At 67.1% G+C, this 461373-nt stretch carries 430 protein-coding genes, 3 tRNA genes, 3 rRNA genes, 22 pseudogenes and 1 riboswitch (2 of these 459 running past the window's edge); of the genes and pseudogenes, 195 read left to right on the top strand and 263 right to left on the bottom strand.

The annotated features are described in order from the left end of the window. Positions 1-266: the 3' end of a cytochrome P450 gene (locus BTO20_RS16280; protein WP_087077408.1), read on the top strand. 1015 nt of this gene lie to the left of the window's left edge; only the last 266 of its 1281 coding nucleotides appear in the window; the start codon falls outside the window, past its left edge; it ends in the stop codon at positions 264-266. Here BTO20_RS16280 and BTO20_RS16275 read toward each other — a convergent pair. After that, positions 187-543: a hypothetical protein gene (locus BTO20_RS16275; protein ID WP_198344409.1), complete on the bottom strand. Its 357-nt coding sequence runs from the start codon at positions 541-543 to the stop codon at positions 187-189. The genes BTO20_RS16280 and BTO20_RS16275 overlap by 80 nt on opposite strands. A gap of 156 nt (positions 544-699) precedes the next feature. Here BTO20_RS16275 and BTO20_RS16270 point away from each other — a divergent pair, with 156 nt between their 5' ends. Beyond that, positions 700-1431, top strand: coding sequence for a helix-turn-helix transcriptional regulator (locus BTO20_RS16270; protein ID WP_232491236.1), 732 nt, complete (start codon positions 700-702; stop codon positions 1429-1431). Between the two features lie 8 nt (positions 1432-1439). On the opposite strand, the gene BTO20_RS16265 is transcribed toward BTO20_RS16270, so the two are convergent. The 3 genes from BTO20_RS16265 to BTO20_RS16255 form a co-directional block, all read right to left on the bottom strand. After that, a complete protein-coding gene (locus BTO20_RS16265) occupies positions 1440-2225 on the bottom strand; it encodes a L,D-transpeptidase (protein ID WP_087077406.1) in 786 nt (261 codons plus the stop codon). A gap of 240 nt (positions 2226-2465) precedes the next feature. Then, complete coding sequence (locus BTO20_RS16260; protein WP_087077405.1) at positions 2466-3767, bottom strand: DUF7159 family protein; 1302 nt, start codon at positions 3765-3767, stop codon at positions 2466-2468. Between the two features lie 282 nt (positions 3768-4049). After that, positions 4050-5000 (bottom strand): threonine ammonia-lyase, encoded by a 951-nt coding sequence (locus tag BTO20_RS16255; protein ID WP_087077404.1) that lies wholly within the window; start codon positions 4998-5000, stop codon positions 4050-4052. A 65-nt stretch (positions 5001-5065) separates the two neighbouring features. Between BTO20_RS16255 and BTO20_RS16250 the strand changes: the two genes are divergently transcribed. The 4 genes from BTO20_RS16250 (at position 5066) to BTO20_RS16235 (ending at position 7193) form a co-directional block, all read left to right on the top strand. Then, on the top strand, positions 5066-5488 hold the full coding sequence (locus BTO20_RS16250; protein WP_087082171.1) for an acyl-CoA thioesterase: 423 nt from the start codon (positions 5066-5068) through the stop codon (positions 5486-5488). An 88-nt stretch (positions 5489-5576) separates the two neighbouring features. Beyond that, the gene (gene speB, locus BTO20_RS16245) at positions 5577-6566 is read left to right on the top strand and encodes an agmatinase (RefSeq protein ID WP_408632203.1); all 990 of its coding nucleotides are present in this window, start codon (positions 5577-5579) and stop codon (positions 6564-6566) included. 76 nt (positions 6567-6642) lie between these two features. After that, positions 6643-6849 carry a hypothetical protein gene (locus BTO20_RS16240; protein WP_064947090.1) on the top strand — a complete coding sequence of 69 codons (207 nt, stop codon included), beginning with the start codon at positions 6643-6645 and terminating at the stop codon, positions 6847-6849. A 17-nt stretch (positions 6850-6866) separates the two neighbouring features. Further along, entirely contained in the window at positions 6867-7193 is a 327-nt protein-coding gene (locus BTO20_RS16235; RefSeq protein ID WP_087077402.1) for a hypothetical protein, read from the top strand. Here the strand turns inward: BTO20_RS16235 and BTO20_RS16230 are convergent. The 3 genes from BTO20_RS16230 to BTO20_RS16220 all read right to left on the bottom strand — a co-directional run bounded on the left by BTO20_RS16230 (position 7135) and on the right by BTO20_RS16220 (position 9180). Next, positions 7135-8034 carry a cytochrome c biogenesis CcdA family protein gene (locus BTO20_RS16230; RefSeq protein ID WP_087077401.1) on the bottom strand — a complete coding sequence of 300 codons (900 nt, stop codon included), beginning with the start codon at positions 8032-8034 and terminating at the stop codon, positions 7135-7137. The two genes, BTO20_RS16235 and BTO20_RS16230, sit on opposite strands and share 59 nt — an antisense overlap. A gap of 5 nt (positions 8035-8039) precedes the next feature. Then, the gene (locus BTO20_RS16225) at positions 8040-8498 is read right to left on the bottom strand and encodes a protein disulfide oxidoreductase (protein ID WP_232491235.1); all 459 of its coding nucleotides are present in this window, start codon (positions 8496-8498) and stop codon (positions 8040-8042) included. Positions 8499-8703: 205 nt separating this feature from the next. Further along, positions 8704-9180 carry a hypothetical protein gene (locus tag BTO20_RS16220; RefSeq protein ID WP_087077399.1) on the bottom strand — a complete coding sequence of 159 codons (477 nt, stop codon included), beginning with the start codon at positions 9178-9180 and terminating at the stop codon, positions 8704-8706. A 182-nt stretch (positions 9181-9362) separates the two neighbouring features. Here BTO20_RS16220 and BTO20_RS16215 point away from each other — a divergent pair, with 182 nt between their 5' ends. Together BTO20_RS16215 and BTO20_RS16210 are read left to right on the top strand one after the other, a co-directional pair. Then, positions 9363-10817, top strand: a complete 1455-nt coding sequence (locus tag BTO20_RS16215) for a glycosyltransferase family 39 protein (RefSeq protein WP_087077398.1) — start codon at positions 9363-9365, stop codon at positions 10815-10817. A 55-nt stretch (positions 10818-10872) separates the two neighbouring features. Next, the gene (locus tag BTO20_RS16210; protein WP_087077397.1) at positions 10873-12156 is read left to right on the top strand and encodes a cytochrome P450; all 1284 of its coding nucleotides are present in this window, start codon (positions 10873-10875) and stop codon (positions 12154-12156) included. 15 nt (positions 12157-12171) lie between these two features. On the opposite strand, the gene BTO20_RS16205 is transcribed toward BTO20_RS16210, so the two are convergent. The 6 genes and pseudogenes from BTO20_RS16205 to BTO20_RS16180 all read right to left on the bottom strand — a co-directional run bounded on the left by BTO20_RS16205 (position 12172) and on the right by BTO20_RS16180 (position 18302). Further along, positions 12172-12558, bottom strand: coding sequence for a cupredoxin domain-containing protein (locus BTO20_RS16205; RefSeq protein WP_087077396.1), 387 nt, complete (start codon positions 12556-12558; stop codon positions 12172-12174). 35 nt (positions 12559-12593) lie between these two features. Then, positions 12594-13604 (bottom strand): annotated as a pseudogene (locus tag BTO20_RS16200) (glutamine synthetase family protein). A 326-nt stretch (positions 13605-13930) separates the two neighbouring features. Next, positions 13931-15367: an APC family permease gene (locus tag BTO20_RS16195; protein ID WP_087077395.1), complete on the bottom strand. Its 1437-nt coding sequence runs from the start codon at positions 15365-15367 to the stop codon at positions 13931-13933. Between the two features lie 66 nt (positions 15368-15433). Continuing rightward, positions 15434-16114, bottom strand: coding sequence for a YoaK family protein (locus tag BTO20_RS16190; protein ID WP_087077394.1), 681 nt, complete (start codon positions 16112-16114; stop codon positions 15434-15436). Positions 16115-16184: 70 nt separating this feature from the next. Beyond that, complete coding sequence (locus tag BTO20_RS16185) at positions 16185-17288, bottom strand: glycosyltransferase (RefSeq protein WP_087077393.1); 1104 nt, start codon at positions 17286-17288, stop codon at positions 16185-16187. A gap of 84 nt (positions 17289-17372) precedes the next feature. Beyond that, positions 17373-18302, bottom strand: a complete 930-nt coding sequence (locus BTO20_RS16180) for a dienelactone hydrolase family protein (protein WP_087077392.1) — start codon at positions 18300-18302, stop codon at positions 17373-17375. An 83-nt stretch (positions 18303-18385) separates the two neighbouring features. Here BTO20_RS16180 and BTO20_RS16175 point away from each other — a divergent pair, with 83 nt between their 5' ends. The 3 genes from BTO20_RS16175 (at position 18386) to BTO20_RS16165 (ending at position 21659) form a co-directional block, all read left to right on the top strand. Beyond that, entirely contained in the window at positions 18386-19312 is a 927-nt protein-coding gene (locus tag BTO20_RS16175) for an SDR family oxidoreductase (protein ID WP_087077391.1), read from the top strand. Between the two features lie 99 nt (positions 19313-19411). Then, entirely contained in the window at positions 19412-21226 is a 1815-nt protein-coding gene (locus BTO20_RS16170) for an N-acyl-D-amino-acid deacylase family protein (protein ID WP_087077390.1), read from the top strand. After that, positions 21216-21659, top strand: coding sequence for a nuclear transport factor 2 family protein (locus BTO20_RS16165; protein WP_087077389.1), 444 nt, complete (start codon positions 21216-21218; stop codon positions 21657-21659). The genes BTO20_RS16170 and BTO20_RS16165 overlap by 11 nt, the downstream gene beginning before the upstream one ends. Before the next feature lie 24 nt (positions 21660-21683). Here BTO20_RS16165 and BTO20_RS16160 read toward each other — a convergent pair whose 3' ends face one another. The 5 genes from BTO20_RS16160 to bfr form a co-directional block, all read right to left on the bottom strand. After that, positions 21684-22049, bottom strand: a complete 366-nt coding sequence (locus tag BTO20_RS16160; protein WP_087077388.1) for a VOC family protein — start codon at positions 22047-22049, stop codon at positions 21684-21686. 133 nt (positions 22050-22182) lie between these two features. Further along, positions 22183-23553, bottom strand: a complete 1371-nt coding sequence (locus BTO20_RS16155) for a type I glutamate--ammonia ligase (RefSeq protein WP_408632174.1) — start codon at positions 23551-23553, stop codon at positions 22183-22185. A 21-nt stretch (positions 23554-23574) separates the two neighbouring features. Next, positions 23575-24057, bottom strand: coding sequence for a carboxymuconolactone decarboxylase family protein (locus BTO20_RS16150; RefSeq protein ID WP_087077386.1), 483 nt, complete (start codon positions 24055-24057; stop codon positions 23575-23577). A gap of 42 nt (positions 24058-24099) precedes the next feature. Next, on the bottom strand, positions 24100-26151 hold the full coding sequence (locus BTO20_RS16145; RefSeq protein ID WP_087077385.1) for an MDR family MFS transporter: 2052 nt from the start codon (positions 26149-26151) through the stop codon (positions 24100-24102). A gap of 157 nt (positions 26152-26308) precedes the next feature. Further along, a complete protein-coding gene (gene bfr / locus BTO20_RS16140) occupies positions 26309-26788 on the bottom strand; it encodes a bacterioferritin (RefSeq protein ID WP_029370591.1) in 480 nt (159 codons plus the stop codon). Positions 26789-27027: 239 nt separating this feature from the next. On the opposite strand from bfr, the gene BTO20_RS16135 reads away from it, so the two are divergent. Beyond that, positions 27028-27660, top strand: coding sequence for a fatty-acid--CoA ligase (locus tag BTO20_RS16135; protein ID WP_087077384.1), 633 nt, complete (start codon positions 27028-27030; stop codon positions 27658-27660). Between the two features lie 12 nt (positions 27661-27672). After that, entirely contained in the window at positions 27673-27945 is a 273-nt protein-coding gene (locus BTO20_RS41360) for a (2Fe-2S)-binding protein (RefSeq protein ID WP_087077383.1), read from the top strand. A gap of 8 nt (positions 27946-27953) precedes the next feature. On the opposite strand, the gene BTO20_RS16125 is transcribed toward BTO20_RS41360, so the two are convergent. Both BTO20_RS16125 and BTO20_RS16120 read right to left on the bottom strand, forming a co-directional pair. Continuing rightward, positions 27954-28712 (bottom strand): enoyl-CoA hydratase/isomerase family protein, encoded by a 759-nt coding sequence (locus BTO20_RS16125; RefSeq protein WP_087077382.1) that lies wholly within the window; start codon positions 28710-28712, stop codon positions 27954-27956. Positions 28713-28741: 29 nt separating this feature from the next. After that, positions 28742-29455 carry an EthD domain-containing protein gene (locus tag BTO20_RS16120; protein ID WP_087077381.1) on the bottom strand — a complete coding sequence of 238 codons (714 nt, stop codon included), beginning with the start codon at positions 29453-29455 and terminating at the stop codon, positions 28742-28744. A gap of 77 nt (positions 29456-29532) precedes the next feature. Here BTO20_RS16120 and BTO20_RS16115 point away from each other — a divergent pair, with 77 nt between their 5' ends. Beyond that, the gene (locus BTO20_RS16115) at positions 29533-31530 is read left to right on the top strand and encodes an FUSC family protein (protein WP_087077380.1); all 1998 of its coding nucleotides are present in this window, start codon (positions 29533-29535) and stop codon (positions 31528-31530) included. Between the two features lie 6 nt (positions 31531-31536). On the opposite strand, the gene BTO20_RS16110 is transcribed toward BTO20_RS16115, so the two are convergent. Then, positions 31537-32166: a PaaI family thioesterase gene (locus BTO20_RS16110; RefSeq protein ID WP_087077379.1), complete on the bottom strand. Its 630-nt coding sequence runs from the start codon at positions 32164-32166 to the stop codon at positions 31537-31539. A gap of 138 nt (positions 32167-32304) precedes the next feature. Between BTO20_RS16110 and BTO20_RS16105 the strand changes: the two genes are divergently transcribed. The 3 genes from BTO20_RS16105 to BTO20_RS16095 are packed head-to-tail and all read left to right on the top strand — an operon-like array spanning position 32305 to position 35809. Further along, positions 32305-33981, top strand: coding sequence for a tetratricopeptide repeat protein (locus BTO20_RS16105; RefSeq protein ID WP_408632173.1), 1677 nt, complete (start codon positions 32305-32307; stop codon positions 33979-33981). A 48-nt stretch (positions 33982-34029) separates the two neighbouring features. Beyond that, positions 34030-34509 (top strand): nucleoside deaminase, encoded by a 480-nt coding sequence (locus BTO20_RS16100; RefSeq protein WP_087077377.1) that lies wholly within the window; start codon positions 34030-34032, stop codon positions 34507-34509. Beyond that, positions 34502-35809 carry an alpha-amylase family protein gene (locus tag BTO20_RS16095; protein ID WP_087077376.1) on the top strand — a complete coding sequence of 436 codons (1308 nt, stop codon included), beginning with the start codon at positions 34502-34504 and terminating at the stop codon, positions 35807-35809. The genes BTO20_RS16100 and BTO20_RS16095 overlap by 8 nt, the downstream gene beginning before the upstream one ends. Here BTO20_RS16095 and BTO20_RS16090 read toward each other — a convergent pair. Then, positions 35793-36233 (bottom strand): DUF1810 domain-containing protein, encoded by a 441-nt coding sequence (locus BTO20_RS16090; protein WP_087077375.1) that lies wholly within the window; start codon positions 36231-36233, stop codon positions 35793-35795. The two genes, BTO20_RS16095 and BTO20_RS16090, sit on opposite strands and share 17 nt — an antisense overlap. A gap of 91 nt (positions 36234-36324) precedes the next feature. Here BTO20_RS16090 and BTO20_RS16085 point away from each other — a divergent pair, with 91 nt between their 5' ends. The 3 genes from BTO20_RS16085 (at position 36325) to BTO20_RS16075 (ending at position 41055) form a co-directional block, all read left to right on the top strand. Beyond that, positions 36325-38493 carry an adenylate/guanylate cyclase domain-containing protein gene (locus BTO20_RS16085; protein ID WP_198344408.1) on the top strand — a complete coding sequence of 723 codons (2169 nt, stop codon included), beginning with the start codon at positions 36325-36327 and terminating at the stop codon, positions 38491-38493. Then, positions 38490-39923 (top strand): mechanosensitive ion channel domain-containing protein, encoded by a 1434-nt coding sequence (locus BTO20_RS16080; RefSeq protein ID WP_087077374.1) that lies wholly within the window; start codon positions 38490-38492, stop codon positions 39921-39923. The genes BTO20_RS16085 and BTO20_RS16080 overlap by 4 nt, the downstream gene beginning before the upstream one ends. A 124-nt stretch (positions 39924-40047) precedes the next feature. Beyond that, a complete protein-coding gene (locus BTO20_RS16075; protein ID WP_198344407.1) occupies positions 40048-41055 on the top strand; it encodes an esterase family protein in 1008 nt (335 codons plus the stop codon). 267 nt (positions 41056-41322) lie between these two features. On the opposite strand, the gene BTO20_RS16070 is transcribed toward BTO20_RS16075, so the two are convergent. After that, a complete protein-coding gene (locus BTO20_RS16070; RefSeq protein ID WP_087077373.1) occupies positions 41323-42621 on the bottom strand; it encodes an HNH endonuclease signature motif containing protein in 1299 nt (432 codons plus the stop codon). 58 nt (positions 42622-42679) lie between these two features. Continuing rightward, positions 42680-42756, bottom strand: a tRNA-Val gene (locus BTO20_RS16065). 84 nt (positions 42757-42840) lie between these two features. Between BTO20_RS16065 and BTO20_RS16060 the strand changes: the two genes are divergently transcribed. Next, entirely contained in the window at positions 42841-43350 is a 510-nt protein-coding gene (locus BTO20_RS16060) for a hypothetical protein (RefSeq protein WP_087077372.1), read from the top strand. Between the two features lie 15 nt (positions 43351-43365). On the opposite strand, the gene BTO20_RS16055 is transcribed toward BTO20_RS16060, so the two are convergent. The 7 genes and pseudogenes from BTO20_RS16055 to BTO20_RS16025 form a co-directional block, all read right to left on the bottom strand. Continuing rightward, positions 43366-43566 (bottom strand): hypothetical protein, encoded by a 201-nt coding sequence (locus tag BTO20_RS16055; RefSeq protein WP_087077371.1) that lies wholly within the window; start codon positions 43564-43566, stop codon positions 43366-43368. Between the two features lie 40 nt (positions 43567-43606). Then, a pseudogene (locus tag BTO20_RS16050) lies at positions 43607-44428 on the bottom strand (NADP-dependent oxidoreductase); the annotation flags it as partial. Then, on the bottom strand, positions 44395-44628 hold the full coding sequence (locus BTO20_RS40540) for an SDR family NAD(P)-dependent oxidoreductase (RefSeq protein WP_408632202.1): 234 nt from the start codon (positions 44626-44628) through the stop codon (positions 44395-44397). The gene BTO20_RS40540 and the pseudogene BTO20_RS16050, both read right to left, overlap by 34 nt. 54 nt (positions 44629-44682) lie before the next feature. Further along, on the bottom strand, positions 44683-45141 hold the full coding sequence (locus BTO20_RS16040; protein WP_170064384.1) for a hypothetical protein: 459 nt from the start codon (positions 45139-45141) through the stop codon (positions 44683-44685). Between the two features lie 34 nt (positions 45142-45175). Then, positions 45176-45427, bottom strand: a pseudogene (locus BTO20_RS39350) (IS3 family transposase); the annotation flags it as partial. Between the two features lie 204 nt (positions 45428-45631). Continuing rightward, on the bottom strand, positions 45632-46198 hold the full coding sequence (locus BTO20_RS16030) for a dihydrofolate reductase family protein (RefSeq protein WP_083171311.1): 567 nt from the start codon (positions 46196-46198) through the stop codon (positions 45632-45634). Between the two features lie 102 nt (positions 46199-46300). Further along, complete coding sequence (locus tag BTO20_RS16025; protein WP_087077368.1) at positions 46301-47344, bottom strand: IS110 family RNA-guided transposase; 1044 nt, start codon at positions 47342-47344, stop codon at positions 46301-46303. A gap of 310 nt (positions 47345-47654) precedes the next feature. Here BTO20_RS16025 and BTO20_RS16020 point away from each other — a divergent pair. The 5 genes and pseudogenes from BTO20_RS16020 to BTO20_RS16010 form a co-directional block, all read left to right on the top strand. Beyond that, positions 47655-48453: pseudogene (locus BTO20_RS16020) on the top strand (IS256 family transposase); the annotation flags it as partial. Positions 48454-48731: 278 nt separating this feature from the next. After that, positions 48732-49070: an IS110 family transposase gene (locus tag BTO20_RS41120; RefSeq protein WP_269770364.1), complete on the top strand. Its 339-nt coding sequence runs from the start codon at positions 48732-48734 to the stop codon at positions 49068-49070. Beyond that, entirely contained in the window at positions 48986-49438 is a 453-nt protein-coding gene (locus BTO20_RS40535) for an IS110 family transposase (protein WP_269770357.1), read from the top strand. Before BTO20_RS41120 ends, BTO20_RS40535 begins: the two co-directional genes overlap by 85 nt. Beyond that, a complete protein-coding gene (locus BTO20_RS40530) occupies positions 49344-49910 on the top strand; it encodes a transposase (RefSeq protein ID WP_232491156.1) in 567 nt (188 codons plus the stop codon). The genes BTO20_RS40535 and BTO20_RS40530 overlap by 95 nt, the downstream gene beginning before the upstream one ends. Positions 49911-49996: 86 nt before the next feature. Next, positions 49997-50256: pseudogene (locus tag BTO20_RS16010) on the top strand (transposase); the annotation flags it as partial. Here BTO20_RS16010 and BTO20_RS16005 read toward each other — a convergent pair. The 8 genes from BTO20_RS16005 to BTO20_RS15970 form a co-directional block, all read right to left on the bottom strand. Continuing rightward, on the bottom strand, positions 50257-50445 hold the full coding sequence (locus BTO20_RS16005; protein WP_198344620.1) for a hypothetical protein: 189 nt from the start codon (positions 50443-50445) through the stop codon (positions 50257-50259). Positions 50446-50964: 519 nt separating this feature from the next. Beyond that, positions 50965-51540 (bottom strand): NADH-quinone oxidoreductase subunit NuoI, encoded by a 576-nt coding sequence (gene nuoI, locus BTO20_RS16000; protein ID WP_157680226.1) that lies wholly within the window; start codon positions 51538-51540, stop codon positions 50965-50967. 458 nt (positions 51541-51998) lie between these two features. Continuing rightward, the gene (locus BTO20_RS15995) at positions 51999-52739 is read right to left on the bottom strand and encodes a GAF and ANTAR domain-containing protein (protein ID WP_087077367.1); all 741 of its coding nucleotides are present in this window, start codon (positions 52737-52739) and stop codon (positions 51999-52001) included. Between the two features lie 563 nt (positions 52740-53302). Beyond that, complete coding sequence (locus tag BTO20_RS15990; RefSeq protein ID WP_087077366.1) at positions 53303-53854, bottom strand: DUF5994 family protein; 552 nt, start codon at positions 53852-53854, stop codon at positions 53303-53305. Positions 53855-53999: 145 nt separating this feature from the next. After that, on the bottom strand, positions 54000-54473 hold the full coding sequence (locus tag BTO20_RS15985) for a hypothetical protein (RefSeq protein WP_142282843.1): 474 nt from the start codon (positions 54471-54473) through the stop codon (positions 54000-54002). A 211-nt stretch (positions 54474-54684) separates the two neighbouring features. Continuing rightward, the gene (locus BTO20_RS15980) at positions 54685-54864 is read right to left on the bottom strand and encodes a DUF6131 family protein (protein ID WP_083167294.1); all 180 of its coding nucleotides are present in this window, start codon (positions 54862-54864) and stop codon (positions 54685-54687) included. Positions 54865-54915: 51 nt separating this feature from the next. Beyond that, positions 54916-55089 carry a CsbD family protein gene (locus BTO20_RS15975; RefSeq protein ID WP_083167296.1) on the bottom strand — a complete coding sequence of 58 codons (174 nt, stop codon included), beginning with the start codon at positions 55087-55089 and terminating at the stop codon, positions 54916-54918. After that, entirely contained in the window at positions 55076-55609 is a 534-nt protein-coding gene (locus BTO20_RS15970; RefSeq protein ID WP_083167439.1) for a hypothetical protein, read from the bottom strand. Before BTO20_RS15970 ends, BTO20_RS15975 begins: the two co-directional genes overlap by 14 nt. A gap of 234 nt (positions 55610-55843) precedes the next feature. Between BTO20_RS15970 and BTO20_RS15965 the strand changes: the two genes are divergently transcribed. The 4 genes and pseudogenes from BTO20_RS15965 to BTO20_RS41355 all read left to right on the top strand — a co-directional run. Continuing rightward, entirely contained in the window at positions 55844-56602 is a 759-nt protein-coding gene (locus tag BTO20_RS15965; RefSeq protein ID WP_083167299.1) for a TetR/AcrR family transcriptional regulator, read from the top strand. 95 nt (positions 56603-56697) lie between these two features. Continuing rightward, positions 56698-57855 carry a fatty acid desaturase family protein gene (locus tag BTO20_RS15960; RefSeq protein ID WP_087077365.1) on the top strand — a complete coding sequence of 386 codons (1158 nt, stop codon included), beginning with the start codon at positions 56698-56700 and terminating at the stop codon, positions 57853-57855. A 301-nt stretch (positions 57856-58156) separates the two neighbouring features. Beyond that, the gene (locus BTO20_RS15955) at positions 58157-58426 is read left to right on the top strand and encodes a hypothetical protein (RefSeq protein ID WP_087077364.1); all 270 of its coding nucleotides are present in this window, start codon (positions 58157-58159) and stop codon (positions 58424-58426) included. A 220-nt stretch (positions 58427-58646) separates the two neighbouring features. Continuing rightward, a pseudogene (locus BTO20_RS41355) lies at positions 58647-58872 on the top strand (DUF5994 family protein); the annotation flags it as partial. Between the two features lie 52 nt (positions 58873-58924). On the opposite strand, the gene BTO20_RS15945 reads toward BTO20_RS41355, so the two are convergent. Further along, positions 58925-59128, bottom strand: coding sequence for a hypothetical protein (locus tag BTO20_RS15945; RefSeq protein WP_083167306.1), 204 nt, complete (start codon positions 59126-59128; stop codon positions 58925-58927). Between the two features lie 71 nt (positions 59129-59199). Then, positions 59200-59415: pseudogene (locus BTO20_RS40520) on the bottom strand (DUF5994 family protein); the annotation flags it as partial. A gap of 235 nt (positions 59416-59650) precedes the next feature. Between BTO20_RS40520 and BTO20_RS39345 the strand changes: the two are divergent. Continuing rightward, positions 59651-59806: a hypothetical protein gene (locus BTO20_RS39345; protein ID WP_157680225.1), complete on the top strand. Its 156-nt coding sequence runs from the start codon at positions 59651-59653 to the stop codon at positions 59804-59806. A gap of 122 nt (positions 59807-59928) precedes the next feature. Here the strand turns inward: BTO20_RS39345 and BTO20_RS15935 are convergent, their stop codons facing one another. The 9 genes and pseudogenes from BTO20_RS15935 to BTO20_RS15905 form a co-directional block, all read right to left on the bottom strand. Further along, the gene (locus BTO20_RS15935; protein ID WP_232491155.1) at positions 59929-60153 is read right to left on the bottom strand and encodes a hypothetical protein; all 225 of its coding nucleotides are present in this window, start codon (positions 60151-60153) and stop codon (positions 59929-59931) included. Positions 60154-61062: 909 nt separating this feature from the next. Further along, positions 61063-61221 (bottom strand): DUF6307 family protein, encoded by a 159-nt coding sequence (locus tag BTO20_RS39905; RefSeq protein ID WP_170064341.1) that lies wholly within the window; start codon positions 61219-61221, stop codon positions 61063-61065. A 245-nt stretch (positions 61222-61466) separates the two neighbouring features. Then, a pseudogene (locus tag BTO20_RS41240) lies at positions 61467-62037 on the bottom strand (hypothetical protein); the annotation flags it as partial. A gap of 771 nt (positions 62038-62808) precedes the next feature. Further along, positions 62809-63276, bottom strand: coding sequence for a hypothetical protein (locus tag BTO20_RS15925; RefSeq protein ID WP_083167311.1), 468 nt, complete (start codon positions 63274-63276; stop codon positions 62809-62811). Further along, positions 63269-65407 (bottom strand): hypothetical protein, encoded by a 2139-nt coding sequence (locus BTO20_RS39900; protein WP_198344406.1) that lies wholly within the window; start codon positions 65405-65407, stop codon positions 63269-63271. Before BTO20_RS39900 ends, BTO20_RS15925 begins: the two co-directional genes overlap by 8 nt. Then, positions 65404-67218 carry a hypothetical protein gene (locus BTO20_RS15915; RefSeq protein WP_087077363.1) on the bottom strand — a complete coding sequence of 605 codons (1815 nt, stop codon included), beginning with the start codon at positions 67216-67218 and terminating at the stop codon, positions 65404-65406. Before BTO20_RS15915 ends, BTO20_RS39900 begins: the two co-directional genes overlap by 4 nt. Next, positions 67215-68717 carry a site-specific integrase gene (locus BTO20_RS40510; protein WP_232491153.1) on the bottom strand — a complete coding sequence of 501 codons (1503 nt, stop codon included), beginning with the start codon at positions 68715-68717 and terminating at the stop codon, positions 67215-67217. Before BTO20_RS40510 ends, BTO20_RS15915 begins: the two co-directional genes overlap by 4 nt. A gap of 78 nt (positions 68718-68795) precedes the next feature. Then, a pseudogene (locus BTO20_RS39340) lies at positions 68796-68915 on the bottom strand (NADP-dependent oxidoreductase); the annotation flags it as partial. 5 nt (positions 68916-68920) lie between these two features. Then, positions 68921-69550 (bottom strand): TetR/AcrR family transcriptional regulator, encoded by a 630-nt coding sequence (locus tag BTO20_RS15905; protein WP_087077362.1) that lies wholly within the window; start codon positions 69548-69550, stop codon positions 68921-68923. Between the two features lie 49 nt (positions 69551-69599). Here BTO20_RS15905 and BTO20_RS15900 point away from each other — a divergent pair, with 49 nt between their 5' ends. Continuing rightward, a complete protein-coding gene (locus BTO20_RS15900; protein WP_087077361.1) occupies positions 69600-70784 on the top strand; it encodes an FAD-binding domain in 1185 nt (394 codons plus the stop codon). Between the two features lie 157 nt (positions 70785-70941). Beyond that, complete coding sequence (locus BTO20_RS15895; RefSeq protein ID WP_087077360.1) at positions 70942-72003, top strand: hypothetical protein; 1062 nt, start codon at positions 70942-70944, stop codon at positions 72001-72003. Positions 72004-72017: 14 nt separating this feature from the next. On the opposite strand, the gene BTO20_RS15890 is transcribed toward BTO20_RS15895, so the two are convergent. Further along, positions 72018-73463: a DHA2 family efflux MFS transporter permease subunit gene (locus BTO20_RS15890; protein ID WP_087077358.1), complete on the bottom strand. Its 1446-nt coding sequence runs from the start codon at positions 73461-73463 to the stop codon at positions 72018-72020. Between the two features lie 214 nt (positions 73464-73677). Between BTO20_RS15890 and BTO20_RS15885 the strand changes: the two genes are divergently transcribed. Then, the gene (locus tag BTO20_RS15885) at positions 73678-74388 is read left to right on the top strand and encodes a response regulator transcription factor (protein ID WP_087077356.1); all 711 of its coding nucleotides are present in this window, start codon (positions 73678-73680) and stop codon (positions 74386-74388) included. Positions 74389-74415: 27 nt separating this feature from the next. On the opposite strand, the gene BTO20_RS15880 is transcribed toward BTO20_RS15885, so the two are convergent. Next, positions 74416-74694 (bottom strand): hypothetical protein, encoded by a 279-nt coding sequence (locus BTO20_RS15880; protein WP_087077353.1) that lies wholly within the window; start codon positions 74692-74694, stop codon positions 74416-74418. A 201-nt stretch (positions 74695-74895) separates the two neighbouring features. Between BTO20_RS15880 and BTO20_RS15875 the strand changes: the two genes are divergently transcribed. Next, positions 74896-75675, top strand: a complete 780-nt coding sequence (locus tag BTO20_RS15875; protein WP_087077351.1) for a bestrophin-like domain — start codon at positions 74896-74898, stop codon at positions 75673-75675. Between the two features lie 190 nt (positions 75676-75865). Here the strand turns inward: BTO20_RS15875 and BTO20_RS15870 are convergent, their stop codons facing one another. After that, a complete protein-coding gene (locus BTO20_RS15870) occupies positions 75866-76900 on the bottom strand; it encodes an AraC family transcriptional regulator (RefSeq protein ID WP_087077349.1) in 1035 nt (344 codons plus the stop codon). 155 nt (positions 76901-77055) lie between these two features. On the opposite strand from BTO20_RS15870, the gene BTO20_RS15865 reads away from it, so the two are divergent. From BTO20_RS15865 to BTO20_RS15790, 16 genes are all read left to right on the top strand, one after another. Continuing rightward, complete coding sequence (locus BTO20_RS15865; protein WP_198344405.1) at positions 77056-79395, top strand: arylsulfatase; 2340 nt, start codon at positions 77056-77058, stop codon at positions 79393-79395. 257 nt (positions 79396-79652) lie between these two features. Further along, entirely contained in the window at positions 79653-81053 is a 1401-nt protein-coding gene (locus BTO20_RS15860; protein ID WP_087082157.1) for a DUF1254 domain-containing protein, read from the top strand. A gap of 51 nt (positions 81054-81104) precedes the next feature. Then, positions 81105-81380, top strand: a complete 276-nt coding sequence (locus BTO20_RS15855; protein WP_087077347.1) for a hypothetical protein — start codon at positions 81105-81107, stop codon at positions 81378-81380. Between the two features lie 111 nt (positions 81381-81491). Beyond that, on the top strand, positions 81492-82121 hold the full coding sequence (locus BTO20_RS15850; RefSeq protein ID WP_232491152.1) for a VC0807 family protein: 630 nt from the start codon (positions 81492-81494) through the stop codon (positions 82119-82121). 37 nt (positions 82122-82158) lie between these two features. Then, the gene (gene lon / locus BTO20_RS15845; RefSeq protein ID WP_087077345.1) at positions 82159-84483 is read left to right on the top strand and encodes an endopeptidase La; all 2325 of its coding nucleotides are present in this window, start codon (positions 82159-82161) and stop codon (positions 84481-84483) included. Positions 84484-84568: 85 nt separating this feature from the next. Further along, positions 84569-86005 (top strand): D-serine/D-alanine/glycine transporter, encoded by a 1437-nt coding sequence (gene cycA, locus BTO20_RS15840; RefSeq protein ID WP_087077343.1) that lies wholly within the window; start codon positions 84569-84571, stop codon positions 86003-86005. 9 nt (positions 86006-86014) lie between these two features. Beyond that, a complete protein-coding gene (locus BTO20_RS15835) occupies positions 86015-86347 on the top strand; it encodes a TfoX/Sxy family protein (protein ID WP_087077341.1) in 333 nt (110 codons plus the stop codon). A gap of 40 nt (positions 86348-86387) precedes the next feature. Continuing rightward, on the top strand, positions 86388-87038 hold the full coding sequence (locus tag BTO20_RS15830) for an endonuclease (protein WP_087077339.1): 651 nt from the start codon (positions 86388-86390) through the stop codon (positions 87036-87038). A gap of 81 nt (positions 87039-87119) precedes the next feature. After that, on the top strand, positions 87120-87344 hold the full coding sequence (locus BTO20_RS40505; protein ID WP_087077337.1) for a hypothetical protein: 225 nt from the start codon (positions 87120-87122) through the stop codon (positions 87342-87344). 14 nt (positions 87345-87358) lie between these two features. Continuing rightward, the gene (locus BTO20_RS15820; protein WP_087077335.1) at positions 87359-88234 is read left to right on the top strand and encodes an oxygenase MpaB family protein; all 876 of its coding nucleotides are present in this window, start codon (positions 87359-87361) and stop codon (positions 88232-88234) included. A 41-nt stretch (positions 88235-88275) separates the two neighbouring features. Continuing rightward, on the top strand, positions 88276-88479 hold the full coding sequence (locus BTO20_RS15815) for a hypothetical protein (protein WP_332460312.1): 204 nt from the start codon (positions 88276-88278) through the stop codon (positions 88477-88479). A 35-nt stretch (positions 88480-88514) separates the two neighbouring features. Next, a complete protein-coding gene (locus BTO20_RS15810; protein WP_087082153.1) occupies positions 88515-89084 on the top strand; it encodes a hypothetical protein in 570 nt (189 codons plus the stop codon). Positions 89085-89123: 39 nt separating this feature from the next. Continuing rightward, a complete protein-coding gene (locus BTO20_RS15805) occupies positions 89124-89858 on the top strand; it encodes a DUF72 domain-containing protein (RefSeq protein WP_087082151.1) in 735 nt (244 codons plus the stop codon). A 6-nt stretch (positions 89859-89864) separates the two neighbouring features. After that, on the top strand, positions 89865-91103 hold the full coding sequence (locus BTO20_RS15800) for an NAD(P)/FAD-dependent oxidoreductase (protein WP_087077331.1): 1239 nt from the start codon (positions 89865-89867) through the stop codon (positions 91101-91103). Between the two features lie 113 nt (positions 91104-91216). Continuing rightward, the gene (locus tag BTO20_RS15795; RefSeq protein WP_087077329.1) at positions 91217-91858 is read left to right on the top strand and encodes a hypothetical protein; all 642 of its coding nucleotides are present in this window, start codon (positions 91217-91219) and stop codon (positions 91856-91858) included. Then, positions 91858-95040 (top strand): helicase HerA domain-containing protein, encoded by a 3183-nt coding sequence (locus tag BTO20_RS15790; protein WP_087077327.1) that lies wholly within the window; start codon positions 91858-91860, stop codon positions 95038-95040. The genes BTO20_RS15795 and BTO20_RS15790 overlap by 1 nt, the downstream gene beginning before the upstream one ends. A gap of 42 nt (positions 95041-95082) precedes the next feature. Here BTO20_RS15790 and BTO20_RS15785 read toward each other — a convergent pair whose 3' ends face one another. Genes BTO20_RS15785 through BTO20_RS15755 form a run of 7 tightly spaced genes read right to left on the bottom strand, consistent with a single transcriptional unit; the run spans position 95083 to position 103106 of the window. After that, positions 95083-96132: a substrate-binding domain-containing protein gene (locus BTO20_RS15785; protein WP_087077324.1), complete on the bottom strand. Its 1050-nt coding sequence runs from the start codon at positions 96130-96132 to the stop codon at positions 95083-95085. 55 nt (positions 96133-96187) lie between these two features. Continuing rightward, positions 96188-97204 carry an ABC transporter permease gene (locus BTO20_RS15780; protein ID WP_029366003.1) on the bottom strand — a complete coding sequence of 339 codons (1017 nt, stop codon included), beginning with the start codon at positions 97202-97204 and terminating at the stop codon, positions 96188-96190. After that, complete coding sequence (locus BTO20_RS15775; protein ID WP_087077320.1) at positions 97201-98733, bottom strand: sugar ABC transporter ATP-binding protein; 1533 nt, start codon at positions 98731-98733, stop codon at positions 97201-97203. Before BTO20_RS15775 ends, BTO20_RS15780 begins: the two co-directional genes overlap by 4 nt. Beyond that, on the bottom strand, positions 98730-99788 hold the full coding sequence (locus BTO20_RS15770; protein ID WP_087077318.1) for a zinc-dependent alcohol dehydrogenase: 1059 nt from the start codon (positions 99786-99788) through the stop codon (positions 98730-98732). Before BTO20_RS15770 ends, BTO20_RS15775 begins: the two co-directional genes overlap by 4 nt. Further along, a complete protein-coding gene (locus BTO20_RS15765; protein ID WP_087082149.1) occupies positions 99782-100549 on the bottom strand; it encodes an SDR family NAD(P)-dependent oxidoreductase in 768 nt (255 codons plus the stop codon). Before BTO20_RS15765 ends, BTO20_RS15770 begins: the two co-directional genes overlap by 7 nt. Positions 100550-100563: 14 nt before the next feature. Further along, positions 100564-101580, bottom strand: a complete 1017-nt coding sequence (locus BTO20_RS15760) for an NAD(P)-dependent alcohol dehydrogenase (protein ID WP_087077317.1) — start codon at positions 101578-101580, stop codon at positions 100564-100566. Continuing rightward, positions 101577-103106, bottom strand: a complete 1530-nt coding sequence (locus BTO20_RS15755) for an FGGY family carbohydrate kinase (RefSeq protein WP_087077315.1) — start codon at positions 103104-103106, stop codon at positions 101577-101579. Before BTO20_RS15755 ends, BTO20_RS15760 begins: the two co-directional genes overlap by 4 nt. A 228-nt stretch (positions 103107-103334) precedes the next feature. Between BTO20_RS15755 and BTO20_RS15750 the strand changes: the two genes are divergently transcribed. Further along, positions 103335-104249 carry a sugar-binding transcriptional regulator gene (locus BTO20_RS15750; protein ID WP_087077313.1) on the top strand — a complete coding sequence of 305 codons (915 nt, stop codon included), beginning with the start codon at positions 103335-103337 and terminating at the stop codon, positions 104247-104249. A 7-nt stretch (positions 104250-104256) separates the two neighbouring features. Here the strand turns inward: BTO20_RS15750 and BTO20_RS15745 are convergent, their stop codons facing one another. Next, positions 104257-105732 carry an acetyl-CoA acetyltransferase gene (locus tag BTO20_RS15745; RefSeq protein WP_087077311.1) on the bottom strand — a complete coding sequence of 492 codons (1476 nt, stop codon included), beginning with the start codon at positions 105730-105732 and terminating at the stop codon, positions 104257-104259. A 105-nt stretch (positions 105733-105837) separates the two neighbouring features. On the opposite strand from BTO20_RS15745, the gene BTO20_RS15740 reads away from it, so the two are divergent. Both BTO20_RS15740 and BTO20_RS15735 read left to right on the top strand, forming a co-directional pair. Then, the gene (locus tag BTO20_RS15740; RefSeq protein ID WP_087077309.1) at positions 105838-108207 is read left to right on the top strand and encodes a phosphoketolase family protein; all 2370 of its coding nucleotides are present in this window, start codon (positions 105838-105840) and stop codon (positions 108205-108207) included. 38 nt (positions 108208-108245) lie between these two features. Then, complete coding sequence (locus BTO20_RS15735) at positions 108246-109004, top strand: CPBP family intramembrane glutamic endopeptidase (RefSeq protein WP_087077307.1); 759 nt, start codon at positions 108246-108248, stop codon at positions 109002-109004. A 41-nt stretch (positions 109005-109045) separates the two neighbouring features. Here the strand turns inward: BTO20_RS15735 and BTO20_RS15730 are convergent, their stop codons facing one another. Then, positions 109046-109609 carry a CGNR zinc finger domain-containing protein gene (locus BTO20_RS15730; protein ID WP_087077305.1) on the bottom strand — a complete coding sequence of 188 codons (564 nt, stop codon included), beginning with the start codon at positions 109607-109609 and terminating at the stop codon, positions 109046-109048. Positions 109610-109730: 121 nt separating this feature from the next. Between BTO20_RS15730 and BTO20_RS15725 the strand changes: the two genes are divergently transcribed. Further along, positions 109731-110213: a hypothetical protein gene (locus BTO20_RS15725; RefSeq protein ID WP_087077303.1), complete on the top strand. Its 483-nt coding sequence runs from the start codon at positions 109731-109733 to the stop codon at positions 110211-110213. Between the two features lie 5 nt (positions 110214-110218). Here BTO20_RS15725 and BTO20_RS15720 read toward each other — a convergent pair whose 3' ends face one another. Continuing rightward, positions 110219-111220 (bottom strand): zinc-binding alcohol dehydrogenase family protein, encoded by a 1002-nt coding sequence (locus BTO20_RS15720; RefSeq protein ID WP_198344402.1) that lies wholly within the window; start codon positions 111218-111220, stop codon positions 110219-110221. 27 nt (positions 111221-111247) lie between these two features. Further along, a complete protein-coding gene (locus tag BTO20_RS15715) occupies positions 111248-111556 on the bottom strand; it encodes a GlsB/YeaQ/YmgE family stress response membrane protein (RefSeq protein ID WP_087077299.1) in 309 nt (102 codons plus the stop codon). Positions 111557-112014: 458 nt separating this feature from the next. On the opposite strand from BTO20_RS15715, the gene BTO20_RS15710 reads away from it, so the two are divergent. After that, entirely contained in the window at positions 112015-112272 is a 258-nt protein-coding gene (locus tag BTO20_RS15710; protein ID WP_087077296.1) for a CDGP domain-containing protein, read from the top strand. 54 nt (positions 112273-112326) lie between these two features. On the opposite strand, the pseudogene BTO20_RS15705 reads toward BTO20_RS15710, so the two are convergent. The 3 genes and pseudogenes from BTO20_RS15705 to BTO20_RS15690 form a co-directional block, all read right to left on the bottom strand. After that, positions 112327-113323: pseudogene (locus BTO20_RS15705) on the bottom strand (APA family fibronectin-binding glycoprotein). A 210-nt stretch (positions 113324-113533) separates the two neighbouring features. Next, positions 113534-114616 carry a sulfate/molybdate ABC transporter ATP-binding protein gene (locus BTO20_RS15695; RefSeq protein WP_087082147.1) on the bottom strand — a complete coding sequence of 361 codons (1083 nt, stop codon included), beginning with the start codon at positions 114614-114616 and terminating at the stop codon, positions 113534-113536. Next, entirely contained in the window at positions 114613-115407 is a 795-nt protein-coding gene (locus BTO20_RS15690) for an ABC transporter permease (RefSeq protein ID WP_087082144.1), read from the bottom strand. The genes BTO20_RS15695 and BTO20_RS15690 overlap by 4 nt, the downstream gene beginning before the upstream one ends. Positions 115408-115570: 163 nt before the next feature. On the opposite strand from BTO20_RS15690, the gene BTO20_RS15685 reads away from it, so the two are divergent. The 3 genes from BTO20_RS15685 to BTO20_RS15675 all read left to right on the top strand — a co-directional run bounded on the left by BTO20_RS15685 (position 115571) and on the right by BTO20_RS15675 (position 118712). Then, positions 115571-116245 (top strand): SDR family oxidoreductase, encoded by a 675-nt coding sequence (locus tag BTO20_RS15685; RefSeq protein ID WP_087077290.1) that lies wholly within the window; start codon positions 115571-115573, stop codon positions 116243-116245. Positions 116246-116313: 68 nt separating this feature from the next. After that, a complete protein-coding gene (locus BTO20_RS15680; protein ID WP_087077288.1) occupies positions 116314-117240 on the top strand; it encodes an LLM class F420-dependent oxidoreductase in 927 nt (308 codons plus the stop codon). Positions 117241-117338: 98 nt separating this feature from the next. After that, a complete protein-coding gene (locus BTO20_RS15675) occupies positions 117339-118712 on the top strand; it encodes an NAD(P)/FAD-dependent oxidoreductase (RefSeq protein WP_087077286.1) in 1374 nt (457 codons plus the stop codon). 3 nt (positions 118713-118715) lie between these two features. Here BTO20_RS15675 and BTO20_RS15670 read toward each other — a convergent pair whose 3' ends face one another. The 8 genes from BTO20_RS15670 to BTO20_RS15635 all read right to left on the bottom strand — a co-directional run bounded on the left by BTO20_RS15670 (position 118716) and on the right by BTO20_RS15635 (position 124431). Beyond that, the gene (locus tag BTO20_RS15670) at positions 118716-119351 is read right to left on the bottom strand and encodes an urease accessory protein UreD (RefSeq protein ID WP_087077284.1); all 636 of its coding nucleotides are present in this window, start codon (positions 119349-119351) and stop codon (positions 118716-118718) included. Next, positions 119351-120037 carry an urease accessory protein UreG gene (ureG, locus tag BTO20_RS15665; RefSeq protein WP_087077282.1) on the bottom strand — a complete coding sequence of 229 codons (687 nt, stop codon included), beginning with the start codon at positions 120035-120037 and terminating at the stop codon, positions 119351-119353. The genes BTO20_RS15670 and ureG overlap by 1 nt, the downstream gene beginning before the upstream one ends. 19 nt (positions 120038-120056) lie before the next feature. Continuing rightward, positions 120057-120692 (bottom strand): urease accessory protein UreF, encoded by a 636-nt coding sequence (locus tag BTO20_RS15660; protein ID WP_087077279.1) that lies wholly within the window; start codon positions 120690-120692, stop codon positions 120057-120059. A 12-nt stretch (positions 120693-120704) separates the two neighbouring features. After that, the gene (locus BTO20_RS15655) at positions 120705-122426 is read right to left on the bottom strand and encodes an urease subunit alpha (protein WP_087077277.1); all 1722 of its coding nucleotides are present in this window, start codon (positions 122424-122426) and stop codon (positions 120705-120707) included. Further along, positions 122423-122740 (bottom strand): urease subunit beta, encoded by a 318-nt coding sequence (locus tag BTO20_RS15650; protein WP_087077275.1) that lies wholly within the window; start codon positions 122738-122740, stop codon positions 122423-122425. Before BTO20_RS15650 ends, BTO20_RS15655 begins: the two co-directional genes overlap by 4 nt. 2 nt (positions 122741-122742) lie before the next feature. After that, the gene (locus tag BTO20_RS15645; protein WP_087077273.1) at positions 122743-123045 is read right to left on the bottom strand and encodes an urease subunit gamma; all 303 of its coding nucleotides are present in this window, start codon (positions 123043-123045) and stop codon (positions 122743-122745) included. 53 nt (positions 123046-123098) lie between these two features. Continuing rightward, the gene (locus BTO20_RS15640; protein WP_064946401.1) at positions 123099-123503 is read right to left on the bottom strand and encodes a PaaI family thioesterase; all 405 of its coding nucleotides are present in this window, start codon (positions 123501-123503) and stop codon (positions 123099-123101) included. Between the two features lie 157 nt (positions 123504-123660). Then, a complete protein-coding gene (locus BTO20_RS15635) occupies positions 123661-124431 on the bottom strand; it encodes an iron reductase (protein ID WP_087077269.1) in 771 nt (256 codons plus the stop codon). A gap of 222 nt (positions 124432-124653) precedes the next feature. On the opposite strand from BTO20_RS15635, the gene BTO20_RS15630 reads away from it, so the two are divergent. The 11 genes and pseudogenes from BTO20_RS15630 (at position 124654) to BTO20_RS15580 (ending at position 138675) form a co-directional block, all read left to right on the top strand. Then, a complete protein-coding gene (locus tag BTO20_RS15630) occupies positions 124654-125070 on the top strand; it encodes a BlaI/MecI/CopY family transcriptional regulator (RefSeq protein WP_087077265.1) in 417 nt (138 codons plus the stop codon). A gap of 14 nt (positions 125071-125084) precedes the next feature. Continuing rightward, positions 125085-126068 carry a M56 family metallopeptidase gene (locus BTO20_RS15625; protein ID WP_087077263.1) on the top strand — a complete coding sequence of 328 codons (984 nt, stop codon included), beginning with the start codon at positions 125085-125087 and terminating at the stop codon, positions 126066-126068. A gap of 60 nt (positions 126069-126128) precedes the next feature. Then, a pseudogene (gene gndA / locus BTO20_RS15620) lies at positions 126129-127582 on the top strand (NADP-dependent phosphogluconate dehydrogenase). 14 nt (positions 127583-127596) lie between these two features. After that, positions 127597-129033 (top strand): GuaB1 family IMP dehydrogenase-related protein, encoded by a 1437-nt coding sequence (locus BTO20_RS15615; RefSeq protein WP_087077261.1) that lies wholly within the window; start codon positions 127597-127599, stop codon positions 129031-129033. A 233-nt stretch (positions 129034-129266) separates the two neighbouring features. After that, positions 129267-130640, top strand: coding sequence for a hemolysin family protein (locus BTO20_RS15610; RefSeq protein WP_087077259.1), 1374 nt, complete (start codon positions 129267-129269; stop codon positions 130638-130640). Next, positions 130633-131691 carry a hemolysin family protein gene (locus tag BTO20_RS15605; protein WP_087077257.1) on the top strand — a complete coding sequence of 353 codons (1059 nt, stop codon included), beginning with the start codon at positions 130633-130635 and terminating at the stop codon, positions 131689-131691. The genes BTO20_RS15610 and BTO20_RS15605 overlap by 8 nt, the downstream gene beginning before the upstream one ends. Continuing rightward, the gene (locus BTO20_RS15600; protein ID WP_198344400.1) at positions 131684-132580 is read left to right on the top strand and encodes a 3-methyladenine DNA glycosylase; all 897 of its coding nucleotides are present in this window, start codon (positions 131684-131686) and stop codon (positions 132578-132580) included. Before BTO20_RS15605 ends, BTO20_RS15600 begins: the two co-directional genes overlap by 8 nt. Before the next feature lie 46 nt (positions 132581-132626). Further along, positions 132627-133094, top strand: a complete 468-nt coding sequence (locus BTO20_RS15595; protein WP_087077255.1) for a hypothetical protein — start codon at positions 132627-132629, stop codon at positions 133092-133094. A gap of 125 nt (positions 133095-133219) precedes the next feature. After that, complete coding sequence (locus tag BTO20_RS15590; protein ID WP_087077253.1) at positions 133220-135418, top strand: malate synthase G; 2199 nt, start codon at positions 133220-133222, stop codon at positions 135416-135418. 58 nt (positions 135419-135476) lie between these two features. Next, a complete protein-coding gene (locus tag BTO20_RS15585; protein ID WP_087077251.1) occupies positions 135477-137603 on the top strand; it encodes a substrate-binding domain-containing protein in 2127 nt (708 codons plus the stop codon). Positions 137604-137676: 73 nt separating this feature from the next. Then, positions 137677-138675: a WXG100 family type VII secretion target gene (locus BTO20_RS15580; protein ID WP_087077249.1), complete on the top strand. Its 999-nt coding sequence runs from the start codon at positions 137677-137679 to the stop codon at positions 138673-138675. 20 nt (positions 138676-138695) lie between these two features. On the opposite strand, the gene BTO20_RS15575 is transcribed toward BTO20_RS15580, so the two are convergent. Next, on the bottom strand, positions 138696-139010 hold the full coding sequence (locus tag BTO20_RS15575; RefSeq protein ID WP_157680224.1) for a hypothetical protein: 315 nt from the start codon (positions 139008-139010) through the stop codon (positions 138696-138698). A gap of 149 nt (positions 139011-139159) precedes the next feature. On the opposite strand from BTO20_RS15575, the gene BTO20_RS39895 reads away from it, so the two are divergent. Continuing rightward, complete coding sequence (locus BTO20_RS39895; protein ID WP_087077245.1) at positions 139160-140038, top strand: glycoside hydrolase family 19 protein; 879 nt, start codon at positions 139160-139162, stop codon at positions 140036-140038. After that, on the top strand, positions 140035-140589 hold the full coding sequence (locus BTO20_RS15565) for a hypothetical protein (RefSeq protein ID WP_087077244.1): 555 nt from the start codon (positions 140035-140037) through the stop codon (positions 140587-140589). The genes BTO20_RS39895 and BTO20_RS15565 overlap by 4 nt, the downstream gene beginning before the upstream one ends. 15 nt (positions 140590-140604) lie before the next feature. Here BTO20_RS15565 and gcvP read toward each other — a convergent pair whose 3' ends face one another. The 11 genes from gcvP to secA2 form a co-directional block, all read right to left on the bottom strand. Beyond that, the gene (gene gcvP, locus BTO20_RS15560; RefSeq protein ID WP_087077242.1) at positions 140605-143487 is read right to left on the bottom strand and encodes an aminomethyl-transferring glycine dehydrogenase; all 2883 of its coding nucleotides are present in this window, start codon (positions 143485-143487) and stop codon (positions 140605-140607) included. A 183-nt stretch (positions 143488-143670) separates the two neighbouring features. Further along, a riboswitch (glycine riboswitch) is annotated at positions 143671-143769 on the bottom strand. Positions 143770-143855: 86 nt separating this feature from the next. Continuing rightward, complete coding sequence (locus BTO20_RS15555; RefSeq protein ID WP_029366161.1) at positions 143856-144476, bottom strand: MerR family transcriptional regulator; 621 nt, start codon at positions 144474-144476, stop codon at positions 143856-143858. Positions 144477-144703: 227 nt separating this feature from the next. Then, positions 144704-145198, bottom strand: coding sequence for a bifunctional nuclease family protein (locus tag BTO20_RS15550; protein WP_019972830.1), 495 nt, complete (start codon positions 145196-145198; stop codon positions 144704-144706). 114 nt (positions 145199-145312) lie between these two features. Next, a complete protein-coding gene (ftsR, locus tag BTO20_RS15545) occupies positions 145313-146056 on the bottom strand; it encodes a transcriptional regulator FtsR (RefSeq protein ID WP_087077239.1) in 744 nt (247 codons plus the stop codon). 122 nt (positions 146057-146178) lie between these two features. Next, positions 146179-146661 (bottom strand): glycogen accumulation regulator GarA, encoded by a 483-nt coding sequence (gene garA, locus BTO20_RS15540; protein WP_029366163.1) that lies wholly within the window; start codon positions 146659-146661, stop codon positions 146179-146181. 177 nt (positions 146662-146838) lie between these two features. Beyond that, on the bottom strand, positions 146839-147234 hold the full coding sequence (gene gcvH / locus BTO20_RS15535) for a glycine cleavage system protein GcvH (RefSeq protein WP_087077237.1): 396 nt from the start codon (positions 147232-147234) through the stop codon (positions 146839-146841). A 36-nt stretch (positions 147235-147270) separates the two neighbouring features. After that, the gene (locus BTO20_RS15530) at positions 147271-148029 is read right to left on the bottom strand and encodes a DUF881 domain-containing protein (protein ID WP_087082139.1); all 759 of its coding nucleotides are present in this window, start codon (positions 148027-148029) and stop codon (positions 147271-147273) included. A 208-nt stretch (positions 148030-148237) separates the two neighbouring features. Further along, a complete protein-coding gene (locus BTO20_RS15525) occupies positions 148238-148570 on the bottom strand; it encodes a small basic family protein (protein WP_087077235.1) in 333 nt (110 codons plus the stop codon). 23 nt (positions 148571-148593) lie between these two features. Then, a complete protein-coding gene (locus BTO20_RS15520) occupies positions 148594-149511 on the bottom strand; it encodes a DUF881 domain-containing protein (RefSeq protein ID WP_087077233.1) in 918 nt (305 codons plus the stop codon). A gap of 13 nt (positions 149512-149524) precedes the next feature. Beyond that, a complete protein-coding gene (locus BTO20_RS15515) occupies positions 149525-150154 on the bottom strand; it encodes a CDP-alcohol phosphatidyltransferase family protein (protein WP_087077231.1) in 630 nt (209 codons plus the stop codon). A 9-nt stretch (positions 150155-150163) separates the two neighbouring features. Continuing rightward, complete coding sequence (gene secA2, locus BTO20_RS15510; protein ID WP_087077229.1) at positions 150164-152521, bottom strand: accessory Sec system translocase SecA2; 2358 nt, start codon at positions 152519-152521, stop codon at positions 150164-150166. A gap of 71 nt (positions 152522-152592) precedes the next feature. On the opposite strand from secA2, the gene BTO20_RS15505 reads away from it, so the two are divergent. Then, positions 152593-154524: an ABC transporter ATP-binding protein/permease gene (locus BTO20_RS15505; RefSeq protein WP_087077227.1), complete on the top strand. Its 1932-nt coding sequence runs from the start codon at positions 152593-152595 to the stop codon at positions 154522-154524. 29 nt (positions 154525-154553) lie between these two features. Further along, a complete protein-coding gene (locus tag BTO20_RS15500; RefSeq protein ID WP_087077225.1) occupies positions 154554-156464 on the top strand; it encodes an ABC transporter ATP-binding protein/permease in 1911 nt (636 codons plus the stop codon). Here BTO20_RS15500 and BTO20_RS15495 read toward each other — a convergent pair whose 3' ends face one another. Genes BTO20_RS15495 through BTO20_RS15475 form a run of 5 tightly spaced genes read right to left on the bottom strand, consistent with a single transcriptional unit; the run spans position 156465 to position 160184 of the window. Beyond that, a complete protein-coding gene (locus tag BTO20_RS15495; protein ID WP_087077222.1) occupies positions 156465-157940 on the bottom strand; it encodes an FAD-binding protein in 1476 nt (491 codons plus the stop codon). Next, positions 157937-158425: a VOC family protein gene (locus tag BTO20_RS15490; RefSeq protein ID WP_087082137.1), complete on the bottom strand. Its 489-nt coding sequence runs from the start codon at positions 158423-158425 to the stop codon at positions 157937-157939. Before BTO20_RS15490 ends, BTO20_RS15495 begins: the two co-directional genes overlap by 4 nt. 47 nt (positions 158426-158472) lie before the next feature. Then, positions 158473-159111 (bottom strand): SRPBCC family protein, encoded by a 639-nt coding sequence (locus tag BTO20_RS15485; protein WP_087077221.1) that lies wholly within the window; start codon positions 159109-159111, stop codon positions 158473-158475. Next, positions 159104-159451, bottom strand: coding sequence for an ArsR/SmtB family transcription factor (locus tag BTO20_RS15480; protein ID WP_087077219.1), 348 nt, complete (start codon positions 159449-159451; stop codon positions 159104-159106). The genes BTO20_RS15485 and BTO20_RS15480 overlap by 8 nt, the downstream gene beginning before the upstream one ends. Before the next feature lie 46 nt (positions 159452-159497). Continuing rightward, entirely contained in the window at positions 159498-160184 is a 687-nt protein-coding gene (locus BTO20_RS15475) for a TetR/AcrR family transcriptional regulator (RefSeq protein ID WP_087077217.1), read from the bottom strand. Between the two features lie 109 nt (positions 160185-160293). Here BTO20_RS15475 and BTO20_RS15470 point away from each other — a divergent pair, with 109 nt between their 5' ends. Further along, a complete protein-coding gene (locus tag BTO20_RS15470; RefSeq protein ID WP_087077215.1) occupies positions 160294-160734 on the top strand; it encodes a nitroreductase/quinone reductase family protein in 441 nt (146 codons plus the stop codon). Between the two features lie 15 nt (positions 160735-160749). Here BTO20_RS15470 and BTO20_RS15465 read toward each other — a convergent pair whose 3' ends face one another. The 4 genes from BTO20_RS15465 to BTO20_RS15450 all read right to left on the bottom strand — a co-directional run bounded on the left by BTO20_RS15465 (position 160750) and on the right by BTO20_RS15450 (position 164745). After that, complete coding sequence (locus tag BTO20_RS15465; protein ID WP_087082135.1) at positions 160750-161388, bottom strand: Rv1815 family serine proteinase; 639 nt, start codon at positions 161386-161388, stop codon at positions 160750-160752. Positions 161389-161535: 147 nt separating this feature from the next. Beyond that, positions 161536-162150 carry a LysM peptidoglycan-binding domain-containing protein gene (locus BTO20_RS15460; RefSeq protein WP_087077213.1) on the bottom strand — a complete coding sequence of 205 codons (615 nt, stop codon included), beginning with the start codon at positions 162148-162150 and terminating at the stop codon, positions 161536-161538. Then, entirely contained in the window at positions 162151-163170 is a 1020-nt protein-coding gene (locus BTO20_RS15455; RefSeq protein ID WP_087077212.1) for a sterol desaturase family protein, read from the bottom strand. It lies immediately after the preceding gene. Positions 163171-163182: 12 nt separating this feature from the next. Then, positions 163183-164745, bottom strand: coding sequence for a carboxylesterase/lipase family protein (locus BTO20_RS15450; protein WP_087077209.1), 1563 nt, complete (start codon positions 164743-164745; stop codon positions 163183-163185). 148 nt (positions 164746-164893) lie between these two features. On the opposite strand from BTO20_RS15450, the gene BTO20_RS15445 reads away from it, so the two are divergent. The 3 genes from BTO20_RS15445 to BTO20_RS15435 are packed head-to-tail and all read left to right on the top strand — an operon-like array spanning position 164894 to position 166828. Beyond that, a complete protein-coding gene (locus tag BTO20_RS15445; protein WP_157680223.1) occupies positions 164894-166141 on the top strand; it encodes an acyl-CoA dehydrogenase family protein in 1248 nt (415 codons plus the stop codon). Positions 166142-166169: 28 nt separating this feature from the next. Next, positions 166170-166505, top strand: a complete 336-nt coding sequence (locus BTO20_RS15440) for a DMT family transporter (RefSeq protein ID WP_087077207.1) — start codon at positions 166170-166172, stop codon at positions 166503-166505. After that, complete coding sequence (locus BTO20_RS15435; RefSeq protein WP_198344522.1) at positions 166505-166828, top strand: DMT family transporter; 324 nt, start codon at positions 166505-166507, stop codon at positions 166826-166828. The genes BTO20_RS15440 and BTO20_RS15435 overlap by 1 nt, the downstream gene beginning before the upstream one ends. Here BTO20_RS15435 and BTO20_RS15430 read toward each other — a convergent pair. From BTO20_RS15430 to BTO20_RS15420, 3 genes are read right to left on the bottom strand one after another with little or no spacing between them, the layout of a single operon-like run. Continuing rightward, positions 166797-168020, bottom strand: a complete 1224-nt coding sequence (locus tag BTO20_RS15430) for an MFS transporter (RefSeq protein ID WP_087077203.1) — start codon at positions 168018-168020, stop codon at positions 166797-166799. The genes BTO20_RS15435 and BTO20_RS15430 overlap by 32 nt on opposite strands. 19 nt (positions 168021-168039) lie before the next feature. Continuing rightward, a complete protein-coding gene (locus BTO20_RS15425) occupies positions 168040-168951 on the bottom strand; it encodes an SDR family NAD(P)-dependent oxidoreductase (RefSeq protein WP_232491151.1) in 912 nt (303 codons plus the stop codon). Next, entirely contained in the window at positions 168948-169556 is a 609-nt protein-coding gene (locus tag BTO20_RS15420) for a TetR/AcrR family transcriptional regulator (RefSeq protein WP_087077201.1), read from the bottom strand. The genes BTO20_RS15425 and BTO20_RS15420 overlap by 4 nt, the downstream gene beginning before the upstream one ends. A gap of 125 nt (positions 169557-169681) precedes the next feature. Between BTO20_RS15420 and lysA the strand changes: the two genes are divergently transcribed. The 7 genes and pseudogenes from lysA to BTO20_RS15385 form a co-directional block, all read left to right on the top strand. Continuing rightward, on the top strand, positions 169682-170965 hold the full coding sequence (gene lysA, locus BTO20_RS15415) for a diaminopimelate decarboxylase (protein WP_232491150.1): 1284 nt from the start codon (positions 169682-169684) through the stop codon (positions 170963-170965). Positions 170966-170998: 33 nt separating this feature from the next. Beyond that, the gene (gene malQ, locus BTO20_RS15410; protein WP_087082129.1) at positions 170999-173128 is read left to right on the top strand and encodes a 4-alpha-glucanotransferase; all 2130 of its coding nucleotides are present in this window, start codon (positions 170999-171001) and stop codon (positions 173126-173128) included. An 81-nt stretch (positions 173129-173209) separates the two neighbouring features. Continuing rightward, positions 173210-173635: a hypothetical protein gene (locus tag BTO20_RS15405; RefSeq protein WP_232491149.1), complete on the top strand. Its 426-nt coding sequence runs from the start codon at positions 173210-173212 to the stop codon at positions 173633-173635. Between the two features lie 106 nt (positions 173636-173741). Further along, positions 173742-174641: a metal-dependent hydrolase gene (locus BTO20_RS15400; RefSeq protein WP_087077197.1), complete on the top strand. Its 900-nt coding sequence runs from the start codon at positions 173742-173744 to the stop codon at positions 174639-174641. Between the two features lie 21 nt (positions 174642-174662). Then, a complete protein-coding gene (locus BTO20_RS15395) occupies positions 174663-175769 on the top strand; it encodes a PDR/VanB family oxidoreductase (protein WP_198344521.1) in 1107 nt (368 codons plus the stop codon). Positions 175770-175793: 24 nt separating this feature from the next. Then, positions 175794-177167 (top strand): serine/threonine-protein kinase, encoded by a 1374-nt coding sequence (locus tag BTO20_RS15390; protein WP_087077195.1) that lies wholly within the window; start codon positions 175794-175796, stop codon positions 177165-177167. After that, positions 177164-177508: pseudogene (locus BTO20_RS15385) on the top strand (nuclear transport factor 2 family protein); the annotation flags it as partial. The gene BTO20_RS15390 and the pseudogene BTO20_RS15385, both read left to right, overlap by 4 nt. 70 nt (positions 177509-177578) lie before the next feature. Here BTO20_RS15385 and BTO20_RS15380 read toward each other — a convergent pair. Next, the gene (locus tag BTO20_RS15380; protein WP_198344399.1) at positions 177579-178088 is read right to left on the bottom strand and encodes an NUDIX domain-containing protein; all 510 of its coding nucleotides are present in this window, start codon (positions 178086-178088) and stop codon (positions 177579-177581) included. 59 nt (positions 178089-178147) lie between these two features. On the opposite strand from BTO20_RS15380, the gene BTO20_RS15375 reads away from it, so the two are divergent. The 3 genes from BTO20_RS15375 (at position 178148) to BTO20_RS15365 (ending at position 180412) form a co-directional block, all read left to right on the top strand. Further along, on the top strand, positions 178148-178954 hold the full coding sequence (locus tag BTO20_RS15375; RefSeq protein ID WP_087077193.1) for a hypothetical protein: 807 nt from the start codon (positions 178148-178150) through the stop codon (positions 178952-178954). A gap of 274 nt (positions 178955-179228) precedes the next feature. Further along, on the top strand, positions 179229-179528 hold the full coding sequence (locus BTO20_RS15370) for a hypothetical protein (protein ID WP_087077191.1): 300 nt from the start codon (positions 179229-179231) through the stop codon (positions 179526-179528). Positions 179529-179641: 113 nt separating this feature from the next. Then, entirely contained in the window at positions 179642-180412 is a 771-nt protein-coding gene (locus BTO20_RS15365) for an SGNH/GDSL hydrolase family protein (protein ID WP_087077189.1), read from the top strand. 8 nt (positions 180413-180420) lie between these two features. Here BTO20_RS15365 and BTO20_RS15360 read toward each other — a convergent pair whose 3' ends face one another. Both BTO20_RS15360 and BTO20_RS15355 read right to left on the bottom strand, forming a co-directional pair. After that, positions 180421-180984, bottom strand: coding sequence for a hypothetical protein (locus BTO20_RS15360; protein WP_087077187.1), 564 nt, complete (start codon positions 180982-180984; stop codon positions 180421-180423). Positions 180985-181055: 71 nt separating this feature from the next. Continuing rightward, the gene (locus BTO20_RS15355) at positions 181056-181838 is read right to left on the bottom strand and encodes a nuclear transport factor 2 family protein (RefSeq protein WP_087077185.1); all 783 of its coding nucleotides are present in this window, start codon (positions 181836-181838) and stop codon (positions 181056-181058) included. A 78-nt stretch (positions 181839-181916) separates the two neighbouring features. Between BTO20_RS15355 and BTO20_RS15350 the strand changes: the two genes are divergently transcribed. The 3 genes from BTO20_RS15350 (at position 181917) to BTO20_RS15340 (ending at position 184584) form a co-directional block, all read left to right on the top strand. Continuing rightward, on the top strand, positions 181917-182288 hold the full coding sequence (locus BTO20_RS15350; protein WP_087077183.1) for a hypothetical protein: 372 nt from the start codon (positions 181917-181919) through the stop codon (positions 182286-182288). A gap of 99 nt (positions 182289-182387) precedes the next feature. Beyond that, positions 182388-182810: a hypothetical protein gene (locus tag BTO20_RS15345; RefSeq protein WP_087077181.1), complete on the top strand. Its 423-nt coding sequence runs from the start codon at positions 182388-182390 to the stop codon at positions 182808-182810. A 109-nt stretch (positions 182811-182919) separates the two neighbouring features. After that, positions 182920-184584, top strand: a complete 1665-nt coding sequence (locus BTO20_RS15340; protein WP_087077179.1) for an acyl-CoA synthetase — start codon at positions 182920-182922, stop codon at positions 184582-184584. Here the strand turns inward: BTO20_RS15340 and BTO20_RS15335 are convergent. Beyond that, entirely contained in the window at positions 184581-185039 is a 459-nt protein-coding gene (locus BTO20_RS15335) for an SRPBCC family protein (protein WP_087077177.1), read from the bottom strand. The genes BTO20_RS15340 and BTO20_RS15335 overlap by 4 nt on opposite strands. A gap of 204 nt (positions 185040-185243) precedes the next feature. On the opposite strand from BTO20_RS15335, the gene BTO20_RS15330 reads away from it, so the two are divergent. Further along, positions 185244-186773: an AMP-binding protein gene (locus BTO20_RS15330; RefSeq protein WP_232491148.1), complete on the top strand. Its 1530-nt coding sequence runs from the start codon at positions 185244-185246 to the stop codon at positions 186771-186773. Here BTO20_RS15330 and BTO20_RS15325 read toward each other — a convergent pair. Next, a complete protein-coding gene (locus BTO20_RS15325; protein ID WP_087082122.1) occupies positions 186742-187725 on the bottom strand; it encodes an esterase family protein in 984 nt (327 codons plus the stop codon). The genes BTO20_RS15330 and BTO20_RS15325 overlap by 32 nt on opposite strands. A gap of 214 nt (positions 187726-187939) precedes the next feature. On the opposite strand from BTO20_RS15325, the gene BTO20_RS15320 reads away from it, so the two are divergent. The 4 genes from BTO20_RS15320 to BTO20_RS15305 are packed head-to-tail and all read left to right on the top strand — an operon-like array spanning position 187940 to position 191239. After that, the gene (locus BTO20_RS15320; RefSeq protein ID WP_198344398.1) at positions 187940-188500 is read left to right on the top strand and encodes a hypothetical protein; all 561 of its coding nucleotides are present in this window, start codon (positions 187940-187942) and stop codon (positions 188498-188500) included. After that, entirely contained in the window at positions 188497-188901 is a 405-nt protein-coding gene (locus tag BTO20_RS15315) for a nuclear transport factor 2 family protein (RefSeq protein WP_087077175.1), read from the top strand. Before BTO20_RS15320 ends, BTO20_RS15315 begins: the two co-directional genes overlap by 4 nt. Beyond that, on the top strand, positions 188898-190238 hold the full coding sequence (locus tag BTO20_RS15310; RefSeq protein WP_198344397.1) for a Dyp-type peroxidase: 1341 nt from the start codon (positions 188898-188900) through the stop codon (positions 190236-190238). Before BTO20_RS15315 ends, BTO20_RS15310 begins: the two co-directional genes overlap by 4 nt. Further along, entirely contained in the window at positions 190235-191239 is a 1005-nt protein-coding gene (locus tag BTO20_RS15305; protein WP_087077173.1) for a hypothetical protein, read from the top strand. Before BTO20_RS15310 ends, BTO20_RS15305 begins: the two co-directional genes overlap by 4 nt. Before the next feature lie 6 nt (positions 191240-191245). Here BTO20_RS15305 and BTO20_RS15300 read toward each other — a convergent pair whose 3' ends face one another. Further along, positions 191246-192334: a hypothetical protein gene (locus BTO20_RS15300; RefSeq protein ID WP_232491234.1), complete on the bottom strand. Its 1089-nt coding sequence runs from the start codon at positions 192332-192334 to the stop codon at positions 191246-191248. A 321-nt stretch (positions 192335-192655) separates the two neighbouring features. Between BTO20_RS15300 and BTO20_RS15295 the strand changes: the two are divergent. Both BTO20_RS15295 and BTO20_RS15290 read left to right on the top strand, forming a co-directional pair. Further along, positions 192656-192965: pseudogene (locus tag BTO20_RS15295) on the top strand (SDR family oxidoreductase); the annotation flags it as partial. 237 nt (positions 192966-193202) lie between these two features. Continuing rightward, positions 193203-193823 carry an antibiotic biosynthesis monooxygenase gene (locus tag BTO20_RS15290; protein WP_087077169.1) on the top strand — a complete coding sequence of 207 codons (621 nt, stop codon included), beginning with the start codon at positions 193203-193205 and terminating at the stop codon, positions 193821-193823. Positions 193824-193846: 23 nt separating this feature from the next. On the opposite strand, the gene BTO20_RS15285 is transcribed toward BTO20_RS15290, so the two are convergent. Beyond that, a complete protein-coding gene (locus BTO20_RS15285) occupies positions 193847-194236 on the bottom strand; it encodes a heme-binding protein (protein ID WP_087077167.1) in 390 nt (129 codons plus the stop codon). A gap of 548 nt (positions 194237-194784) precedes the next feature. Between BTO20_RS15285 and BTO20_RS39325 the strand changes: the two genes are divergently transcribed. Both BTO20_RS39325 and aceA read left to right on the top strand, forming a co-directional pair. Continuing rightward, a complete protein-coding gene (locus BTO20_RS39325; protein ID WP_157680222.1) occupies positions 194785-195090 on the top strand; it encodes a hypothetical protein in 306 nt (101 codons plus the stop codon). 169 nt (positions 195091-195259) lie between these two features. Further along, a complete protein-coding gene (gene aceA / locus BTO20_RS15275; RefSeq protein ID WP_087077163.1) occupies positions 195260-197548 on the top strand; it encodes an isocitrate lyase ICL2 in 2289 nt (762 codons plus the stop codon). A gap of 7 nt (positions 197549-197555) precedes the next feature. Here the strand turns inward: aceA and BTO20_RS15270 are convergent, their stop codons facing one another. The 3 genes from BTO20_RS15270 to rnhA all read right to left on the bottom strand — a co-directional run bounded on the left by BTO20_RS15270 (position 197556) and on the right by rnhA (position 200188). Further along, positions 197556-198293, bottom strand: a complete 738-nt coding sequence (locus BTO20_RS15270) for a potassium channel family protein (RefSeq protein WP_087077161.1) — start codon at positions 198291-198293, stop codon at positions 197556-197558. Next, on the bottom strand, positions 198290-199621 hold the full coding sequence (locus BTO20_RS15265) for an acyltransferase family protein (RefSeq protein WP_087082117.1): 1332 nt from the start codon (positions 199619-199621) through the stop codon (positions 198290-198292). The genes BTO20_RS15270 and BTO20_RS15265 overlap by 4 nt, the downstream gene beginning before the upstream one ends. Before the next feature lie 78 nt (positions 199622-199699). After that, positions 199700-200188, bottom strand: coding sequence for a ribonuclease HI (gene rnhA / locus BTO20_RS15260; RefSeq protein ID WP_087077159.1), 489 nt, complete (start codon positions 200186-200188; stop codon positions 199700-199702). A gap of 117 nt (positions 200189-200305) precedes the next feature. On the opposite strand from rnhA, the gene BTO20_RS15255 reads away from it, so the two are divergent. Then, the gene (locus BTO20_RS15255; RefSeq protein ID WP_087077157.1) at positions 200306-200962 is read left to right on the top strand and encodes a glycoside hydrolase; all 657 of its coding nucleotides are present in this window, start codon (positions 200306-200308) and stop codon (positions 200960-200962) included. Positions 200963-200987: 25 nt separating this feature from the next. On the opposite strand, the gene BTO20_RS15250 is transcribed toward BTO20_RS15255, so the two are convergent. After that, entirely contained in the window at positions 200988-202208 is a 1221-nt protein-coding gene (locus tag BTO20_RS15250; RefSeq protein WP_087077154.1) for an oxygenase MpaB family protein, read from the bottom strand. A gap of 69 nt (positions 202209-202277) precedes the next feature. Here BTO20_RS15250 and BTO20_RS15245 point away from each other — a divergent pair, with 69 nt between their 5' ends. Next, complete coding sequence (locus tag BTO20_RS15245) at positions 202278-202916, top strand: TetR/AcrR family transcriptional regulator (protein ID WP_087077152.1); 639 nt, start codon at positions 202278-202280, stop codon at positions 202914-202916. 8 nt (positions 202917-202924) lie between these two features. Here BTO20_RS15245 and BTO20_RS15240 read toward each other — a convergent pair whose 3' ends face one another. Continuing rightward, complete coding sequence (locus tag BTO20_RS15240; protein ID WP_087077150.1) at positions 202925-203563, bottom strand: FMN reductase; 639 nt, start codon at positions 203561-203563, stop codon at positions 202925-202927. Then, positions 203560-204654: an LLM class flavin-dependent oxidoreductase gene (locus tag BTO20_RS15235; protein ID WP_087082115.1), complete on the bottom strand. Its 1095-nt coding sequence runs from the start codon at positions 204652-204654 to the stop codon at positions 203560-203562. The genes BTO20_RS15240 and BTO20_RS15235 overlap by 4 nt, the downstream gene beginning before the upstream one ends. Before the next feature lie 102 nt (positions 204655-204756). Between BTO20_RS15235 and BTO20_RS15230 the strand changes: the two genes are divergently transcribed. Beyond that, positions 204757-206271: an MFS transporter gene (locus BTO20_RS15230; protein ID WP_087077148.1), complete on the top strand. Its 1515-nt coding sequence runs from the start codon at positions 204757-204759 to the stop codon at positions 206269-206271. Here BTO20_RS15230 and BTO20_RS15225 read toward each other — a convergent pair. From BTO20_RS15225 to BTO20_RS15195, 7 genes are all read right to left on the bottom strand, one after another. Then, the gene (locus BTO20_RS15225; RefSeq protein WP_232491147.1) at positions 206255-206575 is read right to left on the bottom strand and encodes a DUF732 domain-containing protein; all 321 of its coding nucleotides are present in this window, start codon (positions 206573-206575) and stop codon (positions 206255-206257) included. The two genes, BTO20_RS15230 and BTO20_RS15225, sit on opposite strands and share 17 nt — an antisense overlap. 58 nt (positions 206576-206633) lie before the next feature. Continuing rightward, positions 206634-207998 (bottom strand): flavin monoamine oxidase family protein, encoded by a 1365-nt coding sequence (locus tag BTO20_RS15220; protein ID WP_087077144.1) that lies wholly within the window; start codon positions 207996-207998, stop codon positions 206634-206636. A gap of 119 nt (positions 207999-208117) precedes the next feature. Continuing rightward, on the bottom strand, positions 208118-210139 hold the full coding sequence (locus tag BTO20_RS15215; RefSeq protein WP_087077142.1) for a serine/threonine-protein kinase: 2022 nt from the start codon (positions 210137-210139) through the stop codon (positions 208118-208120). A gap of 2 nt (positions 210140-210141) precedes the next feature. Beyond that, entirely contained in the window at positions 210142-211083 is a 942-nt protein-coding gene (locus tag BTO20_RS15210) for a glutamate ABC transporter substrate-binding protein (protein ID WP_087077140.1), read from the bottom strand. 19 nt (positions 211084-211102) lie between these two features. Further along, the gene (locus BTO20_RS15205; protein WP_087077137.1) at positions 211103-212041 is read right to left on the bottom strand and encodes a glutamate ABC transporter substrate-binding protein; all 939 of its coding nucleotides are present in this window, start codon (positions 212039-212041) and stop codon (positions 211103-211105) included. Then, the gene (locus BTO20_RS15200; protein WP_232491146.1) at positions 212041-213345 is read right to left on the bottom strand and encodes a hypothetical protein; all 1305 of its coding nucleotides are present in this window, start codon (positions 213343-213345) and stop codon (positions 212041-212043) included. The genes BTO20_RS15205 and BTO20_RS15200 overlap by 1 nt, the downstream gene beginning before the upstream one ends. Positions 213346-213474: 129 nt before the next feature. Then, positions 213475-214947, bottom strand: a complete 1473-nt coding sequence (locus BTO20_RS15195; RefSeq protein ID WP_269770355.1) for an APC family permease — start codon at positions 214945-214947, stop codon at positions 213475-213477. Positions 214948-215173: 226 nt separating this feature from the next. Here BTO20_RS15195 and BTO20_RS15190 point away from each other — a divergent pair, with 226 nt between their 5' ends. The 6 genes and pseudogenes from BTO20_RS15190 to BTO20_RS15165 form a co-directional block, all read left to right on the top strand. After that, a complete protein-coding gene (locus BTO20_RS15190; RefSeq protein ID WP_087082111.1) occupies positions 215174-216790 on the top strand; it encodes a LuxR C-terminal-related transcriptional regulator in 1617 nt (538 codons plus the stop codon). A 271-nt stretch (positions 216791-217061) separates the two neighbouring features. Further along, positions 217062-218579 carry an MFS transporter gene (locus BTO20_RS15185; protein WP_087077133.1) on the top strand — a complete coding sequence of 506 codons (1518 nt, stop codon included), beginning with the start codon at positions 217062-217064 and terminating at the stop codon, positions 218577-218579. Between the two features lie 112 nt (positions 218580-218691). Further along, positions 218692-220152 carry an APC family permease gene (locus tag BTO20_RS15180; protein WP_087077131.1) on the top strand — a complete coding sequence of 487 codons (1461 nt, stop codon included), beginning with the start codon at positions 218692-218694 and terminating at the stop codon, positions 220150-220152. Continuing rightward, on the top strand, positions 220142-221320 hold the full coding sequence (locus tag BTO20_RS15175; protein ID WP_232491145.1) for a hypothetical protein: 1179 nt from the start codon (positions 220142-220144) through the stop codon (positions 221318-221320). Before BTO20_RS15180 ends, BTO20_RS15175 begins: the two co-directional genes overlap by 11 nt. A gap of 5 nt (positions 221321-221325) precedes the next feature. After that, positions 221326-222825, top strand: coding sequence for an APC family permease (locus BTO20_RS15170; protein WP_087077126.1), 1500 nt, complete (start codon positions 221326-221328; stop codon positions 222823-222825). 15 nt (positions 222826-222840) lie between these two features. Further along, positions 222841-224085 (top strand): annotated as a pseudogene (locus BTO20_RS15165) (FAD-binding oxidoreductase); the annotation flags it as partial. Between the two features lie 79 nt (positions 224086-224164). Here BTO20_RS15165 and BTO20_RS15160 read toward each other — a convergent pair. Next, a complete protein-coding gene (locus tag BTO20_RS15160) occupies positions 224165-225085 on the bottom strand; it encodes a lytic transglycosylase domain-containing protein (protein WP_087077123.1) in 921 nt (306 codons plus the stop codon). Positions 225086-225238: 153 nt separating this feature from the next. On the opposite strand from BTO20_RS15160, the gene BTO20_RS15155 reads away from it, so the two are divergent. Next, positions 225239-225550: a hypothetical protein gene (locus BTO20_RS15155; RefSeq protein ID WP_087077121.1), complete on the top strand. Its 312-nt coding sequence runs from the start codon at positions 225239-225241 to the stop codon at positions 225548-225550. A gap of 28 nt (positions 225551-225578) precedes the next feature. Here BTO20_RS15155 and BTO20_RS39320 read toward each other — a convergent pair whose 3' ends face one another. Then, a complete protein-coding gene (locus BTO20_RS39320) occupies positions 225579-225824 on the bottom strand; it encodes a hypothetical protein (RefSeq protein ID WP_157680221.1) in 246 nt (81 codons plus the stop codon). Positions 225825-226107: 283 nt separating this feature from the next. On the opposite strand from BTO20_RS39320, the gene BTO20_RS15150 reads away from it, so the two are divergent. The 3 genes from BTO20_RS15150 (at position 226108) to BTO20_RS15140 (ending at position 237326) form a co-directional block, all read left to right on the top strand. Continuing rightward, positions 226108-233817 (top strand): amino acid adenylation domain-containing protein, encoded by a 7710-nt coding sequence (locus tag BTO20_RS15150; RefSeq protein WP_087077119.1) that lies wholly within the window; start codon positions 226108-226110, stop codon positions 233815-233817. A gap of 165 nt (positions 233818-233982) precedes the next feature. Then, positions 233983-234429 carry an MmpS family transport accessory protein gene (locus BTO20_RS15145; RefSeq protein ID WP_198344396.1) on the top strand — a complete coding sequence of 149 codons (447 nt, stop codon included), beginning with the start codon at positions 233983-233985 and terminating at the stop codon, positions 234427-234429. Beyond that, positions 234426-237326, top strand: coding sequence for an MMPL/RND family transporter (locus tag BTO20_RS15140; protein WP_087077115.1), 2901 nt, complete (start codon positions 234426-234428; stop codon positions 237324-237326). Before BTO20_RS15145 ends, BTO20_RS15140 begins: the two co-directional genes overlap by 4 nt. 34 nt (positions 237327-237360) lie before the next feature. On the opposite strand, the gene BTO20_RS15135 is transcribed toward BTO20_RS15140, so the two are convergent. The 3 genes from BTO20_RS15135 to BTO20_RS15125 all read right to left on the bottom strand — a co-directional run bounded on the left by BTO20_RS15135 (position 237361) and on the right by BTO20_RS15125 (position 239113). Then, entirely contained in the window at positions 237361-237801 is a 441-nt protein-coding gene (locus BTO20_RS15135) for a hypothetical protein (protein ID WP_232491144.1), read from the bottom strand. A gap of 39 nt (positions 237802-237840) precedes the next feature. After that, positions 237841-238128: a hypothetical protein gene (locus tag BTO20_RS15130; protein WP_087077112.1), complete on the bottom strand. Its 288-nt coding sequence runs from the start codon at positions 238126-238128 to the stop codon at positions 237841-237843. 64 nt (positions 238129-238192) lie between these two features. Continuing rightward, positions 238193-239113 carry an acetoacetate decarboxylase gene (locus BTO20_RS15125; protein WP_087077110.1) on the bottom strand — a complete coding sequence of 307 codons (921 nt, stop codon included), beginning with the start codon at positions 239111-239113 and terminating at the stop codon, positions 238193-238195. Between the two features lie 285 nt (positions 239114-239398). Here BTO20_RS15125 and BTO20_RS15120 point away from each other — a divergent pair, with 285 nt between their 5' ends. Then, a complete protein-coding gene (locus tag BTO20_RS15120; RefSeq protein ID WP_087077108.1) occupies positions 239399-239797 on the top strand; it encodes a PPOX class F420-dependent oxidoreductase in 399 nt (132 codons plus the stop codon). Positions 239798-239814: 17 nt separating this feature from the next. Here the strand turns inward: BTO20_RS15120 and BTO20_RS15115 are convergent, their stop codons facing one another. After that, positions 239815-240504: a type 1 glutamine amidotransferase domain-containing protein gene (locus tag BTO20_RS15115; RefSeq protein WP_087077106.1), complete on the bottom strand. Its 690-nt coding sequence runs from the start codon at positions 240502-240504 to the stop codon at positions 239815-239817. A gap of 157 nt (positions 240505-240661) precedes the next feature. Between BTO20_RS15115 and BTO20_RS15110 the strand changes: the two genes are divergently transcribed. The 4 genes from BTO20_RS15110 to BTO20_RS15095 all read left to right on the top strand — a co-directional run bounded on the left by BTO20_RS15110 (position 240662) and on the right by BTO20_RS15095 (position 244281). Beyond that, positions 240662-241693 (top strand): AraC family transcriptional regulator, encoded by a 1032-nt coding sequence (locus BTO20_RS15110; RefSeq protein ID WP_232491143.1) that lies wholly within the window; start codon positions 240662-240664, stop codon positions 241691-241693. After that, entirely contained in the window at positions 241690-242739 is a 1050-nt protein-coding gene (locus tag BTO20_RS15105; RefSeq protein ID WP_087077104.1) for an AraC family transcriptional regulator, read from the top strand. Before BTO20_RS15110 ends, BTO20_RS15105 begins: the two co-directional genes overlap by 4 nt. Positions 242740-242752: 13 nt before the next feature. Then, positions 242753-243745: an NAD(P)H-quinone oxidoreductase gene (locus BTO20_RS15100; RefSeq protein WP_087077102.1), complete on the top strand. Its 993-nt coding sequence runs from the start codon at positions 242753-242755 to the stop codon at positions 243743-243745. A 101-nt stretch (positions 243746-243846) separates the two neighbouring features. Then, positions 243847-244281 carry a DUF6319 family protein gene (locus BTO20_RS15095; protein WP_087077100.1) on the top strand — a complete coding sequence of 145 codons (435 nt, stop codon included), beginning with the start codon at positions 243847-243849 and terminating at the stop codon, positions 244279-244281. A gap of 11 nt (positions 244282-244292) precedes the next feature. Here BTO20_RS15095 and BTO20_RS41350 read toward each other — a convergent pair. Both BTO20_RS41350 and BTO20_RS41345 read right to left on the bottom strand, forming a co-directional pair. Continuing rightward, positions 244293-244607: pseudogene (locus BTO20_RS41350) on the bottom strand (DUF4436 family protein); the annotation flags it as partial. Between the two features lie 22 nt (positions 244608-244629). Beyond that, positions 244630-244770 carry a hypothetical protein gene (locus tag BTO20_RS41345; RefSeq protein ID WP_232491141.1) on the bottom strand — a complete coding sequence of 47 codons (141 nt, stop codon included), beginning with the start codon at positions 244768-244770 and terminating at the stop codon, positions 244630-244632. 332 nt (positions 244771-245102) lie between these two features. On the opposite strand from BTO20_RS41345, the gene BTO20_RS15080 reads away from it, so the two are divergent. From BTO20_RS15080 to BTO20_RS15060, 4 genes and pseudogenes are all read left to right on the top strand, one after another. Beyond that, positions 245103-245648, top strand: a complete 546-nt coding sequence (locus tag BTO20_RS15080) for a sigma-70 family RNA polymerase sigma factor (RefSeq protein ID WP_087077098.1) — start codon at positions 245103-245105, stop codon at positions 245646-245648. Positions 245649-245854: 206 nt separating this feature from the next. After that, entirely contained in the window at positions 245855-246769 is a 915-nt protein-coding gene (locus tag BTO20_RS15070) for a CHRD domain-containing protein (RefSeq protein WP_157680220.1), read from the top strand. A gap of 399 nt (positions 246770-247168) precedes the next feature. After that, positions 247169-247873, top strand: a complete 705-nt coding sequence (locus tag BTO20_RS15065; protein WP_198344395.1) for an MspA family porin — start codon at positions 247169-247171, stop codon at positions 247871-247873. A 79-nt stretch (positions 247874-247952) separates the two neighbouring features. Next, positions 247953-248634 (top strand): annotated as a pseudogene (locus BTO20_RS15060) (MspA family porin). A gap of 219 nt (positions 248635-248853) precedes the next feature. Here the strand turns inward: BTO20_RS15060 and BTO20_RS15050 are convergent. Then, positions 248854-249333: a TetR/AcrR family transcriptional regulator gene (locus BTO20_RS15050; protein ID WP_157680219.1), complete on the bottom strand. Its 480-nt coding sequence runs from the start codon at positions 249331-249333 to the stop codon at positions 248854-248856. A gap of 8 nt (positions 249334-249341) precedes the next feature. After that, positions 249342-250400 (bottom strand): YeiH family protein, encoded by a 1059-nt coding sequence (locus BTO20_RS15045; RefSeq protein WP_087077088.1) that lies wholly within the window; start codon positions 250398-250400, stop codon positions 249342-249344. 72 nt (positions 250401-250472) lie between these two features. Between BTO20_RS15045 and BTO20_RS15040 the strand changes: the two genes are divergently transcribed. Further along, positions 250473-251387, top strand: a complete 915-nt coding sequence (locus BTO20_RS15040) for a LysR family transcriptional regulator (RefSeq protein WP_087077086.1) — start codon at positions 250473-250475, stop codon at positions 251385-251387. Positions 251388-251448: 61 nt separating this feature from the next. On the opposite strand, the gene BTO20_RS15035 is transcribed toward BTO20_RS15040, so the two are convergent. The 3 genes and pseudogenes from BTO20_RS15035 to BTO20_RS15025 all read right to left on the bottom strand — a co-directional run bounded on the left by BTO20_RS15035 (position 251449) and on the right by BTO20_RS15025 (position 252774). Further along, positions 251449-251703, bottom strand: coding sequence for a hypothetical protein (locus BTO20_RS15035; protein ID WP_087077084.1), 255 nt, complete (start codon positions 251701-251703; stop codon positions 251449-251451). Positions 251704-251910: 207 nt separating this feature from the next. Further along, a pseudogene (locus BTO20_RS41230) lies at positions 251911-252144 on the bottom strand (hypothetical protein); the annotation flags it as partial. A 114-nt stretch (positions 252145-252258) separates the two neighbouring features. Beyond that, the gene (locus tag BTO20_RS15025; protein WP_087077080.1) at positions 252259-252774 is read right to left on the bottom strand and encodes a helix-turn-helix domain-containing protein; all 516 of its coding nucleotides are present in this window, start codon (positions 252772-252774) and stop codon (positions 252259-252261) included. Between the two features lie 37 nt (positions 252775-252811). Between BTO20_RS15025 and BTO20_RS15020 the strand changes: the two genes are divergently transcribed. Together BTO20_RS15020 and BTO20_RS15015 are read left to right on the top strand one after the other, a co-directional pair. Continuing rightward, complete coding sequence (locus BTO20_RS15020; protein ID WP_269770363.1) at positions 252812-254032, top strand: benzoate/H(+) symporter BenE family transporter; 1221 nt, start codon at positions 252812-252814, stop codon at positions 254030-254032. A 162-nt stretch (positions 254033-254194) separates the two neighbouring features. Further along, positions 254195-254860 carry a hypothetical protein gene (locus tag BTO20_RS15015; protein WP_087077076.1) on the top strand — a complete coding sequence of 222 codons (666 nt, stop codon included), beginning with the start codon at positions 254195-254197 and terminating at the stop codon, positions 254858-254860. Positions 254861-254910: 50 nt separating this feature from the next. Here the strand turns inward: BTO20_RS15015 and BTO20_RS15010 are convergent, their stop codons facing one another. From BTO20_RS15010 to BTO20_RS14975, 8 genes are all read right to left on the bottom strand, one after another. Beyond that, positions 254911-255765, bottom strand: coding sequence for an SDR family NAD(P)-dependent oxidoreductase (locus BTO20_RS15010; RefSeq protein ID WP_087077074.1), 855 nt, complete (start codon positions 255763-255765; stop codon positions 254911-254913). 93 nt (positions 255766-255858) lie between these two features. Then, the gene (locus BTO20_RS15005; protein WP_087077072.1) at positions 255859-256716 is read right to left on the bottom strand and encodes an aldo/keto reductase; all 858 of its coding nucleotides are present in this window, start codon (positions 256714-256716) and stop codon (positions 255859-255861) included. Continuing rightward, positions 256713-257147: a cupin domain-containing protein gene (locus tag BTO20_RS15000; protein WP_087077068.1), complete on the bottom strand. Its 435-nt coding sequence runs from the start codon at positions 257145-257147 to the stop codon at positions 256713-256715. The genes BTO20_RS15005 and BTO20_RS15000 overlap by 4 nt, the downstream gene beginning before the upstream one ends. Before the next feature lie 22 nt (positions 257148-257169). Continuing rightward, positions 257170-258156, bottom strand: coding sequence for an aldo/keto reductase (locus BTO20_RS14995; RefSeq protein ID WP_087077066.1), 987 nt, complete (start codon positions 258154-258156; stop codon positions 257170-257172). Between the two features lie 2 nt (positions 258157-258158). Beyond that, the gene (locus BTO20_RS14990) at positions 258159-258491 is read right to left on the bottom strand and encodes a carboxymuconolactone decarboxylase family protein (protein ID WP_087077065.1); all 333 of its coding nucleotides are present in this window, start codon (positions 258489-258491) and stop codon (positions 258159-258161) included. A gap of 103 nt (positions 258492-258594) precedes the next feature. Next, entirely contained in the window at positions 258595-259863 is a 1269-nt protein-coding gene (locus tag BTO20_RS14985) for a hypothetical protein (protein WP_087077063.1), read from the bottom strand. A gap of 123 nt (positions 259864-259986) precedes the next feature. Continuing rightward, on the bottom strand, positions 259987-261141 hold the full coding sequence (locus BTO20_RS14980; RefSeq protein ID WP_087077061.1) for an alpha/beta hydrolase: 1155 nt from the start codon (positions 261139-261141) through the stop codon (positions 259987-259989). A gap of 27 nt (positions 261142-261168) precedes the next feature. Beyond that, positions 261169-262440 carry a multidrug effflux MFS transporter gene (locus tag BTO20_RS14975; RefSeq protein WP_087077059.1) on the bottom strand — a complete coding sequence of 424 codons (1272 nt, stop codon included), beginning with the start codon at positions 262438-262440 and terminating at the stop codon, positions 261169-261171. Positions 262441-262533: 93 nt separating this feature from the next. Here BTO20_RS14975 and BTO20_RS14970 point away from each other — a divergent pair, with 93 nt between their 5' ends. From BTO20_RS14970 to BTO20_RS14945, 6 genes are all read left to right on the top strand, one after another. After that, positions 262534-263391: a helix-turn-helix transcriptional regulator gene (locus BTO20_RS14970; protein WP_087077057.1), complete on the top strand. Its 858-nt coding sequence runs from the start codon at positions 262534-262536 to the stop codon at positions 263389-263391. A 62-nt stretch (positions 263392-263453) separates the two neighbouring features. Further along, positions 263454-263951: a hypothetical protein gene (locus BTO20_RS39315; RefSeq protein ID WP_157680218.1), complete on the top strand. Its 498-nt coding sequence runs from the start codon at positions 263454-263456 to the stop codon at positions 263949-263951. 447 nt (positions 263952-264398) lie between these two features. Further along, entirely contained in the window at positions 264399-264653 is a 255-nt protein-coding gene (locus tag BTO20_RS14960; protein ID WP_087077052.1) for a helix-turn-helix domain-containing protein, read from the top strand. A 296-nt stretch (positions 264654-264949) separates the two neighbouring features. Next, on the top strand, positions 264950-265189 hold the full coding sequence (locus BTO20_RS14955) for a hypothetical protein (RefSeq protein WP_198344394.1): 240 nt from the start codon (positions 264950-264952) through the stop codon (positions 265187-265189). 178 nt (positions 265190-265367) lie between these two features. After that, a complete protein-coding gene (locus BTO20_RS14950; protein WP_087077048.1) occupies positions 265368-266000 on the top strand; it encodes a type 2 periplasmic-binding domain-containing protein in 633 nt (210 codons plus the stop codon). Positions 266001-266442: 442 nt separating this feature from the next. Beyond that, positions 266443-267324, top strand: a complete 882-nt coding sequence (locus tag BTO20_RS14945; protein ID WP_087077046.1) for a DUF2971 domain-containing protein — start codon at positions 266443-266445, stop codon at positions 267322-267324. Here BTO20_RS14945 and BTO20_RS14940 read toward each other — a convergent pair. Next, positions 267293-268454: pseudogene (locus tag BTO20_RS14940) on the bottom strand (IS3 family transposase). The gene BTO20_RS14945 and the pseudogene BTO20_RS14940 sit on opposite strands and share 32 nt — an antisense overlap. 502 nt (positions 268455-268956) lie before the next feature. On the opposite strand from BTO20_RS14940, the gene BTO20_RS14935 reads away from it, so the two are divergent. Then, on the top strand, positions 268957-269250 hold the full coding sequence (locus BTO20_RS14935; protein WP_087077044.1) for a hypothetical protein: 294 nt from the start codon (positions 268957-268959) through the stop codon (positions 269248-269250). 181 nt (positions 269251-269431) lie between these two features. On the opposite strand, the gene BTO20_RS14930 is transcribed toward BTO20_RS14935, so the two are convergent. Next, positions 269432-269716 (bottom strand): hypothetical protein, encoded by a 285-nt coding sequence (locus tag BTO20_RS14930; RefSeq protein WP_087077042.1) that lies wholly within the window; start codon positions 269714-269716, stop codon positions 269432-269434. A gap of 187 nt (positions 269717-269903) precedes the next feature. Here BTO20_RS14930 and BTO20_RS40485 point away from each other — a divergent pair. The 4 genes and pseudogenes from BTO20_RS40485 to BTO20_RS39310 form a co-directional block, all read left to right on the top strand. Next, a pseudogene (locus tag BTO20_RS40485) lies at positions 269904-269966 on the top strand (hypothetical protein); the annotation flags it as partial. A 512-nt stretch (positions 269967-270478) separates the two neighbouring features. Further along, a complete protein-coding gene (locus BTO20_RS40480; RefSeq protein ID WP_232491325.1) occupies positions 270479-270889 on the top strand; it encodes a hypothetical protein in 411 nt (136 codons plus the stop codon). A gap of 376 nt (positions 270890-271265) precedes the next feature. Beyond that, positions 271266-272053: pseudogene (gene istB / locus BTO20_RS14920) on the top strand (IS21-like element helper ATPase IstB). After that, complete coding sequence (locus BTO20_RS39310) at positions 272043-272267, top strand: hypothetical protein (protein ID WP_157680216.1); 225 nt, start codon at positions 272043-272045, stop codon at positions 272265-272267. Before istB ends, BTO20_RS39310 begins: the two are co-directional and overlap by 11 nt. An 84-nt stretch (positions 272268-272351) precedes the next feature. Here the strand turns inward: BTO20_RS39310 and BTO20_RS39305 are convergent, their stop codons facing one another. Continuing rightward, complete coding sequence (locus BTO20_RS39305; protein ID WP_157680215.1) at positions 272352-272612, bottom strand: hypothetical protein; 261 nt, start codon at positions 272610-272612, stop codon at positions 272352-272354. Between the two features lie 360 nt (positions 272613-272972). Then, positions 272973-274787, bottom strand: a complete 1815-nt coding sequence (locus tag BTO20_RS14915) for a phage tail tape measure protein (protein WP_269770353.1) — start codon at positions 274785-274787, stop codon at positions 272973-272975. Between BTO20_RS14915 and BTO20_RS14910 the strand changes: the two genes are divergently transcribed. Continuing rightward, complete coding sequence (locus tag BTO20_RS14910) at positions 274709-275353, top strand: site-specific integrase (RefSeq protein WP_232491140.1); 645 nt, start codon at positions 274709-274711, stop codon at positions 275351-275353. The genes BTO20_RS14915 and BTO20_RS14910 overlap by 79 nt on opposite strands. Before the next feature lie 73 nt (positions 275354-275426). Further along, entirely contained in the window at positions 275427-275792 is a 366-nt protein-coding gene (locus BTO20_RS41340; protein WP_087077038.1) for a DUF732 domain-containing protein, read from the top strand. Positions 275793-275930: 138 nt separating this feature from the next. On the opposite strand, the gene BTO20_RS14900 is transcribed toward BTO20_RS41340, so the two are convergent. The 4 genes from BTO20_RS14900 to BTO20_RS14885 form a co-directional block, all read right to left on the bottom strand. Further along, positions 275931-276004 (bottom strand) — tRNA-Pro (locus tag BTO20_RS14900). A 77-nt stretch (positions 276005-276081) separates the two neighbouring features. Next, a complete protein-coding gene (locus BTO20_RS14895) occupies positions 276082-276864 on the bottom strand; it encodes a nitrilase-related carbon-nitrogen hydrolase (RefSeq protein ID WP_157680214.1) in 783 nt (260 codons plus the stop codon). A 4-nt stretch (positions 276865-276868) separates the two neighbouring features. After that, positions 276869-278245 (bottom strand): APC family permease, encoded by a 1377-nt coding sequence (locus BTO20_RS14890; protein ID WP_087082105.1) that lies wholly within the window; start codon positions 278243-278245, stop codon positions 276869-276871. A gap of 11 nt (positions 278246-278256) precedes the next feature. Beyond that, positions 278257-279147 carry a carbon-nitrogen hydrolase family protein gene (locus BTO20_RS14885; RefSeq protein WP_087077034.1) on the bottom strand — a complete coding sequence of 297 codons (891 nt, stop codon included), beginning with the start codon at positions 279145-279147 and terminating at the stop codon, positions 278257-278259. A gap of 100 nt (positions 279148-279247) precedes the next feature. Here BTO20_RS14885 and BTO20_RS14880 point away from each other — a divergent pair, with 100 nt between their 5' ends. Continuing rightward, the gene (locus BTO20_RS14880; protein WP_087077032.1) at positions 279248-279997 is read left to right on the top strand and encodes a FadR/GntR family transcriptional regulator; all 750 of its coding nucleotides are present in this window, start codon (positions 279248-279250) and stop codon (positions 279995-279997) included. A 1-nt stretch (position 279998) separates the two neighbouring features. Here BTO20_RS14880 and BTO20_RS14875 read toward each other — a convergent pair whose 3' ends face one another. The 15 genes from BTO20_RS14875 to BTO20_RS14805 form a co-directional block, all read right to left on the bottom strand. Further along, positions 279999-280766 carry a sulfite exporter TauE/SafE family protein gene (locus BTO20_RS14875; RefSeq protein ID WP_408632201.1) on the bottom strand — a complete coding sequence of 256 codons (768 nt, stop codon included), beginning with the start codon at positions 280764-280766 and terminating at the stop codon, positions 279999-280001. 87 nt (positions 280767-280853) lie between these two features. Continuing rightward, the gene (der, locus tag BTO20_RS14870) at positions 280854-282272 is read right to left on the bottom strand and encodes a ribosome biogenesis GTPase Der (protein WP_087077028.1); all 1419 of its coding nucleotides are present in this window, start codon (positions 282270-282272) and stop codon (positions 280854-280856) included. Next, on the bottom strand, positions 282269-282955 hold the full coding sequence (gene cmk, locus BTO20_RS14865; protein ID WP_087077026.1) for a (d)CMP kinase: 687 nt from the start codon (positions 282953-282955) through the stop codon (positions 282269-282271). Before cmk ends, der begins: the two co-directional genes overlap by 4 nt. Continuing rightward, positions 282952-283692, bottom strand: a complete 741-nt coding sequence (locus BTO20_RS14860) for a pseudouridine synthase (protein WP_087077024.1) — start codon at positions 283690-283692, stop codon at positions 282952-282954. The genes cmk and BTO20_RS14860 overlap by 4 nt, the downstream gene beginning before the upstream one ends. Position 283693: 1 nt before the next feature. Then, positions 283694-284407: an SMC-Scp complex subunit ScpB gene (gene scpB / locus BTO20_RS14855; RefSeq protein WP_087077022.1), complete on the bottom strand. Its 714-nt coding sequence runs from the start codon at positions 284405-284407 to the stop codon at positions 283694-283696. A 6-nt stretch (positions 284408-284413) separates the two neighbouring features. Further along, complete coding sequence (locus BTO20_RS14850; RefSeq protein ID WP_198344519.1) at positions 284414-285232, bottom strand: segregation/condensation protein A; 819 nt, start codon at positions 285230-285232, stop codon at positions 284414-284416. Positions 285233-285273: 41 nt separating this feature from the next. Next, on the bottom strand, positions 285274-286143 hold the full coding sequence (locus tag BTO20_RS14845) for a ParA family protein (protein WP_198344391.1): 870 nt from the start codon (positions 286141-286143) through the stop codon (positions 285274-285276). A 128-nt stretch (positions 286144-286271) separates the two neighbouring features. Beyond that, positions 286272-288578, bottom strand: a complete 2307-nt coding sequence (locus BTO20_RS14840; protein ID WP_087077018.1) for an MMPL family transporter — start codon at positions 288576-288578, stop codon at positions 286272-286274. Beyond that, positions 288575-289723 carry a flavin-containing monooxygenase gene (locus BTO20_RS14835; RefSeq protein ID WP_087077016.1) on the bottom strand — a complete coding sequence of 383 codons (1149 nt, stop codon included), beginning with the start codon at positions 289721-289723 and terminating at the stop codon, positions 288575-288577. The genes BTO20_RS14840 and BTO20_RS14835 overlap by 4 nt, the downstream gene beginning before the upstream one ends. 9 nt (positions 289724-289732) lie before the next feature. Beyond that, a complete protein-coding gene (locus BTO20_RS14830; protein ID WP_087077014.1) occupies positions 289733-290794 on the bottom strand; it encodes a pyridoxal phosphate-dependent aminotransferase in 1062 nt (353 codons plus the stop codon). Further along, positions 290791-292593: a fatty acyl-AMP ligase gene (locus BTO20_RS14825; protein WP_087077012.1), complete on the bottom strand. Its 1803-nt coding sequence runs from the start codon at positions 292591-292593 to the stop codon at positions 290791-290793. The genes BTO20_RS14830 and BTO20_RS14825 overlap by 4 nt, the downstream gene beginning before the upstream one ends. Then, the gene (locus BTO20_RS14820; protein WP_087077010.1) at positions 292590-292859 is read right to left on the bottom strand and encodes an acyl carrier protein; all 270 of its coding nucleotides are present in this window, start codon (positions 292857-292859) and stop codon (positions 292590-292592) included. The genes BTO20_RS14825 and BTO20_RS14820 overlap by 4 nt, the downstream gene beginning before the upstream one ends. Then, positions 292856-293890 carry a 3-oxoacyl-ACP synthase III family protein gene (locus BTO20_RS14815; protein WP_087077008.1) on the bottom strand — a complete coding sequence of 345 codons (1035 nt, stop codon included), beginning with the start codon at positions 293888-293890 and terminating at the stop codon, positions 292856-292858. Before BTO20_RS14815 ends, BTO20_RS14820 begins: the two co-directional genes overlap by 4 nt. After that, entirely contained in the window at positions 293890-294612 is a 723-nt protein-coding gene (locus BTO20_RS14810; protein ID WP_087077006.1) for an SRPBCC family protein, read from the bottom strand. The genes BTO20_RS14815 and BTO20_RS14810 overlap by 1 nt, the downstream gene beginning before the upstream one ends. Then, a complete protein-coding gene (locus BTO20_RS14805) occupies positions 294593-296353 on the bottom strand; it encodes a thiamine pyrophosphate-binding protein (protein ID WP_087077005.1) in 1761 nt (586 codons plus the stop codon). Before BTO20_RS14805 ends, BTO20_RS14810 begins: the two co-directional genes overlap by 20 nt. Before the next feature lie 466 nt (positions 296354-296819). Here BTO20_RS14805 and BTO20_RS14795 point away from each other — a divergent pair. The 4 genes from BTO20_RS14795 (at position 296820) to BTO20_RS14780 (ending at position 302344) form a co-directional block, all read left to right on the top strand. Further along, positions 296820-297958, top strand: a protein-coding gene (locus BTO20_RS14795) for an IS3 family transposase (RefSeq protein ID WP_087077001.1) whose coding sequence is annotated in 2 segments (ribosomal slippage) — positions 296820-297090 and positions 297090-297958 — 1140 coding nt in all. Because the reading frame shifts where the segments join, the coding sequence is not laid out codon by codon here. Positions 297959-298889: 931 nt separating this feature from the next. Then, positions 298890-300209 (top strand): cytochrome P450, encoded by a 1320-nt coding sequence (locus BTO20_RS14790; RefSeq protein ID WP_087076999.1) that lies wholly within the window; start codon positions 298890-298892, stop codon positions 300207-300209. A 33-nt stretch (positions 300210-300242) separates the two neighbouring features. Further along, a complete protein-coding gene (locus BTO20_RS14785) occupies positions 300243-301568 on the top strand; it encodes an FAD-binding oxidoreductase (RefSeq protein ID WP_087076997.1) in 1326 nt (441 codons plus the stop codon). A gap of 44 nt (positions 301569-301612) precedes the next feature. After that, positions 301613-302344 carry an O-methyltransferase gene (locus BTO20_RS14780; protein WP_087076995.1) on the top strand — a complete coding sequence of 244 codons (732 nt, stop codon included), beginning with the start codon at positions 301613-301615 and terminating at the stop codon, positions 302342-302344. Here the strand turns inward: BTO20_RS14780 and xerD are convergent. The 6 genes from xerD to BTO20_RS14750 all read right to left on the bottom strand — a co-directional run bounded on the left by xerD (position 302341) and on the right by BTO20_RS14750 (position 308715). Then, on the bottom strand, positions 302341-303267 hold the full coding sequence (gene xerD, locus BTO20_RS14775) for a site-specific tyrosine recombinase XerD (RefSeq protein WP_087082101.1): 927 nt from the start codon (positions 303265-303267) through the stop codon (positions 302341-302343). The genes BTO20_RS14780 and xerD overlap by 4 nt on opposite strands. A 119-nt stretch (positions 303268-303386) precedes the next feature. Then, the gene (locus BTO20_RS14770; protein ID WP_087076993.1) at positions 303387-304007 is read right to left on the bottom strand and encodes an NUDIX domain-containing protein; all 621 of its coding nucleotides are present in this window, start codon (positions 304005-304007) and stop codon (positions 303387-303389) included. Continuing rightward, complete coding sequence (locus BTO20_RS14765) at positions 304000-305766, bottom strand: CTP synthase (RefSeq protein WP_087076991.1); 1767 nt, start codon at positions 305764-305766, stop codon at positions 304000-304002. The genes BTO20_RS14770 and BTO20_RS14765 overlap by 8 nt, the downstream gene beginning before the upstream one ends. 192 nt (positions 305767-305958) lie before the next feature. Continuing rightward, entirely contained in the window at positions 305959-306897 is a 939-nt protein-coding gene (locus tag BTO20_RS14760) for a copper transporter (RefSeq protein ID WP_087076989.1), read from the bottom strand. A gap of 14 nt (positions 306898-306911) precedes the next feature. Then, entirely contained in the window at positions 306912-308096 is a 1185-nt protein-coding gene (gene steA, locus BTO20_RS14755) for a putative cytokinetic ring protein SteA (protein ID WP_087076986.1), read from the bottom strand. A 100-nt stretch (positions 308097-308196) separates the two neighbouring features. After that, a complete protein-coding gene (locus tag BTO20_RS14750; RefSeq protein WP_087076983.1) occupies positions 308197-308715 on the bottom strand; it encodes a CGNR zinc finger domain-containing protein in 519 nt (172 codons plus the stop codon). 145 nt (positions 308716-308860) lie between these two features. Here BTO20_RS14750 and BTO20_RS14745 point away from each other — a divergent pair, with 145 nt between their 5' ends. The 4 genes from BTO20_RS14745 (at position 308861) to BTO20_RS39300 (ending at position 311508) form a co-directional block, all read left to right on the top strand. Next, positions 308861-309322, top strand: coding sequence for a VOC family protein (locus BTO20_RS14745; protein ID WP_087076981.1), 462 nt, complete (start codon positions 308861-308863; stop codon positions 309320-309322). A 10-nt stretch (positions 309323-309332) separates the two neighbouring features. Beyond that, positions 309333-310172: a PNPOx family protein gene (locus BTO20_RS14740; RefSeq protein WP_232491139.1), complete on the top strand. Its 840-nt coding sequence runs from the start codon at positions 309333-309335 to the stop codon at positions 310170-310172. Between the two features lie 4 nt (positions 310173-310176). After that, positions 310177-311321, top strand: a protein-coding gene (locus tag BTO20_RS14735) for an IS3 family transposase (protein WP_087072522.1) whose coding sequence is annotated in 2 segments (ribosomal slippage) — positions 310177-310444 and positions 310444-311321 — 1146 coding nt in all. Because the reading frame shifts where the segments join, the coding sequence is not laid out codon by codon here. Between the two features lie 34 nt (positions 311322-311355). After that, the gene (locus tag BTO20_RS39300; RefSeq protein WP_198344389.1) at positions 311356-311508 is read left to right on the top strand and encodes a hypothetical protein; all 153 of its coding nucleotides are present in this window, start codon (positions 311356-311358) and stop codon (positions 311506-311508) included. 14 nt (positions 311509-311522) lie between these two features. On the opposite strand, the gene recN is transcribed toward BTO20_RS39300, so the two are convergent. The 10 genes from recN to BTO20_RS14685 form a co-directional block, all read right to left on the bottom strand. Beyond that, on the bottom strand, positions 311523-313286 hold the full coding sequence (gene recN, locus BTO20_RS14730) for a DNA repair protein RecN (protein ID WP_087076977.1): 1764 nt from the start codon (positions 313284-313286) through the stop codon (positions 311523-311525). Positions 313287-313290: 4 nt separating this feature from the next. Next, entirely contained in the window at positions 313291-314214 is a 924-nt protein-coding gene (locus BTO20_RS14725) for an NAD kinase (protein ID WP_087076975.1), read from the bottom strand. Then, a complete protein-coding gene (locus BTO20_RS14720) occupies positions 314211-315020 on the bottom strand; it encodes a TlyA family RNA methyltransferase (RefSeq protein ID WP_087082099.1) in 810 nt (269 codons plus the stop codon). The genes BTO20_RS14725 and BTO20_RS14720 overlap by 4 nt, the downstream gene beginning before the upstream one ends. A 6-nt stretch (positions 315021-315026) precedes the next feature. Beyond that, positions 315027-315236 (bottom strand): hypothetical protein, encoded by a 210-nt coding sequence (locus BTO20_RS14715; protein WP_064946747.1) that lies wholly within the window; start codon positions 315234-315236, stop codon positions 315027-315029. Positions 315237-315313: 77 nt separating this feature from the next. Then, entirely contained in the window at positions 315314-316120 is an 807-nt protein-coding gene (locus BTO20_RS14710; RefSeq protein WP_087076972.1) for a tetratricopeptide repeat protein, read from the bottom strand. Positions 316121-316272: 152 nt separating this feature from the next. Beyond that, positions 316273-316386, bottom strand: a 5S ribosomal RNA gene (rrf, locus tag BTO20_RS14705). Positions 316387-316545: 159 nt separating this feature from the next. After that, positions 316546-319658: ribosomal RNA gene (locus BTO20_RS14700) — 23S ribosomal RNA — on the bottom strand. A gap of 352 nt (positions 319659-320010) precedes the next feature. Next, positions 320011-321525, bottom strand: a 16S ribosomal RNA gene (locus BTO20_RS14695). Together the 16S, 23S and 5S rRNA genes form the textbook arrangement of a ribosomal RNA operon. 400 nt (positions 321526-321925) lie before the next feature. Next, positions 321926-323212, bottom strand: coding sequence for a tyrosine--tRNA ligase (gene tyrS, locus BTO20_RS14690; RefSeq protein WP_198344388.1), 1287 nt, complete (start codon positions 323210-323212; stop codon positions 321926-321928). Between the two features lie 44 nt (positions 323213-323256). Further along, positions 323257-323868 (bottom strand): DNA-3-methyladenine glycosylase, encoded by a 612-nt coding sequence (locus tag BTO20_RS14685; RefSeq protein WP_087076968.1) that lies wholly within the window; start codon positions 323866-323868, stop codon positions 323257-323259. 69 nt (positions 323869-323937) lie between these two features. Between BTO20_RS14685 and BTO20_RS14680 the strand changes: the two genes are divergently transcribed. The 3 genes from BTO20_RS14680 to BTO20_RS14670 are packed head-to-tail and all read left to right on the top strand — an operon-like array spanning position 323938 to position 326056. Then, the gene (locus tag BTO20_RS14680) at positions 323938-324684 is read left to right on the top strand and encodes an ABC transporter ATP-binding protein (protein WP_087076966.1); all 747 of its coding nucleotides are present in this window, start codon (positions 323938-323940) and stop codon (positions 324682-324684) included. Then, a complete protein-coding gene (locus tag BTO20_RS14675) occupies positions 324627-325454 on the top strand; it encodes an ABC transporter permease (RefSeq protein WP_198344387.1) in 828 nt (275 codons plus the stop codon). Before BTO20_RS14680 ends, BTO20_RS14675 begins: the two co-directional genes overlap by 58 nt. Then, positions 325451-326056, top strand: coding sequence for a TetR/AcrR family transcriptional regulator (locus BTO20_RS14670; RefSeq protein WP_087076964.1), 606 nt, complete (start codon positions 325451-325453; stop codon positions 326054-326056). Before BTO20_RS14675 ends, BTO20_RS14670 begins: the two co-directional genes overlap by 4 nt. Here the strand turns inward: BTO20_RS14670 and BTO20_RS14665 are convergent. From BTO20_RS14665 to BTO20_RS14655, 3 genes are read right to left on the bottom strand one after another with little or no spacing between them, the layout of a single operon-like run. Then, entirely contained in the window at positions 326039-326254 is a 216-nt protein-coding gene (locus BTO20_RS14665; RefSeq protein WP_087076962.1) for a Trm112 family protein, read from the bottom strand. The two genes, BTO20_RS14670 and BTO20_RS14665, sit on opposite strands and share 18 nt — an antisense overlap. Positions 326255-326257: 3 nt before the next feature. Continuing rightward, positions 326258-326815: a hypothetical protein gene (locus tag BTO20_RS14660; protein WP_087076960.1), complete on the bottom strand. Its 558-nt coding sequence runs from the start codon at positions 326813-326815 to the stop codon at positions 326258-326260. 59 nt (positions 326816-326874) lie between these two features. Then, positions 326875-329871, bottom strand: a complete 2997-nt coding sequence (locus BTO20_RS14655; RefSeq protein WP_087076958.1) for an acyl-CoA synthetase — start codon at positions 329869-329871, stop codon at positions 326875-326877. Between the two features lie 144 nt (positions 329872-330015). On the opposite strand from BTO20_RS14655, the gene BTO20_RS14650 reads away from it, so the two are divergent. Further along, complete coding sequence (locus BTO20_RS14650; RefSeq protein ID WP_087076956.1) at positions 330016-331797, top strand: ABC-F family ATP-binding cassette domain-containing protein; 1782 nt, start codon at positions 330016-330018, stop codon at positions 331795-331797. 24 nt (positions 331798-331821) lie between these two features. On the opposite strand, the gene argH is transcribed toward BTO20_RS14650, so the two are convergent. The 11 genes from argH to BTO20_RS14595 form a co-directional block, all read right to left on the bottom strand. Further along, positions 331822-333231 (bottom strand): argininosuccinate lyase, encoded by a 1410-nt coding sequence (argH, locus tag BTO20_RS14645; RefSeq protein WP_087076954.1) that lies wholly within the window; start codon positions 333229-333231, stop codon positions 331822-331824. Positions 333232-333281: 50 nt separating this feature from the next. Then, on the bottom strand, positions 333282-334481 hold the full coding sequence (locus BTO20_RS14640; protein WP_087076952.1) for an argininosuccinate synthase: 1200 nt from the start codon (positions 334479-334481) through the stop codon (positions 333282-333284). A 23-nt stretch (positions 334482-334504) separates the two neighbouring features. Continuing rightward, the gene (locus tag BTO20_RS14635; protein WP_087076950.1) at positions 334505-334981 is read right to left on the bottom strand and encodes an arginine repressor; all 477 of its coding nucleotides are present in this window, start codon (positions 334979-334981) and stop codon (positions 334505-334507) included. 7 nt (positions 334982-334988) lie between these two features. Then, positions 334989-335912: an ornithine carbamoyltransferase gene (gene argF / locus BTO20_RS14630; protein WP_087076948.1), complete on the bottom strand. Its 924-nt coding sequence runs from the start codon at positions 335910-335912 to the stop codon at positions 334989-334991. Beyond that, positions 335909-337045 carry an acetylornithine transaminase gene (locus BTO20_RS14625; protein ID WP_232491230.1) on the bottom strand — a complete coding sequence of 379 codons (1137 nt, stop codon included), beginning with the start codon at positions 337043-337045 and terminating at the stop codon, positions 335909-335911. The genes argF and BTO20_RS14625 overlap by 4 nt, the downstream gene beginning before the upstream one ends. 26 nt (positions 337046-337071) lie before the next feature. Beyond that, on the bottom strand, positions 337072-337944 hold the full coding sequence (gene argB, locus BTO20_RS14620; protein WP_087076944.1) for an acetylglutamate kinase: 873 nt from the start codon (positions 337942-337944) through the stop codon (positions 337072-337074). After that, positions 337941-339158, bottom strand: coding sequence for a bifunctional glutamate N-acetyltransferase/amino-acid acetyltransferase ArgJ (argJ, locus tag BTO20_RS14615; protein WP_087082095.1), 1218 nt, complete (start codon positions 339156-339158; stop codon positions 337941-337943). Before argJ ends, argB begins: the two co-directional genes overlap by 4 nt. A gap of 23 nt (positions 339159-339181) precedes the next feature. Further along, the gene (gene argC / locus BTO20_RS14610) at positions 339182-340231 is read right to left on the bottom strand and encodes an N-acetyl-gamma-glutamyl-phosphate reductase (protein ID WP_198344386.1); all 1050 of its coding nucleotides are present in this window, start codon (positions 340229-340231) and stop codon (positions 339182-339184) included. A gap of 99 nt (positions 340232-340330) precedes the next feature. Next, positions 340331-342811: a phenylalanine--tRNA ligase subunit beta gene (gene pheT / locus BTO20_RS14605; protein WP_087076941.1), complete on the bottom strand. Its 2481-nt coding sequence runs from the start codon at positions 342809-342811 to the stop codon at positions 340331-340333. Then, positions 342811-343884: a phenylalanine--tRNA ligase subunit alpha gene (gene pheS / locus BTO20_RS14600; RefSeq protein WP_157680213.1), complete on the bottom strand. Its 1074-nt coding sequence runs from the start codon at positions 343882-343884 to the stop codon at positions 342811-342813. The genes pheT and pheS overlap by 1 nt, the downstream gene beginning before the upstream one ends. A gap of 101 nt (positions 343885-343985) precedes the next feature. Next, positions 343986-344900 (bottom strand): adenylate/guanylate cyclase domain-containing protein, encoded by a 915-nt coding sequence (locus BTO20_RS14595; protein WP_269770352.1) that lies wholly within the window; start codon positions 344898-344900, stop codon positions 343986-343988. A gap of 232 nt (positions 344901-345132) precedes the next feature. Between BTO20_RS14595 and BTO20_RS14590 the strand changes: the two genes are divergently transcribed. After that, the gene (locus BTO20_RS14590; protein ID WP_087076939.1) at positions 345133-346167 is read left to right on the top strand and encodes an oxygenase MpaB family protein; all 1035 of its coding nucleotides are present in this window, start codon (positions 345133-345135) and stop codon (positions 346165-346167) included. Here BTO20_RS14590 and BTO20_RS14585 read toward each other — a convergent pair. Genes BTO20_RS14585 through BTO20_RS14575 form a run of 3 tightly spaced genes read right to left on the bottom strand, consistent with a single transcriptional unit; the run spans position 346164 to position 348417 of the window. Further along, on the bottom strand, positions 346164-346568 hold the full coding sequence (locus BTO20_RS14585) for a RidA family protein (RefSeq protein ID WP_064947223.1): 405 nt from the start codon (positions 346566-346568) through the stop codon (positions 346164-346166). The genes BTO20_RS14590 and BTO20_RS14585 overlap by 4 nt on opposite strands. 39 nt (positions 346569-346607) lie before the next feature. Beyond that, positions 346608-347357, bottom strand: coding sequence for an IclR family transcriptional regulator (locus BTO20_RS14580; RefSeq protein ID WP_087076937.1), 750 nt, complete (start codon positions 347355-347357; stop codon positions 346608-346610). A 4-nt stretch (positions 347358-347361) separates the two neighbouring features. After that, positions 347362-348417 (bottom strand): sugar kinase, encoded by a 1056-nt coding sequence (locus tag BTO20_RS14575; protein WP_269770351.1) that lies wholly within the window; start codon positions 348415-348417, stop codon positions 347362-347364. A 123-nt stretch (positions 348418-348540) separates the two neighbouring features. Here BTO20_RS14575 and BTO20_RS14570 point away from each other — a divergent pair, with 123 nt between their 5' ends. Genes BTO20_RS14570 through BTO20_RS14555 form a run of 4 tightly spaced genes read left to right on the top strand, consistent with a single transcriptional unit; the run spans position 348541 to position 353488 of the window. After that, positions 348541-349851 carry an amino acid deaminase gene (locus BTO20_RS14570; protein WP_198344384.1) on the top strand — a complete coding sequence of 437 codons (1311 nt, stop codon included), beginning with the start codon at positions 348541-348543 and terminating at the stop codon, positions 349849-349851. A 5-nt stretch (positions 349852-349856) separates the two neighbouring features. Beyond that, entirely contained in the window at positions 349857-351464 is a 1608-nt protein-coding gene (locus BTO20_RS14565; RefSeq protein ID WP_087076933.1) for an N-acyl-D-amino-acid deacylase family protein, read from the top strand. After that, entirely contained in the window at positions 351461-352090 is a 630-nt protein-coding gene (locus BTO20_RS14560; RefSeq protein WP_087076931.1) for a bifunctional 4-hydroxy-2-oxoglutarate aldolase/2-dehydro-3-deoxy-phosphogluconate aldolase, read from the top strand. The genes BTO20_RS14565 and BTO20_RS14560 overlap by 4 nt, the downstream gene beginning before the upstream one ends. Before the next feature lie 6 nt (positions 352091-352096). Then, the gene (locus tag BTO20_RS14555; protein ID WP_087076929.1) at positions 352097-353488 is read left to right on the top strand and encodes a GntP family permease; all 1392 of its coding nucleotides are present in this window, start codon (positions 352097-352099) and stop codon (positions 353486-353488) included. 77 nt (positions 353489-353565) lie between these two features. On the opposite strand, the gene BTO20_RS14550 is transcribed toward BTO20_RS14555, so the two are convergent. From BTO20_RS14550 to infC, 4 genes are read right to left on the bottom strand one after another with little or no spacing between them, the layout of a single operon-like run. After that, entirely contained in the window at positions 353566-354342 is a 777-nt protein-coding gene (locus BTO20_RS14550) for a TrmH family RNA methyltransferase (RefSeq protein WP_087076927.1), read from the bottom strand. A 2-nt stretch (positions 354343-354344) separates the two neighbouring features. Beyond that, positions 354345-354734: a 50S ribosomal protein L20 gene (gene rplT / locus BTO20_RS14545; protein WP_087076925.1), complete on the bottom strand. Its 390-nt coding sequence runs from the start codon at positions 354732-354734 to the stop codon at positions 354345-354347. 40 nt (positions 354735-354774) lie between these two features. Further along, positions 354775-354969 carry a 50S ribosomal protein L35 gene (rpmI, locus tag BTO20_RS14540; RefSeq protein WP_062830509.1) on the bottom strand — a complete coding sequence of 65 codons (195 nt, stop codon included), beginning with the start codon at positions 354967-354969 and terminating at the stop codon, positions 354775-354777. A 23-nt stretch (positions 354970-354992) separates the two neighbouring features. Next, positions 354993-355592 carry a translation initiation factor IF-3 gene (gene infC, locus BTO20_RS14535; RefSeq protein ID WP_198344518.1) on the bottom strand — a complete coding sequence of 200 codons (600 nt, stop codon included), beginning with the start codon at positions 355590-355592 and terminating at the stop codon, positions 354993-354995. 253 nt (positions 355593-355845) lie between these two features. Between infC and BTO20_RS14530 the strand changes: the two genes are divergently transcribed. The 3 genes from BTO20_RS14530 to BTO20_RS14520 all read left to right on the top strand — a co-directional run bounded on the left by BTO20_RS14530 (position 355846) and on the right by BTO20_RS14520 (position 361035). Then, complete coding sequence (locus BTO20_RS14530; RefSeq protein WP_087076921.1) at positions 355846-356232, top strand: DUF1844 domain-containing protein; 387 nt, start codon at positions 355846-355848, stop codon at positions 356230-356232. A gap of 70 nt (positions 356233-356302) precedes the next feature. Beyond that, complete coding sequence (lysX, locus tag BTO20_RS14525) at positions 356303-359623, top strand: bifunctional lysylphosphatidylglycerol synthetase/lysine--tRNA ligase LysX (RefSeq protein ID WP_198344383.1); 3321 nt, start codon at positions 356303-356305, stop codon at positions 359621-359623. Positions 359624-359697: 74 nt separating this feature from the next. After that, a complete protein-coding gene (locus BTO20_RS14520; RefSeq protein WP_232491228.1) occupies positions 359698-361035 on the top strand; it encodes an alpha/beta hydrolase in 1338 nt (445 codons plus the stop codon). A 10-nt stretch (positions 361036-361045) separates the two neighbouring features. Here BTO20_RS14520 and BTO20_RS14515 read toward each other — a convergent pair whose 3' ends face one another. Both BTO20_RS14515 and BTO20_RS14510 read right to left on the bottom strand, forming a co-directional pair. Continuing rightward, the gene (locus BTO20_RS14515; protein ID WP_087076917.1) at positions 361046-362137 is read right to left on the bottom strand and encodes a hypothetical protein; all 1092 of its coding nucleotides are present in this window, start codon (positions 362135-362137) and stop codon (positions 361046-361048) included. After that, positions 362134-363462: a hypothetical protein gene (locus tag BTO20_RS14510; protein WP_408632172.1), complete on the bottom strand. Its 1329-nt coding sequence runs from the start codon at positions 363460-363462 to the stop codon at positions 362134-362136. Before BTO20_RS14510 ends, BTO20_RS14515 begins: the two co-directional genes overlap by 4 nt. Before the next feature lie 69 nt (positions 363463-363531). Between BTO20_RS14510 and BTO20_RS14505 the strand changes: the two genes are divergently transcribed. Then, on the top strand, positions 363532-363984 hold the full coding sequence (locus tag BTO20_RS14505; RefSeq protein WP_087076916.1) for a hypothetical protein: 453 nt from the start codon (positions 363532-363534) through the stop codon (positions 363982-363984). Positions 363985-363989: 5 nt separating this feature from the next. Here BTO20_RS14505 and BTO20_RS14500 read toward each other — a convergent pair whose 3' ends face one another. The 3 genes from BTO20_RS14500 to BTO20_RS14490 form a co-directional block, all read right to left on the bottom strand. Further along, complete coding sequence (locus BTO20_RS14500; protein ID WP_087076914.1) at positions 363990-365210, bottom strand: CHAT domain-containing protein; 1221 nt, start codon at positions 365208-365210, stop codon at positions 363990-363992. Further along, positions 365192-366925 carry a tetratricopeptide repeat protein gene (locus BTO20_RS14495; RefSeq protein WP_087076912.1) on the bottom strand — a complete coding sequence of 578 codons (1734 nt, stop codon included), beginning with the start codon at positions 366923-366925 and terminating at the stop codon, positions 365192-365194. The genes BTO20_RS14500 and BTO20_RS14495 overlap by 19 nt, the downstream gene beginning before the upstream one ends. 80 nt (positions 366926-367005) lie before the next feature. Next, positions 367006-367470, bottom strand: coding sequence for a lipoprotein LpqH (locus tag BTO20_RS14490; RefSeq protein ID WP_198344516.1), 465 nt, complete (start codon positions 367468-367470; stop codon positions 367006-367008). A 103-nt stretch (positions 367471-367573) separates the two neighbouring features. On the opposite strand from BTO20_RS14490, the gene BTO20_RS14485 reads away from it, so the two are divergent. Genes BTO20_RS14485 through BTO20_RS14475 form a run of 3 tightly spaced genes read left to right on the top strand, consistent with a single transcriptional unit; the run spans position 367574 to position 369585 of the window. Further along, positions 367574-367852, top strand: coding sequence for a hypothetical protein (locus tag BTO20_RS14485; RefSeq protein WP_087076910.1), 279 nt, complete (start codon positions 367574-367576; stop codon positions 367850-367852). Positions 367853-367855: 3 nt separating this feature from the next. Continuing rightward, a complete protein-coding gene (locus BTO20_RS14480) occupies positions 367856-369019 on the top strand; it encodes a winged helix DNA-binding domain-containing protein (RefSeq protein ID WP_087076908.1) in 1164 nt (387 codons plus the stop codon). Further along, positions 369019-369585 carry a hypothetical protein gene (locus BTO20_RS14475; protein ID WP_087076906.1) on the top strand — a complete coding sequence of 189 codons (567 nt, stop codon included), beginning with the start codon at positions 369019-369021 and terminating at the stop codon, positions 369583-369585. Before BTO20_RS14480 ends, BTO20_RS14475 begins: the two co-directional genes overlap by 1 nt. Before the next feature lie 3 nt (positions 369586-369588). On the opposite strand, the gene uvrA is transcribed toward BTO20_RS14475, so the two are convergent. Further along, positions 369589-372486, bottom strand: coding sequence for an excinuclease ABC subunit UvrA (gene uvrA, locus BTO20_RS14470; RefSeq protein WP_087076904.1), 2898 nt, complete (start codon positions 372484-372486; stop codon positions 369589-369591). 73 nt (positions 372487-372559) lie between these two features. Here uvrA and BTO20_RS14465 point away from each other — a divergent pair, with 73 nt between their 5' ends. Next, on the top strand, positions 372560-373243 hold the full coding sequence (locus BTO20_RS14465; protein ID WP_408632171.1) for an MBL fold metallo-hydrolase: 684 nt from the start codon (positions 372560-372562) through the stop codon (positions 373241-373243). A 4-nt stretch (positions 373244-373247) separates the two neighbouring features. Here the strand turns inward: BTO20_RS14465 and BTO20_RS14460 are convergent, their stop codons facing one another. The 5 genes from BTO20_RS14460 to BTO20_RS14440 all read right to left on the bottom strand — a co-directional run bounded on the left by BTO20_RS14460 (position 373248) and on the right by BTO20_RS14440 (position 378455). Then, on the bottom strand, positions 373248-373691 hold the full coding sequence (locus tag BTO20_RS14460) for a universal stress protein (RefSeq protein WP_029368284.1): 444 nt from the start codon (positions 373689-373691) through the stop codon (positions 373248-373250). Between the two features lie 291 nt (positions 373692-373982). Continuing rightward, positions 373983-374837: an acyl-CoA thioesterase gene (locus tag BTO20_RS14455; protein ID WP_087076900.1), complete on the bottom strand. Its 855-nt coding sequence runs from the start codon at positions 374835-374837 to the stop codon at positions 373983-373985. Beyond that, positions 374837-377410, bottom strand: a complete 2574-nt coding sequence (locus BTO20_RS14450) for an excinuclease ABC subunit UvrA (RefSeq protein WP_232491138.1) — start codon at positions 377408-377410, stop codon at positions 374837-374839. The genes BTO20_RS14455 and BTO20_RS14450 overlap by 1 nt, the downstream gene beginning before the upstream one ends. Before the next feature lie 146 nt (positions 377411-377556). Next, positions 377557-377627: transfer RNA gene (locus BTO20_RS14445), tRNA-Cys, on the bottom strand. Positions 377628-377687: 60 nt separating this feature from the next. Further along, on the bottom strand, positions 377688-378455 hold the full coding sequence (locus BTO20_RS14440; RefSeq protein WP_087076896.1) for a DUF899 domain-containing protein: 768 nt from the start codon (positions 378453-378455) through the stop codon (positions 377688-377690). Between the two features lie 88 nt (positions 378456-378543). On the opposite strand from BTO20_RS14440, the gene BTO20_RS14435 reads away from it, so the two are divergent. After that, a complete protein-coding gene (locus tag BTO20_RS14435) occupies positions 378544-379275 on the top strand; it encodes an MgtC/SapB family protein (protein ID WP_087076894.1) in 732 nt (243 codons plus the stop codon). Positions 379276-379278: 3 nt separating this feature from the next. On the opposite strand, the gene BTO20_RS14430 is transcribed toward BTO20_RS14435, so the two are convergent. Genes BTO20_RS14430 through uvrB form a run of 3 tightly spaced genes read right to left on the bottom strand, consistent with a single transcriptional unit; the run spans position 379279 to position 383795 of the window. Continuing rightward, a complete protein-coding gene (locus tag BTO20_RS14430) occupies positions 379279-380673 on the bottom strand; it encodes an MFS transporter (protein ID WP_087076892.1) in 1395 nt (464 codons plus the stop codon). 45 nt (positions 380674-380718) lie between these two features. After that, a complete protein-coding gene (locus tag BTO20_RS14425) occupies positions 380719-381630 on the bottom strand; it encodes an alpha/beta hydrolase (protein WP_087076890.1) in 912 nt (303 codons plus the stop codon). A 5-nt stretch (positions 381631-381635) separates the two neighbouring features. Then, positions 381636-383795: an excinuclease ABC subunit UvrB gene (gene uvrB, locus BTO20_RS14420; protein WP_087082081.1), complete on the bottom strand. Its 2160-nt coding sequence runs from the start codon at positions 383793-383795 to the stop codon at positions 381636-381638. Positions 383796-383862: 67 nt separating this feature from the next. Between uvrB and BTO20_RS14415 the strand changes: the two genes are divergently transcribed. Both BTO20_RS14415 and BTO20_RS14410 read left to right on the top strand, forming a co-directional pair. Next, positions 383863-384369, top strand: coding sequence for a DUF402 domain-containing protein (locus BTO20_RS14415; protein ID WP_198344515.1), 507 nt, complete (start codon positions 383863-383865; stop codon positions 384367-384369). An 11-nt stretch (positions 384370-384380) separates the two neighbouring features. Further along, positions 384381-384914, top strand: a complete 534-nt coding sequence (locus BTO20_RS14410) for a hypothetical protein (protein ID WP_087076886.1) — start codon at positions 384381-384383, stop codon at positions 384912-384914. On the opposite strand, the gene coaE is transcribed toward BTO20_RS14410, so the two are convergent. After that, positions 384911-386086, bottom strand: coding sequence for a dephospho-CoA kinase (gene coaE / locus BTO20_RS14405; protein WP_087076884.1), 1176 nt, complete (start codon positions 386084-386086; stop codon positions 384911-384913). The two genes, BTO20_RS14410 and coaE, sit on opposite strands and share 4 nt — an antisense overlap. A gap of 134 nt (positions 386087-386220) precedes the next feature. Beyond that, complete coding sequence (rpsA, locus tag BTO20_RS14400) at positions 386221-387660, bottom strand: 30S ribosomal protein S1 (protein WP_029373057.1); 1440 nt, start codon at positions 387658-387660, stop codon at positions 386221-386223. 111 nt (positions 387661-387771) lie between these two features. Here rpsA and BTO20_RS14395 point away from each other — a divergent pair, with 111 nt between their 5' ends. Then, positions 387772-389025, top strand: coding sequence for a PrsW family intramembrane metalloprotease (locus BTO20_RS14395; protein WP_408632200.1), 1254 nt, complete (start codon positions 387772-387774; stop codon positions 389023-389025). Here BTO20_RS14395 and BTO20_RS14390 read toward each other — a convergent pair whose 3' ends face one another. After that, complete coding sequence (locus tag BTO20_RS14390; protein ID WP_087076880.1) at positions 389026-390360, bottom strand: SMI1/KNR4 family protein; 1335 nt, start codon at positions 390358-390360, stop codon at positions 389026-389028. A gap of 72 nt (positions 390361-390432) precedes the next feature. Between BTO20_RS14390 and BTO20_RS14385 the strand changes: the two genes are divergently transcribed. Beyond that, positions 390433-391068 carry a LysE family translocator gene (locus tag BTO20_RS14385; RefSeq protein WP_087076878.1) on the top strand — a complete coding sequence of 212 codons (636 nt, stop codon included), beginning with the start codon at positions 390433-390435 and terminating at the stop codon, positions 391066-391068. Positions 391069-391071: 3 nt separating this feature from the next. Here the strand turns inward: BTO20_RS14385 and polA are convergent, their stop codons facing one another. Together polA and BTO20_RS14375 are read right to left on the bottom strand one after the other, a co-directional pair. Further along, the gene (gene polA / locus BTO20_RS14380) at positions 391072-393804 is read right to left on the bottom strand and encodes a DNA polymerase I (RefSeq protein ID WP_198344382.1); all 2733 of its coding nucleotides are present in this window, start codon (positions 393802-393804) and stop codon (positions 391072-391074) included. Continuing rightward, positions 393797-394681, bottom strand: a complete 885-nt coding sequence (locus BTO20_RS14375) for a LysR substrate-binding domain-containing protein (RefSeq protein WP_087076875.1) — start codon at positions 394679-394681, stop codon at positions 393797-393799. Before BTO20_RS14375 ends, polA begins: the two co-directional genes overlap by 8 nt. A 71-nt stretch (positions 394682-394752) precedes the next feature. On the opposite strand from BTO20_RS14375, the gene BTO20_RS14370 reads away from it, so the two are divergent. Further along, positions 394753-395874, top strand: a complete 1122-nt coding sequence (locus tag BTO20_RS14370) for an FAD-dependent monooxygenase (RefSeq protein ID WP_087076872.1) — start codon at positions 394753-394755, stop codon at positions 395872-395874. Further along, on the top strand, positions 395871-396542 hold the full coding sequence (locus BTO20_RS14365; RefSeq protein WP_087076870.1) for an alpha/beta fold hydrolase: 672 nt from the start codon (positions 395871-395873) through the stop codon (positions 396540-396542). Before BTO20_RS14370 ends, BTO20_RS14365 begins: the two co-directional genes overlap by 4 nt. Here BTO20_RS14365 and BTO20_RS14360 read toward each other — a convergent pair. Together BTO20_RS14360 and BTO20_RS14355 are read right to left on the bottom strand one after the other, a co-directional pair. Beyond that, positions 396481-397926, bottom strand: a complete 1446-nt coding sequence (locus BTO20_RS14360; RefSeq protein WP_087076868.1) for an FAD-dependent monooxygenase — start codon at positions 397924-397926, stop codon at positions 396481-396483. The two genes, BTO20_RS14365 and BTO20_RS14360, sit on opposite strands and share 62 nt — an antisense overlap. Continuing rightward, positions 397923-398492 (bottom strand): TetR/AcrR family transcriptional regulator, encoded by a 570-nt coding sequence (locus BTO20_RS14355; RefSeq protein ID WP_087076866.1) that lies wholly within the window; start codon positions 398490-398492, stop codon positions 397923-397925. The genes BTO20_RS14360 and BTO20_RS14355 overlap by 4 nt, the downstream gene beginning before the upstream one ends. Positions 398493-398598: 106 nt before the next feature. On the opposite strand from BTO20_RS14355, the gene BTO20_RS14350 reads away from it, so the two are divergent. The 3 genes from BTO20_RS14350 to BTO20_RS14340 all read left to right on the top strand — a co-directional run bounded on the left by BTO20_RS14350 (position 398599) and on the right by BTO20_RS14340 (position 400585). After that, complete coding sequence (locus BTO20_RS14350; RefSeq protein ID WP_198344381.1) at positions 398599-399066, top strand: Zn-ribbon domain-containing OB-fold protein; 468 nt, start codon at positions 398599-398601, stop codon at positions 399064-399066. After that, complete coding sequence (locus BTO20_RS14345) at positions 399063-400265, top strand: lipid-transfer protein (protein WP_087076864.1); 1203 nt, start codon at positions 399063-399065, stop codon at positions 400263-400265. The genes BTO20_RS14350 and BTO20_RS14345 overlap by 4 nt, the downstream gene beginning before the upstream one ends. A 92-nt stretch (positions 400266-400357) precedes the next feature. Next, a complete protein-coding gene (locus BTO20_RS14340) occupies positions 400358-400585 on the top strand; it encodes a DUF167 domain-containing protein (RefSeq protein WP_087076861.1) in 228 nt (75 codons plus the stop codon). Positions 400586-400679: 94 nt separating this feature from the next. Here BTO20_RS14340 and BTO20_RS14335 read toward each other — a convergent pair whose 3' ends face one another. Continuing rightward, positions 400680-402635 (bottom strand): primary-amine oxidase, encoded by a 1956-nt coding sequence (locus BTO20_RS14335; protein ID WP_087076859.1) that lies wholly within the window; start codon positions 402633-402635, stop codon positions 400680-400682. A 32-nt stretch (positions 402636-402667) separates the two neighbouring features. Next, positions 402668-404161: a carboxylesterase/lipase family protein gene (locus tag BTO20_RS14330; protein WP_087082077.1), complete on the bottom strand. Its 1494-nt coding sequence runs from the start codon at positions 404159-404161 to the stop codon at positions 402668-402670. 78 nt (positions 404162-404239) lie between these two features. Between BTO20_RS14330 and BTO20_RS14320 the strand changes: the two genes are divergently transcribed. After that, positions 404240-404938, top strand: a complete 699-nt coding sequence (locus BTO20_RS14320; RefSeq protein ID WP_198344380.1) for a hypothetical protein — start codon at positions 404240-404242, stop codon at positions 404936-404938. Here the strand turns inward: BTO20_RS14320 and BTO20_RS14315 are convergent. After that, on the bottom strand, positions 404935-405264 hold the full coding sequence (locus BTO20_RS14315) for a hypothetical protein (RefSeq protein ID WP_029373041.1): 330 nt from the start codon (positions 405262-405264) through the stop codon (positions 404935-404937). The two genes, BTO20_RS14320 and BTO20_RS14315, sit on opposite strands and share 4 nt — an antisense overlap. Before the next feature lie 137 nt (positions 405265-405401). Here BTO20_RS14315 and rbpA point away from each other — a divergent pair, with 137 nt between their 5' ends. Then, positions 405402-405740, top strand: coding sequence for an RNA polymerase-binding protein RbpA (gene rbpA / locus BTO20_RS14310; RefSeq protein ID WP_026356597.1), 339 nt, complete (start codon positions 405402-405404; stop codon positions 405738-405740). 74 nt (positions 405741-405814) lie between these two features. On the opposite strand, the pseudogene BTO20_RS14305 reads toward rbpA, so the two are convergent. The 12 genes and pseudogenes from BTO20_RS14305 to BTO20_RS14245 form a co-directional block, all read right to left on the bottom strand. After that, positions 405815-406537: pseudogene (locus tag BTO20_RS14305) on the bottom strand (polyprenol monophosphomannose synthase); the annotation flags it as partial. Positions 406538-406593: 56 nt separating this feature from the next. Continuing rightward, positions 406594-408477, bottom strand: coding sequence for an apolipoprotein N-acyltransferase (lnt, locus tag BTO20_RS14300; protein ID WP_087076849.1), 1884 nt, complete (start codon positions 408475-408477; stop codon positions 406594-406596). After that, entirely contained in the window at positions 408470-410062 is a 1593-nt protein-coding gene (locus tag BTO20_RS14295; RefSeq protein WP_087076847.1) for an amidohydrolase, read from the bottom strand. Before BTO20_RS14295 ends, lnt begins: the two co-directional genes overlap by 8 nt. Positions 410063-410083: 21 nt before the next feature. Beyond that, positions 410084-410578 carry an FxsA family protein gene (locus BTO20_RS14290; protein WP_087076845.1) on the bottom strand — a complete coding sequence of 165 codons (495 nt, stop codon included), beginning with the start codon at positions 410576-410578 and terminating at the stop codon, positions 410084-410086. A gap of 92 nt (positions 410579-410670) precedes the next feature. Then, a pseudogene (locus BTO20_RS14285) lies at positions 410671-410784 on the bottom strand (PPOX class F420-dependent oxidoreductase); the annotation flags it as partial. After that, positions 410768-411163 (bottom strand): PPOX class F420-dependent oxidoreductase, encoded by a 396-nt coding sequence (locus BTO20_RS14280; protein WP_087076843.1) that lies wholly within the window; start codon positions 411161-411163, stop codon positions 410768-410770. The pseudogene BTO20_RS14285 and the gene BTO20_RS14280, both read right to left, overlap by 17 nt. A gap of 20 nt (positions 411164-411183) precedes the next feature. Continuing rightward, the gene (gene cobN, locus BTO20_RS14275) at positions 411184-414822 is read right to left on the bottom strand and encodes a cobaltochelatase subunit CobN (protein ID WP_087076841.1); all 3639 of its coding nucleotides are present in this window, start codon (positions 414820-414822) and stop codon (positions 411184-411186) included. 273 nt (positions 414823-415095) lie between these two features. Further along, positions 415096-415566: a hypothetical protein gene (locus BTO20_RS14265; RefSeq protein ID WP_087076837.1), complete on the bottom strand. Its 471-nt coding sequence runs from the start codon at positions 415564-415566 to the stop codon at positions 415096-415098. A gap of 1 nt (position 415567) precedes the next feature. Next, positions 415568-416815, bottom strand: coding sequence for a DUF58 domain-containing protein (locus BTO20_RS14260; protein WP_087076835.1), 1248 nt, complete (start codon positions 416813-416815; stop codon positions 415568-415570). Between the two features lie 2 nt (positions 416816-416817). Then, entirely contained in the window at positions 416818-417792 is a 975-nt protein-coding gene (locus BTO20_RS14255) for an AAA family ATPase (protein WP_087076832.1), read from the bottom strand. Next, positions 417789-418280, bottom strand: coding sequence for a hypothetical protein (locus BTO20_RS14250; protein WP_087076830.1), 492 nt, complete (start codon positions 418278-418280; stop codon positions 417789-417791). Before BTO20_RS14250 ends, BTO20_RS14255 begins: the two co-directional genes overlap by 4 nt. Continuing rightward, positions 418277-419209 (bottom strand): DUF4129 domain-containing protein, encoded by a 933-nt coding sequence (locus tag BTO20_RS14245; RefSeq protein WP_087076828.1) that lies wholly within the window; start codon positions 419207-419209, stop codon positions 418277-418279. Before BTO20_RS14245 ends, BTO20_RS14250 begins: the two co-directional genes overlap by 4 nt. 63 nt (positions 419210-419272) lie before the next feature. On the opposite strand from BTO20_RS14245, the gene cobG reads away from it, so the two are divergent. The 6 genes from cobG to BTO20_RS14215 all read left to right on the top strand — a co-directional run bounded on the left by cobG (position 419273) and on the right by BTO20_RS14215 (position 426212). Continuing rightward, a complete protein-coding gene (gene cobG, locus BTO20_RS14240; protein WP_087082074.1) occupies positions 419273-420391 on the top strand; it encodes a precorrin-3B synthase in 1119 nt (372 codons plus the stop codon). A gap of 9 nt (positions 420392-420400) precedes the next feature. Further along, complete coding sequence (locus tag BTO20_RS14235) at positions 420401-421027, top strand: precorrin-8X methylmutase (protein ID WP_087076826.1); 627 nt, start codon at positions 420401-420403, stop codon at positions 421025-421027. After that, on the top strand, positions 421024-422511 hold the full coding sequence (locus BTO20_RS14230; protein WP_087076825.1) for a precorrin-2 C(20)-methyltransferase: 1488 nt from the start codon (positions 421024-421026) through the stop codon (positions 422509-422511). Before BTO20_RS14235 ends, BTO20_RS14230 begins: the two co-directional genes overlap by 4 nt. A gap of 26 nt (positions 422512-422537) precedes the next feature. Next, on the top strand, positions 422538-424409 hold the full coding sequence (locus BTO20_RS14225; protein WP_087076823.1) for a hypothetical protein: 1872 nt from the start codon (positions 422538-422540) through the stop codon (positions 424407-424409). Between the two features lie 106 nt (positions 424410-424515). Further along, positions 424516-425148, top strand: a complete 633-nt coding sequence (locus BTO20_RS14220) for a TetR/AcrR family transcriptional regulator (protein WP_087076821.1) — start codon at positions 424516-424518, stop codon at positions 425146-425148. Beyond that, positions 425145-426212 carry a phosphotransferase family protein gene (locus tag BTO20_RS14215; RefSeq protein ID WP_087076819.1) on the top strand — a complete coding sequence of 356 codons (1068 nt, stop codon included), beginning with the start codon at positions 425145-425147 and terminating at the stop codon, positions 426210-426212. The genes BTO20_RS14220 and BTO20_RS14215 overlap by 4 nt, the downstream gene beginning before the upstream one ends. On the opposite strand, the gene BTO20_RS14210 is transcribed toward BTO20_RS14215, so the two are convergent. The 4 genes from BTO20_RS14210 to BTO20_RS14195 are packed head-to-tail and all read right to left on the bottom strand — an operon-like array spanning position 426199 to position 429630. Beyond that, on the bottom strand, positions 426199-426933 hold the full coding sequence (locus tag BTO20_RS14210) for a cobalt-precorrin-6A reductase (protein WP_087076817.1): 735 nt from the start codon (positions 426931-426933) through the stop codon (positions 426199-426201). The genes BTO20_RS14215 and BTO20_RS14210 overlap by 14 nt on opposite strands. Next, positions 426933-427688 carry a precorrin-4 C(11)-methyltransferase gene (gene cobM / locus BTO20_RS14205; protein WP_087082070.1) on the bottom strand — a complete coding sequence of 252 codons (756 nt, stop codon included), beginning with the start codon at positions 427686-427688 and terminating at the stop codon, positions 426933-426935. Before cobM ends, BTO20_RS14210 begins: the two co-directional genes overlap by 1 nt. Continuing rightward, a complete protein-coding gene (gene cbiE, locus BTO20_RS14200; RefSeq protein WP_087082072.1) occupies positions 427685-428866 on the bottom strand; it encodes a precorrin-6y C5,15-methyltransferase (decarboxylating) subunit CbiE in 1182 nt (393 codons plus the stop codon). The genes cobM and cbiE overlap by 4 nt, the downstream gene beginning before the upstream one ends. Next, positions 428863-429630 (bottom strand): SDR family NAD(P)-dependent oxidoreductase, encoded by a 768-nt coding sequence (locus tag BTO20_RS14195; RefSeq protein WP_087076815.1) that lies wholly within the window; start codon positions 429628-429630, stop codon positions 428863-428865. The genes cbiE and BTO20_RS14195 overlap by 4 nt, the downstream gene beginning before the upstream one ends. A gap of 35 nt (positions 429631-429665) precedes the next feature. Here BTO20_RS14195 and BTO20_RS14190 point away from each other — a divergent pair, with 35 nt between their 5' ends. Continuing rightward, complete coding sequence (locus BTO20_RS14190; protein WP_087076813.1) at positions 429666-430091, top strand: F420-dependent biliverdin reductase; 426 nt, start codon at positions 429666-429668, stop codon at positions 430089-430091. An 11-nt stretch (positions 430092-430102) separates the two neighbouring features. Here BTO20_RS14190 and BTO20_RS14185 read toward each other — a convergent pair whose 3' ends face one another. Then, positions 430103-431224, bottom strand: coding sequence for a M24 family metallopeptidase (locus BTO20_RS14185; protein ID WP_087076811.1), 1122 nt, complete (start codon positions 431222-431224; stop codon positions 430103-430105). Between the two features lie 79 nt (positions 431225-431303). On the opposite strand from BTO20_RS14185, the gene BTO20_RS14180 reads away from it, so the two are divergent. Further along, positions 431304-432263 carry a 5'-3' exonuclease gene (locus BTO20_RS14180; protein ID WP_087076809.1) on the top strand — a complete coding sequence of 320 codons (960 nt, stop codon included), beginning with the start codon at positions 431304-431306 and terminating at the stop codon, positions 432261-432263. Between the two features lie 12 nt (positions 432264-432275). On the opposite strand, the gene BTO20_RS14175 is transcribed toward BTO20_RS14180, so the two are convergent. The 8 genes from BTO20_RS14175 to BTO20_RS14140 form a co-directional block, all read right to left on the bottom strand. Next, positions 432276-433079, bottom strand: a complete 804-nt coding sequence (locus tag BTO20_RS14175; protein ID WP_087076807.1) for a DUF4333 domain-containing protein — start codon at positions 433077-433079, stop codon at positions 432276-432278. A gap of 39 nt (positions 433080-433118) precedes the next feature. Continuing rightward, positions 433119-435869, bottom strand: a complete 2751-nt coding sequence (locus tag BTO20_RS14170) for a DEAD/DEAH box helicase (RefSeq protein WP_087076805.1) — start codon at positions 435867-435869, stop codon at positions 433119-433121. Next, positions 435853-436839, bottom strand: a complete 987-nt coding sequence (tatC, locus tag BTO20_RS14165; RefSeq protein WP_087076803.1) for a twin-arginine translocase subunit TatC — start codon at positions 436837-436839, stop codon at positions 435853-435855. Before tatC ends, BTO20_RS14170 begins: the two co-directional genes overlap by 17 nt. A gap of 71 nt (positions 436840-436910) precedes the next feature. Beyond that, positions 436911-437180 carry a Sec-independent protein translocase subunit TatA gene (gene tatA, locus BTO20_RS14160; RefSeq protein WP_087076801.1) on the bottom strand — a complete coding sequence of 90 codons (270 nt, stop codon included), beginning with the start codon at positions 437178-437180 and terminating at the stop codon, positions 436911-436913. A 30-nt stretch (positions 437181-437210) separates the two neighbouring features. After that, the gene (locus BTO20_RS14155) at positions 437211-438167 is read right to left on the bottom strand and encodes a helix-turn-helix transcriptional regulator (protein WP_087076799.1); all 957 of its coding nucleotides are present in this window, start codon (positions 438165-438167) and stop codon (positions 437211-437213) included. Further along, the gene (locus BTO20_RS14150; protein WP_087076797.1) at positions 438164-439153 is read right to left on the bottom strand and encodes a helix-turn-helix transcriptional regulator; all 990 of its coding nucleotides are present in this window, start codon (positions 439151-439153) and stop codon (positions 438164-438166) included. Before BTO20_RS14150 ends, BTO20_RS14155 begins: the two co-directional genes overlap by 4 nt. Positions 439154-439231: 78 nt before the next feature. Then, positions 439232-440590: a Pup--protein ligase gene (gene pafA / locus BTO20_RS14145; RefSeq protein ID WP_087076795.1), complete on the bottom strand. Its 1359-nt coding sequence runs from the start codon at positions 440588-440590 to the stop codon at positions 439232-439234. 92 nt (positions 440591-440682) lie between these two features. Continuing rightward, entirely contained in the window at positions 440683-441345 is a 663-nt protein-coding gene (locus BTO20_RS14140; RefSeq protein WP_087076793.1) for a TetR/AcrR family transcriptional regulator, read from the bottom strand. An 80-nt stretch (positions 441346-441425) separates the two neighbouring features. On the opposite strand from BTO20_RS14140, the gene BTO20_RS14135 reads away from it, so the two are divergent. Together BTO20_RS14135 and BTO20_RS14130 are read left to right on the top strand one after the other, a co-directional pair. Further along, positions 441426-441860: a hypothetical protein gene (locus tag BTO20_RS14135; protein WP_087076791.1), complete on the top strand. Its 435-nt coding sequence runs from the start codon at positions 441426-441428 to the stop codon at positions 441858-441860. 59 nt (positions 441861-441919) lie between these two features. Then, positions 441920-442789, top strand: coding sequence for an alpha/beta fold hydrolase (locus BTO20_RS14130; protein ID WP_087076789.1), 870 nt, complete (start codon positions 441920-441922; stop codon positions 442787-442789). On the opposite strand, the gene BTO20_RS14125 is transcribed toward BTO20_RS14130, so the two are convergent. The 11 genes from BTO20_RS14125 to BTO20_RS14075 all read right to left on the bottom strand — a co-directional run bounded on the left by BTO20_RS14125 (position 442779) and on the right by BTO20_RS14075 (position 452955). After that, entirely contained in the window at positions 442779-444035 is a 1257-nt protein-coding gene (locus BTO20_RS14125; protein WP_087076787.1) for a methyltransferase family protein, read from the bottom strand. The two genes, BTO20_RS14130 and BTO20_RS14125, sit on opposite strands and share 11 nt — an antisense overlap. Next, positions 444032-444997 carry a hypothetical protein gene (locus tag BTO20_RS14120; RefSeq protein WP_232491137.1) on the bottom strand — a complete coding sequence of 322 codons (966 nt, stop codon included), beginning with the start codon at positions 444995-444997 and terminating at the stop codon, positions 444032-444034. The genes BTO20_RS14125 and BTO20_RS14120 overlap by 4 nt, the downstream gene beginning before the upstream one ends. 5 nt (positions 444998-445002) lie before the next feature. Then, on the bottom strand, positions 445003-445731 hold the full coding sequence (gene prcA / locus BTO20_RS14115) for a proteasome subunit alpha (protein WP_083164613.1): 729 nt from the start codon (positions 445729-445731) through the stop codon (positions 445003-445005). Then, positions 445731-446618 (bottom strand): proteasome subunit beta, encoded by an 888-nt coding sequence (prcB, locus tag BTO20_RS14110; protein WP_198344379.1) that lies wholly within the window; start codon positions 446616-446618, stop codon positions 445731-445733. The genes prcA and prcB overlap by 1 nt, the downstream gene beginning before the upstream one ends. Then, positions 446615-446809 (bottom strand): ubiquitin-like protein Pup, encoded by a 195-nt coding sequence (locus tag BTO20_RS14105; protein WP_083164614.1) that lies wholly within the window; start codon positions 446807-446809, stop codon positions 446615-446617. The genes prcB and BTO20_RS14105 overlap by 4 nt, the downstream gene beginning before the upstream one ends. A 93-nt stretch (positions 446810-446902) precedes the next feature. Then, positions 446903-448399 carry a depupylase/deamidase Dop gene (dop, locus tag BTO20_RS14100; RefSeq protein ID WP_087076785.1) on the bottom strand — a complete coding sequence of 499 codons (1497 nt, stop codon included), beginning with the start codon at positions 448397-448399 and terminating at the stop codon, positions 446903-446905. 9 nt (positions 448400-448408) lie between these two features. Next, entirely contained in the window at positions 448409-449281 is an 873-nt protein-coding gene (gene thpD / locus BTO20_RS14095; RefSeq protein WP_087076782.1) for an ectoine hydroxylase, read from the bottom strand. Continuing rightward, positions 449278-449670 (bottom strand): ectoine synthase, encoded by a 393-nt coding sequence (locus BTO20_RS14090; protein WP_087076780.1) that lies wholly within the window; start codon positions 449668-449670, stop codon positions 449278-449280. Before BTO20_RS14090 ends, thpD begins: the two co-directional genes overlap by 4 nt. Before the next feature lie 15 nt (positions 449671-449685). Beyond that, entirely contained in the window at positions 449686-450972 is a 1287-nt protein-coding gene (gene ectB / locus BTO20_RS14085; RefSeq protein ID WP_087076778.1) for a diaminobutyrate--2-oxoglutarate transaminase, read from the bottom strand. 92 nt (positions 450973-451064) lie between these two features. After that, positions 451065-451646, bottom strand: a complete 582-nt coding sequence (gene ectA / locus BTO20_RS14080; RefSeq protein WP_087076776.1) for a diaminobutyrate acetyltransferase — start codon at positions 451644-451646, stop codon at positions 451065-451067. A 400-nt stretch (positions 451647-452046) separates the two neighbouring features. Further along, on the bottom strand, positions 452047-452955 hold the full coding sequence (locus tag BTO20_RS14075) for a DMT family transporter (protein WP_087076774.1): 909 nt from the start codon (positions 452953-452955) through the stop codon (positions 452047-452049). A gap of 71 nt (positions 452956-453026) precedes the next feature. On the opposite strand from BTO20_RS14075, the gene BTO20_RS14070 reads away from it, so the two are divergent. Beyond that, positions 453027-453929 carry a LysR family transcriptional regulator gene (locus BTO20_RS14070; protein WP_087076772.1) on the top strand — a complete coding sequence of 301 codons (903 nt, stop codon included), beginning with the start codon at positions 453027-453029 and terminating at the stop codon, positions 453927-453929. 100 nt (positions 453930-454029) lie between these two features. Here the strand turns inward: BTO20_RS14070 and arc are convergent, their stop codons facing one another. Beyond that, positions 454030-455871 carry a proteasome ATPase gene (arc, locus tag BTO20_RS14065; protein WP_087076770.1) on the bottom strand — a complete coding sequence of 614 codons (1842 nt, stop codon included), beginning with the start codon at positions 455869-455871 and terminating at the stop codon, positions 454030-454032. 145 nt (positions 455872-456016) lie between these two features. On the opposite strand from arc, the gene BTO20_RS14060 reads away from it, so the two are divergent. Genes BTO20_RS14060 through BTO20_RS14050 form a run of 3 tightly spaced genes read left to right on the top strand, consistent with a single transcriptional unit; the run spans position 456017 to position 457384 of the window. Next, complete coding sequence (locus tag BTO20_RS14060; RefSeq protein WP_087076768.1) at positions 456017-456520, top strand: hypothetical protein; 504 nt, start codon at positions 456017-456019, stop codon at positions 456518-456520. Positions 456521-456563: 43 nt separating this feature from the next. Then, positions 456564-457082, top strand: a complete 519-nt coding sequence (locus BTO20_RS14055; protein ID WP_232491136.1) for a hypothetical protein — start codon at positions 456564-456566, stop codon at positions 457080-457082. Between the two features lie 8 nt (positions 457083-457090). Continuing rightward, the gene (locus tag BTO20_RS14050; RefSeq protein ID WP_087076765.1) at positions 457091-457384 is read left to right on the top strand and encodes a DUF503 domain-containing protein; all 294 of its coding nucleotides are present in this window, start codon (positions 457091-457093) and stop codon (positions 457382-457384) included. A gap of 11 nt (positions 457385-457395) precedes the next feature. On the opposite strand, the gene BTO20_RS14045 is transcribed toward BTO20_RS14050, so the two are convergent. Then, on the bottom strand, positions 457396-458235 hold the full coding sequence (locus BTO20_RS14045) for a tRNA (adenine-N1)-methyltransferase (RefSeq protein ID WP_198344377.1): 840 nt from the start codon (positions 458233-458235) through the stop codon (positions 457396-457398). 84 nt (positions 458236-458319) lie between these two features. Between BTO20_RS14045 and BTO20_RS14040 the strand changes: the two genes are divergently transcribed. Both BTO20_RS14040 and BTO20_RS14035 read left to right on the top strand, forming a co-directional pair. Then, positions 458320-459186, top strand: a complete 867-nt coding sequence (locus BTO20_RS14040; protein ID WP_087076762.1) for a RecB family exonuclease — start codon at positions 458320-458322, stop codon at positions 459184-459186. Continuing rightward, on the top strand, positions 459183-459977 hold the full coding sequence (locus BTO20_RS14035) for a thioesterase family protein (protein ID WP_087076760.1): 795 nt from the start codon (positions 459183-459185) through the stop codon (positions 459975-459977). Before BTO20_RS14040 ends, BTO20_RS14035 begins: the two co-directional genes overlap by 4 nt. Before the next feature lie 2 nt (positions 459978-459979). Here BTO20_RS14035 and BTO20_RS14030 read toward each other — a convergent pair whose 3' ends face one another. Continuing rightward, on the bottom strand, positions 459980-460372 hold the full coding sequence (locus BTO20_RS14030; protein ID WP_087076758.1) for a DUF6264 family protein: 393 nt from the start codon (positions 460370-460372) through the stop codon (positions 459980-459982). A gap of 98 nt (positions 460373-460470) precedes the next feature. Here BTO20_RS14030 and BTO20_RS14025 point away from each other — a divergent pair, with 98 nt between their 5' ends. The 3 genes in view from BTO20_RS14025 to BTO20_RS14015 are tightly spaced (at most 2 nt apart) and all read left to right on the top strand, a layout consistent with a single transcriptional unit that may run on beyond the window. Further along, the gene (locus BTO20_RS14025; RefSeq protein ID WP_087076756.1) at positions 460471-460788 is read left to right on the top strand and encodes an ArsR/SmtB family transcription factor; all 318 of its coding nucleotides are present in this window, start codon (positions 460471-460473) and stop codon (positions 460786-460788) included. Continuing rightward, complete coding sequence (locus tag BTO20_RS14020; protein ID WP_087076754.1) at positions 460785-461303, top strand: SRPBCC family protein; 519 nt, start codon at positions 460785-460787, stop codon at positions 461301-461303. Before BTO20_RS14025 ends, BTO20_RS14020 begins: the two co-directional genes overlap by 4 nt. A gap of 2 nt (positions 461304-461305) precedes the next feature. After that, a protein-coding gene (locus tag BTO20_RS14015) for a flavodoxin family protein (protein WP_087076752.1) crosses the window boundary here: on the top strand, positions 461306-461373 show its 5' portion. Its footprint extends 580 nt past the window's final position; the window shows 68 of its 648 coding nt (coding positions 1-68); its start codon is at positions 461306-461308; the stop codon falls past the right edge of the window.

The following is a 461373-nucleotide window of genomic DNA, read 5'->3' as shown; positions in this document are numbered from 1 at the left end:
CCTTCGACATCTCGCGAAACCCCAACCCGCACGTGGGATTCGGCGGTACCGGTGCCCACTATTGCATCGGCGCGAACCTGGCCAGGATGACGATCGACCTGATGTTCAACGCCATCGCCGACGAGATGCCCGACCTCTCGCCGCTGGCCCAACCGGAACGGCTACGGTCGGGTTGGCTCAACGGCATCAAACACTGGCAGGTCGATTACCGCGGTGCCGTGAATGGGAAATGCCCTGTGGTGCACCAGGATCAGGGTAATCAATGATCGAACGCCAGTAGTTCTCCGGGATTTCGGCGCCTGCCCGCAGCACGATGGCCAGCCCGGTTGCCATGGCGATGCCCAAAAGACCCAGCCACAGCCCGAACACGGCGATCACGATCCACAGCACCACGGTCACCGCAGGCCACGGTGACACCATCGCCAGCACGGGCGCGAAGAAGAATCCGGTACCCACATAGGCGGCCGAGCCGGCGCGGTCGGCCGTCATCACGAGCCGCAACCAGCGTGGCATCGGTGCAGCGGGGCCGGTTGGTTCAGCCATGTCGCCTCCTGGAGTCCCGAGTTGTTGTCGACACCACCACGGTCGCGGGTATGCGTAATGGGTGCAATTACCTGGGAGGTAGTGGCCGGGCGGCGTGCCATCGCCGAGACTGGTCGGGTGACCACGGCGACCAGGCAGTCATCCATCGGCACCTTGATGCGCGAGTGGCGGCAGCGCCGCCGGATCAGTCAGCTCGAACTGGCGATCGAGGCTGACGTGTCGGCACGGCACGTCAGCTTCATCGAAACGGGCCGCTCGACACCCAGCCGAGCCATGGTGCTGCGGCTCGCGTCGGTGCTGGACGTCCCACTGCGGGAACAGAATCGGTTGCTCATGGCCGCGGGTCTGGCCCCGGTGTACGGCGAACGGCCCCTTGACGATCCCGACATGGCCGCGTTGCGGGACGGCGTGACACGTGTACTGGAGGCGTACCACCCCTACCCGTGCGTGGTCATCGACCGGGCCTGGAACCTGGTGCAGGCCAACGCCGGAACCGCGCTGCTGTTGCAGGGCGTCGCCGAGCACCTGCTCGCCCAACCCAATGCGTTGCGGATCACGTTGCACCCCGAAGGCATGGCGCCGCGGATCCGCAACCTGGCCGAGTGGCGTCATCACCTGATCAGCAGGCTGCAACGTGAGGTGTCGGTCAGCGGATCCGACGAGCTGGCCACCCTGCTGACCGAGGTTGAGGCGTATCCCGGTGGGTCGGCGCCGATCCGGGACCTCGGCGGCGTGGTGGTGCCACTGGAGTTGGATACCGAACGCGGCCCGCTGACGTTCCTGAGCACGGTCACGACGTTCGGCACGGCCCTGGACCTCACCGCGGCCGAGCTCAGCATCGAGGCATTCCTGCCCGCCGACGCGACTACGGCGGCGGCGCTGCGCTGACCGCGGCCTCAGGCGTTGATGATGATCGGGTCACCGATGTTGACGGTGTTGAAATACCACGCCGCGTTGTCAGGGCTGAGGTTGATGCAGCCGTGGCTGACGTTCGAGTTGCCCTGCTGAGCCACCGACCACGGCGCCGAGTGCACGTACACCCCACCCCAGGTGACCCGGACCGCGTCGCTCACGGTCAGCTTGTAGCCCTCAGGGTCGCTCAGCGGGATCCCGATGGTCCGCGAATCCATCACCACCGTCTTCTCTTTCGAGAGTGCGGTGAAGGAGCCGACCGGGGTCGGATGCTTGGGCTTGCCCATCGAAGCAGGCATGGTGCGGGCCACCTGACCGTCGATGCTGACGGTGAACGTGTGGGCGCTGATATCGGCCACCCCGAGCACCGTGGCGCCGGTCTCGAAACTGGTCTTGAAGCCTTCGGCGACCACAGAGATGGTGGAGTGAGCCGGATAGAACTGATCCGGGGTCCACCGCATCACGTCGTTGCTCAACCAGGTGACCTTGCCGGTCGGTGCGGTCCCCGCGGAGGTGGTCACGCGCAGGCTGTGCTCGGCGGCGCCGCGGTCGATCACCGGAGCGCTGAACGTCACGGTCACCGGGTACGCCACCCCGACGACAGCGCCCGCCGACGGCTCGACTGTGGCCACCGGATTCGGGGTGCTGACGGCTGCCGCCGCGACGTTAACCGAGCCGGCGAAGGCCAGCGTGGCGATCCCGATCACCGCAAACACTTTTCGGACCGATCCCAGCACGGTTCGAGGACCGGGCGACGAGGTGTTCAGCATTCCTGCAGTGTAGTTCGTCTGTTCCTCCCGCCGCGGTAATCGCAGGCCGAGGCCGGTAGGCGTCGCATCGGATTCACGAAGGAGGCGAGTCACGCTTACTGCATCGGCAGCCGTCGCAGGAACGTTTCATCCACCCCTGGACCGGCCCGGTGCGCCACTGGCCACCAGCAACACCGCGTCAGAACAGATCGCTCGATACCGAAAACGACTCGGTAATTGCCACCGACCGTGCGGAGGTGTTTACGGCGCCGGGGGCGGTGGCGCGTCCTGCGTCGGGACCGGCTGGTCGGGGCCGGGGGCAGGCGGCTGGCCGGGCGCAGGCGCGCCGGCCTGCTCGGGAACCGGCTCGGTCGCGACATCCGGCGCCGGGTGCAGGCGCCCCAACCGCCCGAGGATCCGCATGCGCAGGGCAGCTTGGTGGCGGATCGTCCTGCGCGGTGGGAGCGGCGGGGATCTCTGCCTGCGGCGGCGCGTCCGGCGGCGCCGCGGGCACGTCGGGACCTGCCCGGCGGGAGCCTCCTGCGGGGCAGGCAGGCCGGCGGGGGCCTGATCGACGCTGGGCTCGACGACGAGTTCCGGTGTCTGCGGTTGTGGCGCGGCCGGCTCGACGGGAGCCGACTCGACGAGCTGAGCCGGCGGCTGCGGCGCAACGGCCGCGGGAGGCGGTACCGGTACGGCCACTGAGGCGCCCGAGACGTTGACGGCCGGGCGCGTGCTCGGCGGGACGGGTTCCTGACCCGTCACGAGTTGCATGCTGACGGCCACCGAGGTCGACACGACGAACGTCACCACACCCCCGGCCAGCATCGCCACCGGCGCGAATGTGGCTGCAGTCCAACGCTTCCGGCTTGTGGCGTGGCCTCCGTCGAACATGAAACGACCGCGCCGCGCCGAGGACAGGGCGGCACCGCGGGCCAGCGCCAACTCGGCTTCGGCCGGCGTGAACACCGGAACTCCGAGGGTCCGTTCCAGCCGGGGCATGACGCCGATCAGGTCACCGGCCGACCCGACCACCACCACCGCATCCGGGCGCGAGGCGCCGGCGACGAAAACCTCGCTCAGCCAATCGGAGAGCGCCTCGTCACCGTCGACGAGATGATTGACCGCGCTGCGCACCGGCCCGCCTCCGGGCCGAACGGTCAGTGCGATGACCATTTCGGGTTCGATGACGCAGACCACCGTCGAGTCGAAACCGACGACGTCGGCGATCCCGCGGGCCAGCGCCTCGGTGGCTTGCGGCAACCGGACCGGCACCACACTCGAAAAGCCGGACTCGGGCAACGTCTTCAGCACCTGGGACGCCTCGCGTTCGGCGTAGTCACTCCAGGTGACGCCGACCGTGCGCAACTCGTGGCCGCTGCCTGCCGCCATCTCGTCCAGTTGCGCCACCGCGGACACGACCTCGTCGCAGACGTCGCGCTCGTCGTAGGCCCGCAGATCGATCGTGTCGTGGGCCAGCGTGGTGCCGTCGCCGTCGCGTCCCTCGACCAGGACCAGACCGACGCTGGATCCCGTCATCGAGACGCCGAGCACCGCGTCCACACGTACTCCCCTCGGAGCTGTGGCCACGAAACGGTGGCCCGCAAAAACGCGCGACAACGCAACATACCGCGGGCCTGGATGTGTGGCCGCCGTCCACCTGTTCGGGCTGACCATACCCGGGCCGCGCCGGGCAAGTACACCTGGTGACCGGCGGCTTCGGTGACAGTTCCGCTCGTCAATATGTGCTGTGTCATGAGAACCCGGTGGACAGGCTCGGGCTTCGGTTTGCGGTGGACCGGTAAATTCCCGTACCGCATCCGGACGCCCAGTCAGCGGCGCGGCTTACCCGCAGGCCAGGATGTCGCCCAACAGCGCCGGTTCGATGTTGCCCCCGGAGACGATGACCACCGCGGGACCGTCGGGCAGCGTCCCGCGCCGATAGCCGGCGAGCGCGACGGCACCGCTGGGCTCGGCGACCAGATGCGCACGGTGCGCCAGTTCCCGTACGGCCGTACGGATCTCGCCCTCGCTGACCGTGATGACACCGTCGAGGACATGTTGCAGGTGGGCGAAGGTCAGCGCGGACGGCGTGGAGCGCAAGCCGTCGGCGATGGTCCGGTTACGTTGCGCCACCGGCCAATCCACCAGATGGCCGCGGGCCAGCGCTTCGGCGGTGTCGGCCGCGAGCTCAGGTTCGACGCCGAATACCTTGGCTTGCGGGCACAGTGCGCGGATCGCGGTGCCGATGCCCGAGGCCAGCCCGCCGCCACTGATCGGAACCAGCACCGACGCGACGCTCGGGAGATCTTCGGCGATCTCCAGTCCAGCGGTGCCCTGACCGGCGATGATCGCCGGGTGGTCGAACGGCGGTATCAGAACACCGCCGGTACGTTCGACGAGTTCCGCGGCCACCCGTTCGCGCTCCCCCGCGGCACACAGCACCACCTGCGCGCCGTGAGCCCGGGTCGCGGCGACCTTGACCGCGGGAGTTTCCTCGGGCATCACGATGTGCGCCGCAACACCGTACCGCGCCGCGGCGAAGGCGACCGCCTGGGCGTGGTTGCCACTGGAGTAGGCCACCACTCCCCTGGCCCGCACCTGCGGATCGAGCAGGCCGAGCGCGTTGAACGCGCCGCGGGTCTTGAACGCGCCGATCGATTGCAGGTTCTCGGGCTTGAGCCACAGCGGACGGTCCGGGTCGCCCCACGTGGCAGGCAGCAGTGGGGTGCGAACCACGTCGGCGGCGATACGCCCTGCGGCGCCGCGGATGTCCTCGATCGTCACCAGTCTCACGCCGCCAAGTGAACACCGCGGCGCTACAGTGGCTCGCGCCCGGGTGTCGGCGAAAGGGTGTCCAGGTGACGGGGTTCAGTTTTTCGATCGTGCCGCGCTACGCGGAGATCGATCAGCAGGGCGTGGTGTTCAACGGCCATTACCTGACGTGGTTCGACGAGACGTTCGGGGCACTGCTGGATCACCTCGGCGAGAGTTACCCCGACCTCATCGCCTCCGGATTCGACGTGCAGGTGGTCCATAGCGAAATCGACTATCTGGCGCCGGTGCGCTGGCGCGACGCCGTACGGGTCACCGCACAGTGCGAACGGCTTGGGACGACCAGCTTCACCCTGGGCTTTGCGGTGCTGAGCTCCGACGCCACCACCGCCGAACGGCCCGTCGTCACCGGCCGCAACGTCTACGTCGTCGTCTCCACCGCCGACTGGGCCAAACGACCGGTCCCCGAACCCCTTCGGTCGGCACTCAATTCCATTGCAGCGCAATGACTCTCACCGGTCAGCCGTAACGCGTCAGCGGCGGCGGTAATGTCGCCGCATGGGAGACCACGGAGCACACCGAGAACTGCCGCCCGGCATGGCCGAACAGCTCGACCTGCCGTACTCCGGGATGGTGTCGTTCGGCCACCGCCCCTTCCTGACCGAGGTCGACCAACTCGACTCATGGCAGCCCGACGTCGCGATCGTCGGGGCTCCGTTCGACATCGGGACCACCAACCGGCCCGGCGCGCGCTTCGGCCCGCGCGCCATCCGCGCCACCGCTTACGAACCGGGCACCTACCACCTCGACCTGGGCCTGGAGATCTTCGACTGGCTGGAGGTGGTGGACTTCGGCGACGCGTACTGTCCGCACGGGCAGACCGAGGTGTCGCACTCCAACATCCGTGAGCGGGTGCATGCGGTGGCGTCCCGCGGCATCGTCCCGGTTGTGCTGGGCGGCGACCATTCCATCACCTGGCCCTCGGCCACGGCGGTGGCCGACGTGCACGGCTACGGCAACGTCGGCATCGTGCATTTCGACGCACACGCCGACACCGCCGACATGATCGAGGGCAACCTGGCCAGCCACGGCACGCCCATGCGCCGGCTCATCGAGTCCGGCGCGGTGCCCGGCACCCACTTCGTGCAGGTCGGGCTGCGCGGATACTGGCCGCCGCAGGAAACCTTCGAGTGGATGCTCGAGCAGGGCATGACGTGGCACACCATGCAGGAGATCTGGGACCGCGGCTTCAAGGAAGTGATGAACGACGCCGTCGGCGAAGCCCTGGCCAAAGCCGAAAAGCTCTATCTCTCAGTCGATATCGATGTTCTCGATCCGGCACACGCGCCGGGCACCGGCACCCCGGAACCCGGTGGCATCACGAGCGCCGACCTGCTGCGGATGGTGCGTCAGCTCTGCTACAGCCACGACGTCGCCGGCGTGGACGTGGTGGAGGTCTCACCCGCCTACGACCACGCCGAGCTGACCGTCAACGCCGCGCACCGCGTGGTCTTCGAGGCGCTGGCGGGTATGGCCGCCCGGCGCCGCGATGCCGCGCAGGCCAAGCCGGGCCCGCCGGCCCGCTGACCGGTCCCGTTGAAACACCCTGGCGCCGGTAGGACAATCGGGGTGGCCATCGCGGTCCGATCGGGGAGGAACGATCATGACGTATGCCGGCAACAGAACCTTCGACGACGACGCACCCGAGGCTGATGCGGTCGAACAGCTCACTCCCGTCACCGTCGACGACGATGACATGTCCGAACTCGGCCGGGTTCGGATCTCGCCCGACACCGACGCCGACGAGGCGGACCTGATCGAACAAGCCACTGCCGTCCCGTTCGACGACGACCTGGATTTCGACCGCTGACCAGAAAGGACGCCGGCATGCGGATGCCCGAGGCGCTGGAAGCCCTGTCCACCGAGAACGATCCCGACCGCGTGTTCGGTGAGCCGTATCAGACGCCCGACGGGGCCACCGTCATCCCGGTGTCCAAGGTGCGGCACCGCCGTGACGGCAGCCGGGTCACCCGAGCGCTCGGTGTGTTCGTGATCAAGGACGGCAGGCCCACATGGGTTCCGGCCGTAGACGCCACCCGGCTGGCCCTGATGGGCGAGCTGATCGGCCTGGTGGCGGCAACGCTGGCCACCGTGGCTATGATCCGTCGCCCGCCGTGGCCGGACCTGCGGGGCGACCTTTCGCGCTGCGTCTGACCGTCAGTCGCCACACCGCGGCGGCCGCCGCCAGTATGGCCAGCGCCGCCGCCCACGGCCACGCCCCGTGCTGATGGACCCAGCCCGCCACGGCGCCCTGCACTCGACCGGCCGCCGCGATGACCGGGTCGTCGGGTGAGCCGCCCGCACCGAACAGCCGGATCTCGTAGAGCCCGTAGTAGCCGACGTAGGCCCCCACCACGATCAGCAGCGCACCGCTGATTCTGTTGACATACGGGACGATTCGCCGCATCCGCTCGACCACCACGGTGCTCGCCGATGCGGCGGCCACCGCAAGGGCTCCCACGATCACCATGAAGCCCGCCGCGTAGGCGCCGAACACGGCGATGCCACGCAGCGGCGTACCCGATCGGAAACCTGCGCCCGTAGCGGCGAGAAACGGCCCGACCGTGCAGGACAACGACGCGACCGCGTAGCCCACGCCGTAGCCGAACATGGACCCCAGACGTGCCGTCGGAGCCCAATTGACGTGACGTGTCAAGGTGTCTCCTACGAGCAGGCCGAGATGCCGGCCCGCGAGCAGCCAGCCGCCGAGCCCCAGCAGTACCACGCCGATCAGCACCGTGACGTAGGGCAGGTAACGCTGCACGGTGCTGGCCACCGCGACCGTCAATGCGGCGAAAAGCCCGAAGACCGCGACGAACCCGGCGGTCATCGCGACCGTCGCAAGCAGTGCCCGGCGCACCGCCCTGGGCCATGCGCTGTCGTCCGGTCCGCGCACGACCAGCGCCAGATAGCCTGGCAGCAAAGCGAATCCGCACGGATTCAGCGCCGCGACGAGGCCGGCGCCGAACGCCAGCCCCATCAGTTCGTCACCCACGCCGATCAGCGCAGCGCGGCCACCCGACTGGCCAACTCGTCCTGCGGCATGGCCGACGTCGGGTTGTTCACGAATGTCGACGATCCGTCGGCTCGGTAGAAGACGTAGGCCGGTTGCCACGGCACGTTGTAGCGCGCCCAGATCGAACCGTCGGCGTCATTGAGATTGGTGAAGTTCAAGTGGTACTTGTCCACGAAGCCCTGCATCGCACCGACGTCCGAGTGCGCGGCCACGCCCACGAACGTCACGCCCGGGTTCGCGGCTGACACGGCGCTGACCCCAGGGGCCTCGGCGTTACAGAACGGGCACCACGGCGTCCAGAACCACAGCACCGCAGGGTGCCCGGCGAGGGTGGAGCCATTGAACGGTGCGCCCGAGAGGGTCGTCCCGGTGAACTGCATACGGTCATCGGCAAGCGCTGCGGGCGGGGCCACCAGCGCCAACCCGAGCACGATCACACTCATGACGGCGGCCAGGCCGAAGGTCAACATTCTCGGTCGCCGCCAGAATCGCGTACTCATGGCACCATCTCCTCGGCTCAAGGTGCAGCGTGCACGCGGGTGCGCACACACACCCTTGACACGACCGTATGCACGCCCGGGTTCAAGAGGAAGGGCCAAAAACTGATGCCGCAGCGTCATACGCTGCGGCATCAGCCTGACCGGCGGGTTATCCGACGCCGAAGATCGGGATGAACAGGCCGAACAGCCACACACCCCACTGTCGAGGACCGTCATTCCACACGGGGGTCAGGTTGTACCCGTAGTAGTTGATGGTCGGCGGCAACGGTCCGCCCCGCCACTGGTACGGCGGCGGTGGGCCCCAGCCCCACGGCGGCGGGCCCTGGCGGTCGTCCCACCAGTCGTGCCGGTTGTTGGCCCACCACGGGCCCTTGTTGTCCCAGTCCCCATGGTCATTGCCCCAACGGCCGTGGTCGTTGTTCCAGTCCGCGCGGTCGTTGTTCCACGGGCCGCGGTCCGGTCCGCGGCCAGGCCCATTGCAGAACGGGAAGCAGTCGTCCTGACCGTGTCCGGGCTGTAGCGGTGCGGGTACGACTGGGGCCGCCGATGCGGCCGGCGCTCCGGCGATTCCGATTCCGAGTGCGCCGACGGTCATCGCCGCTGCGACGAAATTCGTCAGTTTCATTCATGAACCTCCTACGTTGGTGACCCGGGCGCCTGCCATCCCCCAATGGCCGGGCGCCGTAACGCCTTGCGACAACACCGCGGCGAGACGTTCACCCCGTGTGAGTTATCGACGCAGATGCCCCGGGCGTTACCCCGCGTCGGTCCCCGGCGCGACGTGGTGACGTGGCTAACCTGAAGGCAATGCCGTACGTCGCCACAGCCGACCCACCCCGATCGGTGCCGAAGTTCGCTGCGACGGCAGTGCTTCCGGTCGCCGCGGTGACGGCGTTGGCACATTGCGTCGCAACCTTATTGGGTCGCGGGTACTGGTTCGACGAGGTGTACATGCTGGCCATCGGCCGGTATCACCTGGACTGGGGTTCGGCCGATCAGCCCCCGGCCGCCACGGCGCTGGCCGCCCTCATGGACGCCGTGGCTCCGGGATCTGTGTTTGCGTTGCGGCTGCCGGCCATGCTGGCGACCGTGGGCGCCGTGGTGCTGGCGGCGATGATCGCCCGCGAGTTCGGCGGACACCGCCGAGCGCAGGGCCTCACGGCTGTGGCGCAGGCCACAGCGTTGTGGCCGACGCTGACCGGGCATTGGTTGACGCCTTACACGCTCGAACCGGTGCAGTGGCTGGCCATCCTGTGGCTGCTGGTCCGCTGGGTCAGGCTGCGTGACGACCGTCTGCTGGTGGCGCTGGGTGCGGTGGTCGGCATCGCCGTGATGACGAAGTTCCAGGTGTTGCTGCTGTGTGCGGTGTTGCTGGTGTGCATCGCGATCACCGGCCCACGCGATCTGCTGCAGCGACCGGCCCTGTGGCTGGGCGCGGCGATCGCCATCGCCGTCGCGGCACCGACGCTGTGGTGGCAACAGTCACACGGATGGCCGCAATGGCAGATGACCAGGGTGGTCGCCGGCGAAGCCGACGCCTTGTACGGCGGGCGCCCGGGTATCGCGGTGCAGCTGATCGTCTACGCAGGAGTGCTCGGGGTATTCCTCGGTCTCTACGGCGCCTGGCAGCTGCTGCGCGCACCACATTGGCGGCAGTACCGGTTCGTCGCGGTCACCGCCATGACGCTGTACGTGGTGTTCGTCGCGACGCTGGGCCGTCCGTACTACCTGGCGGGGTTGTACGGCGTGCTCGCCGCGGCCGGAGCGGTGAGCCTGCAACGGCGACGTGCCGGCAAGCCCGCCGGGCGGCGCTGGCCGGCCCGCGTCGGCGTACTGACCAGCGTCGCAACGGCAGTACTCATCCTGGTGTTCTCCGTCGGGGCCACCCGCTCCGACATCGGGGAGGACATCGCGCGCACCACCGCGCAGGCCTACCAGAACCTGCCGGGGCCTCGGCGCGAACACACCGCGCTGCTGGGCGAGTCCTACATCGTGGCGGCATATCTCGACGGATATGCCCCGCAGTACGGACTGCCGCCGGCCCACAGCACCAATCGCAGCTACGGCTACTTCGCTCCGCCGGCTGAGTCGGTGGACACCGTGCTCTATGTGGGCCGAAACCCCGACGCGGTGCGCGGATACTTCGGCTCCGCGGAGAAGGTCGGCACGGTCAACGACGATCTCGACATCTATCTGCTGAGCAAGCACCGGCAACCGTGGCAACAGATCTGGCCGCGGCTGCGGACACTGACCGTGTCCTGACCGCTGTACCGAATATGCCCACCACGCGGCGGGTGGACGCTCTACGCTCGCTTGGATGGTCTGCAATGGCATCGCGGCCCGGCCCAACGGCACCCCACCACCCGAGGTCCTACTGTCCGAGATCAACTTGGGCTCTTGGGAGTTCTGGGCGCTCGACGACGAGATCCGCGACGGCGCGTTCGCCACCCTGCGCCGCGAGGCACCGCTGTCGTTCCAACCGGAGTTCGTGCAGGAGGGAGCACCGGTAGGCAGAGGGCACTGGGTGGCCACCCGGTACGACGACGTATTCCTCGCCAGCCGCCACCCGGAGATCTTCTCCTCCGCCAGTGGCATCACCATCGGTGACGAAAACCCTGAGCTGGCAGAGTATTTCGGGTCGATGATCGCGATGGACGATCCCCGGCACACCCGGCTGCGCAACATCGTCCGCAGTGCCTTCACGCCGCGAGTGGTGGCCCTGATCGAGGACTCGGTCCGCGCGCGGGCCCGCAGCCTGGTCACCGCCATGACGACACGGCATCCCGACGGACGCGCCGATCTGGTCGAGGAGCTCGCAGGTCCGCTGCCGCTGCAGATCATCTGCGACATGATGGGCATCCCGGAGCACGACCATCAGCGCGTCTTCCACTGGACCAACGTCATCCTCGGTTTCGGCGATCCCGACATCACCACCGACTTCGAGGAATTCTTCAGTGTGGCAATCGAAATCGGCGCGTATGCGAAAGAGATGGCCGAAGCCCGACGGTCTGAGCCCGAAATGGACCTCACCACCAGCCTGGTGCAGGCCGAGGTGGACGGCGAGCGGCTGACCTCCGCCGAAATCGCGTCGTTCTTCATCCTGCTCGTGGTGGCAGGCAACGAGACCACCCGCAACGCCATCAGCCACGGCATGCTGGCACTGAGCCGGTATCCGGAGCAGCGCGGGCGGTGGTGGGCCGATTACGACGAGCTGGCTCCGACTGCGGTCGAGGAGATCGTGCGGTGGGCGTCCCCGGTGAGCTATATGCGCCGCACCGTCACCCGCGACACCGAGCTGGGCGGCACACCGTTGGCCGCGGGTGACAAGGTGACCCTGTGGTACGGGTCTGCCAACCGCGACGAGTCGAAATTCGCCGATCCGTGGATGTTCGACGTCGGCCGTCACCCCAACCCGCATCTCGGTTTCGGCGGTGGGGGCGCACATTTCTGCCTCGGCGCCAATCTCGCGCGGCGTGAGATCACCGTGGCGTTCGAGGAACTGCACCGCCAGGTGCCCGACATCGTCGCCGTCGCCGAGCCCGACCGGCTGCAGTCGGCGTTCATCCACGGCATCAAGCGGTTGCCGGTGGCGTGGGAGTGACTTGGCGCCGGCCCGCTACTTCACGGTCAGGTTGCTCACCATCGCCGGGTGGTAGGTGCAGTCGAAGCCGTACTCGCCCGGGTCGGAGGGCGCGGTGAGTATCGCACGCTGCTTGCCACCGACATGGACGTCGAACAGCCCCTTGGTGCGCGAGGTCACCGTGTGCGCGACCTCGTCGTCGTTGACGATGGTGATCTGTGCTCCCGGCGCAACGGTAATCGGTGCGCTGTAACCCATTCCGGAGATGGTGATGACGGGTGTGCCCGGTGCGGGCGGCGGCACCGGGCTGCCCGTCGTCGTCGCGGCCGCGGTGTCGCGGTTTTCGGTGGCCTGCGGGTTTGAGCACGCCACCACCCCGAAGGTCAGTGAGGCCGCCGCACAGCACACCACGATCCGATTCATACCGACGATTATCGACCCGGCGTCAACCGGGTGGGCTAGGAGTTCGCCAAGTACCGGCGCCGTTCCCAATCGCTGACGTGACCGGTGTAGGCCTGCCATTCGCTGCGCGCGATCTCGGCGAAGTCGTGCACCGAGTCGGCACCCAGTATCCCGGCGATGGTGTCGTCCTGCGTGGCCAGCGCGATGGCCACCCCGAGAGACTCCGGCAGCGGCACCCCTTTCTCGTAGAGATTCCCGCCCTCGGCGGCAGGGGGTGTGCGCTGAGCTCTGATCCCGGCGACGACAGCGGCCAGCGCTGCGGCGATCAACCAGTACGGATTGGCATCGGATGCGCCACTGCGTAATTCGATGCGGGTGGCGGTGGGATCCGATTCGACCAGTGACCGCACGGCGGCGCTGCGGTTGTCCCGGCTCCAGGTGACCGTGGCGGGCGCGAACGAATCCGGGGTGAAACGGCGGTAGGCGTTCACCGAGTGAGCACCGAACAGGGTGATCGACGGGAGGTGCTCCAGCAATCCGGCGATCGCGTACTGCGCCAGCTCGTTCTACTGACCGTCGCGTGCGACGAAAGCCGGTGCGCCGTCCCGCCATAAGGACACGTGCAGGTGCGCCGAGCTGCCCGAGTGTTCGCTGAACGGCTTGGGCATGAAGCTCGCGATCCGGCCGTGTCTGCGCGCGACCTCTTTGGCGGCGTATTTGAGCCGAGCCGCATCGTCGGCCGCCTCCAGCGCGTCGGTGTAGATCAGGTTGGCCTCGACTTGTCCTGGGCCGTACTCGGTTTCGATACCCTCCAGCCGAGTGAATGCGGCCAAAGTCTGGTGCAGGTCGGTCAGCAGAGGGTCGAGCGCATTGGCGTTTTCCAGCGAATAGGCGTGAATGTCGTCCTGATACGCCGAACCGTCAGGATTGAGCAGGTAGAACTCCAACTCGACGCCGACCTTGGCGGTGTAGCCCAGCGACGCCAGTTGGGCCAGCACCCGTTTGAGCACTGCGCGCGGATCCAGCAGCGACGGCCGCCGGTCGTGGGCGACGATGTCCGAGATCACGTGACCGACGCCCGGCCGCCACGGCACGGCACGGAAGGTGGTCAGATCGGGTACCGCGTACACATCGGGGTAGCCACCGGTCCAGTTCGTCAGGCGCAGCGTGTCGATGACCGTGGCGTCGGCATTCCAACCCAAAGATGCCTCACAGAAGGCGAATCCGGTGCCGCGGGCGCGGGCCAGGAATCCCGCCGCGGGAATCCGCTTGCCCTGGGCATGCCCGAACGGGTCGCTCCAGGCCACCTCGATCTCGGTGATCGAGCCGTCGTCGATGCGCCCCACCAGTTCTCGCTCCGGCGTGGCCGCCGCACCGACCGTTCCGTTGAGCGTCACGCCGTGCCCACCTTCGCACCCACTCGTGTCCCCACAGCGGCACCTGCCACGAAGGCCGCGACCAGCACCGAGACGATCACCCAGGCCAGCACACTGGACCCGCCGACCAGATCACTGAGGTTGGAGAGGATGAGCACCAGCGCGCCCAGCAACCCGACCAGTCCCAGCGCAGGCGCGATCCGGATCCGCCACAGCGAGTTGCCGCGACGGTCGCGGGCGAAGTACACCAGCACCGCCACGCTCGTGACGATCATGAGAACCACCACGCCGACCGTCGTCGCCCCGGCGAACCACGTGTAGAACTGCGCGGCGGGGTCGAGACCGAACACCACGGCCAGCAGTACCGCCAACGCCACCACCGCCGAGATCCACAGCGACGCCTGGTGCGGCGACCCGTGCCGATCGTGCGGGCGGCTCAGCGCCGCGGGCAGCACGTCGCGCTGCGACAGGGCGAACACGTAGCGCGACGCCACGTTGTGGAAGGCCAGGATGCAGGCGAACAGGCTCGTGAAGTACAGCACCGTGATGAGGTCCGCACCGACGGCGCCGACATAGCGCCTGGCTGTGTCACCGAGGAACGTACTGCCCGAACCGGTGGCGTGGGCGACGGCCCCGTCGTCGCCCCACCCGGAGATCAACGCCCAACTGGTGACCGCGTAGAACACTCCGATCAGGATCAGGGCGGCATAGGTGGCCCGCGGAATCGTCCGTTCCGGGGTCTTCGCCTCATCGCGGAAGATCGCAGTCGCCTCGAATCCGACGTAGCTGATGATCGCGAAAAGCAGCCCGATGCCCAGTGATCCGGACAGGATCGCATGCGGATTGACGATGCCCGTGGACAAGCCGTGGTCACCGCCGCGGGCGACGATCACCAGGTCCAGCACGACGACGATGGCGATCTCAGCGGTCAGTAGGACGCCGAGCACGCGGCTGGACAGCTCGATGTTGCGGTAGCCCAGGTAGGTGGTCACCGCGAACGCCGCCGCGGCGAACAGCCACCACGGCAGCGCCGGGCCACCTGCCAGTTCGAGCACGCTCGCCCCTGCCGGTCCAAGCAGGCCGTACACCCCGGCTTCCAGTGCGACGTAGCTGACCAGCGCCACGAACGCGACCCCGATGCCGGCCGGAAAGCCAAGGGCCTGGCGGACATACGAGAAGAACGCGCCCGCGTCGTCGACGTACGGCGTCATCGCGGTGAAACCGGTCGCGAAGAGCAACAGCACCACGGTGGCCACGATGAAGGTCGCCGGGAAACCCGCGCCGTTGCCCGACGCGATCCCCAGCGGCACCACTCCCCCGATGACGCCAAGCGGGGCCGCCGCGGCGACGACCATGAACACGATGGCGACGACACCGAGATTGCCGCGTAGCTTGCGGTCGGGTGGCGCCGCAGGGCTACCTAAAGAGTCTGGGACCGTGGTGATTTCGGACATGACCGGGGACCATAGAACCGGTGTCGCGGCCACACCAGATCTGCGGTCACCCTGCGCAAAACCCTCTCAGGCCACGGCATCCCGGTCGACGATGAAGAGCAGCAGCGTCACGGCCAGGATCCCGGCGGCCAACCAGATCGCATGGACACCCCAGGCCCGGCTCGCAACGCCACCGATCACCGCGCCGCCGGCGAATGCCAAGATCAGGGTGGAATAGACACCGGTGGCGCGACGCGCGTCCGGGCGTCCTTCGACGAAACCGGCGTAGCCCGATTCGACACAGCGCATGAGGTTTCCGGTAGTCGCCACCGGCAGGTAGGCCAGGTCCCCGATGTTGCGGAACAACCCGATCTGCACTGCGGCCAGCAGCGAGATCGGGACGGTGACCACGGTATGGGACACGGTGCCCGGCACGAACCCGATCACCGCGAGCGTCACCACCTGGATGGCCATCGTCCAGCGCAGCGGATACGGCAGCACGTGCTCGGCACGCCCCGATTTGATGTGCGCGGCGATCGACACCCCGACGATGAAGGCCAGGATGGGCCAGAGGTGCGCCAGCGCGGCACCCACATGCCCGTCGGACAGGTCGAGGGCGAGGAAGATGACGTTGCCCGTCTGCACGTTGGCGAAGACCTGTCCGCGCGTGAAGTAGGTGTGCGCGTCCAGAAAACCGTTGGTGAGCGTGAGCAGCAGGGCGAACCACAGCGTGGCGGTCCGTGCCGTGTCGTCGGTACGGCCGCTCATGCGGACAACCTACCGCGATCCTGATTGCTCCTCGCGTCCGCCGTGACAGCCCCGCCTCGGCGCCGGCTGCTCAGGCACCGAGCACGTCGAGCATGCCCGCCGCGGCCCGCGGCCAGGTGAACTGCTCGGCACGCTGGCGCGCACTGCTGCGGCGCAGCGGTTCGGGGCGGCTGATCACCGAGGTCACGGCATGCGCGATGGCCCGGGGGTCGTTGTCGGCCGTCGCGCCGCTGTCCGAAGTGAGGATCTCGGCCAGGGCCGAGGTCCGCGACACCACCGCGGGCGTCCCGCACGCCAGAGCCTCCAGAGCCGCCAGCCCGAAGGTCTCGTGCGGGCCGGGCGCCAGTGCGACGTCGGCGGACGCCAGGATGGTCGCCACCGTGTCCCGGCAGCCGATGTAGCCCGTGAAGTCGACCGGCAGCCGGGCCGCCTGACGTTCCAGCCGGGCCCGCATGGGCCCTTCCCCGACCACCACGAGGCGCGCGTCGACGCCGGAATCACGCAGGGCGGCAACGGTATCGATGCTTCGGTGGGCGTGTTTCTCCACCGACAAGCGACCGCAGTGCACCAGCAGGGTCTGCTCCCGGGCCGCCCACCGGCTACGCATCTGCGCGCTGTGCCGCCGTGGGTGGAACTGCTCGAGATCGACCCCGAGCGGCACGGTCGCGACGTTGGCGGCGCCGATCCGGTCGAACTCTTCGCGGGCGAACGCCGTCGTGCACACCACCGCGTCGTAATTCGCCGCGGTGCGGCGGTTGGCGAAGTTGGCCACCGCGCGGGCCATCGACCGCGGAAGCACCTGTCCGACAAGGCGATCGAGGCGTTCGTGGGAGATCATCACGGTGGCGACGCGATTGCGCCGCCCCCACGGCCCGAGCGACCGCAGGGTGAGCCGGTCGGACACCTCCAATGCGTCGGGCTCGAGTTGACACAGCAGCGCGGTGACCGGCCCCGGGAGAACGGCACGGTAACCACCGGTGAACGGAATCTGTCTGGCCGGCAACGAGATTCGTATCACCCCGGTAGGCAAAACATGTTGTTCCGGATCAGCACCCGGCACGATGAGATAGACCTCGTGGCCGGCCGCACTGTATTCCGCGCCCAGCCGGTCGACCGCGGTGCGCAGACCCCCCGAGCGCGGGCCGTAGAAGTTGGCAACCTGGACAACCCGCATGCCCAGATCAGAACCGGGCCTGATGTGCGGTCAACAACGTGCCCCCGACCGGTGCCTGAACAGGCGCTGAACTCCGCAGGCGGATCAGCCGAGGTGCTGGCCGAACCAGTCCTGGACGCGACGCCAGGCGTCGGCCGCCGCTGCCGCGTTGTAGCGGTCCCCGGTGTCGTTGAAGAAGGCGTGGTTGGCGTCGGGTTCGGTGACGAGGTCGTGCACCATCCCGGCCTTCTCCAGTGCGGCACGCACGACGGGCTCGGTGCTGGTCACCCGTTGATCCAAGGCGCCGTAGAAGGCGAGGACGGCCGCGCCGCGGGAACCGGCGAAGTCGGGATTGTCCGGCGCCGGGCCGTAGAACGGCACCGCAGCGGCCAGTCGTGGCTCGCCCGCGGCCAGCAGTTGCCACACCAGACCGCCGCCCATACAGAAGCCGACGGCGGCGAGTTTGTGGTCGGGGACGCGGCGGGCGAGTTCGTCGACGCCGGACTTCAGGTTGGCGACGAACTCTTCGGGCGCGATCTTGCTCAGCGCCGCGGTGGCGGCGGCCGGATCGGTGAAGGCCCCGGTGCCGCCCTGGCCGGATAGCAGGTCGATGGCCAGCGCGGAGTAGCCGATGCCGGCGAAACGTCCTGCGACAGAACGGACCCAGTCGTTGAGCCCCTTGTTCTCATGGATCACCAGGACCGCACCGCGGGGCTGCGGCGCCGCCGCCCAGGCACCCTGCAGCTGCCCGGCGGGCCCGGCCCAGGTGACCGGGCTGGTGGGCAATGCGCCCGCCGAACCCGGCGGTGGCCCGCTGGGGCTCGGGCTCGGGCTGGGCGTCGGGCTCGGCGTCGGCGACTCCGACGTCGGTGGAGCGGCCGTCTTCTGCTCACCGCATGCGGCAATCAGGGCGGTGGCGGCGGCAGTGCCCATACCGATGAGGGCCAGCCTTCGGAGTGCCTCACGCCGGGACAGCAGGCCGTCCACGTGGTCGGTGGCAATTTCCTCTGCGATGTAGCGCTGTAGCGGTGTCACCTTCGCCAGTATGCGCGGGGTTGCGGAGCGGCAACAATGCTGAACCGCGATGTTCGGTGGCCGTCGGGCGCGATACTCATCGGATGGTGTGGACGCCCGATCCGAATGCGCTGCGCGGCCGTGTCGCCGTGGTCGCCGGTGCGACACGCGGCGCCGGTCGCGGTATCGCCATGGCACTGGGCGAGGCGGGCGCCACGGTCGTGTGTACCGGTCGCAGCAGCGTCTCCGGCAGCCGCCTGTCCGACTACGACCGCCCCGAAACGATCGAGGAGACCGCCGAACTCGTGTGTGCGGTGGGCGGTGTGGGCATCCCCATCCAGGTCGACCACCTCGACATCCCGCAGGTCCGGGCGCTGGCCGAGCGGCTCGGCAGCGATTTCGGCAGCATCGACATCCTCGTCAACGACATCTGGGGCGCGGAGATTCTCAAGGGCGCTCCGGCGACGTGGGGCCGGCCGATGTGGCAGCACGATCTCGACGACGGCCTGCGCATCCTGCGGCTGGGGATCGACACGCATCTGATCACGTCGCACTGCCTGCTGCCGTTGCTGACCACCAAGATGGGTGGCCTTCTCGTCGAGATCACCGATGGCACAACGGAATTCAATTTCGAGAACTATCGACTTTCAGTGTTCTACGACCTGGTGAAGACTGCGGTCAACCGGCTCGCGTTCAGCCATGGCTACGAGCTCGCCGTGTTCGGCGCCGCGGCGGTCGCCGTGACGCCGGGGTGGCTGCGGTCGGAGATGATGCTGGACAACTACGGCATCACCGAGGAGAACTGGCACACCGCCCTGGATCCCATGCGTGCCGACGGTTACCCGATGGCTCCACCGGGTTTCGCCGAATCCGAGACGCCTCGATTCGTCGGCCGGGGCATCGCCGCGATCGCCGCCGATCCCACCCGGGCCCGCTGGAATCAGCGGTCGGTCAGCTCTGTCGACCTGGCCAGGGAGTACGGCTTCACCGACCTCGACGGCCGTCAACCCGACGCCTGGGCACCGCTATAACCGCAGGTCATCCACCCTCAAGACAGGTCAGTAGACATTTCTTTAAATCTGTTCACGGATTTCATTGACACCTGACCACCACGCCTGTTCTATAACTTGGTGACCTTCGACACAATCATCCGCAACGGCCGCTGGTTCGACGGCACCGGTGCCCCGTCGGCCGTGCGCACCATCGGGATTCGCGACGGCCATGTCGTCGCCATCTCGCCCGACGACCTCGACGACACCGATTGCCCCCGGGTCATCGACGCCACCGATTGCCCCCGGGTCATCGACGCCACCGGCAAGTGGGTCATGCCCGGGATGCTGGACATCCACACGCACTACGACGTCGAGGTGCTGGGCGGTCCGTCGTTGTCGGAGTCGTTGCGCCACGGTGTGACGACGGTGATGCTCGGGTCCTGCTCACTGTCCACGGTGCATGTGGGCGGGGTCGATGCCGGTGACCTGTTCGGCCGGGTCGAGGCCATCCCCCGCCAGCACGTGATCGCTGCGGTCGACGCGAACAAGACCTGGACCAACTGCGACGAATACGTCGCCGCCCTCGAGGCGCTGCCGCTGGGACCGAACCTGGCCGCGTTCATCGGGCACTCCGACATGCGCACCGCGGTGATGGGCCTGGACCGCGCCACCCGCAAGGATCAGCGTCCGACCCGCGCCGAACAAGCCCGCATGGAGCAGATGCTCAAAGAGGCACTCAGCGCCGGTTTCGTCGGAATGTCCTCCCAGCAGCTGCTTTTCGACAAGATCGACGGCGACACCTGCCGGTCGCGCACATTGCCGTCGACCTATGCCAAACCGCGCGAGCTGCGCAGGCTCAAGTCACTGCTGCGTCGCACCGGCCGAGTCCTGCAGTCCGGCCCCGACATCCAGAATCCGATCAACCTGGCGTCGCAGGTGGCCCAGTCGCTCGGCATCTTCCGTAATCCGCTGAAGACGTCGCTGCTGTCGGCCGCCGACATCAAGGCCAACCCGTACGCCATCCTGATGATGGGGCCACTGGCCCGGATCACCAACGCGCTCGGCGGCAACTTCCGCTGGCAGCACCTGCCGGTGCCGTTCGAGGTCTATGCCGACGGCATCGACCTGGTGGTGTTCGAGGAGTTCGGCTCCGGTGCGGCCGCACTGCATCTGCGTGACGAGGTGGAGCGCAACGCGCTGCTGCGCGACGAGGACTACCGCCGCCGGTTCCGCAAGGACTACGAGAACAAATTCGGCGTCCGGGTGTGGCACCGCGATTTCTTCGACGCCGAAATCGTCGCGTGCCCCGACGATTCCGTGATCGGTAAGTCGTTCGGCCAAGTCGGCGTGGACCGGGGAATACATCCCGTCGACGCATTCCTGGACCTCGTCCTCGACCACGGCACGGCATTGCGCTGGCGCACCACCATCTCCAACCATCGTCCCGAGGTACTCAAGAAGCTCGCCCGCGACCCGGGTATCCAGTTGGGGTTCTCCGACGCCGGGGCGCACCTGCGCAACATGGCGTTCTACAACATGGGGCTGCGCCTGCTGCGGCATGTGCGTGACGCCGAGCAAGCCGGAACGCCTTTCATGTCAATCGAACAGGCGGTGCACCGGCTCACCGGTGAGCTCGCCGACTGGTACCGCCTCGACGCCGGGCACCTGCGCATCGGGGACCGCGCCGACGTGGTCGTGCTCGACCCGCAACGGCTCGACGGTTCACTGGACGAGTACGCCGAAGACACCGTCGAGCACTACGGCGGCCTGTCGCGGATGGTCAACCGCAATGACGACACGGTCACCGCCGTCCTCGTCGCGGGCAGAGCGGTCTACCTCGACGGCCGGCTCACCGACCTCGTCGGCGCCACCCGCACCGGAAGGTTCTTGCGCGCGGCGCACCGGTCCCCGGCGCAGCCCACCCAGAAAGGCGAACTCACCAGTGTCAGTTGAGAACACGATCGTGGGACTGTGGCAGGCATTGTCAGACCGCAACTGGGAGCTGCTCAAGACCTACGTCTCCGACGACTGCATCTATCTGGACATGCCGGTGGGCCCGGCGGCCGCCGCCAAGGGGCCCGAGGACATCGTCAAGCGGCTCAAGATAGGGCTGGAACCGCTGGCCTCCTACGAGAACTTCCCCGGCCTGTTGGTGTCCTCCGGTCCCGACGCGATGTACGAGCATCACGAGGAATGGCATTGGCCGACTGGCGAATCCGCAGTGCTCAAATTCGTCACGGTGCACCGCGTCGAGAACGGCAAGGCCACGCTGTGGAAGGACTACTGGGACATGGGCGCGCTGACCAACCACGCGCCGGCGAGCTGGCTGTCCGACTTCGCCACCGCGGACATGTCGTGGGTCTTCGACGCGACCGGGCTGGTCTAGGGCGAGCACCGAGGTGCATCAGGCTCAGCCGATGCCCCACACCAGGCAGAACGGATGCCCCGCCGGGTCGCGGAACACCCGGAAGTTGTTCTCGCCGACCGCATCGGTGACCCGCGTCGCGCCCAGCTCCAACACCTGACGTTCGGCGACATCTGGATCGTCGACCCTGATGTCGAGATGCATCTGCTGCGACCCGGCCGGGTCGGGGAACTGCGGCGGCTCATGTTGTGGCGAGTACTGACACGCCAGGCGCCGCCCCGCCGGATCCGTCACCACCACCCAGGTGTCATCCTCGGCGGCCACCTCCCCGCCGAGGAGCTCGGCGTAGAACGCGGCCAGCTCGTGCGGGTCGCGGCAGTCGAGGACCATCGAACGCAATGTGCCGATCATGATCCCAGTATTGCCATTCGGGTCACGATCGAATCCGCGGCATCGTTGCGCGGAACTGCATTCCCGGTCGTTAAGCGTGAGCTTTAACGACCGGGAATGCAGTTCCGCGGAAAACTTGGCCGGGAAAGCCGACCTAGACGCTCCAGGCCATCCGGAACTTCTCCGCGAGTTCTTCGTCCGGCAGATCCCCGAAGTTCTGCAGCTCGTAGCGGCGGACCGCCAACACCGCATCGACGGGCTCATCGCCCAGGATCCCGCGGATCAGCGACGAGGCGTCCAGTGCTGACTGCGCATCGCCGGGACGGGTGGGCAGCGCCACGATGCTGTGTTCGGCACGCTGGGTCTCGGTCATACTGCCCGGGTCGACCGTGGTCTCCGGTCCCAGCGCCAGTTCGTTCTCGATCCCGTGATGCGCCAGGCCCAGTATCACGGCGGTGGCCAGGTACGGGTTGGCCGACGGGTCGATCACCTTGACCTCGACGTTGGCGCCATAAGGGTTGCTGGGCCCGCCGATCAGGAAACGCACTGCCGCCTCCCGGTTCTCGGTGCCCCAGCAGTTGTACGCACCCGACCAGTGCCCGGGCTGCATGCGCAGGCCCGAGAGCACCGACCCGCACAGCACGCCCTGCGCGGCAGGCAGGCCTGCCAGCAGGCCCGCGATGGCCGATGCGCCCAGCGCCGTCAGGCCCCGCATCCCGGTGCCACCGGAGAACAGTGCGGTGTCGCCGAGCGTGAGCGAAAAATGTTGATGGGCACCGGAACCCACGCTGCCGGCGAACGGCACCGGGGACAGGCTCACTCGCAGGCCGTACTTGCGCGCCACCCGGCCCACGATGATGCGCATGAGCACCAGCTGATCGGCAGCCGCGACCGGCGGTTGTGGCGCGAGCGAGATCTCGAACTGGTTGACGCCGTACTCGGGGTGGAACTGTTCGATGGCCACCCCGGAGGTCGTCGCAGCGTTGGTGACGTCCCGCACGAAGCCTTCGAACTCCAGCAGCCCGGCCAGTCCGTACTGGGCCCACATCACCGACGGCAACCGGCCACCGTCAGGACCGACGAGGACGAATTCCATCTCGTGGCCGACCACCGCGGCAAGATCGGCGGCAGCCATACGATCGGTCACCCGTTGCAGGACACCGCGCGCGCAGTACGGGTCGGCGGTGCCGTCCTGGTTGAAGAACTCACCAGGCGCCCAGGCCAATCCGTCACCGAGGATGCGCAGCGCACCCAGGTCGATGCGGATCCGCTGGTCCCCCACCACGCCGAGGGATTCGCTGAACACGATGCCGGTCTGGTCGATGGTGAACGCATGGAACACCGGGCTGGCGCCCAGCCCGGGGTCGGCGAAGATGCCCATGCGGCGCAGCGGAACGGTTTTCGCATGGATCAGCCCGGCCGGATTGACGACCGTGCCGATCAGTGTCGCAACCCCATCCGCTTCCAACTGGGCGATGGCCGCTGCGGCCAACGGTTTGGCTGCCCGCGCTGTCACAGCAGTCATTGTGCGCCGCCGCGCGGCGACCTACAGCGTGATCGTGCAGGTTTGCCCGATGTCGAGCGTGCGCAGCATCCGGCCCATGCCCAGCCACATCGCACACGACAGCGCCAGATCGGTCAACAGCTCAGGGTTGAACTGCTCGGCGGCCCGCTGCCAGAAGTCCTCGTCGTCGCGCAATTCGGTGTGCCCGGTGGCGAATCGATGGGCGAATTCGGCCGCCACCCGCTCCGCGGGGCTGTATCCGGGCCAGGTGCGCCATTCGGCTGCGTGGTCGTAGAGATCCTCGTCGACACCCGCCGCGGCGCCGTCGGAATCGCGGGTGTTCTGGCACACGGCGCACTCGTTGTCGAGCGCGATGACCATGCGCGCCAGCTCCCGCACCCGCAGCGGCAACCGCCCCTTGGTGTACACGGCGTTGGTGAAGTTGGCCATGGCCGTTCCGATTTCGGGCGATCGCAGCACCCAGCCTGCAACGTCGTCGTCGGGAAAATCACCGATGCGGCTCATGGACCGAATCGTACGCGGGCCGCGCCGATTCTGGAACAGGTTCTAGTTTTTCGCCGAGACCAATTCGGTCCGGTCATCACCCCAGTCCCGTTGCACCAACACCCGGTGCACGATGCGCTCGAGCGCGGCCTCCACCTGATCGCGGTCTGGGCGTCCCTCGAATGACGGTGAGGTGGCCAGCTTTTCGACGATCCGCCCGACCAGTGCCGACGACACCGCGTCGACCTGACTCAGTCCGCGCTGCGTCAACCACAACTGGTCGCCGGTCCGCAGGGCGCAGCCCTCGGCGACCAGGGTGTCGAAGGTGGGCTCGAGCACCTCGTGCGGAACGCGCAGTCGCTCGGCGATCTCGGTGAGCCGGGCCGATCCGAAGACCTGGCCCTGCCGGTAGATCTGCAGCAGCGCCCACAGCCCGGCCACGTCGAGTTCACAGCCGGGCGAGCCCGCCACCGTCCTCAACCGGATGTCCTGGGAGTGGCGCATCAGCCTGCTGATCGCCGTTTCGAGCACCTTCTCCGCCGATTCCGCACTGGGCATGCCGAAGCCCTCGCCGAGATCGACCGCCACGCTGGCATCCATCTCCTGCAGCGGAACCTCCTTGAGGAAGAGCGCCACGACGAACCCGATCAGCGCGACCGGTGCCGCGCACAGGAACACGTTGCCGAGCGCGCCGGCGTAGGCATCCACGATCGGCGCGGCAACCTGCGCAGGCAGTGCGTGCAGCACCTTGGGCGAAGCCCCGGCCTCGGGTGGCGCGCCGCCGGCCGCGAGTGCACCCGCGAGGCGGCCCGAGAGGAAGTTGGTGAACAGCGAGCCGAAGATGGCGGCGCCGAACGAACTGCCGATGGTCCGGAAGAACGTCACGCCGGACGTCGCGACCCCCAGATCGGCGAAGTTGGACGTGTTCTGCACGGTCAGGATCAGGACCTGCATACACATGCCGATCCCGATGCCAAGGATGAACAGGTACAGCGATTGCTGCAGCGTCGGCGTGTGCGCGTCCATCCGGGACAGCAGCACGAACGCGGCCGTCATCACCGCGGTTCCGGCGATGGGGAACATCTTGTAGCGACCGGTGCGGCTGACGATGGCGCCGCTGCCGGTCGACGTGATGAGCAGCCCCGCCACCATCGGCAGGGTGCGCAAACCGGATTCGGTGGCAGAGACACCGTTGACGAACTGCATGAAGGTGGGCATGAAGGTGAGCGCGCCCAGCATCGCGAAGCCGACGATGAACGACAGCACGCAGCACACGGTGAACACCGGACTGGCGAACAGCCGCATGGGCAGAATCGGTTCGGCCGCACGGGTTTCGGCCCAGACGAACGCGGCCAGCGCGATCGCCGAACCGATGAACAACGCGATGATGACCGGCGAGGTCCACGCGTATTCGCCACCACCCCAGCTGGTGGCCAGGGTGAGCCCTGACGCGCCGAGCCCGACCAGCACGATGCCGAGGTAATCGATGACCGGCCGGCCGGCACGGGCCAGCGCCGGGATGGTGCCGGCAGCGACGAGGAACACCACGATGCCGACCGGGACGTTGATCCAGAACGCCCAGCGCCAGCTGAGGTGATCGGTGAAGAACCCGCCGAGCAGCGGTCCGATCACGGTGGTGACACCGAAGACCGCACCGAGCATGCCCTGATAGCGGCCCCGGTCGCGCAACGGGATGACCTCGCCGATGAGCGCGGTGGCGGTCACCATGATGGCGCCGCCACCGATGCCCTGCAGGGCCCGCGACGCCACCAGCATGGTCATCGAGCCGGACATTCCACACAGCACCGAACCGACGAGGAAGAACGCGATCGCGGCCTGGAAGACGGCCTTGCGGCCGAAGATGTCGCCCACCTTGCCGACCACGGCGGTGACGATCGTGGAGGCCAGCAGATAGCTGGTCACCACCCACGATTGATGCCCTGCACCGCCGAGGTCGGCGACGACGGTCGGCAGCGCGGTGGCCACGATGGTCTGGTCGAGGGCGGCCAGCAGCATGCCGAGCAGCACCGCGACGAACACGAGGTTGCGGCGCCGCAGGCTCAGCAGGACACCGCCGCCGGGCTGCGGTTCCGTGGTTGTGGGTGCGCTTGTCATGACATCCTTTCGCCGACGGTAGGGGCAGTCGGCCCAGACGTCATATCGTTAGATTATCTATGAAAGTTACCGTGATGCTCGGCACACACGACAAACCGCCCCGGACATCCGGTACGGGACCGGACATCCGGGGCGGTCGAACGCGCGGCGACCGAGACTATTGCGGCGGCCTCGAGACACACTGCGCGGCGTAAAGCGCATCGCCCAGCTTGTCCATGAGTTCGAGCTGTGTCTCCAGGTAGTCGATGTGGCCTTCCTCGTCACTCAGGATCGTCTCGAACAAGATGGCCGACACGGCGTCCTGCTTCTCCCGGCACATGATGATGCCCGGCTTGAGCCGCTCGACCACCTCGTATTCGATGGCCAGGTCCGCCTCGAATTGTTCGCGCAGCGTCTGCCCGACGCGCAGCGAGAACAACCGCTGGTAGTTCGGCAACCCGTCCAACAGCAGGATGCGATCGGTGATCGCTTCGGCGTGCCGCATTTCTTCGAACGATTCCGAACGGGTATGGGCGGCCAGTTCGGTAAATCCCCAATTGTCCTGCATCTTGGAATGCAGGAAATACTGATTAATGGCCGTGAGTTCACTGGTCAATTGCTCGTTGAGCAATTTCAGAACGTCCGGATCCCCTTGCATCGTCACTCCTAAGCACCTTGAGGGCTGGTCAAGCGTTGCTGTTTGCCGTGCACCGCCAATCTAGTGCAGAGACTCCGGGGAGGTTGGTCGATTTCGGCTGTACCGGGCGTGTTTCCAGGCCAATCGGGCAGCAACGGCGGGCCCTGTAGGGCCATCCGTCCTCGAAGGCTGGACTGCCTGCCCTAACTAAGGTTAGACTGGGCTAACATGTCGGTCGACGGACGGAATCGCGAGAAATAATGCGTGAGTTTGATTTGCACTCGCTCATTCTGTCGTGCGATTTTCGCGTCGACGATGTCGAACAGATGTGGAAATGGATGAAAAAGCATCGTTCGGGATTGTTGACGATCGGCGCCCATCACGTGGTGCTCTACACCTCGATCTGGGAGCCGCGCCGCGTGCTGGTGACCATCGGGATCCGCAATGCCCACTCGATTCGCGATGTCCTGCGTTCACCAGCCATTTTCGAATGGTTCGACATATCCGGCGTCGAGGACATTCCGCCCATCTTCGGCGGCGAGGTGGTCGAGAAGATCGACCTTTCCGGGCCATCCTCGGAGGAATACGTGGCCGGCGTGATCGTCGGCGCGGTCTCGGTGGTCGACGACGTCCCGACGCTGATGCGCAAGGTCCACGACGGGCTCAGCCGCTTCGAAAACAGTGGCATCAGGAAAGTGTGGGTATACCAGGCACTCGACGACGGCCAGGAAGTGATGATCCTGCAGGAGATCGAGGACGAGGTGAGCGCGCGGCAGTGGATCGACCATCCGGACGCGGCCGCCGAATGGATGACGCACGCCGGGTTCGGGGCCTACCCGAGCCTTTTCGTCGGCAAGTTGGCCCACATCATGACCGTCGACGGCCAGGAATGAGCCGGTGAGCTGATGTTCGTCTGCCTATGCACCGGAGTCACCAGCCACGTCGTCAACGACGTCGTCGCGGCGGGAGCCACCACGTCCAAGCAGATCGCGGATGCCTGCGGCGCGGGCAAGGACTGCGGCCGCTGCCGGCGCACCATCCGGGCGATCATCGCCGCCCACCAGGCCAACGGCTGCCCCACCCCGTTCAACGGCTGCCCGGCCCGCACCACCGCCTCGCCGCGCATCTGCGGTGAAATCGTCGCGGCGGTGGAGAACGGGACCGGCCGCGCGCCCTGAGCCCGCGCCTACTTGCGGTCGGCGAACGCAGCGAGCGCGTCGACGTTGGCCGCAGCGCCGACCAGTTCGGTGAACAGCGCCTTCTCGCGTTCGACAGCCGCCAGGATGTCCGCCCGGATCGGTGCAAGCATCGTCTGCTTGACCGCCTTGAGGCTCGAAAGCGGCTTGGACGCAAGGACTTCCGCATGGCGGCGAGCCTCGGACAGCAGTTCGTCGGGCGCACAGACCCGCCACACCAGGCCCATGTCCTTGGCCTCCTCGGCGCTGATCCATTCCGACGACATCAGCAGCCAGGCCGCGTTCTGCCGACCGATCAACCGCGGCAGCAGGTAGGACGACGCCGCCTCAGGCGCCACGCCAAGGCTGGTGAACGGGCATTTCAGCCGGGCCGACGAGGACATGAACGCCAGATCGGCGAATCCCAGGATGGTCGCCCCAATGCCCACTCCGAGACCGTTGACGGCGCAGATCAACGGTTTCGGAAAGTCGACGAGCGCGTCGAGCATGCCGTAGAAGCCGTGCTCCCCCGGCGCAAGATCAGCACCGCGCACGCTGATCCGGGCCTGCATTTCGACGAGATCGTTGCCCGCGCTGAACGCCCGGCCGGTCCCCGTCAGCAGCACCACGCCGACCTCGGGATCGTCGGCAGCGGCCCGCAGCGCGACGGTCGTCTCGTCGTAGAGCGCCTCGTTGAAGGCATTGAGCGCGTCCGGGCGGTTGAACGTGAGTGTGCGTACGCGGTTGACGTCGTCGATCAGCAGGTTCACATGTCGAAGCGTAACTAGAACACGTTCCACTATTGCCGGTCGGGTGCGGTGAACGGCGAGCGGAACACGTAGCGACTGGTGGGCACCGTATCGATGTTGGTGCTGGCCCCGAACGCTTCCGTGCTGGCCACCATGCGCCGCATGCGGTCCGCCAGATCGGCGTCATCGGCAGCACCGAAGAAGGCGTGCACGTCGGCCACCGCCGACTGCGGGAACAGTTCCTCGACGATGCCCGCGATCGCCGGGGCATCGGGGGTCAGTGCCCGCACCACGGCGTTCTGCGTGTAACCGAACGTCGCCTGGGTGTCGATGGCCACCTGCGTGTGGTCGACGTGCCAGCGGTGCCGCCAGGTGGCCTCGCTCAGGCCGGCCGGCCGACGCAGCAGCGCGATGTTGGCCAGGCCGTCGGTGCGCCGGCCCGGGTCGGTCCATGGCGGCGGCATCGGCACCGATTCGGTGACCAGGTAGGCGTGAACCGAGTCGGCTTCGGCAGCAAGCAGTTTGATCGCGGTGCCGACTTGCTCGCCGTAATACTGCTGGGTCCACAGGCTGACTACCGCGACCACCGGTGGGTCCAGCGTGGTCAGTGTCATGAGCGAATCGCGCACCGGGGCGTCGCGCACGTTGACCGACAGTCCCGACAGCCCGCTGTCGAGCAGCTCGTCGGCGACCCCGGTCCGGAGTCGTGCGCACCAATCGTCGTCGGCGTCCTCGGCTCGCACGAGCACGATGATCTTCTCCACCCAGCGGACAGTAGGCGATTCGCGCCACTTGGCCTCGGTTGGCCACCTACCGGAGCGACAGGCGCGAGAATGGGCACGTGCAGACCGGTGGACAGGCAGCCGATGCGCTGCGGCTCAGCACTCCCGACGCGGGCGCGGTGGCGCGCAGCCTGATCGGCACGTTGGCGCTCAGCGTGCTCGCGCTCTACGGGGTGTCGCCGACCGCAGCGATGTGGACGCTGGGCGCCGGGGTGATCGCAGGCGCCATCGCGCTGCAGCGCAGCCCGGGCGGGCGGGTGCCGCTGGTGGCGACCGCATCGGTCGAGCTGGCCATCGTGGTGCTGCTCGCGGTGTTGAGCGGATCGTACGACGTGGTGTTCGTCATCGTGGTCGCGCTGTGGTGCTTCGCCGCCGGGATGCAGTGGTCGCTCGGCGCCAACGCCGGCCTGGTGGCCTCGGCCGCGAGCGCACTGCTGGTGATCGCCCCGGTCACCGCGCCGACGCTGGCCGACATCCTGCTCTCCCCCCTGCTGGTTCTCGCGGCAGGTCTGGTGCAGGCAGCGCTCATCTCGGTACGACCGCCGCGGCGGTGGCGGGCGCAGCGGGAAGGCCTGACCCGGGCCTACCGGTCGTTGGCCGCCGATGCCCGCAGCGTGGCCGCCGACTGCGCGGCCGACGTCGATGACGCGCCGATGACGTGGCTGCGGGAAGTGTTCGCCAACAGCCAGGTGAGCCAGCAACCGCGGGCCTACCACGGCGGGTACCGGCTCCCCGAACGGCTGGCCGCGACGCTGGTCTCCTTCCGCTCGACGGCAGGTGGCGACCGTCGTGACGGGGTGCCGCAGCTGCTGTCCGCGGCCGCCGTGCTGCTCGACGCGATCGCCGACCACAGCCACACCGCGCGCCGCGACGCCGAGCATGCCCTGGTCAGGGTCGACGCCACCGCGGCCGCTGTGACCGGCGCGGAAACCACACGTGCACAACGTTTCTCCGAGCAGCTGCGGGAGGCCGCGGTGCTGCGGTTCGGGCAGCTGCACCGGCCCGACCTGATCGGTTCGCTGGCCTCGGCGCCGGCCGTCGTGCGTTCGCACCTGACGTGGACATCGCCGATCCTGCGGCACGCGATCAGGTTGGCGGTGACCACGGCCGTCGCGGCCGCCGCCGCACGCTACGGCACGCTCGGGCACGGCTACTGGATGGCGTTGACCGTGGTGGTGGTGCTGCGGCCGGAAACCGCGCACACCTACACACGGTGTGCCGGGCGGATGGCCGGACTCGCCGTGGGCATCGTCGTCGCGTCAGCGCTGACGGTGTTCTGGCAGCCGGGCCCCATGGCGTCGGTGATCTGCGCGACGGTGTTCGTCGGAGTTGCCTACGGCGTGATCAGATTCGGTTATCTCGCGGTGGTCGTCGCCATCGGTGCCGTCATGGTGTTCGTCGTCGGCGTCGGCGGTTTCACCGACTGGGCGGGCATCTTCGACCGACTGGTGGGCGTGCTCGTCGGTGGCGGACTGGCGGTGATGGCCCATGTGCTGCTGCCCGACCATTCCCTGATCCGGTTGCGGCAGCGCGCCGGCGAACTGCTGATGACCGAGATCGATTACGCGGCAATGGTGGTCACGGCGTTCGTGCACGAGGTGGATCACCCCGCCGAGGCGCTGTCGACGGCCTGGCAACGCGCGTTCCGAGCGCGAGCGGCATTCGAGGCCGCCTGGGGTGCGGCAAGACTGGATTCCCCGACGCTGCGCCGGTGGCTGCGGTCATACCGCACCGCGCTGAACGCGGTGACCAGTGCGTGCACCACGTTGGAGAACAGCCTGCCGACCCATCCGTCATCGGCGCTGGACGCCGAATTCATCGCTGCGGTCGACGATTACATCGAAGCCCTGCGCGGGTCACCACCAAGCCCCGCGGTGCCGTGGAGCCTGGACACCGTCGAGTTGTCCGCCGCGCTGCGGCGCGTGCACGATCTGGCGTCGACGTTGGCGACCGACAACGGGGCAGCGCGCATCCTGGTCGGCGAGCTGACCACCATCACCGGCAGCCTGGCCGACATCGCGATCGACCGGGTGGAACCGGTCGCGCCATCCCGCTGACCGCGATCAGCCGCGGGCCCAGCGCGGCAGGATGAACACGCCCTCGGCCTCCGCGGTGACGCCTTCGGAGTCCGAGAGATGGCCGGCGGCATACGCTTTGATGCCGTCGGTGCGGGTGATCTGACCTTCGGCATGCAGATCGCCCAACGGGGTGGCCCGCAGGTAACGGATGGTCAGGGTGCCGGTGAACCGCGGACTGTCCGGATCGTTGGCGGCCACCTCGCCGAGCAGGTGGTCGAGCACCATCGCGACGATGCCGCCGTGCACCTGCCCGGGCGGGCCTTCGTAGGCGGCTCCGAGGTGGAAGTCGGTGGACACCACACCCGAGGGATGCTTGACGATCACCAGCGGCGGCGCGATCGGGTTGCGGATACCGATGGCCGGATTGCCCCACGGCATCCGGTCGCCGTCGGAGGTGAAGCGGACGCCGAACGCCCCGTCGATCTGTTTGGCCCGCAGCCGTGCCGTGGCGGAGTCGATCTCCGCCTTGGCCGCGGCCACCTCGGCCGCGTCCGCCTCCGAGCGGATGGTCGCGTCGATCAAGGCGCGCACCGATTCGGCCAGCGGCTCGTAGGTGGACCTCAGGCGTTGCACGTCGGCCGAACGCAGGCCCTCGACATGGGTGTAACCCGGCATCTGAGCACTAGAACACGTTCTCGTGCCGGTGTCGAATTCCCGATCCGCTACAGGGCCACGAACCGTTCGGGACCGATTCGGCTCAGCGGTTGTGCCAACACTTCTCGCGGGATGAGCGGCTGAACTATCGTGCCAGCCGTGACCGAAGCCGAACCGTACTACGACCTGGGTACCTACCACCGGCCGGTCGACACCCCGGCGCAGCAGGCTCAGACATGGTTCGACCGGGGCCTCATCTGGGCCTATGCGTTCAACCACGACGAGGCGATCCGCTGTTTCGAACGCGCGCTGCAGTTCGATCCCGACCTGACGATCGCACGGTGGGGCATCGCCTACGCGGTGGGCCCCAACTACAACAAGGCCTGGGAGGCCTTCGATCCGGTCGACCTGGCCACATCGCTGACGCGGGCCCGCGCCGAGCTTGACCAGGCTGCGGGCGGACGCGCCTCGACCATCGAGCGGGCCCTCATAGCCGCACTGCGACAACGCTTTCCGACCGCAGACCCCGAGGACACCGAAGCGCTGACCGCAGGCCACGCCGCCTACGCCGACGCCATGGCGGCCCTGGCCGCCGAGCATCCCGGCGACATCGACGTGCAGGCGCTGGCGGCCGACGCCCTGGTCAACGTCACGGCCTGGGCACTGTGGGACGGTCGCACGGGCGAGCCCGCGCCCGGCTCGCGGGTGCTCGAGGCGAAGGCCATCCTCGATGCGGCGCTGACCACCGCCGAGGGACGCAGCCACCCCGGAATCCTGCACCTGTACATCCATGCCATGGAGATGTCGGCCACGCCGCAGGACGCCCTGCCCGCGGCCGACCTGCTGCGCGGCCTGGTGCCCGACGCGGGCCACCTGCAGCACATGCCCAGCCACATCGACGTCCTCTGCGGCGACTACCACAACTCGGTGGTCGCGAATCAGGCTGCGGTGCAAGCAGACCGGAAGTTCGTCGAGCGTTCCGGCGCGCTCAACTTCTACTCCCTGTATCGCGCCCACGACCTGCATTTCGTGGTGTACTCGGCGATGTTCGCCGGCGATTACCAGACCGCGAGCAGTGCGGCCGACGAGCTGGCGCGCCAGCTCACCCCTGAGCTGCTGGCCGTCCCGTCACCCCCGATGGCCGACTGGCTCGAGGCGTTCGTACCGCTGCGCGTGCACGTGCTGGTGCGGTTCGGGCGCTGGGATGATCTGATCGCCGAACCGCTGCCCGCCGACACCGAGTTGTACAGCACCACCACGGCCACCATCCATTACGGCCGCGGTGTCGCCCACGCCGCCAAAGGAGAGTTGGCCCAGGCCCGCACAGAGCGGGAGGCCTTCGCAGCCGCGTACCGGCGCATCCCGGAGAGCCGCTACCTGTTCAACAACACCAGCCTCGACATCCTGGCGGTCGCCGCAGCCATGCTCGACGGCGAGATCGCCTACCGGGAAGGCAAATTCGACGACGCGTTCGCCCACCTGCGGCGAGCCATCGAGCTCGACGACGGGCTGCCCTACGACGAACCGTGGGGCTGGATGCAGCCAACACGGCACGCCTACGGCGCCCTGCTGCTCGAGCAGGGCAGGGTCGAGGAGGCCGCCGGGGTGTACGCCGCCGACCTCGGTCTCGACCCCACGCTGAACCGGTCGAGCCATCACCCGGGCAATGTGTGGAGCCTGCACGGATATCACGAATGCCTGCAGCGGTTGGGCCGCGACGCCGAGGCGGCGATCGTCGCCCAGCAACTGGACCTGGCCCTCGCCCGCGCCGACGTACCGATCGTCGCATCGTGCGCGTGCCGCCTGGATGTCGCGCCCACCTGTTGCGGTGGTTGACCGTCGTTGTGCCCCGGAGTCATCGCCCCGCGCCGTAAACTCGCGACCGTGGCCATCAGCGACACCGACCTCAAACACCTGCGTAAATGTGTCGCGCTCGCCCGTGAAGCCCTCGACGCCGGCGATCAGCCGTTCGGATCGATCCTGGTCGACTACACGGGCACCACGGTGTTCTCCGACCGCAATCGGGTCAAGGACGGCGACGAGACCCAGCACCCCGAGTTCGCCATCGCCCGCTGGGCCGCCGAACATCTGAGCCCGCAGCGGCGGGCGCGCGCCACGGTGTACACCTCCGGCGAACACTGCCCGATGTGCTCGGCGGCGCACGCCTGGGTGGGGCTGGGCCGCATCGTCTATGCGACCTCCACCGAACAATTGACCGGATGGCTCAGCGAATGGGGCGTTCCGCCTGCCCCGGTGGCGCCACTACCGATCAGCACCGTCGCGCCCGGTGTCGCAGTGGACGGTCCGGCCGCCGAACTGACCGAGGAGATGAAGGATCTGTACGCGGCGAAGTTTCGTGCCTGAGCCGGGATGGGTGGCGCACGCCATCTGGTGGCAGATCTACCCACTGGGCTTCGTCGGTGCGTTTCCCGCAGACCCGTCGCCCGGCCCTGACGAACACCGCTTGCGCCGCGTCGTCGACTGGCTCGATCACGCCGTGGAACTCGGCGCGTCCGGTATCGCCCTTGGCCCGATCTTCGCCTCGCGCACCCACGGTTACGACACCACCGATCACTTCCGGATCGATCCACGGCTCGGCGACGATGCCGATTTCGACGAGTTGGTGGCCCAGGCGCACCAGCGCGGGCTGCGGGTGCTGCTCGACGGAGTTTTCAACCACGTCGGTACCGACTTCGCGCAGTACCGCGACGCGCTCGACGGCGGCCCCGACCATCCCGCGTCGGCGTGGTTCCGGCGCCGCGGGCCGCAATCGCGGTTCGACACCTTCGAGGGGCACGGCGAACTGATCGCACTCAACCACGCCAGCACCGAGGTGGTGGAGTACACGACCGCGGTGCTGCGGCACTGGCTGGCGCGCGGCGCCGACGGCTGGCGCCTCGACGCCGCATACGCGGTGCCGGACCGATTCTGGGCGCAGGTATTGCCAAGAGTGCGTGAAGAATTCGCCGATGCATGGTTCGTCGGCGAGGTGATCCACGGTGACTACACCACCACCGTCGAAGCGGCCACCTTCGACTCGGTCACCCAGTACGAACTCTGGAAGGCGATCTGGAGCAGCCTCAACGACGGCAATTTTCACGAACTGGATTGGGGACTGCAGCGGCACAACGATTTTCTCGACACCTTCGTGCCGCTGACGTTCGTGGGCAACCACGACGTCACCCGGATCGCCAGCCAGCTGAGCAACCCAGACCACGTCGAACATGCCCTGGTCATCCTGCTCACCACCGGCGGAACCCCGAGCATCTACGCGGGTGACGAGTCGGGCTACCGCGGTGTCAAAGAGGAGCGCCGCGGCGGCGACGACGCGGTCAGGCCCCGATTCGATACGCTCCCTGAGGATTCCGACGTCCTGCGGTTCCACCGCTACCTGATCGGACTGCGTCGGCGCCATCCATGGCTGCACACCGCGACGACGACCGCGTTGAAACTGACCAACACGCAATACATCTACCGCAGCACCGCGGCCGACGGATCGTTGATCGTCGCCCTCAACGTCGACGACGCCCCGCTGACCGTGTCGCTGCCCGAGCTCGGTACACCGGCGGGAACGGTGCTCGCCGGTTCAGGGGCTCCCCCGCAACACGAGATCACCGAGACCGAGGTCCCACCGCACGGCTGGCTGATCATCCAGCCGCACTGAGCATCTCCACGGTCACCGGATCGCCGAGCCCGTCGTAGAACTTGTCCAGCACAGCCTGGAAGTCCGCGGCGTCGGCGGCAACCGCGGCGAACAACGTCATGCACGACCGGACCTTGAGACAGTCCGGCCAGCCGAAGATCTCCTCCGCCGACCGCCCGTCGATCTCGGCCACCAGGCGCGCGCACTCCCGCAGCCGCGGTCCCAGGGTCGGGTCGGCCAGGTAGGCCCGAGCCTCCTGCGCCGACGCGATGCCGTAATGGTGCGCGGTCGGGCTCCGGCCCAGCCCCCGCAACTGCGGGAAGATGAACCAGATCCAGTGACTGCGCTTGCGGCCGTCGGCCAGCTCGGCGAGCACGGTCGGGTAAACGCGTTCCTGCGCCTCGGTGAAGCGACGCAGATCATCAGGGTCAGCCGCGGTGACCATATGTCGAATGTCGCACAGATACTGTGCAACCGGCCACGAGTTGCCGGGAAAGTGTTCGGCCCGCCGGCCACACAGTTAGTGTTCCGTTGCGATGACGACCGAAGCCGGCTCCCCAGACGTCGAGACGCCCGCGCGCAAACAGCGACACCCGCGCCGCCGCATCATGTCCCGGATCAGCATTCAGTCCAAGCTGCTCGCGATGCTGTTGATCACCAGCGTGCTGTCGGCGGCGGTGGTCGGGGCCATCGGATATCAGTCGGGCCGCAGCTCGCTGCGCAATTCGGTGTTCGACCGGCTCACCGAGATCCGGTCGGCCCAGACCCGTCAGTTGGAGGCCGAATTCCGGTATCTGCGGGACTCTCTGGTGGTCTACACGCGAGGCACGACCGCCACCGAAGCCGTGCGCGCGTTCACCGCAGGGTTCGACCAGCTCAACGACGCCGTCATCGCACCGGCTCAGCAGCAGGCGATCGTCGACTACTACCGCAACCAGTTCGCCAAGGCCGAGGAGGCCCAGACCGGCAATCAGGCCGATGTGGCAGCGCTGCTGCCTACGTCCAACCCGCAGAAATGGCTCCAGGCCAACTACATGGCGCCGTTCAACGACTGGGACACAGCCCTGAAATTCTCCGACGCCCGCGACGGCAGCGCCTGGTCGGCGGCTTGTGCACGGTTCAACGAGTACTTCCGCACCGTCGTCGACCGGTTCAAGTTCGAGGACGCGCTGCTGCTGGATACCCGCGGCAACGTCGTGTACAGCGCGTACAAGGGTGTCGACCTGGGCACCAACGTCTACACGGGCCCATATCGCGGCGGCAGCCTGACCGACGCGTACCGCCGCGCGGTCACGTCCAACGCCATCGATTACGTCGATGTGACCGATTTCAGTGACTACCAGCCGGCCCAGGCCCCGACCGCCTGGATGGTGTCCCCGATCGGCAGCGAGGGCCGCGTGGAGGGCGTGCTGGCCCTGCAGTTGCCCATCACGGGAGTGAATCGGGTGATGACCGCGAACCAGCAGTGGCAAGAGGCCGGCATGGGATCCACGGGCGAGACCATCCTGGTCGGCCCGGACGGTCTGATGCGGTCGGTGTCGCGAACGTTCGTCCAGAACCGTGACCAGTACAAGAAGGACGTCATCGACGCGGGCACCCCGCCCGATGTCGCGGCCACGGCGATCCGCCAGGGCGGCACCACACTGGTGCAGCCGGTGGCCAGTGACGCGGCGCGGCTGGCCGAACGCGGCCAGACCGGCACCATGATCGACCTCGACTATCTGGGGCACGAGACGCTGCAGTCCTACGCCCCGGTGAACCTGCCGGGCCTCGACTGGGTCATGGTGGCCAAGATCGACACCACCGAGGCGTTCGCGCCGGTGACCGTGTTCACGAGGACCCTCGTGCTCTCGACCGTGGCGATGATCTTCGTCGTGTGTATCGCCGCCATCGGGCTGGCGCGATTCTTCGTCCGCCCGCTGCGGCGGCTGGAAGCCGGGGCACAGCAGATCAGCTCGGGCGACTACGGAGTGTCGCTGCCGGTCCTGTCCCGCGATGAATTCGGTGATCTGACAGTCGCTTTCAACGAGATGAGCCGCAATCTGCGGATCAAGGAGGACTTGCTCGAGGAGCAACGCAAGGAGAACGACCGGCTGCTGCGGTCGATGATGCCCGAGCCGGTGGTCCAGCGGTACCGCGAAGGCGAGGAAACCATCGCACAAGACCACCAGAACGTCACCGTGATTTTCGCCGACTTCGTCGGACTCGACGAATTGTCCGCCGACCTGAGTTCCGACGAACTGCTGGCGATCGTCAACAAGCTGGTGCGACAGTTCGACGCGGCCGCCGAACATCTCGGCATCGAGCAGGTACGTACCCTGCACAACGGCTATCTCGCGAGCTGCGGGCTGACCGTGCCCCGGCTCGACAACGTCCGCCGCACAGTGGACTTCGGCGCAGAGATGCAGCGCATCGTGGACCGGTTCCGCGCCGAGACCGGCCATGACCTCAGATTGCGGGCCGGCATCGACACCGGCACCGTCAGCAGCGGGCTGGTCGGTAGATCCAGCCTCGCCTACGACATGTGGGGAGCCGCAGTGGATCTCGCCTACCGGGTGCGCAGTGGCGCGCCACAGCCCGGCATCTATGTCACGACCCGGGTACACGACGCCACCCTGGATGTGCGGCAGTTCACCCCCGCGGGTTCGGTGAGCGTCGGCGGCACCGAGGAGCAGATCTGGCGACTCACGGAGCGTCAGCCGTGAGAAGTGTGCTGGAGACCGACTGGTTCTACTGGGCCCTGTCCGTTGCGATCGGCCTGCCTGTCGGCCTGGTGCTGCTCACCGAACTGCACAACACGCTGGCGCGCCGCGGCAGTTATCTGGCCCGGCCGGTCGGCTTGCTGCGCAACTACATCCTGCCGCTGGGCGCGCTGCTGGTCCTGCTGGTCAAAGGCGGCGACATCTCGGGTGAGACCACCGGGGTGCGCATCGTCGCCACCGCGTTCGGCTTCGTGGTGATGATCCTGCTGTTGTCGGGTTTGAACGCCACCTTGTTCCAGGGCGCCCCGGAGGGCAGCTGGCGCAAGCGAATCCCGTCGATTTTCCTCGATGTGGCCCGGTTCGCGCTCATCGCGATCGGCGTCGGAATGATCTTCGCCTACGTGTGGGGCGCCCACGTCGGCGGCCTCTTCACCGCGCTGGGCATATCGTCGATCGTGCTGGGTCTCGCGCTGCAGAACTCGGTGGGCCAGATCATCTCGGGTCTTTTCCTGCTGTTCGAGCAGCCGTTCCGGCTCGGCGACTGGCTCGACACGCCGTCGGCGCGCGGTCGCGTGGTCGAGGTGAACTGGCGCGCAACGCATATCGACACCGGTAGCGGCATGCAGATCATGCCCAACTCGGTGCTGGCCGGCGCCTCGTTCACCAATCTGAGCCGGCCGGAGGCGTCTTATTCGCTGTCGATCGTGTGCACGTTCGGCCCCGCGGATCCGCCGGATCAGGTGTGTGCCCTTCTCACCGGGGTCGCCGCACGACTACCGCAGATACGTCCGGAAGCCACCGTCAAGGCGGTCGCGGTCGGCGGCAACGACTACCGCACGACGATCCCGGTGCGCTCCCCCGCCGACGACGGCGCCGCCAAGGCGACCTTCCTGCGCTGGGTTTGGTACGCGTCGCGACGCGCCGAATTGCACCTCGACGGGATCGACGACGATTTCGGCACCGCCGAACGGCTGACGAAGGCCTGCCGGCGGATGGCCACCACCCTGCGCCTCAGCCACACCGACCAGCAGGAACTGCTCACGCACGCCGCCCTGACGCGCTACGGAGCCGACGAGGCCGTGCAGACTGCCGGTGAGGTTCCGACCCGGATGAGCTACCTGCTCGACGGACGAGTGCAGGTCACCGCGGCAGGGCCGGACGGTGAGGTCGTGCCGGTCCGGACCCTGCATCCCGGCGACTTCCTCGGCCAGAGCGCGCTGACCCGCGAGGCGACGCGGACATCGGTGTATGCCCTCGAAGAGACCACGATGCTGCAGGTGGATCGCGATTTTCTCGAAGAACTGGTGACACGAAATCCCTTGCTGCTCCATGAGATGAGCAGGCTCCTCGACGAACGCAGGACCGATGCCCGTCGGGCCATGTCCGCCACATCGACGCAGGCCCCGGTCTCGGCGCCGAGTTCCAATCGTTAGCCAACCGCGATCTGTCCACCCCGTCGTGTTACTCGTGTGACTCCTGGGACACATGATTCACTTTGCTCGCAAAGCGACGGCAATTGCTTGTAGCAAGCAAACGAAAGGTGGGTTGGTTGCCGTTATGAAGTTCCTCAGAAACATGCGTGGCACGACAGCATGGATCACGTTGCGCCGGTTGATGGTCGGCGCCATCGCGACGCTGGCACTGCCCGGGCTGATCGGTATCGCCGGGGGGTCGGCGACCGCTGGAGCGTTCTCCCGGCCGGGTCTGCCCGTCGAATACCTCGATGTCTTCTCGCCGTCGATGAACCGCAACATCCGCGTCCAGTTCCAAGGCGGCGGGCCGCACGCCGTGTACCTGCTCGACGGGCTGCGCGCCCAGGACGACTTCAACGGCTGGGACATCAACACCCCGGCGTTCGAGTGGTACTACCAGTCCGGCCTGTCCACGATCATGCCTGTCGGCGGCCAGTCCAGCTTCTACACCGACTGGTACCAGCCGTCGAAGGGCAACGGGCAGAACTACACCTACAAGTGGGAAACGTTCCTGACCAACGAGCTGCCCGCGTGGCTGGCCGCCAATCGTGGTGTGTCGCAGACCGGTAACGCCGTCGTCGGGATCTCGATGGCCGGCAGCGCGGCCCTGACCTACGCGATCTACCACCCGCAGCAGTTCATCTACGCCGGCACCCTGTCCGGCTTCCTCAACCCGTCTGAGGGTTGGTGGCCGATGCTGATCGGCCTGGCGATGAACGACGCGGGCGGCTACAACCCCGAGAGCATGTGGGGCCCGTCCACCGATCCGGCGTGGAAGCGCAACGACCCGATGGTCAACATCAACCAGCTGGTCGCGAACAACACCCGCATCTGGATCTACTGCGGCACCGGCACCCCTTCGGATCTCGACTCCGGGACCAACGGCGGCAACCTGATGGCCGCACAGTTCCTCGAAGGGCTGACCCTGCGCACCAACGTCACCTTCCGCGACAACTACATCGCGGCGGGCGGCAAGAACGGGGTGTTCAACTTCCCGCCGAACGGCACGCACAGCTGGGGCTACTGGGGGCAGCAGCTGCAGGAGATGAAGCCCGATATCCAGCGGGTGCTGGGCGCTCAGTCCGCCACCTAACTGAAAGATCCACCCACCCAGGGAGCCTGCCGTTACCCCCGACGGCAGGCTCCCTGTCCGTGTTGGGCGTGCTCGTCTGCGCGGCTCATCGTTGCGGCCGTCAGTTCCCAACGCGGCGAATCGATTCCGCCATTGGATCCTCGTCGGCCACACGGCCCATGCGGTAACGTCGGCAGTCCCATGCCCTACCGAATCGACCCACCTCCACCCAGCACGAATTCGCCTGGCGGCCAATGTCGTCCGGCCCGCCATGCTGCCGGGCTGTGCCTAGTTGGGCGACGGTGGTGGTTCCGGTTGGAAGGGTGTGTACCACCACCAATCGGCGCGTTCACCGGTCGGCCCCCGATAGGGCGGGACATTCGGTGGCGGCGTGGTAGGTGGCCGCGCCAGCGACCCGGGCTGCAGTTCCCGCCCGGTGGCGTCGGTGACCTTGAGTTGATGCGCGGGGCCGGTGATGGTGATGCCACCCTTGTGGTGCAAACGATGGTGGTAAGGGCAGAGCAACACCATGTTGTCCAACTCGGTGGGCCCGCCATCCTCCCAATGGACGATGTGATGCGCGTGCAAACCCCGGGTCGCTCCGCAGCCGGGTACCGCACAGCACCGGTCCCGACGCTCCAGGGCGCGGCGCAGCCGACGGTTGACGGTGCGGGCGGAACGCCCCGCCCCCATCGGTTGGCCGTGGCGTTCGAACCACACCTCGCAGGTCGCATCACAGGTCAGGTAGCGCCGCTCCGCATCGGTGAGCACCGGGCCCAGATGCAGGGCTGCGACCGTTTTCTCGCCATCTTTATCGAGGTCGAGGTGTACGACGACGGTGGTGTGCTGGCCGTGTGGGCGGGCCGCCACATCGGCATCCCAGCCCGCCTCGATCAAACCCATGAACGCGTCCACGGTGTTCGGGAACGGTGGCGCCTGCTCGGAGGCGCCGTCGGCATCCTCGCGGTCACGCTTCCACGCCGCGATCAACGCCTCCTGATGCGAGCGCATCCCGGCATCGAACTTCGCCGCCTCCAACCGCGGCAGGGTGATCTGATACGTCGTGCAATCGTCATGCTCCACTTTGGTGAACGACCGCTTTGGCTCCGGTACCACCGGCTCGGCTTCCGTTTCCGGGTCGGGGTCGACCGGCGGCTCGGGTTTGGGTTCCAACTTCACCGCGGTACGCAACTGGGTCACCGTGGCGACCGCGGCCAACTCCGCGTAGTGCGCATCGGAACCGTCGGCGGCGCGCTCAGCGATCACCCCCACCTGATCCAGCGACAACCGGCCCTCCCGCAGGCCCTCGACACAGAGGGGGAATTCCTCGGCCCGCCGTGCCACCGCCACCACCGTCTCGGCATTATTGGGGGTGATCCCGGTTTTCCAGGCCACCAGCGAGGTGATCGACCGGGCCCCGGTGGCGCCGCACAACCCGTCGCGCTCCAACTCGGCGACGATGTCGACCATGCGTCCGTCGATCGCATTGCGCTGCCCGGCCAACTCCGACAACTCCTCGAACAACACCTCCACCCGCTGCGCAGGGCTCACCCCATCATCAGCGAAAGATGTTGGCTGCGAGGACATACCATCATTATGGCGAAGACCACCGACAAAAACCGAACCCCGAGCCCGAGGACAGGATTGGTTGCGCAGGGTGGATTCGAACCACTCCCTAGCGGCTTGTGAGCCCGACGGACTTTCGAACTGTCCTACCGCGTAATGCGTTTGGTGCTCGCAGCAATGCACCAGCGATATCCGACATCCCCGCTGCCAACTTGTCGAGCGCGGCTAGGCTTGCGCAGCATGGTCGACGAGGCACGGGCCCGTGAGCTGGCCATCGCGGCGTTCGATGCTCAGCAGGTGGTCCTCGGCGGCGCTCGGGAATTGAACGACGGGTGGTTCTTCCCCAGCGTGACGAAAGGCCCCGACCTCTTCACCGGCGTCATCGTCAACAAGCGGACCGGCCGGTGCCTCCGGGTGAGGGCGCATACCCCTTTGGACAAGGATCCCACCCTCTACGACCGTGGATACCAGTACGACGGCTATGACCTCGTCGTCCTGGGGATCGGGGACCTGGACCAAACCGTTCGTATTGTCATGGCCCTGCACGTGGTCACCGTTGACACGTACTACAAGAACGACCGGGTGTACCGCGTTGGTCGACCGCTCACCGAAGCCGAAGTCCGCGAACGTCTCTCGAAGCTGCCGTGCATATTCAGTGGAGGATTTATTTTCCACATCGACGAGCTTGAGCATGCACGCGAAGCCGGCTGGATGTCGTTCAAGGTTTTCGAATATCGCGGCAAGGATTGAGACGACGTGATCGGGTCACTTGGCCGAGAGCTTGCGCCAGCTGAAAACCGCGATCCCGACGCCGATCACCGCGGTGATGGGGCCGATCACCGACCACGTGGTGGTATTGCTCATCGGACTGCCCTGCAACACACCAAAGCCCTGCAGTGCCCAGATCAAGCCGAACAGCGTCAGGATCACACCGATCGCGAACGTGACTACGAATCCCCGCTTCATGCTTGGATGCTACGCGCGCACCGGACACATCGACGGAACGTCAGGGGCGCAGCACCAACTTGCCTCTGGTGTGGCGCTTTTCCAGCTCGGTGTAGGCCGCCCGCACGTCGTCGAGGCTGAACACGCGCGCAATGGGCACCTCCAGCACACCGTCGGCCACCAGCCCGGCCAGCTCCGCGACCACAGCGATGTCGCTCGCGTCGGCATTGCCGGCTCCCTGAACCCCGAATCGCTCGATGGCCGGGAAGTCGATGATGGTGTCCACCCGGGCGGGCTCGACGCCCAACTCCTCAACCGCGAGCTGCACGTAGCCCCCGCCGAAGAAATCCAGGAACGCGTCCACGCGACCGTTCGGCGCCGCGGCCCGCAGCCGGTCGGCCAGCCCGTCGCCGTAATTGACCGGGATGACGCCGTGTGCGGTGAGCCAGTCGTCGTTGGCGGGGCCGGCGATCCCCAGCACGGTTGCCCCGGCGCGCGCCGCGAGCTGCACGGCGATGGTCCCGACGCCGCCTGCCGCGCCCGCGACGACCACCGTGTCGCCGGGCTGCAGCCGCACCGCGCGAACCGCCGCGTACGCGGTGGTCCCCGCAACGAACAGTGAGCCCGCCACCTCCCACGGCACGGCAGCAGGCTTGGCGGTCACCTGCCCTGCCGGCACGGCGACGTATTCGGCCTGGCTCGACCGGCGTTCGGAGAATCCGATCACCTCGTCGCCGACAGCGAATCCCCTTACTCCTGGACCGATTTCGGCCACAACTCCGGCAAGGTCACTGCCCTGCCCGGACGGGAACGTGGCCGGCCAGCGGTCATGCAGGGCGCCGCGGCGGATCATCGCCTCGCCAGGATTGAGGCCTGCGGTTCTGTACCCGGTTCAATGCTGTTGTATGTCCCCGGCGACGGGTACCCGGTCCAATCGTTGAGGGCGACTTCTTCTACCGGCTCGCCGAATTGGAAGATCCCGGCATTGGCGGCAACGATGTCGAGGCGGCCCAGTTCCCGAACGGCGGAGTCCAGGCCGGATTTCAGGACGTCGTAGTCCCGGACGTCGGCTTGGTAAGCGATGATGCGTCGCCCGTGTTTTTCGACGAGTCGAACGGTCTCGTCGAGATGTACTGGTCAGCGGACGGCGAAGAATTCCCTGGCCGTCCGAGGTGCCCACAGCAGGGCGACGACGAGGATCTGCGCGGCGCCAACGATGGGGATGACGGCGTGGAACATCGGCGAGGACGACCAGGACACCATGCTAAACCCTAGGGACAGAGCTTGGGAGACCGTGGCCAGCCGACGGGTCCATGGCCGTGCGGTGGTCAACTTCCACACCAGCAGCGTGCACAACACCAGCAGAATGCCATGGAAAGCCGCCCCGAAAGCCACGGCGAGGTCGACCGACCTCCCGACCTCCACCGCAGCGAAACCGGGGTGCTGGGAGGCGATCTGGTCGCGCAGAGTGCTCTGGTTAACTCCCATCACCACCGGTATGACCAGGTGGCTGACCGCTACGGCGGCCAGCAGCACCCGCGCCGATTCGACAGGTGCGGGTACCTGTGAGGCTCGGTTTAGGGCAGGGGGCCGCATGCTTGTTCTTCCTTTCCGTGGGGCTTCGCTGGACGTCGAACTGAAAGTCCACCGCCCATCCCCGATTGGGTGCGGTGGAGCTGCTGTGGCGCTTGCGCCGCCGGCGCTGCGGCACTCGAAGGCCTTCCTCACGCCAAAGACGTTGCACCTTCTTGTGATTGACTGCCCAGCCTTCCGCACGGCCGTCGTGATATGCAGGTCGGAAACCCCGTCGGGGGTGATCCTTGGCATAGCGCGAAGCCAGGCCCAGCGTCGGTTCAGGATCGGCCGTGGTGGCCCGCGACAGGCTCATGGCGTTGGGTGGCGCGATGTTGCCCGGTGACAACCCCCCCACAAAACCAAGGGCTGCAACCACAGCAGCAACGACGCCGAGCGTCGCGCGACGGTGCCAACGAGGCGATAAAAATCGACACCGCAAAGATCTAAGAAACAAGAGCAATCACATCCTATCTCAGGTGCGACAGTGCGTGCGCGCAGCGGCGCATACAGCTCACGTGGCTCGGTTCCGGCCCCAGCGGACAAACACGACACCGCTGGGGAATGCGATCGGCTGGGCAACAGGGGTAAACCCGGAAATCACTCTGCGATCCGGGAACAGTCGACGTCCCCCTCCTTGTACGAAGGGATAGATGAACAACCGGTACTCGTCGACGACCTCAGCCTCGATGAGCGCATGGCACAGGCTGATACTCCCGGTCACCACAATGTCGCCACCTTCGGCCGCTTTCAACTCCGCCGCCTCATCGGCGGGGTCCCCCGACAAAATCGTTGAGTTTTCCCACTTCGGGTCTGTCATGGACGACGACACCACGTATTTTTCAACGTTGTTGAGGTAGTCAGTTATCCCGGTGATGTCATCCAGCTGACTTGGCCAGTATCCGCGAAAGTCCTCAAATGTTTTCCGGCCGACTAGAAGCGCGTCAGCAGTCGAGTCTTGACGAGTCATCTCGGCAAGCAGCTCGTCATCCTGAGACTGCGGGTCGAACCACCCGGCCCCCTCCAGCATTTCCACCGAGCCGTCCAGGGTCACATTCTGAGTAATGATCAATGAGCGCATACCTTATAGACCACCGACTGCCTATCATTTCATCGCGCCACGGTCCGAGCGGACCCGTGAACTGGTCCACACCCAACGAGGGGTGTGTCGCTAGCTCCTCTGTCAAGCGGCGGCGGTTTTGACCCCCGTAGCGAGGTCGGCTTGTAGCGCCGCGTAGACGACGTCGGAGAGTCGCCGTTTGAGGACACGCAGTGCTTCCATCCCGCTGTCTCCGCTGGCTTTACGCCGAGTCATCATCTGTTTGGTCGGTTCATGCCAGTGCGCCTGGGTGAGCGCGATCCGGTGCAGGGCAGCGTTGAGTTGACGATTCCCGGTGCGGCTCAGCCGGTGGCGGGCCTTGTTGGAGGACCAGACCGGCATCGGTGCGGTGCCGTTATGACGGGCGTAGGCGTCCTTGGACCGGAACCGATCGACCCCGGCGGTCTCACCGAGAATCTTGGCCGCAGTGATGGTTCCGCAACCGGGGATCGCGATCAACGACGGCGCCATATCGGTCACCAGTGTGGTGATCTCTGCGGTGAGCTCGTCGATCTGCTGGGTCAGTGTGCGGCACCGTTCGAGCAGATCACGCGCCAGCCGCGCGACGGTTCCCGTGAGCGGCTCCAAACGCACCAAGACCTGGTCCAAGATTGCAAGCCGATCCAGAGATCGGGCCTTGGGTTCCCAGGACGGGTCGAGCTCGTGCAGATACCAGCGCAGTCTATTGATCACCCGAGTCCGTTCTGCAACAAGGGATTCACGATGATCACCGAGTAACCGCACGTCGCGGTCAGGACCATCCAACCGGGCCACGGGAAGATCGGGTTCGCGCTGCGCGGCACGGGCGACGGCGAGCGCATCGATGGGATCGGATTTGCCGTAGGTGCGGGCCGAATCGCGGACGTGGGCCATCAACTTCGGTGGCACCCGCACGATTGCGTGACCCGCGGCAAGCAGATCCCGCTCCAGCCGCCGCGACAGGTGTCGGCAGTCTTCGATCGCCCACACCAGACCGTTACCACTGGCCAACTGCTCGGCCCAGGTCAGCAGTCCCAGATGATCTTTGGTGGTGGTGGCGATCGTCTTCGATGCCAGCTGGCGACCGTTGGAATCGACCGCGACGATGGTGTGGGTGCGCTTGTGCGCATCGACTCCCAGAGTGATCATTGAACTCGTCTCCTTCTCCTTGAGGGGATCAGGGATCGGTCGGTGGGCACATCCCAGTCAGGGGCGATGCCACGCTCCTCTCAAGCCACGCCGGCCGGTCCTTGGCATCCGGCGGGCCGCACTACAGACAATGGCCACCAACGGCAAATAACAGGTGGAGCGAACCCGCCGGACCCCTTCAGTCAAACACTGGCATTAACGGTGTAAGTGGCCTTATGGCCCCCGGTGTGTCGGAGGGCGGAAAGGTCACGAAACGACCGAAACTGTCGTGGCTGTGGAGCCATCACAGAATGAAGAACACGATCCCGCGGTGACGGCGATCGACGTCCCAGCGGCTCGTGAGGTCGACGAGCTCGAGGTCACTCGGGAATTGGTGCGCCAGGCACGTGAGGCCGGCGTAGCGTTGACCGGCGGATTGCTCAAGGCGATGACCAAGACGGTCATCGAAACCGCCCTCGACGAGGAACTGCCCGAGCACCTCGGGTATGTCCGTCACGATCCCGCCGGGCATGGAAGCGGCAACTCCCGCAACGGAACCCGCACCAAGACGGTACTGACCGACGCCTGCGGTTCGATCGAAATCGACGTCCCGCGGGATCGGGCGGGCACGTTCGAACCGCACTTCGTCAAGAAGCGCCAACGCCATCTCACCGACGTCGATGAGGTGATCCTGTCGCTGTATGCCCGCGGATTGACCACCGGGGAAATCAGCGACCATTTCGCCGACATCTACGGCGCGGCGGTCTCCAAGGACACCGTCAGCCGCATCACCGACCGCGTCGTCGAGGAGATGGCGGCCAGGCACAGCCGCCCCTTGGAACGGGTATACGCCGCGGTGTTCATCGACGCCCTGCACGTCAAGATCCGCGACGGCCAGGTGGGCCCCAGACCGATCTACGCGGCCATCGGGGTGGATTTGTAATGTGCTCGGGATGTGGGCCGGTGAAGGCGACGGCGAGTCGGCCAAGTATTGGCTGTCGGTGCTGACCGGGCTCAAGAACCGCGGGGTGGCCGACATCTTCTTCCTGGTCTGCGACGGTCTCAAGGGTCTCCCGCAATCGGTGGGTACGGCGTTCCCCGACACCGTGGTACAGACGTCATCTATTAACAATGGGTGGGCCGGGATGGTCTCGGCGTTCACCTGCACCACCACGGGCAGGACCTGTGCAAACGCGTCACCTTCGAGGTCCACATGCAGACCTGTCCGCCCACGGTGGCTGCGGGGCATGAACCGGCCAGCGAGAGCAGCACCACCGGTGTCAGCGGCGAGTGCCGAGACGAGGTCTCGGGCAGGCCTCGCGTTCGCAGCGTGAACCTTCAATGTGAAGGGGATCTCACTGCAATGAATCAGGATAGTCCGTAACGGCGGGATCATTTTTGGTACGGCATCGACTGGGGTGGTCGTTTCCACCACCTCTGCGTGCTCGACGATGACGGCCACCAGTTGGTCAGCGAGAGGATTGCTCATACCGTCGACGGTCTGGTCGCGTTGGTCGCGATGATCACTTCCTTGACTGGTTCGGTGAGTATCGCGATCGAACGAGCCGAGGGCCTGCTCGTCGAGCACCTGCAACAACACTGTGATACCGAAATCTACTGTGTGTCACCAAGATCTCGGCGCGGGCCCGCGAACGGTATCGGATGGCAGCCGCGAAGTCCGACGAGTTCGACGCCTATGTCCTGGCCGACACATTGCGCCACCAGCATGCCCAGTGGCGGCCGTTGACCGCGCCCGCACCGCTACTGGCGGAATTGACCGCAGTGACCCGGGACCGTCAACGCATCCTGGACATGCAGGTAGACACCGAGAACCGGCTGCGTTCGGTTTTGGAGGCCTACCATCCTGCCCCGTTGCACCTGTTTTCCTCGTTGGATCGCGATATCAGCAGCGCTAGTTGTTCAGTGAATGCTTTGGCCGCCAATGCTTTACCGGCCACGTTGGCGCTTATCCGGACCTATCCCACCCCGGGCGCAGGCAGGCAGGATCACCGCCGAGCGGATGGGCGCGTTCACCGGCCGACACGGCTACAGCGGCCGCCAGAAACCCGAGGCACTTCTCGAGCGCATAGCGCCGCACCTACTGTCGGCCAGTGAAGGCACGGTCGTCAATAAGCATCTTCGAGCCCACGACAAGCGGCTGGGCGAGCTGCTCGACATGCACCCGGACACTCCGCTCTTCACCAGTTTCCCCGGTATCGGACCCGTCACCGCCGGCGTATTGATCTCCGAAATGGGGGAAGAGCGCAGCCGTTTCCCATCGGCGGCGTCGTTGTTAGCCGAGACCGGCTTGGCTCCGGTCACCAAGGCCTCCGGGCGCACTCGTCAGGTGAGGTTCCGCTACGCCGCCAACCGGCGAATGCGCCACGCCATCGACTGGTGGATGTTCGTCACAGTCCGTGAAGACCCTTGGTCTTCCGACATCTACGAACACGCCCGTGCCGCCGGCCAACCACACCACCGTGCTCTGCGTGGCCTGGGCGCGCGCTGGTGTCGCATTCTGTGGCGCTGCTGGCACGATCACACCCCCTACAACCCGGTCATCCACCACCACGCCACCGCGGCATAGTCCACCGATTCCAACACCGCGCTGAGCAAACCAAGTCGGTCGCGGCGACCGAACACGTCCACGACGAAAGGTTCACAGCGGGAGTCTGTTTCATCCACCTAATCCGCGGCACGTTCCGCTACGGCGGTCGTCAGCACCGTGATGCGATCGCCAAAGGCCGTCAAGCCGATCTACACCGCGGTCAACGCCGACGCGGCCGCTGCGGCGTTGGATGCGTTCGAGGCCGAATGGGGCAATCGATATCCGGCGGCAATTCGGTTGTGGCGCAACGTTTGGAGTCAATTCGTCCCGTTCCTGGACTACGACACCGAAATAACGAAGGTGATCTGCTCGACTGATGAAATTGTCAAGGTGAGCGGGGAGTGGTGGCGGGTTTGCGGGGTTGCCAGTGAGCCACGAGGACTTCGTAGGCCCGTTCGGCCTGTTCGACGATCGCGTTCTCCTCGTGGCGGCGGTGCTTGCTGTTGTCGGCCGCCGCGGGTTGGCGATGGTTCCCACGCCGCGACGGTGCCCCTGCGGCCAGCTCGAACGGCATTGCTGCACAAGACAAATGGACTTCGACACCGGCACATCGCGGTTGCTATCGATCGGCCCGTGTCCACGGTGCTGCGCTGGCTGCGCCGCCCTACCAGGGCATACCTGGAACGCATCTACCGAGGCGGCACCCGACAGCTACTGGCACTGGACCCTGACGTTCACCGCGCTGGGCAACACCGCAACCTGCTGCATCACGCGTTGTCGATCCTGTCGGCAGCCGCCTACTGTGAACGCCACCGATACGGCATCGACGACCCGCCCTGGACCCTGATCGGGCCCTACACCGCGGTCGCCTCTTGCCGCCACCGGCCTAGCCTCATCATGGCCCCGCGAGCCATCGGGGGCGCCGTTCGGCACGCCCGACGGCGCCCGTCACCACGACGACCAGCACGTCGCCGCGCCGACTAACCCGTCACTTTGCAGACCAACTCCCGAAATCACGTCCGCACCGACAGTGACGGCATCATCTGCATACTCAGCGACGGCCAACAGTGCGCAACGCCCGACGCTAACAGCATCACTTCGCCGGTGGAGGTACGCGTCCGCGCGTCCGGGTCAACAACGTGGTCACCGGGCTTCCGGGTTCGCCGCGGCGGATGTTGCCGAGGTAGTAGTCCCGTTCGGTGCTGCCAGGCGCCATCGGGTGCGGCGGGGCCGCCATACCGGGCTGCAGTGGCGCCAGCAGCTGGTCCTTGCCGTAGATCAGGTCGGCGCGGTTGTCGTCGGCCATTTCGTAGTCGTTGATCATCGTCAGCGCTCGCGTCGGGCAAGCCTCGATGCAGAACCCGCAGCCGATGCAGCGCAGGTAATTAATCTGATACACCCGCCCGTAGCGCTCGCCCGGCGAAAAGCGTTCGGCCTCGGTGTTATCGGCGCCCTCCACGAAAATCGCGTCGGCCGGGCAGGCCCACGCGCACAGCTCACACCCGATGCACTTCTCCAACCCGTCGGGCCATCGGTTGAGCTGATGGCGGCCGTGATAGCGCGGCGCCACCGGGCCCGGCTTCTCCGGATACCCCTCGGTGACTGGCTTCTTGAACATCGCCGAAAACGTCACGCGAAAACCCGCGATGGGTTTGAGGAATGTAAACATGTGTGCCCTCCTGGGTCGCGCCGACTTCGAGTGCGCCGGGCCTCCTGCGCTGCCTGCCCCGAGCTTGGCCACGTACACATGAACCTGAGACCCAGACTAGGCCGTGTCATCAACCGGCATTCCTCGAAACAGCCCTGTCACGTCACCTCAGCGGGAACATCAAGATACACCCGAATCCCAGGGGTGTCGCTAGCTCCTCTGTCAAGCGGCGGCCAGAGTGGTCTGGGTCTAAGAATAACGGTGGATCTGGTCTTGGTCTGACACGCCGGGCGTGAGCTTGGCGGGAAGGACAGATGATGTCCGAAACACCATCAGCATGATCCTGCGTCCTATCCGCTGTGCTGGACACTACGAAGATCATCTCAATTTGCCGAAACGAGGAGCAGATCAGTGCCTGATGATCGCTGCAGCGATCTTCGCGCCCCGACTTCCTCGACCGCGCCTTGGGAATCGTCGAATCAATCCGGATCTCGGTGCAGCGACGCCAGGAGGCTGCGCGCGATGTCGTACAGCTTGACGTTGCGGTGTTGGGATTCTTCGACGAGGAGCCGGAACGCTTCGTCGGCCGTGCATCCGCGGACGGACATCAACGCCCCTTTGGCTTGGTCGATTTCGGCCCGCGACGTCAGGGCGCGTTCGAGCTGGGCGATGGTGTCCCTGCTCTGTTGCCATAGGCGGGCGTTGGTGATGGCTGCGCTGGCTGCGACGGTGTAAAGCCGCATCAGCCCTTCATCGAAAGGGTCGAACGCCGACACGGTGTAGCTGTAGACGTTCAAGGATCCGAGCAGTTCGACGTCGTCATCGCCAATCAACAGCGGCACCGACAATATCGCCTGAATACGGAGTTGCTCGGCGGCCTCGGAGAATTCCGGCCACCGGGTGTCACCGCTGATCTCCATCCGCACCGGGATCCTACGTTGGGCCGCCTCGACGCACGGTCCGCGGCCTGACTCTTGCTGAAGGTGGTCAAGCCCGATGATCCGTTCGTCGGTGCACACCGGAGTGCGACGAGTGTCGCCATTGAACACCGTGATGCTCACGGCGTCGGCATCGGGGATCGCTCGTGCCGCGGTCTGGGCCACTCGGGCCAAGACGTCATCAAGCGGCTCTTCCCCAGCGAGAATGCCGCGAAGGTCGGCGATCGCCTCCGAGGTTGCATCCAGGCGCCGCAAGGGATCCGGGCGATCGTTGCCTGTCATTGCCTCGCCGTCCTCCAGCCTGGCTCATCGTCACCAGCCGTGTCGGCACTGGCTCAACGGAATCGTAACGGCGTAAACGCGCCAAGCACCGTAGAACGGGCGCCGCTCAACCGGAAATCCCATGACGATGACGCGTGCAACACCTCAGCGGTGCCGCGGTTCTTGATCTCGGCGGTGCGCACCGACAGCCGGAACTTCACCAAAGGGGCACGGGTGCCTGCGAAGGCGTGCGAGGTGGCGCCTGCATCGTCAGGAGTTTTGCAATCGTGCGCCGTCGACGTGGTCGACGAAATGGGCGATGACGGCCTCACTGCGCATGCGCTCGGCCGGCGGCCAGTTTTGCGCATGCCGTGCCGACGAAGTCAACCAGACGGGTGAAACGCGGGATCGCAGGTTTGAATGCCGACTTCGCGCACGTGTTCTTGACGTAGCTGTCGGATGACGCGGCATGGCCTTGGCCTGCAGGGTGATCCGCCGGGAGCTGCCGTTGCCGCGGGGCGCCGGTCCAGATTTCCGTATTGGGCGCGGCGATCCGAGAGATCCAGGGCGTTTCGGCGTGGGCATCAGCCGGGGACCGGCGCCAGCTTTGCCGGAGCTGTTGTGCCCCCTTCCGATTCCCAGCGCTCTTGAGCAATGGACGCCTGGATGCGCCTGTCGCGATCTCGGGGGCTGATCATCAGGAGACTGTCGGTGGTGGCGGCGTTGCCGGGTTGGGCTGCGGTCGTCATGATGGTATGGGCGTTGTCAGCGTCGGTATTTGGCGCAATCACCAGCAGCACAAGCCGGTCCCGGTCACCGTCGAGCCCGAGAACTTCAATGGTGTTGATCGCTTGGAGTCGGTATCCGTCCAGACGTACCGCACGGCCGCCGGTGACGAGCTTCCGTGGCGCTTTGTCCCATGTGTTGAGCTTGTACAGCACCCGGTCAATGCGGCCCAGCCGTTCCGAGAGCACCGCCAACAGGTCTGGCAACTCTGCGCTGAGATCATCGGTGTGCGGCCACCACGCCCCGTCGACGTATCCGCTATGCGGTGCCGTGGGTTTCAACCGCAACCGCGGAGTGCGAGCCGGCGCGGTGGCGTTCTGAGAGGTTGTGCGAGTCTGCTGTTGCGTCATGGCGACGCTCCCGTCCCGGCCGCGAATCGGCCATATTCTTGGAATCGACGATTGACACGCGTGGTTTGCGTATACGAAGTTGCGCCGACGTCTGTGAAAATTACGCCGCTCCCGCGTGATGGGCGGTTGCGGCCTCTTTGATTGTTTAAGTTGTTGCGCTTGTGTCGATTTGCGGTCCACGTCGAGGCTCCTCGACGCGTGCACGGTGTGTGCTTTGCTCTGTTGGCCGTGAGCTTTCTTTGGGGTCGGCGGTTCTGCGTGCTTGGGATGTAAGCGAAGCCGGCAACATCGTGTCCGCGCGGTCCCATTGGGTCGTGGCGCTGTTCGGAGGACGTCGCTGCCACACTGTCGTGGACGTCGGCGAGTCCGTGCCGACCGGCTCGGGACGCAATGCTGCCGGCTTTTGTCGGTGCAACTCCGCGTTGGCGGCGGCGTCGGCGGACCACGCCTCGCACTGTCCAAATGGTGCCGGCTCCTCGTTGGCGGCCACGCCGATCTTGCCATCCTTCGCGGGGTTGCGTTTGTTGTGTTTGTTGCCCGCCATCCACGCGAAGACAGCAACCGGCATCACCACCGCGAACACCACGAGGGAAGTGAAAACAATATTGCTGGTAGCCATATCGGCTCCTCGGGGGCTGGATGAAACGTGAGCAAAGCATGTAATCGGTTGCACCCCAGGTACTTCATCGCGCGGTTAGCGATATGAGCGAGCTTCACCTGCAGAGTGCCGAAGCTTCCCACTGCGGGAATGGTGTAGCCGATGGGTATGGTCGCGGCTCGAGTCGGCTCGGCAAGTGAGTCGGCGTTGACACTGTCGTCCGCTGCGCCGCTCAGTAATAGTGTCGGCGGCCGCCGACGGCGTGGCCCATCCGTCCCATGAGCATCAGGAGTAGACCGACGACGAGCAGTATGACTCCGATGACCAAGACGACATGCGCGAACGCGAACGTCGGGACCAGGCTGGGGAGCAGGAGCCCCAGGACGATGAGGATGATTCCGAAAACAATCATGGCACTTGCCTTAATTCTGTGTAGAGGTGACCGAGCACGGTGTGGGCCGGGTCAGTGTTTAAAGGCGTCTTTGACCTTGGCGCCTGCCTGTTTGGCGTTGCCCTTGAATTGATCGGCACGCCCTTCAGCACGCAGGCGCGTATTGCCGGTGGCGCGGCCGATGAGTTTTTTTACCGCACCCTTGGCGGCTTCGGCTTTGTGGGCGATCTTTTTACCGACGCTCATTGCGGACTCCTTGATCTTCGGTGTCGATGGCCCGCGAGCGCGGGCTCAGAGGGTCGGCCGGAGCTGGCCTACCGGCGACGGTGTCGAGGCCTGCGGTGCGAATCGGTTGCCGACCATGCCACCACCGGCCGAAGCGGGATGTCTCTCTCGCCGCAAGCGGGCCGCTGGGGGCCACGCCCGCACGTATGACTGCGTCGTCGTGGTCGTGTTCGATCCGCCGGTCGTGTTCCTCGTTGAGAAACGCCGTCTCACGTCGGGACTTGGCGAGGTCACGGCGGGCAGCTCGCCCGCGTCGGGCGGTGCGCCGGGCACCGGCGAGCAACACATTTAGTCCCTGCATCGCGACCGCGCCGACGGCGATCCCAAAAACGAACAGAGTGCCGGTCGACCCGGTGAGGTGATAGCCCAACGCATCGAAGTTCTCCGTCAACGGATGCGCGGGTCCCGCGTTCGCCAGAACCCCGGTGAACCCCACGACCACCGCGACGAGCAGAACAACCAATCCGATGACGAGGACCATGATCACGCTTCAATCTTGTGCTAGAAGTCCAGTACACGCCCTTTCAACGTCATTTGTCAACGGTATATGTCTACGGAATAGAACTACGTTGAAAACCGGATGGCGCGCTCGGCCCGGGAGGATCGCACAGAGGGCCGTGCCGGGCGCCGGGCTCCTCGCCGTTGCCATCTCTACGGCGTATGTCTACAGTGAAGATATCCACGGAGTGACGCAGTCGGAAGGGGTGCTTGGTCCATGGTTCAATCGCCAGCCGGTCCGTCAGGCGCGCAGGGCAATGCCCCGAGTACCGACCTCACCGTGAACGGCCAGAACGGGCCGATCACTCGCGCAGCGGTCCTGGCCGGCGCGTTGGACATCATTGACCGACATGGCGTTGACGCGCTGTCGATGCGCCGCCTCGGGCAGGCGGTGGGACGTGATCCGATGGCGATCTACAGGCACGTCCCGAACAAGGCGGCCGTCCTCGACGGGGTGGTCGAGATAGTCTTCGAACAACTCTGCGTGGACACCACAACGGCGGACTGGGTCGCCGCCTTGCGCCGACTGGGCCACGATTTCCGCGACCTGGCACGCGCGCACCCCCACGTGGTTCCGCTGCTGGTCACCCGCCCCCTGTCGACACCGCTGGGGATGCGCCCGCCCGGAATACTGCGGCATCTCGAAGAGGTTCTCGCACTGTTGACCCGGTGCGGCTTCACCGGCCGCGACGCACTGCGCGTCTATCGGGCGTTGTTTGGGTTTTTGTACGGCCATGTGCTCACCGAGCTGCAGGAGATCGTCGAGCGCCCCGAGGAAATCGATCACGTGTTGCGGCTCGGGCTGCACCGGTTGCCGATCGGCGAATTCCCGCACGTGCGTGACCTCGCACCGGACTGGGCCGCCTACGACGGGCGGGCCGAACTCGACCGCGGACTCGACATTCTGCTCAGCGGACTGGCGACCCGACTCGGCGTGCCCGACGCACCGTCCGTGCCCGCACCAGAACCGCCATAAGCGAAACCACCACGAACGGCCGTGACCACCATGGCGCACCCGAAATTCCCTGTCTTGTTGCCACTCCGGCGACTTCGACTGGCGGTCAGACGCCGATGGCAATAACAGACGTAGCCGAATACGCCCACCTCAGCGAGGCAGACCTGCACGCGCTCGGGGCGGCCCTGGACGCCATCCGGCGCGACACCGAGAATTCACGCGGCGCCCGCGACAGGGCATACATCCTGCGCGCCATCGCCCTTCAGCGGTGCCTGGAGGTCGCCGCACGGCTGATCATCGCCGCCAGCCGCAGCAAGACGGGCTGTGCACTGGGCACCGCGGCGCTTGCCACCGCCAAGAGCATCGAGAACATGGAACTCGGCCACAACATCTGCCACGGTCAATGGGATTGGATGAACGACCCCGAGATCCACTCCAGCACCTGGGAGTGGGACATGGCCGGCGTGTCCTCGCAGTGGCGCTACGCCCACAATTACCGCCACCACGTCTTCACCAACATCATCGGCATCGACGACGACCTCGGATACGGCATCATGCGGGTCACCCCCGACCAACAGTGGCGGGTGAGCAATCTGTTGCAGCCGCTACGAAACATCGTGCTGGCCCTCATGTTCGAATGGGGTATCGCACTGCAGGGCTGGGAGTCTCAGACCAGACACGCGGCCACCGATACCGACAAGAGCGCCCTCACCCGAGCACTGGCCACCAAGATCGCCCGCCAAGCCAGCAAGGACTATCTGATCTTTCCTGCACTGAGTCTTCGCCGATGGCGCCGCACCCTCGCCGCGAACACGGTCGCCAACCTGCTCCGCAACGTGTGGGCCTACGTGGCCATCTGCTGCGGGCACTTCGCCGACGGCACACAGAAATTCACTCCTACCGCCCTGAAGAACGAGACCAAACCCGAATGGTATCTACGACAAATGCTGGGCACCGCGAACTTCCGCGCCGGACCGGTACTGGCATTCCTCAGCGGCAACCTCTGCTACCAGATCGAGCACCACCTGTTCCCCGACCTTCCCAGCAACCGCTACGCCCAGATCGCCCCACAAATTCGGGCCCTGTGCGCACGCTTCAACATCCCTTACACCACCGGTCCCCTTACCCGCCAGTACCTCCGCACCCTACGCACCATCACCACGCTCGCACTCCCGAATCGCGTTCCCGCGCAACCGATTGCGAAACTGTCCGAACTCACCTATCGGTGTGACCCGCTTTGGTGGACACAGGGTAAGGCGGCTTGTGCCGTCTGAGTGATCCGGTTTTCGTATTCCACCGGGTGATCATGCCGATCGCTGAGTGGCGTCGGCGGCGATTGTAGATCCGTTCGATCCAGTCGCCGACGGCGAGCTTAGCTTAGCCGCCGACTTAGTCGGCCACAAGTACCGGCCATAGAACTCGACTTTCAGTGTGGCCCAGAAGGATTCAGTCGCAGCGTTATCCCAGCACACCCGGTCCGCCCGACTAAGCGGACCAGGCTGTGGGTGCGGGCAACCCGAGCCATCTGCCGTGAGCGCACCGCAGCCAACAAGGGTCAACAGCGACGGCGCAACGATGGCTACACCGCTCAGTGATCTGCGCGGTGAATTCATCGATCTCAGCGGTCAACGTTCGCAGATGTTCGACCAGGCGCAATGCCAACCGGCGCAGGCGGCCCACCTGCATGAATGCGATGATACGGCCGTGGTCACGGCGTCAAAGGCGCTGGTGCGCTCGATCGTTGTCGGCGCTGTCCATCCGGGGTCGAGTTCATGCAGATGCCAGCGCAGCCGGGGAATGATCCGCGCCCGATCGGCCACCAAGGTATTGGCGATGATCTACTAGCAGCCGCAGCTCGCCCTGCACACCGTCGAGACGGGCGACCGGCAGATCCGGTTGGCGCACCACCGCCCGAACCACTGCCAGGGCATCGATGGGATCAGACTTACCGTTAGGTGCGCGCCGAGTCACGGATATGGGCCATCAGCTTAGGCGGAACCCGCACCACCGACTCACCCGCCCCGATCAGATCGCGTTCCAGCCGTCGAGTCAGATGCCGGCAGTCCTCGCGGGTGACCGGCTCACGCTATTGGTGATTCCGCCCCAACACCGACGCCCACCGCACCATGATGACCGCGGCACAACCTCGCAACGCCGCGACCCTCGACGGATTGCTCATGATGAGTCAATTAGACAGGGACAGCCGCACCCAGGCTTCCACCGCTCAAGAACGCTGGGAATCAGAAGGCGGAACTACGGCTTCCCCACGGTTGGCGCAGCTCCCCGGCTGAACGCCGGAACCTTCGCCCGCGGCCCCGCATCCGCGGGAAGACATGCCGGGCACTATAAGCGGTGACGAAACAGCCCGTGCCGCTTCCGCTTCTCGTCACCGGCTACCTCGGTCCAGCCGCCCAGCGGATAGGTCACGGGCTGCATTGTTCCAGCACGGACAACCTCCAACGACCCGTCGGCGTGCTTGATGTAGCGGTCACCGAAGCGCGCAAACTCATCAGTGAGGCCGTCGTTGCGGGTTACTTGCACAGTCATGGTCAAATCCGATCCCTGGCGATATCGCCAGCATCCCATTCTTCAGAAGCCTTCGCCGGATGCGAATTCGGGAAAGCAACTGCGTGGTCTAGCACTCGGTCGATTCGGCCCAGGCGCACTGAGAGCACTGCCAACAGGTCTGGCAGCTCTGCGCTGAGGTCATCGCTGCGAGGCCACCAAGCCCCATCCACATAGCCGCTTTGGTGCGCTTTGGGTTTCAACCGCGACCTCGGAGTACGGAGCGGGCCTTGCATTCGTTGCGAATTCCCAACGACTTGTAGCGTCATATGAACGCTCCCATCTATGGTCGAGCCAATCGACCTATTGGATCGATGCTCCAAACCCCATGGGCAATCCGCATGACCGAACACCAACATGTTTAACGATACTCGCAGTCACCCGAAATGGCGACAGGCGAGGACGCACATGACGGGTTGCGCGGAGGAACCGTGAAGGGCACCATTCAAATAGCTGTTGGCTCCAGGTGGGCTTGACCCCGTCGACTGCCGCGACGCCATCGCCATGGCAACCACCCCTTCACACCGGGTCGCGCTGGTGCCGGCCGCAGCGGACGCCGACCGACCAGCCGACACCCACTTTGGCGCACGGCAGCTCACCCATCAAAGGCCACGCTACGCCGACGCCGACCGCCGACTCCTCGACAACGGCCCGCCCTGACTGCGTCGCCGCAAGTGCCCAGAGAATTCAGATCACCCATTCACACCGGAGTCCGATGAAGAACGGTGTCGGAGAACACCTTCCGTTAGCACATGCAGACCGGCCGGCGGCAGATCACCGGTTCAGCACACGGACGCCCGACTGGCGTCGCCGCTGCCCGTCCCCTCAACGTCGGGTCCGGTCACCCGGGCATTAACACCGTAGGCCTCACCAAACTTCACTCCGAGAACGACCAGGCGCATCCACACCACCGGCGGATCGGTCTCCTGGCCCTCGACCCGTTTGCCGAACGCGGCACCGGTGAGAGTGAACCGGACGCGATCCTCGCCATCGTCAACCCCAGCCACCAATGTGGACGGCCCCTCAACCGATACGTGGACACGTTCGCGCTCGCCGTCCCGAACGCCCGAACTCGATGAGCCATCAACCGCATAACACACCCGACCAGTTCACCGATCACCGCAGGCAGCGCTGTACTCCACAGTTCCTCAACCGAGATCTTCGACCCTGAGGTCCCCACGCAAATGATGCAAATCATCGATCCGAGCACCTGCTCCACAGTAATGGTGGCCTCTCGTGCCGCTGGCTGCGAACCGCGCCGATAAATGCATCACTCGACGATAGGCGACGCAAACAGCTCCGACTGCACGTTGAACACACTGTCCAAGTTGTTGCCGTCGTCAGCCAACGCCCCAAATCTAGACGCCCAGCAAACTCCCTACTCGTCGACCAATCCCGGCCGCCCAACGTGAAACTGTGCGACATCGCGCGTAGTGTCCGGTTCTCTCTGAAGGAGATGTATTGCGAAGCAACGATTCCCAGCCATCGCCGGTACCATCCCAGGGCTCAGCCAGGCGCAACCAGTCAACCAACGGTCCGGCCCACCTGGGGCCGACTCTTCTGGCACCGGCACCGGTTGACTGACACGTTGTGCGACAGCGACCGCGACATCCAAGCGCGACGCCACAGAACCGCGCTGACTGCTTAACCCGAGGTCGCTTTTCTGTGACGCCTAACGGCGAACTTCGATTACGACCACTCATCCGCCGCTGCATCACGGGTTCCCGCCGACACCGGCCCCAAACCAATCCGTCGTGAGTTCACCGCTGATGACTGGCCGGTTGTTTTCCAGCTACTTCTATCGACGGGCAACTCAGTGGCCAGGCAATGAGGCTGTGGGGCAGTACTGCAAGGGCGCTGCGGACAGCGCTCAGCAACGCAACGCGTCGGATTCTCCTGGCATGTCGACGAATCGCCTAGCGGATCTTCTCAGGAATTGAGTCCAGCGCACGTAGCACCTGGACGGCGAGCTTGCCAGCACTATCGTCGTCGAGTATCGCCGATGTGATCAGTGTTTGTTTGACGAGTTCAACGCGCTTTTCGTAGGGCGTGCGAAACGTCTTGGGGGCGTTCATGATTTTCCCATTCCGTCAAGCGTGTTCGTCAATGGAGATGCCGCTCAACAACCCTCCACAGTACTCTGTGCGCGCCTCGGAGCGGTGCGGCGAGAGACGACGATCCCGAGGCTGCACGTCGTCTGGACTGTCGGAATAGAGCCATCCGCTTAGGAGGAGGTAGCTGATAATGGGCCGCCTGCCTTGCGCAAGAGCCCCATTCCCGGGGACGAGGCCCAGTCCGTGGCTGCCTTGACATCGCGTCATCACGACTTGCGGCGGGCGACCTCGGCGGCGTAGCGGGGGCGAGTGTTGCCGGCTTCTTCGCTCCAGGTGACGGTGCGTTTGACGCTGAAGCCGAGGAGCTTGGCGAGCACGACAGCGTGCAATTCGCCGGCGAGGTCGATCAAGGCGGTGTTGCGGGCCAGCCGCGGGAAGATTCCAATTCGTTTGAGCCGCAAGCCCACCTGGTTGGCAGACAGGTGCCCACCGGAACGGCCTCCGGGGAACAACCATGGATTGGTGCCCACCGTGACAGCGGCGTATCCGCGGCGCTGCTGCACGAGGTCGTCGAGCAGGCGGTCGACCGGGCTGGGCACGGTGAGCGGGACGGCGCCGAGGGCGAGGTGGACCGCGTCGTCGGTGATGGTGACATCGGCAACCTTGAGCGTGACCAGTCGCGTGGCGAGGATGGCTGTAGAGCAGCACCAGCAGCCCGGCGACCCGATCGCGCGTCTCCAGTCCGGGGTCTTCGATCAGATATTGGATCTGGCGCCATCGTTCGTCGTCGCCGGGTAGGGTGTGGCGGGTGCGGCGGGTTTGCGGTACCGGAGCCGCGTCGCAGCACAACTGGGCGACCGAATCATCCTGAACTCAACCGTCACCGGCTTCGAGCAACACTCAGACGGCGTACACATCACCACCTCCTCGGGAACGCTCACCCGCCAACGAGTCATCGTCGCAACTTCTCGTCTTGCCTGCTACCGCTCGCCTGTGAGGTGCCCGCGCTCTTCTACCAGCCGTCCGCGCCCCGTCGCGATCCTCTCGCGTTCCTTTGGGTTGCGAATGACCAGCTCATTCATGCACTCATGAATCGCGGATCTCAGCCACAGCCGCTCAGTGCAATCGGTAAACCCTGCGACCTTGCGTCATCAACCTTGATCGTTGGCGGCGACGGACTCCGCGAGGATCACTTCATCGGACGCCCACGTGACCGATCCTGATCTGGAGCCGGCTACTGAGGCGCTGGTCGGTCGCGAACCTGAGTCGACGCTGAGACCCATCGGCTGGTGCCAGCTATGCGCACGGTCACGGCGCAGGGCAACGATTCTGCTACGGGCCCTATTTCAGTTCCTGCGCCAATCGCCACCGGTACTCGCCGGCTTGCAGGCGCAATTCGGTTGCGGTGCTGCATAGTTGACGCACTCGGTCGATAACCGCTGCGGTGCGGCTCGGCGGGGCCAAACCACGCCGAGCTGACCACGCCGCGCATGCGCGCGCCAACGCAGCGACACGCTGCTGGCCGTGTATCGCGACGACGCACAAATCGCACGATGGCATTGGATGGTGAACCGTCATGGCTTACGGATTACCCCGGTGCTCGCCGCGTCAATCCCCCTCCGGTGGATCTGACCTGGTGCGCGGTGCTGGGCAGCGAACACGGTTACCCTGCCCGCCGGGTTCTACGCTCACTGTGGAAGTGCTGAGGTGTGCGCCGATGACCGATGTCGGGGGTGCGTCTCGTGCGGTGAGTTCGTGGATGATGCGGGCGTAGACACTGACCTGTTGGCGTAGTTTGCGGTTGTCGGCCCGCAACTCCGCGATGGTCTGCTGGGCGTCTTTGGCCTGGTGTTCCAGATGCGAGAAGGCGACCGGGATAGGGCCCAATGCCCGTGCTCGACACCGGAATTCATCGGCGAGGTCGATGTGCTTATGGGTCAGCACCCATCGCTTGACGTCGGCTTCGGCGGCGAGTTGCAGCACTGATAATGCGCCGGTGGAGCGTTGGGGTGTGCCGTCGAGAAGGCGTGTCATCGCGGCACGGATCGCGGCGCGCTCGGCCTCGGAGTCAGTCATGCGGTGCTGTTCTTCCGTTGTCGTGGTCAAGCACCATGGTGCGCAGGCGCCGCAATTCGTGACGGTCGCGCTGGGTGCGTGGCTCTGGGGCGAGCGGGTCGTCGACGAGTTGGGCGAGGCGTTGGACGTGCTCACGCAGGACGTCGATATCGCCGTCGGTGCGGGCGATGTTGGCGCAGTAGGGCTGGCAGTCGGACAAGTCGGGGGTTCGGCGGCTGTCGGTGTCGTCGCGGCTGAATCGGCACGCCGCCCGTTGTGGGTCGAACACGCATGTCATCCCGACGCCGGGGAAGATCTGCAGATCCGGGTTGGTGTACAGCTTGCGGGCATCGCGGTGCGTGGCCAGCACGTGGCCGGTGAACCGCTGGGCGTTATGAACACGATCACGGTAGAGCTCGGCGGCGGGACCCGACACGTGTTCGCCCGAGGTGAGGCGTTGGTGTGCCTCGGCGAGGTTGTCGAGCCGGGCCAGCAACTCTTCGAACGCGAGCTCGTCGGGAAAGCCACAGGCGTAGGTGCCGGCGTAGCCCACCGTCATCTGCACCTTGAGGTGGCCGTACTGGATCGCCGCTGCCACAATGCCACGAGGTTTGCGGGCGATGAACCAAGCCAGCGTGCGGCGGAACTGGCGCGGCTGGATCGAGCGCTGCTCAGGGTCTATGGGGATGGTGTCGCTGCGGCCGGTCGCTTCGCAGTAGTGGTTGACCCAGTCCCGCAAGGCGTCGAGGTCTCGGGAGACTCGCCCGGTAGTGCTGGATCGCCCGTCACGGAACCGCTGCGCGCTGTCTGCCCGGGCGCCCAGTCGGTTGGGAAACAACAGGGATTCGTCGTGCAGGCTTTGCAGGACGTCAATGGCGGCGGCCACCGGTTCGGTGACTACCCACGGGTCCGGGCGGACCTCCCCGTGCGGGTTGTGGTCGCCGGTGTCATCGCGGACGCCCTTCCAGTGCCGGCCGGAGATCAGCAGCATCCCGGTGTCCGGGTCACGACGCAGGCATCCGCGTTCCAAGGAGAGCACTTCGCCCGGACGCATGCCCGACAGGTAGGCGACCACCACGAAGCAGGCCGCGATCAAGTGCCGCGCCAAGGCCCGTACCTCGCGCTCGTCGATGGGCTCCGCCCGCCACGGGCGGCCGTCGATGAGGCCGCTCACCGTGAGCAGAAGTGGGGTGCCTTCGCGGATCGGCAGTCCGCTGCCGCGCAAAACCGCCCGGCAGCCAGGTTGTTTGAGCGATTCCGGGTCCGCGCCGAGCAGCCGCGCCAGATAGTTGTAGTGGTAGTCCAGTTCACCGGCCGATCCCGACCGATGGCCTGGCAGCGCAATGCGCAGACGGCGAAACGCGCGGACAAGGGCCTGCAGGTCCTGAGCCACCTCGCCGCGCTCCCGCCGGTAGCGGCCGGCACACGCCGGTCCCGGGCGGGTTTTACCGGCCAGGCGCTGGTATTCGCGGACGGCCGCGGTGATATCAGGTGCCAGCTCCTCGACGAACCGCAGCGACCACGCCAACAGGGGATTCATGATGGCCGGCGGGATGCGCTTGGTGCTCAGCTCCTGCGAGCGTTTGCCGTCCAGCAGATGATGGAGCTTCTCCCCGTCCCACGGGGGCGCTTCGGGCAGCCGGTCGGGCTCGGTCAGCAACTGTCGGTACGCCCAAACCCTGATCACCGCCATCAGCATGTCCTGCTGTTTGCCCAGTGACGCGCCCGAGGTTTTCACCGCGGCCAGGTAATCATCAAGATCGCGATGCGACACCGCGCTCAGCGTGCCGTGACCGCGGGAGGCCAGCCAATCGGTGAACGCACGCAGATGTTTGAATTCACCCCAGATCGTCAGTATCGCCGGACGCTGCCCCCACAGCCGGCGTGTCGATACTGCAGACCCATCGTGGTTGACCATCAGCCAGCACAGGTGTTTGAGCATTCCCCGAAAGTCGGGGTGGATCTGGCCGAAGTGGATTCGGCACGCCCCGTAATGAGGAGCATGCAGCGCCGGTCCCAGATCCCAGATGTCGTCGCGGTAGCGCGACAACACGACCGAATTGCTGCCTTCGCGCAGGGGCCGGCTGTCCAGCACCAGCGCATCAGGAGCCGGAATCTCCTGGGGCCCAAGAGCATCGGCGGCCGTTGTCATCGGTGATCCAGCGCCTGCGACAAGAATCGTTCCACCAGCTCACGCTGCTCCGAGCTGAGCTGGGTCCGGGCATTGTCCAGTGCGGCCTCAGAGTATCGATCGATGATGTCCGCCAGTTGCGCGACGGGAGCGGCGAATCGCTGCGCCCAGCGCAGCGGTGTCACCTCCCGGGCCTTGTCGTGAAGCCGGTCGTGCACGGCGACGATCACCGGCAGATGCTCGGGAGTGGCCCGTGCACATGGACACGACAAGCACATCAGAAACGACGCCGTGCACGGCTCGCCGGCCTCAGAATGTGGACCGCCGCGAAAGTCAACACAGCCGGCCAGCACGGTATCGAGGCGCCCGGCGATCAACGGCGGGAGAACCTCTGGGGCCACGCCGATCTCAGCGGCGACCACCTGCGGTTCACTGCGCGCACGCGCAACCTGGTCACCGGTCATCATCTGGACCTGACTGTGCCGACGCGCCGCGGTGACCTGTTCGCGCAGGGTGTCGGCGACGACTTTCCGATATTCGGCGATATTCCCGCGGTTGCGCACCAGGTAATCGTTGGCCAGGGTCTGCTCGGTGTGGGCCAGCGGTCGTTGGTGCATTTGCAGCCAGGTCATCCGCAGCCGTCGCGTGTCGATCGGCACTGCCAGCTTCGTCGCAGCGTCGGCCCGCTGCAACCGCTGCGACCACTTACCCACGGCCGGAAGCGGCAACCCCGGTTGAAACGACGTTCCACCCTTGGGACTGACATAGCCGAATAACAGCTCGCTGCCCGAGCGGGCACGCACCGGGGCGGACAACTCGGAAATGATCTGATACACCCCGAACGCCGATGACACGTCGATCGGGCCGGCCCCGTCGGCCCCCGCGTCGGTGAGCGCAACAGTCATGTGCGCCCGGCCTGGACCTCGGCGCGGCTTGAGCATGTCGACCAACGCCGTCCGCACCCCGGCACCATCCCCGTCGGGGCGATGCGGGTCAGCGGTCAGACTCAGAATCGGCGACAGGTTGTGACCGGTCAGGCAGACCAACAGCACTGCGGCGGCGGTCATGTCCCACAGCGTCGGATACAACTGCCCGAACAACGCCAGGCTTCCACCATGGCGAAGCACGCCGCGGTGGCCCCTGCCGCACGGATACCTCGGGATCCGGTCGTGGCGCTCAATATGATCCAGAAAGCTGCCACGCTGCCAGCGCAGACCGTCATGTGCCTGGTCGATCTCACCGGCACGCCACGCCGCCAGCACGGCGCGCCCTTCCCTGACCCGCTCAACGGCCGCACGCACAGCAGTTTTCGCAGCCGCCATGATCTGGCGATACTCCTCCGGAGAATAGCTCTGCAGCTTCTCGGCCACCGCAACAGCGCGCGTGCGCTCAGCTCTGGCGAAGAAGTCCGCCGGCAGCTCACGACAACCCTTCGTCAAGGTTCGCAACGCCCCGCAATGAGACTTGCGCGACCCCAACGGCGTGGTGAGCACCCAACCGTCCCAATGAATCCCGTGCAACTCGGACGGTATCTCCGGCGGGTGCTCCAAAGACCCGAGATAGATCGCGAATGAGCGCACCGAACTCATCAGCATCCGCGCCGACGCTGCAGTCCGATACGTGCCACTGGGCCCGGTGGCCTTGACGAACCGATCGACCAACCACCGCAACATCACCTCCGATACCGGCAACTCCGCAAAGTTGAAATCGACGGCGTAGCGTCCATTCTCGGGATGCACCGTCACCCGAAAGGGGTGTTCGCCGTGCTCATCACGCCGCGGCGGCGGCCGATACGACGTGGGCGGCAACGCCGCGCGCCGACCCGCACTCATCTCTGCGAAGCCCCCACCGGGTCGGTGCGCACCAATGGATGCGCGGCAAACATCTCCGCCAATAACCCTGACATCGCCGCACCATGAGCGTGCGCGATCAGCAACTCCACATCGAGATCCCGAAACGGCTCCAGATAGACGTTCATCGTCGTAGCCACGCTGCGATGCCCCAACAGCGTCATCACGAAAAACCAGGTATCGCCGAACTGGGCACGAAAGTCGCGCATCTCCTCGAGGTCAAGATGGGCGAATCGCTTCTCATACAACAGCCGCCCCACCGAAAACCACCGCAATGCAAACGAATGCCGCAACATGTGCGCCGTCGCGGTCAACCCCACCAAACCCGCACGAGCCACCCGCGCATTCGCCCCAACGAACGTATGCTGCCACCCATGCGGCACCCGCGGTGCACCGTCGGTGTTCAACCACAACGCCACCGGCTCCAGACCCGACGCTGTCTCACGGAACAACCGACGCCGCACCTGAGGACTCAGAGCGTCCAACGAGACCGCCGACGACCGACCCAACACGTCGACGACCTCGATGCGCCGACCCCCAAGTTGCCGCCGCACAACCAACCGATCAGCCACACCGTCATAGCGTCCCACTGCTTGCGCGCGCCGAACCGCCGCAGCACGCTCGCCCTCACCATAGGACAACACCGCACTCAGAGCCGGATACGGCATCCAATACTTGCGCCGCACACCACCTTTCGCACAAGCCGCCGCCAACTGACCTGTCACAAAGGCACGATCTGACGCGTCGAACGGCAATTCCAGCACCAACATGCTGGCCCACTCAGTCAGCCGCAGACCCGTCCCATACAGGCCACCGACGAACGCGCAATCACGCTGCGGACTGCGCCCCCTCCACCACGAAAGCTCCCGCCCCGACAGATCCAACCCGCACAAACCGACATCCCGCCACCTCGTGAAACCTCCCGGATCCAGCCACTTCACGTCGCGATCACGCCCCACCCGCGGAGCTGCACGGTAACTGTCGACCTGACGCCGGCCGCCGGCCACAGGCACCGCAACACGCTCGACCGGATTCATCACCCCATAACGGCGCTCAGCCCACTCGTAGAACGCATTGATCGCCACCAAACCGCCACGGAACGTCCCACCCGTCACTCGACAAGGATTGCGCTCATCGTTGATCCGCCAGAACTTGAACGCGCCAACCTGATCGGCCGTCGCATCTGACCAGCAACACCCCACCGCATCAAGGAAACCCAGCCAAATCGACAACTGAATCGCATACTTGCGCCGAGTACCCTCCGCGCAACCTCGCATCCGCGCAGACGCCAAGAAGGCATTCACCGTAACCGGATACACCCCATCGGACCGCACCAAAAACGGCTGACCAGCACGAGTACCGTTCCGGCGCACCACCTCCGCCAGGCCCGGCACACCCTGCACAACAGGATCAGCGGCGAAATTACCCCACCAACAACCAGATTCGGCCCAAAATACCTGCCACCACGCCTCCCCTGACACCAGCGGACAATAACGCCACAAACCCCGATGCACCGTGTCGTCCAGCTGGAAAACACAACAACAACAGTTGAACCGCTAGAGACCGCCCGCCTTGACCTCGACGAGCACCTCGCCATCGGCCGGGACGGGGCGGGGCACGTCACGAACCTGCAGCACGTCGACCCCGCCGTATTCATCGAATTGCACTGCTCTACTCATCTCTCCTACGACGAGCCGGCGCCCCGAAACATTCCCCCGGACGCGGCCAGGGCGCTGCTCAGAATCGCTTGCGCTGTCCCACACAGCATTTCAGCGGCATCCTGGCGAGTTACGCCGGCCACGTCAACGAGCCAGACGAACGATTCGATGCCGGTGGCCGCACGGATCGCGATGGCCAACCGGTGGATGTCGACATGGGGATGAGTCGACCGCAGCGGGGCCAGCGCGTCCTCGATCCAGGCGACTGCGTGGCCGCGGCGTAGCACGGGCAGCTCCGCGTTGCCGGGTTCGAGGGACAGACGCAGCGAGGTCCGCAGTTCGGGTTCCCACGTCGTCGTGATGCGCACGGATTCCCGCATGACAAGGTCCAACCGGCGGTGCGGGTCGTCGGGCGCAGGGTCGGGCAGCAGCGAGGTGGCGTCGATCTCCGGGTGCACCGCGGCCAGCAGGCAGCGCTGGTTGGGGAAATAGCGATAGGCGGTGGTCCGGGAAATGTCGGCAGCGTGAGCGGCGTCTTCGACCGTGGGCAGCAGACCTTGCGCGAGCAGTTCCCGAGTCGCCGCGACGAGTGCGGTACGGGTGCGCGCCTTCTGGCGACGTCTACCTGTCGCCTCATATGGTACTTCGATGCCCATGACGGTATGTTAGTTCCATATTGATGTGCGGCGAGGAGGCGGATGCCGGATGAAAGTCGCGATCAGTGGAGCAGGCATCGCCGGCCCGACGTTGGCCTACTGGCTGTGCCGGAGTGGACACGAACCGAGCCTGATCGAGCGCTCACCACAGCTGCGCACCGGCGGCTATGTCATCGACTTCTGGGGTGAGGGATACGACATCGCCGAGCGCATGGGCCTGGCCGCCCAACTCGACGCGACGGGCTACCAGGTCGGCGAGGTGCGACTGGTCGACACCCGCGGACGTAGGGTCGGCGGATTCCCGACCGATGGCTTCCACCGGGTGCTGGGCGGCAGATTCACCAGCCTGCCCCGCGGAGATCTGGCGGCGATGATCTACGGCACCGTCGCCGACGACGTGGAAACGGTGTTCGGCGACAGCATCACCGCGATCCACCCCGACGATTCCGGCGTGCAGGTCGAACTCCAGAACGGCGGGTCCCGCCGGTTCGACCTGGTGATCGGCGCCGGCGGGTTGCATTCCCCGGTGCGACGCCTCGCGTTCGGCCCGGATGCGACGTTCGAGCGAGATCTCGGCTACCGCGTCGCCGCCTTCGAGACCCGCGGGTATCGACCGCGCGACGAGCTCGTCTACGTGTCCTACGGTCTGCCGGGACGCATGGCGAGTCGGTTCGCGATGCGTGACGACCGCACGATGTTCTTGTTCATCTGCACCACCGACCAGCTGAACGGCACCGACCCGGCCGGAATGGACGAGGTGAAATCGTTGCTGCACAACGTGTTCGGCGATGCCGGCTGGGAATGTCCGCAGATCCTCGAGGCGCTGGACCGCGCCGAGGACGTCTATTTCGACCGGGTGAGCCAGATCTGGATGGACCGCTGGTCGAAGGGCCGGGTCATGCTGATCGGCGATGCCGCGGCCGCGGTGTCGCTGTTGGCCGGCGAGGGTACCGGGCTGGCGATGCTCGAGGCGTACCTGCTTGCCGGCGAATTGCACCGTGCGGGTACCGATTTCCGCGCCGCCTTCGACCGCCACCAACGGATGCTGCGGCCGTTCATCGAACGCAAGCAACGAGCCGCGCAACGATTCGCATCCGCCTTCGCACCGCGAACAGCGCCGGGCGTATGGGCGCGCAATCGGATGAGCAAGATGCTCTCGCAGCGGCATGTCGGCGACTGGCTGATCCGACGGCAGTTGCGCGACGACTTTCCGCTGCCGCACTACGCCTTCTGAGCGGTGAACCGACAACGTTGGGCCGCAATCGAATCGACACGGGCCGCAGCGAGTCGCACCCGACCGACAGCATCCATACAGTTGCCTTGTGCAAGGATCGCACCGTCGGACAATCGAGGCTCCCTGCGGCGGGATGGAATGCGGAAGGACCGCGACAGTGACGCTCACCGGCATTCGGTTATCGAACCTCACCGGCGTGATCAGCCGGGTGGCCGTGGTGGCCTTGATCGTCGCCGTTCTCGTGACGGCCTGCCAGGGTGCACCTCCCGACCGGCGCGCAGACGTCACCCGGCTGGCGAACATCCTCGGCCAGATGCCCGGGGTGCACGCGGTCAGCAGCCGGGTGACCAACCGTCCCGCGCAAGGGTGGGTGTCGTTCACCGTCACGGTCGAACCCGCCCCGGACATCACTGCGGCGCAACTGGCCGCCGTCACCGCCCGCTACCTGCAAGACCTCCACCTCGTCGACTACACCGGCTACCGCTCGGAACTCGACGTCACCAGCGGCTGGAACCGGTTCGCCGTGGACGGCGGCGAACTACCCATCGTCAACGACCAGCAGATCATCAGCCAAGCGCGCGACTGGGTCGCTCTGCGAGCACAGTTCCCCGCCGCCACGACCAGATTGCGCGCCACCATCACTCACCCCGGCAACCAGTCCCCCATCCGTGATGCCGGGCATGCCAACGTCGCCAAGCTCCAGTTGCCCGACGACGCGGACTACACCGACGCCGCCGCGGCCGCCGCGACCCTGGCCGACAGGTTCCCCCAACTGGCCGGCCTCACGTGGACCATCAGCACCGGAAGCCAGCACCCTGCCGACATCAAGACCACGCGACGCTACCCCAGCGCCGCCGAGCTAGATGTCTGGCGCCAGGTCAACGCCGAGCAGACCATCCCGCACACCAGTCAGCTGACCATCAACGGGCGCGTCGCCGCACCGGTGTGGATCGCCGCCCAGACCCGCTCCCACGATCCAGCCGCGGCCGCGGCACTCGCGCGGCAGCAGTTACCGCTATTGCGGGCACTCCCCGCGCCCGTGTTCTACACCAGCAGCGACCAGATCCAAGGTCATGTCAACGGTGACGGACGCGCCACCGGACCCATTGCCATCACCGTCGGCGGCTGCACCGACCGCGACACTCTCGTCTACCAGTCGCCACCGGCCGAGCAGGCCCTGCGCACCGCCTACGAAACCTGTCCCCACCCCGCGCCCTGACGGCGCGGCCGGGGTCAGTGCGTCGGGGTACCGCCCGCCGGGCTGGGCCGAGCCGCGGTGAAGAACGCCGCGACGACGGCGATGACGCTGATCATCGCGGCGACCGTGAACGCCGCGTGCACACCAGGCAAATCCGGCGCCCCGCCCGACTGCGACGCCTTGGTCATGACCGTGACGAACAACGCGGTCCCCGCCGCGCCCGCGACCTGCTGCAGTGTGGTGAGGATGGCGCTGCCGTGCGAGTAGAACCGGTCGGGCAGGACCCCGAGCGCGTCCGTCATCAACGGCGTGAACATCATCGACAGCCCGACCATCATGATCGTCTGGAGGACGACCAGCTGCCAGACCGGTGATACCGCCGAGAGCGTGGTGAACCCCCACAGCGACGCACACAGCATCAGCGATCCCGGCACCACAAGCACCCGGGCGCCGTGGCGGTCGTAGGCCCGTCCCACCAGCGGGCCCGCCAGTCCCATCAGCAACCCGCCCGGCAGCGTCGCCAAACCGGCTACCAACGCACTCTGTCGCAACACATCCTGTACGTAGAGCGGCACCATGATGATCGCGCCGAACAACCCCATGAAGCCGAGGATCACCAGACCCAGCGACACCGAGAACCGCCGGTAGGTGAACGGCCGCAGATCCAGAAATGCGCGGTCGCGGCGCTGCAACTGCACCTGCCGGGCACCGAAGAGCACCATCGCCACCGCACCGACCGTCATCGGCAACCACGCCGGTACCCCTTGGCGACCATGGGCGGATTCACCGAGCAGCGAGAGCCCGAACACCAAGCCCGCGAACGCGATCGCGGACAACGGCACGGAGATCGCATCGATCGGGGTCGGTTCCTGCCGCTCATCGTCGACCCGCAGCCACGTGAGACCCGCCGTCAGCGCGACCAACGCGATGGGCAGCACGATCCAGAACATCCAGCGCCAGTCGAGTGAGCCCAGGATGAAACCCGAGAGCGTAGGACCGATTGCCGGCGCGACCGCGATGACGATCGAGATGGTGCCCATCATCTGCCCGCGCCGGTCGGCCGGAATCAAGGTCATGACCGTCGTCATCAGCAACGGCATCATCACGGCGGTACCGCAGGCCTGCACGATCCGTCCTGCCAGCAGGACCGCGAAACCGGGCGCCAGGGCGGCCACCAGCGTGCCGGCACAGAACAGCGTCATCGACGCCAGGTAGATCCCCCGCACCGGGAAGCGCTGCAGCAGCGATCCCGACATGGGGATGACGACGGCCATGGTCAGCAGGAAGCCGCTGGTGAGCCATTGCGCCGTGCTGGCAGCGATATTCAGGTCGACGATCAGGGCGGGCAACGCGACGCTCATGATCGTCTCGTTGAGGATCATCACGAACGCGGAGCCGACGAGCAGCCCGATGATGACGTTCGCGCTCGACTGGGCACGCGGTCGCGTCGTGGTCGTCCCGGTGCTCGGGCCCGTCGTCATGTCCCTCCCCTGTAGTTGGTTTGTGCGGCTAACCAGAGTAGGTGTGAGCACCGCACGCAGGGAAACGAGTTTCTCGGCCCGCGTCGCCCGTCCCCGGCGAAGCGCGGTTGCGGTCGTGAAAACTCAGCGTTCTCACAGCGGTTACTTGTCACTCTGATAGGCACCGATTTCTTCAAGGGATCGCCAACCGGCCCTGCAACGGAAAGCCACGAGTATGAAGGTCCTGATCGTCGAGGACGAGCAAAGGCTCGCCGGTGCCTTGTGCAGAGGCCTGCAAGCCGAGGGTTACGTCGTGGTGCACGCGAGCACCGGGACCGAGGGGCTGAGTGAGGCGACGGCCCACGAATACGACGCCGTCATCCTCGACATCATGCTGCCCGGCCTCGACGGCTACGAGATGCTGCGGCGCATGCGCGCGCAGCAGGTGTGGACGCCGGTTCTGGTACTGACGGCCAAGGACGAGGACGACGCTCAGGTCAAGGCCTTCGACCTGGGTGCCGACGACTACCTGACAAAGCCGTTCTCGTTCATCATTCTGGTGGCGCGCCTGCGGGCACTGATCCGTCGTGGTGCGCCACGCCGACCCGTGGTCCTGACTGCGGGCAGCCTGTCACTCGATCCGGCGCGACGGATAGTCGAACGCGAATCCACGGCGATCGACCTGACACCGCGCGAATACGGTCTGCTCGAGTTCCTGATGCGCAACAAGGATGCCGTCGTCACCAAATCGGAGATCCGGCAGAACGTCTGGGCCAACCAGACCGGTGGCGACAACACCGTTGAGATCTACATCGGATACCTGCGCCGCAAGATCGACCTTCCGTTCGGCACCAACACCATTCAGACGGTCCGCGGCTTCGGTTACCGCATCAACTCTCCCGCCTCGGCACACAGCGGCTCACCGATGCTCGACGCTGTGCTGTGAGCCGGTCCGGCCGAGCAGCGGCCGGCGTCAGTTGTCGTCGCGGATGCGATCGCGGACACACCACCAGTTCCAGTCGCACCCGGCGAATCGGCCCTCGTTGAACTCGGCGGGCGGCGGACCGTCACCGCCCCAACCGACGTCGCCGGCGTGCGCGTTCCACGGGAAGTTCGCACAGATGTCGGCGGGATATCCACCGCAGTCCCACAGTGGATGATCGGCGTGGGCTGCGGGGGCGCCGATCATGACGGCACCGGATCCCAATGCGCCTGCGATGGCTGCGGCAGCCACGAAATCTCGTAGTTTCACGGCAGACTCCTCATATGCGAGCCCCGACTGACGGTACTGGCGGGCGAAAGCTAACACACAGCCGCCGACGTTGCCCGCGCTTTGGCAAAGTCGCCAACACACTGCCAGGCACAGCCGAATATTAACGGAGACAACGATTTTAGCGTTGACGTCACCGCACCGTTGGCAGCGTCGCCACGGGTGCTGCATGCTTGTTCACTTATGGGTGATCTCGGCATCGTCGGCGCCTGGCTCCTGTTGGCCGGTGTCGTCATCGTGGCAATCGGCGTCGCGGTCGGCAGCGTGCTGCTGGCTCGCCGCATCGTGGACACGGATCCACAGCACAACTCGGTGCTCTCGCCATTCCTCACCGTCGTGGGCCTCGTATACGGAGCCCTGCTGGGCTTCACCGTCGTCGTCGGCTGGCAGCAGTACCTCACCGCCGAGACCAACGTTTCCAACGAAGCAGCGACCCTGACAACGCTGTACCGCCAAACCGTCGCGATGCCACAACCCGAACAATCTCAGGCACGTGAGCAGCTCCGCAACTACGCCGCGGCCACGCAGGGACCCGAATGGGGCAAGGCCGAATTCGGCGACATCACCAACAACGGCCGTGCCGCACTGACCCAGCTGTACCGCATCGTCGGCACCCAAACATCCGGCGCCGCAGCGCCTCCGATCAACCAGCCGTTCCTCGGCGAGTTGACCAATCTGGCATCCGACCGCAGCGCCCGCATCCTCGACGCCCAGCGCCGCGTCCCACGACTCCTGTGGTGCGCCTTGATCTTCGGCGGCCTCGTGTTGATCACGTTGACCAGCTTCATGCGGCTGTCGAACGACCGCTACCACATGCTCCTGGTCAGCACCGTGACCGTGCTACTGGCACTGCTGCTCTACGTCATCTTCTCCCTCGACCACCCGTTCGGCCCGGCCGGCGTGACGCCGCAGCCGTTTTCGCACGCGGTCGAGGTGTTCGACCTCGTCGACCGCGGAAGCTGATATTTTCCCGTGTATCAATAGCTTTCGTCGATCTCGGGGATACCCGTCTTTGCGTCTTCCCGCGCGGTACCGGCGTTACGACGCGTCCGTCGACCTGCTGCGACACCCATCTACCGAGGGATTCCTGCGATGACGGACGATGCCTCCCGGTTCGGCAATCCGCGTATACCAATCGGAATTGGCGCCACCATCAGTGCTGCTGCTCAAGCGGCCGTCGTCGTGACGACGACACCCGCGTGTTGCGATAGGCGGTGGGCGTCATATCGAACCAGCGTTTGCACGACCGGGTGAGCACACTCTGCTCGGCGTAGCCCAGCTGCCGGCACAACTGATCGAGGCTGAGGTCGGTATCGAGCAGAAGACGCTGAGCGGTCTCGCGGCGCACCTGGTCGACGAGATCGCCGAACGTCGCCTTCTCGGCGGCCAGCCGCCGCTGCAGGGTTTTGGGGTGAACCCCGATGTGGCGGGCGATGTCGGCCAGCCCGACCGCGCCGGTCGGCAGTAATTGCCGCACCAGGGTGCGCACCAACTGGCTGGTGGCCGGACCGAACTCGCCGATGACCTGGGCGAGGTAGTCGACCGCGGTCTGGTGGGCCACGTGATCGGTCGGAAGAGGGCGTTGCAGGTCGGACGTGCGCAGCGTGAACCCCGCGACCGGTTCGCCGAAGCTCGGCGGACAGCCGAAATAGCTCTGGTAGTCATCGGCAGGCGTCAGCGCAGGATGCGGCAGATGCACCGCGACGGGCCGGTAGTCCGCGCCGAGGAACAGGCGAAGGACCCGCAGGGTGACTCCCAACGAGAGTTCGATGGCCTGCGCTTGCGGCGGTGATGGGTCGAGCAGGTATTCGAACTCGAAACGCCGCAGTTCCGGGTCGAGGTGCGTGGTCACCCGTGCGGTGATCGACGGGCCGTAGGCCGCCATGAACTTGTCGAAAATCAGGAAGGCCTCGGCGACAGTCCCCGCGTTGCGTCCCGCGAGCCCGACCGGCCCGAGAATCTCGATGCCTTGGCGGAGCGCCAACCGCCGCCCGAAATCAGGGGTGTCGAGGGCGGCGGCAGTATCTTCGAGCATCCCGGCCCCGTTGGGTAGCGAGATGAACCGGTCGTGGCGACCGACATCGTCGTAGGGAATGTGCGCGGCGGCTACGAAAGTGCGACTGTTTCCGCCCAGTTCGGTAACAAGCTGATGAAAGTTCGTGAGCGCGGTCCCACGAATCACAGCCATGTCCCAGACTGTCAAAGATTTGTCCTGGAATGTCAAGACGGAAGGCTCGGGTTTGCTGCACAGTAGATGCCCGGGTCGGGATGAGTCGGCTGCGCGGCTTGCCCCATCGGTGGCCGGCTGCACAGACCAAGGTTCCTATCGAGGAGAGGGGCACGGTGTCTGACGTGCAGGGTGATCAGTTGGTGGCGCCGGTTCTACCCGGAGGCGGGGTTTTGCCGTTTCCGCCCGTCGGGTCGGGCAGCACTGCGGGCCGCACGTTGCAGGAGTCGACGTACAGTCCGCGCCCGGCGCCCAAGCGTCTGCACGAGAACTCGCCCAACGTCGTCATCGTCCTCATCGATGACGCCGGCCCCGGTTTGCCGTCGACGTTCGGCGGTGAGGTGACCACCGCGACGCTGGACCGGATCTGCGGCGAAGGCGTCTCCTACAACCGCTTTCACACCACGGCCATGTGCTCGCCGACGCGGGCATCGTTGCTGACCGGCCGCAACCATCACGAGATCGGTAACGGCCAGATCGCCGAACTGGCCAATGACTGGGACGGTTACGCCGGCAAGATCCCGCGGTCCAGCGCGACAGTCGCCGAGGTGCTCAAGCAGTACGGCTACGCAACCTCTGCGTTCGGCAAGTGGCACAACACCCCAGCCGAGGAGACCACCGCCGCCGGACCGTTCGACAACTGGCCCACCGGCCTGGGCTTCGAATACTTCTACGGCTTCCTCGCCGGTGAGGCCTCGCAGTACGAGCCGAACCTGGTGCGCAACACGACCGTCGTCGCCCCGCCCAAGACGCCCGAAGAGGGCTACCACCTGTCCGAGGACCTCGCCGACGACGCGATCTCCTGGCTGCACCGGCACAAGGCTTTCAACGCCGACAAGCCGTTCTTCATGTACTGGGCCAGCGGCTGCCTGCACGGACCACACCACATCATGAAGGAGTGGGCGGACAAGTACGCGGGCAAGTTCGACGACGGGTGGGACGCCTACCGGCAGCGCGTATTCGAACGTGCCAAGGACAAGGGGTGGATCCCGCAGGACTGCGAGTTGACCCCGCGTGATGACGCCATGGCGGCCTGGGATGACATCCCCGAGGACGAGAAGCCGTTCCAGCGCCGTCTGATGGAGGTCGCTGCCGGCTACGCCGAGCATGTCGACGTCCAGGTCGGCCGGATCGCCGATGAGCTCGAAGCGCTGGGCTACGCCGACAACACCCTGTTCTTCTACATCTGGGGTGACAACGGTTCGTCGGGAGAAGGCCAGAACGGCACCATTGCGGAACTCTTGGCGCAGAACGGAATTCCCACCACCGTCCGTCAGCACATCGACGCCCTGGACGAACTCGGCGGCCTGGATGTCCTCGGTTCGCCGCTGGTCGACAACCAGTACCACGCGGCGTGGGCGTGGGCGGGCAGCACCCCCTACAAGGGAATGAAACTGCTCGCATCGCACCTCGGTGGCACCCGCAACCCGATGGCGGTGCGCTGGCCGGCCAAGGTCACGGCCGAGGCCGCGCCCCGCGATGTGTTCCTGCACTGCAACGATGTCGTGCCGACCATCTACGACGTCGTCGGCATCGAGCCGCCGCGGGTGGTCAACGGCGAGCCGCAGATGCCGCTCGCCGGTGCGAGTTTCGCCCGCACCCTGGCCGACCGAAATGCGCCCGGCGGCAAGAAGACCCAGTATTTCGAAGTCATGGGCAGTCGGGGCATCTATCACGACGGGTGGATGGCCTCGGCCCGCGGTCCCCGGCTGCCGTGGGTGCCCGGCCAGCCGCCGGGTATCGCCACCTGGACCCCCGACAACGACACGTGGGAGCTGTACCACCTCGACGAAGACTGGTCACAGGCACACGATCTCGCCGACCAGATGCCCGAGAAGCTGGCGCAGATGCGAGAGATGTTCATGGTCGAGGCTGCCCGTAATGCGGTGCTGCCCATCGGCGGTGGCCTGTGGGTGCCGGTCTACCACCCCGAACTGCGCATCGCCCCACCGTACACAGAATGGGATTTCTCGGGCGACACCGTACGCATGCCCGAGTTCTGTGCTCCCGCCCTGGGCAACAAGAACAACGTCGTCACCATCGACGCGGACATACCCGCCAACGCCAACGGCGTGCTGTACGCACTCGGCGCCGCGGCGGGCGGGTTGACCCTGTATCTCGACGAGGGCTACCTCTGCTACGAGTACAACCTGTTCATCTTGTCGCGCACCAAGATCCGCACGGCAGACAAGGTGCCGCCGGGACGCGCGACCATCACGGTCACCACCCAGTACGCCGAGCCACGCCCGGCCGGCCCACTCGACGTCACCGTCGCACGCGACGGTGAGACGATCGCCGCTGGACAGGTTCCGATCAGCGCGCCGTTGCTGTTCACCGCCAACGACTGCCTCGACATCGGCACCTGCCTCGGCTCACCGGTGTCGCTGGACTACCGCGAACGTGCGCCGTTCCCGTTCGAAGGGCGCATCCACCGCGTGCACGTCGCCTACACCTAGACCGACGAACCCGCCTGCCCCGCTGCCGCCACCGGCGACAGCGGGGTCATCAATTGCGCCGTCCTGCAACAGGTTGGCGACACCACGTCCGCACAGCAACCATTTCATGACACGAACATCTCCGTATCCCAAGCTGTAACGAGACGACAGCAAACTCAGATAGACATGGCGAACCCTGAAGAGAGGAACAAGTTTTCGTGACCGGGAGATACCGGCGGCTGGCCTATTGGCTGGCCGCCCTGGGCACTTCGGTGCTCATGGTCGCGACGACGGCGTGTTCACCGTCGTCGTCCGACAAATCCGACAACCCCGACAAGCCCACCTCGGGCCAACTCACACCCGACGAGGCCAAAGCCATCGCGCTGGATGCCTATGTCTACGGGTATTCCCTTGTGACCGTTGAGATGACCCGGCGAGTGATGACCAACGTCGAGAACGTGGGCGGCACGCGCGCACCCATGGGCCAGTTGATGCGGATGCGGGAATACCCGAACGCGCAATTCCGCGATGTCACCGCGCCCAACGCCGACACCCTGTACACGAACGGCTTCATCGACGTCAAGAACGAGCCGTGGGTGCTGAGTCTGCCCGACGCTCACGACCGCTACTACCTGTTCCCGATGCTCGACGGCTACACCAACGTCTTCGAGGTCCCCGGGAAACGCACCACCGGCACCGGCCCGCAGACCTACGCCATCACCGGTCCAGGCTGGAAGGGCACGCTGCCCGCCGGGGTGAAAGAGTACAAGTCACCGACCTCGACGGTGTGGCTGCTGGGCCGCATCTACTGCGATGGCACACCGCAGGATTATGCCGCCGTCCACAAGATGCAGGACGAGATCTCGCTGGTGCCATTGAGCTCGTACGGCAAGCCCTACACCCCGCCGGCAGGCACGGTCGATCCCACCATCGACATGAAGACACCGGTCCGTGACCAGGTCAACAACATGAGCACCGAAGCGTTCTTCGACCTGATGGCCACGTTGATGAAGGACAACCCGCCGACAGCTGCCGACCGGCCGATCGTGGACAAGATGGCCCAGATCGGCATCGTGCCCGGCGAGAAGTTCGACATCAACAAGCTCGGCCCTGACGTCGCCGCCGCCCTGCAGTCGGTCCCCAAAGAGGGCGTCGAGAAGATCTTGGCCCGCTTCACCGCGACCGACGCCATCAACGGCTGGCGGTTCACCACGCAGACCGGTCAGTACGGCACCGACTACCTGCAGCGCGCGATGATCACCTACATCGGTCTCGGCGCAAACCGGCCGCAGGACGCGGTGTACCCCACGTCGGAAGCCGACACCAGTGGCCAGCCCTACGACGGCTCCAACAGGTACACACTGCATTTCGACAAGGGCCAGTTCCCGCCCGTCGAGGGCTTCTGGTCGTTGACCATGTACGACGAGGGCTACTTCTTCGTCGACAATCCGCTCAACCGCTACACCCTGAGCCAGCGAAACACCTTTGTTCCCAACCCTGACGGGTCGGTGGACCTCTACCTGCAGCACGACAATCCGGGACCGGACAAGGAAGCCAACTGGCTGCCCGCACCGGCAGGCAAGTTCAATCTCATGCTGCGTCTGTACTGGCCCAAGGAAACTCCGCCGTCGATCATCGACGGCACCTGGAAGCCACCGGCCGTCACGAAGGTCGCCTGACCGCCGCAGCGCGGCCAGGCTCAAATATCCACATTCACAAGGAGATAACCGATGAAGAAGCGCACAGTAACGCTACTGGCGGCCGCGGCCGTCACGGGCGCAACTCTTGCCGGTGCCCCACTGGTGGTCGCCCCGAGCGCGAGCGCGGATGTCTGCGCAGGTGCCGGAGGCCGCCACTTCTCTGCCGGTGGCTGCACCAACATCGCCGGTGACGTCGCCACCGGCGCGGCCATCGCCGCAGCCCACGTTCCGTACGTACCAGGCGAAATCCCCTGCTACACAGTCGAAGGTGTCCCCTACTTCACCCCGCCGGGAGATCCCTGCTAGCCATCGGATGAGCACTCGGCCGGGACAGGCACGCCTGTCCCGGCCGAGTGCGTCAGCGGGTCGACCAACGCCCACAGGGCATTCACAGGAAATGCCCATATCTTCACGATGGTGAGCCAAGATCACTCACTGCGCCCCGTGATGCGGGGCATCCTGCTCGATGTCGCCCCACCCCTGCTCGCCTACTACGGGCTGCGCGCCGCAGGAGTGTCGGAATACGTCGCACTGCTGACGGCCACCGTGCTCGCGGGGATCAAGGTGTCATACGACGCGATCAAGGCCCGCCGCCTCGATCCGTTCGCGGGCTACCTGATGCTGAACTTCGGCCTGAGCCTCGCGGTCGGCCTGGCTACCTCGGATGCCCGAATGCTCATGGTCGGCAACACCCTCGTCGGGGGCATCGGTGCGGTCGTGTTCCTGGGCAGCTGCTTCATCGGCACACCGCTGACCCAGATCGTCGCCGAGCGGGTCCGGGTCATCTCCGGGGAGAACCCCGACCCCGGCGAGGCGGAGTTCAAGAGGCGCGTCAACGTTTCGCTCTCAGCGATGTGGGGCATCGGATTGCTGCTCGGGACGCTGATCAGTTTGGCGATCATCTTTTCGCTGTCCGTCGACGTCGCGAACGGTGTGAACACGGTCGTATCGCTGGCGTTCACGGCCGTGCTGATGGTGGTGACGGTCGTGATGGCCAAGCGGGCCAGGGCCAAATGGGACCACCTCCGGGAACAAACCAGCGCCTGACAGAGTTGAGCGCATCAGACTGAACTTTGGAGGTTTGATGTCCGAACAAATATCTGTGCCGGTGTTGTTCGTCCAAGAACCGATCCTGCTGCCGGGCATGGTGGTGCCGATCGGGCTCGACGACGCTGCCCGTGCGGCTGTCGATGCAGCTCAAGCGAGCGAATCCGGCAAACTGCTGATCGCGCCACGCCTGGACGACCGCTACCCGACCCACGGCGTGATCGCGTCGATCGTGCAGGTGGGCCGTGTACCCGGGGGCGGCGCCGCCGCCGTCGTCCGCGGTGAACGGCGCGCCCACATCGGATCCGGCACCACCGGACCCGGCGCCGCGCTGTGGGTTTTCGTCGAGGAGGTCGGTGAAGATCCGGCGAACGAGTCGACATTCGCGCTGGCCGCCGAATACAAGAAGCTGCTGCTGGCGATGCTGCAACGCCGTGAGGCCTGGCAGATCGTCGACGTGGTCAACAAGATCACCGACCCCTCGGCGCTGGCCGACACCGCCGGTTACGCGTCGTACCTGACCGACGTCCAGAAGCGTCAGCTGCTGGAAACCGCCGACGTGGCCGAGCGGCTGCGGGTCCTGATCGACTGGACCAGCGAGCACCTGGCCGAGGTCGAGGTCAACGACAAGATCGCCGAGGATGTCCGCTCGGGCATGGACAAGCAGCAGAAGGAATTCCTGCTGCGCCAGCAGCTGGCCGCCATCCGCAAGGAACTGGGTGAAGGCGAGCCCGAAGGGTCCGATGACTACCGGGCCCGTGTCGAAGCCGCCGACCTGCCCGAAAAGGTGCGCGAGGCCGCGCTGCGTGAGGTCGGCAAGCTCGAGCGCGCCAGCGAACAGAGCCCCGAGGGTGGCTGGATCCGCACCTGGCTCGATACCGTGCTGGACCTGCCGTGGAACGTCAGGACCGAGGATTCGACGGACCTCAAGGGGGCCCGCGAAATTCTGGACGCCGATCACCACGGGCTCGACGACGTCAAGGACCGCATCGTTGAATACCTGGCCGTGCGGGCCCGTCGCGCCCAGCGCGGCATGGCCGTCGTCGGCGGACGTGGTTCGGGTGCCGTGATGGTGCTGGCCGGCCCGCCCGGGGTCGGCAAGACGTCGCTGGGTGAGTCCGTTGCCCGCGCGCTGGGCCGCAAGTTCGTGCGGGTCGCCCTCGGCGGCGTGCGTGACGAAGCCGAGATCCGTGGCCACCGCCGCACCTACGTCGGCGCGCTGCCCGGCCGTATCGTGCGGGCCATCGGCGAGGCAGGTTCGATGAATCCCGTTGTGCTGCTGGACGAGATCGACAAGGTGGGCTCCGACTACCGGGGCGATCCGTCGGCCGCGCTGCTGGAGGTGCTGGACCCCGCGCAGAACCACACGTTCCGCGACCACTACCTGGAGCTGGACCTGGACCTGTCCGACGTGGTGTTCCTGGCGACGGCCAACGTCATCGAGAACATCCCGTCCGCCCTGCTGGACCGCATGGAGCTGATCCAGCTCGATGGCTACACCGAGGACGACAAGGTCGCCATCGCACGCGACTACCTGCTCCCCCGGCAGGCCGAACGCGCGGCCCTGACGGCCGAGGAGGTGTCGGTGACCGACGCCGCCCTGCGCAAGATCGCCGCGGACTACACCCGCGAGCCGGGCGTGCGGCAGTTCGAGCGGTTGCTGGCCAAGGCGTTGCGCAAGGTCACCACGAAACTCGACGACGGCGGAATCGTGAACGTCATCATTGATGAGCCGGATCTCGTTGACTACCTGGGCCGTCCGCGGTTCACGCCGGAATCCACCGAGCGCACCGCGGTGCCGGGGGTGGCGACCGGTCTGGCCGTCACAGGTCTGGGCGGCGACGTGCTCTACATCGAGGCCAACGCCAACGATGGGGAGCCGGGGCTCAAGCTGACCGGTCAGCTGGGTGATGTGATGAAGGAGTCGGCGCAGATCGCGCTGTCCTACGTGCGGGCACACGCCGACCAGTTGGGCGTCGACCCGAAGGCACTGGATCGGCAGATTCACGTGCACGTGCCCGCGGGCGCGGTGCCCAAGGACGGCCCGTCGGCCGGCGTCACGATGGTCACGGCACTGGTGTCGATGGCCACCGGGCGCCAAGTGCGCGGCGACGTCGGCATGACCGGCGAGGTCACGCTGAACGGGCGGGTGCTGCCCATCGGCGGCGTCAAGCAGAAACTGCTTGCGGCGCAACGGGCCGGGCTCAAGACGGTCTTCATCCCGATTCGCAACGAGCCCGATCTCGACGACGTGCCCGCGGAGGTGTTGGAGGCGTTGGAGGTCAAGCCGATGACCGACGTCGCCGACATCATCGCCCAGGCGCTGGAGCCGGCTGAACAGCTCGCGACGGCGGCGGCCTGACGACGAGACTGCGCTGAGGGTTGTGAACGCGCACGTGCAACGACCCTCAGCGCAGTCTCGCGCGGAGGTCTGCAATCCTCGGGATGTGACGTCAGATACCTCTACGGGCGAGCGGCACCTCTCCCGTCAGCTGCCCAACCGGCACATCCAGCTCATCGCGATCGGCGGGGCGATCGGCACCGGGTTGTTCATGGGCTCGGGCAAGACCGTCTCGCTGGCGGGCCCGTCGGTGATCTTCGTGTACATGATCATCGGCTTCATGCTCTTCTTCGTCATGCGGGCGATGGGCGAGCTGCTGCTGTCGAACCTGCACTACAAGTCGTTCGCGGATTTCGCCGCTGACCTGCTCGGTCCGTGGGCCGGTTTCTTCACCGGCTGGACGTACTGGTTCTGCTGGATCGTCACCGGCGTTGCCGACGTGGTCGCGATCTCGGGCTACGTCACCTACTGGTGGCCGCATCTGCCGCTGTGGATCCCGGCCTTGGTGACCGTCGGCGTGCTGATCGGGTTGAACCTGCCCACGGTGCGGGCGTTCGGGGAAACCGAATTCTGGTTCGCGTTGATCAAGATCGTCGCGATCGGCGCTCTCATCGTGGTGGGTCTGGTGATGGTGTTCACCAGCTTCGAAGCCCCGGGCGGAGCCCATGCCAGCTTCGCCAACCTGTGGAATGACGGCGGCTTCTTCCCCACCGGCCCAATGGGATTCGTGGCCGGCTTTCAGATCGCCACGTTCGCGTTCGTCGGCATCGAACTGGTCGGCACCACCGCGGCCGAGGCCAAGAACCCCGAGAAGAACCTGCCCAAGGCGATCAACTCGATCCCGGTGCGCGTGATGCTGTTCTACGTCGCAGCGCTGGCCGTCATCATCTCGGTCACCCCGTGGCGCGAGATCAGCGCCGACCGCAGCCCGTTCGTCGCGATGTTCAGCCTCGCCGGCCTGGGCGTCGCCGCGTCGGTGGTCAACTTCGTGGTGCTCACCTCGGCGACCTCGTCGGCCAACTCCGGCATCTACTCCACCTCGCGGATGGTCTACGGCCTGGCCCAGGAAGGCGATGCGCCATCGGCCTTCGGCAAACTCACCTCGCGCCACGTGCCGGCCAACGCGCTATTCCTGTCCGGGGTGTTCCTGTTGTCGGGTGTGGTGATGGTGGCCGTCGGCGGCTCGATCATCGAGGCGTTCACCATCGTCACCACCATCTCGTCGCTGTGCTTCATGTTCGTCTGGACGATCATCCTGGCCAGCTACATCGTCTACCGCCGCACCCGCCCGCAGCTGCACGAGGAATCGAAGTTCAAGATGCCCGGCGGCATCGCGATGTGTGTGGTGGTGCTGGCGTTCTTCGTGTTCCTGGTGTGGGCTTTCACTCAGAAGGCCGACACCCTGCACGCGCTGCTGGTCACCCCGGTGTGGTTCATCGTGCTCGGCATCGCCTGGTCCGTGTTGCGGAGCAGGCCGCGGCACCTGGCCCGGGAGGTCGCGTTCCGCGCCGAGCTGGAATCCCAGGACACCACGGACGAGTGAGCCGACCTCATGGCCTTCGACCCCGACCTCGCTGACCGGATCCGTGAACTCGTCGCCGCCGAACACGGGGTCGAGGAGAAGCGTATGTTCGGCGGACTGGCGTTCCTGATCAACGGCAACATGGCGATCGCGGCCAACCGCGGTGGCGGGCTACTGGTACGGGTGCCGCCGGAGGACACCGAGCAGTTGCTGAGCCGCGAGCACGTCGAGCTGATGGTGATGGGCGGACGCGAGATGCGCGGCTGGCTGCGCGTCGACGCGGCCGGGGTGCGCACCAAGCGGCAACTGCAGGGCTGGGTTTCGCGCGGCGTCGGTTTCGCCAGCGGCCTGCCACCCAAGTAACACCCGGTTTCCGCGACGCAGCATCGGGTACGCGGACGGCATGGCCAAAGACGATCTGGTCCGGCGCCTGCTCGACACCGCCGGGACGACATACGCCGAACAAGCCGGTATTCACCTGCGGGACAAGCCCATGCCGCTGTTCGAGCTACTCGCGATGTGCATGCTCGCGAGCAAGCCGATCGACGCCGAGATCGCTACGCAGGCCGCCCGCGAATTGTTCAGCTGCGGGTTGCGCACGCCGCGGGCGGTGCTCGACGCCGACCGGCAGACGATGATCGAGGCGTTCGGCCGGGCGCACTACGCCCGGTACGACGAGAGCTCCGCCACCCGAATGTCGGCGATCGCGGCGGCGGTGCGCGACGAGTATGGCGGAGATCTGCGCCGGCTCGCCGACACGAGCGAGCACGACACTCATGCGGCCAAGCGATTGCTGATGCGGTTCAAGGGAATCGGCGACACCGGCGCAGACATCTACCTGCGCGAAGTGCAGGACACCTGGCCGTGGGTACGTCCATATTTCGACGATCGCGCGCTGGCCGCCGCGGCGGATCTCGGACTGCCCGACACTCCTGCGGCGCTGGGCCAGATCGCGCCGCGCGATACCGCCAAACTGGCTGCAGCCCTGATCCGGGTTTCGCTGGATGCGGATCTGCACGCCGAGCTGACCGACGGCTCGAAGTCCAGCGCATGACATAGCCAATCTGGCCGAACTACCCCGCCCCCGCCAGAATGACCATTAACATAGAGCACGACGACGGGGGTTACACGCTTCATGCTGACCGCAGTACGCAAGATCTTGGGTTTTCAGATGACGATCGCCGAGTGGATCGGCACCGCGATCATCCTTGCCGTCCCCTACCTGGTCATCGGCGTGGCATGGTCGGCGACCCACATGGAGCACCTGCACGGCATGGACCGCACCGACGCCGTGGTGTCGTTCCTCGGTTCCATCGTGTCGTGGCCGGTGCTGCTGTTCGCCAACGTCTGTATGAGCTGAAGGGATCCGCATCCATGTCTGTGGGCAACGACGTTCTCGCCACCCGGATCTCGGTGAAACGCCGCACCTCCCGGTGGGACGACTACCCGGTCAGTGTCGCCGACGCCATGGACTTCTGGGCCTTCGCCGCGGGCGCGGCCAACGTCATCATGCAGCTGGCCCGCCCGGGCGTCGGGTACGGAGTGGTGCAAAGCCCGGTCGACTCGGGCAATCTCCTCAAACATCCGTGGAAGCGGGCCCGCACCACGTTCAGTTATCTGGCCGTCGCCATCCTGGGCAGCCCCGACGATCGAAAGGCGTTCCGCGCCGCCGTCGATGTCGCGCACCGGCAGGTGCGGTCAGGGCCGTCAAGCCCGGTGGCCTACAACGCCTTCGACCGGGACCTGCAGCTGTGGGTGGCGGCCTGCCTGTTCGTCGGGTTGGAGGACACCTACCAACTGTTGCGTGGCGAGATGTCCACCGAGCAGGCCGAGCAGTTCTACCAGTCCGCGGCAACACTGGGCACCACTCTGCAGGTCACGCAGGACCAGTGGCCTGCCACTCGCGTCGAATTCGACAGCTACTGGGATGCCGCGTGCCGGCAGGTGGCCATCGACGACGTCGTCGGCGCCTACCTGCACGACCTGGTCGCACTGAAGATGGTGAATCCACTGCTGCGGGTGCCGTTCCGACCGTTGCTGCGGTTTCTCACCGCGGGCTTTCTGGCCCCGGTGTTCCGTGACGCGCTGGGTGTCGGCTGGGGGCCGGCGCGCCAGGTGCTCTTCGAGCGGCTGTTCCTGCTGGTGTCGTTCGGCAACCGATTCCTGCCCGTGTTCCTCCGGCAGGGCGGCAGCTACCTGCTGCTGGCCGATGTTCGCCGGCGGGCCCGGGCCGGCCGCCCGCTGATCTGATGTTCCGCCGGGTCCTGGGCCGACGCGTCAGCGTCGAGCAGATGCTCGAAACCCTGATGTGGCTGGCCATTCCGTATCTCGTGGTCGGCCTCGGCTGGAGCTTCGTTCACGCCGAGCAGGTCGCGGCCATCGAGAAGGCGCTGCTGACGCGGCTTCCCGCGGGCGCGAACCTGGTGGCGTTCGGCGTGGAGACCGCGCTGTGGCCGCTGCTGCCGTTCGCCGGTGATATCTGCATGACGCCGTGAGACGAGTTCAGGCCGCCGGGCTATGGTTGCGCGTCGTGAGACGTTGTGCGGTCCTGATTGCGGCAGCTGCGGCCCTGGCCGGGTGTACGTCCGGCACGGTCGTCAACACCGGGGAGGCACCCCCGCAAACCCCCACAAGCACCTCGACGGCCATGCCGCAGTACGGCACCGCGAACCTGGTCGACGGCTCGGGCTACGCCACCGAGGTCAACGGCCGCACGGGCTACTACTTCAGCACCCCCAGCGGGCGCTGGCGGTGCGCGATCCTGCCCCGCGACAAGGCGGGCTGCCAGTCGGCGAGCGGGTTGTCGGCCATCTCCGTCCCCGGTGCGCCGACCGCCGTCCCCGACGGCAGCGGCGGGACCAGCGCCCCCAACGCGGTTGCCGTCGACCGTGATCACGACGCCGGGTTCATCGCGCTGGCCGAACCCGAGTTCTCGGTCGACGGCGCCAAGCCGCTGCCGTTCGGCAAAGTGCTTGCGGTAGCGGGTTTTCGGTGCAACGTGCAGCCATCGTCCGGCGTGTCGTGCGTGCGGGAGCTGACGGGCAAAGGTTTCACGTTCTCGGGCGACACGTTCGCTCCGCAGTACACCGACGTCCCGTGACTAACGTGGAGGCTGCGGACGCGAGGAGCAGGGGTGGCCATGATCCGGATCGGCACGTCGGGCTGGTCGTACGACCACTGGACCGACGTGCTGTACCCGACCGGGACACCGGTGGCGGCCCGGCTGGCCCGCTACACCGAGGAATTCGACACGGTCGAACTCAACGCCAGCTTCTACCGCTGGCCCCGCGACACCACGTTCGCCGGATGGAACCGGCGGCTACCCGTCGGATTCACCATGTCGGTCAAAGCACATCGGGGCCTGACCCACTTCCGGCGGCTGCGCTCCCCCGAACCGTGGATCGAGCGGTTCGACCGCTGTTGGACCGCGCTCGGCGACCGCGCGGAAGCCCTGTTGGTCCAAACCCATCCAGCACTCGAACGTGACGACGAGCTGCTCGCCGGATTCCTCTCACAGCTGCCCCCGCGCATCCCCGCTGCGATGGAACTACGACACCCGTCCTGGCATGAACCCGCGGTCTACGCACTGCTTGAGCGGTTCGGCGCGGCGTACGTCGTGATGAGCGGGCCGGGATTGCGGTGCGAACCACGCGCCACCAGTCACCTGGTCTACGTCCGGCTCCACGGGCCCGCCGACACCATGATGTACGCCGGCTCCTATCCGGACGACGAACTGCGGCAATGGGCCGAGAGGATCCGCACGTGGGAGACCGAGGGCCACCGCGTCGTCGTGTATTTCAACAACGACCTCGGTGGTCATGCCGTGCGCAATGCCCGAACCCTCAGGCGGTTACTCGCGGCACGAGTACGCTGAGTAGGCATGACTCAGTCTGCGTCACAGTCATCCACGTTCGTGATCGTCGGGGGCGGCCTGGCCGCGGCCAAAGCCGCTGAAGCGCTGCGGGACAACGACTTTGGCGGGCATATCACCCTGTTCGCCGCCGAGGACCAGCTGCCCTACGAGCGCCCGCCGCTGTCCAAGGAATTCCTGGCGGGCAAAAAGGCCCTCCCCGATTTCACCGTCCACGACGGCGACTGGTACCGCGACCACAACATCGATCTGAGACCGGGCACCACGATCACCGCCATCAATCCCGCCGACCACACCGTCACCCTGCCCGACGACAGCACCGTCGCCTACGACAAGCTGCTGCTGGCCACCGGATCGGCGGCGCGGCGGCCACCGATTCCCGGCAGCGATGCCGACGGCGTGCACTACCTGCGCACCATCGACAACGCCGTGGCGTTGCGCGACATCCTGACCGAGGGCGCGTCGCTGGCCATCGTCGGCGCAGGCTGGATCGGCCTTGAGGTCGCCGCGGGTGCTCGCGAACGCGGCGTCAACGTCACCGTCGTCGAATCGGCCCGGCTGCCGCTGCTGGGTTCCCTCGGCCCCGAAGTCGGCGAGATCTTCGCGCAGCTGCACCGCGATCACGGTGTCGACCTGCGGCTGAACGAATCGGTGCAGGAGATCACCGTGTCCGACGGGCGCGCGACCGGTCTGCGGCTGGGTGACGGGTCGACCGTGGCGGCCGATGCGGTGTTGGTGGCGGTCGGCGCCGCGCCCAACATCACGCTGGCCGAGCAAGCGGGGCTGACGATCACCGACGGCGGCGTGCAGGTCGACGCGGCGCTGCGCACCAGCGATCCCGACATCTATGCCGTCGGCGACATCGCCGCCGCCCAGCATCCCCTGCTGGACGCCCGCATCCGGACCGAACACTGGGCCAACGCCCTCAAGCAACCCGCGACCGCGGTGGCGGGCATGCTCGGCAAGCCTGCCGAATACACCGAACTGCCGTATTTCTTCACCGATCAGTACAACCTCGGCATGGAATACGTCGGCCACGCCCCCGAGTACCACCAGGTGGTGTTCCGTGGCGACGTCGCCAAGCTCGAGTTCGTCGCCTTCTGGCTGTCGGCGGAGAACCAGGTGCTGGCAGGCATGAACGTCAACGTGTGGGACGTGCTCGACGACATCAAGACCCTGATCCGGTCACGGGCCCAGGTCGACCCGCAACACCTGGCCGATCCCCAGCGGTCACTGGCATCCGGTTAACTGGTCCCCGAGACCATTTCGACGGCTGGGCCCGAACTCGGCGCACGGCGCGGTGATCCGCGCGGGCCCGGGCCCCGGCGCGAGCCGATCCCGGCAGGAAGGTGACACCCCCGGTGAGTGTGAGCCCCGACGAGCTGACCGGCACCGAGCAGGCAGTTCTGCTGGTGCTGATGGCCGAGTCCCGGCCGGTAGCCAACCCGGAACTGGAACGGCTCGGCCCGAAACTCGACAAGCCGGCCCGCGACCGGCTCAACCGTCTCGGCCTGATCGAGACCACCGCCGGACGGCCCCTGGTGCACGAGCTGACCGACGCGGGCTGGGCGGTGGCCCGGGAGCTGTTCGGCGCCGACACTCCGCCCCGATCGCTGGGCCAGGGCCGCGCCCTCTACACCCTGCTGCGCGCCCTGCGGCGCTACTTCGACCACGCCGACCTGGTGCCCGCCGAGGTGTTCCTGCCGCCTGACGAGGCCGCAGCCGGGGTGCCCGACGGCGCCGACGGCACGGAGGACCGGCTGCGCGCGGCATACACGCGGCTGGCCGCTCGGCCCGGCGGCTGGGTCAGCCTGCTGCGGCTGCGCGAAGAGGTTCCCGACGTGGCCCGCGCGACCGTCGACGCCGCGCTGATCAGCCTCTACCAACAACCCGGCGTCAGCCTGATCCCGGAGGAGAACCAAAAGGTGCTCACCCCCGCCGACCGCACCGCCGCCGTGACCATCGGCGATCAGCACAAGCACCTGATCGCGATCGAGTCCTGATGGAGTTGCAACACCGCGAAGCACTCAGCGCCCTGCGCTTGACCTGGGCACCCACCGCCGACGATCTCTGGCACTCGCAAGGTGCGCTGCACGTCGGCGGACTTCACGACCGGCCGATGGCCGACGTGATGGCGGCGTTCGGTGATGCCCAGCGCGAAGCCGATTCCAGCCCGCTCGGCGTGGTGGTGCGCGGCCCCGCCGGGTCGGGCAAGACCCACCTGCTGGGCCAGGTGCGCGAACAGATCCAGCTGGCCGGCGGGTATTTCTTCCTCGTCGAACTGCTCGATGCGGCCGGGTTCTGGCAGTCCGCCCGGTCGGGAATCCTGGAGAGCCTGGGCCGCCCCGGCGGCGAGCGGGACACGCAGCTCAAGGATCTGCTCTGGGAGCTGTCCTCGGTCGCCCACATCTCGCGAGCCAATCGCCGGGCCATCATCGGCGACGATGAGCTGACCCCTGAGATCCTCAGCGACTTCGTCAACGCCCTGCACAAGGCGCGGCGCGAGACCGTGCGCCGCACCCACCACACCGTGCGGGCGCTGGTGCTGCTGGCCGCCGGTGACCTGGAGCTGCAGGACATCGGCGAGGCGTACCTCACCGGCAACGACAGTTCCGGGCGCGACGAACGCGCCGTCTGGGGCCTGCCCGCGCCGACGCTGACCGCGCAGGAATCCGTGCGCGACATCTCCCGGATCGTCGCGCTGGCCGGGCCCGCGGTGCTGGCCTTGGACCAGATCGACACGCTGCTGGCGCAGACCGTCGAGCGCACCGACACCGGCGGGGACGTGCCGTCTCCCCAGCAGCGCAAGGCCGCCGAGGCCGGCAATCGCGACCTCGAGCACGTCGCCCACGGGCTGATGGCGATCCGCCAGACGATGCGCCGGACGGTGTCGGTGGTCGCGTGCCTGCCCGCGGCGTGGGAGGCCATCGAAGACCGGGCCACCGCGACGGTGCACGACCGCTTCCGCACCACCGCGCTGCTGCAGGGCCTGCCCACCCCCGATGTCGGCCGCGCCATCCTGGAACGGCGCTTCACCGCCAGTTACCGGGCCGTGGGGTTCACCCCGCCGTATCCGAGCTGGCCGATCCTGCCGTCGGCGTTCGACGACGCGACCCAGTACACGCCGCGGCAGTTGCTCAAGCGCGCCGATGCCCACGTACGGCGCTGCCTTGAGCGCGACACGGTCGAGGAACTGGCCCGGCTGACCGGTGAGGTGGTCGAGGCGCACGAACGGTCGAATGGGGACGCGCCGCGCGGCGACACCGGCGAACTCGATCGCCGGTTCGCGGAGTACCGTCGGCGCGCGGTGCCCGCGGCCGCCCTCGACCCCGATGGTGAGGACACCACGATGCCGAGCCTGCTGACCGCGGCGCTGGAAGCGTGGATCACCGAACGCGGCGAGGCCGAGCAGTCGTTCCGGCCCGACCCACCGCCGGGATCGCGGGTGGTGCTGCACGCCCGGTTGCGCCAGAGCCTGGATGCCAGCACCGACGACGAACGGCACTGGGCGTTTCGGGCCATCGCATCGGGCAACGCCGTCGCGGTGCTCAACAGGATTCGCAAGGCCTGTGAGGCAACAGGTTTGAGCAGCGAACGGACCGACCGGCGGCGATTGTTCCTGCTGCGCAACACCGCTTGGCCCAACGGAGCCAAGACCGCCGCGATGCTCGACGAGTTCGAGGCGGCCGGTGGCAAGGTGCTGCCGTTGAGCGATGACGACCTGCGCACCATGACCGCACTACGCGACCTGATCGACGACAATCACCCCGACCTGCCGGAGTGGCTGCGCCAGCGCAGACCCGGGCACGGCATCGCGGTGTTGCGCACCGCCCTCGGCGACCAGGCGGGTGAGGCACCGCCGCCGATGCCGGCGCCCGAGGCCACGCCGTCCCCGCCGATCGCCGCATCGCTCGAGGCCCCGCCGGTCCCCGTCGAGCACTCCCCCACGGCTATCACGCTCGGCGTGGATGCCGTTTCGGGACAAGGGGTTTCGGTCGACCTGGCGGCGCTGCGCAAGCACACCGCCATCTTCGCCGGCTCCGGATCGGGCAAGACGGTCCTGATCCGCCGACTGGTCGAGGAATGCGCACTGCGCGGAGTGTCGTCGATCGTGCTCGACCCCAACAACGATCTGTCCCGGCTGGGCAGCCGCTGGCCCGAACCGCCACCGGGCTGGAACCCCGCCGACGACGAGCGCGCCGAAGACTATTTCGACAACACCGAGGTGGTGGTCTGGACGCCCCGCCGGGCGAACGGCCGGCCACTGAGCTTCCAGCCGCTGCCGGACTTCGCCAGCGTGCTCGACGACGAGGACGAGTTCGGCGACGCCGTCGAATCCGCCGTTGCCGCGCTCGAGCCGCGGGCGCTGATCTCCGGCAACACCGCCAAGGCCACGCAGTCGCGGGCGGTCCTGCGGGAAGCGTTGCGGTACTACGGCGCCCAGCGCTCCGTGACGCTGAGCGGCTTTCTCGACCTGCTGAGCCACCTGCCGCTTGAGGTCAGCAAATTGGGCGAAGCCCGCAAGCTCGCTGCCGCGCTGAGCCAGAACCTGCGGGCCGCGATCGTCAACGACCCGCTGTTCGGCGGGGCCGGGACGGCCGTCGACCCCGGGGCCCTGCTGACGCCGTCACCGGGCTATCGCGCCCGGGTCTCGGTGATCAGCATGGTCGGCCTGACCAGTGAGCAGCAACGGGAAGGGTTCGTCAACCAGCTGCAGATGGCGTTGTTCGCGTGGATCAAGCGCAACCCGGCCGGCGACCGGCCGCTGGGCGGGCTGCTGGTGATGGACGAGGCCCAGAACTTCGCGCCGTCCAGCCACACCACGGCGTGCACCCACAGCACGCTGGCGTTGTCGTCGCAGGCCCGCAAATACGGGCTCGGCCTGGTGTTCGCCACCCAGGCACCGCGAGGCCTGCACAATCACATCCCGGGCAACGCCACCACCCAGTTCTACGGACTGCTGAACTCACCGGCCCAGATCGCCGTGGCCCGCGAGATGGCCAGGGTGAAGGGCGGTTTGGTGCCCGACATCAGCAAGCTGCGGTCGGGGAATTTCTATCTGGCGCTCGAAGGCGACGCGTTCCACAAGATCCGCACCCCCTGGTGCCTGTCGTATCACCCGCAGAGTCCGCCGACCTCCGACGAGGTGCTCGAGCTGGCCCAGCGGGAACTGGCCGACCGGTGACGCGTGCGGGGCCGGTCCACCCGGGACCGGCCCCGCCGCGCATCAGGGCTGTTTCTGGCCGGGGATGCCTTCGTAGGCGATGTCGCCGGTCTGCAGATTCTTGTTGGTGAGTTCGACGAGCCCGTCGAGGAACTTCTGCCGGTCGGTCACCACGTGTGCCAGTGCGACATCCACGTTCTCCTTGGTGATCGCGGGCATCACGTAGACCGGGTCGGTCTTCACGTTCTCCTTCTTGACCAACGCGTTGGCCACCGCGAGGCCTGCCGACAACTCGACGGTGCCGTTCTGCAGTGAGGTGCCGATGAAATCACCGGACTTCACGGCGTTCAGGCCGTCCTCGATCCCGTCGATCCCGACGATCGGAACCCCGCTGCGGCCGGCCTCCTTGAGCGCCTGCAGGGCACCCAGGCCCATGTCGTCGTTCTCCGACACCACGCCGTCGATCTGGTTGCCGAAGCTGGAGATCCAGTTCTTCATCTTGTTGACGGCCTGATCGCGCTTCCAGTTGGCGGTGTCCTTGGCCAGCACCTTGATGCCCGGGTACTTCGCGAGCACCTGGTCGATTCCCTTGCCGCGGTTGATCTCACCGGATCCGCCGAGCGGTCCCTGCAGGATGACGATGTTGCCCTTGCCGCCGAGCTTGTCGGCCATCATCTGCATCTCCTGGGCACCGGCCGCGACGTCGTCGGGTTGCACGTTGCCGGCCAGGTCGGGGCTCTGCAGTTCGGCGTTGACGGCCAGCAGCGGAATACCCTTGGCCTTCGCGGCGGCCACCTGCGGCGCCAGCGAATCCGCCTGCACCGGAACGACGATGATGGCCTCGACGCCCTGGTTGATCAGCGAGTCGACCTGGCTGGCCTGTGTCGACACATCGTCGTTGGCCGAGTTCCACACCAGCTCGATGTCGTTGGCCTTGGCGTAGGTGTCCATACCCTCCTTGCCCGCGGTGATGAACGAGCTCATGTCGTACACCGTCACGCCGATGCGGTGGGTGGACTTGTTGGCGTTCGGGTCACCCGCACCGCATGCGGTCATGCCGAACCCGAGTACGCCGGCCGACGCGATCACGCCAAGCTTGCTCGACAGTCTCATCTGGTTGTCTCACTCTCTACTCGATGGGTTGGTCTGCTCAGTCCGGATGGGGCGGTCATGTTCGGCGCCGGGACGACCACACGTCGACGGCGACGGCCGCGACGATCAGCACGCCCTTGATCACGTCCTGCCAGTAGGCAGGCACGACGAGGATGTCCAGGCCGTTGTTGAGCGTCTGGATCATCAACAGGCCCAACGCCGTTCCCCAGATCGTGCCGCGCCCGCCCATCAGGCTGGCCCCACCGATCACCACCGCGGCGATCGCGTCGAGCTCGTAGCCGCGGCCCAGGTTGGGCGGACCGGAGATGACCCGCGAGGCGAGCATGACACCGGACAGACCGGCCAGCACACCCGAGAAGGCGTACACGCTGAACAGCACGTTGCGGGCGTTGATGCCGGCGATCTCCGCGGCGTTGCGGTTGCCGCCCACCGCGTAGACCCGCATGCCGTAGGTGGTGCGTTTCATGATCACCGCCAGCGCGATGATGCCGACGATCATCAGCAGCACTGGGATCTGCAGGCCCAGGATCTTGGTGTTGGCGATCTTGCCGAACTCGGCGGGCAGCCCGTTGATCGGTGCACCGCCACCGATCACGTACGCCATGCCCGACCCGGCGGTCAGCGTGCCGAGGGTGGCGATGAACGGCGGAACGTTCAAGCGGGACACCAGCAATCCGTTGACACAGCCGACGGCCAGCCCGACCAGGATGGCCACCAGCACGGTCAGCCAGACCTGGCCGGGATTGGCCTTGGCCGTGGCGGCGGCCGCCATCGCCGACACCGCGATGACGCTGCCGACCGACAGGTCGATACCGCCGGTGAGGATCACCAGCGTCTGGCCCAGGGCGATCAGCGCGAACGGCGCCGCGGCCACCAGGATGGTGACCAGATTGTCCGGTGTGGCGAATCGCGCACTGCGGTAACTGAAGTACGCGATGACCAACAGCATCACGATCACCATGGCGTAGCGCACGGCGATCCCGCCGAACCACTGCGGGGAGAACAGCCGTACGGGCTCGCCGGTGGTCGGCGACGCCACCGTGGCGGCGGGCTCGTCGGATGTGGTGGTCACGATGCTTCCTCCTGCTCAGCGTGGTCTTCCCGGGCGGCGAGGGCGGTGGCCATCCGGAACACCGACTCCTGCACCTCGGGATGGTCGAGGGCGTCGCGGTCGAGCTCGCCGACCAGCGCGCCGCCGCGCATGACGAACGCGCGGTGGGACAGGCCGACGACCTCGGGCATGTCCGACGACGCCATCAGCACGGCCATGCCCTGGGCCGCGAATTCGGTGATGATGCGGTAGATCTCGCTGCGGGCGCCGACATCCACGCCGCGGGTCGGCTCGTCGAGCAGCAGCACGTTGACCTGACCGGTGAGCCAGCGTGCCAGCACCACCTTCTGCTGGTTACCGCCGGAGAGGGTGCCGACCTCCTGTCCGAGCCCGCGGCTGCGCAGCCGCACCGAGGACATCACCTCCGAGACGGCCGTGGTCCGGGCCTTGCCGCGCAGCCAGCCGGCCACGCTGAACGACGACATCCGCGGCAGCGTGCCGTTGTCGAGCACGCTCATCGACAGCACCGCGCCCGACAGTTTGCGGTCCTCGGGCACCATGGCCATTCCTGCGGTGATGGCTGCGGCGGGGTGATTGCGCTTGACGATCTTGCCGCGCACCGTGACGTGTCCGGTGCTGCGCCGGGCCCCGAAGATGCCCTCCAGCAGTTCGGTTCGCCCGGCGCCGACAAGCCCTGCGAGCCCGACGATCTCGCCCGCCTTGACGCTGAACGACACCGGCTCGGATGCGCCCTCGACGTGCAGGTCGCGGACCTCGAGCACGGTCTCGCCGGCGGGTTCGCCGCGATCGGGGAACAGTGTGTCGAGCTCGCGGCCGATCATCGCGGTGACGATGTCGTCGTCGGAGACGTCGGCGATCGCCTTGTCGAGGATGAGCCCGCCGTCGCGCAACACCACCACCCGATCGGCGATGGCGCGGATCTCGGCCATCTTGTGGGTGGTGTAGACCATCGCGACACCCCGGTCGCGGAGTTGACGCACGATCTTGTACAGCCCCTCGACCTCACGCTCGGAGATGGCCGAGGTGGGCTCGTCGAGCATCACCACCTGGGCGCCCGTGCGGGCGGCCTTGACGATCTCCACGATCTGCCGCAACCCGACGGGCAGGCTGCCCATCCGGGCGGTGGGTGAGATCGTCACGTCGAAGACCGCGAGCGTCTCACGGGCCTCGGCGATCATGGCGCGCCGGTTGAGGAACGGTCCGCGCTTGATCTCCCTTCCGACGAACAGGTTTTCGTAGACCGTCATGTCCTCGATGGAGGCCAGCTCCTGCGGCACGATGGCCACGCCGTTCTTGACCGCATCGCGGGTGCTGCCGGCCGTGAGGTGATTGCCCTGCACCGACACGGTGCCGTGGTCGGCGCTGTACTGCCCGGAGACGATCTTCATCAGCGTCGACTTGCCCGCCCCGTTCTCACCGGACAGGGCCGTCACGGTGCCCGGTTCCAGCCGCAGGGTGATGCCCTTGAGCACCGGGACCCCGCCGAAGCTCTTCCGGATGTCCGTGCACTCCAGCAGCGCCTGGCTCACGACGGGTCACCCGCGCCGACGGTGACGAGCACCTTGACGTTCTCGGCGTCGGCCGAGGCGGTGAATGCCGCTGCGGCATCGGCCAGATCGAATTCCGCACTGATGATCTCGTCGACCGGGACGGCTCCGGAGGCCAGCAGGTCGACCGCCGCCAGGAAATCCTCCCGCACGTACATGAGGTTGCCGATCAACGCGAGCTCGCGGTCCTGGATCAGCCCCAGCGGCACCGGCGTCGCACCCTCGGCCACGCCGACGATCATCACCGCGCCACCCTTGTCCACCAGGTCCACCGCCTGGGCCACCGAACTCTCCCGCGACACACAGTCGATCACCACCGCGGCGGGCCCGCCCATGAGGGCCAGCGCGGTGTCGACCGCGTCGGCCGCGGTCGGGTCGAAAGTGCCTGCCGCGCCGATCCTTTCGGCTCTGGCCCGCTTGGATTCGAGCAGGTCCGCGACGATCACCCGGGCGCCGGCGTGGCGGGCCGCCAGCAGTGCGAACAAGCCGATGGGGCCCGCGCCGAGCACCACCACGGGCCGGTCGGCCAGATTGCCGACCGCGGCCGCGGCCCGGCGCACGGTGTGCACCGGGGTGGCCAGGGGTTCGATCAGGATGGCGTGCCGATCGTCGAGCCCGTCGGGCAGCGCGACCAGCCGGTCGGCGGCGATGGTGAACGAATCGGCCAGCGCCCCGGGGGTTTGGCAGCCGAACACCAGCAGCTCCCGGCAGATGTTGTACCGGCCCGCGGCACACTGCGGACACTTGCCGCAGGCCAGGTTCGGTTCGACGGCCACCCGGGTGCCGACCCAGTCGCCCTCGACGCCGGGGCCCACCGCGTCGACCACCCCGACGGCTTCGTGACCGGGCCGATAGGGCAGGTCGATGAAGGGATGCCGGCCGCAGGCGGCGTGCAGATCCGACCCGCAGATGCCGACCACGGTGGTGCGGACCCTGACCTCGCCGGGGCCCGGTACCGGCTCGGGGGTGGTCTCCAGGGTGACGTCGTCGAGCGCGCTGACGACGACCCTTCGATTGAGTGCGCCGGTTTCTACCATGCGGTGTAGCCCCCGTCGGCCACCAGCACCGAGCCGGTGATGAACGAAGCCGCGTCGCTGGCCAGGAACACCACGCTGGGTGCGATCTCCTCGGGCAGGGCGTAGCGCAGCTGTGGGGTGTCATCGATCCAGTGCCGCTTGAACTCCGGCCGGTCGACGGGCGCCATGTCGGTCTTGACGTAGCCGGGGGCCAGCGCGTTGACCCGGATGCCGAGCGGGGCCCATTCGGCGGCAAGCGATTTCGTCAGGTGGTGCACGGCCGCCTTGGAGGCGTTGTAGGCCGGCTGCATCTGCGGCCGGTTCACGATGATGCCCGACATCGAGCCGATGTTGACGATCGAACCGGAGCCCCGCTCGCGCATGTGCGCGCCCACCGCGAGCGAACACGCCCACAGCGCTTTGACGTTCAGGTCGAAGACGTCGTCCCACTGCTGCTCGGTGACGTCCCACGACTCGGCGTGGTAGCAGGTTCCGGCATTGTTCACCAGGATGTCGATATGCCCAAGGGCGGCAATGGCTTCGGCCGTCATGCGCTCGACGTCGGCGGCCTTGGTGATGTCCGCGGTGATCGCGTGCATCCGGTGGCCCGCGGACGCGGACTCGGCGACGACCTTCTCGTTGCGCTCGGCGTTGCGGCCGGAGAACGCAACGCGAGCACCGGCTTCGGCGAGCCCGACGGCAAAAGCCTTGCCGAGGCCCTGGTTGCCGCCGGTCACCAGGGCGGTGCGGCCGGTCAGGTCGAACGGGGATGTCTTGCTCATGGCGGGTTTCTCACTCACTGCGGGTGGACGATGGACTTGAGGCTGGCCGGGTCGGTGTCGCTGTCGAGGGCCTCGCCGACGTGTTCGAGGTCATAGCGACCGGTCACCATGGCGTCGAGGTCGACGGCTCCGCTGGCCGCCAGATGGATTGCGGCGGGCCAGGTGTCGGTGTACCGGAACACCCCGGTGACGTTGATCTCGAGGTTCTGGATATGGCTGACCGGCAGCGCGTACTCGTCGGCTCCCATGCCCACCAGCACCACGTGACCGGCCGGGCCCACTGCCTTGATACCGCTCACGACCGCCACCGGGACACCGGTGGCATCGACGAACGCGTCGACCGGCTCGATGGCCGACACGTCGACGGCCGTGGGGTCGAGCACCTCGGTGGCGCCGAACTGCAACGCCTTCTCACGGCGCGAGGCCACCAGATCGGTGACGACGATGCGGGCCGCGCCGAACGCGCGTGCGGCCTGCGCGCAGATCACGCCGATGGGGCCCGCGCCGGCGATCAGGATCGACGAACCGGGCACGACGTGCGCCTTGCGCATCGTGGCGACGGCGACCGACAGCGGCTCGAGCAGCGCGGCGGCCTCGTCGGACACCGAATCCGGTACGGCGTGGGCCATGTCGTCGTCGATGGTGACGTAGCGGCAGAACGCGCCGTCCACGGGCGGGGTGGCGTAGAACTTCATCTCCGGGCACAGGTTGTACCGCCCGGCCAGGCACTGCTTGCAGCGTCGGCACGGATGCTGCGGTTCGACGGCGACACGCTGGCCGACTCGGTCGGGATCGACACCGTCGCCCACCGCGACGATGCGGCCGGACAGCTCGTGCCCCAGGATCATCGGTTCCTCGACGACGAAATCGCCGATCCGGCCGTGCCGGTAGTAATGCACGTCGGAGCCGCACACGCCGACGGCGGCCACCTCGACCAGCACCTCGTGGGGTGCGGGTGACGGCACGGGCCGGTCTTCGATCTGCAGCGTGCCGACACCGGTCATCACGCTCGCACGCATCGTTGTGGTCATCTGACTGTCTCCTCTCGGTGGTCTGGGCTTGGGGTGAGTAGCGCGGGCCCGCCGGAATCCAGGAGCGGCGAGCGGGCCACCTCGGCCCACCGGGCTCGAAGGGCGGTGAGGTCACGGCGGTGGTGCCGGGGTGCGACGCGGGCCCGTACCGGTGGTTGCCAGCGTTTGGCCAGCTCGACGAGTCCCGCGACGTCCATCTCCCCCGCGACCGCAGCGGCCTGGACGCACGCGCCGCGGGCGGTCGCCTCGTCGGCGTCGAGCACGGTCACTTCGTCATCGAGCAGATCGGCGAGCAGCTGCAACGTCGCCACCGACCGGGTGCCCCCACCGACCGCGACGGCAGCACCGCCGAGGTCGACGTTGCACGCGCGCAGATGATCCCGCGCGTTCATCAAGGACAGCAGCGGACCTTCGACGAAGGCTCTGGCCAGTTCTTCCCTGGTGGTGTGACTGGTGACATCGACCAGGCCGCCGCGCGCGTCGGGACGGTCGGGTTTGCGCTCGCCGTCGAGGAACGGGACCAGCACCGGGCCTGGCGCATCACCGGCGGCCAGCGCCAGCTCGGCCAACCCGGGCAGATCGGTACCGAGCAGCCGGGCCGCGACCTCACCTACCCGGGCCGCATTGAGCGTGCTGACCAACGGCAGGTAACCGCCGGTGAGGTCGGCCACGCCGTCGACCATCCCGGTCGGATCGAAAACCGGTGCGCGCCGAGATGTTGCGACGACGCCGGAGGTCCCGATGCCGATGTACTGGTCACCGTCGTCGAGACCGAGGCCCAGATACGCCGCGTGCTGATCACCGCCGCCGGGTGCCACGGTGATCCCGGCGTCGAGGCCCAGTGCCGTTGCGGCCGCCGCCGTCAGGGTGCCGGCAGGCCGACATGGCCCAAGGACCGTCGGCAGCATCGCCGACCAGTCCCGCGGGCCGCCGGCCAGATCGAGGTAACCCGGGATCCATTGCCCCGCATCGGTGTTGAAGTATCCGGTGCCCGACGCGTCGGAGCGGTCGGTGACCCGCGCACCGGTCAGCCAGTAGGTCAGGTAGTCGTGCGGCAGCAGCAGGGTGGCGGCCCGATCCAGCGTCGCGGGTTCGTGCGCGGCCAGCCACGCCAGTTTGGCGATGGTGAACGCCGCGGTCGGCAGTGAGCCGACACTGCGGATCCAGCGTCCGGACCCGATGCGGTCGACCAGAGCGGCGAGGTTCGGCGCCGCGGTGGTGTCGTTCCAGAGCTTGGCCGCCCGCAGCGGCTCGCCGTGCGCGTCGAGCAGGACCAGACCGTGGCACTGGGCGGCCACCGAGATGGACCGGATCGCCGGGGTGACGGTGCATGCGGCCAGTGCGGCACGGGTCGCCTCGATGAACGCACCGACCCAGTCCTGCGGGTGCTGTTCGCTGCATGGCGGGAACGCGGGCGGATGGGCGGCCGATCCGGACCCGAGCAACCGTCCGGTGGCCAGCTCGCGAATCTCGACCTTGCACGACTGAGTGGACGAATCCACGCCCAGCACAGCATCTTCGGTCATGCCCGTACCAACGGAGCCGCGGATTCACGTGACCACACCGCGCCGGTCGGGGCGACCGGAACGGTCTCGTCCTCGACGGTCATCCGCTGGTCGCCTCCGCTCATCTGATATTCAAGATCCTCATCTGATCAACTGTGACTCGGATCATGCAGTGCTCTATGCTCATATGTCAATGCGGCTGCACATATGTGCATTCTGTCGGCCGCGCGAGTCCGGAAGGGGGCATGCGTGGGGCCGGACGAGCTGTTCCAGCGGGCGATGATCGCCCGGCGCTACTACCTGGAGGGCCGCACGCGCATCCAGATCGCCGACGAACTCGGCATCTCGCGGTTCAAGGTGGCGCGCGAGCTCGACGAGGCGGTCGCGTCGGGCATGGTGGAGATCAAGATCCACGACCCCGGTTCCATCGACGTCGCGCTGTCCTCGGCGCTACAGACCCGGTTCGGACTGCAGCACGCCTACGCCGTCACCTCCGCCGACTCCGGCGACCGGGTCGACGCGGTCACCCGGGCGACCGCCGAACTGCTGCAATCGGTTCTGCGCGACGGGGACGTCATCGGCGTCGACTGCGGGCGCACCCTGGCCCGCATCGCCGATCACCTCACCACCCTGCCGCCCTGCGATGTCGTCCAGCTCACCGGCATGGCCGGGGCGATCACCCACAACGGCGCCGATCTGGTCCGGCGGATCAGCGAGGTCAGCGGCGGAACCCCCTGGCCGCTGTACGCGCCGCTGGTGGTCTCCGACGCGCGTACCGCCGCCAGCCTGGCCGGCAACCAGCAGATCCAGGACACCTTCGCCCGCTACCCGCGGGTCAGCTGCGCGCTGGTGTCGGTCGGCGCCTGGACCCAAGGCGCCTCCCAGGTCTACGCCTCGCTGTCGGACGCCGAGGTCCGCGAGTTCACCACGGGCGGCGTGTGCGCCGAGACGTGCGCGCTGCTGCTCGACGCCGACGGCCACCGCCTGCCCGGCCTCGACGACCGGCGCATGGGCATCGACGAGGCCACCTTGCGCGCCATTCCCACGGTCATCGCGCTCGCCACCGGCGCGGAGAAGATCGCCGCCACGCGCGCCGTGCTGCGCTCCGGGATGGTGTCGGCGCTGGTCACCGATTCCGAGATCGCCGCCGCGATCCTCGGCTGAGCGCCATTCAGAGCAGGTTCGCGGTGCCGTCGGCGTGGACGGTGACCTTGGCCCCGGCGATGTCACCGGCCACCGTCGCGGCCGCGTCGGACGAGTCGGTGATCAGCGCCAGGGTGCGCGCGTCGTCGGGCGTTCGCACAGCCAGATAGGCCTTCTCGGGCGTGCCGTCGCGCTGGAACGGCGTGGTCCACGATTCGACGGTGCCGACGCCCGACCACTCGACCGCCAGCCGGCGGGTGGGTTCCCGGTCGACCGCGGATTGCACGTCCTCCCAACGGAATTCATCGCGGGGCGGTTCGGTGCCATAGACCCCGAAACTGTGCTTGGTCAGATAACCACCGTTGGCGGTGATCAAGCCGCGCGTTCCCGGGCGGGCCACCAACTGCTCGGCCATCGTCGCGATCGAGTGCGTGACGTAGTTGTTCCACGGTCCGCCCGCGAAGCTCAGCCCGCCGGTGACGGTCAGCGGCCGCGTCGGATCCCGCAGCGGCAGGCCGAGTTCGGCCGCGGCTACCTGCACCGCCGACGGGAAGCACGAGTACACGTCGACCAGGTCCACCTCGTCGACGCCGAGACCAGCCAGCTCAAGCACCCGGCGCCCGGCGATGCGGATCGCCGGGGACCGGAAGAATTCCGCGCGCTCCCCGATCGCGTACGTATCGTGCGCATCGGTCCCCGCGTGCGGGAAAACCCAACGGTCCCTGGGTATCTGGAGATACTGCGCCGTCTGAACCGACGTGAGGATCAGGGCCGCACCCTGATCCACCATGTTGTTGGAGTTCATCAACTTGGTATAGGGCCAGCTGATCATCCGGTTGTCCGGTCCGGGTTCGGTGATCTGCTCGGCCGTGAACCGTTCGGTGGTCCAGGCGTGTGGGTTGCCCGCGGCAACCGCGCTGAAGTGCGACCACAGTTCGCCGATGCGGTGCCGATGGACATCCGGAGTCTCCCCTGCCGCGATCCGCACCGCTTGCTCGAACATCGGATACACATACGCCGGGCGGTCGAGCATGATCCGGATCTCGGCGTCGCCGGCCATCGGCACGCCGTCATCGCTGCCTGGCGCCAACGGCACGGATTCGTCCTGACGGGTCCAGTCGGGCTTGACACCACGAGCCCGCAGACGGCTACGCGTGCGCCAGGTTTCGGCACCCGCGATGAGCACCGCACCGGCCCGGCCTGCCTGCACGTCCCGGCACGCCTCGTTGACCAAGGTCTGGGGCACGTTGCCACCGATCCCCGTGTAGCGCGTCGACGCATTGCGGGCACCGATCCGATGTGCCAACAACCGTCCCGGATCGCGATAGCGCCACGACAACAGGTTGACGATGCGGACGGAATCCACGGCCTCCAGCACCCGTGGGTCCGCGGCGTTGCGGGCCGCCGCCACCATCAGATCGACCGGTTCCCGACCGGGGTTCTCGTCGCGCTGATTGACCTGGCCGTACCCGACGAGTACCGGCGTCCTTGGGTCGGTGGGCATCGGTGCACCATATCCGGCCGGCGGCCACGACGATTCGCGACATCGCCGCCGTCGGCGTCAATAATTCTCACCCACTGTTCACCGATCGGGGCCATGATGGGATAGATGACTGCACAGGCGCTCACCCCTACGCTGTCCGATGCCGAACTGACGCTCATCGATTCTTATTGGCGGGCCGCCAATTATCTCTCGGTCGGCCAGATCTACCTGCTGGACAACCCACTGCTGCGCGAACCGCTGGTGGCCGAGCACGTCAAACCCCGCCTACTGGGGCACTGGGGCACCACGCCGGGACTCAACCTCATCTACGCCCATCTCAACCGCATCATCCGCGAGCGGGACTCCGACGTCATCTACATCACCGGGCCGGGTCACGGCGGCCCGGGACTGGTCGCCAACGCCTACTTGGAACGCACCTACAGCGAGGTATACACGGGCATCGGCGAAGACGCCGACGGCCTGCGAAAGCTGTTCCGGCAGTTCTCTTTTCCCGGCGGAATTCCCAGCCACGTCGCGGCCGAGACGCCGGGCTCCATCCACGAGGGCGGCGAGCTGGGCTACGCGCTGGTGCACGCCTACGGCGCCGCGTTCGACAACCCCGATCTGGTGGTGGCCTGCGTGATCGGCGACGGTGAGGCCGAGACCGGGCCACTGGCCGCCAGTTGGCATTCCAACAAGTTCCTCAACCCGGTGACCGACGGGGCGGTGCTGCCGATCCTGCATCTCAACGGCTACAAAATCGCGAATCCCACTGTGCTTGCCCGCATTCCGGCCGAAGAACTCGACGCCCTGCTCTACGGGTACGGCTACCGGCCCATCACGGTCGCCGGTGACGATCCGGCAAATGTGCACCAGCAGCTGGCCACCGCGTTCGACGAGGCCTTCGACCAGATCGCCGCGATCCAGCGCGCAGCGCGGCTCGACGGCGAACCCGGCCGCCCGCTGTGGCCCATGATCGTGCTGCGCACCCCCAAGGGCTGGACCGGCCCCAGCGAGGTCGACGGCAAACAGGTCGAGGGCACGTGGCGCTCACACCAGGTACCGCTGTCGGAAACCCGCACCAACCCCGAGCATCTGGCCCAACTCGACGAATGGCTGCGCAGCTACCGCCCCGAGGAGCTGTTCGACGAAACCGGGGCGCTGAGAGATGAGCTGCGCGCCGCCGCACCGACCGGCAGGCGGCGGATGAGCGCGAACCCGCACGCCAACGGCGGGCTGCTGTTGCGTGACCTCGACCTGCCCGACTTCACCGACTACGCCGTCGCCGTCGAGGAGCCGGCAGTCGCCACCGCGGAGGCGACCCGGGTTCTCGGCGCGTTCCTGCGCGACGTCATCACCCGCAACCCCGACCGATTCCGGTTGATGGGACCCGACGAAACCGCGTCCAACCGGCTGGCGTCGGTGTTCGAATCGACGGATCGGGCCTGGCAGGCCGAGATCGAGCCCGGCGACGACCACCTCTCGCCCGACGGCCGGGTGATGGAGGTGCTCTCCGAACACCTGTGCCAGGGCTGGCTGGAGGGCTATCTGCTGACGGGCCGGCACGGCCTGTTCAACTGCTACGAGGCGTTCGTGCACATCGTCGACTCGATGCTCAACCAGCACGCCAAATGGCTGTTCAGCAGTTCGCACCTGCCGTGGCGGCGGCCCATCGCATCGCTGAACTACCTGCTGACCTCGCACGTTTGGCGCCAGGACCACAACGGCGCGTCACACCAGGACCCCGGGTTCATCGATCATGTGGCCAACAAGCGACCCGAGGTGGTGCGGGTGTACCTCCCGCCGGATGCCAACACCCTGCTCTCGGTCGCCGACCACTGCCTGCGCAGCCGCGACTACGTCAACGTCATCGTCGCGGGCAAGCAACCGGCGCTGACCTACCTGACCATGGACGAGGCCATCGCCCACTGCACCCGGGGATTGGGCATCTGGGAATGGGCGAGCACCGGCTCCGACGAACCCGACGTGGTGCTGGCCTGCGCCGGTGACATCCCGACGCTGGAGACCCTTGCCGCGGCCGACATCCTGCGCCACCGACTGCCCGATCTGAAGGTTCGGGTGGTCAACGTCGTCGACATCATGCGGCTGCAACCCGAGTCAGAGCATCCGCACGGCATGTCCGAGCGGGAATTCGATTCGGTCTTCACCACCGACAAGCCCGTCATCTTCGCCTATCACGGCTATCCGTGGCTGATCCACCGGCTGGCCTACCGGCACGCCAACCATGACCAACTGCACGTCCGGGGATTCAAGGAGCGGGGCACCACGACGACACCGTTCGACATGGTGATGCTCAACGACCTCGACCGGTTCCACCTGGTGATGGACGTCATCGATCGGGTCGACGGATTGTCCGCCCGCGCCGCCGGACTGCGGCAGGAGATGGTCGATGCCCGGCTGGCCGCGCGCAGCTACACGCGCGAACACGGAGAAGACGATCCGGCGATCTCGGGGTGGACCTGGGAACGGATGTGACCTGGGGTATTGCGTAGCGCCCGTATGATGGGCAAGTTATGTCTGACCACGCCGCGGTAGCCGAGCATCCCCTCGTGGGCCAGCTGTCGGCGTTGCATCACTTCCGCATCTACGCCGATATCGGTGTCGTGGTGGTGGTGCTGACGCTGACGAATGTGATCGCGCACTTCACCACACCGTGGGCCAGTATCGCCACCGTGCCTGCGGCGGCGATCGGATTGCTGGTCCTGGTGCGGGCACGCGGTCTGGGATGGGCCGAGCTGGGACTGAGCCGCGAGCACTGGCGTTCAGGCGCCGGTTACGCGCTGGCGGCGGTGGCGCTGGTGCTGACGGTGATCGCGATCGGCGCACTGTTGCCGTGGACACGGCCGATGTTCATGAATAATCACTACGCGACCATCTCCGGCGCATTGATCGCCTCGATGGTGATCATCCCGTTGCAGACCGTGATCCCCGAGGAACTGGCCTTCCGCGGCGTCCTACACGGCGCGCTCGACCGGGCCTGGGGGTTCCGCGGTGTCGCCGCGGCCGGTTCTCTGCTGTTCGGGCTGTGGCACATCGCCAGTTCCCTCGGCCTGACCAGCGGCAACGTGGGATTCACCCGGCTGCTCGGGGGCGGGTTCTTCGGCATGGTGGCCGGGGTCGTCATGGCCGTGATCGCCACCGCGGTCGCCGGATTCGTGTTCACCTGGTTGCGGCGACGCAGCGGCAGCCTGCTCGCGCCGATCGCCCTGCACTGGTCATTGAACGGGCTGGGCGCGTTGGCCGCGGCGGTCGTCTGGCACCTGTCGACCTGATCCTCCGGCGCCCGCATCACCTCGCGCCTCCGGCGCGGTAATCACCTCGCGCCTCCGGCGCGCCTGCGCGCCCGGAACTCCCGATTCTTGAGCTTGTTGCCGCAGTCGGCCATGTCGCACCAGATGCCGCCGTGATTGCGAGACCTGTCGTAGAACGCCCACGCGCATTCATCGTTGGCACATGCCTTGAGCCGTGACCAACTGCCGTCGCGCTGGGCGTCGCGGATCACCACCAGAAGTTCGACGAGACGCTCGCGCAGGCTGTCACCGGACGCAGACAGCGTGACCTGCCCGTCGGCATCCAGCCCAGCCAGCGCCGTGGCTCCTTGGGCAACATCGCGCAGTGGCCGCAGGGCGCGCGGCCCGGGCGCGGCGCCCCCGGCGTTGTGAACCAGCAGCGCCCGCAGCCCTTCGCGAACTTCGCGCAGAAACTCCAATTCGTCGGGCGTGGGGCTGGCGCCCGCGCTCAGCAGACCGTGGTCGATCAGCCATGGGGCGGCCTCGTCGGCGCGGGCCAGCCGATCCGGACCCGCGGGCAGTTCGACGGTGTTGACCAGCGCTTGGACCCGGGCCAGCGGCCAGGGGGCAGGTTTGGTCTCAGTCATGGCACCACGGTACCGCAGAGTGACCGTCTAAATCGTTTGACCAGTCACCCGTAACCGGCGTAGCGTTTTCACCAGTCACGTTTCACAGACCCGATATTGAGCAAACTACGAGGTAGCGGCCATGAGCGACAACCGATTTTCTGCGGCGTCAGTCCCCACCCACACGCCCACCGCAGATTCGCCGACCATGGCACGGCCCTCGATCCGGGCCCGCATGCTCGCACGCCTCAACGCCGCAAAACTCGATGCCATGTTGGCCGTGGGCGCACCGACCCCTGCGGGCAGCGCCATCGCGATGCGCGCGGCGCGCCTGACGTCGATCACCGAACGCGAGGAGATCGCCCGCGTGCTCCATGAGATCGTGGCGCAGACCAGCGCCGACCCGACCGCATGGTCGGTGCGGGTGCCGTTGCACCACACCAACGTCGCGGCTGCGGAGGCCGTCATCGACGCGATCAGGTTGCGGCTGCACGCGCCGCTACCGGTCAGCGCACGCGGCATGGCACGGTTGAACCGGGTGCTCACCGATGGCTGCGGTCCGCTCTACGAGTACGGGCGGGGAGATCTGGCCGGCCGGCTGGGCGCGGCGCTGGCCGCGATGTAGCTCGGTCAGGGTACGAGGACCGCCGCCCCGGCAATCCGCCCTGCGCTCAGATCGGCCAGCGCATCGGCAGCACGGCCCATGTCATACCGCGGCGTGGTGAGCTGCACCCGGTGCGTCCCGACGAACGCCAGGAACTCTCGGGCGTCATCGCGGGTATTGGCGGTGACCGACCGGATCTCGCGTTCTTGGAACAGATGCCGTTGGTAGTTCAGAACCGGGATGTCGCTGAGGTGAATGCCTGCGATCGCGAGCACGCCGCCACGGTCGAGCGCTTCGAGCGCCGGAAGCACCAACTCCCCCACCGGCGCGAACAGAATGGCGGCGTCCAGCGGTTCCGGCGGGCGGTCGGCGCTGCCCTGCACGGATGCGGCACCGAGCGACGTGGCGAGTTCACGGGCGCGCTCGCCACGCGTCATGACATGGACGGTGGCACCCTGGGCGATCGCGACCTGTGCGGTCAGATGCGCACTGCCGCCGAATCCGTAGATACCCAGCCGCCCGCCGGTCGGCAGATCGGTTCGCCGTAGCGCGCGGTAGCCGATGATGCCGGCACAGAGCAGTGGCGCCAGTTCGGAGTCGGAATAGCCCTCGGGTAGCCGGTGAACGAAAGAGGCCGGGGCGGTAGCGAATTCGGCGTAGCCGCCGTCGGCATCCCACCCGGTGTATTGAGAATGGGGGCACAGGTTCTCCCGCCCGCGGCGGCAGTACGCGCACTGTCCGCAGGTGTGCCGTAACCAGGCCACCCCGACGCGGTCACCCGGCGCATAGCTGTCATCGACATCAGGGCCGACCGCCACGACCTCGGCGACGATCTCATGCCCCGGTATGACGCGAGGGCGGTGCACCGGCAGGTCGCCCTCGGCGATGTGCAGATCGGTGCGGCACACGCCGCACGCCCGCACCGCGACGAGCAGCTCACCCGGTGACGGCTCCGGGATCGGAACCGTCACCCGCTCAAGCGGATTGGTGCTCACCGGGCCCGGGCTGGCAACCTGCCAGGCGCCCATACTCCCATTGGGCATGCGGCGGGCCGATCAGTTGCCTCGGCGTACCAGTCCGACAATCCAGAGCAGGACCACGGCGCCACCGAAAGCAACAAAAAAAGTAAACCAGTAGCCGCCGCTGTTTACGTCGACATGGAGAAGGTTTAGCACTAGACCAGCAGCAAAAGCACCAACGACACCTGTGATGATATTCATCAGTATGCCCTGGCCACGGCCTTGTACAAACTTGCTCGCGAGCCAGCCGGCGATACCGCCGATGACGATGTAGCCCAACCATCCGATGCCGGTTTTGCCATCAAGATTTAAAGCGAGGAACTCGGTCGTCGCCATTACATCCATTGCAGATCTCCTGCCTATCGCTGGCTCAGCCCAGCGGGGCCCGCGGGGCCTCTCCTAGATGTACCCATCGAACGTAACAATTGATCTGACGAATTGGGAACGATCGGCCGACGATCGCCGTCAACACGGTGCGACCACATCCGCGCACCTTCCGCTGAGCAAATCGTTATCACATTGTCGGCGTGTCGCTACGCGACTATTCTCTGTCTCATCTGGCAACTCGCTGTGGATCAAGTCCGGCGCCGCGCAGATGCGACGCCCCTGAGAGTGCGGAAGGTCGCGGTGTGCAGCACAGATGCGTCAGGTGGGCGACGTGGGTCACGCGCCCGGATCAACCCCGAAAGTACACCAGGGTCGGCGTCCAGCAATCTCACACAAGCCACTCCCGTCACACCAGCACCACCAGCCTCAGCGCGCTGTCAGCAAACACATTTCGCGGGTTCGGCGAGGAGACGACGATGAAAGCGCTGATAGGACTGGCGGTCACCGCGCTGGCGGCGAGTGGCATCGCATTGGCGACAGCCGCACCGGCCGGTGCCGGTTGCCAGGGCGGCTGGACACCCTGGGGCGGTGGCACGACCTGCGACGGACCGATCGCGCAGGACGGCACGTTCCAGCGGTGCGTGACGGCGGGGGCGATGGGCTTCGGCGGCACCAACTGCTACCTGATGAACGTCAACGATCTCGCGGGCACCGTGCCGTATGTAGGCCCATAGTCAGGTAGGCCCGGATAAACCCGCCGGGCCTACCTGACTACCCAGAGATGGCCGTCAGGACGGCGGCATCATCTCCGGCGGAGCGTTGGTGACCGGAACCGGCACACCGAGGGCCGGCCGTCCCGGCGGAGCATTGGGCGCAGGCGGCGCGTTCGGATCGGCCGGCGGCGCAGCAGGGGCGTTCGGGTCCGGCGGCGGTGCGGCCGGTGGCGTCCACGGGCGGATCGAATTCGCCAGGGCCACCGCGGCGTTCTTGTCCACCGGGTGGGTGGCCGAGCCGAGCCAGACCACGAACCACCGTTCCGGCGTGCGCTGCCCGCGCGGGGCGCCCGCAGGCGTCGGATTGCCGACCACCCCGGCCCAGATCTGACCGTTGGGCTTGTTGGCGTCGGTGAACTTCACCTCGTAATACGAAGCGGCGCCGGGCAATCCGTTCGCGTTGAGCGGCACGGTCTCCTGGTTGACCCGCGTGCCCGGGAACGGCATGAAGAACTCGCCCATGTCCGAGGCCAACCGGACCGCGGCCTTGCCGTTGTCCGCTTCGGCACCGGCGAACAGTTTCAGGTCGAGCCGGCCGAGCAGGACGCTCGTGTCATTGGGCGGCTCGGGGGTGCCCTCCGGCGGAACCTTGGTCAGCAGCGCCTGCCCGTACGACAACTGAGTGGCGTCGGAGACTTTCCAACCGGCGGGCAGGACGTAGCTGAATCCGCCCGCGGCGTTGTCGATGCGGCCGGGCTCCGGCGCGGGGGGTGCGGGAGGCGCGGGCGGGGCGTTCGGATCGGCAGGCGCGGGGCGGGCGCACCGGCTGGCGCGGGGCGCCGGGAGCCGGAGGGGCTGCCGGTGCCGGGGCTCCGGGTGCAGGCGCAGCGTTGGGATCGGCGGGGGGCGCGGGCAGGAAGGTATTGCCGGGCGGCGGGGGCGGCGGCTCGGGATCCGCCTGAGCCACCGCGGGCAGCGCAACGGCCACCGCGGTCACGCTGGTGACCGCGGCCAGTGCCAGTTTTTTCGACAGGCCCCTACGTCGAGGAGACATCGCGTCCGACTCGTCCATGGGGAAGAAACTACCGTGTTACCGCCGTGACGCAAGTGTGAGTTGCTCTTAGAGTGCTTAACTGAGAGATTGCTGGCGACAACAAAAGGCCTTGCCACAATGCATCTCATAGATTGCTGACACGACAAGGCCCGAGCCGCCACGCCCGACCCGGCAACCGGGCCGCGCAGGCGGCAATCTCACCGGTTATCGCCTGCGCATCGGGCACCGTTACGGCGCGGGATGGACCGCAACCTCCTGCGCCTTGACGGTGAAGAAGACCTGCTCCCCCGGCGCCAATCGCAGCCGTGCGGCCGACTCGGCAGTGATGTCGGCGGCAAGGCCGGGCGCGCCGTCGGGTTGCTCGTCGGCACGCACCCGTATGCCGGGTCCGCGGCTGTCGAGTTCGGCGACGGTGACGGCGACAGTGTTGCGTGGGCTCCCGTGCGGTTCGTCGCGGTAGACGGCCACGGCCGACGGCGCGAACACCGCGACCGCCGGACCGCCTACGACCACGTCCTCGGCCGGTATGCCGTGCCAACCGGTACCCCATGCCGTGGTGAGGCCACCCGCACCGTCGGCGACGCCGGTGACAAGGTTGACACCCGCGAGGTGCGCCGCGAAGCGGCTCTTCGGTACGGCCAATACCGCTGCGGTAGAACCACTTTCGACGATACGACCGGATTCCAGCACCACCACCCGGTCGGCCAGTGTCAAGACGTCCAGCAGATCGTGGGTGATCAGCACCGCGCAGCGGCCGTCCGCCGTCAACACCCGGCGCAGCACTTTGCGCATCGCGCCCGCCACCGCGACATCGAGACCCGCCATCGGCTCGTCCAGCAGAAGGACATCCGGCTCGGCGGCCAGCGCCCGGGCCAGCGCGACCCGTTGAGCCTGGCCTCCGGACAGCTGACGCGGCGTCCGGCCGGCCAGATCGCTCGCGTCGACCTCGGCCAACCAGCGATGTGCGCAGTCACGGGCCGCCGTGCGAGTCATCCGGCCTCGGCTGCGCGGGCCGAACGCTACGTTCGCCCCCACGCTCAGATGCGGAAACAACAGTGGGTTCTGCAGCATCAACCCGACGCGGCGCGCGTGGGGTGGCACCCGGATGCCGGCCTCGGTGTCGGTCACCACCCGATCGCCGATCCGCACGCGGCCCAGCTCAGGGGTCACCAGGCCGGCGATGACGTGCAGCGTCGTCGACTTCCCCGCGCCGTTGGGCCCCAACACCGCCAGCACCTCGCCCGGCGGGACCGCGAACTCGAGATCGAGCCCGCGGCGTTCGACCACGGCATGCACGGTCAGCCCGGTCATGCCCACGCTCCCGAACGCAGCCGGCGGCCGCCCAGGCCGATCACGACCACCGCGGCCACCACCACCAGCACCACCGACAACGCCACCGCGGCGTCGGCGTCGCTCTCGCGCTGCAGATAGATCTCCAGGGGCAAGGTTCTCGTCACACCCTGACGCGAACCCGCGAATGTCAGGGTGGCGCCGAACTCCCCGAGCGCGCGGGCGAACGCCAGCACCGCACCCGACAACAGCCCGGGCGCCAGCAGCGGCAGCGTCACCCGCCACCACACCGTGCTGGGCCGCGCCCCCAGCGTCGCGGCCACCACCTCGAATTCGGCACCCGCGGTACGCGCCGCCCCCTCGAGCGAGATCACCAGGAACGGCAGCGAGACGAAGGTCTGCGCAAGCACGACGGCCGTGGTGGTGAAGGCGATGTGCACCCCGCCGGCCTCCAGATACCGGCCGATGAGACCCAGCCGGCCGAACGCGTACAACAGCGCGATGCCGCCCACCACCGGCGGCAACACCAACGGCAGCAGGATCAGCGGCCGGGTCAGGCGCACCACTCTGCCGTCGCTGCGTGCCAGCACCAATCCGAGCGGGACCCCGAGCAGGACGCACAGCAGCGTGCTCGCCGCCGCAGTCTTGAGACTCAGCAGCAGCGCGGCCGTGGACGAATCACTGGCGATGAGCGTCCAGAACCGCGTCCAGTCGACCTTCACGACCACGGCCACCAGCGGCAGCACGACAAAGACGGCGCCGATGGCGGCAGGCAGATAGATCCACCGTGGCAGTCCGGGCGTTGCGCTCACGACCGGCGCACACCGGTGCTGATCCACGTCATGGCACAAACCGTAGGCGAACTAACAGCCAGATTGATGCGCGTCAGGTTTCGTCAGATAGCTACCGTCCAGTAACATCGGCGGGTGTTCGTCCCCGTCCGGGTGGCGATCCCCAGGTACATGGAGGTACATCATGGCGGAGGTGCTGGTCACCGGCGGCGATACCGAGCTTGGTCGCGTCATCGCGGCGGGCTTCAAAGATGCCGGCCACAACGTGGTAATCGCCGGTAGTCGCCCTGACGACCTGGAGGTCGCCGCCAAGGAGCTCGAAGTCGAGTCGATCGTCTTCGACAACACCGACGCGGCCAGCCTCGAGCAGGCCCGCCGACTGTTCCCGCATCACATCGACACGCTGGTCAATGTGCCCGCTCCGCGGTGGGACGCCAAGGACCCCCGCACCTTCACGCTGGCCGATCATGCCGCCGCGTGGCGCAACGCACTCGACACCACGGTGGTGTCCGCTGCGCTGACGGTGCAGATCATCGGCGATCACCTGCGTTCGGGCGGCACCATCATCAACGTCATCACCGAAAGCCCCCGCCCGGGCAGCGCGGATGCCGCGGTCAAGGCCGCTCTGGCCGACTGGACCGTCGGGCAGGCCGCCTACTTCGGTACCCGTGGGATCACCGTCAACGCCGTCGCCCCTGGTCGCAGCTCGGAGCCCGGCTACGCCGGCCTGAGCAGCACGCCGCCGTCGGTCGCCGACGAGGTGGCCCGGCTCGCGGTGTTCCTGACCACGCCTGCCGCCCGCCACATCACCGGCGAGACCATGCACGTCGGCCGGGGCGCGTTGGCAAGCTTCGCCTGAAATATTCCGCCGTTCACCCGGAGCTAAACGGGGTTGCCGCTCCGCTTAGATGCTGGTTACGTGAAGACGTGACCATCAAACTAGGCCTCCAGATCCCGAACTTCTCCTACGGCACAGGCGTTTCCGAACTCTTCCCCACCGTCATCGCGCAGGCTTCCGAAGCCGAGAACGCAGGCTTCGACTCCGTCTTCGTGATGGACCACTTCTACCAACTGCCCGGCCTGGGCACGCCCGACCAGCCGATGCTGGAGGCCTATACCGCCCTGGGCGCACTGGCCACCGCGACCGAACGCGTCCAGCTCGGCACCCTGGTCACCGGCAACACCTACCGGAACCCGACCCTGCTCGCCAAGGCCATCACCACCCTCGACGTGGTCAGCCAGGGCCGCGCGATCCTGGGCATCGGCACCGGCTGGTTCGAGCTCGAGCACGATCAGCTCGGCTTCGAGTTCGGCACGTTCACCGAACGGTTCAACAAGCTCGACGAAGCGCTGCAGATCATCATCCCGATGATCGAGGGCAAGCGCCCGACCTTCAGCGGCAAGTACTACAAAACCGTCGAGGCCATGGCCAATCCCCGGTTCCGGGAACGCATTCCGCTGATGATCGGCGGCAGCGGCGAGAAGAAGACCATCCCGCTGGCAGCCCGGCACTTCGATCATCTGAACCTCATCACGACCTTCGACGAACTGCCTCACAAGATCGCCGTCATCAACCAGGAGTGCGAGAAGATCGGCCGCGATCCGGCGACCTTGGAGACCAGCATGCTGGTGATCGCCCTGATCGGCGATCAGGTGAGCGTCGACGCGGTTCCCGACGACTTCAAGGCACGGGCCGCGGTCGGCACGGCCGAGCAGGTGGCCGAGCAACTGCAGGCCAAGGTCTTCGACGCGGGCGTGGACGGGGTGATCCTGAGCCCGGTCACACTCGGCGGCTACGTGCCCGGCGGCATCACCGCTGTCGGCGAAGCGCTCAAACCGTTGATATCGGGGTAAACAATCCGTGCGATGAGCCATCTCACCGCGCTGGCAGGAATCCTGCCGACTACCCTGTCGGTTGTATTGAACAGGTATACGTTCGCGAGGAGCAACGAATGAGCCACCCCGGAGCCAAGGCAACGGATCGGCATAAGGTCGTCATCATCGGATCGGGCTTCGGCGGGTTGAACGCCGCGCAAGCGCTCAAGCACGCTGATGTCGACATCAAGTTGATCGCCCGCACCACGCATCACCTGTTCCAGCCGCTGCTGTACCAGGTGGCCACCGGCATCATCTCCGAAGGCGAGATCGCCCCGCCGACGCGGCTGATCCTGCGCAAACAGCGCAACGCGCAGGTTCTGCTCGGCGACGTCACCCACATCGACCTGGAGAAGCAGACCGTCGAATCGGTCCTGCTCGGACACACCTACTCGACCCCGTACGACAGCCTGATCATCGCCGCGGGCGCCGGCCAGTCGTACTTCGGCAACGACCACTTCGCGGAGTGGGCGCCGGGCATGAAGTCGATCGACGACGCCCTCGAGCTGCGTGGCCGCATCCTGGGCGCGTTCGAGCAGGCCGAGCGGTCGAGCGACCCCGAGCGCCGCAAGAAGCTGCTCACCTTCGTCGTCGTCGGCGCGGGTCCCACCGGCGTCGAGATGGCCGGTCAGATCCAGGAGCTCGCCGATCAGACGCTGCGGGGCAGCTTCCGCCACATCGACCCCACCGAGGCGCACGTCATCCTGCTCGACGCCGCACCGGCCGTGTTGCCGCCGATGGGCGAGAAACTCGGCAAGCGAGCCAAGGACCGGCTGGAGAAGATGGGTGTGGAGATCCAGCTCAACGCCATGGTGACCGATGTCGACCACAACGGCATCACCGTCAAGGACAAGGACGGCACGCTGCGCCGGATCGAGGCGGCGTGCAAGGTGTGGTCTGCCGGAGTGTCGGCCAGCCCGCTCGGCAAGGATCTGGCCGACCAGTCCGAGACGGAGATCGACCGGGCCGGCCGGGTCAAGGTGTTGCCGGACCTGACGATCCCGGGCCACCCGAACGTGTTCGTCGTCGGCGACATGGCGGCGGTGGACGGCGTGCCGGGCATGGCACAGGGCGCCATCCAGGGCGGGAAGTACGCAGCCAAGCTGATCAAGCGTGAAGTCAGCGGCACCAGCCCCAAGATCCGGACCCCGTTCAAGTACTTCGACAAGGGCTCGATGGCCACCGTCTCGAAATGGAACGCGGTCGCCAAGGTCGGCAAGCTGGAGTTCAGCGGCTTCTTCGCCTGGCTGGCCTGGCTGGGCCTGCACCTGATCTACCTGGTGGGCTTCAAGACCAAGATCGCGACCCTGCTGTCGTGGGCGGTGACGTTCCTCAGCCGCCAGCGCGGCCAGCTCACCATCACCGAACAGCAGGCCTACGCCAGGACCAGGATCGAAGAGCTCGAAGAGATCGCCGCCTCGGTCAAGGAGACCGAGAAAGCCGCGTCCTAGCGCCTAGCCGGCAGGCAGCCGGTCACCCTGCCAGGTGGCCAGGCTGCCGCCGTGCGCCAGTTCCAACACTGTCCCGGCCGTCTCAAAAGACCTTGCGGGATAACGCAATTCACTGACACACGCGCGCGGTGCGGCGAGCGCGTCGTCGCCGACGGCGCCGCTGCCCAGCTCGACGCGGTGGCGCAGCAGCGGCGTCGCGCCGACATCGACGCAAAGTGTTCCCGACCAGAAACCGTCGCGCTCCCCGCAGCGGCCGATCTGGACGCGTTCCCGCAATCGCAGCCGCGCGGTGTCCGCGAGCCCGATCCGCACAGCGGTGCCGTGGCTGGATCCGCCGGCGACGACCGTGGGTTGCGGATCGATATCGAGCTCGCCGGCGTTCTCGATGTCCCACCACGCGGTCGAATGGTCGGTGCCGGCACCCGGCAAGGTCACTGCGGCCGCGACGGTACGGATGAGCAACCGCGCCCCGGGCTCGACCACCACCCGCACCTTCAGCGAGTCACCGCCGAGCGGAGTGGCCGCCGTCGACACCAGATGCACGGTGTCCGGTTCGGTGTGCCGGCCCGCGATCCCACCACTGCCCTCGATACGCGGCAACCGGCCCGGGCGCGCTATGACGACGATGCAGGCCCGCATCACACGGTCGGCGCCTGCGCCAGCGCCAACTGCTCACGCACCCAGGTCAGTACGGGGCCGGCCGACGGGTCGTCGGTGAGCGAGATCAGTGCGGTCGGGCGGTCTTCCCGAACCCGGGCGGCGTCGCGACGCATGACGTCGAGGTCGGCCCCCACCAGTCGGGCCAGGTCAGTCTTGTTGACCACCAACAGATCCGAGAACGTCACCCCTGGGCCGCCTTTGCGCGGGACCTTGTCGCCGCCGGCGACGTCGACGACAAAGATCTGCACGTCCACCAGGCCCGACGAGAACGTCGCGGTGAGGTTGTCACCGCCGGACTCGACCAGGATCAGGTCCAGACCAGGGTTGGTGTCGATCAGATCGTCGATGGCGTCGAGGTTGGCGGTGATGTCATCCCGGATCGCAGTGTGAGGGCAGCCGCCGGTCTGCACGGCGGCGATCCGCTGGTCGGGCAGGACCGCGTGCCTGCGCAGGAAATCCGCGTCCTCAGTGGTGTAGATGTCGTTGGTCAGCACGGCCAGCGACAGCTCGTCGCGCAGCTGCCGGCACAACGCCGCGACCAGTGCGGTCTTCCCGGAACCGACCGGACCGCCGATGCCGATGCGCAGCGGTTCGCCCGGCTGCCGCGCCCGCTTGGGCCGCGGCGGATGTGCATGCGGCTCACCGTCGATGAAATGTGGTGGCATGGTGCAGGATTCCCCTCTCTCAGGAGACGAACAGCGGTCGCTCACGCTCGGTGTGCTGCTGGGCCAGCACATCCAGGAGCGGGTCGGACAGATCGGCCAGGCCTGCGGCGGCCGCCGCGGCGGTGGATTCGCACAGCCCCGACAGGTCGAAGGTCAGCGCCGCGACATCGCCGGGATCGAGTGCGAGCAGTCGTTGCGCGGCGGTGGCCGATCCGGTCATCGTGGTGTAGACGAGCGCGAGCGCGATCTGTATCGGTGTCAGATCCGCTGCGGCGCCGACTGTTCCGGCCGCGACGGCCAGATGCGGTTTGGCCCCCAGTGCGTCCCAGTCGTGGTCGAGCCACACCCGGCGGGCCAACCGGACCAGCCCACGCCCCTGCGCGCGCGACGTCGCACGGGACGCCGGCGCCGGTGTACGGGCGTCGGTTTCGGCGTCGGCCGCAGGAGCATCGAGCAGGCCGGTACGGACTGCGACGGCAAGCGAGGCCGTCACCAGGCCGTGGCTGCGGATACGCCGTACGAGATACGCCCGCACCGTGTCGACATCGCTGAGCAACCCGCGGGCCACGGCTTCCTCGACACCACCTGAATGCACGTGCCCGCCGATGGGCAGGCGGGAATCCGCAAGCGTCAACAGCGTTGCCAGGCCGGTCATTTCCGCGCTCACTCAGAACAGGAAGTATCGCTGGGCCATCGGCAGTTCGGCCGCGGGCTGCTCCTGCCACACCTCGCCGTCGATGCGCACCGTGAACGTGTCGGGATCCACCTCGATGCGCGGCAACGCGTCGTTGAGCGGCATGTGCGCCTTGCCGATCTTCCGAACATCCTTGACAGGAGCGAGCTTTCGCCGGACATCGAGCCGCTCGGCCAGCCCGTCGGCGACGGCCTGGGGCGAGACGAAGTGCAGCGACGTCGCAGCCGCAGCCGCGGGCGCGGCGCCGAACATGGGCCGCGGCAACACCGGTTGCGGGGTCGGAATCGAGGCGTTGGCATCACCCATCGCCGCCCAGGCGATCATCCCGCCCTTCAGCACGACGTGCGGCCGCACCCCGAAGAAGGCCGGATCCCACAACACCAGATCGGCGAGCTTGCCCACCTCGACCGAGCCGATCTCGTCGTCCATCCCATGCGCGATCGCCGGGCAGATGGTGTATTTCGCGACGTAGCGGCGGACCCGGAGGTTGTCGGCGGCGCCGTCGCCGTCGAGTGCACCACGCCGCCGCTTCATCACATGCGCGGTCTGCCAGGTGCGCAGCACCACTTCCCCGACGCGGCCCATGGCCTGCGCGTCACTGCCGATCATCGAGATGGCGCCGAGGTCGTGCAGCAGATCCTCGGCAGCGATGGTCGACGGCCGGATGCGGCTCTCCGCGAACGCCAGATCCTCCGGGACACTGGGGTTGAGGTGGTGGCACACCATGAGCATGTCGAGATGTTCGTCGAGGGTGTTGACGGTGTGTGGCCGCGTCGGATTGGTCGAGCTGGGCAGCACATTGGGGTGAGCGGCGACGGTGATGATGTCCGGTGCGTGTCCGCCGCCCGCGCCCTCGGTGTGGTACGCGTGGATGGCGCGTCCCTTGATCGCGGCCAGCGTGTCCTCGACGAAACCGGCCTCGTTGAGGGTGTCGGTGTGGATGTTGACCTGAACCCCCGCGGCGTCGGCCACCGTGAGGCAGGCGTCGATGGCCGCCGGTGTGGTGCCCCAATCCTCGTGCAGTTTGAAACCCGCTGCCCCCCCGCGCAATTGCTCCCACATCGCCTCGGCGCTGACGGTGTTTCCCTTGGCCAGCAGCGCCACGTTGAGCGGCCAGCCGTCGAGCGCCTCGAGCATGCGGGCCAGATGCCAGGCGCCCGGGGTGACAGTGGTGGCCTTGCTTCCCTCGGCCGGGCCGGTGCCGCCCGCGACGATCGTGGTGATGCCGCCGCCGAGGGCCTCGGCCATGATCTGCGGGCAGATCAGATGCACATGACAGTCGATGGCACCGGCGGTGACGATGCGCCCGTTGCCCGCGATGACCTCCGTGGACGGGCCGACCACCAGGTCCGGATGGACTCCTGCCATGATGGCGGGGTTGCCGGCCTTTCCGATGGCGGCGATGCGACCGTCGCGGATGCCGATGTCGGCCTTGATGATTCCCCAGTGGTCGATGATCACCACACCCGTGATGACGGTGTCCGGAGCGCCGTCGGCCCGGGTGACGCGGGCCTGGCCCATCGATTCCCGCAACACCTTGCCACCACCGAACACCGCCTCGTCACCGGCCAATCCCGGCCCGCCGCTGCGGTCTTCGGTGATCTCGACGAACAGCTCGGTGTCGGCCAGCCGGATCCGGTCCCCGGTCGTCGGCCCGAACAGCGCGGCGTAGCGCGCCCGGCTCAGCTCACTCATGAGGTTGTGTCCAATCGTCCCGGCGGATTCAGGCTGATGCCGTACACCTCGCGGGAGCCGGCCAGCGGGACCAGCGAGACACGCTGCAGCACACCGGGTTCGAACCGGACGGCGGTACCGGCCGGAATGTCGAGCCGATGGCCGTAGGCCGCCTCGCGGTCGAAATCGAGCGCGGCGTTGGCCTGTGGCAGGTGCACGTGGCTGCCGACCTGGACCGGGCGGTCCCCGGTGTTGACGACGTCGATGGTGCGGCGCACCGAGTCGGCGTTGATCGTGATGGGGCCGTCGCCGAAGACGATCTCTCCCGGGATCATCGTCAGCCGATCGGGTGGTGGACGGTGACCAGCTTGGTGCCATCCGGGAAAGTGGCCTCCACCTGCACTTCGTCGAGCATCTCGGGCACACCCTCCATCACCTCGTCGCGGCTGAGCACACCGCGGCCACTGACCATGAGCTCGGCGACCGTGCGCCCGTCCCGCGCACCTTCCAGCAGGTGATCGGTGATCACCGCAACGGCTTCGGGATGATTGAGCCGCAGCCCGCGGGCCTGTCTGCGCCGAGCCAGTTCGGCGGCATAGGACAGCAGCAGCCGCTCGGTCTCGTGCGGGGTCAATCGCATAGAGCGCGATACTGCCACGGCGCGCGCGAGTCAGCAGCGCACGCGAATTCGGGCTACTCCGTCGGGAGGTTCTGCAACCGCACCTGGCCGCGGGCCACGAGCTTGTCGTTCTCGTCGGTGATGGTGATCAGCCACAGCTGCTGGCGGCGGCCCCTGTGAATCGGCGTGGAAACCGCTGTGACAGTGCCGGATCCGATCGCCCGCAGGAAGTCGGTGTTGTTGTTGACGCCCACGACGGTCCCCCCGCCGTGCTCGGAGAGCCAGACGTGAGCCGACACGCTTGCCAGGCTCTCGACGATCGCGCAGTACACGCCACCGTGCATGATCCCCCACGGTTGCAACAGCTCATCGGTGATGGTCAGCTGCGCCCGGCCGCCGTCGGGACTGAGCTCGACGTACTTCAGGCCGATTACGTTGTCGAATCCCTTGCCGAGGTCCTCGGGCACGTCTGTCGTCACAGTCCTCGTGTCTACACGGCCGATCGTCGTAAGAAAGCGGGCGGGTCCCGCGCAATACGCGCGGGACCCGCCCTTCGAATGGACCGGGGGTCTCTGCAGCCCTCAGGACTCCGGCTCGGTCCGTTAGCTTGTTCTCCAAATAATAGGCAAGGCTGCCCTAATTAAGCAACACCTTCCCTGCCCGACCCGCGCCGCGAACCGGCAACCCGAACCCGGCCAGCGCGTCCAGCACCGCCTGACCGCGTCGCATGCTGACGAACTCGCTGCACCCGGACAGCAGCGGCACCTGCGTTGCGGCACCGACAACTGCGGCGCCGACCATGTGCCACATCGCCACAGTCGATATCGCCCCACCGCTGATGTCGACCAATTGATCGAACAGCGGCGCGAGCGCGCGGTGACTGCGATGCGCCACCCAAGTGGTGAGTGCGGCCTCGTTGGGCAACGCCACGATCCCGTCCCGCGTCGCGTCGGCGATGCGCGAGGGCCTGCCGCTGAAGTGGATGTCGTCGGGCAGGGCCCGCAAGACCGGGTCGACCACACCGACCCAGTCGATGGCCCCCTCCGAGTCGACATGCACCCAGAGGTTCTCCAGGCCGGTATCCCAGGCCCGCCCCTCCAGAACCAGCAGTGGCACCACGCGGCCGATGACGACGTGCGCGAGTGTGGCGGCAAGCTGCTGGGCCACCGCAGCCCGGTTGCCCGTTTCCGCGACGGCCGCGTCGAACATCCCCTGCAGCCGGCCGGCGCTGATGGCCTCCTCCAACGGCCACCAACGGCGCCGCGACAGGTCCCGCATCACGGCCACGCCATATACGCGTGGGCACTCCGGATACAGCTCGCGCAGCCGTCGGCTCGATTCGTGCAGCGGCAGCATCCGCCTGATGGCCATACCCGCGATCAGGGGGTCGTCGACCACGACCGTCATGACACCTCCCAAGGCTCCCGATTGAGTTAGGTTAGCCTTACTATATCTACACGGCGGGCAGGTGCCAGGCGGTGTGACTCGTTTCACAGGGGCTGTCGAACATGCGCTGACCTTGGGCTAACCGACCGAGACACGCCATCCACCAACCGCCGCAGAATCGATACGACGCGCGGTAGTAACGCCGTAGTACGCTGGCCTTACTGCTCAGGAAGTGAACGGAACATGGCGAAACTGACGCGCCTCGGGGAGCTGGAGCGCGAGGTGATGGACCACCTGTGGTCTGCACCCGAACCCCAAACGGTTCGCCAAGTCCACGAGGCGCTGGCCGCCCGCCGCGACTTGGCCTACACGACGATCATGACCGTGCTGCAACGACTCGCGAAGAAGAACCTGGTCGTGCAGCACCGCGATGATCGGGCGCATCGTTATGCGCCCACCCACGGCCGCGACGAGCTCGTCGCCGGCCTCATGGTCGACGCCCTCGATCAGGCCGCAGACTCCGGCAGCCGCCGGGCCGCACTCGTTCACTTCGTCGAACGGGTCGGAGCGGACGAGGCCGAAGCCCTGCGGCGGGCTCTCGCCGAGCTGGAGAGCAAGGACCGAATTCCGCCACCGGCTGGCAATTCCGGCATCTCCTGAGAGAGACTTACGGCGTGTCCGCGCTGGCCTTCACTCTCGTAGCGCTGGCCCTGGTGGGGCCGGTGCCCGCGATGTTGGCACGTGCTTCCTGGCCCCTGCGGGCACCCCGCGCGGCGATCGTGTTGTGGCAGTCGATCGCGCTGGCCGCCGTGCTGTCGGCATTCTCGGCCGGAATCGCCATCGCCAGCAGGCTCTTCGTACCCGGCCCGGACGGCCGCCCGACGGCCACCATCACCGGCGAGATCGCCGCACTGAGCTTGCCACTCTGGCTGACCTACGTGGTGGTGTTCACGGTCACGCTGTTCATCGGCGCGCGGCTGTGCCTGGCCGTCGTACAGGTGGCCATCGCCACCCGGCGCAGGCGCGCACATCACCGCATGATGGTCGATCTGCTCGGTAAGTCCCGCGACGGGCTGCCGCCGCATCTCTGTACCCCCGCGGGAATCAACGTCCCGCTCGCACGCGGTGGCCTACGGATCCTCGACGTGGCCCAACCGCTTGCCTACTGTCTGCCCGGCGTCCGGAGCCGCGTCGTGGTCAGCGAAGGCACCCTGACCACCTTGTCCGACAGTGAGATCGCCGCGATCATCACGCATGAACGAGCACATCTGCGGGCCCGCCACGATCTGGTGCTCGAGATGTTCACCGCGGTGCACGCCGCATTTCCCCGGTTCGTCCGTAGCGCCAGCGCACTCGACGCGGTCCGGCTGCTGATCGAACTACTGGCCGACGACGCCGCGGTGCGGACCGCCGGGCCGACGCCCCTGGCACGCGCCCTGGTCGCCTGCGCCTCAGGCCGCACCCCGTCGGGGGCCATGGCCGCAGGCGGTCCCACGACAGTGATCCGCGTGCGGCGGCTCGGCGGAAAGCCCAACAGTGTCCCGCTCGCAGTGACCGCCTATCTGGCCGCGGTCGCCGTCCTCGTCGTTCCCACGGTCGCAGTGGCCGTCCCCTGGTTGACCGAGCTGCGCCGCCTGTTCAGCGGTTGGTCCGGTTAGGCGTAGTTGCGCTGCCGGTGGAAAAGCGTTCTGCGATAACAACAATCGAAAGGCTGCTGCATGACGAACACGGGTAGGACCGGGACGGCACAAATCGGGGTGACCGGTCTGGCGGTGATGGGCTCCAACATCGCCCGCAACTTCGCCCGGCACGGCTACACCGTGGCCCTGCACAACCGCTCGGTGGCCAAGACCGACGCCCTGCTGGCCGAACACGGCTCCGAAGGCACCTTCGTACGCAGCGAAACCATCGCCGAATTCCTCGACGCCCTGGAAAAACCCCGCCGCGTGCTGATCATGGTCAAAGCCGGCGACCCCACCGACGCGGTGATCAACGAACTCGCCGACGCCATGGAACCCGGCGACATCATCATCGACGGCGGCAACGCCCTCTACACCGACACCATCCGCCGCGAAAAAGCCATCCGCGAACGCGGCCTGCACTTCGTCGGCGCCGGCATCTCCGGCGGCGAAGAAGGCGCCCTCAACGGCCCCTCGATCATGCCCGGCGGCCCCGCCGAGTCCTACACCTCCCTGGGCCCGCTGCTCGAAGAGATCTCCGCCCACGTCGACGGCGTGCCGTGCTGCACCCACATCGGCCCGACGGCGCCGGACACTTCGTCAAGATGGTGCACAACGGCATCGAATACTCCGACATGCAACTCATCGGCGAGGCCTACCAACTGCTACGCGACGGCCTGGGCCTGACCGCCCCCGAAATCGCCGACGTGTTCGCCGACTGGAACACCGGCGAACTCGACAGCTACCTCGTCGAGATCACCGCCGAAGTCCTGCGCCAGACCGACGCCAAGACCGGCAAACCACTGGTCGACCTCATCGTCGACGAGGCCGAGCAGAAGGGCACCGGCCGCTGGACCGTCAAATCCGCCCTCGACCTGGGCGTCCCCGTCACCGGCATCGCCGAAGCCGTCTTCGCCCGCGCCCTGTCCGGCTCCGTCCCCCAACGCAAGGCGACCTCCGGGCTGGCCTCCGGGACCCTGGGCGACAAACCCACCGATGCCAAGCAGTTCATCGAAGACGTCCGCAAGGCGCTGTACGCCTCGAAGATCATCGCCTACGCCCAGGGCTTCAACCAGATCCAGGCCGGCAGCGCCGAATACGGATGGAACATCACCCCCGGCGACCTGGCCACCATCTGGCGCGGCGGCTGCATCATCCGGGCCAAATTCCTCAACCGCATCAAAGAAGCCTTCGACGCCCAACCCGACCTGGCCACCCTCATCGCCGCCCCCTACTTCCGCGACGCCGTGGAATCCGGCGTCGACGGCTGGCGCCGCGTCGTGGTCACCGCCACCCAACTGGGCATCCCCGTCCCCGGGTTCTCCTCGTCACTGTCCTACTACGACGCCCTACGCACCGAACGCCTGCCCGCAGCCCTGACCCAAGGCCTGCGCGACTTCTTCGGCGCCCACACCTACGGCCGCACCGACGCCGAACCCGCAGCACGCTTCCACACCCTCTGGAGCGCAGACCGCACCGAAATCCAGGCCTGAGTAGATTCGTTGCCGTGAGGTTTTTGGACGGACACACCCCGCCGTACGACCTGACCTACAACGATGTCTTCATCGTTCCCGGCCGGTCGGACGTCGCATCCCGCTTCGATGTCGACCTGTCCACGGTCGACGGCTCGGGGACGACCATTCCGGTGGTCGTGGCGAACATGACGGCCGTGGCAGGCCGTCGGATGGCCGAGACCATCGCGCGCCGGGGCGGCATCGTGGTGCTCCCCCAGGACCTGCCGATCACCGCGGTGGCCGACACCGTCCAGTTCGTCAAGAGCCGCGACCTGGTGGCGGACACCCCGGTGGTGCTCGGCCCGGAAGACTCCGTGTCCGACGCCATGGCCCTGATTCACAAGCGGGCTCACGGCGCGGCGGTGGTGACGTTCGAGGGCCGGCCGATCGGATTGGTCACCGAGGCCAGCTGCACCGGGGTCGACAGGTTCGCCCGGGTCCGTGACGTCGGCTTGTCCGACTTCGTGACGGCGCCGGTCGGCACCGAACCACGCCAGGTGTTCGACCTGCTCGAGCATGCGCCGGTGGGTGTCGCGGTGCTCACCGCGCCGGACGGCACCCTGGCCGGCGTGTTGACCCGGACCGGCACGATCCGGGCCGGGATCTACGCCCCCGCGGTCGACGCTTCCGGACGGCTGCGGGTGGCCGCGGCCGTCGGCATCAACGGTGATGTCGCGGGCAAGGCCCGCGCCCTGGTCGAGGCAGGCGCCGACCTGCTCGTCATCGACACCGCACACGGACACCAGCACAAGATGCTCGACGCCATCAAGGCGGTCGCCTCGTTGGATCTCGGGGTACCGCTGGCGGCGGGCAACGTGGTCTCCGCCGAGGGCACGCGCGACCTGATCGAGGCCGGCGCGACGATCGTCAAGGTCGGGGTGGGCCCCGGTGCCATGTGCACCACCAGGATGATGACCGGCGTGGGCCGGCCGCAGTTCTCCGCTGTGGTCGAATGTGCCACCGCGGCAAAGCAACTCGGTGCGCACGTATGGGCCGACGGCGGCGTGCGTCATCCGCGGGACGTGGCGCTGGCGCTGGCCGCGGGCGCGTCGAACGTGATGATCGGCTCATGGTTCGCCGGCACCTACGAATCCCCCGGGGACCTGCTGCGCGACCGCGACGACCGGCCGTACAAGGAGAGCTACGGCATGGCCTCCAAACGCGCCGTGGCAGCCCGCACCGCAGCCGACAGCCCGTTCGACCGCGCCCGCAAGGCACTGTTCGAGGAAGGCATCTCGACCTCCCGGATGGCGTTGGATGCCGCGCGCGGTGGTGTTGAAGACCTCCTCGACCACATCACCTCGGGCGTACGCAGCACCTGCACCTACGTGGGTGCCGCCACCCTGCCCGAGCTGCACGAGAAGGTGGTGCTCGGGGTCCAGTCGGCGGCTGGTTTCGCCGAGGGACATCCCCTGCCCAGCGGTTGGTGACGCAGCCGGCTGCTCGCGGCCGCGATAAGATGGACGCTCATCGCATTCACTGCTGGCCAGATCTCGCTGCGCCATCCGAACGAAAGGGTTCACGTGCCGCAGGCACCCGCTGAGGCCTCCGGTTCTGAACCGGCCTTCTCCGCGGAACAGCAGACAGCTTCGGACGCCGACACGGGCGACCCATCTACTAGTCGGCCGGGCCTTCTGCCCGGCGCCCCGGCTGCGAGGCCCCGATGAGCTCCGACCTGGTCTTCTCGCTGCTCTCGATCCTGGCGATCGTTCTGCTCACCGCCGGTACCGCGATCTTCGTCGCGGCCGAGTTCGCGCTCACGGCCCTGGAACGCAGCACTGTCGAAGCCAACGCCCGCACCGGTGACCGCCGCGACCAGATGGTCCGGCGCGCCCATCGGACCCTGTCCTTCCAGCTCTCCGGTGCTCAGGTTGGCATCTCGATCACCACGCTGGCCACCGGTTATCTGGCCGAACCCGTCGTCGGCCGACTGATCCGGCCGGGTCTGGACGCGCTGGGCATCCCCGCCAACATCTCGGGTGGCCTCTCGCTGTTCTTCGCCGTGGTGATCGCCACGTCGCTGTCGATGGTCTTCGGCGAGCTGGTGCCCAAGAACCTGGCGGTGGCCCGCCCGGTCCCGACGGCCCGCGCCGCGGCCCCGTTCCAGCTGCTGTTCTCGACGTTGTTCACCCCGGTCATCCGGATGACCAACGGCACCGCGAACTGGATCCTGCGCCGGCTGGACATCGAGCCTGCCGAGGAACTGCGCTCGGCCCGCTCGGGCCAGGAACTGGCGTCGCTGGTGCGCAATTCGGCGCGCAGCGGCTCGCTGGATCCGACGACAGCGCTGCTCGTGGATCGGTCACTGCAGTTCGGCGAACGCACCGCCGAGGAGCTCATGACCCCGCGGTCGAAGATCGAGGCGCTCGAAGCCCACGAGACCGTCACCGACCTGCTGGAGGTGGCGATCAGGACCGGCTACTCCCGGTTCCCCATCGTCGAGGGTGACCTCGACGAGACCATCGGCGTGGTGCACGTCAAACAGATCTTCACCGTCCCGCTCGAAGAACGCGCCCGCACCCGGCTGGCCGCGCTGGCGCTGCCCGTCGCAAGGGTGCCGTCCGCGCTCGACGGCGATGCGGTGATGGCCCAGATCCGGGCCAACGGGCTGCAGACCGCCCTGGTGGTCGACGAGTACGGCGGCACCGCGGGCATGGTGACGGTCGAGGACCTGATCGAGGAGATCGTCGGAGACGTGCGCGACGAACACGACGACGCCACCCCGGACGTGGTGCCGGCCGGCCGCGGTTGGCAGGTCTCGGGTCTGCTGCGCATCGACGAGGTCGCGACCGAGACCGGCTTCCGCGCCCCGGAGGGCGAATACGAGACGATCGGTGGGCTGGTGCTGCAGGAACTCGGCCACATCCCAGAGACCGGTGAGGCCGTCGAGCTGACGGCATTCGATCCGGACCAGCCGAGCGACGAACCCGCCCGCTGGCTGGCCACCGTGGTCCGGATGGACGGGCGGCGCATCGACCTGCTCGAGCTGACCGAACTCGGCCCGCGCTCCACACAGGGGGACGACAGCCATGGGTGACGTCTTCGGGGTGCTGCTCACGCTTGTGCTGCTGGCGGCCAACGCGTTCTTCGTGGCTTCGGAGTTCGCGCTCATCTCGGCGCGCCGCGACCGGCTGCAGGCGTTGGCCGAGCAAGGCAAACGCAGTGCGGTGACCGTGATCCGCGCGGGCGAGAACCTGTCGCTCATGCTCGCGGGATCGCAGTTGGGCATCACGATCTGTTCGATCCTGCTGGGCCGCGTGGGTGAGCCTGCGGTGGCCCATCTGCTGTCGAAACCGTTCGAGCTCGTCGGGGTGTCCGACGCGGTACTGCACACGGTGTCGTTCGTGGTGTCGCTGGCGATCGTGGTGACGCTGCACGTGCTGCTCGGCGAGATGGTGCCGAAGAACATCGCGATCGCCGGCCCGGAGTCGGCGGCCATGCTGCTGATCCCGACGTATCTGGTCTACATCCGCGCGGCCCGGCCGTTCATCGCGTTCTACAACTGGTGCGCCAACGCCACACTGCGGCTGTTCCGGGTCGAGACCCGCGACGAGCTCGAGTCGGCGGTCTCGACCGTCGAGCTCTCGGAGATGATCGCCGAATCCCTCTCGGAGGGCCTGCTCGACGCCGAGGAGCACCTGCGGCTGACCCGGGCATTGCAGACCCGGACCCGCAAGGTCGCCGATGTCGCGATGCCGCTGTCGGAGATGCATGCGATCCGCGTCGCCGCCCCCGGCTCGGGTCCGACAGTCGGCGACGTCGAGCGGGCCCTCGCCGAAACCGGTTACTCCCGCTTCCCGGTGGCCGATTCGTTCGGCGAGTTCATCGGGTACCTGCACATCAAGGACGTGCTGCCGGAGGTCGACGATCCCGAGGCCGTCCTCGACGTGTCGATGGTGCGGCCCCTGCCGCAGGTGCCCGCGTCGCTTCCGGTGCCCGACGCGTTGTCGCGGCTGCGGCGCAGCAACAGCCACCTGGCACTGGTTACCGATGACACGGCCGGCGGCGCCGTCACCGCGATGGTGGCGCTGGAGGATCTGGTCGAGGACCTGGTCGGCACCGTGCGCGACGGAACCCATCGTGTCTGAGCTGGTGCTCGAAGAGGCGGACTGGACCGGACGGGAGCAGCGGCACCGCACCCGCGTCGACCGTTTCCTGGCGCCGCATCTGCAGCGCCGGGAACACGGCCAGGCGCACCCGGTGTGGGACTTCCTGTTCACCTACTACAGCCTGCGGCCGCGCCAGCTGCGCCGCTGGCACCCGGGGTTCGGCGTGGTGCTCGCCGGCCCGGCAGCGCGGCGCTATCTCGGTGCGAGCGGCTACGGCAGTGTCGGCGACGGCGTCGGGGTGACCCCGGCGCATCTGCGGTCGCGCGCGGACACGGTCCGGTTCGTCGCGCAGCTGCTGCGCGCGACGGCGGCCCGTCCGCCGCGGCTGAACTGCTTCGGCCTGCACGAGTGGGCCATGGTGTACCGCACGCCCGAGAAGCGGCACGGCCAGGTGCCGCTGCGGCTCGGCGCCGCCGGAACCGACGCCGTCGTCGACTCGCTGCCACTGCGCTGCAGTCACTTCGACGCGTTCCGGTTCTTCACCGAACCCGCCGTCCCCCGCAACGAGCAGCCGCTGCGCCGCGAGACGCAGATCCGCACCGAGCAGCCGGGCTGCATCCACGCCGCCATGGACTGCTACAAGTGGGCCTACAAGCTGAGCCCGCTGGTGGCCTCCGAGCTGGTCATGGATGCCCTGGAGCTGGCCGCCGACGCACGGGCCGTCGACATGCGGGCCAGCCCGTACGACCTCGAAGACTTCGGTTTCGCGCCGATCGCCATCGAAACGCCGGCCGGGCGAGCCGAATACGTGCGCGCGCAGCAGGACATCACCGAGCGGGCCGCTCCGTTGCGGGCCCGGCTGCTCGGCGAGTGTGACACGCTGCTCGAAGCGCTGGACACCGAAACATCGCGGGGCCGCACGCGATAACCAAGATGCACGAGCGCCGACACGCTCCGAGTCAGGGAGGCCATCCATGCGAGCAACGACCGTGACCGCGTTGGCAGCGCTGTTGCTCGGCACGGCGGGCACCGTCGGGCTCGCGCCGGCTCAGGCCACCCCGGAATGCTCACCGGGCACCGTAAGGCTGACGGCGGTGAGCACCGACGCCACGCAAGGCACCCTCACCGGCTCTCCCGTCGGCGGCGGCGCACCGATCACGCTGAGCGGTCCGCTCGACGCCTACCAGAAATCCGAGGGGTTCGGCGACAACCCGCCGCCCGCGGTCAAGCAGTGGGACGACACGCTCGACGAGGTGAACGTTCCCATCGCCCCCGACGATCCCAACTGGTACGGCCGCGCCAAGAGCCGGGCGTTCGCGTCGCGCACCTTGAACGATCTGGCCGTCTCCTTCCCGGCAAACACCCTGGTTGTCCACTACTGGCAGGGCGACCCGCCCGGTGCTGCATGCGCCATGTCGTCCATTCAGCCAGTGGCCCGGTAGAGCGCTCGCAGCGAACCACACACGTGCCGGGAAGGCCCCGAACAGCGCCGCACCCGTGATCGGCGCAATTACTGACCGGTACGATGAGCAAATTGCCGCTATCCCGGAATAAGGATTGAGAACTGATGACCGATCGCGTGAAGGTGGGCAACCTAGGGGTCGCCAAGGTGCTGCACGACTTCATCACCAATGAGGCGCTGCCCGGCACCGGGGTAGATCCCGACACCTTCTGGTCGGGTGTGGACAAGGTCGTCGCCGACCTCACCCCCAAGAACGAAGAACTGCTGGCCCGTCGTGACGAGCTGCAGGCTCAGATCGACAAGTACCACCGCGCCCACGTCATCGAGCCCTTCGACCTGGCCGACTACAAGCAGTTCCTCACCGAGATCGGCTACCTGCAACCTGAGCCTGCCGATTTCAGCGTCACGACCGCCGGGGTCGACGACGAGATCACCACCACGGCGGGCCCGCAGCTCGTGGTGCCGATCCTCAACGCGCGGTTCGCACTCAACGCCGCCAATGCGCGGTGGGGTTCGCTGTACGACGCGCTGTACGGCACCGACGTCATCTCTGAGGATGACGGCGCCGAAAAGGGTTCGGGCTACAACAAGATCCGCGGCGACAAGGTGATCGCCTACGCGCGCAAGTTCCTCGACGAGTCCGTGCCGCTGGCCGCCGGTTCATGGAGCGACGCCACGGGACTCAAGATCGACGAAGGCCAGCTGCTGGTCACCTACGGCGACGATCTATCGACGGGGCTCGCCGCGCCCGACGAGTTCGTCGGCTACACCGGTGAACTCGGCCAGCCGCAGTGGTCGGTGCTGCTCAAGCATCACGGGCTGCACATCGAGATCCTCATCGACCCCGACTCCCCCATCGGCGCAGGCGACGCCGCGGGCATCAAGGACGTCGTCCTGGAATCCGCGATCACCACGATCATGGACTTCGAGGACTCCGTGGCCGCCGTCGACGCCGACGACAAGGTGCTGGGCTACCGCAACTGGCTCGGCCTGAACAAGGGTGACCTGGCCGAAGAGGTCAGCAAGGGCGGCAAGACCTTCACACGTGTCCTGAACGCCGACCGCACCTTCACCACACCGGACGGCGAGGGCGAGCTGACCCTGCCCGGCCGCAGCCTGCTGTTCGTCCGCAACGTCGGACACCTGATGACCAACGACGCCATCACCGATGCCGAGGGCAAGGAAATCCCCGAAGGCATCCAGGATGCGCTGTTCACCGGTCTGATCGCCATGCACGGTTTGAAGACCGGTGACGCCAACGGTCCCCTGCAGAACAGCCGCACCGGCTCGGTGTACATCGTGAAGCCCAAGATGCACGGGCCCGACGAGGTCGCGTTCACCTGTGAGCTGTTCAGCCGCGTCGAGGACGTGCTGGGCCTGCCCGAGGCCACCCTCAAGGTCGGCATCATGGACGAGGAGCGCCGCACCACGGTGAACCTCAAGGCCGCCATCAAGGCCGCCGCCGACCGCGTGGTGTTCATCAACACCGGCTTCCTGGACCGCACCGGCGACGAGATCCACACCTCGATGGAGGCCGGCCCGATGATCCGCAAGGGCTCCATGAAGACCCAGCCCTGGATCAAGGCTTACGAGGACAACAACGTCGACGTCGGCCTCGCCACCGGACTGTCCGGCAAGGCCCAGATCGGTAAGGGCATGTGGGCCATGACCGAGCTGATGGCCGACATGGTCGAGCAGAAGATCGGCCAGCCGAAGGCCGGCGCCACCACCGCGTGGGTGCCCTCCCCGACCGCAGCGACGCTGCACGCCATGCACTACCACGCCGTCGATGTGTTCGAGGTGCAGAAGGAATTGGCGGGCCGCGAGCGCGCGTCGGTCGACAATCTGCTGACCATCCCGCTGGCCGACTCGTCGCTGACCTGGTCGTCGGAAGAGATCCACGAGGAGGTCGACAACAACTGCCAGTCGATCCTGGGCTACGTGGTCCGCTGGATCGACGCCGGTGTCGGCTGTTCGAAGGTGCCCGACATCCACAACGTCGCGCTCATGGAGGACCGGGCCACCCTGCGGATCTCCAGCCAGCTGCTGGCCAACTGGCTGCGCCACGGCGTGATCACCGCCGACGACGTCAAGACCAGCCTGCGCCGCATGGCTGCCGTGGTCGACGAGCAGAACGCGGGCGATCCCGACTATCTGGCCATGGCCCCGAACCCGGACGCGAGCATCGCGTTCCAGGCCGCCCAGGAACTCATCCTGTCGGGCGCGGCGCAGCCCAACGGCTACACCGAGCCGATCCTGCACCGCCGCCGCCGCGAGTTCAAAGCGAGCACTGCTGCGCAGTGACTAGACTTCGGCGGCGGAACCGGACGTTTGGTCGACGCGACGAGTACAGAGGCTAGGGATGGGTAGGCACAGCGTTCCCGACGACCCCGAGGACTCGGCCGACGACCCCGAGAACGAACCGGGTCGGTACGGCCCGGGCGGCTACGACTCGGACGATGACGACAGGCCCGGGTACGGGCGGCAGTCGAGGTCCCGTGATTCCGGTTACCGGTCGGCAGACGACGACCGCGGCGCTCCCGATGCCGGTCGGCGCTACCGGGATTCGGACTACGAGGATCCGTACGGCGACGCCGAGTACGACGACGCCGGCTACGCGGGCTATCCCGACGACGACGATTACGCCGACGACGACGAAGACGTCGATCGCGACGCACCGACGACACAGTTCAGTGCCGTCGGCAGGCGGCAGCCCAGTGGTCGCCAGCACGGCGGCGAATGGGACGGCGGCGAATGGACGGGCAGCCACCGTGCCGTCTCGACCGGTCGGCGCGGTGTCAGTGTCGGGGTGATCGCAGCGCTCGTCGGCGTCGTCGCGATCGTCGCGGTGGTCATCCTGTGGCGGTTCTTCGGTGATGTGCTCTCCAGCCGCAAGGATGCCGCGGCGGCCCGCTGCGTCGACGGTGACCTCGCGGTCGCCGTCATCGCCGACCCCACCATCTCCCCGACTGTCGAAACCCTGGCCGACAAGTACAACGGGTCGGCCAACCCGATCGGTGACCGCTGCGTCAAGGTGCAGGTGAAATCGGCCGAATCCGACCAAGTGGTCAGCGGTTTCGCCAACACCTGGCCCAAGGATCTCGGTGACAGGCCTGCCTTGTGGATCCCGGCCAGCGGGGTCTCCGAGGCACGACTCGAGGCCACCGCGGGCGCCAAGACCGTCAGCGACAGCCGCTCCCTGGTCACCTCACCTGTGCTGCTCGCGGTGCCGCCACAGCTCAAAGATGCCTTGGCGCAGCAGAACTGGTCGACGCTGCCGAACCTGCAGAGCAATCCGGCCGGCCTGAACGACCTGAAGCTGAACGGCTGGGGCGCGCTGAAACTGGCTCTGCCGACCCGCAACAACGGCGACGCCGCCTATCTGGCCGGCGAAGCGGTGGCAGCGGCCTCGGCTCCGTCGGGGGCACCGGCCAGCGCCGGGCTCGGCGCCGTCAACACCCTGATCGGCGGTGCGCCGAAGCTCGACAATGCCGAGCTGGGAACGGCTTTCGACGCCATGCTCAAGGCATCGGACCCGGCCGGTGCGCCCGTGCATGCGGTTGTCACCACCGAGCAGCAACTGTTCCAGCGCGCAGGCTCGCTCAGCGACGCCAAGAGCGATCTGGCCGGTTGGGTGCCGCCGGGCCCCACCGCGACGGCGGATTACCCGACGGTGCTGCTGACCGGAGACTGGTTGTCTCAGGAACAGGTCACCGCCGCCAGCGAATTCGCGCGTTTCATGCGTAAACCCGAACAGCTCGGCGAGCTCGCCAAGGCGGGCTTCCGGGCCGAAGGCACGTCGGCGCCGTCCAGTGACGTGACGAAGTTCGCGCCCGTCAGCGCGCCACTGTCGGTCGGAGACAACACGATGCGGGTCACCCTCGCCAATGCGATGGCGACTCCGGCGACGAGCCCGGCAGTGACGATCATGCTGGACCAGTCGATGCCCGCCGACGAGGGCGGCAAGTCGCGGCTGGTGAATGTAGCTGCGGCACTGAACTCGCGGCTCAAGGCACTGCCTGCGACCTCCGAGGTGGGCCTGTGGACGTTCGACGGCACCGAGGGCCGCTCTGCGGTGTCGAGGGGCCCGTTGTCCGACCAGGTCGGCGGTGAGCCTCGCTCGCAGGCGCTCAGCTCGACTCTCGACGAGCAGACGGCGTCGGGCGGCGGTGCGGTGTCGTTCACCACACTGCGCCTCATCTACACCGACGCGACGTCGAACTTCCGTGATGGCAAAGACAATTCGATCCTGGTGATCACCACCGGCCCGCACACCGACCAGAGTCTCGGCGGGCAGGGCCTGCAGGATTACATCCGGGGAGCGTTCGACCCGGCACACCCGGTCGCGGTGAACGTCATCGACTTCGGCGGCGACACCGACCGGGCCACCTGGGAAGCGGTCGCCCAGACCACCGGCGGCAAGTATCAGCACCTGACCAATTCGGCCTCGCCCGAACTGGCCGCTGCCGTGGCCACCATGCTGAGCTGACCCGGCAAAAGAGGTGCGTCGTTGCTCCCGGTGAACGGGAGACAATACACACACCGACTTTTCAGGGGGTGCGATGACACTGACGGTGTCGCAGGTGTTGGGATCCCAGCCCCAATCACTGGTCAACGCCGCAGAAGAGGTGGCCAGTTCTGCCAACCGGCTCGACGCGCAGATCTCGTCGCAGCGCTCGCATCTGAGCCGGCTGGCAGGCAGCTGGACCGGCGGAGCGTCGACCGCGGCGCAGAAACAGGGCGCCGACATGCTCGTCGGGCAAGAGGGCTACCGCGACAAGCTACACGCCATGCAGCAGGTGATGTCCTCGGGCGGCCAACAGCTGACCGGTATCAAATCGGCCTTGGAAAGCATGGTCAACGGCGAGGCCGGCCAGTTCTGGAAGGTCGGCGACAACGGTTCGGTGACCCCGGGGCCGGTGCTGCAGCAGTACGCGAGCCTCTTCCCGGTGCTCGGCATGCAGATCAAGCTCAAGGCGCTTGAGATGGAGACGGCGGTCAAGAAGATGCTCGCCGAGTTCGAGCAGGCCGACAAGTCCACGGCGGACGCGCTGCGCAAGTTCGCCGACGAGCCCAAGGACGACGGCAAAGGCGACAAGAAAGACGGCGACACGAAGCCCGAGGACAAGCCGGAAAAGCCGAAGTCCTCACCGACAGGCCAGAACCCGGCCGACATCGCCAAGGACTTCCTCGGCCGCAATGCCTCAGAACTCAAGGGCAGCGGCGACCTCCCGATGGATCCCAGCGTGCCGAATGACGTGTGCTGCGCGAACTTCGTCACCGCGACCCTGCAGAAGGCCGGGCTGATCGATTGGCACAGCAACGGCGTCGCCGACATGTCGCAGCGGCTTCAGGCCCAAGGCTGGCATATGGTGCCCGCCTCGGAAGCCAAACCCGGTGATGTCGCGGTGATCAACGGCAGTCAGCACACCGAACTCGTCGCCACCAACGACGGTGGCCGGATCACGCTGATCGGTTCGAACAACAAGAATGCCGACGGGAGCCAGGTGGTCAGCTACGGAAATCCGTACGGCCAGGTGATGTACCTGTCGCCACCTTGATCCGGTGTGACGGAGGCGGTTCAGACGGTCGGGATCCGGAAGATCGCAGCGGGCGCCCCATAGCGTTCGGCCCAACCGCCCCATGCCAGGTCGGTGGGGCCGACAGCACTGTCGACCCTCGTCCATGCGGTGCCGTCGTCGCGGAACAGGCCCGCGTAAGTGCGTGACCTGCCGCCGTTGGCGGCGGCCTCGGCAAACGGTGTGCCGCCGTAGTCGAACGGGCGGCCGTCGACACCGACGATCGTGCCGTAGACGAACGCCCAACCGTCCTCGATGTTGACGGTCTTCTCCTCGAACTCCGCGGGCACGCCGAGTTGAGCCGTGAGATCAGCCATCACCGGATGCACACCGCCAGGGTAGATCCCGGCAACGGCTCGGCAAAACGCAATTTTGGTGCGCGGACCGGCGGTATCGGCCTACTACGATCATCTTCGGGCGGCAGTCGTCGCCGCGGGGACGATCGACAGGCGGGGGATGCCGTGCCGTGACCGAGACACTCAACGTCAACCCTGCGGCACTGCGCGAAGCCGCCAGCGGCCTGAGCGAGGCGGTCACCAGTTTCCGTGGTCCGGGCAACGCGCTGTCCGCCGCGGCCGGCCCGCTGTCCGGCCTCGACGTCGCGTCCGCGTGCGGCCAGGTCGCCGATGCCATCGACCGCCAGGCCCAGTCGCTGGGCACCAAGGTGACCAAGTTCGCCGACAACCTCACGGCCGCGGCGGGCGCCTATGAGAAAGGGGACCGCGAAGCCGCCGAGCGCGTCAAGTTCGAACCGGGCGACGAGCCCAAGGACAAGCCGGGCGACACCCCGCCGCCACCCACCGACAAGGGTGACTATCGCCCGATCACCGTCGAGCAGCTGCGCAAGATCGTCCCCGAACTCAGCCAGGCGAAGGCCGAGGAGATGATCGGCCCGCTGAACGACGCCATGAAGCAGGGCGGGATGAACACGCCGCAGCGCCAAGCGGCGTTCATCTCCCAGATCGCGGTGGAATCCGACCGGTTCCGCACCTACGAGGAGTATGCCGACGGCAGGCAGTACGAGGGCCGCACGGATCTGGGCAACACGCAGCCCGGCGACGGCAAGAAATACAAGGGCCGCGGCGTCATCCAGATCACCGGGCGGTCCAACTACACGCAGATGAGCAAGGACCTCGGCGTCGACTTCGTCAACCACCCCGAACTCGCCGCCACACCCGAGTACGCCTTCAAAAGCGCTGTCTGGTACTGGAATTCACGTGATGGTAACTCCATCGCCGACGGCGGAAACATCACGGCTATCACCCGAATGGTCAACGGCGGCACCCACAATCTGGCCGAGCGGACCGACTACTACAACCGAGGATTGCAGGTACTGGGCGGATGACCATCTCTTCGAAACTCGCTGTGCTGTGCGCTGTTCCGGCCCTGGCGATCGGTATCGCCGCATGCGGCACATCAACGCAGCAGCAGGGGGCCTCGGCCACCACCGAGGCGGTGTCGACGGCGCCCCGCACGGTGGTGGTGCAGTCCGCTCCGGAGGCGACGGCCGTCGCAACCACCACGGTGCGTCCCGACGTGTCACCCGACGAGGAATGCCCGGGCGCGGAGTTCAAGGTCGAACAGTTCATCGGATCCTGGCAGGAGTCGGATGACCCGACCGTCACGACGCTGTCCCCGCACGGATCGCTGGAATCGAATTCCGGCGGTACGAAGGAATTCGGCACGTGGCAGTTCACGCCGTGGGACGCCACGCCCGCCAAGACCAGCAAGCCGTCCTCGGCGCCGAATTCCTGTGTGCTGTGGCTGCATTGGATCGCCGACTCCGGCAATCTCGACCTGGTCTACCTGCCGCTGAAGGTCACCGACAACAGCATCCAGCTGAGCTATGTCGGCCGCGGCAACACTGTCGACTGGCAGCGCACCGCCGCGCAGTAACTGCACGGCTGTCCCCTACGCGAACGCCTCGACCGGCGGGCACGAGCACACGAGGTTGCGGTCGCCGTACGCGCCGTCGATGCGGCGCACCGGCGGCCAGACCTTCGGCCGGAAACCCTTGCCGAGCGGGTAGGCGGCCTGCTCGCGCGTGTACGGGTGGTCCCAGTCCGCCACCAGCAGGCATTCGGCCGTGTGGGGCGCGCCCCGCAGCGGGTTGTCGTCCACCGACCACTCGCCCGAACCGACCCGGTCGATCTCGGCGCGGATGGCGATCATCGCGTCGCAGAACGCATCGACCTCGGCCAGGCTCTCACTTTCGGTGGGCTCCACCATCAGCGTGCCCGCTACCGGGAAACTCATGGTCGGTGCATGGAAACCGTAGTCGGCCAAGCGCTTTGCCACATCATCGACCGTGACGCCGGTGTCCTTGGTGATCGCGCGCAGGTCCAGGATGCACTCATGGGCCACCATGCCGTTCTCGCCGGTGTAGAGCACCGGGTAGTACTCGTCGAGCCGCCGCGCGATGTAGTTGGCCGACGCGATCGCCGTGAGCGATGCCGCCCGGAGCCCGTCGGCCCCCATCATCCGGATGTAGGCCCAGGTGATCGGCAGGATCGAGGCTGAGCCGTACGGCGCCGCGGACACGACGGGCCGCGCGGCCCCATCGGCCTGAGCCTGGTCGGGCAGTTCCTCGGCGAGCGGGTGCCCCGGCAGGTACGGCGCCAGGTGCGAGCGCACGGCCACCGGCCCCACGCCTGGTCCACCGCCGCCGTGCGGGATGCAGAACGTCTTGTGCAGGTTCAGATGGCTGACGTCGCCGCCGAAACGGCCCGGGCGGGCGAGCCCGACCAGCGCGTTGAGGTTCGCCCCGTCGACGTAGACCTGACCGCCGTTGTCGTGCACGGCGGCACAGATCTCGGCGATGTCGTGCTCGTACACCCCGTGGGTGGACGGGTAGGTGATCATCAGTGCCGCAACACGATCGGCGTGTTCGGCGACCTTGGCGCGCAGATCGTCCAGGTCCACGTCACCGTTGGGCCGGCACGCCACGACGACCACCCGCATGCCTGCCAGTGCGGCCGACGCGGCATTGGTGCCGTGCGCGCTCGACGGGATCAGGCAGATGTCACGGCCGGCCTGGCCGCGTGCCACGTGGTAGGCCTTGATCGCCAACAGCCCGGCGTACTCCCCCTGCGAACCGGCGTTGGGTTGCAGCGACACCTCGTCGTAGCCGGTGATAGCGGTCAGCCACTCCTGCAGATCGGCGATGAGCCGACGCAGCCCCGGATTGTCCGACGCGGGCGCGAACGGGTGCTGACGGGCGAACTCGGGCCAGGTGATGGGCTCCATCTCGGCCGCGGCGTTGAGCTTCATGGTGCACGACCCCAGCGGGATCATCGTGCGGTCCAGAGCCAGGTCCCTGTCGGCCAACGACCGCAGATAGCGCATCATCTCGGTCTCGGTGCGGTACCGGGTAAACGCCGGATGCGTGAGGAACTCGGAGGTGCGCGTGGCGATATCTGCGGACGCGAGGAGCACATCGGGTTCTGCAGATCGCGGTGTGGTGGCGCTGACGCCGAACGCGTCCAGCACGGCGGCCACATGCGCGTCGGTGGTGGCCTCGTCGCACGACACCGAAACATGGTCGGCGTCGACCCGCCACAGGTTGATGCCGTTGGCCTTGGCTGCGGCGATGACGTCGTCGGCACGGCCCGGCACCCGGGCCAGCACGGTGTCGAAGTACGTGTCGTGCACCAGCGCGTCGCCGAGCGCCGCGGCGATCGTGTCGGCGTGGCTGTGCACGCGGCGCGCGATGGCGGTCAGCCCTTCGGCACCGTGGTAGCTCGCGTACATCGCCGCCATCACGGCGAGCAGCACCTGAGCGGTACAGATGTTGCTGGTGGCCTTGTCGCGGCGGATGTGCTGTTCGCGGGTCTGCAGCGCCAGCCGGTACGCCGGTGCCCCGTCTGCGTCGACGGACACCCCGACCAACCGGCCCGGCAGCTGGCGGGCGTGCTTGGCGTGCACCGCCAGATATCCGGCGTGCGGGCCGCCGAATCCCATTGGCACACCGAACCGTTGGCTGGTCCCGAAGGCCACGTCGGCGCCCATCTCGCCGGGCGTGGTGATGAGGGTGAGCGCCAGCAGATCGGCTCCGACGGCGACCAGCGCACCACGCTCATGGCATTCGGAGACCAGCTCGGTCCAATCCACGATCCGGCCGCTGGCGCCGGGCAACTGCACGATCGCGCCGAAGAAGTCACCGTCGGGCAGGCCCTGGGTCAGGTCGGCGCGGACGATCTCGATGCCGAGCGGCTCCGCGCGGGTCGCCAGGACCGCTGCTGTCTGGGCGTAGATGTCGGTGTCGACGGCCAGCCTGTTGGCCGGCCCCTTGACGGCGCGGTGCATCAGCGTCATCGCTTCGGCAGCCGCGGTGGCCTCGTCCAGCATGGAGGCATTGGCCACCTCGAGGCCGGTGAGGTCGCAGATCATGGTCTGGAAGTTCAGCAGCGCCTCCAACCGGCCCTGGCTGATCTCGGGCTGGTACGGCGTGTAGGCCGTGTACCACGCCGGATTCTCAAGAATGTTGCGCCGCAAGACCGGTGGGGTCAGCGTGTCGAAGTAGCCCTGCCCGATCATCGACGTCGCGACCGTGTTGGCGTCGGCCAGCGCTCGCAGCTCTGCCAGCGCCTGCTCCTCGGTGGCGGCGGGCGGCAGGCGATCCAGGCCCGGTGCCAGGCCGTCGGCGGCGAGTCCGTCGAGAATCCCTGCGGGCAGTGCCTTGGCAGCGAGGTCGTCGAGCGATGCCACGCCGATCACGTCGAGCATCGTGGTGACGGCGGCGGCGTCCGGCCCGATGTGCCGGTCGACGAAACGTGCTTGCTGCTGATCGGACAATCAAGGCTCCCTCATTGCGGCCCCGCCACGGTGGGTCGAGGTGGCAGCCCCGTCTGAGGACGTGCTGCGCTCCCCTCTCCCTCTGTCGTCAACCCGGTCCCGGGCGCCTGAGAGATTCGACGCCGACGGGCGTCTTTCCCCATGGGCGGGCGCTCGCGCGGAGCGCCGCTTTCCAGAGGCATCGGGGCCCGTGCGGTCCTGGGTGCCTGAGAGGTTGACGGAGAGGTGTTGCTCCTTCGGCGTCCGTAGCTGGCGGCCACGAAGCTCTCCCGCACAAGGGCGATGCGCAGCCGATTCTACCGGCCGCTACCGGCACGGGCGAACACGCCGCGCGCAGGCACGCGGCGGGGCAATCACGAAGTGACGGGTCAGCCGATCTTGCGGTCGCGGCTCTTGCGCCGCGACGCCAGTTCGTCCTCGGGAGCGGCGATGGACTCACCACCGTCGGCACGCTCACCCGGGAAATCGGCGATCGCGCCGGTCAGTTCGCGCATGGCGCCCGACACCGCGATACCGAACACACCCTGACCGCCCTGCAGCAGATCGACCACCTCTTCGGCCGAGGTGCACTCGTAGACGGTGGTGCCGTCGGAGAACAGCGTGATGTTGGCCAGATCCTGAACGCCGCGCTGACGCAGGTGGTCCACGGCCACCCGGATGTTGTGCAACGAGATGCCGGTGTCGAGCAGTCGCTTGACGATCTTGAGGACCAGGATGTCCTTGAACGAATACAGCCGCTGGCTGCCGGAACCGGCCGCGCCGCGAATCGAGGGCACCACCAGTGACGTGCGGGCCCAGTAGTCCAGCTGCCGATAGGTGATGCCTGCGATCTGGCAGGCACTCGGACCGCGGTAACCGACCAGTTCGTCCGGTACAGAATCGTCGGGGAACAACCCGCCCTGAACGGGCTCGCTGGCCGGCCGAACGGGCGGTTCAACCCCGCTTCCCGTGGTCAGATCCAACTCTCCCTGCCGTGGCGTGTCACCCACTGTGAATCCTCTCGCCGATCGAACCCGCCTACCTCATCCGCTGCCGTGACCTGCACCGCAGCGGGTTTGCTGCGAGCCCGAATGTGTCGAGCATACGCTTCCCGCCGAGCCCTGACTGCTCGTCGCCCTCAAAGTATGGCTGCCCAAAACGGACTTGGATGACACCCACACCGCGTGTCGACGCCTCGCGCGTCAGTTGAGACGCATCCGTGACCTGGGAACTACGGTCACGTGGCCTTGAAATCGTCGGGCGACACGCTGTCGAGGAACTCTTTGAATTTCTCCACCTCGTCCTCACGGACGGTGCCTGCAGCTTCCTCATCGTTCTCATCCGGGATCAACAGGCCGGCCTCGGCCAGCACCGCTTCCTCCACGTAGATCGGGACCCCGACCCGAAGGGCGATGGCCACCGAGTCAGACGGTCGGGCCGACACCGTGATGTCACGGTCGAAGATCAGGTCGGCGTAGAACGTGCCTTCCTGCAGGTCGACGATCCGTACCTCTTTGAGTGAATGCCCAAGCGCGGCAATGAGATCTCGGATCAGATCGTGGGTCAGCGGACGGGCAGGCTCGACGCCCTGCTGTTCCAGCACGATGGCGGCAGCTTCCGACTGCCCGATCCAGATCGGCAGGTAGCGGTCGCCATTGGACTCGCGGAGCAGCAACACCGGCTGGTTCTGCGGCTGTTCCACGCGAATGCCGACTACCCGAACCTCAGCCATCTGTGCCTACCCTCCGCACCGCTGTGCTGCCACGTCGTTCATAACCGTCTGTCGCCAATTCGTCTCCAGGCACATCGACCTCGAGCGAAATGGCCTCAACGCCAAGTCTAATCCTCAGCGGTCGAGAACGTCCCGCACCGCCGACTTGATCAACGATGTGTGCAGGGTGATCGCGAGCGCGGCCACCTCCCGCGCAAGGTCGTCAGCCCGGTCCCTGGCGCCCGCTTTATCGGCCTTGACCACCGGTCCGGCGATCTGGGCGATCAGGTCGGACTGCCGGTCGGCAGCCGATCGGAATGCGCGCAGATGCCGGGGCTCGACGCCGTAATCGGCGAGCGCCCCGGCGCACTGCGCGATGACCACCGAATGTTCGTCGAAGAATCCGCCCGGCCCCGTGGTGATCACGCCGTACTTGACCAACGCGCTCAACATCTCGTCCGCGACGCCCGACCGGGCCAGTACGTCCTCGCGGGACAGCCGCACCTGCGTCGGTGCCACCGCCGACGCCGCTGACGCCGCGGCAGTGCCGTCGGCCTGCTCGACGGCCACCAAACGCGGTACGCCGTAGGCAGATCCGCTCTGCGGCAGCTCACCGTCGGGTTGCGCGTCCAGCTGCGCCTTGATCACCTTCAGCGGCAGGTACTGATCCCGCTGGGCGGTAAGGATGAACCGCAGCCGCGCACAGTCATACGCGGTGAAACGCCGATAACCCGACGCGGTGCGTTCCGGTGTGACCAGCCCCTCGGCTTCCAGGAACCGGATTTTCGAGATGGTCACATCCGGAAAGTCACCGCGGAGCAGATCCAGGACAGCACCGATCGACATTCCGGCCAGTGCAGGTCGGTCAGGCTGAGTCATCGGCTCTTCGCGCGAGCGCTCATCACTGTCATCGGCTTGTCCCGCGACCGCTCATCACTGTCATCGGCTTGTCCCGCGACCGCTCATCACTGTCATCGGCTGTTCCAGCGCACGCTCATCAGCTAGCTGGACGAGCTGCTGTCGTCGTCGGACCTGGGGCCGGTCAGGAACACCAGGCGGAACTTACCGATCTGGACCTCGTCGCCGTTGGAGAGCACCGCAGAGTCGACCGGCTCGCGGTTGACGTAGGTGCCGTTGAGGCTGCCGACGTCGACAACCTGGAACTCGGCGCCCTCCAACCGGAACTCGGCATGGCGACGGCTGACGGTCACGTCATCGAGGAAGATGTCGCTGTCCGGGTGCCGCCCGGCCGATGTGGTCGGCTGGTCCAGGAGGAAACGAGAGCCCGCGTTGGGGCCGCGTTTGACGACGAGCAACGCCGAACCCGAGGGAAGGCCCTCTACCCCCGAGACGGTGCCCTCGGCACTCGTCGTCGCAGGCGCGTCCAGCTCGTTGAGGAAGTCCGCACGGAAGACGGATGTCGTCTCCACCGTGACTTCGTCAGACGTCTGGTCGGCCCCCACATTGCTGTTTTTGTCCGTCACCCGCTGCTCCTCACTGGCTGCTGTGGCGTTGCCCGGCGGGGCCCCCAGCCGTCGTCGGTCTCACGTTGACCGTACCGCGCAACGGGCCTTGTTGTGTCCACCACTGCCGGATCTGATGTGGTGGAAATCTGTGCGCTGCGTACGGTCGAACAGGTCGCTGCAAACCCTAACAACTCGTTACTCCGACGCGACGGCGCGGTAGCCGTCCGCATCGAGCAAGCCGGTCAGCACGTCCGCGAGCACGCCCGACTCCAGCTGCAGGTCCACCAGCCATCCCTCGCCGTACGGGTCGGAGTTGACCAGCTGCGGGTTGCCCTCCAGATCACCGTTGACAGCAACAATTTTCGCCGTGACCGGCGCATACAGGTCGGAGACCGACTTGGTCGATTCCACCTCCCCGAACGAGTCGCCCGCGCTCAGGTCGGCGCCGACGTCCGGCAGCTGTACGAACACCACGTCGCCCAGCGCCGACTGGGCGTAGTCGGTGATACCCACGCGTACCGTGTCATCACCGGTGCGCTGCACCCACTCGTGCTCGGACGTGTAGTACAGGTCGGCTGGAATATCGCTCACGGCGCTCCTTGGTTTGTCAGGTCGGATCGGTCGGACTCACTTGACGGGCTGAGCGTATTGGCGTGGTTTCGGTTGCCGCAAGGCGGTTACGTCGACCCGCTGGGCTTGTTGTACCACAATCGTCCCGCCGACCCGCTTGATACTGTCCATCGCGCCGCCGGGAATGTTCATCGCCGCTGCGAGAGTAGGCGGATCGCCAATGGCGAGAACCGAATACGGTGGCCCCACGGCCACGTTGTCGATGATGAGCTGACCTGGCGTGCCGACCACCCAGGTGTCAACGCCGACGCGGACAGCGGTTTGCTGATCGGCCCCGCCACCGCGGATCTCGATGGCCTCGGCGCCTGCCGCGCGCAATTCGTTGATCACATCGAGCATGGTCTCGGCCGCGACACCGGGAGCGTTGTCCTCGATGGTCAGCGTCACCCCCGGACCGGTGGCGGCGACCGTACCGATCTGGATGGACAGCGCGGCCAACCGGGCCTGGGCGTTCTCGATCGCGGTCTGGTCGCTGCTGCCCGATGCCTGCAGCTGTTGCAGCGTGCGCTGCAGGTCGGCCACTTCGGTGCTCAGCGACGCCTCGCGCTGCTGCAGGGAGTCCAGCAGGATGAGCAGGTCGGCCGGTCGAGCGGTTTCCAGCGAATCGCCGGAATCGTTCTGCCGGACCTGCGTGACGATCGCCGCCCCGAGCAGTACGCACAGCAGTAGGCCCAGGGCGCCGAAGATCAGCTGGGAACGGCCTTGCTGCGCAACGGCCAGGCTCTTCCAGCGGGTCCGCGGTGTGCCGTCGGGCATCTCGTGCCGCCCGTGATGATCCGCGGGTTGCTCGTGCGCGGGCACCTCCGGCGCGCCGGCGGCGTTCTCGACCGCCTTGTCGGTGGCGCCGTCGGCCTCGGGGGCCTTCTCGGCAGGCGTCTCCTTCACCTCGGCCTCGGGTACCCCGGCCGGCTCGGACGGCAGGTCGGGGTGTTCGGCGTCCTGAGGGCGCTCGGCGTCGCTCATGTCAGGCGCCGAACAGCCTGCGTCGCAACGCGGCCGCGTTGCCGAAGATCCGGATACCGAGCACCACGATGATCGCCGTCGACAGCTGGGTGCCGACCCCAAGCTGGTCACCGACGTACACGATCAACGCAGCGACCAGCACGTTGAAGACGAACGAGATGACGAACACCTTGGAGTCGAAGATGCGTTCCAGGTAGGCCCGCAGGCCGCCGAACACCGCGTCGAGCGCCGCGACGACGGCGATCGGCAGGTAGGGCTCGACGACCTCGGGCACGTTGGGGTGGAACACCAACCCCAGCACGATCCCGACGACAAGTGCGGCGATTCCGATCATCTACCTGGTCAATCCTGTGTTTCTCAAGGTGGTCCAATCTGCTTGGCGAAGTTCACATCTCGTACCGAGACCGCCGGTACGCTCAGGCCGTCACCGGCACTGACGCTGACCCCGACACCGTATGAGGTCTCCAACAGCCGGAGCCGTTGCAGGCCGGGACTGCGGTTGAAGACGTCGGCCATGCCGTGTGGCGGTCCGATGGCCACGATGGCATACGGACTGGTGATCGGCTGATTGTCGACCAGAATGCCGCCGCCGGCCTGCCGGATGGTGACGCCCGGGCCGACGCGCACGCCGCCGACCGAGATCGCTTCGGCGCCACTGACCCACAGCGAATTGACCACGAGTTGCAGGTCCCGGTCGAGGATCACCTGCTGGCTGCCCGCCACTCGCTGCTTGGACACGTCGCTGAGATCCTTCGACATGCCGGGATCAGTCACCGTGACAGTGAGGCCCGGACCGATCATCGGCGTTGCGGCAGCGGCGATGTTGGCCGTATCGAGGCTGCCCAGCAACTGTTGACCGTTCTCGTCCATACCCAGCTTGGCGCGTCGTTCGGCGTCCACCTGATCGGCCAGCTCGTCGCGCGTCGCGCCGGCGTGTCGGGTGCTGGCCTCGGCGGCCCGCACGCGGCCGGCCAGAGTGTGCTGGGCCTGCCGGGCGGCGGGCGCGGCGATGTCTGCCTGTGCGGCCGCCACCGCGAAGACGGTGGCGATCGCGAGCGCCGCCAGCACCTGCCAGGCCCACTCACCGAGCCGGGGCCGCGGCTTGGCACCTGCCTCGCGGGCGGCGGCCGCCGCCGCGTAGCCGGGATCGAGGTGCTCGGAGAGCAGGGACCGCAGCAGCGACGGCACCGGGATGCGGGTCGGCGCGTCGGCGTCGTGGCTGTTGAGTCCTGCACCCGAGGCGTACCCCCCGAGTGAACTGCCCTCGGCGCTCACGGTCGACCTCGGCTCATCGCGCCGCCCTCGGGAGTCGGCGCACCACCAACACCACCTGAATCAGGTAGAGCACCGCCGACCACAGGTACAGCGCCATGCCCCAGATCAAGAAGGCCCAGCCGCAGTACAGAATCACCCTGCTCCACAACGCATCCCATTGCCCGAGCAGAACCAGCGGAAACCCCGACATCAGCGCGAAGGTGGCGGCCTTGCCGATGTAGGTCACCGGCAGTGCGGTCAGCCCGCGGCTGCGCACCACCGGCAGGGTGGCCGCCAACACGATGTCGCGTCCGATCAGCATGGCCACGAACCACCACGGCACCACACCGTAGAACGCCAGCGCGATCGGGATGGTGACCATGTAGATGCGGTCCACCAGGGGGTCCAGCAGCTCGCCCAGCCGAGAAGACTGGTTGGCGATCAGCCGGGCGATCTTGCCATCGGCCCAGTCGGAGAACCCGCTGAACATCAGCACGGCCACCGCCCAGCCGTTGGCGTGCACGCCGAACAGCAACCACAGGAAGACCGGCACCAGCACCAGGCGCAATGCGCTCAGAATATTGGGCACGGTGAGTATCCGGTCCGGCGCCGCGGTCACGTCCGGGGGTGCGCTCCTGCCCTTGGGAGCAGGCGCGTTGTCCATGGCTAGAACTTAGCGGAACACCCCGGGCAGGCTCAGTGCAGACATGGTGTCGTCGTTGAGCGGGTTGTCGTGGACCATGTAAGTCCACGTCGAGGTGGGGCGGGCCAGCTTGGACAGGTCGATGCCGGGTTCGTCTTCGATCGAGTCGGCGGTGTCGAAGGTCTGCTGGGCTGCCTCGATGGCGTCGGCGGCCAGTGAGGCGAACGCGTCGACCGCCATCCGGTGGAACTCGTCGAGCGGGTTCTGCCTGCCCAGGGCCCGCAGGTGGATGCTCTCGCGGATGTCGGCCAGGTACGCCAGGTGCTCGCACCAGCCGCGGTCCAGGTGGTACAGCATGATCAGCCGGCAGATCTTGACCAGCTTCTCCTCGCCGTCCTCCCCCAGTTCCTCGACCAGGCTGTCATAACGTTCCGGCGAGCGTTCCTTGAGTTCGTCGCGCGCCGTCTCGGTGCGCAGCAGGGTGTCGCGACGGTCCACGATGATGGCGCGCTGCTGGGCGATCAGCTGGTTGTAGCGCCAGGTGTTGGCGTGCACGTCGAGCAGCCGGCCCTCGGCCACCCGTTGGGCGTGGTCGAGCAGCCCGGCGGCCTTGGGGCTGATGATCCGGCCGTCCTCGTCGGTTTCCGTCGGCAGCTTGCCGCTGTCCAGGTGGGCGGCCACCACCTCGTCCTCCCAGCTGGAGAAGAACACCGACGAGCCAGGGTCGCCCTGGCGGCCTGCGCGGCCGCGCAGCTGGTTGTCGAGCCGCTCGGTGTGGTGCCGACCGGTGCCGACGACGTGCAGACCGCCGAGCTCGGCCACTTTTTCTTTGTCCGCGGCGTCGTCGCCCACGTCCGAGCCGCCCAGGCGGATGTCGGTGCCGCGGCCGGCCATCTGGGTGGACACCGTGACCGACCCGAGCTTTCCGGCCTCGGCGATCACCGCGGCCTCTTCGGCGTCGTTCTTGGCATTGAGGACCACGGCGGGCACGCCGGCCTTGACCAGCTTCTCGTGCAGCTCTTCGGATTCGGCCACGTCGTGGGTGCCGACCAGGACGGGCTGCCCGGTCTCGTGCACCTCGGCGATGTGGTCGACGATGGCGTCGGTCTTGGCCGCCGCGGTGATGTACACCCGGTCGGTTTCGTCCTCGCGGATGTTGGGCATGTTCGGCGGGATCGGCGACACCCCGAGCTTGTAGAACTGGCGCAGCTGCTCGCCTGCGGCCAGCGCGGTGCCGGTCATGCCGCACACCGTCGGGTACCGGTTGATCAGCGCCTGCACGGTGATGGTGTCAAGGACCTCACCGGTCTCGGTGGTCTCGATGCCCTCCTTGGCTTCCACGGCGGCCTGCAGGCCGTCGGGCCAGCGCTGCAGCGACGCGATGCGCCCGCGCGAGGAGTTGATCAGGTGCACGGCGTCGTCGCGCACGATGTAGTGCACGTCGCGCTGCAACAGCACGTGCGCGTGCAGCGCGACGTTGACCTCGGTCAGCGTGGTGCCGACGTGCTCCTCGGAGTAGAGGTCGATGTTGCCCAGCCGGGCTTCGAGCTTGCGCGCACCCGCGTCGGTGAGATGCACGTTGCGGTTGTCGTCGTCGGTCGCAAAATTCTCGTGCGAGTCGGGTCCGCTGATCAATTCGCCGACGAGCCGGATGATCTCGACGCGCGGCTGTTCGCGATGGCTGGTGCCGGCCAGCACCAGCGGCACCAGCGCCTCGTCGACCAGCACCGAGTCGGCCTCGTCGATGAGTGCGACATCGGGGTTGGGCGACACCAGGTCGGCGACATCGGTGACCAGCTGATCACGCAGGACGTCGAAGCCGATCTCGTTGACCGATGCGTAGGTGACGTCGCACTCGTAGGCCGCGCGCCGCTCCTCGGCCGTCGAATCCTCGGTGATCCAGCCGACCGTCAGGCCGAGCGCCTCGAGCAGCGGGCCCATCCATTCGGCGTCGCGTTTGGCCAGGTAGTCGTTGATGGTGATGACGTGCACGTTGCGCCCGCCGAGGGCATAACCCGCGGCGGCGATCGCGCCGGAGAGCGTCTTGCCCTCACCGGTGGCCATCTCGATCACGTCGCCGGCCAGCATGCGCAGCGCCCCGAGCAGCTGTACGTCGAACGGACGCAGCGACGTCGTCCGCTCCGCGGCCTCGCGGGCGATGGCCAGGAACTGCGGGATGTCGGCGGCCTCGGCGAGGTCCTCGAGCTGCAGCAGCTTGGCGGCCTTGGTCAACTGCTCGTCGTCGAGGTCGGCGGCCTTCTCCTCGAACTTGGCAGCACCTTTGACCTCCGAGAGCGAACGGGCTTCGTTGCGCTCGGTGGTGGCACCCAGGAGCTTCCAGAACTTGCTGCTCAAGCGCCCCGGTTTGGCGCTGGACGTCTTCGGCACATGTTCACGTTACGCGGAGGTGGATTCGCGTCGGCCACGCCCGTGGCAGCATCGCGGAGTACCTTGCCCGCATGGAGATGTTCAGCCCGACACTCGACTGGGGCGGGGAACTCGTCGCCTCACTCAGGTGGATAGCCATCGCGTGGCTCATCGCGGCGGTCAGCACGCTGGTGGTGGTGACGGCGGTCGGCGCACTCACCACGTGGGGACGGCAGTTCTGGCGCATCACCGGCGCGTATTTCGTCGGCCCCGGGGCCGTCAAGGTCTGGCTGTGGCTGGCGGGGATTCTGCTGTCGGTGATCGTCGGGGTGCGCCTCGAGGTGCTGTTCAGCTATCAGGGCAACGATCTGATGACCGGCGTTCAGGTTGCCGGTCAGGGCCTGGCGGCAGGCGATGACGCCGTCAAACAGTCCGGTATCCACGGCTTCTGGACGGCACTGGGCATCTTCTGCATCCTCGCGGTCATCTACGTCGCCCGGATCATGCTCGACCTGTTCGTCATGCAGCGGTTCATGCTGGCGTGGCGGACGTGGCTGACCGGCCGGCTCACCGGTGACTGGCTCGACGGCAGGGCTTATTACCGCAGCCGTTTCATCGACGACACCATCGACAACCCCGACCAGCGCATCCAGTCCGACATCGACATCTTCACCGCCGGTGTGGGACCGCTGCCCAACAATCCGAACAACTTCAGCAAGAGCACCCTGTTGTTCGGGGCCATCGATGCGGTGGCATCGGTCATTTCGTTCACCGTGATCCTGTGGAACCTGTCCGGCGAGCTCACCCTGTTCGGGATCACGATGCCGCGGGCCATGTTCTGGATCGGCTTCCTCTACGTGATCATCGCGAGCATCGTGGCGTTCTGGATCGGCCACCCGCTGATCCGCCTCACCTTCGACAACGAGAAGTTCAACGCCGCCTTCCGGTACGCCCTGGTCCGGTTGCGCGACGCCGCCGAGGCCGTGGCCTTCTACCGCGGCGAGGCCGCCGAACGGCTGCAGCTGCAGCAGCGGTTCGCTCCCGTCGTCGCCAACTACCGCCGGTTCATCAACCGGTCGGTGAAGTTCTACGGCTGGAACCTCTCGATCTCCCAGATCATCGTTCCGCTACCGTGGCTGCTGCAGGCGCCGCGCCTGTTCGCCGGTGAGATCAAGCTCGGCGACGTGTCGCAGACGTCGTCGGCGTTCACCAACATCCAGACGTCGCTGTCGTTCTTCCGTAACTCCTACGACGCGTTCGCCGGCTGGCGCGCATCCATCTTGCGTCTGCACGGCCTGGTGGTGGCCAACGAGGAAGGCAGGCAGCTTCCCGAACTCACCGTCGAGGTGGGCGACGACTGCCTGGTCGAGCTCGAGGACGTCTGCATCAACACGCCCACCGGCGAGCGGCTGATCGAGGACCTCGACCTGCGCCTGAACACGGGCGACACGCTGATCGTCACGGGCCGCTCCGGTGCGGGCAAGACCACCCTGCTGCGTTCGCTGGCCCAGCTGTGGCCGTATGCGACGGGCACGTTCCGCTGCCCGCAAGGCGTCGAGGAGACGATGTTCCTCTCCCAGATGCCCTACGTCCCGCTTGGCGATCTGCGCGCTGTCGTGTCCTACCCGAAGAAGCCGGGCGAGATTCCCGACGAAACCCTCTTCTGGGCCTTCGAGCAGGTCGCGCTGCCGCAGTGCAGCCAGCGCCTGTCCGAGGTGGCCGACTGGGCCAAGGTGCTGTCCCCGGGCGAGCAGCAGCGCATCGCGTTCGCTCGCGTGCTGCTGACCAAACCCAAGGCGGTCTTCATGGACGAGTCCACCTCGGCACTCGACGAGGGCCTCGAATACATGCTGTACGCCCTGGTGCGCAAACACCTCCCGGAAACCATCCTGGTCAGCGTCACGCACCGCAGAACAGTCGGCCAGCATCACGAGCAGCACCTCGAGCTGCTCGGCGAAGGACGGTGGCGGCTCGGCGAAATCGATGAAAACTGCCCCCGCAACCCCGCGTTGGTAGACCAGTAGGCAGCTCGCCTTGCCGGTAGGTTCCCGGCATGGAGATGTTCACCCCGGCGCTGAACTGGGGCAACGAGATCCTCGCGTCGTTGCTGTGGGTGGCCAAGGCCTGGGCCATCAGCGCGGTGGTGATGCTGGCAGTGCTGGCCGCGCTGGCCCGCATCACCACGTGGGGCCGCCAGTTCTGGCGGATCACCGGCGGGTATTTCACCGGGCGCCAGAGCGTCACGGTCTGGGCCCTGCTGGCGGTGCTGCTGCTGTCGGTGCTGGTGTCGGTGCGGATGGACGTGCTGTTCAGCTACTACGCCAACGACCAGTCCTCGGCCCTGCAGGTCGCGTTCGAGGGCGCGGGGGCCGGTGACGAGGCGGTCCGCAATTCCGGTATCGCCGGGTTCTGGCGTTCGATCGTCATCTTCGCCCTGTTGGTGGCCGCCGACATCACCCGCACGTTGCTCGATCTGTATCTCATGCAGTACTTCATCATTCGTTGGCGGGTGTGGCTCACCGACCATCTCACCGGCGACTGGTTCGGCGACCGGGCCTACTACCGCGCCCGGTTCCTGCCGTCGTTCGGCGGCGAGCCCGTCGACAACCCGGATCAGCGCATCCAGCAGGACATCGACGTGTTCACCACCGGTACCGGTCCCGAGACCAACACCCCGACCGTGGGCACGGCGCAGACCCTGATTTTCGGTTCGGTGAACTCGATCGTCTCGGTCGTGGCGTTCACCCCGATCCTGTGGAATCTCGCTGGGCCGCTGACGCTTTTCGGTGTCACGGTGCCCAAGGCGTTGTTCTGGATCGCGCTGTTGTGGGTGGCGGTGACGACCGTGGTGGCGTTCTGGATCGGCCGTCCCATCATCAGGCTCACCTTCCGCAACGAACTCACCAACGCCGCGTTCCGTTACGCGCTGGTGCGCATCCGCGACGCCGCCGAATCGGTGAGCTTCTACCGCGGTGAACACACCGAACGCAGCACGCTGGCACAGCGTTTCGCCCGGATCATCGCCAACTACCGCAGGCTGGTGCGCCGCGGCGTGGCGTTCCTCGGCTGGAACCGGTCGATCAGCCAGATCATCTCCCCGCTGCCATTGATGGTGCAGGCGCCGCGGTTGTTCGCCGGTGAGCTCAAGCTGGGCGATGTCATGCAGTCGGCGGGCGCATTCGGGTCGGTGCAGAGTTCGTTGAGTTTCTTCCGCGCGGTGTACGACGCGTTCGCCGGCTACCGCGCCGCGATCATCCGGCTCGACGGACTGGTGACCGCGAACGAAAAGGCAAGGACGCTACCGAGATTGGCGGCCGAGCCCAGCGTGGATGGCCTTGAGGTCGATGCCGTCGAGGTGCGCTCACCGACCGGCCTGCTGTTACTGGATCACCTCGACCTGCGGCTGGGCAGCGGTGAGGCGTTGCTCATCACGGGCCCGTCGGGGACGGGTAAGACCACGCTGCTGCGCAGCCTCGCCCAGCTGTGGCCGTTCGGCTCCGGCACCGTCCGGTTTCCCGACGAAGGCGACGTGATGTTCGTGTCCCAGTTGCCCTACGCCCCGCTCGGGGATCTGCGTGCGGTGGTCAGCTATCCGTCGGCCGCGGGCGCCTTCGCCGACGATGCGATCGCGGCCGCGCTGACCACAGTCTCGTTGGGGCACTTGACATCCCGACTGGACGAGGAGTCGGATTGGTCGAAGGTGCTCTCCCCCGGCGAACAGCAACGCATCGCGTTCGCCCGGGTCTTGCTGGCCGAGCCGCGGGCGGTGTTCCTCGATGAATCGACGTCAGCGCTCGACGCCGGTCAGGAGTTCGCGATGTACACCGCTCTGCGCACCCGGCTGCCCGACACGATCGTGGTCAGCGTCAGCCACCGCGACACCGTCGAACAGCACCACGACCGGCGCCTCGAACTGCTGGGCGCCGGCCGGTGGCAGCTCACCGAGCTGCGCACCCCTGCCTGATCAGCGGGCCGCCGCGTGCGCTCCGGCCCGGCGGCCGAAGAACGAACCCTCCCCCAGCTGGGTGCCGCTCGCGTAACCCTTGCCGTCGTGGGCGATGTTGCACGCGCAGGCGCCCGCGGCGTACAGCCCCGGGATGGCGCTGCCGTCCGCACGCAACACCTCGCCGTCGACGGAGACCGAGAGACCACCCATCGTGAAGCCCGAGTACATCGCGCGGCCCAACGACAGGTCGAATGCCGCCCACGGCGCCTTGTCCTGCACCGCAACGTATTCCGGTTGCTTGTGGAAGTCCGGGTCCTCGCCGTTGGCGGCGTTGGCGTTGTAGCGCTGCAGCGTTGCGGTGAGCTTGTCCTCGGGCAGCTCGAGAGCGGCCGCCATCTCGCCGATGGTCTCGTAGCCGTCGATGAACTTGATCAGTGGCAGCCCGGGCATTTCCATGTGCGCCTCGTCGACGATGAGATATGCCACCTGATCGGGCTGTTCGAGTACGAAGGCCGAGGTCCGGGAGTGATAGGAGTCTTCGGCCACGAACCGCTCGCCCTGGTTGTTGACGATGATGCCGGTGAGCAGGATCTCGGGCGGGTACGCGGCGGCCGTGATGAACAGCTCGTCCATGTTGAGCGCCACACCTCCCGCAGACACGCCCATCCGGATGCCCAGCCCGTCGTCGTTCGGGTTGCCCAGGATGTAGGGCGCCACCAGACCGTGATGTTTGGTACGGCGCGGCTGACCCAGGGCGGGCGTGTGCTCGGCGACCATCTCGGGGTTCATCGCGAATCCGCCGGCAGCGATGATCACCGACTTCGCCCTGACCACACCGGTTTCGGTGAAATGCTTCCATTTGACGCCGACGACGGCGCCGTCGTCCGCGACGACGAGGTTCGTGGCGCCGGTCTCGTAGCGGATCTCCACCCCGAGCTGCTCGGCACGCTTGAGCAGCAGCTCGATGACCATGGCGGCACCACCGACCTCGCCGGGGACAGGCACCGAGTGACCGCGCGGGGCCGGCTTGGCCTGCTCGATGAACGGCCATACTTTCTCGTTGCCGGTGTAGGACAAGCCCTCGGTGCCGGGCGGCACCACGATCTTGCCGGGATAGAAGCTGCGTTCGAACTGAAAGCCAAGTCCCTCAAGCCAATTGAAGTGCTCGACGCTGCCGTCGCAATACGCCCGAATCTTCTCCAGATCCGGCTGTTCGGACACCGCGACGAGGTACTTGTACATCTCCTCGGCGCTGTCGGCATGTCCGGTGGCCTCCTGCACTGCCGTGCCGCCACCGAGGTAGAAGTGCCCACCGGCCATTGAGGTGGTGCCACCGGCGCCGCCGGCCTTTTCCAGCACCAGCACCCGGGCCCCCGCGGCGGCGGCGCTGACCGCAGCGCAGCCGCCGGCGATGCCGAAACCGATCACCACGACATCGACCTCGTCGGCTGACGTGACCTCCGCGGCGTCGAGGACGTCGGGAATATCGGTCATTGTTGCTCCTTCTTCACATAATCGAAGAACGCCCGGATCTCGGGCGGGATGTAGGCGATTTCCAGGTAGGGCACGCCGGGGGCAGTGAGGTAGGCGAAGCGCATGCCGCCGGGCATGGTTCCGTGGCACACGGCCGGTGTGCCGTCGCGCTCGGCGTCACGCAGCCTGGCATCGAACGATGCGGCGTCGGGCTCTTCGACGCAGACATGATGCAGGCCCGGCCCATGGGCGTCGAGGAACTCGGTGTAGATGCTGTCGCCCCGGACCGGGGCGATGAGTTCGAGTTGCGTGTCACCGGCGTAACTCAGTGAGATGTCGGCGACGAAATCGGCGGGCCTGCCCCGGTAGGTGCAGGTGTCGGGCGCGAAGTGAACCGCGGGCATGCGAATCCACCGGCGCGCGCCCAACAGCGTGCTCAGTGCCGTCTCGGTGGCGTCCAGGTCGGCGGCGACCCACGCGATCTGGACAGGTGTCTGATTGAGCATGTTGCTCAGAGGATAGCGCCGCGCCGACGGCATGGCTAGAACGTGTTCTAGTTTTGTGGCTCTCCGAGATAGAACCCGCGGCAGCGGTCGGACGCCGCGCGCGCCCACTGCGAATCCAGCCCACCGTCCACCGCGGCCTGGCGCCAGCCTTCGGCAGCCTTGGTCACGAACTTCCTGCCATCCTCACTCATGGACCACTGCTCGAACCGCGCGGGGTCCACGCGCTCGCCGGTGCTCAGATGAATGGCCAGGCCGCACATGCCGAGCTCCCAGCCGATGCCGACCGCACCCGGACCGTACTGTTGCCAGATCGGATCGTCGGCGCGGGCGATATGCGCAAGTTCGAAACGGGACCGGTCCTCGCCGTCGTCGAACACCCGGACCTCGATCCAGCTGACCGCTCCGTTGAACTCCCAGGTCGCGGTGAACTCCCGCGGTGGGTCGCAGCTCAGCACCGTACCGCCGGCGTTGCCCTCCAACTGGTAGCGACCACCTATCTGCAGGTCGCCACTGACCGGCAGGAACCAGCGCGGGATGCGATCCGGGTTGGTCAGCGCATCCCAGAGGTCCGCGGCGTCGGTCGGATACGCCTGACCGATCGTCACGACGTGCGCCTCACCCGCCTCCAGTACGCGTCCACCCACGCTGCGACGCGTCCTGTTCATCTGATGGGTGACATCAATCATGTTGTATCCCTTCACTTCTCCGCTGCCGTTTGCCGCGTGCAATCTCGGTCGCCAACGCGTCCAGGTGCGGGGTCCAGAACCGCCTGAAGATGCCGAGCCACTGGTCGATATCCCGCAGCGGCGCGCTGTCCACCGAATACAGCCGACGTTGCCCGTCGGGGCGTACCGATGTGAAACCGTTGTCGCGCAGCACTTTCAGGTGCTGCGACACGGCGGGCTGACTGATCGCGAATTCGGCCTGGATGGTCGCGCCGATCGCACCGGCGGTCAACTCGCCGTCGGCGAGCAGTTCGAGTATCCGACGCCGCACGGGGTCCCCCAGGACGTCGAAGGCGTGCACACCGCCAATATAAAAGCCGTTACTTATATAAGTCAATGCTGCTATATCACCGGGCCAGTATCTCGACGAGCAACCCGATCTGAACCTCGAACGCCAAGCCCGGGTCCGTCAGGGTGTCGGCACCGTATTGTCCGAACACCTCCAGGCTCACCGCACCGACCAGCGCAGCCCACAGCAGGAAGCACTTCGCCAAGATGCTGTCGCCGCCGGGAAAGTCGAACTCCGCGCGCAGCCGGTCGAAATCCGCCGAGAGCGGTTGCCCCACAGCAACACCCGGGTCGGCCAACTCCCCCGCGGCCATCGCGGCAGCCACCACCGAGAAGAGCGCACCGACCACGCGCGTCCCGGGCCCGACGGTACGTTCGGCCGGTGCGTGATAGCCGGGCACCGGGCTGCCGTACAGCAGCGCCCAGCGCGCAGGCTGCTCGACCGCCCACTGGCGCACAGCCCGGGCCATCGCGACAACCCTCGCCTGCCAATCCAATTCGGCGGGCACACTGGCGACGGCCCGGTCCACGGCGTCGCCCAGTTCGGAGTACGCATCGATCACCAGCAAGGTCAGCAGGTCATCGCGGTTGGCGACGTACCGATAGACCGCCGAGGACACCATGCCGAGTTCACGTGCGATCGCCCGTAGCGACAGCCCGGCCGCCCCCTCGGTGACCAGGTGCCTGCGGCCGATCTCGACGATCGCGGCCTCGATGCGCTCGCGGCCTTCTTGACGCTTACCCACGACAGCAGTCTGACACAACCGAGATCACTGCTCTTGAATTTTCGCCGCCGCCGTGTCACGCTGTTAAGCGAGAGCGCCGCTCTCGTTTGGATCCCACAGGAGGCCCATCATGACCACGCGATACGACGCTCCGGGCCCGCTGGCCCGCGCCGGCAACGACCTGATCCGCCGGCTCGCCGAAGTCGGTGTCAGCATCGCCGGCACCACCGCGCTGCGCATCCGCGGCCGACGCACCGGGCAGATCCGATCGGTGGTGGTGAATCTGATGACGCTGGACGGCAAGAACTTTCTGGTGTCACCTCGCGGCGAGACCCAGTGGGTCCGCAACGCTCGAGCCGCCGGAGTGGTCGAGACCGGCCCGCGCTGGCGGCGTTCGACCCGACAGCTGTCCGAGGTGCCCGACGATGTCAAACCCGCGCTGCTACAGCACTACCTCGCGCGCTGGTACTGGGAGGTCAAGGGACACATGGGCGGGCTGACACCGCACTCGTCGGACGCCGAACTGAGGGCCGCGGCCCCATCTATCCCGGTTTTCGAACTACTCGACTAGTGCTGTGGCACAAGCCTATTGGTGACCGTCGACCTGGTTGGAGGCCTGCACCATGCCGCGGGCCTGGCCGCTGGCGTTCTGCCATGACACCGCAGCCGGGAACTGCCCCCACGTGCTGTTGAACACGCCGACGATGGCAGCCCGCCCGTCGGGCGTGATGACGTACACCGGGCCACCCGAGTCACCCTTCTGGCTGACCACGCCGTGGGCCATGGTGAACCACCCGTTGTTGACCGCCTCGACGGTTCCGCACGTCTCGCCGGTGATCACGCCGAAATGGCACACGGGCAGGCCCGGGGTGGCCACTGCGCCAGGGTCGTCGACGAGCATCCGGCCGCCCGGCAGGATGTTGTTGACCGCGACGTCACCGGCCAGCTGGATGGTCTCCCAGTCGGCGATCACGTGATCGGTGTCGATGGTCGCGCCGTCGGGCGTGTTGTCCTGGAAGGACATCTGCTGGCCGATGAAGTTGCCGTCCCGGTCACCGACGGCACCGCTGCCCCGGCAATGTCCCGCGGTGTACGCCACCCGGGCCACCGGATCGACGAACCCCAGCGTGCACACGTTGGTGTCCTGACGGATCTCCATGCCGGGGTAGACCAGCACTCCCGGAGTGGCAGAGGCAGGGGCCGACGCCACGGCCAGGGCCGCCATCGGCGTTGCCGCCGCGAGAAGGACCCGCGACACGAGCAACCACGGCTGGAGCACGTCGGTGCCTCCGATCTGGTCTGGTAACCGCCGAGTTTAGCGGCGAACGAAGACGGCCCGGACCGAATGGCCCGGGCCGTCTTTTTACGCAGGTCAGGGAATCGTCAGAACCTGGCCGGGATTGATCAGGTCAGGGTTCGGGATGCCACTGGCGTTGGCGATCTCCTGGTAGCGGTTGCCGTCGCCGTAGAAACGTTCGGCGATCGCCCACAGCGTGTCGCCGGGCTCCACCGTGTAGGTGCGCGGCTCGGGGGCCGGCGGCGGTGGCGGCGGCGCGGCAGGCTCGGGCTCGGGCGTGGGTGCCGGCTCTTCGACAGCGGCGGGCTCCACCACAGGCTCGGGCGCCGCGGCCTCCGGGGCCGGTGGCGGCGGCTCGGTGGTGTCGGTCTTCGACGACCAGGCCGGTCCGTCCGCCGCGTAGAGCACGAGGTTGCGGTCGTCCTGAAGAACGAGCTTCACGTCCTTCTTGCCCTTGGTGTCGGTGTGCCACACCGGCTTCTCGGATGTGTACAGCACGAAGTTGCCGTCGGTCTGCACCTCGGCGCGTTGCACGTCCTGGCCGTTGGTCTCCGTCGACCACACCGCTTGGTCGCGTGAGTACAGCACCAGGTTGCCGTCATCCTGCAGCGTCAACGTGTAGGCGCCGTTGTTGGAAGTGAGCGATCCCCCCTTCTCGAGCTTCTGCCCTTCGGTCAGTGTGTCTCCCACTCAGATCCCCTTACTCTCTGGACGGCCCACCGGATCGAGCCCGGCTCCGACCGAGCCTACTGATCTTGGTCTTGCTTGTGGGGCGTTATGCTCGGCGCAATTCAAAACGTCAGGCAAACTCCCCGTGACATCCTCGGCGGGCGCCCAGCCGGGCGGCCCGAACACGTAACCGAACCGGTCTCTCCAGCGGGTCGCCCGCCCTACGTCGCGCGCAATCGCGCCGTATTCGTGTGTCTGCAGCGTCCAGATGTTGAAGCTGTCCACCGGTTTGGTCAACCCGTAGTGCGGCCGGAACAGCTCAGGTTGGAACGTGCCGAACAGCCGGTCCCAGATGATCAGGATGCCTCCGTAGTTACGGTCGAGGTACTGCTGGTCACGGCCGTGGTGCACGCGGTGATGCGACGGCGTGTTGAAGATGTATTCGATTGGCCGCCAGAGCTTCTCGATCCGCTCGGTGTGCACCCAGAACTGATACACCAGGTTGATCGAGAAGCTCGCGAACACCAGCCAGGGCGGGACACCCAGCAGGGGCAGCGGGATCCACGCCACGATCTCGCCGCTGTTGTTCCACTTCTGCCGCAGAGCTGTCGCAAAGTTGAAGTACTCGCTCGAATGGTGGGACTGGTGTGTCGCCCAGATCAGGCGGACACGGTGTGCCACACGGTGATACGAGTAGAACAGCAGGTCGACGCCGACGATGGCGACCACCCAGGTGTACCAGCTGCCGGCGGGCAGGTGCCACGGTGCGACATAGCTGTACAACGCGGCATAGCCCAACAGCGCCAACAACTTCCAGCCCGCCGTGGTGGCGACGGACACCAGGCCCATCGAGATGCTCGCCCACGCGTCGCGCGTCTGATAGGCGCCTTCGGGCACCCGGTCGGCGCCCTCGACGGATTCGAGTTTGCGTGCCGCGGCCCATTCCAGGATCAACAACAGCAGGAAGAACGGCACCGCGAACAGTACCGGGTCCCGCATGGCCGGTGGCAACGCTTCCAGCAACGCCCGAATCGGCTCCATCGCACACCACTCCTAGCGGAAGTTGAGCACCTCGTCGCCCCAGGCCGTGCGCAGCTCACGGTCCAGATCGGCCACGGTCCGGTCCTGCTTGTCGATCAACAGCACGGCACGGTCGTCGCGGCGGTACGGTCGCCACACCGGCTCCCCGGGTGCCCCTTCGGGCGTCCCGGTCGTCGCAAAGGTGGTCCAGCGGCGACGCATGCGTTCCGATACCGCCCGGCCGTGCTTGAGCCCGCCCAGCTTGAACGTCGGGTCCTTGGGACCGGCGACGAGATTGCCCCACATGAAGGGCAGCTCGGTGGCGTGGGCCGCACCGAGCCGCAGCAGGCGCAGCATCGGGGTGGCGAAGTCGAACCGGTAGAAGTAGACGGGCGCCGCGGCGCTGTGTCCTTCGGCGAACCACAGTGAGGGCATCCGGAATCCGATGTCGCGGGCCACGCCCATGCCGCGCGCCTTGGTACGCAGCCCCGGGTACGCGGCGGCGATCTGGGCCTCTGACGGCAGCAGCAGCCCGGGTTGCTCGGCGGCGATGCCGTCGAACATCGCCCTGATCGCCTCGGGGGTGATCGGCATCAGCGGCGACTTCATCCACCGGAACAACGCGGCCTCGTGCTTGTTGGTCCCGATGATCAGCGGCACAGGGTGGGTGCGGCCTTCGCGGGCACAGTTCACCGGATAGTCCGGCACCACGTCCCCGTCGACGATCGGGGCGAACGCCAGCGTGCCCGGCGTCTGCTGCGGTACCGCGTTGAACACCCGCTGGGACGCCGACAGCACGGCCGACACGGGCAGCCGCGCGAGCTGCCCGGCATCGCCGGGGGCCACGCCCAGCTCATCGAGCACCTGGCGCGCGACGCGCCGGGATCGTTCGGCATCGTAGATCGAGGTGACCGGCGAACTCTGTGCGATGGCCGCGCCGAACAGACCCTCGGCCGCGGGGCTGGCCAGCAGTGTGGTGACGATGCCACCGCCTGCCGATTCCCCGAACAGCGTCACGCGGTCGGGGTCGCCGCCGAACGCGGCGATGTTGTCCCGCACCCAGCGCAGCGCGCACAGCACATCACGCAACCCTAGGTTGGTGTCGAAACGCATTGCGGGCGTGCTCAATTCGGACAGGTCGAGGAACCCGAAGGCACCCAGCCGGTAGTTGACGGTGACGACGACGACATCGCCCTCGGCGGCGAGCACCCGGCCCCGGTACAACGGCTGGCTGGCCGACCCGAGCACGTAGGCGCCGCCGTGCACCCACACCATCACGGGTTTACCGGCACCGGGTTCGGCGCCTGCGGGCGCCCAGACGTTGAGCCGCAGACTGTCCTCTGATTGCCGTGCACCGAGGTCGATCGGGATCCGCGGGTCGACGGGCTGCGGGCACACCGGCCCCACCACGGTGGCATCCTCGATGTCCTGCCACGACCGCGGCGGTTCCGGTGCGCGCCAACGCAGCTCGCCCACTGGCGCGGCGGCGTAACGAATTCCCCGCCACGCCTTGACCGTTCCGTCGTCGGTTCCGCGGACCGGTCCGTAGGTGGTGTCGACCACCGGGCCGTCGGCGACAACGGTGGGTTCGGACATGACTGACTCCTCGGTGACCCAACTTTCACGAACTCCCCCACGTTACGCAGACCCGCCGGTCACATCACCGATCAGCGGGTTTCTGACAAACATTCTCCGTGGTCGCAAACCTCGGCGATCCCGCGTGCCGGCCGTACCGTCACCGCCCATGAGCGTCGACACCGCCCCCATCACCACCACACCGACACCGGCTTCGGCCCAGGCCGCACTGGCCACCGCCGACGCACTGGCCACCGAACTCGCCGTCGACAGCGCCGAGCGGGAACGCTCCGGCGCGTCGCTGCTGCCGCAACTGCGCCGGGTCGCGGAATCAGGACTGCTCGGCATCGTGGTACCCGCCGAACACGGCGGCCCAGGGCTTTCCGCGTCGACCAAGGTCGAGGTGCTGCGCCGACTGTCCCGCGGCGACAGCGCCGTCGGGCAGCTCCTGCTGGCACATTTCGTTATCGCACAAGCGATCTCAGGTCTCGGCGGACAGGCTCCGGCGCCGCGCATCTACGCCGACATCCTGGCCGGCGCCCAACTGGGCAACGCCTCCGCCGAGCGTGGCACGGCCACCGCACTGGACCGGCACACCACGGTGACCCGGCGCGCCGACGGCAGCTGGCTGCTCAACGGCACCAAGTACTACGCCACCGGCACCTTGGGTGCCACCTGGATCGCCGTGGCTGCCGTCGTCGCAGACCGCGTCGGCGAGACCGCGACCGTGTTCGTCCGGCCCAATCAGGACGGTGTGACCCTCGATCTCGATCAGTGGTCCGCGTTCGGACAGCGCGGTACGGCCAGCGGCGAGGTCCGCCTGGTCGACGTCGTGGTCGAGGGCGACCTGGTCATCGAAGAGGGCGTGACACCCGACCCGCTCGACGCGCCACCCAGCGTGCTCGGCGCCTACGACCAGGCGCTGCACGCCGCGATCGACATCGGCATCGCCCGGGCCGCGCTCGAGGACGGCGCCGAATTCGTCCGCACCCGGTCCCGGCCGTGGAAAGAGGCGGCGCTGAGCGGGGTCCGCCGCGCCGACGAGGAACCACATGTGGTGCGCCGGTTCGGCGAACTCACCGCCCGGCTGTATGCGTTGGAGGCCCTGCTGGCCCACGGCAGCGCGGTGGTCGACGCCGGGCTGGCCGAGCCGGAGCTGTCCCGCGACACCGCAGCGCAGGCATCGCTGCAGGTGGCCGCCGCCAAGGCGCTGGCCCAGGAATACGCCGTCGAGATCGCAGGCGGCATCTTCGAACTGACCGGAACGTCGGGCACCGATTCGGCGGTCAACCTCGACCGGCACTGGCGCAACGTGCGCACCCACTCACTGCACGATCCGGCGCGTTGGAAGTACGTGCACCTGGGCAACCACACCCTGCGTGGCGCTCGGCCACCGCGGCTGGGGCTCGTCCTGTAGCGCACCGCCCTTTCGCTAGGTTGGTGCGGTGCGGAAGTGGGCGTTGCTGATCGCTGCGATCGCCACCGAAGTCGCGGCCACCCTGTCATTGCGCGCCTCCCAGGACCATGCGGCCTGGCTGGTCGTGGTGGTCATCGGCTATCTCGGTGCGTTCGTGCTGTTGACCCTGGTGCTGCGGGGAGGCATGGCGGTGGGCGTGGCGTACGGCATCTGGGGTGCCATGGGCACGGCATCGACAGCGGTGCTTGCCGCTGTGCTGTTCGGTGACGCGTTCACCTGGCCGATCGCGGCGGGCATCGGCCTGATCATCGCCGGGGTGCTGCTGGTCGAGCTGGGGTCACCCGCGGAGGATGCGCCGCAATGATGTGGATGGTGCTGACCTGCGCGATCCTGTGCGAAGTGTTGGCGACCCTGGCGCTGCGGGCCTCGGACGGTTTCCGGCGCAAGGCCTGGATCGTGCCGGTGACGCTCGGGTACGTGGTGTCCTTCACGCTGCTGTGGTTCGCGTTGTCGTTGGGCATTCCCGTCGGCATCGCCTACGGCATCTGGACCGCGTGCGGGGTGGCGCTGGTCGCGGTCGCGGCCCGGTTCCTGTTCCACGAGGCCCTGACGCCGGTGATGATGATCGGGATCGCGCTGATCGTGTCGGGTGTGTTCACGATCGAGCTGGCCGGGGTGGCGCACTGATCGCGTCACTCGATCCGTGAGTGCGTTCCAGCGCCCCCGCCAGTGCCATCACCAGCAGGCCGGCCACCGGTACGACGAGCAGCCCGACCCGTAGTCCGGCAGCGTCGGCGACGAAGCCGACCAGCAGGGGCGCGCCGAAGAAACCCACCCGCATCAGCCACGTCACCACCGTCAGGCCCGTACCGGGGCGCAGACCGGGCAATTGGTCGGCGCCGTGCATGGCCGCCGGAATCAAGGTGGCCACGCCGAGTCCCGCGGCGGCGAACCCGCCGACCGTGCCGAGCACGCTGGGGTACGCCAGCGCGGCGCCCATACCCGCGGCGGTGATCAGCCCACCGACGCGCACCACCGCACGTTGGCCGAACCGGTCCACCAGCCGGTCGCCGAACAGCCTGCCCACGAACATGAATCCGACCACCGCGATGTAGCCGAAGGTCGCGATGGCCGGGGGTGCGTGCAGGGTGTCCCGCAGATAGAGCGTGGCCCAGGAGCTTCCGGAATCCTCGACGGTGGCCCCGGCGATGGCGATCACCACCAGCGCCGCCAGGGTCAGATAGACGGTCCGGCGCGGCCGGGTGGTGGCCCGGGCGCCGGCAGCCGGATGATCTTCGTGGTCGGGCCCGGTGAGCAGGAAGCGATCGGCGACCAGCACCGTCGCGCAGACCAGCAGCGCGATCACGCCGAGGTGGGCACCGCGCGGCACTCCGAGGGCGATCACCGCGGCGCCGGTCAGGCCGCCGAGGATGGCGCCGACGGCCCACACCGCGTGGAACGAGTTGATGATGGACCGGCCGTAGGTGCGCTGTACCCGCAGGCCGTGTGCGTTCTGGGCCACGTCGGTGATCGCATCGCAGGCCCCGGCCAGGAACAGCGCCGCCGTGAGCACCACGGCGCTGCCGGTGATTGCGGCGACGACGACGAGCACGGCCAGCCCGATCGTGGCCACCACCGCGACCCTGGCCGACCGGTAGCGCCGGATGAGCAGGCCCGCGGTCAGGCCTGCGACCAGTGCACCGGCCGAGAACGCGGCGACGGCGGCACCGTAGGCGGCGTTGCTCAACTCCAGGTCGGACTTGATCTGCGGATAGTGCGGCACCAGATTGGCGAAGATCGCCCCGTTGGTGAGGAACAACGCCGCCACAGCCAGCCGAGCCCGCTGCAACACGGTCGAATCAAGCTGTCCCGAAACCACTTCGGCGACGATACCGCCGTCAACTGCAGGCAGACACCAGCTGGTCGCTGACGCGCCACAGGTCAGCGGCCAAGGACTCGTCGTAGGAATCGCGTGATGACCGGACCTGGCGGGTGCCGTCGAAGTAGGCGCCGGTGATGCCGTCGTACCGCGGATCGGCGACCAGCGCGGCGAGATGGGCGCCGGAGCGCCGCGTGCTGCGGACGCCGGGCAGCACCCGCAGGACCGGCAGCACGAAGCGCCACACCAGCCGTTGCGCAGGCGGATAGTCGCGCGCCAGGCCCGAGCCGGGCATCATGCCGGGGTCGAAGGCATTGACCGTGATGCCCGCGGCGCCGTGGCCCAGCCTGCGGTCCAACTCGTAGCTGAACAGCACGTTGCACAGTTTCGACGTCGTGTAGCGTCTGCGGCCCTCGTCCGTCGAGTTCCCGCCCTCCACCGGGCTGCTGAGTTCTTCCGCGGTGGTGTAGCGCGGCGCGGGCATGCCGGTGTACTTGTCCGGGTCGTGGGTGCCGCTGCTGACCACGACAATGCGTGCCGGGGCGACGATTTGGTCGAGCAGCCGCCGAACCAGCGCGAAATGACCGAGATGGTTGACGCCGAAGGTCATCTCGTAACCGTCGCGCGTGGTGCGCGAACCCGAGAGCAGCTGCACTCCGGCGTTGCACACCAGGGCCTGCACCGGCGGAACATCGAGTTGGCTGAGGGTGCAGGCGAATTCGTCGACGGAGTGCAGCGACGCGAGGTCGAGCGCGACGACGGCCGTCCGTCCCGGATGTCCGAGCGCCGCGGCGGCGTCCGCACCGCGACCGGGGTCACGCACCGCCAGCAGCACATGCCAGCCGGAATCGGAATCCAACAGCGCGCGGGCACATTCGAAGCCCAGGCCGGTGTTGGCCCCGGTGATGACGGCGGTCCTGGTGATCGTCACGGTTCCTCCAACAGAATCGGGATGAGCGCCGTGACGGCCTGCCACAGCCTGCGGTACATGACGGCGACGTCGGTGGTGTCGGGTTCGAGGTGTCTGGCGTAGAAGATGCCGTCGGACTGCGCGACGGCGAACGCGGTGAGTTCGGCCACTACCCGCTCGGCGCGGTCGGGCTCGAGGTCGGCGGGCAGTTGCTGCCGCACCGCCGCGCCGAAGCGGGCGATCGCGGTGCCCCGCGCCCGGCGGACCACCGCCGCCACCGCCGGATCATCGGTGCGTTCCATGGACAGCAGGTAGAACAGCCGCAGGAAGTCCGGATGCTGGTCCTGCAGGCCGGAGGTGACGGTCAGTTGTTCGTCGATGGTGCCGTCGCGTGGAATCGCGGCGAAGAAGCGGTCGACGCCCCGTTCCATGACCGCGGCGAGCACACCGTCCTTGGAGCCGAAGTGCCAGTAGATCGAGCTGGCCGGAAGCCCGGACGCCTTGCGGATGTCGCTGATCGCGGTCGCGGCATAGCCGCGCGTGGCCATCAGGCGCTCGGTGGCGTCGAGGATCTGTTCGCGCGAATTCGCGCCCTGCTGTTGCCTTCTCGTGGCCGGAGCGTCCATGCCCACCCTTCTGTAAGGATCGTTACAGACAGACTAGCCGAAGCGTCGCCCACGGCACCACCACGGATTTCGTCGCGTTTGGTCAACCTGCTCACGCGGCGGAGCACGAGTGGCACGCTGAGGCGGTGTCCACCGACCTGATCAGCCACACCGCGCAAGACCTGATCGGCCTGTTCCCGCCCGGAACCCGCCCCGACACCGACGGCACCCTGATGGTCGGCGGCTGCCGGCTCGACGACCTCGCCGAGCAGTACGGCACGCCGGCCATCGTGGTGGACGAGGAGGCGCTGCGCCGCCGAGCGCGCGACTACCTCAGGGCGTTCCGTAGCCGGTGGCCGCGCGCGGATGTGGCGTTCGCGTCGAAGTCGTTCCCGTGCACGGCAGTTCAACGGGTGATGGCCGAGGAGGGCCTGCACCTCGACGTCGCAGGCGGCGGCGAGATCGTCACCGCGGTCAAGGCCGGCGCCGACCCGGCCCGGCTCGTGCTGCACGGCAACGCCAAGACCGACGAAGAGTTGACGCTGGCCGTCCAGCACGGTGTCGGTCTGGTGGTGGTCGACAACTTCGACGACATCGACCGTCTCGAGCGCCTGGTGCCCGCCGGACACGTCCAGGGCTGTCTGGTGCGCGTGATCCCCGGCGTGCAGGCCGAGACCCATGCCTCGCAGGCCACCGGGCACGCCGGTTCGAAGTTCGGCCTGATGCCCGACGCGGCCCGCGAGGCCATCGCCCGGATCGAGGCCAGCCCCCGGCTGCGGATCGACGGCGTGCACACCCACGTCGGCTCCCAGTTGCTCAACGTCGAGCAACTGGCCGAGGCCGTCGAGCCCATCGCCAAACTCGGCACGTTCGAGGTCTACGACCTCGGCGGCGGGCTCGGCGTGCGCTACACCTACGACGAGCACGCACCCAACCTCGACGACTACGCCGAGGCGATGGTGACCCAGGCCCGCGCCCTGCTGCCGGAGGGCAGCCGGATCATCGTCGAGCCCGGCCGCAGCATGGTCGGCAGCAATGCCTGCACGGTGTACCGGGTCACCACGGTCAAGCGCGGTCCGGTGGTCACCCACGTCGCAGTCGACGGCGGGATGGGTGACAACCTCGACGTGTCGCTGACCGGGCAGCGGTTCGAGGCGACGATCGTCGACCGGGTCGGTGGCGGAGAGGTGGTCAGTCTCGTGGGCCGACACTGTGAGTCCGGCGATCAGCTCATCGACCGCGTCGAACTCCAGGACCCCAAGGTCGGTGATCTGGTGGCGGTCCCGGTCACGGGCGCCTACACCTACACGATGTCCAACCAGTACAACGGCGCCCGGCGGGTTCCCGTGGTGTTCACGCGCAACGGTGAAGCCCGGCTCGTCGTCCGCCGCGACACGTGGGACGACCTGCTGATCCGCGACGTCGACTGACGCGATCGAGGTTTGGGCACCAAGATTGGCAGCATGACGGGATTACCCCAGACCTTGGTCGAGCTGGCTCAGCGCTACGGCGTTGCCACCGAGTACGACGACTGGACCGGATACCGCACCACGGTGCCAGAAACGACCCTGGTGGCGGTGCTGGAAGCACTCGGCGTGGCGGCCGGCACCGAAGGCGACCGGGCGGCCGCGCTGACCGCTCACGAACACGACTACTGGCAGCGTTCGCTGCCACCCATCGTGATCGCCCGCGCGGGGCAGCCGACGGCGTTCTGGGTGCACGTCACCCACGGCGATCCGGTCGAGGTCACCCTGAGGCTCGAGGACGGCAGCGTGCGAGCCGGGCTGCGGCAGCTGGAGAACAACCGGCCGCCGTTCGACATCGGTGATCGCCTCGTCGGCGAGGCCACCTTCGAGCTGCCGGCAGAGCTGCCGCTCGGTTATCACCGGCTGATCGTGGCGGTCGGTGACTTCCACACCGAGACCCCGGTCGTGGTCTCGCCGGCAAGCCTGGCCCTGCCGGCCCGGCTCGGCGACCGGCGGGGCTGGGGGCTCTCGGTGCAGCTGTACAGCGTCGCGTCGCAAAACTCCTGGGGCGTCGGCGATCTCACCGATCTGACCGATCTCGCCGTGTGGTCGGCCGCGGCCCATGACGCCGACTTCATCCTGGTGAACCCGCTGCACGCAGCTGCCCCGATCGCGCCGATGGAACCGTCGCCGTATCTGCCGACCTCCCGGCGCTTCGTCAACCCGCTGTACCTGCGGGTCGAGGCCATCCCGGAGTACGCCACCGCGCGCCACCGCGGCCGCATCCGCAAACTGCGGACGACCGTCCACGAGCGGTCCCAGCGCCGCGAACTGATCGACCGGGACGACGCGTGGGCGGCCAAATCCGCCGCGCTCAAACAGGTGTACCGGGTGCCGCGCTCAGCCGGGCGAGAGCTGGCGTACGGCGCCTACCGGGCCCGGGAGGGCACCGCGCTCGATGATTTCGCGATCTGGTGCGCGCTGACCGAGATCCACGGCGGCGACTGGCACAACTGGCCGCTGGAGTTGCAGCATCCGCACAGTCCGGACGTCGCGGCGTTCGCGGCGGCCAATCCCGAGGCCGTCGATTTTCACCGCTGGCTGCAGTGGCAGCTCGATGACCAGCTGACTGCCGCACAAGCCACCGCGGTGCAGGCCGGGATGGCGTTGGGAATCCTGGGTGATCTGGCGGTCGGCGTCGATCCCGACGGCGCCGACGCGTGGGCGCTGCAGGACGTGCTGGCGCTCGGCGTGACCGCGGGTGCCCCACCCGACGAGTTCAACCAGCTGGGCCAGGACTGGTCGCAGCCGCCGTGGCGGCCGGACCGGCTCGCCGAGCAGGCCTACGAACCGTTCCGGGCTCTGGTCTCGATGGCCCTGCGACATGCGGGAGGGCTGCGCATCGACCACATCATCGGCATGTTCCGGCTGTGGTGGATTCCCAAGGGCGCGGCCCCCACCGAGGGCACCTACGTGCGCTATCACCACGACGCGATGATCGGCATCATCGCGCTGGAGGCACACCGCGCCGGGGCGGTCATCGTCGGCGAGGATCTCGGTACCGTCGAGCCGTGGGTCCGCGACCATCTGCGCGACCGCGGTCTGTTCGGCACCTCCATCCTGTGGTTCGAGGCCGACCACAACGGCGCGCCGCTGCCCGCCGAGCGCTGGCGCGAATACTGCCTGTCCTCGGTCACCACGCACGATCTGCCGCCGACGGCGGGGTATCTGGCCGGCGAGCATGTGCGGCTGCGCCAAGAACTGGGCCTGCTCACCCGGCCCGTGGAGGTGGAGCTGGCCGAGGACCGGGCCGCGCAGGACGCTTGGTTGGCGGAGCTGCGTCGCGTCGGCCTGCTCGGGCCCGACGCCGACCCGGAGGAGATCGTTACGGCGCTGTACCGCTATCTGGGGCGGACCCCGTCGAAGTTGCTGACGTTGTCCCTGGCCGATGCGGTCGGTGAGGTGCGGACCCAGAACCAGCCGGGCACCACCGACGAGTATCCGAACTGGCGGGTGCCGCTGGGCGGTCCCGAAGGGCAGCGCCTCCTGGTGGAAAATGTGTTCGACGACGCCCGGGCGAACGCCTTGTGCGACGCGATGGCAACACTGGTGAGACCGGCTATGTAACGCGCGGCGGCTGTGCAACGGTTTCACAATCGTCACAGCTGCGATATGTTCGCAGCTCACCCGGACGTTCGGAGACTTGACGTGAAGAAGCAGCTTGTAGTGCTCGGCGGTGGTGTAGTCGCTGCCGGCTCGATCGCCCTGTTCGGCGCGGGCATCGCGACCTCGCAGCCCAATGCGTCGGCGATCAATGTCGTCGGTGAGCCGTACATGAAGGCGCTGCAGATTCTCAAGAGCCAGGGCGTCAAGGCGTACTTCGGCGGTTCGTTCGGGAGTGCGCTGCCACAGGCCCAGTGCCTCGTCGATTCCCAGAAGGTCACCTCGCAGGGCCGCATGCTGTTGATGCTCGATTGCAGCCAGGCCGCCCTCGAGCAGGAGCAGCAGACCCAGAGTTCGGGTGGGGCCCCGGGTGCTCCGCACGTGGGCTCCAACGGCGTGACGACGGTGACGCCGACGCCGGTCGTTCCGGTGCCGGGTGCACCGGGCGCGGGCACCCCCGCACCGGGCTAAAGCGGGCTGATGCGGCACGCCGGGCCCTCGCGTCCGAGAGCCCGGTACCGGCGTTCCCACCTAATTTCGTAGACTGCACGGGTCCCCAGTTACGAGGAGGCCCGCGATGCTGCGTCCGCACCGATTCGCCACCGAGATCGATCCTGGTCCCGTTCAGATCCAGGCCCGCAAAGTGCACTTCGATCTCTCCGGCATCCCCCTGCATTGGATTCCGGAGCACCCGGTCGCCTCGACCATGGTGAACCTGTTCAACGTGGTGCTGCCGATGGCCGAGCACTGGTTCGTCGCGACGTTCAACGAAGCCCTGCCGTATGTGCGTGATCCCAAGTTGGCCGACGACATGCGCGGATTCATCGGCCAGGAGGCGACGCACGCCGAGACCCACGACCAGGTGCTCACCGACTTCCTGACCGCCCACGGTGTGGACTACCAGCCGGTGCTGACCATGGTGGACCACGTGTTCACCAACCTGCTGGCGCCGATGTCGTCGACCGACCCGCGCCGCAGGCTCAACGATCTGTGCGACCGGTTGTGGCTGATCGCTGCCATCGAGCACTACACCGCGGTACTCGGCGATTTCGTGCTGAACTGCACGTGGGAGGACTACGACGCCGATCCGACCATGACCGACCTGTTCCGCTGGCACGGCAGCGAGGAGGTCGAGCACCGCAGTGTGGCCCACGATGTGGCGGTCTATTTCCAGGACAGCTACTTCAGCCGGGTCCGGGCCATGTCGATCGCCGCGACCGCGGTGTATCTGTTCTTCCAGCGGGGCTGCTGGGACCTGGTCCGGCGGGACCCGACGCTGAACCTGGGTTGGTGGCAGATGCAGAAGCTGCGCATGAAGGACTCCAAGCTGGGCTTGCTGCCCAAGTTCTCCCGCATGTTCGGGTCCAATACGTTGGCGTACTGCCGGCCGGGCTTCTCCCCGGAGGAGATGGGGTCGACCGCCCAGGCCGTCGCCTACCTGGCCAGTTCACCCGCGGCGCGGGCCGCGCACCTGTAGAGGACCGCCGCCATGCCGCTGATGTCACCGTTGATCGAGCGCTATCGCCGGCTCCCGCCGAGTGCGTCCGGACGATTCCGCCACGATCCGATGCTGGGCCTGGCCGATGTCGCCATCTCCACCATGTGGGGCCTGACGCGGTACATCCGGCGCGCCGCGCTTCCACCGGAGCTGGACCGCACCATCGAACTGACGGTGGTCGACCGCGCGGTTGTCGCCCACGACCAGGACGTCATCGCCCTGACCCTGGCCGCCGCCGACGGCACCGCCCTGCCGCCGTGGCATCCGGGCGCCCACATCGACGTGCTGCTGGCCAGCGGCCGGCTGCGCCAGTACTCGCTGTGCGGGGATCCGTCCGCCGACACTTACCGCATCGCGGTGCGGCGCATTCCCGACGGCGGCGGCGGTTCCGTCGAGGTGCACGACAGCCTGCAGGTCGGGGCCCGGCTCGCCACTCACGGCCCGCGCAACGCGTTCCCGCTGACGGTTCCGGGCTACGGCTCCCCCACCCAGCGCTTCCGGTTCATCGCCGGCGGCATCGGCATTACCCCGATCCTGCCGATGCTGGATCTGGCGCAGCGTCTCGGCGTCGACTGGTCGATGATCTACGCCGGCCGCAACCGCGAGAGCCTGCCGTTCCTCGGCGAGCTGACGCGGTTCGGCGATCGGATCACGATCCGCACCGATGACGTCAACGGTCTTCCGACGCCGACCGAGCTGCTGGGCGACTGTCCCGACGGCACCACGGTGTACGCCTGTGGGCCGGCGCCGATGCTGACCTTTGTGCGCGCCGCGCTGGCCGGACGCGATGACGTCGAGCTGCATTTCGAGCGGTTCTCCGCGCCACCGGTGGTCGACGGCGCCGAGTTCTCGGTGTCGATCGCCTCGTCCGGCGCCGACCTGACGGTGGCCGCCGACGAGACGCTGCTGGCCGCCCTGCGACGTACCGGGGTTACCGCGCCGTATTCCTGTCAGCAGGGATTCTGTGGCACCTGCCGGGTCCGGGTGCTCGACGGCACGGTGCAGCATCGCGACACCCTGCTGACGGATCCGGAACGGGCCGCGGGTTACCTGTTGACCTGCGTGTCCCGGGCCGACGAGGGTGAGCGTCTGACGCTGGATCTGTAGCCGGACGACGGTACTATTCCGCGCATGCCGCTGGCCCCTGGTGCGACTTTCGCGGGATATACGATCGTCCGACCGCTGGGGTCCGGCGGGATGGGTGAGGTGTATCTCGCGCAGCATCCGCGGCTGCCCCGCCGGGATGCGCTGAAGGTGTTGCCGACGGCGGTCTCGGCCGACGGTGAGTACCGCGAACGATTCAACCGGGAAGCCGACATCGCCGCGTCGCTGTGGCACCCGCACATCGTGGCGATCCACGACCGCGGTGAGAGCCAGGGGCAGCTCTGGATTTCGATGGACTACGTCGACGGAACCGACGCCGCCAAGGCGCTGCGGGAGCGGTATCCGGGCGGTATGCCCAAAGATCAGGTGTGCGAGATCATCTCGGCCGTGGCCGAGGCGCTCGACTACGCCCATCAGCGCGATCTGCTGCACCGCGACGTCAAGCCGGCCAACATCCTACTCGCCCAACCGGATTCCGAAGATCAGCGAATCTTGTTGGCGGACTTCGGCATCGCCCGCTACGCCAGTCAGGCCAGCGGGCTCACGGCCACCAACATGACCGTGGGCACCGTGGCCTACGCCACCCCTGAGCAGCTGCTGGGGAAAGATCTGGATGGACGCGCCGATCAATATGCCTTGGCGGCCACGGCTTTTCACCTTCTCACCGGCAAGCCGCCGTTCGAGAACTCGAATCCCGCCGTGGTGATCAGTCAGCATCTGTCGTCGTCACCCCCGGCGCTGGCCGCCAGTCACCCCCATCTCGCGCCGCTCGATCCCGTGCTGGCCAAGGCCATGGCCAAAGATCCGAAGGACCGGTTCGAGCGCTGCGTGGACTTCGCCCGAGCCCTGCGTCATCAACTCGACACCGGTGATGCCGACGGCACCCGGCTCGCGCCCGTCGCCACCGTGCCGCACCGGCGCCTGCTACGCCCCGCGGTGCTCGTTCCCGCGGTGCTCGCGGTGTTGTTGATCGCAGCGATTGTCGTTGCGGCAGTGGAGGTCCGGCGCGCGGACGAGCGTCCGACGGCGAAGACCACGACGCCGACCACCACTACCGCCGCACCACCTCCGGCGCTGCCACCACCACCGGCACCCACCGACACGATGACGGTCACGACGACAGCGCCGGCCGCGGTCGTGGTCGGCGCCAACTGCGAGCCCAAGGGCGCGACCGGTACCACCGCCGACGGCACCACGGCGTACTGCTCGACGCTGCTGAGCAGCGGCGCCACGATCTGGTCGCTAACCCCGGACGACATTGCGAGCCCGACGGTGACTGTCGACCCCACCGAGACGCAACTGCCGACCACCGACGAGTCTCCGGTGCGGGTCTGCATGCAGCAGACCGGCAAGTCGCGGCTGGAATGCTGGATGTCGATTCGCCGAGGTAACGGTCGATGAGTCTCGCCGTCGCCGACCGGCTGGCCCTGGCCGACCTGGTGCACCTGTACGCCGCCGCGGTGGACGACCGGCGGTTCCGCGACGTGGCCGAATTGTTCACCGAGACAGCGGAATTACGCCTTCCCGATCCGCCCCGCGAGCTGCAGCCGGTACGCCACTGGCACGGCCGCGACGGCGTGTTGTCGGCCCTGTCGTCGTTGACCGAGGTGGCCCGCACCCAGCACGACATCGTCGGCGAGGTGTACGCCGCCGGGCCGGAAGCCGATTACGCGCTGGGCCGGATCACGGCGGTGGCCCATCACTGGTCCTTCGGCCCGGAGCACCCGACCGATCTGGTGTGGTATCTGCGCTACGACGACGAGTATCTGCGCACCCCGGTTGGCTGGCGTATCCACGGCCGGGCGTTGACCATCAACGCTGTCGAGACTCGGCCGTTGCGTCGCCTTCGTGGCACCCCGCCAAGTCCGGGGCGGCCATCAACTGATCCAGCAGCGGGCGCTGGCCGGCCAACAGCTTCTCCCGGGCAGCGGCAACCGGAAACCATGCGGCCCGGTCGACCTCGGGAAACTCCCTGAGCTTTCCGGAACCCCTCGGCCATTCCATGGTGAAGGTGTTGCTGTGAGCCACCGTCGCGTCGAAGTCTCCGCGCACCGCGAACACCGTGACCACCTTGCCGCCCGCCTGCCGCACCGCGACCAGGTCGACCCGGGGCCCGTCGGGGGCCGGTGTGCCCAGTTCCTCGGTGAACTCCCGTCGGGCGACCGCCCACGGATCCTCGCCGTCGGTGTATTCACCCTTGGGCACCGACCATGCCCCGTCGTCCTTACGCGCCCAGAAGGGCCCGCCGGGATGGACGATGAGGACTTCCACAGCGCCGCCGGTGACGCGGTACAGCAGCAGTCCGGCGCTCAGTCTCGGCATTGGCTGCAGCCTACGGGCCCGCGCGGCGGCGATGCGACGCGATGACGGATGCTGGGGATATGACACGTTCCGGGTCGGCCCGGCGGTGGGATCCGCTGCGGCCATTGGACCTGCTGACGTCACTGTGGTCGGTGGCCGCCGTGACGCCGGTCACCGGAAGCGCGTCCGCGGCCTACCGGACGCTGTTCCTGACAGCGCGCCGCCTGGTGGTGGGACGCCGGGTCGGCGTGCGGCTCGACGATCGCGAGCTCACCCTGACCGTGACGGAGTTCGACTCCCGGTTGGACCTCCGCGCGCTGTCCGCAGGTCAGATCGGCAATGTCCACCTGGCTGCCCGTGACATCCGTTGGGGAGATGCCACTTTCGAGCGGGCCACCGCGGTGCTGCGCAACGTGCACGTCTCCGCGTCCCCGCAGCCCGAGTTGGTGGCGGCTCCGGTCGAGTTGACGGTGGAGGTGCCCGCTCCCGTGCTCGACGATCTGTTCGCCTGGGCGGCTCCGCGGTACCGCGCCCAGGTGGGACCCGACGGCGTCGCCCGGATCCGGCTGAACCGCAGGCCCGGCCTGGGTCACCTGGAGATCGACACGCGGCTCGACGGCTCGACACTGTGGCTCACGCCCGGCGCAGTGACTTTCGGCCGTCGACGTTGGGCGTTGCCTGCGCGGGTTCCGTCGTATCCCGTGCAGTTGCCCGAGCTGCCGCATGGTCTCGAGCTCACGGGCATCGGTTTCGCACCGCATCTGCTCTGCCTGCAAGGCACGCTGCCGCAATGGCGGATGCCCGTCGCCCGCACGCGGCCCGAGGACATTCTCGGCCAGCTCGGCGCCATGGGTGTCACGCTGAATCCCACGCGCCTGTTGCGCTGAGCGTTGCCCTCATCACTTTGCTGGAGAAGTGTGGTGCCGGTCACGCGCGACGCCTCGGACCGCCGTCTCAAACCGCCTGGTCGGTGATGCAGCCGACACCGTTGTCGATGCGTGGGACAAGATTTCGTCTCAGTTGGAATTAAACGGCTGAACTGCCGGTTTAAGCCGATGTAACACATTCGGTTACTAGTGATGCGTTGCGCCGAGAGCGCGGCCGGCACGGGGGCCGTCGCCCGCTCGACGGATAACTGAAGAATGAAAGAAGGCACAGAAGATGAAGAAATTTGCATTTGCTAGCGCACTTGTCGGCGCAACCGCAGCAGCGGCCATCGGGCTCGCCGGAGCGGCCCAGGCCGCGCCGAGTGGACCCGGGAACGCCCAGCAGACGATCTCTGAGCTGCAAGCACAGGGATACAACGTGATCGTCAACCGCACCGGCTCGGCGCCGTTGGACCAGGCCACCGTCGTCGCCGTGCGACCGGGCCAGACGTTCTCGCAGACCGATCACCGCAACCCGGGCGGCGATCTGCAGACCACGGTCACCGGCAAGACGGTTTACGTGGACGTGAAGTAACACCGAACAGCACGAAACATCAAGAAGGGGCGCCCGTTTCGGGCGCCCCTTCGTCGTATGCGACGGCGTGCCCGTGAGTTGCCACAGGTCATGGCGGCGCTAGAGTCGCCAGAGTGCGAGGCTTCACCCGTTTTGTCGCACTCGGCGACAGTCAGACCGAAGGCCTGTGGGACGGCGACGACGACTCCGGCCTGCTGGGATTTGCCGACCGCCTGGCGGTCCACATCGACGGGCTCTACCCGGGCCTGGAGTACGCGAACCTCGCGGTGCGCGGCCATCGCATCGGCGACGTGCTCACCGGTCAACTCCCGCAGGCGTTGTCGATGCGTCCCGACCTGGTCACGGTATGCATCGGGATGAACGACGTGACGCGACCCGGGCGCGCCTTCCACCGTGCGCTGGACGATCTGGACCGGATCTACGCGCGGCTGGCCGACTCCGGTGCCACGGTGGTCACCACGACGTTTCCCGACATCACCCAGATCCTGCCGGTGGGTCGCCTGCTGGGAAAGCGGGTCGTCCACATCAACGCCGCGATCGCCTGCGCTGCCGAGCGTTACGGGTTCCGGCTGGTCGATCTCTACTCGGCGCCTTCGATGCGCGAGCCGCAGACGTGGAGCCCCGACCGGGTCCACGGCTCGGCGCTGGGCCACGAACTGTTCGCGGCCGCGGCGGCCGAGGCGCTGGATTTGCCCGGCAGCAACCATGATTGGGCCCACGCGAGCGGTCCGATACTTCCCCAGTCACTGCGGGCCAGGGTTTATTCGCAGGCGCTGTGGACTCAGAACATGCTGATGCCCTGGATCTGGCGGCATCTGCGGGGCCGTTCCGCCGGGAATGGACGCGGCCCGCGTCGTCCGACGCTGATGAGTCTGAGCGCGTAGGTAGGCGCTCAGACGCCTTTCCACGCGGACTGGATTTCGGTGCCGATGTCGATGACCTTCGCCTTCTCCGATCCGGGACTGTCGATCTCGCCCGCCACGTGGGCGGAGATGAACCGTTTGATCTCGGCGTCCACCCCGGCCATGATGCGCAAGACCTCGGCGCGCAGCGATTTCGAGGTGACGTGGATGGAGATGTCCGACGGGCGGGGCTTCTTGACGTCGAGGATCAGCAGCAACGGTTCGGCGGCCAACGCGGTGGCGCGCAGGGCGATCTCCCCGAACACCATGAACTGGGGGCGGTCGATCCGAAGGTCGATCACCATGTCGATCTCCAGCGGGATCCGGATGGAGAAGGTGATGGTCTCGCCGACATTGCGGGTCACCCGCGGCTTCTGGATCTTGACGCGCGCGGAGACTTTGGCGATCTTGCCGGGTCCCTGGCCGATCGGGCCCATCTCGAATTCGTCGCCTGCGATCGCTCCGATCGCGTCACCGACGCGGTCCTCGGAGACGGCAATCTCGAAGAATCTGCGACCGAATTCCTCGTAGGTGATGTAGTCGTGGTCAGCCATGGTCCTGATACGGTCTCACGTCCGCCTGCCGCTGCGGTACAACCGGGCCGAAACAGGTGTGCCGTTTCGGCTCACGCAGCGAAGTATCGCAACCGGCTGACCGTGAGCGGTTTCGGTGTCAGATCCGCGATCAGCACCGCTCGGCCCCGCTCGCTGCGCAGGCCCGCCGCCAGGCTGTAACCCGACGCGACGAGCTTGTCCCACTGTGCGCCCGCACACAGCTCGATCAGCTGCGATACCGCGAGCGGGCCGGATTCCCCGGCGTGCACAGTGGTGTCGCGGGCCAGCCTGCGGCGAACGGCGACCTCGTTGCCCGCACACAGTTCGTCGAGCAGCCCGGTGATCAGCCGCTTGCCCGGCCTGCCCGCACCACGGAAGCCTTCGGCAAACCCCATCGCGCCGGTCGGGCCTTGATTGCGCAGCAGGGCCCGGGACAGCTGCAGGCCGGCCGGCAGCGCCGCGAGACCGGCGCGCAGGAACTGGGCCACCATCCTGGGCAGCTCCCAGTACGCCTGCAGTTCGGCGATCCGCAGCTCCGGCGTGACGACGTACCGCAGGTAGGCCGGGATGCGCATGGTCACCGCCCCCATGGCCACCTGCAATTCGAGGTCGCGGATCACCGTGGCGTCGGCGACGATGTCGACGACAGGGTGAAAGGTGATCTGCCGCGGCCCGATGAACGTGTCGTAGAACCGTGCGATCTGGCCCGCCCCGCGGTGCGGCCGAGAGCCGACAGGATCTTCGACATGTCCGCCGTCAGCGAACAACCCGACCCAGCCCTCACGGTCGCGCGCGCCCGCCGCCTGCAGAGATCGGCGGGCGGCGGCGAGTCGATCAGCGGGTGTGAAAGCCATATGGTTCGTTTACCATCCTGGCGTTCACCGGATGCGCGCACACTGGTGTTTGACGCCCGGTTGGCTGAGGAGGACGTGATGAGCGGCAACGGACCATTCGGATTCGATCCTGAGGATTTCGACCGCGCCGCGCGTGAGGCATTGGACGGCATCGGCAAGCTTCTCGGGAGCGGCAGGCCGGGCTGGAGCGGGCTGGTCGATGAACTCGGCCGGTTCGCGCGGCCCCGGACCGAGCCGGAGACGACCGGCGAGGCCGGTGACGGGGTGTGGGCGATCTACACCGTGGACAGCGACGGCGGCGCGCACATCGAACAGGTGTTTCCCACTGAGCTCGACGCGCTGCGCGCCAACAAGACCAACACCGATCCGACCCGGCGGGTCCGTTTCCTGCCGTACGGCATCGCGGTCAGCGTGCTCGACACCGACACCGACACCGACACCGAGGACTGACTCGCAGCAAAAGGTGACCGGGCCGCCGCGCCACCGACTAGGCTGCTGCCCCAGGGCCGACGAGCCCGGCCCGTGGGCCGGTGAACCTGAGGGTGGGACATGATTCGCGAACTTTTGGTCACCGCGGCAGCCGCCGCGGCCGCTGTGGCAGCCGCACCGGGGGCCGCGGCCGACAACACCAACATGTATTTCGATCAGCCGGGCCACTACGCCACCGATGTACCCGGGATGAGCTACGACGCGTCCAACGGGGCGCCGTGCTTCAGCTGGGAAACCAACGTCTTCGGCCGGGGCCCTGGCGGCGAGGCCATGCAGTGCCGGTGGATCCCCAATCAGTGGCCGCCGGTCGACACGGGCTTCTGGACCTACGCCTACCCGCTGCAGGGGGTGCAGCAGATCGGTTCGCCGTGCCCGGGCCCGCAGACTGCGGCGCAATCACCCGACGGCCGACCCCTCTTGTGCCTCGGCGCGCAGGGTTGGCAGCCGGGCGTGCTGACGGGAGACGGCTTCTTCCCGCAGTGATCGTGGCAGGGGATCCTGTCCCGCGTGCGTGACCCGGGCCACTCGGCCATACAGTGATGTGATCGATGTATGGTCGTGAGGCCTTTCAGTCCGCGCACACAGGAGTGCCATGAGCGGTGACGTGTTGTTCAACCTGTCGACAGTCTTTTCCTCGGTGGCCCGTGCCATTCCCGACCAGACCTTTCTGGTGTGGCGGGACCGCCGGCTGAGCTATGCCGACTTCGATGCGCGCGTCGACGGCTTCGCGCGCTACCTGGTCTCGGCCGGCCTGGGGGTGCACACCGAGCGCGAGGCTCTCGCGGGTCACGAGTCCGGCCAGGATCACCTCGGGATCTACCTGCGCAATGGCAACGAGTATCTCGAGTCGATGGTCGGTAGCTACCGGGCCCGGGTGGCCCCGTTCAACGTCAGCTACCGCTACGTCGAGGAGGAGCTGCTCTACCTGCTGACCGACTCGAACGCGGCGGCGCTGATCTACAACGCCGAGTTCGCTCCGCGCGTCGCGGCGATCCGCGACCGGCTGCCGAACCTGCGGGTACTCATCCAGGTGGCCGACGACTCCGGTAACGCCCTGCTGCCGGGCGCCGTCGATTACGAGATGGCACTCACCACACCCGTACCCGATGCCGGCATGCCCGAGCCCTCGGGCGACGACCTGTACATCCTCTACACCGGCGGCACCACAGGCATGCCCAAGGGTGTGCTGTGGCGCCAGCACGACATCTTCCTGTCCTCCATGGGTGGCCGGCCGTTCGGCAGTGACACCTGCATCGCGTCGTACGAAGAACTCGCCGAGCGCGCCCGGACCGCGGCCGGCGGGATGTCGCTGCTGATGATCCCGCCGTTCATGCACGGGGCCGCGCAATGGGCGGCCTACAACACCGTCACCATGGGCGGACGGCTCGTGATCCCCGACGACGTCGTGCGGATGCGTCCCGACGCCGTGCTGCGGCTCGCCGAACGTGAGCGCGTGCTGGGCATTCCAGTGGTGGGCGACGCCATCGCGCGGCCGTTGGTGGACGAGATCGAGTCCGGCGACTACGACCTCTCCGGCCTGATGACGATCACCAACGGAGGCGCGCCGCTGTCACCGACGGTCCGGGAACGCATCCTGACCGCACTGCCGCACCTCATGCTGCTCGACGCGGTGGGTGCGTCGGAGTCCGGCGCACAGATGAGCACCTATGCGACTGCCGGCGCGGATACCGAGGTGGCGACGTTCAATCCGCAGTCCGACACCGCGGTGATCGCCGAGGATCTGTCCCGGGTGCTCGACCCCGGCGAGGGCGGCGGCTGGCTGGCCCGGCGCGACCTGATCCCGCTGGGCTATCTGGGCGATGCCGAGAAAACCGCACGCACGTTCCCGACCGTCGCGGGCGTGCGCTGGTCGGTACCCGGTGACCGGGCAAATATCTTGCCCGACGGGCGGATTCAGCTGCTAGGCCGTGATTCGGTCACCATCAACTCGGGCGGCGAGAAGATCTTCGCCGAAGAAGTCGAACGGGCCGTCGCGGCGCACCCCGCCGTCTACGACGTGGTGGTGGTCGGTCGTCCGTCCGAACGCTGGGGCAACGAGGTGGTGGCCGTCGTCCAGTTCACCGAGGGCGCCACGGCCACCGACGACGAACTGGCCGCCGTCTGCGAGCGGTCGATCGCGCGGTACAAGATTCCCAAGGCGTTCGTCCGGTCGGCGCAGATAGTCCGCTCCCCCGCCGGCAAGGCCGATTACCGCTGGGCCAAATCAGTTGCAACAGAGAGCAATTCGGTCACCTAGCGCGTCTCGAACTTCCGCGCGACCGCGGCCAGCATCGCGATGTGCGCCTTGACGGCCTGCCCGACCGTGAACCCCAGCAGCGGCGCCGGCGCCCGGATCGTCAACTGCTCCGCGACGCGCGTCCCGTCCTCGATCGGGTCGAAGGTCACCCGGCTGTTCAGCCGCACGCCTGGGAATTGACGTGCTTCGGCCGTCACCGCGCCGGTCGTCGCAACGGTGATCCGAGCGGCGTAGACGACCGGTAACGTCAACGGCCCCAGTGGAATCCGATCACGAACCCGGTAGTCCGCCTGGTGCCCCGCGGCCACCTCACGGCGTGCGGTGCACTTCACCGACACCACCAGCGGGTGCGTCTGCGGCAGGTTCGACAGGTCGACGTAGAAGTCGCGCACCTGCCCGGGCGGCGCAGCCACATCCTGCACGAGGGTGCGCACCGCTCGGCCGCTGCACCGCATGTCAACGCGCCTCGTCGCGCAGCCGGGCGTAGACCGGATATGGGTCGGCCACGATGCCGATGTCATACGGGTCGTAGTACGGTCCGTCACCGGCCAGGCCAGAGTCCACCATCGGGTACCCTCGATTGTTGCGCGATCGCTCAGTTTCTAAGCTGTGAGCATGTCTAGCAGCCGCCCCCGCGGACGGTCAAGGGTCGCAACGGCATGGTGACGGTACTGCACGAGCTGATCTCGCGGGCGTCCACGCCGGACCGGCCCGCGTTGATCGGCGACGACGGAACCCCGACCACGTATGCCGAGTTCGATCGTCAAATCCGTTGTGTCGCAGCCTGGGTCACCGCCCGGACGGTCCCGGGCGACCGCGTTGCGGTCGTCGCCGACAACAGCACCGGTTATGCGGTGCTGTATTACGGGGTGCCGCGCAGCGGGCGGGTACTCACGTTGATCAACCAGCGACTTGCCCCGGCAGAGCAGGCCGCTCAACTCGCCGTCACCCGGCCCACCGTGCTGTTCGGCGACCCCCGGTATCTGTCGGCGCTGCCCGCCACGACCGCCGAGCACATCGTCGCGTTCGACTCGGCGGGCTGGCAGGCGGCCGTCAGCGGCGATCCTCACTTCATCGACGTGGCACAACCCGAAGACCCGGCCTGGTTGCTGTTCACCAGCGGTTCCACCGGAGTGCCCAAAGGCGTTGTCCACAGCCACCGTTCGCTCTTGGCCGCAGTCAGGGGCACGGTCGAGGGCCGGTCGGTCGAATCCTGCGGGGTCTATCTGCTGCCCTTCCCCATGTGCCACATCGCCGGCTACAACATGCTCGTGCACCACTCGACAGGGTCGACGGTGGTGCTCACCGCCCAGTTCCGTCCGGAGGCGTTCGCCGACATGGTCATCAGGCACGAGGTGCGCTCGTGTTCACTGGCTCCGACCATGCTGCATGCGCTGCTGGGTTATCTCGAGCGCTCGGGCCGATCGCTGCCGACACTGCGCTCGGTGGCCTACGGGTCGGCCGCCATGCCGCTGGATCTGCTGCGCCGGGCCATCGACACTCTCGGCGTCGACCTCCATCAGGGCTATGGCATGACCGAAACCGGCGGCAACGTCACGTTTCTCGGGCCCGCGGCGCACCGCGCCGGCGCTGCGGGCGATGCCACGATCCTCACCAGCGCCGGCTACCCGCACAGCTCGGTCGAGGTGGCCATCGTCGACGCTGCCGGAGCGCGGTTGCCGGCGTCAGAGGTCGGCGAGATCGTGATCCGCGGCGCTCAGGTCGCGCCCGGGTACTGGCCGGACGGTATCGGCGCCACCGGCGGCTGGCTGGCGACGGGCGACGTCGGACGGATGGGTCGCGACGGCAGGCTGTACGTGGTCGACCGGCTCAAGGACATCATCGTCACCGGCGGGGAGAACGTGTCCTCGCGCGAGGTGGAGGACGTGCTGTCGCTGCATCCCGACGTGGACATGGTGGCCGTGGTCGGGGTGCCCGACGACTATTGGGGCGAGGCGGTCTGCGCGGTCGTGGTCCCGGTGGCCGGCCGGCACCCGACCGCGGATGATCTCATCGCTCATGTCCGTTCCGCCGTCGCCGGATTCAAGCGGCCTCGTGAGGTGCTGTTCGTCACGGAGCTGCCGCTGACCGGCAACGGCAAGGTCGCCAAGGCCCAGGTGCGTACCTACGCGCGGTCGGCCCTGGGACGCGACGACGTCAACGCTGCGACGCCGCCCCCAACGTGGTGAGCAGATCGGGTTTCATCCGCTGCAGTTCCTGCCCCCAGTAGCCCCAGCTGTGGATGCCGTCGGGAAAGTTGAACACGCCGTTGTGCCCACCGGCGGCGATATAGGCGTCGGTGAATGCGTGGTTGGAGTCGATCGCGAAACCTTCCAGGAAGCCCAGCCCGCCGATGGGGACGTCCGGGCTGGCCAGCGACGGGTCGCGCGCAGTGCCGTTGCCGCAGTAGATCCAGATTCGGGTGTTGTTCGCGACCAGCCGCCCGACGTTGACCGTGGGGTCGTTACGGGCCCAGGCGGGATCACCGGGTGGCCCCCACATGGCGTCCGGATCAAATCCGCCGTTCCACATCATCGCGATACGCACCTTGGCGGGCCAGTCCGCCGCCGACAGGTTCAAAAAGCCTGACAGGGAGCCGGCGTAGATGAACTGCTGGGGGTGATAGGCGGCCAGCACCAGGGCCGACGAGCCGCCCATGGACAGACCGACCACGGCGTTGCCCGACGATGCGACTTTGCGGTTGGCGCTCAGCCATGTGGGTAGCTCGTCGGTGAGGAAGGTCTCCCACTTGTAGGTGTAGGTGCCGCCGTTGCCCACGGCAGGGGCATACCAGTCGCTGTAGAAACTCGACTTGCCGCCGACCGGCATCACCACCGATATCCCGGTGCCCTGGTACCAGTCGAACGCCGCGGTGTTGATGTCCCAGCCGTTGCGGTCATCACCGGCCTCCATGCTGTCGAGGAGGTACAGCGCGTGCGAACCCGGTCCACCATCGAGAAACTGGACCCGTACGTCGCGGGCCATCGCCGCGGACGGCACAACCAGGATTTCGCTCGGGGCGTTCGAATATGCGTGCGCCGGCGGGACACTGACGGTACCAGCGAGGCCCGGCGCGGCGAGCGATAGCAGGGTCGCCAGAATCGCGACCGCCCATCGCCGTATGGCTGCAACGATGGTCATCAGCGCCCCATCCCGCCGCGCGCGTGCGCTCACATGGACGACGCGGCCAACCCCTCGAACGGCCCCGACAGCTTGACAATACGCGATGTCCAACAGTTTTCGACGAGTTTTGCAGAATGCCGACATTCGTTAATTTGACGGTCGCGATAATCGATGGCACGGACACTGCTGAGTGTTAGTGTTCCGCCACCATCGTGACGGCAGGAGAGCGAATATGACCGGCAAAGAACAAGACTGGAGCAGGCCGGCCGCGATGGCCATCCCCAAGGAGGGGTACTTCGAGCTGGAGCGCGGCCGCTACGGGCCGCTCTACCCGAAAACACCTGCCTGCTACGGGTTTTCCATCATCGCCAAGGTCAAGGAGGGACGCGAGGAGGCGGTCCGCGCCTACGGCAAACAGATCGAGGACGCCGTGGCGGGCAGCCCGGATGTCTTGGCGCCGTTGCGGCTGCACTACTTGCGATGGCAATTATTCGATGTGGGCTCAGGATTGCATTTCCAATACCAGGGCATCTTCGACACCGACTTCGACAAATACACCGAGGATGCCGTCGCCCTGTTCAGCGCCACTGGCATCACGACCGTCTTCACCAACTTGGAGGGCTTCCCCGAGGATTGGAAGGAGAACCCGGCGGCGTTCGTGAAATTCGTTCGGGAGCATCAGGTCCCGAGCTTCCTCGAGTACGGCGAGTACCCGTACGTCAGCGCCGACGAGATCAAAAAGGCACTCCGGCTCAAGGCGGCGTTCTCCGACATGCTCGACCAGATGCAATGAGCGGCACGCCACTTGGCGCCGTCAAGGCGTATCTGGACGCATTCAATGCCGAGGACCCCGTGGCGATGGCGGCGGCGTTCGTGCCCGACGGTTCGATCCTCGACGGGATGGCACCCCATGTGTGGCACGGCGCCACTGCTGTCACCGACTGGTACCGCGATGTGATGGCCGAAAGCGCGCACCTGGGCGCGTCGGGCTACCACGTCACCCTCGGCGACCCGGTGCACAACGACACGACGAGGGACGCCGCCTATGTGGTGGTGCCCGCGACGATGACCTTCGATCTGAACGGCACCCGCGTCACGCAGACCGGTGCGACGTTCACGGTGGCGCTGCGCCGCGGCGCCGACGGGTGGCGGGTCGCGGCGTGGGCGTGGGCGAAAGGCCAGCGCACACTGTGACCGACGGATCACCCTTGGAGCTCGACGATATTCAGCACATCCTGCTGACCCGCACCCCTGCGATCACCGGCCGCTATGAGTTCCTCACCTTCGACACCCCCGCCGGCGGCCGGGCGTGGCTCTCGGAGTTGCTGGACAAAGTCCAGTCGGCAGCCGATGTCCGGGCCACCATGGACTCGTCGGATCGCTGGGTCACCCTCGCGTTCACCTGGACGGGGCTGCGGGCGCTCGGGGTGCCCGAGGACGCGCTGGCCAGCTTCCCCGACGCCTTCCGTGAGGGGATGGCCGCTCGGGCCGGCATTCTCGGTGACACCGGCGCCAACGCGCCCGAGCATTGGGTCGGTGGCCTGGCCGGTGAGGATCTGCATGCCATCGCGATCCTGTTCTCCCGCACCGACGAACAGTGCCGGCGGTCCATCGAGGAACATGACAAGCTGCTGGCACGCACCGAGGGCGTACGCAGCCTGTCGCATCTCGACCTCAACGCCACGCCGCCGTTCAACTACGCGCACGACCATTTCGGCTTCCGCGATCGGCTCTCCCAACCGGTGATGAAGGGCTCCGGCGAGGAACCGACCCCAGGATCCGGGGACCCGCTGGAACCCGGAGAGTTCATCCTGGGCTACCCGGACGAGGACGGCCCCGTCACCCTGCTCCCGCAACCACCCGAACTGTCGCGCAACGGCAGCTACATGGCCTACCGGCGACTGGAGGAGTATGTCACGGTGTTCCGGGAGTATCTGCGGGAGCATTCCGACAGCCCGGAGGGTGCGGATCTGCTGGCGGCGAAGTTCATGGGCCGCTGGCGCAGCGGTGCCCCGCTGGTGCTGGCCCCCGTCCACGATGACCCCGAGTTGGGGGCAGATCCCATGCGCAACAACGACTTCGGCTACAAGGAGATGGACCCGTTCGGCTACGCCTGCCCATTGGGCTCACACGCCCGTAGGCTCAATCCGCGTGACACCGCGCACAACATGAACCGTCGCCGGATGATCCGCCGCGGCGCGACCTACGGGCCCGAACTACCCGATGGCGCACCCGACGACGGTGTCGACCGGGGCATCGCGGCGTTCATCATCTGCGCAAATCTGGTGCGCCAGTTCGAGTTCGCCCAGAATGTCTGGATCAACGACAAGGCGTTCCACGAACTCGGCAACGAGCACGACCCTATCTGCGGCACCCAGGACGGAACGCTCGACTTCACCGCGCCCAAGCGGCCGATTCGCAAGGTGTACAAGGGACTTCCCGCGTTCACCAGGTTGCGCGGTGGCGCGTACTTCTTCCTGCCCGGGCTGCGGGCGCTGCACTACCTCGCTTCACTTCAGGAGTCGTCATGACCGCCGCACGCACGTACAACCAGCTTCATCTACCCCGCGTGCACAACGGGCGCCGGCGCATCAGCATCTACTGGACGTGGAGCTACCCGTGGGAAGCTCAGCGGGATCCGGCAGAGATGTACAACCGGTTCTCCACCATGACCGAGGTCCGCAACGTGTTGTGGCCGGCCTACGAGACCCCGGAGTACGACGCGGCGCATTTCCTGCAGGGCATCGCTGGCACGCTGGAACTCTTCCACCGGTCCACGCTGGCGTTCCAGGAGCTGGCCGGGTCGGTCACCGGGCACCCGGTGGCGGTCTTCCAGCGCATCGATCAAGCCGGCTACCACCTGCCGATCGATGAGGGCATCCTCGACGACTGCGACACCTTGATGGTGTTCGGACTCGACCACCTGCTCTCCGAACAGGAAGCCGCCCCCGAGGAGATCGAGGCCATCAGGCAGTGGCTGCGCCGCGAAGGCACCTGCCTGCTGTTGGCGCCGCACCACGATGTCGGGTTCACCGAGGACTTCGAGCAACGCCAGATGGAGCACCTGCATCACGGCGATCCCCTGGTGCCCCGCCAACAACGCTTCGGTCAGTACACCCGGTCCTTGATGACGGCACTCGGGGTTCCGGTGCACAACAATTGGGGTCTGCGGCCTGCCGTCGTGGCGGGTACCACCGAGATCGCCCCGCTGACGGGCAACCATGACCTCGACTCCCCCGGATTGCTGGCCAACGTCACCACGTTCAACTTCCATCCCCACCTACCGCATTACGAGCTCACCGCTCCCGAAAGCGACGAGCTGCGGGTGCTGGGGCGTCAACTCGTGGACCCCACCCGACCGCATCCGTTCACCGCGGCCGGCAACACCGAGTTCAATGCGTTGATCTGGATGCCACCGGCCGCCGACCGCGCGGGCGACATCGTGCTGGTCGACTCGACAAACTTCACGACGCTGTTCGGCGGTACCGACAGCCTGAAGAACCTCTGGAACAACCTCGCGACGATGCGCTAACAGCCGTTACGGCAGGCTGGCGAAGATGTCGAACGGGTTCACCGGAGGAGCCGGTGCCGGCTGTGCCGGTGCCGGTTGCGCGGGCGCCGGCGCCTGCGCGGTGGGCACCTGACTTGCCGCCGCGGGTGAAGCCTGCGGGACAGTCGGGGTCGGCGTAGCCGGGGCGGCCGTGGTGGTCGGTGCGGCCTGCGCGGGAGCCATCGGCGCCACGGCGTCGGCCGGGCCAGGGGCGATCGGCCCCGGCAGGTTCTGCGGCAGGTGGGCGGCGGCCGCCGGCGGGGTGGTTTCGACAGCGAGCGGGGCGGCGGGCACCGCCGGGGTCGGAGTAGGCGGCGCCGACGGTACGGCGTTGGCGGCCACGGCCGGGTGAGCGGCCGGAGTCACCGGCTTGGCGGGAGCGGGCTCCTCGACAGGCGGTGTCCAGGTGGTGACCGGCGTTTCGGCCTCGGGACGGCCCGCGCGTGCGGCCACCTTTCTGGCGGGCTGTACGTCCTGGGCGTGCACGGCGATCGTGGGCGGGGTCAGGCGCGGAACCGCGGCGGTGACGATTTCCGGGGATCCGGCCGCGGTCAGGGCGGCCGCGTCGGCGGCGGGCTCGGTATCGCCCACCATGAACAGTGCGCCCGCGGCGACCACGCCGATCACCACTGCCGCTGCGCTGGCACCGCCGACCCACACCCACTTGGCGGTGCGGCGACGTGTCGGAGGCTCCTCAACCGTCGTCACCTGTGCCGGCACGGCATCGGTCACGACGGCACGGGCGGCGCCGTGAGCGCCGGACACCTCGTCATCGGCGATGAGGTCTGCCGGGACGACGCGGACATCGTCGAACCCCGCGGATGTCAGCGCCGTGATCAGCTTGGCAGCCTCGGCGGCGGTGTCGTCGTCGCAGGTCAGGCCGACCGAGCGCACGTCGTGGCCGCTGGAGGCCGCGATCGCTTGGGCGCCGCGGGCTGCGGCGATACCGCGTTCGGCCAGCTCATCGCCAGCGTCGACGGCGAACGCATCGTCATCGAGGACGGCATCATCGGCCCCGTCGTCACCGGCGAGCAGGGCCCAGCTGACGTCCGTGGACGTCAGTGCCAGTCCGAGCACCGTCTTCAACCGCTGACTCCAATTCCTTCGTCGCCCCGACGCTCTGCCGCCGCGCAGGAGCATATTTTGCTTCGTCGCGGACGGCATCTCGTCGAAAACGCCCAAATTGCCGATACGTGGCATCTATCGGCGCCACCGAATCAGGCGTTACCTGCACTGTTGACGATTCTTCGCCTGGCTGCCGGTGGACACCTGTTCACCCATCGATCACGGAGAATTCATCCGCGGCACGATACGGACGTTGCGGCCGCGGACGCGGGTACACGATCGCAACGACCCAGCGTTCGTCTTCGCCTGAACAGGAGAGCATCATCGGCACATATACGGCTCAATGCGCTGGCGCCCTGGGGCCGTCATGACACCTCTGCTCGAGGGCCAGCTCGCCGAGCGCCGCGAAGGTGTGGCCGTGCGGGCCTTCCCGCTGCCGGTCGGCGGCTTCGGTGATGCCGGCCAGCTCGCCGAGTGGATCTGCTTCATGTTGTCGGACTCTGCCGATTTCCTCTGCGGCAGTGTGGTTTTCGTCGACGGCGGCTCGGATGCCTTCTTCCGCCCCGACGACTGGCCGCGCGCGGTGCCGCTGCGCAGGCTGCCGCAGTACCTGTGGCGGTTCAAGCGCGGTGTGCGGCGCTGAGGCGATCGGGCCCGCACCACCTGGCACCGTCGTCCATCGACCTCATCGGCTCGCCGGACCTGCTGACACATTCCTTGCCGGTTCCCCGTTTTATTCAGGCGCACAGCGGGTTTCATCGAACTCGAAACAAAATCAGACTGGCTTCCGCCACCCATTGCCATGCCTTGCCGGGGGTAGGACGATTGACTGGTCCGGCGGCGCCGTCGAGACGCTGCCCCACATCGACGGAGGCAGATGATGTACGCACGAAGCAGCACAATCCAGGCACAACCCTCCAACCTTGACGTCGGCATTGCCCACGTGCGCGACAGTGTGATGCCCGCACTCAGGCGCATTGAGGGATGCATCGGCTTGTCCTTGTTGGTCGACCGGACATCCTGCCGCTGCATCGCCACCAGCTCCTGGGAATCCGAGGACGCGATGCACGCGAGCGAGGAGACCATCCGGCACATCCGTGACCGAGCTGCCGAACTCTTCGGTGGCAGCTCGCATGTCGCGGAATGGGAGATCGCCGCGATGCACCGCGAGCATCGCGCAGGTGAGGGTGCCTGCGCCCGAGTCACCTGGGTCAAGTCCAGCCCGGCCCAGCTCGACCGAGGCATCGATTTCTACAAGATGACTATTCTGCCCGCCCTCGAGGAACTGGAGGGCTTCTCCAGTGCCAGCCTGCTCGTCGACCGAACGTCCGGTCGTGGCGTGGCCGCCGCGACTTTCGACAACGCCGAAGCGCTCGAGCAGAACAAGCCGGCGTTAGCCAGGATAAGAGCCATGGGCAGCGAGCAAGCAGGCGCAGAGATCCTCGATCAGCGCGACTTCGAGCTGACGCTCGCCCACCTGCGGGTGCCCGAACTGGTCTGACCGCAGGGCAACTTCGCCCGTACTTAACTTGCCATCGCGTCGAACAGCCGCGCGATGTCTGCGGGCGCAACCTGCACGTTGCACTGTTGGCGCAGTGCGCGCAACGGCTGCGCGATGCGTTGCAGATCGGCCCACTCCTGCGGATGGGCGACAAAGTACGTCCGAATCGCGCCCTCAGGGTCTGGCGACCCACCGGCGTTCGTGACCGCGTCGTTTGCGCCAGGATGGCTGGCCAGGTAGTCGCCCGTCTGCGCACCTACTGAGCCGATTGCGCTGGACAGCCCTGCCGCCGTGCATCCCGGCTGGGCGGCAGCTGTCGGCAACGCAATCGTGGTGGCCACGAGTGTTCCGACGGCACCGCCGATACATGCGCCGACGAGTCCCCGACGAATGCCGATGGTTGGAATATGCATTTCCTCACCCCTCTGATCGCGACCCCGACGCAGAGATAAAAACTTACCCGGGTAGCAGACCAAATTTCGGCGTGTTGCCGTATCGCCAAGGCGATCGACGTGAGTCGATCCTGCGATTCAGGTCCGTCGACAACGCCGGTCAGCCACGCTGGTATCAGGTCACCAAAGGGGCTGTGGATATGTGCGGATCCATTCCTGGCTGGTTGCGAGCCTGTGCAGGGTTGCCATTCGTCACTGTTGTTGCGCTGCAGACGGCAGGGTATGTCGGCGCCAACCCGGAAGCAACGGACGTCATAACCGTCGCGGCCGTCAACGCCAACGGTGAACCGGCCAACGGCTATTGGGTGGCCGACCGGACTACCACATCGGTGAGCGTCAGCGGTTGCCCAGGCCCATCGCCCGCCGCCGTGGGCAACAACATCTACTCCTGCGAGCCGAGTGAGGCCGGCGCCAACATATGCTGGCCGGCCCCCGCGTCGCTGTTGTGTGCGCGCGATCCGTGGAACAGAGCACTTCGTCGTTTTGCTTCCCCTGGCACACTCCCCGCGGTGACCCCGCCGGAAACACCGATGCCGTTCGCGCTGGTTCTGGATGACGGCACCCGCTGCGTGCTACGCGCCGGCGACGAGTGGGGCGGCCGCGCTGACGGCCTGGTTCCGACATACGGCTGTGGCATGGCGAATTGGTCGTATGCGGTTCTGGCATCGCCTGACCAGAACCCCGCGGCGGCGGTTGACCGCTCGCAACCGCTGTGGACGGTGCAGACCGGCGAGGTCGGTCCGCCTACCGCCGGATTCTTTCCCCCGCGGCCGCGCAAGGTGATGACGGCGTGGTTCGCCGGCAACACCGGCTGAGCTTCGTTCAGATCGGCCGGGCTTGTCGATGAGGTTGCCCGGCAGCCTAGGGCGTCGACGTCGTCGACAGATCCGTTCTGCGGTAAGCACTTCGGCGAACCCGTTCCGCAGCCGCTCCTCGCCCGCGATGATGGATACCAGACCCGAGTTCGACGAGGAGCGGAGACTCATGTCCACGATCGAAACCAATGCGCCCGCCAGCACCCCGTTCGACCAGGATGTCGCTGCGACGCAGGAGTATTTCGACAGCCCGCGCTTCGACGGCATCATCCGGCTGTACTCGGCCCGTCAGGTGGCCGAGCAGCGCGGCACGATCCCGTCCGACTATCCGGTGGCCCGCGAGGCCGCGGCGGCGTTCTACCCGCACCTTCGGGAGCTCTTCGCCCAGAAGAAGAGCATCACCACGTTCGGCCCGTACTCGCCGGGTCAGGCAGTGGTGATGAAGCGGATGGGTATCGGCGGCATCTACCTCGGCGGGTGGGCCACCTCGGCCAAAGGGTCCATCAGCGAGGATCCCGGGCCTGATCTGGCCAGCTATCCGCTGAGCCAGGTACCCGACGAGGCAGCCGGGCTGGTGCGCGCGCTGCTCACCGCCGACCGCAATCAGCAGTATCTGCGGTTGAAGATGACCCCCGAGCAGCGGGCGGCCACTCCGGCGGTCGACTACCGGCCGTTCATCATCGCCGACGCCGACACCGGCCACGGCGGAGATCCCCACGTACGCAACCTGATCCGGCGTTTCGTCGAGGCCGGCGTGCCGGGTTATCACATCGAGGACCAGCGGCCCGGCACCAAGAAGTGCGGCCACCAGGGCGGCAAGGTGCTGGTTCCGTCGGACGAGCAGATCAAGCGGCTCAACACCGCCCGCTTCCAGCTCGACATCATGCGGGTCCCCGGCATCATCGTCGCGCGGACCGACGCCGAGGCCGCCAACCTGATCGAGGGCCGGGCCGACGAACGTGACCAGCCGTTCCTGCTCGGCGCCACGAACCTGAAGATCCCGTCGTACAAGTCCTGTTTCCTGGCGATGATGCGACGCTTCTACACCCTCGGCGTGACCGACATCAAAGGCCATCTGCTCTACGCCCTTCCCGAAGGTGAATACGCCACCGCGGAAGCCTGGCTGGAACATCAGGGCATCATGGGCCTGATCGCCCAGGCGGCGGCATCGTGGCAGCAGAACCCCGACCAGTCCCTCGACTCGCTGTTCGACGGGGTGGAATCGCGGTTCGTCGAGGCGTGGCAGGACGACGCGGGGCTGCAGACGTACGGGGACGCGGTGGCCGAACTGCTCGAGTTCCGTGCGCGCGAGGGCGAGCAGACCGCGATGACGACTGCGGAATGGCGCAAGTTCGCCAAGACCGCGTCGCTGTACGCCGCCCGGGAGAAGGCCAAGGAGCTCGGCGCCGACGTGGGCTGGGATCCCGAGCGGGTCAAGACCTCTGAGGGGTATTACCAGATTCGTGGCGGCATCCCGTATGCGATCGCCAAGTCACTGGCGGCCGCGCCGTTCGCCGACATCCTGTGGATGGAGACCAAGACGGCCGACCTCGACGACGCCCGGGAGTTCGCCACCGCCGTCCACGCGGTGTACCCCGACAAAATGCTGGCCTACAACCTGTCTCCCTCGTTCAACTGGGACACCACGGGCATGACCGACGACGAGATGCGCCGGTTCCCTGAGGAACTCGGCAAGATGGGCTTCGTCTTCAACTTCATGACCTACGGCGGCCATCAGATCGACGGCGTGGCCGCCGAGGAGTTCGCCACCGCGCTGCGGCAGGACGGCATGCTGGCGCTGGCCCGGTTGCAGCGCAAGATGCGTCTCGTCGAATCTCCTTACCGCACACCGCAAACCCTCGTCGGCGGGCCGCGCAGCGACGCCGCGCTGGCGGCCTCGTCCGGACGTACGGCCACCACCAAGGCCATGGGTAAGGGGTCCACCCAGCATCAGCATCTGGTGCAGACCGAGGTGCCCAAGAAGCTTCTCGAAGAGTGGCTGAAGCTGTGGAGCGAGCACTATCAACTCGGCGAGACGCTCAGCGTTCAGCTCCGGCCGCGACGCGCGGGCTCCGATGTCCTGGAGCTCGGCATCTACGGGGACAGCGATCACAAGCTCGCCGACGTCGTCGTCGACCCCATCAAGGACCGCCACGGCCGCAACATCCTCACGGTGCGCGATCAGAACACCTACGCCGAGAAGCTGCGGAAGAAGCGGCTGATGGATCTCATCCACCTGTGGTTGATCCACCGGTTCAAGCCCGAGATCGTCTATTACGTGACGCCCACCGAGGACAACATCTATCAGACCGAGAAGATGAAGGCGCACGGCATCTTCAGCGATGTGTACCAGGAGGTCGGCGAGATCATCGTCGCCGACGTCAACAAGCCCCGCATCGAGGAACTGTTGGCCCCCGACCGCGAGGCGCTGGGGCGGCTGATCCGCAAGGAGGATTAGGTCGGCGTCAGTTTGCGGAGGTCCGTGCGGTGAGCTGTCCCAGTTCGGCGCGCAGCGCACGGATCTCAGACCGCAGGTCCTCGATGTGCTCGACGGTGGCGGCCTGCGAGGTGGTGTCCTCCTCGGCGACCCGCTGCACGATCCACGACGCGATCGTGGCGGTGATCGACCCGACGAGGCTGATGCCGCCGATCATCAACAGCGCGGCGATGATCCGGCCGGTGGTGGTGACGGGATATTCGTCGCCGTAGCCAACGGTGGTGATCGTCGTGATCGACCACCACAGCGCCTGGCCGAACGTCGTGATGCCGGCGCTGGGATCGTCGCGTTCGGCTTGGAGGACCGCCAGGGATGCGACGTACACCAGCAGCGCCGCGCCGACGAACGTGTACACCACCACCCGTCCACGGATGGCGTTGCCTACGGCCTTCTGCAGCACCGTGATCAGAATCACCAAGCGCACCAGACGCAATGGCCTGATGAGCGGAAGCGCCACGATGGCGAGGTCGAGCAGGTGCCGACGGAACCACCGCCACCGGTCGGGGGCCAACCACAGGCGCACGGCGTAGTCGACGGCGAAGGCACCCCAGCACAGCGCCGTCAACACGCGTACCACCTGCGCGGTGAGCCCGTGCGGCTGTTCCAGGACGTCGACCGAATACCCGATCAGGAAGATCACGGCGACCGCGGCGAGCGGCCATTCGACACGATGTTCCCAGCGGTCCAGCGGTTCTTGTGCAGTCACCCCGAAAGTGTGCGATACGCCGTTGAGCCAACGGTAGATCCTGCGCACGCCCGTGCGCCCAGCACCGCAATCAGGAAGCAGCCCAACGCTGTCCAGCCGATGACACCGCTGAGCCCGCTCTTGGCCATCAGCACCAGGCCGGCCCCGGCCAGGCAGACCAGCACGCCGGTGGCCAGTGCCCAGGTTCCGGTGGGGCGCACGCGTCCGTCCCACCACGGCAACGCCCGATGTTCCAGCGGCGACAGCAGCCGGAAGGCCACCGCCATCACGACGGCGAACACCACGGCACGCAAGGCGAGCAGCCCCCAGAAACCGGGTGCGTGCGGGTCGAAGGCGTCAAGACCGAACGCGTGCAAGGTGAATGTGGCGATCGCGATGGCCGGAATGTGCCACAGGTACAGCGTCATCGCTCCTCCGTTACCGACCGCGACGATCCGCCAGACCCGCGGTCGTTCGGCCCAGCGCCGGATGGCTCCGGCGGCCGCCACGAACAGGCAGGACATCCATGTGCAATGCAGGGCGAGCAGCAGTGTCGGGGGCGACACGTTCGACACCCGCTCGGTGCCGGTGACCACCAGAGACACGTCGTACGGGCCGTGGGCCGCGAGGAAGATCTGCGTGACGAACGCGGTCGCCGCCGCGAGCAGGGCTGCGCGCACACTGATCAGCCGACGTGCGTAGGCCACCCCGATGACCACGGGGATCAGCCAGACGATGAGCAGGTTCGCGGTGCCTGCCGCGGCGTCGTCGACCGCGAATCGTAGGGCGTCCATCGCCGCGGCGGCCACGATGAGTGCAAGCACCACCGCCGCGGCCGCCGCACCGCTGGACAGCCGAGTCAGCGCGGGAACGAACGCCAGCACCACCAGGTAGACGCCGAGGAACCACAGCAGCGCAACGCATTCCCGCCCGAGCGCCTCGGCGGATTCGGGTCCCATGGTCACCTGCACTGCGATCAGGGCCACGGTCCACACCGCGAGGTACCAGAAGGCCGGCCGGCACAGGCGCTGCGCGCGGGTCAGCAACCACGCGCCCCACGACGTAGTCCCGTCGGGGTGCCAGCTGTAGGCGCCTGCAGCCCCGCCGGCGACGAAGAACAAGGGCATGACCTGCAGGAGCCAGGTGATCGGGGCGAGCCCGGGGATGGCGCCGAGGATGTTGCCGATCTCCACACCACCGGCATCGATGGTGGCCAGCAGCAGCGCGCAGTGCCCGAACATGACCACGACGAGTGCGCCCAGCCGGGCCACGTCGACGGCGCGGTCGCGCTCGGGCTTCGCCACATCGGCCGCGGCGCCGGCAGACGACATCACATGAGAATCGGGCATGTCCATAGTCTGCCGCTGCGTGGGGGTGGCGCCGCAGAGTACTTGTACCTATATTTCGGCCGATCCCGAAAGAGGCTGTCATGACCGGCCTCTCGACCCGCGGGTGGAGCCGCCGAACTCGATCGCACCGCGGGTGGCCAATTGGTCTGCGAGTTCGTTGCCTTCGTGTCCGGCGTGGCCTTTCACCCAGCGCCATTCGACGGCGTACCTCGCCGCGGCGGCGTCCAGCCGGCGCCACAGATCGTCGTTCTTGACGGGTTGGCCGGCTGCGGTTCTCCAGCCTTTGCGCTTCCAACCCTCGATCCAGCCGGTGATGCCTTGGCGCACATACTGACTGTCGGTCCACAGCTGCACCGGGTACGGCGTGGTGATCGCTTCGAGGGCCATGATCGCGGCCAGCAGTTCCATCCGGTTGTTGGTGGTGGCCGTCTCGCCGCCGTAGAGCTGCTTCTCGTGCACGCCGAAGCGCAGCACCGCGCCCCAGCCGCCGGGTCCGGGATTTCCGTGGCACGCACCGTCGGTGTAGATCACGATCGTCTGGGTGGCGGTATCGGTCACGCGGACCATCACATCAGGGGTCGGGGTGCCCGGGTCCGGCCGGGGTGGCAAACCGCGCGTTGGCATCGCCGACGAGATAGCCGAGTCCGCGATGCGGCGTGCGGCAACTCAGTAAACTAGCTGCCCGTGAGCGGGAAACTGTCAGCCAACGGCCGCGGTCGGCTGTTGGCGCTCGCCGCATCGGTGACCGTGGCCGCCGCCATGTTCTACGTCCAGAGCACGGAGCATTCGGGGCAAGTCGAGAACCCGGCAGCGCTTTCGGCCCCGCACTCCGCGCGTGCCGTCGCGCCGTCTGTGGCGCCGGTCCCGCCCGAGGCGGCTCTCGTGGCGGCCAATGCGCCCGTGGCGGCCCGCGACTTCCAATTCCCGCTGTCGGCAGGCAAGGCACCCGAGCAGGGCTTGCAGATCCACACCATCTGGGTGGCCCGCGCGATCAGCATGATGTTTCCCGACATCACCACCATCGGCGGATACCGCCAAGATCCGCTGAAGTGGCATCCCAACGGTTTGGCGATCGACGTGATGATCCCGAATTACCACTCCGAGAAGGGTATTGAGCTCGGCAATCAGATCGCCGGTTTCGCGTTGGCGAACGCGAAACGATGGGGTGTGCTGCATGTGATCTGGCGGCAGGGGTTCTATCCGGGTATCGGGGCACCGAGTTGGACGGCCGACTACGGAAACGAAACGGCCAACCATTTCGACCATGTGCACATCGCGACCGACGGGGGCGGGTATCCGACCGGTCACGAAACCTACTTCCTGGGTTCGATGAACCCGTAGGAATCCGAATTCGACTGCGCCGCAGTCAAGCTGCGCTGCCGAAAGGTGCGGCCGACCCTCCGATGGAGGCAGCGCTGTCGCCGATGATGGTGTGCAGCAGGGCCTGCTGCTCACGTCGGCCGCGCGCGACCGCGCGGTCCATACCGCCGGGCAGTGTCATCGCCCCGATGCTGCGGATCACGTTCGCCGGCACGCGCAGTACCGGATACCACGGAGGCATGTAGACGGGCAGGCCGAGGGTGCGCATGGCACCTGGTCCGAGAAAGGCACTGGTGATCGACAGGTGCTGAGCCCAGGCCAGCCGCCGGCGCAGGCGGCCCATGCCGCGGTAGTGCCACGACAGCGGGTCTTCGGCCATCGGCACGGACAGCTGACGGGTGGTTTCGTCGGGGTTCGCCAGCGCGGTGGAGGTGTGGTACAGCACGCGCACACTGTCGCGAAAGCTGCGGGGCAGCCATTCGTCTTCGACACCGATGAGCCAGCCGACGTAGCGGGTCACGTGCGCGATGGCATCGAGTTCGCCCGGCGCGGGCAAGATTCCCATGCCGAGCGAGGCGACGGGAGGCGCGACGAGCGCGCCGACCAGCGTCGCGGCCATATCGGTCTGGTTGACCGGCACACCCCACTCGTCGGCACGCCAGTCGGGCATCGCCGATACCTGCCTGCGCACGAACGCGTGGATCAGCCTCACCCGCACGGTGGATCGGTAGCCGATGCCGAGTGGATCGAGACCACCGTCGGAGATGACATCCATGGCCCACTGCATGGTCTCGGCGAAACGCTGGTTCGAACCCTTCTCCAAAGCCCCTGTGCGCAGCAGGGTTTTGTTGAACCCCGCGAACTGGTACCCGCCGAGCAGCGATACGTCACGCGCGATGGACATGCCGTCGGAACCTCCGCGAAGCAGTGCGCGCTGCCCCTTGCGGAGCTTGTCGCGGTCGACCCAGTCCGGAACGGTCTCGATGCGAATGAAGAACTCCCGCAAGGGTTCCGGCGCATCGGGCACGTTGCCGATACCTTCGGTGAGCGCACGCTCGAACACCGCCTTCGACTGCGCCATGCCCGCTGAGGCCATCCAGTCGACCAGGCGGTCCATGGGTTCGTCGCCGACGGTCAGTCGCTCCCCCAGTCGGCGCCACTGGTCCGCGTCGGGGTCCCGCAGGCCGAGCATCGACGCGAAGATCCGCATCGCACCGGGAACCGGCAATGGGCGCTGAGGATGGCGAGCCGGCACGGGCAGGTTCATCGACGACCTCCTGACCATAACTGACTACATGCGTAGTCCGAACATAGGCTTGGCGGTAGGCTGCTGTCAATGAAGCGCACGCAGGTGGTGCGCGGATACGGCGGCATCAGTGCGGCCGACCGCCGCACCGAACGTCGGAGCAAGCTGCTCGCCGCAGGCCGCCGGATCTGGGGTGAATCAGGGGTCACCGAGGTGACCGTGCGTGGCGTGTGCGCAGCGGCCGGCCTCACGTCGCGGTACTTCTACGAACAGTTCCCGAGCCGCGAAGAGCTGCTGTTCGCCATCTCCGACGACGTACGCGACGAGTTGATCAGCGCGCTCGTCAACGCCGGTGTCGGCGACCCGGGCACCCTCACCGACAAACTCCGCTCAGCCCTGACGGCCTTCCTCGACATCATCGCCGCCGACCCGCACATCCACCGCATCGCCACCGGCGACGTCAGCAGCGTCGCCGGACTGACCGAGCACCGCACCCGCATACTCGACATGATCACCGATCTGGTGGTACAGCACGCTCCATCCGTGCTCAGCACGGAGACCCCGAACGAAACCGACCTACGCCGCAGCGCACGCTTCATGGTCGGCGGCGTGAACCAACTCATCGAGGCCTGGCTCGACGACCCGCAGGAGAGCAGCCACGAATTGGCTACGGTATGCGCCGATCTGTGCGTCGCCGTCGTGCGCGGAGTCGCACCGACCGACAAATAGCCCGCGAATCAATCTTCGACCGTCTCGCCGCCGTCCCGGGGCCGCCAGCCTGCCAGAAGCTGCTCCATGTCGGTCAACTCTTCGGTGAACACGTCGCGCCGAACCCGCTGACCGCACGCCTGTAGCAGCCGGACGAAGTCATCGGCGGCCTTGCCGATCCGCAGGGCGAGCCCTGACCCGCGCCCACCGAAGTCATCGGTGGCGGCGTACACCCCGGTGGGCGATACGACCGCGTGCAGATACGAGAACATCGGCCGCAACGCGTGTTCGAGCACCAGTGAATGCCGTTCGGTGCCGCCGGTCGCGGCGATCAGTACCGGCATGTCCGAAAGTGTCTCTTCGGGAAGCACATCGAAGAACGACTTGAACAGACCGCTGAACGAGGCGTTGAACGCCGGCGTCACGGCGATGACCCCGTCGGCATCCGCGACGGTCTCGAATGCCGAACTCAGCTCAGCCGAGGCGAATCCGGCCAGCATCGCATCCACGATCGCGCGGCCCAGGGGCCGCAACTCGATCACCGTCGCGCTCACCGGGAGGTTCCGCTCGGACATCGACGACTCCACCGCGGCGGTGATGCGATCCGCGAGAAGCCGGGTCGACGACGGCTCACGCAGGCCGCCACTGATGACTGCCAACTTGGTCATGGCTGCTCCTCTGCGCTCTCGGCGGCGGCCCGCACGAGCGACTCATGCGTCGGAGCGTCGGGTACGCGATCGGGCCGACCGATCGCAAACTCCTTGCGCAGCACCGGAACGACTTCCTCGCCCAACAGGTCGAGCTGCTCCAGCACCACCTTCAACGGCAGGCCGGCATGGTCGATGAGGAACAACTGCCGCTGATAGTCACCCGCGTAGTCGCGGAAGCTCAGCGTCCGATCGATCACCTGCTGCGGCGAACCGACCGTCAGCGGTGTCTCGGCAGCGAACTCCTCCAAACTGGGCCCGTGCCCGTACACCGGAGCATTGTCGAAGTAGGGCCGGAACTCGGCGATCGCGTCCTGACTGCGGGGCCGCATGAACACCTGTCCGCCCAGGCCGACGATGGCCTGGTCGGCACTGCCGTGCCCGTAGTGTTCGAACCGCTGCCGGTACAACTGCACCATGCGTTTCGTGTGCGTGGCCGGCCAGAAGATGTGGTTGGCGAAAAACCCGTCCCCGTAATAGGCCGCCAGTTCTGCGACTTCGGGGGTACGGATCGAACCGTGCCAGACGAACGGCGGCACCCCGTCGAGCGGTTGCGGTGCGAGGGTGAATCCCTGTAGCGGCGTGCGGAATTCACCGCTCCAGTCGACACTCTGCTCCCGCCAGAGCCGCCGCAGCAACCGGTAGTGCTCGACGGTCAACGGAATCGCCGCCCTGATGTCCTGACCGAACCAGGGGTACACCGGACCGGTGTTGCCGCGGCCCAGCATCAGGTCGACCCGGCCGTCCGAAAGATGTTGCAGCACACTGAAGTCCTCGGCGATCTTCACCGGATCATTGGTCGTGATCAACGTGGTCGACGTGGACAGGATGATGCGCTGGGTCAGCGCCGCGATGTAGCCCAGCAGGGTGGTCGGCGACGAGGGCACGAACGGCGGGTTGTGGTGCTCGCCGGTGGCGAACACGTCGAGCCCCACCTCCTCGACCTTCCTCGCGATGGCCACGGTGGCGCGAATTCGCTCGGCTTCGGTCGGTTTTCGACCGGTCGTCGGATCCGCCGTGACATCGCCGACCGTGAAAATCCCGAATTGCATGCCCGACAAGCGCATCCCCCAATCCGTGGCCGCACCCGATGTCAACGGTACGCGCCGCGGCGTTTGCGCATCAACGGACTGCGTTGTGACAATCAAGGGTGCATGGACGAGACGCCTCGCGGACACGGCCGCGGCGACCCTTCGGGCACCCCGCCACGGGTTCCCCTGGCGTCGCCGGCTGCACGGTGGCTCGTCGCCGCCGCGGTACTCGGCTCGGGCATGGCGTTTCTCGACAGCACCGTGGTCAACGTCGCACTGCCGGCGATCGGGCGGGATCTGGACACCGGGCTGACAGGTCAGCAATGGGTGCTCGACGGCTACCTGCTGTCGCTGAGCGCGCTGTTGCTCTCCGGTGGCGCGGCGGGTGATCGGTACGGTCGCCGCCGGGTCTTCCTCGGCGGGTTGGTGCTTTTCACCGTGGCATCAGTCGTGTGCGGCGTGTCCCCGACCGTCGGCTGGTTGATCGCTGCGCGCGTTGTCCAGGGCATCGGGGCAGCTGCACTGGTGCCCGGCAGCCTCGCCATGATCGACGTCGGGATCAGGAACGACGACAGGGCCCAGGCGGTGGGACTGTGGGCGGGGATGTCCGGTGTCACCTCGGCGCTCGGGCCGTTCATCGGGGGCTGGCTGGTCGACGCCGCGTCGTGGCGGTGGGTGTTCCTGTTGAACGTTCCGCTCGCCGTGGCCGCCATGTGGATAACCGTCCGCCACGTCCCCGAGTCCCGCGCCACCGATACCCACGGACACCCGGACCTCGCGGGTGCTGCGGCAGTCATGATCGGTCTCGCCGGCGTGATCTACCCGTTGATCGAAGTTCCGTCCCATGGTTGGACGGCGACCGCAGTGACCGCCGTCGTCATCGGTGTCCTCGGGCTCCTGGTCTTCGCCGTGATCGAGACACGCGTGCAGGCACCGCTGCTCCCGTTGGGACTGTTTCGATCGCGGCAGTTCAGCGGCGCCTACCTCACCACCTTCGCCGTGTATGCCGCGCTCGGGGGTGCGCTGTTCCTGCTGACCTTGCAGCTGCAGCAGAGCCTGCACTACTCGGCCTTGGTTGCCGGGGTGGCAACCCTGCCCATCACGGTGATCATGCTGATTGGCTCGCCATGGGCCGGTTCGCTCGCCCAGCGCACCGGCCCGCGGTTACCCATGACCGTCGGTCCGCTCGTCGCGGCGGCCGGGCTGGCCTTGATGGCCCGCATCACCCCGGGAGCGTCATACCTTTCCGTGGTGCTGCCCGCCGTCGTCGTCTTCGGGCTCGGACTGATGATCACCGTCACCCCACTCACCGCGGCCGTCCTGGCTGCCGTGCCGGAAAGTCAGGCCGGCACCGCGTCCGGGGTGAACAACGCTGTCGCACGACTGGCCGGGTTGCTGGCCGTCGCGATGCTGCCGGTGGCAGCCGGCATCAATCCTGGTGTGGGAGAGCCCTTGGGCCACGGATTCTCGACGGCGATGCTCATCGCCGCGGCCGCGGCGGGATGCGGGGGGATCATCGCGGCGGTGACCATCCGCACCGGCACCGACGTCGCCCACCACGTGCTGGCCGGGACGAACCAGGCCTGCCAGCATCCATGCACGAAGACTGCCGATTCTGGCGCTAGGCGCCGGGACTGACGTTGCGGTCCGGGCAGTAGTTGTGCAGCGCTGCGGCCACGACCAGTTGGGCTTTGCCGTAGGGATAGGCCGAACGGGCCTCCGCGATCTGCATCGCCAGATCACCCGTCTGCATGGCCGGGTCCTCACGCGCGGTCGAGCACGTCTGCTGGCCGAGCTGGATCAGTGTGTCGCGGTTGTCGTCGGACACCGGCAGGCCCGTCGAGGACAACTCCTCCAGGTAGCCCTGATCATCGGCGACAGCGGCCGGCGCGAAGGCGATCCCGGCAACAACCACCAGCACCGGGGCGATGAGCGTCTTCATGATCGACATCGTGTCAGATCCCGTCGGGAATCCGCCGGACGCTCGCCGGGCCGACGCGCTACACCGCGACCACGGCGTCGGCCGCCATCACCTCCGTGGCCGCACGTTCACCGGATCTGACGGCGCCGTCGATCCAGCCGCACATGACGGCCGAACTCTCGGTGCCGGCCCAGTGAATTCGCCCGCACGGCTCGCGCAGGGTGTGGCCGAACTGGGTCAACACCCCCGGCGGTGCGTGACTGATCATCCCGCCGCCCGAATAGCGCTCGACCGTCCAGTTCTGCTCGTGATAGCTCACCGCGCATGCGGCCTTCGCGCCGAACCGGTCGATCAGCTCACCGAGTACGACGGTCTTGCGCTCGTCCGGATCGAGGAGGCCGAGGCGGCGCGCCGCAGGCCCTTCGGTGATGACGCACATGATCCCGGGGACCGCGATATCGGTACACGCGTCGATGGTCAGCGTGGCAGCGCTGCCCGGTGCGGCCGATTGCCCGCACAAACCGTCGGCGCGCCAGAACGCGCTGTCGTAGACCACTGAGATCTTGAACACGGCGCCACTGGGCATGCGCTGGTGCAGAAACGCTCGGTCGACGGGAAGCATTGGCTCGTAGGCGATCTGGTCGGCGACGGCCAAGGGGACGGCGACGATCGCGCGGCCGGCTCGCACGGTGTCGCCATCGGCATGCACGGTCACCCCGGCATCGTCCTGCGCGATCAGGCCCACGAGCCGCGAAAGACGCAGTGCGTCACCGAGTTCGGCGGCCATCGGACCGTAGATGGCCCCCATACCGCCGTGCACCCGCGCATCCTGGGAGCCGTCCTTCGTGGAGATCACGAAGATCGGCCCACCGCCCGAGCCCATCTGGTGAAGGGCCCACAGCAACGACACCTCCGAGGCCGCCGACGTGTAGACGCCCGCCAGGGCCATGTCGAGCATGTCGCGCGCCTGCTTGGAGTGCACGTGGTCATGCAGCCACTCCCCCAACGTGGTTCGGTCCCACTCGGCCGCCCTCTTGGCCTCCCAGGGCGCCTCGAACGGGATCGACTTGCACATGTGTCCTACTTCGAGCAGTCCTGCCCCGAGGTTGGCGATCGACCACGGGCTCATCGACCACGGAATCGTCCCGGAGTACCGGTGTTGCTTACCGTCGACGATCATCATCGCGTCGCCTTCGATGTACTGCTTGTACTCCTTGATGCCGAACTCGGTCATCAACGCCTTGATGCGGTCCTGCCCGGGGCCGATCCAGGCTCCGCCCCGGTCGATCCACGTCCCGTCGGGCCGCACCTCGGTGAACGTCCGGCCGCCGACCCGGTCGCGCGCCTCCAGCAGCACCACAGAACGGCCCGCCCGCTTCAGGCGCAGTGCCGCGGTCAATCCGGCGAAACCCGCACCGACCACGCAATAGTCGACGTCTGGCATAGGTCACCCCTTCGTTGAGTGGGCCCGGTGACCAGACCTCAACCTACGCCGATCCGCACGCAGGCGGTATCCCGATCAGCAAATAATGACGAGGCGGTCAATCCGGCGGTGGCACGCCCTCACAACCAGCTCGGCGGTCTGATCGCATTCGCGAAATCGACCAGCGTGTAGCGGTGCCGCCGCCGCGGCGAGTGTCGCGCCAGTTCGCGCAGCGCCTCCTCGATGCCCATACGCAGGCCCCGCTGGTCCAACGGATGACCGAAGAAGGGTTGCTCCGATGACGCGACGGCACCCGACCGCACCCAGTCCAGCGCGATGCCGAGGACGAACGCGCGGATCTGCAGGGCGCGCGGCTCGGTTTCGGACAACCGACCCAGCCGACGAGCCGCGTCGCGCAGGTCCGCCTCGGTGATCTCATCGCCGGGGAGCCCGTCGAACAGGATCACCACCGAGGTGAGTTGAGCCTCCCCGTAGTGGCGCGATGTCAACGGAACCTGGTCGAGCACCTCGATCGCGCCGGCCCGATCGCCACGGCCGGCCAGCAGGCGTGCCAGTCCGAACGCTGCGTTCACCATCGACGAGTCGGTGCGCCACAACGTCCGGTAGTACCGCTGCGCCATCTGCCGCAATCGTTCGGTGTCCGGCGTGTCGGGAGTATCCAGCAGCAGCTCCGCGGTCGCTGCCGCGGCGAGCTTGGGGGCGGCTTCTCCGGGCAGGAGGCCCACCACTCGTTCGAAACACGCCAGGGCCGTAGCGAGATCGCCACCCTGGAGCCCGGAAATCCCGTCCTCCCAGTCCTCACGCCATTCGTCGTCCGGATCCTCGACGGGTATCGGGCTCGGCAGGGCGCGGGCGACATCGGCTGCGTTGAGCCGGACATTGCGTCGGCGGCCGTCGACGAACACGTCGGTGCCCTGCAACGCCAGGTCGGCACCGCACGTGGAGCGGGGCACGCTGAACAGCGTCGAGACCCGCGGACACGGCGAGCCCGTCTGTTCGGCGAGGATCTCGTGCAGCACCCCCTTGCACTGGTCGGCCATTTCGTCCACCGACGAAAACCGTTGCATGGGACGAGGATTGGTGGCACGGACCAGCAGCCGGTAGAACGATTCATACCGTTCGAACAGCGGCACCTCGTCACGGTCGGGCAACGTCTCGGCATAGCGGTCGTTGGGCAGATCGACCGTGAGCTTGGCCAGCGTGCGACCCACGGTGTAGACGTCCGTGGCGATGGTCGGTCCGGTCCGCACGATCTCGGGTGCCTGAAAGCCCTTGGTGCCGTAGATGTATCCGAAGTCACCGATGCCCGACACCGCACCCATGTCGATCAGTTCGATGTTGTCTTCGGTGAGCATGATGTTCTCGGGTTTGAGGTCGTTGTACACCAACCCGAGCGAGTGCAGGTAGGACAACGCGGGCATGACGTCGAGCAGGTAACCGAGCGCCTGTTCGACGGGCATCATCTGTTGATCTGCTTTTTGCGTGCGCGGAAGCTCATGCTCGCCCGTGCCGGCGGCGCGTTGCTTGGCCAGGACGGCTTCGAGCGTGGTTCCGCCGATGTACTCCATCACGATGTAACCGACTGGGCGCCCGTCGAATCCGGGATGTTCGACGAAGTTGTAGATCTTGACGATGCCGGGGTGGTTCACCATCGCGAGAAACTGACGTTCGGCGACGGCGATCGCCTGCGCCTGCTGTCCTCCGGGCTGAAGCAGACCTTTGAGCACCACCCAGCGATCGCTGACGTTGCGGTCCACCGCCAGATAGATCCAGCCGACTCCGCCGTGAGCGATACAGCCCTGGACCTCGTACTGTCCCGCCACCAGCTCCCCGGTCTCCAGGTGCGGCGAGAACGAGAACAACGTGCCGCAGTGCGGGCATACGCCGTCGGCCGGCCCGGGCTTACCGGCGCTTCCCCGCCCGACCGGCCGCCCGCAGTTGCCGCATACCCTTTTCGACTCGGAGACAACGGGATTGGTGAGGATCGCGCTCGTAGGCTCGATGTCCTCCCGGATCGGGATCTCGACGAGGCCCTCACCGATCCGCCGCCGCCCGGTGCGCAGCCGGGGCCGGGTGGCCTCGACCTTGACCGGTGCCGATTCGGTCACCAGGACGGCTCGCGTTCCCTCTTCTTCTGCCATGCTCAATCCCGGTACCTCGGCTCCGGCGGACTCGGCGCAACACCGAGAACGTTGAACCACTTGCGGTACAGCGCCTCCCATGTCCCGTCCCGCCGAATCCGGTCGAGGCTGGCGTTGACCGCCCTGACCAGGTCCTCGCGGGATTTGTTCACCCCGATGCCGTAGGGTTCGTTCTCCAAACTGGGCCCGACCAGGTGCAGGTTGGGATCCTGGACGGCCATGCCTGCCAGGATCGAGTCATCGGTGGTGACTGCGTCTGTCTGCCCCTGCTGAATCGCCACCAGGCAATCATCCCAGTTCTGAACGCCGAGCAAGGTTGCCGCGGGCGCCACCCGGGCGGCAGTGGCCAACGATGTGGTGTCGACCTGCGAGCACACCCGTTTCCCCGCGAGATCACCCGGCCCCTGTATCGGCGAATCCTTCGGTACGAGTAGTCGCTGGTGCGCATCGAAATACTCTGTGGAGAACGCGATCTGCTCGGCGCGGGCGCACGTGATCGTCATTGCCTTGACGACGATGTCGACGGTCCCGTTCTGCAGGTTGCTGATCCGCTCGATCGACGTGAGCAAGCGGAACTCCACCTTGGCGGAGTCACCGGTCAGGTCACGGGCCACCTCGCGCGCGATGTCGACGTCGAATCCCTGCAGGTGGCCCGACGCCGGATCGCGAAAGCTCAACAGGTTGGTGCTCTGATCGATGCCCACGATCAGCCTGCCGCGCTGCCTGATCGCCTCAACGGTCGGCCCGCCCTCCGTTGATGGGCGCAAACTCGCTGTGGCATCGCAACTCTCGACGGGTACGCCGGGCACCCGCGATGCCACGGCAGCGCCACTGGGCAGCGGCAGGGTCGTGAGCGAGGCAGGCACCTCGACAAGCGGCTGCACTGTGGAACATCCCGTCACCGCTGTCGCAGCCAGGACGACAAGTCTGGTGACGGCGCGCATACCCTCTTGGCAGGCCATGTCAGTCCCGGTACTTCGGTTCGGGTGGACTGGCCGGGCCGAGCATACTGAACCACTTGTGGTACAGCGCTTCCCATGTCCCGTCCCGCCGAATGCGTTCCAGGCTGGCGTTGACCGCGCGTACCAGATCCTCCTCGGACTTGTTGACCCCGATGCCGTAGGGTTCGTTCTCCAGGGCGGGCCCGACGATCTCCAGATTGGGATCCTGACCGGCCATGCCGACCAGAAGCGAATCGTCGGTGCTTGCCGCATCCACCTGACCCTGCTGAAGTGCCACCAGGCAGTCGTCGAAGTTCTGCACGCCCACGATGGTTGCCGCCGGAGCAACCCGGGCGACCGTGGCGATGGACGTCGTCGCCAGCCCGGAGCACACCCGCTTGCCTGCCAGATCGGCCGGCCCGCGCACCGGCGAACCCCGTGGCACCAGCAGCCTTTGGTGTCCTTCGAAGTACACCGTCGAGAACGCGATCTGTTCGGCGCGGGGGCACGTGATGGAGGTCGCCTTGGTCAGGATGTCGACGGTGTTGTTCTGCACCGCGGGCATCCGCTCCGGTTCGGTCAGCAGCCGGAAGTCCACCTTGTTCGGATCACCGACCAGGTCCCGGGCGACTTCGTGGGAGAGGTCGACGAGAAAGCCCCGCAGTTCGCCGGTCACAGGGTCACGGAAGCTCAGTGGATTGGTGTTCTGGTCTATTCCGACGATCACCCAGCCGCGGCGGCGGATCGCCTCCACCGTGGGTGCGGGCGCGGTCGACGGGCGCAGACTGGCTGTGGCATCACAACTTTCAACCGACGCACCGGAAACCGACGGTGCGACCTCGGCACCGCTCGGCAACGGCATGGTCGTGAGCGAGGCCGGTACCTGGACGAGCGGCTGCACCGTGGCGCATCCCGTCAGCAGTGTCGCTGCGAGGACGAGAAGCCCGGTGCGGGGCCGCATCAGTGGTACTCGTTCAGTCTCGGTGCGACACCAGCGGCAACCGCGAGTGCCGCCAGCACGCTGATGGCCGCGGCACCAGCAGGAAGTGCGCTCAACGCAATGTATGCACGGGTGATGCCGTCACGCTGGCGTTGCCGCAATCGCGCGATGTCATCCCCCAAAGCCTGATCCAGCCGGGCGAACTGGGCCGTCGAGTGTTGCAGCCCGCCGTCTCTCGCGATTGCCACTGCCCCCGGATAGTCGCCGCCGACCAGCTTGTTCCGGATCTCGTTGTGGGAGCTGATCCAGCCGTGCAGAGCATCGGCTGCCCCGTCAACCTGGTGCTTGTCCAACAGCCATCCGACCTGCGCGGTCCGCTCGTCGAATCTCATGTCGGACATGGTGTCGGAGCCCCGCTTGAGCAGTCCGAGGATCTCGTCCGCGCGGGCCTGTTGCACGAGTATCCGGGCGGCCACGGCGACGCCGAGCGGTTCGCCTCCCTGAGTGCGCGCACTGTTCGCGGCGTGCGCCGACACCAGTCCGGCGGCGGTCAGCCACACCGTGAGTACCGCCATCAAAATCGACGCCACTGCCAGCCCTGGGTTGAGCCGCCGATGGCTGTGCCTGGCGAGAAAGATTTGCGCGACGATCAACAGCCCAACAACCACCGCGGCAGCGGCGATCACTGCATACGCCGGCGCCGCCGACCGCTGCGACGCGGTGACCGCGTCGATCTGGCTTCGGTACAACCGATCGGCATCCGGCAACATGGACTCCTGCATCAGCGTGGACGCTCCGCTGAGATACGCGACGCCGATCGGGAGGCCGTCACGGTTGCTCGCACGAGCCGTCGCCATCATTCCCGTGTACAGCGCCAACTGATTGGACAGGTCGGTCAGCAGCGTCAACGAGTGAGTGTCGTTGGCCGCCACGCCGTTCGACGCGGTCACCAGGCCGGCGGAAGCCTGTCCGATGTCTGCGTCGTAGCGGTCCCGGATCTCGCGGGGCTCGACACCGCCGGCCAGGAACGCGGTCGCCGCAGTGGTGTTGGCCGATGACAAGGCGCTGTAGATCCGCTGCGCTGCATCGGAGAGCGGTTCGGTGTGTGACCCCAAGCTGCCCAGTTGTTGTTGTCGGCTGGACACAGTGGCCGACGACGCCACCCCCACGGCGAGTATGACCGCCACCAGGACCACGGCCATCACCGCGATCCGCCCAGGTGTGGCTCGCAAGAAGTCGACGATCGGGCGGTCCGGCTCATCGAGATCGACGAGCAGCGACTCATCGAGTGTGCGCGTCTGCCGACGCTCCACCTCACCGTCCACTCGTCTTCTCCTCATAGCCGGATGAATCGCACGGTAGCGCCTGTAAACGCGTTGTGTGGGTGGTTGCCTCACACAAAGTCGTCCCCCTTGGTCCGGGGGACCAAAGGGGACGACGGGTCGAGCGGGACTTCAGAACTGCTGGACTCCGGGCTCGCGCTCAAGAACCTCCCGCCGGCACTTCAACAGGTAGCCCAGGTACACCGCGCCGGAGAGAACCAGGCCGCCCACGATCAGGAAGGTCGTCACCGTCGCCTCGGAAACGCTCACCACGAAGATCGCGATGAAGACCCAGGCCAGCGCGACCACCGCGACCGGAACCTCGAAGCGCCCCAGGCTGAAAGCGCCTGCCTTGCGTCCCAGCTTCTTGCGCACCACCAGGTAGAGAACGATGGTCAGGGCGTAGGGGATGTTGTTGAAGATCGCACCTGCCGTGATGAGTTGGATCAGGGCTCCGCCCGGCATGACCAGCATCACCACCACACCCAGGGCCAGCACCAGCAGCGTGGCCGGGATCGGGGTGCGGGTGTGCGGATTGACCCGGCTGAACATCCGGTGTGCGGGGAAGCGCTCATCGCGGGCCATCGCGAAGACGATGCGGGAGGTCCCGGCGATGGTGACGAGCGCGGCGCCGAAGAACGCGATCGCGATCACCAGCAGCAGCGGCCGTTCCAGAGCGGGACCGAACTGCTGGTTCATGATCTCGGCGACCGGCGACGCGCTGTTGGAGGCGGCGCCCATGTCCCGGATGGCCACGGTCAGTGCGACGATGAGGAACATTCCCAGGATGGCGGCGGCGACAACAGATCCGACGATCGCCCGGGGAACGGTGCGGTGCGCGTCCTTGGCCTCCTCAGCCATGTTCGCCGAGGCCTCGAAGCCGACCAGCGTCGAGAGGCCCATGATCATGGCTGCCATCAATCCGCCGCCGATGGCGAAGTAGTTCGTCGACCCTGCGGCGATGCCCTGCGAGAAGAGGTTCTCGGTCGAGCCGTGGCCCGTGAGCATGACCGCGGCGAACAGGGCGATGCCCAGCACCACGACGATCGCCAGTTCGACACCGACGGCCAGCGAGTTGGTCCAGCCCACGATGCGGGTCGAGTAGATCACGATGACGGCTTGGATCAACAGCAGTACCACCGTGAGGACGCGCCCGGTGGTCTCGCTCGGCGCCATGTTGAACAGCGGCATCAGACATTGGGTCGCCAGCGCGTTGTCGATTGCGACCGGGCTCAGCCCGATGTTCCACGCCGCGATCCAGCCGAAGATCCACCCGATCTTCGGGTTGGCCAACCGCGACGCCCACTGGTAAGACGAGCCGCTGAGCGGGATCCGCGCCGCGAACTGCGCGAACACCAGGGCCACCAGGATCTGCCCCACCGCGACGATCGGGAAGAGCCAGATGCCCAGCGGGCCCGAGTTCTTCAGGACCTGGCTGTAGGTGGCGAAGATACCGATCACCACGGACACCGACGCGAACGAGATCGCGAACATCTGGAAGGAACTGAGCGAGCGTTTCAGCTCGGACTTGTAACCGGACTCTTCGCAGAAGTCCTTGGCCGTTGCGGCGGTGGTGGCTGCCGGCTTGTCCAGGAGGGTCGTCACTTCGTCGCTCCGGAGGTGATGTTCATGGCGTCCGTGGCCTTTCGTGGAGTGGTCCGGGGTCTCACCGGGTGATCAATAAGCTATGGCGGGCGCCACACCCCGAGCTTCGGGCGAAAGCTGTGTTTGCCTGGCGAGCCGATGGTGCAAATGATGTAGACGCACGCAGAAGTCCCGCGCATTCGAGGAACACAGCGGCTGCCCCGGGGCTACCGTTATGCCGATCGACATGGCAGCAGACGGAACCGAACTCCTCGCCGCGCGCGATGCGTACACGCGCGGCGATTGGCGCGCAGCCTACGACTTGTTCGGCCGCAGCCAGGAACACGACCTGACCACCGACGACCTATCCGCGTACGGCATGGCGGCGTGGCGGCTGGGCCACGGCAGGCGCTCCATGCAACTCTCCGAGCACGCGTTCAACCGGCTGATCTCGGCCGGGGAAACGCACAACGCGGCGATGAAGGCCGTCGAGGTGGCCCTGCAGTGGTTCAACGGCGGCGACCTCACCATCGCCCGCGTCTGGCTCAACCGTGCACGTCGGCTGCAGGACAAGGAACCTGACGATCAGATCCTCGCGTACGTGCTCTACGTGGATTCCCTGGTCGCCATCGACGAAGGACGCAACGAGGTCGCCGCCCAGCTCGCCGACGAGCTCCATCAAGTGACCGAGCGCCTCAACTTACCCGGGTTCAACGCGCTGTGTTCGACCGCCAGCGGGGTCTCGAAGATTCCCTTCGCCCGCACCAGCGAGGCCTTCGCGCAGCTGGACGAGGCGATGATGCCGGTGCTGGCCGATCAGGTTCCGGTGGACTGGGCCGGGGACATCTATTGCGCGGTGATCTACGAGTGCCATCGGCTCGCGGATCTGGGCCGCATGAAGACCTGGTTCGAAGCCATGGAGCAGTGGCGCACCGGGCCGCAGGTCTCGGCGTCCTGGTACGGCACGACGTGCGAGTTCCACAAGATGGATCTGCACAGCGCCACAAAGGATTACCGGCAGGTCGAGGAGCGGCTGGTGAACGCTCTGGCCGCGATGGGCGACTTCCCGGCGACGGCGGGCAAGGGCTACTACGAACTCGGCGAGATCCGGCGCAGGCAGGGCAACATCGACGGTGCCCGCACCGCCTTCACCCGGGCCAGGGAACTGGGCCGCGAGCCCCAGCCCGGCGAGGCGCTGCTGCGGTGCCACCTCGGCGAGACCGCCGCTGCCGCAAGCGACTTGAGAATCGGGATCGACTCCGAGCACGACCCCATCAACTGTGTCCGGCTGCTGCCCGCGGCCGTCGAAATCGCGCTGGCCCGCGACCGTATCGACGAGGCGGAACACTACTGCGCCGAACTGGAGGCCGCCGCCGAGAAGTTCGACTCCCCCGGCTTCCGGGCATGGGCACTGCAGGCCCGTGGCGAGGTGCTGGTCAAACAGGGCCGCGAGACCGAGGCGTTACCCATCCTGCAAGACGCATTGCGGCGGTATCGGAACACCCAGTGCCGGTATGAGATGGCTCAGGTGTACGACGTGATGGCGCAAGCCCGCCGCGCGTGCGGTGACGCCACCGGTGCCGAATCGGACACGGCCAGCGCCGAATCGATCTATCAACAGCTCGGCGCCGAACCGAACCGGGCAGCCAGCACCGAGGCACCGGGCGGTCTCACCAAACGCGAAGTCGAGGTGCTCGCCCGCATCGCGGCCGGTGCGTCCAATCGTGAAGTCGCCAAACAGTTGTTCATCAGCGAGAAGACCGTCGGCCGGCACCTCGCGAACATCTACGTCAAGCTCGGCGTCTCATCACGGACCGCCGCGGCGGCGTGGGCGCATGAAAACAAGGTGCTGCCCACGGCCTGAGCGATGGTTGCTCCGGCGTGCTCATCACCGAGACTGACACCGGGGACAAAATCCGCGGTGCAGGTGTCCCTGGTGTCAGTCTCGGCGCGGTCAGCCAGTTTCCGCGGTCGGGCCCCTCGGCACACGCACGCCCCGACGGCCGGCATCTACATCATTTGACCCATAGCGCCGTCGAGAAACGCAGGTTTTGCCCGATTCGGCGCCCCTGGCTCCGCCCATAACTTTGTGGTCAACCGGTTGATCCGGACCGATCGCACAAGGTAGGTGCACTATGACGCGCCGTTGGCTGGCCCTGGCCGTGCCGAGCCTCGGAATTCTGCTGATCGGCATCGACGGCACGGTGCTGGCTGTGGCGACCCCCTTCATCAGCAAGAGCCTCGGAGCGACAGCGACGCAGGTGCTGTGGATCGGTGACATCTTCTCGTTCGTCTTGGCCGCCCTGCTCGTCACGATGGGCAGCCTCGGCGACCGGATCGGCCACAAGAAGCTTCTCCTGTGCGGTGCAACAGCTTTCAGCTTCGCATCGGCCGCGACGGCATACGCGCCGAGCGCCGAACTGTTGATCGGGGCACGGGCACTGCTGGGCGTCGCGGGCGCGACGCTGGCGCCGTCGACATTGGCGTTGATCCGCGGACTCTTCCCCGAACCGCGCGAACGCGGCGTGGCCATCGGCATCTGGGCGTCGGTGTTCTCCGCGGGCACCGCGCTCGGCCCGGTGATCGCGGGGCTTCTCTTGGAGCACTTCTGGTGGGGCTCGGTCTTTTTGATCAACGTGCCGGCGATCGTCATCGTCGTCGCCGCCGGCTCCGTATTGCTGCCCGAACACCGTAATCCCGGTCCCGGGCCGTGGGACCTACGCAGCGTCGCACTGTCCCTGATCGGTGTGCTCGGCCTGGTGTACGCGCTGAAGGAAGGTGTCGCCAACGGGCTGCGCATCGACGTTGCGCTGGCAGCCGGGGTCGGCGCCGTCGCGCTGGCACGGTTCGCCCGGCGCCAACTCAGCCTCCCCGTGCCGCTGATCGACATCCGAATGTTCTGCGATCGCGCGTTCTCCGGTGTCGTCGTCGCGAATCTGCTTTCGGTGCTGGGGCTTTCCGGCGTGACGTTCTTCCTGTCGCAGTTCTTCCAGCTCGTCGACGGGTACAGCCCGCTCGCCGCAGGACTCGCCGAGCTGCCCGCCGCGCTGGCTGCGACGGTGTTCGGTGTGCTGGCCGGGCTCGCCGTGCGGTTCTGGTCGCCACGCACGATCCTCACGGCCGGGCTGGCGCTGATCGGCGCGGCGCTCGCGTCGCTGACATCGATCACGCCGTCGACCACGTATCCCCAACTCGGGGTCGCGCTGCTGGTCGTCGGCGTCGGAGTCGGGCTGGCATACACCGTGTCGAACGATGTGCTGCTGGCCGTCGTACCCGCCGAGCGCACCGGCGCCGCGGCCGGAATCTCGGAAACCGCGTGCGAATTGGGGATGGCGCTCGGTATCGCGGTCCTCGGCTCGATCGTCGCCGACGTGTACCGCGGACTGACCATACCGCCTGGCTCCCTCGACGGCGTGGCTGTCCACGCCAGGGACTCGCTGGCCGCTGCGCGGCTCGCGGCCGAAACCCTGCCGCAAGGCCCGGCACACACCTTGCTGACCGCCGCGCAAGCCGCGTTCACCGACGGGCTGGCGACCGCCGCGGGTGTCGGTGCGGCACTCCTGCTGGCTTCGGCGGCATCGGTTTGGCTGCTGTTGAAACCGCGGGCGGTACCGGATTCGCCTGTTAGCCAGTGCATGCGGACGGAGCCGTAGACGTGGTCCGTTGCACAGGCAAATGCCAGCTATCTGTGACGTCAATTTGCTGCCGTCGCGCCACCGCCACGCCTAATGTGCACCTAGCCCTTCGAGGAAGCCAGGTGTCGCAATGACGGCTGAGCGCGTTGCCGAGGCCCGGTCGGCCGATGACGAGGTCCGACACTCTGGCTATGCACCGGAACTGAAACGAACCCTCGGCGCGTACCAGACGTTTGCGATCTCCTTCGCGTTCATCTCTGTGGCGGTCGGCATCTTCGCAACCTACGGCGCGGTGCTCCAGACTGCCGGGCCCGTGGGGATTTGGCTGTGGGTCCTCGCCGCGCTCGGACAGACGCTGGTCGCGCTGGTCGTCGCCCAGTTCGCCGCCCGCATCGCGCTCAGCGGGTCGGCGTATCAGTGGGCCTCGCGGCTGGCAAACCCGAAGATCGGATGGTGGTTCGGGTGGCTCACGTTCTGGTTCCTGACCATCGGCGTGGTCGCGATGGACAATGCGCTGGCGAGTCAGGCGCTCATGCCGCTGTTCGGTATGACGCCCGACGAGAACGCCGCACGGTTGATCACGTTGGGTCTGCTGCTCGTCCAGACGGTGCTCGTCTTCGCGTCGACCCGTTTGCTCGGCGTGGTCAGCTCTGGAGCTGTCGGGCTTGAGATCGCGGTGCTCGCCGTGCTGGTGATCGGACTGGGGACAGCCGCGGCCACCGGCAGCGGCACCGTGGGCAACCTCGTCTCACGTGGCATCACCGCCGACGCACCAGGCTATTTCGCCATGGGTGGCGGCCTGATGGCCGGGATGATCATGGGCATCACCACGCTGGTGGGCTTCGACTCCGCAGCCAATCTGGCCGAGGAGGCCAAAGACCCGTTCCGCACCGTGCCGTTCGCGATCGTCGCGTCGGTGGTGGTGTCGGCGGTGCTGGGGCTCGTATTCGTCATCATCCTCACCATCGCCATCACCGACATTTCCCAGGTGAGCAACAGCGCATCACCGGTGGCCACGATCATCGATGATCAACTGGGGCCGGTCATGCAGCGAATCCTTTTGGCGGGGATCGGCTTTGCGATGTTCAGTGCCGGCATGGTGATGCTGGCCTCATGTTCTCGCCTGGCGTTCGCCATGGCGCGCGACGCGCGGTTCCCCGCCCACACCGTGATCCGGCGCGTCAACCGGCACACGCGAACGCCCATCGCCGCCACCGTGCTCGTGCTCGTCGTCGGGGCCATCCTGATGGTCGCGTTGCCGGGCGCCGCACTGCTGCAACTGATCATCGGGTCGACCATCCTGCCCGCACTCATCTACGGTTCGATCACCGTGCTGTACCTGTCGGTGCGAAAACGGCTCGGCCGCAAGGCGGGTGCATTCAGCCTCGGACGCTTCGAGTTGCCCGTGGCGGTCGCGGCGCTCGTCTGGGTCTTTTTCGCCCTGCTGACGCTGGTGTCCCCTCGCGCGGCCCTGGTGCCTGATCTGATCGTGACCGGCCTGATCCTCGTCGGCGGCCTGTACTTCATCCAGATGTTCATCTTCAATCGCGACGTGCTGGACGCCGAACCGGGTGATCCCGATGAGTTCTGATGTCGCAACCAAAATGGGGCGCAAGACCTTTCGAAAGATCGCACCGGACGACAAGCACGATCGCGACGCGGCCGAGCGCTGGTTCCTTTCGCGCGGGATGCCCGCTGTGCTCACGCCACGCGCACGCTGGAGCCACGTGGTGCCGAGATCAGCACCCGCCCTGGCCTCATATGCGACGGTCATGGTCGCTCTGCTGATCGTGTACTTCCTCATCGGGACCAGTGAGATCTACATCGATGGCGCGCCATCCCCGGTGGAACGGATTGTGCTGACAGTGATCGTGCTCGCCGTCCCGGTGGCCGCTGTCGTCGGCCGCCGGGTGTCCTCGCTGCAGAGTCGGCGCGCCCAGACCATTGTTGCGATAGCCGCGATGGCCGTCGCCGCAACATCCGCGGTCATCCAGGGCGGGTCTTCGCACCTTCTCAGCGCGGCCGCCGTGGTGCTGGTGATCCTCGCGTTGACGGCCAGCGGCGCGGGTGCTGTCCTGGCCTGGGCGATGCAGTTGACCATGAACCAGATCGCCGCGATGGGTGCACTTTTCGTCCGCGCACTGCCCGTGCTGCTGTTGACGGTGGTGTTCTATTTCAACACCTACGTGTGGCTCATGGCTTCGGTGATCAGCAGGTCCCGACTGTGGCTCGCCGTGTTGATCCTGCTCACCGTCACGGTCGCTTTCATCGTGTCCGGGACAGTCGCTCGGATCCGCCCGACCCTGACCGGCGTGAGTCTCACCGACGACGATGCGGGCCGGTTGACCGGAACCCCATTTGCCACCATGGCCGATCGCCCGACCACCAGATCACTCACTCGCTCCGAGCGCTTCAACGTCGTGCTGCTGCTGGCTGCCGCACAGATCACCCATCTGATGATGGTCGCGATCTGTACTGCCGCCATCTATTTCGCGTTGGGGCTCGTGCTGCTCAGCCCCGCCGTGCTGGCCCGTTGGACCGCCAACGGATCTCCCGACGGAACCATCCTGGGCATGACCATCCCGGTGCCCCAGGCGCTGATCCACATGACTCTGCTGCTCATTGCGCTGACTTTCATGTACGTCAGCGCCCGTTCGGTCACCGACGACGAATTCAAGAGCCGCTTCCTCGATCCGTTGATCGCAGACCTGCGCGCGACGCTTGTCGCCCGCAACCGGTACCGGCCACAAGGAGGCTGACCGAAATGTCCCATTCCACCGACCTTCCAGACGAAGCCCATCGTGAGTTGCCCCACGGCGCAGAAGCCGCCGACGAATTCTGTGAGGACTGCGGCTACGAGCCGCAACTGAAACGAAGTCTCGGCACCTTCCAGGTTTTCGCGATCTCGTTCGCGTTCATCTCCGTCGCGGTCGGCGTCTTCGGCACCTACGACGACGTGTTGCAGAATGCCGGGCCGGTCGGGATCTGGCTCTGGGTGATCGTGGCGATCGGCCAGACGCTCGTAGCATTGGTGATCGCCCAGTTCGCCGCCCGGATCCCGCTGAGCGGCTCGTCGTACCAATGGGGTTCGCGGCTGGCGAATCCGAAGGTCGGCTGGTGGTTCGGTTGGTTCAACTTCTGCACCCTCACCGCGGGTGTGGTGGCCATCGACAATGCGCTCGCCAAGGATGCCCTGATGCCCATGCTGGGCATGGCCTCGGACGAGCGGACCGCACGCATCATCACCGTGGTGATGCTGATCATCCAAGCCGCGATCGCCATCGGGTCGACGCACCTCGTCGCCATGATCAACACCAGCGCAGTCGGTTTGGAGCTGGCACTGGTCGTCGTACTCGTGATCGCGCTCTTCGTCGCTGTCGCCGTCTCGGGCAAGGGCTCCATCAGCAACCTGACCTCCCGAGGCATCACCGAGGGCGCCCCCAACTACTTCGCCATCGGCGGCGGTCTGATGCTCGCCACGGTGCTCGGCCTGACCACCCTCGTCGGATTCGATGCCGCGGCCAACCTGGCCGAGGAAGCCAAAGACCCGTACCGCAGCGTACCCAAGGCCGTCGTAGGTTCCGTTATCGCAGCAGCGGTTCTGGGCTTGCTCTTCCTCATCGCACTCACCGTGGCCATCGATGACATGCCGCGGATAAGCGCCAGCGACTCGCCGGTCGTGGTGATCATGCACGACCAGCTCGGCACCGTCATGGAGAAGCTGTTGTTGGTCGCCATCGTGTTCGCGTTCTTCGGCGCCGGTATGGTCACCATGGCCACCGCATCCCGCATCGTCTACGCGATGGCGCGCGACTCCCGGTTCCCCGGGCACAAGGTCATGCGGCGCGTCGACGCCCGCACGCACACCCCGATCCCGGCCACGGTCCTGATCGTCGTCCTGGGCATCATCCTGATGCTCGCGCTGCCCGGTGACTCGCTGCTGGAGTTGATCACCACCGGCACGATCATCGGCCCGAGCCTCTATGGCGCGACCATCATCCTGTACCTGTCCGTACGCAAGCGGCTCGACCGGGTGGAAGGCGCATTCGACCTCGGCCGCTATGAGATGCCCGTCGCGATCAGTGCGCTGATCTGGTCGGCCATCGCGGTGTTCATCATGGTCACGCCTACGTCGGCGCACGTCCCGATCGCCATCGTGCTCGGCCTGACTCTGCTGGGCGGGCTCTACTTCCTGAAGTTGTGGAAATTCAACCGCATCGTGCTCGAGACCGAGCCGGGCAAAGTCGATGTCTTCAAGCACTGACAGAAAGGTGATCCAATGACTGCCACAGCCGTTGAGCTGACCGGCGAGGTCGTCCGACCAGGAGATGACGGCTACGAAAAAGCCCGTCTCGGCTGGAACAAGCTCTACTCGCACTATCCCGCCGCGATCGTGTATTGCAACGACGCGCAAGACGTCCTCAATGCCGTCAAATGGGCTCGGCGCCAAGGTGTCGCGTTCCGCGCGCGCAGTGGTGGCCACTGCATCGAAGGATGGTCGGCGATCGACGGCGGCGTGGTCATCGACGTCAGTCGCATGAAAAGCGCCGAATTCGACGAGGCCGCAGGCACGGTCAGGGTCGGCACCGGTCTGATCCAGCGTGAGGCCGTGGCAACCCTTGGCGCGCGCGGCTACGTCATGTCCACCGGTGCCGAAGGCACCGTCGGGCTCGGCGGCGTGATACTCGGCGGCGGATTCGGCTTGCTGACCCGCCAACTCGGCATGGCGTGTGACGCGCTGCTCGCCGCCGAGATCGTGGTCGCCGACGAAGCCGAGTCGGCGAAACTCATTGAGGTCAACCAGAATATGCATGCTGATCTGCTGTGGGCATGCCGCGGCGGCGGGGGCGGCAACTTCGGCATCACGACCGCCTACACGCTCAAACTGGCCAGGCTGCACGATGTCCAGTTCGTGATCGCCAGGTGGGACGGACACGGCGACCTGGGTGAAGTGCTACGCGTCTGGCAACGCGACGCACCCTTCGCCGACGAGCGGCTGTCCAGCGCCGTGGAAGCCGACGCCACCCACTTCGAGATGACGGCGGTGATGCACGGCGGCACCCGCGCCGAGGCCGAGGCCGGGCTGGCGTCGGTGCTCGCGGTCGGTGATCCCGAAGCGGACTTCCGGGAAGGATCGTGGCCGGACTTCTACGCCGACGCCGACCGTGGACCGGATCTACCGTATTGGAAGTTCCAGTCTCAGTTCATCACTGAGCCGTTCCCCGACGAGGCGATCGACACCGTCCTGCACTACCTCGCCAACTGCCCGACCCCGGAGAGCAACTTCTTCGTGTCGAGCTTCGGTGGCGCAGTGCGCCACGAGCCGCCGGGCGGCTCGGCATTTCCGCACCGCGACGCGCTGTTCTACTGCGAGCCAGGCGCGGCATGGGACGATCGGGCACTCGACGCGAAGGCGCTGGGATGGGCGAACGACTTCTGGCGAGCACTGCGCCCGTACGGTACGGCCGGCTATGTCAACGTGCCCAACGCCCAGGCCGCCGATTGGGAACGCGAATACTACGGCCCGAACGTCGAGCGACTACGGCAGGTCAAGGCCACCTACGACCCCACAACGTGTTCACCTTCCAGCAGAGCGTGCCCCTTCACTGAGGGTGCGCCGCAAGGTAATCGGCGACAGCGATCGGCGCGGTCGCGCGGTAGCCGACCGGCAATAGAACGTCGCCGGCAGTCGTGCGGTAGTAGATTTCCCACCGGTAGTAGCCGGTGAATGCTGCGGGATCTGCGGCGAGGACGTCGGCATAATTCGTCACTGCCCGCACGTAGTCGTTCGAATGGTTGTACGCGTAGATCGCGTCGTCCCGGTTGTGCGCAAACCCGTTGGCGGCCAGCTTGCGCCCGGCGGCCATGATGCTGTCGCGGGGCGCGTGGATGTCACCGCCGTCGCTGTACGCCGCGAACGTCGACGGCAGAAACTGCATGGGGCCCTGCGCGCCTGCTGAACTCGGACCGACAATGCGGCCGAACGTGGTCTCGACGAGGTTTATGGCCGCCAGATAGTTCCAGCCGACGCCCGTGGCGGCATCCGCCTCGCGGTAGTAGCGCAGTAGTTCGTCCGCAGGCGCGGGCGCGTCGATGCGCCACGCGGGAACAGTGGCCTTCACTTCACTCGAGACCAACCTGTCCAGGTGCCTGCGAGCCTCTACGTTGCGGTCGTAGACCGGCAGGAATGCGGGCGGGATGCGTGGGCGGGTGACCTGATCCCATTCGGGATGGCGGCCGATCGCCCGGTAGGAGGCCTGCTGGCGCCGAGCCGCCTGCGCCAGCACGGGCTCCGACGCCGCGTGGTCCCGCAACGTCTGTTCGTCGCTGACCAGATCATCGGCCAGCTTCACCGGGTCCGGGGCCAGCCGCGGCTGCGCCGGTACGGGTGCGGGTGCCGCTCTCGGTGGCGCGGCCGATGCTGCCGGCACGGAAGTCGCAGGCGGCGCCGTGCCCGTCGGCTCGGTGCATCCCGCGAGTACCACCGCGGTCGCGACGGCGAACAGCACGGCACGCTTGCGCACCGAAGGCGATCGATGCGCAGGCCCATGTGCCGACCGACGGTTCGCCGTGCCCTCCCTGCCGTCAGAAAATTAGGGTGTGTGCCTACCCTATGCGGCCACTGCGCCCCGCCCGAGACTGGTTGGGTCCTATCCCCACGAGCGGAGGTTTCCACCATGGCAATCGTCGCGACCACAATCGTCCATCCGAATCCCGGTGTGACCTGGGACGTCATTCAGAGCCAGCTGAAGCGCGCCACCACGCTCGCCCGTAAACACGGTGCGGAAAACGTCACCGGACTGGTCACCACGGTCGGCGGCCAAGGCACCAACACCATCGGCATGCTCTCGACCGTCGCTGACTGGGCCACCTACGGCAAGGTCCAGGAGAGCCTCAACGCCGACCCCGAGTACCAGTCGCTGCTGATGGATGCGAGCCAACTCGCGACCTGGGAGAACTACCTCAGCCAGACCATCCCCGATCTGTAGGCAGCACCGCGCCGAGCGGCCAGTTGCGTCACGCAAATCTTGAAAAATCGTGCACAACTGGCCATTCGGCGGCGTGGGCTCCGAGCGCCACCCCGAGATACCGTAAACGGCACAATTTTTGCCAGCGTTGCTGACGCAGCGCTTGCGATATTCGGAATTCGGATGACGAAGCCCCGGCCATCACGATGCCTGCTGAATTCGATTCTTTGCTGACCACCTTGACAGCTATCGAGGTGGCACTGTGGGTGACAAACACCCACACGATCAATGACATTTGCCACAACACTTGTCGTCGCGTAGTGCAGCGCTGCGGTCGACGCGACCGCAAGCAGCGTCGAGGCCGCTGCTGCCCCCAAATTTGCCGAACCCGTAAAATCGGCCTGGTCCTGCCATTATCCTTATCGACACAGGAGGGTGCCGGCCACGAGCTGGGTCTGCCTGTCGATACCGACGACGACCTTTCTCCGCGACCGGAAGAGAAAGCTGGTCGAGTTGCTACGGGTATTGGTGGTCATTTCCACCCATTCTTTCGGGTCGCCCAATCTTAATGGGGAATTGTGACTGGCGGCCCGTCACTGCGGTTGCTGTCGATCGATCTGCTTGACGACGACGAACGCGATGTGTTGGACGAATGGGCCAATCGCGCGGAGTTGCATCGACCTGCGGTTGCGGCACCGTCGATTCCGGCATTGTTCGCAGCACAGGTGACACGCGACCCCGACGCAGTGGCGCTGGTGTGCCGCGAGCAATCGTGGACCTATCGCGAGCTGGACGAGGCCGCCGACCGGTTGGCGAGCGCGGTGGTTGCCCATGGCGGCGGTCCGGGTGAGCGGGTGGCATTGCTGCTTCCCCGTTCCGGCGAGGCGATCGTGGCGATCCTGGGGGTCCTCAAGTGCGGCGCAGCGTATCTGCCGATGGATCCGGCGCATCCCGATGCACGACTCGAGTTCGTGATCTCCGACGCCGCGCCGGTCGCCGTGCTGACGACGGCCGACCTGCGTCGCCGACTGCACGGGATCGACGTCACGATCATCGACGTCGCCGATCCCGCCGTGAATCAGCCTCCCAGCGGCGGGCTGCCGACACCGGTACCCGGTGACATCGCCTACCTGACCTATACGTCGGGAACGACGGGTGTCCCGAAGGCTGTCGCGGTCACCCACGAGAACGTCACGCAGCTGCTCGAGCAACTACATCCGGCACTGCCCGCGGACGCGGGACAGGTGTGGTCGCAATGGCATTCGCTGGTCTTCGATGTGTCGGTGTGGGAGATCTGGGGTGCCCTGCTGCACGGCGGCCGGTTGGTCGTGGTGCCGGAGTCCGTGGCCGGCTCACCGCACGATCTCAACGCGCTGTTGGTCGACGAGAAAGTCACCGTGTTGTGCCAAACGCCCTCTGCGGCAGGGATGTTGTCACCTGAAGGCCTGGACGGTACAGCGCTGGTGGTGGCCGGCGAGGCCTGCCCGGTAGATCTCGTTAAGCGGTGGGCACGCGGGCGCGTGATGGTCAACGCCTACGGGCCGACCGAGACGACCATCTACGCGACGATGAGCGCACCGCTGTCCCCGGATTCGGATTCGGCGCCGATCGGCCGACCGGTGCCGCACGGCGCAGCCTTCGTGTTGGACGAGTTCTTGCGACCGACGTCCGAGGGCGTGGTCGGCGAACTGTACGTAGCAGGCGCCGGCGTCGCCGTCGGCTACGCACGACGCCCCGCGTTGACCGCGTCCCGGTTCGTGGCGTGCCCGTTCGGGTCACCGGGTCAACGGATGTATCGCACCGGCGACCTCGTACGGTGGGACACCGATGGGCGGCTTCATTACCTGGGTCGCTCCGACGAGCAGGTCAAGATTCGTGGCTACCGAATCGAGTTGGGCGAGATACAGGCCGCGCTGGCCGCATCTGACGGGGTGGAGCAGGCCGTGGTGATCGCCCGCGAAGACCGCCCGGGGGACAAACGTCTGGTCGGCTACATCACGGGCACCGCGGACCCGGCGGCGTTGCGCACCGCCTTGGCGAAGCTGCTTCCGGCATACATGGTCCCTGCTGCGGTCGTGGCGCTGGAATCACTGCCCCTGACGGTCAACGGCAAGCTCGACAAGCGCGCCCTGCCTGCGCCGGAGTACCGCAGCGTCGATCGATACCGCGCGCCCGTCACCGAGACCGAGTCCATCCTCGCCGACATCTACGCACAGGTTTTAGGTGTCAACCGCGTCGGAGTCGACGACTCGTTCTTCGCCATGGGTGGCGACAGCATCCTGTCGATGCAGGTGGTGGCACGTGCACGCGCGCGGGGCGTGCTGGTGCGTCCGCGGGACGTGTTCGTCGAGCAGACCGTGGCACGCTTGGCGTCGGTGGCCGCAGCAGTCGGCGGTGATCGGGAGAACTCGTCCGACGATGGCATCGGGCGAGTGTTGCCCACACCGATCATGCGCTGGCTGCACACCGTCGACGGCCCCGTCGAGCAGATGAACCAGACGGTCGTTCTGCGCGCCCCGGCCGTGGTGACCGAGGCCGACGCGGCGCAACTGCTACAGGCCCTGCTGGATCGCCATGCCACGCTGCGGTTGCGGGTAGACATGAGCGACTGGTCCATGACCGTACCGGAGAAAGGCACGGTTGACGCGCGGTCGTGCCTTCACACCATCGACACGTTGTCCGACGAGGCGCTGCGTGAAGCCGTGTCACGGCTCGATCCGGCCGCCGGCAGGATGCTCTCGGCGCTATGGGTAGCCGACACCCGACAGCTGGCGTTGGTGATCCACCACCTGGCAATCGACGGGGTGTCCTGGCGAATTCTGTTGGAAGACTTGAATCTCACGTGGGTACACCACCGGAACGGTCAGTCGGCGCAATTGCCCACCGGCGGCACCTCATTCGCCCGCTGGTCGGCGGTATTGGACCAATATGCGCGCTGCTCAGAGGTGGTCGCCCAGGCAGACGCCTGGCAGCACATCCTCACGACACCGCCCGCGTTGCCGGCCGTACAACCGGAGCAGGACACCTACGCTCGCGCGGGCCGGTTGTCGGTGTCGCTCGACGCCGAAACCACGCGGCAGTTGCTCGGTGATGTGCCTGCCGCCTTCCGCGCGGGGGTAGGTGATGTCCTGCTGATCGGGTTCGGCCTCGCGGTGGCGGAATTTCTCGGCACCGGAGGAATCCCCGTCGGAATCGACATCGAGGGTCATGGCCGCGACGAAGCACTCGGCGACGATATCGACCTGTCGAGTACTGTCGGCTGGTTCACCGCCAAATACCCCGTGTCGTTGACGGTGGGTGAATTGCCTTGGGAGCACGTGAAATCCGGGGATGCCACGCTGGGGGCGGCGATCAAGGCCGCCAAAGAGCAGTTGCGTAGCCAGCCAGACGGCCTGACATACGGATTACTGCGGTATCTGAACCCCGAAGTGGCGCTGTCCGGGCCAGAGCCCACCATCGGATTCAACTATCTCGGCCGGCTCGGTGCCGGCGCGAGCGAGCTCTCCGACGAATTGTGGCGTATCGACCATGACGCACTGTCGCTGGTCAGCGCGGCCGCGGAAGTACCCATGCCATTGATGCACACCCTCGAGCTCAACGCCGGAATCGTGGACACGGGTACCCGCAGTGGTCTTCGGCTGCAGGCGAATTGGACATGGGCGCCGTCGTCGTTGAGCCAGGCCCAGGTACATCGCTTGAGCCTGTTGTGGTTCGAGGCACTCAGCGGGATCTGCACGCACGTGCGCTCCGGCGGTGGTGGACTGACCCCCTCGGACATCGCGCCAACACAGTTGAGCCAGAGTCAGATCGACGAACTGGCCCAGCAGTACCACATCGCCGACATCCTGCCCCTGACGCCCGTGCAGGAAGGATTGCTCTTCCACTCCGCCATCGCACCGACGCGAGGCGCCGACGGCGACATCTATGCGGTGCAGCTGGAAGTCACCGTGACCGGAATCCTTGACCAGGACCGGCTGCGCGATGCCTTGCACACAGTCATCTCCCGTCACCCCAACCTCGCGGCCCGGTTCTGCACTCAGTTCGGCGCCCCGGTCCAGATCATTCCCGCGGATCCGGTACTCGCGTGGCGGTATATGGACCTGCGCGGTGACGATGTGAATCCCGATCAGGAAGTCGAGCAGTTGTGCGTCGCCGAGCGGGCCGCGGTGTGTGATCTCGCCACGCGGCCCACCTTCCGGGCGGCGTTGATCCGGACCGCGGGCAATCAGCACCGGTTCGCGATGACCTTTCACCACATCGTCATCGACGGCTGGTCACTGCCGATCCTGTTGCGAGAGATCTTCGCCGGTTACTTCGAGCAGCGACTCCCTGACGTCTGGGCGTACCGTAACTTCGTCGAGTGGCTGGCCGGTCGGGACCGAGACGATGCCAGGGCGGCCTGGCGCAGGACGTTCGACGGGTTCGCCACACCCACCCTCATCGCTGCGCAGGCGCGATCCGGACCACGCCGGGTCCAGACGTATCGACTGTCCGCCGAGATCACCAAAGCGGTTGGAGAACTGGCCCGTTCATGCCGAACCACCGTCAACACGGTGTTGCACGCGGCTTGGGCGCAGGTGCTGATGGTCCTGACGGGCCAGCGCGACGTGGCCTTCGGTACCGCCGTCTCCGGACGCCCTGCGGAGTTGGCCGGATCGGAGCACATCGTCGGTCTGCTGATCAACACTGTGCCGGTGCGCGCTCGCGCCGCTGCGGGCTGCACCGTCGCAGACCTGTTGCACCAGTTGCAAAATGCCCACAACGACACCGTCGAACACGAACACCTGTCGCTCAACGACATCCATCACGTCACCGGCCACGACCATCTGTTCGACACGCTCTTCTTGTACGAGAACTATCCGCTCGACGCCGACGCCTTCAGCGGTGCCCACGAGTTGACGATCACCGAATTCAACAACCGTGAGTACAACCACTATCCGCTGTCGGTTATCGCGTTGCCCGGCCACGAACTGAGCCTGCGGGCGGAGTTCGACTCCGAAGCGTTTGACGCGGCCGCGATCGACACGCTGGTCAAACGGTTCCAGCGGGTGCTGGCCACCATGACCGCGGAACCCGACCGGCCGCTGTCATCCATCGATGTGCTCGACCCGGCAGAACACCAGCGCCTCAACGGTTGGGCTCACCGCGCGATACTGACTGAGCCGGGGCGTGCGCCCGCCTCGATTCCGCAGCGCTTCGCCGAACAGGTCGCGCGAACGCCCGACGCGGTGGCCCTGACGTTCGAGGACACGTCGATGAGCTACCGCGAGCTGGACGCCGCGGCGAACCGGTTGGCGAATCTGCTGACCGGGTATGGCGCGGCCCCGGGGGAATCCGTGGCGCTCATGGTTTCTCGTTCCGCTCGGGCGATCATGGCAATCCTGGCGGTGCTCAAGACCGGGGCGGCGTATCTGCCGATCGATCCGGCAGTCCCTACAGCGCGGCTGGAGTTCATGCTCGGCGACACCGCGCCGATGGCGGTGATCACCACGGCAGACCTGCGGTCGCGGTTCGACGGCGTCGATGTGTTGATCGTCGACATTGACGACCTCGCACGCACGGCCACCGACATCCGGCCGGACACTGCGCCGCCGGCGCCGGGTCCCGACGATGTCGCCTACACGATCTACACCTCGGGAACCACCGGTGTGCCGAAAGGCGTTGCGATCACCCATCGTAACGTCACCCGACTCTTCGACTCGCTCGATGCCGGATTCGAACCGGCGTCCGGTCAGGTGTGGACACAGTGTCACTCCTACGGCTTCGACTACTCGGTGTGGGAGATGTGGGGCGCCTTGCTGCACGGTGGGCGGCTCGTGGTCGTGTCGGAGTCCGTCGCCGGATCGCCGCACGACCTGCACGAGCTGCTGATCGCCGAAAAGGTCACCGTGCTCAGTCAAACCCCGGCGGCCGTGGCGGCGCTCGACCCGCAGGGTCTGGAATCGGTGACGCTGATGGTGGCGGGCGAGGCCTGCCCGGCCGAGGTGGTCGATCGATGGGCGCCGGGCCGGGTGATGGTCAACGGCTACGGCCCGACCGAGACGACGGTGTACGCCACCATAAGTGCCCCGCTGACGAAAGCTCCGGAGGCCGGATCGAACATCGTCCCGATCGGCTTGCCGGTGCCCGGTGCGGCGTTGTTCGTGCTCGACGGATGGTTGCGGCCGGTACCGGCCGGCGTCGTCGGCGAATTGTATGTTGCCGGCCGCGGCGTCGGTGTCGGATACATCCGCCGGCCGAGCCTCACCGGGTCACGGTTCGTGGCGTGCCCGTTCGGCGCACCGGGGGCCCGCATGTACCGCACCGGCGATCTCGTGCGATGGGGTGCGGACGGGCAGTTGCAGTATCTGGGACGCTCCGACGAGCAGGTCAAGATCCGCGGTTACCGGATCGAACTCGGCGAGATCCAGGCCGCGCTCGCCGCACTGGCCGGTGTCGAGCAGGCGGTGGTGATCGCACGAGAGGACAGGCCGGGTGACAAGCGCCTGGTCGGCTACCTCACCGAATCGACCGCCGGCACCGTCGATCCCGCGCAGCTGCGCTCGCAGCTGGCTGATCGGCTGCCGCCGTACATGATTCCGACCGCGCTGGTGGTGCTCGAAACGCTGCCGTTGACGGTCAACGGCAAACTCGACAAACGTGCCCTCCCCGTTCCCGAATACCAGGGTGCCGACCGCTACCGCGCACCCGTCACCAAGGCCGAGAAGGTCATCGCCGACATCTACCGGCAAGTGCTCGGGGTGCAGCGAGTCGGGGCCGACGACTCGTTCTTCGACCTCGGTGGCGACTCGATTTCGGCCATGCGGGTGATCGCAGCGGTCAACACGGCGCTCGACGCCGACCTCGCGGTTCACACCCTGTTCGATACGCCGACGGTCAGCACGCTGAGCCTGCAGGTGGACCACCGGTCTGGTGTGATACCCGAAACCGATAGCGCCAGCTTCGCGTCGGTCCACGGCCGCGATGCCTGCGAGGTACGCGCCGGTGACCTCACCTTGGACAAGTTCATCGACACCACCACCCTGAGGACAGCCCCCACCTTGCCGCGGCCCCACCGGAAGCCTCGGACGGTCCTGCTGACCGGGGCGACCGGCTTCCTGGGGCGCTATCTGGTACTCGAATGGCTCAAGCGGCTGCGGCGGATCGATGACACATTGATCTGCTTGGTCCGCGCCACATCCGATGACGAGGCACGTCGACGCCTGGAGGCGACGTTCGACACCGACCCGACCATGCGTCGGCACTTCAACGAACTGTCGGCCGGTCGGTTGCAGGTCGTCGCCGGTGACAAGAGTTCAGCCAATCTCCGCCTCGCGGAACACGTTTGGCGACGGCTGGCGGAAACCGTCGACGTGATCGTTGATTCCGCGGGCTTCGTCAACGGCGTCCTGCCCTATAGCGAGTTCTTCGGCCCGAATGTCGTGGGCACGGCCGAACTCATTCGTTTCGCGCTCACTTCGCGACTGAAGCCCTTCGCGTTCGTGTCGACGGCGGACGTGCGCCATCAGATCGAACCGTCGACGTTCACCGAGGACGCCGACATCCGGGTGATCAGCCCGACCCGCGTTCTCGATGGTGGATTCGCCAACGGGTACGGCACCAGCAAGTGGGCGGCCGAGGTGCTGTTGCGCGAAGCGCATGACCTGTGTGGGCTGCCGGTCGCGGTGTTCCGCTGCGACATGATCCTGGCCGATACCACCTACGCGGGGCAGCTCAACGTGACGGACAACGTGACCAGGATGGTGTTGAGCATCGTGGCCACCGGCCTCGCACCCGAGTCGTTCTACCAACTCGACGCCGACGGCAACCGCCGACGCGCCCATTACGATGCGCTGCCCGTCGGATTCGTCGCTGAGGCGATCACGACGCTGGGCTGGCAGGTGGCCCGATCTATCTCCTCGGACTTCATGACGTATCACGTGATGAACCCGCACGACGACGGTATCGGACTCGACGAGTACGTCGACTGGCTCAACGACGCCGGTTATCCCATCACCCGCATTGGCGACTTCGGGGAATGGTTGCAACGCTTCGCAGCCGCGCTCCAGGCGCTGCCCGAGCACCAGCGTCAGCACTCGGTGCTACAGATCCTGCGGTCACGCTTTGCGAAGGACCTTCGTGCGCCGGAACCCACTCGGGGCGCGTACGGGCCAACGGATCGCTTCCGCAGCGCGGTGACAAGGGCCAACATCGGCCCCGGTAACGACATCCCCCACATCTCGGCACCCATCATCGTCAAATATGTCACCGACTTGCAGCGGCTGGGACTGCTCCAGCCCATCGACTGATCCTGGCGGCCCGACCCACATTCCCAGCTTCCACACAGCAAAACACCTCGGCTATGTGTTGTGGTGTTCGGCTCACTGTCGTACCGTCAACCTAGTTGATTAGCCGTCCTAGCGGAGCTTCCCCACCGTCCCGCGCCTGGTCGCCGCTCATTGAAAGGGTCACGAATGCAGCGGGTTTCGATCGGACGTCGGCTGAGCCGACGGTGGATGCTGCTGGTTGCGGTGGTGGTGATCGCGGTCGCGGCCTTCGCCGTGTATCGCCTGCACGGCGTCTTCGCCTCGCACGACGTCACCTCGACACCCAGCGGCGCGGTCAACGACATCGTTCCGTTCAACCCCAAACACGTGGTCATGGAGGTGTTCGGCCCGCCGGGGACGACTGCGACCATCACCTATCTGGACGTGAACGCCCAGCCGCAGCGGGCCGACGGCGTCGCGTTGCCATGGGCCTACGACACGACCACCACCCAGCCCGCGGTGTTCGTCAACGTCCAGGCCCAAGGTGACAGCGATTCGATCGGCTGCCGAATCAAGATCGACGACGTGGTCAAAGACGAGAGAACGGTGAACACGCTGAACGCCTACACCTACTGCCTGGACAAGTCCGGATGAGTACCGACAATGACGTTCGCCACCGGGTTCCGAACCTGATCCGGCGGTTCTCGGTGGTCATCGCACTGTTCTGGCTGGGCCTGGCAGTGGTGACCAACGTGTTCGTGCCGCAGCTCGAGACCGTTGCCGAATCGCACAATGTGTCGCTGAGCCCCCACGACGCGCCGTCGCTGCAGGCCGCCAAACGGATCGGCAAGGTGTTCGGCGAGTTCGATTCCGACAGTTCGGCGATGATCGTGCTGGAGGGTGACAAGCCGCTCGGCGCCGACGCGCACCACTACTACGACGGTTTGATCCAGAAGCTGCGTCAGGACACCAAGCATGTCCAGCACATTCAGGATTTCTGGGGCGACCCGCTGACTGCGGCCGGCTCGCAGAGCACCGACGGCAAAGCCGCGTTGGTGCAGGTGTACCTCGCAGGCAACCAGGGCGAGTCGTTGGCCAATGAGTCGGTCGACTCGGTCCGCCGCATCGTCGACGACACACCCCCGCCGCCGGGGGTCAAGGCGTATGTCACCGGCCCGGCGCCCCTGGTCACCGACCAGTTCGAGGTGGGCCGACACGGCACGCTGAAGACCACGCTGATCACCATCGGGGTGATCTTGGTGATGCTGTTGTCGCTCTACCGGCGTGTCACCACCGCGATTCTCGTGATCTTCACCGTGATGATCGAGTTGACCGCGTCGCGCGGCGTCGTCGCCGTGTTGGCGAACGCGGGCATCATCGAGCTGTCGACGTATTCGACGAATCTGCTGACGCTGCTGGTGATCGCCGCAGGCACCGACTATGCGATCTTCATCCTCGGACGTTTCCACGAAGCGCGGTATGCCGGGCAGGACCGCGTGTCGGCGTTCAACACGATGTACCACGGAACCTCGCACATCATCCTGGGTTCGGGCCTGACGATCGCCGGGGCGGTGTTCTGCCTGACCTTCACCCGGCTCCCGTATTTCCAGAGCCTGGGCATCCCCGCGGGCATCGGCGTTCTCGTGGCCGTGCTCGCGGCGTTGACGCTGGCGCCCGCGGTGCTGGTGATCGGCCGCCATTTCGGTCTGTTCGAACCCGCGCGTCAGCTGCAGACCCGGGGCTGGCGGCGTATCGGGACGGCCATCGTGCGCTGGCCCGGCCCGGTCCTGGTGGTGACGGTCGGGGTGGCCCTCATCGGGCTGCTCGCGCTGCCGGGATACAAGACGAGTTACGACGCGCGGCCCTACATGCCTGCCGATGCTCCGGCCAATGTCGGTTACGCGGCCGCCGAACGGCACTTCTCCCAAGCGCGGCTGAATCCCGAACTGCTGATGATCGAGGCCGACCACGACCTGCGAAACTCCACCGACATGATCCTGCTGGAGCGCGTCGCCAAGGCGGTGTTCCACACGGACGGTATCGCTCAGGTCCAGTCCATCACGCGGCCGCTGGGCACCCCACTGGACCACACGTCGATACCGTTCCAGATCAGCGCGGGCAGCTCGGCGCAGATCAACAACCTGCCCTTCCAGCAGGCCCGCGGCGCCGATCTGCTCAAACAGGTTGACGTGATCAACAATTCGATCGACATCCTGCGGCAGCAATATGCGCTGCAACAACAATCCAGCGCCGTCACCGACGAGCAGGCCAAGGCATTCCAGCAGACGGTCGCCACCGCGCAGGATCTGCGGGACAAGATCGCCAACTTCGACGACCAGTTCCGCCCACTGCGTAACTACTTCTATTGGGAACCGCACTGTTTCGACATCCCGATGTGCGCGGCACTGCGGTCGGTGTTCGATGCGCTCGACGGCATCGACGCGCTGACGGATCAGTTGGCAGGCGTCTCGGGCAGCATCACGAAGTTGGATGAGCTGCAACCCAAGCTGTTGGCACTGATTCCCCCGCAGATCGCCAGCCAGCAGACCAACCGGGATCTGACACTGACCAACTACGCCACCACGTCGGGTATCAATGACCAGACGCAGGCCGCCCTGCAGAACTCGACCGCGCTGGGTCAGGCGTTCGACGCTTCGAAGACCGACGACTCGTTCTACCTGCCGCCGGAGGCGTTCACCAACCCTGAATTCCAGCGCGGGCTCAAGCTGTTCTTGTCACCGGACGGCAAGGCGGCCCGGATGATCATCACCCATGACGGCGATCCCGCTACGCCCGAAGGCATTTCACATATCGACGGCATCAGGCATGCGGCCCAGGAGGCCGTCAAGGGCACTCCCCTGGCCGGATCCAAGATCTACCTCGCCGGCACCGCAGCCACCTACAAGGACATCCAGGACGGCGCCAAATACGACCTCATGATCGCGGGGATCGCCGCGCTGAGTCTCATTCTGCTGGTCATGATGTTCATCACCCGAAGCATCGTCGCCGCGTTCGTCATCGTGGGCACGGTCGCCCTGTCGTTGGGCGCCTCGTTCGGGCTCTCGGTGCTGATCTGGCAGGACCTCCTTGGCATCCAACTGTTTTGGATCGTCCTGGCGCTGGCCGTCATCCTGCTGTTGGCGGTGGGATCGGACTACAACCTGCTGCTGATCTCCCGGTTCAAGGAGGAGATCGGTGCGGGCTTGAACACCGGCATCATCCGGGCGATGGCCGGTTCGGGCGCGGTGGTGACGGCGGCGGGCCTGGTCTTCGCAGCCACCATGGCGTCCTTCGTGTTCGCCGATCTCCGGGTGCTCGGCCAGATCGGCACGACGATCGCCTTCGGACTGCTGTTCGACACGCTGATCGTGCGGTCGTTCATGACACCGTCCATCGCCGCCTTGATCGGCCGCTGGTTCTGGTGGCCGCTGAGGGTGCGTCCACGGCCCGCGAGCCAGATGCTGCAGCCGTACGGGTCACGCGCGTCGGTCCGTCAACTGCTGCTGTGGGAGGACGGCGACCCGATCGCGGAATCGTCGCCGCGGAGCTAGGCCCATGGCGGACGACCCAATGCTGAGCAGTTGACTAGCAAACGCCCACTGCCGTCGGCAGCTTCTTTTTCAACCGAGCGACCCGGCGCAACTGGGCGACGATGTTCATGGACGTCAGCATCGGAATTCCCCCGATGAACGTGCGGAACGACGGATTGCCGCCGTGGACATGGAGCTCATACAGGCAGCCGACGACATAGAAGAACCCCATGGTGAAGAGCACGGCGGGGATCGCGTACGCGAGCGGATTGCGCGCATCGTTGACCAGTTCGGTCGCGTACTCGAGTTCCTCCTCGGTCAACGGTTCGCGTTTGCGCACCTTGGCCAGCACCGCTTTGTGGGCGCCCACCTGCTCGCCCATCGGCGCCGGTGTCCGGTTCTCCAACCGTGTGATGTACAGAAATACGCAGGTGGCGAACACTATTGCCATCACCGCGGCGAGGATTGTCAGCTCGCCCCAGATGCCGAGGTCCACGCGCAGGCTCCTTTACTGAGATCTGCTAAGTACGCTACCTCAGTCGCTGGTTTCGAGCCGCTCGTTCACCCGCGCCAACGCTTCGTCGAAGACCTCCACCTTTTCGCCACGCTTCTCGCTGGCCGGTTGCGCGGCGCCCCGGGCGCCTTCGGCCTCCACCCGCGCCGCGCCCTGGCGCCGCAGCAGGCTGAAGTTCTTCTCGCGGGCTTGCCGCAGCCGGCTCTGCAGGTCCTTCAGCGCCTTCTCGTCCATCCGCGCCAACGCTTCGGGATGCGACTCGGCGATCAACGAACTCTCCTGCGGGGTCAGGTTCACGTGGTTGCTCATCCTTGATTCATAGCGTCCACCGGCCAGAGCTGCGCGACGAATCGCCGGATGGCTTCCCGAACCGTCACACCGCGGCGCCCGCGTCCAGGAGCCGCGGCAGGTTCAGCACCAGTTGCACGTCTCTGGTGACCTCCAGGCTGAGGATTCTGGACGCGCCGAGTCCATCGAGCAGGTCGCTGAGCGGGCCGCCATGGCGAGTGAGCGTGACGTCGCGCGGCAAGGTGCGCCGGGCGAACGCCAGGGTGTTGGATTGCACCGAGGTCTGATGCCATCGCCCGTCGACCAGATGGACCATGGTGTTGGTTCCCATGCGGGACTGCGATGGCACTTCGGTGAACTTCGGCAGCGGCGCACGCAGGGTCACATCCGGTTGCCCTGTGGGACCGGCGATTTCGGCGTGTACAGCGTCGCGCATGCTCACGCTGATGTCGGTGCGCCACTTCGGGAGCTGGTACCCGCCGACGCCACGGACCCGGGCGATCTCGGTGGTGACGGGCAGGGCCAGCACATGGGCGTAGAACTTCCTGCGCCGCATGGCGTTGACCAGTTCGAGCTCGGGTAACAGCCCGGACACCAGTCCGCGCTCACCGGGCTTGCGAACCACGGCCGCGACCGACACCTCGTCGTAGGGGTCGTTGTCGCATACCGCGTACGAGAAGAAGGTCAGCGCCGCCACACCGAATCCCGGTGCTGCACGCAGGGGTTCGAGCGGGGCCGGAAGCATCGCCGCCAGGCGGTCGAGTGGGGCGAGCAGGTTTGCCTGCACGATGCTTGCGCGGTAGTAGAAGTTCGGCGCCCAAATCGGCCCGACGCGGGAGTCGACTTTGACCTTCGGGATCCTGCGGAACCAGTCGATATTGCCAACAGCGGGGTCTTGTGCCACCTCGTCGAGATTCGGGTTCGAACGGTACCGGTCGTAGTACCCGCCTTTCGGCACTTCGACGGTCTGGCCTGCGAATTCGACCTCGGTGAGTTGAGTGCTCATCGTGGTGGACCTCATCTTTCTTCGGGATTGATAGCTCCCAGGCTGACAGCGGGACACCGCGATACACAGGTGATGGATGGACAACAAGTTGTGAAAAGTGGCCAGATGCGTGTGTGTCGTGGCCGCCTGGGCAAGCATCGTGGGCGAGATCCATCTCGAAGGCCCCAGCCCGTACTCATTGACCGGCGAGCTGATCGCCTGGGCCGCGCACCGGCTTGCGCTGGCAGCGGTCTCGCACAGGTGCGAATGCAGGATAAGCTACTGCAAAAGGCAAGGGAGACAACGATGACCGGCACCCCATCGGATTGGGAGGTAGTGGGTCGAGCGAGCTACGTATCGTTCACCAGCTACCGCAAGGACGGCCGCGCAGTGTCGACCCCCGTCTGGATCGCGCCAGACGCGGGCAAGCTCTACTTCTTTTCGGAGGTCGGGGCATACAAGGTCAAACGCATCCGCCGCAATCCGGCAGTGACGTTGCAGCCCTGCGACATTCGCGGAAGGATCACTGCCGGCTCACCGGTCGTCGAGGGTACCGCTCGCGTGCTCGACCACTCCGACACCCCGAAGGTCCGCAAGATCGTCAATCGCAAGTACTGGGTGCTGGGCCGGCTGAGCGAATTCGGTGTCTGGATCACCCGTCGTCAGCGGGCATCGTTCGCCATCGAGATCTCCCCCATGGCCTAGCCGCGCAAGCGCCAACGTCAGCCCTCGAACACCGACACCACCTTTTTGGCAGTGGCCTTCGCGGATCCTGGATTCTGTCCGGTCACCAACCGACCATCGGCGACGACGTAGGAAGTGAAGGGGATCAAGCCCTTTTCGTACAGTGCGCCGCGCTTCTTCATCTGCTCTTCGACGTTGTAGGGCACCAGCTTGTCGACTCGTGCGAGGACCTCCTCCGCCCAGGAGAACCCGGTCAGCTTGCGCCCGGCGACCAGCAGCGACCCATCGGACAGCGTGGTGTTGAGCAGTCCGGCGTAGCCGTGGCAGACCGAAGACACGATTCCGCCGCGCTCGAAGATCTCACGGGTGATGCGTTGCAGCCCTTCACTATCAGGAAAGTCGAACATCACCGCGTGGCCACCGGTGAAGAAGATCGCGTCGAAGTCCGCCGAGTCGATCTCATCAGGCGAAGCGGTGTTGGCCAGCAGTTCCATTTTCGCGGGATCAGCTTTCCACGACTTTGCGCTCCTGTCGTAGTTCGGAAACTTCAGCGAACGCGGTTCCAACGGTGAGAGGCCGCCCTTCGGGCTGACAATCGCCTGTTGGTAACCCGCTTCGGCGAAGACGTGGTACGCGTGCGTCAGCTCCGAGAGCCACAACCCGGTCGGCTCGGACGGATCCTCGTAATGGGACACGTTGGTGACGACGTTCAGGATGCGCTTGGTCATGTCCCAAGGATTCCGGTGCCGGGCCGGAGTCGCCAGTAGTTGGCCACTTCTCACAACTTGTTGGCCATCCGTCACCTGTCAGGCGATGCGTGCCCGTCCCTAACCTGGATAACGCATGATGAGAGCAAACAGCCCGACACGGCCACGCGAGGTGGATGTGAGTACGCACGACGTTCTGCGGTCGCCGGCGAGTGCTGCGCTGCTGGTTGACCTGGCAGCAGAGCACGGGATGACGCACGCCGACTCACTGCACGGCACCGCGCTGACTCGCGAAGCCCTCGACGACCTCGACGCCGAGGTCCGGCTGCGGGATGAGCTGCAGATCCTCACGAACATCCTCGGCGCACTGTCTGAGGTTCCGGGGCTCGGTGTCGAAGCAGGACTGCGCTGTCATGCCGCGTCGCCTGGGATCTGGGGGCTCTCGCTCATGAGTTCCCGGACACTGGGAGATGCGATGTCGGTGGGGATGTCGCTCGCCGCGCTCAGCTTCTGTCTGTGTCGACTCAGCGTTTCCGCCGACACGAATGACGGTACCGGCCGGTTGGTTCTCGACCCCACGGCGTTGCCCGTCGGAATCCGCCGATTCGCCGTAGAGCGCGACAGCACGGGCATTCAGACGCTGCAGCGTGACCTGCTCATGAATCGCGATGCCCAGCTGCGCGTCGCCTATACGATGGCGCGCCCGCCAGAAGACCAGGTGCAGAAGTACGTCGACGTGTTCGGCGTCGAACCTGAGTTCGACGCACCGCAGAACTGCCTGATCGCCAGCCTGGAGTCGTTGAATGCGCCACTGCCCCAAGCCAATCAGTACGCCCGGTCGATGGCGGAGAAACAAGCGGTCGAACTGCTCAGACAGCGATCGGCACGGGCCGGAGTCGCGGGGCTGTTGCGTGACCTGATGCTGGCGAGTCCGTCGCCCGTACTGTCCCTCGACGAGGCTGCGCGGCAACTCGCGGTCAGCCCACGCACCTTGCGACGGCACCTCGCGCAAGAAGGGGTGTCGCTGCGGATGTTGCAGGAAGAGGTGCGCGAGGCGCTGGCCGAGGAGCTACTCCTCACCGACGGGCGGCCTGTCGCAGAAATCGCTGAACGCCTCGGCTATTCGCAGGTATCCAGCTTCACCCAGGCCTTCCGGCGGTGGAAGGGTGTCGGCCCCCAGGAATATCGCAGGCGGGCACATCCTCGATGACGACGCCCGATCTGCACACCAAGCGGCCGGCAGCGAGTCTCGTGCTGATGCTCGACTGGGCCGCCGAGTTCGGCTTGACCGTGCAGCAGTGCCTGGTCGGCACCAGGATCTCCCCGGCCGCGGTCCGGAGCCCCGCCGCCGAGGTGAGCGGACAACAGGAACTCAGGGCCATTGCGAATATCGTTGCGGCTCTCGGGGACCGGCCGGGCCTCGGACTGCAGGCCGCAGCCCGCTACCCGGTTACCGCCTTCGGAGTGTGGGGATTCGCCATCCTCACCAGCCCGACGCTGGGTGAAGCGATCGACGTGGCAGTGAGATTCGTGCGACTCAGCTACGCCTTCTGCACCTTCGAAACACGGCGCCACGGCGACGAACTCTCGATCGTGATCGACGCCCGTTCTGTGCCGGCGCCGGTACGCAGGTTCGTGCTGGAACGTGACGCAGCCGCCATCCCCAATCTGTACCGGGAGATCCTCGGCGCGCCGCCGCCACCGAGCCGCATCTCGTTCGCACTCCCCGACCCCGGACCGGCCGTCGGGTTGTACGAGGAGATGTTCGGTGCGGTACCCGAATTCGGTGACGCGATAACATCTGTCACCCTGCCGGCCGAGCTGCTGAGTGTGCCACTGCCCCAGGCCAGTAGCCACACGGCCAGGCTCGCCGAACAGCAATGCCGGCTGCTGCTCGAGCAACGGGAAGCCCGAACGGGTCGTGCAGGCCAGGTACGTGATCTGTTGCTGACCGACCCCGCCCGACCCCCGACCTTGGCACAGGTGGCGGAGCGGCTGTCGTGCAGTACCCGAACGCTACGAAGGCAACTGGAGGCGGAGGGCACCTCATTTCGGAAACTGCTCGACGAGGTGCGCCACCACCTGGGGACGGAGCTGCTGCAGAGCGGCATGACCGTCGAGCAGGTCTCGAACCGGTTGGGCTACAACGATGTCAGCAACTTCTCGCACGCGTTCCACCGATGGAAGGGCGACAGCCCGCGGGCCTACCTGGCCCGGCAGACCATGACAACATCTCCACGCACGAGGAACAGGTAGAGGAGCACACGGCATGTATGCGATAACGTTCAACGGTTTTGGCGGTCCCGAAGTGATGGAGTGGACGCAGGTCGATGACCTGCCCGCACCGGGGCCCGGGCAGGTTGCCATCGACGTGGTGGCGGCCGGAGTGAACCGCGCCGACGTGATGCAACGGATGGGGTTCTACCCACCACCTCCCGGTGTGAGCGATGTCCCCGGTCTCGAGGTTTCTGGCTATGTCGCCGAAGTGGGTGCCGGAGTGCACGATTGGGCACCCGGCGACGCGGTGTGCGCCCTGCTGGCCGGCGGAGGGTACGCCGAGCGGGTGAACGTGGCGGCCAGCCAGGTACTCCCCGTGCCGGAGGGCGTCGACGTCAGCGCCGCCGCGGCCCTGCCCGAGGCGGCCGCCACCGTGTGGTCCAACGTCGTGATGACCGGCGGACTACAGACCGGACAGACACTGCTGGTCCATGGCGGCGGCAGCGGAATCGGCACGCACGCAATACAGGTCGGCCGAGCGCTGGGCGCCAACGTGGCGGTGACTGCCGGTTCGCAGTTCAAGCTGGACCGTTGCCGTGACCTCGGGGCGCAGACGTTGATCAACTATCGGGATCAGGATTTCCCGGCGGTGGTCAACTCCGAATACTCCGGAGCCAACGTCATTCTCGACATCATGGGCGGCAGCTACCTGGCCAAGAACGTCGAGGCGCTGGCCGAGAACGGTCGCCTGACGATCATCGGGCTGCAGGGCGGGGCCACGGCGGAACTCAATCTCGGTGCGCTGCTGTTCAAACGGGGTTCGGTACACGTGACCAACCTGCGGCGCCGGCCCGAGCAGGGGCCTGGTTCCAAGGCCGAGATCATCACCGAGCTGCGTCGGCACCTGTGGCCCTTGATCGCCGAAGGCGCCGTCACGCCCGTCGTCGCAGCCGAAGTTCCGATCACCGACGCAGCGGAAGCCCACAAGCTCCTCGACTCCAACGAGACGGTCGGAAAGGTGCTGCTGGTGGTGCGCGAACCCTGAGTGGCCGGACGGCTTGGCGCGGCGCTCGAACATGTGTTCCAATAAGCGCTCAGCCCGGCCCGCTCAGTGCGGGCGATGTTCCCGAGGAGATCGCCGCAACAATGACTGTAGACACCCTGGCAGCAGAAATGTCGTCGACCGACTCCGACACCGCCGATGTTTCGGTCGACAGCCTGTCACCCGAGAGTGCGCCGACGTCCGGCGACGCTGACTCTTCTGCCGAGCAAAAGCCCCGAAAGGCGCCTGCCAAGAGGGCAACCGGTAGGAAAACCAAGACCCTGGAGCTGACCCTCACAGTCACGGGCACAGCCGACGGCGAGTGGCGAGCGGAGCTCAAGCAAGGCAGCACCTACCTGGCCCGCGACCTCGCCGTCGCTGCCGCTGCAGTCTCGCGCGCGGCCAAGGAACTTCACGAGGACCTCTCCACCCCGATCGACGAGGTGATCGAAGCGGCGCGTGCCCAGCAGGCCGCCAAGGTCGCGGCCCTGGAGTCCGAACTGGAGGCCGCCCGCAGGGCTCTCGCCGACCTGGTCTGAGCGCAGGCCCGTCAATCCGAATGACGGTGCCACGCAGCGATATACAACACCATCGCTACAATCAGGGCGATCAACACCCACAGCACCAGCGCTTGGTCGACCCACGCCCCGGTCGGCGGCGAGCCGGGGAGGATGTTGCGGATCGGCACAACGGCGAACAGCATCGCCGCGTACCACCCCAAGAACGGCGGCACGAACTTCTTCTTGCCCAGTAGCGCCTGACCGGCGACGTAGAGCGCCATGATGGGCAGGCTGAGCAGCACCAGACAGATTCCCAGGTCGAAGATGAACGGCCCTCTGGCCCGCCGCAGGGTGATCGTGACATCGTCGCCGGCGCCGGACGATTGGCTAGAGGGCCCGCTGCACATCGAGGCGATTGTCCACGGTGCGCAACGCGTCCAGCGTGATGATCACAACCGTGTCCCCCGTCGCTCCCAGGTCGAGTGCACTGAGCGGGTGTGGTCTCGGAGCCAGCAATCGGTAGGTCAACAGCAATCCCGCGTAAACGATTGCAATGGCAAGGATTACACCGACAGCGGTCACCGTTCGGCGTCTTGTCGTCGAGCTCGAGTGTGGCGGTGCGGCGGCACCCACAGGTCCACGCACCGAAGGCGCATACGACGGGCGCCACCGCTATGACTCCGACCGCGTTAAACCTTAGCGCCGCAAGCAGATAACCGTGCATCAGGGAGTACAGGATTTTCAGGCTGCCGCAGCCGGGGCATCCGTGGCGAACTCGGCCTATTCTCGCAAGTACTACTGCTCCAAGACGGGCTCTCGAGCACGCAGGAGCGACGCCCGCGGACGCTGCAGGAGGCGCCATGACAGAGTCGAACCCCGACGACGAGGATGACGAAGTCGCGGACCTCGTAGACAGGGACAAGGCCTCGGGCGGCTTCGTCCGGGATGGCCACCAATCCGATGAGCGGTGGCAGTCATTTGCGGACACGAGGCTGGTCGCGTCAGCCGACTCGATGCGCGACTTCCTCAATGCGGTCGACGACGCGGTCTCACTCAGCGCCGAGGACGAACTCGAACTGGCTCGGCGAATCGAAGCTGGCCGGCGAGCTTCGCAGCTGCAGACGGGCATTTCCGAGCAGGGCGACGAGCACCGCCGCGACCTGACGCGGATCTGCCGCGAGGGCGATCAGGCAAGAGACGATCTACTCAAAGCCCATCAGCGCCTGGTGGTATCGATCGCTGAGCGCTACGTCGGTCGCGGTACGGCCTTTTCCGATCTCGTTCAAGGAGGCGGTCTGGGTCTCGTACGTGCGGTCGAGAAGTTCGACCACGCACAGGGTTACAGATTCGCCACCTACGCCGTCTGGTGGATTCGGCATGCGATAACCCGAACGATGACCCAGTGATGTTCGAAGCTCCGACAGCAACGGGTCGGCGCCCGGCCGGCAGATCGCGAAGCAGGTCAATTGTGGACGGTCGAGGTGACTCGATGCCGCACGGTCGCGGACGACAAATCGGCATTCTGGCCCGCGGAGGCGGGTGCGCTTTGTACGCTTGAGCAGCTCAAACAGTCCACCGTGATCGTGCCGCCACCATCGAGAGGTACACGAACGTGAGTACATGCGCGGGATTGAAGGCACAGATCATCGTCGCGACTGCTGTCGTCGCTTTCGTCGCCGGATGCGGGTCGAACTCGACGTCGTCCAGCACGACATCGTCGACCTCGCCGACCGCGACCACCACGGGGCAGGCTACGACGACGACCGCGGCCGCGTCCGCCCCAGGGCAGATCATCGTCCCCCTTGGCAACGAACCGTCCGGAACGGTCAACCTCAGTTGGGACCCGGGGTCGAAGCTCGTCACCGCCAAGCTGCAGATGTCCGGATTCACGCCGGGCAGCAGCCATGCCATGCATATTCACGACGGCAGTTGCGCGAAGCAGGGCGACGTCCTGATTCCCTTCGGCAACGTCACCGCTGACGACAAGGGCGTCATCAACACCGCGGTCCAGAGCACGCAACCCTCCGACAAAGGGTTGACCGCAGGCACGCTGCTCAACATTCACCTCGCATCGGTCGAGGACATGGGAGACCCCGGATCCCCCAGTTACATGCCGATCTCATGCGCCGACGTGGACCCGGCGATGTCGTCCACGCTGCAGATGGCACCGCTGCCCCAGTTTGGCGACCACCCGCAGAGTCAGGCGATTCTGCAGTACGACCCGGCAGCCAAGACACTCACCGTGCCGGTCCGGACTACCGGACTGGTGCCCGGTAGCGCCCACGCGGTGCACATCCACCTCGGATCGTGCAGCGAGCAAGGGCCGGTGAAGTATCACCTGAACGACCTGGTCGCATCGAAGGACGGGGTCGCCGAGTCAACGACGATCATCGACAACGTCACCGAGGCGCCACCGGCTTCTGGCTGGTATGTCAACGTGCACTTGGGATCTCATGACGAGATCGAAAAGGACGGCAAACCCACCATGTTCTTCGCCCCGATCCTGTGCGGGAACATCACCACATAGTCCGGAGTTCGCCGCATCGGGCACCGCATCGCAGAGCTGTGAGATAGTGAGTTCATAATATCTACTAGATCCGTTGCTGCCCAGTCGCTTTGACTGCCGCTGCTGCGGCGGTCGCTGCGCCACAACCGCTGAGCCAGCCGTCGGCGGGACACTGGATCGGCATGTTTGGAATCATGTCGATTTTTGCCGGTACCACGGACGTCCGTTTCCGCTAACTTCTAGCGGTCGTCGCGATGCGGAAGGAACGTCATTGATGAGCAAGCGCACCGGCAGGTGCCGTTGAGGTGTGGCATGGCCGGCGGATCAGAAGTTCGGTCGGTCCCTGAAGCTCTGCCCGTCCACGATCCGAAGCATCATGTCGTTCCCCGGATTTCAACCACGAGAGGCGCATAAACCCGCATGTTGAATCGTTTCGCCACCCTGGCTGCTGTGTGCATGTTGGCCCCGGTAGCGGTGACGCCCCTCGCGTCGGCCGACCCGCCCCCACCACCGGATCCCGCCGCCCCCGTCGCCGACGCCGCCGCCCCACCACCACCCCCGGCCGACACCGGCGCCGTGCCCTCCTCACCCCCCGGAGTCCTCGACACCCCCGACGGCTGGCACGTCACCGTCGTCGGATCCAACGAAACCCTGCTCCCCGTCGCCCCGCTGACCACCGCGGTGTCCTCCCGCGAATACCTCGTCGGCGGCACCTTCACCGGCAACGTCACCGGCTCGGGCAAAACCAAACTCACCGGCGGCACCCTGGAAGCCGGCGCCCAGATCGGCTGCGGCATCATCACCGACGAAACCGAAATCAACCCCGGCATCAGCTTCACCCCCGGCATCAAAATCCCCTTCACCGGATCCGCCAGCGACATCAACGCCGGCACCGGTATCAGCCTGCAAGGCAAGGTGTACCTCAAACCCGGCACCGTCACCATCGTCCCCATCGACAAAAAGTCGTTCAAGGGCAAGGGAACCCGCGTCACCATCACCGGAGTGCGCATCAAATTCGACCAGTGCGCCGGCCAGTCGTTCATCCGCACCTACTCGACACTGACCAGCTCCACCGACAACACCGACGACGTCGTCACCTACCTCGGCGTGACCAAGGCCGTCTAAACACCGGCCCCCCACGACACCGATGACATCCACCGATCCCTGCCCGGTTTCGACACCCACGAGAGGCACAAGTTCCCGCATGTTGAATCGTCTCGCCACCCTGGCAGCAGTGGCCCTGTTGGCCCCGGTCGCCGTGGCGCCCCTCGCCGCCGCCGACCCACCACCCCCACCACCGGCCGACCCCGCCGCCGACGGCCCCCCCACCGGACAACGGCCTGGTCGCCTCCGCCGAACCCGGCGTCGTCACCACCCCCGACGGCTGGAAACTCACCGTCGCCGCCAGCAACGAAAGCCAACTGCCCATCGCCCCGCTGACCACCGCCGCGTCCTCCCGCGAATACCTGGTCGCCGGCACCTTCACCGGCACCGTCACCGGCGGCGGCTCCACCACCCTCACCGGCGGCACGCTCGACACCGGCTACCAAATCGGCTGCGGCATCGAACTGGGCCAGGTCCGTCTCGTTGGGTCGATCGGCCTGAGCACCTCCGGATCCACCCTGGCCGGCATCATCCCCACCGGCGTGAGCATGCCCCTCTCAGGCACCCTGGAAATCCACCCCAAACCCGGCACCGTCACCAACGTCTCAGTGGACAAGAAATCCTTCAAAGCCGCCCCCGTACGCGTCACCCTCAAAGACGTCCACATCAAAGTCGACGGCTGCGTCGGACAATCCTTCCTCCGCTCGTATGCCACCCTCACCAGCTCCACCACCGACACCGACGACGTCGTCGCCTACTACGGCGTCACCAAAGCCGTCTGACGGTGCCGGCTGAGGCCGCGGCCGGATGCGAGTATGCGACCGCGTTGGCGCGCGAGCGGGCTTTCCTTGTCCGGCAAGGCATGACGCTCGGTCTGCTCGCCAGCGCAGTGGCCGCACAGTGTCTGTTCGCGACGTGCCTGGGGTGCGTTCTGAGTGTCATACTCGCAGCGATTGCGATCCTGGCCTCCGCCATGGACGTGATTCGGTGGCGGCGTATCGCTAATCAGGTTGGTGACAATCGATGAGGCACAGCGCCGGCCCGATCAACGCCAGAAGCCGGTCGCGCGGGACACCGTCGCGGGCCTGAACCGAGAGCCCATGCAGCACTGCGGCATACGCGTCCCCGACCGCCTGAACATCGATACTGTCCGACAGTTCACCAGCGCTCACCGCGGCCCGCAGCCGCGCGACGAGGGAATCGGTGCGGCGGCGCCGGCGCTCGGCGAGCCATCGACGGACGTCGTCGTTGCCAGGTGAACAATTTGTGGCCGCGCTGACCACCATGCAGCCTCGTGAACCATCGCCGGTGTAGACCTCGACTGCCTCACGTAAGACCCGTTCGATGGCACGGCGGGCGGTGGGTTCCTCGGCCAACGCACGGTCAGCCAATCCGCCTTCCTGCTGCTCGTAGCGCTCGATGGCTTCCCGGAACAGCGCCTCCTTCGACCCGTAGGCCACCCGGCGACCGCATTGAGCCATCCCGCATATCAGGCCTGAAGGCTCGCAGTGGTGAGGAACTGCACCGCGAGGCTGGTGCCCGCCACCACCATCCACAGCATCCCGCCCAGCAGCACCGGCTTCAGGCCGGTTCGGCGCAGTGCGCTCAGATCGGTCGAGAGCCCGATCGCGGCGAGCGCCCAGGTGATCAGCAGACCGGCGAACTCCGCACCCGGCACCCGGATCACCGGCGGCAGCGGCCACACCGAGTTCAGTGCCGCCAGCGCCACAAAACCGATGAGAAACCACGGCACCAGCTTCCACACCCTCGGCCGATGCGCACCGGAACCGGCGTTACCACCGCGGCGAGCCACCAGCGCCCCGACCACCATGACCACCGGAATGATCGCGAGCGAGCGGGTCAGCTTGACCACAACGGCGGTGTGCGCTGCCTGGTCGCCGTACACCGCGGCGGCCGCGACCACCGACGATGTGTCGTTCACCGCGGTCCCGGCGAACACCCCGAAGGTGTGCTGACCGAGACCGAGCAGATGCCCGAGCACCGGGAACGTGAGCACGGCGGCGATGTTGAACAAAAAGATCGTGCTCAGGGCATACGCCACGGCGCTCGGCTTGGGCTTGAGCACCGGGGTCACCGCGGCGATCGCCGAGGCACCGCAGATTGCCGTGCCGACGCCGATCAAGGTGCGCAGGTCGTGGTCGATGCCCAACCAACGACCGAACAGCCAGGCACAGACGAAGGCCGCGGCCAGCGTCGCGCACATCACCGGCAGCGCCGAACCGCCGACCTGCCAGGCCTGCTGCAGCGAGATCTGGGTCCCCAGCAGCACCACCGCGGTCTGCAGCGCCAGCCCGCCGGTGAGCCGCAGGCCATGCGGCACCGTCGGCCACCGCTTGGCGGGGCGCAACCAGCTGGCCAGCGCCACGCCGATCAGAACGGCGGCGACGGGTCCGCCGAGGACCGGAACCGCCTTACCGACCACGATGGCGACGAGGGCAACCGCAAGGGCGAGTGCCGCGCCGGGCAGTGCCTTGAAGATCCGGCGGCGCGTGCGACTCGGGGTCGCGTCGATGTAGGTGGTGCTCATGTCTGTCGACGATCCCGCCAAACAAATGCGACCGGTACCCAGAGGACGGCTATCTACCCATAGGCTTGCTCTATGGATCAGGGGCCGGCGCCGTCAATCGACGCACTGCGATTGCTCATCACGGTTGCCGACACGGGCTCGATCTCGGCGGCCGCCCGCGCCGAACTGATCAGTCAGCCCAGCGCCTCGGCACGGCTGCGCAACCTCGAGCGCCGACTCGGACTCGAGCTGCTCGATCGCCGCACCCGCGGCGCGGAACTGACGCCGGCGGGGCGCGCCGTCACCGACTGGGCCCGTGGCGCGGTGGCCGCGATGGAGGACCTGCTGACCGGCGCCGCGGCGATGCGGGCGGACCGCACAGCCCGCGTCGCTTGCAGCCAGACCATCGCCGAATACCTGATGCCGGCCTGGCTCGCGCGGGTCCGAGTGCACACCGGCGAACCGGTGCACCTGACCGTGGCGAATTCGGCCGGAGTGAACACGGCAGTGCTGGGCCACGACGCCGACCTAGGGTTCGTCGAGGGCCCCACGGTGCCGGCGGGCCTCACCAGTCGGGTGGTCCGGTCCGACCGACTGGCGTTGGTCGCGGCCCCGGGGCATCCGCTCACCCGGCGCCGCAAACCGGTGGAGGCCACCGAATTGGCGGCGCTGGAGCTGGTCATCCGTGAGCCCGGCGCGGGTACCCGCGACACCTTCGAGCACGCCCTGGCGAAGGTGGGGCTGGCAGCGCACGCCGCGTCGGTGAGCCTTGGCAGTAACGCCGCGATCAAGGTAATGGTGGCCGCCGGCGCGCACGCCGCGGTGCTCAGCGAACTGGCGGTGGCAGCGGAACTGCGCGACGGCCGGCTGGTGGAGATTCCGGTGACCGGGGTCGACTTGCATCGACGACTGCGCGCGGTGTGGCGGGTGTCCGCAACGCCGCGTGCGGTGATGTCGACCCTGTTGGCGATCGCCAGCGGTCGCCCAGCCGGGCCTCGCAAACGCTGAGCAGTGGAAATCCCCGTGGTGCTTGAGTTTTCGTCATCCCATGTCCAGCACTGCGACTCGACTATTGGTCTCGGTAGATCTGGCTCAGCGCCTTGCGCCCACCGGGCACCGCAGACCGCCCGTGAGCGGGTGGCCGCGGCGCGGGGTAGCCGAACGCCACGAGATGACGCGGCAGCCAGCCCGGTTCCAACCCGAGCAATTCGGCGGCGTGCCCGAGATCCATGCCGACCACGCTGCCATGCGCCACGGCCGCGCGCGAGAATCCGCTTGCCGCCGCCAACTTCGGGTCGTAAGGTCCGGCCTCGACTCCGCCCAAGTCGCGCCTACCCGGTAAGGGCGCGACCTACCCGCGACTGGTGAGGGTGGCCGCCCGTTCGAGCCGGGCCGGAGCCGGAGGACTCACCGCGGCGCGGGCGCGATCGGGGTCCTCACCTTCGTGCGGGTTGCCGGCGGATTGACTGGATGCGTCCGCGTTCAGGTGCATGCAGCTGCCCCCGCGGTTGGGTCAGGGTTGGCCCATCCCGTTCATCGGGTTCATGGGGTTGGCTGGATTGTCCGGATTCAGTGGGCTCATCGGATTCGCCGGATTCGTCAAGCTGTTCGGTCCGTAGGGGCCGACGTTGCAGATGGCATTGGCATTGCCAATGCAATCGGCAGGGTCGAACGGGTCAGGGTTTGCCGGATCAGCGCTCGCGGAACCAGCGGCGACCATCGTCAACACAGCAACCACCGCGCCTATTGTCACTGACTTGAGCATCTTGGCAGATTAGCAAGCCGCGCAGGCCAAGTCGGCCCTGTTCGACGAGTGAGTGCGACTCGAAAGGCAAATAGCGGAACTGTCGCCCAGCCTACGTGCGACCCGAACCGACCGTCACCGCGGCGTGGTGATCACCACCACCGCTTCTGCAGCACCGTCCGGGGCCGCGAATCTATGGCGACGATCGCTCAGCCAACTCGCCGTTGCCCCCTCCTCGATCAGGCTCTCCTGGCCGACCGGGCCGGCCAGCACCTTGCCGTCGACCACCGTGAGGTGCTCGCGGACACCCGGCCCGTGCGACGGTGAGATGTGCTCGGCCCCCTCGGGGAACTCCAGGCGGAATACCTCGACGGTCACCCGCGGCAGGTGCCGCACCGACAGCAGCACCGTGCGCATCCCGCCGCCGGAGGCCGAGTGCACACCCGGGGACTCGCCGACCAGCGCGGTCAGTGGCACATCGAGCGGTTCGCACAGCGCGTAGAGGGTCTCGACCGTTGGATTGCGACCGCCCGACTCGATCTCGGACAACGACCCCTTGCCGACTCCCGCCCGGCGGGCGAGTTCGGACAGACTCAGACCGCGTTCGACCCGTAGCTCCCGCAACCGGCGACCGACCTCTTCGGCATACATTTCCTCATGCTACGTTCCGTCTACAGAACGTTCCGTAATCAGAACGGAGGTGCGCATGGAACAGGACGTCTCGAAGGCGGTCCCCATCAGCGCGGGGGTGGTGTGTGCGCTGGTCGGCTTCACCTCCTCGTTCGCCGTGGTGCTCGCGGGATTGCGGGCGGCGGGTGCGAATCCCGCGCAGGCGGCCTCGGGTCTGGTCGCGGTCAGTCTGGCGATGGGCGCGGCGTCGATGCTGCTGTCGTCGCGGTTCCGGATGCCGATCACCAGCGCGTGGTCGACGCCCGGCGCGGCGCTGCTGATCACGACCGGCGCGGTGGCCGGCGGGTGGCCCGCCGCCGTCGGCGCGTTCGCGCTCACGGCGGTGTTGCTGTTGGCGACAGGTCTCTGGCCGGCGCTCGCCCGCCTGGTCACCCGCATTCCCAACCCCATCGCACAGGCGATGCTCGCGGGGGTGCTGCTACCGCTGTGCGTCGCCCCGGTTACCGCGCTGGCTCACAATCCGGGTGCGATAGCGCCGGTGCTGGTGGTGTGGCTCATCGTCGTCGCCCTCCGACCCCGCTGGGCGGTACCGGCCGCGTTCGGCGCCGCCCTGGTGGTGATCGCGGTGAACCTGGTCCGGAGCCACAGCCTCCCCGCGGCCACTGCATGGATCCCGCACCTGCAGATCACAGCGCCGAGCCTGACTCTGCAGGCTCTCACCGGCATCGCTCTGCCGCTGTACATCGTGACCATGGCAGCGCAGAACATCCCCGGCGTCGCGGTCATGGCAGGCTTCGGTTACCACGTCCCCTGGCGGCCTGCGCTGACGGTGACCGGCATCGGTTCCCTGCTCGCGACCCCGTTCGGCGGACACGCCGTCAACCTGGCCGCGATCAGCGCCGCGTTGGCAGCCGCACCGGACGCCGACCCGAATCCCCGGCGCCGCTGGATCTCCGGGTTCACGACCGGGGCGGTGTACTGCGGACTCGGCCTGGTCTCCACCGGACTGACCGCGGCTGTGCTCGCGGCGCCCGTCGGTGTCGTGCAGGCCGTCGCCGGTGTGGCGCTGCTCAATGCGTTCGCCGGCGCCTGCGCGGGAGCCATGTCCGACGAGTCGGCGCGAGTCCCCGCTGCGATGACGCTTGTCGTCGCCGCCTCAGGCACGACGGTCGCCGGTATCGGCGCGGCGTTCTGGGCGCTGGTGATCGGCGTGATCGCACACCGATTGCTCAGGCCGGCGCCGGAACCCACTCCCGAACCGTCGGCGCTGCAGCGGTAACGGCCCATCGGCTAATCCTGCGATAAGCGAAGAAGTTTCACCGGGCGGTGCTGTGTACGCTCGCGGCGCCCAACTGAAGCGGACCGCAGCTCCGACCGGTCCGCGCGGCCCGTGAATGAATTGGTGCGCAGGCACCCAATTCGTCTCGTTTAGGCTCAGACAATGACGCCCGGTGAGCCTTTGCCGTACGGAAATGACTCGGGCTACGGCGGACACGCCCAGCCGTGGCAGGCACAGCCGCCCAACCCAGGAACTGTTCCCGGTCAGGGCATCCCACCGTCTGCCAACCCATGGCCGACTCCCCCGAACTCGCCGGCCAAGCGCCCACCACGGGGACTGTGGTACGCCATCGCCGCGGGGCTCGCCCTGGTCGGGATCGTCCTTCTCGCAACAGGCATTGGGCTGCTCCTACGTACCGCGAACTCCCTGCCCGGCAACGAGTTCCACAGCGGAGGGTCCACCACCGTCTCCCTTGAGCCCGGGGTCAGCCAGACCGTATTCGTGCACACCCAGTCCGCTGACCATACGGTCCGCTGCCAGTTCCGGGACCACTCCGGTGGTACCGCCGTCGACACCTACCAGGGCACGTTGATCCTCAACGGCTGGCAAGCCGTGCTCACCGTCAGCGCCAAAGAGTCCGGGAATTACGACATTCGATGCACCGGCGAAGCGTCCGACCGTTTCCGCATCGGCGAAAGTCCCGGCGCGGGTGGGATTTTCGGCGGCGTCGCGGGCATCATCGTCGGCGGTGGCCTGGTCGGGCTGAGCATCATCGCCGCGGTTGTGGTCGCCCTGCTGCGGCGCAGACGTCCACAGGTCAATTCCTGAGTCGCCGACTCTCGGAGTCTCCCCCAGGCTCTGCGGTGCGCCCGGGTTTCCTACGCGGTGATGTTGGCGCTGTCTCCTGCGGTGGCCGAGAAACTGGTGCCGGTGACCATCCGCGCCGCTTCCGAGGCGAGGAACACGACCAGCGGTGCGACGTCCTCGGGTTCCACCCACGGCACGCCGAGCGGTAGCTTCTTGCGCTGCGCGGCTGCCGCGGTCTGCTCGTCCTTTTCCACGTCGCCGGTAGGTTCATTCCCCCCGCTGCGGATGATCTGGGCGTAGCGGTCCTCATGTCGGGTGAGCGCGGTGTTGATGAGCCCGGGAACCAGCGCGTTGACCGTGATCCCGTACTGCCCGAGTTCCAACGCCGCCGACTTCATCAGCCCGAACAGCCCCCACTTCGATGCCGAATATCCACTGCCGTCGAGGGTTCCGTGCTGGCCCTGAGTGGACGAGGTGATGATGATGCGCCCGCCGCCGCGCTCGATCAGCAGCGGCGCGGCGACCCGCAAGACGTTGGCGGTGCCGGTGAGATTGATGTCGATCTGGTCGTGCCAAAGCTCGTCGCTCATCTCCAGCAGCGGGGCAAAGCCCTGGACGCCGGCGTTGGCGAACACCACGTCGACACCGCCGAAGCGGTCCACGACCTTCGCGAATCCTTCACGCACGGCGGACATCTCGCGCTGATCGAACACCACGGGCAGCCACTGCCCGCCCGCTTCCTCCACGAGTTCCCCGGTCCGTGCGAGATCCGCGGGCGTGGCCGGCGCATAGTCCATCGCGGAGCTGGCGAGCGCCGCGATATCGGCACCGGCGACCCGGTATCCGGCCTTGGCGAAGGCCACCGCGGTCGCCCGGCCGATGCCTCGTGCGGCCCCGGTGATGATGACGACTCGGTTGTCGTTCATCGTGTTCTCCTTTCGTTCTTCGGTTCGCCGGGCAGTGGACCCGCGTCATCCGCGCCGCGTGGCCGGGAACAGGTTGGTGCCGGTGCGATCTGGCTACTTGCCGCTGTAGACGGGGAACACGCTGGCGTCGCCGTAGTCCCGGGCGTGCAGATTGCGCAGTGCGGTCATGTCCTCATCTGAGATGACAAAGTCGACCTGCGCGTTGGCGCGCATGTGCTCGGGATTGGCGGTCTTCGGCAACGACACGGTGCCCAGCTGCAGCGTGTAGCGGATGCACAGCTGCGGCACGCTCACGCCGTACTTCTCGGCCATCGCTGCGACGTCGGCATTCTTGAAGATCTCCCCGTGTGCGATCGGCGAATACGCCTCGACGCGGATATTCCTGCTGTCGCAGTACGCCAGGAGGTCGGTCGGGGTGTTACCCGCGTGCACGAGCAGCTGGTTCACGTGAGGCGTGACGGTGCCGCCGGACAGAATGTTCTCCAGGTCCTGTTGCTCGAAGTTCGATACTCCGATCGCGCGGAGTTTGCCCGCATTGTGGGCATCCTCGAGCGCGCGCCAGGCCTGGCGGTTGCCCTCGGCGTAGTCCCCGCCACGGAAGTCGTTCCACGGCTGCGGGCTGTGGATGAGCATCAGGTCGACGTACTCGAGCCCGAGCTTCTCCAGCGACCCGTCGATCGCGGCGACGGCCTGGTGGTAGTCCTTGATCTCGGCGGCCAGTTTCGTCGAAACGAACAGGTCCTCCCGCGGGATGCCCGAGGTGCGGACGCCCTCGCCGACGCCGCGTTCGTTGCCATAAGCCTGGGCGGTATCGATGTTGCGGTAGCCGATCTCAACGGCGTCCCGCACCGCCTCGGCGGCCTTGTCGTCGGCGATAAACCAGGTCCCCAGACCCAGCTTCGGGATCTCGACGCCGTTGGACAGGGTGTAGGTCTCAGTCAGGATGCTCATGCGTTCTCTCCAGTCTTCGGCAGCCGGCCATACGCCTCGTCGGTGACAGGCTCGAGCCACTCGTTGCTGACGTCTTCGCCGGGGGTGATGAAGGCGACGTGGGAGAACCACGAGTCGGCCTTCGCGCCGTGCCAGTGCTTCGTGCCCGCCGGGACGCGGATTACCGTTCCCGGCTCCAAGCTGACGGGGTCGGCGCCGTCGGCCTGGTACCAGCCGCTGCCCGCCGTGCACAACAGGATCTGGTCACCACCGACTCCGGTGCCGTGGTGGATGTGCCAGTTGTTGCGGCAGCCAGGCTCGAAGGACACGTTGCTCACGGGAACGCTCCCGGAGGCCAGTGAAGCCAGGTAGCTCTGCCCGATGAAGTACTGGGCGTAGGCGTCATTGGGCTCCCCGAGCGGGAAGATCTGGTCGAAATCGGTGTCTTTCATCTCTTCGTTCCTTCTGCTGTGCCTATCGGTTGACGAAGGCCATGTGCTGGGCGTTGTAGCGGTCGCCGCTGACCCCGATGCGCCGGGCGAGGCCGTCGAGGTCGGCGCGCTCGTCGGCGGACAGCGCTACCCGCGTCGCGGCGGCGTTCTCCCGGATGCGCTCCGTGCGGCGGGTCCCGGGAATCGGCACGATCCACGGCTGCTGGGCCAGCAGCCACGCCAGGGCGATTTGCCCGGCCGAGGTGGCCTTCGCCTCGGCGAGGCTCTTCACGTGGTCGACGAGCTTCTGGTTCGCGGCGAGGTTGTCCTTGTCGAACCTCGGGACCCGCTGGCGGATGTCGCCCTCGGTGAAGTTCGTGGACGCGTCGACGGTGCCCGTGAGGAATCCCTTGCCCAACGGGCTGAACGGCACGAACCCGATACCCAGCTCGGCCAGGGCCGGCAGCACCTCCACCTCGGGATCCCGCGTCCACAGCGAGTATTCGCTCTGCACCGCGGTAACCGGGTGGACGGCGTGCGCCCGGCGGATCGTCGCGGCCGAGGCCTCGGACAAACCGAAGTGCCGCACCTTGCCCTCCGCGATCAGCTCGCCGACCGTGCCCGCGACATCCTCGATCGGCACGTTCGGGTCCACACGATGCTGGTAGAACAGGTCGATCACGTCGACCCTCAGCCGCTTCAGCGATGCTTCGGCGACACGGCGGATCTGCTCGGGGCGGCTGTCCAGCCCGGTCATCTGGCCGTTCTGGATGTCCCAGCCGAACTTGGTCGCGATCACGACGTCGTCGCGGATCGGCGCAAGCGCCTCGCCCACGAGTTCCTCGTTGACGTAGGGACCGTAGACCTCGGCGGTGTCGAAGAACGTGACGCCCTCATCGACAGCGGAGCGCAGCACCGCGATCATGTCGTCGCGGCTGCCCGGATTAGGGCCGTAGCCCTGGGACATGCCCATCGCGCCGAGCCCGATCGCGGAAACCTCCAGGCCCTGTCCGAGTGATCGTGTGTGCATGGTCAGACCTCCTCGATGATGTTCTTCAGCACCGCCGTGGCGCCCATGCCGTTGGGCCAACCCGAGTAGAACGCGAGGTGCAGAAGGGCTTCCTTCAGCTCGTCGTCGCTGACCCCGTTCTGGCGGGCGAAACCGAGGTGGAACTGCAGCTGATCCATCTTGCCCATCGCGGTCAGCGCCGCGACGGTGATCAGGCTGCGGTCCCGTTTGGAGAGGCCGGCCCGCTCCCATACTTCGTCGAACAGCACGCGGTCGGTGTAGTGCACCATGCCGGGTGCGAAGTCGCCGAAGGCGCGCTGCCCTCCGGTCCAGCCGGTGTTCTGATCGTCCGTCATCGCTCGTTCCTCTTCTGGGTCATCACCTCATCCAGACAACCTCGTTCAGCCCGCGCGTGGCAGGTCGAGTCAGAGGAGGTACAGGCACGACCCCCCTCACCCTTTACTGGTGGGCCATCCGCGCCCCGGTCACGCCCGCCGTCTCGTCGGGTACCTGCGCGACCGTCGCCTTCTTGACCACCTCCCGGGTCGGGATGTCGATCGCGGTCACCGTCCTCGTCGCGGGATCGGTCACGTACGCCACCGAGCCGAGCGCGGTCACCGCAGGTCGCGGGTCCTGCCAGGCGGTCGATTCGACCCACGGCTGCGTCACCGCCACCTCCCCGATCACGGCACCGGTGTCCGGGTCGAGGAAGCGCAGCCGCCCGTCGGTGCCCAGCACCAGCATTTCGCCGACCTGCCCACGGGCCAGCGAGCGGAAGCTGTACGACGCGGGCAACTCCACCAGTCGCACCGAATCGGTGCGGGTGTCGATGAAGCTGACCCGGGTGGGGCGCTCGAGCGTTGCAGCCTTGTCCACCTTGTAATCCCCGAGCACCACCGGATGCGCCTCCGTCGCAGCCAGGTTGCCGATCCGGGCGTAACCCGGCGTGGGGGCGGAAACCTTCGCGATCCGGTCGCCGTGCACCACCAGGACACCGTTCTCGCAGCCGAACACCACGGCGCCGCCCGCCGCCGCACCCTCACCATGCACGCCCGGGCAGTCGGTGTTGTCGGCGATCTGCCGCCGCTGCGCATCGAGGATTTGTACCCCGGTACGAACCGTCTCGTCACCGGTGGTGATCAGCAGCGATCCATCGGCGCGCGGTACCGCGACGCCGTGGTGCGGGTGCGGCGCGGTGAACACCGCCTGCGGGGCTTCCGGGTCACCAATCCGGTGACTGGGGATGGAGGTGACGGTGCCTGCACCGTCGGAGAACAGCGCGGTGGTGCCGTCGTGGGTGACCACGTGGCCCGGCTCGGGCGCGCTGATGCGAATGTCGGTCAACTTAGGCGGCGCGGTCTGGAAATGCGCGTGATCGCCGTGCCCTCGTGCCCAGGTCCCGGTGTCGAGGACGGTGAAACCGTCACCGTCGGCGAGCATCACGTGTCGGTTGTCGCCTGCTGCCTTAACCCTCAGGTAGCCACTGGCCGGAAGGTCGGCGACCTGCTCCAGGGTCGTGGCGTCGAGGATCATCACGCCGCCGTCGTAGGTGACGGCCAGGCGCGGTGTTGGCCGCCGCTGTTCGACGGTGCCCGTGGCGGCGGTCTCGTCATTCGCTGACGACGGTGCCGACTGCTGCGTGCCGGAACCGCAGGCGGTAAGTACGAGGGCCGCGGCCACCACGGAGATCTTGTGTTCAATGCGCATGGCATCACGCTTATCGATCATGAAAACCATTGTCAAAGCGTGGCGCTGCGATATGTGCATATCCGGGTTCGGCAGCACCACCATCGCTATGATGATCGGAGTGAGAACTGCTGAGCTGAAAGTCATCTCGTCGCCTTTCGTGGATTACACCAGCGCGCGGCGGTAGAACTCAGTCAGGCGATCGAACGGGATCAGATCGACGCGGTCGTAGAGGTCAACATGTCCGGCACCGGGCACCAGCACCAACTCCTTCGGCTCCGCGGCGCGGCGGTAGGCGTCCTCGGCGAACTCCAGCGAATGCGCCCGATCACCGGCGACGAACATCACCGGCCGCGGTGAGATCGTCTCTATCTCCTCGAGCGGGAAGTAGTTCAGGAACCGGGCATTGCTGGTCAGGGTGGGGTGCGTGGTGGTTTGCGGCGTCGCGCCGGGCGGGGTGAACGCCCCCCGCGAGGTCCGGTAGAAGTCGTAGAACTCCCGCTCCACCGCGGTCGAGTCGGCCGTGATCTCGTGCACGGTGCCGCTCGTGTATTCCGGTGCTGCACCACCGAACTCGGCATCGCGCTGCTGCGCGACCTGAGCCAGCATGGCCCGGCGTTGCTCCGGTGTGACCGCACGCCGCAGCCCGAACCGGTTCGCCGCACCCATGTCGTACATGCTCACAGTGGCGACCGCCTTGATCCGCGGATCGATCTTCGCGGCGCTGATCACCCAACTGCCGCTCCCGCAGATCCCGAGTGCGCCGATCCGCTCCCGGTCGGCGTAGTCCAGGGTGCGCAGGTAGTCGACGCTCGAGTTGAAGGTCTCCGCGTAGTTGTCCGGCGCCACCAGGTTGCGCGGCTCGCCCTCGCTGGAGCCCCAGTAGGGGTGGTCGACGGACAGCGTGACGAAGCCCTGCTCGGCCAGTTTCTGCGCGTACAGGTTGGCCGATTGCTCCTTGACCGCGCCCATCGGGTGGCTCACCACGATGGCGGGGTTGCGGCTGGACCGGTTCATGTCCTTGGGCGCGAACAGGTTTGCCGCGATCCGCTGGCCGAACTGGTTCCGGAAGGTCACGGCGTGGGCGTCCAACCGGTCGCTGATGTAGAAGTTGTCGGCGCCGCGAGAGGTGTCCCCCGCGGGGAGGCTGGCGTCGGGGCTGGGCAGGGTAGCCGGGGCGGACGTGGGGCCGGCGGACGGCGAAGCCGTGTCGGTGTCGTCACGGGAGGAGCAGCCGGCCGTTCCTAGCAGGCCAGCCGCCGCCGCGCCGATGCCGGCCACCTGTATCGCACCGCGTCGGCTTAGTCGTACGTCACGCATGGGGTTTCCTCTCAGTGTTGTTCAGGGTCAGTCGGTTTGGGTGGTTGCGCACCGGGCCAGCACGTGGAGGGAGGCGGCGGACGCCACCGCGAGCATCGTCACGATGACCGCCATCGGCACCGCCGTCTCCGTGCCACCGAGACCGGCCAGCGGGGCGATGACGCCGGCCATGCACCACTGCAGGAAGCCCAGCAGCGCCGAGCCGGTACCGGGGTGCTCGGGTACTGCGTCGGACGCGAGCGCGCCGGCATTGGGTCCTACCAGGCCTTGGGCGGTCATGAGGATGAAAAATCCGACCAGCGCGACGGGCAGGGGCATATGAAACCAGATCGCGCCGATCAGCAGCACGACGCCTGCGGCGGCGCTGGCGGCCAGACCCACACCGACGACCGTGCGGGTGGACACCCGGGTGGCCAGGCGCGCCGCCGCGAGGGTCGCGATGGTGAGACCGACTGCGTTGAACGCGAAGTCGATCGAGTAGAGCATCGGCGACAGTCCGTTCATCGACTGCAGCACGAATGCGGAGGTGGCGACGTAGGCGAAGATCATGCCCATCGACGAGCCGAACACCAACAGGTAACCGACGAAAGATCGTTGGCGCAGTACCGCTTTGGTCGTACCCACGATGTGGCTGAGTCCGCCGCCGTGCCGCTTGCCGGCGGGCAGTGTCTCCGGCACCCCGACCGCGACGGCGACGAGCATCAACGCGGACAGGCCCGCCACCACCCAGAACGACACCCGCCAGTGCGAGAACTGCAAGATCACCCCGCCCAACAGCGGCCCGACGATCGGCGCGATGCCGCCGACACCGGCCACCAGGTTCATCGCCCGCACCAGCTCGGCGCCGCGGGTGAGGTCCACCACGATCGACCGGGCGATCACCATCGCCCAGCCGCCGCTGAAGCCCTGCACCAACCGTGCCGCCATCATCACCGCGATCGACGGACTGTACGCACACACGACCGACGCCGCGGCCAACACCGCCAGCGACACCAGCAGCGGCATCCGCCGGCCGATCCGGTCCGAGGCCGGCCCACCGACCAGCTGACCCAGCGCCATGCCCACGAAGAAGGTCGTCAGCGTCAGCTGCACCTGCGTGGCCGACGCACCCAGATCCCGACCCACCAGCGGGAACGCCGGCACGTACATGTCCGTGGCCAGCGGCGCGATCGCCGTGATCAACACGATGGTGGCGAGCACGGTGGCGCTCAACGCGATCGGCCCGCGACTGGGCGCGTCACACGGTTGGTCGGTGGTCGGGGTCATCCGGATCCTCTCGATGTCGGTGTCGACATCCATGCAAGCGCCCGGGAAAGAGGTGAAAAAGTCTCTGTCGAGAGGTGTACCCGCAAGGTATCCCTGGCGGCCAGATCCGCCGGTAGCGTCGGATCGGTGGACAACAGGGCCGAGGTACGCGAGTTCCTGACCTCACGCCGAGCGAAACTCTCCCCCGCCGATGTCGGCCTGCCCGACGCCGGGCAGCGGCGGGTACCCGGGCTGCGCCGCGGTGAGGTCGCCACCCTGGCCGGGGTCAGCATCGAGTACTACGCCAAGCTCGAACGCGGCGCCATCGCCGGCGCGTCGTCCTCGGTCCTGGAGGCGATCGCCCAAGCCCTACGGCTCGATGACACCGAACGCGCCCACCTGTTCGACCTCGCCCGCACCGCCGACGGCATCCCCACCTCCGGCCGGTCACGGCGCCGGGCAAGCAAGCCGGTCGCGTCCCGACCCAGCCTGCACTGGGCGCTGGAAGCGATCACCGACGGCATCGCGTTCGTCCGCAACCCGCAGCAGGATCTGTTGGCCACCAACGCCCTTGGCCGCGTCTTCTACTCCCCGCTCATCGGCGACGGAGGTCGAACCCCCAACTTGGCGCGCTTCCAGTTCCTCGACCCGGCAGCCCGGGACTTCTACCCCGACTGGGATCTGTTCGCGCACATGTGCGTGTCGATCATGCGCGCCGAAGCCGGACGCGATCCCCATGACCGCGGTCTGCAGGATCTCGTCGGCGAACTGTCCACTCAGAGTGAGACGTTCCGCCGGCTCTGGGGTGCCCACGACGTACGGACCCACGGCGCCGGAACGAAACGGTTCCACCACCCCGAGGTGGGCGAACTGACTCTGGCCTACGAGGAGCTGGCCATCACCGCCGAGCCGGGCCATGTGCTCATCGTCTACACCGCCGAACCCGGGTCCCCCTCAGCGGAGAAGCTGCGGCTGCTGGCGTCGCTCGCTGCCTCGCTCAGGTGACCGGCGGGCGCGGTCACCCACGGAACGAATGCGGCACGCTGCCGAAGAACGAAGAACAACGCATGACGATCCTGAACGACACGGTCCCGCGGGACGGAACCGGTCGAGGTGTGGACGATCAGTCCGTCGGCGACGCACTTCACGAGGCGGTGACCGCCGGCCTTGATCGCGGCGCACTGCGCGTCGAGGCCCAAACCATGCTCGGCCTGCTCAATGGTGCTGACTCGGAGGTACACGCCCAGCTTCACGGCGAAATCCTGCCTCGGAAGGCGAAAGGGCTCTTGACCTGCGGTGCTACTGAACCGCCCGGGTTGAGTGTCATTTCGCGTCAACACGCCGACTGCTCGCGCTACCCCAGAGACGAGAAAACCCCTTACGACGCTGGTCAGAAGGGTTTTTCTGGTCTGGCTGACAGGAACCGCCGGCGCGACCGCCTCGTACCTCGACGGACGCTTCGGCTCCCTGCATCTTGTCCACTGACCATCAAAAAAACTCGCTCGGCTACGCCGGCGAGTTTCTTGATGGTCGGGCTGACAGGATTTGAACCTGCGACCACTTGACCCCCAGGCATCGCAGGTATGTTCACCAATGTTCGCTGGCGTGTTCTATCCCGTTGTGCACCAACAGATTACGACGGTCGCGAACAGTGGCGACCAATGGCGAAAATGGGCGTAATCCTGTCCTGGTTGTGGTCAACCGTTGTGTCAAAACCCCCACCACACCATTCCGAGCCGACTGTCGCCTGATCTGGCCTGCTGGTGTAATCAAACGTCGCTGGGCGGTGACCCGGTGCTCACGGCCGCTTGCCGATCGGGTGCCTGGTCGCAGCGGCGTGGTCTCATACATGCGAGACGTTCCCGACGCCGGTGGCGGGTCTGTCGGCTGATCAGTGACGTACCAGCCTGGAAGCGCCTGTCATGGCTAATCGCCGGAACCGCATGACAAATTGCGGGAATCGTAATACGTCGCGTGCAGCGTTGGCCGCTTGACGCGTAGCGTGACCGCCCATGGAGAAGCCACCACCTGACACCACGATAGCCGATAACGTACGCGCTGAGCTTGCGCGGCGGCAGGTCAGCAACAGCGCTCTCGCCGAGCTGCTGGGCTTGTCGCTCTCCGCTGTGTCACGGCGCACCAGGGGTGAAACACCGTTCCGCGACTGGGAACTGAAAGCGATTGCCGATCATCTCGGCGTGCCGGTAGCAACACTGTTCAAAAAGAGATACCCCGGGATGAGAGTTGGCCTATACCGTACAGAATGAATCGTTGACCAGGCAGTCACATAGGTTCAGCGGTGCTGGAAACGTGAAACCCTCAACAACCTCCATACAGAGGGGATCACACCGACCACTAGGTGATCTTGATTCCTGGGGCAGCCCAACGGCAGCAAATCACTGCCGTAATTACGCCTTAATGCTCGCCTCTGCGGACGGCTGCGCCTTTGATTCTTGTGCTTGCACCTCTGGTGCTGAGTCGAATGACTCAGCTGGCCGCTGCGCTAACCGAAAAGGCATGCGTTACTCGTGCGCAATCCATGATTCAGCGCGATGATGGGTGCATGCCCGAAGTTCGACATGGCACGCTGGAATGGCCTAACGGATCGCCGAACATCTACGCGATTCAGGCGGCTGCCGAAGAACAGGCCTGGGCATCAGTTGCCGACGATGAGTGGGTCGCCGATGTCCAACTCGGCACCGGCCGTCCGCAAAAGGGCAACGAAAGCGTGGCCGTATGGCCGTTCAGTTATCAGGTCGCCAAGCGAAGCGGTGGCGAATCGATAGCTGCCAGACCACGGTAAAACCGACCGACCAGGAGAACCGCCTGTTAATTCGCGACGTACGACGCCGTGACAGACTCTGCCGTAAGTGGCTGCCTAGCTGGGGCGCGGCGTCAACCCTTGCGCGACCTCACCCCAACCGGCCGAATACCCGCCAAGCCTCCCCCAGCAGGTACTGATTAGCTGAGACACTTGACCGATGCGCGTAGGGATAGTGGTCAGGTCACCCGACGGCCAAATCTTGGAGGCGGCCATACTCTTGCCGCTAGATGGCCCCGAGACGTACTCCCCAGAACTGAATGATCAACTCGAAGACATCCTCATCGACTCTCTTCGAGACGCTGGCTTGTCGACTCCCGAGCCGGTGATTCAGGCAAGTGATGTTCCCCACCTCGGCGGTCATTGGGTGCCCGGGCCTGCCGATATCGAATTCCTGGTGAGCCTGGTTCTGGCTGTCCCGCTAGGTGTTGCCGCCAACACGCTGTCGGATGCGCTGAAACCCAGACTGAGACAGCGATTTGGCGCGCGTCCAAATGCCGCCCACGACGTGGCCCTACGGGCCGAAATGCGCGCGATGCTCGCATCAGACGGCGATCAAATGGCACGGACTCAGATTGAGGGAATGTTCGGCGTGCCGGGGAGTGAATTGGAAGCCGTTAGCGCGGGTCTGAGCGGCTCCAACGGGCTGTATATTTATCGCGGACAAGATGGGTCACAATTCACCGTGAATGTTGATATCGAGGATGGCTTTTTTCTCCACGTCATTCGGAACTGGCCTGGGGCGCCCAGCGCCCCAGCGGTGGAGGAATCATCCGGCGACGGCGGTTCGTAAAGTGTGCTCCGCTGACAGCTCGGCGGGCTATCCGCATGGAACCTGCGTCGGGCTGACGGGATTTGAACTTGCGATCACTTGACCCTGTCCATCGCAAGCATGTCGCCAATGTATTTTAGGGGAGGGCTCAGTGGTCAACCCTATCGAGCAACCCTGCGGTAATGTCTGCGCCAGTGTGTTGGGCCAGTTTGGGGGATGGCATGGCAAACGATCTGGAAGTCGATGCGGCGGGGCTGAGAATTGGCCCTTCGGGCCGGAGTCGCTGCGGTCAATGCAACCTTGGATTCCGTGCGCGGGAACTCAAAGTGTTCGACAGCGAACTCCGGTTGCGCCCGCACAGCTGTTCTGGAGTGCGGCGTGACACCGAATATACGGGTGATCGTATAACGCTAACTCCATCGTTTCGGCGTCGGAAGCTGTGGATTCGCATAGGTTCACACACATGATGAGTGCCGCAGAAGGTGACGAGCCGCCATCCACTCTCTATCACTACACCGACGCCTATGGTTTACTCGGCATCGTTCAGCCATCTCCCGGTTCCTGGTTCATAAAGGTCGAGAGGCCAGATCTCTATTACCAGAGGACCGTGCAGCTGCTCGCGTCCGACGTCCGCTTTATGAACGACACCGAGGAATTGAAGTTCGGCGCTCGACTGCTCCGCGAGCGCTTAATCGCTGCCGCTGCCGATGTCGCGACTCCCCCCGAATTTCAGCGCGTCTTCCGTGACATCGAGGGGAAATTCGATGTCGATCACATTCTGGAGTGGCCGTCCACGTGCTATGCGTGTTGCTTCTGCGCGGAGGGCGATCTCTTAAGCCAGTGGCGCGGCTACGCAGGCGGTACCGGCGGATTCGCCCTCGGGCTGAGCCGAGATGCACTTGAGAACCGCACCAAAGTTTTTGACCGACCGTCAGTTGCGGAGCTGCCCATGCCGGTCGCGCCCACGCTGAAGCGCGTTGTGTACGGCGAGGAGGATGGCAGAGCAGCCGCTGACGAAGCTATCCGAGAAATCATGGCCTCAGAAGACAAGTCCCTCATGACCGGTCGGGACAACAATCACGTCCGCAGACTTGGTTTGATGCTCCTGTATTCGAGACTGCTTCCGGCCCTGGCAACCATCAAAGCCGAAGGGTTCAAAGAGGAGCGCGAGTGGCGGCTATTCCTATCGGGCGAGCGGCAATTCCGCGTCGATGTCCGTGCTAGAAGGCGAGGCCTGGTGCCCTACAAACAGATTGCCGTGAATCTTTCTGAACAATTGAAGGGTCTGCTGCACGATCAGGTGACAGTTGCGGTCACGCGGCCTGACTGGCCGGTGTGGTCATGATTGCTTCGAATTCGATCGGGGTCAACCGCCCGAGACCCGCCTGGCGCCGGCGACGATGATAGGTCCGTTCGATCCAGGTGACGATCGCGATCCGCAGCTCCTCGCGGGTGTCCCAGCGGCGACGATCGAGCACGTTCTTCTGCAGCAGACTAAAGAAGCTCTCCATGGCCGCGTTGTCGCCGGCTGCGCCGACACGGCCATCGATCCGACCATCTCGAAGCGGCCCAGAGCATGCACGAATCTCCTTGACCTGAACTGAGATCCGCGATCGGAATGCAGAATGCATCCGGCCACCTCGCCGCGGCGTGCCACCGCGTTGCTCAAGGCCGTGGTCGCTAACCGGGACTTCATTCGGGAGTCGATCGAGTACCCGACGATGCGGTTGGAGTACACGTCCTTGATCGCACACAGATAGAGCTTGCCTTCACCGGTGCGATGCTCGGTGATATCGCTGAGCCACAACTGATTTGGACCGCCAGCGGTGAAGTCACGCTCGACAAGATCATCGTGCACCGGCGGACCGACCTTGCCGTTCTTGCCGCGTTTCTTACCGAACACACTCCACAATCGATTCTGCGAGCAGATCCGCCAGGCGGTGCGCTCAGCCATCGGCTCGCCGACATCGCGGGCCTCTTGGACCAGGTAGCGGTACCCGAACTCCGGGTCGTCCTTGTGGGCGTCGAACAGGGCGTTGGCGCGGTAGGCCTCGATCATCTCGGCGTCGGTGATCGGCTGGGCCAGCCAGCGGTAGTACGGCTGGCGGGCGAGCTTGAGTACCCGGCACGTCACCGCGACGGGGATCCCGTCGGCGGCGAGCTCACTTACGAGCGGGTAGATCCTTTTCCCGGCAGGTTGGCCTGCGACAGATAGGCCGCCGCGCGGCGCAGGACCTCGTTCTCCTGCTCCAACAACCGATTCCGGCGACGCAGCTCCCGTAACTCAGCCGAATCGCCGGTGCTCTTGCCGGGCTTGGCACCTTCATCGATATCGGCTTGGCGCATCCACTTGTGCAGCGTCATCGGGTGCACACCGAAATCAGTGGCGATGTGCTCGATCGTCACGCCGTCGTCGCGGTTGCGGGCCACACGGACGACATCATCGCGGAACTCTCGGGGGTAGGGCCTGGGCACACTGACATCCTTCCAGCTCACCCGTTCCGGGCAAGCCAACTCAGATGTCACCTATTCGTGCAGCAGACCCGAATGCTGAAGAGCATCGGTCACATCCCACTATCGATGATCTGGTCGTCGGACCTGGACCCGAGCAGGCAGAACAAGTCGTCGCTGCTCGGGAATTAGTAAGGTTCAACGATCACGATCCTGATGTAGTGCGCGCCTCGAAAGTGTCTTACCGGGGGTGACAGTCCATGTCATTCCGGTCATCACCTGCGCTCGCGGGGGCCACAGCTTTTACCAGCGACTCGGCTGGATCAACGGCGCGGTAAGCACGATGTGGGTTTGCGACACCTTGCGCCAGAGTACGGGGTACCGCCGCACAGGTGACCGGAAACCCAGACCAATGGTGCGGAACCGGACAGATTGTGTGGAAACCGGACAGATTGTGTGGAAACCGGACAGATTGTGTGGAAATCCGTTCTAGCCCTGAGCATTTCACGGATCTACACTGACCCGCATGACTACGGCAAACGACGACACCTGGTGCGACCTCACCGACGTCCTGACCAATGAACAGTTCCAGGCGATCGCCAGCGGACACTGGTTCGGCGAATTCCTCGACAGACAACAAGTGGGCGGTGCGAGCCTCTACGGGATCACCCGCCGCTACGCCGACGGCCGCTGCGAGCGGCGCATCGATCTGGTTGCTCTCGACGCTGTGCACATGACACCCGCGCAGGCCCGCGAGCTGGCCGACGCGTTGCACGCGCTGGCCGACAAAGCCGATTCCCGGCCCCCAGCGCCACGCTGAGCGACGATCAACGCTGGGTGCGTGTGATGGCTGCAGCTTGACGCTTTGTGCGTGCCCTGACTCGAATATCGACCTTTGGAATCCACCGCGCCGCGCCGGGTGAAAGGCGTAACAACCCCAAATTCCGGGTGAAGGGTTTGGGTGTTGCGACTGCGATTGCTTGCAAGCACCCCGGCGGGAGTCACCTCGCCTCAGCGTCTTTCAGGTCCTCGGCCACGCCTATCTCGCGCGTGATCGTCATCTCGGCCGATTCCTCGTGACCGCCGTAGTATTCGAGGAATCCACTCAGGGCCATCGCGGCGAGGCAGTCGACTACCTCACGGCCACGCGGACTTTCGAGCAAGTCGCCGATTTCAAATGCCGCCCAGTGCTTTGGTCCGGTGAGCTTGGTCAGCAGCAGACGTAGTGCGGCGGCGCGGATCTCGTAATCAAACCCGTCGGCTTGATCGATAGCGATGGGTTTCATTGCGGCATACCTCCGGCGTTGATGGCGCTAAGTGAAAGTGCTCAGTCTCGCTAATTGAAAGTGCCCAGTTGGCAGCGGTGGTTCGGCGTGTCGTCGGACTGCTTGTCGGGGTTCTGCTCATCGTCAGCGGAGTTGTGTTTCCGCTGATGAATGGGAGGGCCGTCGTTTGCTGTCGCTGGAGGGTGATGTGGAAGCGCATGCGCTTCGGGAGCAGGGTTGGTCGATATCGGCGATCGCTCGCCATCTCGGGATCAATCGCCGAACCGTTCGGGCCTATCTGGCTGGGGAACGAGTACCCGGGCAACGCCAACGCTCTGAACCGCTGGTGATCGATCCGTTCGTCGAGTACTGCCGGATCCGCCTGGCTGACGATCCGCACCTGTGGGCCTCAACCCTGTTCGACGAACTCGTCGAGCTAGGTTTTACCGGCTCGTATCCGTCGCTGACCCTGGCAATCCGAAACCTGGGGCTGCGACCGCATTGCGAGCCGTGTCAGTCGGTCAAGGGCCGCGACGTCGCGGTCATCGATCATCCGCCCGGGGTCGAGACTCAGTGGGACTGGGTCGAGCTGCCCGATCCACCAGCATCGTGGGCGGCTGACCGGCATGCCCACCTGCTGGTCGGGCGTTGGCCCATTCGAGCCGCTGGCGCGGGCGCTGGCCCGGCCGAGGACTTCGCGCACGTCGTGGAAGCGATCGAGGCGGTCAGCATCCGGTTGGGTGGGGTCACCCAGCGGTGGCGGTTCGACCGGATGGCCACGGTATGTCATCCCGAATCGGGCCGGATCACCGCGGCGTTCGCCGGGTGGCCAAACACTACGCTGTCGCCGTCGATGTGTGCCCGCCACGACGGGGCAACCGCAAGGGTGTGGTGGAGAAGTCCAATCACGCTGCCGCCCAACGCTGGTGGCGCACCGTCACCGACGACACCACGATCGAGCAAGCCCAGGCGTCGCTGGACCGGCTGTGCGTGAAGCTCGACGGGCGCCGCCGGCGCCGCGACGGGCAGGCCACCACCGTCGGCGCCCTGGCCGATGCCGAACCACTACGGTCACTGCCGACGGGTTCGTATCCGGCCGAGTTGACCGAACACCGCATCGTCACTCCACAAGCGTTGGTGTCCTGGCGGGGCAATCAGTACTCGGTGCCGCCGGGCTGGCCGGGGCCACGGTGACCGTCACCCACCGCCTGGGCTCTGACACCGTGCAATTGACCACGGCATCGGGAGCCGTTGTTGCCGCGCACCGCCGCGCGGTCGACGGCAGCGGCGCGGTGGTGCGCGATGCCGGTCACGTCGTCGCGCTCGAACAGGCAGTGCTATCGGGTTCTCGACGGCCAGGCCTTGCACTCATAAGACCCGGCGACCGCCCTCGGTGGCCGCCGTTGCCGAGGCCGCGCGGCTGCGTGGTGCCCGGCGAACGATCCCGCCCAGAAGGTAGTGATCGATCTGGCCGTCTATGCGGCGACCGCAGCACGGCTATCCGTTGTTCCCCAACACCATCCAACCGAACAGAACCAGGAGTAACCCCTTGAGCAAAACCGTCCCACAGATGAGCGAAGCCCGCCGATACCAACAACTCCGGGCACATCTGTCCTATCTGAAACTCGGCGACGCAGCCGAAGCGCTACCCCGCATCCTCGATGCCGCCCGCGCCGAAAACCTGTCCCTGACCGCCGCTTTGGAGCGGCTGTTGGAGATCGAGGTCAACGCCACCGAAGCCCGCCGGCTGACCTCACGGTTGCGGTTCGCCTGTCTGCCCGAACCCTGGACCATGGCCGATTTCGATTTCGCCGCCCAGCCCGGGTCGACGCCAAACTGATCAACGACCTGGCCAGTCTGCGCTTCCTCGACGACGCGGCCAACGTGCTGTTCGTCGGCCCACCCGGGGTCGGCAAGACCATGCTGGCCGTCGCGTTGGCCCGCGGCGCGGTCGAGGCCGGCCACCGGGTGTATTTCACCACCGCCGCCGACCTGGCGGCCCGCTGCCACAAAGCCGCCCTGGAAGGCCGCTGGCACACCTGCATGCGGTTCTTCGCCGGACCGAAACTGTTGGTGATTGACGAACTTGGCTACCTTCCGCTGCCCGGCGATGGGGCATCCGCGTTGTTCCAGGTGATCAACCAACGGTATCTGAAGTCGAGTACGATTCTGACAACCAATGTTGGGATCGCTGACTGGGCAACCGCTTTCGGAGACGCCACCGTCGCAGCCGCCATGTTGGACAGGCTACTGCACCGCGCCACCGTGGTCGGTATCGACGGACCCAGCTACCGGCTGCGCAACCACCAAGCCACCGCCGAAACGATGCGTAAGGCGGTCGCCGCCCATGTCAGCTGAGACCCGTTCCTGCCAAGCCTGCTGGACCGAATTCACCGCCACCACACCGACCAAGATCTACTGCTCAGACCGCTGCCGCAAACACGCCTGGGAGCAACGCAAACACAGCGACACCGCCGCCACCGTCACCGAGGCCCGGCCACCCGCCCACAGCCGGCCGCCACCCGTTCCTGCCCGCATTGCGGCGAACCCATCACCATCGTCGCTTTGCTGACCACTCCAGAAGCTGCCCGCCCCAGCACCCCCGGCGACGGCACAATCGTTCCCCTGCAACGACGAACCTGCTAACCTTAGCCACTCAAGCCAACTGGGCAATTTCGCTTAGCATCTCTGGGCAGTCTTCTTTAGCGCCATCAGCGTAGGTGTTCAGAGCAATCCTGCTGTTCTGAGCCTCTCGCCAGACCTGGTAATCACTCTGATTCGGACCATTGTTGACGATGCTGATCGAATTATCGGTACTCACCGCCCGTCCTGGTGCGGGACCGTAGACGCCGAACGGCGCGGGCGGCAGTACGCCTGCGCCGGGCGCGACAGGCCGGCCAAATTGATCCATGGCCATCTTCGGCAGGTTTAGACCGGGCGAACCCGAGAAGCCCTGTAAGAACCCCCCCACCTGGCCCGCTGCCGCCCGATGACGAGCCCCCCGCACTGATGGCATCAGCCCACGAGTTGGCCGTGTTGAGGCCCCAGCTGGCCAGCCCGGTAGCCAGCTTGACGATGCCCCAGTCCCACGGTGCTTTGCCGAACACATCACCGAAGCCCAGTTCCTGGCCGATACCGCCGAGCAAGCCGCCGCCCAATTGTGACCACAGTGCGGCCGTCCGGTCACCCGCCGCGCTGGGGGCACCGGCAGGTCCGCTGGTTGCCTTGGTGTCCACACCCTGGATGTACACGGGTACGGCACCATCGGGCGCGGTAGTCACGGGGGCCAGGTTGTTGATGTTTCCGGGCAGATGGTAGTGCTGCTGGAACTGCGGATCCATCGCGCCAGCTGCCCCCTTGCCGACCAGCGGCCCCCCGTGCCCGCCGCCGGATTCGACGTTGTAGCCCAGCAACGTACCGGCCATGTGACGCTCGCCGCCATACTTGGACGCGGACACGCCGATTTGAACGGCGAATTGGGGTCATAGCCTTTGACGAACCCCAGTGCCTCGAAATCGGCTTCGGTGGTGAAGTAGCGCTCCGAACCCTGATATGGCTTGCCGGTCAGAATGGCATAGAGGTCGGACATGAAGCCGCTGCAGTCCCAAACGGTCGGCCCAGCGGCCGGGCCATATGGGCTGCCGCTGATGCTCTGCGCGAACTGCAGTGCGCGCCAACACGGGTCACCCATACCGACGGGATCGACCGCGCCTCCGGTGGCACGATGCAACGCAGCGCGAAACGCGTAAACGTTGGCCTGACCACCCATCGCGTCCACATCGTCAGCGGTGAACATATGCTCACCCGGTGCCGCCCAAATCGGCACCGAGTCTTGCCCTTTCGGTCCCGCACCGGAAATCTCCCCGCCCGACCAGTGTCCGGCGGTGAACCCTATCGGCGGTGGTGTCAGTGGATGGTCAGTCACTGGCGGCAGAGTGGGGACAATCGGATTCTTGTCGTTCCAAGCATTCTTGAGACCATTGATCAAGTCAGTGGCCTCTTTGATGGGCCGCACCACGTACTGCTGAATCAGGTTATTGATGTCCTGGAACACGACATTGGCGGCCGGTGCCAAGTCGACCTGAATGGTGTTCTTGAGATTCTGGAAGCCTTGTGCGGCATCGTCGGTCGCCGCCTTGGTGGCCGCGATGGTATGACCGGTGTGTTCGACTGATTCGTTGAGATGGTCAACGTCGAGCTTGTCGCCCTTGATCGGCTCGCCGATATCGGTCCAGGACCTGCCAAAGACGCTCTTGCCCAGATCGTTAGCCCCCAGCTCGTCACCGGCTGCGGCCAGATCGTGAATCCTCCTGACGACGTCGGCGAAGCGCTGCTCGATCGTGCGGCCCTGCTCGTCCTTGAGGAAATCGGCCAGCGCGCTTTTACCTTGAGCAGGCTTCGATAGGTTGCCAAGCGCGATGCCTAAACTCTTTAGCGCCGTATCCGAGTTAACACCTGCCTCCGCAAGGGAATTCAGCAGAACAGCCGACTCGCCCAGGTCGAGATGGAAACCACGAAGCTTGGGACCGGCGACCGCCAGCGTCGAGACGAGTTCGTTGATCGTGAACTCGGTATTGGTGTACGTGTCGTACAGGGAGTCAAGCACTTTCGCTTGATCGCCAGCTTCGATGTTGAACCCGTGGAAGAGTTTCGTCAGATTGTCGATATTCAGGTTCTCGCCCGTGAGCGCATCGAGGTCGGAAACCCGGCGCGTCATGTCGTCCAGCGGCTGCCCAATTAACTTAAGAGTTTTGGCCAGCTCACCGCCGACCTCGGCGATCTTCTCGATGTCGACCGAGCTATCCCTTGCGACGCGGCGAATCGAATCGGTGATCTGGGTTAGATCTTCGCCAACCTTGCCTGTCCGGCCGCTGATGGTGTCGCCGATGCGGTCCCAGTTCTCGCCCATGTCGTACAGCTGCTTGGTGACACCGAGAGCGGCTAGACCGATACCACCGACGGCGAGTGCAGTCGTACCAGCCTTGTCACTGATGCCGGAAAAAGGCGGCGAAGGTGAAGCGGCCGGGTGTCGCTCGGCAGGAAGCGCGCTACCTCCCGGCCACCGACGTGGCGCGGCTGCTCGATGCTGCACGCGGGTTGCGCTACTACGTGGCGGTGCTGGTGATGGCTTCGACCGGTCTGCGTCGGGGTGAGGTCGCGGGCCTGCTGTGGTCCGACGTGGACCTCGACAAGGGTGAGCTGAACGTGCGCAACACCCTGTCGCGGGTGGACGGCGAGCTGGTGCTGACCGAACCGAAGACGGACCGGTCGCGGCGTCGGGTGCCATTGCACGCCGGGGTGGTGACCGCGCTGCGGGGGTGGCGTACGCAGCAGCTACAGGAACGCCTCGCGGCCGGGGATCATTGGGCGGATACCGGGGCGTTGTTCGCCACCGAGTTGGGCACGATGGTGGACCCGCGCAACATGCTGCGCACGGTAGAGCTGGCAGCGGCTAAGGCGGGCGTCGAGAACGTGGGGGCGCACACCATGCGCCACAGTGCGGCGGTGGCGTGGCTGGAGGCGGGTGTGCACATCAAAGCGGCTGCCGACCTGCTTGGGCACTCCTCCATTGCCATCACCGGGGACCTGTACGGGCACACGTCCGACGACGCCGCGCGGGCCGCCGTTGACGAGCTCGGCGCAGCGCTCGGGCTCTGAGCGCGGCGCTCCCCTATTCCAATCGCTTGAGGAGTGCTTGGATGTTTGCTAGTGCACTCAGGAGGAGCAGCCGATGTCCATCTCACCGTGTAGCGCCGGAGCCCTGGTCAGCGGGATCGCCGCCCTGGTCGTCAACCTCAGTGTTGCGGCACCGGCACGCGCCGACGACACGCAGGACCAGATATTTTTTACTTCACTGGGAAACAGGGGAATTAGTTGCCGTTCGCTTCCCGGATGCGCAGGTAACGACCAGCTGCTCGGCCTGGGCCATGCGCTCTGCACCGATCTGTCCACTTCGGGTGACCCAGTGTTAGAGGCCAGGTCTCTGGTCGCGAATCAGGGCTTCAGCGTAGAACAGGCTGCGGGAGTAGTCGGTTCGGCTATCGGCGCGTATTGCCCCGAGTGGGTACCAGCACTTCACCGAGCGGCTGGGAACTAGGCACCGCACGCGCCGCCGAGACGGCCTCCGTTCGGCGCTCGGCCTGTGAACGGACGTTCGAGCTGGTTGTGGTCAACAGTTGTGGTCAGGGCACGAAAAAGGCGGCTTCCGATGTTCGGAAACCGCCTCTGACCTGCGTCGGGCTGACAGGATTTGAACCTGCGACCACTTGACCCCCAGTCAAGTGCGCTACCAAGCTGCGCCACAGCCCGTGGTGCGTTCCGGATCTCTCCGGCAGCGGTCGAAAGCCTACCGCAGCCGCCCACTGTTTCCGTAATCGCCCCACCCGTCACAGATCGACGGCCAGTGCACGAGGGTCGGCCTGCCGCTGGCGTTCGGTCAATGACGCGTCGATGCTCACCGTGACCAGCGCGGGAGCGTCGCCGAGAGATGCGAGCACGGTTCCGTCGGGCGCCACGGCCAGGCTGTGTCCGGTCGACACCGGCGCGGCCTGCGTGACGGCGGTGACGTGGCAGATGTTCTCGATCGCGCGGGCACCGGCGAGCGTCGACCACTGCGTGACCTTAACCGGTCCTGGCACCCACGAGGACAGCACCGCGAGGACCGTCGCACCCGCCCGCGCTTGGCGCCGGCTGATCTCCGGGAAACGGAGTTCGTAGCAGGTTTGCAGCCCGAAGAGAGTTGAGCCGATGCGCACCAAGGAGGGCTCCGCGATGTCGCCTGCACTGATGTACGTCGACTCGCTGAACATCCCGACGTCATAGAGCAGCGCCTTGCGGTGCCGCCCGAGAAACGCCCCGGAAGCACTCCAGGCGGCCAAGGTGTTGAAGGGCCGAGCGGGCTCGTCCGGGTTGCTCTCGACCAACCCGGCCACGACGGCGATGCCGAGCCGGGCGGCCAGTACTGCCAAAGACGAACCGAACGGCCCGTCCAGCGGTTCGGCTACCTCGGCGAAAGTGCCGTCCACGACGGGCTTTTCATACATGGCGTATTCGGGGAACAGCACCACCTCGGCGCCGTCGGCTTGTGCAGCCGTGGCGGCAGCGGCGATCTGCTCGAGGTTGGCGGCGACGTCGGTGCCCGAACCGATCTGCGCCAGTGCGACCTTCACGCACTCACTGTGCCGCAGGTTCGGCGATCTCGATCTCGGCTTCGTCGACTGCGATCTCCGGCGGCAGCTCCTTGAACCCGTGGCTGGTCACGGCCAGCACCACGATGCCGATGCCCAGCCAGCTCAGCCCGAGGATGATCGCCCGGCTGTCGAGCTGCATCAGGAGATACGACGTGATGACCGCACCGATCGCGGGTGCCACGACGTAGAACAGCGGATTGTGCGCCACACCCGCGGCGCGCTGGCGGAAGTAGTAGACGATGACGGACACGTTCACGAGCGTGAACGCGACGAACGCACCGAAGTTGATGAACGATGTCGAGGTCGCCACGTCGAGGAACACCGCCAGCAGACCCACCACGCCGACCATCACCAGATTGGCCGCGGGCGTGCGGAACTTCGCGTTGATCTTGCCGAACACCGACCGCGGCAGCGTTCCGTCGCGGCCCATAGCGAACAGCAACCGCGACGCCGAAGCCTGCGCGGCGATCCCGGAGGCGAACTGCGCCAGGATCAGACCGGCGAGGAACACCGCCCCGAACAGGTTGCCACCGATCTGCTTGGCGATCTCCAGCGCCGCCGACGACGAATCGCTGAATTCCCCTCCGGGATGTACCAATTGGGTGGTGTAGGCGACAAGCAGGAAGATCGAACCGCCGATCAGCGCGATGAGCATGATGGCGCGCGGCATGTTCTTGCGGGGCTCGACGGCCTCCTCGGTGAATGTGGTGACCGCGTCGAAACCCAGGAAACAGTAGGCGGCGATGGCAGCACCGGCGGTCACTCCCCCGATGCTCGCGCCGATCCCGGTGAACGGGCTCGCGCTGACCAGACCACCGGCGCCGGCGTTGCGGAACACCGAGGCGACCGAAAGCGCCACGAACAGCACGATGACCAACAGCTGGAACGCCATGAGCAGGTAGTTGGCCTTGTCGGCGACCTTGATGCCGATGACGTTGAGCGCCGTGGTGATCAAGATGAAGCCGATGACCCACAGCCAGCCTGGCACGGCGGGGAATTGCGCCTCCAGGTACGCCGCCCCGATCAGCCAGATGACCATGGGCAGGAACAGATAATCGAGCAGCACCGCCCAGCCGGTGAGGAATCCGATGCGGGTGTCGATGGTGCGCCGCACGTAGGTGTAGGCCGAGCCCGATACCGGGTAGGCCGCGGCCATGCGACCGTAACTGGACGCGGTGAACAGCATGGCCACCAACGCGATCAGGTAGGCCGACGCCGAGGCGCCTGCCGTCGCAGCGGCGACCACCCCGAAGATGCCGAGCACGATCAGCGGCGTCATGTACGCCAGGCCGAACAGCACCAGCGAGCGCAACCCGAGGGCACGCACCAAAGTCGGATACCCGGTGGCGGTTTGGGTCATTGCGGTGCCTTTCATTCGGCGTGGTGGTTCGAGGGTGACCAGCGCTGCGGATCGATGCGGCCACCGTAGAGCGGGAGCGGTATCGAGCGGTCGGACGGCCCGAACTGGTCCCACATCCGGTTGGTTCCGGCGGTGCCGCGTTCGCGTACCGCGGCGACGGCTCCGAAGTCGATGTGCTGATAGAACACTTCGGGTGTCTCATCCGGGCTTTCTTGCAGCACAGCACCTTCCGGGTCGACGATGATGCTGCGGCCCATCCCGACGGGGCCCGCGCAGTTGACGCTCACCGTGAACACCTGGTTCACAATCGAATTCGCCCGGGCCAGCACCAGTTCCTGAAAGCGGTCCGGCGTGGTGGTCTTGACGACGTTGATGATCACGTCGGCGCCCATCCAGGCCAGGTGGCGGCTCAGTTCAGGGAACCAGGCGTCGTAGCAGATGGACAACCCGAGCCGGCCGACGTCGGGGATGTCGACGGTGACGAAGGTGTCCCCCGGCGTGAACTTCTCGTACGGGCGCCACGGGAAGATCTTGCGGTAGGACGCCGCCAGGCTACCGTCGGGCGCGAAAACCGGTGCGGTGTTGAACAATTCGCCGTTGTCGCCCAGCTCCAGCACCGAGCCCGGCACCAGCCACGCGTCGGCGGTACGGGCGACCTCACCGAGGGCCGCAATCAGCGGACCGTCCAGCGGTTCGGCGGCCTTGGCGAGGGTTTCGGCGTCGTCGGTGCCGAACAGATGGATCTCGGGATAGACGATCAACGCCGGGCCCGCCACCGCCTCGCGGACGCGCACGACGTCGGCCGTGAACTCCGCAACGGTGTCGGTCCGGCCGAACACCGGAAGACCTTCCATCGCCAGCGGTGCTGCCTGAACCGCAGCGACGGTGATCGATCCGGGCACTGGGACCTCCGAGAAGTTAATAGCTCACAATGAGCGAATTGAGGAATGATATTAGTTCAGCATGAACAAATAAGGCAATAGGTCCCGTACCCTCAATGCCATGACGTTGCAGGCCGGGGATGCGCACCCGGCGTTGAGCGCCCCCGCGGTCGCGGGCATCACCCGCCTCAGTGCGGCCGACACAGTGCGGGCACGGCTCGAACTGGCCATGGAATTGGAACTCATGGCCGCCGGGGAAAAGCTGCCCGCCGAACCCGACATCGCCGAAGCGCTCGACGTCAGTGTCGCCACGGTCCGACGCGCCCTGCAGTCGATGGCCGACGAGGGTCTGGTGGTCCGCCGACGCGGCCGGGCCGGCGGCACCTTCGTCGCCCGCAGCGGCACCGGCGTGAACCCGGGATCCGACCGTCCGTCGGCCACCTTCCGCGCCGACGCCGCCGAGGTGCACCGCCTCATCGACTTGCGCGCGTTGGCCGAAGACGCGCTCAGTGCTGCGGCAGCCCATGCCGCGACCGACGAGGAGATCGACGCGTTGTCGGCCATCGTCGCCGAGGCCGCCGCAACGACCGACTGGACCAGCTATCACCACGCCGATCAGCGCTTCCACGAATCAGTCGCCGCGGCAAGCCATCTCGATTGGGCGATGAACACCTACTGCGACGTGCTGCACGGGCTGTACCGCTACTTCATCCCGTACCCGATCAGCTATCTGCACAAGGTCAACCTCGAACACGCGCAGCTGGTCGACGCCTTGCGACACCGCGACAGCCAGGCGGCCTCCGAGATCGCCCGCAACCACGTGCTGACCCTGCACAAGACGATGTACGTCGGGCTGCGGCAGCCGACCTAGGTCAGATGGTCACCAGCCGGTAAAGCCCGATCAGCCCCACCACCACGATCACACCCCGCAGTGCGTTGGGCGACAGCCTGCGTCCGTAGTGTGCGCCGAGGAATCCGCCGATGAGAGAACCCACTGCGATCAGACCCGCCGCGGTCCAGCTGATCCGGTCGAACGCGACGATCGTGTAGGCGACCGCGGCCACGATGTTCACCAGCAGCGACAGCAGGTTCTTGGCGGCGTTCATCCGCTGGATCGACTCGGGCAGCAGTGCGCCCATCACCGCGATGAGCAGGATGCCCTGTGCCGCAGTGAAATATCCGCCGTAGACGCCGACAGCGAAAGTGCCGAGCACGAGCGCGATCATCCTGCGCTGGCTGACATGATCAGCGGACTGACCCGACGCCTCAGCACGCTGACGGGCCCACGCTTGAATCCGCGGACCGATCACCACCAGGACCAGCGCCAGGACCAACAGCACCGGCACCACCGCGACGAACACCTTTTCCGGCAGGTGCAGCAGCAGCCACGAGCCCAGGCCGGCGCCGATCAACGAGCCGGGAATCTGCCATCGCAGCCGGTTCCACTGCCCGCGCAGCTCGCGGCGGTACCCCCAGGTGCCGGACACGCCACCGGCGACGAGGCCGATGGCGTTGGACATCGTCGCGGTGACCGGCGGAAAGCCCAGCGTCACCAGCGTGGGAAACGTGATCAGCGTGCCCGATCCGACGACCGCGTTGATCGCCCCGGCCCCGACTCCAGCCAAGGCAATCAAGATCATGTGGGTGACAGACACTCGGGCCACCCTATCGGCCCGGCTTGTGGAGCCTCACCCGCACCCGGACGGCCAAGACTCCACAACTCGCGGCTATCGACGCTTGGGAGCGCCCCTCTTCTCGCGGACCCGCACGTTGATCCGAATCGGGCTGCCCTCGAAACCGAACGTCTCACGCAGCCGGCGCTCCAGGAACCGGCGGTAACCGGCCTCCAGGAAGCCCGACGTGAAGAGCACGAACGTCGGTGGACGAGTCGCGGCCTGGGTGGCGAACAGGATCCGGGGCTGCTTGCCGCCACGCACCGGCGGCGGCGTCGCGGCGATCACCTCCTTGAGGAAGGTGTTGAGCTGGCCGGTCGAGATGCGCATGTCCCACGACGCCAGCGAGGTCTCCAGCGCGGGCACCAGTTTCTGCACGGCGCGGCCGGTCTTGGCCGAGATGTTCACCCGCGGCGCCCACTGCACCTGCGCGAGCTGCCGTTCGATCTCGCGGTCCAACTCGTAGCGCCGGTCCTCGTCGACCAGGTCCCACTTGTTGAACACCAGCACCAGGGCGCGGCCCGCTTCGATGACCATCGACAGCACTCGCTGGTCCTGCTCGGTCAGCGGCTGGGATCCGTCGATCAAAACCATCACGACTTCGGCGGCGTCGATCGCACCGTGCGTGCGCACCGAGGCGTAGAACTCGTGACCGCTGGCCTGCCCGACCTTGCGGCGCAGCCCCGCGGTGTCGATGAAGCGCCAGACCTTGCCGCCCAATTCGATCAATGAGTCGACGGGATCGACCGTGGTGCCGGCCACGTCGTGCACCACCGACCGCTCGTCGCCGGCCAGCCGGTTGAGCAGCGAGCTCTTACCGACGTTGGGCTTGCCCACCAGAGCGACGCGCCGCGGGCCACCGCCCCCGCCGGACAGTTCCGACACCTCGGGCAGTTTCGCCATCACCTCATCGAGCAGGTCGGCGACCCCGCGCCCGTGCATGGCGCTGATCGGGTGGGGTTCCCCGATGCCCAGCGACCACAACGCGGCAGCGTCGGCCTCACCACGTTCGGTGTCGACCTTGTTGGCCGCCAAGAAAACCGGCTTGCCGGACCTGCGCAGCAGCCTGGCTGCGGCCTCGTCGGCCGCGGTCGCCCCGACCACGGCGTCGACCACCAGGATGATGGCGTCGGCCGTACGCATCGCGACCTGCGCCTGATCGGCCACGAGCTGTTGCAGCCCTTTGGCGTCGGGCTCCCATCCGCCGGTGTCCTGCACCATGAATCGCCGGCCCATCCAGTTGGCGTCATAGGACACCCGGTCGCGGGTCACGCCGGGGATGTCCTGCACGACAGCTTCCCGCCGGCCGAGGATCCGGTTCACCAAAGTGGACTTGCCGACATTCGGCCGGCCCACCACGGCAACCACAGGTGGTGGCGCGGCGGCCTCTTCGATCGCCTCGGCGACCTCAGCCGCACCGAGTTCCCAGTCGCTTTCGTCAGCCCACGTTCCGTCGGAGGATTCCGAGCTCATCGTCGCACTCCTGCATGCTGGGTCACGAGCTCCAAAAGGTGTGTGACCACTTGGCTTTCATCCATGTCGCTGGTGTCGACCACCAGCGCGTCGTCGGCGGCACGCAGCGGTGAGACCGCCCGCGTGGAATCGAGGTGATCCCGCCGCTGTACATCGGCCAGCACGGTCGCGTAGTCGTCGGGCAACCCGCCTGCGATGTTCTGCGCGTTACGCCGCCGCGCCCGCTCCTCGGCCGAGGCCGTCAGGAAGATCTTCACGTCGGCGTCCGGCAGGACGACCGTGCCGATGTCGCGACCCTCCACCACAACTCGGCCACCGCCGGCCGCCAGAGCGCGCTGCAGGTTCACCAGCCGGGTCCGCACGGACGGCACCGCCGACACCGCCGACACCGCACGGGTCACCTCGTCACCGCGGATCTCGGTCGAGACGTCCTCGCCACCGAGGTATGCCCGGTCCTCGTCGGGATCCGATCCCACCCCGACTTCCGCGTCAGCAGCCACGTTTTCGATGGCAGGCACGTCGGTGAGGTCGACGCCGGCCCGCAGCACCGCCAACGTGACGATCCGGTACATCGCGCCGGTGTCCACATACCGCGCACCCAGCGCCCGCGCCAAACCCCTTGACACCGAAGACTTTCCGGTCCCAGCCGGACCGTCGACCGTTACCACCAATGACCCGCTCACAAACCCACCGCCTGATAAAGCTCGCCGACCTCTTTGCGGCTGAGCGCTCGGATACTGCCGGGACGCTGATCACCCAGCGACACTGTGCCGATCTCGGTGCGCACCAGTTCCTGCACCGGGTAATCCACCGCGGCCAGCAGCCGCCGCACGATCCGGTTGCGTCCCTCGTGCAGGACGACCTTCACCATGGTCTTGCCCGGCAAGGTGTCGACCACCGCGAAATCGTCGACACGAGCGGGCCCGTCCTCCAGTTCGATACCGGCCCGCAGCTTCTTGCCCAGCCCGCGCGGCACCGTGCCGAGCACGGTCGCGACGTAGGTCTTGGGCACCTCGAAGGACGGGTGCATGAGCCGATGGGCCAGCTCGCCGTCGTTGGTCAACAGCAACAGACCCTCGGTGTCGGCGTCCAGCCGGCCCACGTGGAACAGCTTCTGGTTACCGCGAACCCGGTGCTCCACCAGATCGCCCACGCACGGACGGCCCCGATCGTCGGACATCGTGGAGTGCATGCCGCGGGGCTTGTTGATCGCCAGATACACCAGGGTGTCGTCGAGCACGATGCGAGAACCGTCCACCCGGATCTCCGCGACGGCGGGATCCACCCGGGTGCCCAGTTCGGTGACCACCCGGCCGTCGACCTCGACGCGGCCGTCGGTGATCATCCGCTCGGCGACTCGGCGGGACGCAATTCCCGCCTGCGACAACACTTTCTGCAGTCGCACACCTTCGTCAACCATGTCAGTCCTTGTCCACGTCGAAAGTCTGCGGCTGATCGCTCTTCGGCGAACCACCGCCCAGTTTGGCGAAACGCGGTTCGTCGCCAAGTGTTTCGCTCAGATCGTCGATCACGTCGACATCGGGCAACAGCGGCGCGATGTCGGGCAGATCGGTCAACGAGCTCAGGCCCAGCCGCTCCAAGAACAGCTCGGTGGTGGCGAACGCCGTCGCGCCGGTGTCGGGATCGGTACCTGCCTCGGTGATCAACCCGCGCGCCAACAGGGTCCGCATCACCGCGTCGACGTTGACGCCGCGCACCGCGCTCACCCTGGCCCGCGTCACCGGTTGCCGGTAGGCCACGACCGCGAGGGTTTCCAGCGCGGCGCGGGTCAGTGTGGACCGTGCTCCGTCCAGCAGCAGCCGCTCCACATACGGGGCGTAGCGGGCCCGGGTGTACATCCGCCAGCCGCCGCCGGCCTCGCGCAGGTCGATGCCGCTGTCCCGGGCAACCAACTCTTCGGCCATCAACCGCAGCTTCGCCGCGATGCGGTAGGCCGGCTGTTCGGTGGCGCTGGCCAGCGCGTCGATGGTCACGGGGGTGTCGACGACCAGCAGCAGCGCCTCCAGCACCGCGCCGAGTTCGCCGTCGTCGAGTTCGGGGACGGCGGCGACGTCGACATCCGGGTCCACTCCCAGGTCGACGCCAGGATCGCCGCCGGCAATCTCGTCAGTCATCGTTCTCTATTCTTCCGCGTCAGCGGTTGCCAGGTGTTCGCTGGTCGGTCGATCCCCGGTCCACGAAACCTGGAGCACACCAAGCGGTTCTGATTGCTCGAATGCTACCGCCCGAGCCCGGAACAGCTCGAGCAGCGCCAGGAACCGCCCGACGATCTCGATGCCCGCCGAACAATCCGCCACCAGCTCGGTGAAGGTGGCCCACTCGCCGATGCCCCGCTGTTCGAGCAGGCCCAGCAGCCGATGCGCCTGTTCGGGCACCGACACCTTGGGGGCGTGGATGTGGTCTGTGCCGACCGTGGGCACCGGGCGCGGGGTGAACGCAGCGGCTGCGATGGTGGCGAACTTCTCGGCGTCCACTCCGAGCATCACCTCGGGCAGCAGGTCCGAATACCGGTCTTCCAGCGACACCGCACGTGGGTAGCTGCGCAGCGCGGCCGCCTCGAGTTCGGCGAACATCTCGGCGACATGCTTGAACGCCCGGTATTGCAGCAACCGGGCGAACAGCAGATCCCGGACCTCGAGCAGGGCCAGGTCCTCTTCGTCGTGCACCTCACCGGCGGGCAGCAGGCGAGCTGCCTTCAGGTCCAGCAGCGTGGCCGCGATCACCAGGAAGGCAGTCGTCTCGTCGAGCTCGAGGCGCGCGCCGATCTCCTTGGTGTATGCGATGAAATCGTCGGTCACCTGGTGCAACGCCACTTCGGTGACGTCGAGGCGGTGAGCGAAGATCAGTTGCAACAGCAGGTCGAACGGGCCCTCGAAGTTGTTCAGCCGGACCTGGAACCGACTCGGCTGGCTCTCGCCCGAAGCGTCGGCCGGTGCCACGGCCGCGGCGGCATCGGTTACCTCGGTGCTCTCGACATCCTTCACACGCCGAACCGATGGATGACTTCGGCGGCAAGCGCGCGGTAGGCCGCCGCCCCGCCGGACTTCGGTGCCCACGTGGTGATCGGCTCGCCGGCGACGCTGGTCTCGGGGAAACGCACGGTGCGGGTGATGACGGTGTCGAACACCAGGTCGCCGAAGCGCTCGACGACACGGGCCATCACCTCGCGGGCGTTGACCGTGCGCGGGTCGTAGCGGGTGACGAGGATGCCGCTGATCCGCAGCCGCGGGTTGAGCCGGTCGTGCACCTTGTCCACGGTGTCGGTGAGCAACGCCAGCCCGCGCAGCGAGAAGTACTCGCATTCGGTGGGGATGATCACACCGTCCGCACAGGCCAGGCCGTTGACCGTGAGCAAACCCAGCGACGGCTGGCAGTCGATGAGCACATAGTCGTAGCGGTCCAGCACCGGATAGAGCGCCCGCGCCAGGGACTGTTCGCGGCCCACCTCGTTGACGAGCTGGATCTCGGCGGCCGACAGGTCGATATTGCTGGGGACCAGGTCAAGGCCACTGACCCGGGTCTTGATGAGCACCTGGTCGATGGAGACCCGCGGTTCGACCAGCAGGTTGTGCACGGTGTTGTCGAGTTCGTAGTGCGGCACACCCAGGCCCGCCGACAGCGCTCCCTGCGGGTCGAGATCCACCAACAGGACCCGGCGGCCGTATTCGGCCAGGCTGGCGCCCAGGTTGATGGTCGAGGTGGTCTTGCCGACCCCGCCCTTCTGGTTGCACATCGCGATGACCTTGGCCGGACCATGGCTGGTGCGGGGCAGTGGCTCGGGAATGGTGCGCGACGGCCGTCCGGTCAGGCCCAGCTCAGGTAGTGGGTCGTGTCCGTCGCCGTCGGTCACTTCGGCTCCTCACGCAAGCGCTGTATGCGCGGCCACCACAGGCCGGGCAACCCACACTTGGCGAACATCCGGGCAAGTTTAACGTTGCGACGCGTCTGTACCGGGTCGACCCGCGGTCAACGTGCGGATCAAGCCTGCACCGGTTCGGCCGGACGATCGGAGTCCGCGGCCCGGTGGCGCCCCTTCGCGGAGCTGGCACCGCCCTCCTCGCTGATGCCGATGCGCTTGTGCAGCCGGGCCAGCGGGCCCGGCGCCCACCAGTTCACCCCGCCCATCACATGCATGAACGCGGGCACCAGGATCAGCCGGACCAGCGTCGCGTCCATCAACACCGCGATGGTCAGCCCGACACCGAACATCCGCATGAACGACACCTGCGCGGCCATCAAGGCGGCGAAGGAGATCGACATGATGACCGCCGCGGCGGTGATCACGCGGCCCGTATGGGCCAAGCCCTTGGCAACGGCCTCGTCGGTACGCACCCGCGCGGATTCCAGGGCTTGGCCGTCGTCGGGATGACCGGAGGCCAACCAGTACTCGCGGATCCGCGAGATGAGGAACACCTCGTAGTCCATGGACAGCCCGAATGTGATGCAGAACAGCAGGACCGGCATGTTGGCGGCCAGAGTTCCGGTGGCCGTCGTGCCGAGCGCGCCGAGATGGCCGTCCTGGAAGATCCACACCAGCGCACCGAACGCGGCCGTCAGGGACAGCACGTTGAGCACCAACGTCTTGAGCGGCAGCACGATGCTGCCGGTCAGCAGGAACAACAGCACAAAGCTCGTCACGGCGATCAGGACCAGCACCTTCGGCAGCCCCGAGGTGACCGCAGCGACGATGTCCCGGTTGATCGCAGCGGTGCCGGTCAGCAAGGCACCGCGGCCACCCGGCCCGGGCACCGCGTGGAGCCGATCGAGTTGGGTGGTGGAGGCGTCGGAGAACAGTGGCGCCGTGCTGGCCACGGTCAGATAGGTCGTCCCGTCGGCCGTGGTGCCCTCGGCGCCGGGACCCACCTGATGGCCGCCCTTGAACATCCCGACGGGCGAGGAGACCCAGGACACATCGGCGACGGAGGACAGCGCGGAGGCGTAGCGGCCAAGTTCGGTGGGGCTGACACCGGTGACATGCGGCACCACGACGCTGATGTTGTTCGCCGAATCGGTGGCGAAGTCGGTCCGTAGCTGGTCGCCCACCTGACGGGCGGTGGTCGACGTGGGTAGTACGCGGTCGTCGGGGAAACCCCAGCGCACTCCGAGGAACGGTGCACCGAGCGCGAGCAGCAACGCGGTGACGACGAGACCGACGGGGACGGCCCGACGGATGATCGCCTTGGTGCTGCGGTACCAGAACATCTGCTCGACGGGCAGGTGCACTGGGTCGGGCCGCCGCAGGATCCGCCGCACCAACCGGCGGACGTCGAAGGAGTCCAGCCGCGCTCCCAGCAGCGCGATGGCCGCGGGTGTGACGACGAGGGCCGCGCACGCCGCAAAGGCCACCACCGCGACACCGGCATAGGCGAACGATTTGAGGAAGTACATCGGGAACAACGCCATCGGCAGCATCGACAGGCCGACGATCAGCGCGGAGAACATCACCGTGCGCCCGGCCGTCGACATGGTCCGCACCAACGCGTCGTCGCGGGAATGTCCGTCGGCCAACTCGTCGCGGTATCGGCTCAACAGCAGCAGCGTGTAGTCGATGGCCAGCGCCAGCCCCATCGCGACCGCGAGGTTGAGCGCGAAGATCGACACGTCGGTCACGAACGTGATGGCCCGCAGCACCGCCATGGCCCCGAAGATCGCCATCGCCCCGACGGCCAGTGGCAGCACCGCCGCGACCAGCCCGCCGAACACCCAGACCAGCACCAGGAAGCTCATGGGTATCGCGATGGACTCCATCAGCGACAGGTCGTTCTCGGTCTGCTCATTGATCTGTGCGTACACGGTCGCCGAGCCCCCCGCCCGCACCGTGACACCGTCACGGTCGTGGGCGAGCTGGTCGGTCAGTTCCTTGGCGTAGGTCGGCGCGTTGGTCTCGCCCCCGCTCAGACCGGCGACGATCAATGCGGTCTTGCCGTCGGTGCTGGTGAACTGAGCGGCGTTCTGCGGCGCGGTATTCCACGGCGATTCCACGTGGGCGACGTAGGGCGATTCCTTCAGCCGCGCGGTGATATCGGTTCCTACTGCCCTGGCCCGGGAACTGTCGATTCCTTTTGGGTCGCTCAGCGTGACGAGGAACTGCATGTCGGGCTGGTGGAACGTGTCGGCCAACACGGCCGAGGCCCACGATGATTCGGAACCGGGGTCCCGGAATCCCCCGCCGGACAAATGTTTTGCCACCGGAACACCGAACACCGCGCAGCCGAGCATCACCAGCAGCGCGACCGCGATGACTCGCCGGGGCGCGGCCATGGCGAGCCGGGCGACGCGCGTCATGGCGTGAGCGACGGTGCCCGGTCGAGTTCGTCGGCGATGTCCTTGGCGACCTGTACGGACTGCTTGGCGACGAACGAGATGAGCCCGGGTCGCGACAGGAAGCCGACGAACCGCAGCCCCGGAGCGGCAGCCACCGGCCCGGTCGCGCACGGCAACCCGTGTTCATCCAAGACGCCGAGATGGCCGACCATCGGTTCCAGACCCCGGTGGTATCCGGTCGCACAGATCACCACGTCGGGTTGCAGATGCTGCCCGTCGATGAGCTGAACCGCATCCTCACTGAAGGATTCGATGGTGGGCACCACCTCGAAGCGGCGGGCACGGATGGCGTGGATCACCTCGCGATCGACGATCACCGGCGCCCGGCCGAGCCGCTTGCCGCGGGCGAACACGCCTTCGCTCGGGGTCGGGAGGCCGAATTCGGACAGGTCCCCGACGTCGACCCGCAGCGCCACCCGCGAGACCGCGTCGGCCAACCACAGCGGCGCATCGTAGAGCGGATTGGCGATGTAGTCCGACGGAAATCCGCCGGGCAGCGCCCGCAACAAGATGTGCGGGGGGGTGCGCACGGCCAGCCAGGCCTGCGCCGCTCCCCCGGTGGCAACATCGTGCACGATCTCCATCGCAGACGAACCCGCCCCGACCACCAGCACCCGTTTCCCGCTGTACGGCTTGGGGTTTCGGTAGGTCGCCGAGTGCAGCACAGTGCCTCGGTACGTGCTCATGCCTGGCCATTCCGGAATCTTCGGGGTGTGCTCGTAGCCGGTGGCCACAACGATCTGCGGGGCGCTGATGTCCCCCGACGAGGTGGCCAGTACCCAGTTCCCCGCAATCTTGTCGATCCTGGCCACACATGTGCTGAGCATCAGGTCGAGGCCGTCCTCGTGCGCATGATGGTCCAGGTGCGCGACAACTTGATCCCGAGTCGGGAAGATCGCCGTGCCCTTGGGGAACGGCCGGTTGGGCATGTGCGATGTCTGCCGACCGGTGTTGAGCTTCAGCCGGTCGTACCGCCCCTTCCAGGACGACCCGACATGGTCGGCCCGGTCGATCAACAACGGCCGTATACCCCTGTCGCTCAGGCTCAGAGCCGCGGCGACACCCGAGGGTCCCGCACCGATGACGACAACCTGATGTTCGCGCACGGCGGCCTCCTAGAGCTTGTTCCGCAGCGCGGTCAGGACCGCCCCGGTTGACGACCTTCCGCCGATGGTGACGCGTACGCCACCGTCGGGGTAATGCTTGACCCGCACGCCCGCATCATCGAACACGTCGTGCCACGGGACGCCGTTCGCGGGTAGGTAGATGAAGTTGGCGTGGGCCTCGGTACTGGCGATTCCCATCCCCCGCAGCCGCGACTGCAGGTTGCGCCGCTCCGAGGTGAGCAGTCGAATCCTATGCCGCAGTTGTGATTCCGCTCGATACGACGCGGCCACCGCAACCAGGCTGGTGGTGCTCATCCCGAACGGCAGCTGCATCGCCCACAGTTTGGCCGCCAGTTCCCGAGATCCGAAGGCATAGCCGATGCGTAGGCCGGCGAGTCCGTAGGCCTTGGAGAAGGTGCGGATCACAACGACATTCGGGAACTTGCGCACCAGATCGACCGAGTCGATCCGGTGGTCGGGTCCGACGAATTCGGCGTAGGCCTCGTCGATCAGCACGACGGTGTCACTGGGGATCCGCTGCAGGAAGGCGTCGAGCTTCGCCGCGGACTCCACGGTGCCCGTGGGATTGTGCGGCCGGCAGATCGCCACCACCTTGGCCTCCGATGCCGCGTCGGCCATGGCATCCAAGTCGTGGCGGCCGAAACTGTTGAGCGGCACCTTGATCGGCGAAATCCGAACCATCGCCGAGATGATCGCGTAGCCCTCGAACGTCGGGTCCGCGAAGACGATCCGGTTGCCCGGGTCGGTAATGGCATGCAGCACCTGCAGCATGACGCCGGTCGCGCCCGGCCCGAGGATGACCTGCTCGTCGGAGATCCCGATGTGATCGGCGATGAGGTGGCGCAACCGTTCGGGCAGGAACTCCGGATACCGGTTGGCCGCATCGATCGATTCGATCAGCGCGGACCGCACCGCCGGAAGTGGTGGGAATGGATTCTCGTTGAGCGACAACGCCATCGGGTCCACAGCCGTGGGCAGTGCTCCGATGTCCGCGTTCAGCGGGAGTTTGGTGACGCGCGGCAGCGGCCGTGATTCAGCGACGACAGTCATGATTCCCTCCCACCCGCGCCGACAGCGCGATCAGCCGGTCGTTTGTTGGCGGACAGACGGGTATAGGTGGCCTTGGCAAGGGAAACCTGCCCTTTGGCCGCGTACCACATCAACCGCATGGCGGACACTTTCTTGGGCGCCGTGAGAATGCCGGCCTGCCATTGCCTGGCAGACTCCCGCCGACGCAGTTTCCCGCTCGATGTCCGGGGCAGTGTTCCCGGTGCGAGCAGCTCGACATGACTGGCCAGGATGCCGGTGCGTTCCCACACCCGCTTCGAGACGTCGCCGGCCAGACCGGGTGGCGCGTCGGAGGTGGTTTCGACCAGCAGAGCCAGCGCTTCCTCCTCCTCGCCCGCCGGGACAAAGCCGACCGCCACCGCACAGCCGGTACGCACCCCGGGCAGTCCGTCCAGTGCGGCCTCGAAATCCTGCGGTGCGTGGTTGGCGCCCCGGATGATCACCGTGTCCTTGGCGCGCCCGCACACGAACAGTTCGCCGTCGTGGACGAAGCCGAGGTCTCCGGTCTCAAGCCAGCCCTCGTGCAAGGCCTGGTCGGTGAGATCGGGCCGGCCGAAGTACCCGGCCATCACGCTCGGACCCTTGACGAAGATGCTGCCGACCTTGTCGGCGTCCATCGGCCGTGACATGTCGTCACGGATCTCGATCTCTACCCCGGCCAGCGGCCGGCCCACGCTCACGAGCTCTTTGCGTCCGGGTGCCACGCGTCCCGAGTAGGCCAGGGTATCGGCTTCCACGCCATAGGTTTTGAAGGTGGTCCGGGGAGGCTTGAACGTCAGGGCCAGTGACGCCTCGGCCATTCCGTAGCACGGCGTCAACGCCAGAGGGTCGAAGCCCCACGGCGAGAATCGCTCACCGAAGCGGCGCTGCACGGCGGCCACGACGGATTCCGCGCCGTTGAAGCACACCCTCCACGACGACAGGTCCACGCCGTCGAGCTCTTCGTCCTTGATCCGGTTGACGCACAGGTTGAACGCGAAATTGGGAGCCGCCGAGTAGGTACCCCGATAGCGTGAGATGGCGCGCAGCCACGCGGCCGGCGTGGTGACGAACAACTCGGGTGGCAACAGCACGAGCGACGCCTCGATATAGAACGCCGACAACAGATTCCCGATCAGACCCATGTCGTGGTACAGCGGCAGCCAGGACACGCCGACCGGGGTGGCGGTCCCTTCCTCCGCGAGACGACTGTCGATCGAGGCGAGGTTGGACAACAGGTTGCGGTGGGTCAGTGCCACGGGCTTGGGGTCGTGTGTGGTGCCCGACGAGAACTGGATCAATGCGACGTCGTCGGGCGCCACGTCGACCTGGTCGGCGTCAGCACCTCCCAGATCCGATGCGGTCACACAGCCCAGCCGAGGTGCCGCGGCCTGGACCGCGACACCGAGGAACCGGCGGATGCGCTCGTCGGTCACCACCAGCGCCGCGTCGACCGCCTGCAGCATCGCCGTGGTCCTGCGGTGGTATTCGTCCATCTTGCCCAGCCGCACCGGCGGATACAGCGGCACGGGAATACCGCCCGCGCACAGCACCCCGAAGAAGCAGTCGACGAACGCGGGGCAGGTCGGCAGCACGAGCGCAACCCGATCGCCTTTCCGCACACCGTGTTTCATCAGGTCCGCGGCGATCGACAGAGCCCGCTCGTGGACCAGTGCCTTGGATACCTGCTGGTCCTCTTCTTTCGCGTTGACGAAGAACAGGCTCAGATCGGTGTGCGCCGCGGCCGCGAGAGCGGCGGGGAGCGTTTCATGCTTCGGGACTACGGCGTCCGGGCCTTTCATGACTGCTTCTCCACGATGCGGCGCAGCACGAGGCGACCGAGGTCTCCGACGGTCAGCAGCTCATCGGCGTCGTCGGCGTCCAGGTCGATCTCCCAGCGGTTCTCGATCCGCAGGACCAGCGACATCACCCGCAGCGAATCCAATCCGCCGTCGAGCAATGAGGATTCCGCCGTCAGATCGGGAATCGGCATCTCGGCGGAGATCATCGCGATGATGTCGTCGGTGACGGCGGTCAGACTCGGCGCCTGCTCCGTAGGAGATGTCATTGTGGCCTCCCGCCCCATTGAACGGCGGCAGCGCCTGCGAAATCCCCGGCGTGGGCGAAGCCCGCCATCATCACGACGTCGCCGCTCTTGACCGCGCCGTCGTTGATCGCGGCCTCCAAGTTGGCCGGTATGCCGACTGCGAAGAGATTGCCGCACTGCCCGAAGGTGTCACGATGCCGCCCCGGGGGCAGTTCAAGTGCTTCATCCCAGTTGCGCAGCAGCAGCCGGTTGGGCTGGTTGGTGACCAGCAGGTCGAGGTCGTTGGACTTGACCCCGATCCGCTCGCACACCGCCTTGACCACCTGGGGCACCTGCCGATTGCCGCGCGAGAGCACCTTCATGATCTTGGCCTCGTTGAACCCGACGTAGCCCTGACCGGGGCCCGCCTCCCACCACCTCCGCGGCGGATCGGTGTCGAGGGTCATGTCGACAGCGTTCTCGCCGAAGAACCGGCATTCGATGTCGAGCACCGGGGACTGCTCGGAAAGTGCCACCAGGCCGACCGCGGCCCCGTCGCCGGGAACCGAGGCCTGCGCGAGCTTGACGACCTGATCCTGCTCGAAGATCTTGCCTGCGGCGTTGACCGAAGCAGCGATCAACGCGGTACGGCCCGCTCCGGACCACAACAGCTGACGTGCGAGGCTGAGCATGTAGACGAATGCGGCGCAGCCGCCGTTGTGCACGTCGAGGATCCACTTGGGCTTGATGCCCAGCCGGGCGGCCGTCTCACCGCCGGCACCGACGATCGGCAGATCGGGCATCTGCGAATGCGTCAGCAGGATGTCGACGTCGTCGGGCATTCCGCGGCCGTGTCTGGCCGTCAGCGCCGAAACGGCCCGCTCGATCATGTCGACGTTGGATTCCTCGAGTGCCGAATGATGGCGGTACTCCGGCGGCGCGAACATCGGATTGTCGCGCAACGTATCGGTTTCCGCGTGATCGGCATACCACTGCGCGGGCACGCGGTTCTCCGGTAGGTAGGTCGCGATGTCGAGCAGGCTGACGGCCGGGGTGCGGGTGGTCCTCACCATCAGCCGACACTTGTCTTGTGCCGGTTGGACTCCCGCATCCAGTCCGGGGTGATGGGCAGCCCATTGTGGTGCCGGTACTCGGCGATGGCCTTCAGGTTCCGCAGTTCGAGCAGATGACCCGCGCCGAACATGTCCCAGAAGTCACCGACCCACACCGGCCGCCCGGCAGGCGCGGTCTCCGGATAGGCGTTGTGGTCATAGAACGGATGATGGCAATTGGTCCACAGCACAACCGATCCCGGCTTGTTGAGCACCAGTTGCGCGTCGACGACCCGCATCAGGTAGATCATCCACAAATGCTTGCCCTGATCCCACGCGCAGTGGTAGTCGACTGTGCGGGCCTGGGGGTTGGCCACCGTCCTGGTGTAGATCTCGGTCTCCGAGCCCAGTTTGTCCCACGCCAGCCACAGGCTTCCGCCGTTGCTGCTCCTCACGTCCGCGGACTCATCTATCTCTTCGAAACCACGCAGGCTGTACGTCCACTCCTCGAGACAGCGGGTGTCGGAGAGATATTCGTACAGTTCGTCGGGCGGGCAGTCGACGTAGTCGTTGACGGTGCAGTATTCACCGAACACCTGGTCGTGGGGATACACCGAGTGCATCATCTCCAGGATGATCGGAGTCGCCTTGTCCCGCGGCGACGTCTCGATGCGGTGGACCCCGGGGATGGCATCGGAGCTGCCGGAATGGGTGGCGATATCGTCAAGCGCTGGCAGGGACATTGACCGTGCCCTCCTGTTCTGTTGATGGACTGTTCTGGGCTGCGGAAGTACCGATGGCCGTGAGAAACGGTGCAAACGGCGGGATTTCGTCCGCAGAGCATTCGATACTGACCACCGACGGACCGTCGGTTCCCAACGCATCGGCGAGCGCGGCCGGCAGTCGGTCGATGGCGGTGACGTCCGTCGAGGCCAGGCCCGGGAACATCGCCGCCAGGCCGGCGCCGAGCCGACTGGGCGAGAACCGGTTATAGCTGTAGCGGTCGTCGTAGTAGAGCTGCTCACGGGTCACACACATGGCGTGGGCGTTGTTGTTGAACAACACCACGGTCACCGGCAGGCGGTGCTGGACGGCGGTGTGCAACTCCATCCCGTGCATATAGAAGGACCCGTCGCCGGCGATGATCACCGTGCGCTTGCGACCGGCAAACGCCATGCCGATCCCCGCGCCGAAGCTGTAGCCCATGCCGCCCATGCCCAGCGCGACGATGAACCGTCCACCGCGCCGCACCGGCAGATAGTGCACAGCAGAGGCCCCGGTGTTGCCGGCGTCGACGACGATGTTCACCCCGTCCGGCAAGGCCCGGTCGAGCGCGAGCATGGCGTCGCGGTACCGCACCCCCTCGTCGGAACACCACGGCGGGGCAAGTTCGTTGTGCGGCACCGTATCCGGTACCCGGACACCGAGCGGCCTGCCGTGGCCGGTGAGCGCGCGAGTAAGCCGGTTCAGTGATGCCCGCAGATCTTCGGTGTGCACGTGGGTGCACGGCAGGTACGGCGGGGCCGACCCGATCGACAGCGTGCGCGTCGCACCGAGCGCGGCGTCCAACCCGGTCCGGGCCATCACGGGCATCCGCGTTCCGACCAACAGACACACCGCACTCTGCGCGACCGCGTCGACCGTTCCCGGGTGGCCGATCACTCCGGTGACCCCCAGCGCCGACGACGAACCCATCCCGGGCGTCCCCGCGACATCTTTCGCGTCGGGTACACAGGCGACGCGTGCCCGCAGGACGGAACGCAGTTGCTCCAGTTCGGCGCGCGCGTCGTCGCGGGCCACCTGCTCGCCGGCGATGATCGTGATCGGCCCGTGCGCCTTGCGCAGAGCGCGGACGAGCGGGTGCGGATCCCCCACCTGCCGTTGCCCCAGCGCCTGACCGTTGTGTGATTTGGGTCCGCTGAAGCCCAGTGGTTGTTGCTGGATGTCTTTGGGCAAAAGCAATACGGCAGGGCCGCCGGTACGAGCGGCCGCGATGGCCCTGGGCAGTGCGCTGACGATGTCGGCGGGCCGCAGCACACGTTCGCAGCTCACCGACACCGCTCCGAAGAGCGTCTCGGCGTTCAGCGAACCTGCGCGTCCACTGGTGTCCTGGAAGCTTCCGCGGCCGTCGAGTGCCGTAGGCGCCTGGCCGACGAGTGCCAGGACCGGGACCCGGCTCGCGAGCGATTCACCCAGCCCGGGGATCAGATTCAGACAGCCGCCGCCCGAGGTGGCCATGACAACGCCGAGGCCTGCTCCGCTGCGGCTGTACCCGTCGGCCATGGTTGCCGCAGAGAATTCGTGCTTGGCGAGTACCGCGGTGATGCCGTCACAGAAGTATGCGGCGTCGTACAAGTCTTCGATGTTGGCGCCGTCCACACCGAATATATGGGACACCCCGCCGGCGGCCAGATAGTCGACGATGTGGTCGGCGACGCGGTACACGGTCGGACGTTCAGATACGCCCCTTACTGAAGCTGTCATATTTCACCCTCGGGTCAGCGATGTGAAACAAACGGCGACAGTCACGATCCCCGTTCGCGACGTCGCGGAGAGCAACAACATACAACGCTATGCAGGCTACATATAAGCGAAAACACAGCGTCGGCATTCCGATCGTTTCGCGTGCAAAGACCTGGTTGCAACCCCAACGTTTCAAGATCGGGGAACACCGCAGCAGAGCAGGCCCTTTACCTACCGGTAGCAATACTTGCCGACGCCATCGAGTCCCAAGTCGACGTGACTTCATTCGTGCGCTAACAGGAGCCCATGACGTCGCGTGAAGCCATCTAGTTGCGCGTTCAATTACCGACACCCGTCCACTCTCGCAACCAGACACCCGGCAGAGCTGAACCGTTTCGACCAGCGCCTGAGGTGAGCCCTCTGTAGTGGTCCAGTCGTTGTGGGACTCTGTTGCCCGAGTGTTCGGGTAGGAAGAATCGACAACGACATGGCATCGAACAAGCGCCGGCGGCATACGCCGGATCAGATCATCCGCAAGCTCGCCGAGGGCAACAAGCTGCTCGCGTCGGGCCAGGAACTGGCCGAGGTGTGCCGGCACCTGGAGATCGCGGAATCGACGTGGCATCGCTGGCTGGCCCAATACGGGGGCATGAAGGCCAACGACGCCAAGCGCCTCAAAGAGCTCGAGGCCGAAAACGCCCGGCTCAAGAAGCTGGTCGCCAACCAGGCTCTCGACATCGACATGCTCAAGGAGATTTCGTCGGGAAACTTCTGACCCCGAACCGCAAACGCCGCGCAGCGACCATGCTGCGTGAGCGGTTCGGGGTGTCGCAGCGCCGCGCCTGCACCGTGGTCGGTCTGCACCGCTCCACGATGCGCTTGACGCCATCACCGATCGCCACCGAGGAAGCCGAACTACGGGCCTGGCTGCGCCGGTTCTCCATCGACCGGCCCCGCTGGGGATGGCGCCGGGCTGCCAAGATGGCCCGCCGAGCGGGCTGGAAGATCAACAACAAGCGCATCCGCCGGCTCTGGCGGGAGGAGGGCCTGCGGGTGCCGCAACGGCGCCGCAAGAAGCGGTTGACCGGCATCGGTGTCGCCGTGGGTGCGATGTCGCCGATTCGCCCGAACGTGATCTGGGCGATGGACTTTCAGTTCGACACCACTGCTGATGGGCGCACCATCAAGATGCTCAACGTCATCGACGAGTTCACCCGCGAAGCACTGGCGATCGAGGTCGCCCGATCCATCGACGCCGACGGTGTCGTCGAGGTCTTGGACCGCCTCGCGCTGGTGCACGGCGCACCGGTCTACGTACGTTTCGACAACGGCCCCGAATTCGTGGCGCACGCGGTGGCTGATTGGTGCCGATTCAACAGTGCCCGATCACTTTTCATCGATCCCGGCTCGCCGTGGCAGAACGCCTTCGTCGAATCATTCAACGGCCGACTGCGCGACGAACTGCTCAACTCGTGGCGCTTCGACTCTCTGTTGGAAGCCCGGGTGATCATCGAGGACTGGCGCCGCGATTACAACGCCAACCGGCCCCACTCAGCCCACGGCGAACTCACCCCTGCCGAGTTTGCCCTACAGTGGTCGGCGACCCACCAACCGAAAGTCGCATAACGGCTGGACCACCAACTGGGTCCCCCTCACGCCGACCATCAGCTTCAGCAGATCGGCCCGATCTGCTGAATTTTGGCCGTAGGTCTCTACACACCTTCTGTGCAGCACATTTCCAGAAATTTCTGTGCGGATTCAAAATAATTTCCCACATTGCCGTGGTAGCCGGCCGGCTCCGGGCCGCCGAGCCGACGCGCATGCATGTCGACATCGCGCAAACTGAGCGAAGCACCGACGACGGTTGGCGCGGCGCCGGCTTCCGCCCGAATGGGCAAGGCCGCATGTCCATCCCTTATTTGCTGTCTTAACGATTGCCCGACGCCGCACACGTGTGCCATCCTGTATCTCGCAAATCACCGCAGGTGCCCGATCGGGCAATCCGACAGGGAAAGGTGAGGGAAATGTCGACACCAATTATGCATTCATCCGGTCCGGCGCTTCCCGGCGCAAATTCGCCATTTCTCACGTTAATTTCCGCAAACTCCGCAAAACCAACAAAATTAACCGGAATGAAAATTTCTCCACGTATTACATTCGAGAAATCAGTGGCGAATCCCGCGAATTCCATTTCCTCGGTCGGCTGCGGGACGACAACGGCGCCCACACCGACGCGCAGAACATTCGGCCGTGCCCGTCGAACGCACCAAGGCATGCCGCTCCGGAGCGGCCCAACTCCGCCAGGTACCGCCGCTACCTGCGGAAACTCTGGCGAGGCCAACGTTGTTCGGGCTGAGCACCCCAGCAATCAGAGCTCCGCCCAAGGCGGCGATGGCACGCGCAAACTCCGTTACCAACACGCAATTTCGTGTCCATTCCGGCTACCTCGAACGAGTACCACCTGGCACCCGAACACTGAGCACCCGGGTGTGACCCAAATGAGACGGTTTCGCAATCATGCGGATCGTTGCCAAACCCCGTCCGGAAGGCTGCGGCAATGCCGACTCAGTTGATCAAGTCGCCCGCCGGACTGCTCCGCGCGGCCGCTGCCGGGGTCGATCCGGTCGGGTTCTTCCACCGTCACGCCACCGGTCCCAGCCCCCTCGTGCTGACCTTTCCCGGTCTCGGAGAGGTGAAGTTCTTCGGCACCGCCGATGCCGCCCGCGACATCCTCACGATGCCCGCAGCGCAGTGTGAGGCGCCCACGCCAAATCCGATCGAACCGGTTGTCGGGCCAGGATCGCTGATCCTGCTGTCCGGTGAACAGCACCACCGGGAACGCAGCCTGTTGCTGCCGGCGTTCCACGGGGACCGGGTCAAGAAGTACAGCGGCATCATCGCCTCGGCGACATGCGAGGAGATCCGCAACGTACGGCCCGGGGACTCGATCGCCGTGCGGCAGCTGGCCGTGGCCGTCACCCTGCACATCGCCATCCGGGTGGTGTTCAGCGTCGCCGAGCCCGACCGGCGTGCCATGTACACCGAGGCGATCACCGCGTTGATGCGGGCCAACACCGCGCCGCTGATGCTGGTTCCCGCGCTGCGCCGCGAACTCGGCGGCCACGGCCCGTGGGCGCGTCTGCTACGGCTGCGCGACGATCTCGACCGGCTGCTCTCCGACGACATGGACAGCCGGGCACGCGGCGGCCTCGCCGGCGCCGACATGCTCGATGTGCTGTTGTCCGCAACCGACGATTGCGGCCGCGGACGCAAGGGCCAGGGCATGCACGATCAGCTCAGGACGCTGCTGGCCGCAGGCCACGAGACCACCGCCACCTCGATGGTGTGGGCGCTCTACCACATCTACCGCGACGAGAAGTTGCGGCAACGGGTCGCAGACGAGGTGACTCAAGCCAACACCCCGGCCGAGATGGTCGCGTTGCCCTACCTGGGTGCGGTCATCAAGGAGGCGCTGCGCATGCACCCGCCGGTGCCGATCGTGCTGCGGCGGCTGACCGAACCCCTGACCGTCGGCGGCGTCGACTGCGCAGCCGGCGACGTCGTCGGAATAGCCTTGTACGCACTACATTTCAACCCAGACATCTGGACCGACCCCAACCTGTTCCGTCCCGAACGATTCCTCGACTCGCGCATTTCGCCGTTCGAGTTCGCCCCGTTCGGCGGAGGCCATCGACGGTGCATCGGTGCGGCGTTCGCGAACTCCGAGCTTTCCATCGCGATTGCGACCATCATGAAGACATTGGAGCTTCGGATGCCTGCGCGAGACCGCACCCGCCCCGCGCCACGCGGCGTGGCGCGGGGAATCGCCGTGGCCCCCGCACGCGAGGTCGCCCTCGACGTGATCGACCGCTATTGAATCCACCCGTCCGCCGCCGGTACTGGAGGTGAAATGTCAACAGACGCACGGCAGTTCCGTCGCGGCGCTGACGGCTATGAAGAGGCGCGTCGGGCCACCGTCTGGAACGGTCTGGTCCCCGACCGCTACCCCGACCTGATCGTCCAGGCCCATGATGTCGACGACGTCGTGGCGACGGTCACCGGTGCGCATGGGCCCTTCAGCATCGTGTCGGGCGGACACAGCTGGGCCGCCAGCCACCTGCGCGACGGCGGGACGCTGCTCGATGTCAGCCGTCTCGACCAGTGCGTGATCGACGCCGAACGCATGTCCGCCGTGGTCGGGCCGGGAAAGGTCGGCAGCGCGCTGGCCGCCGAACTCGACAAGCTCGGCCTGTTCTTTCCCGCCGGGCACTGCGAGGGCATCTGCCTGGGCGGGTATCTGCTGCAGGGCGGATACGGCTGGAACAGCAAAGTGGTCGGGCCGGCATGCGAGAGCGTCATCGGAATCGACGTCGTCACCGCCGACGGCCAGCGGGTGTACTGCGACGCCGACGAGAACTCCGATTTGTTCTGGGCCGCACGCGGTTCGGGCCCAGGATTCTTCGCGGTGGTGACCGCCTTCCATCTGCAGCTGCACCCGCGTCCGGCGGTCTGCGGCAGCTGTCTGTACATCTACCCCGTCGAGGTGCTCGACGACGTCTTCACCTGGGCGCGCCGAATCAGCCCGGAGATCGACGACCGGGTGGAACTGCAGATCATCACATCACGCAATCTGCCGGCCCTGGGGCTCGAACACCCGACCATCGTGGTGGCCTCCCCGGCGTTCGCCGATACCGAAGCCGAGGCCGAAGCCGCCCTGTCGATCCTGTCCAGCTGCCCGGCCGTTGACCGCGCTATCGTCAAGATCCCCTACACCACAACCGATTTGGCCGGATGGTACGGCGCGGTGATGAGCAACTACCCCACCGGGCACCGCTATGTCGCCGACAACATGTGGACGTCCGCCTCGGCTGAGGATCTGCTGCCGGGCATTCACCGGATCATCGAGACCATGCCGCCGCCACCGTCGCACTTCCTGATGTACAACTGGAGCCCGTCGCCGGCGCGGGACGAGTTGTTCTACGGGCTGGAGGACGAGATCAACATGGCGCTCTACGCCGTGTGGCCGGACCCCGCCGATGACGAACGCTACCGCGACTGGCCTCGCGACAACATGGCGGCCATGGCGCACCTGGCCACGGGAGTCGGCTTGGCCGACGAAAACCTCGGCAGGCGACCCGCCCGGTTCGCCACCGATCAGAACATGGCGCGGCTCGACATACTGCGCGCCAAATACGATCCCGAGGGGCTGTTCAACAGCTGGATGGGGCGGTTGTGAGCTGGCAGCGCCACGCTCCATTCCTTCGAACGTCCTTTTGGCGCATGGCATTACACCAGCGCAACATCTTCACCGTCGGCCAGATCGGCGATGGCCGTGAGGCGGCCGCGGCCCGGTACGTCGTGGCCAACGCGCGTCGTGGCGATCCCGACGACGTCATCGCGACCATCGACCGCTTTGCCTACGAGGAATCGTTCCTGATCAACGTGGGCGACGAGAAGGGCGCGCTGCTCGACGCTGCCGTGGTCCGCGCACAACCGCGGCTCGCGCTGGAGCTGGGCACCTACTGTGGCTACGGCGCCCTGCGGATCGCCCGCGCGGCGCCTGCAGCGCGGGTGTTCTCGATCGAACTGGCCTCGGCGAACGCCGAAATCGCCCGCACCATCTGGGCTCACGCCGGGCTGGCCGACCGCATCACGTGTGTGGTGGGCACCATCGGCGACGGCGGACGCACCCTCGATACCCTCGCACGGCTCGGATTCGACACGGGCACACTTGATTTCATGTTCATCGACCACGACAAGAGCGCGTATCTGGCCGATCTGCACAGTGTGCTGGACCGGGGCTGGCTGCGCTCTGCGGACGCGAGCATCGACAGGGGCTGCGGCGCGATCGTGGTCGCCGACAACGTCAAACTCCCCGGGGCACCCGACTATCTGGCGTACATGCGCGCAGAACAAGGCGTGCGGTGGAACACCGTCGAACACAAGACCCACGGCGAGTACCAGACCCTGCTGCGCGACGTGATGCTGGAGTCCGAACTCCTCAGCGGCTAACGCGCCCGCGGATGCGCACCGGCCCACACCTCGCGCAGGGTGTGCACGGTGACCATGGTGTAGATCTGCGTGGTGGTCACCGAAGCGTGCCCGAGGAGTTCCTGGACGACACGCACGTCGGCGCCGCCGTCGAGCAGGTGCGTCGCGAACGAATGCCGCAGTGTGTGCGGTGACACCGCGGAGGTGATCCCGGCCCGCTCGGCCGCGTCCTGCAGCACCTGCCACGCGCTCTGGCGGGACAGCCGACCGCCGCGGGCGTTGAGAAAGATGGCCGGGGTGCCGCGACCGCGGCGTGCCAGGTCGGGCCGACCGCGCACCAGATAGGCGTCGAGGGCGCTGACCGCCGGGCGGCCGATCGGCACGAGCCGTTGCTTGCCGCCCTTGCCGTGCAGCAACACCGACCGGTTGTGGGTGTCGATGTCGTCGACGTCGAGCCCGACGGCCTCGGAGATGCGCGCCCCGGTCGAGTACAGCAGCTCCAGCAGCGCGCGATTGCGCAGGGTCAGCGGACCGTCCGCCTCGCTCTCGCCGCCGGCGGCATCCAACAGCGCCAGCACCTCGTCGAGCGTCAAGCTCTTGGGCAGCCGGCGGCTGGGGTTGGGGGGCCGAACCTCCCGGGCCACATCGAGCTCGGTGAGACCTTCGGCCACGGCGAACCGGTGCAGTCCGCGGACCGCGACCACTGCGCGTGCCGCTGACACCGCCGAGAGCGCGGCTTGCCCGGCCTCCGGGTCACCGCGGCGCAACGCGACCAGGAAGTCGCTGACGTCGGATTCGGCCACCTTGGCCAGGTCCTCGATACCGCACCGCTGCAGATGCTCGGCGTACCGGCGCAGATCACGCCGGTACGAGCTCAGCGTGTTGGCCGCGACTCCCCGTTCGACCGTCAAATGGTCGAGGTAGCTGCGGATCTGGGTCTCCAGGACCGCCTGGGCGGCGGCCGATGAGCCGCTTGCGCGAAGAGGAGACGGCCCCGATGAGCCGCTTGCGCGAAGAGGAGACGGCCCCGATGAGCCGCTCGCGCGAACAGGAGACGGGAGCGTCACTGCAGGCCTTTGCGCCGCCGAAATGCCGTCGGCCGGTCAGTCCACGGAGCGTCGACCGTCCGCAACGAGTCCATATCCGCCATCGTGTGAGCGGCCAGAATCCCAGCCACCGCAATCGAATTCACGATCTCACCGGCGAACACCCGGGACACCGCCTGTGCCAACGGAACCCGCTCCGCGCGCATGTCGGCTTCTTCGTCGTGCGCCTCGGGCCGGTCGATGTGGCTCAGGCCGGTGGCCAGGAAGATTCGCACGCTTTCATCGGAGAACCCCGGCGTGGAGTCCAGATCGACGAGCACGCGCCAGTTCGCGGCGACCAGGCCGACTTCCTCTTCGAGCTCGCGGGCCGCGGTGACCTGGGGTGGTTCCCCACCGAGATCGAGCAGCCCGGCGGGCAGCTCCCACAGTCGCCGACCCAGCGGGTGCCGGTACTGGTACACCAGCACCACATTGCCGTCGTCGTCGAGGGCGACCACGGCGACCGCACCGTAGTGCTCGACGACCTCACGCCGGGCCGACCCGCCGCCCGGCATGCTGACCTCATCGGCCCGCAGGGCGAAAATCTTTCCGACGTAAACGGTTTCGCTTGCGAGCGTCTCGAAGTCGTGTTCAGCCACGGATCTCCGATGTCTCCAAGGAGGTGTCCAGGGACTCGTCGACGGCTTCGGTCTCCTCGGAGTACGACTCAGGCAGGTCCATGCCGGGCAGCCGTTCCTCGGCCTTGTAGGCCAGCGCTGCCCCGATGAACGCCGCGAACAGCGGATGCGGCCGGGTGGGCCTGCTCTTGAGCTCGGGGTGCGCCTGGGTGCCCACCAGGAAGGGATGGACCTCGGGCGCGTACTCGACGAACTCGACCAGGTGACCGTCGGGCGAGGTGCCCGAGAACCGCAGACCGCTCTTGGCGATGCGATCCCGGTAGGCGTTGTTGACCTCGTAGCGGTGCCGGTGCCGCTCGGACACCTCGGTGGCTCCGTAGGCCTGTGCGACCACCGAACCCGATTGCAGAACCGCCGGGTAGGCGCCGAGGCGCATGGTGCCGCCGAGGTCGGCCTCTCCGGACACGGCGTCCTGCTGGTCGGCCATTGTCGAGATCACCGGGTCAGGAGTGGCCGGGTCGAACTCGGCGGAGTTCGCGCCGGTGATGCCGACGGTCCGCGCGGCCTCGATCACGATGCACTGCAGCCCGAGACACAGTCCCAGTACCGGCAGTCCGCGCTTGCGCGCATAGCTGATGGCGCCGATCTTGCCCTCGATACCGCGGATGCCGAACCCACCGGGAATGAGCACGCCGTGCACGTCGGACAGGGCCGCCGCAGCTCCGCTCTCGGACTCGCAGTCGTCGGAGGCCACCCACCGCATCTCCACCTTGGCGCGGTGTTTGAAGCCGCCGGCGCGCAACGCCTCGGCGACCGACAGGTAGGCGTCGGAGAGGTCGATGTACTTGCCCACCAAGGCGATCCGGACGGTCTCCTGGGGGTCGTGGACGCGCCGCAGCAGGTCGTCCCACTCCGTCCAGTCGACGTCCCGGAAGGGCAGGTTCAACCGGCGCACCACATAGGCGTCGAGTTCCTCGCGGTGCAGCACCTTGGGGATGTCGTAGATCGACGGAGCGTCGGGCGTGGAGATCACACCGTCGACGTCGACGTCGCACATCAGCGCGATCTTGTTCTTCAGCGGTTCGGGCACGTCGCGGTCACAACGCAGGATCAGCGCGTCGGGCGTGATACCGATGCTGCGCAACGCGGCCACCGAATGCTGGGTGGGCTTCGTTTTCAGCTCGCCGGACGGCGCGAGGTACGGCACCAGCGATACGTGCAGGAAGAAGACGTTGTCGCGGCCCACGTCGTGGCGGACCTGGCGGGCGGCCTCCAGGAACGGCTGCGATTCGATATCGCCGACCGTGCCACCGATCTCGGTGATCACCACATCGGGCCGGTGCCCGCGGGCATCGGGCTCGGCCATGGCCAGGATGCGGTTCTTGATCTCGTCGGTGATGTGCGGGATCACCTGGACGGTGTCACCGAGGTACTCACCGCGGCGCTCCTTGGCGATGACCGTCGAATAGACCTGGCCCGTGGTCACGTTGGCCGAGCCCGACAGATCGCGGTCCAGGAAGCGCTCGTAGTGGCCGACGTCCAGGTCAGTTTCGGCGCCGTCCTCCGTGACGAAGACCTCGCCGTGCTGGAACGGGTTCATGGTGCCCGGGTCGACGTTGAGATACGGGTCGAGCTTCTGCATGGTCACCTGCAGTCCCCGAGCGGTCAGCAGCTGACCCAGGCTGGATGCGGTCAGACCCTTTCCGAGCGATGACACCACGCCACCGGTGACAAAAATATGCTTGGTGGCGGTTTGCGGGTGCTTGCGTAAGGGGGGCAAAAACAACCTCCGTGACGACGGGCAGGGGATCGCCGAACTGGCCTGGGGCCTGCCGACCCACGGAATCTCACCTTAACACCGTCGCGGACAAGCTGTTGCAGACGCACCGCGGACGGGAGGAGCAAATCGGTGCCGCGGACGCGAGGAGCAAATCAGATACCGCGGACATGAGGAGCAAATCTATGCGGGCCGCTACTGCGGCAGGGTGACCGAGGCCGCACCGCGACCAGTGCCGTACTGTCCCGGCTTGCCACCGGACGCGAGTTCGCCGAGGGCCAACACGGTCGTGATCTGGCCAGCGCTGGTGTCAGCGTCGTCGACAGTACTGACGGCGCCGGTGAGACCGGCATCGGATCTGACCACCGCGACCGGGCCCGTGCCCGAGGCCGAACCATCGCGGCCGATCAGGACGACACCGGATCCGTGCGGAGCCAGCCCGGCGGCCAGTCGCGCGACCGTGGTCCCGCGGTTGCCGCCGTCGTCGCCCAACGGCCCTCCCGTCACGATCACCGCGGTGTTGGCGGCGCCGATGTGCCCGTTGTAGCTGAGGAACCCGGTATCGCGCAGCGCGGTCAGCACGGTGTTGCGCTGGGTGTCGTCGACCGGAGGAACCGTCGGGTTCTTGTCGATGAGCAGCGCCATCCCGAGAAGGTCGCCCGCCTGCGAGCCTTGGTCGAGGGCGACGGTGTTGAGCTGTTTGCCTGCGGGCACGACGGGCGAGTTGACCACCGAGAGCAACTTGTCGGCAGAGTTGGCCTCGACGAACTCGCTCGTCATCGACACCGCGCCGCTGACGGTGCCGCCGGCCTGTCCGATGATGCGCGCGATCGCGTCGACATCGCCGTCGGCGGCGTCGGGCGTGCGGAACAGCACCACGGACTTGTCCTTGAGCGCGTCACGCACCATCCGCGGCGCCAGTTGCGCATCGAATTCGCCTGCGGCGTTGAGTTTCTGGTTGAGCGCGTTCTTGTCCTCGGTGAGCGAGTCGATCTGGTGTTGAAGCTGTTGTTTGTCGTCACGCAAACCGGACAGCACCGTGTTGGACAGCAGCCCGGACCCGAGGGCGACGCCGATGGCCAGCGCCAGGAACACCGCTGCCAACGAGATCGCGTGTGCGCGTAGTGAAATCACAGCTCAGCCGTCGACTAGCTGACCAGGCCCTGCACCCAGGTGATGAACTGGTGCCAATAGTTGGCCACCCAGTCGAGCACCGCGGTGTCGGCGCGCGACACCCACAGCGCGACGATGACGGCCACCAGCATGGCCAGCACCAGCAGCGCGATCGCACCGCCGGACACCCGGCTGCGGTAGAGCGTTGCCACCGCTTTGGCGTCGACCAGCTTCTCCCCCACCTTCAGCCGGGTCAGGAAGGTCGACGGGTTGCTGGCCTGCCGGGAGCGGTCGAAGAACTCCTCGATGTTGGCGGCGTGGCCCGCGGTGACGATCAGCGAGGCGCCGTGGTGGTCACACAGCAGCAGCGCGAGGTCGGCGGCCGACCCGGCGGCCGGGAAGGTCATCGCCCCGATCCCGAGATCCTGAATGCGCTCGAGCCCGGCGGCGTGGCCATCGGCGTCGGCGGGCAGCACCACCTGGGCGCCGCAGCGCAGCACCTCCACGCTCAGCTTGTCCGGATCACCGACGATCAGCGCGGGCCGGTACCCGGCCTTGCGCAGCACGTCGGCGCCGACCCCGACACCGACGAGAACCGGCTGATACTCCTTGATGAACGGCTTGAGGGCCCTGAGGTCCGCGGCGGCGTTGGGTTCCTCGGCGACGATCACCACGTGCCTGCGGTGCAGGTCGACGTCGACGTCCGGGATGCCGATGCCGTCGATGAGCAGGGGGCTCTCGCTGCGGATGAACTCGATGGTGTTGCCGGCGAAGGCCTCGAGATGGGCCACCAATCCGCTCTTGGCCTCGTGCATGAGGTCGTGGATCTCATGGTCGGTGCGCTCGGTGCCCAGGGCGAGGCGCCGGTCACCGGCGTACACGCCGCCGTTGTTCAACCGCACCCGCGCGCCGTCTTTGACCTTCTTGAAGATCTCGGGGCCGGCCTCGTCGATGAGCACCACGCCGTTGGCGACCAGCACCTCCGGACCCAGATTGGGATAGCGGCCGGAGATCGAGGGGGATGCGTTGACGACACCGGCGACATTGGCCTCGACCAGCGCGTCTGCGGTGATCCGGTCCAGGTCCTGGACGTCGAGCACGACGATGTCCCCGGCCCCCACTCGGCGAAGAAGTCGATCGATGTCGCGGTCCACCCGGGCAGTTCCCGTGATCCCCGGGCGCGAACTGGCATTGCGGGCAAGCAGCGCTGACATCTTCATGCGCCGATTCTGTCGGGGATCAACGGGCTAGCCACGGAGGCGCGCCGTAACATCAGCCTCAGAAGTGACCTTTAGTCACATGCGTAACAACTAAACGGTCTCAATCGCGCTTCGCGGCGTAGTGACGCGCAGCCTTCGCCCGATTGCCGCAGACCGCCATCGAATGCCACCGTCGCGCGCCGTTCTTCGAGGTGTCGTGGAACCACAAGATGCAGTGCGGGTGCGCGCACTGCTTGATGCGATCGGGTGCCTCTCCGAGCAAACTCAACAGACTGTCGGCCGCCAGCCACGGCGCGAGCCATGGGTGCGGTACGTCGGCGAGTTCTTGCGGGCCGGACTCGGAAAGCGTCCGCCGGATCCGGCCGCGGTCGAGCACGGCATTGAGGTCGTCCGAGGAGCGGCGCTCGACCACCGCGAGGATCGCCTCGCGCGTGGCCACCAGCGCACTGCGCACCTCTTCGTCGGCCCGGCAGCGATCGGCGAGGTGGTTGGTCGCAAGCCAGCACTGCACGCCATCCACGTCGGACAGCAGGTCTTGGGGGCCGTCACTCGACATCCATCGCGTGTTCAACAGATCCAGCGCGAGGGGTTCGCCGAGGTGAGGGCGCGGATCGCGCATACCCGACATTATCCCGCCTCCTTCCGCGGCGAACCGGACCCCGACCGACTAACCATTGAAATTAGTTTAACCGGTTGACACCCCGTCGGAATTCTGCCTAACCTTCATTTGTCAGTTTATCGGTTACGCCTCTTGGAGGAGCACGATGCCCACCGCCATCACCCCCCGCCCCGCCACCGGCCATGTCGGCCTCAACGTCACCGACCTCGAGCGGTCGATCGAGTTCTATCGACGGGCCCTCGGTTTCGAGCCCATCAGCGTCAGTACGGACGGCGAGCACCGGTACGCATTCCTCGGGTCCGAAGGCGTCCTTCGACTGACCCTCTGGCAGCAGAGCGACGGCGCCTTCTCGGCGAATACGCCTGGCCTGCACCACCTGTCGTTCGAGGTCGACAGCGTGGATCAGGTGCGGGCAGTGGAGGCGGTACTCAAGGAACACGATGTCCGGTTCGCCTACGACGGTGTCGTCGCACACGGAGAGGGGGCCGCATCGGGTGGCATCTTCTTCACCGACCCCGACGGCATCCGGCTGGAGGTGTACGCACCCGGCGGCGCAGAGCATGCCCCGGCACCCAGCGGTTCGGCTCCCACCTGCGGCTTCTTCTGAGTCGGTCGCGGTGAACGCTCTCTATCACCCAGGTGAGCTCGCGGTCCAGCAGCGCATGGGCCAGACCGAGATCGCCGAACGCGTCGGCCGGATGGTCCGCCAAGAAATCCCCGCTGCCGCGGCGGACTTCCTGACCGACCAACCTCTGATCGTGCTGGCCGCGGCCGACGACGCGGGCCGGCTATGGACCAGCCTGATCGCCGGGGCGCCCGGCTTCGTGCGCGCCGAGGACGCGCGGACCGTCACGATCAGCGGGCTACCCGCTGCGTGCGACCCGCTGCACGACGCCCTGCAGCGGACCCGCCCGGTGGGCCTGATCGCTGTCCAGCCGCAGACGCGACGCCGGATGCGGGTCAACGGAACAGCCGAGCCGATCAGCGGTGGGGTGCGGATCCGCACCGAGCAGGTGTACTCGAACTGCCCGAAATACATCACGCGCCGCCACGTCGAGGCGGTGCGACCGACCGCCCTCCCCCGCGCCCACCGCACGGTAATTCTCTCCGAGGATCACCGCAGAACGATCGTCGCGACCGATACGTTCTTCATCGGGTCCGCCGACCTCGAGGGAAACACCGATGCATCCCACCGCGGCGGCAATCCCGGATTCCTCCAGGTACTTTCGCCGACGCGCTTGCGCTGGCCGGATTACCGCGGCAACTCGATGTTCATGACGCTCGGCAACATCAGCGCCAATCCCCGCTGCGGACTGCTGATCCCGGACTGGCACACCGGCGCCACCCTCCAACTCACCGGAACCGCCGAGATCGGATGGAAATGGCGTGTTCCCACTGATTGGGTCCATGCAGTTTTAGAGTCCTGTAGCCCGATGTCGGGCGTGAAGGGACGATGAACGTATGGCTGGTCGGAAGCGGCATTCCGCGGAGGACATTGTGCGCAAGCTGCGTCGCGCGGACGAGTTGGCTGCGGCGGGTAAGACCGGTGAGGAGATCGCCGCTGAGCTGGAGGTGTCGGCGGCGACGCTGTACAACTGGCGCCGCGCCTATGGCGGGATGGACACCGATGCCGCCAAGGAACTCAAGGAGCTGCGCGAGCAGAACGCTCGGCTCAAGCGGCTGCTGGCCGAGGCTGAGCTGGTCAAAGACGCCTTGCGGGAGGTCGCCAAGGGAAAATTCTAGGCCCAGCTGCCAAGCGCCGCGCCGTCGTCATGCTCACCACCACGTTGGGCATGTCGGAACGGTTGGCGTGCACCGCAGTTGGGCTGGCCCGCTCCACCCACCGCCGCCTGCCACTGTCGCAGACCCCCGTCGATCCGGACGCCGAGACGCGGGCCTGGCTGCGTTCCTACGCCACCAAACACCCATGTCACGGGTTCCGCCGCGCCTGGGCGGCGTTGCGCTACGACGAGCGCCGTGAGGTCAACAAGAAGAAGATCCACCGTCTGTGGCGCGAGGAGGGGCTGCAGGTGAAAGTCAGGTCGCCGCGTAAGCGGGCTGGGGTGTCGTCGATCCCGCCGATCGAGGCCGATGCTCCGAAGGTGGTGTGGGCGATCGACTTCCAGTTCGATTCCACTGTCGACGGCAAGGCGATCAAGATCGCCTCGATGGTCGACGAGCACACCCGCGAGTCGCTGCTGAACATGGTCGAACGCTCGATCACCGGCAAGGAGCTCGTCGATGAGCTGGAGAAGGTGTTCGCCGTGGCCGGCGGGCCGCCGAAGGTGCTGCGGATGGATAACGGTCCGGAGTTCATTTCTCAAGCGCTGCAACAGTTTTGCGACGGCAAGTTAGGTACGTCGTATATTCCGCCAGGGACGCCGTGGAATAACGGGCATATTGAATCATTTAACAACCGGCTTCGGAAGGAGTGCCTCAACCGCAATCACTGGAACACCCTGTTCGAGGCCCGCGTGGTCATCGGAGACTTCAAGGAAGAGCATAACCACCGACACCGCCACTCATCGCTGGGTTACCTAACGCCGGCCGAGTACGCTGCGGCATGCAGGTGCACCCACACCCCGGTGGCCTGCGAGATCAACTGAATCTGGATCAACCAAACCCCGACTCCAAGACCGGGTGGACTCAGAAACGGGGACTCGCCAGAAAGAGCAGCCTGCGGCCGGTAGCCAGTGCTGGATCGACTTCACGATGACCGAACTGGTGGAGCTCAGCGACGTGAGCCCGTTGCGCTGGGGTGCGGCCGAACTCTCCCCGGCCAATCCGGCCTGACGCAGGCGGACCCGTCAGGGCGCAGTGCGTTCCTGCTGCGCCGCTTCCAGCAGTTCCCTGGCATGTGCCCTGCCGCTGTCGGACTCCCCCAGGCCGGCCAGCATTCTGGCCAGTTCGGCGACGCGCTCGTCGTCATCGATCCGCCGCACGCCGCTGGACTTGCGGCGTCCGTCACCGGCATCGACGAGCAGGTGCGCGTCGGCGTAGGCCGCCACCTGCGGGAGGTGGGTGACGACGATGACCTGATGGGTCCGGGCCAGCCGGGCCAACCGGCGGCCGATCTGCACTGCCGCGCGTCCACCCACACCGGCGTCGACCTCGTCGAACACCATCGTGGTGCCCTCGGCCGAGGCCGACAGCACCACCTCGAGCGCGAGCATGACGCGCGAGAGCTCACCGCCCGATGCGCTCTTGGTCAACGGGAGAACATCGGCGCCGCGGTGCGCGGTGAAGCCGAACTCGACGGCATCGACCCCGTCGTGGCCGGCGTGTACGACCGTCCCGTCCGGCAGTGTCACCGGTGATGAGTCGTCGGCCCGCGCGGGCATCGGGGTCACGGTGATGCTGAAGATCGCATTGGCCATGGCCAAGCCGGCCAGTTCCGACGTGACCGCCTTGGCCAGACCCTTGGCGGCCTTGACCCTGACCTTGGTCAGCTCGCCGGCGGCCGCCACCACCTGGCCTTCCAGTTCTCCGACGCGACGCTCCAACGTGGCCAACGTCTCCTCCGACACGTCCAGCTGTGCCAGCCGGTCGGCGGCATCACGGGCCCAGGCCAGCACCCCGTCGATATCTGCCGCGTACTTGCGGGTCAGTGTGCGCAGCTCCGCCTGCCGCGCCAGCTTGGTCTCCAATGTGCTTGCATCGCTGGGCAATTCGTCCAGGTAATGACCGAGCTCTGCGGTGACGTCGCTGATCACCACGACCGCTTCGGCCAATCGGACGCCCAGCGCCTGCAGCGACGCGTCATCGGTGGACTCCAGAGCCGATTTCGCCTGCCCCACACCGTCGGTCGCCGACACCGCATCCGGCGACGGATCGTCGAGCGCACCGGACAGCGCCACTCGCGCCGTCTGCGCGGCCTCCCGCAGCGCATCGAGCTCCGAGAGCCGCCGGATGTCGGCGACGATGGCCTCGTCCTCACCGGGCTGCGGTGCCACTGCGTCGATCTCGTTGATCCCGAAGCTCAGCCGGTCGGCCTCCTGGGCGAGTTCGCGCGCCCGTTGCCGACGGTCGACGAGATCCTTGCGCGCGAGCTGCCATTCCTCCCGGATACGGCGATACCGCGCCAACAGCTTGTCCACGTCGGCATACCGGTCCAGCGCCACCCGCTGCTCGTCCGGACGCATCAATCGCAGCTGATCGTTCTGTCCGTGCAGCGTCAGCACTTCAGCGGTGAAACTGCTCAGCGACTTCGCCGGCACGCTGCGGCCGCCGAGGTACGCGCGCGATGGCCCGACCCGGCTGACCGAACGCGCGGCGATCACCGTTCCGTCGTCGTCGCGGTCGGCACCGGAGGATTCCAGCAGCTCATCGACCCGCAGTGCCACGTCGGCACCGAGTTCTGTGGTGCTGAACCGTCCTTCGACCACGGCCCGGTCAGCACCCGACCGCACCCGGGTGGCATCCGCACGAGCACCGCCGAGCAGATGCAGGCTCGTGACCACCATGGTCTTGCCCATGCCGGTCTCACCGGTCAACACGGTCAGTCCGCGGTCGAACTCGGCGGTGGCAGAGCTGATCGCGCCGAGCGATTCGATTCGGATCTCAGCTAGCACGTGCCTACTTCCCCCGCCAGCCTCTGACCGGCAGCTGGAATTTGCGCACGAGCCGGTCGGTGAACGGTGCGCTGTCGAGCCGGACCCATTTCAACGGCGTCCCGCATCGGGTCACCTCCAACCGTCCGCCGGCGGGCAGGACCATCTCCCGGCGGCCGTCGCAGAACACCAGGGCGTCATGACCACTGGCCTCGATCTCGATGGCGATCGACGCATCCGGGCTGGTGACCATCGGCCGGGCGAACAACGCGTGGGCGTTGTTGGGTACCACCAAGATCGCCTCCAAGTCCGGCCAGAGCACCGGGCCGCCCGCGGAGAAGGCGTATGCCGTGGACCCGGTGGGCGTGGAGACCAACACCCCATCGCAACCGAACGCCGACACCGGCCGGCCGTCCACTTCGAGAACCACGCCGAGTACGCCGAGCCGGGGCCCCTTTTCGAGGCTCGCCTCGTTGAGCGCCCAGCCCCGGTTGATGATGTCGTTGCCGACGCGCACCGACACATCGAGGGTCATCCGGTTCTCGATCCGGTAGGCCCGCTTGATGACATGGTCGAGCACGTGGTCAATGGCCTCGGCTTCGGCCTCGGCCAGGAATCCGATCCGGCCGAGGTTGACGCCCAACACCGGGATCTCCACATTGCGCGCCAACTCGGCGGCCCGCAGGAACGTGCCGTCACCACCCAGCACCAGCACCAGCTCGCAGCCCTCGGCGGCGCGTTCGTCGGGGTCGACCACCTCGATCTCGACACCGAGTGCGCGCATGTCGTCGGGAGCCAGGTGCAGCGGGCCCCGGTCGACGGCTTCGGCCGACAGCACCCGCAGGCCGATCCCGTTGTCGCCCAGCACTTTTTCGACCCGGCGGGCGACCTCGGTGGCCTCATCCCGTCCGGTGTGTACCACCAGCAGTATCGTGCGCTCGCAGATCATTGCGGGCCCTCCTCGACCGCCCGGTGTACCGCCAGTTCCAGCGATTCACCGCGCAGCGGCTCGTCTGTTTCGGCGCGCAGCCGCAGAAAGTACTCGACATTGCCCGATGGTCCGGGAAGCGGGCTCGCCGTCACGCCGACAGCATGCCAGTGCAATTCCGCCGCCCTTCGGGCGACCGTACACACCGCCTCGGCCCGCAACCGCGGGTCCGACACCACCCCGCCGGCCCCGACGCGATCCTTACCGACCTCGAACTGAGGCTTCACCATGGGAACGATATCGGCGCTCGGCCGGGCACATGCGGTGAGTGCGGGCAGCACCGTCGCCAGGGAAATGAAAGACAAGTCGGCGACGACGAGATCCACCTGACCGTCGATGGCCTCTGGCGTCAGCTCACGGACATTCGTGCGCTCGATCACCCGCACGCGGTCATCGGACCGCAGAGACCACGCCAGCTGCCCGTAGCCGACATCCACCGCGACGACCTCGGAGGCTCCCCGGTCCAGCAGCACCTCGGTGAATCCACCGGTCGAGGCTCCGGCATCCAGGCACCGCCGATCCGAGACGTCGAGCCCGAACGCGTCCAGCGCGCCGATCAGCTTGTGGGCCCCGCGCGACACCCAGCTGCGCTCCTGGGTTTCGGCGACGACGATGTTGGCGTCGACCGTGATGGCTGTCGCCGGCTTGGCGGCAGGCATGCCGTCGACACGAACCCGGCCTGCGGCGATCAACTCCGCCGCCTGCTGGCGTGACCGGGCAAGCCCACGTCTGACCAGCTCGGCGTCAACACGAGCCCGACGAGCCACCGCCACTCACCTACCGGGCTCGGCACTGCCGCCGGCCACACCTCTGTCGACCGACTCGAGCGCGGCCACGAGTACTCCGTGGGCTTCTTCCAGCCGGGACGCCACGGCCTCGATCTCCTCGATGGCCACATCGGCACCGTCTGCGTCGCTCATCTCCGGCAGCTGAGCCAGCACGGCGGCCACCAGCGACCGCACCTGATCTGGATCGGTAGTCATAGCGCTTGTCACGCTAGTCGATAGATGTGGACAGCAACGACCACCGCCACCGCGCGTGCCGGGCCAGCGTCGTCACGTCAGGCGAGTTCCGTGACCCGGTCCTCGGCGTCGGTGACGCCGTCCACGTCGGACGCGGCCGCATTGATGAACCACTGCAGCGCTTCGTCCGAACGCTCGAGCGCCAGCAGCGTATCGGCGTAGACGTAGAACAACCGCGCCGCAGTCTGGCCGGTTTGGGCCGGATCCAGTTGTGGGGTCGAGAGAATCGCGAGGGCCTGTTCGAACTGCCCCAGATCGGACCGGGCGCCCGCGACGACGATGCGCAACTCGTCGGCGTCATCGCCGGTGAGTGCGGCGGCCTCGTCACTGCGGGCCAGCTCGATGGCGCGTTCCGGACGCCCCACCCCCCGTTCGCAGTCGGCGATCATCGGCAACAGGGCCGACTTGCTGCCCATCCGGCGGGCGGCGCGCAGCTCTGCCAGCGCCTGGGCCCAGTCGCCGGCGTGATAGGCAGCGATGCCCACCGCTTCTCGAACCGCGGCGATACGGCCGGCCCGGTTGCGCGCCGCGCGGGCGTGCGCCAGCGCGGTGTCCGGATCCTCATCGATCAGATTGCCCGCCGCGACCAGATGGCGCGCAACGTAATCCGCGGTGGCCTTGTCGAGGGTGATCAGTTCACGCCGGACCTCCGGCGCCAGCTGCTTGGCCTCGATATCGGACCCGAGTAACGGAACGTCTGACGTCCGTTGGTCATCGGTGCGCGGCTGTGTCCCGCGCGCACGGTTCGGACCGGACGAGCGCGGAGCTGACTGCCGGCGCTGACCTTGGCCACCCGATGCACGCCGCGGCCGACGCTCGCCGCCGCCTTGTCTCTCTCCGACCACGTGTGCCTTTCTTGCCTACCCTCCCGCAAAGGATACTGGCAGGCGCGAAGCCGACATAATCGTCGAATTCGGTGAATTGTGTGGATGAAATATGGGTGTGTGGATATATGAGAATCGCCCCCCACGGGTGTGGGGGGCGATTCTTAATGTGTGTTCGGCGGTGTCCTACTTTTCCACCCGTGTGGGTAGTATCATCGGCGCTGGCAGGCTTAGCTTCCGGGTTCGGGATGGGACCGGGCGTTTCCCTGCCGCTATGGACCGCCGTAACTCTATTCACCCGTTTCTGGGTGTGAAACCTTGTGTGTTTTGGTGGTGGGGTGCGGTGTGCACCCACGACACAGTGGTCGCGTGTGTGGTTGTGGTGTGGTTGCGAAACAGGATGTGCGTGTTCTTACTGAGACTCATCAAACATGGTGTTTGTTGGGTTGTTGTAAGTTTTCGGCCGGTTAGTGCCAGTTCCCTGCGCCTATTGCTAGGTGTCTAGGTCTGGTCTATCGATCCCGTGGTCTGCGGGGGGCCTTATCCCACTTAATGGGTGAGAAGCCTGGTCTTGGAGGGGGTTTCCCGCTTAGATGCTTTCAGCGGTTATCCTGTCCGAACGTGGCTATCCAGCCATGCCCCTGGTGGGACAACTGGTAGACCAGAGGTTCGTCCGTCCCGGTCCTCTCGTACTAGGGACAGATTTCCTCAAGCTTCTGACGCGCGCGGCGGATAGAGACCGAACTGTCTCACGACGTTCTAAACCCAGCTCGCGTGCCGCTTTAATGGGCGAACAGCCCAACCCTTGGGACCTGCTCCAGCCCCAGGATGCGACGAGCCGACATCGAGGTGCCAAACCATCCCGTCGATATGGACTCTTGGGGAAGATCAGCCTGTTATCCCGGGGTACCTTTTATCCGTTGAGCGACACCCCTTCCACTCAGAGGTGCCGGATCACTAGTCCCGACTTTCGTCCCTGCTCGACATGTATGTCTCGCAGTCAAGCTCCCTTGTGCACTTACACTCAACACCTGATTGCCGTCCAGGTTGAGGGAACCTTTGGGCGCCTCCGTTACATTTTAGGAGGCAACCGCCCCAGTTAAACTACCCACCAGGCACTGTCCCTGAACCGGATATACGGTCCGAGGTTAGAGGCCCAATACGATCAGAGTGGTATTTCAACAACGACTCCACACAAACTGGCGTCTGCGTTTCACAGTCTCCCACCTATCCTACACAAACCGTATCGAGCACCAATACCAAGTTGTAGTGAAGGTCCCGGGGTCTTTTCGTCCTGCCGCGCGTAACGAGCATCTTTACTCGTAGTGCAATTTCGCCGAGTCTATGGTTGAGACAGTTGAGAAGTCGTTACGCCATTCGTGCAGGTCGGAACTTACCCGACAAGGAATTTCGCTACCTTAGGATGGTTATAGTTACCACCGCCGTTTACTGGGGCTTAAATTCTCCGCTTCACCCCGAAGAGTTAACGGGTCCTCTTAACCTTCCAGCACCGGGCAGGCGTCAGTCCGTATACATCGTCTTGCGACTTCGCACGGACCTGTGTTTTTAGTAAACAGTCGCTTCTCACTGGTTTGTGCCACCCCTCCCGCTACCCACCGCAAGGGTGTTCACGATATGGGGGTCCCCTTCTCCCGAAGTTACGGGGGCATTTTGCCGAGTTCCTTAACCATAGTTCACTCGTACGCCTTAGTATTCTCTACCTGACCACCTGTGTTGGTTTGGGGTACGGGCCGTGTATGTCCTCGCTAGAGGCTTTTCTTGGCAGCATAGGATCACCGAATTCGCCTCACTCGGCTATGCATCACCTCTCAGGATCAACGAAACGCGGATTTACCTACGTTCCTCCCTACAGGCTTACCCCGGTATTACCACTGACCGGTACGGCTACCTTCCTGCGTCACCCCATCGCTTGACTACTACCAAAGAAGGTCCCACGCAGCCAGCGATCCTCGCACCCCGAAGGGATTGATGGACCACCTTTTGGGTGGTTAGTACCTCTGATTCATCAGGGACGCACACACACGGGTACGGGAATATCAACCCGTTGTCCATCGACTACGCCTGTCGGCCTCGCCTTAGGTCCCGACTCACCCTGGGCGGACTGGCCTGGCCCAGGAACCCTTGGTCTTTCGGCGGGCAAGGTTCTCACTTGCCTATTCGCTACTCATGCCTGCATTCTCACTCCCACACCCTCCACCACTCGATCACTCGGCGGCTTCACCGGACGCAGGACGCTCCCCTACCCAACGACACAAGGTCGTTGCCGCGGCTTCGGCGGTGTGCTTGAGCCCGCTACATTATCGGCGCACAATCACTTGACCAGTGAGCTATTACGCACTCTTTCAAGGGTGGCTGCTTCTAAGCCAACCTCCTGGTTGTCTTCGCGACTGCACATCCTTTTCCACTTAGCACACGCTTAGGGGCCTTAGCCGGCGATCTGGGCTGTTTCCCTCTCGACGCACGGAGCTTATCCCCGCCGTCTCACTGCCACACTCTTGGACTTGTCGGCATTCGGAGTTTGGCTGACGTCAGTAACCTAGTAGGGCCCATCGGCCATCCAGTAGCTCTACCTCCAACAAGAAACATGTGACGCTGCACCTAAATGCATTTCGGGAGAACCAGCTATCACGGAGTTTGATTGGCCTTTCACCCCTACCCACAGCTCATCCCTCAGTCTTCAACCTAAGTGGGTTCGGGCCTCCACACGGTCTTACCCGCGCTTCACCCTGGCCATGGGTAGATCACTCCGCTTCGGGTCCAGAACACACCACTACACCAACCCCAACGGGATGGATACGCCCTATTCAGACTCGCTTTCGCTGCGGCTACCCCACCCGGGTTAACCTCGCGACATGTCCCTGACTCGCAGGCTCATTCTTCAAAAGGCACGCCATCACCCACGACACAGTCGAAGGCTCTGACGGATTGTAAGCGCACGGTTTCAGGTACTATTTCACTCCCCTCCCGGGGTACTTTTCACCATTCCCTCACGGTACTCATCCGCTATCGGTCACTGGGAAGTATTCAGGCTTACCGGGTGGTCCCGGCAGATTCACAGCAGATTTCACGGGCCCGCTGCTACTCGGGAACACCATCAAGACAGACGTCGGGTTTTCACGTACCGGGCTCTCACCGTCTACGGCAGGCCATCCCAAGCCACTTCCGCTAACCACAACATTTTCTCACTGCCCTCTGAGGAGGTAGCCCCAGAAAGATGGGTCCCACAACCCGCACACACAACCCTACCCGGTATCACATGCATACGGTTTAGCCATCCTCCGCTTTCGCTCGCCACTACTCACGGAATCACCATTGTTTTCTCTTCCTACGGGTACTGAGATGTTTCACTTCCCGCGTTCCCCCCAACGCCTATGTATTCAGCGTTGGGTGACACGACATCACTCGTGCCGGGTTTCCCCATTCGGACATCCTCGGATCCACGCTCGGTTGACAGCTCCCGAGGCATATCGCAGCCTCCCACGTCCTTCATCGGCTCCCAGTGCCAAGGCATCCACCATGCGCCTTAAACACTTACAACACAAAAACCAAAAATGAGTTTCAAAAGAAATTGCACATCAACACACAACAACAACACCCACCCAAAGGCAGATGCCACATTCTTGCGCGCTAGATGCTCGCAACCACTATCCACAAATCAAACACCACACCCCACCACCAAAGCAGGGCAACAACACACCCCTGCCCCAACGGGACAGGACCGCGGGCCTGTTGTCTCAAAGCCCAATAGTGTGTCCGATGATTTTCCGCAGATGCTTTCCCGCATCCCACGCCAAGTTTGTTGTTGCACCAAACCCGGTCACTACAACCAGACAGGTTCCTCACGGCTCACACCCTCCCCAATAGAGGATGCCTCTCGTGGTGCTCCTTAGAAAGGAGGTGATCCAGCCGCACCTTCCGGTACGGCTACCTTGTTACGACTTCGTCCCAATCGCCGATCCCACCTTCGACGGCTCCCTCCCACAAGGGGTTAGGCCACCGGCTTCGGGTGTTACCGACTTTCATGACGTGACGGGCGGTGTGTACAAGGCCCGGGAACGTATTCACCGCAGCGTTGCTGATCTGCGATTACTAGCGACTCCGACTTCACGGGGTCGAGTTGCAGACCCCGATCCGAACTGAGACCGGCTTTGAAAGGATTCGCTCCACCTCACGGTATCGCAGCCCTTTGTACCGGCCATTGTAGCATGTGTGAAGCCCTGGACATAAGGGGCATGATGACTTGACGTCATCCCCACCTTCCTCCGAGTTGACCCGGCAGTCTCCTACGAGTCCCGGCATAACCCGCTGGCAACATAGGACAAGGGTTGCGCTCGTTGCGGGACTTAACCCAACATCTCACGACACGAGCTGACGACAGCCATGCACCACCTGCACACAGGCCACAAGGGAACTGATATCTCTACCAGCGTCCTGTGCATGTCAAACCCAGGTAAGGTTCTTCGCGTTGCATCGAATTAATCCACATGCTCCGCCGCTTGTGCGGGCCCCCGTCAATTCCTTTGAGTTTTAGCCTTGCGGCCGTACTCCCCAGGCGGGGTACTTAATGCGTTAGCTACGGCACGGATCCCAAGGAAGGAAACCCACACCTAGTACCCACCGTTTACGGCGTGGACTACCAGGGTATCTAATCCTGTTCGCTCCCCACGCTTTCGCTCCTCAGCGTCAGTTACTGCCCAGAGACCCGCCTTCGCCACCGGTGTTCCTCCTGATATCTGCGCATTCCACCGCTACACCAGGAATTCCAGTCTCCCCTGCAGTACTCCAGTCTGCCCGTATCGCCCGCACGCCCACAGTTAAGCTGTGAGTTTTCACGAACAACGCGACAAACCACCTACGAGCTCTTTACGCCCAGTAATTCCGGACAACGCTCGCACCCTACGTATTACCGCGGCTGCTGGCACGTAGTTGGCCGGTGCTTCTTCTGCACATACCGTCACTCACGCTTCGTCTGTGCTGAAAGAGGTTTACAACCCGAAGGCCGTCATCCCCACGCGGCGTCGCTGCATCAGGCTTGCGCCCATTGTGCAATATTCCCCACTGCTGCCTCCCGTAGGAGTCTGGGCCGTATCTCAGTCCCAGTGTGGCCGGTCACCCTCTCAGGCCGGCTACCCGTCGTCGCCTTGGTAGGCCATTACCCCACCAACAAGCTGATAGGCCGCGGGCCCATCCCACACCGCAAAAGCTTTCCACCACAACCCATGAAGGCCATGGTCCTATCCGGTATTAGACCCAGTTTCCCAGGCTTATCCAAAGTGCAGGGCAGATCACCCACGTGTTACTCACCCGTTCGCCACTCGAGCACCCGAAGGGCCTTTCCGTTCGACTTGCATGTGTTAAGCACGCCGCCAGCGTTCGTCCTGAGCCAGGATCAAACTCTCCAAACAAAAACCCCGGGACAAAACCCGAAAGAATTCACATTCAGAAAAATCCGATCACAAACAACAGACACCAAAAACCGGCATCCAAAAAAACAAAAGGTCACACCCTAAACGGGAAAAAGAATGCAACCAAAAACAACAAACAAAAACCACCAAACACACTATTGAGTTCTCAAACAACACACCCGAGACGTCCACACCAAAAATCCGCGGCTAAAAGCCGCGATCTCTAGTGCGGGCGCTGAGGAACCCCCACCTTAGCGGAAGACTCTCTCGGACTTTGTCCTCGCTCCGCGGCTGGGCCGCGTCGCTCTGACCTGCAATAAGTTACGCGAGGGCTAACAGCGAGTCAAATGCCCAGGTCACCGCGACATCTGCCCTGGTCAGAGGCTCGGCAGCCGTCGGGCTACGCCCCGACGCGCTCGACACCGGCAATGTTGCGCTTGCCACGTCGCAACACCAGCCAACGGTCATGCAAAAAGTCGGCGGGCTGTGGTATCCACTCGTCACTTTCAATACGGGTGTTGTTGACGTACACGCCACCTTCGGCGACATTGCGTCGCGCAGCTCCCTTACTCGCTGCCAATCCACTCGCCACCAACAAATCGGTGATCGTGTCCGCACCACCCGGCTTCAACTCGGCGACCTGTCCACTACTCGCCTCACGCAGAGCGGCGGACAACGTGGATTCGTCGAGGTCCGTCAGCTCGCCACGGCCGAACAGCGCCTGGCTGGCAAGTTCGACCGCTCGGGTCGCTCCTTCCCCGTGGACGAGCGTCGTCAACTCCCGCGCCAACCGCCTCTGAGCGGCGCGTTCGTGCGCACGGGTCCGGGTGGCGTCGTCGAGCTCGGCGAGTTCCTCGGCGGACAGGAAAGTGAACCACCGCAGGTACCGCACCACGTCGGCGTCGGCAGCGTTGACGAAGTACTGGTACCAGGCATACGGGCTGGTCAGCTCGGGGTCGAGCCAGAGATTCCCGCCTCCGGTGGACTTGCCGAACTTCTTGCCCTCGGAGTCGGTGACCAGCGGCGTCGTCATGGCGTGCACCGTGGCGCCGAGCTTCTGGCGCACGAGCCGGGCCCCCGCCACGATGTTTCCCCATTGGTCGGAACCACCGATCTGCAAAGCGCAACCGTGCCGTTGGTGCAGTTCCACGTAGTCGTTGGCCTGCAACAACATGTAGCTGAACTCGGTGTAGGAGATGCCGTCGCCTTCGAGACGGCGCCGCACGGTGTCACGGTCGAGCATCACGTTGACCGAGAAGTACTTGCCGATGTCCCGCAGGAACTCAATCGCCGACAACTCGCCTGTCCAGTTCAGGTTGTTCTCGACGATGGCACCCGTCGGTGAGTCGTTGAACTCGACAAACCGTTCCAGCTGCCCGCGGATACGGCCGGCCCAGTCGGCCACCGTGTCAGCGGTGTTCAGGGTCCGTTCCCCGGTTTCGCGCGGATCACCGATCATCCCCGTCGCGCCGCCGGCCAGGACGATGGGCCGGTGGCCGGCCTGCTGGAACCGGCGCAGGGTCAGCAACGGCACCAGGTGCCCGGCATGCAGGCTCGGCGCGGTCGGATCGAAGCCGGAGTACACGGTCACCGGCCCGTTGACCAGGTCCCCGGCCAGCGCGTCGCGGTCGGTCGATTGCGCGATCAGCCCGCGCCAGTCCAGCTCCTCCAGGATGTCCGTTGACATAGGGAGATCATGCCGCATCGTCGCATCGCTCAGCCGTCCGGCGATCAGTCGCTGTCGCCGGGCGCGGGTGCCCGCGGGCTTCTCCGGTAGGCGGACACCTCACGGCGTCCCTCGAGCCAGAATCGCCAGGGCCGGTCGGCCGCCACACTGACACCGACCCGCGGCCCGTCGACCGCCGCGTGCGGTGCACCGAACCGCAGCCGGACCGGACTGCGCTCGTCGAACAGGTCGATTCCGTTGTCCTCCATGATGATTCCGAGCGCCGAACACAGATTGCCGGGGCCGCGAGCCAGCGCCGCCGGTGTCACCGCGGCGCCCCGCCGGTCTTGGGCCTGCGGCAGTCCGCCGGTGACGGCTGCCGCCCGCAGCAGCACCGCACCTGCGATCCCGTCGTAGCCGCACACCACGTTGGCGCACACGTGGATGCCATGGCTGCGGTAGGTGTACATCCGCCCGGGCGGGCCGTACATCACCAGGTTGCGCCCCCGCGGGCCGCGAAAGGAGTGGGACGCGGCGTCGGGCCAGGGCCCGTCGAGCGGCCCGCCGTAGGCCTCGACCTCGACGATCGTCGCCTCGACGCCACGCCCGCTGAGCTGGGCGCCGAGTAGCCGACGGGCTGCTGCAACCGGGTCTCCCACCAGTAGTTCGGCGCCCATCCGAGCGATTCTGCACTGCTGGGCCGGGCACCGTTGACACCGGTCCACGACCGGGAGGATATTCATTACATGATGACTTCATCGTCTGATGAATTCCGATCACGGCCGGCCGTCGACATCGCAGGGCTGACGGTGATTCGTGGCAAGCGCCCAGCGCTGCGCGATGTCACCGTGCAGATCGCCCGCGGCGCGATCACCGGCCTGCTCGGCCCGTCAGGTTGCGGAAAGACCACGTTGATGCGGTGTGTGGTAGGCACCCAGATCATCGCCTCCGGATCGGTGACCGTGCTGGGACACCCCGCCGGCAGTGCCCCGCTACGGCACCGGGTCGGTTATGTCACACAGGATCCGACCATCTACGACGACCTTCGGGTCATCGACAACGTCCGCTATTTCGCCGCGCTATACGGCACCACCGCCAAAGCCGCCGACGATGCGGTTCAAGCGGTCGGCCTGCACGATCACCGAACCGCGTACTGCGGCAACTTGTCCGGTGGTCAGCGCACCCGCGCATCGCTGGCCTGCGCGCTGGTCGCCGACCCCGAGCTGCTCGTACTCGACGAACCCACCGTCGGCCTCGATCCCGTGCTACGCGTCGAACTCTGGGAGCAGTTCCGCGAGCTGTCCCGGCGCGGGGCCACCCTGCTGGTCTCCAGCCACGTCATGGACGAGGCCGACCACTGCGGCGACCTGCTCCTCATGCGCGAAGGCAGCGTGCTCGCCCACACCACCCCGGCCCAACTCCGGAAGGACACGTCATGCACATCCCTGGAGGAAGCGTTTCTGACCGTCATCCGCCAGCGCACCGCGGCCTGACCCAACGCAGCCGGCTCAGCCCGCAGGCCTACCTGGCGACGACCGGTCGGATCCTGCGTCAACTCGCCGCCGATCACCGCAGCGTGGCGATGATCCTGGTGGTGCCGAGCCTGGTCATCACGCTGATGTACTTCATGTTCCACGACGCACCACACCGGCCGGGCGCGCCGAGCCCGTTCAACAACGCCTGTCTGATCATGCTCGGCGTGTTTCCCCTGGTGGTCATGTTCCTGATCACCTCGATCACCATGCAGCGCGAACGGGTTTCGGGGACGCTCGAACGGATCCTGACCACCCCGTTGCGGCGGTTCGACCTGCTGGCCGCCTACGGCACGGCATTCTCGATCGCGGCCGCCGCACAAGCGAGCCTGGCGTGCATCGTCGCCTTCTGGTTCCTCGGGTTCAGCACCGCAGGCAGTCCGCTGTTGGTGTTCCTCATCGCCATCATCAACGCTGTGCTCGGCGTCGGATTGGGCCTGCTGTGCAGCGCGTTCGCTCGCACGGAGTTCCAGGCCGTGCAGTTCATGCCGGTGGTGATCGTCCCGCAGCTGCTGTTGTGCGGCATCATCGTGCCCCGCGAGGCGCTGCCCGAATGGCTGCAGTGGATCAGCAACGTGCTGCCCGCCAGCTATGCGCTCGAGGCGCTGCAGCAGGTCGGTTCCCATCCGGATCTGACGGCGATCGCCGCGCGTGACATCGCCGTGGTGGTGGGCTTCGCCGCCCTGGCGCTCGGCCTGGCGGCAGCGACCCTGCGACGACGGACCCCATGAGAGAACGCAAACGGCCAGGACGGCCACCGGGCCCGTCCGACACCCGGGATCGCATCCTCGCCAGCGCGCGGGAGTTGTTCGCGCGCAACGGGATCGACAAAACATCGATCCGGGCGATCGCCACCGATGCCGGGGTGGATCCCGCATTGGTGCACCACTACTACGGGACCAAGACCCAACTGTTCGCCGCCGCGATCCATATTCCGATCGATCCGATGACCGTGATCGGGCCGCTGCGGGAGGTTCCGGTCGGGCAGCTCGGCCACACGCTGCCGTCAATTCTGTTGCCGCTGTGGGATTCCGAGATGGGCAAAGGGTTGATCGCCACGTTGCGCTCGATCCTGGCCGGTGGTGAGATCTCGCTGCTGCGGACCTTCCTGCAGGACGTCATCGTCGCCGAGGTCGGGCCCCGCGTCGACAACCCACCGGGCAGCGGCCGAACACGGGTGCAGTTCGTGGCATCGCAGCTCTTTGGTGTGGTGCTGGCGCGCTACATCCTGGAGCTTGAGCCGTTCAAATCGCTGTCGGTCGAGCAGGTTGTCGAGACCATCGGCCCCAACTTGCAGCGGTATCTGACCGGGGAGCTACCCGGCTTCGGGTGAGCCGGCCAGGTCCAACAGCCGCTGATGCTCGGCGTCGTCGACCTCGACAGCCTCGTCGACGAGCAGGACCGGGATGCCGTCGTCGATGCGGTAGGCCCGGCGCAGCCGCGCGTTGTACAGCCAGTCATTGCCGGCCAACAGGAGAGGGCCACGATCCTGCGGGCACACCAGAATCTTGAGGAGCTTGTCGTCGATCACCGATCAGCCGATCGGGACGTTGATGCCGGAGTTGTCGGGGCCGAGTGAGATGCCGGGCGTACCTGGTGCACCGGGGATGGGCACCTGGCCGGGACCGGTCTGGTTGATGCCGGCGGAGATGCCACCCGAGGACTGCGAGCCGTTGGCGCGCGCCTGCAACTTGCGCTGATAGGCCAGCGTGTTCTTGAGCGCATCGATCAGCGGCGTCTGGTTGGGCCGCTTGTCCAGCGCGGCGACGATGGCCTCGCGGTTGCCATTCGACGGCTTGAAGCCCTGCGCCCGCAGTTGCAGGATCGAGTGGATCAACTGGGAGATCTGGCCGCCACCCGCGCCGGTGTCGTACTCCTTGTCGATGATGGCGAGCGCCTCGTCGGCCGTCATCTCCGGTGCTGCGGGCGGCGCGTCAGCCGTCGCTGCCGCATTCGCATTGGCGTCAGCCGCGGGATCGGCCAGCGCGATCGGCGCTCCGACGCCGGCCAGCAAGCCGGCGGCGAGTGCGCTACCGGCCACCGCGCCGGTGACGGCAACCCGCCAACGGTTTCCGCTCGTCTGCGATGTCATCAATCCTCCACTCGGTGCGCCGCATGGCGGAGCCTAACAGGGCTCCGACGATACGGCTGCTAGGACGGATCGGCAGCCGTATCGGGCTCGCCCTGTCCTGAGCTCAGTTCGGTCCATACGGCCACGGTCAGCGTCTTGTACGTCTGGGTATCGGGATCGAGGTACCAGGAGTTACGCCGGGCCGGTTTCGGAAGTCCGGCAACCTGCAACGGGCCCGCCATCGGCCGGTACGACGCGCCGAGTTCCATGTCGGCCACCACGTGCACGAAGTCCGGCGGGTTGCCCACCGGCAGGTCCGCGAGTGCGTGCGTGAGATCGGCGGTAGGGATGCTGCCGCCCGGGCGGAGCGCCAGAGCAGTGACGGCCACCTGCTGACCGCCCAGGTCGACGCCGTAGGTGACGGCGAGGTCGACGGCGTCGAGGCGTCCCACGGCGTCGCTGATCGGGGTGCCGTAGACGGGTCCGCGCTCGGTGTGGATCACGGCGGTGCGGTTGTCCACCTGCCAGTAGTCGCCGTCCTCATCGCGGCGGAACAGGAACTCGGTGGACACCCAGGTGTCGGCCGGTGCGAAGACACCGCGCTTGACCGCGGCGGTCGGGTCGACCGGCCCACGCGGATGGGCCAGCAGCACGCCGACCTCGTTCGGATCGGCCTTGCGGACGAAGCCCTGCTCATCCTCGAGAATGAGATCGTCGTCGGCGTCGTAGGCGGCCAATTCGACGTGCCCGGCGCCGGGCAGTGGCCGGCCCTTGCTGCCGATCTTGGCGCCGGCCACGTTGGCCAGCACTGCCTGCCCGTCGGTGGTCGCGAAGAACTCCACCACCTGGGCGGGCTCGAAGATCTCGACCACCCGCTTCCACAGTCCTGCGGGCATGCCGGAGCCGATGAACAGCCGCACCGGATGTGAGCCGACGAGCGAGAAGGACGGGTCGTCGATGACCTCGCGCAGCATCGCCCAGGTGTAGGAGACGACCGTGACGCCGTACTGGCGGATCTCCTGGAGGAACCGGTCGGGCTGCAGACCGCGCGACAGCGCGATGCGCGAGCCACCCACGACCGCCCCGCCGAGGGCGACCAGCAGTCCGGACTGGTGGTGCAGCGGCGTCAGGCAGTACACCGTGTCCCCGCGGCCGAGGTTGGCCGCCGACGCGGTGCCGAACGCCGACAGCGCCCACCGGAAGTTGGTGATCTGCCGGGCGACGAGTTCGCCACCGACCGTGGTGAACGCGACGAAGGCGAGGTCGCGCGCCAGGCCGGGGTTGGATCGGTACCAGCCGGGCAGCTCGACCACGTCTGGGTTGATCTGCTCCATGTCGATGACGTCGGAGTCCTCGGGCAGGTGCAGGTCGCGGTTCTCGCCGCCGCCCAGCACCAGGACCCGGGTCTCCAGCTGCCGGGCCGCCTCAAGATGGCTCGGGTCCGCGATGATCTCCGACACCCCGCCCAGCCGCGCAGCTTCCGCCAGATCCACATCGGGCGGCATCAACACGGCCACGGCACCCAGGCGCGACAGCGCGGCGATGGCCACCAGCGCGCTGGGCCGCGTCTCCATCAGCACGCCGACGTGTGCGCCCTGACGCACCCCGACGTCGATCAGGCCGCGGACCACGTTGTTGATCCGGCGGTCGACGGCTTCGTAGGTGTGCACCCGGCCGTCGAACAGCAGCGCCTCGCCGTTGGGGAGATTGCGCGCCTGCTCGCTCATGATGCGGCCCAGCGAGATCCGGGTGTGGTCGTTGACCTGCCCGAGGCGGGCCAGCCTCGGCAGCGTGCGGGCCGTTTCGATGACCAGCGTCCGGGCCGACTTGTTCGCCGCCACCAACGCGTCGGCCGCCGAACGGGCCACGCCGAAGGCCATCTCGGTGGCGGCGGTCGCGCCATGGGTGACGCGCGTCGTGAACGACACGCCGCCTTCGGGGTGATCGGCCGACGGCAGGCCCATCGGGACGACGCCGTCGGGCATCTCCTCGGCGTTGTCGAGCCACTTGACCCACTGGGCCACCGTGGGCCACGTCTGATTCGAGGCCTTCGAGCCGACGACCAGGCCGAAATGCCCGGCCCGGATCAGGTATTCGTACACGTCGGCCTGCGGTGCGGCGCGTTTGATGCCCCGGACCGCCACCGGCTGCCCGATGTCGTCGACCTCACCGACCACGGCGAGCACCGGGCAGTCGATGTCGGACAGCGTCACCAGGTCGCCGTGGATGGAGAAGCCGCCGGTCATCATTCGGTTGTGGGCGATGAACTGCTTGAGCAGCTCGGAAATCGCAGGGCCGGACCAGGCGATCCAGCCCTCGGAGGCCAGGAACCGCCGTTGCTGCTCGCGAGGCAGCAATGCCTCACGGTCGTGCAACTGGCGCAGGAAGTCCAGCCGGGACTGGGCCGTCTTGATCGGGTCGAGCATCTGGAAACCGGTGCGGGCCAGCCAGCCGGGGATGTCGATCCGGCTGAAGACATGGTCGGCCATGAAGTCGGCGGCACCGGCGGCGACACCGGCGGGCAGGTTCATCGGGAGTGCGGCCAGTGTGTCCACCGGCGACCCGAACGCGATGATGCTGGCCAGGTCCTTGGACCGCCGATACGCGGCGGTCTGGTAGGCGAACATGCCGCCCTGTGAGTAACCGGCGAGGTGCACGTCGCGACCGGTGACCGTCTTGACGGTGTCGATGGCTTCGCTGAGCGCCACGACGTGGTCGGCGAGGTTGCGCTGCATCCCGCCCTCGACCTTGTCCGGCGAGCCGAAATCGATCACCCACGGGTCGATGCCTGCGCGATGCAGGATGCCCACGGCGCCTTCGTCGCGAGTCACGTCCCACATGTCGGCGGCCATCATCATCGGGTGCACCATCAACACCGGCGGGCCGGGGTCTGCGGCACCGGGACGGACGTCGGGCGGGAAGTACCGGCGCAGCTTGAACATCGGCACGCTCTGGATGATCTGGAACGGAGATGGGACGGCGCCGGTCTCCAGGCCTCCGTAGCGCAGCACCTCGAGCCCGTTCTGCGCAGTCGCCAGCAACCGCTCCACCGGTTTGGTCACTGCCGAGAAATCCATCAACGCCCGCTCCCCTACGTTTTGACGTGCTGTCCCCGACCGACGTGGTCATCATGGCACGTCACCGCACCGCCGACGACGCCTGAGGCAAACCGCGCCGACACCTTCGCGGCGGGGCCGACGCTGACGCTAAGGTCGGCGGCGATGGCACACCTACTCGGCGGCGAAGCCCTGCACCTGGAGTACCCGACAGGTGTGGTGTTCGACGCTGTCACCGTGGGCGTCAGTGACGGCGACCGCATCGGCATCGTCGGCCGCAACGGCGACGGCAAATCGAGCCTGCTGGGCATGCTGACCGGGCGCATCACCCCGCATGGCGGCCGCGTCACCCAGCGCGGAGGCCTGCGGGTGGGGGCACTCGACCAGACCGACACGCTGGACTCCGAGCACACCGTGGGCTGGTCGCTGGTCGGTGACCGGCCGGAGCACGAATGGGCCGGGGACGCCCGCGTGCGGGACGTCATCGGCGGACTGGTGGCCGACATCGGATTCGACGCGACCGTCGGCACACTCTCAGGTGGGCAACGCCGCCGGGTGCAGCTGGCTGCGCTGCTGATCGGCGATTGGGACGTCGTCGCCCTCGACGAGCCCACCAACCACCTCGACATCGAAGGCATCACCTGGCTGGCCGGGCATCTGCAGGGCCGCTGGGCGCGCGGTGCGGGTGGGCTGCTGCTGATCACCCACGACCGCTGGTTTCTCGACGAGGTCGCGACGACCACCTGGGAGGTGCACGACGGCATCGTCGAGCCCTTCGAGGGCGGGTATGCGGCGTACGTGCTGCAGCGGGTGGAGCGCGATCGGATCGCCGCCGCGTCCGAGGCCAAACGGCAGAACCTGATGCGTAAAGAACTGGCCTGGTTGCGGCGCGGCCCACCGGCTCGCAGCTCCAAGCCCAAGTTCCGCATCGACGCGGCCAACGCCCTGATCTCCGACGTACCGCCGCTGCGCAACAGCGTCGAGCTGTCCCGGCTGGCGACCGCTCGCCTCGGCAAGGACGTCATCGACCTGCTGGACGTGTCCGTCGCGTTCGACGGACGCGAGGTGCTGCGCGACGTCGAATGGCGCATCGCCCCGGGCGAACGCACCGGGATCCTCGGCGCCAACGGCGCCGGGAAGTCGACGCTGCTCGGTCTGCTCGCCGGCACGGTGACCCCGACCACGGGCCGGGTCAAGCGCGGGAAAACCGTGCGGCTGGCGATCCTCGACCAGCAGTCGACCGAGCTGAACGCCATGGCAGGCGACATGGTCCGGGAGGTGCTGGGCCGGCTGCAGACCAGCTACATGATCGACGGCAAGGAGCTCACACCGGCACAGCTGCTGGAGCGGTTGGGCTTCAACCGGGCGCAACTCTCGTCACGGGTCGGCGAGCTCTCGGGTGGGCAGCGGCGCCGGCTGCAGCTCATGCTGGTGGTGCTGAGCGAGCCGAACGTCCTGGTGCTCGACGAGCCGACCAACGACGTCGACACCGACATGCTCACCGCCACCGAGGATCTGCTCGACTCCTGGCCGGGCACGCTGATCGTGGTGTCGCACGACCGCTATCTGCTGGAGCGGGTCACCGATCAGCAGTACGCGATCCTCGACGGCCGGCTGCGCCACCTACCCGGCGGCGTCGACGAGTACCTGCGGCTCGCGGCCCAACCGTCGGCCCCGGCTACTGCCTCACGCACAGCACCGACGCCTGCGCCCACGCAGGGCAAGTCGGGCGCCGAGCTGCGCAACATCGAGAAAGAGGTCGCCTCGATCGACCGGTCGCTGGCCAAGCTGGCCGGGCGCATCTCCGACAAGCACGACGAACTCGCGGCGCACGACCATTCCGATCATGTCGGCCTCGGCCGGCTCACCGCGCAGCTGCGCGAGTTGGAAGACCAGGTGGCCGAGTTGGAGGCGCGCTGGTTGGAGCTGTCGGAAGAGCTGGAGTGAGGCTCGGCAGCGCTGAAATGTCGCTCAGCGCAGCCGGATCCGCAACTGATCCAGGGTGTCACGCACCGCGCCGAGCTGCTTGGCCACCTGGATCGGGGCGGTTCCGCCGCGGGCGTCGCGGGAGTTGACCGACCCGGCGATCGTCAGCACCTCACGTACCTGAGCGGTCAGCCCGGGATGGATGCCTGCCAACTCGTCGTCGGCCAGCTCCTCCAGCCCGACTCCGCGGGCCTCGGCCGTGCGTACCGCCGCGCCGGCCGCCTCATGCGCGATGCGGAACGGAATACCTTGGCGCACCATCCATTCGGCGATGTCGGTGGCCAGTGTGTAGCCCTGCGGGGCCAGCGCCGCCATCCGGTCCGTGTCGAACGTCAGCGTGCCCACCAAACCGGCCACCGCAGGCAGCAACAGCTCCAGCTGGGCGACGGAGTCGAACACCGGCTCCTTGTCCTCTTGCAGGTCCCGGTTGTAGGCCAGTGGCTGCGCCTTGAGCGTCGCGAGCAGCCCGGTGAGATTGCCGATGAGTCGGCCGGACTTGCCGCGCGCCAGCTCGGCGATGTCGGGATTTTTCTTCTGCGGCATGATCGAACTGCCCGTGGACCACGCGTCGTGCAGGGTGACGTAGCCGAATTCCGTTGTGCTCCAGAGGATGATGTCTTCCGCCAACCTCGACAGGTCGACAGCGATCATCGCGAACACGAAGGCCGCCTCCGCGGCGAAATCCCGCGAGGCCGTCGCGTCGATCGAGTTGTCGGCGGCCGCGGTGAACCCGAGTTCGTCGGCGATGGCGTCGGGGTCCAGACCCAGCGATGACCCGGCCAGGGCTCCGGACCCGTAGGGCGACACCGCCGCCCGCTTGTCGAGGTCGATGAGACGGTCCGCGTCGCGCAGCAGCGGGTGCGCATGGGCGAGCAGATGATGTGCCAGCAGCACCGGCTGTGCCGACTGCAGATGCGTCTTGCCGGGCATGATCGCCGTCGGGTGCGCGGCGGCCTGGGTGGCCAGGGCAGCGGCCACATCCAGCACGCCGGTGCCGACCGTGGTGATGGCGTCGCGCAGCCACATCCGGAACAGCGTGGCCACCTGGTCGTTTCGTGACCGTCCGGCCCGCAACCGGCCGCCGAGGTCGGGGCCGACGCGGTCGATCAGACCACGCTCCAGGGCACCGTGCACGTCCTCGTCGCTGGGCAGCGGGCCGAAGCTGCCGTCGGCGAGGTCCTCGCCCAGGCTGTCCAGGCCGGCCAGCAGCCCGTCGCGCTGCTCATCGGTGAGCAGCCCGGCGCGATGCAGCACCCGGGCGTGCGCCTTGGAGGCCCGCACGTCATACGGGGCCAGCGCCCAGTCGAAGTGCGTGGATTTGCTCAGCGCGGCAAGGGCTTCCGACGGCCCATCGGTGAACCGGCCACCCCACAGCGAACCTTCGTTGGTACTCACGTCACCACCCTTCCGCGAGCAGTCCCCCGCTTGCGGGGGACTGCTCGGCACTAGATACCCAGGTCGCGCTTGGCCGAGATCTTCGAGCTGAGACCGTGCACGTGCACGAAGCCCTTGGCATTGGACTGGTCGAAGCTGTCGCCCTCGTCGTAGGTGGCGAGGTTGAAGTCGTAGAGCGACTCCGGGCTGCGCCGCCCGTTGACGGCGATGTGGCCGCCGTGCAGCACCAGCCGGATCTCGCCGGTCACATGCTCCTGAGTGTGGGCGACGAACGACTCCAGGGCCCGCTTCAGCGGCGAGTACCAGAGGCCGTCGTACACCAGCTCGCCCCACTTCTGGTCGGTGTTGCGCTTGAACCGGCCCAGCTCACGTTCGAGGGTGACGTGCTCCAGCTCGGTGTGGGCCGTGATGAGCACCATGGCGCCCGGGGCCTCGTAGATTTCGCGGCTCTTGATACCGACCAGCCGGTCCTCCACCACGTCGAGGCGGCCGACACCCTGGGCGCCGGCGCGGCGGTTGAGCTCGACAATGGCCTCCAGCACCGTGACCGGCTTGCCGTCGATGGAGACCGGCACCCCCTTTTCGAACCCGACGACGACCTCGTCGGGGGTGTTCCAGTGGACCGTGGGGTCTTCGGTGTAGTCGTAGACGTCCTTGGTGGGTGCGTTCCACAGGTGCTCGAGGAAGCCCGTTTCGACCGCGCGGCCCCACACGTTCTGGTCGATGGAGAACGGCGAGCGCTTGGTGACGTTGATCGGGATGGCGTTCTCCTCGGCGAAGGCGATGGCCTTCTCCCGGGTCCAGGCGTAGTCACGCACCGGGGCGAGCACCTCGAGATCGGGTGCCAGCGAGGCGAAGCCGACCTCGAAGCGGACCTGGTCGTTGCCCTTGCCGGTGCAGCCGTGGGCGACGATGCCGCCCTGGTGCTCGCGCGCGGCGGCCACCAGGTGCTTGACGATCAGCGGTCGGCTGATCGCCGACACCAGCGGGTAGCGGTCCATGTACAGCGCGTTGGACTGGATGGTGGGCAGGCAGTACTCGTTCGCGAACTCGTCACGCGCGTCGACCACGACGGCCTCGACGGCGCCGCAGTCCAGCGCCCGCTGCCGCACGACCTCCATGTCCTCGCCACCCTGACCGAGGTCGATGGCGACGGCGACGACCTCGCGGCCGGTTTCCTTACCGATCCAGCTGATCGCGACCGAGGTGTCGAGACCTCCGGAGTACGCCAGGATGACGCGATCGGACATGAGCAATCTCCTTGTGTTGGGCTCTATTTCAGGTTTTCGAGGGTGGTGGCCAGCTCAGCGCCGGTCATCGGTTCGCGCGCCACCACCGCGATGGTGTCGTCACCGGCGATGGTGCCGACCACATAGGGCAGGGCTGCGCGGTCGATGGCGCTGGCCAGGTAGTGCGCGGCCCCGGGCGGGGTGCGCAGCACGGCAAGGTTAGCGCTGGCATCGGTGGAAACCAGCAAGTCCCCCATCAATCGGGTCAGCCGCTCGGTGCCGCCGGACACCCCGCGCACGGGGCTGCCGTCTTCCGGGACGACGTAGACCCCGACACCGCCGTCGGCGCCCCGCAGTTTGACGGCGCCGAGTTCCTCCAGGTCCCGCGACAACGTGGCCTGGGTGACCTCGATGCCTTCGTCGGCCAGCAGGCTCGCCAACTCCGTCTGGCTGCTCACCGCGCGTGACGACAGCAGTGCGACGATGCGGGCCTGACGGCCGACTCGGGTCGGGGAACTCATGACGGGCTCAGGCGCGTGCCAGCAACCAGGCCAGCAGCGCCTTCTGCGCGTGCAACCGGTTCTCGGCCTCGTCGAACACCGCACTCTGCGGGCCGTCGATCACCTCATCGGTGATCTCGTAGCCGCGGTGCGCCGGAAGGCAATGCAGCACAACGGCTTCGGCGTCGGCCAGCTTGAGCAGGTCACTGTTGACCTGGAACGGGCGGAACGGGCGGACCCGGTCGAGGCCGTCGTTCTCCTGGCCCATCGACGTCCAGGTGTCGGTGACGATCACGTCGACGCCGTCGACCGCGGCCCGCGGGTCATCGGTGACGGTCACCGACGCGCCGGTCTCCGCGGCGCGCTTGCGGGCCGCGTCGACGTACTGCGGGTCGGGCCCGAAACCCTCGGGCGCGGCGACGGTGACGCTGATGCCTGCCGTGACGCCACCGATCATCAACGAGTGCGCCATGTTGTTGGCGCCGTCGCCGAGGTAGGTCATGCGCAGGCCCTTGAGCTCACCCTTGCGTTCGGCCAGGGTCTGCAGGTCGGCCAGCACCTGGCAGGGGTGGAACTCGTCGGAGAGCGCGTTGACGATCGGCACGGTCGCCCCCGACGCCATGGCCGTCAGTCGTTCCTGGGCGAAGGTGCGCCACACGATGGCGTCGACGTAACGGGACAGCACCGCACCGGTGTCCTCCAGCGTCTCCTCGCGGCCCAGCTGCATGCTGCGACCGTCGACGACGACGGCGTGCCCACCGAGCTGGGCGATGCCCATCTCGAACGAGAACCGGGTGCGGGTCGAGTTCTTCTCGAAGATGACGCCGACGCCACGCGGGCCCTCCAGCGGGCGTCGCGAGAACGGCTGCTTCTTGAGCTCGGCGGCCAAAGCGAGGACCTCGGCCTGCTCGTCGGGCGTCAGGTCGTCGTCACGCAGGAAATGTCGGGTCATTTTGCCCCCTGGTCGAGCACCGCGGGTAGCGCGGTGAGGAACTGGTTGATCTGGTCCTCGGTGATGATCAGCGGCGGCGCCAGCCGGATGACGTCGGCGGCCGCCGCGTTGACCAGGAAGCCGGCGTCGCGGGCGGCGGATTCGACGGCCTTGGCACTGGGCGCGGTCAGCGCGATGCCCTGCAGCAGACCCTTGCCGCGGACGTGGTCGACGAGTGGATGGCCCAGCTCCTCGATGCCGTGGCTGATGGTCTTGCCGAGCACACCGGCGCGGGCAATGAGGTCGCCGTCGGACAGCGCACGCAGCACGCCCAGCGCCGCGGCCGTGCACACGGGGTTGCCGCCGAACGTGCTGCCGTGCAGGCCCGGGGTCAGCAGGTCTCCCGCGGCGCCGATGGCCAGGCAGGCACCGATCGGCAGTCCGCCGCCGAGCCCCTTGGCCAGCGTCACCACGTCCGGGGTGATGCCGTCGTGCTGATGAGCGAAGAAGGCCCCGGTGCGGCCCACCCCGGTCTGTACCTCGTCGAGGATCAGCAGCGCACCGTGTTTCGCGGTGATCTCGCGCGCGGCGACCAGGTAGCCGGCCGGTGGGACGACGACCCCGCCCTCTCCCATGATCGGTTCGAGGAACACCGCGGCCGTGGTGTCGTCGACCGCGGCAGCGAGGGCGTCGACATCGCCGTACGGCACGTGGGTGACGTTGCCCGGCAACGGTTCGAACGGGGCCTGCTTGGTGGGCTGGCCGGTCAGCGCAAGCGAGCCCATCGTGCGGCCGTGGAAAGCGCCTTGCGCGGCAACGACGTTCGTCTTCCCGGTGAGCCGGGTGATCTTGAAGGCGACCTCGTTGGCTTCGGTACCCGAGTTGCAGAAGAACGCCCGTGCGGGACTTCCCAGATGGCCGACGAGCGCCTCCGCCAACGCGATACCCGGTTCGGTGGCATAGAGATTCGAGGTGTGCCCGAGCGTGTTGAGCTGGGTGGTGACGGCCTCGATGACCGCGGGGTGGCGGTGCCCGAGCAGGTTTACGGCGATACCGCCGAGCAGGTCGAGGTACTGCTTGCCCTCGGCGTCGGTGACCACGGCACCGTCACCACTGACCAGGGCCAGCGGTGGGGTGCCGTAGTTGTTCATCATCACCGCTTCCCAGCGGTCTTGGAGGGTCACTTCGGCACCACTTTCGTTCCGGTTCCTTCATCGGTGAACAGTTCGACCAGCACGCAGTGTTCGACGCGGCCGTCGATCACGTGGGCGCTGGGCACGCCGCCTGCCACGGCGCGCAGGCAGGCCTCGATCTTGGGCACCATGCCCGATTCCAGGCGCGGCAGCAGCTCGGCGAGTGCGCCCGCGTCGATTTCGCTGACCAGGGAGTCGCGGTCGGGCCAGTCGGTGTACAGCCCTTCGACATCGGTGAGCATCACGAGCTTCTCCGCGCCGAGCGCCTCGGCCAGTGCGGCCGCCGCGGTGTCGGCGTTGATGTTGTGCACTACCCCGTCGACATCGGGGGCGATGGTCGACACCACTGGAATCCGCCCTGCGGCAATGAGATCCAGCAGCGACCCGGCGTTGACGTGCTCGACGTCGCCGACCAGGCCGATGTCGGTGGCGACACCGTCGACGTTCACACTGCGTCGTACCGCCGTGAACAGCTGAGCGTCCTCACCGGTGACCCCGACCGCATATGCGCCGTGCGCGTTGATCAGGTTGACCAGCTCGCGGCCCACCTGGCCGAACAGCACCATGCGGGCCACATCGAGCACCTCGGGCGTGGTCACCCGGAAGCCGCCCTTGAAATCGCCCGCGATACCGAGCTTTTTGAGCATGGCGCTGATCTGCGGGCCACCGCCGTGCACCACCACAGGGTGGATGCCGCAATTGCGCAGAAACACCATGTCGGCGGCGAAGGCGGCTTTGAGCGTCTCGTCGGTCATGGCGTTGCCGCCGTACTTGACGACGACGATCTTGCCGTGCAGTTGCTTGAGCCACGGCAACGCCGCCGCCAGCACCTGAGCTTTTATCGGCGTGGGCAAGCTCATGAACTGTAGGCCGAGTTCTCTTCGACGTAGGCGTGCGACAGGTCCGTGGTCCGCACGGATGCCGACGCGTCACCGACGGCCAGGTCGACGACGACGGCGATGTCCTCACCGGACAGATCCACCTCGCGCGCTCCCGGCGCCCCGGCACCGTCGATGCACACCGGTGATCCGTTGAACGACACGCTGATCCGTTGCGGATCAAGGGTGACCGGGGCGATGCCGACGGCAGCCAGCACCCGGCCCCAGTTCGGGTCGGAGCCGAACAGCGCGGTCTTGACCAGGCTGTCGCGCGCGATGGCCCGGGCCGCGACGACGGCTTCCTGCTCGCTGACCGCACCGGTGACGGTGATGACGACGCGTTTGGTGACGCCTTCGGCATCGGCCTGCAGCTGCGTGCACAGGTCTTCGCACACCCGCAGCACCGCATCGTCGAGATCGCTTTGGCTGGGCTGGATCTCGCTGGCACCGGAAGCCAGCAGCAGCACCGTGTCGTTGGTGGAACAGCTGCCGTCGATGTCGAGGCGGTCGAAGGTCAGTGTGGATGCCCGGCGCAGCGCGGAGTTCAACGCATCCGCACTGGCCACGGCGTCGGTGGTCAGCACCACCAGCATGGTGGCCAACGAGGGCGCCATCATCCCGGCACCCTTGGCCATCCCGCCGAGGACCCAGTTCTCCCCCGACGCCACCGAATGATGCAGCGCAACCTGTTTGGGCACGGTGTCGGTGGTCATGATGGCCCGGGCCGCGTCCTCGCCGCCGGTCAGGCCACCGGCCAACTCGTGCACGATCTCGGTCACGCCGGCCAGCACCTTGTCCATCGGCAACCGGTCACCGATCAGGCCCGTGGAGCACACGGCGACCTCGATGGCACCGGTCTCGGTGCCCCAATCGCTCAGGGCGGCGGCCACCCCCTCGGCGGTGGCGTGGGCATCCTGAAAGCCCGGCGCACCCGTGCACGCGTTGGCGCCACCGGAGTTCAGGATGACGGCGCGCAGTCGACCGGTGGTGAGCACCTGCTGGGACCATAGCACCGGCGCGGCCTTGATCTGGTTGCTGGTGAACACACCCGCAGCCGCATAGTCGGGGCCTTCGTTGAACACCAGTGCCAGGTCCGGCGCGCCGGACGCTTTGATGCCCGCGGCGATTCCGGCGGCGCGGAAGCCGGCTGCCGCGGTAACGCCCTGGGTGCGAACCAGTTTGGTTTCGGTGGTCATGCTGTCGGCTGACTGTGCAGAACTCACGGTGCCACTCCCACGATCGATAGTCCTTCGGTCTCCGGCCAACCCAACGCCAGGTTCATCGACTGCACGGCCGCGCCGCCGGTGCCCTTGGTCAGGTTGTCGATGGCGGCGACGGCGACGAGCGTCTGCGCCTCGGCATCCACGGCCACGGCCAACTGGGCGGCGTTGCTGCCGATCACCGAGCCGGTCTTGGGCAGCTGGCCTTCGGGCAGAAGGTGAATGAAAGGCTCAGCGCCGTAGGCCTTTTCGTAGGCGGCCCGGATCTCGGATTCCGACGCGGTGGTCCGCGCGGTACAGGTCGCCAGGATGCCCCGTGCGGTCGGGATCAACACCGGGGTGAACGAGACGGTCACGTCCTTGTCGGTCACCGCCCGCAGTCCCTGGGCGATCTCGGGGGTGTGCCGGTGCTTGCCCGCGATGTTGTAGGCCCGCGCCGACCCGATGATCTCGGAGCCGAGCAGGTCGACCTTCGCCGATTTGCCGGCCCCCGAGGCGCCGCTGACCGCGACGACCGTCACTGCGGGGTCGACCAGGTCGGCAGCCACGGCGGGCAGCAGGGCCAGCAGCGCGGCGGTCGGATAGCAGCCCGGTACCGCGACGCGCTTGGTGCCGCGCAGCTTCTCCCGGGCGCCCGGCAGTTCGGGCAGCCCGTAGGGCCAGCTTCCGGCGTGGGCCGATCCGTAGAACTTCTCCCATGCGGCAGCGTCGGTGAGCCGGAAGTCCGCTCCGCAGTCGATGATCAGCGTGTCGGGGCCGAGCTGTTCGGCCAAGGCAGCCGAATGTCCATGCGGCAAGCCGAGAAAGACCACGTCGTGGCCGGCCAGCACATCAACGTCGGTGGCTTCGAGCACCCGCGATGCCAACGGCAGCAGGTGCGGGTGATGTTCGGCCAGCGTGGTTCCGGCACTTGCCGCGGCGGTCAGCGCGCCGATGGTCAAGCGCCCGTCGGCATACGCGGGATGGCCGAGGAGTAATCGCAGGATCTCGCCACCGGCGTAGCCGCTGGCGCCTGCCACCGCTACAGACGTCATGCAGCGATTCTGCATTGTTATGCAGGCAGATGCAAACTCATTAATGGCGAGCAGACACGCAGGTCCCCGAACAGCGGCGTGTCGCGTACCTACGCGTCTGCTCGGCCGAGGAACTCAGCCACGCAGGACGGCGCCGACCCGCTCGGCCGCGGCGGCCACGGCGGCGTCACGTGCGGCGCTGGCCTCGTCTTCGGTCAGCGTGCGATCGGCGGCCCGGAAACGCAGGGCCAGGGTCAGCGACTTGCGGCCCTCCCCGATCTGCGGGCCCGTGTACACATCGAACAGCCTGACGTCTTCGAGCAGCTCACCGGCCCCGTCACGGACAGCGTCCACCACGCTCGCCGCGGCGGTCTCGTCACCGACGATCACGCTGATGTCCTGGAACACCGCCGGGAACGGCGACACCTTCGGCGCTGGCAGCGTCTCGACGATCGGGACGGCGTCGAGGTCCAACTCCACCGCGCAGGTGCCCTTGGGCAACCCGGTGCGCTCGACGACCGCCGGGTGCAGCTGACCGGCGTGGCCGACGACGGTTTCGCCGACGACCACCTCGGCGCAGCGGCCGGGATGCCACGGCAGGTCCTGCGCCGCACGCAGCGTGAAGTCCACACCGATCGCCCGGCCGATCACTCGCACGGCCTCGAAGGCGTCGGCTGCCTCGACGGGCCGGCCGGGGCCCCACGGTCCGGCAGGCTCACGCAGGCCGGTCAGCACCGCCGCGACGTGCTGCGGCTGGTGCGGCAACGAGGCGTCGAGCCCGGCGATCTCGTCGTCGGTGGGCCTGCGGTCGGTGGGGATGCGCTCGACGGCGCGGGTCTGCTCGGTCGGTTCCACCACCTGCGCGATGGCGAACAGCGCCACATCGGACGTTCCACGAGATACGTTGCGCGCCAATGCTTCCAACAACGCAGGCAGCAAGGTGGTGGCCAACTGCGGGCGGTCGGCCTCCAACGGGTTGAGCACCTTGGTGGTGTTGCGGCGCGGATCGTCGGCAGCCAGACCCCAGGCGTCGAACACTCCGGCAGGCAGGAACGGCGTCGGCAGGATCTCGACGAATCCGGCCAGCGCCAGCGACTTTCCGATCGCGCGGCGACGCTTCTGCCCCGCGGTGAGCCCGCGTCCGGCAGGCGCCGTCGGCAGCACCGACGGAATCCGCTCGAGTCCCTCGAGGCGCAGCACCTCCTCGACCAGATCGGCACGCTGGCGCAGGTCCGGTCGCCAACTCGGGGGGGTGACGGTGAGCGTCTCGGTGCCGGTCACCTCGGCGCCGATCTGGGTCAGACGACGCGCTGTCGTGCCCGCGCCGTACTCGACACCGGCGGTGCGGTCCGGCAGGTCCGCGGGGATCTCGATGGCGGGTTGCGACCAGTCGGTGCGGCCGTCCTCGCGCCAGTCGGTCAGGGTCGGCTCGACGGTGCCGCCTGCGATCTCGGCCAGCAGGGTCGCACACCGGTCCAGCGCGGCAACGGAAATCGCCGGGTCGACGGAACGTTCGTAGCGTCGGCCGGCCTCACTGGCCAGGTGCAGGCGCCGCTGCGTGCGGGACACCGCGGCCGGGTCCCACACCGCGGCCTCCAGCAGCACGTCGGTGGTGGATTCGCGAACCTCGGTGGTGCCCGCACCCATCACGCCGCCGATGGCAGCGGTGGCCACATCGTCGACGATGAGCACGTCGGCCGAGTTCAGCGTGCGTTCCACGTCGTCGAGAGTGACGACCTTCTCGCCGTCGCGGGCGAACCGGACGTCGAAACCGCCGGTGATGAGGCTGCGATCGTGGGCATGCATCGGATGACCGAGCTCGAGCATGACGTAGTTGGTCACATCGACGGCCGGCGAGATGGCCCGGATACCGCTGAGCAGCAGGCGACGCTGCAGCCACCACGGCGATACCGCGGCCGGGTCGATACCGGTGACCGGTCGCAGCCCGAACCGCTGCACGCCGGTGCCCGGCTGGACGGTCAGCGGCCACGCCTCACCCTCGGCGGGCAGCGGCGTCACATCGGCCGGGTCGACGTAGTCCAGGTCGTAGGCGCAGGCGATCTCGCGGGCCAGGCCGCGCACCGACAGGCAGTAGCCGCGGTCCGGCGTGATCGCGAGATGGAACACCACGTCGTCAAGGCCCAGCAGCTCCGCCGCCGGAGTGCCCGGCTCGGCGGTGCCTGGCGGCAGCACGATGATCCCGTTGTGGTCGGTGCCGAGGTTCAGCTCGGACGCCGAGCAGATCATGCCGTCCGACGTGCGACCGTAGGTCTTGCGTTTGGCAATGGTGAAGTCGCCGGGCAGGGTGGTACCGGGCAGTGCCACGACCACCAGATCACCGACCGCGAAATTCCTTGCCCCACAGATGATGTCTCGGGGCTCAACCTCACCCACATCGACCGTGCAGGCGCGGATCGGCTTCTTGAACTCAGTGAGTTCCTCGATGGAGGCGACGCGACCGACGGTCAGCGGGCCGCTCACCGGCCCGGTCGGGATGATCTCCTCGACCTCGTGACCGATGCGGATGAAGGCCTGCTCGAGCTCGTCGGCCGACACGTCCCAACCCGGCGCGCCTGCGCGGACCGTGTCTCGCAACCAGCTGTATGGAATGCGCATCAGGCGCCCACCCCGAACGGCAGCGAGAAGCGCACGTCGCCCTCGACCATGTCACGCATGTCGGGAATCCCGTTGCGGAACTGCAGGGTTCGCTCCAATCCCATTCCGAAGGCAAAGCCCGAATACTCGTCGGGGTCGATACCGCAGGCACGCAACACATTCGGGTTGACCATGCCGCAGCCGCCCCACTCAACCCAGCCGGGTCCGCCCTTTTTGTCGGGGAACCAGATGTCCACTTCGGCCGACGGCTCGGTGAACGGGAAGAAGTGCGGCCGGAACCGGGTGCGGCCCTCCGGCCCGAACTGCGCCCGCGCGAACGCGTCGAGGGTGCCCCGCAGGTGGGCCATGGTCAGGCCCTTGTCCACCGCGAGGCCTTCCACCTGGTGGAACACCGGCGTGTGGGTGGAATCCAGTTCGTCGGTGCGGAACGTCCGTCCGATCGAGACGATGTAGACCGGCAGTTCGCGTTCCAGCAGGGCCCGGATCTGCACGGGCGAGGTGTGGGTACGCAGCACCTGACGGGAGCCTTCAGGGGCGAGCGAAGCGACGGGGGATGCCGGAGGGGCGATCTGGAAGGTGTCCTGCTCGCTGCGGGCGGGGTGGTCGGGCGGGAAGTTCAGCGCGTCGAAGTTGAACTGTTCGGTCTCGACCTCGGGTCCCTCCGCCAACTCCCAACCCATGGCGACGAACGTGTCGGCGACGTTCTCGGCCAGGATGGTGATCGGGTGCCGGGCGCCCACGGGCTGACGCGTCGACGGCAGGGTCACGTCGATCCGCTCGGCCACCAGGACCGCGGCGTCCCGCTCGGCGCGCAACACGGCCAACCGCTCGTCGTAGGCACGCTGCGCGTCGCCGCGAGCAACGTTGACCCGTTTGCCGGCGTCGGCGCGGTCTTCCTTGGGCAGCGTCGCCAACGCCTGCCGGGCCAGTGCGATCGGCGCCCGGTCCCCCAGGTGCTCGGTCTTGGCGCGCGCGAGCGCGTCGAGGTCGCCGGACAGCTCAAAGGCATGCCGGGCCGCGCTGACGGCTTTGGTCAGGGCTTCTTCGGAGAGATCACTGGGCTGCTGAGCCACCCGGCGATCATAGGCGATGGCCTCATCGCCCCTCGAATGCGTTTCCCGCCGGCTACCCGGCCGGCTCTGCTGAGCGTTCGGATTCGTGTGCGACGGGTGGGTCACCCGCCGGGCACACCCTGGTCGTCGGGTTCGTCGACGAGCGTCTGCCGGGGCAGTCGCACACGGTAAATGACCAGGTCGTCGGGCACCCCGTCCGGCCGAGGCGAAAAGACCTGCCACCGTTGCCGTTTGACGGTCAACCCCTGCGCACTCAACTCGTCCGCCGGAATCAGATCGAGCGTGGTGTTCGACAGCATCAGGCCACCCTTGGTGGCGCGCTCCATGACTCGGGCCGTGACGTTGACATCCACGCCGAGCCAATCCGATCCGATGCGTTGCGGCCGCCCGGTGTGCATACCGACCCGCATTCGCGGTGTATAGCCTTCCACCTCAACCGAATTCACCGCTTCCAGCGCGGTGATCACGGCGCGCAGTGCGACGACCGGGTCGGAGAACACCGCCATCATCCCGTCACCCATGCGCTTGACGATGTGGCCGCCGGCTTCCAGCAGCGGCGGTTCGACCACCTGGGCCACCCGCCGCAACAGCCGCAGCGTCGCGTCGTCGCCTGCGCGCAGCGACCAGGACGAGAAGCCGACGAGGTCGGTGAAGACCAGGGTCACCTCGGGGTTTGCCGGAGTGCCCGACACCCGTTCGGTCAGCGCCTGCCACACCTGCAGGGCGCCCAGGCTCATCTCGCGGGAGGCCGCGTCGCGGTCCAGGAACCGGTCGGCCACCCGGGCCGCGGCACGTGGGCCGCCTTCGCCAGCTGCCGACAGCGGGTCCCCGAAGTCGGGGTCCCCCGGCAGTGCCCGGCGGACGCGGCGGACCAACCCGATCAGCGCGGGGCTGTGATTGGTCCGTTGTAGCCAGCCCAGAGGGCCGGACAGATCCTGAGCCGGTCCGGACCGACCCGGCACCTGATCGATTTCCCCGTTGCGGCCGGATCGTTCATCGAACGATTCGCCATCCACAGCGCAAGAGTATGTGGCACTCGCGCGGACCGGCAATCATGCCGCGCGCAGCTTTGCTCACACTCCCGCCCGGGTCGGTTCCTGCGCTGGTCACGCCCGTGCGGCGGCCCGATTTCCACCGCGTAACACTGCGTGGCGACGCGCCGCGGGTTCGTAGACAACGTATGTTGTCATCACTATCGTGGGTGGCAGACCGCAAGGCCTGAGTCATTGACCAGTCAACGAGGACACGATGACCGCGAGAGCAGCCAACCCCGAGTCGGACCCGCTGGGCCCGGACTCGCTGACGTGGAAATACTTCGGCGACCTGCGCACCGGCATGCTCGGCGTGTGGATCGGCGCCATCCAGAACATGTATCCCGAGCTGGGTGCCGGAGTCGAAGAGCACTCGATTTTGCTGCGCGAACCGTTGCAGCGGGTGGCTCGGTCGGTGTACCCGATCATGGGCGTCGTCTACGACGGTGAGCGGGCCGCGCAGACCGGCGCGCAGATCAGGGCCTTCCACACCACCATCAAGGGTGTCGACGCCGAGGGCAGGCGCTACCACGCGCTGAACCCGGAGACCTTCTATTGGGCACACGCCACGTTCTTCATGCTGATTCTCAAGACCGCCGAGTACTTCTGCGGCGGGCTCACCGAGGCCGAGAAACACCAGCTGTTCGACGAGCACGTGCAGTGGTACCGCATGTACGGCATGAGCATGCGGCCGGTACCCGAGACCTGGGAAGAGTTCCAGGAGTACTGGGACACCAAGTGCCGCGACGAGCTCGAGATCAACCGGGCCACGCTCGACATCTTCAACATCCGGATTCCCAAACCGTGGTTCGTCCTGATGCCCACCCCGGTCTGGGACCAACTGTTCCGACCGTTGGTCGGCGCGCAGCGGTGGATCGCCGCCGGCCTGTTCGATCCCACGTTGCGGGAAAAGGCCGGGATGCGCTGGACTCCGGGTGACGAGGTGTTGCTCCGGATCTTCGGCAAGCTCGTCGAACTGGCGTTCGTGGCCGTGCCCGACGAGATCCGGCTACATCCGCGGGCGTTGTCGGCCTACCGGCGCGCGTCGGGCAAGATCCCGGCCGACGCCCCACTGGTGGAAGCACCGAGCTTCACGGCACCGCCACGCGATCGCCGCGGTATGCCGATGCACTATCTGCCGCACCGCAAGACACTGCTCGACCGGGCGGGCTCACTGGTGCACACGACGTTCTCGCTGTCGGTGCTGCGGCCGGCAAGGAAGCCGGCCCAGCGCCGTACCAGCGCGGCCTAGCCGACGGCAGCGAGCGCGTCGATCTCGACCAGCATCACTTCGTGCGGAAGATCGACGAATACCGTTGTCCGGCAAGGCAGTTGATCGGACTTGACGTTCTCGGCGATGAATTCGCCGTAGACCTCGTTCATGGCGGCGAAGTCCTCGCGCTTGGTGAGGTAGACGCGGAACATCAGGACGTCGTCGACCCCTGCGCCGCCTGCGGCCAGGATCGCCTTGACGTTCTCCAGCGTGCGGCGGGTCTGCGCCTTGACGTCACCCTCGCCGATGTAGGTGTTGGTCGCGGGGTCCATCGGGCCCTGGCCGGAAACCTGCAACAGCCCACCCTTGCGGATGCCCTGGCTGAAGGTGTGGGCGGGCGCCGGCGCGCCGTCGGTGCGGATGACCTGTGAGTCAGACATGGTGCTACCTCTCGTTTTTCGTGCTTCCCGGGGATGGGTTCAGGGGCGCGGCCGGTAGCCGCAGTCGGTGGAGATTCGTTGGCATACGGCCTGCAGCGGCTCGAGCAGCTCGAGCAACTGGTCAAAGGGCAACACCACCTCGGGTACCGATACCGACACCGCGGCGACGACCTTGCCGGACGCGCCGCGGACCGGAACCCCGATGCAATTGATCGACGGCTCGTTCTCCTCGCGATCCTGGGCCCACCCCTGGGCTCGGACGGATTCGATCTCGCGCAGATACGCCTCGGGGGTGGTGATGGTGTTCGCGGCGCGCTTCGTGAAATCCATGGCCGCCACGATCGGCCGCAGCTCGGCATCGGGCAGGTCGGCCAGGATCACCTTGGCCACCGCGGTGGAATTCAGGTTGGCGCTCAAGCCGATTCGCGAGTACATCCTGATGAGGTCGTGCGATTCGAGTTTGTCGATGTAGACGACGCTGTCACCCTCCATGGCGGCGACGTGCGTGGTGCGGCCGTACGTGCGGTTGAACTCGACAAGGTGGCGCGACGCGATCTGCCGGATCTCGCGCTGGTCGGCGCCATATTCGGCGAGCTCGAAGATTCGCGACCCGAGGTGGTAGCGATTGTCGTGGTCGCGGAAGGCGAATCGCTCGTCGGCCAGGGTGCGCAGCAGGCGTAGCACGGTGGTCTTGTGCACATCGGTGGCTGCGGCGAGTTCGTCCAGCGTGGCCGGACCGCTGCCGAGGTGGATCAGCAGGTGCAGTGCGCGGGCGAGGCTCTGGCTCACGTGATCAGACTCTGTCCTGCATCGAGATGCCCGATGCGGTGACGGTGGTGGCCGCCCATTGCCGTTCCGAACAGGTGAGCAGTTGCCGGGCCAGCTCTTCCGGCGGTGGCGGGGCCGAGTCGGCGACCACGGTGAGGGTGACCGCCGCGCCGAGGTGGCCGCGACGCAGGCAGGTGGCCGTATCCTCGCCGCGCACAATCCCGCTGAGAAAGCCGGCGGCGAACGCGTCGCCGGCTCCGACCGGTTCGACCACTTCGACGCTCAACGCGGGAACGACGATCGTGGCGCCCGCGCGGTCGACGGCGATGGCCCGGCGGGCACCGTCTTTGATGACCAGGGTGTTCGGTGCCGGCAGGATGCGGCGCAACTCGGCCGGGTCGGCGGTGCCCATGACCCGAAGCGCCTCGTCCGCGCCGACCAGGACCAGGTCGGCACGGTTGGCCAGGTCGACCACCTTCGCGGGATCGCCGTCGGGCCAGAGTTGTTCACGCCAGTTCACGTCGAAGCTCATCCGGCCGGTGATGCCGGGGCGGTCGGTCAGTAGCCGACGCATCATCGCCAGGCAGGTGTCGGACAGGGCCGCCGTGATGCCGCTGCAGTGCACCACCGCCGCGTGCTTGAAGGCGGCCGCCCGGGCAGGCGAATCAAGGAACGCGGGCGTCATCGCCGAGGCCGCCGAACCGGATCTGGTGTAGCGACTGACCGTTTGCGGCTCGCCGGTCTCGTCGGGCGCGGTGACCTTGGAGTAGTGCCCCGTGGGCCGGGTCGGGTCGATTTCGACGGCGGAGACGTCGACGCCGCGCGCGATCAGCTCGGATCGGATCAGTGCGCCGAAGTCGTCGTCGCCGAGGCGGCCGACGAAGGCGGCCGGGATGCCCCAGGCAACCAGGCCGGCCGCCACGTTGGCTTCCGCACCGGCCAGGTGCAATCCAGCCTGAGCACCGGCCAGGTGCAATCCAGCCTGCGCACCGGCCAGGTGCGGATCCGCGTCAGAGGTCAGCACGAGCGGCTCACCGAGGCATGCGACACCCCGGACCGGGTTTGTGGTCGGTTCGTGCACAGCCGTCCTTCGGTGGGTAGAGGATTGACGCGGCGTCGGCGTCATGTTAGACATGTCACACCTAAATTTGCAACTCTGATTGCACTATATGCAACGTAGCAGGTCGATACAGGGGAACTGACGATGACGACTCGCAGCGAGCCGACGCTAGACGGCCAGGCAGTGCAGGCCATGGCGGCCGAGCGACTGTCCGTACTGGACAAGGCACTGCCCGCTTCGGCGGCCGGTCTCACCACCGCCGAGTTCCTGGCCACCGGGCCACGACTGTCGTCGTTCATGACACCGGTGATGACGCTCGACGATTCGGCCCTCGAGGCGAACGTCGCCGCCATGGCGCAGTGGTGCGCCGACCGCGGTGTGGAGCTGGCGCCGCACGGCAAGACCACCATGTCGCCGGTGCTGTGGGACCGCCAGATACGCAGCGGGGCATGGGGAGTCACGTTGGCCACGGCCAGCCAGGTGCGGGTGGGCGTGCATTTCGGCGTGCGGCGCATTCAGCTGGCCAACGCCCTGGTGGATCCGGGTGCACTGCACTGGCTGGCCCAGGCGATGACCGAGCACCCCGACCTGGAGGTGCTCACCTGGGCCGACTCCCCCGGCACCATCGATGCGATGGAGCGCGCGCTCACCGACGTGCCCGTCCCCCGGCCGATCCCGGTACTCGTCGAGCTGGGTGCGGCCGGCGGACGAACCGGGGCACGCACGGTCGAGGAGGCGACGGCGGTCGCCGAGCGCATCGCGGCAAGCCCCGTGCTGCGGGTGGCAGGCGTGTCCGGTTACGAGGGCGCCCTGGCACACGACTCCTCGGCGCAATCGTTGGCGCGGGTGCGTACCTACCTGCAGGACATGGCGGCCTTGCACGACCGGATCGAGACCGCGGGGCACTACCCACCCGACGGTGCGGTGTATGTGACCGCAGGCGGCAGCGCGTATTTCGACGTGGTCGCCGAGGTGCTGGCGCCGCTGGCCGGCGGGCGGACCCATGTGGTGGTCCGCGCCGGAGCGGCGACCATCCACGACGACGGGTTCTACACCGGCATCACACCGTTCACGCGCGACCCGGAACACCACTATCAGCTGCGATCGGCGATGCACACGTGGGCCCGCGTGGTGTCGCGGCCGGAACCCGGCCTGGCGCTGCTCGACGCAGGCAAGCGTGACGTCCCGTTCGACGAGGGGCTGCCGGTTCCACAGCTCGTCGCCGCAGAGCTCGGAGCTCCGGCCCGCCCGCTCGCCGATGCGACGATCACCGCGGTCAACGATCAACACGCGTTCCTGCGCATCTCCCCTGACTCCGACCTGCGCGTCGGCGACGTTGTGCGGCTGGGCCTTTCGCACCCGTGTACGGCCTTCGACAAGTGGCGCTGGATCCCGGTGCTGGCCGGCGACAGCGACGATCCGCCCGTGGTCGACCTCATCCGCACCTACTTCTGAATCCGATGCGCACCCTCATCCGCGCCGCCACTGTCGTCGATGGCACTGAGACGCCGCGGTATTCGGCCGATGTGCTCGTCGACGGCGAGCGGATCGCCGGGATTTATCGGCACGGTCCCGGCGCGGCCGACGCGGACCGGGTGATCGATGCGGCCGGGCTGGTCCTGGCGCCGGGATTCATCGACATGCACGCCCATTCGGACCTGCAGATCCTGCTGAATCCCACCCATCCGTCACGGATCACCCAGGGGGTGACCACCGAGGTGCTCGGGCAGGACGGGCTGTCCTACGCCCCGGTCACGTCCGAGGTGCTGGCTGTCGTCCGGCGCAAGATCGCCGGCTGGAACTCCGATCCGGCCGATTTCGACTTCGACTGGCGTTCAGTGGGCGAGTATCTCGACCGGCTCGATCGCGGAATCGCCACCAACGCGGCCTATCTCGTCCCACACGGCGTGGTGCGTGCGCTGGCCGTCGGCTGGGACGACACGCCGGCGTCGGACGCCCAGATCGCCGCGATGCAGCACATCGTGGGCCAGGCGATGACCGAGGGCGCCATCGGCCTGTCCCTCGGCCTGACCTACACCCCCGGCATGTACGCCGACAACGCCGAGCTGTTGGCCCTGTGCCGCACGGTGGCCGCCCACGGCGGGTACTTCTCCCCCCACCACCGCTCATACGGCGCGGGTGCACTGCAGGCCTATGCGGAGATGATCGACCTCGCCATCCGGTCAGGGTGCGCTCTGCATCTCGCGCACGCGACCCTGAACTTCGGCCCGAACAAGGGCCGCGCTCCCGAGTTGCTGGCGATGCTCGACGCCGCAGCCGCGGCGGGTGCCGACATCAGCCTCGATACCTACCCGTACCTGCCCGGGGCCACCACGCTGTCGGCGATCCTGCCGAGCTGGGCGTCGGCGGGCAACACCGAGGAAACGCTCGCGCGGTTGACAGATCCTGCTGTGCTGGCCCGCGTTCGCGAGCATCTTGAGGTCACCGGATCCGACGGGTGTCACGGGGTGACCGCAGAGTGGAACACCATCGAGATCAGCGGGGTGCAGGACCCGTCGTTGAATCGCTATGTGGGACAGACGATTGCGGACATCGCGGCAGCGGAGGGCCGCGAACCGTTCGACGTGTGCATCGACATTCTGCTCCGGGACGAGCTCGGCAGTGGAATCCTGCAACACGTCGGACACGAGGAGAACGTACAAGCCATCATGCGAGATCCCCGGCACACCGCAGGCAGCGACGGGCTGCTGGTCGGCGCGAAACCGCACCCCCGCGGATGGGGCACCTTCGCGCGCTATCTCGGTCACTACTGCCGTGACCTCGGGCTGATGTCGCTGGAGGAATGCGTCGGCCACCTCAGCGGACGGCCTGCGCGTCGGTTGCGGTTGGCCGACCGGGGTTTCGTGCGCCGGGGCTTCGCCGCCGACCTGGCGCTGTTCGATCCCGACACGGTCGCCGACACCGCGACCTACGACCAGCCGCGGCAGGCCGCCGCGGGATTCACCCACGTGTTCGTCCGGGGCCAATTGGCTCTGGACGACGGGGAACTCACCGGAGCGACGGCGGGACGATCGCTGCGCCGCCACCCAGACGGAGGAACGCGATGAACAAGCTCGATGCGCTCAAGGCCGACCGGGTGCTCACCGTGGTGCGGGCCGACAGCATTCCCGACGCCGCCGACCTGTGCCACGCGCTCGCCGCAGGCGGCATCCGCACCGTCGAATTGACCTTCACCACACCTGATGTGCTCGACCACATCCGACGCTGCGCCGACGCGGTCGCGCGAGCGGGCATCCTGCTGGGCGTGGGCACGGTGATGACCGCCGACCAGGCCGCGGCGGCGATCGACGCCGGAGCCGCGTTCCTGGTGACGCCCGGGCTTCGGCCCGCCGTCGCCGAGGCCGCGGTGGCGCGCGACATCCCGGTGTTCCTCGGCGCACTCACCCCGAGTGAGGTGGCACAAGCCGTCGACCTCGGTTCCACTGCCGTGAAGATCTTCCCCGCCAGCAGCATGGGGCCGAAGTACCTGTCCGATCTACACGGCCCCTATCCCGATGTCGACCTCGTGCCGTCGGGCGGCATCAACGCCGACAACGCGCGGGCCTATCTCGACGCGGGCGCGTTGGCGGTGACTGCCGGTACCGGTGTGGTGCCACCCGTCGAGGTCGCCGCAGGCAATTGGACCGAGATCACCAGCCGGGCCGCGGGTTTCGTCGCGGCGATGGGCGTTTAGGCCGGCATGACCACCATGGTGCACTGGCTGCAGCACGAGACCGCCGGACTGCTGACCCTGGCCGCGGTCTCGATCGCACTGCTGCTGGTGTTGATCATCAAGCTCAAGCTGGAACCGTTCATCGCCCTCATCGTGGTGAGCATCGCGGTCGCCCTGGTCGCCGGCATTTCGGTGGCCGATCTGGTCGGCACTCCTGCCAAATCCGGGGATTCGTTGTTGGAGAAGGGTTTCGGCAGCATCCTCGGCCATATCACCGTGATCATCGGGCTCGGTACCGTCCTGGGCGCCATGCTCGAACGCTCCGGCGGGGCCGACGTGCTGACCACCCGGCTGCTGAACCTGTTCGGCCCCAAGGGCGCTCCGTTGGCGATGGGTGTCACCGGTCTGGTGCTGGGGATCCCGATCTTCTTCGACATCGGCATCTTCATCCTCGCCCCGTTGGTGTACGTGGCGGCCAAGCGCGGCGGAAAGTCGTTGGTGCTCTACGCGATGCCGATGCTGGCGGGCCTGTCGATGACGCATGCATTCCTGCCGCCGCATCCAGGCCCGGTCGCCGCGGCCGGACTGCTGCACGTGAGCCTCGGTTGGCTCATCATCATGGGACTCGCGTGCGGTATCCCGGCCTGGTTCGTCAGCGGCGTGATGTGGGGTTCGTGGATCGGCAAGCGTGTGCTGGTCGACGTGCCAGACGAACTGGTCCCCGAGGAGGAAGAGGCCGACACCGCCAATCCGCCGTCGATCGGCCTCATCGCGTTCATCATTCTCGCGCCGATGCTGATGATCTTGGCGGCCACCGTATCGGATGTGGTTCTGAAAGAGGGTCGGCTGCGGTCGACCCTCACCCTGATCGGCACCCCGGCCATTGCGCTGACCATCGCGGTGGTGCTGGCGTTGTATCTGCTGGGAATCCGACGGGGCATCTCGGCCCCCGAGCTCGCCAAGATCAGTGCGGCATCGCTGCGTCCCGTCGGGATGATCCTGCTCGTCGTCGGGGCCGGCTCGTTCTTCGGGGCGGTGCTGCGCGCCACCGGGATCGGCAAGGCCCTCGCTGACTCGATGACCGAGGTCGGGCTGCCGGTGATCCTGTCGGCCTATCTGATCAGTTGCGCGCTGCGGATCGCGCAGGGCTCGGCGACCGTCGCGATCGTCACCACCGCCGGCATCATCGAGACCTCCATCAGCGCAGGGCATTACAGCCCCGCCCAGATCGCGCTGATCGTGGTGGCGGTATCCGCGGGATCGATCATCGCCAGCCACGTCAACGACGGCGGGTTCTGGATCGTGTCGCGCTACTTCAACATGTCGGTCAAGGACACGCTGAAAACATGGACGGTGCTTGAGACCATCCTGTCAGTCGTGGGTTTCGCAGCGGCCGGCCTGATCTGGCTGGCCATCTGAACCGCGAGCAGTCACTCCGGTACCCGAACAGCGGCGTGTCGGGGTACCTGCGCGTCTGCTCGCCCTGAGAACGGGCGCTAAGAACGGGCGCTCTGATACAGGCAGATCGAGGCGGCCGAGGCGATGTTGAGGCTTTCGGCGTTGCCGGGCATCGGAATGCGCACGCGGTGATCCGCCATCGCCGCCAACTCCGTTGGCAGCCCGTGTGCTTCGGGCCCGAACAGCCACGCGGTCGGCGCAGCGAGGGCACGCTCGAACTCAGGGTCGGCGAGGCTGACCTCGCCGTCGACGGTGGTGGCCAGCACCTGCAGGCCCGCGTCACGCAACCGCGCCACGGTCGCCGTCTCGTCGGTTTCGCTGAGCACGGGGATGGAGAAGATGCTGCCCGCCGACGCCCGAAGACACTTGCTGTTGTAGGGGTCGACGGCGTTGCCTGCCAGGATCACCGCGTCGGCACCCATCGCGTCGGCAACCCGGATCAGGGTGCCGGCGTTGCCTGGCTCGGAAAGCTGGACGGCGACCGCGATCAGGCGTGGTGCCGCGGCGAGCACATCGTCGAGTGAGACGTCCGGGAGCCGGCACACCGCCACGAGACCGACCGGAGTGACCGTGTCGGACAACGCCTTTGCCGCACGTTCGGTCACCTCATACACCGGGGCATCGGCGAGCAGACCCCCGAACCGGTCGAGAGCCGCGGCCGTCGCGAACACCTCGGAAACGAGTCCGCGCCGCAACGCTGACTCGACGAGGTTGGGACCTTCGGCGAGAAAGCGTGCGGCGCGGCGACGTGCGACGGCGCGGTGCAGCTTTACGGCTGCGGCGACGCGATCAGCTCGCTCGGTGAGCGGACTGATGGTCAGGCGGCCTCACCCGAAGGAGCGTTGACGTCCTCAGGCAGAGCGGCCTTGGCGACCTCGACCAGCGCGGCGAACGCAGCCTCGTCGCTCACGGCGATCTCGGCGAGGTTCTTGCGGTCCACCTCGACACCGGCGGCCTTGAGGCCCTGGATCAGCCGGTTGTAGGTGATGTCGTTGGCGCGGGCCGCGGCGTTGATGCGGGAGATCCACAGCTTGCGGAACTCGCCCTTACGGGCGCGACGGTCCCGGTAGGCGTAGGTCAGCGAATGCAGCTGCTGCTCTTTGGCTTTGCGGTACAGGCGGGACCGCTGGCCACGGTAGCCCTTGGAGGCCTTGAGGACTGTGCGCCGCTTCTTCTGGGCGTTGAGTGCGCGCTTCACGCGTGCCATGGGGTGTTCCTATTCTCGTTCGGTACGGGTGAGGGCGGTCTTAGCCGTTGAGCAGCTTGTTGATGCGACCGGTGTCGTTGGCGGCCACGACGGTACGACCGTCGAGCCGGCGGGTGCGCTTGCTCGGCTTGTGCTCGAGCAGGTGGCGCCGGTTGGCCTTCTGCCGCACGATCTTGCCGGTACCGGTCTTGCGGAACCGCTTGGAGGCACCGCTGTGGGTCTTCGCCTTGGGCATGAGTCCTCAGTTCTGTGTTGAAACTAGTTCGGTGATACGTCTGGTTCTTCGGGTGTGGCCTGCTGCCCGCCAGGGCGCTCGGCCTGCTCCGCTGCCTTGGCGCGAGTCTTCGCGCCGCGGTGCGGGGCCAGCACCATCGTCATGTTGCGGCCGTCCTGCTTGGCGGACGTCTCGACGAAGCCGTACTCGGCCACGTCGGCGCCCAGCCGCTGCAACAGGCGGTATCCCAGTTCGGGCCGCGACTGCTCACGTCCGCGGAACATGATGGTCACCTTGACCTTCGACCCGGCTTCGAGGAAGCGGACCACGTGGCCCTTCTTCGTCTCGTAGTCGTGATCGTCGATCTTGGGACGCAGCTTCTGTTCCTTGACGACGGTCTGCTGCTGGTTCTTGCGAGACTCGCGCTCCTTCAGAGCCGTCTCGTACTTGTACTTGCCGTAGTCCATGATCTTGCAGACCGGAGGTCTGGCGTTCGGGGCTACTTCTACAAGGTCGAGATCGGCATCCGCGGCGACGCGGAGGGCGTCTTCGATGCGCACGATGCCTACCTGCTCACCACCTGGTCCAATCAGGCGGACTTCGGGTACGCGGATGCGCTCGTTGACGCGGGTCTCAGTGCTGATGGGGCCTCCTATGTTGTCCACTTCAGGAGCCCACGCCACCAGCGCTCAAAAGAGCGAAAGCCCTGCTCATAGCAGGGCCCATGCCGACCGATCACGGTTTTCACCGCCCGTGCCTCAATACTGAGGCGCAGAACCGGCATCCTAGGATGCTGGTGACCGGACCGCTGAACCAGTGTGGCCAACGGTGGGAGTGGGACTCCACTTACTGTCCCTGGCGTACGCCGGGACGGTCGCGCGTGACACTCTACCAGGTATGACCGATCCGACAGTAACGCCCGACGCAGCGCACGAGCAGGGCTCCGGCGATCCGAACGATTCGGCCGTTCGTGACCTGGCCGACGTCCCGGCGGTAGAGGTGATCACCCGCGCCGCGATCATGCTGATGAGCGCCGCCGCCGAGAAGATCGGGTTGTCGGCGCCAGATCCCGACGAGAGCCCATACCGCGACCTCGACGAGGCCCGCCGGCTGATCACCGCGCTGGCCGGTCTCGTGACCGCCTCGGCCGAGTACCTCGGACCACACGCCGGCCCGGTGCGCGATGGCCTCAAGAGCCTACAACTGGCGTTCCGCGAAGCCAGCGCTGCGCCCGATGAACCGGGCAAGGGCCCCGGTGAGAAGTACACGGGCCCGGTCTGGTGAACGACGACGCCGGTCCGGCGCGGCCGGTGTTCCAATGTTTTTCCAAGTTGACCGCCTATCCTCCGGGCATATGACCGTTCTCAGCCGCGCCAGTCGCACGCCGATGCGGCCAACCAGCCGATTCTCCTGGGTTCCGGCCGCCGCGGGCTGGACGGTCGGCGTCATCGCCACGCTGTCGCTCATCGCCAGCGTCTCCCCCCTGGTGCGCTGGGTCATCAAGGTGCCCCGGGAGTTCGTCAACGACTATCTCTTCAACTTCCCCGACACCAGCTTTGCCTGGGCCTTCGTGCTGACCCTGTTGGCCGCGGCGCTGGCGGCCCGCAAGCGCATCGCGTGGTGGATCCTGGTCCTCTACATGGTCGGCGCCATCGGCTGGAACCTGGGCGACCTGGTCGCCGGCGGCGACACCATGGCCGACGAGGCCGGCGAGATGATCGGCATGGCGTTCCACATCACCGCCATCGTCTGCCTGGTGCTGGCGCGCAAGCAGTTCTGGGCCAAGGTCCGGCGCGGTGCCCTGGTCAAGTCGGCCGTGGCCCTGCTGGCAGGCATGGCGATCGGCATCCTGGCGGCCTGGGGTCTGCTGACCCTGTTCCCCGGAACCCTCGACACCAGCTCACGACTGCCGTACGCGATAAACCGCGTCAGCGGCTTCGCGACGGTACCCACCGAGGTGTTCGAGGGGTATTCGCACCCGTTCCTCAACGCGGTGTTCGGCTTGTTCGGCGCCCTGGCGCTGATGGCCGCCGCCGTGGTGCTGTTTCAGTCGCAACGCGCAGCCAATGCATTGACCGGAGAGGACGAGTCCGCGATCCGCGGGCTGCTCGAGCTCTACGGGAAGAACGATTCGCTGGGGTACTTCGCCACCCGCCGAGACAAGTCGGTGGTGTTCGCGCCCAGTGGACGTGCGGCGATCACCTACCGCGTCGAGGTCGGGGTGTGCCTGGCCAGCGGGGACCCACTGGGCGATCCGAAGGCGTGGCCGCAGGCCATCGACGCCTGGCTGCGGTTGTGCCAGACCTACGGTTGGGCACCCGGAGTGATGGGCGCGAGTTCGACTGCGGCCGAAGCCTTCCGCGCCGCGGGGCTCAACGCGCTGCAACTCGGTGACGAAGCCATTCTGCACCCGGACTCCTTCCGGTTGTCGGGGTCGGACATGCGGGGCGTGCGCCAGGCGGTCACCCGCGCCAAACGGGCGGGCGCCTCGGTTCGGATCCGCCGCCACCGCGAGCTCTCTGCCGCCGAGATGGCCGAGGTGATCCGCAACGCCGACGCCTGGCGCGACACCGAGACCGAACGCGGCTTCTCGATGGCACTGGGCCGGCTCGGCGACCCGTCCGACGGTGACTGCCTGCTGGTCGAGGCGATTCAGCACGACGGCCAGAAGGATGCCGTGGTGGCGATGCTGTCGTTGGTGCCGTGGGGCGCCAACGGTGTCTCACTCGACGTCATGCGACGCTCCCCGCAGTCACCCAACGGCACCATCGAGTTGATGGTCAGCGAGCTGTGCATGCAGGCCGAAACCATTGGCGTAAGCCGTATCTCGCTGAACTTCGCGATGTTCCGCTCGGCATTCGAACAGGGCGCACAGCTCGGTGCCGGGCCAGTGGCCCGGCTGTGGCGCGGGCTGCTGGTGTTCTTCTCCCGCTGGTGGCAGCTGGAGACCCTGTACCGCTCGAACATGAAGTACCAACCCGAATGGGTGCCGCGCTACGCCTGCTACGAAGAAGCTCGGCTGATCCCCCGGGTCGGCGTCGCGTCGGTGATCGCCGAAGGGTTCCTGGTGCTGCCGTTCTCCAGGCGCAACAAGCAGCACACCGGTGAGCACGTCGCCGCGCCGGCGAACCTGGTGGAGTCCGGCCGGCTGCACCACGACGGAAGTGCGCCTGACGTCGGCGATTTCGCGACGGACGCGCCGGGCGGTGTGGAGCTGGCGCGCCTGCCCGAGCAGGTCCGGGTGCGCATGGCCAAGCTCAGGGCGCTGCAGGACAGCGGAGTGGAGGCCTACCCCGTCGGCCAGGCGCCCAGCCATACCGTCGCCGAGGCATTGGCGGCCGATGACTCCGAAGAGCTCAGTGTGGCCGGCCGGGTGCTGCGCATCCGCGACTACGGCGGCGTGCTGTTCGCGCAGCTGCGTGACTGGTCGGGCGAAGTCCAGCTGCTGCTGGACCATTCGCGCCTCGACGGCGGCACCGCGCAGTTCACCGCCGCGATCGACCTCGGTGACCTGATCGAGGTGACCGGCACGATGGGCCAGAGCCGCAACGGAACCCGCTCGCTGCTGGTCGAGAAGTGGCGGTTGACGGGCAAATGCCTACGCCCGCTACCGGACAAGTGGAAGGGGTTGACCGACCAGGAGGCCCGGGTGCGGGCCCGCTACGTGGACCTGGCCGTCAACACCGATGCCCGCGAGTTGATCCGGGCCCGCAGCGGCGCCCTGCAGGCCATCCGGCAGACGCTGTACGCCAAGGATTTCCTTGAGGTCGAGACGCCGATCCTGCAGCAGATCCACGGCGGCGCGAACGCCCGGCCGTTCCTCACCCACATCAACGCCTACGACCTGGACCTGTATCTGCGGATTGCCCCCGAGCTGTATCTCAAACGGCTCTGCGTCGGCGGTGTCGAGCGCGTCTTCGAGCTGGGCCGGGCGTTCCGCAACGAGGGGGTGGACTTCAGCCACAACCCGGAGTTCACCCTGCTGGAGGCCTATCAGGCGCACGCCGACTACAACGTGTGGATCGACGGCTGCCGCGAACTGATCCAGAACGCCGCGCAGGCGGCCAACGGCGCCCAGGTGTTCCTGCGGCCACGCGCCGACGGTGTGCTCGAGCCGGTGGACATCTCCGGTCAGTGGCCGGTGAAGACCGTGCACGACGCGATCTCCGAGGCCCTCGGCGAGCACATCACGCCCGAGACCGACGTGGACACCCTGCGAAAGCTGTGCAAGGCCGCCGACATCGGCTACCTGACGCACTGGGACGCCGGGGCGGTCGTGCTGGAGATGTACGAGCATCTCGTCGAAGACCACACCGCCGAGCCGACGTTCTACAAGGACTTCCCCACCTCGGTGTCCCCGCTGACCCGGCCCCACCGCAGCATCCCCGGCGTCGCCGAACGCTGGGATCTGGTGGCCTGGGGCGTCGAGCTCGGCACGGCCTACAGCGAGCTCACCGACCCCGTCGAACAACGCCGCCGCCTGCAGGAACAATCGTTGCTGGCGGCCGGTGGCGACCCCGAGGCGATGGAACTCGACGAGGACTTCCTGCAGGCGATGGAGTACGCCATGCCGCCGACCGGCGGCCTCGGTATGGGCGTCGACCGGGTGGTCATGCTGATCACCGGGCGCAGCATCCGGGAAACCCTGCCGTTCCCGCTGGCCAAACCCCGTTAGCAGGCCGCTCACAGGCAATCGCAAGGATCTTTGATCAGGATTGGCTGGTGACCTTCACCCATCATCTGTCGTTGATGCACGGCTGGGTCCCGATAACAGTGCAGGTCGTGACTGGAATCGTGCTGATCACGGCGCTCGGCTTGCGCAGCCGACGGTGGTGGTCGATCTGGTTGCCGGCGGCCGCAGGGGTCGGCGGCGTGCTGGCCCTCGGCACGTACTGGTACATCCAGAGCGAAGGTATTTCCGATCGGAGCAACCCTGCGCCCAGGTCGTTGTGGGTGTGGGTGGCGGTCACCGGCGCGGCCGTGGTGGTGCTGCTGGCCGGGTGGCGCGGCAGCCGCTGGTGGCGGCGCGGTGTGTCGACGCTTGCGGTCCCGATGAGCTTGCTGTGCGCGGCCCTGGCGCTGAACCTGTGGGTCGGCTACTTCCCCTGGGTGCAGACGGCATGGAATCAGATGACGGCGGGTCCGCTGCCCGACCAGACCGACGAGGTGACGGTCGCCGCGATGCAGCGCGAAGGGACCGTCCCGCTGCGCGGCACGGTGGTGCCGGTGGACACCGGCAATACCGCCTCGGGCTTCAAGCACCGCGGCGAATACGTCTACCTGCCGCCCGCCTGGTTCATGAGCAACCCGGCGCCGAAGCTGCCGACCGTGATGATGATCGGCGGCGAGTTCAACACCCCGGCGGACTGGATGCGCGCAGGCAATGTGGTGAAGACCTTGGACGAATTCGCCCGCGCACACCACGGCTACGCACCGGTGCTGGTGTTCGTCGACCCGGGCGGCGCCTTCAACAACGACACCGAATGCGTCAACGGGCCGCGCGGCAACTCCGCCGACCACCTGACCAAAGACGTGATCCCCTACATGAATGCCCACTACAGGGTCAGCCCGCTGGCGGCCAACTGGGGTGTGGTGGGCTGGTCGATGGGCGGCACGTGCGCCGTCGACGTGTCGGTCATGCACCCCGAACTGTTCAGCGCGTTCGTCGACATCGCCGGTGACATCGGGCCCAACTCGGGCAACAAGGCGCAGACCATCGACCGGCTGTTCGGCGGGAACAAGGCGGCGTGGGATGCGTTCGACCCCGCCACGGTCATCAACCGGCACGGCCAATACCGGGGTCTGGCCGGCTGGTTCGACGTGAACAACGCGCCGTCGACCACCAGGGTCGCCAAGGTCAGCGACCAGGCCAAGGCCGCCGATGCGCTCTGTGCGCTGGGTTCGGCGCACGGGATCCCCTGCGCGGTCGTCAGCCAGCCCGGGACCCACGACTGGCCGTTCGCCTCCAACGCGTTCACCGCATCGCTGCCGTGGCTGGCCGGGGTCATCGGGACGCCGCAGGTCCCCACCGTCGGGCTGCCGTCGACGCCGCGCTCGGCCACCTACATCCAGGCCGCCGCCCGGTGACTCCGGCGGGTCAGTAGTCGGATTCGGCGGCGAGTACCTCGGCGAGGTACGCGTCGGCAGTGACCGCGGCGAGCCGGTTACGGGCGAAGGCCCGCACCCGATCCCGAACATGTTGCGGCTCACCGGCGCCGGTGGCACCGATGGCCACCTCGGCCGGCGACCAGTCCAGGTTCCACGCCTGCGACTCCGGCACCTCGCCGCCGTCCGCGCCGAGCACGGCCAGCGCCGCATACCCGTCGGCGTCGAGCACACCGGTGCCGCGGCAGTCTCCGCAGCGGAGCGACGCGGCAATACCGGCAGGATGGTCAGGACCGCACACCGCCACCTGCACAACGCAATTCACCGATGACCCGGCCGGTACGACAGTCCAGTCGACGGTCTGCTCGGCAGCGTCGAAAATGCCCGGCGGCACCGCCGTCCAGCTGACCGTCGAGACTCCCCCGGCGATCACCGTAGCGTCACGCCGCCCGTCGGCAGTTCCGGCGGCCAGCGCATAGTCGGACCGACGCCGTGTCGGCTCCGCGACGTCCCAGCCCAGGCCGATATCCTCGGCCAGCTCGCGACACCGGTCCACCAGGGCAACCACTCGGGGATCCCCTTGTGCGGAAAGGATGTTCAGAGCAGACACGTGCGGATCCAGCAGGCCCTCGACGTCGGAATCCAGGGTGTCGTCGGTGAAGAAGTCCTCGGCCGCCACGGTCGACACCGCGAGCTCGGCGTCGAGCACCGCCCGATCCAGAGCCGCGATGCCGTCGCGGTCGCTGGCCGGCCACCACCGCCGCAGCCAATGCCCGAAGGCCAACCGCCGCAACGTATCCGTCGAGCCGGGCAGCACCGCAATCCCGGCCAGTTCGATCGTGCGCGCCGGACCGTCAGCGGCGTCGCGCAGTGCTTCGATGATCGCGACGTGGCCGTCTTCACCGACGATGCGCCAAAGCCAGTCGGCGCGAAGCGGATCGGTGAACGTGATGACGGGCGCGTCGGCTGCGGCGTCGACCACCCACGACAGCACGGCCCCACTGACCTCGAGCACCGCCACCAGCGGGGCCGGTTCGGTCAGCCGCCCGGTGCCCCACAAACCGGATTCGATGTCCAGCTTCATCCGGCCACCTGCACTTCCAGCATCGCCTTGATCCGCTGACGATGGTCCAGGCTGACCGAGCGCGCCACCCCTTCCAGCAGGGCGCGGACGTCGTCGACGTCCTCACAGGATTCCTGCCAGACATCCCGGCCGTGCAATCGCGCCCACAGCCGACTCAGGTACGGCCGCGCGAAACCCGCCAGATCCTCGACGACCTGTTGCTGACGGGGATGAATCGCCTCGCTGCCGGCCAGGTAGCGGCGGGCGTGCAGAACGTAGGCCTCCTTGGCGAGCCGGGACTGGATACGCGCCGACAACTCGTAGCGCACCGGCGCCGACGCCGAGAGCGGCTGCAATTCGGTGGCCACCTCGATACCGGTCAGCAGTACCGCCTGCTTGTCTTCGGCGAGCAGACCCCATGGGGCGCAAGCCCGGTCGACCTCTTCGGCACATAGCAACGGGACGTCGGGCAGCTCGTCGCGGTCCAGGGCGCGGCGTAGCGTGGCCCGGACCCGTTCGGCGACAGTGCGGTCCAGCGGGCGGTCCCCGCCGGTCACCCCGTCGACTGTCGGGAGTTGTTGTGGGGAAACAGAACTCAGACCGACCTCGACGATGGACCACGGCAACTCGGCGGGCCGGGTATGTGCCGTGGCGCCGAGATTGTATGGGGTGGCGTCGGCGATCAGGGCCGACCACACCCGCTGCCGGGCCGCCGCCGCGCGATGGCTCTCCGCCGGGCCGAGCACGGTCGCGAGACCCGCGAAGAACGGCCCGGTCATCGCCCCGGTCGGATGCACGTCGCGCCAGCTGCGCTCGAGTTGCCGGGTCAATCGGGCGACCACCTGCGGATCCTCGAGATGCGCGTTGAGGGTTTCGATTCCGGTACGGTCGCGGCCCTGATGGATGTCGCGGAGCACGCTCGCCGCGGTCTGCTGATCCTCGACGCCGGGGGTACCGCGCGTGACCGCCAGCTCGAAACATACCGGGAAGTACAGCTCCTGCGCGTTTCCCGAGGTGATCCGCTGGCGCCGCCGTTCCCCCTTGAGCATCACGAACCACGCCGCCGCGGCCCGCAATTGCGGCGCATGGGCGGCGATGGTGTCGTGCATCTCGGCGGCCACCGCGGGTTGAAGCACCGGAGCCGAGAACTGGGCGTTGCTGCGCAACCGCAGCACGAGTGGGTCGATGATCCGTTTGACCGTCCGGCGCAACGGGCCGCCGTCGTCGCCACTGAGCACCTCGACGCCCGCGCCGATGCTTCGCCAGGCCCGCTCGATCACCGCGCGACGCGGCTGCGCCGAACCCACCACAGTCCGTGCCGCTGTCGCGTCCGACCCGATGCTCACCAGCACCAGGATAGGGCCGGCTGTCGAACTTGGGTTCGGTAGCCGCCGGACGGCCGGACGCTTGTCGGCATGACCGATGCACTGACGCTCACCGCGTTCTCCCTGATCTGCGGCGCCGCAGGCGTCGTGCTCGCCACCGCGCACCGGACCCGACGGGCCTGCTCGGGGGACGATGAAGCCACCGAACGCCTGATGACCATCGAAGAACTGGTTGCCGCGTTCGACGAGATGTTTCTGCGCAAGGGCCTGATCACCGGCGGCCAGCTGGCCCTGATCCGCACGGGCACCCATGCGGTCGGCGTGGTGACGGGTATGCGTGCCACGGGAACGACGCGCGAGGACTTCCGTGAGGTCGAGTTGGATCTCATGGTGAGCAGACCCGGCGGCGGCCAGTTCCCGGCCATCCAGACCGCACTGATCCCGGCGGCGGCGCTGCCGAAGGTCGCGCCGGGCAGCGTGATCGACGCCTACTACCGGCCGGGCGACGAGAGCACCATCGCAGTGTTCGTCTCCCCCGGCTGAGGCACTCACCGGGCGTCTCCGACGGTGAAGCTGGCCAGCGCCGCCCAATGCAGTGGGCTGGCCGCACGGTCGCCGTCGCGCCAGCGCCGCAACTGCGACCGTTGCCAGCGGTTCACCGCGCTACCCGCGACATCCTCCCGGTGGGCCAGGTCGACCGCCGCGACCGTCTCGGCCATCGGATCGAAGACCGGATCTTTTGTGCCACTGTAGAACTGGTGATATCCCGCGGTGGTCGGCAGTGACCACAACGTCGCGGTCACCAGCTCGGCACCACCGAGGATCATCGCCGCCACCAAACCGGTGGCCTCATCGAAGCGGTAGTCGCCACCCGACGCACACGCCAGTAACGCGACCCGCGGAGGAATCACCAGGCCGGCTGACATCACGTCCGCGGCGGTCAGTGGATGTGGCTCCGCGAGATGCAGCGCGGCTCGATCGGCGTAACCGGCATCGCCTTCGGCCGCACTGGCATGCCCGACGTAGAGCAGCCGGGCCGGATCCCGAGCACACGCCTGCGCCAGCCAGTGCCGGTCGGTGTCGGTGCGGCGGAACAACTCGGCGGGCTCGGCGACGGTGGGCAGCACTCGACGCGCGGCGACCAGATCGGCGAAATGGCGTGCCAGCGGTGTTTGTGGGGACGGCCTGCCGAGCACCGAACCCAGCGCCGAACCCGGGCGCTGTCCGGGGATGCGGGGGTCGAGCAGCAGCACCGCCGGACCATTCCGGTGATCGTCCCAGCAGGTCTGCCGTCGCGGCGCGTGCACGATGTTCGGCGGCACCGCCATGAGGACGTCGACGAGCTCGATCAGGCGGAAGCCGTCGGGGCCGGGCATGACGAGCTGCCCCCACGGCACGCGGCCCAACCGGGGACTCGGAGTGACGAACAGGTGCGGCCGCGGCGAGGCAACGCTCTCGGCGAGCAGGTGCCAGCCGTCGGGCCCGATCAACTGCTCACCGAGTGCGGCCGCGAGTTCGTGTTCGGTGTCAGGCGACGCGAAAGCGCCGGTGGCCAAGGCTCGTTCAATGGCGGCGCCGGCAGCCTCACCGGGACGTGCATCGGGCAGCGCGGCGTCCAGCGCATCACACGCGGCCTGCAGCTGCGGTTCCTCGATCACCCACGTGACCGACCGGCGCGGCTCCCCCACCACCCGCAGGCTGACGTAGGTGGCGATGCCGACGTCGGCGAAGCGAAGTACCAGTGTCGCGGTCACGGCCACGTCTGCCATGCGTCGCCTGCGGCGGTGACGTCGCGGCCGTACCGCTCCCGCGCCAGGTCTCGATACCGGCTCATGATCGGAGCGGTCTGCGGGTCCATGCGCAGCGGCGGCAGCGGGCCGAGCCGGGTCAGCCCCGTACCGCCGACGGCAGGCGCGGCGGCCGCGATCGCGAGCTCCGGGGCCAGCTCGGCCTCGACGGGCACCGCGGCGGTCGCGGTACCGGTCCAGTCACTCACCTGCTGCTCGTGCGGTTCAGCGGTGAAAGTACCTCGCGCACTGTGATATTCGACGAGCTCGCAGGTCAGTTCGACATTGTCGGACTCCCACGCCACGGCGAACGCACCGGCCAGCAACGGAGCCGACACACAACTGGCCCACCGCATGCGGGCACCGGCGTCGGGAATGGTGTAGCGCACGGAGTCGACCGCCAGCGCGGCAGGCACCTTCAGATCGGCCGCACGCTGCAGCTTTTCGATCGCCCGGGTGTATTCGGGTGAGCCCGGGGCGCAGTCGACCACAGCCAAGCCCTCGGCGTGCCGGGACTCGACCTGATGCCAATTGCGACCCGGCTGCCCGAAACCGTCGAAACCCATCTCGGCGAGCGCGTCGGCGCGCCAGACGTTTCCGAGGTGGGAGTCCAGCCGGGCGTACTGCAGCCAACTGTGCCGCGGCGCCGAATCCAGCATCTGCCGAGCCTGCGCGACCCGTTCGCGGGCCTCGTCGAAGTCGCCGCGGAAGATCGCGATCCAGCTGCGCTGCAACAGGATCCGGTGAATGTGCAGCGGTTTCTCGATCTCGCGCCAATGCCGTTCGGCGTGTGACCAGCACTCGTCGGCCTCCTGCAGCGCGCCGACGGCCAAGCGGATCAGGCCGAAGTACAGCCAGCTTCGGGACACATCGTGGGCCCGGGCATGCTCGGCGATCACCGGGTATGCCTCGTGCACCAGCCGCTGGGTCTCGGCGATGTCGCCGGCCGACCACGCCGCCGCGGCCCGTTCCAGTTGCGCGCGGGAGGTGGCCAGCCGCCAACCCCGGGCCTCGGCCCGGGCGCCACCGCGGCGCAGCCACGGTTCGGCCTCGGCCAGCCGCCCGGATTCCACACAGAACCGCCCGTAACCCAGTGCGGCCGCGACGAACAGATGGTCGGACTCCTCGGCGTCCCCGTCGAGGTGACCGTCCACGACGTCGAGTACCTCGGCCCACATCGGCTCCGACCGGGCATAGAGGTCGTCGTCGCACAGACCCGTCGCGAGCAGGATGCGGGCGTAACAGATGAGGCGCGCGTGCTCGGCGTCGAGCTCGGCGAATTCCCCACCCGCCGCGATCAGCGCTGCCAGGTGTCGCTCGGCGTCGTCGTGCTCGCCGCGCGCGGCGGCCAGACCCGCGGAGAGAAATTCGGCACGGCGGGTGTAGCGGCAGATCATGTGGTCGACCTCCGCATCCGTCATGGTGACCTTGGCGGCCTCCTCGGGCCTGGCGCCCGCCCGAATCTCCGTGTGGACGGCCAGGCACTCCCGGATGCGCCGGATGCCTTCCACCACACCGTCGTACGCGGTGCGCACCAGATAAATCTCGCCGAGTTGGGCGAACACCTCGAGCGCGTAATCGTCGCGGTCGGCCTGCTCGATCTGCGGCATCAACGACAGCAGCAGCTCCTTGGCGGCGCCCTCTTCGGCGGCCAGGGCCAAGTGACGCGCGCGCTCCAGGTCGCCGATGATCGTCACATCCGCATCATAGGAACGCGGCGGGCGTACCGGGTGGATTGCTCGGCACCTGCGGACACGCCCGCCGCTGTCGGGGTGGGTCAGCTGCAGCTCACCGTGATGGTGAACGGCTTGGTGATCATCCCGGCCATCGGGTTCTTCATGTCGGCGCCCGACGCCTCACCGCTGATCGTGTAGGTGCTGCCGTCCACCTTGACATCGGCCGAGCCGACCTTGACGCCCATGTTGTCGCTGACCGACAGGGCGCTGCCGTCGTACACCAATCCCAGGGACTGCACCTTCGGGGTGGCCTCGTCGGTCATCACGACACCGAGCCCCTGCTGGCCGCCGACGGCGCCGCTGGCCACGGTGATCTTGCCGGCCTGCTTCACGCAGGTCACCGAGTTGAGGTCCAGGCCGGCCAGGTCGGATCCGTCCACCTTGACCGCGGTGTTTCCACCTGTGCTCACCTTGGCACCGGCGGCTGTGGACTTGTCGCTCGAGCAGCCCACCACCACCGCGCCGACAGCGGCCAGTCCCATGGCGCCTGCGATAACCCGGTTGATCGTCTTTGCGGTCATTGCCGTCTTCCCTTCGTCCTTCGCGTCGCCCCCATGGCTCCGTCGTGTCCCAAGTCTTGGCGGGCGGCACCGCTACCGATCCCAAGAAATGTCGGTTGTCGCAGGTAACGTGGGGTGGGTGACAGACGAGCCAGCCTTGCCTTCTGCACCCGAAGAGCCCGGGTACACCGCCGACGGGGTGCCGACGTTCGATTCGGTGCGGGAGAAGATCGAGTCGCGCTACGGCACCGCGATCGGCGCTTCCGAACTGGCCGCCGAGACTCCCGATGGACGCGCGGTCGAGGAGCAGTACGACGCCCGGCAGAAGGCGGCCGCCGAACGCCTGCAACAGATTCGGGAGTCCATGCGCGAACACGGCGATTCCTGACCGGTGCGCACCTTCACGCCGGCCGAGCGGCGGGCGCGGCTGGCCCGACGCCACTTCCTGAGCCGGCCGGGCCCCTCGGTGCCCGCTGTCACCGCCGATTTCGTCGGCCTGCACGCCACTGACCCGGCGACGCCCTACCTGTCACTGTGGGCCCGGCTGTCCGGTTTCACCGTGACCGATCTCGATGCGCAGCTGTATCAGCAGCGCACGGTGGTCAAACACCTCGCGATGCGTCGCACGCTGTGGGTTGTCCGCACCCAGGACCTGCCGGCGGTGCAGGCCGCGGCCAGTGACCGGGTGGCCGACAACGAGCGGCGCCGGCTGATCGCCGATGCCCAGAAGGCCGGCGTGGCCGCCGACGGGTCACGCTGGCTGGACACCGCGTGCGATGCGGTGGTGAGCCACCTGCGTGAGCAGGGACCCACGCCCGCGGCGCAACTGCGCGCTGCGCTACCGGCACTGCACGGCAGTTACGATCCTGCCCCGGACCGGAGTTGGGGCGGGGAAACCCCTTTGGCACCAAGAGTTCTGACAGTCCTGGGGGTACGCGGTGACATCGTCCGAGGGCCCAACGACGGGGCCTGGACCACGTCGAGACCACGTTGGGCGGCGATGTCGGACTGGCTCGGCACCACGGGTGCCGCAGCCGATCCGGAGCTCGCCAGGGCGCAGCTGGTCCGGACCTGGCTGCGCACATTCGGGCCTGCCACCCTCACCGACATCAAGTGGTGGTTCGGCAACACCTTGACCTGGGCCCGCACTGCGCTGCGGGACATCGACGCGGTCGAGGTCGATCTGGACGGCATCGCAGGCTATGCGCTGCCCGACGATCTCGACGTCGAGCCGGAGCCCGAACCGTGGGGCGCGCTGCTGCCCGGGCTCGACGTCACCACGATGGGCTGGTTCGACCGCGACTGGTATCTCGGCGGGCACCGCAGCCAGGTGTTCGACAGCAACGGCAATGCCGGGCCCACCGCATGGTGGAACGGCCGGGTCGTGGGCGGCTGGGGTCAGGGCGCCGACGGCCGGGTCGAGCTGCACCTTCTCGACGAGATCGGCCGCGACGGCACCCGGCAGTTGCAGCGCCGCGCCGACGCCCTGACCGAGTGGCTCGCCGGCGTGCGGATCAAGCCCCGTTTTCCGTCGCCGCTGTCGAAGGCACGTTGATGCGCATCGCGAGCTGGGTGCTGCTGGTCCTGACCGCAAGTGCGGTCCTCGGCCTGCTCTACGGTATGAGCTTTCCGGGTGAACCATCCGATGCGTTCTATATCGCCGCCCTGGCGCTGGTTCCGTTGTTCGTCGTCTGGTGTGTCATCGGTATAGCGCTGCGCCGCAGGGCCGCCCGCCGGGACTGGGTGGCGATGCTGGCCTGCCCGGTCCTGATCGTCGCGGGGATCGCTTTGGCGTGCACGAGCATTCCGCTGCAACTGCATTGGTGGGTGGCGCAGCCATCGTTCGAGGCGGCCCTGACCGCATTCGAGAGCGACGAGACCTTCGGACACCAGCCCCACCACATCGGCGGCTACACCGTCGAGGACATCTCACGCCGCACGGACAACTTCGTCGACTTCTCCCGCCGCGACGACATGAACGGCGCCGACGGGTTCGCCTACAGCGTCGACGGCAGCGCGCCGCAGACCGTGCACCACGCCGCGGGCGACTATGTCATGGCCTCAGTGAAACGCCTTGGCCCGCATTGGTTTGCGTTCCAGAGCTACCACACCATGAACTGACGGTCAGGCGCTGACCTTGCGACGCTTGGGTTTGGCTGCGGGCACGTCGTCGAGCAGTTCGGTCAGGAAGTGGCCCGTGTAGCTGTCCGGGTTGGCAGCCACGTCCTCGGGGGTACCGGATGCCACGACGGTGCCGCCGCCGGCCCCGCCTTCGGGCCCCATGTCGACGATCCAGTCGGAGGTCTTGATGACATCGAGGTTGTGCTCGATGACGATGACCGTATTGCCTTTGTCGACAAGGCCGTTGATCACTTTGAGCAGCTTGCGGATGTCCTCGAAATGCAGACCCGTGGTGGGCTCGTCGAGGATGTAGACCGTGCGCCCGGTGGACCGCTTCTGCAGCTCGGCCGCCAGCTTGACGCGCTGCGCCTCGCCGCCGGAGAGCGTCGGCGCGGGCTGGCCCAGCCGCACGTAGCCCAGGCCGACATCGACCAGCGTCTTGAGGTAGCGGTGGATCGAGGAGATCGGCTCGAAGAACTCGGTGGCCTCCTCGATGGACATGTCGAGCACCTCCGAGATGGTCTTGCCCTTGTAGTGCACCTCGAGGGTTTCCCGGTTGTACCGGGCGCCGTGGCACACCTCGCACGGCACGTACACGTCGGGCAGGAAGTTCATCTCGATCTTGATGGTGCCGTCACCCGAGCAGGCCTCGCAGCGGCCGCCCTTGACGTTGAACGAGAACCGGCCCGGTTGGTAACCACGGACTTTCGCCTCGGTGGTGGCCGCGAACAGCGAGCGGATCTTGTCGAACACCCCGGTGTAGGTCGCCGGGTTGGACCGCGGCGTGCGGCCGATGGGCGACTGGTCGACCCGCACCAGCTTGTCGAGCTGGTCCAGCCCGTTGACCCGGGTGTGCCGGCCCGGCACCTGCCGGGCGCCGTTGAGCTTGTTGGCCATCACCGAGGCCAGGATGTCGTTGACCAGAGTCGACTTGCCGGACCCGGACACGCCCGTCACCGAGGTCAGCACGCCCAGCGGAAAGGCCACGTCGATCTCTTTGAGGTTGTTTTCCCTGGCCCCGACCACGGTGATCTGACGGCGCTTGTCGGTGGGCCGCCGTAGCGCGGGCACCTCGATGCTCTCCCTGCCGGAAAGGTAAGCACCGGTGAGTGATTCGGAGTTACGCAGCAACTCGTCGTAGGTGCCGCTGTGCACGATGCGGCCACCGTGCTCGCCGGCAAACGGCCCGATGTCGACGACCCAGTCGGCATGCGCGATGGTGTCGAGGTCGTGCTCGACGACGATGAGCGTGTTGCCGAGATCGCGCAGGCGCACCAGGGTGTCGATGAGCCTGCGGTTGTCACGCTGATGCAGCCCGATGGACGGCTCGTCGAGGACATAGAGCACACCGACCAGACCCGAGCCGATCTGGGTGGCCAACCGGATGCGTTGTGCCTCACCGCCGGACAGCGTCGCCGCCGCCCGCGACAGCGACAGGTAGTCCAGACCGACATCGAGCAGGAAGCCCAGCCGAGACTGGATCTCCTTGAGCACCTGCCCGGCGATGGCCTGCTCGCGGTGGCCCAGGGTCAGCGCGTTGAGGAAGTCGGCGCAGTCGGCGATGGAGAGCTCGGCGACCTGAGCGATGGACTTGGCACCGTAGTCCCCCGCCGCCAGGGTGACCGCGAGGATCTCCGGCTTGAGCCGCGTGCCGTTGCACTCCGGGCACGGGATGTCGCGCATGAAACCCTCGTAACGTTCCTTCATCTGCTCCGAGTCGGTCTGCTCCATGCGCCTCTGCAGGAAGGCCATGACGCCTTCGAAGTCGGCGTAGTAGGACCGCGTGCGCCCGTACCGGTTCTTGTACCGGACGTGCACCTGGTGATCCGAGCCTTCCAGAATCGCCTTGCGCGCCTTGGCCGGAAGCTTCTTCCACGGCGTGTCGATGTCGAAGCCGAGCTGGTCCCCCAGACCCGACAGCATGCGGGTGAAGTACTCGGCAGACTGCCCCACCGCCCACGGCGCGACGGCACCCTCGGCCAGGGTCAGCTCGGGATCGGGCACCACGAGGTCGGGGTCGACCTCTTTGCGGATGCCCAGGCCCGTGCACTCCGGGCAGGCACCGTACGGCGAGTTGAACGAGAACGACCGGGGTTCCAGATCGTCGACGGCCAGCGGATGCCCGTTGGGACACGCCAGCTTCTCGGAGAACCGCTGCTCGCGGTGCGGATGGTCGTCCTCACGGTCGACGAACTCCAGCACCACGATGCCGTCAGCGAGGTTCAGCGCAGTCTCCACCGAGTCGGTGAGCCGCTGCTTGGCGCTGGCCTTGACCGTCAACCGGTCGACCACCACCTCGATGTCGTGCTTCTCCTGCTTCTTGAGCTTCGGCGGATCGGTCAGCGGATGCACCACACCGTCGACCCGCACGCGGCTGTAACCCTGGGTGTTGAGCTTGTCGAACAGGTCGACGAACTCGCCCTTGCGCGTGCGCACCACCGGGGCGAGCACCTGGAACCGCAGCCCCTCGTCCATGGCCAGCACCTGGTCGACGATCTGCTGCGGGGTCTGCCGGGCGATGCGCTCACCACAGACCGGGCAGTGCGGCGTGCCCGCGCGGGCGTACAGCAGACGCAGATAGTCGTAGACCTCGGTGATGGTGCCGACGGTCGACCGCGGGTTGCGGTTGGTGGACTTCTGGTCGATGGACACCGCGGGCGAGAGGCCCTCGATGAAGTCGACATCGGGCTTGTCCATCTGGCCGAGGAACTGCCTCGCGTACGCCGACAGCGATTCGACGTAGCGACGCTGCCCCTCAGCAAAGATGGTGTCGAACGCCAGCGAGGACTTGCCCGACCCGGACAGTCCCGTGAACACGATCAGCGCGTCACGCGGCAGGTCGAGGTCCACTCCTCGCAGGTTGTGCTCGCGGGCACCCTTCACGATCAGGCGGTCAGCCACGCGCTTCCTTTCAGACGGCATACTTCACGCCCATGCTATGTGCGACCACCGACAAGCCCGATACCGTGATGGGGTGACTCCTCCCAGCATCACCGTCAGCGACACCTACACCGGCCACGTCGAGCCGCACACGGCCGCACGGCGCACCGCGGGCGGGGCGACGATCGTCAAGGCGTCGGTGGGCCCGATGGACAACAACGCCTACCTGGTGACCAGCACGAAGACCGGAGACACCCTGCTCATCGACGCCGCCAACGACGCCGACGCGCTGCTGGAACTCATCAAGGCCAACGCCCCCAAGCTGGATCTGATCGTCACCAGCCACCAGCATTTCGACCATGTGCAGGCACTGTCAGCAGTGGCGAAGGCCACTGGTGCCCCGACCGCCGCGCATCAACTCGACGCCGAAGCCCTGCCGGTGAAGCCCGACCGCATCTTGGCCGACGGGGACACCATCACCATCGGTGACCTCACGCTCGACGTGATCCACCTGCGGGGACACACCCCGGGTTCGGTCGCGCTGGCCCTGAAATCGTCCGACGGCGTGACACACCTGTTCACCGGCGACTGCCTGTTTCCGGGCGGGGTCGGCAAGACATGGCAACCCGGCGATTTCGAAACCCTGCTGGGCGATGTGACCAGCAAGGTCTTCGACGTCTACGACGACAACACGGTCGTCCACCCCGGACACGGCGACGACACCACGCTGGGCGCCGAGCGGCCCAGCCTGTCCGAGTGGCGAGCGCGCGGCTGGTAGGCCGCTAGCTGGTGTGGACGATGAGCACGTCGGTCTTGGACCGGCGTGCCACGTTCGCGGGTACCGAGCCGAGCAGCCGGCCGGCGATGGTGCTCAGGCCCACGTTGCCGACCACGAGCAGGTCTGCCTTGACGTCCTCGGCCAGCTCGACCAGGGCGTCCACCGGGGCGCCGACGACCGGACGCTCCTCGATGTCGGTGGCACCGGCGGCCTTGGCACGCTCGGTCGCCTCACGCAGGATGGCGTAGATGGGGGCATTGCCCGCCATCTGGTAGCCCTCGTCCTTGAGCACGTCGGCGGCGCGCTGATCTTCGCTCTGGGGGAAGTACGCGGTCGCCACGATCAGCTTCGCGTTCGACCCGGCGGCGATCTGACCGGCGCGGTCCACAGCACGCAGCGACGAATCAGATCCGTCCGTACCGACCACCACGGTGCGATAGGCGCTCATCCATACCCTCCCAGTGTCAGTTGCAACGCCATCCGCGACAGTAACCCGGTGCCGACTGGGCACGGGCACGATTCACGACACCCGTACGCACAACCGGCAAAACAACCGGCGTTCTCCGCCCGGTGACGTCTACCGGGACTGATGTTAACCGCAGCGGCCGCCGAATTGACACCAACCGTGACCCACGCTACGCGCGTCGCACCGACGTCGCCAACGCCCGGCAGGCCGCATTTCATGACGCAGCTCACGTTCGGTGACCAAAGTAATTAGCCGCCAAGGGCTTTGACGACGCTAGCGCGCCCGGTCGCGACCGAAGTACAACTCCTGGGTGGCAGTGCAGACGAGTTGGCCCGCGCGGTTGTACATCGTCGCACTGGCGAGCCCGCGCCCGTGAATTCCGCTGGGCGACACCTGATCGGAGAGCACCCAATCGGACAGGTCGGCCGGCCGCTGGAACCAGACGGCGTGATCGATGAGCGCCGAGAACGATCTGAGCTGGGAGGTCCGCCGCATCGTCATCGCCGCTTCCAGCATCGTGGTGCCCGAGACATAGGTGAGCAGGCAGCTGTTGAGGATCGGATCGTCGGACACCGATTCGGCTGGGCGCCACCACATTCGGGTTCGCGCGGGAGGCGAGGGCAGATCCATCGCCAACCTGGGCGGCGCGTCGACGTAGCGCCGCTCGATGGCTTGCGGCAGCACCCAGAATCCGCCGAACTCATCGGCATACGCGCGCAGCTGATCCTCAACGGCGGGCAGCGATTCCGGGTCCGGAACCTCCGGCAAGGACTGCTGATACTCGGCGCTGTCGACAGGTGCGCTGAACGAGGCCAGTGCCTCCAGCAGGATTTCCCCGTCCTGGTGCGCGGTGACCTGCCGCGTCGACAACGCGCCCCCGTCGCGCAGCCGCGAAACCCTCATCTGCACCGGGTGGCGGGCATCGCCGGCCCGCAGGAGATAGACATGCACGCTGTGCGGCAGCCGGCCCGCCGCGGTGCGACTGGCCGCCATCAGCGCTTGCGCCGCGATGTGACCACCGATGATGTGATGGTCGGCATTGTCGATCTGCTCGGCGATGAACATGTCGTCGCCGGATTCGGTGAGGTCCAGAGTCGTGAGGATGTCGGCGAGCTGCGGCAGGGGCATCAGGACGGGCTCGCCGCCAGCTTCAGTGCCTCGGCGAGGTAGGAGGCACTGGCACTGTCGGCGTGGGTCGACGCCTGTGCCGGCGTCCCGGTGGCGACCACACGACCGCCGTCGCCTCCGGCACCCGGCCCGAGGTCGATGACGTAGTCGGCCTGTGCGACGACACGCATGTCGAGTTCGACGACGACCACCGTGTTGCCTGCATCCACCAGCTTCTGCAAGTGCACCATCAGCCGGTCGGTGTCGGCGGGATGCAAACCCGCGGACGGTTCGTCGAGCAGGTAGAGCGCGTCGCCGCGGTGTGCCCGTTGCAGTTCGGTGGCGAGCTTGACACGTTGGGCCTCGCCGCCGGACAGCTCGGTCGCGGGCTGCCCCAGCCGCAGATAGCCCAGCCCGACATCACAGAGCACCGTCAGGGAGCGCAGGATCTCGGCTTCTCCCTCGAAGAAGTCGCGTGCCTGCTCGACACCCATATCGAGGATCTCGGCGATGTTGCGATCACGCCAGGTGATCTCCAAAGTGCTTGCCTTGTAGCGCGTTCCGTCGCAGTCCGAGCAGGGGGTGTAGACGCTGGGAAGGAACAGCAACTCGACCATCACCCACCCCTCACCCTCACAGGTCGGGCACCGCCCCGACGCGACGTTGAAGGAGAACCGCCCGGCCTTGTAACCGCGGCTGCGCGATTCCGGTGTCTCGGCGAAGCGGCGGCGGATGTGGTCGAACATGCCGGTGTAGGTGGCGACGTTGGACCGCGGTGTGCGGCCGATGGGCTTTTGGTCGATGCTCACCACGCGCCGCAAGCCGCCGATGTCGCCGACGATCTTGCCGTCGACCGGCGCGGAATCGCCTGCCAGCAGCAGATCGTCGTCGTCGGACGTTTCGTCGGTCGCACCCGTCACGGGGGCGCCCAGGTACTCGGCGACCAGCGTCGGCAGCGCCTGACTCACCAGGCTCGATTTTCCGGCGCCGGATATTCCGGTGACGGCGGTCAGACATTTCAGCGGGAACGACACCGCCACGTCGTGAAGGTTGTTGCGGCTCACATGTTCCAGCCGCAGCCAGCCGCCAGGCTCGCGCGGGGTGCGCGCCACCGGCTTGGTCAAACCGAAAAGGTAACGGCGCGTGGAGGATTCATCTACCTGCCGCAGACCTTCCGGCGGGCCGCTGTAGAGGATCTGGCCGCCGCGCTCGCCTGCGCCGGGTCCGATGTCGACCAACCAGTCCGCGGCGCCGATGATGTCGAGCGAATGCTCGACGAGGAAGACGCTGTTACCGCGTCGCTTCAGCCCCTGCAAGATCCCCAGCAGCGCGTCCCGGTCGCGCGGGTGCAGCCCGGCCGATGGTTCGTCGAGCACGTACACCACGCCGAACAGCTGGGACGACAGCTGCGTGGCCAGGCGCAGCCGCTGCAGTTCCCCCGACGACAACGTCGGGGTGCTGCGGTCCAGCGACAGGTAGCCCAGCCCCAGATCCATGATCGGGTGCAGCCGCTCCAGCAACTCGGCCGCCAAACGTCCAGCGGCGGCACGCTTTTCGACGGCGAGATCGGAATCCGCGTGATGCGTCGGTGTGCCGGCCGCCACGGGTTCCAACAGCTCGGCGAGCCGATTCAGGGTCAGGCCGGACAGCTCCGCGATGTCGAATCCCTCGAACGTGACCGACAACGCCTCGGGCTTGATCAGCTTGCCGTCACACGTCGAACAGACCGCGCCACGGACGAACTGGGAAACGCGCTTCTTCATCTGCGCGCTCTTGGTGTTGGCGAAGGTGTCCAGGACGTAGCGCCGGGCGCCGGTGAAGGTGCCCTGGTAGCTGGGCTCCATCTCCATGGCCACAGCCCGCCGCGTCTGCGCCGGGGTGAACCCCGCGTACACCGGCACGGTCGGCCGTTCGTCGGTGTAGAGGATCCAGTCCCGATCCTTCTTCGGCAGGTCTTTCCACGGCGTGTCGACGTCGTAACCCAGGGACACCAGGATGTCGCGCAGGTTCTGCCCGTGCCATGCCGCAGGCCACGCCGCGATGGCCCGGTCGCGGATGGTCAGCGACGGATCGGGCACCATGAGTTCCTCGGGCACCTCGTACACCCGGCCGATGCCGTGACAAGTCGGGCACGCACCCGGCACGGTGTTCGGCGAGAAATCCTCCGCGAACAGCATGGGCTGGTCGGCCGGATAGTGCCCGGCACGCGAGTAGAGCATGCGGACCAGGCTCGACAGCGTCGTCACGCTGCCCACCGACGACCGCGCGCTGCCCGCCCCTCGGTTTTGCTGCAGGGCCACCGCGGGCGGCATGCCCTCGATGGAGTCGACGTCGGGAACACCCACCTGGTCGATCAGACGACGTGCGTACGGAGCCACCGATTCCAGATAGCGGCGCTGCGACTCGGCGAACAACGTGCCGAATGCCAGTGATGACTTACCCGACCCGGACACACCGGTGAACACCACCAGGGCGTCCCGCGGAACGTCGACATCGACGTTCTTGAGGTTGTGCTCGCGGGCGCCGCGCACCCGGACATCGGCCGGTATGTCCGCCGACCGCTCATCCCACGGCCGCTCCAACGATCTCGTCACACCACGCGACCCTAGCCGTGACTCGAAAGGGTAGTAGAACCCGTACCGAGACCCACCCCGGTTGGGCGACGAGAGTCGACATCAGGGTGGTCGGGCGGCACCTCGATGATCGTCGAGATACCGCCCGACCTCCCCTGACGCATGCGAGCGAGTGACGGGATTCGAACCCGCGTTAACGGCTTTGCAGGCCGGTGCCTAGCCACTCAGCCACACCCGCACTGCCCATCACAGTGCCAGCCGCAGCCCCGCCCGCCCACCGTTTCGATCTTGATGATCGCTAACCCTCGTCCGCCCCTACCGGCCTGCCCACCGCCGGGCCGCCCTGGGGCCACCCGGCGGGCGAGTCCTCCCACGGTTCCTGGCGGCCGTACGGCGTCAGATCCAGGAACGGATAGCCCACCGCGGAATGATCCAGACCGCGCGCATACGCCGAGTACGTGTGGAACACGTCGTCGCCGCGGCGCAGGAAAACGCTGGCACCGGGCCAGTCGCCGCGCAGGTCGGCATCTGAGAAGCCGTCGGCGTGCAACTCGTCGAGCGACTTGTAGTTGTACTCGATCGGGGCGCGCGACGGGTCGAGCGTCACGTGATAGTCGTAGGTGAAATCGCCGTCGCGCGACGAGTACCACGGGAACGTCCAGCCGTGCTGATCGCGGTAGGCGGCGATGCTCGCATACGGTGCCCGCGACACACATGCGAACGTGACATCCTTGCCGTGCAACAGCTTTCGGTCCTCATCGGTGAACGTCAGATCCGCCGCGGCGGTGCAACTCGGGCAGCCGGCGTCGACCGCGTCGATCCACATGAAGTGGTGAATATAGAGCTGGCTGCGCCCCTCGAACATGTCCAGCAGGGTTACCTCGCCGTCGGGACCCTCGAACACGTAGTTCTCGGTGACCGGCACCATCGGCAGCCGCCGGCGCTCGGCGTTGACGGCATCGCGCAGATGGGTCACCTCGCGTTCGCGGGCCAGCAGCTTTGTGCGCGCCTGGAGCCACTCCTGCCGGGTGGCGACGTCAGGATAGGCAACGGGTTGTGCAGACATGAATGTGCTCCTCGTCAGTTGTCGGCCTATGTGAAAACAGACCTCAGCTGCCGCCAAAAGTCATCGTGCGCGCGCTAACTTGATCGACATGGATCTCTGGCTGGCCGACCCGGCGTTCTTCGGCGGCGCGGGGCAAGGTTCGCGTCAGATCGCCGAACTGTTCGTCGCGTTCGGGCTGACGGCGTTGATCGGGTTGGAACGCGAAGTCCAGGGCAAAGCCGCCGGGCTGCGCACCCAAACCATTGTCGGTACTGCGGCCGCGCTGATCCTGCTGGTCAGCAAGTACGGCTTCAGCGACGTGCTGTCGACGGGTCTGGTCGAGGTCGACCCATCACGGGTGGCGGCCCAGATCGTCTCCGGCATAGGCTTTCTCGGTGCCGGCATCATCATCGTCCGACGCGGCTCGGTACACGGCCTGACCACCGCCGCCGCGGTATGGGAGTCCGCGGCGATCGGAATGGCCGCAGGCGCCGGGCTTTTCCTGCTTGCCTGCACGGTGACGGCGATGCACTTCCTGATCGTGCTGGGCTTCATGCCCGTGGTCAGACGGCTCACGGCGCGCCTGGGCGGGTCGATCCGCATGCATGTCACCTATGCCGACGGGCGCGGTGTGATGCACGAACTGCTCCAGGCCTGCGAGCGCAGGCAATGGCAGCTGACGGATCTGGCCGCCGACGCCCCGCAGGGTCCGCCCGGCGGGGCCGGTCAGTGCGGGGTGATGCTGACGCTGTCGGGCAGCGGGATCCTCGCAGCACCGACCGTGCTGGCCGGTATCGACGGCGTGACCGCCGTCCACCAGTTCGACACCGACGCGGAGTAGGCGTCAGCGGCGCCCGGCGCGCACCGACGCCACCGCGCCCACGGCGGCCACGGCCGCGAGACTGATGAAGAGGCACCTCGCGGCGAACACGTCGCTGCCGTCGGCCAGGTTGACCACGACACCGGTGAGCCCGGCACCGAACGCCCCACAGATCAGCTGCACGGTGTTGATGGCCGCCGCTGCGGCCGGCCCTTCCGCCGGGTCGTCCACACTGCTCATCGCCCAAGCCGACAAATGTGGCCAGGCACTGCCGATGCCGATGCCGGCGAGCAGCAGTGCCGCGGCCCACCCTGCCACCAGGGCTGGTGCCATTCCGCTGCGGACCAGCGCGGCGGCCGACGCCAGGCCCACCGCCACCACGATCGGTGCCAACGCGACCGTCCGCACCAACACCCGCTCGTTGCGGACGGACGCGCTGACGAGCTCGCCGACGGTCCAGCCGACCGAGAGCACCGCCCCGAAAAAGCCCGCCACAACCGGCGTGAGGTGAGCCAGCCGTTGGGCGAACAACGGCACATAGGTGTCGACCATCGTGGCGGCCATCAGCACACCCAGGGTCAGGTAGATCCATTTGAGCGGGCCGGGACCGAAAGCGCTGGGCGGCAACACACTCGAGGCGACGCGCCGATCGACCACCAGGAAGCAGCCGACCAGGGCGAGACCGACCATCAGCATCGCCACGGTGGCCCGCGGGTCGTGCGGGACACCGGCCACGCTGACCGCCATCGCCGCCGCACCCAGCAGCACCAGCGACCACACCGGGATCCCCGGCACCGGCGGTCGCGATTCGGCCCGGTCCCTGCCAGGAAGTGCGAACGGCACCAGCACCGCCATCGCCGCGGTCAGCGCTGCGAGCACCCCGAACGCCCACCGCCACAGGCCCCACTGCGCGAACAATCCACCGGCAGCCGGGCCGATCACCGTGCCCACTCCCCACATCGCCGAAACCAGCGCGGAAGCCTTGGTCCACAAGCTCTTCGGCAGGGCGGTGTTGATGACGGCGTAGCCCAGCCCGGCCAGCAACCCGCCTGCGAAACCCTGCACCGTGCGGCTCGCGAGCAGCAGCGGCATGCTGGGCGCCAGGGCACATCCCAGGCTTCCTGCGCAGAACACCGCGAGGCCGAGCAGATACGCCCGACGCGGGCCCATCCGCATCAGCACCGAGTGCACCGTCGTCGCCGCGACCACCGACGCCACCAGGTACACCGTGGTCACCCACGCGTACAAGCGATGGCCACCGATGTCGGTGACGGCGCTGGGCAGCAAACTGATGGTGATGAATTCGTTGGTGGCGTACAGCAGGACGCCACCGGCCAGCACGGTCGAAGCACCGAGGTGTCTGGCCCCCAGTAGCTGCCGCCAGGTGCCCTCGGCTTCGGCCGTCACGGTCTCGGTCACGGCAGTGACGTTAGGAGCTCAACCGCCATTGAGGTCAAGGTCGGCTCATTTCCGTGCCGCGGTCACCCGGGTGACGTGTCCGGCGATCACGTCGTACACCTGCCGGGTGACGTCGCCCGCGTTGCTCATGATGTTGTAGCCGTGGTCGACACCGCGTACTTCGTGATACTCGGCCAGGGCTCCGACGGCATCCAACTTCTGGGCGTAACGCCAGGCCTCGGCCATCAGCCGGTCGTACTCGGCGGTGATCACGAGTGCGGGCGCGATGCCGTCGATGCCGTCGGCGTTGTCCCCGCAGGCCGGTGAGGCGAGCCGATCGGCACGTCGCACCGGATCGGGGATGTACGCGGTGTCGAACACCTCGCCCATCCACGGCCGCAGCACGGCCTTGGCGCCCAGCGGCGAGCTCTTGTCCCGGGTCGCGGTCACCAGATCCAGCGGCGGATAGTGCAGCACCTGCAGCGCGATGTCGGGGCCGCCGCGTTCCAGGGCCAGCCGCGCCGCTGCCGCGGACAGGCTGCCTCCGGCGCTCTGCCCGCCGACGCAGAGCCGGGTGCCGTCCCAGTCCCGCTCGGCGGCCGACGCCCAGACGAGGACGTCGTAGATCTGCTCGACGGGCGCCGGAAACCGGTGTCGCGGGGCGAGCACGTAATCGGTATTGACGACAACGACGTTCGCGTGTGCGGCGAGGTAGCGGCACCACGGATCGTCCTGGTCACGGTGTCCCACGACGAAGCCGCCACCGTGCACGTTGACGTACACCGCGGGCGCTGCGCCACCGGCTTCCGGCCGGTAGATGGTCGCGGCGGTATCTCCGTACCGGGTGGGAATCACCACCGACGTTGTGTCGCCCGGGATTTCGGGGAAGCGGACGCCGGGTTTCGGCGCCGGGTTGACGGTGGACGAGAACAGACGCGCGAGAGCGTCGGCCACCACGGGCCTGGACAGGATGGACACGGGGCCTATTTAAGACCCGCTGCGTCCATACCCCGCAACTCCTTTTTCAGGTCCGCGACCTCGTCGCGGATGCGGGCGGCCAGTTCGAACTGCAGGTCGCGCGCCGCCGTCATCATCTGCTCGGTCAGATCCTTGATGAGATCCGCCAATTCGGCTCGCGGCATGTTCGAGGTGTCACGACCCTCGACGATGCCGGCACTGACCGCGCGGCCCGGCGCGCCTTGCGCGCGGCGCCCGCGCGACGCGTTGCGCCCGGATCCGCCGACCTCGACCGCCTCGGTGTCGTCGGCCTCGCGGTAGACCTGGTCGAGGATGTCGGCGATCTTCTTGCGCAACGGCTTTGGATCGATGCCGTTGGCTTCGTTGTAGGCGATCTGCTTGGCCCGGCGCCGCTCGGTCTCGTCGATGGCCTCACGCATCGAGTCGGTGATCTTGTCGGCGTACATGTGCACCTCGCCGGACACGTTGCGCGCCGCGCGACCGATGGTCTGGATCAGGCTGCGGGTCGACCGCAGGAACCCCTCCTTGTCGGCGTCGAGAATCGACACCAGCGACACCTCGGGAAGGTCGAGACCCTCGCGGAGCAGGTTGATGCCGACCAACACGTCGTACTCCCCCAACCGCAGTTGCCGCAGCAGTTCGACCCGGCGCAGGGTGTCGACCTCGGAGTGCAGGTAGCGCACCCGGATACCGAGTTCCAGCAGGTAGTCGGTGAGGTCCTCGGCCATCTTCTTGGTCAGGGTGGTCACCAGCACGCGCTCGTCGCGTTCGGTGCGGACGCGGATCTCGCCGATCAGGTCGTCGATCTGCCCCTTCGTGGGCTTGACGATCACCTGGGGATCCACCAACCCGGTCGGACGGATGACCTGTTCGACGAACTCGCCGCCGGCCTGGCCGATCTCGTACGGGCCGGGGGTGGCCGACAGGTAGACGGTCTGACCGATCCGGCCGGCGAACTCCTCCCACGTCAACGGCCGGTTGTCGACCGCGGACGGGAGCCGGAAGCCGAAGTCCACCAGGTTGCGCTTGCGGGACATGTCACCCTCGTACATGCCGCCGATCTGCGGGACGGTCACGTGTGACTCGTCGATGACCAGCAGGAAATCCTCGGGGAAGTAGTCGAGCAGGCAGGCCGGAGCCGAACCTGCCGGACGCCCGTCGATGTGGCGCGAGTAGTTCTCGATACCCGAGCAGAAGCCGACCTGCTTCATCATCTCGACGTCGTAGTTGGTGCGCATCCGCAGCCGCTGCGCCTCCAGCAGTTTGCCCTGACGCTCCAGTTCGGACAGCCGCTCCTCCAGCTCCTCCTCGATGGTCGCGATGGCACGAGACATGCGCTCGGGCCCGGCGACGTAGTGGGTGGCCGGGAAGATCCGCAGCGAATCGACCTGGCGGACGATGTCGCCGGTCAGCGGGTGCAGGTAGTACAGCGCCTCGATCTCGTCGCAGAAGAACTCGATACGGACCGCCAGCTCTTCGTACGACGGGATGATCTCGACGGTGTCGCCGCGCACCCGGAACGTCCCCCGGGTGAACGCCATGTCGTTGCGGTTGTACTGGACATCCACCAGCAGTCGCAGCAGGCCGTCGCGGGGCACCTCGTCGCCCACGGACAGCTCCACCGAGCGGTCCAGGTAGGACTGCGGGGTACCGAGGCCGTAGATGCAGGACACCGAGGCGACCACAACGACGTCGCGCCGCGAGAGCAGGCTGGACGTCGCCGAGTGCCGCAGCCGCTCGACATCGTCGTTGATCGAGCTGTCCTTCTCGATGTACGTGTCAGTCTGGGCGATGTACGCCTCGGGTTGGTAGTAGTCGTAGTACGAGACGAAGTACTCGACCGCGTTGTGCGGCAGCATCTCCCGAAGCTCGTTGGCGAGCTGCGCGGCGAGTGTCTTGTTCGGCGCCATCACCAGCGTGGGCCGCTGCAACCGCTCGATGAGCCACGCCGTGGTGGCCGACTTACCCGTACCGGTGGCACCGAGCAGCACCACGTCGCGTTCGCCGGCTTCGATGCGGCGTTGCAGCTCATCGATGGCGGCGGGCTGGTCGCCGGCCGGCTCGTACTCGCTGACCACCTCGAACCGGCCGCCGGTGCGGACCACTTCGTCGACAGCGCGATACTCCGAGTACGCAAGCACGGGATGTTCGGTCGCGAAGGCCATGTTCACCAGGGTAGAACTGACCTCCGACAACTTCCTGGGGTGTTCACTGCCCGCGTAGGCTGACCCCATTCATCCGCCCAAGCACGAGACATTCGACCTGGTCGCCCGCACGAACACCGACCCGAAAGGGATCGTGCGGGCAGTCGACGTGTACACCGTCGAGCCCTGGGGCCTGTACCTCGCGCGCCCTACCCCGGGCCGCGCGCAGTTCCACTACCTGCAGTCATGGCTGCTGCCTGCGCTGGGGCTGCGGGCGACCATCTTCCACTTCAACCCGGGCCATGAGCGCGACCAGGACTTCTACCTGGACGTCGGCCGGTTCACCGCGGGCGACGCCAGGTGGTATTCGGAGGACCACTACCTCGACCTGGTCGTGCGCACGGGGATCGGCGTCGAGCTGGACGACGTGGGCGAACTGATGACGGCGGTGCGCCACGGCCTGCTCAGCCCGGAGACCGCCGAGCAGGCCATCGAGACCGCCGCGGGTGCCATCGACGGCCTGGCCCGCAACGGCTACGACCTCGACCGCTGGCTTGCCGGCAACGGCATGGCCCTGACGTGGCCGACCTTGTAAGGTCGGCAATCATGAGCCCAACTAAGTACGCCGGGGTGACGGCTGCCGCACTGGCAGGACTGCTCTTCGGCGCGCTGTTGATTCCCGCCGCTGCGGGAGCAGACCCCGACGCCCCACCCCAGCCCAGCGCGGTGCCGCAGCCGGACCAGCAACTGCACAACGCCACGTACCGGGCCAGGATCGACGGGGTGTCGCGCAACGCGATGGTCTCCTACAAGATCGACGACAACAACATCAACAGCGCCAACCCGACGATGCTGCCGGGCCGGGTCTTCGAAGCCACCGGCGTGGTGTCCAATCCCCAGCTCGCCGGCATGACGGTGTCGATCGACTGGCCGTATTCGGCGAACCTACACTGCGAGATCCTGGTGGACGACCAGATCGTCGCCCAGGCCGACACCTGGATCGCGCCGCGGCTGACGCGTCCGCACGACGACCCGACCTACGGCAGCCTGGCGTGCGGCGCTCCGTTGTCTCCCGGCACCGGGCCCGTCGACGCCGCGGTACCACCGCAGGCTCCTGTCGAGCCGCCGGCCGCCGGTTAGGGCTGCCAGCCGGTGGTGTCGGCCCAGAGCCAGGCCCGCTGGTAGGCATCCATGAACCACGGTTCCTTGGCCTCGGCATAGTCCGGCGCGCCCATCGCGGCCCGCTTGATCTCGAGGTATTCCGGCTGCACGCCGGGGTTGGCCGCCAGCCAGTCCCGGAACAGCAACGCGAATCGCTGGTTGTGCCAACCCTCGACCCGCACATGCACGTTCGTGGGTCGGCCCGGATCTGCCGAGGCATGAAAACGCTTGTGCCACATGGTCGGATCTTCAGAATGCGGCCTGGAATGCAGGTTGTCGTGCGTGATCGACTCGATCCGCGGATAGCCTGCGGCCAGTAACGGCTCCGCGAGTTCGTCGGCGACCTCGATGGCACTCACCGTGATCTGGATGTCGATGACATCCTTGGCATCCATCCCCGGCACCGCCGTCAAGCCGATGTGATCGATGCGGAGCGCGCGGTGCCCGCAGGCCGTGTTGAGCCGGGCGATGATGCGGCGCGCCTGATCGGGCCATGTCGGGTCGTAGGGCACCACCTTGGGCACCACGTGCGCGGGCTTGCGCTCCTGCAGATTGTGTGCGAACGGCAGGATCCGCTCGTGCCAGAGGCCGCGGGCCTGCTCGACGAGCGCGCCTGCGGACCCGGAGTTGTCCAGCCAGACGTCGGCCACCGCCCGGCGCTGTTCCTCGGTGGCCTGCGCCGCGACGCGGGCCCGGGCATCCTGCTCGCTGAAGCCGCGGTATTCGGTGAGCCGCTCGACCCGCGTCTCGACGTCGGCGTTGACGATCACCACCAGCGGGAACATCGGCGCCATCTGGGACTCCACCAGCAGCGGGATGTCCTCGACGATCACGGCATCCTCCGCCGCTGCGGCGATCAACTCCGAGCGCCGGTGCGCCACCAGCGGGTGCACGATGCCGTTCAACGTCGCGCGCTTCTCGTCGTCGCTGAAGGCCACCGCCGCCAGCGCAGGCCGGTTGAGCGCGCCGTCCGGCAACAGGATGCCGTCCCCGAACGCCTCGACCAGTGCCGCCAGCCCCTGGGTGCCGGGTTCGACCACCTCCCGCGCGATGACATCCCCGTCGACGACGATGCCGCCGAGGTCTGCGAATGTGGCCGACACCGTTGACTTTCCGGCGCCGATTCCGCCGGTCAACCCGATACGAAGCACTGGGACACCATATCCCGTCGCCGAATGTGAAGTAGGTGGCGACTTTTCGCGGAAATGCCGCGATCTTCTTCACGTTCGCCGGCACCGACAACAAATGCCCCGGCCAGCGGCCGGGGCATTTGTTGTTGCGTTACTTAGGCGTTGCCCGCGAGCTTCTCGCGCAGCGCAGCGAGCTGAGCGTCGCTGGCCAGCGTTCCGCCGGTCGACTCCTCCGAGCGCGACGAACCGTTGGACACCGGGGCACTGGCGGCCTCGGCCTCCGCAGCGGCGAACTTCTCCATCTGCGTGGTGTGCATCTTGTGGCGGCGCTCGGCCTCGGCGTACCGGGCCTCCCACTCGTCACGCTGCTTCTCGAAGCCCTCGAGCCATTCGTTGCTCTCGGCGTCGAAGCCCTCGGGGAAGATGTAGTTGCCCTGCTCGTCGTAGCTGTCGGCCATGCCGTACTTCGACGGGTCGAACTCCTCGGTGTAGTCCTCGTTGGCCTGCTTGAGGCTCAGCGAGATACGACGACGCTCCAGGTCGATGTCGATGACCTTGACCATCGCGTCGTCGCCCACCTGGACCACCTGGTCCGGGACCTCGACGTGGCGCTCGGACAGCTCCGAGATGTGCACCAGACCCTCGATGCCCTCCTCGACGCGGACGAACGCACCGAACGGCACCAGCTTGGTGACCTTGCCCGGCACGATCTGGCCGATCGCGTGGGTGCGGGCGAAGTGGCGCCACGGGTCTTCCTGAGTCGCCTTGAGCGACAGCGAAACCCGCTCGCGATCCATGTCGACGTCGAGCACCTCGACGGTGACCTCGTCGCCCACCTGAACCACCTCGGACGGGTGATCGATGTGCTTCCAGGACAGCTCGGAGACGTGCACCAGGCCGTCCACGCCGCCCAGGTCGACGAACGCGCCGAAGTTGACGATCGAGGACACCACACCCTTGCGGATGGCACCCTTGGTGAGCTGGTTGAGGAACTCGCTGCGAACCTCGGACTGGGTCTGCTCCAGCCAGGCGCGGCGGCTCAGCACCACGTTGTTGCGGTTCTTGTCGAGCTCGATGATCTTGGCCTCGATCTCCTTGCCGATGTACGGCTGCAGATCGCGGACGCGACGCATCTCGACGAGGGAGGCAGGCAGGAAGCCACGCAGGCCGATGTCGAGGATCAGGCCGCCCTTGACGACCTCGATGACGGTGCCCTTGACGGCCTCGTCCTTCTCCTTGAGCTCCTCGATGGTGCCCCAGGCGCGCTCGTACTGAGCCCGCTTCTTGGACAGGATCAGGCGGCCTTCCTTGTCCTCCTTGGTGAGAACGAGGGCCTCGACCTCATCGCCCACGGAAACGACCTCGTTGGGGTCGACATCGTGCTTGATGGAGAGTTCGCGGGAAGGGATGACACCTTCGGTCTTGTAGCCGATGTCGAGCAGGACCTCGTCACGGTCAACCTTGACGATGGTTCCCTCGACGATGTCGCCATCGTTGAAGTATTTGATGGTTTTGTCGATGGCGGCGAGAAAGTCTTCCGCGGAGCCGATGTCGTTGACGGCTACCTGCGGGGACGTGACGGAGGGACTTGGCATGTGGTGGGTTGCTCCGGACAGGTTTACTCGTAGGGACAATTGAACTGCTGATATTGGTGACCGGTGGGTGCGGACAAACTGCGCACACAGGTACTTACTGAGACTACTCGACTGGGCACACGCAGGACAAACCCGGTCCCCGTGGAACCTCGCCGCTACCCTTCGATCGTGGCGTACTCCCCGATGCAGTTCCCACCGCCCTCCCCTGCACCGATCCCCCAGGCACGACCCTGGCTGCCGGTCACCGGGCCCATGCCGCGCCCGATCCGCAAGGTGGGCGCGCCGCTGGGTGTCCTCATCGCGTTCGGCGTGCTCACCGGCCTGCTGGTGCTGTTGTTCACGGTGATCAACCCGGTGGGCGCCATCGTCGGTTTCGTATTGTCCACCGCGACCATGACCCTCGTGGTGTTCGCGTACCTATGGCTGGACCGCTGGGAGCCCGAGCCGCCACGGCTGCTCTTGATGGCCTTCGGGTGGGGTGCGTCGATCGCGGTGCTGCTCTCGCTGGTAGTGGGCCTGATCGGGGATTCGGTGCTGGCTCCCGGAACTTTTCTGCCGGAGAGCGTCGACTCGACCGCCATCCGGGCTCCGTTCATCGAGGAGGCCGCCAAGGGCTTGTTCCTGCTGATCATGATGACCGGCCGACGCCGCAACGAGCTGAATTCGCTGACCGACTGCCTGGTCTACGCCGGGCTCGTCGGGGTGGGATTCGCCTGGCTGGAAGACATCATGTACATCGCCAACGCGGACTCGCTGGCCGGCTCATTGGTGACGGCAGGGATGCGGCTGATCATGGGTCCGTTCGCGCACCCGCTGTTCACGACGATGACGGCGATCGGGGTGTACTTCGCCCTGCAGCAGCGCTCGTCGGTGACCAAGTTCTGTTGCATCCTGACCGGGTACCTCGGCGCGGTGGTCATGCACGGGTTGTGGAACGGTTCGTCACTACTGGGCGTGGGCGCTTACTTCGCCGTCTACGTGGTCTGGATGGTGCCGATCTTCGCCCTGATGATCGCGGTCGCCATCGCCAGCCGCCGCCGTGAGCAGCACCTGGTCGCCGCCAAGGTGTCCGGCATGGTCGCGGCAGGCCTGATCACCGACAACGAGGCGACCTGGCTGGGCTCCTTGCGCACCAGGAGGGGCGCGATCAACGAGGCGACGCGCGCAGGCGGCCGGCCGGCGGGCAAGGCCGTGGCCCGATTCGCAGCGTCCGTGGTGGAGCTGGCGTTCGTCCGCGACCGCATCGACCGCGGCTTCGGCGACCAGCGGGTCTACGCGCTGCTCAACGAAGAGGTCTATGCCGTCGCCTCGGCCCGGTCCGCCGCGCCGATCCTGGGCTGGTTGGCCAACTACCGGGCCTCCTGATCAGGCTGCGCCACCCGAGACCCGGACCACCTCGATCGGCGGCTGTCCCCGATGGTTCAGCAACAGGTTCGCGATCTCGATCAGTTCGCGGAACGGTTCTGCGACGTCGGATCGCCCGGCGTCGGAGAATCCGATCGCCTGTAACGTGTCCGGGATGCGCCCCTCATCGATGACGGTGCGCCACGTCGCCGCCGGTAGCGAGAGGAATTCGAGTGCCGGCAGCCGGGTCAGCACATCCACGCCGCCGACCGTCGCCGACGAGACGAACAGGCTCCGCAGACGAGGGTGGCCCACCAGCGGCGTGAGGTCATGGGATGCGTCACGGTCGTACACGTGCAGGACTTCCGTCTGCGGCCCGACATCTGCCATCGCCCGTGCGACCAGGCCGAGTTCGGGTTCGGGCCTACTCCAGGGATCGATGACGGCGCCGTTCTGCAGATATTCGGTGAGCGACGGTGCCAGCCACTGCGCGCCGGCCATGACGTCGCGGTCCACATGCAGCAGCTGCCCGACGGTGCCGTTGGGGCCCGGCGCCATGTCGACGACGAAGTAGCCGCCGGCCTCGTCGTCCCCCACGACGAACCAGGCCGCGGAATGTCCGAGCGGTTGAACCTGACCGAACGGGTCGGGCAGCACGACCGCCTCGGCGCCGAATATCCATGACAGGTACCGCCGGTGCGGCTGGAACCAGGAGCGTCCCTCGGTGTCGTCGAGGGGCATGATCCGCATCCCGCGGGTGATCGTCGCCAACTCGGGGTCCTGGTCTTCGTCGGCCGGCCAGAAGCTGCCGTAGGCCGCCGCACCGTAGAGCGCCCGAACGTCGGGCGGCAGCGGTTGGCCGAACACCTGCTCGGCGGCTGCCATGTGCTCCGGGTCCGTCGCGGGAACATCGGGCAACTCACCTTGGATCATGCGACGCACCAGCTCTGGATCACACCCAGACGAAAGCTCTTGTCCGGCAACCGGTATCGGCTGCCGCAGATACGGCTCGGGCATCGCACCGGGCGTCAGGTTCACCCCGTCTATCAAGCCGTTTCCGGCCATCCCGGTGAGGTGCGGGGTCGACGCGTCGACCAGCAGCATCTCCGCGGAGCCATTCGGGTGCGCCACCCCGTAGTAGACGAATACGCAGTCGGCGGCCCTGGTCTGCAGCGTGGTGACGAGCTCGGGGTCCAGGGCCAGCATCAGCGACCCAGCTGCCCCGGTCATCCCGTACGCGCCTGCCGAGAAATTCCCGATGCTCGTCACACTGCGGCCTTGGCTGACGGCTTCGGCGGCCAGCCGGACGAGGTAGGACTGCCAGGTGTCCGCGGACGTGACGGTTTCGTTGAGCACGACCCGAATCTAAGCGACGCCCGACCGGGCCAGGCGCACTAATCACTTGCGCTGCTCAGCGATACTTTTCCCATGCTCGCCCACATACTCGACGTCTTGCCGGCGTTCCTGGTCGCATCGGTGATCCTGGCCGCACTGCCCGGACCGGCGACGGTGCTGTTCCTGCATCGCTCGGTGCGCGACGGCCGGACGGCGGGGCTGGCGGCCGTGGTCGGTAACGAGATCGGCATCTTCGGATGGACCTTGGCCGGCGGCGCGGGACTGTCGATGCTGCTGACGGCCAACAAGATGCTGTCGCTCGCGCTGCACGTCGTCGGCGCCGCCGTCCTGGTCTGGCTCGGAATCAGCGCATGGCGCAGCGCGAAGCACCCGGCCGACGTCGAGGTGCCGCTGCCGCCGCGCGGACGGACTCCGGCCGCGGCGTTCCGCGCGGCACTGGTGTCGATCGCCGCCAACCCGAAGGCGGCGGCGTTCGGCATCGTGGTGCTGCCGCAGTTTCTGCCCAAAACAGGTCCCGTGCTGCCCACCCTGCTGGCGCTGGCGGTCATCCAACTGGTGGTGGACACCTCGTGGTGCGTCGGCGTCGTCCTGGCCGCTCACCGGGCACGAAACATCCTGGGCCGCGTCCACATCCGTCGCCGCATCGAACGCGTGATGGGTGCCGCGCTGGTGGCGCTGGGTGTGGGCCTGGGGGCCGACGCCGGCTAGCAGCTAGTGAGCCGCGGCATCCCAGCTGCGGCCATAGCCCACCGACACCTCCAGCGGCACATCCAGCGGGTAGGCATTGCCCATGTGCTCGCGCACCAGCGCCTCGAGCGGGTCCCGCTCGCCCTCGACGACCTCGAACAACAATTCGTCGTGCACCTGTAGCAGCATGCGGGACCTGAGCCCGGCCGCCTTGATGGCCTTGTCGACGTTGATCATCGCGACCTTGATGATGTCGGCTGCACTGCCCTGAATGGGTGCGTTGAGCGCGGCCCGCTCGGCGGCCTCCCGGACGTTGCGGTTGCTGCTGTCCAACTCGGGCAGATAGCGCCTGCGGCCGAACACCGTCGAGGTGTAGCCGTCCTTGCGGGCCTGGTCGACGACGTCGCGCAGATAGTCGCGGATGCCGCCGAACCGCGCGAAGTACTGCTCCATCTGCAGCTTGGCCTCTTCGGTGGAGATCTTGAGCTGGCTGGCCAGGCCGTAGGCGCTCAACCCGTAGGCCAGGCCGTAGGACATCGCCTTGACCCGACGGCGCAGTTCGGGGGTGACCTCGTCGATCGGCACGTCGAACGCGCGGGACGCGACGAACGAATGCAGGTCCTCACCGGTGTTGAACGCTTCGATGAGGCCCTCGTCGCGCGACAGGTGGGCCATGATGCGCATCTCGATCTGGCTGTAGTCAGCGGTCATCAGCTCGGCGTAACCGGCGCCGACGACGAACGCGTCGCGGATGCGCCGGCCGGCCTCGGTGCGGATCGGGATGTTCTGCAGGTTGGGCTCGGTGGACGAGAGCCTGCCGGTGGCGGCGATGGTCTGGTTGAACGTGGTGTGAATCCGGCCGTCGGATGCCACCGAATTCAACAGTCCGTCGACGGTCACCTTGAGCCGGGTGGCATCACGGTGGGTGAGCATGTGCTGCAGGAACGGGTGCCCGGTCTTGTCGAACAACGACTGCAACGCGTCGGCGTCGGTGGTGTAACCGGTCTTGGTGCGCTTGGTCTTGGGCATCTCCAGCTCGTCGAACAGCACGACCTGCAACTGCTTGGGCGAGCCGAGGTTGATCTGCTTGCCGATCACCGCGTAGGCCGCTTCGGCGGCGTCGCGGATCTGATCGGCGAAGTCGCTCTGCAGTTCCCTGAGGTGGTCGCTGTCGACCGCGATCCCGGTCTGCTCCACCTCGGCGAGCACCCGCTGCACGGGCAGCTCCATCTGGCCGAGCAGTGACGACGAGTCGATGCGGGCCAGCTCCTCGTCGAGCGCGTCGGCGAGGTCGGCGACCGCCGAGGCCCGCAGCAGCAGGGTCTGCACGGCCTGCTCGTCGACGCCCTCGGTGTCGTCGAGCAGCGAAAGCTGTTGCTGTCCAGTGTCTTCGGCGCGCAGTTCGCGTTTGAGATAACGCAGGGACAGGTCGTCGAGCGCGAAGCTGCGCTGCCCGGGCCGCACCAGGTACGCCGCGAGCGCGGTGTCGGAGGTGACCCCCGCGAGGTTCCAGCCGCGCCCGGCGAGATCATGCATGGCGAGCTTGGCTTCGTGCAGCGCCTTCGGCGGGCCGGGATCGGCCAGCCACGACGCGAGCGCCGCCTCGTCGTCGGGAGTCAGCGTCGCGGTGTCGAGGTAGCAGCCTTCCCCGTCGGCCGAGGCGATGGCCAGCGCCGTGGCGTCGGAGTCGAAGGCCCGGTGGGTGCCGACCACGGCCAGCCCGAAGCGTCGGCCGTTGCTGTGCTCGGCGAGCCAGGCCGCCAGCTCACCGGGTGCGAGTACGCCGCCACGCACCTCGAACCCGGCCTCGACCTCGGGATCGGCGGAGCTGAGGGTGTCGAACAACCGGTCGCGCAGCACCCGGAACTCCAGGTCGTCGAACAGTCGATGGATGTGGTCGCGGTCCCACGGCAGCATCCGCAGCGTGTCCGGCGTCTGCGCCAGCGGCACGTTCTTGACCAGTTCGGTCAGCTCGCGGTTGAGGATGACGTGGGAAAGGTTGGCGCGCAACGCCTCACCGACCTTGCCCTTCACCTTGTCGACGTTGTCGACCAGCGCCTGCAGCGACCCGTGCTCGAGAATCCACTTGGTCGCGGTCTTCTCCCCCACACCGGGGATGCCGGGCAGGTTGTCGCTCGGGTCGCCCCGCAGTGCGGCGAAGTCGGGGTACTGGGTAGGGGTCAACCCGTATTTGGCGACGACAGCGTCCGGCGTGAACCGGGTCAGCTCGCTGACCCCCTTGACGGGATACAGCACGGTGACGTCGTCGCTGACCAACTGCAACGAGTCCCGGTCACCGGTGACCACCAGGACCCGGTAGCCGGCGTCCTCGGCCTGCGTGGCGAGGGTCGCGATGATGTCGTCGGCCTCGAAGCCATCTTCGGAGAGCACGGTGATGCCGAGCGCGTTGAGCACCTCTTTGGTGATGTCGATCTGGCCCCGGAACTCGTCGGGCGTCGCCGAGCGCCCCTCCTTGTACTCCGGATACTTGTCCTTGCGGAAGGTCTTGCGGGAGACGTCGAACGCCGCGGCGATATGGCTGGGTTGTTCGTCGCGCAGCAGGTTGATCAGCATGGCGGTGAAGCCGTAGACCGCGTTGGTGGTGAGCCCGCCCTGGGTCTTGAAGTTCTCGGCGGGCAGGGCGTAGAACGCGCGGAACGCCAGCGAGTTGCCGTCCAGCAGCATCAACGTGGGCTTGTCGGTCGACACAGGCGGGGCATCAGTCGCGGTAGGGCTCACGGCCCTAACTCTATGCATCGCCTCCGACGAGTTCGGCGGCCATCTCGATCAGCGCCCGCGCCGCCGGGCTGATCGGCCCGGTCGCACGCCAGGCCAGCACCAACCGGCCGCGCAGTTCGGGCCGGATCGATATGGCGTGGACATCGGTGCGCTCGCGCGCCACCGAACCGGGCACGATCGCCACACCCAGCCCTCGAGCGGCGAGATCGGCGAGCGCGTCGGGCGTGGCAGCCTCGAACACCACGCGCGGGGTGACCCCCGCCGCCACGCAGGCCCGGTCGAACTGCCGACGGATCCCGCCGCCGGCCGGCAGCGCGATGAGTGGGCGCTGCGCGAGCGCGGCGAGCCCGACCGTGCGGCGCGCCGCCCAGGGATCGGCGCGGCCCACCACGGCCTCGATCGGCTGGTCGGTGGTGGTGGCGACGGCCAGCCCGGCGGGCACCTCGTCGGAACCGACCGACGTGATCGCGACGTCGAACCTGCCGCTGCGGACGCCGTCGATCAGCGCGTCGGAGGTGTCGGTGGTCAACGTGATCTCCACCGCCGGGTGTGCCTGGTGATAGTCGGCGAGCAACTGGGGCATGTCGACGTTGTGGGCCGTCACAGTGCCGATGGTCACCGAACCGCGGACGAGCTGGGCGAGTTCGTCGACCGCGGTCCTGGCTTGACGGACCGCCTCGAGCGCGGCCCGCGCGTAGGGCAGCACCGCCGCTCCGGCCGCGGTGAGCCGGACCTCACGCCGGGACCGGTCCAGCAGGGGCTGACCCAATTCCCGCTCCAGCCGCGCGATCTGGGCGCTGACCGCGGGCTGCGCGACGTGCACCCGGTGCGCGGCGCGGGTGAAGTTCGCTTCTTCGGTGACGGCGACGAAGTACTCGAGTTGCCGCAGTTCCATAACCTTTGATTATAGTTTGTGTATTCAGATGCTATTGGACTTATAAGAGCTGCTCCGCGCACGCTTGAGACATGGACATCGTGATCGCCGGGGCCGGCATCGGCGGCCTCACCGCAGCTCTGACCCTGCACGCCCGCGGCATGGGCGTCACCGTCGTCGAATCGGCGCGCGAACTCGCGCCGTTGGGCGTCGGCATCAACCTGCTGCCGCACGCCGTGCGGGAGTTGCACGAACTCGGACTCGGCGAGGCCTTGCAGAACGCCGCAGCGACCCCGGCGGTCATCGATTTCTACACCTCCGAGGGCGCCCTGCTGTTCCGCGAACCCCGCGGAATCGAAGGCGGATACGGGTATCCGCAGTGTTCGGTGCACCGCGGCCGACTGCAGATACTGCTGCTCGACGCGGTGACCGACCGGCTCGGGCCCGACGCGGTGCGCACCGGCGCGGGCGTCGTGGATTTCGCCGAATCCTCGACCGGGGTACGCGTGCAGACCCGGGCCGGGGAATTTGGCGCCGACGTGTTCGTCGGCGCGGACGGGGTGCAGTCGATGGTGCGACGCACACTGCATCCCGGCCCCGATCCCCTGATGTGGTCGGGGGTGCGGATGTTCCGCGGCGCGAGTCACATGCCGGCGTTCCTCGACGGCCGCACGATGGCGATCGTCAAGGGCCCCGACGGGGTCGAACTCGTCACGTACCCGATCGGCGGCGGTCTGGTGAACTGGGTGCTGCAGGTCGGTGAATCCGAACCCGGCCCACTGCCCGGCGACGCGAACTGGAACGCCCCGACCGACCCCGCGGCCGTCGCCGCCCACATGTCGGGCTGGCAGCTGGACTGGCTGGACCCGGCGGACCTGGTGGCCCGGTCGGACGCGGTCTTCGAGTATCCGATGGTCGACCGAGAGCCGTTGTCCCACTGGGGCACTCGGCGGGTAACCCTTCTCGGCGACGCCGCCCACCCGATGTATCCCGTTGGCGCCAACGGTGGCTCACAGGCCATCCTCGACGCCCGGGCCCTCGCCGACGAGTTGGCCGCGGGCCACGGCGTGGCCGGCTACGAGGCCCGGCGCGTCCCCGAGACCGCTGCGGTGGTGCGGGCCAACCGCGAGATGCACGCGGGCAGCCCCGACGAACTCGCCCGCGTCACGGCCGAGTACCGCCGAAACACATTCGCCGACAGGAGTTCCGAATGACCACGTTCGTCCTCGTGCCAGGTGCGTGCCACGGCGGCTGGTGCTTCGACGACCTGGCCGCCGCGCTGCGCGCCGACGGCCATCGGGTGCTGGCGCTCACCCTGACCGGCCTCGCCGAACGCGCCCACCTGCTGCATGCGGGCGTCAACCTGGACACCCACATCACCGACGTCCTCGCGGAATTCGGCGCCCAGCGCATCACCGACGCGGTGCTGGTGGGACACAGCTACGGCGGCATGGTGATCACCGCTGTCGCCGACCGGATCCCGGATCGGGTCAGCGCGCTGGTCTACCTGGATGCGTTCGTGCCGCGCGACGGCGAATCGTGCTGGACGTTGACCAACGACGAGCAGCGGCAGTGGTACATCGATGTCGACGCCACCGGGTACGGCGTGCCTCCGCTGTCGTTTTTCGACGAGCGCGCCACCCCGCATCCGCTCGCGTCGCTCATGCAGCCGGTCCGGCTCGGCGACCTGCCGCCGGGTATCCGGCGGGTGTATGTCCGTGCGGAGAACTGGCCGGCGGAGTCGCCGTTCGCCCCGACCTACGCGCGGCTGCGGAACGATCCGGCGTGGACGACGTATTCGCTCGACGGTGCGCACAACCTCATGCGGGACAACCACACTGATCTGGTGCGGATCCTGCGTGGCGTAGCTGGTGAGCGATGACTTCTGGCTTCGTGCTGATCGCCCCGATGTGTCCGTCGGGCCGAACCAAGACGTAGGAGCCGGCAGGCACGTCATAGCCGGCGCGGGGACTGACGCACACGCTCGGCACCTTGAAATCGACTGTGACTGCGTCGCATTCGAGCACCGTCCAGTGTGGCCCGCGAAAGACGTCGAAGAGCCGGCGGCCGTCCGGCAGCAGGCCGTCGGGCGCTCGGTCACCAACCTGTAGCGCGCCGGACACGTCGTCGCCGCCTGCGAGCGGGCCGCCCCGGTAGCTGATGTCCAACTGGTGGATGGCCGCGGGCGACGGACCGGTCGAGCCGAAGCCCTGGCGATGCAATAGGCCACTGAGGCGCAGCACGTCGGCCGCGACGGGCATGCGCTCAGCCGCATAGCTGTCCAGCAGCTGATCGGGCGCGCCTGCCAGCACCGCAGCCAACTTCCACCCCAGGTTGTAGGCGTCCTGCACACCCGTGTTGACGCCCTGTCCCCCGGCCGGCGAATGGACATGGGCGGCGTCACCGGCCAGGAACACCCGGCCCATCCGGAAGCGTTGCGCCATCAGCAGATTGACGCGGTAGAGCGAGATCCACCGCAGGTCCGAGAGCACCACGTCGCGACGCCCGGAGCGCTCGTCGAGCATGTTCTGCATGCCGTGCAGCGTCAGCGCGGGTGGGTCATCGCCTGCCGCCATGGTGACCACCAGCTGGTAGTGCTCGCTGCCGGGCAGGTTCCACAACGAGAACCGCTTGGACTGATCGCCGTCACGCGTCAGCAGATGACAGCGCCGGCCCTCGAGCCCGGTGGCTCGCACGTCACCGACGACGATGCGCTCTTCGGTCAGCGCGCCGCCCACAAACTCGACGCCCGACGCCTTGCGCACCGTGCTGCGACCGCCGTCGGCGCCGACGAGATAGTCGGCGTGGATCGGACCGCGGTCGGTATGGACGGTGACACCGGTGTCGCCCTGCTCGAAACCCGTTACCTCCGTGTCGAATTCGATGGTGCCGCCGAGTTCGGCGAACCGCGCCGCCAAGATTTGGTCGGTGCGCCACTGCGGGATCAGCCACGTGAACGGGTACGGCACCGCCGGTGTGGGTTCCAGTTCGGGCAGCCCGAGGAGTTCGTAGATCGCCTTGTCCCAGACCACGTCCGCACCGCGGTAGAGCCGCATGGACGGAAAGGGCTCCCCGGCCGCCAGCACCGCACCGATCACCCCGAGGTCGTCGAAAACCTCCAATGTGCGTGGCTGCAGCCCTTTGCCGCGCGAACCCGGGAACAGTGTCGCCGCCTTGTCCAGCACCCGGCACGGCACGCCGCGCCGGGCCAGCTCGATGGCCAGGGTCAGGCCGGTGGGCCCGGCGCCGGCGATCACGACGGTCATCGATCGACACCTCCGAGCAGGACCAGCAGCACGTCGTCGACGAGCCGAGCACTGAACGCCGCGTCGACGGGCCGGTCCAGGTGCATCTGCCGCAGGATCATGGCCTCGGCGACGTCGTGGATCATCTCGACGTCGGTGTCTGGGGCAATGTCACCGCGGGAGATGGCTCGTTGCAGGGCGTCATGGAACGGCGAGAGTTCCTCTTTGTCGAGGTGTTCACGCATGGCCTGGGCCAGCTGTTCGTCGTGGCGCATGAGCGTCGCCAATTCGGCCGTAACCCGAGTCAAGGGATCGGCCACGTTGGCGGCGACGGCATCCATCACCGCGTAGAGATCACTGCGCAGCTGCCCGGTATCGGGCACTGCCGCGTTGCGCGCGGCGTCGGCGGCGTCGAGCGTGGCGCGGACCAGCTGAGCCTTGTTCGGCCACCGGCGATAGATGGTGGCCTTGCTGGCACCCGCGCGCGCCGCCACGGCATCGGTGGTCAGCGCCTGGTATCCCCGCTCCACGAGCAACTCGGCCGTCGCGGACAACACGGCCTGCTCACGCTCCATACCTCGAACCATGCCCGAAGCGTACGAAACCGTTTCGTACGCTTCAACCGAATATCCTCGGGCTGTCAAACTGCAACACGTTTCAGTTTTGCCCTCCGATTCGGTTACGCTGAGCCCCGTGCCAGCAGCAACCACGCAACCCGCGATCGAAGGTTGGTTCACCACCGACGACGCCGGTGTCACCCATCTCATCGGCGGCAAGTGCACCCAGTGCGCCACCTACGTGTTCCCGCCGCGGGAGAACAACTGCCCCAATCCCGCGTGCGCCAGTGACACGCTCGACCTGGTGCCGCTGTCCCGCCGCGGAAAGGTGTGGAGCTACACCGAGAACCGATACCTCCCGCCGTCGCCGTACCCCAAGTCCGACCCGTTCGAGCCGTTCGCGATCGCCGCGGTCGAGCTGGCCGACGAAGGCCTGATCGTGCTGGGCAAGGTGGTCGAGGGCACGCTGGCCGCCGACCTCAAGGTCGGCATGGAGATGGAGCTGACGACCATGACGCTCTACACCGACGACGAGGGCGTCGAGCGGACCACCCACGCTTGGAAGGTTGCGGACGCGAGGAGCACGGAGGAATCAGCGGAATGAGCACGCCAGAGCCTTTGTACATCCTCGGCGCGGGCATGCACCCGTGGGGCAAGTGGGGACGCGACTTCACCGAGTACGGCGTCGTCGCGGCCCGCGCCGCACTGGCCGAGGCCGGGCTGGACTGGCGCCAGATCCAACTGGTGGCCGGCGCCGACACCATTCGCAACGGCTACCCCGGCTTCATCGCCGGGTCGACGTTCGCCCAGAAACTGGGCTGGAACGGCGTGCCGGTGTCGTCGTCGTACGCGGCATGTGCCAGCGGCTCGCAGGCCCTGCAGAGCGCCCGCGCCCACATCCTGGCCGGGTTCTGCGACGTCGCCCTGGTGATCGGCGCCGACACCACGCCCAAGGGCGCGTTCGCCCCGGTCGGCGGTGAGCGCAAGAACGATCCGGACTGGCAGCGGTTCCATCTCATCGGCGCGATGAACCCGGTGTACTTCGCCCTGCTGGCGCGGCGCCGAATGGACCTCTACGGCGCCACCGCCGAGGACTTCGCGCAGGTGAAGGTGAAGAACTCGCGCCACGGCCTGCAGAACCCGAATGCCCGCTACCGCAAGGAAACCGCGGTCGAGGACGTGCTGGCGAGTCCGGTTGTCTCCGATCCACTGCGTCAGCTCGACATCTGCGCAACCTCGGACGGTGCGGCCGCGCTCATCGTCGCGTCGAAGTCGTTCGCGGAGAAGCACCTTGGTTCGGTGGAAGGTGTCCCGTCGGTGCGGGCCATTTCGACCGTGACCCCGCGCTACCCGCAGCATCTGCCCGAATTGCCGGACATCGCAACGGATTCCACCGCTGTCGTGGCCGCACCCGAGCGGGTGTTCAAGGACCAGATCCTCGATGCGGCCTATGCCGAGGCCGGTATCGGTCCCGAGGATGTCAGCCTCGCCGAGGTGTACGACCTGTCGACGGCACTCGAGCTGGACTGGTACGAGCACCTGGGCCTGTGCGCCAAAGGTGAGGGCGAGCAACTGCTGCGCTCGGGTGCCACGACCATCGGCGGCCGGGTGCCGGTCAACCCGTCCGGCGGGCTGGCGTGCTTCGGCGAGGCCATCCCGGCCCAGGCCATCGCGCAGGTGTGCGAGCTCACCTGGCAGCTCAAGGGCCAGGCCACCGGCCGTCAGGTCGAGGGCGCAAAGGTCGGCGTCACCGCCAACCAGGGCCTGTTCGGCCACGGCTCGTCCGTCATCGTCGCGCGGTAGGTCGGTTCCGTTGCTCCGCGAGCGTGCATGTCTGCCGGTAGACACGCCGCCGCGCACCAGCATTGTGCGCACGTTGGCGCAACGATGAGGGCGTGAGCGAAACCGTCGTCGTCCGCGTCAAACCGGGCAGCCGTAAGGGGCCACTGGTGGAACGCGGCGACGACGGTGCGCTGACCATCTACGTGCAAGAGCGTGCCGTCGACGGCAAGGCCAACGAAGCCGTCTCGAAACTGCTCGCCCAACATCTCGGTGTGCCGCGCAGCCGCGTGGAGTTGACCTCGGGAGCGGCGGCGCGGCTCAAGCGTTTTCGTATCACGTGACGGCGACGAGCGTGCGCATAGTGCTGGCGGCGCGCGGCGTGGCGGGCAACAGACACGCACGCTCGCGCAGATGGGGCTACCCGCGCAGATGGGGTTAGTGGTGGGCAGCCTTGGCAGGGGTGTGCTCGCACGCGGCAGGCGGGGTCGGCGGAACATCCAGTGACGGGTTGCGATCGAAGAAGCCGTAGGGCTTGAGCCAGAACGACACGATGTCCACGGGCATGATCGGCCAGTCCTCCGGGCGGGTGATGTGGTGGATGCCGAAGACGTACCACAGCACCACATCGGTGTTCTCGATCGACCGGTTGCCCTTCGTCCACTCCGCGATCCCGGTGTCGGCAGCCGACTGGTTGACGAATTCGCCCGCCGGCCAACGCTCGTCGGGGTTGTTCGGCGTCACCCACAGGGTGTGCCCGATGATGGTGGCACGCTGAAAGACCGGCGACGCCGGATCGAACATCTCCGGGAACGCCCCCGTGGGAACGAGTTTGTAGGACGGGTGGGTGCCCAGGCCGTTGGTGACGTTGGTGTTCACCACCTTCCAGGCCCGCTGCGTGGCGAAGTTGGTGTCCTGCTTGCCCTCCTCCTCGGTGCGCAGCGGCTGATTGCGCGTCACCAGCGACAGTCCGAGCGGGTTGTCCGGGCCCATCGGTTCGGCGTACGACTCGGTCATGTACACCGTGTTGTCACTGCCGTCGATGTCGAGATCCAGTCGGGCGATGAGGAAATGCTGGTGGTACGGCGCATAGGTGCGCTCGTCGACCAGGGTGCCGTTGGGATGCGGCTGCCCGGGCGCCACCGGCGTGGTCACCATGATTCCCGTGGCCCGGACCTCGCACTCGATGTTGCCGTCCTGGTAGAACCGCCAGTACACCAGGTATTCGTAGTTGGCTACCGTGACGTGTGACGACACCGTGAGCCTGCGCATGCGGCGCACCTCGGCGCCGGCGTCGTGGTCGACGTGCTTCCACAGCACGGCGTTGTCTTCCTCATGGATGCACACGGCGTTCTTGATGGTGTACGGCTCACCCTTGCTGTTGTGCAACACCGCATCCAGATAGCGGATCTCGCCGAGGCAGTCGCAACCCAATTCCAGCGACGTGGTCATGAAACCCAGACCCCACTCGCCGATGTCGAACGCGGTGCGCCGGTAGTGGTCCACCGACGGGTCGCGGTACGGCACCACCATCTCCGCGAACGACATCCGGTGCGCCACCGACCGTTCCGTGTCGCCGTCGCGATAGCGCACGGTGTGCAGGGTCATGCCCTCGCGGTGGTTGAAACCCACCCGCAACGACCAGTTCTGCCACTTGAGCAGATTGCCGTCGAGGGTGAACGACGGCCCTTCCGGCTGGGTGATGTTCAGCGGCTTGAGTGGCTCGCGCCTGGAGGCCGCACGGATGCGCTCAGGGATGTGCCGGGGCACGTATTCGCCCATCACAGCGGGCTTTTCGTTGCTGCCGTCATCCTCGATGCGCAGCAACTCCATGGTGTTGAGGTCGATCACGCAGTGCAGCCCGCTGACCGGATGGGCGTAGGGATTGGCCCCTTCGGCGTCCTTGTACCAGGTGTCCGACCAGCCGATGCGGCGGTCGCGGAACTCCGGCGGCGCCACGGCATCCCCGTACGTCCAGGTGTCCATGAACACGTTGTCCATGTTGGTGATACCGCGCTTGGCCAGCGCGGCGATCACATCGGGGTTGTTGCGCAATGCCTCGTCGCACTCGGTGAATTCGTCGACGGTGAAGTTCGCCTGCACCCCTGGGACGTGGTCGAACGACTCGACCTTGTCGTCGGTCAGCGAGACCACTGACTTGTAGGTCGCGTTCTCGGCCCGGTTGAGGCAGATGACCACGGCGCGTCGCGATGGTGTCGACCCACCCTTGTCGAACGCCGCCAACTCCGCCTTCGACGGCTCGATGAGCTCCACCGATGCGATGCGCCAGCCGTCGCCCACACCATGTTCACGCCGCAATATCGCTGCCGCCGCGGTGAACTCGTCGGCGGACAGCGGATCCAGGGGGTAACTCACGCGACCACGGAACCACATTGGGCACCCTGTGCGCAGCGGATCGCGAAGACTCAGGGTCCCGCCAGCGAAAAGCCTTCCCACGCCTGGCGGCGTTCGGCGGCGGGGTCGAACTCGACACGAGATACCCGGTCGAATACCAATACCGCACGCTTGTCGGCGGTGTAGGTCGGCCACCCCTCGCCGGGGATCCCCGAGCGCGAGAAGGCGCGCCATCGCGACTGCACGTCGCGGGACACTCTGCGGGCCGACCGCTGGTCGGCCACCGCCGTGAGCACCGAGCCGTATGTCGTTCGGTACGTGTCGAATACGGCCAGCAGTTCCATCGCATGCGTGGCGCCGAATCCCGACCAGCGCAACGTGCGCGGGGCATAGTCGTAGCGGTACACGTACGTCGGCGCGTGACGGCTGTGCGCCTCGGCGATCTGCCAGGTGGCCGACCCGAAGGCGAAGTCACCGCCGAGCTGTATACACGCCGCGTCGCTGGGATAGTGCGGGTAGGCGGCGAGGATGCGGTCGCGGTGCTCCGGCCCGGCGCTGGCAAACAACTTCTCGATCATCGGCTCGTTGGTGGGCAGCAGCGGCAGGAACCGGGTGAACAACCGGCCCTCTTCGGCGTTGTTGCCGACGATCAGCGGCAGTCGGTGCGCGGTGCCGTCGGCCATCGCCTCCACCGGATCGGCGGGCAGAACTTCGGTACCACTGGTCGGCCCGACCGGAAACGCGCCGGGCATGTCCGTCATGCCTCGGGAGATCAGGCGGTCCAACGCCTTTCCCAGCTCCGCCGGGCGGGCCGAGTGGATCGCAGCGGGGCCGCCGACCAATTCGGCGAACTGCTCGGCGAGCCGCGCCGACGCGTTGGCCGTGCTGACCATCCCGCTGGCCGGGCTCTCCGAGATCACCCGCGCGAACAGACCCTTGGCCGCAGGCACCGCCAACAGGGTGGCGACCGCCTGCGCACCCGCGCTCTCCCCGAAGATCGTCACGTTGTCCGGATCGCCACCGAACACCGCGATGTTGTCGCGGACCCACTGCAGTGCCAGCACCAGATCACGCAAGAACAGGTTGTCCTCGACCGGGTGTTCAGGTGTGGACAGCGACGACAGGTCCATGCAGCCGAGCACGCCGAGCCGGTAGTTGACCGACACGTACACGCATCCGCGCCGGGCCAGGGCCGCGCCGTCGTAGAGCGGCGTGGCCGAGCTGCCCATGATGTAACCGCCGCCGTGCACGAAGAACATCACCGGCAGCGGTTCTTGGAGCGGCTTTTCGGGCGCGACGACGTTGAGCGTCAGGCAGTCCTCGCTCATCGCCTGATATTTGCCAACTCCGAGCATCGTGTAGCGGCGCTGCTGCGGCGCGCAGTTGCCGAACTCATGGCAATAACGCACGCCGGGCCACGGTTCGGCGGGCTGCGGGGCACGAAACCGCAGCGGACCAAGGGGCGGCCGGGCGTACGGGATCGAACGCCACCGGTGCACCCGATCACGGGTGAAACCTTCCACGATGCCGGTCCTGATCGTTGCCCGGACGGTCCGTTCGTGCATGAGCCCGACGGTAGCGAACATCACCGCCCCGCGCCGCGCCTGGGCGGCAGACACACCGGGTACCGCTAGCCTGACGGAATGCGGATTGCTGTGATCATCGCGGCGTCTGCGCTGCTGGCAGCGTGCTCGACCGGGGGCGGCGGGGAGAGTACATCGACGTCGCAGGACCGATTGTCGGTGCCGACCAGCTCAGCGCAGCCGTCCAGCGCCAAACCGACGCCGACGACGACAACCCCGCCCGTGCCGACCGCGGCGCCACCCCCAGGCACCCCGATGTCCCAGGTCATCCGATGGGTCGAGGCGGGTACACAGGCCGATCCGGCCGGTTTCCACACCGCCACGCGCGGCGGTGAGACCACCAACCTGGGCGATGACGTCGCATTCGTCACCACGGCGGGCAAGTGTGCGACCGACAAGCTGGTCAACGGGCAGCTGGCCTGCCTGGTGAAGACCGACGGCCTGCCCACCAAGCCGCCGGACGTGGAGGGCGAGTGGATCGCGGGGTGGGTGGACTTCACGGGGCCGACGCTGGAGGTCGGCTCGCTGCACGGTGACCCGGGCCGGTTCACCTACGGCGACGGCGCCAAGCTGCCCACCGGCGGATCGATCGCGTTCGGCGACTACCGCTGCCGCGCCGACAGCACCGCTCTGGTCTGCGTCAATTACGCACACCAGTCCGGGATGCGGGTCAGTCAGGCGGGCGTCGAACCGCTCGGCTGCCTGAAGCCGACGCCTCCGGCCGTCGGCATCGGCCGACAGTTCAGCTGCCCGACCTAACGCCAGCCGTCGGCGGCCTTGGCGGCCACCATCAGCGCGTCACACAGCTGCCGCAGCTCGTCGGTGGCAGCCCCCTCGTCGACCGCGGTGGCGAGGTCCTCGGCCGCGCATCGGACCTGGTACACGCGGTCGGACAGTTGCGCGGCCTCGTCGGCGGTGAGCACCACCGAGTCCGGGGCCAGGGAGGTGCCCTTCACCAGCGCACGCTGCTCGTAGGCCCGTTGGCGGCAGGACTGTCTGCAGTACTGGCGCCTGCGCCCCATCCCCGCATCGGCTACCTCACGTCCGCACCACCGGCACGGCTGCGGGCGATGACGTCGGGCGATTCCGGAGGCCATGGCTCACGACTGTAGACGGCCGCCTCTTGTGATCGGGGTATCATCGACGGTTGAGTCGGGAACCTGGCAACGCCATCAAGCGTTGATACATCCGGATAATTTCGCGTGAACGAGGAGTGTTGACGATGGCTGATCGTGTACTGAGAGGCAGTCGCCTCGGAGCCGTGAGCTACGAGACCGACCGCAACCATGATCTGGCGCCGCGTCAGGTCGCGCGCTACCGCACGGACAACGGCGAAGAGTTCGACGTGCCGTTCGCCGACGATGCCGAGATCCCCGGCACCTGGCTGTGCCGCAACGGTATGGAGGGCACCCTCATCGAGGGTGACGTGCCTGAGCCCAAGAAGGTCAAGCCGCCCCGCACCCACTGGGACATGCTGTTGGAGCGTCGTTCGGTAGAGGAGCTCGAAGAGCTGCTCAAGGAACGTCTCGACCTGATCAAGACCAAGCGTCGCGGCAGCTGACACCGCTTACAAGTGAGCGAGGGTGCGCTTCGGTGCACCCTCGCTACTTTTTTGTGTCAGCTCGATGCGCCGCGGGCGCGGTCCAGGCGGCCCTTGAGGCCCCACTCGGCGACCTTGAACATCGCCTCCCGGATGTTGGATCCGCTCATCTTCGAGACGCCCAGCTCACGCTCGGTGAAGGTGATGGGCACCTCGACGACGCTGAAACCGTTGTTGATGGCCCGCCAGGTCAGGTCGATCTGGAAGCAGTAGCCCTTGGAGTCCACCGCGGAGAGGTCGATCTTTTCCAGTACCTCGCGCCGGTAGGCGCGGTATCCGGCGGTGATGTCGTGGATGCCCACGCCCAGCAGGAACCGTGAATAGGTGTTGGCGGTTTTGGACAACACCAGCCGGCGGCGCGGCCAGTTGCGCACCGTGCCACCCGTGACGTACCGCGAGCCGATGGCCAGGTCGGCGCCGGCGTCGACGGCGTCGAGCAGCCGGTAGAGCTCCTCGGGGGCATGGCTGCCGTCGGCGTCCATTTCGACCAGCACCGAGTAGCCGCGGCCCAGTCCCCACGCGAATCCGGCCAGATAGGCCGCGCCCAGGCCGGCCTTGCTGGTGCGGTGCATGACGTGCACGCGGTCGGGATCCGCCAGGGCCAGCTCGTCGGCCAACTCACCGGTGCCGTCGGGGCTGCCATCGTCGACGATCAGCACATGGACGTCTGGCCGGGCGCGGTGCACCCGCCCGACGATCAACGGCAGGTTCTCCCGCTCGTTGTAGGTGGGGATGATGACCAAGGTGCGCCGGCTGGGGCTGGCAGCGTCCTGGCGAGGGGTCTCCCCCGAGCTCGCTCCGTCACCGGGGACTGTCATGTGACTCCTTCATCGTCGCCGGCGTTCGCCTTCCGGCGCCGGAACATTCTTGGCACGAACCCTCCATTTTGCCGTATCGCGATGACCGCCGCCGCAACAGCGGCCCCGAAACCGGCCACGACCAGCACCGCTTGTATGGCGGGCCCCCATCGGGTGGCCGCTGTCAGATCCGATTTGAGGCGGATCTGGCTGTCCAGATACGCCGGCTGGAACCATTCGGTGCGGGCCAGCTCCCGCCCGTCGGGCGCGATGACGGCGCTGATCCCGGTGGTGCCCGCGACCACCACGTAACGGTCGTGTTCGACGGCCCGCAGCTTGGCGAACGCCAGCTGCTGCGAGCTCATCGTCGCGTCGAACGTGGCGTTGTTGGTGGGCACCGCCAGCACCTGCGCTCCGTTGAGGACCGATTCACGCGCGGCGCGGTCGAAGATCACCTCCCAGCACGTGGTGACCCCGATGGGGACGCCTGCGGCATGCACGACGCCGTCGCCGGTGCCCGGGACGAAGTAGCCAGCGCGGTCGGCGTACGACGACAGGTGCCGGAAGAAGCCACGCCAGGGCAGGTATTCACCGAACGGTTGGACGATCTGCTTGTCGTGGCGTTCGCCGGGGCCGGTGGCCGGGTCCCACACGATCACGGTGTTGTTGGCGACCGGATTGTCGGGTGTGTAGCCGTCGGCTTTGACGACGCCGCCGACGAGTATCGGCGCCTTGATCGCGTCCGCCGCGGCGCTGATCTGCGCGGCGGCGTCGGCGTTGGCCAGCGGATCGATGTCGGAGGAGTTCTCCGGCCAGATGACGAACATCGGCTGTGCGGCCCGGCCTGCCCGCACATCGTCGGCCAGCCGCCCGGTCTCGCGGACGTGGTTGTCGAGCACGGCACGCCGTTGCGCGTTGAACTCCAGGCCCAGCCGGGGCACGTTGCCCTGCACCGCGGCGACGGTGACCGAGGGTTCGTCGGCGACGCCGACCGCGGAATGCCGCACCTGCGGCCACAGCAACGCGGTGCCCAACAGCACCACGGAGACGCAGACGCCGGGGAGCACGACCGCCGGGGGCGGCACGCCGGGCTTGTGGCCGTGGTGCCACCACTGGACGATCTCGCAGGCGACCAGGGTCAGACTGAACGCGGCCAGCGCGACGGCGAACGACACCAGCGGCGCCCCGCCCACCCGCGCAATCGGCAGGAGCGGGCCGTTCGACTGACCGAATCCGACCACGCCCCACGGGAATCCACCGAACGGCACGGTCGACTTGAGCCATTCCGCGGCGACCCACAACGTGGCGAACCACAACGGCCAGCCCGGTAACTGCCGGACCAGGACGGCCAACAGCCCGAACACGCCGCAGAACACGGCCTGCAGCGCGGCCAGCGCCAGCCACGGCATGGGCCCGACCAAGCCGCTGATCCACGGCAGCAGCGGAATGTAGAACGCCAGCCCGAACAAGAATCCGTAGCCGAAACCGCCGGCGCGGGTGGTCGACGGCAGCGTCAGCACCCAGCCGAGCAGCGCCAGCCCCGCGAACGCCGCGGCCCACCAGCCCACGGGCGGGAAACTCGCCCACACCAACAGCCCGCCTCCGACCGCGGCACCGAGTTGAGCCCAACGGTCGAGGGTCGCGCGGCCGAACCGGCGGCCCCACGCGCTCAGCGCGGCGAGGCGGTCAGCCGCCGGTTCGGGCGAGTCGGTGTCCGCGGCCGAATCGTCGATGTCGACGTCTTCGTCGAGTCCCGGCCCGTCCTCGTCATCGGCGAATTCGTCCGCGAGGTCGTCGTCCTCGCGCTCGTCGTCATCCTCGTCGGCGACCGCCGGGAGCACCTCGGTGACATCGTGCGGCCGGGCACGCAACCGTTCGAATCGATGGCGGTCGCTAGCCATGGATGACGACACCCCGATGAACGGTCTGCCGGCACCGTGGCAGTTCGGCCCCGCCGGCCAGCCGCGGCAGTGCGGGCACCCGCGACCGCGGGTCGGTGGACCAGCGCTGCACAGCGTTCGCCGGTGCGCTGACCTCCAGATCGTCGGCATCCCAGATCGCATAGCTGGCCGCCGCGCCCGGGACCAGGGTGCCCGTGACACCGTCGCGCACCCCACCGGCCCGCCAGCCGCCGCGGGTGGCCGCGGCGAACGCGGCACGCGCGGACACGGCGCTGCCCGGGGTGCGATGTTCGACGGCCGCGCGCACGGTCTGCCAGGGGTTCATGCTGGTAACCGGTGTGTCGGAGCCGAACGCGAGGGGCACGCCTTCGGATGCTAACAGCGCAAACGGGTTGAGCCGATGGACTCGGTCAGGCCCGAGGCGCTGAGCGTACATACCGTCCTCGCCGCCCCACAGCGCATCGAAATTGGGCTGCATGCTGGCGATGACGCCCCACGATCCGAGCTTGGCGGCCTGGGCCGGGCTGACCATCTCCAGATGTTCCAGCCGGTGTCCGCAGCGCGCGACGGCGGGCGCGCCGAACGCGTCGACGACGGTTGCCAGCGCATCGACGACGGCGGTGACGGCGGCGTCGCCGATGACGTGGAATCCGGCGGCGATACCCGCCTGGGAGCACGCGCGCAGGTGGGCGGTGATGGTGTCGGCGTCGAGGTAGCAGTTGCCGCACGTGTCGGGGGCGTCGGCATACGGCTCGTGCAGCCGCGCGGTACGCGAACCGAGGGCACCGTCGACGAACAGATCACCGGCCAGCCCGCGGGCGCCCGTCTCGTTGATCAGCGTCCTGGCCTGGTCGGCGTCGGCGACGGCTTCGCCCCAGTAGCCGACGATCTCGACGCCGTGGTCGAGCCCGCGCAGTTCCTGCCAATCGTCGAGGCCGCCGATATCGGGGCCTGCGCATTCGTGAACCGCGGCGATACCGTGGCCGGCGGCGTGGTCGAGCGCGGCGAGCCGGGCGGCGTGGCGCTGGGCCGGCGTGAGGCGCTCGCGAGCCGCGGCGCGGACCAGGTGGTGCGCACCGGCGCTGAGCGGGCGTTGCGGATCGAACCCCGTCGCGTCGGCCAGCCCGGGCGCCAGGGCGCGCAACGCGCTGCTGGCAGCTGCCGAATGCACGTCGACGCGGGCGAGGTAGGCGGGGCGGTTCCCCAGCACGGCGTCGAGGTCCGCGGTCGTCGGCGGGGTGCGTTCGGGCCACCCCGCCTCGTCCCAGCCGTGGCCCCAGATCGGGCCGTCCGGATGGCGCCGGGCATGTTCGCCGAGCAGTCGCAGACACTCGGCCAGTGACGTCGCCCCCCGCAGGTCCAGACCGTCGAGATTGAGCCCCGTGGCGGTGAGGTGGACGTGACTGTCGACAAACGCAGGAGCGACGAAGCCGCCGTCGAGGTCGACGACGCGGGCGTCCGGGAACTGCAGGCGGCCGACGTCGTCGCTACCCAGCCATGCGATGACGCCGTCGCGCACGGCGAAGGCGGTGGCGTCGGGATGGGCGGGACTGTGGATCCGCCCGTTGATCAGGAGTGTGGTCAAAGGCTGCTGAGGGGTGTGCGGCTAGGCCGTGGGAGGCAGACGATGCGGTTCGTTGGCGCTGAAGTCGACGACGTCGCCGTCGATGACTTCGCCGTCAATGTAGTCGCCACGACCGCCGTAGGACGCGGCGGCACCGGTCGGCCAGGTGAAGCCCGGTGCACCGACTGTGACGATCGGCATCCGCTTGGCCGCCATCGCCGTCAGCATCGGACGTGCCGCAGCCCTGGTCGGCGGCAACAGCAACAGCGCTCCCAGCACCGAGCTCGCCAGGCCAGGGATCACCACCAGCACGGTGCCCAACGCGACCAGCAAGCTGTCGACCGGTGCGGACGCGTCGGCGAACCCGGAGCGCAGCCGGCGGAGCTGCCGGTTCAGCTGTGAACCCGCCAGCAGCAGCCCCACGACGAAGGTGGCCAGCAGCAACAGCACGGTCCAGCCGAAGCCGATGGTGGCCACGAGGGCGATGATCACCGCCATCTCGACCAGTGCGTAGATGCCGAACAGCCGCTTTGCCATGTCTGTTCAACGTTTCGCGGCGCCGACGGGTTCCGGAAACTTCAGTCGGCCGCGCACAACTCCAGCCCGACGTTGCGCTGCATCCCACCGTGCAGCTTGTCGCCGTCGGGCACACCCCATACCGGCGTCGGTTTGGGCGTGCCGTCCTTCGTGAATGTGGTCAGCAGCAGGTATTTCTCGCGGTATACGTCATCGAAGCTGGGCATCGTCGGTCTGATTCACCGCTTTCAATTCGACCGAAACGTTGTTCTTCATGCCCCCGCGCAGCTTCGAGAAAACGTTGAACGCCTTGCCGATCAACCCGTAGCGCTTCCCGGTCGCGCCGTTGTGGGCCTTGTCCAGGATCCGGGCCGTCGCCTCGACCGCCTCGCTCTTGGGGTTGCCCCGTGCGTCGCACGCCGCGAGGGTGACCCGCGGGGTGTTGCGGATGCGCTTGACCTTCCAGGACTTCTCCTGGGTGATCACCAGCAGCCGGTCCCCGGCGGGTGCGGCCCAGATGGGGGTCGGCTTGGGCCGGCCGTCCTTGGTGAACGTGGTCAGCAGGATGTACTGCGCCTTGGCAACATCGGCGAACGTCACGGACATGCGCCCAATGTAGCCGCGGGTCAGCCTTCCAGCTCGCCCTCGGTTTCGAGCAGCACCTGCCGCAGCCCGTCCAGGGTGGCCTGCTCGGGTTGTTCCCACATCCCCCGGCCGGCGGCCTCCAGCAGTCGCTCGGCGATGCCGTGCAGCGCCCAGGGGTTGGATTCGGCCATGAACTTGCGGTTCTCGTCGTCGAGCACGTACTCCGCGGAGAGCCGCTCGTACATCCAGTCGGCCATGACATGCGCGGTGGCGTCATAGCCGAACAGGTAGTCGACCGTGGCGGCCATCTCGAACGCACCCTTGTAGCCGTGCCTGCGCATAGCGGTGATCCAGCGTGGGTTGACGACGCGGGCTCGGAACACCCGGGTGGTCTCCTCGTTGAGCGTGCGGGTGCGCACGGCGTCGGGCCGGGTGTTGTCGCCGATGTAGGCGGCGGGGGCCGTGCCGGTCAGCGCGCGCACGGTGGCCACCATGCCGCCGTGGTACTGGAAGTAGTCGTCGGAATCGGCGATGTCGTGTTCGCGGGTGTCAGTGTTCTTGGCGGCCACCGCGATCCGCCGGTAGGCGCGGTTCATGTCGTCGGCGGCGGGCCGGCCGTCGAGGTCGCGGCCGTAGGCGAATCCGCCCCAGGCCGTGTACACCTCGGCAAGGTCAGCGTCGTCGCGCCAGTTTCGGCTGTCGATCAGCTGCAGCAGGCCTGCGCCGTAGGTTCCCGGCTTCGAACCGAAAATCCGTGTGGTGGCCCGCCTTTGGTCGCCGTGTTGAGCCAGGTCGGCTTGCGTGTGGGCGCGCACGTAGTTGTCCTGCGCCGGTTCGTCGAGGCCGGCGACCAGCGCGACGGCGTCGTCGAGCATGGTGACCACGTGAGGGAAGGCATCCCGGAAGAACCCGGAGATTCGGACCGTGACGTCGATGCGGGGCCTGCCCAGTTCGGCCAGCTCGATGGGCTCCAGGCTCACCACGCGGCGCGACGCGTCGTCCCACACCGGCCGAACACCCAGCAGCGCAAGCACTTCGGCGATGTCGTCGCCTGCGGTGCGCATGGCCGAGGTGCCCCACACCGACAAACCCACCGAGGCCGGCCAGCGGCCGTGGTCCTCGTGGTAGCGGGCCAGCAGCGAATCCGCCATCGCCACACCGGTTTCCCAGGCCAACCGGGACGGCACCGCCTTGGGGTCCACCGAGTAGAAGTTGCGCCCGGTGGGCAGCACGTTGACCAGCCCACGCAGCGGCGAGCCGGACGGCCCGGATTCGATGAACCCGCCGGACAGCGCCCGCAGTACCTGGTCGACCTCACCGGCTGTGGCCGCCAGACGCGGCACCACCTCGGTGGCGGCGAACCGCAGGATGGCCGCCACCTCGGCGTTGTCGGTCAGGGCGTCGACCGCCTCGACACATATGCGGTCCACGGCTGAAGGGTCCCAGCCGCTGGCCTGCAGGGCCGCGACCAGTTCCCGCGCCTTGCCCTCCGCGGTGTCGACGGCGGCCCGCTCGTCGCTGCCGTCCTCGACCAGGCCGAGGGCCTGCCGCAGGCCCGGCACGGTCTGCTCGCCGCCGAAGAGCTGACGGGCCCGCAGGATGGCCAGCACCAGGTCGAGTTCGCCGTCACCGGTGGGCTTTTCGCCGAGGATGTGCAGGCCGTCGCGGATCTGCACATCCTTGATCTCGCACAGCCAGCCGTCGACGTGCAGCAGCATGTCATCGAAGCTGTCCTCGTCGGGGCGGTCCGCCAGGCCCAGGTCGTGGTCCATCTTGGCGGCACGCATCAGCGTCCAGATCTGCTGGCGGATGGCAGGCAGCTTGCCGGGATCGAGCGCGGAGATCGTGGCGTGCTCGTCCAGTAGCTGTTCCAGTCGCGCGATGTCGCCGTAGCTTTCGGCGCGGGCCATCGGCGGGATCAGGTGGTCGACGAGGGTGGCGTGGGCCCGGCGTTTGGCCTGGGTGCCCTCCCCCGGGTCGTTGACCAGGAACGGGTAGATCAGCGGCAGATCGCCGAGTGCGGCGTCGGTGCCGCAGGCCGCGCTCATGCCGAGGGTCTTGCCGGGCAACCATTCCAGGTTGCCGTGCTTGCCCAGGTGCACGACGACGTCGGCGCCGAACGAGCCCGGGAAGGCCGAGTCCAGCCATCGATACGCGGCCAGGTAGTGGTGACTCGGCGGCAGGTCCGGGTCGTGATAGATCGCCACCGGGTTCTCACCGAAGCCTCGCGGTGGCTGCACCATCAGCACGACGTTGCCGGATTGCATTGCCGCTACGACGATCTCGCCGTCAGGGTCACGGCTGCGGTCGACGAACAGCTCCCCCGGCGGCGGGCCCCAATGCTCGACCACCGCGTCGGCGAGTTCCGCGGGCAGGGTGGCGAACCACTCTCGATAATCCTTGGCTGGCACGCGAATCGGGTTGCCCGCCAACTGCCCGTCGGTGAGCCAGTCGGGATCCTGCCCGCCGCGTTCGATCAGAGCGTGGATCAGGGCGTCACCATCACCGGAGGCGATGCCGGGGATCCCGTCGACCTCGCCGAGGTCGTAGCCGGCGGCCCGCATGGCCTGCAGCAGCGCCACCGCGCTGGCCGGAGTGTCCAGGCCGACCGCGTTGCCGATCCGCGCATGTTTGGTCGGATAGGCCGAGAACACCAGGGCCACGCGCTTTTCCGCGACCGGGATGGCACGCAGCCGGGCGTGCCGCACGGCCAGGCCGGCGACCCGGGCGCAGCGCTCCGGGTCGGCCACATAGGAGATCAGGCCCTCGTCGTCGATCTCCTTGAACGAGAACGGCACCGTGATGATGCGACCGTCGAATTCGGGCACGGCGACCTGGCTGGCCACATCCAGCGGGGACAGCCCGTCGTCACTGGTGGCCCAGTCGGACCGCGATCCCGTCAGGCACAGCCCCTGCAGGATCGGAATGTCAAGTGCGGCAAGGTGAGCCACGTTCCAGGAGTCGTCGGCCCCGCCCGCCCCGACCGTGGCGGGCGTTGCGCCGCCTGCGGCCAGCACCGTCGTGATCAGGGCGTCGGCGGTGCCGAGCAGCTCGAGCAACCCGGGTTCGGCGGTGCGCAGTGAGGCACAGAACACCGGAAGCGGTCTGCCGCCGGCGTTTTCGATGGCCGCGCACAGCGCGTCGACGTAGCCGGTGTTGCCCGCGAGGTGTTGTGCGCGGTAGTAGAGCACCGCGATCGTCGGCCCGTCACCGGCGGCAGCCGGCCGGTCCAGCCGACCCCAGCTGGGTGTGGTGACCGGCGGGGCGAAGCCGAGCCCGGTCATCAGCAGGGTGTCGCACAGGAACGAATGCAGGTTTCCCAAGTTTTCGGTGCCGCCCTGGGCCAGGTAGACGTGGGCCTGCAGGGCGACGCCCTGCGGCACCGACGAATGCCCCATCAGTTCGGCGTCCGGGGATTGCTCGCCACTGACCACGACGGTCGGCACGCCTTTGGCCACGACCGCGTCGATCCCGTCCTCCCAGGCCCGGTAGCCGCCGAGAATACGGACGACGGCCACGTCGACCCCGGCGAGCAGCTCGTCGAGCTCGCCGGGGACCAGCCGCGACGGGTTGGCCCAGCGGTACCCCGCCCCGCTGGCACGGGCCGCGATCAGGTCTGTGTCGGACGTCGACAGCAGCAGGACGGTGGGGTTCGGGGTGAGGTCAGCGGCGGACGGCACCCGTCATTCGTACCGCACCGGGCCGCCCCGATCAGGGGCGGGTTTCGCCGAAGCGGTTGTGCCAGGACTGGGGGTAGGGGCGGCCGGCCGCGGCGACGAGCACCAGGACGAGCGCTGCGAATACGCCAAATGCAAACATGGTCGTTCCTCTCGTATAGCTGGCGGTTATCCCGATACCGGCGGTATCGGATTCTCGATCGAAGGTACGTCCGATCTTCGCGAAAATCCCCAACATGTAAGGGAGCGAACAGCATTCCCGGCCAGTGGCGCCCGTCACATCCGGCGTCCGGAACCCCACGTCGACTCACGCACGAAGGGGCGCACCACCAGCACGTACAGCACCGCGACCGCGACCGGAACCAGCAGCGGAAGCCAGCGCACGCTCAGCGGCACCATCGCCGCAGTGAGCACGACGACGCTGAATCCGACGGCGCACGCCATGCTCGGCACGGTGGTCGTCACCACTGCCGGTGTCTCCACGGCATGCCGGATCACCAGGTAGGCGGTCGCCGACAGGCCGGCCAGCGCCGCGTATGCCGGCGCCGGATCGCTCAGCGCCAGCGCGGCCGCGGCCGCCAGGACTGCGGCGCTGCTCACCGGCCTGACCATCAGCCCGGCCAGCACGCCTGTCGCGGCCAGCGCCGCGGCCACCAGGGCGGGCCCGTCGGCCGGTACCGCGACCGCCGCGGCCATCAGCAGCCCGAAGGCCGTCGAGAAGCTGCGCGGGGCCGGTTGCGCGGGCATCTCAGGACCGCCTCAGCAGCGTTCGGTGCCGGTCGGGAACCAGCCGCATGGCGTCGGCGAGCGCGCCGTCGCCCGACCAGTGCACGACGTCGATGCCGATGGTGCTCATGTCCCGGTACATCGCCGACCGCTGCAGCGCCCACATCCGTCCGGCGAGGGGATCCAGATCGTCCTCGAACGGCGCCCCGTCGAGGACGTCAACCGCGACCACGGCGTGCCCGCGTTTGCACAGTTCGATCAACGCCAGCGCGAATTCGGTGCTCAGCAGCGTGGAGAAGGCCACGACGATGGCGCCCGGCGGCACGGCGGCCCGCGGGGCCAGGGTGCCGGTGAGGGACTCGAATCCGTCGCCCGAGCCCAGCACCGTGTCGAGGACGCGGTAGAACTGCCGCCTGCCGATGTCGACGCCGAGCCAGCGTGGCCGGTAGCCGCCCAACGCCACGATGCCTGCCCGGTCACCGTTGCGCAGGGCGGTCTGCACCACCTGGGCCGCGCCGCGGGCGGTGCGCTCGGTGGCCTGGGTCGCCGGTCCGGGGGCCTGGGCGTGGTTGTCGATCAGCACGACGACGTCTGCGCCGCGGTCGGTCAGCCGTTCGGTGACGTGCAAGCGGCCCCTGCGTGCGCTCACCGGCCAGTTGACGGTCCGCAGTTGGTCTCCGGGCACGTAGGGCCGCACGTCGGCGTATTCGACCCCCGGCCCGGTATGCCGCGTCAGGTGCACACCGAGCCGGTCGGGCAACTCGGTGCGCGGCAGCGGCGTCGGCTGCGGCGCGGCGCGTGGGAAGACGTATATCTCGCAGGCGTCGACCGTGTCGACGCCGACCAGCAGGCCCCCTGGTGCGGTCGCCTCGATAGTGGCACGCACCGGATAACGGCCCCACCGCGGCGCGCTGCCGCACACCGTCCGCCGCTCGGCCGTGGTCCCTTCGACAGCAGTCAACTGCATCCCGGCGGTCGGCGTCACCGTCAACACCGCGGGCGCCCCCGTCACCGCCACCGAAACCTGCGCCTGCTCCGACTCGAAGCACCGCACCACGGCGGGCTCTCCGGACACCCGGATCCCGCCCACCGACCGTTGCCAACGCACCGAGCACAGCACCCCGATCATGGGCGCCACGAAAACCAGTAGCTGCCAACGTGATCCGATCACCGCCACGCCCAACGCGGCCGCTACCACGGTGAGCAGCGACCTGGCCAGCGGCGCGGCCCGCCACCGCAGCCGCGCCTCGACGACAGTGGTGTCGGACATGGTCAGCTCGGCTCGTGACCGGCACGGGGCACCGGCAGCCGGCGCAGCAGCTCGGTCATCACGTCCGAACCGTGGATGCTGCGCACCCACATCTCCGGGCGCAGGCTGATCCGATGCGACATGGCAGCGACCGCAAGGTTTTTGACGTCCTCGGGAATCACGTAGTCGCGGCCGAGCAACAGCGACCTGGCGCGGGCCAGCTGCACCAGGTCCAGCTCGGCGCGTGGACTGGCTCCCACCGCGACCTGCGGGTGATGCCGGGTCGCAGCGGCCAGTGCGACGACGTAGTGCAGCACGTCGTCATGCACGGTGACCTGCTCCACCGCCTCGCGCATCGCCAAAAACTGTGGCCCGTCGATGATCTGGTTCACGACGTGCTCGGCCGAGCCGCGCTCGAGGCGGCGGCGCAGCATGTGCAGCTCGTCCTGTTCGGAGAGGTAGTTCAGTTCCAGCCGCACCGCGAAGCGGTCGAGCTGCGCCTCCGGCAACGGATAGGTGCCCTCGTACTCGATCGGATTGTCGGTCGCCAGCACGATGAAGGGGGCAGGCAGCCGATGGGTGTGGCCGTCAATGCTGACCTGGCCCTCCGCCATCGCCTCCAGCAGCGCGGCCTGGGTCTTGGGTGGGGTGCGGTTGATCTCGTCGGCCAGCAGCAGATTGGTGAAGATCGGGCCCTGCCGGAATTCGAAACTGCCCGACTGCATGTCGTACACCGTCGATCCCAGCAGATCGGCGGGCAACAGATCGGGCGTGAACTGCACCCGCGTGAACTTCAAGCCGAGCGCCGCCGCGAAAGACCGGGCGATCAGGGTCTTGCCGAGCCCCGGCAGGTCTTCGATGAGGACGTGGCCGCGGGCCAGCAGCGTGGTGAGGATGAGTGTGAGCGCGGCCCGCTTGCCGACCACCACCCGCTCGATCTCGTCGAGTACCCCCTGCGCGGTGGCCGCCGCCGACGACAGCGCGGACACTCCGGTCATAACCGCTCCAATCGTCGCAGGATCTCGTCGAGCACTGCTCGCCCAGGCCCGGGTTGCTCGGCAGCCGCTCCGGTGCCGATGACGTTGTCAGGATCGACCCACTGCCACAGCTCGGGGCCGAACAGCATGCTGCCGGTGGCGCCGAACGCCGTGGGATCGGCAGCCTGCCGGTGGCCCGTGGCCGCCGCGAATTCCCTGGCCAGCCGTGGCCGCAAGTGCCGGTCCCACTGCAACCGCGTCGAGTCAGCCCGTTGGATCAGAATGTCGGTCTGAGACCTCCACTGGCCCAACAGTTCTGCGGCGTCGTCGACGGCATGATCGGACTCCTCGGGGTCTGCGTCGTCGCGCAACGACCATCGGAGGGTGACCAACAGTGCCGCCACCGCCGCACCGGCACCCCAGGCCAGCACCCGGCGGTCGGGCATCATCACCGCGACCACCTCGACCAGCACCACCACCAGCAGCCCGGCAACCACGGTTTTCTTCATGCCAGGCTCCGCAGTTCGGCCAACACGCGGCGCAGCGCCTGGATCGCCGCTTCGCGGTCAGCCTCGTTCATCACGTGCGGACTGAATCTCGCCTCGGTGAAGAGCTCGACGAGTTCGGTTGCGCTGTCGCCGGACAACGCGTGGTGCTGCACGGCTCGTGCCAGTACCTCCGACGGCGTATCGGAGGCCAGCGGCACCGCGCCGGGGGCATGCGCGAGTGCGCGCTCCATCGCGACGTAACAGGCGATGATCGCCGCGCGCGGGTCACGGCTCACATCGCCGATCTCTTCCAGACCGAGTTCGGCTGCGCGGGCGAGCCTTTCGGGCCCACGCGGCACGTGCCGTGGCACCGCGCGGATGCCATCCTGCGGAACCAGCGGCGGCTGACCGGCGCGCCGGGCCTGCCTGGCGATGCCGAATCCCACGATGACCAGCAGCGCGACCGTCGTCGCCGCCAGATAACCGAAGGCGCTCGGCCCCGACCCGGTGGGATCCGGTCGCCGGTTGGGAACCGAGCTGGGCGGCGCCGGAGTCTGCGTGGCCGGCCCGGGCGCCGGAAGCACCGGCGTCGCGGTCAGCCGCGTGATCAGGATGAGGACGAGCAACCATGCCAGGACCACGGCGATCGCCAGCAACACCCAGCGCCAGCGCAGCCGGACCCGCAGGCCGCGCAGTTCCAACCGGCGGATGCCGTCACCCGGACCCGGGTCGGCGGGCTTGCGCGGCGCAGTGAAGATCGCGAAGGCGAATCCGGCGAGTGCCACCGCGAGCAGGGCGACCAGAGCGATGAGACTGGCCGGCGAATCCGACGATGGCGGCGCCTGGGCACGCGTCCCACCGGGCAGGTGACCCCGCACGGCCACGGCGGCAACCACCAGGAGCACGAGCACTGTGGCCGTGCGTCCCGTCGTCCTGTCGATATCCGGCATCGCCTGCACAATCGTCGCACGAATTCAGGGCGCGGCCAGGGAGTTCCTAGAATGGAGCCGGACATGACCCGAACCCGCGACGACGATGCCTGCCCCGGCGCACTCACAGTGCACCGGGCCGCCGACGGCGCGCTGGCCCGGATTCGCTTGGCCGGCGGCATGATCTCCGCCGCGCAGCTCGCCACCCTGGCCGAGATGGCCGAGCAGTTCGCCTCCCCCGCAATGGAACTCACGTCGCGCGGCAATGTTCAACTGCGCGCCATCACCGATACCGATGCGGTGGCCGCAGCGCTGACCGACGCCGGTCTGCTGCCCTCGCCGTCGCATGAGCGCGTCCGCAACATCGTCGCGTCCCCCCTTTCGGGGCGCTGCGGCGGACTGGCCGACGTGCGCGGCCTGGTCGGCGACCTGGACCGGGCCATCCAAGCGCATCCGGTACTGGCCGAGCTGCCCGGCCGGTTCTGGTTCAGCCTCGACGACGGCCGTGGCGACGTGTCCGGGCTGGCCGCCGACGTCGGCGCCCACATGCTCGGCGCCGACACCGCGGCCCTGCTGCTGGCCGGCACCGACACCGGGGTGCGAATGACGGTCGCCGACGTGGTGCCGACCCTCGTCGAGACTGCGACGCGATTCGCCGCGATCCGCGGAAATTCTTGGCGCATAACCGAACTCGACGATACCTCGGCACTGCTGGCCGGACGCGAGGTCAGCGCAGCCACAGGGACCCAGTGGCCGCCGACGATACGGCCCCCGGTCGGTTGGATCGAGCAGCGTGACGGCCGGATCAGCCTCGGCGCGGGTGTGCCGCTCGGGGTTCTGCAGGCCCGCACGGCCCAGTTCCTCGCCGCGATCGAGGCCCCGCTGGTGATCACGCCGTGGCGGTCGGTGCTGGTGTGTGATCTCGATGAGGGTGTGGCGGACGTGTCGCTGCGGGTGCTGGCGCCGATGGGGTTGATCTTCGACGAGAATTCCCCGTGGCTGGACATCAGTTCGTGCACCGGCAGCCCGGGCTGCGCCAAATCGCTGGCCGATGTGCGGGCCGACGCCGCCGAAGCGGTGAACAGCCCCGCGAGCACCCACCGACATTTCGTCGGCTGCGACCGAGCCTGCGGCAGCCCGCCTGTCGGCGAGGTGCTGGTGGCGGGTGAGGACGGATACCACCTGCGATTCCCACCCCCGTAAGGTGTTCGAGTGCTCGACTACATCCGCGACGCTGCGGAGATCTACCGGCAGTCGTTCGCGACGATCCGCGACGAAGCCGATCTGGAGCGTTTCCCCGCCGACGTCTCGCGTGTGGTGGTCCGGCTGATCCACACCTGCGGCCAGGTCGACGTCGCCGAACACGTCGCGTTCAGCGCCGACGTCGTCACCAGGGCACATGCCGCACTGACCGCGGGCGCGCCGGTGCTGTGCGATTCGTCCATGGTGGCGGCGGGCATCACCCGCTCACGGCTCCCCGCCGACAACGAGGTGGTATCGCTGGTCGCCGATCCACGCGCCCCCGAACTGGCCACCCGGTTGGGCAGCACGCGGTCCGCGGCCGCCGTCGACCTGTGGGCGGACCGCCTCGGCGGCTCGGTGCTGGCGATCGGCAATGCGCCGACGGCCCTGTTCCGGCTGCTCGAACTGCTCGACGAGGGCGCCCCGGCGCCCGCCGCGGTGCTCGGTGGTCCGGTCGGCTTCGTCGGATCCGCCCAGTCCAAGCAGGAACTGATCGAGCGCCCGCGCGGAATGTCCTATCTGGTGGTAACCGGCCGTCGCGGCGGCAGCGCGATGGCCGCCGCCGCCGTCAATGCGATTGCGAGCGAACGCGAATGACAACAACGGGAACCCTCTACGGCGTCGGGTTGGGGCCGGGTGATCCGGAGTTGGTGACGGTCAAGGCCGCCCGGCTGATCGGCGAGGCCGACGTCGTCGCCTACCACAGCGCGCGGCACGGTCACAGCATCGCCAGGGGCATCGCCGAACGGTATCTGCGTCCCGGCCAGGTCGAGGAACACTTGGTGTACCCGGTGACCACCGAGACCACCGACCATCCCGGCGGCTACACGGGCGCGATGGAGGATTTCTACGCCGAATCCGCCGAGCGCATCGCGGCGCACCTGGAGGCCGGCCGCAACGTCGCTCTGCTGGCCGAGGGCGATCCGCTGTTCTACAGCTCCTACATGCACATGCATACCCGGCTCACCGAGCGGTTCGACGCCGTCATCGTGCCCGGGGTGACCTCGGTGAGCGCGGCGTCGGCCGCCACCGGAACGCCGCTGGTGCAGGGCGACGAGGTGCTCACCATCCTGCCTGGAACACTGCCCGCCGAGGAGCTCAAGCGCCGGCTCTCCGACACCGACGCCGCCGTGGTCCTCAAACTCGGCCGGTCGTATACCGCTGTGCGCGAAGCCCTTTCATCAACGAGCCGGCTCGACGAGGCGTACTACGTGGAGCGGGCCAGCACCGATCGCCAGCGGGTGGCACCTGCCGGCGACATCGACCCCGGCAAGGTGCCGTACTTCTCGCTGGCCATGATCCCCGGCGGCGGCCGCGTCGCGGCCCCGGCGACGGGCAGTGTCGTGGTGATCGGGCTCGGGCCCGGCGACTCCGACTGGATGACGCCGCAGAGCCGGCGCGAGCTGGCCGCGGCGACCGACCTCATCGGGTACTTCCCTTACCTGGAACGGGCCGGACTGCGGGCCGGGCAGCGCCACCACCCGAGCGACAACACCGACGAGCCCGCCCGCGCCGAGCTGGCGTGCAACCTGGCTCAGCAGGGCCGCACCGTGGCGGTGGTCTCCTCCGGGGATCCCGGTGTGTTCGCGATGGCCACCGCGGTGCTCGAAGAGGCCAAGCAGTGGCCGGGTGTCGAGGTCCGCGTCATCCCCGCGATGACGGCCGCCCAGGCCGTCGCCAGCCGGGCCGGCGCGCCGCTCGGCCATGACTACGCGGTGATATCGCTGTCCGACCGGCTCAAGCCCTGGGACGTGATCGCTTCTCGGCTGACCGCCGCGGCCAAGGCCGACCTGGTGCTGGCCATCTACAACCCGGCGTCCAAGACGCGAACCTGGCAGGTCGGTGCGATGCGCGATCTGCTGTTGGAGCACCGCGACCCGAGCACGCCGGTGATCATCGGCCGGTCGGTGTCCGGCGCGCAACCCGACAGCGGTGAGAGTGTCCGGGTGGTGCGGCTGGCCGACCTCGACCCGGGTGAGGTCGACATGCGCTGCCTGTTGATCATCGGCTCGTCACAGACGCAGTGGTACACCGATCAGGACCGGGACCGGGTCTTCACCCCGCGGCGCTACCCGAGCTGATCCGCGGGCGCCGCTAGGGTCGCCCTATGAGCACACGCCCCGCGGTGGACCGCCTCGTCATGTACAAGCACGGCGTGGCGTACGTCAGCCGCAGCGGGCCCGTCGACGGTGATCTCGAACTGACGTTCCGCCGCGACGACATGAAGGACGTGTTGAAGTCCCTGACGGTGGACATCACCGGCGGACAGGCATCGGTGGGCACCATCGCGTTCGACACGCCGTCGGACCCGCGCACCGAACTCGCCGGCCGCAACCTGCTGTTGGAGCCCGGTGGCGCACTTCTCGGACTCATCGAGGCGTTGCGCGGCCGGGTGGTCGAGGTGCGCTGCGGCGATCGACGCCACCGCGGCGAGGTCGTCGGCGTCGACGAGTCCGGCGAGAATCGGCGACTGCTCGTGTTGCGCACCGAGGCCGGCGCGGTGAGCCTGGTCGACCTCGCCGAGACCGACCGGGTCGACCTGGTCGAGGATCCGTCCCGCGCGGACCTGGCGTACCTGATCGACCGGTCCCGTGCCGCGACCGCGGGCCAGGATTGCCAAGTGGCCGTGCAGATCCGGGGCAGCGCACAGCAGGCGCGGGTGTCCTACATCGTCCCGGCGCCGATGTGGCGGGTGTCGTACCGGTTGGTCCGCGACGGTGACGGGCTGGTGTTGGCGGCCATGGGCATCGTGCACAATCCGGTCGACGAGGATCTCACCGACATCTCCCTGACATTGACCACCGGACAACCGATTTCGTTCGACATCGACCTGTACCACGGCAGGAAGGTGCGGCGGGCGGTGGTCGAGGAGCCCGAACGTGTCGCCGTGCCAAAGGCCACCCGCGCCGGAGGCGCAATGCCCGCCCCTGCGCTCGCCGGGATGCCGATGGCCGCGGGCTCTTTCGACGCGTACGCCGAGGCCGCAGCCGACGTCGAAACCTCGGACAGCGGTGAGCATTTCGAATACCGACTGACAAGCCCGGTATCGCTCAAGCGCGGCGGCGCGGCCATGGTTCCGCTCGCGGTGACGCCCGTCGACGGCGTCCGCCGTGAACTGGTGTGGCGGGAGGGCGCGCCACCTGCGCCCGATGTCATGTTGGCCTTCACCAACAGCACCGGGGTGGTGCTCGAAGAGGGGCCCGCGGTGATCTACGAGCAGGACAGCTACGCCGGAGAGGCAATGGTGCCGTTCACCGCGCGAGATGCCAAGGTGCGGTTGGCGTTTGCCAAGGATCTGGCAGTGCGTTGCCGCAGCAAGAGCACCGCCGACAGGGTGACCGCACGGGTCCGTCTGGGTACCGATGCCGTGGTCGAGGAACAGCGCTTCGAGAAGCGCTACATACTGCGCGCCGAGAACGATCACGACGAGGCCGTCGACGTCATCGTCGAGCTGCTCCGCGTTCGCGAGCACACAGTCACCCCGCTGGACGGTGTCGTCGACATCGACACCGACGGACGCTGGCACCGGGTCCGGGTGTCGGTGCCCGGGCATCACACCGTGGACGCCACGGTCCTGGAAACCTGGCCGGTCTACACCGAGATCGACTACCGGCAGCTATCACCGCGCCAGTTGGAACAATGGCTGGCGGGGCGGTCGCTCGACGCTGCGACCATCGACGAGCTCTCAGGTGTGCTGCAGCGTTGGGAGCACGCCGACCGCCTCGACGCCGAACGGGAGCGCCTCGAAGCCGGCCGCACCGACGACTACGCCGCGCAGAGCCGCATCGCCGAACAACTCAAGGTGCTGGGCTCCGACGGGCCCGAGGGTGAACTGCGGCGGCGGCAGGTCGAGCAGCTCGAGCAACTGCAGAACCGGGTCAATGCGCTCGACACTCAGATCCGCTCGCTTCGTCAGGACGCCGATGCCGCCCGGATGGCCGCGTCGGATGAGTTGCGTCGGTTGATCGGAGCGGGTTGAGCCCTGACTTCTGACTTCCGTCGACAGCGATTGACGACTGTCAGAATCGGCGTTAGTGTCCGGCGTCACACCCGTTCAGCGTGACACCCGTTCGGTAGGGAGGCCAGTGGCACAACACGGCGCACAGGTGCGGTCCCGGATCGACCGCCGCCAGCCGCAACGCAGCGATCAGCGCCGCGCAGCCATCTTGGAAGCGCTCAACCAGCACTTGATGGAGACCGGGTTCGATTCGCTGGACATCGCCAAGGTCGCCCGGCAGGCCGGCGTGGGGCGGTCGGCGTTCTACTTCTACTTCGAGAACAAGGGCGCCGCGGTCGCCGCCCTGCTCGAGCCCATGCATGATGCGCTGCTGGCTGCCAACAACATCCTGGCCAACACCGACAAGCCGCCCCGCACCCGCATCCGCGACACCATCGACGCCGTACTGCGCACTGCCGAGAACCATCGGTACCTGTTCCACGCCATGTTGGAAGCTCGTGGGACCAGTGGCGCCGTGCGCGATCTGTGGGATGCGGCCAGGGAATCGTTCGTCCCGACCGTGTCGGCGGTGATCGCGGCCGAGCGCGCGAGCGGCCGGGCACCCGACGGTGCCGATCCGGTGGTGCTCGCCGGGCTCCTGCTGGAATTCAACGACCGGTTGATCGAGCGCTGCATCATCGGTGGACCGTTGACGCGCCTGCAGTTGCTCGACGGCGCGGAGGCGATCTGGATGGGCACCATCTACGGGGCGACGCGGTGACCGCTGCGGTGTCCATCCCGGGCAAGCCGACCGACGTCACGCCCGGATGGCTCTCGGCGGTGCTCGGCACCGACGTCCGCACAGCCGAGACGGTACCGATCGGCACGGGCCAGACCGGCGCCACCTACCGGGTGTCGGTGACCTACGCCGACGAAAACCCCGGTCTTCCAGACACTTTTGCCGTCAAGCTGCCCTCACAAGACGACACCGTGCGCGACCGCGTCGCCATCGGCTACCGCTCCGAGCACGCGTTCTACACCAATGTCGCCGGCCACGTGCAGATCCCGGTACCGCACTGTCACCACTGCGCAATCGCCGGCGACGGCGCCGATTTCGTGCTACTGCTGGCCGATATGGCTCCCGCGGTGCAGGGTGACCAGATCGCGGGATGTACACCGGCCGAGGCCACGCTGGCGGTCCGCGCCCTGGCCGCCTTGCACGGTCCGACCTGGTGTGACCCGCAGTGGGCCAACTTCCCCGGCATCGCGATGCCCAAGCCGGAACCCGACTCGGCGAAAGGTTTCGGTGACGTCGCCACGATGGCCGCCGACATCACGCTCGAACGCCTCGGCGAGCGGATGAGCGTCGAGAATCGCGACACCATGCGGGCCGCGATGGCGGTGGTGACGCCGTGGTTGCTGGCCGAGCCGGACCGGTTCGCGGTGCTGCACGGCGACTATCGGTTGGACAACATGCTGTTCGACCCGGACCGGACCCGCATCACCGTGGTGGACTGGCAGACTCTGGGTTCGGGCCTGCCCACGCGGGATCTGTCGTACTTCACCGCCACGAGCCTGCGCCCGGATGTCCGGGCCGCGGTGGAAACCGAACTCGTCGAGGTGTACCACCAGACCTTGCAGGCCCACGGCGTCGTCGGATACGACCGCGAAAGTTGTTGGTACGACTATCGGTTGGGCATGTTGCAGGCGCCGTTGATCACCGTGCTTGGCTGCGCGTTCGCCACCTCCACCGAACGCGGTGACGACATGATGGTGGCGATGGCCGAACGCGGCTGCCAGGCCATCCGCGAGCTCGGCACGCTGGAGCTGATCAGCGCACTCTGACGCGTGCCCTGACCCAGTCCGAGGCCTCGTCGACGGTGGCCACGGCGTGCACCCCGGCCGGCAGGGGCGGTCGGTCGACCATGATCACCGCCACCCCCGCGTCCGCCGCGGCCCGCAGCTTCGGTTCGGTCATCGCGCCGCCGCTGTTCTTGGTGACCAGCGCGTCGATGCGGTGCTCGGTGAGCAGGGCCCGTTCCCCTTCGTAGTGATACGGGCCGCGCGACAACAACACTCGATGATGCCGCGGCAGGGTCGCGGGTTCGGGTTCGGTGACGGCCCGGATCAGGAACCAGGCGTCCACGCCGCGGAAGGCTGCGGTTCCCGATCGGCCGGTGGTGAGGAAGACGCGTGCATAACCGTTGTCCGCCACGGTTTGCGCGGCCTCGATGTCCGAAGCCACCACGGTCGCGTCGCCGGGCTGCCAGGCCGGGCGAGCCAGCACCAGGTGCGGCACACCGAGCTCGGCGCACGCCTGCGCGGCGTGCGCGGTGATGGTCGCCGCGAACGGATGGGTCGCGTCGACCACGGCGTCGATCCGCTCGTCGCGCAACCAGTTCCGCATGCCGTCGATGCCGCCGAAGCCCCCGATGCGGACCGGGCCGACCGGAAGCGCAGGCTCGGGCACCCGTCCGGCCAGTGAGCTGATGAGCTCGACCTCGGGGTGCAGCGCCGCGGCCAGCGCCCGGGCCTCGCCGGTACCGCCGAGCAGCAGAAGCCTCACTAGTGCCTGCTCCCCCTGCGGCGGTCCGACGAGTAGAGGTAGCTGTCGGAGAAGCCTTCGGCGGCAAGCACATCGCCGACCACGATCACCGCGGTGCGGGTGACCTCGGCGGCGTGCATCTTCTCCGCGATGTCGGCCAGCGTGCCGCGCAGCACGGTCTGCTGCGGCCAGCTCGCGAATGCCACGACCGCACACGGCGTTTCCGGTCGGTACCCGCCATCGATGAGCTGCGGCACGATGTGGTCGATCTGCGCTGCGGCCAGGTGCAACACGAGCGTCGCCCCCGGCGCGGCGAGCGTGCGCAGATCCTCGCCGTCGGGCATCGCCGTCGACAGCGTCGCGACGCGGCTCAGCGTGACCGTCTGCGCCACCCCCGGAACCGTGAGTTCCCGGCCCAGCACAGCGGCGACGGCCGCGAACGCCGGTACGCCCGGCACGATTTCGTAGCGGACGCCGAGCGCGTCGAGCCTGCGGCACTGCTCGGCCAGCGCGCTGTAGATCGACGGGTCGCCGGAGTGCAGCCGGGCCACGTCGTGACCGGCGCGGTCGGCGGCCACCAGCTCATCGATGATCTGGTCGAGATTCAGCGGCCCGGTGTCGACGATGCGGGCGTCCGGCGGGCACAGGGCCAGCAGATCGTCGGGCATGATCGACCCGGCATAGAGGCACACCGGGCAGCTGCTCAACAGCCGCTGCCCGCGCACGGTGATCAGATCTGCCGCGCCGGGACCGGCCCCGATGAAATAGACCGTCACGGCTTGACCACCGACCATTGGGTGACCGGCAGCGCCGGGCGCCACCCGGTGAACCCGCCGATGGCGCCGCCCCGGTAATGCTGATAGCGCCGCAACTCGCCGCCTTCCCTCGAATACCACTGCGCCACAACAGCTTCTGACTCCACTGTGACAGCATTGACCACCAGCCGCCCGCCGGCGGGCAATCGGTCGAAGCAAGCCTGCACCAGGCCCGGCTGGGTGACGCCGCCGCCCACGAACACCGCCGACGGCTCCGATCCGTCGAACGCCTCCGGTGCCGCCCCGCGTACCTGCACGCGCGCCCCGAACGCCACGACGTTGGCACCGATGCGGTTGCGGCGCTGCGGATCACGCTCGTATGCCGTCGCCCGGCAGCCGGGCGCGCTGCGGCACCACTCGATGGCGATGCTGCCCGATCCGGAGCCGACATCCCACAGCAGCTCCCCCGGCCGGGGCCCGAGCGCCGCCAGGGTGACGGCCCTGATCGATTGCTTGGTCAGTTGCCCGTCGTGGTCGAAATCGTCATCAGGCAAGGCGTGCGCGCGACGCTCGTCGGGCAGGTACCGCACGGCCATGACGTTGAGCGCATCGACATCGGCGGGCGGCCGCGACGCCCACTCTCGCGCCGTCGCCGCGCGGCGCAGTTCCCGCGGCCCGCCGAGCTGCTCCAGCACCGTCAGCTCCGAGTCACCCCGCCCGGTGTCGGTCAGCAGCTTGGCCAGGGCGGCCGGGCTGGTGCTGTCCCGGGACAGCACCACGGCCTGGCCACCACGGCGCACCGCAGTGTGCGGTTCGGCGGTCACCAGGCTGATGATCTCGGTGTCCTGCACCGCCCAACCGACCCGCGAACACGCCAGCGTCACCGACGACACGTGCGGCAGCACGGTGACCGCGTCGGCGCCGTACATCCGGATGAGCACGCTGCCGACTCCGTGCAACAGCGGATCGCCGCTGGCGACCACGTGCACGTCACCGTCGGCTCCGTCGAGCAGGGTGCGCAGCGCGGGTGTCATCGGCGACGGCCACGCCCGCCGGACCGCCGAAACGGTGCCGTCGAGCAGGTCGAGTTGCCGCTTGGACCCGTGCACCACTGTGGCCCTTGCCAATTCGGCACGTACCGACGGCGCCAGGCCGGCCATGCCGTCGGCCCCGATGCCGACCACGATGATCCGGCTCACCTCGGCATCCTGCGCCAGATCGAGGCCGGTACGAACCGCGTCACGAAGATCATCGGCCGGATCACCCACGGCACCCACACCGCCCGCTTGCCTGCGGCCAGCGCTGCCGCGGCCGCCTCGGCCACCTGGGCCGGGGTGCTGGAGAACGGCGCCGGGTCCATGCCCTCGGTCATCCGGCCGATCACAAAGCCCGGCCGCACGATCAGCAGTTGCACGCCGGTGCCGTGCAGGGCGTCGCCCAACCCGCAGGCGAACCCGTCCAGACCGGCCTTGGCCGACCCGTAGACGTAGTTGGCGCGGCGGACCCTGGCCCCGGCGATCGAGGAGAACACCACCAGGCGGCCCCGGCCCGCGGCCCGCATGCGCTGTGCGAGCTCGGTGAGCAGGCTCACCTGCGCGACGTAGTCGGTGTGCACCACGGCGACCGCGTGCGCGGTATCGGTCTCGGCGCGGGCCTGGTCACCGAGCACGCCGAAGGCCAGGACCGCGGTGTCGATCGGCCCGTGCGCCGTTTCGATCGTGTCGATCACGCGCGCATGCCCGGCGAGGTCGTCGGCGTCGAACTCGCAGGTGTGCACGGCCGCGGCACCGGCGGCCCGCACCGCCGCAACCTCGTCGGCGAGCCGGTCGGCTCCGCGGGCCGCGAGCACCACGGTCGCGCCCGCAGCCAACCGGGTGGCCAGCTCGACCCCGATCTCGCTACGACCCCCAAAGACCACCACCACCGCAGCGACGGGATCTGCCGTGTCTGTCGTGTCGTTCACGGCAGCGATTATCACCTGCGCTAGCGTGGACGCCGATGGCTACGTCACGGGGCAAGGCAACCACCAAGCTCACCAATGACGCGCTGGCGTTTCTCACCGAGCGCCATCTCGCCATGCTCACGACGCTGCGCTCGGACAATTCACCGCACGTCGTCGCCGTCGGTTTCACCTTCGATCCCAAGACCCACATCGCGCGCGTCATCACCACCGGCGGGTCGCAGAAGGCGATCAATGCCCATGAGCGCGGCATCGCGGTGCTCAGTCAGGTCGACGGCGCCCGCTGGTTGTCCCTGGAGGGCAAGTCGACCGTCAGCACCGAGACCGATGCGGTGCGCGACGCCGAGCTGCGGTACGCGCAGCGTTACCGCACCCCGCGGGTCAATCCCCGACGTGTCGTGATCGAGGTCCGCGTCGAGCGGGTGCTCGGCTCTTCCGATCTGCTCGACCGCGGCGGCGAGTAGCCCGGCGGCGCTCAGCGCGCAGGCACCACGATCAGCTCGTGCGGCTGGTTGTTCACCGATTCCGCGCCGTCTGCGGTGACGATCACGATGTCCTCGATTCGCGCCCCCCACTGCCCCGGGAAGTACACGCCAGGTTCGACGCTGAACGCCATACCCGCCTCCAGCGGGAGGTCGTTGCCTGCCACGATGTACGGCTCTTCGTGGACCGACAGCCCGATACCGTGGCCGGTGCGGTGTACGAAGGCCTCGGCCAGGCCCTCGGCGGCCAGCACGTCGCGCGCGGCCGCGTCGATCTGTTCGGCGGTGACGCCGGGCCGCACCGCGTCGACGGCTGCCTGCTGAGCGCGCTGCAGCACCGCGTAGCGGCGCGCCACCTCCGGATCCGGCTCGCCGATGCTGTAGGTGCGGGTGCAGTCGGAGTTGTAGCCCGGCTGGTACGGCCCGCCGATGTCGACGACGACGATGTCACCCGCCTGCAGTTCGCGGTCGGAGCATTCGTGATGTGGGTCGGCGCCGTTGGGCCCGGAACCGACGATGATGAACGCCACCTCCGAATGCCCTTCGGCCACAATGGCTTCCGCGATATCGGCGGCCACGTCAGCCTCGGTGCGGCCGGGCACCAGGAATTCGGGCACCCGGGCGTGCACACGGTCGATGGCCGCCCCGGCCTTGCGCAGCGCGTCGATCTCCGCGCCGTCCTTGATCATTCGTAACCGGCGCAGCACATCGGTGGCCAGTACCGGCACCACCCCGAGCAGCTCGGTCAACGGCAGCAGGTGCAGCGCAGGCATGGCATCGGTGACCGCAACGGCCTGTCCGCCGAGCGCGTCCACCACCATCCGGTACGGATCCTCGCCGTCGACCCAATCCCGCACCGTCACACCGAGTTCGGGAACAGCCGACTCCTTGAGCGCGGCCAGCTCCAGGCGCGGCACCACCACGGTCGGCTCGCCCTGCGCAGGCAACACCAGCGCGGTAAGCCGTTCGAAGGTCTGCGCCCGCGAGCCGACCAGATAACGCAGGTCGTAGCCGGGGGTGATGACCAGCCCGGCCAGGCCCGCCTCACCCGCGGCGGCGGCCGCCGCGGAAAGCCGGTGGGCGTAGACGTCGGTGCTGAATCGGCTGAGGGTCATGGTGCTCGAGGCTAGTGGGACGCCTGATAGCTGGCGACCTCGACCAGGCTACTGTCGCTGGAATGTTCCGGAGGATTTCATGACCGCCCCCGTCCTGCTCCTCGACGGCGCCAGTATGTGGTTCCGCTCGTTCTTCGGTGTCCCGTCGTCGATCACCGCGCCGGACGGCCGACCGGTGAATGCGGTGCGCGGCTTCCTGGACTCCGTCGCGACGCTGGTGACCAACGAACGGCCGAGCCGGCTGGTGGTGTGTCGTGACGACGACTGGCGGCCGCAATGGCGGGTGGAGCTGGTGCCGTCGTACAAGGCGCACCGGGTGGCAGAACCCGAGCCGGACGGGATCCCGGACATCGAGGAAGTGCCCGACGAGCTGACCCCCCAGGTCACCATGATCATGGAGTTGCTGGACGGGTTCGGCATTGCGACCGCCGGGGCGCCGGGGTATGAGGCCGACGACGTACTGGGCACCCTGGCGACGCGCGAGCAGACCGACCCCGTCGTGGTGGTCAGCGGGGACCGCGACCTGCTGCAGTTGGTGCGTGACGAGCCGGCCCCGCCGGTGCGGGTGCTCTACATCGGGCGCGGGTTGGCCAAAGCCACGAAGTTCGGGCCCGTCGAGGTGGCCGAGCAGTATGGTGTGCCGGCCGATCGGGCCGGCGCGGCCTATGCCGAATTGGCGTTGCTGCGGGGCGATCCGTCCGACGGGCTGCCTGGCGTGGCCGGGATCGGCGAGAAGACCGCGGCGACGTTGCTGGCCCAGCACGGCTCACTGGCGGCGATCCAGGGGGCCGCGCAGGACACTTCGGTGTCGATGTCCAAGTCGCACCGGGCCAAACTGCTCGCCGCCGCCGACTACATCGCGGCGGCCGAGCCGGTGGTGCGCGTGGCCACCGATGCGCCGGTGACGTTCTCCACGTCGTCGGATGCGTTGCCGCTGGCCGCCAAGGATCCGGCCCGGGTCGCCGACCTGGCCGCGGCGTACGGCGTGACGTCGTCGATCAGCCGGTTGCAGACGGCGCTGGACCGTCTGCCCGGCTGATGCGCGGCCGGCCTACTTGGGCCGGCCGACCTCGTAGGTGCCGTCGTTGTTCTGGAAGGTCACCGTGACCTTGCGCTTGGTGCCGTCGACGCTGACCTCGCAGGTAAAGGTGTCGCCCTTCTTGACCTTGGGGTTCTTGCCGTCGTTGCAGTTGACGTCGGAGACGCTCTTGTTGCCGTAACCGTTCTCCTCATCGGTGAGGATCTTGGTCACGCCCTCCTGAGCCTTGTTGACATCGAGTTCGGTGGTGACGAACCAGCCCGGCTTCCAGAAGCCCAGCACTCCGACGACAGCGAGCAGGAGCACGACGAGTGCCCCGACGACACCGAGGATCACGCCGAGCGAACGCTTGGAACCTTCTTCAGCACCGGGCGGGGTGTACTGGCCGTATTGCCCCGGCTGGCCGGGCTGACCGAACTGCGGCTGACCGTACTGCCCCGGCTGGCCGAACTGCGGCTGACCGTACTGGCCGGGTTGACCGAAGCTGGGCTGCCCCATCTGGGCGGGCTGACCCGGCTGCCCGAACTGACCCGGCTGCGCGTAGGGCTGCTGGCTGTACTGATCGGTCGACGGGTACTGCGGCTGGGCATAACCCGAGTGGGACTGCTGATAGGCCGAGTAGTCGGGCTGCTGTTGCTGCGGCTGCTCGGGCTGTTGCGACTGCGACGGCGGCTGCCAGGTCGGAGCATGCGTGGTCGGCTCGTCGGGGCTGGCAGGCTGCTGCCACGCGTCCGAGCCTGACGGCTGATCATTACCGGGCTCGGGCTGCTGACCGGGCCACTGCTGTGCCGGATCAGATCCCTGCGGTCCGCTCATGACTCTCCTTGATCCTGTTCGCTGCCTGCTGCCGACACCCTACCCCGCATCAACAGCCACGACGCCGCGCCGAACGTCGTTGATGGCGCGTTTCGCGGTATTGCGCAGCGCCGGTGTGGGTGCGGCATTTCGCACCTGGTCGAGCAGATCGAGCACCTGCCGACACCACCGTACGAAATCGCCCGCCGACAGCGGTGAACCGGAACCGGTGATGTCGGATGCGGCCAGCGCGGACGCCAGGTCGCCGGTGGTGGCCCAGCGGTAGACGGCGGTGACGAAACCCTCGTCGGTCTCGCGGCTCGGCGCGATGCGGTGTCTGCGCTCGTCGGCGCGCAGATCGCCGGAGAGGCGCCGGGTTTGGGCCAACGCACGCCGCAGACCGGGCGTCGGGATGTCGAACCCTGCCGGTACCGCGGGCGTATCGCCGCGCGACTCGAAGAGCACCGCGGAGAGCACACCCGCGAGCTCCGCGGGCTGCAGACCCTCCCAGAGGCCGCCCCGCAGGCACTCGGCCACCAGCAGGTCGCTCTCGCTGTAGATGCGCGCCAGCAGCCGGCCGGAGTCGGTCACCTTGGGTTCGCCGGAGTCGTTCTCGATGAATCCGCGCTCGCTGAGCAGCGCGACGATCCGGTCGAAGGTCCGCGCCAGGGAGTTCGTCGCGGCAGCCACCTTCTGCTGGATCTGGGCGTTGTCACGTTCGATGCGCAGATACCGCTCAGCGATGCGCATCATGGCTTCGCGGTTCGGAAGCTGATTCGCCGGATGCCTGCGCAGCTGCTCGCGGAGCCCGGCCAGCTCCGGATCCACGTCGCGGTCCAGCGCGCTGCCGGAGCGTTTCGGCTTGCCCGCCGGCAGCGCCAGGCCGGCTGCCGCCGACCGCAGCGCCGACGCGAGGTCGCGGCGCACCCGCGGCTGGCGGTGCTCGACGCGTTTGGGCAGCGACATCGTGCCCAGCGGCCCCGAGGCGCCCGAGTAATCCGACGACGAAATCCGGCCCGCCCAATGATGTTCGGTGAGCACCAGCGGACGGGGGTCGTCGCTGTCGCGGTCGGGTTCGAGCACCACCGCCAGCCCACCGCGGCGGCCGTGGGTGATGGTGATGATGTCCCCGCGGCGCAGGCCTGCGAGCGCGTCGTTGGCTGCCTGCCGGCGCTGCAGCCGCGAAGCACGCGACTGGGCACGTTCGCGCTCACCGATTTTCGCGCGGAGCCTCGCGTAATCGAGTACCTCGGACTCGTGTCCGTCCAGTTCGGCGGCCAGCTCTTTGAGCATCCGCTCGCCGCGCGCGACGCCGCGCACCAGGCCCACCACCGAGCGGTCGGCCTGGTACTGCGCGAAGGACCGCTCCAGCAGCTTGTGCGCCTGTTCAGGCCCCATGTGCTGGACCAGGTTGATGGTCATGTTGTACGAGGGCGCAAAGGAACTGCGCAACGGGAAGGTCCGGGTGGACGCCAGGCCTGCGACCTCGGCGGGGTCGGCGGTGCTGTCGTCGGGCCGCCACAGCACCACGGCGTGGCCCTCGACGTCGATGCCGCGCCGCCCGGCCCGCCCGGTCAGCTGGGTGTACTCCCCCGGCGTCAACGGCAGATGCTGCTCGCCGTTGTATTTCACCAGCCGCTCCAGCACCACCGTGCGGGCCGGCATGTTGATCCCCAAAGCCAGTGTCTCGGTGGCGAACACGGCCTTCACCAGACCTGCGGTGAACAGCTCTTCGACGGTGTGGCGGAACGTCGGCAACATGCCTGCGTGGTGGGCGGCCAAGCCGCGCAACAGGCCTTCGCGCCATTCGTGGTAGTCCAGCACGATCAGATCGGACTCGGCCAGGTCGGCGCAGCGCCGGTCGATCACCTCCGCGATGCGGGCGCGTTCCTCGTCGGTGGTGAGCCGCAGCCGCGAGCGCAGACACTGCTTGACCGCCGCATCGCACCCGGCGCGGGAAAACACGAAGGTGATCGCGGGCAGCAGGCCTGCGGAGTCGAGAACGTCGATCACGTCGGGCCGGCTCGGCGGCCGGTACAGCTGCGGCGGGCGGCCGCGTCCGCGGCCGCGGGGCTGCCAGTCCGCGAGCCGGTCGGCCTCACGACGGTGGGCGATGTGCCGCACCAGATCCGGGTCCACCAGCGTGCGGTCGGAGCCGTCGAACAGGTCGAACAGCCGCTTGCCCACCATCATGTGTTGCGACAGCGGCACCGGCCGGTGCTCGTCGACGACGACGGTGGTGTCGCCGCGGACCGTCTGGATCCAGCCGCCGAACTCCTCGGCATTGCTCACCGTGGCCGAGAGACTGACCAACCGCACCTCCTCCGGCAGGTGCAGGATCACCTCCTCCCACACCGCGCCGCGCATCCGGTCGGCCAGGAAGTGCACCTCGTCCATCACCACATAGGAAAGTCCGTGCAGCGCAGACGAATTCGCGTACAGCATGTTGCGCAGCACTTCAGTGGTCATCACCACCACGTCGGCGTCGCCGTTGATTGACTGGTCGCCGGTGAGCAGCCCGATCTTCTCCGCGCCGTACCGGGCCACCAGGTCGCTGTGCTTCTGGTTGCTCAAGGCCTTGATCGGGGTGGTGTAGAAGCACTTGCCGCCGGCCGCCAGTGCCAGGTGCACGGCGAATTCACCGACCACCGTCTTGCCGGCGCCGGTCGGCGCGCAGACCAGGACGCCGTGCCCGCGTTCGAGCGCACGGCAGGCGCGTACCTGGAAGTCGTCGAGGGCGAACGGCAGCTGTGCGGTGAATACGGCCAGCTCGCCGGGAGTCTCGCCGCCCGGCTCAGGTGGCGTCGTCATCGATGCTGAACCTGGTGGGTCGCGATGCCGATGGCGTCTCCGGGGCCGCAGCTGTCGGCGTCGACACCGGGGCAGGCGCCTCGATCGGTTCGGCCGTGCCGATCGGTGCGGCCTCGTCGTCGTCCAGCTCGGCCTCTGCCAAGCGTGCCTTGCGCCGGTCGTGCACCCGGGCGAACTGGATCGCGAACTCCAACAGCAGCGAGAGCGCACACGACAATGCCAGCATCGTGAACGGGTCGGAGCCGGGTGTGGCGAAGGCCGCGAAGACGAACAGGCCAAAGATCAACCCGCGCCGCCAGGCCCTGAGCTTCGCGTAACTGAGCACGCCGACCAGGTTGAGCATGATGATCAGCAGCGGGAACTCGAAGCTGATGCCGAACACCAGCAGCAGGTTGATCAGGAAGCCGAAGTACTGCTCGCCGGACAGCGCGGTGACCTGAACGTCGCTGCCGACGGTCAGCAGGAAGCCCAACGCCTTGGCCAGCACCACGTAGGCCAGCACCGCACCGGTCACGAACAGCAGCGCGCCGAAGCCGACGAAGGCCATCGCGAATCGGCGTTCCTTCTTGTACAGCCCCGGCGTGATGAACGCCCACATCTGATACAGCCACACCGGGCAGGCCATCACCACACCGGCCGCGAGTGCGACCTTCAGCCGCAACATGAACTGGTCGAAGGGCGCGGTGGCCAGCAGCCGGCACTCCCCGTCGGGCGCGATGGCCGCGCGCGACGATGCGGGCAGGGCGCAGTACGGTCCGCGCAGCCATTCACCGAGGCTGTGTAGCCCGAAAATGCCGTGGGTGTACCAGAAGAACCCGAAGATCATCGCGACGACGACCGCTGCCACGGCGATCAGCAGCCGCGATCGAAGCTCGGTGAGGTGATCGACCAGCGACATGGTGCCGTCGGGATTGACCCGTGAACGGCGGCGACGGGGATCGAGTTTTCTGAAGATGCCGGAGGTCTGCACGTATGTGAAGTGAGGGGTTGAAGACGCAACCTACCGACGCGGCCGGAAACCGCGGTCAGGGTCGGGCCGCGTCAGGCCGTGTGCCGGTCCGGGGACTGTTCGGGTGCCGGAGCCGCGACGTCGGGCCTGGGAGCTGCCACGTCGGCGCGTTCGGATGCAATCGGCTTCGCCGTCGGAGTCTCCTCCGACCTGGACTCGGACTGCATTTCCTTGATCTCCGACTTGAAGATCCGCATCGACTTGCCCAGCGACCGCGCCGCGTCGGGAAGCTTCTTCGCACCGAACAGCAGCACGAACACCGCGATGACGATGATCCAGTGCCAGGGTTGTAGTCCGCCCAATTTGGTTACCTCCAGACGTCTTCGCCGAGTCTACCCGTCAACCTGGACCGCACTGTAGGCGTGCAGTGCCGCCGTCGCCGCGGCCCGGACCTGCTGCGCCAACGATGGGGGCGCGAGCACGCGCACCGCAGAACCGAAGCCCAGCACAAACCGGGCCATCCAGTCTTCGGAGGCATACGTCATGGCCGCCTCGACCGCACCATCGGGAAGCTCGGTCAGCACCCGCAACGGGTAGTAGTCGAACATCCACGCCGCCGAGGGGGCGATGAGCAGGGTGGCTGCCGGAAGCGCGGGATCGGCGTCGAACAGCGACGTATCAGGACCGGCCTGCACGGCAGGCGGTGGCGGGGCCGAGGCCTCCTCGAGCAGCTGCGCCTCGACGATGCGATCCAGCCGGAACAGTCGCACCGCCTCGGCGCTGCGGCACCACGCCTCCAGGTAGCTGTTGTCCCCGACGAGCGCCACCCGGATCGGGTCGACGATGCGGGTGGTCAACGAATCCCGCGATGCCGAGTAGTACTCCAGCGTCACCGCACGCCCGTCGCGCACGGCTGCGCGCACCGTCGCGGCAGCCTCGCTCTCGGTTGGCGCCGGGTCGTCGACGGCCGCCAGCTGGGCACCCGCAGCCGACTCGATCTTGGCGATCGCGCTGCGCGCGGCCTCCGGATCGACCATGCCCGGGACGTCGACCAGCGCCCGCAGCGCCACCAGGATCACCGTGGCCTCGGTCGAGGTCAGCCGCAGCGGCTGGTCCACACCGGCCGAGAAGGTCACCTCGATGGTGTCGTCGGTGAAGTCGAAATCGATGAGGTCGCCGGGGCTGTAGCCGGGCAGCCCGCACATCCACAGCTGTTCGAGGTCGGCGTCGAGCTGTTTGCGGCTGACGCCAAGGGCGTCGGCGGCCTCCGCACGGGTGACCTTCGGATTGGCCTGGAAGTACGGGACCATGTTGAGCAACCGGACCAGCCGGGCCGAAACCTGACTCACTGGACCACCGCCTGTGCCCGCAACCGGTCCAACACGTCATCGCGCAACGCGTGTGGTTCCAAGGCCACTGCGTCGGCGCCGTAGCTCGCGATCTCGCGTGCCAGCCGGTCGTACATGCCGAGTTCGACGGTGATCTCCTCCCCCGCACGCCCGCCCAGGGTGCGCGGTGTCGTCGTGAGGGCCTGCCGGCGCAGCGCCGTCGCGCGGCCACCGGCCACCCACACCCGGGCCCGCTCCCCGGTCGGGACGTCCGCGACGACGCGTCGGACGATCTCGCGCACGTTGACGCCGTCGGGCTTGCGCACCGCACCGGCTTCCCCGATGAGCGTGACGCCGGATCCGATGCGGGACAGCCGAAACGTGCGGGTGTCGTCGCGGTCCCGGTCGTGCCCGACGAGATACCAGCGGCCGCGGTGGGTGACCACGCCCCACGGCTCGACCGTGCGGGTGGTGTAGCCGGCGGTGCGCGACGGCCGGTGTTCGAATTGCACAGCATGACCTGAATCGATGGCGGACAACAGGATTCGCAGAACTTCCTCTGATCCGCGCAGGCCGGGCAGCACCGCGGTCGAGGTGATCGCGGCACCTGCGGCGTCGGCCTCGACTTCCACCCCGGCCGCGCGCAGTTTGAGCAGGGCACCCTGCGTTGCGGTGACCAGTTCCGGCGACTGCCACAGCTGGGTCGCCACTGCGACGGCAGTGGCCTCGTCACCGGTCAACTGCACGGGCGGCAGCGCATACGCGTCGCGGTTGATCCGGTAGCCCTCGGTGGGATCGAATTTCGACACCCGGCCCGTTTCCAGCGGGATGCCGAGATCACGCAACTCGTTCTTGTCGCGCTCGAACATCCGGGAGAACGCCTCGTCGCTGGGGCTGTCGGCGTATCCGGCCACGCTCGCGCGAATCTTCTCCGCGGGCAGGAACGTTCGCGTGGACAGCAGCGCGATGACGAGGTTCATCAACCGCTCCACTTTGGATGTCGCCACAGCAAGGAGTTTAGGGGGCGGCGGGCGTGGATCCTGGCAGCGGTCGAGCGGGGCGTCGGCACCGACGCCCCGCGTCGCTCACATACTGGCGATGAGCCGCTTGACCCGCTCGTCGACCGACCGGAACGGGTCCTTGCACAGCACGGTGCGCTGCGCCTGATCGTTGAGCTTGAGGTGCACCCAGTCGACGGTGAAGTCGCGCCCGGCTTCCTGCGCGGCACTGATGAACTCACCGCGCAGCTTGGCCCGCGTGGTCTGCGGCGGCGTGTTGACCGCGGCGTCGATCTCCTCGTCGGTCGCGATCCGGGCGGCCAGCCCCTTGCGCTGCAGCAGGTCGAACACGCCACGGCCACGCTTGATGTCGTGGTAGGCCAGGTCGAGCTGGCTGATCTTCGGATCTGACAGCTCCAGGTTGTAGCGATCCTGGTAGCGCTGGAACAGCTTGCGCTTGATCACCCAGTCGATCTCGGTGTCGACCTTGGCGAAGTCCTGGCTCTCGACCGCGTCGAGTTGGCGGCCCCACAGATCCACCACCTGTTCGATCTGGGTGTTGGTTTCGCGCGTCTGCAGGTACTCGACTGCACGGCTGTAGTACTCGCGCTGGATGTCCAGCGCGCTGGCCTGCCTGCCGCCCGCCAGCCGCACGGGACGCCGGCCGGTCAGGTCGTGGCTGACTTCCCGGATGGCCCGAATGGGATTGTCGAGCGAGAAGTCGCGGAACGGCACACCCGCCTCGATCATCTCCAGCACCAGCGAGGCGGTACCCACCTTCAGCATCGTGGTGGATTCGCACATGTTGGAGTCGCCGACGATGACGTGTAGCCGCCGGTACTTCTCCGCGTCGGCGTGCGGTTCGTCGCGGGTGTTGATGATCGGCCGCGACCGCGTGGTGGCGCTCGAGACGCCCTCCCAGATGTGCTCGGCTCGCTGCGAGAGGCAGAACGTCGCAGCCTTCGGGGTCTGCAACACCTTGCCCGCACCGCAGATCAGCTGCCGGGTGACCAGGAATGGCAACAGCACATCGGAGATCCGCGAGAATTCACCGGCCCGCACGATCAGGTAGTTCTCGTGGCAGCCGTATGAGTTGCCCGCCGAGTCGGTGTTGTTCTTGAACAGATAGATGTCACCGCCGATGCCCTCGTCGGCGAGCCGCTGCTCGGCGTCGATCAGGAGGTCCTCCAGTACGCGCTCACCGGCGCGGTCGTGGGTGACCAGCTGAACGAGGTTGTCGCATTCGGCTGTCGCGTATTCGGGGTGGCTGCCCACATCCAAGTACAAACGGGCGCCGTTGCGGAGGAAGACGTTTGAGCTGCGGCCCCACGACACGACCCGCCGGAACAGATAGCGGGCAACCTCGTCGGGACTGAGCCGGCGATGGCCATGGAACGTGCAGGTCACACCGAATTCTGTCTCGATGCCCATGATTCGTCGCTGCACACTATCGAGCTTACGGGGTCGCACTCACTATCGGTGGGCATCGAGCGGCCGCGTCGGCAGGCGTACTACGTCGGGATGACCTGTGAGCCGATTCAGAGCTCACCGGCGAGCGAGCCGTCGGGGAGTCCGAGGATGCGTTCGAACGCTTGCTGGTAGGCCGCGACGGCCTTGCGCGCGTGCGGCCCGGAGATGTCGATGCCGACCGCACCGTCCGCCTCGATGGCATCGATGAACGCGTCGGCCAGATGCAGGCCCATCGCGGTGATGATGCCGGCCGCCTCGTGCGGGAAATCGGTGTGGAAGACACCTTCTGTGCAGCCCTGCCTGATGATCGCCTCCAGGAAGGGCGCGGTCGTGCGCATCGAGCCCTGGGTCATCTTCTGCCGCAACAGCGCGTTGTTCTCGTCATGCCACAGCCGGATCAGGGTGGCGACCGCGGTCGCGTTCTCCGACTTCCACGCGTACGACGCCGCGAAATACGCGTGCAGCTTGTCCAGCGCCGAGGTGTCGGGAGCGTCGAGGATGCGGCGCAGACCGGCGGTGGCGCTGTCGCCCATCTGCTCGACGATGCCTTCCAGCAGCGCTTGCTTTGACCGGAAGTAGTGGTACAGCGCGCCTTTGGAGATCTGCAGGGTGCTCAACAGATCCTCGATGGTCATGGCCGCGTAGCCCTTGTCGTGCATGAGGTGCAGCGCGGCGTCGAGGATCTCGCCACGCCGGGCGGCGTGTTCCTCGGGTTTCACCTGGCGTGCCATGAGCCTCCGTTGACGTCGTCGTGCCTCGAGCCTAGCTTATTAATAGACCGTCAGTCGGTTTATAAACTGCAGGAGGTCAGATGCCCACACCAACCGTCGAAGCCCGGCACCGCACGCGCCTGTTCGCCCGGGTTCTCGGCCCCTTCGTCGCCGTGGCGACGGTCATCATCGCGATCCGGCTCTCGCAGCTCGGCGACCTGCTGTCCGACCTGTTCACCAGCGGCACGCTCCCGTGGATCCTGGGTGCGGCGATGTTGATGATGGGCTTGATCGTGATCGCGTTCCACCAGTACTGGTACAGCGTGACGGCCGTGCTCATCTCGCTGTTCGGATGGTTCGTGGCGCTGCGTGGTGTGGCGATGATGGCCTTCCCGACGGCGATCCGGACCGGCGCCGACGCCACGCTGGGCAGTCCCGGCCTGCTACTCGCGGCGCGGATCTTCTTCCTCCTGCTCACGGCGATCGGCCTGTGGTTGACCTACGTCGGCTGGCGTCGCGAATCCGCCACACCCTGATCCCGCCGACCTTTCCCAACCTGGCCCACAAGGCCCTGGCGGCGGATGAGAATTGACCGATGTCCTCGCGCAGCGCTCCGGTGGACGGATTCCGATTGGCCTTCGATCGGCTCGGCGTCACCGGCGGGCCGCCTGTTGTGCTGTTGCACGGCTGGCCGGGCACCCGGCGGGACTACCGGAAGGTGGTTCCGCTGCTGACCGACGTGGCCGACGTGATCGTGCCCGACCTGCGCGGATTCGGCGGCTCCGACAAGCACGCGGTCGCCGTGCAGCATTTCTACAGCGCGACGGCCCAGGCCGCCAGCATCGTCGGGCTCATCCATGAATTGGGCGTGCACGAGGTCATTCTGGCCGGCTACGACGTCGGCAGCAGGGTGGCGCAGAGCGTCGCCCGCATGCACCCCCATCTGGCGAAGGCTCTCGTGCTGTCGCCGCCGCTGCCGGGCGCCGGGGACCGCGTGCTCAGTCCGCACGCCCAGCACGAGTTCTGGTATCAGGCCTTTCACCAACTACCGATCGCCGACCGGCTGATCGACGGGAACCCCGAAATCGTGCGGGAGTATCTGCGGCACTTCTGGAATCACTGGTCGGCGCCGACGTTCACCGTCACCGAGGACGACCTGGACCGGCTCGTCTCCGACTATGCGCTGCCCGGGGCGTTCACCGCCTCACTGGCCTGGTACCGCGCCGGAGCAGGCACCGTCGCGCAGTCGCTGACCGAGCTGCCGCCCGATCGAGCCGTCAAGATCAACGCCCGCACGGACGTACTGTGGCCCCGGCACGATCCGCTGTTCCCGACCGCGTGGGCCGACCGCCTGGACGACTACTTCGTCGACGTCCGGTTGCACACCGCCGACGGCGCAGGGCATTTCACTCCACTGGAGTGCCCCGAGGAGTTCGCCGGACTGATTCGCAGCGTCATCGGCTGACCGAGCGCGGCCCCGCACCGACCGCGTCGGCGAGCAGCTGGACTAACCACCCGAGTCCCGGTGCTCGCATCACCCAGCCCACCACCGCCCACCCGATGCCGATGTGCTCGAGCGCCGCGCCGACGGCTCGGGTGCCCTGCAGCACAACCGAATCGGACTCGTAGCGGACTCGACGCAGTTCTTCCGGGTGGTCTTCGGCGAGTTCGAGCGCCAGTGCGACGGGGTCCCGACGCTGCAGCCAGCCCGCGACCTGGCTGCACGGATCACACGTCACCGCCACATACAACCGCGCCGGCGAGCGGTGCGGATAGGGCCGCACGCGCGGCACCCAGTCGCGCACCGCGCCTCGGTACTCCCGCCACGGCGCACCGAAGCGCGCGGCCAGCTGATCACGTTCGTGCCACCCGGCAATGCCTGCGCTGAACACCACGCCGACGCCTGCAGCCAGCACCAACACCGGTGCGCCGACCACGGCCGCCATGGTCACCAGGAGCAGCACCGAGCAGACCTGCATCGGGTTGGCGAGGTAGGCGTAGGGCCCTGAGGTCACCAGGGTCTGCGGTGGGTCCCAGGGGAAGGGCGTGCCGCCGTGGCGGGCGAACTCGGCCACCGCACGCAATGCGATCACTGCCACCACCGCCGCGATCTGCAGCAGCACCCAATCCGCGGGGCCACCGAGCCGGTGCCACGCCTGCGACCAGGACATGCCGGTGAGAGCGAACGTCACCGCGGGTATGACGAACAGCAGCAGCGCGCCGAACAGCACCACCTGCAGACCGGCCCGCAGCCACAGCATGCGCCCGGTGGCCGTCAACCAGCCCAGCAGCACCGCGGGCAGCAGGCAGAGCAACACGCCGAGCAGTTCACCGGCCCACCAGCCAGACCGCAACCACACCAACGGCGCCAAGCTGCCCATCGCCACGATGTCCGCGGCGACCAGAACGGCAACAGTCACAAGGGGATTCACCCACCGCATCAACTGCACCGGCACCGCCCACAGCAGCGCCCAGCCGAGCACCACGTCGAGAGGCACGCCCGACCACATCAGCCCGTCGGTCCCGAAGCTCCACCAGCCCGCCGCGACCGCGACGGCGTTGAGCGCCGCCAGCCCCACCGCGTTCCACAATGCCGCGAGCGCCGCACCGACCCGTTCTCCCGGCGCGGCGACCCACAGTGCCCCTGCGAGCACCGCCGGAACCAGCACGGCGCCGTTGCGCAGCGTCGCGACGTCCAGCCCGGTGGTCACGGCCGGAGATCGACGGCGTCGAGCAGATAGCCCGCGGCGCGTTGGGTCACCAGATGCTCGATGGGCCCGAAATACCAGGCAGGCGCCAGTCGCCGCGTGTAGCTCAGCGACCAGGTGATCTCGGTGTGGTCGGCATCGACGGCACGCCAGCTCACGTCCGAGGAACGCCAGGTCAACCAGGTTGCCAGCGGGGTGTTGTCCGAGACCGGCAGCAGCTGCACCGAATCCGGTGTGCTGGCGGCAATCTGGAATTCCAGCGCGGACTGCGCCTCACCCCAATGGTGCTGCGCGATGAACCCCGGCCGGTGGTGCGCCCCGGCGAACATCACCACTCTGCGGTCCCCCACCGTCAAACCGCTGCCGTGGTCCATCAGTGGCTGCGGAAAGCCGAGCGCGAGAACACCGGACGGCTTCACGTCGCCGAACCGCAGCGGACGGGCCAGCGCAGCCGCGACCTGCTCCGGGGTGGCTGCGACCGTGCGCGTGGCCGTGACAGTGCTGTCGCCGGGCAGGGTGAGGGCGGGCACCACACCTTCGAGCGAGAGCACCAGCGCGACGGCAGGCAGCACCACGACGCGAGCGCCGGGCGGACGGCCGGACTTGCGCACCGCACCGACGATCAACGCCACGATGATCCCGACCGCGTAGAACAACGGCGCGGCGATGATCACGCACACGAAACCCTCGCCCGCCACCGGAATCGCGAGCAGCAGCAGGATGGTGATCGCCTTGAGCGTCATGGAGATCAGCCGGTCCGGGTTCGCGGTGAGCGTGAGGATCAACGCGAGCACGGTGGGGATCCCGATGTAGAACGCAGCGCTCTGCCCCAGGCCGAAGCCCTTGATGACCTTGAACAGCACAACCCCGACGACGAACGCGAGGATGAGCCCCGCCAGCGACCACTGCGCCCGGCTCGGCCGGTAGCCGCGCGGCGCGACCGGCGGAGCTCCCCCGTCGTCCACGACGGCTACTCGGCCGGCGCCTTATCCGGATCCGGTTCGGGCAGCAGCGTTTCCAGAGCGGATCCGGTGATCCGTCGGAAACAACGGCGAGGCCGCTTGGCATCGAGGACCGCCACCTCGAGGGTGGACGGGCCGAGTTTGCGTGGCTCGGAACCTTCGGCGCCGGCGCTGAGCGCCTCGACGGCGATCTTGACGGCAGCACCCAGATCCGCGTTCTCGGTGTACGACTCACCGAGCTTGGCCACGATGGGCTCGGTCGTGCCGCCCATCACCACGTAGTGCGGTTCATCGGCGATGGATCCGTCATAGGTGATCCGGTAGAGCTCAGGGGCTTTCGTCTCGCCGTAGTGCGCAACCTCGGCCACACACAGCTCTACCTCGAAGGGCTTGGGCTGTTCGGTGAAGATGGTGCCCAGCGTCTGCGCGTACACGTTGGCCAGCTGGCGACCGGTGACATCCCGACGGTCGTACGCGTAGCCACGGGTGTCGGCGTACTGAATGCCGCCGACCCGCAACTTGTCGAACTCGCTGAACCTGCCCACCGCTGCGAAACCCACCCGGTCGTAGAGCTCACTGACCTTCTGCAACGAACGCGACGGATTCTCCGCCACGAACAACACACCGCTGTCGTAGGCCAGCACCACCACACTGCGGCCACGGGCAATGCCCTTGCGGGCCAACTCGGACCGCTCACGCATCGCCTGCTCGGGCGAGATGAAGTACGGGAAGCTCATCAGCCGTCACCTTTCGTTGCGGTGCGACTTTCGATGACCTCACGGGCCAGCTCGGCGATACGCGCCTCGGTGATCTCCTCGGCGCCCTCGGCCCCGATGGTCACCGCGGTCGGGTAGATGCCGCGCACCAGATCCGGCCCGCCCGTGGCCGAATCGTCGTCGGCGGCGTCGTAGAGCGCCTCGATGGCGACCTTGAGCGCCGACTCGGCGTCGGTGACCGTCGGATACAGCTTCTTGATCGACGACCGGGCGAACAACGAACCCGAGCCCACCGACTGGTAGCCCTCTTCCTCGATGTTCCAGCCGCCTGCGGCGTCGAACGACACGATGCGGCCCGCGTTGGCCGGATCGGCCTCGTTGAGGTCGTAGCCCACCAGCAGCGGCAGCGCCACGAAACCCTGAAGAGCCGCGCCGAGATTGCCGCGCACCATGGTGGCCAGGCGGTTCACCTTGCCACGGAAGGTCAGCGGCACGCCTTCGACCTTTTCGTAGTGCTCGAGTTCGACGGCGTAGAGCCGCGCGAACTCGACCGCGATGGCGGCGGTACCCGCGATGCCGGTGGCGGTGTAATCGTCGGCGATGTGCACCTTCTCCACGTCGCGGCTGGCGATCATGTTGCCCTGCGTGGCCCGCCGGTCACCGGCGATGACGACACCGCCGGGGTACTTGATCGCCACGATTGTCGTTCCGTGCGGCGCGAATTCGGCCGAATTGCCGTGCGGCACAAATTCAGCTGCAGCGCCATACGGCGCCGCACCGGCGGTCACCCGGTGGACCGGCAGCAGATCAGGGGCCTGACGACGGAGCAGGTCCGAGAAAGACGACAAATCTGAAGTTATCGCTGGTGTTCCGGAGAGAGATGAGGACAGATTGTCGTGCCAGGTCACTGGCCGCCCTTTTGGACGTACGCGCGCACGAAGTCTTCGGCGTTCTCTTCAAGCACGTCGTCGATCTCGTCCAGCAGGTCGTCGGTTTCCTCGGTCAGCTTCTCGCGACGCTCCTGGCCTGCGGCCGATGCGCCGGGGACGTCGTCGTCGTCACCGCCGCCGCCACCACGCTTGGTCTGCTCTTGAGCCATCGCTGCCTCCTGCATAGTCATCGGCCGGGGTAACGCCCTGCCGGTTCTTCCACAGTACCGGTCAATACCCGAATTGCCCGGGATCACAACCCGTCAGGTTGTGAGCTGTTCGACCAACTCGACTGCGCTGTCCACCGAGTCCAGCAACGCTCCCACGTGCGCTTTACTGCCGCGCAGCGGTTCCAGGGTTGGAATCCGCACGAGCGAATCGCCGCCGAGATCGAATATCACCGAATCCCAGCTCGCCGCCGCGATGTCGGCGCCGAACCGGCGCAGGCACTCACCACGGAAGTACGCGCGGGTGTCGGTCGGCGGGCTGTCGACCGCATCGAGGACCTGCTGCTCGGTGACGAGCCGCTTCATCGAACCGCGCGCCACCAGCCGGTTGTACAGGCCCTTGTCCAGCCGGACATCGGAATACTGCAGGTCCACCAGGTGCAGCCGCGGTGCCGACCACGCCAGGTTCTCGCGCCGCCGGAAGCCTTCCAGCAGGCGCAGCTTGGCGGGCCAGTCGAGGATCTCGGCGCATTCCATGGGATCGCGCTCGAGCAGGTCGAGCACCTCGGCCCAGGTCTCGACGACGTGGCTGGCCCGTGGGTCGGGATCGCGGGTGTCCACCAGTTTGGCCACCCGGTCCAGGTACATGCGCTGCAGCGCGAGTGCGGTCACCTCGCGGCCGTCGGCGAGTGCCACGGTGGCCCGCAGCGACGGATCGCGGCTGATCACATGCACTGCGTGCACCGGCCGGGCCAGCGCCAGGTCGGAGAGGTCGATGCCCTCCTCGATCAGGTCCAGCACCAGCGAACTGGTGCCGAGCTTGAGGTAGGTCGAGGTCTCGGCCAGGTTGGCGTCACCGATGATGACGTGCAGCCGCCGGTATTTGTCGGCGTCGGCGTGCGGCTCGTCGCGGGTGTTGATGATGCCGCGTTTGAGCGTGGTCTCCAGGCCGACCTCGACCTCGATGTAGTCGGCCCGCTGGGAGAGCTGGAACCCCGGATCGTCGCCCGACGGCCCGATCCCCACCCGGCCGGAACCGGTCACCACCTGCCGTGACACCAGGAACGGCGTGAATCCCGCGATCACGGAGGTGAACGGGGTCTGCCGGCTCATCAGGTAGTTCTCGTGCGAGCCGTACGACGCGCCCTTGCCGTCGACGTTGTTCTTGTAGAGCTGCAGCTTGATGGCGCCGGGAACGCTGGCGACGTGCCGGGCCGCGGCCTCCATGACCCGCTCACCGGCCTTGTCCCAGATCACCGCATCCATCGGATCGGTGCACTCCGGCGCGGAGTACTCCGGGTGCGCATGGTCGACGTAGAGCCGGGCGCCGTTGGTGAGAATCATGTTGGCCGCGCCGACCTCGTCGGCGTCGACGATCGGCGGCGGGCCCGACGCGCGGGACAGGTCGAACCCGCGGGCGTCGCGCAGCGGTGATTCGACCTCGTAGTCCCACCGCGTGCGCTTGGCCCGCTGGATACCGGCGGCTGCCGCGTACGCCAGAACCGCCTGCGTCGACGTCAAGATCGGATTGGCGGTCGGATCGGAGGGCGAGGATATGCCGTACTCGACCTCAGTTCCGATAATCCGTTGCATATGTCCAGCCTAGGTGACGCGCTCTGCGCGCCGGGCCGCCAGGTATTCCGGCCTGCGCCGGGACGCGGCGAACGGCTCCCCCAGTTGGTTCTCCACCGAGTTGAACACCAGGAAGATGTTGGACCGCGGCAACGGCGTGATGTTGGAGCCCGAGCCGTGCAGCAGGTTCGCATCGAACCACAGCGCCGATCCCGGCGGGCCGGTGAACTGGTCGATCCCGTCGTGGTCGACGGCCTTGGTGAGCGTCGTCTCGTCGGGGACGCCGACGTTCTGGGCCACGAGTGACGTGTCGTGATTGTTGTCCGGCGTGGCACCAACACACGGATAGAACGTGTGGTGCGATCCGGGCACCACCATCAGCGATCCGTTGAACGGGTAGTTGTGCGTCAGCGCGATCGAACACGACACCGCCCGGATCGAGGGCATGCCGTCCTCGGCATGCCAGGTCTCGAAATCGGAATGCCAGTAGAAACCGGTCCCGGTGAAGCCGGGCATCAAGTTGATCCTGGCCTGGTGGATGTACACGTCGCTGCCCAGCAGCTGACGCGCGACCGGCAGCACGGTGTCGAGCCGAACCACCTGGGCGACAAGCTCACTGAGCAGATGCGGCTCGAAGATCGACCGGATGGATCCACCTGGCTCCCGGATCACCCGCGGGTCGTCGGCGTCCAGATCGGCTGCGATGCGGTCCAATTCGTGACGCAGCGCAGGCAGCCGGTCGTCGGAGACGGTGTCCGGCCGCACCAGATATCCCTGTGCGGCGAACCAATCCAGCTGCTGTTGGACGAGCGGCCCGTCGGACTCGGTGCCCCACACCGCGGGTTCGTGACGTGGGATCGGCGCGATGGCGTGATCGAGCCGGGTGGGATAGGGGTCGCTCATGCGACCGACTGCGGCGCCGGGTACGCGCCGGTCTCGTCGTGCACTTCCTGCCCGGTCACCGGCGGGTTGAACACGCACAGCATGCGCATCTGCGTCTCAGTGGTGACGCGGTGGCGCTCATGGCCGTTGAGCAGATACATGGTGCCCGGCCCGAGCGGATGGTTCTCGCCGGTCTCCAAGTTGGTCAAAGTGCCGGTGCCCTCAACAACCCACACCGCCTCGACATGGTGCTGGTAGTGGAACTCGCTGACCGACGACGCATTGATGGTCGTCTCGTGGAAGGAGAATCCGACGCCGTCGCCGGCCAGGATGATCCTCTTGGACCGCCAGTTGGCGTCGGCGACATCGCGGTCGGTGCCGGTGATCTCGGCGGTGGTACGCACGATCATTGGGTGTCTTGCTCCTCAGTTCAGGGTTGCGGAAACGGATTCGTCGAGAATGTCCAGACCCTTCTGCAGGTCGGGTTCGGACGTGGTCAGTGGTGGCAGCAGCTTGACGACCTCATCGGAGGGACCGCTGGTCTCCATCAGCACGCCGAGGTCGAACGCGGTGCGGCACACCTTCGCGGCCTGGTCGGCATCGTCGAATTTCAACCCCTGCGCCATGCCTCGTCCGCGGGCGCTGACGCCGCGGTGGCGCTGCTCGATGTCGTCGAGGCGGGCCCGCACCAGCTCGCCCTTGCGGATCGTCTCCTGGGAGAACTCGGGTGTTTCCCAATAGGTTTCGAGCGCCTTGGTGGCGGTGATGAACGCCGGGTTGTGGCCGCGGAAAGTGCCGTTGTGCTCACCCGGCGCCCAGACATCCAGATCCCTGCGGAACAGGGTCAAGGCCATCGGCAGGCCGTAGCCGCTGATCGACTTCGACAGGGTGACGATGTCGGGAACGATGCCCGCGGCTTCGAAGCTGAAGAACGGACCGGTACGGCCGCAGCCCATTTGGACGTCGTCGACGATCAGCAGGATGTCACGGGTGCGGCACAGGTCCGACAGCGCCTGCAGCCACTCGATGCGAGCGACGTTCAATCCGCCTTCGCCCTGCACGGTTTCCACGATCACCGCCGCGGGACGGTTCAGACCGCTGCCCGAATCGTCGAGAACCCGCTCGAACCAGTGGAAGTCCTCGGTGACCCCACCGAAGTAGTTGTCGTACGGCATGGGGGTGGCGTGGACCAGCGGAATGCCGGCGCCGGCCCGCTTCATCGAATTGCCGGTCACCGATAGGGCGCCGAGAGTCATACCGTGAAAGGCGTTGGTGAAGCTGACAATTGATTCGCGACCCGTGACCTTACGGGCCAGTTTGAGGGCCGACTCGACGGCATTGGCTCCCGTCGGTCCGGGGAACTGCACTTTGAAGTCCAGACCGCGCGGCTCCAGGATCACCCGCGAAAAGGTCTCCAGGAAGCGCTGTTTGGCTTCGGTGGCGATATCGAGCGAGTGCACGATCCCGTCAGAGGCCAGGTAGTCCAGCAACGGAGCCTTGAGCAGGGGGTTGTTGTGGCCGTAGTTCAGCGCGCCCGCACCTGCGAAGAAATCGATGTAGCGCCGCCCTTCGGTGTCGGTCACCCAGGAGTCGCTGGCGCTCTGCATCACCGTCGGCCAGCCACGGCAATAGCTGCGAACCTCGGACTCCACCGAGGAGAACACATCAGGCAGACGATCCTCGGTCAGGGGTGCGGTTTCGGCGAGCAGCAAGGGAAATCCTTCCGATCGGTTCAAATGGATTAAATTGGGGAATTCGGTTGGGCACCTTGGCCGTACAGATTCGGCGGCCGCGGCCCGGTCAATCAGTTGGGCAGTGGTGCGGCGATCGGGCCGATCCGCAGGATCGGCTCGTCCTCGTGGCTGAGGTCGGCGGCGAGCAGTTCACCGCCGAAGTACGGCTCCTCCACGAGCGCGACGCCGTTGCGGCGCGCGAAGGCACCGAAGAATGCGCGGGAGGCCGAATTGTCCGGCGAGACAGTCGCTTCGACGGTGATCGGATGACCCCGCCGGTCAGCCCGGACCCGCTGCACCAGCGCATCGATCATCGCGCTGGCCAACCCGCTGCCCTGCTCCGACGGAGCCACGGCGACCTGCCAGACGAACAGTACGTCCGGTCGTGGCGGCGGGTGGTAGCCGGTGATGAACCCTCGCAGGTCGCCATCATGTTCGGCCACGATCGAGGTGGCAGCGAAATCGGTTGCCAGCAGCAGGTAGGCGTACGTCGAGTTCAGATCGAGCACCTGAGTTTGTGCGGCCAGGTCGCGGATCGCCATCGCGTCGTCGGCACGTGGCGGACGCAGTAATTCGCTGCGGGCATCTGGGCCCCACGGATCTCGTCCCGGCTCTGCGCTGACACGCGGCGGGGCGCTGTTGTAAACGTGCATATCGAGTTAGAAGTCACCACCGAACAGTCATCAATAGTCATCAGTTCAAGTCATCGGTGCTCCGACCGTAAGCACACCGGGGGTGGTTGATCAAGCCGACCGACATGCCCGGGCACCTCTGGGAGTCTGCTGTGCACCGGCGCTGAGCTGCGATTATCCCGCAGCCACCGACCATCGGGTGAACTTCACCACCGTTATCAAATCGTTATAATCGCCCATCGGTCCTCGCGAACCCGCGCCAAAGGACACCGGTCGACCCGGAAAAATGAGGCGAAAACCGGCATAATCGCACCATTTTCGCGGGAAAGAGACCATTTTTACGCCCCGTCAATAAATGCGGATATCGTGGAATTCCGGCGGCTGAATTCGATGGCATTTCGACACCGGCCGGCACCGAATATCAGCCCGGCAGGACGCGACTCTCGTCGCGCGCCGCCGGCCCATCGACCGGTGCCAGCACCCGCTGACCCCATACCGCACCGCACACCACCAACGCCGCACCGCAAACTCCCGCCACGGTGACCGGATCGGACGCCACCGCGGCACCGATCACGGCGGCCCACAGCGGTTCGGTTCCCAGCAGCAGGCTCACCCGCGCGGGCGTGCTCCGTTGCACGGCGCGCACCTGCACGACGAACGCGAACACCGTGCACGCCAACGCCAGATACAGCAACACCAGCCAGTCACCGCGACGCATGCCGAGCGCGATGGTGTCCACCGGCTCCCCGGTGGCGCTGGCCAAGCTCACCGAGAGAATCGCGACGGTCATCAGCTGCACCAGAGCCATCCGGGTGACGTCGAGCTCGCGGCCCGCCGTCATCCGGCCCAGCAGGGCCACATGCCCGGCCCGCAGCACAGCCGCTGCGCCGATCACCACGTCACCGACGCCGGGCGGCCCGAAACCCTGTGACTGCGTGAGCAATACACACCCCGCCACCGCCGTCGCGCCGGCGGCATAGAACCGGGCCGGGACACTGCGCGCGCCGCACAGCAGCGGCGTGACGACGATCGTCAACGCCATCAACAGACCCGCGTTGGACGCCGACGTACGGGTCACACCGTAGGTTTCGCACGAGTAGACGGCCCACAGAACGACGCCACACAGCATGCCGGACGCCAGTTCTTCTGGCGTGATGCGTCGCAACCTGGACCCGGCCAACACCGCCAGCGCTGCCACGGCGATGACGAACCGCAGTGCCAACACGGCGAATACGGTGTCGCCGCTCGCCAGCTCTTTGGTCGCGAGGTAACTGGAACCCCACACCACGGCGACACCGAGCAGCGCGAGGTCGGCGGTCCGGTTGGGCATGCGTCCAGCCTGTGGCCCACCATCACTTCAGTCAAGCTAACGATTCTGTCATATATATGTAGAATTTCTTCATGGATGCGGGCCGGCTACGGATGCTGCGCGAACTGGCCGATCACGGCACCGTTGCCGCCGTGGCCGACGTGCTGTCCATGACGCCGTCGGCGGTGTCCCAACAACTCAAGATCCTTCAGCGCGAGGCGGGTGTAGCGCTGATCGAGCCGGCAGGCCGCAGAGTCCGGCTCACCGACGCCGGTCGGGTACTCGTGGGCCACGCGGACTCCGTGCTGGCCGCACTCGAGCGTGCCCGCGCGGAGATGGACGCCTACCGGACGTCGCCACGAGGCACGGTCAGTGTGTCGTTCTTTCCATCGGGCGCGGCGATGTTGTTGGTTCCGTTGATCGTTCGAGCCCGTGACCGCGGTGTCGAGGTACGCGGCCGCGACATCGACGTCCCGGCATCCCGCGCCCCGCAACAACTCGCCGAGTTCGACATCGTGGTCGTCCACCGCGATGAGCGCGACACCTCGGACTGGGAACCGCGTTTCACCGCGACCGAGCTGTTGCGTGAACCACTCGATGTGGTGATGGCTGCCGACCACCGGCTGGCCCGCCAAGATCGGGTCCGGCTGACCGAGCTGACCGACGAACACTGGATCGGTGTGGAGGGCGGCCTCATGGTCGACGACGTCCTCAACTCGATCGCGCTGCTGACCAGCGTGAAACCACATATCACGCAGCGGGTCAACGACTTCCGCGTCGTGGAAGAACTGGTCCACGCGGGTCTCGGTATCGCGCTGATGCCGCGCTACGTGTTGCTGACCCGGCCGCTCGTCCGGTTGCCGGTCACCGACATCACCGTGGCTCGCCGCGTCGAGGCCGTCACCCGATCCGGGGCCGCGGCACGGCCCGCCGTCGGCGCGGTGCTCGAGGAACTGCGCGCCGTCGCGGCGGCGATCGGCTCAGCAGACGCTTGACGTGGCGTCATGACGTCTGCCGATCTGCGGCTTCGCCGGGGCCCGGTGGAGTGGCTGTGCAACGCCGGCTACCGGGCCCTGGCGGGCGCGACGACATCCGCTACAGGTACTGACCCAGGTTCGACTCGGTATCGATCGCCCGCGACGCACTCGAGCTCTTCCCGGTGACCAGCGTGCGGATGTACACGATCCGCTCGCCCTTCTTGCCCGAGATGCGGGCCCAGTCATCGGGATTGGTGGTGTTGGGCAGATCCTCGTTCTCGGCGAACTCGTCGACGATCGAGTCGAGCAGATGCTGGATGCGCAGGCCCGGCTGGCCCGTCTCGAGCACCGCCTTGATCGCGTTCTTCTTCGCCCGGTCCACCACGTTCTGGATCATCGCGCCGGAGTTGAAGTCCTTGAAGTACATGACTTCCTTGTCACCGTTGGCGTAGGTGACCTCCAGGAACCGGTTGTCGTCGATCTCGGCGTACATCCGGTCGACGACCTTCTCGATCATCGCCTTGATGCACGCGGCGCGGTCGCCACCGAACTCGGTCAGGTCGTCGGCATGGACCGGCAGGTCCTCGGTGAGGTACTTGCTGAAGATGTCCTGCGCCGATTCGGCGTCCGGGCGCTCGATCTTGATCTTGACGTCCAGCCGGCCGGGCCGCAGGATCGCCGGATCGATCATGTCCTCACGGTTGGATGCACCGATGACGATGACGTTCTCCAGGCCCTCGACACCATCGATCTCCGAAAGCAACTGAGGCACAACGGTGGTCTCGACATCGGAGCTGACTCCCGTGCCACGGGTGCGGAAGATCGAGTCCATCTCGTCGAAGAACACGATCACCGGGGTGCCCTCGGAGGCCTTCTCCCGGGCCCGCTGGAAGATCAGCCGGATGTGCCGTTCGGTCTCACCGACGAACTTGTTGAGCAGCTCGGGGCCTTTGATGTTGAGGAAGTAGCTCTTCGCGTCGCGCGCGTCGTCGCCACGCACCTCCGCCATCTTCTTGGCCAGCGAGTTGGCCACGGCCTTGGCGATCAGCGTCTTACCGCAGCCGGGAGGACCGTAGAGGAGCACGCCCTTGGGCGGACGCAGCGAGTACTCCTTGTAGAGCTCCTTGTGCAGGAACGGCAGCTCGACGGCGTCGCGGATCTGCTCGATCTGCCGGCTCAGGCCACCGATGTCGAGGTAGCTGACGTCGGGCACCTCCTCCAGCACCAGGTCCTCGACCTCAGCCTTGGGGATGCGTTCGAACGCGTACCCGGCCTTGGTGTCGACGAGCAGCGAGTCGCCAGGGCGCAGCTTGCGCGGCCGGCCGTCGTCGACCAGCAGACCCGAATCCTCGGGCAGCTCGCTGAAGGCCACCAAGGGCTCGGCCAGCCACACGATGCGCTCCTCGTCGGCGTGACCGACCACCAGGGCGCGGTGTCCGTCGTCCAGGATCTCGCGCAACGTGCTGATCTCGCCGACCGCCTCGAAGCTGCCTGCCTCGACGACCGTGAGGGCCTCGTTGAGCCGCACGGTCTGGCCCTGCTTGAGCGTGGCCGTCTCGATGTTGGGCGAGCACGTCAACCGCATCTTGCGGCCGGAGGTGAACACGTCGACGGTGTCGTCGTCGTGGGTCGACAGCAGCACGCCGTAACCGCTCGGCGGCTGACCCAGCCGGTCGACCTCCTCACGCAGCGCAAGCAGCTGCTGACGGGCCTCCTTGAGGGTGTCCATCAACTTGGCATTGCGCGCGGCCAGCGAGTCGATCCGTGCCTCGAGCTGATGCACGTCGCGGGCACTGCGCAAACCGCTCTGCGGACCTACCGCATTTTCCAGTTGCTCGCGCAGGATTGCGGCCTCGCGGCGCAACGATTCCAGCTCGGCGGCTTCTTCGCTGGATCCCGGCGCCGAGTGGCCACCCTGGTAGCCCTCGGCGAAACCGTCCGAACGCTCTGACTCGCTCATCTTGCGCTCCCTCCCGCACCGGAAGTTGGTGCAGTAACAACTTCAACGCTACCGGCGATTCAGCCTTTGTGTGTGGTCTAGGAACTCGACACACCAGCGCCACTGTTAGCCTCTTGTCTGAGTTGGTCCGATCGAAAGGAATGTCGTGACCCTGAAATCCCTCGTTACCGGCTTTGTCGCAGCCGCAGGAGCGGCCGCTGTCGTGGGCGGTGCCGCGGCAGGTGTGACGTCCATTGCATCCAGCACCCTCTCGTCCGCTCCGGCCGTGCAGCCGGTCGTGTTCGACGCGCCGCTGCCGCAGGCCCCCGCGCCGGAGCTGCAGACCGCCCTGACCCAGACGCTGCAGGCGCTGGCCACCGGTGGTTCGTTCAGCGGTAAGGCTGCCTACATCCAGGGCGGCATCGGCCGGATCGAGAGCATCGCCGCGGACCGCGCTTACAGCCGGGCCGCAGCCGAAGGCAAGTTCCCGCTGACCTTCAGCGTTGCCAACATCGACGATGAGGGCGGCGTTGCGACCGCCGATGTCACCGCGACGTCGAACCTCGGCGGAACCGCCACCCAGAACATCCAGTTCGTGGCCGGCCCGAGCCCCACCGGCTGGCAGATCTCCAAGGCCTCGGCCATGAACCTGCTGTCGTCGGTCAACTGACGGTTAATTGATCCGCATCGCAGTCCTGAGTGCCGCCACATGTGTGGCGGCACTTGGGCTGTCAGGGTGCAGTAACGACGAACGCCCTGCGGCCGCGCCGCCGCCCCCGGCGACCAGCTCGCTGATCACGCCTGCGCCTCCTCCGGCAGCGCCGCTGCCCGCGCCGGACGCGCTGACCGGCGTGCTGTACCGGCTGGCCGACGTGAATGTCCCTGGCGCCAACAAGGTCGGCCTCGTGGAGCATTCGACCTCCGACGACGCCGCGGCCCTCGACAAGTTCGGCCGGGCGCTCGCCGATTACGGTTTCACCCCGCTGGACTTCGAGGCCAAGGATCTGGCCTGGTCACAATCGACCGCGGGCAACGTGGTCGCCACCATCACGGTCACGACGCCGTCCGCCAATGGCCAGGGCAAGCAGTTCAGCTTCCCGATGGAGTTCACGCCGCACGGCACGGACTGGCTGCTGACCCGACATACCGCCGACATGCTGCTGGAACTCGGCCGCACCGCCACTCCCGAGCCGGCTTCTCCGACGCCGGTTCCCCCGACGCCGACCCCCTGAGTCCTCGGATGTGGATCGGCTGGCTGGAATTCGATCTGCTGCTCGGTGATGTCCGCTCGCTCAAGCAGAAGCGGTCGGTGATCCGACCGATCATCGCCGAGTTGCATCGCCGGTTCGCCGTGTCGGCCGCCGAGACCGGCGCCCATGAGCTGCACCGTCGCGCCGGGATCGGTATCGCGGTCGTGGCCGGGGACCATTCCCACGTGGTCGACGTGCTCGACGCCGCCGAGCGGCTCGTGGCGGCCCGCCCGGAGGTCGACCTGCTGTCCACCCGCCGTGGCCTGAGCCGCAGCGAAGACTGACGGGCGCGCTCCTAGACGCTGCCGCCGAGCTGACGCTTGCGCCGCAGCGGCATGGGCGCCACAGCGCCCGGGGCCAATTTGCGCACGCTGACCAGAAAGGCGGTGTGCCCCCGCATGGTGTGTTGCGGACGCACTGCCAGGCCCACCACGTGCCAGCCCCGCTGCATGCTTTCCCACGCCCGCGGCTCGGTCCAGCACTGCTGCTCGCGCAGCGCCTCCACGACACGGGACAGTTGGGTGACGGTCGCGACGTAGACCATCAGCACGCCGCCGGCAACGAGCGCCTGCGCGACCGTGGGCAGCACCTCCCACGGCGCGAGCATATCGAGCACCACCCGGTCCACCTCGGGACCGTTGTAGTCCGACAGGTCGGCGATGACCAGGTCCCAGTTCTCGGGCCGCTCACCGAAGAACGTGACGACGTTGCGTTCGGCATGCACGGCGTGGTCGTCGCGGAGCTCGTAGGAGATCACGGTGCCGCCCGGCCCGACAGCGCGCAGCAGCGAACACGTCAGCGCGCCCGATCCAGCACCGGCCTCCAGCACGCGCGCGCCGGGAAAGATGTCCCCCTCGTGCACGATCTGTGCCGCGTCCTTGGGGTAGATCACCTGCGCGCCGCGCGGCATCGACATCACGTAGTCGACCAGCAACGGGCGCAGCACCAGGAACTGGTCACCGTTCGTGGATTTGACGACGCTGCCCTCCGGCAGGCCGATCACCCCGTCGAGGGAGATGATCCCGCGGTGGGTGTGGAATTCGCCGCCCGGCGTCAGCACCATCGTGTAGTGCCTGCCCTTGGCGTCGGTGAGCTGCACGCGGTCACCCACGGCGAACGGTCCGGTCCTTGGCACGGTCAACCAGCCTGCCAGTAGCCCCGCCGCGCCGGGTGCGCGGGTTGCCGCAAAATTGTCGGAGCCCGGTCATAGGCTGCCGGTATGAGTGAGGTGACGGCGGCAACCACGCTTGCCGAGCCGGCCGGGCCGCTGCGCAGGCCGGCGCTCTCGCCATCCCGGGCCAGCGATTTCAAGCAATGCCCGCTGCTGTACCGCTTCCGGGCCATCGACCGGCTGCCCGAGCCGCGGTCACCGGCGCAGCTGCGCGGATCACTGGTCCACGCGGCCCTGGAGCAGCTGTACGGGCTGCCTGCGGCCGAGCGGGTACACGACACCGCGCTGGCGCTCGTCGAGCCCGCCTGGGCCCAGGTGGTGGCCGCGGAGCCGGAACTCGCGGAGACCGTGTCCCCCACTCTCTTCGAGGAGGCGCGGGCGCTCCTGTCGGGTTACTACCGGTTGGAGGATCCGACGCGGTTCGACCCGGACAGCTGCGAGCTGCGCATCGATGTCGAGCTGACCGACGGCACGCTGCTGCGGGGGTTCGTCGACCGCATCGACGTCGCGCCGACCGGTGAGCTGCGCGTGGTGGACTACAAGACCGGCAAGGCGCCGCCCGCGGCGCGCACCATGGCCGAGTTCAAGGCGATGTTCCAGATGAAGTTCTACGCGGTCGCGCTGTTGCGGTCGCGCAACGTCATGCCGGCCCGACTGCGCCTGGTGTACCTCGCCGACGGTCAGGTACTCGACTATTCGCCCGACGCCGACGAACTGCTCCGGTTCGAGCGCACCCTGATGGCGATCTGGCGCGCGATCCAAACAGCCGGCGCCACAGGCGATTTCCGGCCCAACCCGTCGCGGCTGTGTTCGTGGTGTGCGCATCAGGCCCTGTGCCCCGCGTTCGGTGGCACCCCGCCGCCGTACCCGGGCTGGCCCGAGCAGTCACCGGCCCCGACAGAGCCCGCGGCATGATCGGCTGCCACTACCGTCGGCTCTCCGCCGACGGCGAATTCCAACTGTTCGAGTCCACCGCCGACACCCGAAGCAACTGGGATCCGGCGATCCAGCACGGCTCGCCTCCCCTGGCCTTGTTGACCAAGGCCATCGAGGAGTTGATGGCTCCGTCGGGTCTGCGCATCGGCCGCTTGACGCTGGACATCCTCGGCGCCATACCTGTTGCGCCGCTGCGGGTCCGGGCCTGGGTCGACCGCCCGGGCGCCCGGATATCGCTGGCGATCGCCGAGATGTCCGCACAACGGCCTGACGGGCAGTGGCGCGCGGTGGCCAGGGTGAGCGCGTGGCTGCTGGCCACCGGGGACACCAGCGATGTGGCCACGGATCGCTTCGCCCCGCTGGTCGAAGGGCAGCAGACCGATGTGGCGCACGACTGGGAGGGCGCGGCGGGCTATCTGGAGACGGTGAGCTGGCGGCGCCAGCGCGGTACCGACGCCGGGGCGTCGGTGGTGTGGTTGCGTGCGCTGACCCCGGTCGTCGATGACGAAGAGACCACGGCGGTTCAGCGGTTGGCTCTCGTGGTGGATTCCGCGAACGGTGCAGGCGCCGCGTTGGATCCCGACAAGTTCGTCTTCATGAACACCGACACCGCGGTGCACCTGCACCGGCTGCCGATCGGATCCGACTTCGCCCTGCGCGCACGGGGCTCCATCGGACCTGACGGCGTCGGCGTGACGACCGCGGAACTCTTTGACCGGCAAGGGTTTATCGGCACCTCAGCACAGACCCTGCTGGTACTGCGGCGCTGACGTCAGGCGGATCCGGCATCGGCGAGGAGCAGGGCGGTCACCGCGAACAGCGCCAATTGGACGCAACAACCTGCGATCGGCACCACGAAGGCGCGGCGCCGACGGAACATCAGGTAGGCCGTCACCGCCAGATCGATGACGAGCAGTGCGGCGCCGGCGGGTATCGCCACCCAGAAGGTGCGGTCAACCGCGGCGGGGTACCCGCAGATGTCGGCAATGCACATCTCGAGCGCCTGCGCCATCCGCAACCAGGACAGCCAAGTCTCGACGACGAGCGCCGCGTGCAGCACCACCAGCGCCACCGTCAGCGCCGCCTGTCCCCTGCGAGGCTTGGGCCGGTATCGCTGCGCGTAGCGGGAGATCGCGTCCTGCAGTTCCGGATCGTCATGAACCACCCAGCCAGTGTGACGTGCCGACGACCGACGTCGCCAGGCACCCGGACGACTACCTATATGCGTTTGCATCTATATAGACAGAGTGCAATACTCGATGCATGGACGTCTTCGAGGCCGTCGCCGAACCCAGCAGACGCGCCCTACTCGACGCGCTCACCGACGGCGAGCGCACTGCCGGTGAGCTGGTCGCCACCCTGCCCGGACTGACCCAGCCGACCGTGTCACGCCACCTCAAGGTGCTGCGTGAGGTCGGCCTGGTCGAGGTCCGGCCCGACGCGCAGCGGCGCATCTACGCGCTGCGCGCCGACGGCCTGGTGCAGATCGATGCGTGGATCGAGCGGTACCGCCGCTACTGGACCAACCACCTCGACGCCCTGGAACGTCACCTCGAAACGACCCACAAGGAGACCAAATGACCAGCCGCGAAGGAAAACTCACCGTCGAAGGCGATCGGGCCGCGCTGAACTTCGAGCGACGCCTGCCCTATCCGGTCGAGGCGGTGTGGGCCGCGATCACCGAGCCCGCGCAGCGCAACCAATGGATGGGAGAAACGACGATCGACGCGCGGGAAGGCGGCACGATCGAGATGATCCCGCATTCGCCACCGATCCCGCCTCAGCAGAAGAAGATGACCGGCCGGATCAGGGTGTGGGACCCGCCAAGGGTTTTCGAGCACGAGTGGAACCAGGCCGTGTTGTCGGCCCCCGAAGCCGGCGTCGTGCGGTACGAACTCAGCCCGGATGGCGACGGCACCCTGCTGCGGTTCAGCCACCGCGGTCTCACCGCCCGCGACGGCCAGGGTTTCCATCCCGGCACCCACGCCTACCTGGACCGGCTGGAAGCTCACCTGGCAGGCAACGAACTCCCCGACTGGGGGCAGCGCTATCAAGAAGTGGCAGCGGCGTTAGGTCAGCAATGGGAAGGGGAATAGTCATGTCTCACAACGGTTCCGATATCGCAGCGCCCACCGTGGCGGTCGTTTACCACTCGGGTTTCGGGCA

Origin of the sequence: Mycobacterium dioxanotrophicus, from assembly GCF_002157835.1 — a bacterium.
In the GTDB taxonomy this organism is placed as follows: Bacteria; Actinomycetota; Actinomycetes; order Mycobacteriales; family Mycobacteriaceae; genus Mycobacterium; species Mycobacterium dioxanotrophicus.
The sequence above is the reverse complement of the archived record's forward strand: the minus strand, read 5'-3'. Positions and strand labels throughout refer to the sequence as shown.

What these genes read in the sequence shown, in the direction of transcription:
- BTO20_RS16275 (WP_198344409.1), bottom strand. Translation starts at nt 543, where the DNA reads ATGGCTGAACCAACCGGCCCCGCTGCACCGATGCCACGCTGGTTGCGG.
- BTO20_RS16270 (WP_232491236.1), top strand. Translation starts at nt 700, where the DNA reads ATGCGCGAGTGGCGGCAGCGCCGCCGGATCAGTCAGCTCGAACTGGCG.
- BTO20_RS16265 (WP_087077406.1), bottom strand. Translation starts at nt 2,225, where the DNA reads ATGCTGAACACCTCGTCGCCCGGTCCTCGAACCGTGCTGGGATCGGTC.
- speB (WP_408632203.1), top strand. Translation starts at nt 5,577, where the DNA reads ATGGCCGAACAGCTCGACCTGCCGTACTCCGGGATGGTGTCGTTCGGC.
- BTO20_RS16240 (WP_064947090.1), top strand. Translation starts at nt 6,643, where the DNA reads ATGACGTATGCCGGCAACAGAACCTTCGACGACGACGCACCCGAGGCT.
- BTO20_RS16235 (WP_087077402.1), top strand. Translation starts at nt 6,867, where the DNA reads ATGCGGATGCCCGAGGCGCTGGAAGCCCTGTCCACCGAGAACGATCCC.
- BTO20_RS16225 (WP_232491235.1), bottom strand. Translation starts at nt 8,498, where the DNA reads ATGAGTGTGATCGTGCTCGGGTTGGCGCTGGTGGCCCCGCCCGCAGCG.
- BTO20_RS16220 (WP_087077399.1), bottom strand. Translation starts at nt 9,180, where the DNA reads ATGAAACTGACGAATTTCGTCGCAGCGGCGATGACCGTCGGCGCACTC.
- BTO20_RS16215 (WP_087077398.1), top strand. Translation starts at nt 9,363, where the DNA reads ATGCCGTACGTCGCCACAGCCGACCCACCCCGATCGGTGCCGAAGTTC.
- BTO20_RS16210 (WP_087077397.1), top strand. Translation starts at nt 10,873, where the DNA reads ATGGTCTGCAATGGCATCGCGGCCCGGCCCAACGGCACCCCACCACCC.
- BTO20_RS16205 (WP_087077396.1), bottom strand. Translation starts at nt 12,558, where the DNA reads ATGAATCGGATCGTGGTGTGCTGTGCGGCGGCCTCACTGACCTTCGGG.
- BTO20_RS16195 (WP_087077395.1), bottom strand. Translation starts at nt 15,367, where the DNA reads ATGTCCGAAATCACCACGGTCCCAGACTCTTTAGGTAGCCCTGCGGCG.
- BTO20_RS16190 (WP_087077394.1), bottom strand. Translation starts at nt 16,114, where the DNA reads ATGAGCGGCCGTACCGACGACACGGCACGGACCGCCACGCTGTGGTTC.
- BTO20_RS16185 (WP_087077393.1), bottom strand. Translation starts at nt 17,288, where the DNA reads ATGCGGGTTGTCCAGGTTGCCAACTTCTACGGCCCGCGCTCGGGGGGT.
- BTO20_RS16175 (WP_087077391.1), top strand. Translation starts at nt 18,386, where the DNA reads ATGGTGTGGACGCCCGATCCGAATGCGCTGCGCGGCCGTGTCGCCGTG.
- BTO20_RS16160 (WP_087077388.1), bottom strand. Translation starts at nt 22,049, where the DNA reads ATGATCGGCACATTGCGTTCGATGGTCCTCGACTGCCGCGACCCGCAC.
- BTO20_RS16155 (WP_408632174.1), bottom strand. Translation starts at nt 23,553, where the DNA reads ATGACTGCTGTGACAGCGCGGGCAGCCAAACCGTTGGCCGCAGCGGCC.
- BTO20_RS16150 (WP_087077386.1), bottom strand. Translation starts at nt 24,057, where the DNA reads ATGAGCCGCATCGGTGATTTTCCCGACGACGACGTTGCAGGCTGGGTG.
- BTO20_RS16145 (WP_087077385.1), bottom strand. Translation starts at nt 26,151, where the DNA reads ATGACAAGCGCACCCACAACCACGGAACCGCAGCCCGGCGGCGGTGTC.
- bfr (WP_029370591.1), bottom strand. Translation starts at nt 26,788, where the DNA reads ATGCAAGGGGATCCGGACGTTCTGAAATTGCTCAACGAGCAATTGACC.
- BTO20_RS16135 (WP_087077384.1), top strand. Translation starts at nt 27,028, where the DNA reads ATGCGTGAGTTTGATTTGCACTCGCTCATTCTGTCGTGCGATTTTCGC.
- BTO20_RS41360 (WP_087077383.1), top strand. Translation starts at nt 27,673, where the DNA reads ATGTTCGTCTGCCTATGCACCGGAGTCACCAGCCACGTCGTCAACGAC.
- BTO20_RS16110 (WP_087077379.1), bottom strand. Translation starts at nt 32,166, where the DNA reads ATGCCGGGTTACACCCATGTCGAGGGCCTGCGTTCGGCCGACGTGCAA.
- BTO20_RS16090 (WP_087077375.1), bottom strand. Translation starts at nt 36,233, where the DNA reads ATGGTCACCGCGGCTGACCCTGATGATCTGCGTCGCTTCACCGAGGCG.
- BTO20_RS16085 (WP_198344408.1), top strand. Translation starts at nt 36,325, where the DNA reads ATGACGACCGAAGCCGGCTCCCCAGACGTCGAGACGCCCGCGCGCAAA.
- BTO20_RS16075 (WP_198344407.1), top strand. Translation starts at nt 40,048, where the DNA reads ATGAAGTTCCTCAGAAACATGCGTGGCACGACAGCATGGATCACGTTG.
- BTO20_RS16070 (WP_087077373.1), bottom strand. Translation starts at nt 42,621, where the DNA reads ATGTCCTCGCAGCCAACATCTTTCGCTGATGATGGGGTGAGCCCTGCG.
- BTO20_RS16060 (WP_087077372.1), top strand. Translation starts at nt 42,841, where the DNA reads ATGGTCGACGAGGCACGGGCCCGTGAGCTGGCCATCGCGGCGTTCGAT.
- BTO20_RS16055 (WP_087077371.1), bottom strand. Translation starts at nt 43,566, where the DNA reads ATGAAGCGGGGATTCGTAGTCACGTTCGCGATCGGTGTGATCCTGACG.
- BTO20_RS16040 (WP_170064384.1), bottom strand. Translation starts at nt 45,141, where the DNA reads ATGCGGCCCCCTGCCCTAAACCGAGCCTCACAGGTACCCGCACCTGTC.
- BTO20_RS16030 (WP_083171311.1), bottom strand. Translation starts at nt 46,198, where the DNA reads ATGCGCTCATTGATCATTACTCAGAATGTGACCCTGGACGGCTCGGTG.
- BTO20_RS16025 (WP_087077368.1), bottom strand. Translation starts at nt 47,344, where the DNA reads ATGATCACTCTGGGAGTCGATGCGCACAAGCGCACCCACACCATCGTC.
- BTO20_RS40535 (WP_269770357.1), top strand. Translation starts at nt 48,986, where the DNA reads ATGGCAGCCGCGAAGTCCGACGAGTTCGACGCCTATGTCCTGGCCGAC.
- BTO20_RS40530 (WP_232491156.1), top strand. Translation starts at nt 49,344, where the DNA reads ATGGGCGCGTTCACCGGCCGACACGGCTACAGCGGCCGCCAGAAACCC.
- BTO20_RS16005 (WP_198344620.1), bottom strand. Translation starts at nt 50,445, where the DNA reads ATGCCGTTCGAGCTGGCCGCAGGGGCACCGTCGCGGCGTGGGAACCAT.
- nuoI (WP_157680226.1), bottom strand. Translation starts at nt 51,540, where the DNA reads ATGTTTACATTCCTCAAACCCATCGCGGGTTTTCGCGTGACGTTTTCG.
- BTO20_RS15995 (WP_087077367.1), bottom strand. Translation starts at nt 52,739, where the DNA reads ATGACAGGCAACGATCGCCCGGATCCCTTGCGGCGCCTGGATGCAACC.
- BTO20_RS15990 (WP_087077366.1), bottom strand. Translation starts at nt 53,854, where the DNA reads ATGACGCAACAGCAGACTCGCACAACCTCTCAGAACGCCACCGCGCCG.
- BTO20_RS15985 (WP_142282843.1), bottom strand. Translation starts at nt 54,473, where the DNA reads ATGGCTACCAGCAATATTGTTTTCACTTCCCTCGTGGTGTTCGCGGTG.
- BTO20_RS15980 (WP_083167294.1), bottom strand. Translation starts at nt 54,864, where the DNA reads ATGATTGTTTTCGGAATCATCCTCATCGTCCTGGGGCTCCTGCTCCCC.
- BTO20_RS15975 (WP_083167296.1), bottom strand. Translation starts at nt 55,089, where the DNA reads ATGAGCGTCGGTAAAAAGATCGCCCACAAAGCCGAAGCCGCCAAGGGT.
- BTO20_RS15970 (WP_083167439.1), bottom strand. Translation starts at nt 55,609, where the DNA reads ATGGTCCTCGTCATCGGATTGGTTGTTCTGCTCGTCGCGGTGGTCGTG.
- BTO20_RS15965 (WP_083167299.1), top strand. Translation starts at nt 55,844, where the DNA reads ATGGTTCAATCGCCAGCCGGTCCGTCAGGCGCGCAGGGCAATGCCCCG.
- BTO20_RS15960 (WP_087077365.1), top strand. Translation starts at nt 56,698, where the DNA reads ATGGCAATAACAGACGTAGCCGAATACGCCCACCTCAGCGAGGCAGAC.
- BTO20_RS15955 (WP_087077364.1), top strand. Translation starts at nt 58,157, where the DNA reads ATGGCTACACCGCTCAGTGATCTGCGCGGTGAATTCATCGATCTCAGC.
- BTO20_RS15945 (WP_083167306.1), bottom strand. Translation starts at nt 59,128, where the DNA reads ATGACTGTGCAAGTAACCCGCAACGACGGCCTCACTGATGAGTTTGCG.
- BTO20_RS39345 (WP_157680225.1), top strand. Translation starts at nt 59,651, where the DNA reads ATGGCAACCACCCCTTCACACCGGGTCGCGCTGGTGCCGGCCGCAGCG.
- BTO20_RS39905 (WP_170064341.1), bottom strand. Translation starts at nt 61,221, where the DNA reads ATGAACGCCCCCAAGACGTTTCGCACGCCCTACGAAAAGCGCGTTGAA.
- BTO20_RS15925 (WP_083167311.1), bottom strand. Translation starts at nt 63,276, where the DNA reads ATGACTGACTCCGAGGCCGAGCGCGCCGCGATCCGTGCCGCGATGACA.
- BTO20_RS39900 (WP_198344406.1), bottom strand. Translation starts at nt 65,407, where the DNA reads ATGACAACGGCCGCCGATGCTCTTGGGCCCCAGGAGATTCCGGCTCCT.
- BTO20_RS15915 (WP_087077363.1), bottom strand. Translation starts at nt 67,218, where the DNA reads ATGAGTGCGGGTCGGCGCGCGGCGTTGCCGCCCACGTCGTATCGGCCG.
- BTO20_RS15905 (WP_087077362.1), bottom strand. Translation starts at nt 69,550, where the DNA reads ATGGGCATCGAAGTACCATATGAGGCGACAGGTAGACGTCGCCAGAAG.
- BTO20_RS15900 (WP_087077361.1), top strand. Translation starts at nt 69,600, where the DNA reads ATGAAAGTCGCGATCAGTGGAGCAGGCATCGCCGGCCCGACGTTGGCC.
- BTO20_RS15890 (WP_087077358.1), bottom strand. Translation starts at nt 73,463, where the DNA reads ATGACGACGGGCCCGAGCACCGGGACGACCACGACGCGACCGCGTGCC.
- BTO20_RS15885 (WP_087077356.1), top strand. Translation starts at nt 73,678, where the DNA reads ATGAAGGTCCTGATCGTCGAGGACGAGCAAAGGCTCGCCGGTGCCTTG.
- BTO20_RS15875 (WP_087077351.1), top strand. Translation starts at nt 74,896, where the DNA reads ATGGGTGATCTCGGCATCGTCGGCGCCTGGCTCCTGTTGGCCGGTGTC.
- BTO20_RS15870 (WP_087077349.1), bottom strand. Translation starts at nt 76,900, where the DNA reads ATGGCTGTGATTCGTGGGACCGCGCTCACGAACTTTCATCAGCTTGTT.
- BTO20_RS15860 (WP_087082157.1), top strand. Translation starts at nt 79,653, where the DNA reads ATGGTCGCGACGACGGCGTGTTCACCGTCGTCGTCCGACAAATCCGAC.
- BTO20_RS15855 (WP_087077347.1), top strand. Translation starts at nt 81,105, where the DNA reads ATGAAGAAGCGCACAGTAACGCTACTGGCGGCCGCGGCCGTCACGGGC.
- lon (WP_087077345.1), top strand. Translation starts at nt 82,159, where the DNA reads ATGTCCGAACAAATATCTGTGCCGGTGTTGTTCGTCCAAGAACCGATC.
- BTO20_RS15835 (WP_087077341.1), top strand. Translation starts at nt 86,015, where the DNA reads ATGGCCTTCGACCCCGACCTCGCTGACCGGATCCGTGAACTCGTCGCC.
- BTO20_RS15830 (WP_087077339.1), top strand. Translation starts at nt 86,388, where the DNA reads ATGGCCAAAGACGATCTGGTCCGGCGCCTGCTCGACACCGCCGGGACG.
- BTO20_RS40505 (WP_087077337.1), top strand. Translation starts at nt 87,120, where the DNA reads ATGCTGACCGCAGTACGCAAGATCTTGGGTTTTCAGATGACGATCGCC.
- BTO20_RS15820 (WP_087077335.1), top strand. Translation starts at nt 87,359, where the DNA reads ATGTCTGTGGGCAACGACGTTCTCGCCACCCGGATCTCGGTGAAACGC.
- BTO20_RS15815 (WP_332460312.1), top strand. Translation starts at nt 88,276, where the DNA reads ATGCTCGAAACCCTGATGTGGCTGGCCATTCCGTATCTCGTGGTCGGC.
- BTO20_RS15805 (WP_087082151.1), top strand. Translation starts at nt 89,124, where the DNA reads ATGATCCGGATCGGCACGTCGGGCTGGTCGTACGACCACTGGACCGAC.
- BTO20_RS15800 (WP_087077331.1), top strand. Translation starts at nt 89,865, where the DNA reads ATGACTCAGTCTGCGTCACAGTCATCCACGTTCGTGATCGTCGGGGGC.
- BTO20_RS15790 (WP_087077327.1), top strand. Translation starts at nt 91,858, where the DNA reads ATGGAGTTGCAACACCGCGAAGCACTCAGCGCCCTGCGCTTGACCTGG.
- BTO20_RS15785 (WP_087077324.1), bottom strand. Translation starts at nt 96,132, where the DNA reads ATGAGACTGTCGAGCAAGCTTGGCGTGATCGCGTCGGCCGGCGTACTC.
- BTO20_RS15770 (WP_087077318.1), bottom strand. Translation starts at nt 99,788, where the DNA reads ATGGTAGAAACCGGCGCACTCAATCGAAGGGTCGTCGTCAGCGCGCTC.
- BTO20_RS15765 (WP_087082149.1), bottom strand. Translation starts at nt 100,549, where the DNA reads ATGAGCAAGACATCCCCGTTCGACCTGACCGGCCGCACCGCCCTGGTG.
- BTO20_RS15760 (WP_087077317.1), bottom strand. Translation starts at nt 101,580, where the DNA reads ATGACCACAACGATGCGTGCGAGCGTGATGACCGGTGTCGGCACGCTG.
- BTO20_RS15755 (WP_087077315.1), bottom strand. Translation starts at nt 103,106, where the DNA reads ATGACCGAAGATGCTGTGCTGGGCGTGGATTCGTCCACTCAGTCGTGC.
- BTO20_RS15745 (WP_087077311.1), bottom strand. Translation starts at nt 105,732, where the DNA reads ATGCCCACCGACCCAAGGACGCCGGTACTCGTCGGGTACGGCCAGGTC.
- BTO20_RS15740 (WP_087077309.1), top strand. Translation starts at nt 105,838, where the DNA reads ATGACTGCACAGGCGCTCACCCCTACGCTGTCCGATGCCGAACTGACG.
- BTO20_RS15735 (WP_087077307.1), top strand. Translation starts at nt 108,246, where the DNA reads ATGTCTGACCACGCCGCGGTAGCCGAGCATCCCCTCGTGGGCCAGCTG.
- BTO20_RS15730 (WP_087077305.1), bottom strand. Translation starts at nt 109,609, where the DNA reads ATGACTGAGACCAAACCTGCCCCCTGGCCGCTGGCCCGGGTCCAAGCG.
- BTO20_RS15725 (WP_087077303.1), top strand. Translation starts at nt 109,731, where the DNA reads ATGAGCGACAACCGATTTTCTGCGGCGTCAGTCCCCACCCACACGCCC.
- BTO20_RS15720 (WP_198344402.1), bottom strand. Translation starts at nt 111,220, where the DNA reads ATGGGCGCCTGGCAGGTTGCCAGCCCGGGCCCGGTGAGCACCAATCCG.
- BTO20_RS15715 (WP_087077299.1), bottom strand. Translation starts at nt 111,556, where the DNA reads ATGGATGTAATGGCGACGACCGAGTTCCTCGCTTTAAATCTTGATGGC.
- BTO20_RS15710 (WP_087077296.1), top strand. Translation starts at nt 112,015, where the DNA reads ATGAAAGCGCTGATAGGACTGGCGGTCACCGCGCTGGCGGCGAGTGGC.
- BTO20_RS15695 (WP_087082147.1), bottom strand. Translation starts at nt 114,616, where the DNA reads ATGACCGGGCTGACCGTGCATGCCGTGGTCGAACGCCGCGGGCTCGAT.
- BTO20_RS15685 (WP_087077290.1), top strand. Translation starts at nt 115,571, where the DNA reads ATGGCGGAGGTGCTGGTCACCGGCGGCGATACCGAGCTTGGTCGCGTC.
- BTO20_RS15675 (WP_087077286.1), top strand. Translation starts at nt 117,339, where the DNA reads ATGAGCCACCCCGGAGCCAAGGCAACGGATCGGCATAAGGTCGTCATC.
- BTO20_RS15670 (WP_087077284.1), bottom strand. Translation starts at nt 119,351, where the DNA reads ATGCGGGCCTGCATCGTCGTCATAGCGCGCCCGGGCCGGTTGCCGCGT.
- ureG (WP_087077282.1), bottom strand. Translation starts at nt 120,037, where the DNA reads ATGCCACCACATTTCATCGACGGTGAGCCGCATGCACATCCGCCGCGG.
- BTO20_RS15660 (WP_087077279.1), bottom strand. Translation starts at nt 120,692, where the DNA reads ATGACCGGCCTGGCAACGCTGTTGACGCTTGCGGATTCCCGCCTGCCC.
- BTO20_RS15655 (WP_087077277.1), bottom strand. Translation starts at nt 122,426, where the DNA reads ATGAGTGAGCTGAGCCGGGCGCGCTACGCCGCGCTGTTCGGGCCGACG.
- BTO20_RS15650 (WP_087077275.1), bottom strand. Translation starts at nt 122,740, where the DNA reads ATGATCCCGGGAGAGATCGTCTTCGGCGACGGCCCCATCACGATCAAC.
- BTO20_RS15645 (WP_087077273.1), bottom strand. Translation starts at nt 123,045, where the DNA reads ATGCGATTGACCCCGCACGAGACCGAGCGGCTGCTGCTGTCCTATGCC.
- BTO20_RS15635 (WP_087077269.1), bottom strand. Translation starts at nt 124,431, where the DNA reads ATGACGGTCGTGGTCGACGACCCCCTGATCGCGGGTATGGCCATCAGG.
- BTO20_RS15630 (WP_087077265.1), top strand. Translation starts at nt 124,654, where the DNA reads ATGGCGAAACTGACGCGCCTCGGGGAGCTGGAGCGCGAGGTGATGGAC.
- BTO20_RS15610 (WP_087077259.1), top strand. Translation starts at nt 129,267, where the DNA reads ATGAGCTCCGACCTGGTCTTCTCGCTGCTCTCGATCCTGGCGATCGTT.
- BTO20_RS15605 (WP_087077257.1), top strand. Translation starts at nt 130,633, where the DNA reads ATGGGTGACGTCTTCGGGGTGCTGCTCACGCTTGTGCTGCTGGCGGCC.
- BTO20_RS15595 (WP_087077255.1), top strand. Translation starts at nt 132,627, where the DNA reads ATGCGAGCAACGACCGTGACCGCGTTGGCAGCGCTGTTGCTCGGCACG.
- BTO20_RS15590 (WP_087077253.1), top strand. Translation starts at nt 133,220, where the DNA reads ATGACCGATCGCGTGAAGGTGGGCAACCTAGGGGTCGCCAAGGTGCTG.
- BTO20_RS15585 (WP_087077251.1), top strand. Translation starts at nt 135,477, where the DNA reads ATGGGTAGGCACAGCGTTCCCGACGACCCCGAGGACTCGGCCGACGAC.
- BTO20_RS15580 (WP_087077249.1), top strand. Translation starts at nt 137,677, where the DNA reads ATGACACTGACGGTGTCGCAGGTGTTGGGATCCCAGCCCCAATCACTG.
- BTO20_RS15575 (WP_157680224.1), bottom strand. Translation starts at nt 139,010, where the DNA reads ATGGCTGATCTCACGGCTCAACTCGGCGTGCCCGCGGAGTTCGAGGAG.
- BTO20_RS15565 (WP_087077244.1), top strand. Translation starts at nt 140,035, where the DNA reads ATGACCATCTCTTCGAAACTCGCTGTGCTGTGCGCTGTTCCGGCCCTG.
- BTO20_RS15550 (WP_019972830.1), bottom strand. Translation starts at nt 145,198, where the DNA reads ATGGCTGAGGTTCGGGTAGTCGGCATTCGCGTGGAACAGCCGCAGAAC.
- ftsR (WP_087077239.1), bottom strand. Translation starts at nt 146,056, where the DNA reads ATGACTCAGCCTGACCGACCTGCACTGGCCGGAATGTCGATCGGTGCT.
- BTO20_RS15530 (WP_087082139.1), bottom strand. Translation starts at nt 148,029, where the DNA reads ATGCCCGACGGCACACCGCGGACCCGCTGGAAGAGCCTGGCCGTTGCG.
- BTO20_RS15525 (WP_087077235.1), bottom strand. Translation starts at nt 148,570, where the DNA reads ATGATCGGAATCGCCGCACTTGTCGTCGGGATCGTGCTGGGGTTGGTG.
- BTO20_RS15515 (WP_087077231.1), bottom strand. Translation starts at nt 150,154, where the DNA reads ATGGACAACGCGCCTGCTCCCAAGGGCAGGAGCGCACCCCCGGACGTG.
- BTO20_RS15505 (WP_087077227.1), top strand. Translation starts at nt 152,593, where the DNA reads ATGGAGATGTTCAGCCCGACACTCGACTGGGGCGGGGAACTCGTCGCC.
- BTO20_RS15500 (WP_087077225.1), top strand. Translation starts at nt 154,554, where the DNA reads ATGGAGATGTTCACCCCGGCGCTGAACTGGGGCAACGAGATCCTCGCG.
- BTO20_RS15495 (WP_087077222.1), bottom strand. Translation starts at nt 157,940, where the DNA reads ATGACCGATATTCCCGACGTCCTCGACGCCGCGGAGGTCACGTCAGCC.
- BTO20_RS15490 (WP_087082137.1), bottom strand. Translation starts at nt 158,425, where the DNA reads ATGCTCAATCAGACACCTGTCCAGATCGCGTGGGTCGCCGCCGACCTG.
- BTO20_RS15485 (WP_087077221.1), bottom strand. Translation starts at nt 159,111, where the DNA reads ATGATTGATGTCACCCATCAGATGAACAGGACGCGTCGCAGCGTGGGT.
- BTO20_RS15470 (WP_087077215.1), top strand. Translation starts at nt 160,294, where the DNA reads ATGACCACGCGATACGACGCTCCGGGCCCGCTGGCCCGCGCCGGCAAC.
- BTO20_RS15465 (WP_087082135.1), bottom strand. Translation starts at nt 161,388, where the DNA reads ATGGCGGCCCTGGCCGTGGCGTCGGCCCCTGCCTCTGCCACTCCGGGA.
- BTO20_RS15455 (WP_087077212.1), bottom strand. Translation starts at nt 163,170, where the DNA reads ATGGAGCCGATTCGGGCGTTGCTGGAAGCGTTGCCACCGGCCATGCGG.
- BTO20_RS15450 (WP_087077209.1), bottom strand. Translation starts at nt 164,745, where the DNA reads ATGTCCGAACCCACCGTTGTCGCCGACGGCCCGGTGGTCGACACCACC.
- BTO20_RS15445 (WP_157680223.1), top strand. Translation starts at nt 164,894, where the DNA reads ATGAGCGTCGACACCGCCCCCATCACCACCACACCGACACCGGCTTCG.
- BTO20_RS15435 (WP_198344522.1), top strand. Translation starts at nt 166,505, where the DNA reads ATGTGGATGGTGCTGACCTGCGCGATCCTGTGCGAAGTGTTGGCGACC.
- BTO20_RS15420 (WP_087077201.1), bottom strand. Translation starts at nt 169,556, where the DNA reads ATGGACGCTCCGGCCACGAGAAGGCAACAGCAGGGCGCGAATTCGCGC.
- malQ (WP_087082129.1), top strand. Translation starts at nt 170,999, where the DNA reads ATGACGGGATTACCCCAGACCTTGGTCGAGCTGGCTCAGCGCTACGGC.
- BTO20_RS15400 (WP_087077197.1), top strand. Translation starts at nt 173,742, where the DNA reads ATGCTGCGTCCGCACCGATTCGCCACCGAGATCGATCCTGGTCCCGTT.
- BTO20_RS15395 (WP_198344521.1), top strand. Translation starts at nt 174,663, where the DNA reads ATGTCACCGTTGATCGAGCGCTATCGCCGGCTCCCGCCGAGTGCGTCC.
- BTO20_RS15390 (WP_087077195.1), top strand. Translation starts at nt 175,794, where the DNA reads ATGCCGCTGGCCCCTGGTGCGACTTTCGCGGGATATACGATCGTCCGA.
- BTO20_RS15380 (WP_198344399.1), bottom strand. Translation starts at nt 178,088, where the DNA reads ATGCCGAGACTGAGCGCCGGACTGCTGCTGTACCGCGTCACCGGCGGC.
- BTO20_RS15375 (WP_087077193.1), top strand. Translation starts at nt 178,148, where the DNA reads ATGACACGTTCCGGGTCGGCCCGGCGGTGGGATCCGCTGCGGCCATTG.
- BTO20_RS15370 (WP_087077191.1), top strand. Translation starts at nt 179,229, where the DNA reads ATGAAGAAATTTGCATTTGCTAGCGCACTTGTCGGCGCAACCGCAGCA.
- BTO20_RS15360 (WP_087077187.1), bottom strand. Translation starts at nt 180,984, where the DNA reads ATGGCTGACCACGACTACATCACCTACGAGGAATTCGGTCGCAGATTC.
- BTO20_RS15355 (WP_087077185.1), bottom strand. Translation starts at nt 181,838, where the DNA reads ATGGCTTTCACACCCGCTGATCGACTCGCCGCCGCCCGCCGATCTCTG.
- BTO20_RS15350 (WP_087077183.1), top strand. Translation starts at nt 181,917, where the DNA reads ATGAGCGGCAACGGACCATTCGGATTCGATCCTGAGGATTTCGACCGC.
- BTO20_RS15345 (WP_087077181.1), top strand. Translation starts at nt 182,388, where the DNA reads ATGATTCGCGAACTTTTGGTCACCGCGGCAGCCGCCGCGGCCGCTGTG.
- BTO20_RS15340 (WP_087077179.1), top strand. Translation starts at nt 182,920, where the DNA reads ATGAGCGGTGACGTGTTGTTCAACCTGTCGACAGTCTTTTCCTCGGTG.
- BTO20_RS15335 (WP_087077177.1), bottom strand. Translation starts at nt 185,039, where the DNA reads ATGCGGTGCAGCGGCCGAGCGGTGCGCACCCTCGTGCAGGATGTGGCT.
- BTO20_RS15330 (WP_232491148.1), top strand. Translation starts at nt 185,244, where the DNA reads ATGGTGACGGTACTGCACGAGCTGATCTCGCGGGCGTCCACGCCGGAC.
- BTO20_RS15325 (WP_087082122.1), bottom strand. Translation starts at nt 187,725, where the DNA reads ATGACCATCGTTGCAGCCATACGGCGATGGGCGGTCGCGATTCTGGCG.
- BTO20_RS15320 (WP_198344398.1), top strand. Translation starts at nt 187,940, where the DNA reads ATGACCGGCAAAGAACAAGACTGGAGCAGGCCGGCCGCGATGGCCATC.
- BTO20_RS15315 (WP_087077175.1), top strand. Translation starts at nt 188,497, where the DNA reads ATGAGCGGCACGCCACTTGGCGCCGTCAAGGCGTATCTGGACGCATTC.
- BTO20_RS15305 (WP_087077173.1), top strand. Translation starts at nt 190,235, where the DNA reads ATGACCGCCGCACGCACGTACAACCAGCTTCATCTACCCCGCGTGCAC.
- BTO20_RS15290 (WP_087077169.1), top strand. Translation starts at nt 193,203, where the DNA reads ATGTACGCACGAAGCAGCACAATCCAGGCACAACCCTCCAACCTTGAC.
- BTO20_RS15285 (WP_087077167.1), bottom strand. Translation starts at nt 194,236, where the DNA reads ATGCATATTCCAACCATCGGCATTCGTCGGGGACTCGTCGGCGCATGT.
- aceA (WP_087077163.1), top strand. Translation starts at nt 195,260, where the DNA reads ATGTCCACGATCGAAACCAATGCGCCCGCCAGCACCCCGTTCGACCAG.
- BTO20_RS15265 (WP_087082117.1), bottom strand. Translation starts at nt 199,621, where the DNA reads ATGCCCGATTCTCATGTGATGTCGTCTGCCGGCGCCGCGGCCGATGTG.
- rnhA (WP_087077159.1), bottom strand. Translation starts at nt 200,188, where the DNA reads ATGGTCCGCGTGACCGATACCGCCACCCAGACGATCGTGATCTACACC.
- BTO20_RS15250 (WP_087077154.1), bottom strand. Translation starts at nt 202,208, where the DNA reads ATGAACCTGCCCGTGCCGGCTCGCCATCCTCAGCGCCCATTGCCGGTT.
- BTO20_RS15245 (WP_087077152.1), top strand. Translation starts at nt 202,278, where the DNA reads ATGAAGCGCACGCAGGTGGTGCGCGGATACGGCGGCATCAGTGCGGCC.
- BTO20_RS15240 (WP_087077150.1), bottom strand. Translation starts at nt 203,563, where the DNA reads ATGACCAAGTTGGCAGTCATCAGTGGCGGCCTGCGTGAGCCGTCGTCG.
- BTO20_RS15235 (WP_087082115.1), bottom strand. Translation starts at nt 204,654, where the DNA reads ATGCAATTCGGGATTTTCACGGTCGGCGATGTCACGGCGGATCCGACG.
- BTO20_RS15230 (WP_087077148.1), top strand. Translation starts at nt 204,757, where the DNA reads ATGGACGAGACGCCTCGCGGACACGGCCGCGGCGACCCTTCGGGCACC.
- BTO20_RS15225 (WP_232491147.1), bottom strand. Translation starts at nt 206,575, where the DNA reads ATGAAGACGCTCATCGCCCCGGTGCTGGTGGTTGTTGCCGGGATCGCC.
- BTO20_RS15220 (WP_087077144.1), bottom strand. Translation starts at nt 207,998, where the DNA reads ATGCCAGACGTCGACTATTGCGTGGTCGGTGCGGGTTTCGCCGGATTG.
- BTO20_RS15215 (WP_087077142.1), bottom strand. Translation starts at nt 210,139, where the DNA reads ATGGCAGAAGAAGAGGGAACGCGAGCCGTCCTGGTGACCGAATCGGCA.
- BTO20_RS15210 (WP_087077140.1), bottom strand. Translation starts at nt 211,083, where the DNA reads ATGCGCGCCGTCACCAGACTTGTCGTCCTGGCTGCGACAGCGGTGACG.
- BTO20_RS15205 (WP_087077137.1), bottom strand. Translation starts at nt 212,041, where the DNA reads ATGCGGCCCCGCACCGGGCTTCTCGTCCTCGCAGCGACACTGCTGACG.
- BTO20_RS15190 (WP_087082111.1), top strand. Translation starts at nt 215,174, where the DNA reads ATGGCAGCAGACGGAACCGAACTCCTCGCCGCGCGCGATGCGTACACG.
- BTO20_RS15185 (WP_087077133.1), top strand. Translation starts at nt 217,062, where the DNA reads ATGACGCGCCGTTGGCTGGCCCTGGCCGTGCCGAGCCTCGGAATTCTG.
- BTO20_RS15180 (WP_087077131.1), top strand. Translation starts at nt 218,692, where the DNA reads ATGACGGCTGAGCGCGTTGCCGAGGCCCGGTCGGCCGATGACGAGGTC.
- BTO20_RS15175 (WP_232491145.1), top strand. Translation starts at nt 220,142, where the DNA reads ATGAGTTCTGATGTCGCAACCAAAATGGGGCGCAAGACCTTTCGAAAG.
- BTO20_RS15170 (WP_087077126.1), top strand. Translation starts at nt 221,326, where the DNA reads ATGTCCCATTCCACCGACCTTCCAGACGAAGCCCATCGTGAGTTGCCC.
- BTO20_RS15155 (WP_087077121.1), top strand. Translation starts at nt 225,239, where the DNA reads ATGGCAATCGTCGCGACCACAATCGTCCATCCGAATCCCGGTGTGACC.
- BTO20_RS39320 (WP_157680221.1), bottom strand. Translation starts at nt 225,824, where the DNA reads ATGTCATTGATCGTGTGGGTGTTTGTCACCCACAGTGCCACCTCGATA.
- BTO20_RS15145 (WP_198344396.1), top strand. Translation starts at nt 233,983, where the DNA reads ATGCAGCGGGTTTCGATCGGACGTCGGCTGAGCCGACGGTGGATGCTG.
- BTO20_RS15140 (WP_087077115.1), top strand. Translation starts at nt 234,426, where the DNA reads ATGAGTACCGACAATGACGTTCGCCACCGGGTTCCGAACCTGATCCGG.
- BTO20_RS15130 (WP_087077112.1), bottom strand. Translation starts at nt 238,128, where the DNA reads ATGAGCAACCACGTGAACCTGACCCCGCAGGAGAGTTCGTTGATCGCC.
- BTO20_RS15125 (WP_087077110.1), bottom strand. Translation starts at nt 239,113, where the DNA reads ATGAGCACTCAACTCACCGAGGTCGAATTCGCAGGCCAGACCGTCGAA.
- BTO20_RS15120 (WP_087077108.1), top strand. Translation starts at nt 239,399, where the DNA reads ATGACCGGCACCCCATCGGATTGGGAGGTAGTGGGTCGAGCGAGCTAC.
- BTO20_RS15115 (WP_087077106.1), bottom strand. Translation starts at nt 240,504, where the DNA reads ATGACCAAGCGCATCCTGAACGTCGTCACCAACGTGTCCCATTACGAG.
- BTO20_RS15105 (WP_087077104.1), top strand. Translation starts at nt 241,690, where the DNA reads ATGACGACGCCCGATCTGCACACCAAGCGGCCGGCAGCGAGTCTCGTG.
- BTO20_RS15100 (WP_087077102.1), top strand. Translation starts at nt 242,753, where the DNA reads ATGTATGCGATAACGTTCAACGGTTTTGGCGGTCCCGAAGTGATGGAG.
- BTO20_RS15095 (WP_087077100.1), top strand. Translation starts at nt 243,847, where the DNA reads ATGACTGTAGACACCCTGGCAGCAGAAATGTCGTCGACCGACTCCGAC.
- BTO20_RS15080 (WP_087077098.1), top strand. Translation starts at nt 245,103, where the DNA reads ATGACAGAGTCGAACCCCGACGACGAGGATGACGAAGTCGCGGACCTC.
- BTO20_RS15065 (WP_198344395.1), top strand. Translation starts at nt 247,169, where the DNA reads ATGTTGAATCGTTTCGCCACCCTGGCTGCTGTGTGCATGTTGGCCCCG.
- BTO20_RS15050 (WP_157680219.1), bottom strand. Translation starts at nt 249,333, where the DNA reads ATGGCTCAATGCGGTCGCCGGGTGGCCTACGGGTCGAAGGAGGCGCTG.
- BTO20_RS15045 (WP_087077088.1), bottom strand. Translation starts at nt 250,400, where the DNA reads ATGAGCACCACCTACATCGACGCGACCCCGAGTCGCACGCGCCGCCGG.
- BTO20_RS15040 (WP_087077086.1), top strand. Translation starts at nt 250,473, where the DNA reads ATGGATCAGGGGCCGGCGCCGTCAATCGACGCACTGCGATTGCTCATC.
- BTO20_RS15025 (WP_087077080.1), bottom strand. Translation starts at nt 252,774, where the DNA reads ATGTATGCCGAAGAGGTCGGTCGCCGGTTGCGGGAGCTACGGGTCGAA.
- BTO20_RS15015 (WP_087077076.1), top strand. Translation starts at nt 254,195, where the DNA reads ATGACGCCCGGTGAGCCTTTGCCGTACGGAAATGACTCGGGCTACGGC.
- BTO20_RS15010 (WP_087077074.1), bottom strand. Translation starts at nt 255,765, where the DNA reads ATGAACGACAACCGAGTCGTCATCATCACCGGGGCCGCACGAGGCATC.
- BTO20_RS15005 (WP_087077072.1), bottom strand. Translation starts at nt 256,716, where the DNA reads ATGAGCATCCTGACTGAGACCTACACCCTGTCCAACGGCGTCGAGATC.
- BTO20_RS15000 (WP_087077068.1), bottom strand. Translation starts at nt 257,147, where the DNA reads ATGAAAGACACCGATTTCGACCAGATCTTCCCGCTCGGGGAGCCCAAT.
- BTO20_RS14995 (WP_087077066.1), bottom strand. Translation starts at nt 258,156, where the DNA reads ATGCACACACGATCACTCGGACAGGGCCTGGAGGTTTCCGCGATCGGG.
- BTO20_RS14990 (WP_087077065.1), bottom strand. Translation starts at nt 258,491, where the DNA reads ATGACGGACGATCAGAACACCGGCTGGACCGGAGGGCAGCGCGCCTTC.
- BTO20_RS14985 (WP_087077063.1), bottom strand. Translation starts at nt 259,863, where the DNA reads ATGATCGATAAGCGTGATGCCATGCGCATTGAACACAAGATCTCCGTG.
- BTO20_RS14980 (WP_087077061.1), bottom strand. Translation starts at nt 261,141, where the DNA reads ATGCGTGACGTACGACTAAGCCGACGCGGTGCGATACAGGTGGCCGGC.
- BTO20_RS14975 (WP_087077059.1), bottom strand. Translation starts at nt 262,440, where the DNA reads ATGGATGTCGACACCGACATCGAGAGGATCCGGATGACCCCGACCACC.
- BTO20_RS39315 (WP_157680218.1), top strand. Translation starts at nt 263,454, where the DNA reads ATGACGATCCTGAACGACACGGTCCCGCGGGACGGAACCGGTCGAGGT.
- BTO20_RS14960 (WP_087077052.1), top strand. Translation starts at nt 264,399, where the DNA reads ATGGAGAAGCCACCACCTGACACCACGATAGCCGATAACGTACGCGCT.
- BTO20_RS14955 (WP_198344394.1), top strand. Translation starts at nt 264,950, where the DNA reads ATGCCCGAAGTTCGACATGGCACGCTGGAATGGCCTAACGGATCGCCG.
- BTO20_RS14950 (WP_087077048.1), top strand. Translation starts at nt 265,368, where the DNA reads ATGCGCGTAGGGATAGTGGTCAGGTCACCCGACGGCCAAATCTTGGAG.
- BTO20_RS14945 (WP_087077046.1), top strand. Translation starts at nt 266,443, where the DNA reads ATGATGAGTGCCGCAGAAGGTGACGAGCCGCCATCCACTCTCTATCAC.
- BTO20_RS14935 (WP_087077044.1), top strand. Translation starts at nt 268,957, where the DNA reads ATGACTACGGCAAACGACGACACCTGGTGCGACCTCACCGACGTCCTG.
- BTO20_RS14930 (WP_087077042.1), bottom strand. Translation starts at nt 269,716, where the DNA reads ATGAAACCCATCGCTATCGATCAAGCCGACGGGTTTGATTACGAGATC.
- BTO20_RS40480 (WP_232491325.1), top strand. Translation starts at nt 270,479, where the DNA reads ATGTCATCCCGAATCGGGCCGGATCACCGCGGCGTTCGCCGGGTGGCC.
- BTO20_RS39310 (WP_157680216.1), top strand. Translation starts at nt 272,043, where the DNA reads ATGTCAGCTGAGACCCGTTCCTGCCAAGCCTGCTGGACCGAATTCACC.
- BTO20_RS39305 (WP_157680215.1), bottom strand. Translation starts at nt 272,612, where the DNA reads ATGGCCATGGATCAATTTGGCCGGCCTGTCGCGCCCGGCGCAGGCGTA.
- BTO20_RS41340 (WP_087077038.1), top strand. Translation starts at nt 275,427, where the DNA reads ATGTCCATCTCACCGTGTAGCGCCGGAGCCCTGGTCAGCGGGATCGCC.
- BTO20_RS14890 (WP_087082105.1), bottom strand. Translation starts at nt 278,245, where the DNA reads ATGACCCAAACCGCCACCGGGTATCCGACTTTGGTGCGTGCCCTCGGG.
- BTO20_RS14880 (WP_087077032.1), top strand. Translation starts at nt 279,248, where the DNA reads ATGACGTTGCAGGCCGGGGATGCGCACCCGGCGTTGAGCGCCCCCGCG.
- BTO20_RS14875 (WP_408632201.1), bottom strand. Translation starts at nt 280,766, where the DNA reads ATGATCTTGATTGCCTTGGCTGGAGTCGGGGCCGGGGCGATCAACGCG.
- der (WP_087077028.1), bottom strand. Translation starts at nt 282,272, where the DNA reads ATGAGCTCGGAATCCTCCGACGGAACGTGGGCTGACGAAAGCGACTGG.
- BTO20_RS14860 (WP_087077024.1), bottom strand. Translation starts at nt 283,692, where the DNA reads ATGGTTGACGAAGGTGTGCGACTGCAGAAAGTGTTGTCGCAGGCGGGA.
- scpB (WP_087077022.1), bottom strand. Translation starts at nt 284,407, where the DNA reads ATGACTGACGAGATTGCCGGCGGCGATCCTGGCGTCGACCTGGGAGTG.
- BTO20_RS14840 (WP_087077018.1), bottom strand. Translation starts at nt 288,578, where the DNA reads ATGACGCGCGTCGCCCGGCTCGCCATGGCCGCGCCCCGGCGAGTCATC.
- BTO20_RS14830 (WP_087077014.1), bottom strand. Translation starts at nt 290,794, where the DNA reads ATGACTGTCGTCGCTGAATCACGGCCGCTGCCGCGCGTCACCAAACTC.
- BTO20_RS14825 (WP_087077012.1), bottom strand. Translation starts at nt 292,593, where the DNA reads ATGAAAGGCCCGGACGCCGTAGTCCCGAAGCATGAAACGCTCCCCGCC.
- BTO20_RS14820 (WP_087077010.1), bottom strand. Translation starts at nt 292,859, where the DNA reads ATGACATCTCCTACGGAGCAGGCGCCGAGTCTGACCGCCGTCACCGAC.
- BTO20_RS14815 (WP_087077008.1), bottom strand. Translation starts at nt 293,890, where the DNA reads ATGGTGAGGACCACCCGCACCCCGGCCGTCAGCCTGCTCGACATCGCG.
- BTO20_RS14810 (WP_087077006.1), bottom strand. Translation starts at nt 294,612, where the DNA reads ATGTCCCTGCCAGCGCTTGACGATATCGCCACCCATTCCGGCAGCTCC.
- BTO20_RS14805 (WP_087077005.1), bottom strand. Translation starts at nt 296,353, where the DNA reads ATGACAGCTTCAGTAAGGGGCGTATCTGAACGTCCGACCGTGTACCGC.
- BTO20_RS14790 (WP_087076999.1), top strand. Translation starts at nt 298,890, where the DNA reads ATGCCGACTCAGTTGATCAAGTCGCCCGCCGGACTGCTCCGCGCGGCC.
- BTO20_RS14785 (WP_087076997.1), top strand. Translation starts at nt 300,243, where the DNA reads ATGTCAACAGACGCACGGCAGTTCCGTCGCGGCGCTGACGGCTATGAA.
- BTO20_RS14780 (WP_087076995.1), top strand. Translation starts at nt 301,613, where the DNA reads ATGGCATTACACCAGCGCAACATCTTCACCGTCGGCCAGATCGGCGAT.
- steA (WP_087076986.1), bottom strand. Translation starts at nt 308,096, where the DNA reads ATGAAGATGTCAGCGCTGCTTGCCCGCAATGCCAGTTCGCGCCCGGGG.
- BTO20_RS14750 (WP_087076983.1), bottom strand. Translation starts at nt 308,715, where the DNA reads ATGCGCGATCCGCGCCCTCACCTCGGCGAACCCCTCGCGCTGGATCTG.
- BTO20_RS14745 (WP_087076981.1), top strand. Translation starts at nt 308,861, where the DNA reads ATGCCCACCGCCATCACCCCCCGCCCCGCCACCGGCCATGTCGGCCTC.
- BTO20_RS14725 (WP_087076975.1), bottom strand. Translation starts at nt 314,214, where the DNA reads ATGATCTGCGAGCGCACGATACTGCTGGTGGTACACACCGGACGGGAT.
- BTO20_RS14715 (WP_064946747.1), bottom strand. Translation starts at nt 315,236, where the DNA reads ATGACTACCGATCCAGATCAGGTGCGGTCGCTGGTGGCCGCCGTGCTG.
- tyrS (WP_198344388.1), bottom strand. Translation starts at nt 323,212, where the DNA reads ATGTCAACGGACATCCTGGAGGAGCTGGACTGGCGCGGGCTGATCGCG.
- BTO20_RS14685 (WP_087076968.1), bottom strand. Translation starts at nt 323,868, where the DNA reads ATGGGCGCCGAACTACTGGTGGGAGACCCGGTTGCAGCAGCCCGTCGG.
- BTO20_RS14680 (WP_087076966.1), top strand. Translation starts at nt 323,938, where the DNA reads ATGATGACTTCATCGTCTGATGAATTCCGATCACGGCCGGCCGTCGAC.
- BTO20_RS14675 (WP_198344387.1), top strand. Translation starts at nt 324,627, where the DNA reads ATGCACATCCCTGGAGGAAGCGTTTCTGACCGTCATCCGCCAGCGCAC.
- BTO20_RS14670 (WP_087076964.1), top strand. Translation starts at nt 325,451, where the DNA reads ATGAGAGAACGCAAACGGCCAGGACGGCCACCGGGCCCGTCCGACACC.
- BTO20_RS14660 (WP_087076960.1), bottom strand. Translation starts at nt 326,815, where the DNA reads ATGACATCGCAGACGAGCGGAAACCGTTGGCGGGTTGCCGTCACCGGC.
- BTO20_RS14655 (WP_087076958.1), bottom strand. Translation starts at nt 329,871, where the DNA reads ATGGATTTCTCGGCAGTGACCAAACCGGTGGAGCGGTTGCTGGCGACT.
- BTO20_RS14650 (WP_087076956.1), top strand. Translation starts at nt 330,016, where the DNA reads ATGGCACACCTACTCGGCGGCGAAGCCCTGCACCTGGAGTACCCGACA.
- BTO20_RS14640 (WP_087076952.1), bottom strand. Translation starts at nt 334,481, where the DNA reads ATGTCCGATCGCGTCATCCTGGCGTACTCCGGAGGTCTCGACACCTCG.
- BTO20_RS14635 (WP_087076950.1), bottom strand. Translation starts at nt 334,981, where the DNA reads ATGAGTTCCCCGACCCGAGTCGGCCGTCAGGCCCGCATCGTCGCACTG.
- argF (WP_087076948.1), bottom strand. Translation starts at nt 335,912, where the DNA reads ATGACCCGACATTTCCTGCGTGACGACGACCTGACGCCCGACGAGCAG.
- BTO20_RS14625 (WP_232491230.1), bottom strand. Translation starts at nt 337,045, where the DNA reads ATGATGAACAACTACGGCACCCCACCGCTGGCCCTGGTCAGTGGTGAC.
- argB (WP_087076944.1), bottom strand. Translation starts at nt 337,944, where the DNA reads ATGAGCTTGCCCACGCCGATAAAAGCTCAGGTGCTGGCGGCGGCGTTG.
- argJ (WP_087082095.1), bottom strand. Translation starts at nt 339,158, where the DNA reads ATGACCACCGAAACCAAACTGGTTCGCACCCAGGGCGTTACCGCGGCA.
- argC (WP_198344386.1), bottom strand. Translation starts at nt 340,231, where the DNA reads ATGCAGAATCGCTGCATGACGTCTGTAGCGGTGGCAGGCGCCAGCGGC.
- pheT (WP_087076941.1), bottom strand. Translation starts at nt 342,811, where the DNA reads ATGCGCATTCCATACAGCTGGTTGCGAGACACGGTCCGCGCAGGCGCG.
- BTO20_RS14590 (WP_087076939.1), top strand. Translation starts at nt 345,133, where the DNA reads ATGACCGCGAGAGCAGCCAACCCCGAGTCGGACCCGCTGGGCCCGGAC.
- BTO20_RS14585 (WP_064947223.1), bottom strand. Translation starts at nt 346,568, where the DNA reads ATGTCTGACTCACAGGTCATCCGCACCGACGGCGCGCCGGCGCCCGCC.
- BTO20_RS14570 (WP_198344384.1), top strand. Translation starts at nt 348,541, where the DNA reads ATGACGACTCGCAGCGAGCCGACGCTAGACGGCCAGGCAGTGCAGGCC.
- BTO20_RS14565 (WP_087076933.1), top strand. Translation starts at nt 349,857, where the DNA reads ATGCGCACCCTCATCCGCGCCGCCACTGTCGTCGATGGCACTGAGACG.
- BTO20_RS14560 (WP_087076931.1), top strand. Translation starts at nt 351,461, where the DNA reads ATGAACAAGCTCGATGCGCTCAAGGCCGACCGGGTGCTCACCGTGGTG.
- BTO20_RS14555 (WP_087076929.1), top strand. Translation starts at nt 352,097, where the DNA reads ATGACCACCATGGTGCACTGGCTGCAGCACGAGACCGCCGGACTGCTG.
- rplT (WP_087076925.1), bottom strand. Translation starts at nt 354,734, where the DNA reads ATGGCACGCGTGAAGCGCGCACTCAACGCCCAGAAGAAGCGGCGCACA.
- rpmI (WP_062830509.1), bottom strand. Translation starts at nt 354,969, where the DNA reads ATGCCCAAGGCGAAGACCCACAGCGGTGCCTCCAAGCGGTTCCGCAAG.
- BTO20_RS14530 (WP_087076921.1), top strand. Translation starts at nt 355,846, where the DNA reads ATGACCGATCCGACAGTAACGCCCGACGCAGCGCACGAGCAGGGCTCC.
- lysX (WP_198344383.1), top strand. Translation starts at nt 356,303, where the DNA reads ATGACCGTTCTCAGCCGCGCCAGTCGCACGCCGATGCGGCCAACCAGC.
- BTO20_RS14520 (WP_232491228.1), top strand. Translation starts at nt 359,698, where the DNA reads ATGCACGGCTGGGTCCCGATAACAGTGCAGGTCGTGACTGGAATCGTG.
- BTO20_RS14515 (WP_087076917.1), bottom strand. Translation starts at nt 362,137, where the DNA reads ATGAAGCTGGACATCGAATCCGGTTTGTGGGGCACCGGGCGGCTGACC.
- BTO20_RS14505 (WP_087076916.1), top strand. Translation starts at nt 363,532, where the DNA reads ATGACCGATGCACTGACGCTCACCGCGTTCTCCCTGATCTGCGGCGCC.
- BTO20_RS14500 (WP_087076914.1), bottom strand. Translation starts at nt 365,210, where the DNA reads ATGGCAGACGTGGCCGTGACCGCGACACTGGTACTTCGCTTCGCCGAC.
- BTO20_RS14485 (WP_087076910.1), top strand. Translation starts at nt 367,574, where the DNA reads ATGTCGGTTGTCGCAGGTAACGTGGGGTGGGTGACAGACGAGCCAGCC.
- BTO20_RS14475 (WP_087076906.1), top strand. Translation starts at nt 369,019, where the DNA reads ATGCGCATCGCGAGCTGGGTGCTGCTGGTCCTGACCGCAAGTGCGGTC.
- BTO20_RS14460 (WP_029368284.1), bottom strand. Translation starts at nt 373,691, where the DNA reads ATGAGCGCCTATCGCACCGTGGTGGTCGGTACGGACGGATCTGATTCG.
- BTO20_RS14455 (WP_087076900.1), bottom strand. Translation starts at nt 374,837, where the DNA reads ATGCCCCTGCCGCAGCTCGCCGACATCCTCACGACTCTGGACCTCACC.
- BTO20_RS14440 (WP_087076896.1), bottom strand. Translation starts at nt 378,455, where the DNA reads ATGTCTGCACAACCCGTTGCCTATCCTGACGTCGCCACCCGGCAGGAG.
- BTO20_RS14435 (WP_087076894.1), top strand. Translation starts at nt 378,544, where the DNA reads ATGGATCTCTGGCTGGCCGACCCGGCGTTCTTCGGCGGCGCGGGGCAA.
- uvrB (WP_087082081.1), bottom strand. Translation starts at nt 383,795, where the DNA reads ATGGCCTTCGCGACCGAACATCCCGTGCTTGCGTACTCGGAGTATCGC.
- BTO20_RS14410 (WP_087076886.1), top strand. Translation starts at nt 384,381, where the DNA reads ATGAGCCCAACTAAGTACGCCGGGGTGACGGCTGCCGCACTGGCAGGA.
- rpsA (WP_029373057.1), bottom strand. Translation starts at nt 387,660, where the DNA reads ATGCCAAGTCCCTCCGTCACGTCCCCGCAGGTAGCCGTCAACGACATC.
- BTO20_RS14385 (WP_087076878.1), top strand. Translation starts at nt 390,433, where the DNA reads ATGCTCGCCCACATACTCGACGTCTTGCCGGCGTTCCTGGTCGCATCG.
- polA (WP_198344382.1), bottom strand. Translation starts at nt 393,804, where the DNA reads ATGCATAGAGTTAGGGCCGTGAGCCCTACCGCGACTGATGCCCCGCCT.
- BTO20_RS14375 (WP_087076875.1), bottom strand. Translation starts at nt 394,681, where the DNA reads ATGGAACTGCGGCAACTCGAGTACTTCGTCGCCGTCACCGAAGAAGCG.
- BTO20_RS14370 (WP_087076872.1), top strand. Translation starts at nt 394,753, where the DNA reads ATGGACATCGTGATCGCCGGGGCCGGCATCGGCGGCCTCACCGCAGCT.
- BTO20_RS14365 (WP_087076870.1), top strand. Translation starts at nt 395,871, where the DNA reads ATGACCACGTTCGTCCTCGTGCCAGGTGCGTGCCACGGCGGCTGGTGC.
- BTO20_RS14360 (WP_087076868.1), bottom strand. Translation starts at nt 397,926, where the DNA reads ATGACCGTCGTGATCGCCGGCGCCGGGCCCACCGGCCTGACCCTGGCC.
- BTO20_RS14355 (WP_087076866.1), bottom strand. Translation starts at nt 398,492, where the DNA reads ATGGTTCGAGGTATGGAGCGTGAGCAGGCCGTGTTGTCCGCGACGGCC.
- BTO20_RS14345 (WP_087076864.1), top strand. Translation starts at nt 399,063, where the DNA reads ATGAGCACGCCAGAGCCTTTGTACATCCTCGGCGCGGGCATGCACCCG.
- BTO20_RS14335 (WP_087076859.1), bottom strand. Translation starts at nt 402,635, where the DNA reads ATGTGGTTCCGTGGTCGCGTGAGTTACCCCCTGGATCCGCTGTCCGCC.
- BTO20_RS14330 (WP_087082077.1), bottom strand. Translation starts at nt 404,161, where the DNA reads ATGCACGAACGGACCGTCCGGGCAACGATCAGGACCGGCATCGTGGAA.
- BTO20_RS14320 (WP_198344380.1), top strand. Translation starts at nt 404,240, where the DNA reads ATGCGGATTGCTGTGATCATCGCGGCGTCTGCGCTGCTGGCAGCGTGC.
- rbpA (WP_026356597.1), top strand. Translation starts at nt 405,402, where the DNA reads ATGGCTGATCGTGTACTGAGAGGCAGTCGCCTCGGAGCCGTGAGCTAC.
- lnt (WP_087076849.1), bottom strand. Translation starts at nt 408,477, where the DNA reads ATGGCTAGCGACCGCCATCGATTCGAACGGTTGCGTGCCCGGCCGCAC.
- BTO20_RS14290 (WP_087076845.1), bottom strand. Translation starts at nt 410,578, where the DNA reads ATGGCAAAGCGGCTGTTCGGCATCTACGCACTGGTCGAGATGGCGGTG.
- BTO20_RS14280 (WP_087076843.1), bottom strand. Translation starts at nt 411,163, where the DNA reads ATGTCCGTGACGTTCGCCGATGTTGCCAAGGCGCAGTACATCCTGCTG.
- BTO20_RS14265 (WP_087076837.1), bottom strand. Translation starts at nt 415,566, where the DNA reads ATGCCCGCGCAACCGGCCCCGCGCAGCTTCTCGACGGCCTTCGGGCTG.
- BTO20_RS14260 (WP_087076835.1), bottom strand. Translation starts at nt 416,815, where the DNA reads ATGTCCGACACCACTGTCGTCGAGGCGCGGCTGCGGTGGCGGGCCGCG.
- BTO20_RS14255 (WP_087076832.1), bottom strand. Translation starts at nt 417,792, where the DNA reads ATGACCGGAGTGTCCGCGCTGTCGTCGGCGGCGGCCACCGCGCAGGGG.
- BTO20_RS14250 (WP_087076830.1), bottom strand. Translation starts at nt 418,280, where the DNA reads ATGAAGAAAACCGTGGTTGCCGGGCTGCTGGTGGTGGTGCTGGTCGAG.
- BTO20_RS14245 (WP_087076828.1), bottom strand. Translation starts at nt 419,209, where the DNA reads ATGCCGGATATCGACAGGACGACGGGACGCACGGCCACAGTGCTCGTG.
- cobG (WP_087082074.1), top strand. Translation starts at nt 419,273, where the DNA reads ATGACCCGAACCCGCGACGACGATGCCTGCCCCGGCGCACTCACAGTG.
- BTO20_RS14230 (WP_087076825.1), top strand. Translation starts at nt 421,024, where the DNA reads ATGACAACAACGGGAACCCTCTACGGCGTCGGGTTGGGGCCGGGTGAT.
- BTO20_RS14225 (WP_087076823.1), top strand. Translation starts at nt 422,538, where the DNA reads ATGAGCACACGCCCCGCGGTGGACCGCCTCGTCATGTACAAGCACGGC.
- BTO20_RS14190 (WP_087076813.1), top strand. Translation starts at nt 429,666, where the DNA reads ATGGCTACGTCACGGGGCAAGGCAACCACCAAGCTCACCAATGACGCG.
- BTO20_RS14185 (WP_087076811.1), bottom strand. Translation starts at nt 431,224, where the DNA reads ATGACCCTCAGCCGATTCAGCACCGACGTCTACGCCCACCGGCTTTCC.
- BTO20_RS14180 (WP_087076809.1), top strand. Translation starts at nt 431,304, where the DNA reads ATGACCGCCCCCGTCCTGCTCCTCGACGGCGCCAGTATGTGGTTCCGC.
- BTO20_RS14175 (WP_087076807.1), bottom strand. Translation starts at nt 433,079, where the DNA reads ATGAGCGGACCGCAGGGATCTGATCCGGCACAGCAGTGGCCCGGTCAG.
- BTO20_RS14170 (WP_087076805.1), bottom strand. Translation starts at nt 435,869, where the DNA reads ATGACGACGCCACCTGAGCCGGGCGGCGAGACTCCCGGCGAGCTGGCC.
- BTO20_RS14140 (WP_087076793.1), bottom strand. Translation starts at nt 441,345, where the DNA reads ATGGCACGCCAGGTGAAACCCGAGGAACACGCCGCCCGGCGTGGCGAG.
- BTO20_RS14135 (WP_087076791.1), top strand. Translation starts at nt 441,426, where the DNA reads ATGCCCACACCAACCGTCGAAGCCCGGCACCGCACGCGCCTGTTCGCC.
- BTO20_RS14130 (WP_087076789.1), top strand. Translation starts at nt 441,920, where the DNA reads ATGTCCTCGCGCAGCGCTCCGGTGGACGGATTCCGATTGGCCTTCGAT.
- prcA (WP_083164613.1), bottom strand. Translation starts at nt 445,731, where the DNA reads ATGAGCTTCCCGTACTTCATCTCGCCCGAGCAGGCGATGCGTGAGCGG.
- BTO20_RS14105 (WP_083164614.1), bottom strand. Translation starts at nt 446,809, where the DNA reads ATGGCTCAAGAGCAGACCAAGCGTGGTGGCGGCGGCGGTGACGACGAC.
- dop (WP_087076785.1), bottom strand. Translation starts at nt 448,399, where the DNA reads ATGCAACGGATTATCGGAACTGAGGTCGAGTACGGCATATCCTCGCCC.
- thpD (WP_087076782.1), bottom strand. Translation starts at nt 449,281, where the DNA reads ATGAGCGACCCCTATCCCACCCGGCTCGATCACGCCATCGCGCCGATC.
- BTO20_RS14090 (WP_087076780.1), bottom strand. Translation starts at nt 449,670, where the DNA reads ATGATCGTGCGTACCACCGCCGAGATCACCGGCACCGACCGCGATGTC.
- ectA (WP_087076776.1), bottom strand. Translation starts at nt 451,646, where the DNA reads ATGCACGTTTACAACAGCGCCCCGCCGCGTGTCAGCGCAGAGCCGGGA.
- BTO20_RS14075 (WP_087076774.1), bottom strand. Translation starts at nt 452,955, where the DNA reads ATGCCCAACCGGACCGCCGACCTCGCGCTGCTCGGTGTCGCCGTGGTG.
- BTO20_RS14070 (WP_087076772.1), top strand. Translation starts at nt 453,027, where the DNA reads ATGGATGCGGGCCGGCTACGGATGCTGCGCGAACTGGCCGATCACGGC.
- arc (WP_087076770.1), bottom strand. Translation starts at nt 455,871, where the DNA reads ATGAGCGAGTCAGAGCGTTCGGACGGTTTCGCCGAGGGCTACCAGGGT.
- BTO20_RS14050 (WP_087076765.1), top strand. Translation starts at nt 457,091, where the DNA reads ATGTGGATCGGCTGGCTGGAATTCGATCTGCTGCTCGGTGATGTCCGC.
- BTO20_RS14040 (WP_087076762.1), top strand. Translation starts at nt 458,320, where the DNA reads ATGAGTGAGGTGACGGCGGCAACCACGCTTGCCGAGCCGGCCGGGCCG.
- BTO20_RS14035 (WP_087076760.1), top strand. Translation starts at nt 459,183, where the DNA reads ATGATCGGCTGCCACTACCGTCGGCTCTCCGCCGACGGCGAATTCCAA.
- BTO20_RS14025 (WP_087076756.1), top strand. Translation starts at nt 460,471, where the DNA reads ATGGACGTCTTCGAGGCCGTCGCCGAACCCAGCAGACGCGCCCTACTC.
- BTO20_RS14020 (WP_087076754.1), top strand. Translation starts at nt 460,785, where the DNA reads ATGACCAGCCGCGAAGGAAAACTCACCGTCGAAGGCGATCGGGCCGCG.